The organism is Streptomyces sp. NPDC002032, assembly GCF_042890765.1.
Classification (GTDB): domain Bacteria; phylum Actinomycetota; class Actinomycetes; order Streptomycetales; family Streptomycetaceae; genus Streptomyces.
Window position 1 is genome coordinate 1 of the sequence record NZ_JBIASM010000004.1, and the last position, 452978, is coordinate 452978.

A 452978-nucleotide genomic window follows, 5' to 3' on the forward strand; every position below is an offset into this window, starting at 1 on the left:
GGGGGGGCGGCCCCGGCGGCGGGGGGCGGGGCGCGGGGGTGGGGGGGGCGCGGGCCGGGGGGGGGGGGGCCGGGGGGGGGGGGGGGGCCCCGGCCCCCCCCCCCCCGCCCCCGCGCCGCCCCCGCGCCCCCACGCCCGCCCACCCCCACGCCCTCTCGACCTCGTCCGCGCGCCGCCCGGGCCGCGCGGGCCCGCTGGTTCACGGGGAGCGGCGCAGTTCCACGAACGCGCGGCCGGTGGTGGTCCACTGCCGGCTCCGGGTCCAGCCCGTCGCCGCGGCGTGCGCGGTCAGGGCGCGGACGCCGGTACGGGCCCAGGTGAAGGGGGTGCCCACGGCGCCGCGGCCGTCGGCGACCCGGACCTCGCAGTGCTCGTCCACGTCGACGTCCTCGCACTCCACGATCAGCGTCCCCGTGGCGGCGAGCACCTCGGCCATCCGGGCGAGCAGGGCCGCCGGATCGCCGCCGATGCCGATGTTCCCGTCGATCAGCAGGGCCGTCTCCCAACGGCCCTCGCCCGGAAGGGGGTCGAAGACCGACCGGTGCAGGGCGCTGCCGCCCGCGCGGGCCGTACGGGCCACCGCCTCCGGGCTCACGTCGATGCCCAGCGCCCGGTGGCCCCGGGCGGCCAGGGCCGCCACCAGCCGCCCGGGGCCGCAGCCGATGTCGAGGACGGCGCCCCGGCAGCGCGCCAGCACCGTCCGGTCGGCGCGGTCGGGGGCCTCGCACCACCGCTCCACGTCGAGCGGGAGCAGCCAGCCGTCGCCGCGGCGCAGGAACAGCGGGCCCCGACCGTTGCGCAGGGCCAGGGCGTACGGGTCGGCCGTCCAGGCCGGCGCGGCGGTCACCGTGCCGCCCGGGGCGCCGTCGCGGACAGGGCCGCCAGCCGGGCCGCGAACGCCCCCGAGGGGGCTTCGGCCGCCACCGCGCGGGCGTCCTCGGCGGTGTCCACGTCGCGCAGCAGCGGCAGCCGGCCGGTGCGCAGTCCGGCCGCCCGCAGCCGCTCGTACTGCACGGCGCCCGTGGTGGGGAGCGACATGGGCACCCCGCGCAGCAGCGCGGGGTCCGGCCGCCGCAGGCCCAGCGCCCAGAAGCCCCCGTCCAGGGCGGGCCCGAACCAGGCGTCGTACGCGTCCCAGTCGACGGTCAGCAGGGCCGGCGTGACCTGGGGGGTGTCCATGCCGATCAGCAGCGCGGGCCCCGAGCAGGCGCCGAACGCCGCCGCGAGGCGCTCGTCCAGGGCTCCGGCCACCTGCGGGAGCACCTCGAAGCCGGGCGGCAGCCAGGGCCCGGGCCGTCCGTCGAGTACGAGGACCCGCCGGCCGGCGGGGGCCGCGGCGACGGCGGCCAGGGAGTCGGCCAGCGCGGCCTCCGCCAGGGCGGCCGCCTCGTGCGGGGTGAACGCCGGGCTGAGCCGGGTCTTGACCCGCCCCGGGAGGGGTTCCTTCGCGATCACCAGCAGGGTCGTCCCCGTCATCGGGCACCCCCGGTGGTGGCTGCGCGGTCGCCGGCGCCGGGACCGGCCGGCCCGGCGGATCCCGGGGGCCCGGCCGGGCCGGGGGGCTCGGCGAGCACCCGGCTCATGTCGCGCACGGCCTGCCAGGTGCCCCGCCAGGTGCCGGTCACCTTCGACTTGCCGGTGCGTGGCAGGTACGGCACGTCCACCTCGCGCACCCGCCAGCCCGCGTCGGCGGCGCGCACCACCATCTGCAACGGGTAGCCGGAGCGCCGGTCGGTCAGCTCCAGCCCCAGCAGGTCGGTGCGGCGGGCGGCGCGCAGCGGGCCGAGGTCGCGCAGCCGCAGGCCGGTGCGGCGCCGCAGCAGCCGGGCCAGCACCAGGTTGCCCACCCGGGCGTGCAGGGGCCAGCCGCGCAGGCCGCGCGGCCGGCGCCGGCCGAGGACCAGAGCGGCCTCGCCGGCGGCCACGGCCGCCACGAAGGGGACCAGCAGCCCCGGGTCCAGGGAGGCGTCGCAGTCGCAGAAGCAGACGACCTCCGCCTCGGCGGCGAGCAGCCCGGCGTGGCAGGCGGCGCCGAACCCGCGCCGGGACTCGGTCACCACGGTGGCGCCGAGGGCCCGGGCGATCTCCGCCGAGCCGTCGGTGGACCCGTTGTCCACGACCACGGCCCGCCAGCCGGCCGGGATGCGGGCGAGCACCCAGGGCAGCGCCCCGGCCTCGTTCAGACAGGGGAGGACGACATCAACACTCACGGTCACGGTCACGGGATCACCGTAGGAATCCCGGGGCCCGAACGGGGTCCCACACTCCTTACGAAACGCGGACGTCACCCCCGGTGGCCCGGGGGAGGGGTCCGGTCGCGACGGGCGGATGGGACGCTGGACGGTATGAACAGCATGGAAGCGCCGCCCGCGAGGGTGCTCGTCGTCGATGACGACCCCACCGTCTCGGAGGTCGTCGCGGGCTACCTGCGGCGCGCCGGGTTCGCCGTCGAGGAGGCGGGCGACGGGCCCGCCGCCCTCGACGCGGCCGCCCGGGTCCGCCCGGACCTGGTGGTCCTGGACCTGATGCTGCCGGGGATCGACGGGCTGGAGGTCTGCCGGCGGCTGCGCGCGGCCGGACCCGTACCGGTGATCATGCTGACCGCGCGCGGGGACGAGGACGACCGGATCACGGGCCTGGAGGTCGGTGCCGACGACTACGTCACCAAGCCGTTCAGCCCGCGCGAGCTGGTCCTGCGGGTCACCTCCGTGCTGCGGCGCAGCCGCGCGGCGGGCGGCGCGGGCGGCCCCGGAGGCCCGGGCGCCCCGGTGTCCGGGCTGCTGACCGGCGGCGGGCTCTCGCTCGATCCCGCCACACACCGGGCCACCCGCAACGGCGGGGAACTCGCGCTGACCCTGCGCGAATTCGACCTGCTGGCGCACTTCCTGCGGCATCCGGGCCGGGCCCACGGGCGGGAGGAGCTGATGCGGGAGGTGTGGGGCTGGGACTTCGGGGACCTGTCGACGGTGACGGTGCACGTACGGAGGCTGCGCGCCAAGATCGAGGAGGATCCGGGCCGGCCGCTGCTGATCCGGACCGTCTGGGGCGTCGGCTACCGCTTCGAGCCCGCCGGGGAGGTGGCGGCGTGAAGGACGTCCTGCTCATCGCGCTGTTCGCGCTCGGCGGCGCCGCGTGTGCCGGGGTGCTGGGGGCGGGCGTGCTGCGGCTCGTGCGGCGCCGGTCGGTGGCGGTGTCCCTGACGGTGATCGCCGGGGTCACCGTCACGGCCATGCTGGCCGGGACCCTGGCCGTGGCCCAGGCGATGTTCCTGTCCCCGCACGACCTGGGGGTCGTCACCCTCGTGGCGGCGATGGCGGCGGTGGTCTCGCTGGCCACCGCGCTGCTGCTGGGCCGCTGGGTGGTCGCCCGGAGTCGGGAACTGTCCCTGGCCGCTCGGGACTTCGGCGACGGTGGCAGGTTCGCCGCGCCGCCGGGGCAGACCACCGCCGAGCTGGACGCGCTGAGCCGGGAACTGGCCGCGACCAGCGACCGGCTCGCCGCCTCACGGGAGCGGGAACGCGCGCTGGAGGCCTCGCGGCGGGAGCTGGTCGCCTGGATCTCGCACGATCTGCGGACGCCGCTGGCCGGGCTGCGGGCGATGTCGGAGGCGCTGGAGGACGGCATGGCCGCCGATCCGGCCCGCTACCACCGGCAGATCCGTACCGAGGTGGAGCGGCTCAACACGATGGTCGGGGACCTCTTCGAACTGTCGCGGATCCATGCGGGGGCGCTGGCGCTGAGCCCGAGCCGGATGTCCCTGTACGACCTCGTCGCGGAGGCGCTGTCCGGGGTGGACCCGCTGGCGCGGGAGCACGGGGTGCGGCTGGTGGGGGAGGCGGTGGAGCGGGTACCGGTGGAGGTCGACGCCAAGGAGATGACCCGGGTCCTGGCGAACCTGCTGGTCAACGCGATCCGGCATACGCCGGCCGACGGGACGGTGGCCATCGCGGCCGACACCGGGGCCCGGGACGGGGTGGTGGTCCTGTCGGTGACGGACGGCTGCGGGGGCATCCCGGCGGAGGACCTGCCGAGGGTGTTCGACACCGGCTGGCGGGGGGCGGCGGCGCGGACGCCGGTGCCCCCGGCGGGCGCGGGGGCCCCGGCCGGGGCCGGGGCGGGGCTCGGGCTGGCGATCGTACGGGGCATCGTGGAGGCCCACGCCGGCCGGACCGCCGTCCACAACGTCCCGGGCGGCTGCCGCTTCGAGGTCACGCTGCCCCTGCCCTGGGCGGGCGCGGCCGTCGGGTGAGCCGGAGACGGGGCGGGGGGCGAACCCCCGGCCCCGTCACCGCCCCCGCCTCAGACCGCGGCGGCCGCCGAAGGGCGCTGGGGGGCGGTGGCCAGTTCCGCCATGCCGGCGGCGAAGGAGGTGCGGGGGCGCCAGCCCAGATCGGCGCGCAGGCGCCCGGAGTCGGCCGTGATGTGGCGGACGTCGCCCAGCCGGTACTCGCCGGTGACCACCGGGGCGGGACCGCCGTGGGCGGCGGCGAGCGCCCCTGCCATCTCGCCGATCGTGCGGGGCTCCCCGCTGCCCGTGTTGTACGGGGTGCAGCCGCCCGGCGCGAGACGGGTGAGGGCCTCCAGCGCGGTCACGTTGGCCTCCGCGACGTCCCGGACGTGGACGAAGTCCCGTCGCTGCGCGCCGTCCTCGAAGACCCGCGGGGCCTCGCCCCGGGCCAGCGCGGAGCGGAAGAAGGAGGCCACCCCCGCGTACGGGGTGTCGCGGGGCATCCCCGGGCCGTACACGTTGTGGTAGCGCAGCGACACCGCCCGGCCGTCCACGCTCCGGGCCCACGCGGCCGCCAGGTGCTCCTGGGCCAGCTTCGTGGTGGCGTACACGTTGCGGGGGTCGGCCGGGGCGTCCTCGCCGACCAGCCCGGGGGTGAGCTCCGCCCCGCAGTCGGGGCACAGCGGCTCGAAGCGGCCCGCCTCCAGATCGGCCCGGCGGCGCGGCCCGGGCCGGACGGTCCCGTGGCGCGGGCAGGCGTAGCGGCCCTCCCCGTAGACCACCATGGAGCCGGCCAGGACGAGCCGGTGCACGCCCGCCCGCGCCATCTCCGCGAGCAGGACCGCCGTGCCGAGGTCGTTGACGCCCACGTACTGCGGGGCGTCGGCGAAGTCCTTGCCGAGGCCGACCATCGCCGCCTGGTGGCAGACGGCGTCCACCCCGCGCAGGGCGGCCCGCACCGCCTCCGGATCCCGTACGTCCCCTTCCAGGAAGCCCGTGTCCGGCAGCGGTGGCGGGACCGCGTGGGCGGCGGGGAGCAGGGCGTCCAGCACCACGGGGTCGTGGCCGTGCCGGCGCAGTGCGGTGACGATGTGGGAGCCGATGAAACCGGCTCCTCCGGTGACGAGTACGCGCATACCGGGGACGCTACGGAGCCGTGGGGCCGGACGGGGGCCGCCACGCCCTTCCGTAAGACTTCTGTCATCCGCCAAGTCCCCTGGGCGGGAGGTGGCTTGAAGGGGCCGTAGGGAGGGCATAAGTCCGGCCCGGCCCCTTCCCGTGGAGGGGCCGCAGGTTCCGTCCTCAGGGGGGCTCGTGAACTACTACACCGACGTCATCAAGCGGTACGCGGACTTCGACGGCCGCGCCCGTCGCCAGGAGTACTGGATGTTCCTCCTCTGGAACATCCCGATCGTCATCGTCCTCACGGTGATCGACTTCATGCTCGGCAGCTACCCGGTCCTCACCTGGATCTACACCCTCGCCGTCTTCCTGCCGTCCCTGGGCGTCTCCGTGCGCCGCCTGCACGACACCGGAAAGTCCGGCTGGTGGTACCTCGTGAGCCTCATCCCGTTCGTCGGATGGATCTGGATGCTGGTCCTGATGGCGACCGAGGGCCACCCGGGCGCCAACGCGTACGGGACCAACCCCAAGGAGCTGCGGGCCTGAGCCAGGCCCTTCGGGCGCCGCCCCCGCCGTCCTCGGCGGGGGCGGCGCCTTTCGCGTGCCCGGGGTGACGCGCGTCTCGTCCGGGTTGCGGCAGGGGGCTGTCCAGACCGGCCCGATCACGAGATATCTTGATGTCGAGCAATGTTGCAGACGAGAGACGCAGACTGTGGAGCGGAGCATCCGGTGACTGACTCGACCATCATCTACACGCACACTGACGAGGCCCCGGCCCTCGCGACGTATTCCTTCCTGCCTGTGATCCAGGCGTACGCGTCGACGGCCGGTGTGAATGTCGAGACCCGTGACATCTCCCTGGCCGGTCGGATCATCGCCAGCTTCCCCGAGCACCTCGAGGAGAGCCAGCGGATCGCCGACGCCCTCGCCGAGCTCGGCGAGCTGGCGAAGACGCCCGAAGCGAACATCATCAAGCTGCCCAACATCTCGGCCTCGATCCCGCAGCTGAAGGCCGCGGTCGCCGAGCTCCAGAGCCAGGGCTACGCCCTTCCGGACTACCCGGACGACCCGAAGACCGACGAGGAGCGCGAGATCCGCGCCCGCTACGACAAGGTCAAGGGCAGCGCCGTCAACCCGGTCCTGCGCGAGGGCAACTCCGACCGCCGCGCCCCCGCGTCGGTCAAGAACTACGCCAAGGCCCACCCCCACCGCATGGGCGCCTGGACCCCCGAGTCGAAGACGAACGTCGCCACCATGGGCGCCGACGACTTCCGCTCCACCGAGAAGTCCGCCGTGATGGCCGAGGACGGCACGCTCCGCATCGAGCACGTCGCCGCCGACGGCACCACCACGGTCCTGCGCGAGTCCGTACCGGTGCTCGCCGGTGAGGTCGTGGACGCGTCCGTCCTGCACGTCGACGCCCTGCGCACCTTCCTGAACGACCAGATCGAGCGGGCCAAGGCCGAGGACGTCCTGTTCTCCGTGCACCTCAAGGCCACCATGATGAAGGTCTCCGACCCGATCATCTTCGGCCACGTGGTCCGCGCCTTCCTGCCGAAGACCTTCGCGCGCTACGGCGAGACCCTCGCCGCCGCCGGCCTGTCCCCGAACGACGGCCTCGGCACCATCCTGAACGGCCTGGGCGCCCTGCCCGACGGCGACGCCATCAAGGCGTCCGTCGACGCCGAGATCGCCGAGGGCCCGGCCCTCGCCATGGTCGACTCCGACAAGGGCATCACCAACCTGCACGTGCCGTCCGACGTCATCGTCGACGCCTCGATGCCGGCCATGATCCGCACCTCCGGCCACATGTGGGGCCCGGACGGCAAGGAGGCCGACACCCTGGCCGTCCTCCCGGACAGCAGCTACGCGGGCGTCTACCAGGCCGTCCTCGACGACTGCCGCGCGCACGGCGCCTTCGACCCGGCCACCATGGGCTCGGTGCCCAACGTCGGCCTCATGGCCCAGAAGGCCGAGGAGTACGGCTCCCACGACAAGACCTTCGAGATCGCCGCCGCGGGCACCGTCCGCGTCGTCGACGCCGCGGGCAACACGGTCCTGGAGCAGGAGGTTGCCGCCGGCGACATCTTCCGCGCCTGCCAGACCAAGGACGCGCCGATCCAGGACTGGGTCAAGCTCGCCGTCACCCGCGCCCGCGCCACCGGCGTCCCGGCCGTCTTCTGGCTGGACGAGAGCCGCGCCCACGACGCGCAGCTGATCGCCAAGGTCAAGACGTACCTGGCCGACCACGACACCGACGGCCTCACCATCGAGATCCTGTCCCCGGTCAAGGCCACCGCGTACTCCCTGGAGCGCATCCGCCGCGGCGAGGACACCATCTCGGTGACCGGCAACGTGCTGCGCGACTACCTGACCGACCTCTTCCCCATCCTGGAGCTGGGCACCAGCGCCAAGATGCTGTCGGTCGTCCCGCTGATGAACGGCGGCGGCCTCTTCGAGACCGGCGCCGGCGGCTCCGCCCCCAAGCACGTCCAGCAGCTGGTCAAGGAGAACTACCTGCGCTGGGACTCCCTCGGTGAGTTCCTCGCGCTGGCCGTCTCCTTCGAGCACCTCGCGACCACCACCGGCAACGCCCGCGCCCAGGTGCTGGCCGACACCCTGGACCGCGCGACCGGCACCTTCCTCAACGAGGACAAGTCGCCGAGCCGCAAGCTGGGCGGCATCGACAACCGCGGCAGCCACTTCTACCTCGCCCTCTACTGGGCGCAGGAGCTGTCCCGCCAGACCGCCGACCCGAAGCTGGCCGCGGCGTTCGACCCGCTCGCCAAGACCCTGGCGGAGTCCGAGGGGACCATCGTCGGCGAGCTCATCGCCGTCCAGGGCTCCCCGGCCGACATCGGCGGCTACTTCCAGCCCGACCCGGCCAAGGCGGCCGCGGTCATGCGTCCCTCCGCGACGCTGAACAAGGCGCTCGCGCTGCTCGGCTGACGCCCACGGCACCAGCTGTTCCGCCCCGGCCGGCCCCGTGCCCGGCCGGGGCGGACCCGTATCCGGGCCGCGTCACACCGGCCGGGGCCCGGCGGCCACCCGGAAGCCGATGTGGCCCGCCGAGCTGTCCGGGGTGTTGCGGGTGCGGGCGGCGACCCGGTAGCGGTTGCAGTACGAGTCGTGGCACATGTGGGAGCCGCCGCGCATCGTCCGCTCCGGGCCGCCCGGCACGAACCGGTCGGCGCTCCACTCCCACACGTTGCCGACCGCCTGGTACAGCCCGTACCCGTTGGGCCGGAAGGACGCGGCGGGCGCGGTGCCCGCGTACCCGTCCGCCCGGGTGTTGCGGTCGGGGAAGTCCCCGTTCCAGATGTTGCACATGTACCGGCCGTCCGGGCGCAGTTCGTCGCCCCACGGGTAGCGCCGCCGCTCCAGCCCGCCGCGGGCCGCGTACTCCCACTCGGCTTCCGTGGGGAGCCGGGTGCCGGACCAGGCGCAGTAGGCCTGCGCGTCGTTCCAGGACACGTGCACCACGGGATGGTCCTGCCGGGCGGCGCAGGAGGAGCCGGGCCCCTCGGGGCGGCGCCAGTCCGCGCCGGCCACGGCCCGCCACCAGGGCGTGCCGGCCACCGCCGGGGACACGGCGGCGACCGCGGGCGCGAGGAATCCGGCGAAGACGAAGCTGAAGCCGAAGGACTCCGCCTCCGTGACGTGGCCCGTGGCCTTCACGAAGGAGGCGAAGCGGGCGTTGGTGACGGTGGTCGGGGCGATGCGGAACGCCCCGACCACCGCCTCCCGGACGGGACCCTCCCCGTCCGCCGGGAACCCGTCCGGGTCTTCGGACCCCATCAGGAACCGGCCGCCCGGGAGGTCCAGCAGGTCCCGGACGGCCCGCCGCACCGCCGGGTCCGTCGCCCGCGCGGGCGGGGGCTCGGCGGGTGGCGCCGTCCGCGGGGCGGGTTCGCGGACGGGCGCGCAGCAGGACTTCGGTGCCATGGATCTCTCCCGGAGGGGCCGGTGGGGGGATCAGCCGGTGCGGTCGGCGGCCAGCCGGGCGGCCAGCTCCGGTATGCCGAGGGCCCGTTCCCGGGCCGGTGTGGCCTCGTGGAGCAGGTTCTTCAGCTGGTACGGGTCCGCGACCAGGTCGTAGTACTCGCGGAAGGAGACCTGCCCGGTGCCCGAGACCGCGCCCGTCGCGTCCGTGTGCAGGTCGTAGTACTCGGTGTACTGCTTCTCCCTGGTGACGTACGAGGCCCAGGTCCTGGGTCCGGCGCCCCCGGCGCCCTGCTTCCACCACTGGACCAGCAGGTGGTCCCGGTCGGCGGCGCCGAGCAGCGAGTGCCCGTCCTGCCCGGCGGGCTGCGGGACTCCGGCGGCCTCCAGGATCGTCGGCGCGATGTCGATGTTGGCGACGATCCGGTGGTCGGTGGTCCCCGAGGCGAGTCCGCGGGCGGGCCAGGAGAGGTAGAACGGCACTTCGTGGGCGGGGGAGTAGGGCACCGACTTCTTCAGCCAGCCGTGGTCGGCCCAGGTGTAGCCGTTGTCGCCGGTGAAGATGACCAGGGTGTTATCCAGCTGGCCCAGCGCCACCAGCTTCTCGCGGATGGCCTGCACGGCGTCGTCGACCGACAGCAGGCTGCGCAGCTGGCGGGTGCGCACCTCGCGGGCGTCGTCGAGGGTGGCGGTGGCGTCCTGGATGAAGGGCGGCTTGTCGGAGCGGTCGGTCTCCGGCACGGAGGGGCGGCCGTCCCACGCGGGGACGGGCGTGCCGGCGTACTTGGGCGCCGGGACGTTCGGCGCGTGGGAGGCGTACGGGGTGACGTACGCGAACCACGGGCGGCTGTCGGTGGCGGCCGCGTCGAGGAAGGCGAGGGTCTTGTTCCGGACGATGTTGGTGGTGTAGCCGTCGATCCGCTGGACGGTGCCGTTCACGTTCCAGCGCGCGTCGTTGTAGCCGGGCTGGAGCAGCGCCCACTCCTCGAAGTGCGGCGGATTGTCCTCCAGTGTCCAGGAGTTGAGGTACTTCCCGAAGAGGCCGGTGCGGTAGCCGGCGTCCTTGAGGTGACGCTGGACGGTGGTGGACTGGTCGAGGCTGCGGGAGGCGGCGTTGTTGCGGACTCCGTGGTGGTGCGCGTGGCGGCCGGAGAACACGGAGGAGCGCGAGGGCGCGCACAGCGGGGTCGCGGAGTGCCCGTGGGTGAAGGTGACGCCCTGGCCGCCGAGCCAGTCGACGGTCTTCGGGATGGCCCAGTCGGTGTGCTTGGGCTGGTCGTCGGTGACGATCAGCAGGATGTTGGGGCGGGCTCCGGCGGGGACGGCGCCCGGCGTACCGGCCGCCCGGGCGAGGCCGGGGGCGGCGGCCGAGGCGGCCACGGCCGCGGCGCCGGCGAGGAAGCCGCGGCGGGCCACCGGGGCGGTGCGGGAGGTGCTGTCGTGCTGGCTCACGAAGGGGTCTCCTGTACGCGCGGGGGAAGGTGACGTACGTACCGGGGCCCGCGGCCGGAACGCACGGACCGCCGGAACCCGCAGGTCAGACCCTAGGATGAGGCGCTTGCCCACTCAATGACCCGCGTATGGCAGTCGTGTGGCGGCCCCGTGAAGCGAACTCCCGCCGTTGGTCGGGTCGTTCACGGGGCCCGGCGCCGTCAGAGCTGGTGCACCCGGCCCTGGCCCACCCCCAGCGGATGGCGGCCGGAGGCCAGGATGCGCACCCCGGGCGCCCGGCCGAGCAGGGTGCGCAGCCAGGAGACCGCTCCGGCGCTCAGCCGGTCGCTGTCGTCGAGCACCAGCAGCATGTCCCGCTCGGCGAGCCACGAGGCGGCGTCCGCGCTGCCGCGGGGCACGAAGGGCCTGCCGGGTACGCGGCCCAGCGCGGCCACCAGTTCCCCCACGCTGCCGTCCCGGGCCACGGGGACCACCACCGTCCCGTCGCAGAAGTTGGACGAGAGCCGGTGCGCGATGTCGCGGACGAGCAGGCTCCGCGGTTCGCGGAGACGGCCCGTGACGGTGAGCACCCGCCCCCGGCGCACGGCGGTGAGCAGCATCGACAGTTCGGCGGACGTGGTCGTCAGCGTGCCCGGCGCGCCGGGCGGCCGGAAATCCCCCATCATCACGATGCCCCCCATTGCATGCGTGACCGAGCGCGGCAGGAGGGTTCTTTCGCGCCGCGTGTCGACGATTATGCGCCAATTCCAGGGCATCGCCAGCGGAATGTCACACTCCGTCCGGGCGGTTCGTCCGGGTGATCCCGCGGGGAAACGGCCCGGCCCGGGCGGGCCGTGGCGTCAGGGCTCCCCGCGGGTGATCAGTGCGTACAGGGCCAGCAGGTCGGCGGCCCCCGCCGGATCGGGAACGGCCGAGGCCAGATGCTCCAGCGCCGGGTCGTACCGGGCGGAGCCCCCGCGCGCCGGGCGGCCGCCGCCGGCGGGCGGCACCGCCACGAGCGGCCGGGGCCGTGGGCGGGCCGGGGCCCCGCCGGGGGGCGTGCCCGCGCCACCGGGCCGGGGCGGCCCGGCCGCGCCGCCGGCGGCCGGCGTGGCGGCCGCTGTGGCGACGGCCCGGCCGAAGGCGCTCAGCGCGGCCGTGATCCGGGGCGGCGCACCGCCGTGGACGCCGCCCAGGGCGCAGGCGGCGGCGAACAACGCCCCGCGCCCCGCGGCTTCGTCGCCGGCCTCGGACCGCTCGACGAGGCAGTCGCACAGCACGCCCACCGCCGCGGAGCGGCCCGCGACGAGGCGGATCGCGAGCGCGGCCAGCGCCTCGCCCGCGCGCCCGGCCGCGAGCGGGGCCGAGGGCCGCGCCGAAGGGTCCAGGCCGGCGGTGTCCTCGTACAACAGCCCCATGACGTACACGAGTTCGATGGAAGCGGCGGCGGTGAGGGCGTCCTCCTCAAGGCCCCCCACGGCCCGCGCGGCCGCCAGCACCAGCGCGGGACCCACCGACCGCCCGGGCCGGGCGCGGCCGAGGAGCTCCGCGCAGAAGGCCCCGGTCGCCTCGGGCAGGGTGCGTACGGCGGCCCGCAGCAAGGGGTCCACGGCCGCTCGGGCCCGGTCGGGCAGGGGCGGTTCACCGGCTTCCTGCTGGTCCGTCGGGTACGGGTCCACGGGCCCGCACCACCTCCTCTCCACGCGTCTTCTCCTCCTCCTCGGCCGGTGGTGCGCGGGCGCCGTACCGGAGCGGTCCGCCACAACGGTTCCGCTCCTTCGCGATCTCGTGCGCTCCCGTACGCCAGGGACGGGTGGTGCGGCCCTGTGGCACGGTGTGCACAGCTTCCAGTGAGGCGCAGGGCGGCCGCATCCGGTACGTCCGTCCCTACCCCACCCTGTTGAATGTCCGGCCGTGTTGAAGCGATGGACACGTGTACGACCCGGCGACCTGGGCGGTTGTGATGACCGAGCGTGAACCCAACGGACGACTGCGCACCCTCCTCACCGATGCCCGCTGGAGCGGGCAGGACTTCGCCCGGGCCGTGAACGGCGTCGCGGCCGAGACCGGCCTCACCCTCTGCTACGACCGCACCTCCGTCTCCCACTGGCTGTCCGGCACCCGGCCGCCGGCCCACGTCGTCGCCCTCGCCGCCGAGGCGCTCACCCGGCGGACCGGCCGCCGGATCAGCCCGGCCGACACCGGGCTCGCCCGTCCCGCGGCGGCCCGGGCGCGGACCCGGCCGGGCGGCGGACCCGGCGGTGCCCCCCACGGCCCCGGCGCGCCGCTCCCCCCGGCGGACGGTACGCCCCCGGCGGCGGGCCGCGCGGCCCCGCTCACGGTGGGGCCGTTCGACGGGCTCCCGGTCTACTCCGCCACCTGGCGGCCCCACGAGGAGCCGGCGGCCGCGCCTTGGGCCCCGGCCCCGGAGGACCCGTCCGGGACCCGGCTCGGGCACCGCCACGTCGAGGCCGCCGAGGCCCTGCTGCCCGTCTTCCGCAAGGCCGACATGATGTGCGGCAGCGGCCAGGTCCGCCCCGCCCTGACCGCCTACCTCACCACCACCATCGCCCCCTGGCTGCGCGCCGAAGCGCCGCCCGCCGTCCGCCACCGGCTGCTGGGCGCCGCCGCGCGCCTCGCCCACACCGCCGGGTTCCTGTGCTTCGACGGCAACGAGCAGGGCCTCGCCCAGGCGTACTACCGGGCGGCGCTCCGCCTCGGCCGGGAAGCGGGGGACCCGGGCTGCTACGCCCCGGTGCTCCGGGCGATGAGCGTCCAGGCCCACCACCTCGGACACCGCGCGCAGGCCTGGGAACTGGCCCGGGCGGCGGCCCGCGAGCTGCCCCGACTGCCGCCCGGCCAGGCCGCGTTCGTCACCGGCCAGCTGGCGGTCGCGGAGGCGGCCCGCGGCGACCGGCGCGCCGCCCTGACACACCTCGCGGGCGCCGAGAGGCTGTTGGGCCGCTCGCTGGACCGCTCGCTGGACCGCTCGCTGGACCGCTCGCTGGACCGCTCGGCGGGCCGGGGCGCGCCCATCGGGGAGTACCACCGGGCCGCCTTCCACCACCAGCAGTCCGAGGCCCTGGCCGCGCTGGGCGACGTCCCGGGCGCCGAGTCCGCGCTGCTGGCCTCCCTGCGGCACCGCCCGGCCACCGAACACCGGGCCCGGGCCGTCACCACCGCCCGGCTGGCCGAACTCCAGCTGGACCGGGGCCACCTGGAGCGGGCCTGCGCCACCTGGCACGAGCTCCTCGACCTGGCGGCCCCGCTGGAGTCGGCGCGGGTCGACGACGCCCTGCGACGGCTGCGCGGCCGGCTGCGCCCCCTGCGCGCCCACCGCACGGCCCGCGCCCGCCTGGTCCGCGCGGCCGGCCCGGCCCCCTGAGGAAGGGTTCCGTCGGCCGGGGGCCGCGCGGGGCGCCCCTCACCGCCGCCGCGCGGCCGCCCACTCCTGGTGCGCGCTGTGGACGCGGTGCCACAGCGCGGCCCGCGCGGGGGCGTCGACATCGGTCAGGTCCAGCCGGAACACCCCGGTCAGGACCTCGTACCAGTCGTCGGCCGAATCGATGGTCCGCTCGTCCGTGCCCCCGGCGCCGGTCCGGCGCAGTACGCACCCGCGCAGTACGTCCACGCCCTTGGCGTCGCGGAGCTGGGCGGTGAGCACCCGGACGAAGCCGGACTCGGGTGAGGTGGAGAGCCGTTCGTGCTCCGCGGCGAAGGAGGACAGCTCCACGGGGTCCGGGGCGAAGTCCATCGCCGTGAACGAGCCGCGGGCGTCATGGGTGAACCGCCAGCCCCCGGGCACCGCCGCCGACGGGGCCAGCGCGTAGGTGAACGGCCCCTGCGTGTACGTGCCTTCGCGCAGCGGCAGCGGCTCGTGCAGCGCGTCGCCGAGCCCGGTGTCCACCAGCCACCGCCCGCCGTCGAGCGACACGGTGAGCGCGAGGTGGTCGCCGCTCGCGCCCGCCGGGTCGCGCGGGGTGGCCTGCACCCCGGCCGGGTGCAGGGTGACGTCGTAGCCGAGGGCCGTCAGCAGCGCGCCGAAGGCCCCGTTGAGGTGGAAGCAGTAGCCGCCGCGCCCGCGCACGATCCGGGCCGCGGACTCCGCGGCCCCGATGCCCGTCGGCCGCCCCAGGTGGATGTCGAGGTTCTCATAGGCGACCCGCTCCACCTGCGCCCGGTGCAGGGCCCGCAGCGCCCCGGCGGTCGGGGCGGGCGGCCGGTCCATCCCCAGCACGGCCAGGTATCCGTCGACGTCGATCATGCTTCCCCCACCCTCCGGACGGATGATCAGCATAGTCACGCGGCGGCGCGCACGGCCGGGCCCGTCCGGCCGCCCCGCCCCGCGGTCGGCGTAGGCCCGGTGGTCCCGCTGACGTACGTGCCGGGGCCCGGCTCCCGGGAACGGTTGTCCGTACGGCGGTCATCCGCTCTACTGCTGTGCAGCCCCCGCGCCGGGGCACAGGCGCGGGAGGGGCTGGGAGATGACAGCGGACGGGCGGACGGACCGGAGTGCGGGCGGCAGGGCCGGCAGGGCCGGAAGGGCCGGCAGGGCCGGAAGAGGCACCGGCCGTGCGGGCCCCCGGTCCCACCGCCGGCGTTCCCGGTTACGGGGACGCCGCCCCCTGCTCGCCTTCCTGCTGGCCGCCTTCCTCCTCGTCGGCGTCTGCGTCGGCGCCGGGATCGCCTGGCAGCCCTTCCGGGCCGCCGCCGGACAGGACGGCGCCGCGCCGGGCGCCGGCGTCCCGCGGCCCACGGCCCCACCCGCCCCGCCCGCTTCCGCCGACCCCACCGGAGCCACCGGCAGCCCCGGCCCCGGCACTTCCGCCCCCACGGCCCCCGCCCCGGCCCCGGCCCGCGGCACCGCCGGCGCCCGCCCCGCCGGAGCCCTGCCCTTCGACCTGCCGGAGCCGGCCGCGCTGCGCTCCGCCGCCGCGGGCGGCAAGCTCGTGTTCGCCCACTACTTCACCCCGTACCCGCTCTCCCTCGACAACGCGAGCGCCGACGCCGACTACTACACCCGCAACTACCTCGACCCCGCGGGCGAGAACGGCAAGCACGAGCGCTACGGCGGCCTGCTGCGCGACCGCCCGCTGCCCGTCCCGCCGAAGGGCGGCGACTGGGAGTACGCCAACCTCCAGCAGGAGGTGCGCACCGCCCGCGACGCGGGCCTCGACGGTTTCACCCTCGACCTGCTCTCCCTCACCGGCAAGAACCGCGAGCGCGCCGACCTCCTGATGAAGGCGGCCCACGCCGTCGACCCGGCCTTCCGGATCATGCTGATGCCGGACATGACCTCCCTGCGGACCGAGGACCCCGCCGTCCTCGCCGACGCCCTCGCCGCCCTCGCGCAGGCCCCCGCCGCACACCGGCTCGGCGACGGCCGCCTCGTCGTCTCCCCGTTCAAGGCGGAGGAGAAGGATCCCGCCTGGTGGAGCCGGGTGCTGGACACCCTGCGCGGCCGGTACGGCGTCCGCACCGCGTTCGTACCGCTCTTCCTCGATTTCGACGCCCACAACACGGCCTTCGCGCCCATCAGTTACGGCTTCTCCGAGTGGGGCAGCCGCAGTTACGTGGGCCAGGAGGGCGCCACGGCGGCGGTGGAGCGCAGCCACGGCCTGGGCAAGATCTGGATGCAGCCGGTGTCCGTCCAGGACGCCCGGCCGAACCAGGGGGTCTACGACGAGGCGGGCAACACCGCCACCCTGCGCGCGACCTGGACCCGCGCCATCGACGACGGGGCCGACTGGGTCCAGCTGACCACCTGGAACGACTACTCGGAGGGCAGCCAGTTCGCGCCGTCCCAGCACAACGGCTACGCCTACCTGGACCTGAGCTCGTACTACCTGACCCGCTTCAAGACCGGCCGGTGGCCGCCGATCGTCCGCGACACCCTGTACCTCACCTCGCGCACCCAGTACGCGGCCGCCGACCCGACCGGCAGCCAGTCGCTGCTGATGTCCCCGCGCAAGGGCGGCGCCGCACCCCGGGACACGGTGGAGGTGCTCAGCTTCCTGACGGAGCCCGCGAGCGTACGCACCTCCGTCGGGCCCGTCGAGGGCGGCCACGAGGCGCCGGCCGGGGTGCACGCCCGGCTGCTGCCGCTAGAACCGGGCACGAGCTCGGCGCAGGTGGTCCGCGACGGGACGGCCGGGGCCGGCGTGGAACTGCCCTACCGGGTCGACCCCGCGGTACGGGTGCAGGACCTCCAGTACTACGCGGCGAGCAGCGGCCGCGGGGCCTGACCCCGCGACGATTCGGCAGTCGACCCCCGCGAGCCGGGGCCTGCCCCCGCAGCCCGGGGCCCGGCCCCCGCGAGGCCCCGCCACCCCGGGCCGGTCCCCGGCCGCCCCGCCTGCGGGCGCGGGGCCGGGAGGTAGGCCACTCTGACGGAATCGGCCCTGTCGGGGCGGGGCGGCGGGGCCGCATGCTCCGGGGGACACCGCCCACGGGCCCCCGAGGAGCCGGGCCCCGCGCCCCGCGTCCCGCCGACGGGGCCCCCGTACCGCACCCGGAGGTATCCGTGCCCGACCCGTCCGTCCCGCCCGCCCCGTCCGCCTTCCCCGGCGGCCCCGGCCTCTTCCGGCTGGACCCCGGCGTCGCCCACCTCAACCACGGCTCCTACGGCGCCGTCCCCCTGCCCGTGCAGGAGGCCCAGGAGGTGCTGCGCGCCGAGGCCCACGCCGACCCGGACGCCTTCTTCAACGCCGTGCCCGAACGGGTCGCGGCGGCCCGCGCCCGGATCGCCGCCCGCCTCGGCGCCGACCCCGACGGCCTCGCCTTCATCGCCAACGCCACCGAGGGCGCCAACCTCGCCCTCGACGCGGCCGGACTCGCCCCGGGCGACGAGATCCTGGTCACCGACCACGGCTACGGCACGGTCATCGCGGCCGCCGCCCGCCGGGCTCCCGTCACCACCGTCGCCCTCGACCCGTACCTGCCCGACGAACACGCCGTGCGCGAGAGGGTGCTGGCCGCGCTCACCCCCCGCACGAAGGTGGCCGTCCTCGACCACGTCAGCTCGCCCACCGCCCGCCTGATCGCCGGCCCCGGCCTGCTCGCCGAACTCTCCGCGCGCGGGATCACCACCGTCGTCGACGGGGCCCACACGCCCGGCATGCTGGCCGAGCCGATCGCCGCCGGCGCCGACTTCTGGTTCGGGAACCTGCACAAGTGGGGGTACGCCCCCTCCGGCACCGCCCTGCTCGCCGTGGCCCCCGCGCACCGCTCCCGGGTCCGCTCCCTGTCGCCGTCCTGGCAGGACGAGGAGGGTTTCCCGCGCTCCGTCGAATACCGGGCCACCGCCGACTACACCGGCTGGCTGGCCGCCCCCGAGGGCCTCGACCTCATCGAACGGCTCGGAGCGGCGGACATCCGGGCCCACAACAGCGCCCTCGTCGCCTACGGAGCCGCCCTGCTCGCCCGGATCCCCGGGATCACCCCGCTCCCGTACACCCCGGGCATCGCGATGCGGTCCCTGCTGCTGCCGCCCGGCACCGCCGAAACCCAGGACGAGGCGCGGGCCCTGCGCGAGGGCCTCGCCGCCAAGACCCGGATCCGGGTGCTGATCTGGCCCCGGCCGGGCGGCGGCGGCATCCGCGTCTGCGGGCAGCTCTACAACCGCGCCGAGGAGTACGAGCGCCTCGCCGAGGTGCTGCCCGGCTTCCTCAGGGGCGCCTGAGCAGGTACGTGTCCATGATCCAGCCCTTGCGGGCCCGGGCCTCGGTGCGCAGCTCCTCGATCCGCCCGGCCACCTCCGCCAGCTTGCCCGAGACCAGGATCTCGTCCGGCGTGCCGACGTAGGCGCCCCAGTAGATGTGGAGGTCCTGGTCGAGGTGGGCCGTGAACGCGTGCCGCGCGTCCAGCATCACCACGACGTCGTCCACGTCCTGCGGCCAGCCCTCCGCGAGCCGCCGGCCCGTGGTGATCTGCACCGGGCGTCCGACCCGGTTCAGGTTGGTGCGGTGCCGCGCGAGCAGCGCCGAGACGCTGCTGATGCCGGGCACCACCTCGTGCTCGAACTTCACCCGGCCGCGCTCGCGCACCTCGTCGAGGATCGCGAGGGTGGAGTCGTAGAGGGAGGGGTCGCCCCACACCAGGAAGGCCCCGGTCTCGCCCTCCGCGAGGTCCTCGGCGATGAACCGCTCGAAGATCCCGGCCCGTGCGCTGCGCCAGCCGTCCACCGTCGGGGTGTAGTCGTCCGGGGTCCGGTCGCGGTCCGGGTCCCGGCCCTCCACCAGCCGGTGGCCCGTACGGGCGTGCTCCGCGAGCATCGCCCGGCGCAGCCCCGTCAGGTCCGACTTCTCCTCCCCCTTCTCCAGGATGAGGAACGCGTCCGCCGAGCCGATCGCGCGGACCGCCTGAAGGGTCAGGTGGTCCGGGTCGCCCGCGCCTATGCCGATCACTGAGAACTTCTTCACCCGGCTATTCTGCCCGTCATGCGTGCCGCCCTGTTCGTCACCTGCGTCAACGACGCGCTGTACCCGCGCACGGGCACCGCCGTCGTGCGCCTGCTGGAGCGCCTGGGCGTTGAGGTGGACTTCCCGGCCGCCCAGAGCTGCTGCGGACAGCCCCAGTACAACACCGGCTACCGGCGCGAGGCCGAACCGCTGCTGCGCCGTACCGCCGAGGCCTTCGCGGGCCACGCGTACGTGGTCACCCCCTCCGGCTCCTGCGCCGCGATGATCCGCGAGCAGTACCCGCGCATCGGCCGGAAGGCGGCCGAGGAGGGGCGCGGCGGCGCGCTCGCGGAACTTGCGGACGACCTCGTACCGCGGGTGTACGAGCTCACCGAGTTCCTGGTGGACGTGCTCGGCGTGAGCGACGTCGGCGCCTACTTCCCGCACACCGTCACCTACCACCCCTCCTGCCACGGCCTGCGCTCGCTCGGGCTCGGCGAGCGCCCGCGCCGGCTGCTGGCCGCCGTGAAGGGCCTGGAACTGATCGAGCTGCCCGGCGCGCAGGAGTGCTGCGGCTTCGGCGGCACCTTCGCCCTCAAGAACCCGGACGTGTCCGCCGCCATGGGCGCCGACAAGATCCGCAACGCCCGCTCCACCGGTGCGGAGGTGCTGTGCGGAGCCGACAACTCCTGCCTCGCCCACCTCGAAGGCACCCTGCGCCGCACCGGAAGCGCGCCGCGCGTCCTGCACCTGGCCGAGATCCTGGCCGCGACCGAGGCGGAGGCTCCACGATGACCGGCACGTACCTCGGCATGCCGGCCTTCCCCCCGGGCCCCGCGGATCCCCCGGGCCCCGGCGCCGCCCGCGCCCCGGGAGCCCCCGACGCCTCCGCCTTCCCTCCTTTCCCGGCCGCGGCCCGCGAGGCCGTCCAGAACCAGGTGCTCCGCGCCAACCTGCGCCACGCCACCCACACCATCCGCGACAAACGCGCCCGCGCCGTCGCCGAACTGGAGGACTGGGACCGGCTGCGCGCCGCGGGCAAGGCGGTCAAGGACCACACCCTGCGCCACCTCGACCGCTACCTCGTGCAGTTGGAGGCCGCCGTCACCGCGGCGGGCGGCACCGTGCACTGGGCGGCCGACGCCGAGGAGGCCAACCGCGTCGTCACGGAGCTGGTCCTCGCGACCGGCGAACGGGAGGTCGTCAAGGTCAAGTCCATGGCCACCCAGGAGATCGGCCTCAACGAGGCCCTGGAGGCGGCCGGGATCGCCGCCTACGAGACCGACCTCGCCGAACTGATCGTCCAGCTCGGCCACGACCGCCCCTCGCACCTCCTCGTCCCCGCCATCCACCGCAACCGCGGCGAGATCCGGGACCTCTTCCGCGCCGAGATGGCCGCCTGGGGCCGGCCGGCCCCGGCCGGCCTCGGCGACGACCCGCGCGAACTCGCCGAGGCCGCCCGCCTGCACCTGCGCGAGAAGTTCCTGCGCGCCAAGGTCGCCGTCTCCGGCGCCAACTTCATGGTCGCCGAAACCGGCACGATGGTCGTCCTGGAGTCCGAGGGCAACGGCCGGATGTGCCTGACCCTCCCCGACACCCTGATCTCGGTCGTCGGCATCGAGAAGGTGGTGCCGACCTTCCGGGACCTGGAGATCTTCCTCCAGACCCTGCCACGCTCCTCCACCGCCGAGCGGATGAACCCGTACACGAGCATGTGGACCGGCCCCGCCGACAGCGACGGACCCACCGCATTCCACCTCGTCCTCCTCGACAACGGCCGCACCGACACCCTCGCCGACGAGACCGGCCGCCAGGCCCTGCGCTGCATCCGCTGCTCCGCCTGCCTCAACGTCTGCCCCGTCTACGAACGCGCCGGCGGGCACGCCTACGGCTCCGTCTACCCCGGCCCCATCGGAGCCGTCCTCAGCCCCCAACTGCGCGGCACCGCGAGCCCGATCGACGCCTCCCTGCCCTACGCCTCCACCCTCTGCGGGGCCTGCTACGAGGTCTGCCCGGTCGCCATCGACATCCCCGAGATCCTCGTCCACCTGCGCGAACGGGTGGTCCAGGGCGGCCCCGTGACCCGCGAGGGCGTCCGCGTCCGCATCCGGCCCGCGCACGGCCAAACCGCCGAACGCGCCGCGATGCGCGCCGCCCGGCTCCTCCTCGACCACCCCGGCGCCCTGCGCGCGGGGGAGCGGCTCCTCTCCCGCGCCCGTCGGCTGCGCCCGCGCCGGCTCCCGGGGCCGGGCCGCGCCTGGACCGACACCCGGGCCCTGCCCGAGATCCCGGCGGAGTCCTTCCGCGACTGGTGGGCACGGGAAAGGCAGACCCGGCGGTGAGCGACAGGGACCGCATCCTGGCCCGTATCCGCCGGGCCGTGCCCGCCCCCGGCCCCGGCGGCCCCGGCGATTCCGGGGAGGCCGTGCCCCGCGACTACCTCCGCGTCCACGGGTCCCGCACCCCCGCCGAACGCGTCGACCTGCTCGCCGCGCACCTCACCGCGTACCGGGCGACCGTCCACCGCGCCGACGAGGACGGCCTCCCGGAGCTGCTCGCCCGGCTGCTGTCCCGGCACGCGACCGTCCTCGTACCGCCCGCCCTGCCCCCGCACTGGCTCGCCGCGGCCGACCCGACCCGGATCCACGACCGGGCCGCGTCCACCCCGGCCGAACTGGACCGCGTCGGCGCGGTGGTCACCGGCTGCGCCCTGGCCATCGCCGAGACCGGCACGATCGTCCTGGACGGCGGCCCCGACCAGGGGCGCCGGCGCATCACCCTGATCCCGGACCACCACGTCTGCGTGGTCCGCGCCCCCGGGCAGGTCGTGGACTCCGTCCCGCAGGCCCTGGAACGCCTTGACCCGACCCGCCCGCTGACCTGGATCTCCGGCCCCTCCGCCACCAGCGACATCGAGCTCGACCGGGTCGAAGGCGTCCACGGCCCCCGCACCCTGGACGTCGTCCTCCTCGGCGCACAATAGGGCCCATGCCCTCCCACATCGCCCTCACCGCCCTCGTGGTCCACGACTACGACGAGGCCATCGACTTCTACACCCGCGCCCTCGGCTTCGAGCTCGCCGAGGACACCGCCCGCCCCGACGGCTCCCGTTGGGTCGTGGTGCGCCCGCCGGGTGCCCGGGAAACCGCCCTGCTGCTGGCCCGCGCCAAGGACGACGCCCAGCGCGCCCGGGTCGGCGACCAGACCGGCGGCCGCGTCGGCTTCTTCCTCTACACCGCCGACTTCGCCGCCGACCACGCCCGGATGACCGCCGAGGGCGTCCGCTTCCTGGAGGAGCCCCGGCACGAGGCGTACGGCTCCGTCGCCGTCTTCGAGGACCTCTACGGAAACCGCTGGGACCTGCTCCAGCCGGCCTGAGCCCCCCGGTACGGGGCACCCGGGACCGCGCCCGGCCGCCGGTCAGCCGGTCAGCCGGTTCCGGGCCCGCCCGGGCCGCCCGCGCCCGCCGGGCCGGTGAGCCGGGGCGCCTCGGCCCCCGCGTCGACACGGGCCCCGGCCTCCACCCGCCGGGCCAGATCCCCGGCCCAGCCGACCAGCCCCGCCAGGTCCATCCCGTACGCCTCCCCGCACCCGGCCAGGGCCTGCGCCCCGCGCCGCAGCAGCCGGGCCCCGCCCACCGCGTTCCCCCGCGCGGCGTGCGTCAGCCCCACCGCCAGCTGCGCCAGCCCCCGCCACAGCGCCTCGTCGGCCCGGGACCCCGACTTCCAGGCGTCCTCGAACACCTCGTGCGCGTGGAAGGGCATCCCGGCGTCCAGCAGCCGCTGCGCCTCCGCCACCGTGCCGGCCGGCGTCCGCACCACCCCCTCGGGCTGCCGCTCCACGCCCTCGGCCCCGTACGGCAGCGGCCGCCCCAGCCCGTCCCGGGGCCGCGCGCTGCGCGCCCGCCCCTCACCATCGCGATCCCGTCCGTTCACCCGCCCATCCTCGCGCCCCGCGATCACCCGTGCACGCGCACCCCCCGGCGTGCGGTAATGTTCTGCATGTGCCCGCCGCGAGGGGGAAAACCCCAGGTGGACGGCACAACGGGACGTGGCGCAGCTTGGTAGCGCACTTGACTGGGGGTCAAGGGGTCGCAGGTTCAAATCCTGTCGTCCCGACTCGAAAGAGTCGTGTTTGAAGGGTCGTTTCAGAGAAATCTGGAACGGCCCTTCACGCGTTTGCGGGGCCGCCGCGCAGGGCGGCGGCGCCCGCGCATGGTTCGGCCGCGGCCGGGCAGGCGTACGAGCAGTGGGACGGAAGGGTGGTGCCGGATGGTGCCGGGACAGGGCGACGACGAGCGGTTCACGGTCGCCGCGCGTGCGGTGGACGGAGTGACGGTCCTTTCGCTCGCCGGTGAGCTGGACCACGACACGGCCGGGCCGTTGCGCGAGGCCCTGGACGCCACGGTCGAGCAGGGCGGGCGGATGGTGGTGGACATGGCGGGGCTGGCGTTCTGCGATTCCACCGGGCTGAACACGCTGCTGCACGGCCGGATCTCCGTACAGGAGGCCGGCGGCCGGCTGGAGCTGGCGGGGCTGAGCGGGCCGGTCGCGCGGATGTTCCGGATCACCGGGGCCGACGGGGTCTTCCCCGTCTACCCGGACGTCGACCAGGCCTTGCGGTCGGGCCATCGGTAGCGAGAGGGGTCGAGGGGACATGGAGCTGCGCGGGCCGGCGGACCGGAACTGGCTGCTGGTCCTGGACGGGCTCCCCGACCCCGTGTCCCGGAGCAGAGAGTTCACCCGCCGGGCGCTGACCGCCTGGAAGTGGCTGCCGGGCGAAGGCGATTCCGTCCGGGAGGCCGCCGAAGACGTGCTGCTGCTGGTGTCGGAGGTGGTGGCCAACGCCTGCCTGCACGGCGGCGGTCCCGGCGCGCTGGTCCTGGACCGTACCGAGGAGCGCCTGCGCATCGAGGTGACGGACCTCAACCCGGCGCCGCCGAAGCCGCGCGATCCCGCCGTGCGGCCCGACCCGGCCCGGCCGGGCGGGCACGGGCTGCTGATCGTGGAGCGGCTCGCCCGGGCCTGGGGCTCCCGGCCCGGGGCGGCGGGCAAGTGCGTCTGGCTGGAAGTCCCCTGGCCGTAGGCCGATCCCGGACCGGTCCCGGTCCGGTCCGTCCGGGCTCAGACCAGGGCGTCCAGGGTGGCGATGACCTCGTCGGTGGAGCTGACCCGGCCCAGGCGCGGGAAGATCTTGCCGAAGCTGTGGGCGTGCGCGTCGGCGTCCAGGTCGGTGGTGGCGTCCTCGACGAACACCAGCTTGTAGCTGTGCTCCCAGGCGGTGCGGGCGGTGGACTCGACGCCGATGCTGGTCGAGATGCCGGCCAGCACGATGCGGTGGACGCCGCGCCTGCGCAGCTGGAGGTCGAGCTCGGTACCGGTGAACGCGCCCCAGTGCCGCTTGGTGACCCGTACGTCGCCCAGCGCGGCGAGCTCGGCCGGGAACTCGGAGAACGCGGCGGGCGGGGCGGAGGCCGGCCCGGGGCTGTCCACGTCGGTCGTCGGCAGGTCGCCGCCGTCGGGCGACCAGGCCACCCTGACCAGGACCACGGGCAGGTGGCGGGCGCGGAAGGCTTCGGCGAGCGCGATGCCGTGCTTGAGGATCTCGGCGCCGGGCCGGTCGGTCGGCAGGGCCAGGATGCCCTGCTGGAGGTCGATCAGCACCAGTGCGGTGCCGGAGTCCAGGGTCAGGGTGCCATCGGAGGCGGGGGAGACGGTCATGCGGGCTCCTCGGGTGGGGTGTGTGGGGCCGGTCAGTCTTCGGCGAGGCGGCGCAGCAGCGGGACGGCCTCGGCCAGCAGCCGTCGCTCTCCGGGGGTCAGGCGCTCGGCCATCAGCTCGGCGAGCCGCCCGTGCCCGGCCTCGCGGCGCTCGCGCACGAGGGCGCGGCCCCGGTCGGTGAGGGAGACGAGCAGCCGCCGCCCGTCGGTGGGGTGCGGGGTGCGGGTGACGTACCCGTCGGCGCGCAGGGAGTTCACGGTGGCGATCAGCGACTGCGGGCGGATCTTCTCGGCGCGGGCCAGGTCGGCGGAGGTGGCCTCGCCGAGCCGGTCGAGCCGCTTGAGGACGGACATCTGGGAGAGGCTGATGCCGCCGCCCGTGGCCGCCCGCATCTGCCGCACCAGCATGCCGAGGGCCAGTTGCAGCTCCTCGGCGGTGTCACGGGGTGCCGGTCCGGGTTCCGTGGTCATGGGAACGACCGTAAGGAACGACAGGCAAACTTGCAAGATGGGCTGATGATTTCCGACGCCGCCACGGCGCGGGCGGACCGCTCGCCGTGGCCCGTGGCCCGTGGCCCGTGGGGCGGGAGTGGCGGGGGAAGCTTGGCATTCCACCCCGGACGGAGGAACGGCAGAAGAACGTTCGGTGTTCACTGGACCGACGGAGGCCACCGAACGGGGATCACCGCGGACACGAGCTTCCGGATTCCGATACATTGCCGCGTGATGCAGGAGAACCGCCAGGCCCATACCGGCCACCCCCCGGTCTGCCGCGCCCGCCGCGCACCGACCGGCATCAACCGCCCCGACCCGGACACCGGGACCGGCGCCCACCGCCACGACGACCACCGGATCGCCTACGTGGCCTCCGGGGTCCTCTCCCTCACCACCGCCTCCGGCACCTGGGTGGCGCCCCCGGCCGGGGCGCTGTGGGTCCCGGCCGGGATCGCGCACGAGCTCCGCGCGTACGGACGCGCCGACCTGCACGGTGCCGGGCTGCCGGCCCGGCACGACCCGCTGGGCCTGGACGTCCCCGCCGTGATCGCCGTCGGTCCGCTGCTGCGCGAGCTGATCCTGGCGTACGCCCGGGAGGACGCGGACCCCGGCCCGGTGCGGCGCCGGATGCTGGGCGTCCTCCTCGACCAACTGCGGGTTTCCCCGCTCCGGCCGCTGCACCTGCCCGCCCCCGCGGACCCCCGCCTGGCGGCGGTCTGCGCCCTGCTGTACGCCGACCCGGCGGACCAGCGCGGGCTGGCCGCCCTCGCGGCGGACGCCGGAGCGGGGGCGGGGGAGCGGACGCTGAGCCGGCTGTTCCGTACCGAGCTGGGGATGACCTTCCCGCAGTGGCGCACCCGGCTGCGGCTGCACCGGGCGCTGCGGCTGCTGGCCGCCGGCACCCCCGTGACGGCCGTCGCGCACCGCTGCGGCTGGTCCTCGGCGAGCGCCTTCATCGACGTCTTCCGCCGCGCCTTCGGGCATACGCCGGGCACGCACCCCTCCTGAGGCGCCGCCGTGAACCGGCCAAGAACCGGCGGTGCGCCGTCCGGTCCGGACCGGACCGTCCCGCTCCGTACGCAAGATCATCGGAATCAGTTGAAATGATCTTCATGGGGCTTCCGGCGCGACATACTGGGCGGTGTGAAGACCGAATCCGAGACCGTTCTGATCGAGACCGAGGGCCGCTCAGGGGTGATCACCCTGAACCGCCCCGAGGCCCTCAACGCCCTCACGCACCCCATGGTGGTGAGAATCGCGGAGGCGCTGACGGCGTGGGAGGACGACCCCGCGATCGACCACGTCCTCCTGCGCGGCGCCGGGGAGCGGGGGCTGTGCGCGGGCGGTGACATCCGGGCCATCCACGCCGACGCGAAGGCCGGGACCACCGCCTCGCTCGGCTTCTGGCGCGACGAGTACCGGCTCAACGCCCGCATCGCCCGCTATCCGAAGCCCTACGTGGCCCTCATGGACGGGATCGTGATGGGCGGCGGCGTCGGCGTCTCGGCGCACGGCAGCGTCCGCATCGTCACCGAGCGCGCCCGCGTCGCCATGCCCGAGACCGGCATCGGTTTCGTCCCCGATGTCGGCGGGACCTACCTGCTGTCCCGGGCCCCCGGCGAACTCGGCACGCACCTCGCCCTGACCGGCGCGGCCGTCGGCGCCGCCGACGCCCTGATGTGCGGGCTCGCCGACCACTACGTGCCCTCCGACTTCCTGGACGAGCTGACCCGGGACCTCGCGGAGGGCCAGGACGGCGCCTCCGCCGACAAGGTCGTGGCCCGCTACGCGATTCCCGTGGGGCCGGAGGGCCCCCTCGCCGCCGAACGGGAGTGGATCGACCGCTGCTACGCCGCCGACACCGTCGAGGAGATCCACTCCCGGCTGCTCGGCAGCGGCCTCCCGGCGGCCCGCGAGGCCTCCCGGACCCTGCACGCCAAGTCCCCCACCGCGCTCAAGGTGACCCTGGCCGCGCTGCGCCGTGCCCGTGCGGCGGATTCGCTGGAACGGGTGCTGGAGCAGGAGTACCGGGTCTCCGCCGCGGCGCTGTCCATGCCCGACCTGGTGGAGGGCATCCGGGCTCAGGTGATCGACAAGGACCGGTGTCCGCGCTGGTCCCCGGCCGCGCTGGTGCAGGTGCGGGCGGCGGCGGTGGAGCGGTTCTTCGCGCCGCTCGGCGAAGGCCGCGAGCTGACGTTCCCCGCGGGCTGACCATCCCGCGGGCTGATCATCCCGCGGGCTGACGCGAGGCGTGCCGCCCGGGCGCCGCCGCCGGGGCGGCGTCAGGCCCGGACGATCCGGGTGGCCAGGCCGTCGAGGACCCGCTGGAGTCCGTAGTCGAAGTTCTCCTCGCGCCTGCGCGCCGGGTCGCGGTCGTGCACGGAGGCGGCGTGGTCCTTCGTCAGCGGGTGCCCGTCGAGCGCCGTGCCGGGATCGGGCAGCAGCGACCGGAGCCACTCGCTCTCGCTCATCCCGCTGCGGGCCAGCAGGGAGAGGTAGGAGGCCTCGCTGGTCGTGGCGCCGATGACGTACGAGATGACGGCCTTCATCGCGAGGTCGGCCTCGCCGGGCGGGAAGCCCGCCGTCTGCGCCAGCCCCAGCATCCGCTCCGACATCCGCATCAGGTTCGGGCCGAGGTGGGCCAGCCCCACCTGGCCGAGGACCGAAGCCACCCACGGGTGGCGCAGGACCATGTCCCGCAGGCTGTGCCCGCTGTGGGAGAGCGAGGCGCGCCAGCCGTCGGGGCCGCCCGCCTCGGGGAGTTCGAGCTCGCCGTAGACCTCGTCCACGACCAGCTCGATCAGTTCGTCCTTGTTGGCCACGTGCCGGTAGAGCGAGGTGGCGGCGGTACCCATCTGCGTGCCGAGCTTGCGCATGCTGAGCGCCTCGATGCCCTCGGCGTCGAGCAGCCGGACCGCCGCCGCGACGATCTGCTCGCGGCTGAGCGCGGGCTGTTCCTTCTGGCGGCGCGGCCGGGTCCAGACGGAGGGGACGGGGGCGGGGGCGGGGGCCTGCTCTGGAGAGGACATGCCTCCACCCTAGCCTCTTGCGGACACTGTACGCAGCATGCGTACGGTGGAAACCGGCAGCCGCTACGAGGGGTTCGCGGGCGGGGAGACCTCGATGCTGAGCCAGCTCAGCGCATCGGGGTACATCCCGGCCCAGGTCTGGAAGTTGTGCCCGCCCGCCGGCTGCACCAGCGTCTTCACCCGCACCCCGGTACCCCGCGCGGCCGCCTCGAAGGCGGTCAGCTGCCCGGGCGGGCTCTCCTTGTCCTGGGCGGAGGTGGCCAGGAACAGCCCGACGTCCGCCCCCTTCGCCCGCCGGACCAGCCACATCGGGCTGTTGCGCTCGCGCAGCCCCGCATCGGGCAGCACCGCCGGGTCCCCGGTGAGCGGATCCGGGTCCAGGGCCGCGCCCGCCCGGAACACCTTCGGATACTGCAACGGCAGCTTCGCCGCGCAGTAGGCGCCGGTCGAGATCCCCATCAGCCCCCACCCCTTCGGCTCGGGCAGCGTACGGAAGTTCTTGGCGACCAGATCGGGCACGTCCCGCGCCAGCCAGGTGGCGACCTTGCGCTGCGGGGTGTCGCTGCAGTCGGTGTTCACCCCGCCCGGATAGATCTCCGGCATCACGAGGATGAAGGGGTGGGCCGTACCGAAGCGCACCTGCCGCTCCAGCGCGCCGGGCATGGACCCCAGGTCCAGCCAGGAGCGCGGGGTGCCCGGGTAGCCGTGCAGCAGCATCAGCACCGGGAAGCGGGTCCGGGCCGCGCCCGGGTCGTCGTAGCCCGGGGGGGTCCACACGATCACCTGTCCCGCGAGCTTCGAGTGGCTGCCCCGGAAGTAGGTGGCGAGGGTGCCGTCGCTGCCCTGGGTGAAGCGGGCCCGGCCGACCGGCGCACCCGTCATCGCGGAGGCGTTCTCACCGGTCCCGCGCCCGAGCAGGTCGTCCCAGGAGGCGTAGAGCCCGTAACTGCCGTTGATCCAGGTGGCCACCACGCAGATCGCCGTCAGCTGGCACAGGCCGATCATCAGCACCCGGACCGCCCACCGCACCGCGCCGGGCCCGGGGATCCGGTTCCACAGCAGCAGCGCGAGGAGCATGGCGAGCGCGGTGACGGCGACGAGGGTGACGAGGAACGAGGTGCTGGTCAGCTCCACGGCGTCGGCTCCTGAGGTGCGGGAGGGCGGTACGGGGGCGTGCTGCCGCCGCCCTGACGGGCCCTCAATGTACGGCGCGACCGGCCCCGGGACGGCGGGACGCCACGTGGCGCCGGGAGCGGTCCCGGGCCGGTCCCCGTGCGGGAGACGTGCCCAGGCGGGGGCCACCGCACCGACGGCTCGTCCGCCCGCCGCCCCGGCACTCACCCGTCCGGGTGAGGGGCGGGCCGGCGGCGGGCGGGCCGGCGGCGGGTGCGTGGCATCGGTGCGGTGTCACGGGGCGCGGACGTCCACGGTGACGGAGTGCAGGCCGGTCGCCCCGTCGGGGACGGTGCCCGTGCGCCTCTCCGGCTGGACCTGCCCGGCGCCGTCCGTGGCGCGGACCTCCAGGGTGTGCGGGCCGGGCCGCGCGTCCCAGGGCCACACCCACTGCCGCCAGGTGTCGACCCCGTCGGCGGCGGCGAGCGAAGCCTCCCGCCACGGCCCGCCGTCGGCCCGCACCTCGACCCGGGAGATCCCCCGGTGCTGGGCCCACGCCACCCCCGCCACCGCGACCCGGCCCGCCGCCGGGCGGGAGGAGGCGCGCGGGGTGTCGATCCGCGACTGCGTCTTGACGGTGGCCCGCGCGGCCCACGACCGCCGCACCCAGTACGCGTCGTAGTCCGCGAAGGTGGTCAGCCGCAGCTCGCGCAGCCACTTGCAGGCGGACACGTACCCGTACAGGCCCGGTACGACCATCCGGACGGGGAAGCCGTGCGCGAAGGGCAGCGGCGCGCCGTTCATGCCGACGGCCAGCAGCGCCTCCCGGCCGTCCATGACGGTCTCGACCGGGGTGCCGATCGTCATCCCGTCCACCGAACGGGCCACCAGCTGGTCGGCCGGGCCGCCCTGCGACGGCGGCCGCACCCCCGCCTCGCGCAGCAGATCGGCCAGGCGCACGCCGAGCCAGCGGGCGTTGCCCGTGTACGGGCCGCCGACCTCGTTCGAGACGCAGGTGAGGGTGACGTCGTGCTCGACCATGGGCCGGGCCAGGAGGTCCCGCAGGTTCAGGGTCAGGGGCCGGGAGACCCCTTCGCCGTGCAGGGTCAGCTCCCAGGTCCCGGCATCCACGCGCGGGACCACCAGCGCGGTGTCCACGCGGTAGAAGTCCCGGGCGGGCGTGAGGAACGGGGACAGGCCCGGGAGCCGCAGGTCCGCCCCGGCGGGCACGGGCCGGGCGGGGACGGCCGGAGCGGGCAGCGCGAGGCCGGCCCGGGAGGCCGTCGCCCGGGCCGACCCGTGGGCGCCGAGGCGGCGGCCGGCCAGCGCGGCCAGCGCCGAGCCCGCGACGGTGGCCGCCACCAGCCGCCCGAAGCCGCGCCGGTCCATGGGCCAGGTACCGCCGGAGCGCCCCGGCCGGCGCAGGGCCGAGACCAGGAGGTACAGGGTGGTGGCCGCGACGGCCCCGCCGGCCAGCGAGGGCAGGGCGTCCTTCCAGGAGGCCTCCGGGCGGCCGAGGGCGGCCACCGCCCCGACGACGCCCACCGCCCCGGCGAGCGCCGCTCCGGCGCCCGGCCGGCGTACGGCCAGGAGGCCCGTCCCGGCAGCCAGCAGGGCCAGGACGAGGGTGATGCCGAGGGTCAGGGCCAGTTTGTCGGAGGTGCCGAAGGTGCGGATCGCCCACTCCTTGACCGCGACCGGCGTACGGTCGACCACCGCCGCGCCGATCGCGGTGAGCGGGGCCGCCTCGGGCCGGACGGCCACCGCCGCGAGCTCCGCCGCCGCCAGCCCGGCGAACGCCGCCACCAGCCCGCTGAGCGCGCCCGCGGCCCGACGGCCCCCGCTCCGCGCGCGCTGAGTGCTGTCCGCCGGGACCATCGCCGTCACCTCCGCCCGCGTGCACGCGCCCTCGCTTCCGCCCGCCGCGGCCGCGCGCCGGGTGCGGGAATCCCGCTCCCGCTTCCACGGTGACACCGATGCGGGCGCCCGCGCCCCCCGGGACTACCGGCCCTGCGCGGCGGGCAGGGCCAGCAGCAGGAGGGGGGCCGTCGTGGGGGCGGGGGAGCCGCCCTCCGGTTCCAGGGTGACGCCGATGCCGGTGGCCCCGCGCAGGGAGCCCGACAGGAGCGCCGGGGCGTCCGGGCCGGCCGGGTCCAGCAGGCCCGCCGGACGCATGCCGCCGGGGGCGGCGAACCACAGCTGGTACACCCGCCCGGCCGGGGGCGCCGCCATCCCGGCGGGCACGAACACCGCCCGGTCCCGCTCCCGGGAGGCCACCACCGTGCCCGTGCCGCCGCCCGCGATCCGGCCGGAGGCCAGCCGGGCGTCGGGGGCCGACAGCACCCCGGTCAGCGCGGCGGCGCGGGCCTCCGCGGCGCGCGCCTCCTGCCGGGCGGTGTCCGCGCGCTGGTACTGCCAGGCCGCCACCCCGCCGAGGCCGGCCGCCACCGCGACGCAGGCCGCCAGCGCCCACCGCGCCCACGCCCACCGAGGCCGGGGCCCCGCGGGCCGGGCCGTCGGCGCCCGGTGCCGCGCCGCACCCGGTTCCGCCGGTGCGGGGAGCTCCCGGATCCGCCGCAGCACCGCCTCGCGCAGCGCGGGCGGCGGGGCGCTCGCCACGGCCGAGCCCAGCAGGGCCGCCGTCGCCGCGAGTTCGCGCACCTCCCGGGCACAGTCCGGGCAGGTCTCCAGATGGGCCTCGAAGGCGGCGCGCTCCGGCCCGGACAGCGCGTCCAGTACGTACGCCCCCGTCGCCTCGTGCATGTTCTCCGTGCTCATCCGCCCCTCACCCCGAGACAGTCGCGCAGCCGCAGGAGCCCGTCCCGCAGACGAGTCTTCACGGTACCCAGCGGCACCGCCAGCTCCTCGGACACCTCGCGCTGGGTCCGCCCCCGGTAGTAGGCCAGGATCAGCGACTGGCGCTGGCGGGGGGTGAGCGCCTCCAGGCAGCGCCGCACCCGCGTCCGCTCCTCGTGCTCCAGCGCCGCCTCCGTCACCTCGTCGAACTCCGGTACCGCCGCCTCCAGCCGGGCCGCGCGCCGTTCCCGGTCGGTGGCGGCCTGCGCGGAGCGCACCCGGTCGACCGCCCTGCGGTGGGCCATCGTGAGCACCCAGGTCCGGACGCTGCCCCGGTCGGCGCGGTAGCGCCCGGCGGTGCGCCACACCTCGACGAACACCTCCTGGGTCACCTCCTCCGCCTGGGCCCCGTCGCGCAGAACCGCGCGGGCCACGCCCAGCACGGCCGGGGCCACCGCCTCGTACACGGCGACGAAGCCGGCCTCGTCGCCCCCGGCGGCCCGGCCGAGGGCGTCGGCCAGCGATTCCCCGGCCCCGGGCGGTGCTCCGGTCCGTGCCCCGGCCCCCGCGCCGGTCCGTGCCCGCGTGACGTCGTCCACACAGCGATCTTCCGTGATCGGCCCGGTTCCCGCCGCGTCCGGGCCCTCCACCGGTGGTCCGGAGCCGGCGCCCCGGCGGACGGGACCCTGGCGGGGGCGGCCCGCGCGGTGGTCAGGCATGCGGCCGGCCGGCCCGCTCCGCCGCCCGGCGGGCCATCGCCTCCAGGCACTCCCCGGCGTCCGCCCCGGCCCGCCGTACGGCCAGCTCCCCGCGTTTGCGCAGCTCCACGACCCCGTCGGTGAGCCGCTCCGGCCGGTCCGGCGCGGCCGGGGACGACCGGGCGCCGGACGGGCCGCCCGCCCCGCTCACCAGCGAGCTCAGCAGCTCCAGGGCGGACGGTTCCGTGGTGGCCCCCGTCGGCGCCGTCGTCGGGGCCGGTGCCTCGCGCGGGGCGGCGGCCGGGGGCCGCTCCCGGTCGGTCTCGGACATCTCGGTGCACTCCTGTCGGCCGCTGGCCCGGGGGCGTCGCAAGGGGCGGCCGCCGCACCGCCGCGGCGGCCGCCCCCGGGCACGTCCGGGCCAGTCAACCCAGAGCCCGCGCCGGGAGGGAGCCCCCGGATCGAATCTCCTCCGTCCGGGTAGGGTGCCTCACCCGCACGGGTGAAGGCTGCGGCGTGCCGCGTGCGCGTCGGGGTCCGGTGTGGTAGGCGCGGTGGGTCAGTCCGTGGCCGCCGCCGGCGCCAGGGCGGCGGCCACCGCGGCCGCCCTGGCGTAGGGATCGCCGCTCGGCGTGGCCGGCGGGCGGCTGGTGCCCCGCGCCCACCGCTCCTCGTACGCGTGCCAGTCGATCTCCCGGGGTGCGGCCCGCCGCGCCAGCGCCTCCTGCAGGCCGTCGAAGTAGAGCTCCCACCGCTTGGCGTAGAACTCCGAGACCAGGCCGCTCCATTCGCGGTTCGCGTAGTCGTGCAGGAAGCCGCCCTCGCTGGTGCTGCGGCGCCCCCACACGCTGAGGATCGAGCGCGCGTCGTACGCGTAGCGGTCCTGTTCCGCCGGGGTCGTGCCCCAGGAGCGGGCCGCGGCCAGCCAGCGGCCGAACAGGAAGTTCGGGTCGGTGCCGGTGAGCGCGTCCAACTGCCTTTCCCCTTCGGCCCACTGTCCGGTCAGCTCGCGCAGCCGAGCCGCGTCCTTCGCCTCGTACGCGGCCTTGATCTGCGGCAGCAGCTCCCGCGAGTGGTTGGCGAGGGCCTGCCGGGCGGTGTCGACCAGGTCGAACCGGTAGGCGCTGGAGGAGCGCAGTCCCGGTGCCACTCGCAGCAGGTGGTCCAGGGCCCGGCGCACCGAACCGGCCTGGTAGCGCATGGACTTGGGGCTCCAGTACGCGGCCCCGGCCGCGGTCAGCGAGGGCCGGGCGGTGAACAGGCTGTCCTGGGATTCCGACCACAGCCCGGAGGAGGTGCTGTACGGGCCCTTGCGCAGCTCCTCCCAGGCCGCGGCGGCCTCCGGGTCGGGCCGTCCGTAGCGGCGGGCGGCGAAGGCGGCGAACCAGGCCCGCTGGTCGACCGGCGCCGGCTCCCAGGCGAGGTCGGTGAACAGGTCGAAGGCCGCCGGGTTGGTCCCCGTCGCCTCCGGCAGGTAGGCCGTACCGGCCAGCGCGCTCTTGTCCTTGGCGCGCCAGGAGGCGAAGCGGTCCAGCCACACCGAGGTGTTGGCGCCGATCGTGGTGTGCCCGCCGAAGTTGTAGATGGTGCCCATGGCGTACGGGGCCCCGCCCCAACGGGCTTCCCGGTCGAGCCGGTTGTACCGGTCGGAGAGCCCGTCCAGGATCAGCAGCTTCGAGGTGTCCACGCCGGCGAGCAGCTCCGGCGTCGGGTCGTCCTGCCAGCCCAGTACCGCCCACAGCGCCCCCGGATGCGCGGTGTGCAGGGCGCCCTGGATGGCCCGCGCGGCGCCCTTCACATCGACGCTGCCGGTCTGCCCGCCCTCGTGCAGCGGGCTCATCCGGTACATCGCGCTGTCCCCGAACACCGCCCGCTGCTCGGCGTAGTACGCCGCCGCGAGCCGTCCGAACACCGGCGAGGCCGGATCCAGCCAGTCGGGCCGGTCGAAGCCGGCCCAGTCGCCCTGGGGCACGGTGGTGGCGCCCGGGTTGCGGGCGGCGAACCCCGGCGGCACCGTGCCGAAGTAGCCGGGCAGCACCGGGGTCATGCCGAGCCCGCGCAGCTGAGCGGCGATGCGGCCGCCCAGGGCGGCGCGCTCGCGCACCAGGCGTTCGGTGACCGGGCCGCCGAAGCCGCTCAGGTTCTGCAGCAGCCACCAGCTCTGGTGCGCGGGGCCGGGGATCCACTCCCGCAGCTCGGCGGCCGAATAGCCGAACCCCTGGAGCGCCTTGTAGTACGGGTACTCGGCGCCGACCTGCACGAAGACCTCGTTGACCCCGTGCAGGGCGAGCAGGTCGATCTGCCGCTGGTGGTCCTCGAAGGAGCGGTACGGGCCCGCGTACCCGTCGTCGGTGTCGTTGAGGGCGTACCGGTGCGGGACGAGCGCGCTGCGGGTGACCGGCCGGGGCACGGCGGGCAGGGTCGCCGGAAGCATCCCCAGGCTGTCGCCCGGCCAGCCGATGTCGACCCCGGCGACGTGCTGGAGGTACCAGCCGACACCGGTGAGCAGGGTCGCGCCGGTGGAGCCGCGCACGGTGACCGCGCCCGCCGTCCCGGAGACGGTGAAGGTGTCCGCCCCGGCCGCCGGGTCGGGGACGAGGGTGAACTGCGCGGCGTGCCGAGGCAGGAGCCGTTGCAGGGCGGCCCGCGCGGGAGCGGCGTCGAAGGTCCGGGGCCCGGGCACGACGGGGCGGGCCGGGCCGGTGAGGGGCGCGGCGGCGTGGACCGTGCCGGGGACGGCCGTGGCGGGGTGGACCGTGCCGGGGACGGCCGTGGCGGCCGCCGTCGTGCCCGGCGCCGCGGCCGTGCCCGTCAGGGTCAGGAGTACGGCGGCCAGCGCGGGCAGCGCGGGCCGTACCCCGCGGCGGCCGCGGGGCGGGGGAATCGTCGTCATCAGCGCTCCGTCAGACCGGAAGGGACCAGACCTGGTCGGCCTGGTGGTCACCGCAGGGGGCGAGCCGCAGCCGCTCGGCGGGGGTGTCGGGGGTCGCGGGCGCGGCCGGGGCCGTCAGGCACCGCGCGCTCGTCTCCTCGACCAGCGCCCCGTCGCGGCGGTGGTGCCAGCTCTGCCCGGCCTGGCGGCCGGGCGCGCAGTCGGTCAGGGCCACCGACCCGTCGGGGCCGGCCGTGAGGCACTCCCCGGCCAGCCGCAGCCGTCCGCCGCCGCCCAGGGTCCAGCGCTGGTCGGCGCCGGCCGTGCACCCCGCGAGGACGACCGCTCCGACGCCGGTGGTGTTGGCCCCGTCCGCGCACCGGGCGCCGAGTCCGTTGATCTGCCCGGTCGGTACCGCCTCGGCGCAGCCGTGCGGGGTGAGCCGCCAGACCGCCGTGTCGTGCGCGGCGAGCCGTCCGGTCAGCGCGTCGGAGACCCGCGTGGTGGTCCCGGTCCACAGGTCCTCGGCCTCCGCCGTGCAGGCGCGCAGCCCGATGTCGGCCAGCGGCACCGAGACGTCGCGGGCGCTGCCCGAGCGGTTGAGGACCGCGACCGCGCGGTCGCCGTTCGCCAGCGGCCGGGCCAGCACCTCGAAGGTGGCGTTGGAGGAGACGACCGCGCCCTGCCGGCCCGCCGGATCCTGGTCGAGGGCGATCAGGCGCGTGTTGCCGAGGGCCGCGAGGCCGCCCGGGCTCAGCTCCGAGACCTGCGAGGACAGGATGAAGGGGGCCGCCATCATGGCCCACAGTCCGACCTGGCTGCGGCTCTCCGCCTCGGTGAGCCCCGGGGCGCCCGCGATCAGGAAGTCGGGGTCGTTCCAGCTGCCGGGGCCCGCGTACCGGCCGAGCCAGCGGTTGTACCCGTAGTTGCCGAGGACCGAGCTCCACCGTGAGGTGTCGGGGGCGGCCGCCTTGAAGACCTTGATGTCGCGCCCCTCGCGCCACAGTTGACCGGTCTCGCCGACCCAGTCGAGGACCTTGTGCCAGTCGGCGCCGCCCCACTCGCCCTGCTGGAAGTAGGCGGGCGCGGAGGCGGAGAGCACCATGGGGCGCCCGCTGTCGCGCAGCGCCCGGGCGACGGAGTTGTAGGCGTCCCGGTAGGCCTCCTCCTTGGTCTTCCCCGGAGGAATCCACAGGTTGCAGCCGTCCATCTTCACGTAGTCCACCTCCCAGGACGCGAACTGCCGTGCGTCGCGGGCGTAGTGGTCCGCGCCGCCGCCCTCGGGGGCGCCGCTGCCGGGGTAGCGCTCGCAGGTGAGGGAGCCGGCGTCCTCGTAGATGCCGAACTTCAGCCCCCTGGCGTGGAGGTACGCGCCGAGCCAGGCCATCCCGTGCGGGAACTTCTGCGTGTCGACGACCAGGGCGCCCCCGGCGTCGCGCTCCTTGCGCATCCAGCAGTCGTCGACCGTCACCGTGTCGTAGCCCTTGGCCGCGAGGCCCGTGGAGACGAGCGCGTCCGCGTTGGCGACCACGGTGGCCTCGTCGATGTCGCACATGTAGTGCGCCCAGTTGTTCCAGCCCATGGGCGGCGTGAGGGCGAGCGGGGTGTCCCAGGTGGCCCTCGGCTCGGCCGTCGCCGGAGCGGACGGGAGCGCGAGGGCGAGCAGGGCGGCCGCGGTCAGGCAGGGGAGCGACGCACGCAGGCGAGGCGGCACGGGTTCTCCTTGACGTGGTGGCGTACCGGCGGGAGGCAGGGGGGCTTTCGTGCGCTCAGTGCAGCGGTGCGACTACCCGCTGTCAACACAAGTCAACGGTTATGGATCAATGACCAGCAATATGGGTGTAGTCGGGAACCGGCACCCCCGTCGATACGGCGTATGTGTCAGTGGCTGATACGCTGTATCTCATGCCGAGGACATCTGCCGCCCTGGACCGTGCCACCCCGGAGACCATCGCCGTCTGTGCCCTGCGGATCCTCGACGAGGAAGGCCCCGGGGCGCTCAGCTTCCGCGCCCTCGCCGACCGCCTCGGCGTCTCCCACGCCACCGTCCAGCGGCGCTGCGCCGACCTCGCCGGACTGCTCGACCTGTGCACCGAGCACCTCGCCGCCCGGCTCCCCGACATCCCCGCCGGCACCGACTGGGCCGAGGCCACCGAGCAGCGGTTCGGCGCGCTCTACCGGCTGCTCACCGCCCACCCCGGACTGCTCGTGCTGCGCGGCGGCCGCCCCTGGCTCGGCCGCCAACTGCTGGCCCGCCTCGTCGAACCCGCCCTCGCCGACAGCGTCGCCGCCGGGATGAGCCCCGCCGAGGCGATGACCGTCTACCGCCGGATGTACCTGCTCACCCTGGGCAGCGCGGCGTTCGTCGACCACCGGGACCCGGACGCCGCCACCGCCGCCTCCCGCGCCGCCCTCGCCGCCCTGGACCCGGCCGAGTTCCCCGTGCTCACCGGCGGGCTGGCCGACGTACTGCCCCCGCTCACCGACCACGAGGTGTACTACGGCGCCCTGCGCCAGCTCATCGAAGCGGCCCGGCCCGCCGCGGCCCGGCCCGCCCGCTGAGCCCCACCGTCCGTCCCAGCCCCACCGTCCGTCCCCGACCCACCGCCCTGAAAGGCAGCCCGTCCATGGAACAGCAGCTCGACCACGCCGCCGTCCGCGCCGCCGCCCGCCGGATAGCCGGGACGGTCCGCCCCGCCGCCGTCGTGCCCGCCGCCGAAGGCGTCTGGTACGCCCTGGAGTACCTCCAGCACACCGGCTCCTTCAAGGCCCGCGGCGCGCACAACTTCCTCGCCGCCCACCGTGAGGCCGGCTCGCTCCCCGCCGCCGGAGTCACCATCGCCTCGGGCGGCAACGCCGGTCTCGCCTGCGCCTGGGCGGCCCGCGCGCACGGCGTGCCCGCCACCGTGTTCCTGCCCGTGGGCGCGCCCCGCGTCAAGGTCGACCGGCTGCGCGGCTATGGGGCCGACGTACGCCTCGTGGGCGACCGGTACGCCGAAGCGCAGACCGCCTGCCGGGAGTTCGCGGCCGCGAGCGGGGCCCTGGGCAGCCACGCCTACGACCATCCGCTCGTCGCCGCGGGCGCCGGCACCCTCCTGGAGGAGATCCGCTCCGCCCTGCCCGGCCTGGACACCGTCGTCGTCGCGGTCGGCGGCGGGGGCCTGTTCGCGGGCGTCGCCACTGCCGCGCGGGAATACGGCGTGCGGGTGGTCGCGGCCGAGCCGGAACACTGCCGCGCCCTGAACGCCGCCCTGGAGGCGGGCCGCCCGGTCGACGTCCCCGTGGACTCCGTGGCCGCCGACTCCCTCGGCGCCAGCCGGGTCTCCGCCGACGCCCTCGCCGCCGCCCGGGCCGGGAACGCCACCTCCGTCCTCGTCCCCGACACGGCGATCACCGCCGCCCGCCGGGCCCTGTGGGAGGAGCACCGCATCGTCGTCGAGAACGGGGCCGCCACCGCCCTCGCCGCCCTGCGCACCGCGCCGGAGCCCCTCGGCGAGCGGGTCGCGGTCGTCCTCTGCGGAGCCAACACCGACCCGGCCGGCCTCTGATCAGTACGGGAGCCCGATCCCATCGGCACTAGCTGTGAGGGGCGTCCCGCCCGTCGCGGACGACGACCACCGTGCTCGCGGCGTACTGGACGACCTGCTGGCTCACCGAGCCCAGCAGCGCCCCCTTGATCCCGCCGTGGCCCCGGGTGCCGACCACCGTCAGTTCCGCCTCGCGGGAGGCCTCCACCAGCACCTGGGCCGGGGCCCCCTGTTCGACCCGGCGGAAGACCGGCACCCCGGGGGAGGTGCCGACCGCCTCGGCGACGGTGTCCGCCAGGCGCTGGCGCGCGCCCTCCTCGGCGGAGGTCAGTGCCGCCTGCTCCACGATGCCCACCGCGAAGGGATTGGTGTTCCACTGCCAGCTCATGACGGCGTGTACCCGGCTCCCGGTGACCTTGGCCTGGCCGACGGCCCAGCGCAGGGCTTCCTTCGAATGGTGAGAACCGTCCACTCCGACGACGATCAGGGGCTCGACGGTCTCACTCACGGCGGGTACCTCTCGGTCGTCCGGATCGTCCTGCTTTCCTCCCTGTATACACGCAGGACGGGGTTCGGCCCCGAACGACGATCGTCGCGGCGGCCGAAGACTTTGGGGGACAGCCCGCCCGCCCCGTCCCCTGCGAAGGTCGCAGGGTCAGCACGGAACGCGACGGCACGGAGGAAACGGGCGATGGCTCAGCGCAAGGGATGTCTGATCGGCTGCGGAGTCGCGCTGGTGGTGGGGATCGGGATCGTCGTGGCCCTCGTTTTCGGGGTCTCCAAGGTGCGCGACATCGCCGACAAGACCCTGGTGGACCCGAAGGTGTACGCGCAGGTCGCCGTCGGCGATCCGGAGTCCGAGGTCCGGGCGAAGCTCCCCTCGGGCGAGACCTTCGTCAAGGACGCCCTCAAGGAAGGCGGTCCGGCCGAGCCCGCGGGCAGCACGTGTGCCTGGTACGTGTCGAGCGCGAGCAGCGGCGACGACGTGCTCCGCTTCTGCTTCAAGGACGGCAAGCTCGCGGACAAGGCCCGGTACGCCATGAAGTAGGCCCCGTACCGCCGGGCCCTCGCCCGCCTCCCGGACGGCGGATCCGGGTTTCGGGGGCCCGGGATAAAGCGCATTAGTCGTATCCGCGCATGTCCTTCACCGACCGGCGATAAGAAGTCAAAGCCTGACCTCCCATCGCCTTCGCCGGCAAAGCGCCATCGCTTCCCGGGAGGGTCAACTAAAGCGCATCAGTCCAGGTGGACGGGGCCGGCCAGGAGCGGCCTCGCGCCGGGTCCGGACCGTCGTCCCGCTCCGCGGCCATCTCCCGTCGGCCAGCGGGAATCCGGCCCCGTTGACGGGCCCGGGATGTGCGGACAGCGTGGTGCGGAGCGTTCCGGCAAAGGGGCCGGAACTCTCCCGGAGGCGGCGACGATGACCCGTTCACAGCTGACCCGTACGGCCTTCGCCACCGCCGTGGCGGGCTCCCTGCTGGCGCTCGGCGCCTGCGGCATGAACGGGGACGCGGGGGGCGTGCGGCAGGCGGAGAAGACCGGCGAGGTGGCCGGGCGGATCACCTTCCGCACGCTCCAGCTGAAGCCCGTGTACACCGCGTACGTCCAGGGCGTCATCGACTCCTTCGAGAAGAAGTACCCGGACGCGAAGGTGAAGTGGGAGGACGTCCCCGGCGACGGCTACAACGAGAAGCTCGTCGCCGACGCCCAGGCCGGAGCCCTGCCCGATGTGATCAACCTGTCCACCGACTCCTTCCAGCTGCTCGGCGACCGCGGCATGCTCGCGGACGTCGCCGCCCTCGACGGAGCCGTCGCCGAGGACTACGTACCGGGCGCCTGGGAGCAGTTCAGACTGGCCGGCAAGGGCCGGGGGGTGTACGCCTACCCCTGGTACGTGACCCCCGAGGTCCTCACCTTCAACGAGGAGCTCTTCCGCGAGGCGGGCCTCGACCCCGAGCAACCGCCCACGACCGTCGAGCAGTTCTTCGACAGCGCCGAGCGGATCGCCGCCCGCTCCGGCGGCCGGTACGCCGCCTTCATGGCCGACCCCAAGGGCAGGCTGCCCGGGGACTGGCAGAAGATGGGCGTCCCGGTCCTGAACGCGGGCCGCGACCGCTTCACCTTCGACACCGACAAGGCCGTCGCCTGGGCCGAACGGATGAAGGACCTCTACGCCAAGGGCGCCATGCCCAAGGAGTCCCTCCTGAAGGCCGACGACATCAACCAGCTGTACGGCGCCGGGAAGCTGGTCTTCGGGCCCGGCTCCCCGGGCTTCGTCAAGGACATCAAGCTGAACGCCCCGCAGGTCTACGGGCACACCCGCGTGGCCGGCGCCGTGACCGGCAGCCTCGGCCACATCGGCATCTACGCCCAGTCCCTCGGCATCAGGAAGGACACCCGGCACCTCGACGCCGCGACCGAGTTCGCCAAATGGGTCACCAACGGCCCCAATCAAGTGGAGTTCGCCAAGAAGGCCACCATCTACCCCTCCAACGCCCGGGGCCTGGCCGACCCTTACTTCTCCGACCGGGGCGACGGCAAGGACGCCGAGACGCTCGCCCGCGCGATCGGCGCCCGCCAGCTGACGACCGCGGGCCTGGACGCCAACACGCCCGTCGAATGGACCACCCAGGTCGGCGACGCGGTGGTCCGCGAGATGCAGAAGGCCATCACCGGAGAACAGGACGCCCGTACGGCGGTGCGCAAGGCCCAGGAGGAAGCCAACGCGCTGCTCGCGGCGGCGGTACGCAAGTGACCGCGACCGTCGCCCGGGACGCTCCGCCCGCCGGGCGCGGGAGGCCGCGCGCGGTGCGCCGGGCCGCCCGGGCCGGCCCCGGCGGCCCGGCGCACCGCAGGTGGTGGGTCCCCTACCTCTTCCTCGCGCCCGGCCTGCTGATGGTGGCGCTCTTCAGCCTCTGGCCGTTCGTCAACACGGTGATCCTCTCCTTCACGGACTCCCAGATCCTGCGCGGCGGCTCCTTCGTCGGCCTCGACAACTACACCCGCGCCCTCGCCGACCCCGACTTCTGGGTGGCCACCGGCAACAGCGTGCTCTACCTCGTCGTGGTCGTGCCCTGCCTGGTCCTCCTGCCGCTGGCCCTCGCGGTCCTCGTCCGCCGCGAGGTTCCCGGCATCGGCTTCTTCCGCTCCGCCTTCTACACTCCGGTGATCGCCTCGGCGGTGGTCGTCGGCCTCATCTGGCAGTGGGTGCTGCGCAGCGACGGCCTGGTCAACACCGTCTTCCAGCGGATCGGGGTGGTCTCCGGGCCGGTCCCGTTCCTCACCGACAGCACGATGCTGCTGGTCTCCGCCATGATCGTGACCGTGTGGAAGGGCCTCGGCTACTACATGGTGTTCTACCTGGCCGCCCTCGGGAACGTCCCCGCCTCCCTCCACGAGGCGGCCTCCCTCGACGGAGCCGGCCCCCTGCGCCGTTTCTTCAGCATCACCGTCCCCCAGGTCAAACCGATGATGCTGCTGGTCGGCACGCTCTCCGCCATCTCCGCGCTGCGCGTCTTCACCGAGATCTACATCCTCGGCGGCGAGAGCGGCGGCCCCGGCGGCGGCTCGCGCACCCTGCCCTTCCTGATCCGGCAGGTCGGCCTCGGCTTCTCCGGCGAGACCGGCTACGCCTCGGCCCTCTCCATCCTGCTGTTCCTCCTGACGCTGGGCTTCAGCCTGCTCGGCCGCAGGCTGTCGAAGGGGGACGAGGAGTGAGCGCGGACGCCGCCGGGGAGGCCCGCAGGCGCCGGGTGCTCGGCCTCGCCGCCCGGTACGCCACGCTGCTGCTGATGCTCGCGGTGATGCTCGGGCCGATCGTCTGGCAGTTCCTCACCTCGATCCGGGGCCGCACCGAGAACGTCTACGACGGGGTGCTGCCCTCGCGGCCCACCCTCGACAACTACGTCCGCGTCGCCGAGTCCTTCCCGCTGCTCGCGTACGTGGGGAACACCCTCACGGTGGCCGTCCTCGCGATCGTCTCGAACCTGCTCTTCGCCGCGATGGGCGGTTACGCCCTGTCCCGGGCCTCCTGGAAGGGCCGCAGGGCGGTCTTCACCGTGCTGGTGGCCACCCTGATGTTCCCCTTCGAGTCCGTGATGATCTCGATGTTCCTCACGGTCCGCGAGATGGGCCTGGTCGACACGCTGATCGGGGTCTGGCTGCCCGGCGCGGTGTCCGTCCTGAACATCATGATCATGCGGGCGTCCTTCCTGGCCGTTCCGCAGGAGATCGAGGAGGCCGCGGTCCTGGACGGGGCGAACGAGTGGACGCGCTTCACCCGGGTCTTCCTCCCGGCCGCCAGGGGCGCCCTCGCCGTGGTCTGCATCACCAGTTTCATGGGCGCCTGGGACGACTTCCTGTGGCCCCTGCTGGTGCTGACCGACAGCGAGCACTACACCCTCCAGCTCGGCCTGAAGACCCTGGCCGGTGCGACGACCACCAGCGACCAGCGGATCATCGCCGCCGGCGCCATGGCCGCGCTGATCCCGATGATGCTCCTGTTCTTCGCCCTCCAGCGCTTCTTCTTCAAGGGCGTGGGCGAGGGGGCCGTCAAGACCTGAGCCGCCACGCGGGGCCGCCCGCCCGCCGGCTCCCGTCCGCCCCCGCGCCCGCCGTCCGGACCGCCCGCCGTCCGGACCGCCCGCCGTCCGGACCGCCCGCCGCCACCCCTTCCGATCCGCCGTCCCCAGGAGCCGCCGCCGTGCACGACGACCGCAGCATCACCGAACAGCGCCTGCGCCGCGTCCTCGAAGAGCGCGTCAAGCCCGCCGTCCACACCCACCCGGTCCCGCTCACCGTCGAGCGCTGGGAGGCCCCGGCCGAGCCCGTCCCGGTCGCCGAGGCGTTGACCGCCGCCTACACCCCCTGTACGCCCGGCGAGGCCTGGGGCCCGGCCTGGGGCACCACCTGGTTCAAGGTCACCGGCGCCGTACCCGCCGACTGGGCGGGCCGTACCGTCGAGGCCGTGCTCGACCTCGGCTTCGACCGGATGATGCCCGGCTTCCAGTGCGAGGGCCTGGTCCACCGCCCCGACGGCAGCGAGGTCAAGGGGCTCAACCCGTACAACGACTGGGTCCGGGTGGCCGACCGGGCGGCGGGCGGCGAGCCGGTCGAGTGGTACGTGGAGGCCGCCTCCAACCCGGTCCTGGTCCAGCACGCGCCCACCTCCGAGGGCGACCGGCTCACCAGCTCGGACCAGCCCCTCTACCGGCTCGGCCGGATGGCCCTCACCGTCTTCGAGACCGAGGCCTGGGAACTCGTACAGGACCTCGAAGTCCTCCACGAGCTGATGACGCAGCTCGACGGATCCGACGCCCGCCGCTACGAGATCCTGCGCGCCGTCGACGCCGCCCTGGACGAGGTCGACCTCGCCGACGTCCCCGGGACGGCCGCCGCCGCCCGCGCCCGCCTCACCGCCGTGCTCGCCGCCCCCGCCCGTGCCTCCGCGCACCGGATCAGCGCCGTCGGCCACGCCCACATCGACTCCGCCTGGCTGTGGCCGCTGCGCGAGACGGTGCGCAAGGTGTCCCGGACCGCGTCCAACGTGCTCGCCCTCATGGACGAACACCCCGAGTTCGTCTTCGCCATGTCGCAGGCCCAGCAGCTCGACTGGATCAAGACCCACCGGCCCGCCCTGTTCGAGCGGGTCAAGAAGAAGGTCGCCGACGGCCAGTTCGTGCCCGTCGGCGGGATGTGGGTGGAGTCCGACACCAACATGGTCGGCGGCGAGGCGATGGCCCGTCAGTTCCTCTACGGCAAGAAGTTCTTCCTCGACGAGTTCGGCATCGAGACGCGCAACGTGTGGCTGCCCGACTCCTTCGGCTACACCGCGGCCCTGCCGCAGATCGTCAAGCTCTCCGGCTCCCGCTGGTTCCTCACCCAGAAGATCTCCTGGTCCCAGGTCAACGCCTTCCCCCACCACACCTTCTGGTGGGAGGGCATCGACGGCTCCCGCGTCTTCACCCACTTCCCGCCCGTCGACACCTACAACGGCGACCTCGGCGGCGCCCAGCTCGCCCACGCCGCCCGCAACTACCGCGAGAAGGGCCGCGGTACGCGCTCCCTGGCGCCCTTCGGCTGGGGCGACGGGGGCGGCGGCCCCACCCGCGAACACCTGGCCCGGGCCCGGCGCCAGCGCGACCTCGACGGCTCCCCGCGCGTGGAGGTGGAGCGCCCCGACGCCTTCTTCGAGAAGGCCCGCGCCGAGTACGAGGACGCGCCCGTCTGGGCCGGCGAGCTGTACCTGGAGCTGCACCGCGGCACCTACACCTCCCAGGCCAAGACCAAGCAGGGCAACCGGCACAGCGAATCCCTGCTGCGCGAGGCCGAGTTGTGGGCGGCCACCGCCGCCGTCCGCGTCCCCGGCTTCGCGTACCCGTACGCGGACCTGGAGCGCCTCTGGAAGACCGTCCTGCTCCACCAGTTCCATGACATCCTGCCCGGCTCCTCCATCGCCTGGGTGCACCGCGAGGCGCGCGAGACGTACGCCCGGGTACGGGAGGAACTGCGCGCCGTCACCCTCGCCGCGCAGACCGCGCTCGCCGGACGGGGCGAGGAGGAGCTGGTCTTCAACTGCGCCCCGCACACCCGGCGCGGGATCCCGGCCGGGGGCGCGGACCGGCCGCACGGCTCCGGACAGCCGGTCACCGTCGAGGAACGGCACGGCGGCGGCCACGTCCTGGCCAACGGCCGGCTGCTCCTGGAGATCGACGGCCGCGGCCTGCTCGTCTCCGCCTACGACCTGGAGCAGGGCCGGGAGGCCCTCGCCCCGGGAGCCGCCGCCAACCTCCTCCAGATCCACCCCGACTTCCCCAACATGTGGGACGCCTGGGACATCGACTCCTTCTACCGCAACAAGGTCACCGACCTGGTGGAGCTCGACGCGCTGGAGGTCACCGAGCAGGGCCCCGAGGCCGTGACCGTCACGGCGACCCGCTCCTTCGGCGCCTCCACGGTGACCCAGTCCCTCACCCTGCGCACCGGCGCCAAGACCGTCGACATCGTCACGGACGTGGACTGGCAGGAGACGGAGAAGTTCCTCAAGGCCGCCTTCCCCCTGGATGTGAAGGCCGAACGGACCGCCTCGGAAACCCAGTTCGGGCACGTGTACCGGGCCACTCACACCAACACCTCCTGGGAGGCGGCCAAGTTCGAGATCTGCGCCCACCGCTGGATCCACGCGGAGGAGCCCGGCTGGGGCGTGGCCCTGCTCAACGAGTCCACGTACGGGCACGACGTCACCCGCGACGTCCGCCCCGACGGCGGCCAGACCACCACGGTCCGCCTCTCCCTGCTGCGCGCCCCGCGCTACCCGGATCCGCAGACCGACCAGGGCCGCCACACCCTGCGCTTCGCCCTCGCCCCGGGCGCCACCCTCGGGGACGCGGTCCGCGAGGGCCACGCCCTGAACCTCCCGGAGCGCGTCGTCACGGGCGCGGGCCCGGTCGCCCCGCTGGTGGCGGTGGACGAGGACGCGGTCGTCGTCGAGGCGGTCAAGCTCGCCGAGGACCGCAGCGGTGACGTGGTGGTCCGCCTCTACGAGTCCCGGGGCGGCCGCGCCACCGCCACCCTCACCCCGGGCTTCCCCGTCGCCGCGGCGGTGGAGAGCGACCTCCTGGAGCGCCCCCTGGACGGCTCCGCGGTGGGCCCCGTCACCCGCGCGGGCAAGATCGCCTTGACCCTGCGCCCCTTCCAGATCCTCACCGTCCGCCTGCACCGCCGCTGAGGGGCGGGCTGCCCCCAGCCCGGTTCGGCGGGGCGTGAACTGCGCCACACGGCCCGCCCGCGGGGGCGGGCCGTCGCCTTGATTCCGGGCGGGCCGGGCCGGGGGCAGGTTATGCACCTAGTTGCAAAACCCCCGGAGTCTCGCTAGAACGGGTCCATCACCCCGTGCGAGGAGGCACCCCAGATGAACCCGCAGAGCTCCGCGAGCCAGAGCCGGTACCCGCACCTGCTGAGCCCCCTGGACCTCGGGTTCACCACCCTGCCGAACCGCGTGATCATGGGCTCGATGCACACCGGCCTCGAAGAGCACGAGGGCGGCTTCGAGCGCCTCGCCGCCTTCTACGCCGAGCGCGCCCGCGGCGGCGCCGGGCTGATCGTCACCGGTGGCATCGCCCCCAACGACGCAGGCCGCCCCTTCGAGGGGGGCTCGCGGCTCACCACCGAGGACGAGGCCGCCGAGCACCGGGTGATCACCGAGGCGGTGCACGCCGAGGGCGGGAAGATCGCGATGCAGATCCTCCACTTCGGCCGGTACGCCTACCACAAGGACCTGGTCGCCCCCAGCCCCCTCCAGGCCCCCATCAGCCCCTTCGTCCCCAACGACCTCACCGACATCGAGGTCGAGCGGACCATCGAGGACTTCGTCCGCGCCGCCCGCCTCGCGAAGCTGGCCGGCTACGACGGCGTCGAGATCATGGGCTCCGAGGGCTACCTGGTCAACGAGTTCATCGCCGCCGCCACCAACCGGCGCACCGACCGCTGGGGCGGCGCCTACGAGAACCGGGTGCGCTTCCCGCTGGAGATCGTCCGCCGCACCCGCGCGGCCGTCGGCCCCGACTTCATCCTGATCTACCGGCTCTCCATGCTGGACCTGATCCCCGGCGGCTCCACCCTCGACGAGGTCGTCCACCTCGCCAAGGAGGTCGAGGCGGCCGGCGCCACCATCATCAACACCGGCATCGGCTGGCACGAGGCCCGCATCCCCACCATCGCGACCTCCGTCCCGCGCGGTGCCTACACCTGGGTCACCAAGCGCCTGATGGGCGCGGTGAGCGTGCCCCTCGTCACCAGCAACCGCATCAACACCCCCGAGATCGCCGAGGAACTGCTCGCCGACGGCCGCGCCGACCTGGTCTCGCTGGCCCGCCCCTTCCTCGCCGACGCCGACTTCGTCGCCAAGGCCGCGGCCGGCCGCTCCGAGACCATCAACACCTGCATCGGCTGCAACCAGGCCTGCCTCGACCACACCTTCAGCGGCAAGATCACCAGCTGCCTGGTCAACCCGCGCGCCTGCCACGAGACCGAGCTCGTCCTGTCCCCGACGCGGACGAAGAAGAGCGTCGCCGTCGTCGGCGCCGGACCCGCCGGACTCGCCTGCGCCGTGTCCGCCGCCGGCCGCGGCCACGCCGTCACCCTCTTCGAGGCCTCCGGCCACATCGGCGGCCAGCTCGACGTCGCCCGGCGCATCCCGGGCAAGGAGGAGTTCGAGGAGACCATCCGCTACTTCGGCAGCCAGCTGACCGCGAGCGGAGTCGAGGTCCGCCTCAACACCCGCGCCGACGTCGAGGCCCTGGCCGGCTTCGACGAGGTCGTCGTCGCCACCGGCGTCACCCCGCGCACCCCCGCCATCGAGGGCGTGGAGCGGGAGAACGTCGTCAGCTACCTCGACGTGCTGCGCGACGGCGCCCCCGTCGGCGAGCGCGTCGCCGTCGTCGGCGCCGGCGGCATCGGCTTCGACGTCGCCGAGTTCCTCACCGACAGCGGCGAGGGCGCCTCCCAGGACCCCGAGGTCTACTTCCGCCACTGGGGCGTCGACACCGCCTACACCGGCCCCGGCGGCCTCACCGCCCCCGAGCGGCCCGCGCCCCCGCGCCGGGTGCACCTGCTCCAGCGCAAGACCACCAAGGTGGGCGCCGGTCTGGGCACCACCACCGGCTGGATCCACCGTGCGGAGCTCAAGCACCGCGGGGTCGTCTCCGTCGCCGGGGCGACGTACGAGCGGATCGACGACGAGGGCCTGCACATCACCGTCGACGGCGAGCCGCACCTCGTCCCCGCCGACACCGTCGTCCTGTGCACCGGGCAGGAACCGCGCCGCGACCTGTACGAGGCGCTGCGCGCCGCCGGGGTCGGGGCGCACCTGATCGGCGGCGCCGACGTGGCCGCCGAACTCGACGCCAAGCGGGCCATCCGCCAGGGCACGGAGCTGGCCGCGCGCCTCTGAGGCCCTTGCGCAAAAAGGGAGTTGTGGCGGCCCGGGCCGGACCGCCACAATCTCCGGGTGACGCTGACCCCGGCTGACGCCCACAAGATCCTGCACGACAACTTCGCCCCCTGGGTGCTCGCCCTCGGCCTCACCGTCGAGGAGACCGGCGAGCGGCACGCCGTCCTGCGGCTGCCCTGGTCCGACGCCCTCGCCCGGGACGGCGGCGGCCTGAGCGGCCAGGCCCTGATGGCCGCCGCCGACACCGCCACCGTCATCGCCATCAGCGCGGCGCGCGGTGCGTACGGCCCGATGACCACCGTCCAGCAGTCCACGAGCTTCCAGCGGCCCGTCAGCGGCGCCGACGTGCTGGTCGACGTACGCATCACCAAGCTCGGCAAGCGGATGGCCTTCGCCGACATCACCCTGACCCCGGAGGGCGGCCACGAGCCGGCCGCCAAGGCCTCCACGGTCTACGCCCTGCTCGGGTGAGCACGAGCGGCGCCCCGCCACATCCGCAGCCGGAGCCGGAGCCGGAGCCGGAGCCGGAGCCGGAGCCGGAGCTGGAGCTGGAACCGGAGCCGGCACCGCTCGGCCGGAACAGGGACTTCACCGTCTTCTGGCTCGGCCAGGCGCTCTCCGTGACCGGCGGATCCATCTCGCTGCTCGCCCTGCCGCTGATGGTCTACGACGCCACCGGCGACGTCGGCCGGCTCGGGCTGCTCACCGCCGTCAGCGGAGCCACCGGGATCGTGACGAGCACCTTCGCCGGGTCCGTCGTCGACCGGACCGACCGGCGGCGGCTGATGATCGGGTGCGACCTGCTGCGCGCCGTACTGCTGTGCGCGCTGCCCCTGCTCTGGCTGGCCGGCCCGCGGATCTGGCTGCTGTACGCGCTGGCCGTCCCGGTGGCCGCCCTGAAGGCCCTGTTCGACGTGGCGTACGTGACCGCCGTGCCCGGACTGGTCCCGCCCCGGGACCTGACCGCCGCCAACGGGCGGCTGATGAGCACCTTCGCCCTCGGGACCCTGCTCGGGCCGGTGGCCGCCGGGCTGATCACCACCGGCGCGGACGCCGGCTGGGCCCTCGCCGTGGACGGGGCCACCTTCGCGGTGTCGGCGCTGAGCCTGCGCTGGGTGCGCTTCGGCCGCCACGGGGAGGGACGGGCCGCCGCGGCGGCGCGCGGCGGCTTCCGGGAGATGTTCCTGACCGGCTTCCGCTTCCTGTGGGCCCAGCCCGTGCTGCGGTCCCTGACCGTCCTGCTCACCCTGCTGACCTTCATCACCGTGGGCGCCACCGACCTGCTGATCTACCGGGTCCAGGAGGACCTCGGCCGGTCCGCCGCCACCCTCGGCTACGTGATCGCCGTGAGCGGGCTCGGCGCGGGGGCCGCCGCCTTCGCGGCCGGGCCGCTGCGCCGCGCCCTCGGATTCGGGACCTGCTGGCTGGGCTCCACCGCGCTGATCGGGCTCGGGGTGGCGGTGACCGGGGTGAGCCGGAGCCTGCCGGTGGTCGCACTGGCGGCGGCGGTGTTCATGTTCGGACTCACCCTGGGCGGCGTCTGCTCCATGACCCTGCGCCAGGAGATCACCCCCGGGCCGCTGCTGGGCCGGGTCACCTCCGCCTTCTGGACGGTGCACAACGCCTCCGGGCCGGCGGGGGCGGTGGTGCTGACGGTGCTGGCCGCCCGGCACGGGGTCCCGGCGGTGAGCCTGGGCGCGGGCGCGGCCTGCCTGCTGATCCTCGCGGCCGGGCTGCTGACCCCGCTGCGCGGGAGCCGCCCCGGCACGGCTCCCGGGCCCACGGCGCCGCGGAGCCCGGCGCGCGCCCGGGACGCGGGTCTGGGATCGTGAGTCCCCAGGGCCCGCAGGGGCCGCACGCGGACGCCGTACGCGGACCGACCCCACGCACGCGGACGCCGTACGCGCACGACTCACGCCCGGAGGTGCGCCGATGGCCGGACAGTTCGAGGCGACCGTGGAGGTCGACCGGCCCGTCGAGGAGGTGTTCGCCTACCTCGCCGACGGCCGCAACGACCCCGACTTCAGCCCCCGCGTGCAGCGGATCACCAAGACCCCGGACGGCCCCACGGCGCTCGGGACCGTCTTCCGCAGCACGGTGAAGGACGCCGGGATGAAGACCGGCCGGGAGTTCCGCATCACCGGCTTCGAACCGCCGGGGCTGATCCGCTGGAGCGAGCAGAGCCGCAACCTGGTGACGGCCGAGGGCGGCTACGACCTGGAGCCGCTGCCCGGCGGCCGTACCCGGGTGCGCATCTTCAACACCCTCGAAGGGCACGGCCTCGGCAAGCTCCTGGCCGGCTTCGCGCTGGGCGCGGCCCGCAAGGACGCCCCCGCCTTCGGACGCCGCATCAAGGCGGCGGCGGAGGCGTCCCTGCCGCGCTGACCACCGCCGCCGGGGACGCGCCCCGGCGGCCCGGGTCAGAAGCGCTGCGGCGCCACCGGGAACGGCAACGGGCGCTGCGGGCCAGTACCGCGCCGGGCGGCGCCCGGCTCGGTCCGGCAGGTCACGTCCGCGGCGGGCAGCCGGCCCGAGGCCAGGTACGCGTTGACCGGGGCGTTGGCGCAGGACCCCGGATCGGCCAGGTACACGCCGTGGCCCTCGCCGCCGAGCGCCAGCACCATCCGGGAGCCCTTCAGCGCGCGGTGCAGCCCCTGCCCGCTGACCAGCGGGGTCTGCGAGTCCCACTCGTTCTGCACGGTCAGCACGTCCGCACGGGTCTTCATCGGCGTCGCCGCCTCCAGCGGCCGCTGCCAGAAGGCGCACGGCTTGATGGTGGAGGCCATGTCCCCGTAGAGCGGGTACCGCCGCTTGTCCTGCGCGGCGTCGCGCCGGTAGCGCTCGGGATCGCGCGGCCAGGCATCGGTGTCCCCGCACACGACGGACCAGAAGACGGCGACACCGGTGTCCGGCCCGGGCTCCGGCCGCAGGGTCTTCAGCAGCTCGCCCGCCGACGGCCCGGCCGGCAGCGGCTTCCCCTCGGCCGCCGCCTTGAGCGCGCTGACGAGCGGGGCCGCCCTCGCCGGGTAGAAGAACAACCCCCGGGCGGCGCGGATGTCGTCACCGCTCAGCTTCTGGCCGTCGAGCACGATCGGATCGCGGTCCGCCCGCGCCACCAGGTCCCAGAAGGTCCGGGACACCGCCTGCGGGGTGGTCCCGAGGTGGAACTCGCCGTCCCGCGGCGCCGTCCACCGCGTCCAGCGCGCGAACGCGGGCTCGGCCTCGGTCGCCCACACCTGGAGCATGCCGCGCCAGGCGCGCTGCGGGTCGACCCCGCTGTCGAGGACGAAGCGGTCGGTGCGCCGCGGGAACATCTGCGTGTACACCGCGCCGAGGTAGGTCCCGTACGAATAGCCCAGGTAGGAGACCTTCCGCTCGCCCAGGGCCGCGCGGATCGCGTCCATGTCGCGGGCGGTGTTGCGGGTGGTGACGTACGGGAGGACGTCGCCCGCCTTCTCACGGCACTTGTCGGCGACCGTGCGCGCCCAGGCCACGTCGGCGGCGTAGGTCTCGGGCCGGTAGGCGCGGTCGAAGTTCTGCTCGGACTCGGTGAGACCGCAGGTGATCGCATTGCTCCGGCCGACCCCGCGCGGGTCGAAGCCGATCAGGTCGTACCGGTCCCTGACCTCCTGCGGCATGGACGTGTCGGCCATCAGCGGCAGATCGAGGCCCGAGCCGCCGGGACCGCCCGGGTTCATCAGCAGCACCCCGTGCCGGCGGGCGGGGTCGCGGCTCTTGATCCGGGATATCGCGAGGTCGATCCTGCGCCCCTCGGGCCGCCGGTAGTCGAGCGGCACCTTGATGGTCGCGCACTCGTACGAGGCCGGCTGCTCGGCGTCGCACCGCTGCCAGGAGGGCTTCTGGGGCTGGTAGTCGGCCACCGGAGCGGGGGCGGGGTCGGCGGCCGCCTGCGTCGCGGACAGCAGCGGGAGGGCGGTGGCGAGGAGGCCGGCGGCGGCGAGGAGGGACGCGACGCGGGGTGCGCGCGGAGTCGGGGGAGTCGGCGGCGTCGGCGGGTTCATGCGCACGAAGGGCCGTTCCTTTCGGAGAGGAGGGGCGGTCCCTGCTCACCCTGGAGGACGCGGTCGCCCGGCGAATCATCCCGAAGGGCGGCTCTCGTGCTCGCGTATGCACCTCACGAACGAGTGCAATTCCGGACAACTGGCCGACGCGCCATGGAACTTGCTCCGGTCAGTGTGCAGGCTCGTGCCCGTCCATCGGCCCCATCGGCCCCATCGGCCCCATCGGCCCCATCGACGGCATGGACGGCATGGACGGCATGGATGGCATCGGGCCCGTCGAGGGGGAGTGGTCCGCGTGGCCCGCGTGGTCGGTGCCGGTCTCCACCGTTCCGCCGAGGCGTTCGTGCAGGGCGGCGAGGGCGTCCGCCGACGGGCCGGTGACCACCCAGCGGTCCCCGACCAGGTAGACGCCGCCGTACGACCGGGTCTCGTCCAGCCAGGAGCGCAGGCCCTGCTGCGCGGCGAAGGTGGTCAGCCGGTAGGCGCCCTGCGGGGTCTCGCACGCGCCCTGGCGCAGCTCGTCCGCCTCCACGCTCACTTCGGCGGTGCATCCCAGGGCGCCGGCGATCTGCTCGACGGTCGTGCCGGGCGCGGCCGGGGCGGCGGCGGCCGCCGGGGCGTGCCGGGCCTGCGTGCTCCCGGCGCACCCGCCGCACAGCAGTGACCCGCACATCACGGCGACGGCCACGAGGAGACGGCCCGTCGGACGGTCGGTGGACGGCATGGCACGACCTCGCTGACTGATCGGGGGAAAGGGGCCGTGGTGCCCGGCGGGGAGGGGGGCCGGGCACCACGGGATCGGGGGTGGGGGTGTGTGAGGGGGGAGGGGTTATCCGGTGGCCTTCGCCTTCTTTCCCTTGTCGGTCACGGCGAACCAGAGGCCCTGTTTGCCCTGTCCGTTGATATCGCCGGGCTCCTTGTCGCCGGTGAATGTGTAGACCGGCCAGCAGTCGATCGTCAATTGTTCCGAACCGTCCGGACGCTTTACCGATCCGACCAGTGCGGCGGCAATTCCGGACACCTTCGCCTTGTCCACCGGAGAGGCCGGCTTCCAGGTGTCGAGGCAGGCGTCGAGGCAGCCGAATTTCATCGGCCAGGCGCTGTCCTTGTCGAAGCGGTAGAGCGTGCGGCCCTGTGAATCGGCGAGGATCGCGCCGAGCTGCGCGTTCTGCCGGGCCGACAGCGACGCCTGCTGTTCCGCCTGCTGTTCCTGCCCGGCCGGCTTCTCGGGGGCCGCGCCCGCCCCCTTCGACGCGGCGGCCGGTTTCCCGTCCGCCCCCACCGCGTGCCAGGTTCCGCCGACGCCCTCGCCGAGGGTGTCGCCCGCCTTGGCGTCCTTGGCGTAGCGGTACACGGGCCAGCCGCCCACCGTCAGCTGCATGGTGCCGTCGGCCCGCATGACCGAGCTGAGCATCCCGGCGTCGATGCCCGCACCGGCCGTGGCGCCGCCGGCCGCGACGGCCGGCCAGACCGTGGCGCAGTCCGCCTCGCAGTTGGACTTGGGCGGCTTGGCGGTGTCCTTGTCGAACCGGTAGAGCGTGAAGCCCTCGCCGTCCGTGACCGCCGAGCCCAGGTCCGGGACCGCCCGCACCTTCAGCTCCCCGGCCGGCCCGCTCTTGGCGGCCGCCCCGGCCCCGCCGGCCGGTGCGGCCCCGCCGGCCGGCGCGGCCCCGGTATCGCCGCCGTACCCCGGGAGCGCACCGGACCCGTACCCGTCGAGCTGCTTGCTGTCACTCACCGGCTGTACGGAATTCCCCTTGGCGGCGGGCTTGTCCGAGATTCCGCAGCCGGCCGTCAGCAGCAGTACCGCGACCGCCGAACCGGCGATTACCTCACGGTGCATTCTCTTCACGGTCTCTCCTTCAGCTTCGGTCCCGCGTTCTCATTGCCTGAGTAATTGATACGGGGCCCGCAGTCCCCCCGGTGAATATCCCCGGGAATTTGTCAGATCGCGCCAAGAATGAACTCGGGGGCGGCCGGCGGCCGTGCGCGGCTCATTCCTGGATCCGCAGTGCCAGCGCCGGACAGCGCCGGACGGCGCGCAGCGCCTTGGGCCGCAGCCGCCCCGGGACCGGCATGGACGCCTGGGCCGGGTAGCCGTCCGCGTCGAGCCGTACGACGTCCGGGAGGATGTCCACGCACAGCCCGTGCCCCTTGCACAGCGTCCAGTCCACGACCAGCCGTTCGGGACTCTCGTCCCGGGGCAGGGGAAGCGCCCCCAGCACCCGGCGCCCGCAGCCGCTGCCCAGCGCGTGGTCGTGGAACTCGTCGGGGAAGGCGGTGAGCGCCGAGGCCACGAAGGCCGAGGTGCCGTCGGGATGGCTGCACGCCCCTCGGCGCAGCACCCCCCGCATGCGCGCCTCCACGGCGTCGAGGGCGGCCCGGCCCCCGCCCCCCACGGCCTCCTCCAGTACGTCGGCCAGTGCGGGCAGCCCCCGTACGCACGGCCCGCACTGGCCCGCGGACTCCTTCGCCATCCAGCGCGTCACCCGGGCCACCTCGCCCGCCGGGCAGGTGTCCTCGGGCAGCGGCAGCACCGCCCCCGCGCCCAGTACCGCGCCGAAGGAGGCGAGGGACTGCCGGGAGACCTCGGCGCCGAGCGCGGACCCGGGGTCGAGCCAGCGCCCGTGGTATCCCCCGACGAGCACGCCCTGGCCGGGGCGGGTGCCGCACAGCTCCAGGACGTACGCCAGCGAGGTCCCGGTCGGGACCTCCACGACGGTGGAGCCGGCCACGGTCAGCAGGACGGTGCCCGGCTCGGCGGGCAGGCCGACCGACCGGTATCCGGCGGCGCCGAGCCGGGCGGCGACGCCGAACTGCGCGTAGGTCTCGGTGTTCGACAGCAGGGTGGGCATCCCGCCCAGACCGCGCTCGCTGGTGCGCACGCGCTGCCCCGAGGGCAGGGTGGGCCCGCCGTTGAGGCCGTTGATCATCGAGGTGCCCTCCCCGGTGACGAACCGCTCGGGCAGCAGCGCCACCCGTACCTGGCGGCCGCCCGGACCGCGTTCGGCGACGGCGTCGCGGACCGAACGCTCCACGTCGGGCCGGGTGACGGCGACCACCACGTCCTCGGCGCCGACCGCGGCGGCGGCCAGCAGGGCCCCGTCGAGCACCAAGTGCGGGGCGTGCAGCAGCAGCGCCTTGTCCTTGAGGCAACTGGGCTCCCCCTCACTGCCGTTGACAACGACGGCGGTCGACCCGTCGCGTCCGCGCGCAGACTGGTTGACCGCCCGCAGCTTTCTGGCGAAGGGGAAGCCGGCGCCGCCGCGGCCGCGCAGGTCGATGTCGGCCGCGAGGTCGACGAGTTCGTCCGGGCGGTAGCGGGGGAGCGGGCCGTGGGCGGCGAGATGGGCCTCGCGGTCCAGCCGCGGGGCCCGGTCGAGCCCGGTCAGCAGCCGGGGAGCGCCCACGCAGCCGAGGCCGGGCCGGGTCGGTTCGTTCACAGCAGCCCCTCCCGACCGGGCGCGTACGCGGCGGCGTACGGCGGCTGTTCGGGCGGCGGCGGTACGTCGGCCCGGGCGGCGGCCGGGACGGGAACCCCTGCGGGGCCCCCCTCGCGGCGGGGGCGCAGCCGCCCGAGGGGCACGTCCCGTATGACGTACGGGCGGGTGCGCGCGCCCCGTGCCGCCGTCGCCGCCTGCGGGGCGGTCAGGGGGGAGGCGGCCTCGCGCCGCCGGGCCCGTACGCGCAGCGCGAGAACGGCGATGACGCCGGCCACCCCGAGCACGTAGGCCGCGGTCACCCAGGCGTCGGCGGGACGGCCCGCCTTGAGCCCGTGCACCAGCGAGGCGCCCCATGCCGGGTAGGCGCCCACGTGCAGGGCCCGCCACCAACGGGAGCGGCTCTTGGTGGCGAACACACTACGCAGGGCGCCGGAGACGGCGACGGTCACGAAGAGATATCCGGCCAGGGTGCCGAGGCCGATGACCACGGGCCGGTCCGCGTCCGTGAAGGGCAGCACCGCGGCGGACGCCCCGGTGTGACCCTCGGCGACCTTGATCCAGATGTGCAGGGCGAGGAAGCCGAGCCCCGCCACGGCCAGACCGCGGTGCACGCCCTGGGCCAGCAGCCGGTGCCCCGATCCGAGGAGCACCCGGTCGGTGGCCACCAGTCCCCACAGGACGGTGGAGGTGAGCGAGACGAGGGAGAGCACGCCCGAACCGAAGTCGAGGAAGTCCCACACGTGCGACAGGGCGCCCGTGCGGGCCGTCACGACGAGGAAGACGAGCGCGGCCAGCGCGCCGCTCACCGCGACGCCGGGGCGCACCCGTCCGGCGACGGGCAGCAGCGGCGGCCGCCGGACGGCCCGGCGTCCCGCGGCCGGGGCCGCGGCCGCGTGACGGCTCCGGCGTCGGGCTCTGTGGGAGCGGGGCATGTGAGGCTGGGGCAGGGGCATCCAGTTCTCCTGTGCGCCTGGGCTCCGAGCACTCCACCTGGCGCTCGGCGCCCGGGAGTTGTGGTCGGTGGTGGCCGGCAGCGCTGTGGAATTCCCACGTCGGCCGAAGGGCTCGGGGGCCGGAGTGCAGCAGCATCGTGGAGCTACGCAGCATCTCCACAGGATTTATCGAAACGTGATAATTTCTCGCACCCCGTCGCCGGTGCGTCGAACAAGCCCGGAAGATTCCCCTCCAGTGGAGGTTGTGACAGGCCAACGCGCCTTCAGCCGCCTACGCGTCCCCGACGGCAAAATCAAGGCAAACCTACGGGACCGAACGTGGCCGGAACCCTCCAGGAGGGCGTATGGAGGCTGCAACTGTCGTGACGGACAAGGTTGTTGGTGAGGCAGACGACCCTGACGGGTCTGTCGCACCTCCACCGGACAGGCCTCACCCCCGCAAGAACGAGGAAACGATGTGCGAACTTCTGAACCGCATCTGGTCCCGCCCCCGGGGCGAGTGGACCCGTGTCCTGCGCCGGGAACTACCCGCGCTGGCCGGGGAGATAGTGGAGGAGCTTCTGCATGGAATTCCCGGACTTTCCGCGCTGGTCGACGACAACGATGCCATTGATGACGAACTTCTCCGGCAAAGGGTGGAATATGCCCTTCTCGTCGCACTCGGCTATCGCGAGGAGGCCGAACCGGACGCGCTGCTCGGCGCAGGCGTGCCGCACGAGGCCGAGGAGCGGCACGACGGGACGGCGGACGCCGTCCACGGCGGCGCCCGGCCCGAGGGCGGCCGCGAGCCCGGCCCGACCGAGGTGCGGGCCCACGGCCACGGCAGCGGCGGCCACGGCGGAAGCGGCACCCCGCAGACCGGACCCGACGGCAGCGCCGCCCCGCAGACCGGTACCGGTGACGGCGCCGCCCCGCAGACCGGGCCCGGCACCCGCGGCGGCGTCCCCCTCCAGGGCGGCGTCCCCACCCAGCGAGGCGTCCCCGCCCAGCGCGGCGTCCCCACCCACGACAGCGGTCACCCCCGCGACAGCGGGCACCCCCACGGCGCGGGCCACCCCCACAACGCCGGCCACCCCCACGGGGACGGTTCCGCCGGTGTGCGGCCGGAGCCCACGGCCCCGCAGGACCGGGCCCGCCAGGAGCTCTTCAAGGCCCTCACCGACGACCGCGACACCTCCCACAGCTCCCTCACGGAACTCGCCGAAGCCGCCGGCTGGCCCCTCCCCGAAGCCGTACGGGCCATCGCGCCGGCCACGCCCGGCGAAACCCTGCAACTGGCGACCGTCCTCGACGAAGCCCTCCCCGGGATGTTCGCGGGGCGGCCGTGCCTGCTGCTCCCCGTCGCCGACCCCGACGCCCGGGCGGCCCTCGAACTCCCCCTGCGCGGCCGCTCCGCCGCCGTCGGCCACGCCGTCCCCCTCCGCGACACCGCGTCCTCGCTCCGCTGGGCCCTGCGCCTGCTCACCCTGACCCCCCACCGCGCCGGCCCGGACGCCCGCCCCGTCTTCGTCGACGACCACCTCTCCACGCTGCTGCTCCTCCAGGACGAGCCGCTGGCCCACGCGTTGGCCGCCCGCTGGCTGCGCCCCCTCGCCGACCTGACCCCACGTCAGAGCGAACGGCTGGAAGTCACCCTGCTCGCCTGGCTGGAGGGCGGCGGAGCCCCCGAGGCGGCCAAGGCGCTGAGCGTGCACCCGCAGACCGTGCGCTACCGCATGCGGCAGCTGGAGAAGCTCTTCGGACCCGGTCTGCGCGATCCGCGGACCCGCTTCGAACTGGAGATGGCCCTGCGCAGCCGCCGCCTGATGGCCCACGTACGCCGTCAGCACTCCCGGGCCGGCCGCCGGACCGGACGCGTCGTCACCGCCGACTTCACCCCCCTGGTCGTCGGACGGATGGCCCGCGTCAACGGCCTGTGACCCTTACGCGACGCGCCCGCCCGGCCTCCCCCACGACGGGGAGGCCGGGCGGGCGCCGTCCGCGCGGCCGGGCCAAACGGGGCCGGGCCGGCGCGGCCTACGCCGGCAGCGGCGCCGGGGCCGCGCGCATCGTCGCGTTGAGGTCGAGCAGCTCCGCGTACGCCCCGGCACACGTCCCGCAGCCGGCGAGGTGCCGGACCAGCCCGCGCGGACGCCGCGTGGCGCCGCGCCGTACCGCCGGGCCCAGCATGCCCCCGTAGTGCCCGCACCGGCCGGTCGCCGCCGCGGCCAGATGGGCGCCGAGGTAGGCCTCGCGCAGCCCCTCCCGGGCCCGGAAGGCCAGCGAGGTCACCGCACTCGGTGTGATGCCGAGCAGCGCGGCGATCCGGCGCGGGGACTGCTCCTCCACGACCGTGTGCCACAGGACCGCCTGCCAGCGCGCGGGCAGCGCGCGGAAGGAACGCGCCACCAGCCGCCGGTCCTCGTCCGCCAGCACCTGGCGCTGCGGATCGCCGCCGACGGGCGCCCGCTGGGGCCAGGAGTCGAAGTCGGCCGTCGGCAGGGTGCGGGCGTCGCCCTCGCTCCACTGGATCGCCGTGTGCCGGACCACGGCCAGCAGGTACGGGCGCCAGGGGCCGTGGGGTCCGGTGCCCGAGCGGACGGCCTGGAAGGTGCGTACGAAGGCCTCCGAGACGAGGTCCTCCGCGTCCTGCGGGCTGCGGCAGCAGGTGCGCGCGTACGCGAGGGCCGCGCGTCGGTGGCGGCGGTACAGGAGCTCGCACACCGCTGCCGCCCCGTCGCCCGGAGCGCCGGCGCCATCCCTCAGCAGCAGGGTGAGCCGGCCGTCGGAGGGCGGCTCGTCCGGGCGGACCGGACCGTCCGTGGTGTCACGAGAGCCGGACATGGCACTCCTCGTCCTCGTCGCTCCGCCGCCCGGCCGGGTGGGGGCGGCGAACGGCGCCGGCCCGGGGAGGCCCCCGGGCCGGTGTCCGTTCCCGGGGGATCAGCGGCAGACGCGCCCGCCGTTGATGCAGCCCACCGCCTTGGCCATCAGCCCGTTCGACATGACGTTGATGAAGTCCCCGTGGTCGGTCACCGGCTTGTGCAGCTGCTCGGGGAAACTGTCCACGGCGAAGCGGGCGCCCGGGGCGACCCCGTACACGATCCGCTGCACCAGCTGCGGGATGGCGGTGAAGCCCTTCGGGCAGCGGCCGTTCTTGTCCTGGAAGGCCACGTGCGTACGGTGGTTGGCGCTGTCGGTGTTGCGGCCGTCCCAGCAGCTCTGGAAGGAGAAGGTGCGCACCACGTCGCTGCCCTTGGGGCAGACCGGGTACTTGTCCTTGAGCTGGCGGTCCTCGAAACCGGTGCAGCTCCAGGAGGCGTTGGCGTTGGCGGTGCCGTTGGTGAAGGCCTTGGCGTCACCGGTGATGATCCGCAGGAAGCGCGGCATCTCCCGCACCTTGCCGACCGGGCTGCCCTTGAAGTCGATGGTGACCTGCTTGGGCCGCAGGATCGTGCCCACGTTCGCGTCCTGCCCGCCCCCCGGGGCCTGCGCGTCCTTCTCGGCCTTCCCGTCGCGCAGTCGCAGCACCGGCCAGTAGTAGGTGGACTGGTCGCCGTTGCCGCAGGTGGTGCCGGAGGCGGCGAGGCTGTTGTTGGAGGAGAAGGCGTCGGTCGACGCGTTGCCCACGTAGTCGTGCATGTGGTGGGCACCGTTGGAGACGCCCGGCGCGACGATGACGTTGTCGGGGTTGAAGTGGCCGTTCTCGTTGCGGCCGCACTGCGAGGAGAACGAGCCCGTGGAGGCGCCGCGCCCGGCGGCGGGGGCCTTCACGTTCGGCCGTACCTTGTCGATCGAGACGAAGTCGCTCTGCGCCGGGCCCCGCTTCTGGCCGATGCTGCGGGCCGCGTTCGGATCCCCGGCGGGGGCGTCGGCCGCCGCCGCGTCGGCCGCCGGGTCGGTCTGCGGGTCGGCCTCGGCGGGCGCCTCCTTCATGGAGCACCCGCTCAGCGCGTCCAGCCCCACCGGACGTCCGGCGGAGCGGCCGATCGCGTCCGACACCCGGTTGATGGTCGCGGAACGCTGGTCCCGGAGCCGGCCCAGGAGCGCGTCCTTCGGCACCTCCTGCTTGCGCACCTGCCCCGCGGCGAGCTGCCGGTAGGCATCGGCCACCTGGACGTCCAACTGCGCGAGGTTCTTGTCCACCTCGCCCCGGGCCTGGTCGGGAACGTCCTTGAGCTCGTCGCCCACGTCGGGACAGTCGATGGTGGCGGTCGCCTCGCCGATGCGGCCCGCGTCCTGCCCGGCGTTCGCGTTGCCGGCGATGACGGCGACCCCGCCGCCGCCCAGCACCAGCGCGGACACCGCCGCCAGCAGTTTCAACCGGGGTCGCCTGTGGCCCTTTTGACTCATGCGATCACTTCACTTCGTCGATCGGACGGGGGAGGGGGGCGAAGCCCCCTGGTGGACCGGGGAGGAGGGGGAGGAGGGGGAAGAAGGGGCCGGGCTCACCTCGAGCGAATCGAAGTCGACCAGCCCGCTCTCCTCCAGGACCGAGATGTGGTCCAGGACGGTGGTGTTGGCGGAGGTGGCCAGGGCCCGCACCATCGAGTTCCGGGTCTGCGCCCGCACCTGCGCCACGAGCTGGAACACCTTGCCGTGCGCCCGGCGCAGCAGCTGGACGAACAGCCGCTCGTACTCGGTGCCCTGGGCGGCCGCCATCTGGTCGAGCCAGCCCTGCTGCTGGGCGCTGGGACGGTCCGGCAGGTCGACGCCGAGGGCCTGCCCGACCTGGATCACCTGACGGTCCAGATCGGTGTGGCCCATCACGAGGTGCTCCCCGGCGGTGCGCACGGAGGGCCGCGTCCCGCGCTGCTGTGCCTGCCGTCCGGCGGGCAGCTCCCAGAGTCCGGCGAGCCGCACCTTGCGGACGAAGTCCCGGTCGGTGGGGGTCAGCGGCCCGAACGCGGTGCTCATGATCCCGCCGCCGTCGTCCTCGACCCCCGCGGGCAGGGCCGTCGAGCCCGTCGAGCCCGTCGTGGCGGCCGAGGCCCGGTCGCCGTACTTGGACACGGGGATCAGCAGCGCGATCAGCGTGACGGCCAGGGCGCCGATGACCAGACCGCTTCCGATCGTGTATTTCGTCGCCACCGACAGGCCGTTGACGGATCGCCGCCGGAATGACAGCACAGTGCCTCCTCGCTCCGTGGTCCGACAGGAGACACGGGGCCGGATCGGCCGCCGCCCGCATGTTCCGCACGGTGCGCACCCGCTCTCCTGGGGTGCCACGGGACGCTAGTGCCCTCCGTGGTGCCGCCGAGCAAGGACCATCACCATCGGATAAACATCCGGGCAACCCCCCGAAACCCTGCTACCGTGCCCCGTCCGCACGCCCAACACCGCGCTGCGGTACAGGAGTTGAGGGAGGGTACTGACACCCGCACCGGACGACACTCCCCAGCGCTGCGCCGGCGAAGCGGCAGGAGGCCGTAGCGTCGGGCTCCGACCTGGCCGGCAGCCGCATTTCCGAGGAGTCCGTCCGTGCAGCAGTCACGTTCCGAGGGCCGTAGCCGGGAGCAGTGGCTCTCCGGGCGCCGTCGGTCTGCGGTGAGCGGTCTCATCGCTCTGGGCACGGCCGTGCTCCTCCTCGGTCTCGACCGCAGCTGGGCGCGGCTGTCGGTGGCGGACGTAGGCGTGCTCATGCTGCTCGCCTATCTCCTCCCCTATCTGCTGATCACGGTGATCGCCTTCTCGACCGCCTCTCCCGAGCGCGTGCGCACCTGGGCGGCCCGGGAGACGCGGGGCACCACGCTCCAGCGCTATGTGTTCGGGACGGCCCCCGGACCAGGGGTTTCCCTCTTCATCGCGGCCGCGGCGCTCGTGGTGTCGGTGGTATGGCGCCCCGGGCACATCGGATCCTCCTTCGAACCGGTCGCTCGGGCGGCGGTGGCACTCACGCTGGTCGCCGTCGCCTGGATCTGTGTGGCCGTGTCCTTCGCGGTCACCTTCCAGGCCGACAATCTCGTGGAGGGTGAACGGGCGCTGGAGGTCCCCGGCGAGGAGTCCCCGATCTGGAGCGACTACGTCTACTTCGCCTTTTCGGTCATGACGACGTTCGGCACGACCGACATCAACGTGATGTCCCGGGAGATGCGCCGGACGGTGACGGTCAACGCGTGCATCGCCTTCGTCTTCAACACCGTCACGGTGGCCAGCCTCGTCTCCGCTCTGGACGGCCTCTGACGAGGACCGTGGGGGCGGCGTCGCCTGACGTGTGCTCCGGCACGGGCCTTCGGCTACGCCGTACGGCAGGTGAGGATCTCCACGGTCACTGCCTCTCCCGTGTTCGTCAACGTCACCTCGCGCTTGCCGGTGACGGGCAAGAGGTGCGTGAGGAGGCTCGCGCTGGCGATGAGGAGGGAGTCGCTGACCGTGATCGTCTTGCCGGTCATCAGCTCCGCTTCCACCTGCGCCGGCTTACCCGTGGCAGTGCTCGTCACCTTCATGGCGAGCAGCACCATGGTGCCCGCGGGCAGGGGCACCTTCTCCGTGTCCCTGTCCTCGCCGGTGGTATCGCCGGCTTTCGCAAGCGAGACGGAGCTCAGGGTGTACGACTTCGGGTCAAGGCTGAGGCTCAACGGCAGTGAGGGCCCGCCCGCCACCTTGACCGCCGCGGTTACCGATACCTGCACCATCACGACCTCCTCCGGGCTTGTACCCGGGCCGACCATGCCAACCGGCTGTCAACGCGGTGTCACGCCGCCGTCACCGCTGCGGCGGTGACTCGTGCGTGATGGTGCGGTGACGTGGCTCGGACAGCATCGGCGGTCCGTGGCGTCCGTCGTCGAAGGGCCAAACAGCCATGCCGGTGCAAGTCAGCCACCCTGGCGTCTACATTCACGAAGTTGCGGGCGGCAGCCGCGCGATCGTCGGTGTTGCCACCGCCATCACCGCGTTCGTGGGGCGGGCGCTGCGCGGTCCGCTCGACGAGCCGGTGACGATCTCCTCGTTCGGTGAGTTCGAGAGGATCTTCGGAGGGCTGTGGCGGCTCAGCGGACTCGGCTACGCGGTGCGCGACTATTTCCTCAACGGCGGTGGAACCGCTCTGGTGGTGCGCGTCGACGTCAATGCCAAGTGGGCGGAGATCAACGACCGCGGTCTGAGCCTCCTTGCATCCAGCCCCGGCGCCTGGGGCAACAAGCTCCATGTGGAGGTGACGCACCCGCCCGTGGAGGAGGCCCGGCAGGTTGCCGAGGCGCAGGGGGAGGGCGTCACCTCCGATGCGCTGTTCCACCTCGTCGTCACCGATACGGCCACCAAGTTCAGGGAAGAGGTCCTCAACGTGACCGCGTCCGGGGGGCCGCGGCAGATGAGCCTCGTACTGCGCTCCTCCCAACTGATCCGCGACGGCGAGCGGCTGCCGACCCTGGTCCGGCCGCCCGAAGGGGCGTACGAATTCGGTGACTCCGCCGGAGGCGCCGACGGTGATCCGGTGACCCCCGCCCGCTACACCGATGGCGGCACCGAGGGAAAGAAGGGTCTCTACGCCCTGGAGAAGGCGGATCTCTTCACCCTGCTGTGCCTCCCGCCCTCGGCTCCCGGCGGCTCCACGGACCCGGACCTCTGGGGAGCGGCACTGAGCTACTGCGACTTCAAGCGCGCGTTCCTGATCATGGATCCCCCACCCGCCCTCGAAACGGCGGAGCAGGTGCTCAGCTGGCTGGACGGTCTCGCCCTCAAAGGCCCGTCCGCCCGCAATGGCGCCCTGTACTTCCCCCGGATCCACCGCCCCGACCCGCTTCGCGGCGGTGTCGTCGACGAGTTCGTACCCTGCGGCGCCGTGGCGGGGGTGATGGCCCGTACCGACGTGTCGCGAGGGGTCTGGAAGGCGCCGGCCGGAATCGACGCCGGGATCGCCGGTGTGAGCGGTCTCGCGGTGACCCTCACCGACACCGAGCAGGACAAGCTCAATCCCAAGGGGGTCAACTGTCTGCGTACCTTCCGGGACGTCGGCTCCGTGGTCTGGGGCTCCCGGACCCTGCGCGGTGCCGACGTGTTCGCGGACGAGTACAAGTACGTGCCCGTGCGCCGGCTCGCCCTGTTCCTGGAGGAGAGTCTGTTCCGCGGGTCCCAATGGGTGGTCTTCGAGCCCAACGACGAGCCGCTGTGGGGACAGATCCGCACCTCCCTCGGCGCTTTCATGCAAGATCTGTTCCGCCAGGGTGCCTTCCAGGGCGCGAGCCCGCGCGACGCCTATTTCGTGAAGTGCGACGCCGAGACGAACACGCAGTACGACATGGATCGCGGCGTCGTGAACATCCACGTCGGCTTCGCCCCCCTGAAACCGGCGGAGTTCGTCGTGATCGACATCCAGCAGAAGACCGCCGGCTCGTCGGCCTGAGCCAGGACGCGGCAGGAGGGACGGAATGACCGAAATCACCGTCAGTGCGACCCGCTTCGACCCGTACAAGAACTTCAAGTTCCGGCTGAAGTGGGACGGGCGGTACGTCGCCGGAATCAGCAAGGTCAGCGCGCTCAAGCGCACCACCGAGGTGGTGACCCATCGGCACGGCGGGGACCCGAGCAGCAGTCGGAAGTCGCCCGGACGCTCGGAGTACGAGGCGGTCACGCTGGAGCGGGGCGTCACCCACGACCGGGACTTCGAGGCGTGGGCGAACAAGGTGTGGAACTTCGGCACGATCCTGGGCGCCGAGACGTCCCTCAGGGACTTCCGCAAGGACGTGATCCTGGAGCTCTACAACGAGGCGGGGCAGCTGGCGATCGCCTACAAGATCTTCCGGTGCTGGGTCTCGGAGTTCCAGGCGCTGCCCGAACTCGACGCCAACGCCAACGCGGTCGCCATCCAGACCCTCAAGCTTGAGAACGAGGGTTGGGAACGCGACGTGTCGGTCCCCGTACCCGCCGAGCCGTCGTTCACGTCGTGACGGGCCTTGCGAGTCTGAGCCACCCCGCAGGGCTCCTGGCAGCCTGGGAACAGGCCGCTCTGGCCCCGGCGGCGGCCCGCGGCGCGGTCCTCGTCCGCCACGGCGGCCTCGCCGAGGACATGGAATCCGCCCTCGGCCTCCCGGTCGGTCAGATCGGGGTGTTGGCCGGACAGCTGTACGCGGAGGAGTTCGGAGACGCGCTGGAGGCGCTCGTGCCGTGTGCGGGATGCGGCGAGGTACTGGATGTGAACCTTCCGCTCGCCGCGCTGCGGGCCGTGTCCGCCAGGCCGGAGAGCCGGGTGCCGACACCCGACGGCGTCGAGCTGACGGTACGGCCGCTCACCACGCGGGACCTGCTCGTGGCCGGTCGGGCGGCCGACCCCGCCGCAGTGCTCCTGTCGCGGTGCGTCTTCGACCCCACGGGCGCGCCCGTCGACCCGGCAGATCTGACGCCCGACGTGGTCGCGCGCGTCGACGCCGCCGCCGAACGGCTCGCCGGCGCGGCCGCCGCCGTCGTGCGGACGGAATGCCCCGACTGCGGTGCCGAAGCCCTGGTGCCCGTGGACATGGGAGCACTCCTGTGGCAGAGGGTGGCGAGCGCCGCCGCGGCCCTCATCGCGGAAGTGGCGACCCTGGCCTCGGCGTTCGGCTGGCGGGAGGCCGACGTGCTGGAGCTGTCGCCGGTCCGGCGCGGGATGTACCTCCGGCTCGCGGGTGGGGGCGCCGCGTGACGGGCTTCTTCGCGCGCATGGGGCAGCGCGCCCTGGGTGTCGAGGGAGCGATGCGCCTGCGACTGCCGGAACGGTACGAGGGCGGCCACACCGAGCCGGTGGTGAGGCTGAGGGCCGAGCCGGCGTGGGCTCCCGAGCGCACGCCCGGGGCAGTGCCCGCACCGGGGCCGGCCATGCCGGCGCCCACCCCGGTTCGACGGGCCGAGCGGACACCACGGGTGCGCACCACCGACCTGGAGCCCGGTCCGCTCGCGGGGCACCTCGGGCCCCGAAAGGAATCGGCGCCGGTCGTGAGGGCGGAGAACACGCCGGCGATCGTGCCTGCGCGAGTGCCGGACGGAGCGGAGCACGTGGTGGACTCCCTCGGTCCCGGCCCTGCGGAGGCCACCCCACAGCCGGCGCGTTCCCGAGTTCCCGCCGAGCCCGTACCGGTGCCGCCCGAACAACGCGAACGACCGGGGATCCTGCCCGTGCCCGCCCCCACCTGGCCCGAAGCCACCCGCTCGCAGCCATCGGCCCCGACCGCGCCCCTGGACCTCGCGGTCCTGCTGCGTGAGCACGTGCTGCCCGCACTGGTCGGGCACGGTGCCGTGGAGGCCGGCGAGGTTCCCGTCATCGCCGAACCTTCGTCGTCCGACGGGGCACGACGTCCGGTGAGCGCCCCGGCTCCGGGCACGGCGGTCGTACGGCCGGGGCGGATGAGCGTCCGGCAGCCGGATCAAGGGGTGGCCGCCGAGGTCTGGGGGCCGGGACGCGGCGGCCCCGCTCCCGTCAACGTCCACATCGACCAGGTCACCGTCACCCGGGCTGCGCCCGCCGCATCTCCCGCCCCGCCGCCACAGCCGGCCCCGCACCGCCCCCGGCCGGGCTCTGACCACTCCGCCTACCTCGCCCGCCGCAAGGAACGCCGTTGAGCAACTCGCTGGCACTCGCGGCCGTCACCACGACCATCCGCTACGTACTGCAACGCGCACTGGACCAGGCGCCCTTCGCGCCCGACGGCGGGTGCACAGTGACGACCAGGCACCCGTCGAAGCTGGTCGGCACGCACCACGCCGCCGAGCGCGGCATCAACGTCTACTGCTTCCAAGTCACCCCCAACGCCGCGCGGAACGCGGCCGCCCTTCCGTCCATGCGCTCCGACGGTTCGCTGATCGGCCGCCCCGCCACCTCGCTGGATCTGCACTACCTGATCAGTGGGTACGGCGACGACCAGGCGCTGGAGCCGCAACGGCTGCTCGGGGTGGCGGTGGGGGCGCTCACCGCCACCGCCATCATTCCGCGCGAGCTGGTCCGCGCTGCCCTGGACGACAGCCCCCACGGCGGGCCCGCGCCCCTGGAGAAATCCGACCTCGACCAAGCCGTCGAGCTGGTGAAACTGTCTGCGACCACGCTCTCGCTGGAGCAGTTCTCGCAGCTCTGGGGGCTGTTCAGCACGCCGTATCTGCTGTCGGTCACCTATCTGGCAACCGTCGCGGAGATCACCTGCGACCTGTCGCCGCACACGGCCCTGCCCGTGTTGAAACGGGAGGTGAGCGTACGGCCCACCGGCGCGCCACGGCTGGATTCGGTGGCCGTCGACGAAGGCGGGGCTGCCGTCAACGGGGCCGTACTGGTGCTGCGCGGCAGCCGGCTGCTGGGGCCCGGGACGCGGATCGCGATCGGACCGGCCCAACTGGACCCGGCTGCCGGCGCCTCCCCTGACGAGGTGCGGACCACGCTGACCGCCGACGTTCCGGCCGGGGTGCACACCGTGCAGGTGACGCACCACCGCGCTGCGGGATCCGGCGCAGTCCCGCAGACCTCCGTACGGGCCGCGTCGAACGCCGTTCCGATCGTCGTGCGGCCCACGGTCACGGCGGCGCTGACCGGGAGGCACATCGTGCTCACGGTCGACCCGCCGCTGCGAAAGGGCCAGCGGGTGACCGTGCTGATGTCCCGGCGCTCCGGCGGCGGCCCGGACACGCCCTCGGACCTGACGTTCGAGATGCCGCCGGTGCAACAGGACGCGACGATGACGCAGGAGCTGTCCGCCACGGAGGTCAAGGAGGGTACGTGGCTGGTACGGGTGCGCGTGGACGGGGCGGACAGTCTGCCCGAGCTCGTCGGCGAGACGTTCGGGGAACCGCTGCTCGCCGTCCCGGCGCCGCCGCCATGACGGCCCTGGGGCAGTGGGAGCAGGCGAACCGGGCAGCGCTGGTGGCCGAACTCGGTGTGATCCGGGCGCGGCTGAGGGGCGAGGACACCGTCGAGGCCGAGGCGGCCGAAGCCGAGGCCCGGCAGCAGGTGGCGGGGTCGACACTGCTGGACGACGTGGCCCACGGATTCGGCCTCACCGCGTTCGAACGTGCGGTGCTGCTCTTGGCAGCCGGTCCCGAGTTGGTCGCCGCCACGGCGCAGGACATCGCCTCCGCCGGCGGAGACCCACGGCCGACGTTCGGACTGGCCATGTCACGGCTTCCCGATCCGCACTGGAGCGCCCTGACACCCGTCGGACCGCTCCGGCGCTGGGGTCTGATCCGGCTGGCGGACGCCTCGTCCCCGACGCGAAGCCCCTTGCTGGTGCCCGAACGGCTGCTGCACCATCTGGTCGGCGCCGGGCACCTGGACACCGAGCTGTCGGCGGTGTGCCGCCGGGTGACCGCCCCCTACGAACTGACCGACGCCCTGCGGAGCGCGGCGGAGGGCACCGCTCGGGCCTGGGCGGAGGGCCGGCTGGTTCTGCTGAGCGGGCCCCAGCGGGCCAATCTCACGGCGGTGGCGGCGGTGGCGGCCGAGGCTGCGGGAGGTCAGCGGCTGCATGTGGTTTCCGCCGGGGACGTGCCCCGGCGCGCCGAGGAGCGGGCGCGCTTCCTGCGGCTGATGGAGCGGGAGTCGGTACTCGCCGGTTGCGCCTGGGCCATCGATCTCGCGGACACGGAGGGCGAGGAAGCCGGAGCACTGGCGCGCGCACTCCCGGAACTGGACGTACCGGCGGCGGTGTTCGTCGGCGACGCGGTGCCTGCGTCGGTGTCGGTACATGCCGTACGGATCGCCGTGCCGCGAATCGGCGTACCGGAACGTGTGGCGGCCTTGGTGCAGGCGCTGGGCCGGCACTGCGAGCCGGAGGTCATGCCCCCGCCCGAGGAGACGGCGGCCGCAGCGGGCGTCTTCGATCTGTCCGTTCCGGACATGGAGACGGCGGCCGAGGACGTGGCTCATGGGCAGGACCTGTGGACGGCGTGCCGACTGCGGGCCCGGGCCGGCTTCTCAGGCGGCGCACAGGTCGTCGAACCGCGCGCGGACTGGTCCCATCTGGTGCTGCCCGATGTCCAGCTGGAGCAACTGCGGGCACTGGTGGGTGCGGTGCGCCATCGCGGTCGGGTACTGGAGGACTGGGGATTCGCCGCAGCGACGACACGCGGGCTCGGTACGACGGCGCTGTTCGCCGGGCCCAGCGGTACGGGAAAGACCCTTGCCGCGGAGGTGGTCGCGAAGGAGCTGGGCCTGGATCTGGTGGTGGTCGACCTGTCGCAGGTGGTCAGCAAGTACATCGGCGAGACCGAGAAGAACCTCGCGCGGATCTTCGAGGCGGCCGAGGACAGCGCGGCGGTGCTGCTCTTCGACGAGGCGGACGCGCTGTTCGGAAAGCGGACGGAGGTGCGCGACAGCCACGACCGCTACGCGAACCTGGAGGTCGGCTACCTGTTGCAGCGTATGGAGTCGTTCCGGGGCTTGGCCGTGCTGACCACGAACGACAAGGGTGCGCTGGACCAGGCCTTCCTGCGGCGCCTGCGGGTCGTGGTCACATTTCCCTACCCGGACTCGGCGGCCCGCGAGGCGCTGTGGTCCCGTGCATTCCCGGCGGACACCCCGACGAACGGCCTGGACCCGCGTCGCCTGGCGATGGTGGACCTACCGGGAGGCGCGATCGCGGCGGCGGCCCTGACGGCGGCGTACCTCGGCGCAGCACGGGGCGAGGTGTCGGAGGCGGACGTGGCGGCGGCGACGCGCTGGGAACTGGCCAAGAGCGGACGGACGATGGCGGGCCGCTGACACCTGCCCGGTCAAGGGGCCGCACAGGTGTCAGGTCAAGGTCGGGAGGGGGGCGAGCTTGCGCGCGGCGAGGAACTCGTTGATGTCCTGGAGCTGCCGTGCGGCCGCTTTTCTGATCTGCTCCTTGGCCGGCAGCGCCGCCTTGCTCTTCCGCAGGGGTCCGCAGTTCTTGTAGTCGACCGACACCGCATCGATCGTGCGACGTACGGCGCCCTCCGCCAGCATCCTGAACGCCCGCCGCGTGTTGTCCGAAGCGTTGCCGCGACCGGGCAGAGCGCCGGTCTCGGCGCGGGACGCGAACTTCCTCAGGAGAGTCTGGTCCCCTCCCAGACCGACTGCCCTGTCCGTCTCGGCCCTCACCGTCTTATCGCGGTTCGTCTTGTCGTTCGCGGCCTTCTTGTAGATCAGGATGGTGTGCATGGAGGCGTATTCCTGCTTCGTCACCCACTTCTCCTTGCGCTCCTCCTCGGTGGAGTAGTGGGACGCGATCAAGGAGTCCACGTAGCTGCGCGGGATGACGTGTTCGGATTCGAGTTCCCAGAGCTCGGCATATGCGGGATTTCCGGACCGGGGACGGAACCGCTGCGGCTGCTCGCGGTGCGGCGCCACGGCTCCCAGGTTGGGAGGATCTCCCAACTCCCCGAGCAGCAGGCCGGGAGGATTGCGGATGACGCGGATCATCTCCCGGATGATCTGACGCCGTTCCCTCCCCGTCGCCTTGTCCGGCAGCGCGACGTACTGGGCGTCGAGCGCACGCAGCTGGTCGATCGTGCTGACCGGCTCTTCATGGGCGGAGGCGACCATGAGGCGGCCCTGGGCATCGGTGTGGATCTCGTGGCTCTCTCCGGCGAGATCGAACTGCTCGCGGATCCCTCCTCCCGGCGTCTGTCCGGCGGCCACCGGGGCCGTCGGTTCGGCGGCGCCGAGGGCGTTGAGGACCGGCGCTCCCATCCGCATCGCCTGGGCGAAGAGCCAGTCCACCGCCTGGTCGATGAGCCGGCGGACCTGGCGGATGATGCCCACGATCGCTTCCGGCACATTGCCGATTCCCACCTGGCTCGCCAGGAAGCCGATGGCGATCGGCACCGCGTTCGCGAGACCCTGCTCGATCATCGCCGCGCCGGGCTCGATGCGGCCCGCCGCCACCTCCGCGAACGTGGTCACGTACTGGTCGACGATCTCCAGGATGTCCCGTAGGTACTCGATCGCCGACTGCACCGCGCGGAAGAACGCGATGAAGCTGTTCACCACGGCCATCACACCGGTCGGGTCCAGCATCGACAGCACCTTGGTGATGACCCCTTCGATGATCTGCGTGGTGATCCAGTCCCGCGCCATGCCGAGCAGCGTGTCCCACAGATTGCTCAACTGACCCGCCAGGACGTCGGCGATCGCCGGCGCACCGCGTGCCTGGACGTCCGCGATGAACGACCACGCGCCCGTCAGGGCGTTCACCGAGGTGCGGAGCGCCGCCGCCCGCTCGGGTCCGAGGTGCTGTCCGAGTTTCTCCCAGAGCGTTTCCACGCCCACGCCGAGTACCTCGAAGACCAGTCCCAGGACCGATGTGAGAGTGATCTCGCTGGGGATGGTGATGCCGATCTGGCCGAGACCCCGGAAGAGCCACTTCACGAGACCTTGGACGAGGTAGGTTCCGATGTGGTCGAAGAAGCCCATGAAGCCCGTCTTGAGCGCCTCCAACATGCGCAGCAGGAAAGCGACCGGGTCGCGTTTGATGTCCTCGATCGCGCGCTGCACATTGGCGAGGATGCGGGCCAGGAGATCGGTCGGGAAGTTCATCAGTTTCAGGACCAGACCGACGACGACCTCGATCACGGCGCCGACGAACTCGATGATCCGGCCCAGCGGTTCACCGAACTCGGCGGTGACCTTGACGAACGCGCCGATCGGATCCAGCAGGTCCTGAAGCTGGAGGGTGTCCCACACGCCCCGGAACGTCGACGTGATCAGCTCGGTGGAGATGCCGAGGCGGTCCATCTCGCTTTCGATGCGCGCCGCGGCCTCCTCGATCACCCCCGACGAGGCGAGCTGCTCGTACGTGGCCTCACCGTCGGGCAGGAGGGTGATGAAGCCCTTGATGAGGTTCTGGGCGTTGCGTTCGACGACCTCGCCGGTGAAGGGGTTCCTTCCGAGGATCACCGTCAGAAGATGGAAGCCGGGAATCCTGTGGGCGTACTGCGACAACCAGCCGAGCAGCGCGTCCTTGACGAGGGAGAGCACCTTGCCGATGACGGTGCCGGCGAACTGTCCGATCTGGTCCGCCAGTGAGAAGGCGCGGTCCGCCAGTGCCTTCATGTTGGTCAGCAGGTCGGGGAGGTTCTGCGGCTGGATCGCCGCCCACGCGTCGCGGAACAGCGCCCGCAATGTGCTCAGGATTCCGGTGAAAGCGGCGGCCTGTTCGTCCAGCCAGTCCGCGGTCTTCTGCAGCGTGCCGCGTTCCTTCATCTGGGTGAGTGCGGACTCCTTGCCGATCAGCCGGAGGAAGTCCTCAAGGATTTCGACGGTCGACGCCTCGACCGGCCGGTCACGCAGCGGGTCGTAGTGCAGGACCTTCTTGGCGAGTTCCCACACGGGCTTGAACCGGGGCGTCTCCAGGAGCGGTTCGACGAGGGCGGCGGCCGCGGCGCGGATCACCTCCATGACGCGGGCGGCCACCGCGCCGACGAAGGCGCGGATGTCGGTGAGGACCGCGTCGACGTGCTTGCGTACGACGGCCAGTGCCCCTTCCACGCCCTCCACGAGGTGGATCTCCGCCCACGCCTCGGTGAGTTCGCGGGAGAGGCGGGCGGCGGTGAGGTTGTGCTGGGAGAGACCCTCGGTCAGCAGGGCGAAGACCTCCGCGAAGATCCCGGCGGCCTTGATCACCTCACCCGCGACCGGCCCCAAGGGCCCAAAGGAGAGAAGCTGGGCCACGAGTTGGGTGCGGTCGATCATGACGGGTGTGTCGGTGAGGAGGTCCCTGCCGGTGATCAGCGTGAGGGTGGTGTATCCCGGCAGTGCGCGGACCGGCGTCGCCAGCGAGCCGAGGAAGGAGGGGAGGGGGACGCCGACGTCGGCCGTCTGCCGCATGACCGTGGCGCGGGCGACGGAGGAGGCGTTCTGCTGGGCCACGTGGGTGGCCTCATGGGCCATCAACTGGACGTCGTCGGGGGATTCGCCCCCGCCGAGGACGATCTCCGAACCGGTGGTGAAGGCTCGGGCCCCGAGCGCGGCCGCGGCGGCGGCGGCGCGGGGGCCGGTGTGGATGCGTACGGCACCCAGGTCGACGCCGACGTGCGGTTCGATGCGGGCGCGCAGGGCGGGGGAGAGAGGGCTGCCCGGACCGTAGGCGCCGTGCTCGACGACCTTCCGCAGTCCGACGGGGACGGTAGCGGTGCCCGAGCCGGTGGGTGCGGCGGCGGGTTTGCGCAGTACTCCGGCGGGCCCGGGCGGGCCGACCGGCTGCCGGACCGGGCCACCCCCCGCTACGCGCGCCGCGACGGCGTCGGCCTGGCGTTCACAGGGGTCGCCGGGGGTGCTCAGGCTCAGCTTGGTCTGCACCACGGTCCGGGTGTGGACGGGGAGGAGGGCGACGTCGTGCGTACCGCGTGCGCCGGTGACGGACCGGTCGGCTGTCTTGGGCGCCGCCCCCGGTCCGTCGACCGTGTGCTCGCCCCTTCGGTCCGCCCGCGAGCGGGTGCTGGTGGCCACTGCCTCAGGCTTCTTTCTGCCACAGCCAGAACCACTGCTCATAGCGGCCACCGGTGACGGCGTCATCGGTGAGGGGTGCGCCTCCAGTGGCCCGGCTGAACTCGGTGCGGTGCCAGAAATCGATCGGACGGTCCTCCGCGACGAGTGCGTCGGCATGCCCGTTCAGGTGCTGCCTGGGCTCGCTCTCGGAGACGATGGCCCAGCCGTCGATCTGGAAGCGGCCCGATACCTCGCGCCCGAGTGACTTCACGTAGTCGGGGATGGTGCTTGCGAGCCAGTTCGCGGTTCTGTCGAGCGGCTTCCAAGTGATCGATCGGCTGGTGGCGTCCAATTCGGCTTCGAGCGTCAGCGGGACCGACCCCACGACGCCTTCGCGGCCCTCGTACGGAATGTCCAGGATGACTCGCACGGTCGGCTTCTGCCGAGTCGGCGGAAATTCACCCAGTGCCGATTTGTCCCGCACGCTGTCGGTGTTGATGTCCTTGTCCAGCTCGACGGTGATACCGCTCGAAAGTTCCTGCACGCTGATCCGGTGATCGTTCGGGAACGGCTGGCCGGCACAGCTGACCTTCGTGATGTGAATCCCGTCGGTCTGTGCGGGGGAGCGGCCGGCTTGCGCGGAGACGATGACCGGCGCCCGGTTCGCGTCCCCCTCCTGGTGAAGGGTCAGCGTGTCCGCCTCCGAGGCGGTGAGGTTCGGCTGCCACCAGAACGCGGCCGAGCCGTCCGGTTCCGTCAATGCCCTGGCCTTGCGCGAGGCGCCCGTCAGGGCGCCCGGGCGAGCGCCGCCGGGCGGGGCCGCCTTGACCAAGGCTCCTGGAGCGGCTTCGGCGTTCACCTTCGCACCCTTGACCGGGCCGCAGGTGGAATCCACGATGACCCTGACCAGTTGGGGGAGAATGCCGTCCTGGGCCGGCTGCTGGCCGTCGCCGCCGAGGAGGCGCAGCTCGCGGGCCTGGACGATGCCTTCCAGGGCCTTCTGTACATTCGTGGGCTCGTCGAAGGCCGCACACCCCTGCGGCGGGATCCACGCCACGTCCTGCGCCAAGCTGAGCCTGCCGGTCACGACGACCTTGACGTCGATGGCCGCGCCGCCGCCGTCCAGCCGCTGGACCTCCAGCGTCTGCGTCTGCGCGCCTGTCGGGTCGAGCGTCCACCACACCTTGGCCACGCCGGCCTCGTCCGTGAACGTGGAGCCGTCGGAAGCGATCGGGGACGCCCCGGACTGCGTCCGTACGGTTCCCCCCTCCGGGGTGAAGCGGACCCGCGCGCCCGGCACCGGTACGTTGCCGTTGCGCACCACCACCCGGATCGCGCCCGGCAGCTCAGTGCCCGGCATGGACTCCTGGCCGTCGCCGCCGATCAGGTCGATGGTCGTGAGCTGGGTCAGGGACGGCGCGACGAGCCGGCAGTCGGACTCCAGTGTCCATGTGCCGACGCCGCCTGCCGTCACGCGTTTCAGGATGGCGAGCGGGGCGACGTGCCGTGTCGGACCGTACGGCTTCAGGTGGGCCGCGGAGTTTGACTCCTCGGGCCATTCCAGCGAGCCGCTCGCGGCGGTGAGACCGTAGGCCAGCCGTGCGCTGCGGGCCGGGATCAGCCAGTAGTCACCCGTCCTCAGGTTCGCCTTGTCCTTGAACTCGACGCGGATTCCGTCTTCGAGGGGGATTTTCGCGGTCGTGATCGCTACCGGCTCGCTCTCCCATCGGCGGACGATCGGTGCCGTCCCCAGCGGGTCCAACGTCTTCACTCCCGACGTGGCACCGCCCAGCCAGACCACCGGCAGTCGCAGACCGTCCGGGTTCACCACCTTCGCCAGGTACCCGGGGTCCCCGGCCAGCTGGCGCGTGGTGCTGGTGACCTCCACGACGTCGTCGTGGCCGATGGACAGGTCCTCGTCGCGCCCCACCCGGTCCACCGTCAGCACGGCATGCACCCCGGCGGGGAGATTGGCGGTCTCGACCCCCCGGAGGGAGGCGGTCACGCTGCCGTTCTCCCGTGACCAGAGGAAGTTTTCACCCGTCTCGTGGATCTGCACCCGGTAGAGCTGGTTCTCGAGCCGCGTGTAACTGCCGGCCGTGGTGATGTCACAGGGGTTCCCCGTGGGCCCCGGGTCCGTGAGGGAGGCGGCCATGGTGCCCCGGACGAGGTCCAGCCAGCCCGGCTCGTGCAGGTTCGGGCATGTCGTGCCCTCCTTGATCTCCCGGTACTTGACCTGCCAGGCCGTTCGGGTCCGCGTGCTGGTGTCCGGGCCGCCGAGGGCCGATTCGCGAAGTCCCGCCACCTCGTCCACCGTCACGTGATGAGGGTGCGCGTCGAGGTAGAAGGCCCACCTTCCGTCCGTGGCCGGCTCCGGGAGTCCATCCTCCTTGACCCCTTCGGCCGTCACGACGGCCGCCAGATCCGGCTGGTCGCCGAGCGGAATGTACGCGGGCTCCCTCAGGGTCTCCACCAGAACGCCGTCGACGTACATGCGTCCGCAGGTGATGCGCAGGTCCTTCCACGGTTTGCCGTTCGGGTCGGTCCCCGTCTCGTCCGTGATCCGGAAGGAGTCCTTTTCCGCCAGCGGTACTCCCGACGGGCCGAAGGTGTCGAAGGCCCGCGTCTCGTCGTGATGGGCCGTGATCTCCGTCTGTTCGTTCCAGTCGGCGTCGAGCAGTACCCGCCCCTGCTGGAGCAGCACGGAGCGGTAACGCGCCGTCTTGTCGAAGGTCCACCGGCTGAAGTCGCCCTGCATTTTCAGCTCCCACACGTACCGAACTCGATTTGGACAGGCAGGTAGGGCGCGAGCGCCCTGGCCGCGGCGGCGATCCGCAGCGGCCGTCTGAGGTGATGGTGAACGCCCATCTCCGCACCGTTCTCCCCACCGGTACGGATGCCCTCCGGACAGTCACGGGCCAACGCCAAGTACACCGGCGATCCCGGGTCGACCGAGGAATACACCGGCCCGGGTGCCTCTCCGTGCGCCTCCACGGGTACGCACCGGTAGCGCCGGGGCGTGCGCGACGCCGGACCGGTGTAGCTGTAGCGAAGGCAGCCCGTCTGCCGGTGCTCGACGGTCACCGTGCCGTCGAAGACGCAGCTGCTGCCGTCCAGGGAGCGGACCGTCACGTCGCCCCGGACCGTGCTTCCTTCGAAGGAGGCGTGCGCGGCGGCACCGGTCACCTCCCCGTCGATCGAGCTGTCACTGACGCACAGCGTCGGCACCAGGGCGTTCAGGTCGATCGTCGGCCCGTCGGCCGGGTCGCCGCCGGTCAGTACGCTGCGTATCACCCTGATCTGCAGCTCGCCGTTGTCGTTCGCGCCCTTCTGCTCGACACGGAGCCGGCCTGCCACCGTGCACTGACTGATCGTGAGGCAGGCCAGCGCGCCGGGGGCCACGACGAGATCGCCCTCGATCGCCAGCCCGTCGAGTACCACCGAGGAACCCGTTCCTCCCCCCAGGGTCAGTCCGCCGAGCAGATGGGGGCGCACGCCCTCGGGCACGTAAGCAAGGGGAACCAGGGCTGCCGCGTCCTCGGCGGGCGGGAGTCCCTGCGGTCGAACGGCGGCCACCAGTACCAGGCGGGTGCGGTCCGGGATCGTGACGCTCGGCGCGGTCTCGGGGTAGGTCGCGCTGTCGGCCACTGACACGACGTACGCGGCCCCGTCCCGGTGCGCGGCGTCGAGCTTCCCGAGTGCGGTCCGCGCTTTCGTCAGCCCCTTCTGAACCGTCGACACCTCGTCGTTGGCGTTCGTTGCCGCAGCTCGTACCGCGACGTGTCCCACGATCCGTTCGGCGTCGTCGCCGACGGGCCGACAGCGGCTCGTCGCGAGCGCCACTTCATGCATCTCGCTCCGGTCATGCGATCCGGCCCCGACGTCGGCGAGAGCGCCGTACGCGTACCTGACGAAGACCTCGGTGTCGTGCAACGCGCAGTTGCGGTAGCAGGTGAGCGTGCCGTGGACCGGATCGACCACCGCCTGGAACTCCACCGCCGGATCAGGGTCCAGGCCTTCCAGACCCCGGACGCGGATCGCCCCGGGGCGCAGATCGCGCCCTGTGGACCCGAGGCGGATGCCGAGAGGCAGCGACGCGGGTTCCGCGTTCGCTTCGCGGGCGGCCTTCAGCAGCGCGAGCAGCCGCCTCGGGCGCAGTGGCACGGGGAGATCGGCCTCTCCCGCGAGACGGGGGGTACCTTCCGTCCGCTCTTCGTCCGAGGACGGCGCGAGCAGAGGTGCCTCACGCCCCAGGGGGTCGAAGGTGTACGTGCCGGCCCCCGGTGTACCGCGCCGCGCCTGCGACCAGCCGTCGTCCGTGCCCGTGGGCGAACGCGTGGCGTCCGGATCGCCCGGGGCGCCGATCTCGTGGACCTTCAGGGGGTGGAGGAAGACACCCACGGCCGGGATGCCGTAGCGCCCGCGTCCTGAGCCGATGCGCCGGACCTCCGCGAGGTGTGCCAGCGGGTCGAGCCCGGGCGTCAGGGAGCGCGCGCCCGCGAGGTCGAGTCCGCAGCGTTCGGTGCGCGAGGCGTCCCGGACCGATGCCGTGGCGGGACGATCGGTACGTGTGTGATTGACGTGGGTGGCGGTCACGAGCAGCCGGTAGAACTCCACGGCTCGGGCGGGCCATCCGGTGACGTCCCGGGCCACCTGCTCCAGGACGCCCACGGTTCCCTTGCGTCTGCGGTACGCCACGGTGTTGGCCACCAGGGCGCGCGGTCCCGCATCCCGCCCCAGGTCCGTGGGCAGGTCGTCGAGCCCGACGAGATCGGCGAGGTACGGCACCACCCAATCGGCGCAGGTCTCCACGAACCAGGCGTCGTAGAGGTCTTCGAGATCCGTCTCCAGCAGGGACAGCTCGCCGGAGACGGCGCCGAGCAGCGCGTCGAGGAGTCCGCCGCTCTCGGCGTCGCGGGCGAGCATGTGGACCGGCAGGCGGTCTCGGAGGTGGTTGAGCGCCTCCGTCCGTGAGGAGGGTGCGAAGCGGCTCATGGCATGTCTCCGATCCTGATCCCGCCCGTGGCTACCGCCAGGAGCTGGGCGGGCAGCGTGGTCGACCCCGTCGGATCCCAGCGGGCGGGCTCGGCCCTCAGGACGGTGGCCGTGGCCGTGCCCGTGCTCGGGGAGGTACCGGTGAGCCGCCGCAGCCGCGGCATGGTGCACGCCAGGACTCCGGGCGTCCGGCGGACGGTCACGAGAGTCCCCGCGGCGGTGACGGCCTCGGTGAACCCCCGGGCGGTGGGCCCGTACGCCGCCTCCAGCGCCGAGCGCACCGACTCCTCGACGAACGCGCGCACGTAGGCCGGGTCGTGCCGCAGGTCCACGTCGAGACCGAACAGCAGGACCTCGCCGGCGACCACCTGCAGTCGGGTGCCGGGATCACGGGCCCCCTCCAGGGTGGTCCGCAGATCCGTGAGCAGTCCGGTGGACGGGACGCCGCCCTGCGGACCGAGGACGCTGACCACGACAGCGGTGGAGGTGCCGTCCCAGACTCCGTCGGCGCGAGCCTTGCCGACTCCGGCGAATCCGGCGGCGAGGTCCTCGTGGTCGGCGACCGACACGGCCCGGTCGAGCGTACGGATGCGCTGCGGGGCGTTCCGGCGGGCGTCGGCCGGGCTTTCCGGGGGCGCCCAGTCGCGGGCGGGGGCGGGGTTCGCCACGGACCGGATGCCCAGAGGGCGTCGGGTGAGCAGGCTGAGCTGTCCCGCGGCCGCGGCGCCTTCGGCGCCGATGCCGACGCGGTAGACGGCGGTGATGTTCTCCACGCCTGTCGACGGGCGGGCGCCGTGCGTCCCGTCGCCGAGCACCAGCCGCGCTCCGCCGCCTTCCTCGGTGCGCAGGGTGTGGACACGGTCCGTCGCGGCCATGGTGTTGAGCGAGAGGGTCTGCGGCCAGACGATGCCGTCGACGCGCAGTTCCAGGGCGGCGCGCGCACCGTCGGCGTTCGTCGTGCGTACGTACGTGAGGGGGGCCAGACGGAGCCGGAAGCGGGGGAAGGGCATCCGGCCGTCGCCGCTGCCGAGAACCTCGGTAACGGTCTCGCCGTGTGTGGCCGTGACCACGTTGGCCAGCACGCGCAGGGAACGGGGATCGAATTCCGCCGGCAGCTCGTGGTCCAGCTTCACGACCATCGTGGCTTCCACATCGGGCGGGGTGTTCTTCCGCTCGCAGGAGACGACCACCGCCCGCTCGGACAGCGGTGGGGGCTCCGGTGCCGCGGTGGCGGCCGGCCCGGAGGGCGACTGACCGTCCGGATGCCCGGTGATGAGCACGGTCCTTCCGGCCGGGAGCAGAGGATCGGTCAGCATCAGCTCCAGGGTGTCGCCGGTGACCTTTTCGGCCCGCGGGGCGGTCCGGGCGGGTAGCGGACGGGACGCACAGTGCACGAGAGCGGTGCGGCGATCGAACCGGTCCAGGTTCTCTCCCGTGTCGAGCAGGGCGCGCGTGAGGCGCCCGCTCATCGCGTAGCGTCCGCCGCCGCCGGACTGCACACCCTCGACCCGGTACAGCTCGCGGAAGGCGTTCTGCTCCAGGACGAGCCAGGACGCGTCGGCCACGTTGTCGAGGCCGCCCGCCGTGAGGCGGGCATGGTCCCCGTCCAGTTCGATCACCGGGGTCGGGGTCGGGGTCGGGGTCGTGGAGCCGGTGGGCCGGCGGGCCGGGCTGGAGGGATCGGAGCCGGGAGCGAGGACTCCGAAATCGGCCCACCGGGCCTGCGAGGCACCGCAGCCCTCCAGTCCGGGCGGAGCCGGCTTCCCCTCGGGAGGGCACATGAGACTGGGCTCGGGGGCGTTCCATCCGAAGAGGTTGGCCCGCTCGTCGAAGGTGAAGACCTCGACCTCGTGTTCCGCCAGGGGAGTCTTGGGCTTGCCCCCCTCTCCGAGCCCGGGACGCACCCGCAGCCTCGTCCATCCCGTGCGTCCGTCCGCGCCCTCGGTCACCGATTCGACGACGCGGAAGTCCCATCGTTCGTCTCCCGGCTCGTCGAGCCGTTCGCGTCCCACGACGAGCACGCCGTCACCCCGCCGCACCCCCGTCACGACCGCCTTGACCCAGATCTCGGTGGTACCCCAGTGCAGTTTCTGAGGCACGGACGGGGTGAGGGGGATGGCGTTCCAGCAGGCGCGGGCCCTCAGTTCCTCCGATGTCTCGAAGGTCTGTGGCAGCTGCCCGGCGGCAGGCACCGTCTGCACGGGAAGGCCTGCCGGGACGTCCGCGACACCGGGAGCGCCCGGTGTGTCCTCGACGGTGAAGGCCAGGTCGACCGTGGCCGCTACGCCGGGCCGCAGCTCATGGCCGAGCGTACGGGCCAGCTCCCGTACGGAACCCAGCTCGGTGGCGGTCCTCAGGAACCCCTCGTTGGCGATCCGCTCGGTGTAGAAGGAGACCACGTCGGCGACGTACGCCCAGGAGTCCAGCAGCGCGACCGCCGCCTCGTCGTCGCCTTCGCAGCGAGGCGGGGCGGGAGTCTTCCCCGAGGGGCCGTCGCCGGCGGCGAGAGCGGCCCGCATCCGGCTCAGCGAGTCGGGGTGCGGCGCGACCCGCCATTCGAGGGCGGGACGACGGGGCAGGTTGTGGACGCGCGGCGCGGCCGTTTCCAGGGGATCGCAGGCACACGCGTCATGGCATCCGCACGCATACGTCATCGTTCTCCTCGCACCCGGCAGACCAGCCGCCCGTTCTCCGGGTTGCTGGGATCGCTGTCCGCGCGGAGCACCTCACGGGCGGCGGCGTCGATACGGCCGCGCCGCGCCTCGCCGAGGGACGGAGCGCCCAGGCGTCGGAACCGCAGTCCGTCCACCGGGCCGTCGTCGCCCGCATCCACCCAGGCGACGCCCGGTACCGCCATGGCGGTCGCGACGACATCGGACAGGAACAGCGGCGTCCCGAAGGTGAAGTTGTCGGGATGGAAGAATCCGCGGCTACCGTCGGGCAGCCTCCCGGCCGAGAACACGCGGAGGAGGCCGGCCACGACGTCGGCGCGCCGGTGACCGGGCAGCGTACAGACGTCGAGAACGATCTCCAGCGGTACGTAGACCGGCCGCGCCACCTCCACGTCGACCCCGGCCATGCGGTGGGTTTCCAGCAGGGCCGTCACCTCCTCGGGCACCGAGGGGTCGTCCGCCCGTGCAGCCAGCGGGTCGGCGGCCACTTCCTGGGCATACCAGGATCCGGTCCAGCGCCGCCGGGCCACGGCCCGCTGAACTCCGGGATGCCGCATGGCCACGTCGGCGTAGTCGGACGAGGTGACCGCCCGCAGCTGGGAGCGGAAGGCGTACGGGGCGAGCTCGCGCACCTCGTCAAGGGTTTCGGGGTCGGCGCCGCCGGCCGCCGCGAGGGGATTGGTCACCTCACTGATGTCAGCGGGGAGCCGGGCGGCGGCGGGGTCGGGAAGCAGCCGCACCAGGGTGTCCGGGCCGACGTTGCCCACCGAGCCGCTTCCGACCCGGTATGTGGCGCGGAGCGTGCTGCCGGGCGCCGGGCGGCGGCTCGACGTACCGTCACCGAAGCGGAGCCGCGCGGTGCCGTCGTCCTCGGACTCGACGGCGAACGTGGCGGCGAGACGGTCCCCCGACAGAAGATCAGCCTCCGGCCGCCACACCCGCAGGCCGTCGTGGACCTCGATCCGGGCCCGGGACCGATGGGGGTCCGGCCGCAGCGCCGCGCTTGCGCTGCGCGGCATTGCCGGGGCGGGCTCGGCCCAGGCGAGGCCGGTGTGGGGCACCCGGGGGCGGCCGCGAGAGCCGGGGACGAAGTCGCCCAACGACTGTCCGACGAGCGTGCCGCCGTGGTCGGCGAGGATCACGTTGGCGCGGGCCTCGGCGACGATCACCGGCAGTCCACTGGTTTCGCGCGCCCCCGCGGTGACCGGCAGCGGCACCCTCAGGGCGTCCTCGGCAGCCCAGTGGATCTCCAGCACCGTCGTGCCCGGGTACAGCGGGTCCTCGTGCGGCACCGGCTCCCGATCCAGCAGGACGACCTGCCGGCGGGCGGGGTTCGCCGCGAGGCCGCTGCCCTTCGGACCGAGGACCAGCGCGTCTCCCGCGTGCAGTCCCGGAGAGGCGGACGGCCCGTGGGAGAGGAAGGCCGAGGTGGACCCGGCGGGCAGGCAGTACCGTGCGTCGCCCCAGGAATGGAGGTCGATCCGGTTCCTTTCCCGTGTGATCACCTTCGGCGCGCAGGTCTCGAAGACGAGGGCGCCGTTCTCCAGCGCCTCGGCCACGGACCCCGGTTCGCGGCCCTCGCCGCGGGTCTCGGTGACGGCTGTGCCCGCCGGCACAGGACATGTCCGAGCGGCCGTGAACGCCAGCCACGCGCGGGCGCTGACGCCCTCCCGCATCCTGTAGTCCAGGAGGCGGGCGTGGCGGCGCACCGAGGTGCGCCGGCGTGCCGTCCCCAGATAGGCCTCGGCTGCGACGCCGTCCTGCCAGGCGGCGAGGCGGTCCCCCAGGGCGGCGAACAGTTCGACCAGGGTGACGACCGGGTCGGCCGGACTGCGGTCGGTCCAACCGGGTACGAGCGCGCCGAGCCGGTCGAGCAGCCGGGTCCGCAGGGCGTCGTAGTCGCGTGCGAGGTAGTCGAGGACCGGAGACGGTGAGAGGACGGGCGGGCACTCGGTGGTGGTGGCACAGTCCAGCTCGGACGGGCAGTCCACGGTGAAGGAGAACGGCGCGCGGGACAGGGGCTCGTCGAAGCCGGGCGGCACGCCCCGCCCGCTGTCGGCGGTCAGGGCCAGTACGTAGGTGGACCAGTCTCCTGGTGAGGAAGTACGCACGACCAGGGTCCGGTCCGCGCTGCCGCCGGCCATGGCCTTCATCACGAGCAACCGGTCCTCGGCGAGGACACCGGGGGGCAGCGGGCCGCTGCCCGCGACGGCAGTCGCGAGGTACGCCCAGTCGACGCGCACCGGGTTGATCCGCGGATCGGTCCGGACCCCGCCCAGGACGCGGACGTTCGCGGCGCGGAGCCCGTTGGCGCCGGGGGCGTGCAACAGGCGCACGAGCAGGGTCCGCCGCCGTTCCGCAGTGGCTACGTATCCAGGTGTGCCCGGAGCGTTGGCCAGCACTTCGACGGAGTCGATGCCGTTCGCAGCCTTGGCCCGGCTCTTGACGAGGGCGCGGCGGGTGTCCCGGTCCACGCCCGTGACGAGTGCCTCCGCGGGGTGGGGCGTTCCGGTCTGGTCCGCGGGGCTCACGGCACGCCTCCTGGAGTGCCGCTCACCGTGACGGCTCGGGCCGGTCCGGCGACGGCGCCGGCCCGCAGCGGCGCGTAGACGACGGTCACATGGAGCGTGGCCTCCTCGGCCTCCACGCGGACGTCCTCGACCCTGAGGAGATCGCCCAGCCACTGCTGGAGGCAGCCGTGGACGAGGGACCGGGTGGCACCCGCGAGTTCGTCGCCGGCCGGCGCGAAGACGAGGGCATTGACCCCGCTGCCGAAGTCCGGCCGGTTGATCCGCTCGCCCGGCCTGGTGAACAGGACCGCCTCCACGAGCCCGCGCAGGTAATCCTCCTCGCCGGAACGCAGCAGGCGCCCGCGCCGGTCCAGGCGAAGGGGGAAGCCCAGGTGCGCCGGGCCGGCCAGGGTCATGTGAGCCTCACCCTCGGCTGCGCGGCGACCACGGTGAGCGGTACACCGGTCGGCACGCAGGTGGCGAGACCGCCTTGGAGCACCAGTGGCTGGCCCATCGAGGTCACCCGCACGCTGCCCGCCGTCCATGCCGCTGTGACGCACGGCCCGCCGGAGACGGGCGGGAAGGGGCAGCCGACGACCGTCCAGGGGCCGGTCACGGTGACCGCCGCCGCGCCGGAGAGGCGCACGCGGGGGCTGGGCACCATCGACTGTGCCTGTCCGCCGTGCGCGCACAGTACCGTCGCGCCCTGTTGCACCGCGGGGCCGGGCATCACACGACCTCCAGTGCGCCGTTGTTGACCGATACCGAGAGCGGGGTCAGCTTCACGACCGACGTGCCGATGGACAGCTCGATGCCCTGTGCCGTGCAGGCGATCTTCATCGGGACGGTGGACACGGGCGGGCCGACTTCGACGGTCAGGCCACCGACCCCCGGCAGATCGCTCAACGTGATCGAGACGGCGTCCGTCTTCCACACCTTGACCTGGGGAAGACCCGGCAGCGGAGCCTTCTCCAGCAGACCCCAGGTCGCCCCGGCGAGGATCGGGAACTGAGCGTTGCCCTGCTCGAATTCCACCCACACCGAAGCGCCCACAGGGGGCACGGCGAAGAAGCCCACACCGGGACCGGCGTAGGGCACGCACGCCTCCGCCCAGCCCAGCTTGCCGTCGCCGAGGACTGCCGGTACCGACACCTGGACCCGTCCGCGTGCCTGGCAGTCCACGTTGTTGACGACCTTGCCCCGGTACTTGCCGTAGAAGCGCGGAATCTCCTCCATCAGAGCGCCCCGCCCACCGGCAGCACCGGCGTCAGTGCGCCGTGGCCCTCCCGGGCCAGGGTGAAGGAGGCCTGGTAACTGCCCGGCCCCAGCTCGTGTCTGACCTCGCGTACGTACCAGAGCCCGTCGTGCGACCAGCCGGCGCCGCGCAGCCCCACCAGCGCGCGCGGGCGCAACACCCCGCCGTAGCGCACGCCGTCCAGCCGTCCCTCGGCGACCACCGCGTCGAGCGAACGGTCGACCTGCGCGCGGGCTTCGGAGTACGCGGCGATGGTGCTGCTGGTGGCCCCGCGCAGCCGACGGGTGCGGGTCTGCCCGAAGTTGGCCGCTGCGAACGGGACGGCGGACAGCGGCGGACGGACCCCCGCCGGCACCACCACCGGTACGGCCAAGCCGGTCTGCCGGTCCATCACCACTCCCTCGATCGCCACCGGGCCCAGTGCCTCGGTGCGGAAGCTGATCTCGCTCACGTTGGTCTGCGGCCCGAGATCCACCGAGAGCGCGGGCTGCGGCGGACCGGTGCGTACGGCCGGCCCCCAGTAGAAGCCGCTGGTCCCGGGGACCGGTCCGGGCATCGCGTAGGCGACATGACCGTGGTCGCGAGCGAGCGCCACCAGGTGCGCCAGGTCGGTGCCGTGCTGGGTGGGCACCCGGTCGATCGGCAGCGGCGGATCGACGACCGGCGACGGCACGGCCCTGGGCACAATGCCCCGGGCGCCGTACGGGGCGAGGATGCGCAACACCTGGGCGTACGCGTCCATCGCGGGGTGCTCGACATCGCGCTCCTCCCGGTCCAGGAGGTACGAGACGTCCTCACCGGTCACGGCCAGGGTCGCCGCCCCCGTGGCGTTCCCCGGCACCAGCCGCACTTCGGTCACGATCCCGTCCGAGAGCACGAAGGGGACGGTGCCCAGGAGGACGACGACCACCACGCGCGAGAAGGGGGCCAGTGGGGGCCCCGTCAGCCCGGGTACGTCGAACGCACCCGTGGTCGAGGACCTTCCCCCGTCGAAGGTGAGGGTGAAGACCGACCGCTCCTCGTCGTTCTCGGTCACCTCGACCGAACGCAGCCGGGCTGTCAGCGGTCCGGGCAGCGGGACGGGCAGGGTCGGTCCGGCGAGTACGGTCAGCCGCAGACCGAGTGGGGACAACGGTTCACACCCCCGGGATCGGGATGAAGAGCAGGGTGCCTTCGGCCTCGGGGGCGACCAGCGCGTCCGGGTCGAGGGCTCCATTGGCGTCGGCGATGAGCCAGAAGGCGGTGGGGTCCCCCAGGTGGCGTGCCGCGACCAGGTCCAGCCGGTCGCCCCGGGCGACAGGATGCAGCGCCAGCACCGTCAGTCTCCTTGGGTCCGGCAGGGGCCGGCGGCGCAGATAGCGCACCTCGCGGGTGCCGCCGGCGCCGTCGGCGACCGCGGTGGTGGCGATGTCCGCTCCGGCGTAGCGGCTCAGCCCCGACATCTCAGGCTCCGAACGTCGTCGTCAGCGCGGAGACGGCGCCACTGCCCACCGCCGTCGAGGCCATGGTCTCCTTGAGGACCTGGTGGACGAGGAACAGCGCATACCCGGGATCGGTGATCGGAAGGTCGTCGTACGAGAGCACCTGGGCGGTGACCTCGACCGCGGCTCGGGTCGGGTTGAGCGCCGTGTCGAAGGCCTGCTCGGTGATGGACAGGCTCTCCAACCGGATGGGTACCACCCGCGCCGGTCCCCAGACCAGCAGCGTCAACGGTCCCTCGGGCGGCAGGACACCGATCGTCCCGGCCTGCAACAGCAGGGAGTTGGCGATCACCAGGGCGCTGCTCGGATACAGCAGCATTTCGAGCGCCGCGAGCTGCCCCGCGATTCCGGTGGCGGCGGCGAGCGGGTTACCGGTCTCCAACTGGTCGGAGGCGTCCACTTCGACCGTCATCGTGATCGACTCGACGGGAGCTCCCCAGCTCCGATGCGCGTCCTCCGGGGGGACCTGTGACTTTTCCGGTGCCGCGCGTGGGCGCAGGGACCGCGTCATGGAGTCGGGGTTGTACTGGAAGATCACGATGCGTGCGCGCGGGTCTGCGCGCGTCACGGCCACGATGGCGCCGCGCAACGTCCGCGGACTACCCGGAAAGGTCCCCATGGCCCGATCGTCCGCGGCACGCGTCACGGCGGTGTCACCCGCCCATCACCGAGGTCCCGGCCGTCACCCCGGCCACCACGCGTTTCACCCGCCCGAACAGGGTGTCACCGTCGTATATCGCCGCGGACCTCGGCATCTTCGACCCGAGCGGACGGGACGACCGGTACGCGGCGGCGGCCGCGGACCCTGGCGGGAGGAACAGGATGACGGGTGCGCGAGGAGAGGCCGAAGCCCTGAGGTGGGTGAACGCCGGCAAGGGCGCCGCCCGGGTACGGCGCCCCAGAGGCCCGGTCCAGCGCCCGGTCGGCATCACGCTGTCGGGCGGCTTCCGGCTCCTGCTCGACGGCCAGGAGATCGAACTGCCCGGTGGCGCACAGCGCCTGGTGGCCCTGCTCGCCCTGCGCGGCCGGACGGGTCGCAGTTCCCTCGCGGGGACGCTCTGGCCGGAGACCGACGAGAATCGGGCGCTGGCCCGCCTGCGTACGGCCATGTGGCGAGTCAACCTGGCCGTCCCGAGTCTCATGACGGGCGTCGGGGGCTGTATCGACCTCAGCGCGCACGTCGAGGTGGACGTCCGTGAGCAGATCGATTGTGCGATGAAGGTCCTGCACGGCACGGGCGTCGTCATGGGCTCATGGGCGACGTACGTGCCGGCGGGGGACCTTCTGCCGGACTGGGAGGACGAGTGGCTCATCGACGACCGTGAGCGGTTGCGGCAGTTGCGGCTGCACGTCCTGGAGGACATCGCCGTACAGCTCTGCGAACAGGGCCGTTTCGGGCTTGCGATCGACACCGCACTGACCGTGTTGCGCGCCGACGATCTGCGCGAGAGTGCTCACCGCACGCTGCTACGAGTTCACCTGGCCGAGGGAAACCTCTCCGAGGCGCGGCGGGCGTACCGGGTGTGCGTGGAGCTCTTCGAGCGTGAACTCGGCGTCCGTCCCACGTCGGCGACGAGCGACCTCCTGATGACCGCTCGTGAGGTATCGCCGGGTTCGATGGCTCAGAGACCTTGCAGAAGCTGACTGAACATGCAAATCGTTGTACGTTCCGGGCACCGCCCTTGACCTGCGATACGCGGGCAGCGAGATGAGGGTGTAAATGCCCGGCGGCGGATCGGCGGGCGCGGCGGCCACGGTCCGGGCATGGGCACCACCCGTGGACAGTGCGCCCAGGACCAGGGCGGCGACGACGCCGGGACACAGGTAGCGCACGGGCTTCTCCATGGGGGAGACAACGGAAACCATCAACACGGGGTGCGCGCACTCAAGCAGGTCGTGATCACGGCGTTTTGGTCGTAGCTCGGGCCGAACACCGCGCCGAAGCGGGTGGCCACGTCCTACGGGCATGTGATCCACGCCGTTGGCAGCAGTGGTTGGATGCCCGGACCGGCGCCACCCAGTTGAGAAGCCCACTGCGCTGGGCCCGGTTTCGGCGACAGGGGCGGCCTCGCCGGCGACTGACATGGGCGATGGTGTGGCGGGACGGGACGGGACGGGACGGGACGGGACGGGGCGGGACGGGGCGGCGTGCGCGGCCGGTGCGGTCGGGACGACCCTCCGCACAGGAGCACGCCGGGGCCTGCCAGGGCCGCCAGGCGGCGGCGTGATCGAGGCGGTTTTCGTATTCCGCGCGTTGGGTGACGAGCTCGGCGATGCGCCCGCCGGCCCGCGAGGCGAGGCGCTGTCCGGTGATGCGCGCGGTCAGCAGGAGGTGCCCGCACAACTCCTCGTATGTCCCATCGGGGCTGGCTGTCCGGTGTGGGCCAATGCCCCATCTCGTCCAAGTTGCCGCATTCATAGGTGGGATCCCCGCGTGCGTGACGCGGGGTGACTGCCATTTGTATGTTGAAAGGTGCACTAAACGGTTAGGGTGAACCGGCTATCGCATGCCCATGTAGCCGTGTGGTTATGGCCAACTCGCCGCTTAACCGATTTCGTTCAAATGGTTGTGCTGACTCCAGCGCTTCCCTAGCCTGATGTTCAGCCGCAGCGCGGGCCGTTATCCGCGCTCCGCCCGCTTGCGGATGCCCACCGCCACCCGCGGGACACTCGCGTCACTTCCCCACACCTGGTCAACCCTCGCTCCGACCCGGTGCCGCCGCCACCCCACCCATCCCCGTCGCACCGCGGTCCTCCCACCCTCCGGGCACCGGTGCGCCCCCCACTCCGCCTGGAGCACGCCAATGAATCGCAGGTTCACCGCAGTCGCCGTCGGCCTCGCCACCGTGGCCGGTTCCGTCCTCATGGCCGCCCCGTCCGGCCAGGCCGCTGAAGCGACGACCGGCTTCCACGTCAGCAACGGTCGGTTGCAGGACGCCAACAATCAGGACGTCGTGCTGCGTGGCATCAACCACGCGCACACCTGGTACCCGAACCGAACCGCCACTGCCCTGCATGACATCAAGGCCACCGGCGCCAACTCGGTGCGTGTGGTGCTGGCCACGGGGGACCAGTGGACCAGGACCACCGCCACCGAAGTCGCCGGCATCATCTCCCAATGCAAGGCCAACCGGCTGGTCTGCGTCCTCGAGGCGCACGACACCACCGGCTACGGCGAGCAGAGCGCCGCGGTGTCGCTCTCCCGGGCCGTCGACTACTGGATCGGCATCAAGGACGCGCTCCAGAGCCAGGAGAAGTACGCCATCCTCAACATCGGCAACGAACCGTACGGCAACAGCGGCTACAGTGCCTGGACCGCCGACACGAAGGCGGCGATCCAGCGGCTGCGGACGGCCGGCTTCACGCATACCCTGATGGTCGACGCCCCCAACTGGGGCCAGGACTGGTCATTCACCATGCGCGACAACGCCGCAGGGGTCTTCGCCGCTGACCCGCAGCGCAACACCGTCTTCTCCATCCACATGTACGGGGTCTTCGACACCGCCCCCGAGATCGACGATTACCTGGGCCGCTTCGTGAACGCCAAGCTCCCGATCCTCGTCGGTGAGTTCGGTGACAACCACTCCGACGGCAACCCGGACGAGGCCGCCATCATGGCCACCACGCAGCGGCTCGGCCTGGGCTACCTCGGGTGGTCCTGGAGCGGCAACGGCAGTGGCGTGGAGTACCTGGACATCGCCACCGGATTCGATGCCACCCAGCTCAGCGCCTGGGGCCGACGGCTGATCGACGGCGCCGACGGCATCCGCTCGACCTCCCGCGAGGTGAGCGTCTACGGCGGGACCGGTGGCGGGGACACCCGAGCCCCGTCCGCGCCCGGCGCGCCCGCCGCGAGCGCGGTGACCGCCAGCGGGGCCCGGCTGTCCTGGTCCGCCTCGACCGACGACGTAGGCGTCACCGCCTACGACGTGGTCCGGGTTGGCGCCGCCGGTGAGACCCCGGTGACCACGGTCGGCGCCACCGGCGCCGACCTCACCGGACTCGCAGCCGAGACCCGTTACGACTTCGCGGTCTACGCCCGCGACGCGGCCGGCAACCGCTCGGCCCGGTCGGCCGTTGTCACCGTCACCACCGGCCGGGGCGGCACCACCCCGACGGGCTCCTGTGCGGTCACCTACCGGATCTCTGACTGGGGGTCGAGCTTCAACGGTGACGTGACCATCAAGAACACCGGCACCACCCCCGTCAACGGCTGGCAACTCGCCTTCACCTTCCCCGCCAACCAGCACGTCACCCAGATGTGGAACGCCAACCCCACCCAGAACGGCAAGCAGGTCACCGCCACCAACCCCGCCACCTACAACACCACCATCGACCCCGGTGCCACCGTCAACTTCGGCTTCAGCGCCACCTCCACCCCCGGCACCAACACCGCACCCGCCACCTTCACCCTCAACGGCGCAATGTGTGCCACTAGGTGATACACAGCCAGCCCCAAGCTCCGGCCATCCCGAACAGGGGTGGCCGGAGCCGCAGCCCGTCGTGCTCCAGGTCCCCAGGTCGCACCTGCACGCGGGCCGCGGGCCCCGACGGGGCTGGGTGGCCCTCAGGTAAGCGGGATCGGCGCCGGCCGGAGGAAGGTTGCCGTCCGAGCCTGGCCCGTGCTCACGCCCGGCCAGGCCGGAGACGCGCCAGCCTTCGCGCATGTGGTGTCCCGGATCCGGGTTCCGCGATCGGTCGGCATACCCGGCGCACGGCCGGTGACTCGTCCTGGCGAACCCGGTGTATTCGCCCCGCGCGATGCGCGCTGGTCCGCGGAATCGTGGAATCAGGACGGTGATTTCTCAACGGGCTGATCGGATCGGCAACCGCGCAAGGCTCGGGCTGCTTGATCCGAAAGTGACGGCCTGGCCGTCTACGCCCTGTCCGCAGGGGCTTCGCAGGCGCTTCGGAGAGGTCGCGGTAGACGGGGTCGGTGGTGGTCAGGGACGAAGCGTGGAGCGTAAGAAAGGGGCGGTCACGCTGGTTCCACGCAGAACAGGGCGGCGCGGACGGAGTCTGCCGTGGTGTCGTCGGCGCCGGTGACCCGAATCCGGGCCTGCTCACCGGCGAGCAGGGTCAGCAGGCCCTGGTCGGCGACTGCGTCGGGCGCCAGCCGGTCCGCCTGCAGCAGCAGGTCGCGGACGAGAGTGCGAGCGGTGATCACGACGTCGACTCCCTGCCCGCCTCCGGCCACCGCCTCCACGCTCACGCCGAACTCGGGCCGCACGTAGTCGAACTCCTTGTCGGGCACCGGGAAGTGGATCGCGCGCAGGCCATCGGCATCAGCGGCCAGGAACTCCTTGGCCGAGCCGGCCACCGGCGCGAGGGCATGCGGAACGGGAAGCCGGAATACCGACCGGGCCTCGACGGTCACCGGCATCTCGGTCGTGGAAGTGCTCGTGCCGTCGGCAGCCACCCTGCGCAGGGTGAGCACGGTCCGCCAGGGCTGAGCGGCCTGATTGACCAGGGCGACGGTGGGGGTGGCGCCGTTGGCGCCGGGCTGAAGGGTGAGCAGCCGGTCGGCGTAGAGGCGGCGCAGCTCGTAGTAGAGGGGCTTGAGGCGGCCGTCGCCGTCGATGGCGGCCCAGGAGGAGACCGGCCAGCAGTCGTTGAGCTGCCAGACCACGGTGCCGGCGCAGCGCGGCCAGTGGGAGCGCCAGTGCTCGATTCCGGCGGCGACGGCCCGGGCCTGGACGAGCTGGGTGAGGTAGTGCCAGCGGTCGAAGTCCTCGGGAAGGGAGAAGTGCCGTCCGACGCCGCGGTCGAGCTTGCCGTTGCCATCCTCGGCCTTCTGGTGGTGCAGCATGCCCGGCGAGTCCGGGGCGAATCGCTCACCGGGCAGGGCGCGCAGCAACGTGGCGTGGGCAGGCGGCGCCTGCCAGCCGAACTCGGCGACGAACCGGGGCACGTTCGCTCGGTATTCGGCGTAGTCCTGGCGGTTCCACACCTCCCAGGAGTGGTGGGTGCCGTGGTCGGGGTCGTTTGGGTGGTGGTCCCAGGAGCCGGACCACGGGCTGCCCGCGGAGTAGGGGCGGGTGGGGTCGAGCTCGCCGACGATGCGGGGCAGTAGGCCGAGGTAGTAGCCCTCGCCCCAGGAGTCGCCCGCGAGTTCGGGCTCCCAGTTCCAGTCGCGGAAGCCCCACAGGTTCTCGTTGTTGCCGTTCCACAGGACCAGGCTGGGGTGCGGCATCAGGCGCACGACGTTCTCGCGGGCCTCGGCCTCGATCTCACCACGCAGCGGCTGCTCCTCGGGGTAGGCGGCGCAGGCGAACAGGAAGTCCTGCCAGACCAGCAGGCCGAGGTCGTCGCAGACGTCGTAGAACGCCTCGTCCTCGTAGATGCCCCCGCCCCAGATCCGGATCAGGTCGATGTGGGCGGCGGCGGCGAGTTCGAGGCGGCTGCGGTAGCGCTCGGGAGTGACCCGGGAGACCAGAGTGTCGTCCGGGATCCAGTTGACGCCCCGGACGAAGAGGCGTTCGCCGTTGACGACCAGGGTGAAGCCGGTGCCGTGCTCGTCGGCGGAGCGGTCGAGCTCGACGGTGCGGAAGCCGATCCGCCGGTGCCAGCTGTCGAGCGGGCCGTTCTGGTCGGCAAGGCTGACGTCGAGGTCGTACCGGGGCTGCTCGCCGTAGCCGCGCGGCCACCAGAGAGCCGGGTCCGCCACCTCGACGGTCAGTACGACGCTGTCCCCGTCGACGGCGGCGACGGCCTCGATGCCGGCCACGCCGGCGCGGACGGTGAGCGTGCGGCCGGTGCCGGTGGCGGTGCGCTGGATGGTCAGGCGGAGCTCGACTCGGCCGGTGCCGTCCTGGACGGTGACCAGCGGGCGTACCTCGGCGAGGCGGGCGGTGGACCAGTGCTCCAGCCTGACGGGGCGCCAGATGCCGGCGGTGGGCAGGGTCGGGCCCCAGTCCCAGCCGAAGCTGCTGGCCATCTTGCGGATGTACTGGAACGGCTCGGGATAGACGTTGGGGCGCTCGCCGACCAGGGCGCGGACCTCGGCTGCCTCCCGGTACGAGCTGGTGAAGTGGACATCCAGCTCGCCGGAGCGTCCGGTGACGTCGAAGCGGTAGCTGCGGTGCATGTTGCGGGTGCGGCCCAGCTCGCCGCCGTCCACGCTGATCCGGGCGGCGGTGTCCAGCCCGTCGAAGACCAGGTCGGTGCGTTCGTGGGCGCTGCGCGCGGTGAGATCCGTGCGGTAGGTCCAGTCACGGTGGCCGACCCACGCGACGTCGTGCTCGTTGGTCCCGAGGTGGGGGTCGGGGATCAGGCCGGCGCTCAGCAGATCGGCGTGGACACAGCCGGGAACCCGGGCGGGCAGCAATTGCCCCTCATTGAGCAGGAACCAACCCTGGTCGAGCTGGGTGACGTCCTTCATGGTGCGGCTCCATTCGCTGCGCTGGGTTGGTCCTGGGGCGGGCGGGAGCAACCGTAGCCCGGCCGTGCGCATCTGTCCATAAACCGGTTACGTAAAGCTATTCGCCTGATTCTTGGGGTGCGAAAGTCCGTCGAAATAGTGTTAATTGGCTAGGTGTCCCTGGGGTTTCGAGCGATCTGGAGGTGTGCGCACAGGCTCAAAGCTTTACCGGTTCGGTTGATTGGTGCATAGTTCCGGTCAGAAGACGCGTTAGCTTCGGGCGCTCTACGCCCGGCCTTGGCGCGCGGGGGCCGGTAATGCCCTGAAACCGCGCGGACCGGGAGCCTGAACGACCCAGTTCGAGCCCCGCGGCAGGAGAGGTCAGCCTGTCGGGGATGGCCTCGGGAGGTCTGCGGCTTCGCGGGTGGCGGCCCAGGTGGCGAGCAGACGCAGGCCCTGGTCGCTGGGGCTGCCGGGTTCGGCGGCGTAGACGGTGAGGGTGAGGCCGGGGGCGGCGGCCATCTCCATGCCTTCGTAGGCGAGCGTGAGGCCTCCGACCGCCGGGTGGTGGAAACGCTTGGTGCCGGCGCCGTGGTGGCGGACGTCGTGGGCGCCCCACCGCGAGCGGAAGACGTCGCTGCGGGTGCAAAGTTCGCCGACGAGGTCGTGGAGGTCCTTGTCGTGGGGGGCGCGGCCGGCCTCGGTGCGCAGGATCGCGACGGTGATGTCGGCGGCTTGGTCCCAGTCCGGGAAGAAGGGGTATGGCCGAGATGCGGGTCAAAGGGGCAATGAGTTGATCTTGAAGCCGGGTGGGAGTCGGGACGGCCATGGCCGTCCCCCTTTTGGAGATCGGCAACATCGGGGTGACGTGACATTGGCGTGGGGTGCGCGAGGTCATCCAGCGGTGTGCGCGATGAGGCCGTCTGCCGTGGGCGAACTGGGTGCGCGGGCTCGGGGTGGGCGCTGGCGCACGGCGTGCGAGACTCGAACGGCCCGGCCGGTCCCTCGTTCGAAGCCGATGCCGGCCGGGCACTTCTCGTTCCGGCCTCAAGCCCGAGACGAACTGGAAGCCCACCCTCAGAAGGGGACTGGAGTCCTCCGCGGCGGGCCTGCCCGCGCCCCTCGCCCGCAGCGCGGGCGAGGGCGTCCTGAAGTGATCCACCACCCCGGTGCCCGGGCGGGCGCGCCCGCCCGGGCACCGGGGTGAGTTCCTTCTCCCGTCGGTCTACGGGGTCCAGTCGCCCAGGTAGTCCGAGACCTCCTGGGACGCGGCCTGGGAGTCGGTCAGATGGGGCCGGTCGGTGCTCTTCGGGCCGGCGCCCGGACCGGTGTTCATGTACTCGGCGAAGCGGTCGTCCTTCCAGGAGAACCCGCCCATGTCGGACCAGGGCGTGCTCTTGATCGCGGCACTGAGGGTGGAGTTGCGGACGGTGACCTGGGAGTCGACCGTCTTGTCACCACCGGGATGCCAGTTCCGGCCGAGCTGGAAGGAGGACGCGGCCACATCGCCGTTGACCGTGGAGCGGTTGATGAGGATACCCTTGCGCCCCGCCGGAGTGCTCGGGGCTGCGATGTAACCGGCCGACGTACCGTTCCAGCGCTTCTTGAGGGTGATGACCGACTGGTCGATCACCGCGGTGGCACGGCCGAAGATGAAGTCGACGTTGCCGACGACGTAGGAGTTGGTGACGTAGACGCGGCCGGGCTTGTCCGACGCCGCGGTTTCCATCTCCAGGGTGTCCTGGTCGCCGGTGACGATGACCCCGTCCAGCACGATCTTGTCCGCGGCCGTGAGCAGGGCGACCGCCTGGTGGCCCTCCAGGGACTGGTTCGCGGCCTCGTTGAAGTCGTTGGAGACGCTGAGGTTACGCAGCTGGGAGTCGTCCGACCGGACGGCGACCGTGGCGCTACCCGATGTGCCGTACGTGCCCGAACCGTCCGGCTTGCGCGTGCCGGCCGCGTTGCCGTACACGATCACCGTGTCCTTGCGGCTCGCGCCCGAGCCCTGGATGGTGACGTGCGGCTTGTTCGCCGGAACGTTCACCAGTTCGCGGTACGTGCCCGGCTTGACCGAGATGACCACGCGGGAGGGATTGCCGACGGGTACGGCGTCCACCGCGGCCTGGACCGTCTTGTACGTGCCGGATCCGTCCTTGGCCACGGTCAGGGTGGTCGCGGCCGCAGCGGAGGGGGTCGTCGCCGCCCTGCCGATGGCAGGGCGGGGGCCGGCGCCGGACTTCACCTTCGAGGGGACATCGGCGGCCGCGTCGAGGGTGTAGCGGTAGTAGGTCGTGGGGTCGAAGGCCGTGCCACCGCTCTCGTTGCGGCCGGTGGTGTCCACGAAGACATTGCCGCGCTGCACGAGAGCGGCCGTGCCGTCCTTGATGACCGGGTTGTTCATCCCCTCGAAGTAGCTGTTCTCCAGCACCATCTTCGTCCCACCACGCGCGTAGTTGCCATAGGAGGAGGTGATGGACGAGTCCGGGTCGTCCTGCAGGAAGTTGTTGTAGAGATGCGCGTGCGCCACGTTGTCCGTCGACGGGTTGCGCTGCTCGGTCTCGTGGAACCAGTTGTGGTGGATCGTGATGTCGGCGGTGACGTGGTCGGTCCAGCCGATGCCGAAGGCCTTGTTGTCGTTCTTCAGCTGGTTCCAGGACACCGTCACGTATGTGGTGTCCTTGCGGCTGTCGATCAGTCCGTCGGCCATGTTCCGCAGGTTGTTGTGGTCGATCCACACGTGGTGGGCGCCGTCCATCTGGATGGCGTCCCAGTCGTGGTCCTTGTCGTTCCAGGTACCGGCGTAGGAATCACGGATCGTCAGGTTCCTGATGATCACATTGTGGACGCCCTGGCCGAGGAAGAACCCTCCGCCGACGATATGTCCCGAGGTGCCTGCGCCGACGATGGTCTTGTCCGAGGCGACCCTGATCTCCTTGCCCTTGGGGTTCATGGTGATCGTGCCCGCCACGACGATGACGTACGGCTGCGGAGCGGTCGCGTACTTCTCCAGGTCGGCCAGGGTCTTCACGGTGACGATCGCGCCGTCCCGGCCGCCGTAGGTGCCGTTCTGTCCCAGCGCGTTGACCGAGGCGAAGCCGTCCGCGACCTCACGGGCCCACGCCGTGTCCGCGGTGGCGGCCGCGGCCTTCGGCCGGGCGCCCTCGCCGAACACTCCGAAGGCTCCGCCGTACGACAGGCCCAATGCGGCGGCCGTGGCCAACGGGATGCCGATAGTCAGGCCGAGCCTGCGCCTGCGATGCCGTGCCTTGGGCTGCGTGGTTCTCATCGTTCACTGTCCTTGGGAGGATGGTTGTGGGGCGTACACCTGTCAGTTGCCACCGCGGGCGGAATGGTTGCCGCGATTCCGGGGCACGACGCCCGTTCCGCCCGTTCGGTGCCCGCACCGAAAGGCCGCTCCACGTTCCGGGTCCGCCGCTGGGCGGTCCCGTACTTTCCTTCCGATTCGCTGCCCTTGCAGGGAGCCATGCCTGGCGGGCCTCTTCGCAGCCCGCCCCTGACCGCCCCGTGGACCCTGTGCCCCACGACCACGACCCGGACAAGGCCAGGAGTGGCTGGAGGACTGGCCGGACATCACTCGCCGGTCTCGTGTTGGTGACCACCCGCACCCCGTGGGCCGGAGGCCGGCCCACCGTCGGTGAGGCCGACTGGGGCCTGTACGTTCCCGTGCACCACAACCCGGCGACCGGGATGGTCCTGGCGGAGGCCCGGGTGAGCATCCCGCGCCGCCGGTAGCCGGCCTTTGGGTATTCGTTGGGACACCCGGTCCGTATGGCACTTCTGACCTGCGGTGACGGGCCGCGGGTCCCGGTCGGGACCGCTGTTGCACCACAGTGTTGCAGCCCGTGTTGGACCGCCGCCCGGCGCGCGGTGACCCGGTGACGGTGGCGGACGCGCTTTTCAGCTCAGGCGGTCATGCCTCTTCCGTGCGTGGGGAAGATCTTGCGCCCCCTGGTCGCCACGGATGGGGAAAGGTTGCCGCGTTCTTCGTCGTCGTCAGTCGTCGTGCCGGGCGAAGTTGCCCGAGACGGCGAGCTGTTCGCTCCGCGTCCGGGCGGTGGCCGCGTAGCGGTCGTCCCGGGCGTCCCGGCCGCCGCTGGCGTGGTTGTACTGCCCGGCAAACACCCACTGGCCGGCCGGGACCGTACGACCCGGCTTGAGCACCCAGGTGTGGACGAGGTAACCAGCCTTCTCGGCGATCGTCAGCGTGAAGTCGGCCTCGGGCAGCGACCGCCACGCACCGGTGGAGGTCACCCCGCCGGTCTGAGCGATCCGCAACTCCACGGTCAGCGTGGTCAGTTCCGCGCGCGTCTTGAGGGTGACGTTGCTCTGTGCCCAGAAGTCGTTGCTGTGCGGGTCCACAGAGCCGTCCGACCACAGCGGCCCGTCCTGCTCACCGGCGGTGGGAACGCCGGCATCGGGCGTACGCGGCGGGGAGACGCTCGGCTCGCGGCGCTCGCGGGAGGCGCTCGGTGTCGGGTCCGCGGGCGTCGGATCCACGGGCGTCGGGTCCCCCGGTGAGGGAGCCCGGCGCGTCGCCTCCGTCGACGGAGCGGACGTGGAGGTGGGGGCGGGCATCGGCGGGACCGCGACCGTCTGCTGCGGAGGCTTGTCGTTCACCAGGGAGGCCACGCCGTAGCCGCCTGCGGCGAGGATCCCCGCGACGGCCGCGGTGACGCCCACCGGGCGCAACCAGCCGAACCGTGGGGGGCGGGCCGCACGCAAGCGGGGCAGGTCCTCCTGCGCCATGCCGCGTTCGAGCCGTGCCAGGATCCGCGCGCGGTCGGGCCGGTGCACCCCGGCCGCCTCGCGCAGTCGGGCGCGCAGCTCGTCGTCCACGTCCCCCCGCATCGTCATCGGTCCCTTCCTCCGGCCGTCCCGGTACGCGCCATCGCCGTGTGCACTTTACGCGGAGCGTCCTGCGCGCCGAGCAGCCGCTGCAGCTCGGCCATCCCCTTCGAGGTCTGGCTCTTCACCGTACCGACCGACACGCCCAGGGCCAGCGCGGTGTCCTTCTCGGACAGGTCGAACGCATGGCGCAGCACGACACACGCCCGCTTCCGGAACGGCAGCCTGCGCAGCGCCACTCGCACGTCGACCACCCCGGCCACGTCCGGATTCTCTGCCTTCTCCTCCCGCCGCGCCCAGAACAGCGCGACACGCCGCCGTTCGCGCACCGCGCTGCGTATCCGCGTCCGGGCCAGATTGGCGACCACGCCACGCGCGTATGCCACCGGCCGCCCGCTCGCCCGCACCCGGTCCCAGCGGTGCCACAACGCGAGCAGCGCATCCGCGGCCAGGTCGTCGGCGGCATCCGCCTCGCCGGTCAACAGGTGCGCGAGCCGGGCCAATTCGGCGTGGTGCCGCTCGAAGAAGGCATGGAACTCCACGGAGGCGGCGTCATCGACAATTGTGGCCACGGGCGATGTCTCCTCGCAGCGACCTCGGGGCCCCGGAACCGGGCGCCTGTCATGTGTGCGACATAGGAATGTCCGGACAAGATCCGCAAGAGTAGCAGTGAGTAAGCGCTTGCTCTGCCACGTCTGCTACCCGGCGGCACTCCCGGTCTCGGTCGGCGGGCAGAGGTCCCAGCACGGGCGCACAGGGGGCGCCCGCAGCCGTCAAGACGATCGGCTGAATCGATGCGGCGACCGGACCGGGACCGTGGAGGGCGTCCGGGACGCGCAGACAAAGCCAGAGATAGCCACTTGCGCCAGCTCACCTCACCCGCCTATGTGGGGCTCGGGCCGGCGGGATGTGCACTCGTGACCTCTTGGTCCCGACTGAGGTTTCGGTTGCGGACCTGACCTGACCTGAGCTGACCTTGCCTGCATGGTTCAAACCGGCTTCCCGCACGCGGCAACCTTTCAGGGGTCGGCGGCCACTAACAGGGCGCAACCCCGTTAACCCCGTTCCCCTCGTAAGGAAGCCCCGTGGCTGCTCGCTCCCACCGCCGGTCCCTCCGATCCCGTCATGGCGCCGTCCTCTGCGCGGCCGTCGTGGCCGCATGCGTCGGCTCTGGTGCTGTCGTGATGAACGCAAACGCCGGCACCGCCGACCTGTACCACCAGACGCTCACCGCGAAGGAGGGCTGGGCGTCCTCCGGTACGGGGACCACCGGTGGCACGAAGGCCGACTCCGCCCACACCTTCACCGTCTCCACCCGCGCGCAGCTCGTGAAGGCGCTGGGCTCGGTCTCCGACACCACACCCCGCCTCATCAAGATCAACGGCGTGATCGACGCCAACACCGATGACAGCGGAAGGAGGTTGACCTGCGCCGACTACGCCCTCGGTACCGGCTACTCACTGTCGTCCTACCTCAAGGCCTACGACCCGGCCACCTACGGCCGCTCCAAGCTGCCCTCCGGCACCCAGGAGACGGCACGCGCCGCCGCCCAAGCCAAGCAGGGCAAGAACATGGTTTTCAAGGCCCCCGCCAACACGACAATTGTGGGCGTCCCCGGCACGAACGCGGGCCTCACCGGGGCCATGCTCCAGATTCAGAACGTCGACAACGTCATCGTCCGCAACCTGACCTTCGCCGCCACTGAGGACTGCTTCCCGCAATGGGACCCGACCGACGGCGACGACGGCAACTGGAACTCCAACTACGACTCGGTGTCCCTGCGCGGCGCAACCCACGTGTGGGCGGACCACAACACGTTCACCGACGCGCCGCACTTCGACAGCACCAACCCGAAGCACTTCGGCCGCGAGTACCAGATCCACGACGGCGCCCTCGACATCACCAAGGGATCCGACTTGGTGACCGTCTCGCGCAACCAGTTCACCAACCACGACAAGACGATGCTGATCGGCAGCAGCGACACCGACAGCGTCGGCAAGCTGCGCGTCTCCATCCATCACAATGTGTGGAAGGGCATCATGCAGCGCGCGCCGCTGGCCCGCATCGGCCAGATCCACATCTACAACAACTACTACGACGTCACACCCCTCAACGGGTACACGCCGCAGTACAGCATCAACTCCCGCGCCAAGGCTCAGATCGTCGCGGAGAACAACTACTGGAAGCTGCCGTCCGGCGCGAAGGCAGCCAAGCTCCTCAGCGGTGATGGCACCGGCTCGGTCAAGGGCTCCGGCAACCTCGTCAACGGCACGGTGACCGACCTCGTCGCCGCCTACAACGCCGCCTCGTCCAAGGACTTGAAGACCACGGTCAACTGGACACCGACCCTCACGACGGGCCTGGAGCCCTCGGCGATCAACCTTCCCACGTCGCTGGCGACGATGACGGGGGCGGGCGTGCTCAAGTAGCGCCCGAGACACGCGAGGGCCGGGAGACGGCACCCCCGGCCCTCGCGTACCGCGCCGCGCGGTCCGCCGCCACGGACGGTGAGGCCGTTCACCTCGGTGCGGATCTTCGAGGCCATCTTGTCGAAGGTGGAGAACCCGGGCAGTTCCAGCCCGGCCTCCACCGGCCTCGGGGATCAATCGAACCGTGGTTGGCGGTGAGATTGATCTTGGAGCCCGGGGAGGCTCCTGTGCGGTCCGTCTTCAAGAAACCATCGTTTATTGAAGACCGCCGGGCGAGTCGCCGGAACGGCCCCCAGGGCCTTCAACAACCCCTTCAAAAACCCGGGCCGTTCAACACACCTCCGTCCACCGTTTTCTGCCAGGATTCCGGGCGTGAGTACCCCACTTGATGACGCCCAGTTCGAACTCCTGGTCGCCGAGCCCGCCCACCGCACCGAGATCCGCATCGGATACGCGCGGGTGTCCACCGGCGGACAGGAGCTCGACCGTTAGCTCGACGCCCTCAACGCGGTCGGCTGCCGCCGGATCTTCGCCGACAAGAAGTCGGGGAAGAACGACCTGCGGCCCGAGCTGAAGGCGTGCCACGCCTTCCTCGCCCCGGGCGACACCCTGGTGGTCCCCGCCCTCGACCGCTACGGCCGCTCCCTCCAGGACCTGAGCGCCATGGTCGGCGAACTGCGCAAGCGCGAGATCGGCTTCACCTCGCTGCACGAGCGGCTCGACACCACCACCCCCGGCGGCCGACTGGTGTTCCACGTCTTCGCCGCCCTGGCGGAGTTCATCCGCGAGCTGATCGTCTCCGGCACCCGGGGGGGGCCTGGCCGCCGCCCGAGCCCGCGGCAAGGTCGGCGGCCGGCCCACCGTCGTCAACCCCGACATCATCCGGGCGGCCCGCGACATGCTCCCCAACCCCGAGCACTCGATCACCTCGATCGCCAAGCTTCTCGGGGTCAGCCCCGGCACCCTCTACAACCACATCCCCGACCTCCAGGAACCGCGCACCGGCCGCGTCCCCGCCCAGCTCGACAGCGGCACCCGGTGACCCCGGGCCCGGCCGAGGACCGCCCGACCGCTCTGTGGGATCTGCCGTAGCGCCCGGGGGTGGCGGCCCGCGAAGATGCCCGCCATGACCATGGACAACGACCTCGCTCCCACCCGCTCGACGCACCCGATGCCCCTGGTGTTCGCCGCCGGGGCGGCCATCGGGGTGCTCGGCGGGATGATCGGGCTGGGCGGCGCGGAGTTCCGCCTGCCGCTGCTGATCGGCGTGTTCGGGTTCGCCGCACTGTCGGCTCTCAACGCGGTCCGCCCCGGCACCATCGCCACCCCCATGGTCGACGCCCTGGTCGAAGGCGGGGAACTCGACCGCGCCCGGGCAGAAGCCGGCCAGGCCATCAACCGGCTTGGTACCGCCGACGAGATCGCCCAGGCCGTCCTGTGGCTGTGCAGCCCGGGCTCCAGCTACGTCACCGGCATCGCCCTGCCCGTCGACGGCGGCTACATTGCCCACTGACCCTCCCCACCAGAACCCTAGGAAAGGCCCGCCCTCATGGAATTCGTCCGGCCGCAGCCCACCGGCAAGGCGCCCGTGGACTGGTTGACGGCGGCGGGTGGTGGGACGTGCCCCGGCGGCCCGGGCGCGCTGGAGGGCGCGGACCCGGTCGTCGTCCTACGGTGAGCCGATCCAGGCATTAACCGGTTAGTTCGCGTGTACGGTGTGGGTGGTGCTTCTTCCGTTGCCATAGGGGGTTGACCGGTCGCTGTCATGAGTGTGAGGTACGAGGCTGCGGCGGCCGGGCCCGTAGTAGCTTGGGACCGGAACATGTGCCTCATCGATGCAGAAGGGTCCTCGTGGATCAGGTGTCCCAGCAGAAGAATCCTGCCGCGCGGCGGCCCACGATCGCCGATATCGCCAAGATCGTCGGCGTATCCAAGGTCTCGGTGTCCAACGCGCTGAACGGCCAGCCGGGTGTCTCGGAGGCGACTCGGGCCCGGATCGCGGCCGTGGCCGAGGAGATCGGTTTCGTGCGCAACAGTGCCGCGCGGGCGCTGAGCGGCGCGAAGTCCTCCGCAGTGGGACTGGCGCTCGCGCGGCCGGCCCGGATGCTGGGCACCGAGCCGTTCTTCATGGAGCTCATCGGCGGGATCGAGAGCGTCCTGTCCGACGCGTCCTACTCGCTGGCGCTCCAGGTCGTCTCCGACCACGAACGCGGTCTGGAGGCGTACCGGCGCTGGTGGGGCGAAGGCCAGATCGACGGTGCGGTCCTGGTCGACCTTCGAGAGGACGACGCGCGAGTGCCGCCGTTGGAGGAGATGGGCCTGCCGACGGTGGTGATCGGTCACCCCTCGGGATCGGGCTCTCTGACGCCGGTGTGGTCCGACGACGCGGCCGCGATCCGCGAGACGCTGGAGTACCTCGCGGCGCTCGGTCACCGCAAGGTGGGCCGGGTCGCCGGACTCGCCGGCCTGGTCCACACCTCGCTGCGCGACCGGGCGTTCATCGCCGTGGGCGGCGAGCTCGGCCTGGAGGCCATGCCTGTCGTCCACACCGACTACACCGGCGTGGAGGGCGCTCGGGCGACCCGGCGGCTGCTGCTTTCCCCCAGCCGGCCGACCGCGATCCTCTACGACAACGACATGACGGCGGTCGCCGGGCTGTCGGTCGCGCAGGAGATGGGTCTCGAGGTGCCGAGGGACCTGTCGATCGTCGCCTGGGACGACTCGCCGCTGGTCCAGGTCGTGCGGCCGCCGCTCACCGCGCTCACCCGGGACATCCATGCCTACGGTGCGAACGCAGCCCGGACGTTGCTGTCGCTGATCTCGGGTCAGAAGACCGACGGATACGAGGACTTGGCACCACAGCTGACTCCGCGCGGCAGCACTGGCGCTCCGCCCGCCTGAGGGCCCCCGCCGCTTCCCCGCATACGGTTCACGGACGGCGCGGCAACGGCCCGGTGGTGCCGCGCGGGATCAGCACGGAGGTGCCGGAGGTGCGGGATTCGGCCCGTCCGGTGTCCAGGAGCCGCAGCAGGCAGCGGGCGACCTGGGACCCGAACGCGAAGGGGTCGTGGCTGAGGGCAGACAAGGCGGGTCTGGTGATCTGGCACAGGTCGGAGTCGTCCCAGGCGACGAGTGACACGTCCTCGGGCACGCGCAGGCCCAGCTCGGCGGTGACCGCCAGACCTGCCACCGCCATGATGTCGTTGTCATAGACGATCGCCGTGGGCCGGTCCGCGCCGGCGAGCAGCGTCCGCGTGACTCTGGCGCCCTGATGGGCCGACAGGTCCGTGTGCACGGACCGGTGGTCGTCGAGGGAGAGCTCGGCGGCGGTGTCCTGGAACGCCTTCGAGCGCACCAAGGCGCTGCCGAGGCCGACAGGGCCCGTGACGTGGGCGAGCCTGCGGTGGCCCAGGACGGCGAGGTAGCGCATCGCCTCGGAGATCGCCGCCGCGTCGTCGCTCCACACCGCCGGGAAGGGTCCGCTGTGGTCGGGGTGGGCGACGGCGACCACAGGGATCCCCAGATGCTGCATCGGCTGGATCCGGGGGTCGTCGGCGGCCACGCCGGTCAGGACCGCTCCGTTGACCTGGCCGGACTGCCACCACTTCCGGTACAGGGCGATCTCCGCCTCCCGGCTGGTGGTGAGGTGCAGCAGTAGGGAGCAGGGCCGCTCGGACAGGACGCTCTCGATGCCGCCGATGAGGGCCATGTGGAGGGCGTCCAGCCCCCCGGCCCCCGCTTCGCGGCTGATCGCCATGCCGATGGTGTGCACCTGGGGGCCGCGGCCCAGCGAGCGGGCCGCGAGATTGGGGGACCAGCCCAGGTCGCGGGCGGCCTCGGTGATGCGGCGGCGGGTCGCCTCGGAGACACCAGGCCGGCCGTTGAGGGCGAGCGAGACGGCCCCCGCGGACACTCCGGCGCGGGCAGCGACGTCCCGGATCGTCACCCGGTGCTGCATGCTGATTCCCCTTCGGCACGTTGATGGGACCGCAGCGCGTGTCCGCGCGCCGCGGTCCCATCCTGTCAGGTCACACCGCTGAGGAGCCCGCCTGCCTGCCCGGCGCCGGCCCGCGGCGGGACCTCGGCGGATCCCCTGACCCTCAGGCGGGTGCACATCTCGATGCGCCGCGCCGGGGTGCTGTCACCGCGCAAGCGGTCGAGCAGAAGGCCAGCGGCCGTCAGAGGGCCGGTACCAGGGCGGCCCAGGCTTCCGCGAGGACGTGGTGCCCCAGCGGTGTGGGATGTACGCCGTCGGCCGCGATCAGCTCGGGGCGGCCCGCGGCGCGGGCGGCCTGGTTGAGCAGGCCGTCGGCTGCCAGCAGGAGCGCGTCGAACTCGGCCGCCAGGCGGCGCACCGCGTGGATGCGGGCGTCGAGGTCGGGGCGCCACAGCCACTGCTCGGTGGTGACGGGGACGAGGAAGGGTTCGATCAGGACGAGCTGGGAGCCACACCTTCGGCGCAGGCGGGTCAGCAGGTGGCGATAGGTGCCCTCCCAGGCGTCCACGGGGGAGGGCAGGGCGCTGTCCTGGAGGCGCCAGGTGTCGTTCACGCCGATCAGGACGGAAAGCAGGCCGGGGTGGTGGGCGAGGGTGTCCTGCTCCCAGCGGTCCGCGAGATCGATGAGGCGGTCGCCGGAGACGCCGCGGTTGAGGATGGTGAGCGCGGGGTTGGCGGCGCGCATCCGGTCGGCTACCAGCGCGGCGTAGCCGTGGCCCAGGCCGGCGATCAGGGCCCGGTCGCGGCCGGCGTCGGTGATGCTGTCGCCTTGGAAGAGCAGAACCGGGCGGGCCGGGCGTGCGGCGGTCATGGTCTGGGGTCCTTTGGTGACCGGCCGCGCCGGCCGGGTGGACGGCACGGCGGGGCCTGCGTTGAAGACCGGCGGGGCGGTCAGTCGACGGCGGTCATGGCCTTGGCGTGGGCGCTGATCAGCTGCGCGGCGGCGTGTGCGGGGTCAGCCGGTTGCTGCGGCAGCGCGGTTCGTCGGCGAGTGCGATGGCCGACCTCCGTGAGGCGGGCGCACAGCGCCTGGTGGGTGGGAGTGGCGCGGTCAGCGGGACCCGGTCAGCGGGACCCGGACGCGGTGGAGTTGTGCGGTGCCGGCTACCTCGGCGGGCGCGCCCGCGGCCGGGAGGAAGGCCTCTCCCCCCGGCCCAGAGTCAGGAGTCCACCCGCCTGGTGGAGCACGACGCTTCCCTCGGTGCAGAGCAGGATCTGCGGGCCGTCGTCGTCGAGGGTGACCGGCTTCGCGACGTCGAGCCGCGAGAGTGCGAACTCGGCGGCGGGCGCCCGGTAGTGCCTCTCGATTCCGTCACTCGCGGTGGCGGGGACGAGGGTGGGCGGGGCGGGGCGGAAGTCGACGACGGCTGCGAGGGCGTCCACGTCGACGTGCTTGGGCGTCAGGCCGCAGCGCAGGACGTTGTCGGAGTTGGCCATGACCTCCACGCCGGTGCCGCGCAGGTAGGCGTGCGGGACGCGGGCGTCGAGGTACAGGGCCTCGCCCGGCTCCAGCCGGACGTGGTTGAGCAGCAGCGCGGCGACGATTCCCGGGTCCGCCGGGTAGTCCCGGGCGGCGGCCGCGTACGCGGCGTAGGTCCGGGTGTGCGGCCCCGGTGTGCGGGCCCGGGTGTGCGGCCCCGGTGTGCGGGCGGCACGCTCCAGCGCGGGAGCCAGGGCGAGGGCGGCCGCAGTTCCGCGCTGCCGGTCTGGGCCCAGTGCCTCGGTGAGTACGGTGCGCAGCGCGGTCTGGGAGCCGGCCGTGCGCAGGATGCGGATCCAGTGGCCGAGTTCTGGAAGGCGCAGAGCTGCCAGGAGGTCTGCGCTGGCGGCGGGTTCCCGGAATCCGCACAGCGCGTCGAACTCGTCCAGGGCGCGGAGCAGTTCTGGTTTGTGGTGTGGGTCCTTGTAGATGCGGTGCGGCGCCTCGATGGGGATTCCCGCCGTCTCTTCGGCGGCGAATCCGGCCTGGGCCTGGGCGGTGGTGGGATGGACCTGAACGGAGAGGGCGTGTTCCGGCGGCGAGGATCTTGAGCAGGAACGGCAGCCGTGCTCCGAAGCCCGTGGTGACGCGCTCGCCGACTTCGCGGGCCGGGTCGCGGGCGATGATGTCGTCGAGGGGTTCGGGTCCGTTGCCCCGGTCCGTTCGGGACGGGGCGGCCGGGTGGGCGCCCATCCATAGTTCCGCCTCGGGCAGACCGTCGGGGGCGCGGTCGGTCAGCTGGGCGATGGCGGTGCGCGATCCCCACGCGTAGCGGCGGATCTGGTTGGTCAGCAGACCGGCGGTGGGCTGGGGCTGGCTCATGGCAGGGCTCCGGATCGGGAGGGGCCGGGCGGGGACGCGCAGGCGTTCGGGGACCGGCCCGCTCCCGTGGCTCCTCACCCTCAGGAGGAGTCGGGAGCGGGCCGGGGTCTCAGGCCGGGTCAGGACGCGGCGGCGGGGGCTGTGCTGCCGCGTGGTACCAGAACCGGGGTCGCGGCGGGCCCGGAGGAGACCGGGCGGCGGCCGACCAGGTCGAACAGGCTCTGGGCGACCTGGGCGCCGAACCCGTGGACGTCATGGCTCATCGCGGACAGGGTGGGGTGGGTGAGGCGGCACAGCTGTGAGTCGTCCCAGGCGATCAGACTCAGGTCCCGGGGGACCTGCAGGCCGAGCTCTGCGGCGACGGCGAGGCTGGCGACGGCCATGATGTCGTTGTCGTAGATGATCGCCGTGGGCCGCTGGTCACCGGAGGTGAGCAACATGCGGGTGGCGCGGGCGCCGGCCTGGCCGGAGTAGTCCGTGGGGAGGATGCGCGGCTCCTCCAGCCCGAGCTCGGCGGTGATCCGCCGCAGGGCGCGCGAGCGGATGATGGTGTGGCCCAGTGAGGGGTCGCCTCCGACGCGGGCGATCCGGCGGTGGCCGAGGAGCGCGAGGTAGCGGACGGCTTCCTCGATCGCGGCGCCGTCGTCCGTCCATACCGCGGTGGCGTCCGGGCCGGCGAGTCCGGAGTGTCCGGCGGCGACGACGGGCATGCCGAGCCGGGCGAGTGCGGGGACCCGGGGGTCGGCCTCGACCAGGTCGACCAGGATGGAGCCGCTGACCTGGCGGGTCTTCCACCACTGCTGGTGGACGGCGATCTCTTGCGCCTGGTCGCGAACCAGGCGCAGCAGCAGGGTCGCCGCCTCTTGCTCCAGGACGCTCTCGATGCCGGAGATGAACTCCATGAAAAAGGGCTCCAGTCCGAGCTGGCGGGCGGGGCGGGCGATGACCAGGCCGACGGTGTCGGCCTGCCCTGCCCGCCCGCCGAGGCTCCGGGCGGCCTTGCTGGGGATCCAGCCGAGGTCGGCGGCGGCGACGCGGATCCGCTCCCTCGTGGTGGCGGAGAGGCCGGGCCGGTCGTTCAGGGCCAGGGACACCGCCCCGGTGGACACCCCCGCCCGGGCGGCGACGTCCCGGATGGTGACGCGCGCGGTCATCGCTTCTCCTTCCGCCGGCCGGTGCGCGGTGCCACAGCCAAGGTGCGGCGTCGACCGCAGGCTCGGGTCACTTCGTGGAACCGGCTGCGAAGCCGCTGTAGATGAACCGCTGGAGGGCGAGGAAGACGACGAGGGTGGGCAGGATGACGAGGACGGTGCCGGCCGAGATGGTCTCCCAGTGCGCGCCGAAGGGGCCCTTGAACCGGAAGAGGGAAGTGGAGATGGTCCCGAGATCGGAGGCCGGCATGTAGAGGAAGGGTATGTAGAAGTCGTTGTAGACGGTGATGCCCTTGACGATGACCACCGTGGCGATCGCGGGCTTCAGCATCGGCAGGATGATCCGCCGGTAGATGGTGAAGGAGTTCGCGCCGTCCAGGCGGGCCGCCTCGTCCAGGGAGACCGGGATGGAGCGGATGAACTGCAGAAAGACGTAGATCGAGACGATGTCGGTGCCGAGGTACAGCAGGATCGGCGCCCAGCGGGTGTTGAACGCACCGAGGTCGTTGACGATCTGGAAGGTCGCGACCTGGGTGGTGACTCCGGGGACCAGGGTGGCGACCAGGAACAGTCCCACGACCAGCTTCTTCATCCGGAACTCGAACCGGTCGATGGCGTAGGCGGTCATCGAGCCGATCAGGACGGTCCCGGCGGTGGAGACCACCAGGATGATCGTGGTGTTGACGAAGGCCTGCAGCATGTTGCCCTGCCGGAAGGCGTCGACGTAGTTGTCGAAGTTGAACCAGTTCTCGGGCAGCGTCAGCGGACCCGTGCTGCCGACCTCCTGACTGGCCTTCAGCGACGTGAACAGGATCACCACGAGCGGAATGACGACGACCGCGGCGGCAAGGACGAGCGAGAGGTACTTGCCCACGCCCGTGAGGGCCGCGCGGGGCCGGGGGGAGCGGCTGTGCGGGGTGGTGGCGGCAGCGTTGGCGGTCACGACAGTTCAACCCTCTCCTCCGGTACGAACCGGCGCTGGATCCAGGTCACGATCAGGATCAAGATCAGGAGAACGATGGCGGACGCGGACGCCAGGCCGACCTTGTCGAACTTGAACGCGAGCTTGATGGTCTGGATGACGAACGTCTCGCTGCCGTTGGCACCGCCCGTCATGATGTACGGGATCTCGAAGACCGCCAGCGATCCGGAGATCCCCAAGATCACGCTGAGGCTGATGATGGGCTTGATGCCGGGCGCGATGATGTGGCGGAACTGCTGCCAGCTGTTGGCGCCGTCCAGCGCCGCGGCCTCGTACAGGTGCGGCGGGATGGACTGGATCGCTCCCAGGAACAGCACCATGTTCAGGCCCGTGTAACGCCAGACCGACACTCCCGCCAGGGCCTTGTTCACCAGGTCGGGGTCGCCCAGCCACAGGTGCTCACCGTGTGCGCCGAGCAGTCGCAGGACCGAGTCGAGGGTGCCGCCGGGCTGGAAGAAGTACAGGAACACGAAACCGATCGCAACGCCGTTGATCAGGTACGGGAAGAACAGGATGCCCTTGAAGAAGTTCCGGAAGCGGGTGTTGAAGCTCAGCACTGTGGCGAAGAACAGGGCGGCCGCGATCTGCACGAAGGAGGCGAGCAGATAGACGCCGCTGACGAGGAACACCTTGAACAGCTCCGGCCGGGTGAACAGGCCGGTGTAGTTCTCGGTCCCGACGTTCTCACTCGTGGGACTGATGCCGTCCCAGTCGGTGAAGCTGTAACCGGCCATCTCCGCGATCGGCAAGTAGGTGAAGGCCGCCAGCAGCGCCAGCGGCGCCAGCAGGTAGAGCCAGGGCGTGAACCACCAGTACCTGCGGGTGCCCCGTCGCCGTGACCTTCGGCCCGGAGCGTGCGGGGGCGGTGCGGCCGGACCGCGCGCGGGGAGCGGTCCCGGTCCTCTGTCCTTCTGCAGTGCAGTCATCTTCGTTCCTTCGTCGTGCAGGACACTCCGGGAAGCGGCGCGGCCGGATGGCCGGGGCGGCCGGTCGTTTGCCGGCCACGCCGCTCGTTCGGAGGTGTCAGCCTGCGACCGTCTTCAGCGACTCGGCCCACTTCTTGTTCAGCTCCGCGAAGTAGCTGTTCTGGTCACCACGAGCCGCGCCGCGGGCGATGTCGACCAGCTTCTGGCGGTAGTCGGGAGTGTCGAGGCCGATCTCCGCACCCTTGTCGATCTTGCTGACGGCGGCGGACTTCTCCTGAGCCTGCGGGATCACCTTCACGCCCTTCTCCTCGAAGGGCTTGAGAGTGGCCGGCAGCGGCGTGCCCTTGACCGAGGAGATGGCCTCCTCCGCCTGGGAGCTCCCCGACTTGGTGATGAACCAGTCGATCCAGGCCCGCGACGCCTCTTTGTTCTTGGAGTGCGTGTTGACGGCGTACTTGTAGTCCGGCTGCACGATGGTGCAGAGCTTCCCGTCGGCGGACGCCTGTGAGAACGGCATGTAGCCGATGTCGTCCGGGTTCTGCCCAGCGGCCTTGGCGGCGGCCCGCACCTGCGGGATCGCCCACGAGCCGAGCGCCATCGCACCGACCTTGCCCGACCCGAGCAGGGTCTTGGAGTTCTCCCAGTTCGTCGTCGTCGGGTCGGCCTCGCTGAGCTTCTCGTGCACGGTGCTGTAGAGCAGGCCGTCGATCGCGTTCAGGTCCTTGCCGGGCCCCCAGGGATCGGGGGTGGTGGCCAGCGAATCCTTGGTCTTGACATCGCAGCTGGGTACGCCGATGGAGTCGGTCCACTGCCGCAGCGGCCAGCCGTCGTGATAGTTCGTGTAGTACGGGGTCGCTTGTGTTTTGGCCTTGATGGCCTTCAGGCCGTCGATGAACTCCTGCTGCGTCCTGGGCCACTCTGTGATGCCGGCCTGCTTCCAGACCGCCTTGTTGTAGACCAGGCCGGTCGCGACGCCGACGTTGGCCAGGCCGTAGACCTTGCCGCCCACGTTCGCGTAGTCGGTCCAGTCGAAGGTTTTCGACAGCTCGGAGGCCTCGCCCAACGAGGAGAAGAACGTGGGGTACTGACTGACCGACAGGCTGTTGGGGATCAGCAGGACGTCACCGTAGTTCTCGGTGTTCATCCGGATCTTGACTTCGCCCTCGTAGTCGGTGATCCCCTCGAACTTCACCTTGACGTGCGGGTAGACCTTGGCGAACTCGTCGGCGTACTTCTTCAGCGTCCCGTCCGTGATCTGGTCGGTCCGGTTGGTCAGCACCGTGATGTCACCGGCCACCTTCGCCGGGTCAGCGGCCGCGCTCGCAGCGGAGGACGAGTTTCCACCGCCGTTGCTGCTACAGGCAGTGAGCACAATCATGGTTGCGGCCGCCACGGCCATCCATCCTCTGCGCATCTTCGCTCATCCTTCGCGCTGGTCGTCTTGTGGGATCGGCAAGTGACGCCCGGGGTGCTCGAACAGCTTCCGGGGCTGTTGGACGTTTAACGTAGATGTCACATCAGACCGTGTCCATAGATCGGTCAACATTGATATCCAGGCCATTTGTTGGCAGTACCTCGTGGATTTACTAAATCTTTACCTAACTAAATGACGATCCAGTCTCGTTTTCCGATCGCGATCGAGGTCGACTCGACAACGTTGTCTAATCTCGTGAGAGCCATCAGACCGTCCGGCCGCGCCATCACCACACCGTCATGCCGCAGCCCCGCTACCCCTGCGGAGACATCACAGTGAGTGACATAGATGTCGTCATCGAAGCCCGGCGCACCCCCGGGCCGCTTCTGGGTGCTCTCGACATCGGCGGCACGAAGATCGCCGGCGGCGTTGTGGACCCGCAGGGCAACCTCCTGTACCAGGTCCAGTGGCCCACTCCCGCCCGCGGCAGCAGTCTCGAGATGCTGGAGGCGGTGTACCGAGTGATCGATCTGCTGGCGCAGCATCCGCTGTGGCCCTCCGTACGCGCTGTCGGTATCGGGAGCGCCGGACCGGTCAACACCGAGGGCGGCACCGTCAGTCCGGTGAACATCCCGTCCTGGCGCGGTTTCCCGCTCCGAACCGAGGTTGCGGCTCATTCTGCGGTCAGGGACCTGCCTGTCGTCCTCGGCGGGGACGCCGTGGCGATGACCGCCGCCGAGCACTGGCGCGGCGCCGCGCGCCCCTACCGCAATGCCCTCTGTCTGGTCGTCTCCACCGGCGTCGGCGCGGGCCTGGTCATCGACGGCCGCCTGCACACCGGCCCCTCCGGCAACGCCGGACACCTCGGCCACATGAGCATCGACTTCGCGGGCCGGCCCTGCCCCTGCGGTTCACGCGGCTGCCTGGAGGGCCTGGCCAGCGGCACCGCCATCGCCCGCACCGCCGCCGAGGCCGGCTGGCAGCCGACCGGCGGCGACGCCTCCGCAACCGGTGTGGCGGCCGCGGCGCTGGCAGGTGACCCTGTTGCCTTGTACGCCTTCGACCGCGCAGCGCAGGCTCTCGCGGCGGGCATTGCCGCCACCGCCGCTCTCGTGGAAATCGAGGCCGCCGTGATCGGCGGCGGTGTCGCCCGGTCAGGCGAGATCCTCTTCGCCCCCCTCCGGCAGCATCTCGCGTCCTACGCCACCCTGCCGTTCACGACCGGCACCGTTCTTGTCCCGGCACAGCTCGGCACTGATGCCGGCCTCGTCGGGGCAGCCGCTCTCGCCCGGCACGCACTCAGCTCCTCAGCCCGCCTCCTCGGCACCTGATGACAGCCCCGCCCCACAGATCTCGGAGCTCGTCGGCATGGCCGACGGAGGGGGGCTCCGACATGTACGGGGGAAGAAGGAGGCGCTGGCCGCCCTGACCCGCGCGAGCACGGACCTGGCCGCCGCTGACCCCGGCATCGAGGAACCCGACCGGGTGGCGTTCTTCGCGGAGGCGTCCCTGTCGCACGAGATGGCCTGCACCCTGCGAGACCTGGGCGACCTCAAGGGCGCCGAAGCCGCCTTCCGGCGCAGCGTCCGCACCCGAGCGCTCCCGTACGCACGCACCCACGCAGTGACCCTGGGATACCTCGGAGACGTCCAGGTCCGCCAAGGCCACCTCGACGACGCGTGCCAGACGTGGACCCGGGCCTTGGACGCCATGGCCGGCATCCGCTCCGGCCGGGCACGCGACACCGTCGTCCAGATGCGACGGTCCCTTTCCCCGGTCAAGGCCGCGGCGGCCATATGGCCGCAGCCCTCGACCAGCGGGCCCGCGAGCTCCTCGCCCACGTAGTCCGACCCGGCCACGCCGCCAGCAAGCCGCCGGAGCCAGCCTCCGGCCGGACCGATCAGGGGAACATCGTGTCCGAGCAGACCTTCACCTGCACGCCCGTCGCCACGGTTGTCGGCGGCCACACCACGCCCCTGGATGACTACCAGGGAGGCGCCCAGGCCATCATCCGCCTGAACGCCGACTTCCCCGAAGAAGTCCTCCAGGGAATCGAAGAGTTCTCGCACCTGGTGCTTACATGGCCCTTCACCCTGGCGTCCCCCACCGATGTGGAGCTCCACGCCCGCAGCCCCCGGGGGAACCCCCGTTGGCCTGCCACGGGTACGTTCGTCCACCGTAACCACCGCAGGCCGGCACGACTGGCCACGTCCTTCCCCCGCCTGCTTCGCGTGAACGGACTGGACCTGCACGTCACCGATCTCGATGCCGTCGACGGCACCCCCGTGTTCGATCTTGCCCCTTACTTCCCGCAGATGGGCCCCCGCGGCACGGTCGCCGTCCCCGCCTGGCCCGGCGAGATGATCACCGACTACTGGGCCGACCACACCGACCGTCCCGTCCGAGTTGGAAGGCCTGCGGATTCGTGAGCGAGGTCTGCTGATCATGAGCACTGTCAGAGGCCTCCGAGCGCACGGTCCAGTTCACCGGAAGGCTCCTCCACTCGGTGGCGGCCTTAAACGACTGGGTGTTGGGTCTGGCAGCGGTGGAGCTAGTGCCGCGTTCGTCATCGACTCGGCGGGCGTGCTGCGGCTCGCCCCGCGCCGGAGCGAGCACGTGGTGTGCGCTGGCGGCGGTCCCGTTCTCGGTGCCGGAGAGATGAGCTTCCGCGAGGAGTCCGGGCAGTGGGTGGTCGGCGAGGTGAGTAACCAGTCGACCGGATACTGCCCTGACATCAGCTCGTGGCCGGCCGTCGCGAAGGCTCTGGACGCAGCCGGGATCGAGCAGCCTTCCGGCTTCATTTACGAGGTGATGTTCCGGCGCTGTCCCGCCTGTAGCCAGCTGAACATTGTTCGGGAGGAGGACTTCGTCTGCGTCTTCTGTGACGAGGACCTGCCGAGGGAATGGAACGTGGACTGGGCTGGGCGTTAGCGGACCGGGGGCTTGTCGGGTTTGTCGGTGGGGTTCTTGGGCCGCTTGTTCGGGCGGTAGCTGGGACCGTTCATGATGACCTGGTGAATGGTGTTGATCAGCCGGTCCAGCAGCGACTCGGCGACGACCGGGTCCGGGAAGAGGGGATACCAGTCGCTGGGTGCCCGGTTGCTGGTGATGATCAGGGATCGGCTCTGCCGTTCGCTGGCCAGTTCATAGAGGTCATCGGCCTGGGACGCGGCGAGCTGGCGCATGGCGAAGTCATCGAGGATGAGCACGTCGGGCCGTTCCAGTTCACGGATCCGCCGTGGTGCTCCGAGGAGGCGTCGGCCAGGGGTCGGTGTTGGGTGCCGGCGTGTGGTCGCCATCGGTCTCTGAGGGTGGCTCCAGTCACAGTGGTGGTGCTCCTGGGCGACGCGCGAGGGTCGTTGCGTAGGCTGGCGACGTCTTCGTGGTGGGGAGAGGGTGAGGATGCCCAAGCCCCTCCGAAGTTGGCTGATGGTGTGTCAATAAAGTCAGCAAGTGGTCAGCATCAGTCCTCAAAAACCTGGTGAAACCTGACTGGACCCGCGACTGGTTGTAGGGTAGGAAAACCGCACTTGACCTGCATAGACGCAGGCAGGGAGCCTAGATCCAGGAGTACCTCGATGCTGCGCACCATGTTCAAGTCCAAGATCCACCGGGCCACCGTCACGCAGGCCGACCTGCACTACGTCGGGTCCGTGACCATCGATGCCGATCTGCTCGATGCGGCCGATCTGTTGCCCGGGGAGCTCGTCCACATCGTGGACATCACCAACGGCGCGCGGCTGGAGACCTACGTCATCGAAGGCGAGCGGGGTTCCGGGGTGATCGGGATCAACGGGGCCGCCGCGCACCTCGTGCATCCCGGGGACCTGGTCATCCTGATCAGCTACGCGCAGATCGACGACGCCGAGGCGCGGGGGTTCGCGCCGCGTGTCGTCCATGTCGACGCGGACAATAGGATCATCGAGCTGGGGTCGGATCCGTCCGCTCCGGTGCCGGGCACGGACCAGGAGCGCAGCCCCCACGCGGTGGCTGTCTGAGGGGAGTCGCAGACATGGCGGTCGAACTGCGGGACGAACGCGGGGCCGGGCGGCTGCTGGCCGTCGAAGACGGCGCGGTGGTCGGGTACATCGCCTACTTCGTCCTCGCCGCCGAGCCCCACGCGCTGGTCGCCGTGCACACGGTGGTCGAGCCGGGGCACGAGGGCCGGGGCATCGCGGGGGAGCTGGTGAAGGCCTTCTACGGGATCGCCGCGTCCGAGGGCGTTCCGGTCGTGCCGCTCTGCCCCTACGCGGCGAGCTGGGCCGCCAAGCACCCCGACCAGGCGCCCAGCGCCCCGGACGAGGTGGTCGAGGCCGCCAAGGCGCAGCTGGCGGGTGACTCGGACCTGTGGTGACGGGGGCGGCGGACCTGACGCTGCTCCACACCTCCCCGGTGCACGTCCCGGTCTTCGACGCGCTGCGCGACCGGGACCACCCCGGCGCCGTCCTGCGGCACGTGGTGGTCCCGGAGCTGCTGGAGCGGGCCCGCGAGCGGGGCCCGGAGTCGGTGGCCCCGGACCTGCGCGGGCTGCTCGGGGAAGCGGGCGGGCCGGTGCTGGTCACCTGCTCGACGCTCGGGGCGGTCGCGGAGGCCCTCGCGCCCGCCGTCGGCGCCCCCGTGCTCCGGGTGGACCGGCCGATGGCCGCCGAGGCCGTCCGTACCGGGCCGCGGATCGCCGTGCTGGCCACCGTCGCCTCGACGGCCGGGCCGACGGCGGAGCTGCTGGCCGAGGAAGCCGCCGGCCGGGAGGTGTCCGTCGCCGTGCACCTCGTGGACGGTGCCTGGGAGCTCTTCGAGGCCGGTGACACCGACGGCTACCTCGCGGCCGTGGCCGGGGCGGCGGACGCCGTCGCCGGTGCGGACGTCATCGTCCTGGCCCAGGCCTCCATGGCCGGGGCCGCCGGGCTCGTCCGCACCCCCGTGCCCGTCCTCTCCAGCCCCCGCCCGGGCCTGGCCGCCGCCCTGCGGCTCGGGGAGTGGCCCGCAGGCTGAAAACAATTGTCCGGATCAGATGCCTCCGGCTAGGGTCTCGATGATCATCAGCGAGACCCGGGGAGGGTCATGAACGTGAAGAAGACCAGGCCGGGGGGCCGGACGGGAACGGTCCACAGGGGCGCGCTCCCGTTCGCGCTGGCCACGGGAATGGCAGCCACCGGGCTCGTCGTCCTCGCGCCGACGGCCACCGCCGCCGTACCCCCCGCCCCCGCCGCCGCGACCACGACGGCCGCCGCGTCCGCCGCGTCCGTCACGGGCTGGACCCGGGTGGCCAAGAAGCACCCGGACACCACGTACTGGAAGTCCGCCGACGCCCTGCGCGCCGGCAACGAGGGCGGCCGCGAGGGACTTTCCCGCTCCTTCCTCCAGATCGACACGGCCGCCCTCAAGGGCGCCCAGGTCACCGGGGCCACCCTGCGCCTGCGCGGCACCGCTTCGGCCACCTGCACGGCCAAGCCCGTGGAGCTGTGGAGCACCGGGGCCGTCACCGCCGGGACGAGCTGGCGCGTGCAGCCCGCCAAGGGGGCCAGGCTCGCCACGGTCACCGCGTCCCGGGGCGCCGGCCCCGGCTGCCCCGCCGGGGAGCTGGCCTTCGACGTCACCGCGCTCCTCAAGGACGCGGCCGCCGCCGGGCGCACCGCCGTCACCGTCGGCCTCTACGCCGCCGACGAGAACGACACCTCGGCCTGGAAGCGCTTCGACCCCAAGAGCGTCGCCCTCCAGACCGCCGTCACCGCCGCGCCCACGGTCTCCGCGCTCGCCACCGCCCCGGCGACCCCGTGCACCGGCGGGCTCATCGGCAACACGCAGATCAGCCTGTCCGCGACCGTCGACGGCCCGGACCCGGGCGGCCTCTCGGCCGAGTTCCAGGTGTTCGCGGCCGGTTCGGCCACGCCGCTGCGGTCCATGACGGTCCCCGCGGCCAAGGGCCGTCCGGCCACCTGGCCCGTCGCGGACGCCGACCTGCCGAGCGGTGCCTACACCTGGCACGCGCGCGCCACGGACGCCGCCGGGCAGACCTCCGCCTGGTCGCCGGCCTGCGCCTTCTCGGTGGACCGTACGCGTCCCGCCGCGCCCCCGGTGATCAGCTCGCCCGAGTTCCCGGACGGCGCCCAGGGGCAGCCCGCCCACACCGGCGCGGCGCGCACCCCCGGCACCTTCACCTTCGCCACCGGCGGGGTCGAGGACCTCGCGGAGATCGTCTACTGGTCGGACTCCGACGCGGTCCGCCGTACGGTGGCGCCCGGCGGCAGCGCGACCATCACCCCGCTCGGCACCGGCCCGCAGCGCGTGTACGCGTACGGCGTGGACAAGGCGGGCAACCGCTCGGACACGGCGGAGTACCTCTTCTACGCGGTCCGCGCCACGCACCCCGACGTGGCCGGCGACCTCAACGGTGACGGGCACCGCGACCTGTGGACCCTCGCCGCCGACGGCCGCCTCCAGTTCCGCGCGGGCAAGGGCGACGGCGCCTTCGCCGCGCCCGTCGACGCGGGAGTGACCCTGAACCCCGCCGCGCAGATCGTCGCGGGCGGGGACTGGGGCCAGGACGGCTACAACGACCTCGTGGTGCTGGAGCCCGGCCCGGCCGGGGCCCGGCAGCTGTGGGTCTACCCGAACACCGGTCTCGGGGCGGTCGCGCCCGCCGACCGCATGGAGGTGTCGGCGTTCGACTCCGCCGACGACCACTGGGCCGGTGCGCAGCAGCTCGTCTCCGCCGGGGACGTGGACGGCGACGGCCTGGCCGACCTGCTGGTCCGCGAGGGCGGGCGGCTGTGGACGTACCGCGCCGCCCCGATGGGCTACCTGGACGCGCCCGTGTCCGTCGGCGGCGCCGGCTGGGACGCGTACACCGTCGTCAGCCCGGGCGACACCGACGGCGACGGCGCCGGCGACCTGTGGCTGCGCGAGGACGCCACCGGCGACCTCCTGACCGTCGCCGGTGCCAAGGGCGCCGACGGCAGGCAGGACGTCACGGCCTGGGGCTCCGCCGCGAAGGTCAGGGCCGGTTCCGGCTTCGGCCGCGCCGTCCACCCCGTCCTCGGCTCCGCCGGCGATGTGACCGGCGACGGCTTCGCGGACCTCTGGGCCACCGGCCCCGACGGCACTGCGGTGCTGTTCCGCGGCACCGCCACCGGCGTCGACCCCACCCCGGTGCCCCTGGGCTGACCTGCCCGTGAGCCCGGCGTGCCCCCGGTGGACGAACCCCGCCGGGGGCACCGCCGTGTCCGGGGGCGTACGGGAGCGGATCGGGGGAAGGTGGGACCCATGGTGCGAAACGTAGAGCAGACGCAGCCCCCGGTGCCCGGGCCGGATCCGGTTCCCCCGTCCCCCGTGCCGACGCCCCCGGCTCCGCCCGTCCCGGGCCCCGGGCCCGTGCCGCACCCGGTGCCGCCGGTGCCCGCGCCGGTCCCCGAGCCCGACCCGGTGCCCCCGCCGCCCGGGCCCGCGCCGATCCCGCAGCCGGGCCCGCTGAGCTGAGCCCGTAGCCTCGTAACCCCGTAGCCCCGTACGCCCGCCCGCGCGAACCCCGATCCTCCGTTCGGCGGCCCCAACTCCGGTCTGACTCCGGCTGGTTGTGGCTCTTGTCAGGGGCGGAGGGTGACGTTAGGTTGTGCGGTTCCTGATGTCATCAAGGGGGCTCCCATGGGCGTACGGGGCCGGCACCGCCGGTATCAGCCGAGCAGCATCAACCGGGCCTCGCTCGCCGTCACCGCGGGTGGTGCCGGGATCGCGCTCCCGCTCATCGGCGCCGGAGCGGCGCACGCCGCCTCCGTGGACACCTGGAACAAGGTCGCCGAGTGCGAGGCGACCGGCAACTGGAAGATCAACACCGGCAACGGCTACTTCGGCGGGCTGCAGTTCAGCCAGAGCACCTGGCGGGACTTCGGCGGCACCGCCTTCGCCGCGCGCGCTGACCTGGCGACCAAGGACCAGCAGATCGCGGTCGCGGAGAAGGTCCTCAAGGGGCAGGGCCCGCAGGCGTGGCCCGTCTGCGGCCCGCAGTCCGGACTCAGCCGCAGCGGACCGGCGCCCGCCACCGGGACGGGCACCGCCCCGAAGCCGAAGGCCGCCGCCAAGGTGCCCGGGCAGCAGGCGCCCATGGACCGGCTCCAGGCGACCAAGGCCACGACCGGCGCACCCGGCAAGGCCGCCGGGTCCGCCGCGTCCGCCACACCGGTGGTCACGCCCACCCCGACCGGCACCTCGGTCCTGCCGAACCCGTACGTGGTCGCCTCCGGGGACTCGCTCTCGACGATCGCCGCCGAGCAGCACGTCGAGGGCGGCTGGCAGGCGCTCTACGAGACCAACCGCGGCACCGTCGGCGGCAACCCCGACATGATCTTCCCGGGGCAGCGGCTCACCCTCCGCGTCACCACCGCCCCCGTGGCACCGCCCGCGCAGAACCCGGACAAGCCGCCGCGCACCGCCGAACCGGTCAAGCCCGTGGAACCCGCGGGGAAGACCGGCCAGGCCCCCCAACCGGCCGAGAAGCCGGCCGAGAAGCCGGCCGAGAAGCCGGCCGAGAAGGCCAAGCCCGCCGAGCAGTCCAAGCCCGCCTCAGCGGAGCAGAAGCCGGCGTCGGGAGGCTTCACCGCCCCCGTCGACGCCTCCCTCGGCACCGCCTACCACGTCGCGGGGTCGTCCTGGTCGAGCGGCTACCACACGGGCGTCGACTTCCCGGTGGCGACCGGCACCACCATCAAGGCCGTCGGCCCCGGCACGGTCGAGTCGGCCGGCTGGGCCGGTGCCTACGGGTACCAGGTCGTCATCCGGCACGCCGACGGACGGTACTCGCAGTACGCCCACCTCTCGGCGCTCGGCGTCAAGGCCGGACAGCAGGTCTCCGGAGGCCAGCGGATCGGCCGCTCCGGCTCGACCGGCAACACCACCGGACCGCACCTGCACTTCGAGATGCGGACCGCGCCCGGCTACGGCTCCGACATCGACCCGCTCAAGTACCTCCGGGGCAAGGGCGTCAGCATCTGACCCCCGCACGTGCGGCGGCACGGCCGTGAGCAGCACCAGGCCGGCCGCCGCCAGCACGGCGCTCGCCGCCGCGGCCACCGCGCCCGGGGTCCCGTACAGGAAGCCCTCGTCGAACAAGGAGATTCCCACCGCCGCCGCCACCGCCGGGTTGACCACGGTCACCGTGGCCAGCGGCGCGGTCATCCCCGCGCCGCGGTAGGCGGCCTGCGACAGCAGGAGCCCGCCGGCCGCCAGGACGGCGATCGCCGCCAGGTCCGGCCACAGGCCGACGAGGCCGCCCGCCTCGAAGCTCTCGGCCACCGACTTGGTGAACACGGAGGCCATCCCGAAGGCCGTCCCGGCCGCCGTCGCCAGCAGCACGCTGCGCAGCACCGGCCGACGCGCCCGCCGGGACGCCAGGAACAGCACCGCGGCCCCGCCCGCCGTCACCGCCAGCAGCAGGCTCCGCTCGGCGCCGGCCAGGGCCTCCCGGCCCGCGCCCTCCCCGCCGGTCAGCGCGAGCAGCCCGGCCAGGCCCACGGTGGCCAGCACGGCCCCGCGCCAGGCCGCGGCACCCGCCCGGCGCCCGACGAGCACGGCCGCCATCGGCAGGGCGAAGACGATGGTCAGCGCCCCGAGCGGCTGGACCAGGCTCAGCGGCCCGTAGGCGAGCGCGACCACGTGCAGCAGTGCCCCGAGGCCGTTGAGGGCGACGGCCACCCACCAGCCGGTCCGGCGCAGCGGCGCGTACGAGCCGTCGGGGGAGCTCGCCGCGACGTACTCCTGGACGATCGCACCGCCCGCGTACGCGACGGCGGACACCAGGCAGAGGACGACCGAGAGGGCCAGGGTGCTCATGAAATCCACCATGCCCCAGTCGGGCCCGCACTTCATCCGTCCTGAGTCTTCTTGATCGACAGTCGAGTCATCCTCCCGGCATACACCAGGAGGAGTACGCACCTCCCGCGATGCGCGGCGCCCCTGCGGCGATGGCCGTGTCGCGGAGCGTACGGAGCGTTACGGAACACTCCACAAAGTGACGGCCGGTTCGCGGTGGGTGAGGCGCCCGGCAACGGGTTTGGTTCCGGGCGTGTCGGCTCCGTACAGTAGCGGTTTTGGGGAGTTCCGCAGCAGGCGGACGCGGACGAGCGAACAGGGAACGGCAGCGGCCATGACGGTGACCGAAGACAACCACGCCTACGGGCCGGGCATCGACCCCGAGCGGCTGGCCCTCTGTCTCAGCGTGCTCGACGAGCTCGACAAGATCGACGTCGACCACCCCGACGCCATCGCCGTCCGCCGCGCCACCGCCGGCCTCTACCGCACGGTCAAGCAGCGCCGCCGCCAGGAGCGCCGCGCCGCCAAGACCGCCAACGACAAGGCCGTCACCGAGGCGACCGCGACCGGCTCCGCCGAGCGCATCGACGACGAGACCCAGGGCAACGCGCTCAGCAGCGCCGTCAAGGGCCCGATCGCCGGAATACTCCAGCGGCCGCGCTCCTGCTACATCTGCAAGACCCGTTACGTCGAGGTCGACGCGTTCTACCACCAGCTCTGCCAGGAGTGCGCCTCCTTCAACCGGGCCCGCCGCGAGGCCCGCACCGACCTGACCGGCCGCCGTGCCCTGCTCACCGGCGGCCGCGCCAAGATCGGCATGTACATCGCGCTGCGGCTGCTGCGCGACGGCGCGCACACCACGATCACCACGCGGTTCCCCAACGACGCGATCCGCCGCTTCAAGGCGATGCCGGACAGCTCCGAGTGGCTGCACCGGCTGAAGATCGTCGGCATCGACCTGCGCGACCCGGCCCAGGTCGTCGCGCTCGCCGACTCGGTGGCCGCGGAGGGCCCGCTCGACATCCTGATCAACAACGCGGCCCAGACCGTACGCCGCTCCCCGGGCGCCTACAGCGAGCTCGTCGCCGCCGAGAGCGCCCCGCTCCCGGCGGGCGAGCTGCCCTCCGCCGAGGTCATCGGCACCTTCGGCAGCGGCACCGTCGACCGGGTCGCCGCGCTGCCCAGCGGCCACGGCGAGAAGCTCAGCGCCCAGGACGTCACCGATCTCGCGCTGCTGTCCGGCTCCGCCACCCCGGCCCGGATCGCGGCCGGCACCGCCATCGACGCCGGCGGCCTGGTCCCGGACCTGCACGACACCAACAGCTGGATCCAGACGGTGTCCGAAGTGGATCCGATCGAGCTGCTCGAAGTGCAGCTGTGCAACTCCACCGCGCCGTTCATCCTGATCAGCAGGCTCCGCCCGGCCATGGCCGCGGCCGAGGCCGGCCGCCGCTACGTGGTGAACGTCTCCGCCATGGAGGGCGTCTTCAGCCGCGGCTACAAGGGGGCGGGCCACCCGCACACCAACATGGCCAAGGCCGCGCTCAACATGCTGACCCGCACCAGCGCCCAGGAGATGTTCCAGAAGGACCAGATCCTGATGACCGCCGTCGACACCGGCTGGATCACCGACGAGCGTCCGCACCCCGACAAGATGCGCCTCGCCGAGGAGGGCTTCCACGCCCCCCTCGACCTGGTGGACGGCGCGGCCCGCGTCTACGACCCGATCGTCCGGGGCGAAGCGGGCGAGGACCTCTTCGGCGTCTTCCTGAAGGACTACGCCCCCGCCAACTGGTAGACCGGCGCGGCGGAACGCGGACGAGGAGGGGGCGGACGGCGCGAGCCGTCCGCCCCCTCACCCGTTCGGGCGTATTGCGCCTCAGAGTTGATAGGCCCCCGCGGCGACGAGTTCCAGCACCGGGCGCCAGTCCTCCACCACCCCCGCGTCCAGCCCCGCCGCCCGGCCCGCCCGGGCGGCCTGCCGCAGGGCCTCCGCGTCCGGATCCACCTCCGGGTCAGCCTCCGGATCCACGCCCCGGACCTGCGGTCGCAGCAGCCGGGCGACCCGGTCGCCGAGCAGCGGGCGGACCGCCTCCGCCGTGCGTCCGGCCGGGTCGGCGGGCGCCCCGCAGCCCTCCTGCGAGGCCTCCCCGGAGCTCCGCGGGACCAGCAACCGCCCCGGGCCGTGGAGCAGTCCGGCCACCTGGAGCTCCTTGTCGAACGGATGCGAACGGCGCAGCAGCGCCGCAGTCTGTAGTCCGAGGTCGCGGGAAGCCGCGTCCGAGGCCTCGCGACCGGCGTGCAGAAGGTCCATCAGCTCGTCGACACTGCCGAACGCGGGTACCCCAGTCCTGGCCACCGCGACTCCCTCCGTCGTCCCCGCTCACGCACCAATGCCGTCGAGCAGACCAGCACCGGTGGACACACCGGGGGGCGACTTACTGAACTCGGGGAGAAAACAAGCGGTCCAGCGCGAATTTTACCGTTCCATCGAGCGGGCCCCCGCTCATATGTGTAACCTGAACGGCAAGGAGCCCCACCCGGGCCCCGCTCCACCATGGCGCCACCGCGTCCGGAAGACCTTCATTTCCCCTATCCGGCATGCGGAAGAGCCCGCCGGGTTACGCGACACAAGGGAGTGCGCGGTGACTGAGATGACCAAGACAGACCCGACCATGGAGCGCACGGGTTGGAGGGCGAGCACGCGGTCCGACGAACTCGGAAGTCTCGAGGTCTGGGCACGCTCCGCCCCCATCCGGCTGGCCGGCTACGAGGACGACCTGGCGGAGCCCCACATCCTGCCCGGCATCGACTAGGCCGGCGGCACGGCGCGCCCCCGCAACCCCCAGGGTGGCGGGGGCGCGCCGCGCCCGGACCCGCGCCGCGGCGCCGCCCGCGGCACCGGCCGTGCGGTCGGCGCCGCCCGCGCCGCCGGGTTCCCGTCCCGCCTACGCCCTGAGCGTCATCGCTGTCGGCGATCACCTCTTCCCCGGCCCGCCCCGCCCCGGCAGTGTCGATCCCATGACCACGAGACTGCTGATGCTGGGTGGGACCGAATTCGTCGGACGGGCGATCACCGAAGACGCCCTTGACCGGGGCTGGGAGGTGACCGTCTTCCACCGCGGCCACCACGCGCCCCCGCCGGGCACGACCGCCCTCCACGGGGACCGCACCGTCCCGGGCGGGCTCGACGCCCTCGCCACGGGGGAGTGGGACCTGGTCGTGGACACCTGGGGTGGCGCCCCCACCGCCGTACGGGACAGCGCCCGCCTGCTGGCCGGCCGGGCCGGCGGGTACGCGTACGTCTCCACCCGGTCGGTGTACGTCTACCCCGCCCCGGCAGGCCTCACCGAGGACGGCCCGGTCGTGGAGGGTTCGCCCGACGCCGGCTCGACCGCCTACGCCGAGGACAAGCGCGGCGGCGAACTCGCCGCACAGGCCGCCTTCGGGGACCGCGCCCTGCTGGCGCGCGCCGGGCTGATCCTGGGCCCGTACGAGAACGTCGGCCGGCTGCCCTGGTGGCTGAACCGGATCGCCCGCGGCGGCCCGTTCGTCGCCCCCGGCCGCCCCGGCCTGCCGCTCCAGTACATCGACGTGCGCGACCTCGCCCACTGGCTCCTGGACGCGGCGGCGGCCGGACTGGGCGGCGCCTACGACGTGGTCTCGCCGACCGGTCACACCACCATGGGCGGTCTCCTCGACGCCTGCACCGCCGCCACCGGCTCCGACGCCGAGCCGCAGTGGAGGGGGGACGCGGTGATCGAGGAGGCGGGGGTCCAGCCCTGGACCGAACTGCCGATCTGGCTCCCGGAGGGCGAACTCGCCGACCACATGTTCGGCGGGGACGTCTCCAAGGCCCTGGCGGCGGGCCTGCGCTGCCGCCCCGTCGAGGAGACCGTCGCCGACACCTGGAGCTGGCTCACCTCCCTCGGCGGGGTCGCCCCGCAGCGGCCCGACCGTCCCGGCAAGGGCATATCGGCCGAGCAGGAGGCCCTGCTACTCGGCCTCTGAAGTATGTGTTGTCGGGTGGCCCGCCCCCGGCCCGGCTCCCAGCCGGGTCGGCGGCAGGTACTCGCGCACCAGGGTGCGGTGCCACCAGGCGCCCGTCGCGCGCAGCTCGCGCCGGGTGGTGAAGCGGTACCGGTACAGCCGGGCCCGTACGAAGAGCGGCGGCGCGTCCGGGAAGGGGTTGTGGCGGAGCAGCCGGAGCGTGTCCCGGTCGCCCGCCAGCAGCCGCTCCACGAACGGCCCGAACCAGTCCCGGGCGTAGGCGGGGGAGAGGGCCGCGAACCACATCAGCCAGTCGAGGCGCAGGTGGTACGGGGCGAACTGGCGCGGCATCCGACGGGGGTCACCCGGTTTGCCCCGGAACCCGTACTCCCGCCACGCGCCGTCCTCGCGGGGGACCCGGTCGGCCGTCCCCTCGACGACCACCTCGTCGCGGACCCGGCCGACCGTGCCGAACGCCCCGTAGGTGTTGACCAGGTGGAGCGGGTCGAAGGAGCGGTTCATCACCTGGCGCGGCGAGATCATGTTGCTCACCGGGTGCCGGCTCAGCACCAGCACCAGCGCCGTCACCGCGCACACCAGCACCACGAACCACAGCGGCGCCGCGCGCGAGGCGGCGGCGGGCGGCGCCCCCGCGAGGCCGGTGAAGTCGACGGCCGACAGCGCGAGCGTGATCGTCAGCCAGTTCAGCCAGGCGAAGTTCCCCGACAGCACCAGCCACAGCTGGGTGGCCACGATCAGCCCCGCGGCGTACGAGGCCACCGGCTGCGGAGTGAAGAGCAGGACCGGCACGACGAGTTGGGTCACGTGGTTCGCCGCGCACTCCACCCGGTGCACGGGCCGCGGCAGATGGTGGAAGAACCAGCTCAGCGGTCCCGGCATCGGCTGCGTCTCGTGGTGGTGGTAGAGGCAGGTGAGCTTGCGCCAGCAGGCGTCGCCCCGCAGTTTGATCAGCCCGGCGCCGAACTCCACCCGGAACAGCAGCCAGCGCAGCAGCCACAGCACCAGCACCGGCGGCCCGGTCCGGGCGTTGCCGAGGAAGACGGCCAGGAAGCCGGTCTCCAGGAGCAGGGACTCCCAGCCGAAGGAGTACCAGGTCTGCCCCACGTTCACGATCGACAGGTAGAGCAGCCACAGCACCGCCCACATCCCCATGGCGGCGCCCAGCGGCACCAGGTCCCCCGCGCCCGCCGCCAGCGCCGCCGCGAGGGCCGCCCCGGCCCAGGCGCAGCCGGCGAAGAGGCGGTCGCCGTAGCGCAGTTGGAACAGGCTCGGAGCCTGGCGGAAGGGCACGTACCGTACGTACCGGGGGACGGGCAGCATGCCGTGCGCCCCGATCAGCGCCCGGAACTGCAGGGCCGCTGCGGCGAACGCGCAGACGTAGACGCCCGCCAGGGCCCGCTGGAAGACCAGCCGGCCGAGCCAGTAACCGGGCGCCGTGAACCAGTCCATCCCCTCCAGTATCAGGCGCGGGCGGCCAGCGCGCGCACGTGACGGCCGAGGTGGCGCGCGTAGGCGTGCTGGAGCACGGGCAGGACCGGGCCCGCGAGGTGCGTGTACCAGCGGTCCGGGCGGCTGAAGGCCGTCACCGTGAACCAGACCGCGCCGTCGTCGTCGATCTCCACGACGAAGGACTCCTCGCCACAGGCGGGGTGCCCGGACCTGGTCCCGTAGGCGAAACCCGTGCGGGCGGGTTCGTACGCGGTCCAGATCACCTCGCAGGGGGCGGTGATCCGCAGCGGCCCGACGCCCATCCCCACCTCCACCCGCAGGCCGGGCCGGACGGCCGCCGCCTGGTCGGCGCCGGTGCGCACCCGCATGCCCGAGGTGCGGTGGGCGAGGAAGGTGGTGACCGCGGCCCCGGCGGCGTCGAAGGCGGGGCGGCCGTCGCCGATCCGGGTGCGGTGGCGCAGGTGGTGGTATCCGGCGGGCAGCGGCCGGCCGTCCGTCGCGCCCCGGTCGGGGTAGTTGAGGGCCTCCCGGCCGGCGCTGATCAGGCGGGTCATGGGTGTTCTCCGTTCGTGGGAGTCGTGGGAGTCGTGGCAGTCCGGTGGGTCGTGGGACTCGTGCGGCTCTTCACGTGCGTGGCGTGCGTGGCGTGCGTGGTGTGCGTGGCGTTCGGTCGTGCCGGTCGGGGAGCGGTCACGGCGCGGCGGGCGCCAAGGGCGACAAGGGAGCCAAGGGCGCCACCGGAGCCGGGGGCCCCGAGGGCGCGGCGGTCAGCCTGCGCCACGCCAGGAGCGAGCACAGCGCGAAGCCGAGCGCGTTGCCCAGGCCGTGCGTGGCCGCCATCCAGGTCAGCGTGGGGTGGACGATCCCGGTGGCCTCACCGGCCGCCCACCACAGGGCGAGCAGCATCGTGGCCACCAGCACCGCGGCCGAGACGGCCAGCAGCGCCCGGGTGGTCCGGTCGCGCGCGGCGGGCCGCACCTCGCGCCAGGTCGTCAGCGCCACCGCCCACATCCCCGCGGTCAGCACCACCGCGCCCAGCAGCTCGGCCCAGTCGTCGACGAAGTAGCCGAGCAGCACGAGCAGGGTCCCCGCCGGGACGCTGTACGCGGCCCAGCGCGCCCCGCGCCGCCCGGGCGCCGTCCGGCACACCAGTCCGGCGACCAGGGCGGCCGTGAACCCGGCGAAGTGGAAGTGCGGGACGGTCAGCGCCAGGACGTCCAGGTCGAAGCCGAACAGCCGGTACCCGGCGCGCTCGGCGACCAGGGCGGTCGCGGCGACCGAGGGCGAGACGAGCGCCGTCAGTACGGCCGTCTCGGCGGGGGCGCACGCACCGGGCCCGGCGTTCCGGAGGCGGCCGAGCCGAGTCGCGGCGGCCCCCGCCAGGGCCAGCGCGGCGGCGGCGTACAGGGCGGCGAGCGCGGTGGCGGCGGGTCCGCGCGGGAGCCACGTGCACAGGACGCCGGGCAGCGCGGCCAGGGGCCAGAGCCGGGCCGCGCGGCGCAGGCCACCGGGGTCGATCAGGCGCAGGCCCAGGGGGACCGCGCAGCACATCCCGAGGGCGACGACCAGGTTCACGAGCACCGTCACGGCACACTCCTTTGAACGTGTTCAATTCGTAGTTGTGACCCTACGCCGCTTGTTGAACATGTTCAATCCATCGCGGGGGTTCGCGGCGGGCCCGGCGCTCCGGTTGCGGCGCCCCGGGAGATGCGGCAGACAGGAGAACGACAAACCGGGGCGAAAAGGGAGAGCAGCGTGAACGACGTGAATGACGTGCCCGCACCGACACCCCGTCAGGCGCCGCGCCGTCACGTACCGGCCTGCGCGGCCCTTTTGGCGGTCGTCGGCCTCCTCGCCGCCGGCTGCTCGGCCGCGGAGCCCGAACAGACCAAGGGAGCCGCCGCCGGGACGCAGGAGCTCGCCCTCCAGCCCGTCGGCGCCCCCGGCCCCGATCCCTTCACCCCTTCGTCCGCCACCGCCGAGTCGGCGCCCGTCCAGCCCCCGCTGCCCAACGCGAGCGGCCGCGGGATCCGTACGGTGGGCGCCGCCACCCCCGGCCTGTACGGCGGGACCAACCGGCTCGGCAGCTGTGACGTCGAACGCCAGGTCACCCTCCTCACGGCCGATGACGGCAAGTCACGTGCCTTCGCCGAGGCCGCCGGAGTCGCCCAGGAGAAGATCCCGGAGTTCCTGCGCGGGCTCACCCCGGTGGTCCTGCGCGCCGACACCAGGATCACCAACCACGGTTTCCTCGACGGCCGGGCCTCCGGCTACCAGTCGGTCCTCCAGGCCGGGACCGCCGTCCTCGTCGACGACCACGGCATGCCCCGGGTCCGGTGCGCCTGCGGCAACCCGCTGGCCGCGCCGCTCGGCGCGAAGGGGAACCCGGTGCTCAAGGGCGACCAGTGGAACGGCTACCAGCCCAACCAGGTCATCGTCATCGAGCCGACCGTCCAGGCGATCAACCGGCTGGTCATCGTGAACGTCGCCGACAACACCTGGATCGAGCGCAAGACCGGCGACGACGGGGCCCAGGACCGGGTCCCCGCCGTGCTGCCCCCCTACGACCCCGCCGCCGGGATCCCCGACGGTCCCGCCACCCCGCCCGACCCGTCCGACCCCTGCGCGGGCCCGGACGCCAACAGCCTGGCCCGGACCACGCCGCCGAAGGAGCCGGCCGCGCCCCCCTCGGCGCCCCCGCCCGGCTCGCCGTCCGGGCCGCCGCCCTCCGGCGCCGCCTCCGATGCCCCCGCCCCACCGGCGGCCGGACCCCCCGGCGTACCGGCGGGCCCGCAGGCCGGCCCGGCGGAGGACCAGGCGCCCCCGCTCGACGCCCGGGGCGTGCCGCTGGACGAGCTGGCTCCGCCCCTCGGCCTGCCGGCCGGACCGCTCGGCGAGCAGGCGCCCCCGCTCGACGCGCGCGGTGTGCCGCTGGACGAGCTGGCTCCGCCCCTTGCTCCGCAGGCCGGCCCGGCGGAGGAGCAGGCGCCCCCGCTCGACGCCCGGGGCGTGCCGCTGGACGAGCAGGCGCCGCCCCTCGCCCCGCCGTCCGGATCCGGCGCACCCGGGGCCCCCGGCCCGTCGGCCACCCCGTGCGCCCCCCGTACGGGTACGGGTACGGGCGGCGACGCCTCGCCGAACACCCCCGCCACCCCCCGGCAGCCGCCCTCCGCCAACCCCGCCAACCCCTCCGACCCGTCCGGCGGAGCGCTCCCGCCGGACCAGCCGCAGGTGGCCCCGGGCGACCCGGAGCTGCCGCGCACCCCGGACGGGCGCACGTACGACCCCTTCGCCTCACCGGACCAGCAGCCGCCCGCCGACCAGCCGCCGGCCGACCGCCCGCCCGCCGACCAGCCGCCCGCCGACCGGCCCTCGGCCGCCGTGGCGCCCTTCGCGGAGAGCGTCTGAGCTGGGGGGCGCCCGACCGGGCCCTGTGTCATGGTGGACCGGTGCCGAGCACCGCATCTCCGCCGGAGGACTGGCCCGCACACCCGGACCGGTCGCTCTCACTGAACCGGATGGGCAGTTTCGACTGGGACCTGGTCACCGGGCTCATGCACATGGACGCGGCCGCGCTCGACGTCTTCGACACCACCGCCGACGCCTACGACGGGCGGCCCGAGTCGCTGGGCCCCCGCGTCCCCCCGGCCGAGGCGACCCGGCTGGACGCCCTGGTCTCCAGCGCCCTCAAGAGCGGAGCCGAGAGCTACGGCGCCTACTTCCGCATCCGCTGCCGCGACGGCCGGCTGCGCTGGACCCACACCCAGGGCCGGGTCATGCGCGGCCGGGACGGACGCCCGCACCGGATCATCGGCATCGTCCGCGACGCGACCGAGGAGCTCAGCCACTCGGCCGAGCGCCTCGGCCTCGACGACGAGCGGCGCCGTCAGACCTCCGTGGTCGAGAGCACCACCGCCGCCCTGGCGCACGCCCGCACCGTCAAGGACGTCATCGACGCCCTCGGTGACGCCAACGGCCTGGAACGGCTCGGCTCGATGGGCATGGTCATGGGGCTCGTCGAGGCCGGCCGGATCCACCTGGTGGCCGAAGGGCCGGAGGGCAGCTTCGTCCCCGGCACCCGCTACACCCGCATCGACGAGCAGTACCCGATGAGCGAGGTCGTGCGCACGCTCCAGCCCCGCTTCCTCGACTCGGCCGAGGAGTTCGCCACGGACTATCCCGGCCTCTGGGCGAAGATCTCCTCCATGCGGATCTCGGCCGCCGCGTACCTGCCGCTGATCGCCCAGGCCCGGCCCATCGGTGCGATCGGCCTCCTCTACCAGGACAAGGACGGCTTCACCCAGGACGAGCGGAACCTGCTCATCGCCCTCGGCAGCAGCATCGCGCAGAGCCTCCAGCGGGCGATGCTGCTCGAACAGGAGCACGACCTCGCGGAGGGCCTCCAGCAGGCGATGCTGCCCCGCCGCATCCCGGCCGTCGCCGGAGCGGACATCGCCGTCCGCTACCGGTCCGCCCGGATGGGCCAGGACATCGGCGGGGACTGGTACGACGTCATCCCCCTGCCCGGCGGCCGCGTCGGAGCCGTCATCGGCGACGTCCAGGGACACGACACGCACGCGGCGGCCGTCATGGGCCAGCTGCGCATCGTGCTGCGCGCCTACGCGGCCGAGGGCCACGCGCCCGCCACGGTGATGGCCCGGGCCTCCGTCTTCCTGCACGAACTGGACACCGACCGCTTCGCCACCTGCACCTACGTGGAGGCGGACCTCTCCACCGGGGTCCTCCAGATCGTCCGCGCCGGCCACCTCGACCCGCTGCTGCGGACCCGGGACGGGGACTGCCGGCGGCTGCCGGTGGAGGGCGGCATGCCGCTGGGGCTGTCCGCCGAGTTCGGGCGCCTGGAGTACCCGGTGACCACGGTGGAACTCGACCCGGGGGAAACGCTCCTGCTGTGTACGGACGGACTGGTCGAGCAACCCGGAGCGGACCTGGACGACGGCATCCGCTTCCTCGCCGACGTGGTCCGCAGCGGCTCCTCCGACCTCCAGCGGCTCGCCGACCGCCTGTGCGAGGTCGTCGACGACCGGGGCGACGACGACATGGCCCTGCTCCTGCTGCGCCGCCGCGACGAGGAAGCCCCGCAGGCCGGCGGCCGCTTCCAGCAGCACGTGGCGCCCGGGGACCCCGAAGCGCTGGTCGCCGCCCGGCACATGATCGGCGCGGCCGTGCGGGCCTGGGGCGCGCGGGGCCGGGCCGACGAGATCGAGCTGGTCGCCGACGAGCTGATCGTGAACGCCCTGATGCACACCGACGGCCCGGCGATCGTGACCCTGCGCGTGCTGGCCGGCCCGGAGCGTCGGCTCCGGGTCGAGGTGGAGGACCGCTCCAGCGCCCTGCCGCGCCGCCGGGAGGCCGGGGACGCGGGGGTGTCGGGGCGCGGTCTGCTGCTGGTAGACCGGCTGGCGGACTGCTGGGGAGTGGAGCCGCGGGGCAGCGGCAAGTGCGTGTGGTGCGAGTTCGTGATGGGCTGAGCCCTTCCCGCGCCGCCGGGTCGCGCTCCGGGGCGGGCCACGGCAGGCTGGGAGGATGCCCGAGCTGCCGGAGGTCGAGGCCCTGAGGGAGTTCCTCGACGAGCACCTCGCCGGGCGGGTGGTCGAACGCGTCCTGCCGCTCGCCGTCAGCGTGCTCAAGACGTACGACCCGCCGCTCACCGCCCTCGAAGGGCAGCGGGCCGGTCCCGTCGCCCGGTACGGCAAGTTCCTGGCCCTCGGCATCGGCGACCTCCATCTCGTCACCCACCTGGCCCGGGCCGGCTGGCTGCGCTGGCAGGAGTCCCTGCCCGCCTCGCCGCCCCGGCCGGGCAAGGGGCCGCTCGCGCTGCGCCTCGTACTGGAGGGCGGCGGCGGCTTCGACCTGACCGAGGCCGGCACCCAAAAGCGCCTCGCCGTCCACGTGGTCCGCGACCCCCTGGAGGTCCCCGGCATCGCCCGGCTGGGTCCCGATCCGCTGGCCGAGGGCTTCGACCGGGCGGCCTTCGCCGCGCTGCTGGCGGGCGAACGCCGGCAGATCAAGGGCGTCCTGCGCGACCAGAGCGTGATCGCGGGCATCGGCAACGCCTACAGCGACGAGATCCTGCACGCGGCCCGGGTTTCCCCCTTCAAACTGGCCTCCTCCTTCGACGAGGAGCAGGTCACCCACCTCTACGAGGCGGTCGGGGACACCCTGCGCGCGGCCGTCGAGCGGGCCCACGGGCTGGCCGCCGGACAGCTCAAGGCCGAGAAGAAGAGCGGGCTGCGGGTGCACAGCCGGGCGGGGGAGCCGTGCCCGGTGTGCGGGGACACCGTCCGGTCGGTGTCCTTCGCCGACTCCTCGCTCCAGTACTGCCCCACCTGCCAGACCGGGGGCAAGCCGCTCGCGGACCGCAGGCTCTCCCGTCTCCTCAAATAGCCCCGCCCGGGCAGCCGTCCCCGGCGCAGCCGTCCCCGAAGGGCCTCCCTCGGGCACCCCTCCTCAAGCGCCCCGGCGCCGCATAGAATCCGGCAGCATGTCGCAGGACCAGCAGCGTCCGCAGCCCCGGCGGGAGGTCGTCACGGGAGTGCCCCGGGGCACCCGTCGCCGGCCGCCCGCGCACACCCCGGCCCGCTGGGAGATCTCCGAGCAGACCACCCTGGGGGCCACCTACGTACGGGCCCTGATGCGCGGCCAGCTCCGGGCCGCCCTGGCCGTTCTGGCTCTCCTCGCCCTGCTGCTCGGGCTGCTGCCGCTGGCCTTCCTGCTGCCCCGGACGCTCGCCGGCCCGGTGGTCTGGGCCGCCCTCGGGCTGGTGGCGTACCCGGTGATGTGGCTGATCGCCCGCTGGTACGTGGGCCGCTGCGAGCGCAACGAGGCCGACTTCACGGGCCTGGTGACCGACCCGGCCGAGCCCCCGTACCCGGGCTGAGCGCGGCCCGGCCTCAGAACAGGTGCATCGCCAGGTGGCCCAGGGGGAGGCCGAGTTGCCAGGCCGGGGTCCAGACGCGGGCGTTCTCGTCCAGGCCCGCCGCGTCGTCGGCGTGGCCGTGGCGGCCGGGGTCGAGGTTGGTGGCGAACAGCTCCGTGCCGTCCAGCCAGCGCCAGGCCGCCCGGGCCAGCTCCAGGTCCGGGTCCTCGGCGCCGCCGCGTTCGCGGGCCTCCTCGCCCAGGTCGAGGAACCGGGTGTCGACCCAGTCCCGCCACGGGTGGCCGTACGCCGTCAGGGAGAGCCACTCCTCCAGCTGCGAGACCACCCGGATCCCGGAGAGCTCACCGGCCGCGTCCGAGAGGTAGATCGTCAGCGCGAGCGTGTCCCGCCCGGCCCGGAACTCCAGCGTGCTCACCGGGATCAGCCGTCCCGTGCGCAGCAGCTCGTCCGCGATGTACTCCGCGTAGAGCCATGCCATGGGCACGGCCAGTCCGCCGTCACTGGTGCCGTTCATACCCTCGGGCTGCACCGTTCCACCTTCTCCCGCGCGTCGAGCGTCCCGCCGTCGTCCCCGAGCCTTCACCGGCCGACTCGTGGAACGGAGGATGTTTACTCAACTTGAACGGACCGGTGCCGATATCGATGCGGTCCGTGTCCGGTTCCTGCGCACGGCGGGCGTTCCTTGAGTGTTTCTCCACCGGGGCCTGAGCGTGCGAGGGGGCCGCGGCCCCGCTCTCAGGCGCCGAGTCCGTACCCGTGGAGGCCTTTGCGCAGGGCGCGCAGGGCGTAGTACGTCCGGGATTTGACCGTTCCAGCCGGAATGCCGAGCTCCGCCGCCGCTTCGGCCACCGAGCGGTCCCGGAAGTAGACCTGCATCAGCACCTCCCGGTGCTCCGGGCCCAGGCTGCCCACCGCCCGCCGGACGTCGATGGCGGTGACCGAGCCCGCCACCGCGTCCTCGGGCGCCGGCGCCTGTTCCAGGCCGTCGGGGTCGACCTCCTGGGGCCGGGACAGCCGGGCGCGGCGGGCGTCGATCGCGAGCCGGCGCGCGACGGTGAACAGCCAGGGCCGCATCGACTCGTGCCCGGTGTCGAGCACCTCCGGGTGCTGCCAGACCCGTACGAGGGTCTCCTGGACGAGGTCCTCGGCGCGCTGGGCGTCCCCTGCCGTGAGTCCGAGCAGAAAACCGAACAGGGCCCGTCCGTGTTCGCGCTGGAGCGCGGCGAGCGCCTCTGGCTGCGTGCGCGGGAGCGTGGGGGTGAGCGGCACGGTGGCTCCTTCCGGTGCGCGGGGTTCCACCCACCCTCACCTGCGCGGAGCCGCCCGGGAACCGTCGGGCGGCGCTGTTGCGCCCAAGCACCCGGGTCGTCCGGTGGGCGGCCGTGGCGGGCGACGAACGGTCGAACGGCACGGTGAACGGACGTACGCCGTCAGGGTGGGGCCCGGCCGGCGGGCGGCCCCGGTCCTTGACTTGCGATGCCTTCTCTTGTGGATTTCGGATGGTCCGACAGTCCTACGAATGAAGGCTGGACAGATGACCAAGCGCACCCGGCGGGCCCTCGCGCTCCTGTCCGCCCTCCTCCTGTCCCCGGCGGCCGCCGCCTGCTCCTCCGCCCCCCGGGAAGCCGCCCCCGCCCACCTCGGCTCCGCCGGGGCCCCCGCCGGCACCGCCGGCCCCAACGGCGGCGCCACGCCCGTCGCGGCCCGTGGCTTCACCCTGGTCGCGAGCGGCGACGTGCTCCCGCACACCTCGATCATCAAACGCGCCGCGGCCGACGCGGACGGCGACGGGTACGACTTCCGGCCCATGTTCTCCGCCGTCAAACCCCTGGTCTCGGCGGCCGACCTCGCCCTGTGCCACATGGAGACGATCTACGGCGAGGACGGCGGACCGTTCAGCGGTTACCCCGCCTTCGTCTCCCCGCCCTCGGTGGCCGACGCGCTCAAGGACGCCGGCTACGACGGCTGCTCCACGGCCTCCAACCACACCCTGGACGACGGGAGCGAGGGCCTCGCGCGCACCCTGGACCGCTTCGACAAGGTCGGCCTCGGCCACGCCGGATCCGCCCGCACCGCGGCGGAGGCCGCCCGGACCACCCTCTACACGGCGGGTACCGCGAAGGTCGCGCACCTCGCGTACACCTACGACACCAACGGCTACCCCATGCCCGACGGACAGCCGTGGGCGGTCAACCTGATGCGCCAGGACCGGATCGTCGCCGACGCGCGGGCCGCCCGCAAGGCCGGCGCGGACGTCGTACTGGTCAGCCTGCACTGGGGCACCGAGTGGCAGACCGAACCGGACGAGACCCAGCTCTCGCTCGGCAAGGCGCTGACCGCCTCGCAGACCGGCGGCCGGCCGGACGTGGACATGATCCTGGGAACGCACGCCCACATCCCGCAGGCCTACGAGAAGGTCAACGGGACCTGGATCGTCTACGGGATGGGCGACCAGGTCGCCGGTGAGATGTTCAACTACTCCGGCGCCCGTGACATGCGCGGCAACTACGGCTCCATCGGCCGCTTCACCTTCGCCCCGCCCGCCGCCCCCGGGCAGCGCTGGCAGGTGACGAAGGCGGAGTTCGTCCCCCAGATGATGGACCTGTCCACGGGCCGGATCGTCAACCTCCCGGCCGCCCTCGCCAAGGACCCGGACCACGACGCCTACGAGACCGCGCAGGAGGCCGTCTCGGAGGCGGTCCTCAGCCGCGGCGCGGCCAAGGACGGGCTCCGGGCCGCGCGCTGAGCGGTGGCCCCCGCCGGGGAAGGCACCGCTACGGGACGACGGTGACCGGCCACCGGCCCGCCTTGACCAGGCGCACCGCCACCGAGCCGACGATGCGGTGGCCCGCCTGTTCCGAGGCACCGACCACCACCGCGTCCGCCTTCAGCTCCTCCGCCGCCGCCACGAGCCCCGCGTACGGGTCCCCGCGGAAGGTGTGGAACTGCCAGCGCACCTCGAAGATGCCCCGCAGGCGCTCCGCGGAGGCGCGGATCTCCGCCACGATCCCCTCCGCGATCTCCCCGGTGGTGTCCGCGACCGGCACCCCCAGGGAGGCCCCGGCCGGCATCACCGGCTGGACGTAGACCAGCGCCAGCAACGCGTTCTGCCGGCGGGCCAGCCCCGCCGCGTAGGCGGCGGCCCGCAGGGAGGAATCGGATCCGTCGACTCCGGCGAGGATCACCTTCGGGCCGTCGGTACCGCGCTCGAAACCCGCGTTCACATGCTCTGTCACCCTCCCGAGATTAGGCGCTTCGCCGCGCGGACCCGCGCGGGCCTCCCTACAGTGCCAAGCATGAGTGCCACGCTGGAGGAGACCCGGGGGACCCGCAACCGCTTCCTGAACCGGGTCCCGGACGCCTTCGGAGCGTTCTTCGGATCGCTCGGCCTGCTGTGCGCGCTGCTTTCGCTCTCCCCGACGCTGCGCGGGCTGCTGCGGCCCGTGGTGGACTTCCTCGACGACTTCGTGGTGCCGGTCAGCGCGAACCTCGCGTACGCCGTCTTCCTCTTCCTCCTCGCGGCCGCGCTCGGCATGCGCAAGAAGATCGCCTGGTGGATCGTCGTCACCTATCTGGCCCTGCTCGTCCTCGTCGACGTGCTGATCATCGCGGACGGGGACCTCTGGGTCGGCGGCACCTCCATGGCCATCGCCGTGGTGGCCTTCGCCCTCCTGATCGCCGCCCGCCGCGAGTTCTACGCCGCTTCCCGCCCCGGAGCCGTCTGGCGGGCGATGCTCGTGCTCGGCCTCGGCCTGCTCGTCGCCGTCCTCCTCGGCTGGGGCCTGGTCGCCCTCTTCCCCGGCACCCTGCCCAAGGGGCAGTGGCTGGACTGGGCCGCCAAACAGGTCTTCGGCGGGCTCTTCTCCGCCCGCCAGTTCGACGGCCGCCCGCCCCGCCCGGTCTACTTCGTCCTCGGCCTCCTCGGCGCCCTCGCCCTGCTGAACGCCGCCTCCACCCTCTTCCGCTCGCAGCGGCTCACCGCCGCCCTGCACGGGGACGAGGAGCCCCGCATCCGGGCCCTGCTCCGCGCCTACGGCCGGGCCGACTCCCTCGGCTACTTCGCCACCCGGCGCGACAAGGCCGTCGTCTTCGCCCCGAACGGCAAGGCCGCCGTCACCTACCGCGTCGAGGCCGGCGTCTGCCTCGCCAGCGGCGACCCCGTCGGCGACCCCGCCGCCTGGACCCCCGCCGTCGACGCCTGGCTGGGCGTGGCCCGGCGCTACGGCTGGCAGCCCGCCGTGATGGGCGCCTCCGAGGACGGGGCGACCGCGTACGCCCGCTCCGGGCTCAGCGCCCTCCAGCTCGGCGACGAGGCCATCCTGCACGTCGCCCACTTCGACCTCGACGGCCGCGACATGCGCGTCACCCGCCAGGCCGTCAACCGGGTCCGGCGCACCGGTGCCACCACCCTGATCCGCCGCCACTCCGCCCTCTCCGAGGACGAGATGCAGATCATCGTGGACCGGGCCGACAAGTGGCGCGACACCGAGACCGAACGCGGCTTCTCCATGGCCCTCGACCGGCTCGGCGACGCCGCGGACGGGGACTGCCTGCTCGTCGAGGCCTACGACGCCGCGGGCGAACTGATCGCCCTGCTCTCCTTCGTCCCCTGGGGCAAGGACGGCATCTCCCTGGACCTGATGCGCCGCGACCGCGCCGCCCCCAACGGGGTCATGGAGTTCATGGTCGCCGAGCTCTGCGCCGCCGCCCCGGGCCTCGGCGTACGCCGGATCTCGCTCAACTTCGCCGTGTTCCGCTCCGCCTTCGAGGAGGGCGGCCGGATCGGCGCCGGCCCCGTCCTGAAGATGTGGCGCAAGCTGCTGCTGTTTTTCTCCCGCTGGTGGCAGCTGGAGGCCCTGTACCGCTCCAACGTGAAGTACGGGCCCGAGTGGTACCCCCGGTTCCTGTGCTACCAGGACGCCGGCTCGCTCGCCCGCGTCAGCCTCGCCTCCGGCATCGCCGAGGGCTTCGTCTCCGTACCGAGCCTGCGCACCCTCTGGGGCAACGGCCACCCCAAGGGCCTCACCGCCCCCGCCAACACCGCCGGGCTGCCCTCCATCGACTCCCTGGGCCTGGACCTCGTCGGGGAGGACGGAACACGGGCGCAGCAGGAACGGCTGCCCGACCAGGTACGCGTCCGCCACGCCAAACTGGAGCGCATCCGCGCCTCGGGAACCGACCCCTACCCGGTCGGGATCCGCCGGCGCACCCACACCGTCGCCCAGCTGAAGGCCGCCCACCCCGGCTACCCGCCCGGCACCCGTACCGGCGAAGAGGTCACCCTCGCCGGACGCGTGATGGTCGTGCGCGACCTCGGCGGCGTCGTCTTCGCCGTGCTGCGCGACTGGACCGGCGACACCCAGCTGATGTTCACCCGTGACGAGAGCGGCTCCCCGGCCCTGGACTCCTTCACCTCCCAAGTCGACTTCGGGGACCACGTCGTGGCGAGCGGGGAGGTCGGATCCAGCCGCCGCGGCGAACTGTCGGTGGTCGTCGGTTCCTGGCAGCTCACCGGCAAGTGCCTGCGCCCCCTGCCCGACAAGCGCAAGGGCCTGGCCGACCCGGAGGCCAGGGTCCGGCGGCGCTACCTCGACCTCGTCGCCAGCCCCGAGGCGCGCGACGTCGTGCGCGCCCGCTCCAGCGCGGTGCAGGCGCTGCGCCAGGGCCTCCTCGACCGCGGCTACCTGGAGGTCGAGACCCCGATGCTCCAGCAGATCCACGGCGGAGCCAACGCCCGTCCCTTCCGCACCCACATCAACGCCTACGACCTCGACCTCTACCTGCGCATCGCCCCCGAGCTGTACCTCAAGCGGCTCTGCGTCGGCGGCATGGAGAAGGTCTTCGAGATGGGCCGCACCTTCCGCAACGAGGGCGTCTCCTACAAGCACAACCCCGAGTTCACGATGCTGGAGGCCTACCAGGCCTACGCCGACTACGACGTCATGCTCGACCTGACGCGCGAGCTCATCCAGGGCGCCGCCACCGCCGCCTTCGGCTCCCCGGTCGCGCACAAGGCGGGCCCCGACGGGGCGCTCGTCGTCCACGACATCTCCGGCGTCTGGCCCGTCAAGACGATGTACGGGGCGATCAGCGAGGCCCTCGGCGAGGAGGTCGACGCCGACACGCGGGAGCCGGTCCTGCGCAGGCTCTGCGACGCCGCCGGCGTCCCGCACCGGCCGGAGGACACCCGGGGGGACGTCGTCCTGGAGATGTACGAGCGGCTGGTGGAGGAGCGCACGAAACTCCCCACCTTCTACAAGGACTTCCCCACCGAGGTCTCCCCGCTCACCCGCCAGCACCGCAAGGACCCGCGGCTGGCCGAACGCTGGGACCTGGTGGCCTTCGGCACCGAACTGGGCACCGCGTACTCGGAGCTGACCGACCCCGTGGAACAGCGGCGGCGGCTCACCGCTCAGTCGCTGCTGGCGGCGGGCGGCGACCCGGAGGCGATGGAACTCGACAACGACTTCCTCGACGCCCTGGAGTACGCGATGCCGCCCACCGGCGGCCTGGGCATCGGAGTGGACCGGCTCGTCATGTTCCTCACCGGACTGACCATCCGCGAGACCCTGCCGTTCCCCCTGGTGCGCCGGGGCTGACCGGAGCCGGGGCTGGTCCGAGCGGGTGAGGGGGACCGGGCGCGTCCGTGCCCCTCGACAACTTCGGCGATGTCGTTGATACGTAGTAATAATGAAAAATGACGAGCCGACAGTAGGGCGACGCGTGCTCCTGCGTACCGCCGTCTTCCTCGGAATCGCCGCCGCCTCCGGCATGCTCACCGGAGGCGAGGCCGACACCCCGGCCCCCGCGAGGGCGGGGGGATCCGCCGGCCCCGGCGCTCCCGCCCCGGCCGCGGGCCCCGGATCCGCCATCGCCGCCGGACCGCCCGGACTCAACGCCGCGGCCCTGCCCGAGAAGTCCTACCGGCTGCGGCCCATGACCGCCGAGTCCCCCGCCCGGCCGCCCGCCGCGAAGCCCGCCGTCCGTACCCGGCCCATCCTGGAACTGCCCGCCGAGGCGCGCACCGGCCGGGCGATGGTGCTCACCTTCGACGACGGCCCGGACCCCCGCTACACACCCGCGATCCTGGACACCCTCGCCCGCCACGGGGTCCGCGCGATGTTCTTCGTGTGCGGGGAGATGGCCACCGACAACCGCGACCTGCTGCGCCGGATGGTCTCCGAGGGACACGTCATCGGCAACCACACCTGGACCCACCCGCTGATCCCCTCGCTGGGCCGCGGCGCCCTCGAATCGGAGATCGGGCGCACGAGCGACGTCGTCCAGCAGACCGTGGGGGAGGCCCCCGTATGGTTCCGGGCACCCTACGGGGCCTGGAACCGGGCCGCCTTCGAGATCGGCGCCGACCTCGGCATGGAGCCGATGGCCTGGACCGTCGACACCCTCGACTGGAAGGAACCCGGCACCGGCGCCATCGTCTCCCGGGCCCTGGACGGAGCCGCTCCCGGGGCGATCGTGCTGAACCACGACGCCGGCGGCAACCGGTCGCAGAGCGTCCAGGCGGTCGCGACGTACCTGCCCGAGCTGCTGGCGCGCGGCTACCGGATGACACTGCCCACGCTGCCGCCCCGCTGAGCACGGCGGGGCGGCGACGGGGCGGCGACGGGGGACGGGGACGGGGCCCGCCGGGGAATCGATTCCTCAGCGGGCCTCCACCATGCGGGCGAACACGACCACGTTCCCGTCGTAGCCCTTGGCCTTCGAGTAGCCGCCGCCACAGGTGATCACCCGCAGCTCCGGGTGCCCGGTGTCCCCGTACACCCTGGCTCCGGGGAAGGCGTCCTTCGCGAACACCTCGACGCCGTACACCTCGAAGACCGCGGTGCGGCCGTCGTAGCGCTCCACCTCGATGCGGTTCCCCGGCTTGACCGAGCCCAGCCCGTAGAAGACGGCCGGGCCCTGCGCGTTGTCCACGTGGCCCACGATCACCGCCGAACCCTGCTGGCCCGGCGAGATGCCGTTGAGGTACCAGCCGGCGAGATTGCGGTCCTGCGGCGGCGGGGCGTCGATCCAGCCCTGCGCGTCCAGCCCGACCGTCATCACCGGCGCGTCCACATTGATCGCCGGGATCCGGACGCGCTGCACCGACGAGTGCTCCAGCACCTCCATGTCCCGCGGCGGCGTGGGCGGGTGCGCCGGCAGCTGGTCGGCGCGCACGGCGACCGCCGCCGCTGCCGTCGGCTGCGGCGGTCCGTCCTCGACGTTCGCCCCGTTGCGCATCATGGCGAGGCCGCTGAGCATGACCAACGCGAGTGCGCCCCAGGGGGAGCGCCTCCTCTTGGGCAGCTCGCCGTCGTCCTCGAGCATGGCTCTCCCTTCCCGACGCGGGGGTCCCGACCCGCGTTCCAGTCCCTCCCCGGTACGCCCTTCTTCCCGCACGCTAAGGCCGCATCGGCGAGACGGCGATCGGGGAGGGGCGAACGGGTGGTGCGTCCGGAAGGGGTGCGCCCATCCAGGTAATCGTCACATAAATGCCTGACGGGTCGTGACCTGCGGATCCGTCAGATGAACACACCGCGCGTCGGCGTGTCGCTCAACCGGGCGGCCCAAAGACGGAAATGCGCTGGTTGCGGAGCGGCCGGAGGGTTCGTGATGGGACGCGTTCTCGTCGATCTGCCCGGGCCACCGCTCCGGGGCGCTTCCCGCTGGAGGTTCCACCATGCGTGTTTTCCGCGCTCTCACCGTGACCGCGGCCGCCTGCGCCGCGATCGGGCTCAGTGCCACGTTCGCCGCCGCGAACCCCCCGTCCGGCGGCGGGAACGGGCCCAGCAACGTCACGGTCAACCCGTACTCCGTGCACCAGGGCGCCTCGATGCAGGTCAGTGCGGCCGGCTGCGGCCACGGCGGCATCGTCTGGTCGCACGGCAACTTTCCGCAGACCAACCTGTCGGCCGGCTCCATCGGCTTCGCGACCGTCCGGATCTTCAACCACGCCTCGCCGGGCCACCACACCCTGTCCGTCAAGTGCCACGACAACAGCCTGGTCGCCACCCACCGCTTCACGATCCTGGCGGGCAACGGCGCACAGGGCGGCATCGGCGGCTCCTTCGGCCCGTCCGCCACCGAGACGGCCATCGGCGCGAGCCTCGTCGGCGTCGCGGCGCTGGGTGCGGGCGCGCACGTGATCCGGCGCCGCCGTCCGGCCGGCTCGCGGGTCTGACGGCCCTGGCCGCCACGACGCCGTCCTGCGGGCCGGCCCGCCGCCGCTCCCCCCGGGTCCCGCCCAGGACCCGGGGCGACCGGCGGCTGCCGGGCTGTGCGGACGGGGGCGCGGCCGGGCGGGGGCCGGTGCCGGTCGGGGCCGCGGCCGGCCGGGGGTCAGTGCCGGCGGGCCGCGCGGCGCCGGCGCAGGACGTACGCCGCGGCGCCCGATGCCGCGAGGAACAGCGCCGCTCCCGCGCCGAGTTCGACGGGGTCACGGCCGGCCACGCTGCCGCCGAGTCCGCCCCGCACACCGAGCGAGGCCGCCGGGGTGCTCGCGCGGCGCGCCGTGCCGGTCGTGCCGGTCGCCGTGCCGGTCGTCGCGGTGCGGCCGGGTGAGGGGCGTACGGGCGCGGGCGGGACGCGGGTGGCGGCGGGGGCCGTGCTCGCGGGGGTACGGGGGCCGGAGGTGGAGCTCGTGGTGGGCTTCGAGGCGCTGCCGCCGGCGATGGTGAGGTCGGTGGAGCCGGTCTCCCCGTTGCAGGTGAAGGAGACGGAGTACTGGGCTCCGCGACGGGAGTCCCGGTCCACCGTGACCCGTGCGGTCTGTCCGCGCGCGATGCTCACGGTGTCGAAGACCCCGGAGGACGCGGTGGCGTACGCGGCGGCGCAGCCGGTGACGGAGAGCACCGCCTGACCGCCGGGCGCGACCGTCGAGGGGGTGATGGCGAAGCCGAAGGAGGTCACGGGCGCCGCCTCGGCCGCGAGGGCGGCGGGCGCGCCGGAGAGTCCGAGCGCGACTGCGGCGCAGGAGGCGCCGGCGCTCAGCAGGGCTGTGGCGGAGCTGCGTATCGCACCCATGGTCGGTTCTCCGGATCCCCGAGGAGCAGTCGCGCAGCGTTTCCGCACGTGAGGGGTCGTGCACCTCGATGTGCGCCACGCTAGGCGCGGGGCCGGTGACCCGCGATCAGGAACGGGCGAATGGGGCACGCCGGTAGGCCGAACCGGGGACGGACGGCCCGCCCCCGGTTTGCCGGGAACTTCCGCTCCTCGGTCAGTCCTCCAGTCCCAGGTGCGGGAACTGGGCGAAGAAGGGCTCGGCGGTGGCCGCGATGCCCCGGCCGAAGGGGGCGTCGAAGTCCCAGATGAGGAACAGCAGGAAGGCGATCAGCGCGCTGAACAGGCCGGCCAGCAGCAGCTCCCGGAACGAGCGGCGGATCTGCAGGGTGAAGATCAGCCCGACCGTCACCAGCGCCCCGGCGATCAGCCCGAACCACACCACCCCGGGCATCGTGGCCCCGGCGCTCTGGCCGCGGGCGTTGCGGGCGTCGTCCACGGCTGCGACCTGGTCCACCAGCGGCTGGTACGCCTGCCCCTCGTGGTCGGTCCGCGGCTCGTAGTCGGTCACGTCGCGGCGGATCCGCTCCAGCAGCTGCGCGCTGTGGTCGTTGAGGTTGCCGCTGTCGGCCATCTCCTGCCATTCCGTGCCGACCACGTACGTCACGTACGCGTCGACGTCGGCGCGGATGCGCCCCCGCACCTCGGGCGGGTAGACCTGGGAGCGGACGCTGATCTCGTGCAAGGCCTGGGACTCCTGGCGCACGTACTCCTGGGCGGCCCCGCGGCCTTCCCAGACGCCGGCGATCGCCAGGCCCAGCACGATCGCGTAGATCACCCCGATCATCATCGTCATGTACTCGATGACGTCCGGGGTTTCGTTCGGATCGTCGTCCTCGCCGATCCGGCGTTGATTGAAGAACACGATGGCGAGGACCACGGCACAGGCGGCGGCCATCGCGAGGGACAGGACGAGCCATTCCGACAAGATGACTCCCAATCGGTGAATCGGCGGACCGCGCGGGCACGGGGGCCGGGCGGGGTCCGGAGGGGAAGGCCTAGCGCGGGCGCAGCGCGACGATCGCGAGCACGGCGGGGGCCGCGGTCATGAGGGTGAAGGTGACCGGCGAGATGTGGTGCTCGGCCGGCTTGCGGACGGTGGAGTGGTAGGCGGGGCGCGCCACGTGCTTCTTCGGGGCGGGCGGGGGCGTCGCCGAGGGGGTGGGAGCCGGCGGCGGGGCGGGCTGCGGAGCGGGTGGCGACGGGGGCTCGGGCACCCGGGGCGGCGGGGGAGGCGCGGGGGCCGGCGGGGGTGGCTGGGGCGGAGCCGGCTCGGGCCGGGGCGGTGGTGGCGGCTTGGGCTTCGGGGTGGGCGTCGGAGTCGGCTTCGGGGTGGGCGTGGGCGGGGTCGGCTTCGGCGGGGTCGGTGTGGGCGTGGGCGTCGGCGTCGGGGTGGGCTCGGGTGGGCAGGGCGGGGGAGGCGGGGGCGGACAGGGGTGGCCGCCGTGCCCTCCGTCGTGGCCGTGGCCGTGCCCGTCCGAGCCGCCGTGGCCATGGCCGCCGTCGTGGCCGCCGTTGTGGTCGTCGTCATGGCCGCCGCCGTGATGTCCGCCACCCCGGCCGGTTCCGCCCGCACCGCCGCCGACGGCCGCGAACGCCGTCGGGGCGCCGCCGCCGTCCGCGGCGTCGATCGTCACGTAGGCGCGGCTATCGGCCACGGCGGGCGTGGCCGACAGCGCCGCCCACAGCAGGACCGGGACCGCCAGCAGGCGCCGGGAGCAGGGTCTGTTCACCCGGGGATCATGGGGGCACGCGCGCCCGCGCGCGGGGCCCGCAGAGCCACTTCGCCTGAACGGGCGTAGTTCGGACCGTAGAGGTTTGAGCCAGCTTCGGGACGTGTGCGACCGTCGGCCGTTCCATTCTCAAAAGGTATTTGTCGGTTTCTTCACCGAGCCTGTCCGGACCTGTACGGGCCTTTGGTGTGTGACCAAGAACGGACCGCCAATTTCCGCTTTTACTCGCTCCGTTGGGCAATGATCAGTACATTCGGCTCGGACAGGAGTCCGACGCACGTCCCACCCCCCGGACGGACCGGCACGACTACGGCTTGGAGACCCCGATGGAACGCCCCGCCTGGGCCCCGCCAGGCATCGACATATCGGTGCCGAGCGTGTCCCGCATCTACGATTACTACCTGGGCGGCTCCCACAATTTCGAGGTCGACCGCGAGGCGGCCCGCCGGGCCATGGAATTCATGCCGGGGCTCCCCAAGGTCATGCAGGCCAACCGGGCATTCATGCGTCGCGCCGTCCGCCACGCCGTGGCCGAGGGCATCACGCAGTTCCTCGACATCGGCTCCGGCATCCCCACCTTCGGCAACGTCCACGAGGTGGCCCACGCCGCGAGCCCCGAGGCCCGCGTCGTCTACGTCGACCACGACCCGGTGGCCGTGGCCCACAGCAAGGCGGTCCTCGCCGGCGACGACCGCACCGGCGTGGTCGCCGCCGACCTGCGCAAGCCCCAGGACATCCTCGCCGACCCCGAGACCGCCCGGCTGCTGGACCTGGAGCGGCCCGTCGCCCTGCTGCTGATCGCCGTACTGCACTTCCTGGAGGACGCGGACGAGCCGTACGCCGCCGTGGCGCAGCTGCGCGACGCGCTGGCCCCGGGCAGCATGCTGATCCTCACCCACGCCTCCTACGAGGGCATCCCGCTCAGCGCGGAGGTCACGGACGGGATGGTCGGCGTCTACCGGGACATCCGCAATCCCCTGGTCATGCGCAGCCACGACCGGATCAGCGGCTTCTTCGACGGCTTCGGGCTGCTGGAGCCGGGCCTGGTCTCGATGCCGGACTGGCGGCCGGACCACACCGGGCCCCTCGCGGAGGGCGAGCAGCCGGAAGACCCGTACGCCTTCTCGGGCTACGGCGGCGTGGGACGCAAGCCGTGAGACTGCCCGCCCCGACCCCGCCGTCCGCCAGCCCCAGCCCGGCCCGCGCGGCGGACCCGGGAGGCGCGCTGCCCCCGCACGCCGTGCCCGGCCCGCATGACCCGCCGCCCGGATCCGGCCCGGCCGCCGCGGCCGGACCCGCCCCTGCCGCCAAGCCCGCCCCTGCCGCCAAGGCCGCCCCCGCGGCCAGGGCCGTCCCGCAGGGGCTGTCCGCCCGGCCCGCCCCGCCTGCCGCGCCCGCCCCGCCCGCCGCTACCGGGCCGCGGGCGTCGCGGCTCCGGCCCCGGGTGTCGCCCGCCCCGCCCGCAGCGACGGAGCCGCCCGCCTCGCCCGGCCCGCACCAGGGCCGGGCGCCGCTGCGCGAGCTGCGGAGCGGTCTGGAGGACCGGATCGCGCGCTTCGCGACCATCTGGGGGCGGGCGATCTTTCCCGTCACCGCCACCTCCCTGACCCGCCCGGAGTTCGAACAGCACCTCGTCCCCCTCACCCGGACCCTGACCGAGGCCCTGCATGCCCGGCCCTTCGACGCCGGGGTCGCCCAGCGGGTCGGCGCCGAGCTCGTCGCCGTGCACTGCACCGACCCCGAGGCCCTGGCCGGCACCCTCGGGGTGGTCGAGTCGTACCTGGTGCTCTACTGCGGCCCCGACGGAGCCGGCACCGAGGGCACCGAGGAGTACCGCTCCCGCTGCGCCCGGCTCCAGCACGGGATCGCGGCCGGGTTCGCCCGCGCCCTGCGCGAGCGGACCCTGAAGGAGCAGGAGGCGATCGCCCGCTCGGCCCTGACGGCCCGCATCGACGCCCAGCAGGCCCTGCACGCCAGTGAGGAACGCTTCCGGGCGGTCTTCGAGGGCGCCGCCGTCGGGATCGGCATCGCCGATCTCCAGGGCAACGTGCTGGAGGTCAACGACGCCCTCCTCAAGATGTTCGGAGGTCTGGAGGGGCACGTCCGGGGCCGCAACGTCAGCGAGTGGGGCCACCCCGACGACACCCCGCACGTCTGGCGGATGTACGGGGAGCTGGTGCGCGGGGAACGCGAGCACTACCGCGTCGAGAAGCCCTACTACCGGCACGACGGCACCGTCCTGTGGACCAACCTGACGGTCTCCCTGCTGCGCGACGCCGACGGCGTGCCGCAGTATCAGCTCGCGCTGATGGAGGACACCACCGAACGCCGGCTGCTCAACCTGCGCCTGCGCTACGAGGCCACCCACGACGCGCTGACCGGCCTGCCCAACCGGACGCTGTTCTTCGAGCGGCTGGAGAAGGCCCTGGCCGGGTCCGCAGCCACCCGCTTCGGCCTGTGCTACCTGGACCTCGACGGGTTCAAGGCGGTCAACGACAGCCTCGGCCACTCGGCGGGGGACCGGCTGCTGGTCGAGGTGGCCGACCGCCTCCAGAGCTGCGCGACCGGACCGGGCGAGGTGGTCGCCCGCCTGGGCGGTGACGAGTTCGTCGCCCTGACCACCGGCCCCGCCGCCGACAGCGAGGAGAAGGTGACGGACCTGGCGGTCCGCATCCTGTCCGCCCTGTCCACTCCCATCCGGCTGGAGGGGCGGGAGCTGACGGTCCGCGGCAGCATCGGCATCGTCGAGGGCCGGGCGGGCGAGCGCACCCCGGCGGAGGTGCTGCGCAGCGCCGACATCACCATGTACCGGGCCAAGGCGGCCGGCGGCAACCGCTTCGAGTTCGCCGACGAGGAGGCCGACGCCCGCGCCATCACCCGGCACGGGCTGACCAACGCCCTGCCGGCGGCGCTGGAACGCGGTGAGTTCTTCATCGAGTACCAGCCGCTGGTGCACATGCACGACGGCAGCGTGCACGGCGCGGAGGCACTGGTCCGCTGGTCGCACCCGCAGTACGGGGTGCTCGGCCCGGACCGCTTCATCCCGCTCGCGGAGCGGACCGGACTGATCGTGCCGCTGGGCCGCTGGGTCCTGGAGGAGTCCGTCCGCCAGGCCCGCACCTGGCAGCGCGAGCACGGCGGTTCGGCGCTGCGCGTCAACGTCAACCTCTCGCCGACGCAGCTCCACCACCCGGGGCTGGTGGCCGACACCGTACGGGTCCTGGAGAGCTCGGGCCTGGCCCCGGGCGCCCTGTGCCTGGAGGTCACCGAGTCGGCGCTGATAGGAGCCGACGACGAAGTCCTGGAACCGCTGCGCCGGCTGGCCGCCCTCGGTGTCGACATCGCCCTGGACGACTTCGGCACCGGCTACTCGAACCTGGCCAACCTGCGCCGCCTCCCCGTGAGCGTGCTCAAGCTGGACCGCTCCTTCACCCAGGGGATGCAGCAGCAGCCGGCCAACCCCGTCGACGTCAAGATCGTGGAAGGCATCGTCGCCCTGGCCCACAGTCTCGAACTCGCGGTGACGGTCGAGGGAGTGGAGACCGGCGTCCAGGCGGCCCAGCTCCGCGCCCTGGGCTGTGACACCGCCCAGGGCTGGTACTACGCCCGCCCGGGCGCCCCGGACCGCATCCACACGCTCTCCCTCTCGGACGCCGTCACCACCCCCTGACCCGGGCCCCGCCCGCCCCATCCCGCCCCGCCGCCACCCGGCGGGGCGGGATGGGGCGGGGCGGGGGCGGGCGGGGCCTGCCCGGCGGCCCCGGGCGGCTCCGGGGTCAGTCCAGCCCGGCTTCGGTCCCCCGGCCGGGCTCCCGGACGGCGGCCAGTACGCGGTGGTGCCGGGCCGTGGTGTCGGCCAGGAGCTCCGCCGCCGCCGACAGCCGCGCGGCCTCGTAGGCGTCGAGTGCTTCCTGCGCGCCCGGCCCCGACGGGGCGGTCGCGAGGGCCCGCCCGAGGGCCACGGCGTCCTGGATGCCGGTGTTCATCCCCAGCCCCCCGGCTATCGGGTGGACATGGGCCGCGTCCCCGGCGAGGAACACCCGGCCCGCGCGCATCCGGGCGGCCATCCGGACGTTGACCCGCCAGTCCGCTGTCCAGGTGGCCTCCACCAGCCGTATCCCGGCCATCCGGGCGTGCCGGTCGAAGAGCCGCTGGAAGCCCTCCAGCGTCGGCGGCAGGGGCCGTCCGTGCTCGTCGGGCTCCGGCGAGGCCTGGAGCTGGAAGGAGTCCGTCCCGGGCATCGGACAGAGCATCAGGCCGCCGCCGTCCGAGCTGAACCACTGGTGCCAGTACGCCCGGCTCAGGGCCGGGGCCCGCACATCGCCGAGCACCATCGTCGGCACGTCCTCGGTGTACCCGTCGAAGGGGATTCCGAGCAGCTCCCGGGTCGTGCTGTGGCCGCCGTCGCACCCGGCGAGATAGTCCGCCCGGGCCGAGCGGCCATCGGACAGCCTCGCGGTCACCCCGCTCGGGTCCTGGGTGATCCCGACGACCCGGGCCCCGTACTCGACGCGCACGCCGAGGCCGGCGAGGCGGTCCCGCAGCACCTCTTCGACCCGCCACTGGCCGATGAGGAGCCCGTCACCGCTCGGCGTGTCCCCGATGTGGGCACCGTCGAAGTACTTGCGCAGCACCAGGCCCCGCGTGCCGAGGGCGGAGAGCTGCTCGGCGACGCCGAGGCGGCCGAGGGCCTCCAGGCCGTCCGGGGTCAGGCCCTTGCCGCGGGATTCGCGGTGCGGGCCCGGCCGCTTGTCCAGGACGCGGACGGCCAGGCCCCTGAGGGCGAGGTCACAGGCCAGGGTCAGCCCGGTGGGGCCGGAGCCCGCGATCAGTACGGCTGTCATCGGAGGTCCTCTCGTCGTCGATGACTCAAGGAAAGCGCCTCACGGAGGAAAAAGCAACCGAGTCATGAAATTAACTCGGTAATGATCCTGTGCTACGCTGCGAAGCATGGACAAGACGACCGGTCTGCGCGAGAGCAAGAAGCTGCGCACGCGCCGCCTGCTGGCGGCGACGGCGCTCGAACTGTTTCTGGAGAGGGGCTTCGATGCCGTGTCGGTGGCCGATGTGGCCGCGGCGGCCGAGGTCTCCAAACCCACCCTGTTCCGGTACTTCCCGAGCAAGGAGGACCTGCTGCTGGACCGGTTCGCCGACCACCAGGACGAGGCGGCGCGCATCGTGCGCGACCGGGAGCCCGGCCGGACGCCTCTGCGGGCGGTGCGCGAACACTTCGTGGCGGCCCTCGCCGAGCGCGACCCCATCACCGGGCTCTGCGACCATCCCGACGTGCTCGCCTTCCAGCGGCTGCTGTACTCCACGCCCAGTCTGGAGTCCCGCATGGCGCACTACACCGCGCGCGAGGTCGAACTGCTCGCAGCCGTCCTGGAGGCGGAGTCGGTCGCCCCGCTCACCGCCCGTCTCGCCTCGCTGAGCCTGGTGACCGTCCGTCAGGAACTGGGCCGCGAGAACTGGCGGCGGATCTCCGCCGGACAGAGCGCCGACGAGGCCTACCCCACCGCCCTCACCGACGCCGACGCCGCCTTCGCCCTCCTGGCGGACGGCCTGGACAGCGCGCTGCCACCCCGCTCCCAGCCGGCGGCGGCCACCGGTCCGCACTCCGGCCCCGACCAGCCCTTCTCCAGCCGTGGTGTTGGATGGGAAGGTCCCGCCCCGGCGGGAGCACAGAGCGGCAGACGAGAGGACCAGCCTTGAAAGTACTGATCGCGGGCGGCGCCGGCTTCATCGGCAGCACCGTCGCTTCGGCGTGCGCCGACAGCGGCATCACCCCCGTCATCCTCGACAACCTCGCCACCGGCCGGCGGGAGTTCACCGAAGGACGGATCTTCTACGAGGGTGACATCTGCGACGGCGCCCTGCTCGACCGGATCTTCGCCGAGCACCCCGACATCCGGACGGCCATCGACTGCGCCGCCCTCATCGTCGTCCCCGACTCCGTCGCGAACCCCCTGGCCTACTACCGCGAGAACGTCTCCAAGGGCATCCAGTTCCTGGAGCACCTCGTCCGAAGCGGCTGCCGCAACCTGCTCTTCAGCAGCTCGGCCTCCATCTACCAGGCCGACCCCGAAGACTTCTCCGTGGACGAGGACTCCCCGGTCGAGACCCTCAGCCCGTACGCCCGCACCAAGGCGCTCTTCGAGACGATCCTGCGCGACGTCGCCGCCTCCGGCGCCCTGGAGGTCGTCTCCCTGCGCTACTTCAACCCCATCGGCGCCGATCCCGCACTGCGCAGCGGACTCCAGATCAGAACCCCCACCCACGCCCTGGGCAAGATGATCGACGTCCATCACGCCCGGGAGCCGTTCTCCCTCACCGGCACCGACTACCCCACGCGCGACGGCTCGGGGATCCGCGACTACGTCCACGTCTGGGACCTGGCCACCGCCCACGTCCGGGCCATCGAGCGGTTCGAGGCCATCACGCGCGAGGAGCCCTACCGGGTCGTCAACCTCGGCACCGGCCGGGGCACCACCGTCCGCGAACTCCTCGCCGCGTTCGAGTCGGTCACCGGGGTGCCGCTCCCCGTCGTCGAGACCGTCCGCCGGCCCGGGGACTCCGCCGGCGCCTACGCCCGCGCCGACCTCGCCGGCGAACTCCTCGGCTGGAAGGCCGAGTACTCGCTGGAGGACGGTATCCGCGATTCGCTGCGCTGGTACGCCCGGCGCGACGAGGTGATCGGCGCCGACGGCTGAGCCCCCGGTCCCGGTCCCGGTCCCGCGGGGCGCCGGATGCGGTGCGGTCAGCCGACGAGCATCCGCTTGAGCTCGCGGGCCGCGCGGGGCGGCGCCACGTCGGTGCGGTGCGCCAGGGCGATCGTGCGGCGCAGCGGGGAGCCCGCGAGGCGGGTGGCGCGCAGGCCCGGATCGGCGTGGTCGACGACCATGGCCGGGACCACCGCGATGCCCAGCCCCGCCCGCACGAAGCCCAGTACCGCGTCCATCTCGCCGCCCTCCACCGTGAACACCGGCTCGAAGCCCGCCGCCCGGCAGGCCGTCACGGTGAGGTCCCGCAGGTCGTAGCCGTGCCGGAACATCACCATGGGCTCGTCGCGCAGATCCGCGATGGCCGGCTCCCGGCCCCCCGCCGGCGCCGGGAGCGCGGCCGACGAGACCACGACCAGTTCCTCCGTCAGCAGCTCCACCGTCGTCAGGGCGGGCGCCGAGGGCGGCAGCGGCAAGGCGATCAGCGCCAGGTCCAGGGCCCCGCGCGCGAGTTCCCGTACCAGGTCGAGCGAACCGCTCTCCTCGATCAGCAGCTCGATCCCCGGGTGCGCCGTGTGGAAGGCCTTCAGGACCGCGGGCAGCAGGCCGGTGCACACGCTCGGTGTCGCGCCCAGCCGCACCCGCCCCCGCCGCAGCTGCGCCAGCTCCTGGACCTCCAGCCGCGCCGTGTCCGCGTCGGCCAGGATCCGGCGGGCCAGCGGGAGCAGCGCCTCGCCCGCGTCGGTGAGCGTGATGTTCCCCCGGACGCGGCTGAACAGCTCGGCCCCCAGCTCCCGCTCCAGGGCCTTGATCTGCTGCGACAGCGAGGGCTGCGCCACGTGCTCGCGCTCGGCGGCGCGGGTGAAGTGCCGGGTCTCGGCGACGGCCACGAAATAGACGAGCTGCTGGAACTGCATGCCCCCAGACTAGGCCCTCGATAGGTAGTGCCTATCGCGATCAGCTCTTCCATGTCTTGGACCTTTCGGGACTTTGGTCCTTACGGTCAGGGCATGGCTCTGGCAACCCGGACGGATCGACGGCCGTCCACCTCGCGCACCGTGTGGGACTCCACCGTCGGCAAGAAGTCGGTGATGGCCGTCTCCGGCCTGATCATGCTCGGCTACCTCGTCGTGCACATGCTCGGCAACCTCAAGATCTTCTTCGGTCCCGAGGAGTTCAACGGCTACGCCCACTGGCTGCGCACCCTCGGTTCCCCCTTCCTGCACCACGAGTGGGCCCTGTGGATCGTCCGCGTCGTCCTGGTCGCCGCCGTCGTCGGCCACGCGGTGTGCGCCTACCAGCTCAGCCGCCGCGACATCAAGGCGCGCCCGGTGAAGTACGTCCACAAGCGCCGCCGCGCGAGCTACGCCACCCGCACCATGCGCTGGGGCGGGATCATCCTCGCCCTCTTCATCGTCTGGCACCTCCTCGACCTGACCACCCTCACCGTCAACGAGCGCGCCTGGGCCGGGCACCCGTACGAGAACGTCCTGGCCACCTTCTCCACCTGGTACGGGAACACGGTCTACATCGTGGCGATGGCCGCCCTCGGCCTGCACGTCCGCCACGGCTTCTGGAGCGCCGCCCAGACCCTCGGCGCGGGCCGCGCCCGGCGCGAGCGGACGCTGAAGTTCCTGGCCAACGCCCTGGCCCTCGTCCTCTTCGCGGGCTTCGTGTCCGTCCCCGTCGCCGTCATGACCGGAGTGGTGAACTGACCATGACCGAGTACGCCCACTACACCACCGGCGACCCGATCGCCGACACCAAGGCCCCCGGCGGCCCGATCGCCGAGCGCTGGGACCGCCGCCGCTTCGAGGCCAAGCTGGTCAACCCCGCCAACCGCCGCAAGCACCGCATCATCGTCGTCGGGACCGGCCTGGCGGGCGGCGCGGCCGGGGCCACCCTCGCCGAGCAGGGTTACCACGTCGTCCAGTTCTGCTTCTCCGACTCCCCGCGCCGCGCGCACTCCATCGCGGCGCAGGGCGGCATCAACGCCGCGAAGAACTACCGCAACGACGGGGACTCCGTCCACCGCCTCTTCTACGACACCGTCAAGGGCGGCGACTTCCGCGCCCGCGAGTCCAACGTCCACCGGCTCGCCCAGATCTCCGTCGAGATCATCGACCAGTGCGTCGCCCAGGGCGTCCCCTTCGCCCGCGAGTACGGCGGCCTCCTCGACACCCGCTCCTTCGGCGGCGTCCAGGTCTCCCGCACCTTCTACGCCCGCGGCCAGACCGGCCAGCAGCTGCTGCTCGGCGCCTACCAGGCGCTGTCCCGGCAGATCGCCGCCGGCAACGTCGAGATGCACGCCCGCACCGAGATGCTCGACCTGATCACGGTCGACGGCGTGGCCCGTGGCATCGTCGCCCGGGATCTGGTCACCGGCGAGATCGCCACCCACTACGCCGACGCCGTCGTCCTGGCCAGCGGTGGCTACGGAAACGTCTTCTACCTCTCCACCAACGCCATGAACTCCAACGCGACCGCCATCTGGCGGGCGCACCGGCGCGGCGCCCACTTCGCCAACCCCTGTTTCACCCAGATCCACCCCACCTGCATCCCGCGCACCGGCGACCACCAGTCCAAGCTCACCCTGATGAGCGAGTCGCTGCGCAACGACGGCCGCATCTGGGTCCCCAAGGCCCAGGGCGACACCCGTCCCGCCGCCGAGATCCCGGAAGCGGAGCGCGACTACTACCTGGAGCGGATCTACCCCTCCTTCGGCAACCTCGTCCCGCGCGACATCGCCTCCCGCGCCGCGAAGAACGTCTGCGACGAGGGCCGCGGAGTGGGCCCCGGCGGCCAGGGCGTCTACCTCGACTTCGCCGACGCCATCCGCCGCATGGGCCGGGAAAAGGTCGCCGAGAAGTACGGCAACCTCTTCGAGATGTACGAGCGGATCACCGCGGAGAACCCGTACGAGGTCCCCATGCGGATCTACCCGGCCGTGCACTACACGATGGGCGGCCTGTGGGTCGACTACGACCTCCAGACCACCGTCCCCGGCCTGTTCGCGATCGGCGAGGCCAACTTCTCCGACCACGGGGCCAACCGCCTCGGCGCCTCCGCGCTCATGCAGGGCCTCGGCGACGGCTACTTCGTGCTCCCCTCCACCATCAACGACTACCTGGCCCGCCACCCGCACCACGAGCAGGTCGACGACAGCCACCCCGAGGCCGCGGCCGCCGTCCGCGAGACCCGCGACTGCCTCGCCAAGCTGCTCGCCGTCGACGGGGACCGCACCCCCGACTCCTTCCACCGCGAGATCGGTGAACTCATGTGGGAGTACTGCGGGATGGCCCGCACCGAAGAGGGCCTGCGCAAGGCCCTCGCCCGCATCCCCGAGATCCGCGAGGAGTTCTGGCGGCGGATCAAGGTCCCCGGCCGCGGCGAGGAGTTCAACCAGTCGCTGGAGAAGGCCAACCGCATCGTCGACTACCTCGAACTCGCCGAGCTGATGTGCCTCGACGCCCTCCACCGCGCCGAGTCCTGCGGCGGCCACTTCCGCGAGGAGTCCCAGACCCCGGACGGCGAAGCGGCCCGCCGCGACGAGGAGTTCGGCTACGCGGCCGCCTGGGAGTACCGCGGCACCGGAGCCGCACCCGTCCTGCACAAGGAAGACCTCGTCTTCGAGTACGTCCACCCCACCCAGCGGAGCTACGCATGAAGCTCACCCTGCGCGTCTGGCGCCAGCGCAACCCCGACGCCCCCGGCGCCATGGCCTCCTACGAGGTCGACGGCATCTCGAAGGACATGTCCTTCCTGGAGATGCTCGACACCCTCAACGAGGACCTCATCCTGCGCGGCGAGGACCCGGTCGCCTTCGACCACGACTGCCGCGAGGGCATCTGCGGCGCGTGCAGCCTCGTCATCAACGGCGACGCCCACGGCCCCGAGCGCACCACCACCTGCCAGCTCCACATGCGCTCCTTCGCCGACGGCGACACCATCGACGTCGAACCGTGGCGGGCCTCGGCCTTCCCCGTGGTCAAGGACCTCGTCGTGGACCGCAGCGCCTTCGACCGGATCATCCAGGCCGGCGGCTACATCACCGCCCCGACCGGATCCGCGCCCGAGGCCCACGCCACCGCCGTCCCCAAGCCCGACGCCGACTTCGCCTTCGAGCACGCCGAGTGCATCGGCTGCGGCGCCTGCGTGGCGGCCTGCCCCAACGGCTCCGCGATGCTGTTCACCTCCGCCAAGGTCAACCACCTGGGCGTGCTCCCGCAGGGTTCGCCCGAGCGCGAGACGCGGGTGCTGGACATGGTGTCCCGGATGGACGACGAGGGCTTCGGCGGCTGCACGCTGACCGGCGAGTGCGCGACGGCCTGCCCCAAGGGCATCCCGCTGCCGTCGATCGCCGCGATGAACAAGGAGTGGCTGCGGGCGGTCCGCAAGAGCTGACCCGCCCGCTCCTGCCCCCTGGCCCTTCCCCGCCCGCCCCCCGCCCGCCCGCCGTGGCGTCGGCCGATCGGCCGATCCGATCGGCCGACCGGGCGCTCGTCCGGGCCGTACGCCGCGCCGCGCCCCGGCCGGGTGCGGCCCGTGCGGTTCAGTGGGCCCATGCCACAAGCCCACGCCGGGTCCGGACCGCGCCGACGCAGCGTGCTGGCCGCCGCCCTCGTACCCCTGGCGGCGGCCGGGTGCACCGCCGGGCAGGCCCCCCGCAGCCCGGCGCCCGGGCCGCAGCCGGCCGCGAAGGACGCCCTCGTCATGGTGATCCGGCACGCCGAGAAGCCGTACGCGGGGGACACCGCCGAGGACGAGGACGGCGTCCCGCACCCCGGCTCCCTCGCCGGCCGGGGCGTCCGCCGCGCCGAGGAACTGCACCGGCTGTTCGCCCCCGCCGAGCACGCCCGGCTGCCCCGTCCCGCCGTGCTCTTCGCGACCGGCGGACCGGCGGGCGCCCCCGCCCGCTGCAAGCAGACCCTGGAGCCGATGGCCACCGCCCTGCGGATGCCCGTACGCGGTGAATTCGCCCTCGGCGGCGAGGCGGAGCTGGCGCGCGCCATCCTGGAAGGCCGGATGCCCGTCCTCGTCTGCTGGGAGCACACCGGCGTCCCCCGGCTGCTGCACGCCCTCGGCGCGGACCGGATCCTCGGCCTGCCCGCCGCCTGGCCCGACCGCTACGACCTCGTCTGGACCTTCACCCGTACCCAGGGCCAATGGTCCTTCCGCGAACTCGGGCAGCACCTCCTGCCCGGCGACGCCTGAACCGTCTCTTTCGGATCTTGCCGGGGCCCGCGCTGCCCGGCACCGCACCTCGCCGCGTTGTCGGGGCACCCGTGTACTGGACGTACCCGGGTGCCTCTCCGCCTTGCGACGCACGGCACCGGACAACGCGGGCAGGGGCGACAAGATCCGAAGGAGACGTCCGAGGGCCGGGGGTTAGCCCCACCGGGGCCCGGGCGGTAGCGGGATCGTCCGCCCCCGCCGTCTGGGGAATCGTTGGGCCCACCACCCACCGGTGGCCGTCCCGATGATCCCCGCGAGGAGTTGGCCCGTGCGCGAGCAGTCATGGCAGAGGTTCCGATCTTCCGGACGACGGCGTACGGGGCCGCGCCGCCGCCCCGCGCGGGCCGCGGCCGCGGTGGCCGTGGGCGCCGTCGTGCTGGGTGTCCTGGCACCGCCCGTCGCGTACGCCGCCGGGCCCGGGGCCGCCGCGAACGCCCGGCCGGACGCCGTCCAGCGGGGGCTCAACGACCTCGTACGCTCCGACGGCCAGCCCGGCGCGCTGGCGGCCGTCGCGGACGGCAAGGGGCGCACCCGCAGCTACACCGCGGGGACCGGCGACGTCACCACCGGCTCGAAGGTGCCGGCCGACGGCCAGGTGCGGATGGGCAGCAACACCAAGACGTTCACCGCGGTGGTCGTCCTCCAGCTCGTCGGGGAAGGGAAGATCGGCCTCGACGCCAAGGTCGACACCTACCTGCCGGACCTGGTCCGCGGCAAGGGCATCGACGGGCGGGACATCACCGTCCGCGAGCTGCTCCAGCACACCAGCGGACTTCCCGAGTACGAGGACCTCGTCGAAGAGGACATCCTGGGCGGCCGCTACCTCGACCCCCGCGACCTCCTCGACCGGGCGCTGCGGCGCGAGGCCGCCTTCGCCCCCGGGACGGACTGGGCGTACAGCAGCACGAACTACGTGGTGGCCGGCCTGATCGTCCAGAAGGTCACCGGGCGGCCCCTGGCCGAGGAGATCGACCGGCGCGTCATCAAGCCCGCCGGGCTGCGCCACACCTACTTCCCCGCCCCCGGCGAGCGGACCATCCGCGAACCCCATCCGCACGGCTACCGGCGCGAGGCCCCGGGCGGGCCGCTGCGCGACGTCACGGAGATCGACCCCTCCGCGGCCTGGGCGGCCGGCCAGATGATCTCCACCAACGCCGACCTCAACCGGTTCTTCACCGCGGTCCTGGACGGCAGCCTCCTGAGGGAGCCCCAGCTCACCCAGATGCGCACCACCGTCCCCATCGGCAAGACCGGCGCCGGCTACGGACTGGGGATCATGAGCAGGCCCCTGTCGTGCGGCGGCGTCTACTGGGGCCACGGCGGCGACATCGCCGGGTTCGAGACCCGCGGCGGGGTCACCGAGGCGGGCCACCGCGCCGTCAGCATCACCGTGACCAGCGTCCCGCCCGACGGGCCGCCCACGAAGCACCTGGAGGCCCTCGTGGACACCGCCCTCTGCGGCTGAGCGGGACGAGGGACGCCCACGTCACACGGGCCGTGGGCGAAACCGGTTTCCTCTCATGATCATCGGGCCCAGAATGAGCCCCATGACGACGACACGTGTGATCACACAGCAGGCCCTCGGCGGCCCCGGCGTACTGGAACTCGCCGAGGTACCGCTCCCCGCACCCGGCCCCGGTGAGGTCCTGGTCCGGGTGCGGGCCACCGGAATGAACCCCGCGGACTGGAAGGTCCGCATCGGCAAGGTGGACTTCTTCGGGCCGCCGCCGTTCGTACTGGGCCACGAGTTCAGCGGCACGGTCGAGGCCGTCGGCGACGGCGCGACCCGCTTCGAGCCGGGCGAGGAGGTCTACGGCTGGACCGTCCCGCCGCACGGCAGCCACGCCGACCACGTGGTGGTGGCCGAGGACCGCATCGCGCCCAAGCCGCGCACCCTGGACCACGTGGGGGCCGCGGCCCTGCCGATCTCGGGCTTCACCGCCTACCAGGCCCTGGTCACGATCTCCGACGTGCAGCCCGGTCAGCGGGTGCTGATCCACGGCGCCGCCGGCGGAGTCGGTCACCTCGCCGTCCAGATCGCCAAGGCCCGGGGCGCGTACGTGATCGGCACCGCCCGCGCCGCGAAGCACGACTACCTCCGCGGACTCGGCGCGGACGAGCTGATCGACTACACGGTGCGGGACTTCTCGGAGCTGCGCGGCATCGACATGGTGCTGGACACCATCAGCAACGACTACGGCCCGCGTTCCCTGCCCACCCTCGAACCGGGCGGCATCCTGGTCGACGTCGTCGGAGTCGGTGTGGACCGCACCGAGGTGACCGCTCGGGCGGCCGAACTCGGCGTCCGGTTCGTGGAGTTCTACCTGGAACCCACTCCCGCCGTGCTGACCGCCTTCGCCGAGCTCGTCGACACCCACGGGGTGCGCCCCACGATCTCCGAAACCCTCCCGCTCACCGAGGCCGCCAAGGCCCACGAGCTCAGCGAAACCGGCCGGGTCCAGGGCAAGATCGTCCTCGTGCCCTGACCTGCCGGACACCCCCTAACCGCCCAGCGCCCGGGCCAGGTACGGGGCCGTGCGCGAGCCGGCGGAGGCGGCGACCTCGGAGGGCGGGCCGCAGGCCGTGACGCGGCCGCCCTCCGTACCGCCGCCCGGGCCCATGTCGATGACCCAGTCCGCGCCGGCCACCACCTCCATGTCGTGCTCCACGACCACCACCGAGTGCCCCGCGTCCACCAGCCCGTGCAACTGCGCCAGCAGCACCCGTACATCGGCCGGGTGCAGACCCGTCGTCGGCTCGTCCAGCAGGTACAGGGTGTGGTCCCGGCGCAGCCGTTGCAGTTCGGTGGCCAGCTTGATGCGCTGCGCCTCGCCGCCCGAGAGCTCCGTCGCGGGCTGCCCCAGCCGCAGGTACCCCAGGCCGATGTCCGCCAGCGCCCGCAGGCTGCGTTCCGCCGCCGGGACCCCGGAGAAGAACTCCGCGGCCGCCTCCACCGTCAGGCCGAGCACCTGCGCGATGTCCAGTCCGCGGTAACGGACCTCCAGCGTCCCGGGGTTGTACCGGGCGCCCCCGCACGCGGGGCACGGCGCGTACGTACTGGGCAGGAAGAGCAGCTCGACCGAGACGAAGCCCTCGCCCTGGCAGGTCTCGCAGCGGCCGCCGGGCACGTTGAAGGAGAACCGGCCCGCCTTCCAGCCGCGCGCCTTCGACTCCGGCAGCGCGGTGAACAGCTTGCGCACGACGTCGAACAGCCCCGTGTACGTCGCCAGGTTGGAGCGCGGCGTGCGCCCGATCGGCTTCTGGTCCACCTCCACCAGCCGCCGCACCGGGAAGTCCGGCTCCGCCAGCCGCCCGCCGACCTCCCGGGCCAGCACCTCGCCGACCAGCGTGGACTTCCCCGAACCCGACACCCCGGTCACCGCCGTGAACACCCCGAGCGGGAACCGCGCCGTGACGCCGCGCAGGTTGTGCCGGTCCACGCCCGAGAGCAGCACCGATCCGGTGGCCGTCCGGAGCGGCCGCGTACCCCCCGCCCGGGGCTCCGCGAACAGGTGGCGGCCCGTCGCCGACTCCGCCACGGCCGCCAGCCCGCGCGGCGGCCCGCTGTAGAGCACCAGACCGCCGTGTTCCCCGGCCAGTGGGCCGACGTCGACCAGCCAGTCCGCGTGCCGCACCACGGCCAGGTCGTGCTCCACCACGAACACGGTGTTCCCGGCCGCCTTCAGCCGGTCCAGTACGCCGAGCAGCGCCTCGGTGTCGGCCGGGTGCAGCCCCGCCGACGGCTCGTCCAGCACGTACACCACCCCGAACAGCCCCGACCGCAGCTGCGTGGCCAGCCGCAGCCGCTGGAGCTCGCCCGCCGAGAGCGTCGGGGCGGTCCGGTCCAGGCTCAGATAGCCGAGCCCGAGCTCCACCACCGGCCCGATGCGCGAGCGCAGGTCCTCGGCGAGCACCCGGCCGGCCTCGCTCCCGTGCGGGGCCCGTTCGAGTACGTCGTCCAGCTCGGTCAGCGCCACCCCCGCGAGCTCGGCGATGGTGCGGCCCGCGAAGGTCACGGCGAGGGCCTCCGGGCGCAGCCTGCGGCCCCCGCACACCGGGCACGGCGCATCGGTGAGGAACTTCTCGGCACGCGCCCGCAGGGTGGCGCTCTTGGTGTCCGAGAAGGTCCGCATGACATAGCGGTGCGCGCTCATGTAGGTGCCCTGGTAAGGGCGTTGGATCCGGTCGGCGTCGCGCACCGGGTGCACGGTGACCACCGGCTGCTCCTCGGTGAACAGGATCCACTCGCGCTCCGCCGCCGGCAGCTCCCGCCAGGGCCGGTCCACGTCGTGCCCGAGGGCCTCCAGGACGTCCCGCAGGTTCTTGCCCTGCCAGGCCCCCGGCCAGGCGGCGACGGCTCCCTGACGGATCGACAGCGAGGGGTTGGGGACCAGCAGTTCCTCGCTGGTGCGGTGGACGCGGCCGAGGCCGTGGCAGGAGGGGCAGGCCCCGGCGGCGGTGTTGGGGGAGAAGGCGTCCGAGTCCAGGCGGGGCGCGCCCGGGGGATAGGTGCCGGCCCGGGAGTACAGCATCCGCAGGGAGTTGGAGAGCAGGGTAACCGTGCCCACGGAGGAGCGCGAGCCGGGGGAGGAGCGGCGCTGCTCCAGGGAGACGGCGGGCGGCAGCCCGGTCACCGAGTCCACTTTCGGGGCGCCGATCTGGTGGATGAGCCGCCGGGCGTAGGGGGCGACCGACTCGAAGTAGCGCCGCTGGGCCTCCGCGTAGAGGGTGCCGAAGGCCAGGGAGCTCTTACCGGATCCGGAGACCCCGGTGAAGACGGTCAGGGTGTCGCGCGGGATGTCCACGTCCACCCCGCGCAGATTGTGCTCCCGGGCACCCCGCACCCGTACGTGGGAGTCGACGGCATCGCGTCCCGGGACGGGGAGGAGGGCGGGACCGGGGGCGGGCTCATCGGCGGAGGGGCGCATTCGCCCCAGTTTAGGACCCTACGAGAGTCCGGCGATCCGGGCCAGCCCGGCGAAGCTCTCCAGCAGGGCCGTGCGGTCGTAGGTGGAGGTGGTGACGAGCAGCTCGTCCGCGCCGGTGGTCCGCGCGATCCGCCCGAGCTCCGCCGCGACCTGCTCGGGGGTGCCGGCGACGTGCCCGGTCAGGCCGTCCTCGTAGAGCTCCCGCTCCTTCGGCGTCATCGCCAGCGCCTCGATCTCCTCGGCCGGGCGCAGCGGCGGGAAGCTGCCCCGGGTGCGCGAGTGGGCCAGGGCCCAGGCCTCCGGGACCAGGATCCGCCGGGCGGCCTCCTCGGTGGCGGCGACCGCCACGGTCCCGGAGAGCACGACGTGGGGCTCCGCGCCCCAGGGGGAGGGCCGGAACTCCTCGCGGTAGCGGCCGATGACCTCCGCCATCCGGGTGCGCGCCCGCAGATCGCCCACCACCACCGGCAGGCCGGCGCGGGCCGCGATCCCGGCCCCCTCGCCGGTGGCCAGGACGAACGGCGGGATCCGCAGGCCCTCCGCCGGGCGGGCGTGCACCTCGGGGTGGGCCCGCTGGGTGCCGTCGAGCCAGCCCAGCAGCTCGGCGAGCTGCTCCTCGAAGCGGTCGGCGTCGGCGGTGTCCCGGCCCAGGGCCCGGCGGATGCCGCCGGTGAAGCCGACCGACCGGCCGAGGCCCATGTCGATCCGGCCGGGGAACAGCGCCTCCAGGACCCCGAACTGCTCCGCCACCACCAGCGGCTGGTGGTTGGGCAGCATCACCCCGCCGGTGCCGACGCGGATCCGCCGGGTGGCCCCGGCCACGGCCGCGGCCAGGACGGTCGGTGCGGAGCCGGCGACGCCGGGCACGCTGTGGTGCTCCGACACCCAGAAGCGGTGGTAGCCGAGTTCCTCGGCGGCCCGGGCCAGCTCCACCGTGTCGCGCAGTGCCTGCGGGGCCGGGTGGCCCTCGCGGGTGCGGGACCGGTCGAGGATCGAGATCTTCTGCATCACACTGCTGTCAACGCGCACGGGGGCTGGTGATTCCCGCCGGCGGCCGTGTCTGGCCGGGTGTCGCGGGCAGCGCCTACGCTGCCGTCATGACCGAGAGCGCACCCCGCCGACCCCTGGCCGTCTTCGACATCGACAACACGCTCGCCGACACCACCCACCGGCAGCGCTTCCTGGAGGTCCGGCCCCGGGACTGGGAGGGCTTCTTCGGTGCGGCCCCGGCCGATCCGCCGCTGGCCCGCGGCGTCGCGCTGGCGGTGGAGAGCGCGGCCGACTGCGAGGTCGTGTACCTGACCGGCCGACCGGAGCGCTGCCGGGCGGACACCACCGACTGGCTGGCCCGGCACGGTCTGCCCGAGGGGCGGGTGTGGATGCGCGGGAACCAGGACCGGCGGCCGGCCCGGCTGACCAAGCTCGACGTGCTGGGGCGCATCGCCCGCGGCCGGGAGGTGCGGATGCTCGTCGACGACGACGCGCTCGTCTGCCAGGACGCCCGCGCCGCAGGCTTCCGCGTGGTCCTCGCGGACTGGGCGGCCGAGGCGCCGGAGCTCAAGTCCGCGCAGGAGGGCGAAGGCCGCACCTGAGGAGCGCACCCGGGGCGGGGTCGCCGGGGGCGTACCCGGCGCCCGTCCCGGACCGTGCTGCGGCGTGTCCTCCCTGGCCGTCCGGCGTCGTCCCGGCCGTACGGCGCGCCGTACCGGGCGGACGGCGCGGCGCCCCAGGGACGTACGGATTCGACTGGGGAGCGGGTGCCGCCGCTCAGTCCTCGCCGTCGAGGCGGAAGCCCACCTTCAGGCCCACCTGGTAGTGCGCGACCTCGCCGTTCTCGATGTGCCCGCGCACCTGGGTGACCTCGAACCAGTCGAGCGCGCGGAGGGTCTGCCCCGCGCGGGCGATCCCGTTCCTGATGGCCTGATCGATGCCGTCGGGAGAGGTGCCGACGATCTCGGTCACCCGGTAGGTGTGGTTGGACATGGGGGTCTCCCGCCAGTCGTCGCTGTTGCCTTGTTCCACGGTGCCCCAGTAAGGCCGGGTCCGCGAACTTTGTGTGAACAGTCCCGGGAGAAAGGGGGTTGACCCACTCATTGGTCTATGCCAATTTCAAGCCATCTGAGATCCATCCCCAGAAGGTGACCCTCGTGAAGATGCGCTTCCTCGCCGTGTGCACGGCCCTCGCGGCGGCCGCCGCCCTCACCGCTTGTGGCAGCCAGTCGGCCGGATCCGGCGGGGGCACCGAGAAGGTGACTCTCTGGCTGATGAAGGGCAGCGCCTCCGACGACTTCACGGCGAAGTTCACCGCCGACTTCGAGAAGCAGCACCCCGGCATCGACCTGGACGTGCGGATCCAGGAGTGGAAGGGGATCGGCGACAAGGTCAACGCCGTCCTGTCCGGCAAGGCCAAGGAGGGCGCCGACGTCATCGAGGTCGGCAACACCCAGGTCGCCCAGTACGTCGAGACCGGCGGCCTCTCCGAGCTCACCCTCGAAGGACTGCGCGAATGGGGCAGCAAGGACTGGCTGCGCGGGCTCTCCGAGCCGGGCAGCGTCAACGGGGCCCAGTACGGCGTCCCGTGGTACGCCGCCAACCGGGTGGTCATCTACAACAAGGAGCTCTTCGCGGGCGCCGGGATCAAGACGCCGCCCAAGACCCGCCAGGAGTGGATCGCCGACACCCAGAAGCTCGACAAGGGGGAGCAGCAGGGCATCTACCTGCCCGGCCAGAACTGGTACGTCCTCGCCGGGTTCGTCTGGGACGAGGGCGGCGAGCTGGCCGTCGAGACGGGCGGCCAGTGGGTCGGCGCGCTCGACGACGAGAAGTCCCTGGCCGGCATGGACTTCTACAAGCAGCTCCAGGCACTCGGCGACGGCCCCAAGGGCGCCGACGAGGAGACGCCCCCGCAGTCGGAGGTCTTCGCCCGCGGCCAGGTCGCCCAGATCATCGCCCCGCCCGGCCAGGCCGCGCAGATCGAGGCGGCCAACCCCGCGCTCAAGGGCAAGCTCGGCTTCTTCCCCATCCCCGGCAAGACCGCCGAGAAGGCCGGGGCCGTCTTCACCGGCGGCTCCGACCTGATCATCCCGGAGAAGTCGAAGCAGCGCGCCCACGCCGTCGACCTGATCACCGCCCTGGTCAGCGAGAAGTGGCAGACGGAGCTCGCCCGCACCATGAGCTACGTCCCCAACAAGACCACCCTCGCCCATGTGGTCGACGGCAACGACGGCGCCGCCGCCATGGCGCCCGGCGCCGCCCAGGGCCGGGCCACCCCGAAGTCCGCGCGCTGGGCCGAGGTCGAGGCCAAGAACCCGATCAAGCCCTACATGACGGCGGTCCTGAACGGGCAGGACGCCAGGCAGGCCGCGAAGACGGCCTCGGACACGGTGAGCAAGGTGCTCAGCTCCGACCGCTGAGCACCCCGTCCGCCGAGTTCAGCGTCCGCACATCCAGGGGCCGCTGAGCGGTCATGTCGAATCCAGCCGGTCACGGAAGAAGTAAAGGAGCCGGGCCCGCCCACCTGCGGCCCGGCCCACGTGCCCGGATCAGGAGCAGCCATGACCATCGCACCCCTGTCCCCGTCCCCCCTCGCACCCCCCGCCCCGGCCGCCCCCGTGGCCCCGGCTGTCCCCTCGGCCCCGGCCACCCCCTACGCCCCCCGGTACGCCGTCCGCCTCGCCCGTGACGAGGACGAGGTGCGGGCCGCCCAGCGCCTGCGCCACCAGGTCTTCGCCGGCGAACTCGGCGCCCGCCTCGACGGCCCCGAGCCTGGCCTGGACACCGACTCCTTCGACGCCTACTGCGACCACCTCCTCGTCCTCGAAGAGGAGACCGGGCAGGTCGTCGGCACCTACCGGCTGCTGCCCCCCGAGCGCGCCGCCGTCGCCGGGCGCCTCTACTCCGAGGGCGAGTTCGACCTGTCCGCCCTCGACCCGATCCGCCCGGACCTGGTCGAGGTCGGCCGCTCGTGCGTGCACCCCGACCACCGCAACGGCGCCGTCATCGCCCTGATCTGGGCCGGGCTCGCCCGCTACATGGAGCGCTCCGGCCACAACTGGCTCGCCGGATGCTGCTCGGTCCCCCTGGCCGACGGCGGGGTGCTGGCCGCCGCCACCCGGGAGACCGTCCTGGCCCGCAACCTCGCCCCGCAGGAGTACCGCGTCACCCCGCACCTCCCGTGGAGCCCCGAGGGCATCACCGTCCCCGGACGCATGGAGCTGCCGCCCCTGCTGCGCGGGTACCTGCGCCTGGGCGCCTGGGTCTGCGGGGAGCCCGCCCTCGACGCCGGGTTCGGCTGCGCCGACCTGTACGTGCTGCTCTCCCTGCGCCGGACCAACCCCCGCTACCTGAACCACTTCCTCTCGCTCGCCCCGGGCGCATGAGCGTCTGGCTGCCCACGGCGCCCTGCACCCCGCAGCAGTGCGCCGCCCACCCCGGGCGGACCGCGGGCGTCCCGCGCGCGGTGCTCCGGCTCGCCACCGCCCTCGCCCTGTTCCTGCTCGCCGTCCCGGCCGCCGCACCGGTCCGGCTGCTCCCGGCGGGCCCCCGCCGCGCCCTGGTCAGGGCCTGGTCGGCGGCGCTGCTGCGGGCGCTCGGGATACGGATCACCGTGCACGGGGCCCCCGGCGGCGACGGGGGCCGCCTGATCGTCGCCAACCACATCTCGTGGCTGGACATCCCCCTCGTCACCGCCGTGCTGCCCTGCCGGATGCTGGCCAAGAGCGAGATCGGCGCCTGGCCGGTGCTCGGCCGGCTCGCCGCCCGCGCCGGCACCCTGTTCATCGAACGCGACCGGATCCGGGCCCTGCCCGACACCGTCGCCACCATCACCCGGGCGCTGCTGGCCGGGGACCGGGTCACCGTCTTCCCCGAGGGCTCCACCTGGTGCGGGCGGGCCCAGGGGCCCTTCCGGCGGGCCGCCTTCCAGTCGGCGCTGGACGCACGGGTCCCCGTACAGCCGGTGCGGCTGCGCTACCGGCTGGCGGACGGGGAGGCCGCCGGGGCGCCCGCCTTCGTCGGGGACGATCCGCTGACCGCCTCCCTGTGGCGGATCGCCCGGGCCCGCGGGGTGCACGCCGAGGTGTGGCTGCTGCCCCGGATCCCGCCGGGCCGTCACCCGGACCGGCGGGACCTCGCTGAGGCGGCCCGGCGGGCCGTCCTCGGCGGGGAACGCGAAGGGCGCGACCGGCACCCGCTGGCGGGCGTCCCCGCCCAGCCGCGTCCCTCAGCGCTGGTGCGTCAGCCGGTGCGTCAGCCGGTCACGGGGCCCGTCACGCCGTCGGCCACCGACAGGGACACTGCGAAACGCTGCGCCGCGTCCGTCCACCAGTGGGACAACTCCAGCCCGGCCCCGGCCAGTTCCCTGCGGACTCCCTCCTGACGGAACTTCGCCGAGACCTCCGTCAGGATCTCCTCGTCCTCCTCGAACGGCACGGCGAGGTCCAGCGCCCTGACCTTCACCGTCACCGCCCGCCGGGCCCGCAGCCGCATCTCGATCCACTCGTGCTCCCGGTTCCACACCGCCACGTGCGTGAAGTCGGCGGTGTGGAAGTCCGCCCCCAGCTCCCGGTCGATCACCGCGAGCACGTTCTTGTTGAACTCCGCCGTCACCCCCCGGGCGTCGTCGTACGCCGCCACCAGCACGGCCTCCTCCTTGACCAGGTCCGTGCCCATCAGCAGGGCGTCCCCCGGCGAGAGCATGGCCCGTACGGACGCCAGGAACACGGCCCGCTCGGGCGGCAGCAGGTTGCCGATCGTGCCGCCCAGGAACACCACCAGCCGCGGACCCGCCGACTCCGGCAGCCGCAGCGGCTTCGTGAAGTCGGCCAGCAGGGCGTGCACCCGCAGGCCCGGGTGCTCGGCCAGCAGGGATTCGGCCGCACCGGTCAGCGCGCTCTCGCTCACGTCCACCGGTACGTACGTCTCCAGCGCGGGCAGCGCCTCGATCAGGTGCCGGGTCTTCTCCGAGGAGCCGGAACCCAGTTCCACCAGCGTGCGCGCCCCGGTCACCGCCGCGATCTCCTGGGCGCGTTCCAGCAGGATCTCCCGCTCGGCGCGCGTCGGATAGTACTCGGGCAACCGCGTGATCTCCTCGAAGAGTTCACTCCCCCGGGCGTCGTAGAACCACTTCGGCGGAAGCTCCTTCGGGGAGCGGGTCAGCCCGCTCAGCACGTCGGTGCGCAACGCCGCCTCGGCGGCGTGCTCGTCGAGGGTCCGGGTCAACTGGAAGTCGTTCACGGAGTGGTCTCCTTGAGCGGGGTCAGGGCGACCCGGGCGGGGGTGGCCGTCAGCAGGGTCCGGTCGGGCACTTCGCACCAGCGCGGATCGTCGTCGTACGGCTCCGACGCCACCACCACCCGCCGGGCGGCCGGGTCGGCGAGGTACCACAGGGAATCCCCCCAGGCGGTCGCGGCGATGGACGTGCCGTCGGTCAGGAGCAGGTTCAGCCGGGATCCGGGAGCGGCGCCGGCCAGTTCGCGCACCGGTTCCGCCAGGGCCGTGCCCAGGTCGTCGCCCTGCCGCAGGCGGTGCAGCACCAGCGCCCACACGAACGCCGAATCGGTGCGCGCGGCCAGCTGGAGCAGCTCCTGCGGCGGCAGAACGGCGGCGGCCTCCGCCATCGCGTCCGGCCAGTCCCGCAGGCTCCCGTTGTGGCTGAACAGCCAGGGCCCCGAGGCGAAGGGCGCCGCGGCCGCCTCCCCGTCCGACCCGGCGAAGGTGGCGTCGCGCACGGCGGCCAGGAAGGCCCCGCTGCGCACCACGCGGGCGAGGTCGGCGAAGCCCGGATCCCCCCAGAGCGGCCGGTCGCGCCGGTAGCGCGCCGGGACCGGATCGCCCTCGGCGTACCAGCCGACGCCGAAGCCGTCCGCGTTGACGGTGCCGTGCCGCTGCCGGCGCGGCGCCCAGGACTGCCGCACCAGGGCGTGCTCGGGCTCGCTGAGCAGCCGCCCCAGCGGTATCGGCGGTCCCACGTAGGCGAGGTGACGGCACATCAGACGTCCCTCGCGGTACGGAAGCCGGAGAAGATCTGCCGCCGCACGGGCAGGTCCCAGTTGCGGAAGGTGCCCCGGCAGGCGACCTGGTCCACGGCGAAGGAGCCGCCGCGCAGAACCTTGTGCTCCGGCCCGAAGAACACCTCCGAGTACTCGCGGTACGGGAAGGCGCGGAAGCCCGGGTACGGCAGGAAGTCCGAGGACGTCCACTCCCACACGTCGCCGATCAGCTGGCGCACCCCGAGCGGGGAGGCACCGGCCGGGTACCCGCCCGCGGGGGCGGGGCGCAGGTGGCGCTGGCCCAGGTTGGCGTGGGCGGGAGTGGGGTCGGCGTCGCCCCAGGGGTAGCGGCGGGAGCGGCCGGAGGCCGGGTCGTGGCGGGCGGCCTTCTCCCACTCCGCCTCGCTGGGCAGGCGCCGGCCCGCCCAGCGGGCGTACGCGTCCGCCTCGTACCAGCTGACGTGGAGCACCGGCTCGTCGGCGGGCACCGGCTCGGTCACCCCGAAGCGGCGGCGCAGCCACTGCCCGCCCTCGGAGTGCCAGAACAGCGGGGCGCCGATGTCGTGGGCGCGGATCTGCTCCCAGCCCTCGGCGGCCCACCAGCGGCGCTCGCGGTAGCCGCCGTCGGCCATGAATGCCTGGAACGCGGCGTTGGTCACCGGCGCCGTGTCGATCCAGAAGGCCGGGACCTCCCGTACGTGCGCGGGCCGCTCGTTGTCCAGCGACCAGGGCTCGGCGGAGGTGCCCATGGTGAACGGCCCGCCCGGCACCAGGACCTCGGGCGCCTCCGGGGGCGGCCCCTGCGGCGGGCCGGGGTCGGGCGCGGTCAGTACCGGACCTCCGGCGCGCAGCTGATGGGTGATCAGCATCGTTTCGTCGTGCTGCTGTTCGTGCTGGGCGATCATGCCGAAGACGTAGCCCCCGTCGAGCAGGGACGTGCCCTCCAGCGGGGTGCGCTCCAGCAGGTCGAAGACGCGTCCGCGGACCTCGGCCGCGTAGCCGCGGGCCTCAGCGGGTCCCAGCAGGGGCAGTTTCGGGCGCTCCGCACGCGGATGCTCGAAGGCGTCGTACAGCGGGTCGATCTCGGGACGCATGGACGCGCGGCCGGCGACGTTGCGCAGCAGCCAGAGCTCTTCCATGTTGCCGATGTGCGCCAGGTCCCAGACCAGCGGCGACATCAGCGGGGAGTGCTGCGCGGTCAGGTCCCGGTCGTCCACGGCGTCGGTCAGCGCGGCCGTGCGGGCGCGGGCCGCGGTCAGGGCGGCGACGGCACGCTCGCGCAGCCGTTCGGTGCCGGTCTCGGGATGGGTCTCGGGGTGGGTCTCGGTGGTCACGGGCGCTGTCCCTTCCCGGCGGGGTGCAGGAGTGCTTCGAGTTCCCCGGCGTCATCGGCCGGGCAGCGGCCGCGCCGCACGTAGCGATCGGCGAATGCCTCCACGGCCTCCTGTACGCGCCTGCTCGCGCCGAGCCGGGGCAGGGCCTCGCCCGCCGCCCGGAAACAGGCGGTGGCGGCCGTACGCAGCTCCGGATCGGCCAGTCCGGCCCGGGCGGCCGTGTGCCACAGGGCGTTGCGCGGGGCGCGCGCGGACCCGTAGCCGTCCGTCAGGGCCTTCACCGAGCGGTAGGCGGTCTCGGCGGCCTCGGGGTCGTCGAAGAGCGCGTGCGTGACGGCCGTCGGGACCAGCCAGCCGTCCTCGCCGGGCTGCGCGTCGATCATCCGCAGCTCCAGGTGGCCGCGCGGCCGGACCGGCGGGAAGAGGGTGGTCAGGTGGTAGTCCAGGTCCTCGGCGGTGGGCGGGCGCAGGCCGTGGCGGGCACCGCCGGTGCGCACCCAGTCGCGGAAGGTCAGCCCGCGCGGCACCGCCCAGGGCCCGTCCGCGGAATCCCGTACGCACATCACCTCGGTGTCCAGCGCGTGCCGGGTCCAGGCCGCGCGCGGTTCGCCGTCCAGCGGCGGGGCGAGGGAGCGGCGCGTGTCGATGTCGTTCCAGATGCCCTGCCGCGCACACCGCCAGCCCCGGTACGGGCCCTCGTGCGCGGGGGAGTTGGCGAAGGCGGCCACCAGGACCGCGCCCAGCAGGTGCGCCAGCCGCCAGCGCCGCCCGTAGCCGAGCGGGCCGGGCTCCTCCTGGCCGGCGTCCACGCAGACCTGCACGGAGGCGGAGGAGCACATCATGGCGCGTCCGGCGGGCCCGGTGCGGTCGAAGTACGTCTCCATGGCGTCGTAGCGGGGGCTGGCGAGCAGCCGGCGCAGCGGCCGGCGCGGATCCCGGCCGAGGCCGCGCAGGACGAGCCCGTGCTCGCCCAGTGCGGCGCGGACCGCGTCCAGGTCGGCCTGGAGGCCGTCCACGCAGTCCGTGAGGGAGCCGGCCGGGGCGGAGCTGAGCTCCAGCTGGCCGCCCGGTTCCACGGTGAGGCAGGAGCGCAGGGACAGCGCCCGGGCCGCCTCGTGGCCCGCGGCCAGCCGCTCGGGCGCGAGCGGCAGCCAGGGCCGCTCCGCGTCGAGCACGAGCCATTCCAGCTCCGCGCCGAGGAGCCGGGGCGGGCCGGTCTTGAAACAGATGCCGTGGACCAGGTCCTCGGCGCCCGCCTCGGTGAGGGCCTCGTGGGCCCGGTCGCGTGCGGGTGGAGCGGGTACGTCCTCGGTCATGACCGGAACCTCGTCTCCTGTCGTCGGCCGTGATGTCACCCGTGCCTACCCGTGCCCGGAGCACAAATGCCTTTGCCGCCGAGGCTGCTCGCACCCGAGGATGGCGCGGTGAGCAGCAGATTGCGTGAGATCGCGCGGGAGAACGCGGTGATCCTGGCGGCCGGCGGGTACCGGACGCGGACGGGGCGGCGGATCTCCCTCGCCGCCGACCTGGCGGAAGCCAAGGCCGGAACCAGAATATATGGGCCGAACCGGGTCATTCCAGACGGAGAGGCCGTCGGTGGGACCCACCGCACGGCGTTCCAGGTCACGGGGAGAGCAGTACGGTCGCCGCGCGTCGCCTCGCGGCGCGGGGCCCGGTCGCCGTCCTGAACTACGCCTCGGCCCGCAATCCCGGGGGCGGGTACGTGCGCGGGGCCAAGGCCCAGGAGGAGGCGCTGTGCCGCGCCTCGGCGCTCTACGAGACCCTCCTGGAGGCCCCGGAGTACTACGAGACCCACCGCGCGGGGAAGAGCACCTTCTACACCGACCGGGTGATTCACTCACCCGGGGTGCCGGTCTTCCGCGACGACCGGGGCGACCTGATGGAGACCCCGTTCCGGGCCGGCTTCCTCACCTCCCCGGCCCCGAACGCGGGCACGATCCGCCGCCAGGAACCCGAGCGGGCCCACGAGATCCCCGCCGCGCTGGCCCGGCGTGCCGAACGGGTCCTGGAGGTCGCCGCCCTGCACGGCTACGGGCGGCTCGTCCTGGGGGCGTGGGGGTGCGGGGTCTTCCGCAACGACCCGGCGCAGGTGGCGGAGGCCTTCCGCGCCCTGCTGACCGGCCGCTTCGCGGGCACCTTCGAGGAGGTCGCGTTCGGCATCCTGGACCGCGCCCCCGCACCCCGCGAGGCCTTCGAACGGGCCTTCCCGGCCTGAGGGAGCGGCCGCCGGGCTACTGCCAGCCGTAGCGCTCGCGCAGCCGGTCCGTCACCAGGCGGAACCGTACGGGATCCAGCGCACAGGCCTCGCGGCGCATGCCCGACTCGTGGACGCGCAGCACCCGGTCCAGATCCACCCAGGACTCCCGCCCGGCGCCGTCCCACGGCCCGGAGCCGATCGGCACCCACTCCCGTTCGGCGTCGTGCCGCTTGCTGGAGAGCTGCACGGCGAGCAGGGTCCGCCCGCCCGCCTCCCGCGCCACGACGAGCACCGGCCGGTCCTTGCCGCGCCCGTCGTTCTCCTCGAAGGGAACCCAGGTCCACACGATCTCCCCGGGATCGGGATCCCCGTCCGGATCCGGCGCGTACTCGGTGCGCACGGGCCCGATGGCGCGCGGATCGGCCTCGGTGGTGGCGGTGAGCCCGTCGCGCCCCGGTTGCTCGGCGTAACCACTGCTGTGATGCGAAAGTGCCGTCATCGCCCGGAGATTACCGGCTTTCCGCCCTCGACAACACACCCCCCGGGGTCACGCTCCGCATCCGCCGCCGAAGACTCCGCGCGCACCGGAGGGCGGGAGCCCCGCCGCCCAGATCCAACCGCGCGGGCTCACCTGAGACTGCGGTGTGCATTCGCCCGGCAGGGTTCGGCGCGGCCGGCCCCGGCTCGGTGGAAGACGCCGTACTCCTCGCACTCGCGGGCCGATGGCGGTGCGGCCTCCGTTGTAGAGGTGGAGGGTGCCGTCGTTGCGGGTGACGGAACGTTCGAGCGGATGCTTCGAGACGCGCAGGGGAACGCCGACGCGGCGGGGCGGGACGGCTGGTCGTGGGGGTGGGAGGGGGTGGGGGCTGGCATGATCGGGGGGTGGAATTGGGGGGATTTATGCGTGGGGCTGCGGTGGTTTGGGGAGCGCGGGGGAGGGTGGCGCGGGGGGTTACCGATGGGCTTGAGCCCCGGACGTGGATCCTTGCCGTCACGGTGCTGACCGGGTGGCACGCCGCCGGAGTGGCGGGGGTCGGGTGGGGGGCGTTCGCGGCGTTCTTCTGCGGGGTCGTTCCGATGCTGTGGATCCGGTGGGGGCAGCGGCGCGGGTACTGGGGTGACCGGCACGTCCGGCGCCGCGAGGACCGGCTGATCGTGCTGCCCGGCGTGATCGTCTCCGTCGTCGTGTGCCTCGGCGGCCTCGCGCTGCTGGGCGGGCCCCGCGAGGTGACGGCGCTCGTCGTGGCGATGCTCGCGACGGTCGTGGCGATCCTGGCGGTCACCACCCGGTGGAAGATCAGCGTGCACACGGCGGTCGCCGGCGGGGCCGTCGCCGTCCTGGCCCTCGCCTACGGGCCCCGGCCGCTGGCCGCGTACGTCCTGGTCGCCCTCGTCGGCTGGTCCCGGGTCCGGCTGCGGGACCACACCACCGCCCAGGCGGTCGCCGGCGCGGGCCTGGGCGCGGCGGTCGCGGGGGCGGTCTTCGGCGCCCTGCGCTGAGGCTTAACGCCGTCCGATCGCTTCCTTAAACGGAACCTAAGGTTCGCCGGGGCGGGCCGGGAACGGACGAATGTCCGATTCGGTGCGGCTAGCGTGCTGCCGCACCCCAACTCCCCGGTAGAACAGCAGAGGCAGGCACGCCATGGGCAGCACAGTCGGTCACCGCCGCAGGACCAGCGGCAGGACGAAGGTCACGGGAGCGATCGTGGCGGCGGCGGTGATCGGGGGCGCCGCCTTCGCGTTCACCGGGACCGCCCAGGCGACCTCGGTCGGCGCCGTCTACACCACCTCCAGCTCCTGGAGCGGCGGTTACACGGGCCAGTACGTCGTCACCAACAACACCGCCGAAGCGCAGACCGACTGGACCCTCCGGTTCGACCTGCCCGCCGGTACGAAGATCGACTCCCTGTGGAACGGGACCCACACCGTCGACGGGCAGCACGTCACCGTCCGGCCCGCGAGCTGGAACCGCACGCTGGCGCCCGGCGCCTCCGTCACCGTCGGGTTCGTCGCGAGCGGTGCGAGCGGCACGGGCGCACCCGGTGGTCCCACCGGGTGCCTGATAGACGGCGTCAAGTGCTCCGTGGACCAGGGCGCGACCCCGGCCCCCAGCGGACGGCCGACCGACGCCCCGAGCCCCGCTCCCTCGGGGACCCCGACCGCGAGCGCGTCCCCCGCCCCGACGGCCACCGCCACCGCCACCGCCACGGCCCCCGCGCCCGCCCCGGGCGCCGGCGCGCGGTTCGCCCCGTACGTCGACACCTCGCTCTACCCCGCCTACGACCTCCTCGACACCGCCACCCGCACCGGCGTGAAGGAGTTCCACCTCGCCTTCGTCACCTCGGGCGGCGGCTGCTCCCCGCTGTGGGGCGGCGTCACCGACCTGGCGAGCGACAAGGTGGCCGCGCAGATCGGCGCACTGCGCGCCAAGGGCGGCGACGTCCGCGTTTCGTTCGGCGGGGCCTCCGGCCGCGAGCTGGCCCTGAACTGCGCGAGCGCCGACGACCTCGCGGCGGCGTACGGGAAGGTCATCGACCAGTACCGGCTCACCAAGGTCGACTTCGACATCGAGGGCGCCGCGCTGCCGGACACCGCCGCCAACACCCGTCGCGCGCAGGCCGTGGCCCGGCTGCAGAAGTCCCACCCCGGCCTGGACGTCGCGTTCACCCTGCCGGTGATGCCCGAAGGGCTGACCCAGCCGGGCGTGGCCCTGCTGGCCGACGCCCGCAAGAACGGCGTACGGATCGACGCGGTCAACATCATGGCGATGGACTACGGCCCCGCGTACGCCGGGAACATGGGGGAGTACGCCGTGCAGGCGGCGACCGCGACCCAGGCGCAGATCAAGGGGGTGCTCGGACTCTCCGACCAGGCCGCCTGGAAGGCCGTCGCCGTGACCCCGATGATCGGAGTCAACGACGTCTCGACGGAGGTCTTCACGGTCGCCGACGCCACCCGGCTGGTGGAGTTCGCCGCGGCCAAGGGGATCGGCCGGCTGGCCATGTGGTCCGGGGCCCGCGACAAGCAGTGCGCCGCCGGAGCCCTCGACCACGCCGACCCCACGTGCAGTTCCGTCCTCCAGCAGCCGCTGGCCTTCACGAAGGCCTTCAGCGCCCTGCGTTAGAGGACCGCAGGACGGCCAGGACCTGCCCCGTGATGCCGGCCTCGTTGCGGTCGAATTCGGTCCCCGTGAGCAATGCGGGGTCGGCCGGCAGACCGGTCAGCACCGGGGTGTGCAGGTGGCCGCCCGGCAGGTCCGGACGCAGTTCCAGGCGCAGGCGGTTGGAGCGGTAGGCGACCTCGTTGGAAAGGTAGCCGCCGCCCCCGCCCGCCACGGCGCGCGAGCCCGGGGTCGGACCGTCCTCGCGGTCGACCGGGCCCGTCCCGCCGGCCGGGATCTCGCTGACGGCGGTGTTCAGGCGTACGGGGTAGGGCGCCTGGACGGCGGTCATGGCGTCGGTCGGCAGGCTGGTCCGCAGGAACTCCGCGCCCGGGCCCATCCCCGGCGCCGTGACGGGGTGGTCGTACGTGCCGCCCGAGAGGGCGTTCGCGTTGTCCGGGTACGGGTCCGCCGAGCGCGCCCGGCCCGCCCAGGCCTCCAGGGTGAACAGTCCGGGGTAGCCCTGGCTGATGCTGGTGATCATGTCGGCGGAGCGGGGGCCAACCGCCAGCCGGGGGCCGTAGGCGCGCTCGACGATCCCGGCGTCGAAGTCGGCGTAGCGGACGGGCAGGACGACCGCCCGGAACTCGGCGACCGTTCCGTCGGCGAGGGTCGTGCGACGGCCGTTGAGCTGGAGGGCGGCCGAGCCCGACGGGTTGGCCCGGCGCAGTTCGGCGTCCAGTCCGAAGGGGTCGAAGCCGCTGACGAAGATCCGCCGAACGCCCGGGGCGGCGCGGAACTCGTTGGCGGTCAGGCCGCGCGAGGCGTCCTCGAACCGGGACGTCAGGGCCGCCCGGTCGACGGGGAACGCCGGCTGCCAGCCGGCGAGCCGGACCGTCATCGCCAGCCGGGCCCAGTACAGCGGCCGGTCGTCACCGGAGGCCAGGTCCCCGCCGGGGCGCCGGCCCTGAGCCCGGTCCACGGCGGCCTGCCAGAGCGCCTCGCCCCACGCGTCGAGGAGCCGCTCCGCCCCGGCGGCATCGCGCACGGTGCACAGGGCGGCCGGGAAGCGGCGTACGAAGCCGTCGAGTCCGGCCCGTTCGGGGAACGCCGCGGTACGGGGATCCGCGAGGCGGCGCTGTTCCGGATCCGGCGCGGGTACGGGGTCCACGGCGACGGCGCCCCGGCAGCCGGGTCCGGCGTCCTCCGCGTGGGCGGCGGCGGGCGGGAGGACGGCGGTGACGCCGAGGAGGGCGGCGGTGAGGGCCACGCGGCGTAAGAAGGTGCCGCGTGTGAACGTGGCGCGCTTGAACGCGCGGCGGGCGAGCGGCCCGCGCCTGAACGTGCGTTGGGCCAGCGTGTCGCGCAAGGGCCTGTCCCTGAGAAGTGTCATGCGATGTGACATTACATAGAGCGAGGCCCACCCCGGAGGGGCAGATCCGGCCGTCCGCGCCGACGGCCTCGTCCGCCGGCGTCCTCGCCCCCCCGGGGTCCTAGTCCGCCGCTCCCGGCGGCCAGTGCTCCGCCCAGCCCTCGGCCGCCTCCAGCTGCGCCGCCAGGGCCAGCAGCCTCGGCTCGGCGTTCTCCGGACCCAGCAACTGCGCCCCCAGCGGCAGCCCGTCGGGGGTGAACCCCGCCGGGACGCCCACGCCCGGCCAGCCCAGCACGTTCCACGTCCAGGCGTACGGGCACGCCGCGATCATCGCCCGGTCCGTGGCCAGCGCCCCCAGCCCCGCCAGGGCGCCGATGCGCAGCGGCGGGGTCGCCGTCGTCGGGGTGAGCACCACGTCGAAGCGGCCGAACAGCTCCCCGACCCGGCGACGCAGCAGCCCCTCGGCCCGCCGCGAGAGCCGCAGCGCCGCCCCGCCCAGCAGACGCCCCGTACGGGCCGCCCCGTGCGTCCGGGGATCCAGCAGAGCCGGGTCCGGGACCCGGGACGCCAGCTCGCGCACCCCGGCCGTCGCGCGCGGTACGAAGAGCGGCCCGATCGGGCCGTAGCGCGGGTCTTCGGGGACCACCTCGTGCCCCAGCGACTCCAGCCGCCCGGCCAGCCGCTCCACCGCCGCCCTCACCACCGGGTCCGGGGGCGTGGCGGAGGCGGTGAAGGCCCTGCCGAAGGACAGCGCGATCCGCAGCCGGCCCGGCGGGCGGGCGGCCGCCGCGACGGCGGAGACGGGGGCCGGGCGGTACCGGTCGCCCGGGGCCGGACCGCTCACCGCGTCCAGGAGCAGCGCGGCGTCCGCCACCGTACGGGCCAGCACGCCGTTGACCGTGAGCCCGTGGAAGGCCTCCGGCTCCGGCCACGTCGAGATGCGCCCGCGCTGCGGTTTCACCCCCACCAGGTGGGTCCAGGCGGCGGGGATCCGTACCGAGCCCGCCCCGTCGGAGCCGAGGGCCGCCGGGACCAGCCCGGCCGCCACGGCGGCGGCCGAGCCGCCGGAGGAACCGCCGGGCGTGTGGGCCGGGTTCCAGGGATTGCGGGTCGCTCCGAAGGCGGGCCCCTCCGTGAAGGGCCACTGACCCAGCTCGGGGGTGTGGGTCTTGCCGACGATCACCGCCCCGGCCGCGCGCAGCCGGCGTACCGCCTCGCTGTCGGCCCGCTTCGGCGGGAAGTCCCCGGCGCAGCCGAAGGCCGTGGGCTCCCCGGCCACGTCCATGTCGTCCTTGACGGCCACCGGTACGCCCAGCAGCGGCAGCCGTTCGCCGCGCGCCAGCCGCCCGTCGGCCGCGTCCGCCTCGGCCAGGGCCGCTTCGGCGCGGACGATCCGGAAGGCGTTGAGGGAGCTCCGGGTGGCGTCGATGCGGGCGAGCGAACGCTCCGTCAACTGCCGCGCCGTCACGCTGCCTTCGGACAGCGCGGCCGCCATCTCCCGCAAGCCGGAGGGGCCCTGTGGGCCGGAGCGGGGCCGGACCCCCGGCGCCTCCGTGGAACCGTACGCACGCGATGAGCCCGCCATCGGACTTCCCCCCTACCGATCGGTAAGTACCGACGGTAGGGCGGGAGTCGGTGATGCGGAAGGGCCCAGGGACCCCGGCCGCGGGGTGCTAGATCCAGCCCTCCAGCGAGGCCATGAACCCGTCGAAGTCGTCCCGGTGGATCGTGTGCCCCGCGCCCGGCACCGAGCGGACCTCGAACCCGCGCTCCCGGAGCACCCCCGCGCGCTCGGGGGAGATCAGGAAACTCGGATCGGCCAGCTGGACGAGCGAGGGGACCACCGGCGCGGCCGGCATCAGGTCCCGGCCGGCCAGCGGAGCCAGGCTCAGCGCGGTGGCCTCGTCCCACAGGGCCAGAGTCAGCTCCTCCACCTCCACGTCCGCCGCCTCCCAGCGCGGGTTCATCGCCCGGATCCGCTCCCGGCCGGCGGTCTTGAAGGCGGCGAACAGCTCCGGGCCGAAGCCGGTTTCGGGGGAGGCGAGGTGCCAGGCCGGGTCGGAGTAGACCGCCCGCGCCGGTTTCAGCCGGTCCACGGCCAGGGACAGGGTCAGCCCGCCCAGGGAGTGGCCGATGGCCAGCTCGGCGCCCGCGGGCAGGCTCTCCACGACGTCGTCCGCGAAGAGTTCGGGGCGGTACGCGCCGCGCCCGCTCGCACCATGGCCGCGCAGGTCGACGGCGATCACCCGGTAACCGAGCCCGGCGAGGGCGGGACCGACCCGGCGCCAGGTGCGGTGGTCGGCCATCATGCCGTGGATGAGCAGGGCGATGCGGTCGCCCGCGCCCCAGGTCTGCGTGTGCAACTGCACGGTGGAGCCTTTCCGGAAGAAGGGTATGAAGCGTACGAAGGACACGAAGGGCACGAAGGGAACGAAGGAACAGGGGGGAGGGAGGAAGGGGAGCCGGGCCCTCAGCGGACCCCGCGGATCGGGCGGACGGCCAGCGCGCCCGCCACGGCCAGCACGGCGGCGATGACGAACAGCGCGGTGTACCCGCCGCTCACCGAGACGACGAGCGAGGCGATGAAGGGCGCGACGATCTGGGGTCCGGCGTTCGCGATGTTGAGCACGCCCATGTCCCGGGCCGCGTCCTCGGCCTTGGGGAGCACCATCGTCACCAGCGCGGTGTCCACCGCCATGTAGGACCCGAAGGCGAGCCCGTTGACCACGGAGAAGGCCAGCATCGCCGCCCAGCTCGCCGACACGGCCGGGATCGCGAGCGCGACCGCCGACAGCAGGGCCGAGGCGCCGACGAACAGCTTGCGGCGCTCGAACCGGTCGGACAGGTAGCCGCCCACGACGGTGGAGACCACCATCGCCACACTGGTCAGCGGCATCAGCAGGGCCACCGCCGACTCCGGCTCCATCCCGTCCGGCAGCACCGTGTGGTCCTGGAGGATGTAGAGCTGGTAGCCGCTCACCGCGAAGTAGCCGAGGACGAGCAGCGCCCGCCCGATGAACGCCCAGCGGAAGTCGTGGTCCCGCAGGGCGCCGGTGAAGGCCGCCAGCTGGGCCCGTACGGGCAGGGGCGCGCGGGGCGGCAGTCGCCGCTCCCGGGCGCACGTGGTGAACAGCACCGCACCGGCCGCCACCAGCGCGCCGAAGACGAGGTAGCCGGTGCGGTAGTCGTCCGAGAAGGCGGCGCCCACGAGCGCGCCGACGGCGGATCCGACGGGCAGTCCGAGGCCGACGGCGGCCGAGGCCCTGCCCCGGGCGGTCATCGGTACGCGGTCGGGGACGACGGAGGTGAGGGCGGCCTGGTAGACGTTCATCACGGCCTGGCCGAGGCACCAGGCGAGCGTGATGAGCAGGATGGTGTCGGCGAGTCCGAGCAGGAACATCGCGGGTACCGCCGCGAGGCCGCCGCCGAGGATCCACGGGTTGCGCCGGCCGCTGCGGTCGGACAGCGCGCCGGCGGCCGGGTTGAAGACGGTCGCGAAGATCGCCGAGACCCCCGCGATCAGGCCGAAGTTGGCGACCTTGTGCGCCGGATCGGCGTCCTCGACCTGGAGCGCGAGCAGGACGCCGGCGACTCCGATGTACAGCGCGTACATCGCGGAATTGCCGACGAGCAGCAGGGGCAGCAGTCCGCGCGTGGGGGCCGGCGCGACCGGGGCGTCGGAGGTGGCGGCGGCGGTGCCGGTGCCGGGGGTGGAAGGGGCCACGGTGCCCTCCTGGGCAGCGAGTGCGAGCGGGTGAGGGGGTGCGCGCCACCCCGTCGCGACGGCGGGGGTGCGACGGAGCGCGGCGGGGCGCGGCGGGGCGCGGCGGGGCGGCGGCACCCCGTGCGCAGGGGAAGGTGACGCCGCGGTGACCGCGGCATTGACGGTGCTTACACGTGTCAATGAATCGTGTAAGCACTGTGTAGCACCCGTTTCCGGCCATCCGCCAGACCCCGGCACGGACCGGTCTGGAAAGATGCGACGGCAATGTCTGAGTCAACGAACCCGCCGACCAGCGCCGACGTCGCCCGCCTGGCGGGCGTATCGCGCGCGACGGTCTCGTACGTGCTGAACAACGCCGAAGCCGTACGTATCAGCGAGCCCACGCGCCGCAAGGTCCACCAGGCCGCCGAGGAGCTGGGCTACGTCCCGCACGCGGCCGCCCGCAGCCTGCGCGCCGGGCACACCCGGATCGTCCTGCTGCCCACCTCGCCCGTGCCGGCGGGCCCGCTCTACAGCGCCTTCCTCAACGAACTGCAGTGGGCCCTGCGCCGCCTCGACTACACGGTGGTGCAGTACGGCAGCCTCGGCCTCAGCGGCGACCAGGCCGCGCGGGCCTGGGCCGAGCTGCGTCCGGTGGCGGTGATCTCTCTGGGGGAGATCGCCCTGTCCGCGCACAACGTCGCCACCCTCAAGCGGGCCGGTGCCCGCGCGGTGATCACCCTGGGCCCCGTCGCCGTGCCGGGGGCGCACGCCCTCGTGATGGACCAGGCGGAGGTCGGGGCGCGGGCCGCCGCCCACCTCGTCGAACGGGGCCGGCGCCGGATCGGCGTGATCGTCCCGGAGGAGGACGGCCTGGAGCTGTTCTCCGCGCCCCGCCTGGCCGGGGCCGAGGCCGTGGAGGGCGCGCGGATCCAGCCGCTGGCGATGGCCTACACGGAGGAGTCCGCGGCCGCGCTGGCGGCCCGGTGGCGCACGCTGGAGCTGGACGGGGTGTTCGCGTACAACGACGAGTACGCGATGCTGCTGATGCGCGCCCTCCAGGACGAGGGCCTGCGGATCCCCGAGGACGTGGCCGTGGTCGGCGCCGACGACCTGCTCCTCGGACGGCTGCTGCGGCCCCGGCTGAGCACGGTCCAGATCGAACTGCCCTCGGGCGACCATCTGGCCTCGCTCGTGGACCGGGCGGTGCGCGAGCCGTCGGAGATCACGCGCCGGCACGACCTGATGGCGGCGGTGGCGCTCCGCCGCGAAACCACCTGACGGGACGGCCGCGGTCCGCCCCGCCCGCCACGGCGGGCCGTTGACAGGCGGCGACGCGGCGGCGGAGACTGCGGGCGCGCCCCACCGGGCGCACCCCGGCGGCCCGCCCCCGGTGTCCGCACCACGTACCCGGCCACCACGGCGGGCCACCACCGCGGGCCACCACCGCGGGCCACCACCGCAGCCGCGACACCGGCTGCGGCACCGGCCGTCCCACCGGCACCGGCCGCGCCTCCACCCGTACGGATCCGCCCAGGAGAGACCCCATGAGCATCCGCACCGTCCGCGACGTGTACGTCGTCGACGCCGTCCGCACCCCCATCGGCAAGTTCGGCGGGGCCTACGCCGGGGTCCGGCCGGACGACCTGGCCGCCCACGTGGTGCGCGCCCTGGTGGACCGTACGCCCGACCTCGACCCGGCCCGCATCGACGACGTCGTCTTCGGAGACGCCAACGGCGCCGGCGAGGACAACCGCGACGTGGCGCGCATGGCGGTGCTGCTGGCCGGGCTGCCGGTGACGGTGCCCGGCGTGACCGTCAACCGGCTGTGCGGCTCGGGGCTCGAAGCCGTGGTGCAGGCGGCCCGCGCCATCGCCCTGGGCGACGCCTCCGTCGCCATCGCGGGCGGCGTCGAGTCGATGACCCGCGCCCCCTGGGTGGTGCAGAAGCCCGAACGGGCCTTCCCCGCCGGGCACCAGCAGATGTGGTCGACCACCCTCGGCTGGCGGATGACCAACCCCCGGATGCCCGCCGAGTGGACCGGCTCCCTCGGCGAGGGCGCCGAGCTGATCGCCGAGAAGCACGGCATCACCCGTGAGGCGCAGGACCTGTTCGCGCTGGAGAGCCACCGCAAGGCCGCCGAGGCGTGGGCCGCCGGACGGTACGACGGTGAGGTCGTGGCGTACCCCGGTACGGACCTCGTACGCGACGAGTCCATCCGCGAGGGCTCCACCCCCGAGTCCCTGGCCCGCCTCAAGCCCGCCTTCCGCAGGGACGGTTCGGGCACGGTCACCGCCGGGAACTCCTCTCCCCTCAACGACGGCGCCGCGGCCCTGCTGCTCACCGACGAGGCGGGGCTGGCCGGCACCGGCCGGGAGCCGCTGGCCCGGATCGGTGTCTGCGCCGTCACCGGCATCGAACCCCAGCTGTTCGGCCTCGGCCCGGTCGACGCCGTCGCGCGGGCGCTGTCCCGGGCCGGACGCCGCCTGCCCGACCTCTCCGTCATGGAGCTCAACGAGGCTTTCGCCGCCCAGGCGTTGGGCTGCCTCGAAGCCTGGCCCGAGCTGGACCCGGCCGTCGTCAACCCGCGCGGCGGGGCCCTCGCCATCGGCCACCCGCTCGGGGCCTCGGGTGCCCGGCTCGCGGGCTCGGTCGCCCACCAGCTGGCGGCGGCCGGCTCGGGCACCGGCATGGCGGCGCTGTGCATCGGCGTCGGGCAGGGCATCGCGCTGGTCCTGGAGCGCTGAGCCGCGCCGCCGTGGGCCTGCCCGCCGCCCCGGGGCGGCGGGCAGGTCCCCCCGGGGCGGGCAGGCCCACGGCGGGCGCCGGTCCGGCCGCCCGGGGCCCTCACCCCGGCGTCGATCGTTTCCAGTCACCGGATCGCGTCAACTGCCCAATAACTGAACAGAAGTGGTGCCCCCGGTCTGGCACGATGGCGCGTGCTGCCGCCCCCCGCCCCGCCCACCCCTTCCGGAGGCCCCGCGTCATGCCGCTGCTCGATCCCACACTCTGGCAGGACGGACCCACCCTCACCGGCGGTACGGCCCCGGTCCTCGAACCCGCGACCGGCCGTACCCTCGCCACCCTCGACCTGGCCGCGCCCGCCGACGTGGCCGAGGCCGCCGTACGGGCCCGGGCCGCGCAGCGCGACTGGGCGCGGGCCGGACACCTGGAGCGGGCGGCCGTGCTGCGCCGTGCCGGGGACCTGTTCGCCGCGCACGCCGGTGAACTGCGGGACTGGCTGGTCCGGGAGTCGGGCTCGATACCCGGAAAGGCGGACTTCGAGCTGCACGTCGCCGCCCAGGAGTGCTACGAGGCCGCCGCGCTGGCCTCCCGTCCGGCCGGGCAGGTGCTGCCCAGCGAGGCGCCCCGGCTCTCCTTCACCCGGCGCGTCCCGGCGGGGGTGGTCGGGGTGATCGCCCCCTTCAACGCCCCGCTCATCCTCTCGATCCGCTCCGTCGCGCCCGCGCTCGCCCTCGGCAACGCCGTCCTGCTGAAGCCGGACCGCCGCACGGCGGTCTGCGGGGGCCTCGCCCTGGCCGCCGTGTTCGCGGCCGCCGGACTGCCCGCGGGGCTGCTGCACGTGCTGCCCGGCGGGGCCGCCACCGGCGCCGCGGTGGTGGCCGACCCGCGCGTGCGCGTGGTCTCCTTCACCGGATCCACCGCCGCGGGCCGTACGGTCGCCGAGCTGGCGGGCCGTCACCTCACGCGTGCGCACCTGGAGTTGGGCGGCAACTCGGCGCTCGTCGTGCTCGCCGACGCGGACGTCGAGGCCGCCGTCGCCCAGGCCTCCTGGGGTTCCTTCTTCCACCAGGGCCAGATCTGCATGACCGCAGGACGCCACCTCGTGCACGCCTCCCTCTACGACGAGTACGTCGAGCGCCTCGCCGCCCGCGCCGAGGCGCTGACCGTCGGGGACCCGTACCGCGAGCGCGTGCACCTCGGCCCGCTGCTCGACCGGACCCAGCTGGAGCGGGTCCACGGCCTGGTCGAGGCCAGCCTCGAACAGGGCGCCAAGCTCCTCGCGGGCGGCACCCACCGGGACCTCTTCTACCGTCCGACCGTGCTCGCGGGCGTCGCCGACGACACCCCCGCCTACTGCGAGGAGGTCTTCGGTCCGGTGGCACCCGTACGGTCCTTCGCGACGGAGGACGAGGCGGTCGAGCTGGCCTCCGCCGGCCCCTACGGGCTCTCCCTGGGCATCGTCACCGGCGACGCGGCGCACGGCCTGGAGCTGGCCGAACGCATCCCGACCGGCATCGCCCACATCAACGACCAGACCGTGAACGACGAGGCGGTGGCCCCCTTCGGCGGGGTCGGCGCCTCCGGTACGGGCGCCCGCTTCGGCGGCGAGGCCAACCTCGACGCCTTCACCGAGCTGCGCTGGACCACGGCCCGCACCACGGCGCCCGCCCACCCGTTCTAGGGGCGCGGCCCCCTCCCGGGGAAACCGGCCGGGAGGGGACGGGCGGAATGCCACGGACCGGTCGATCGTTCACGAGGAACACGCAGCAATCAGGAGGTCTGGACACCGTGGCCACAGTGGAGCTCACCAAAGAGAATTTCGACCGGACGGTCAGCGAGAACCCCTTCATGCTGATCGACTTCTGGGCGGGTTGGTGCCGCCCCTGCCTCCAGTTCGCCCCGGTCTACGAGAAGGCCGCCGAGGCCAACCCGGACCTGGTCTTCGCCAAGGTGGACACCGAGGCCCAGCAGGAGCTGGCCGCGGCCTTCAGCATCACCTCGATCCCGACCCTGATGATCGTCCGGGACCAGGTGGCGGTCTTCGCCCAGGCCGGAGCCCTGCCGGAGGCGGCGCTGACCGACCTGATCGGGCAGGCCCGGGCGCTGGACATGGACGAGGTCCGCGCGAAGATCGCGGCCGAGGCGGCGCAGTCCGAGCCGCCGGCCTCCCCGCCGTCCTCGCCGTCCACCCCGTCCGCGCCGGAAGAGGGCCCGGGGACGTCCGGCACGCCGGAAGCCTGAGATTGCGGGACACCGCGCCCGGCCTGTGACACTGGACCGCATGACCGAAGCGGTGGAGTACGACGTCGTGGTGCTCGGCGGGGGACCGGCGGGCGAGAACATCGCCGACCGGACCCGCGCCGCCGGGCTCCGTACGGCGGTGGTGGAGAGCGAGCTCGTCGGCGGGGAGTGCTCGTACTGGGCCTGCATCCCCAGCAAGGCGCTGCTGCGCCCGGCGCTGGCCCGCTCGGAGGCGCGCCGGGTGCCGGGGCTGGCGGGCGCCGTTCAGGGCCCGCTCGACGCGGAGGCGGTGTTCGCGCACCGGGACGAGTGGACGGGGCACTGGAAGGACGACGGCCAGATCGGCTGGCTCGACTCCATCGGCGCCCATGTCTACCGGGGCCACGGGCGCCTCTACGGGATCCGCAAGGTCGCCGTGACCAGCCCCGAGGGGGAGCACCACGTCCTCTCCGCCCGGCACGCCGTGGTCGTCGCGACCGGCACGCGCGCGGTGGTCCCCGACCTGCCCGGGATCGCCGGAGCCCGGCCGTGGACCAGCCGCGAGGCCACCTCCGCGAGCCGGGTGCCGGAACGGCTGCTGATCGTGGGCGGCTCGGTGGTGGCCGCCGAGATGGCCACCGCCTGGCAGGCCCTCGGCAGCAGCGTGACCGTCCTCGTACGGGGTTCCCGGCTGCTGCCGCGGATGGAGCCCTTCGCGGGCGAGCTGGTCGCCGAGGCGCTGACCGCGGCCGGGGCCGTGGTGCGCACCGGTGTGGCGGTGGAGGCGGTCGTACGGGACGGCTCGACCGGCCCGGTGGCCGTGGTGCTGGAGGGCGGCGAGACCCTGGAGGGCGACGAGCTGCTGATGGCGACCGGCCGGGCGCCGCGCACGGACGACATCGGCCTCGACACCGTGGGACTCACCCCCGGCGACTGGATCGGCGTCGACGACGGCTGCCGGGTTCCCGGCCACGACTGGCTGTACGCGGTCGGGGACGTCAACCACCGCGCGCTCCTGACCCACCAGGGCAAGTACCAGGCCCGGATCGCGGGCGCCGCCATCGCCGCCCGTGCGGCCGGCACCGAGCCGGACACCGGCCGCTGGGGCGCGCACGCGGCCACCGCCGACACCGAGGCGCTGCCCCAGGCGGTGTTCACCGATCCGGAGGCCGCCGCCGTCGGCCTCACCCTGGACGAGGCCGAACGGGCCGGGCACCGGGTGCGCGCCGTCGACTACGACCTCGGCAAGGTCTCCGGCGCCGGGCTGTACGCCGAGGGGTACCGGGGGCGGGCCAGGATGGTCGTCGACCTCGACCGGGAGGTGATCCTGGGCGCCACCTTCGTGGGTCCGGGCGCCGCCGAGCTGGTGCACGCGGCGACCGTCGCGGTCGTGGGGGAGGTGCCGATCGCGCGGCTGTGGCACGCGGTTCCGGCGTTCCCCACGGTCAGCGAGGTATGGCTGAGGTTGCTGGAGACCTACCGGGGTTGAGGGGCGCGGCGGGCTCCGGGGGGCCGCCGGCGCCCGGCGGGCACCCTGTTGAATGGGTGGCCCGCCCGCGCCGATGGGACGTGACGCACCGTCACCGTCCGTCGGCGCGGGCCGCATCCGAGCGAAGGAGCCCTTGTCCGTGATCGTGATCGCGCAGCTCAGCGACGTCCACCTCGACGGCGGACACCGCGCCGCGGAACGCACCCGCGCCGTGGTGGAGTACCTGGACGGCCTCCCGTACGACCTCGACGCGGTGCTCGTCAGCGGGGACATAGCCGACCGGGGGACCGCGGCCGAGTACGAGGAGGCGCGCAAGGCGCTCACCACCCGGCATCCGGTGGTCATCTGCCCCGGCAACCACGACGAGCGCGGCGCGTTCCGCCGGGTGCTGCTGGGCGAGACGGAGCCCTCGGCGGAGCCCGTCGACCAGGTGCTGCGCGGGGAGGGCTTCGTCCTGGCGGTGTGCGACTCCTCCATACCAGGCGAACACCACGGGTACCTGGCGGACTCCACCCTCGCCTGGCTCGACGGCATCCTCTCCGGGACCCCGCACGAGGTCCCGGTGCTGGTGGCCTTCCACCATCCTCCGGTGGAGCTGCACACCCCGTACGTCGACGAGATCAGGCAGTTCGGTCAGGAGCGGCTCGCCGCTCTCGCGGACCGCCACCCCCACCTGCTGGCGTTCCTGTGCGGGCACGCCCACACGGCGGCCGTGACCACCTTCGCGGGCCGTCCGCTGCTGGTGGCGCCCGGCGTGGTCTCCAGCATCCGGCTCCCCTGGGAGACGCAGACGGACCCCGGGCACCACCTCCACCTCGACGAGCCGCCCGCCGTCGCCTTCCATGTGATCGGCGACGACGGACGGCTCACCACGCACTACAGGGTGGTCGTGGCCCGGCGGTAGCTGCTGCCGTCCCGGGTCCGGGTGAGCAGGCCCGAGGTGATCAGATAGCGGCGGAGCGCGGAGCAGTCCTCGTGCACGGTGAGCAAGGCCTCGTTGACCTCGGGCTCGGTGTAGGCGCGGTCCGGCGCGAAGAGCGACTCGGCGAGGTGGGCGAGGAGTTGCTCGCGCCGCGCGCTCTTGCGCGGGATCGCGAGCAGCCGGCCGCCGGAGAAGAGGTCCTGGACGTGTGACATGCCGTCGAGCTTCGCCCGCCCGCGCGGCGCCCGGCAACGCATTTTCCGCCCGGGCGCGCGCCCGCGCCCCACCGCCCCGGGAGGTCCGGGCCGGTGGGGCGCGGGTGCCGTTGCCGTGGCCGGGGTCAGGGGGCGACGGTGATCTGCTGGGCCGCGTCGGTGGTGTCGGACACCTTGTACACGGCGTTGAAGGTGGAGGAGGTCGCGCTCGTGGGGCAGCCGAAGCCACCGGTGACCGTGACCGGGACCGAGGCGTTGGTGAAGGTCAGGCTCGACGGCGCGCCGTTGGCCCAGGTGCCGCCGACCGCCGCGGGGCCGCTCGGCGCCGCGGTGACCGTGCAGGTGGCGAGGCCGGTGGTGTGCACGACGAGGCCGCCGGTCGGCACCGTCATGGTGGCGGTGATCGGCGAGCCGTTCTGCATCGACACGGCCCAGGCGCCGCTGGTGGTCACGGTCGGGGTGACTCCCGGCATGCTCGACGTACAAGAGCTGTACGTCGGCGGCGAGATGGGCGAGGAGACGGGCCCGGCCGCGTTGTGGTTGCCGGGGGCGGCCGGCACCGTGCCGGTGGAGACGGAGACCGTGCAGGTCACCGTGACCGAACCGGCCTTGAGGGTGGCCTTCCCGCTGAGGGTGGCCTTGAAGGCGTGTCCGGCCGGTGTGACGGTCGTCGACCCGGCCAGCGGTAACGGTGCGGCGGTGGCGGAGGCCGAGGCCACCGTCAGGGCGGCCGCGGCCGCCATCCCGAGCGCGAGAGCGGTACGCGTACGGCTCATGGCTGTGCTCCTTGGGGATCGTGGTGCGGGGTGGGGGCGGTGATGTCCTCTGTGCTGTCCTCTGTGCTGTCGTGCGTGCTGTCCTGTGTGCTGTCCTGTGTGCCGTTCTCCTCGGGGCCGCTCTCCGGGGTCTTCCCGGAGCGGCGCCGGCGCCGGGGCGGACCGGGCTGCCAGGCGAACATGAGTCCGCCGCCGAGGATGCCGAGCAGGGTGCCGATCAGGAACCCGCCGAGGTTCGAGAGGACCAGCGAGGCGGTGGCGATCAGCGTGGTGAGGACCCCGGCGAGGGAGCGCTGCCGGGGGGAGAACCAGGCGGTGAGACCGAGGACGATCATGATGATCCCCATCAGGACCGACGGGATGCCCGCCACCCCCTGCTGGAGCATGATCTTCAGCGGTGCGAGCGGCAGTACGCAGATCCAGGCCCCGGCCAGGACCGCGAAGAGCCCGCCCCAGAAGGGCCGGGCGCGCCGCCACCGCCGCCAGCGGCTCAGAAGCATTCCTTCTTGCCCTTGCTGATGTTCATGTTCAGCCCGGAGAGCTTGAAGGTGCCGGCGTTGGTCGCCCATGCCGTCTGCTGGAGCTTGGTGATGTTGACCGTGTCCGCCTGCTGGGCGAAGAGGTCCTGCATGCCCACGGCCTCGGCCGGCCCCTTGTCGAGGGTGGAGGCGTCGCGGCCGATCTCGATGTTGGTGAAGACCGCGTCACCGCCGAGCTGGGTCGCGTCCACGAAGAGGTTGCTGGCCTCGACGGGGTCCTTGTCGCCCGCCGTCAGGTTGAGCGAGATGTCCCCGATGACGGGGAGGGTCGTGACCACCGACTGGCAGAGGCTGTGCAGCTTGGCCTCCTTGATGGCCGTGACCGCCACCGGTATGAGCTGGTCGCGGGCGTTGACGTCGACGCTGCCGTACTGGGCGAAGCCCTCGCCCTCCAGGCTCTTCGCCGACACCTTGAACTGCTGTCCCGACACCGCGAAGGAGGCGGCGAGCGCGCCCTGTGCGAGGGCGATTCCGAGCCCCGCGGTCACCGCCACCGCGGGCACCGTCAGCAGGGCGAACCGGCGCCAGCGGACCCGGCCCTCGTCTCTGCCGGCGGCGTCCGCGGGAGCGCCTTCCCCGCCGGGCGGTTCGGATAAGTTCGGTGAATCCGCCATGAGATCGTCCCTTATCTCGGCTGTGCACCTTTGTTACCGACGAGTTGAATGTAAGAGTGCCAATGGTGGTTGGCAAGGTTGCGCGACCGCACCCTTTCGGCCGACTCCTACTGCTCCGTACGCAGCAGTTCGGCGACCTCCGCCTCCACCCGCCGGGCCATCGCCCGCGCGAACTCGGCGGCCACGACCTCGCCGGCCACCGGGCGCAGTGCCGTCACCGCCTCCCGGACGTGATCCAGCTGCGTGGCCGAAAGTGGCTCAAGCCCCCCGGGGCCGATCACGTGCCGCCGGAACAGCGCGACGAACCGGTCCGCGAGCGCGGCCGCCTGCACCTGGAGGAAGTCGCCCGCGTCCAGGATCTCCGCCAGCGGCACCCCCTGCCGCACCAGCGCCACCGTGGCCTCCAGCAGCCGCCGGCTCGGATACGTGACCACGTCCCCGTCCACGTGTACGTATCCCAGCTCGACCGCCCGCCGGGTGTCCTCGGCCGAAGCCGCCGGGCCGAACAGCTCGCGCAGCTCGGCCCGGGTCATCGAGACCGGCTCCTCCTGGACCCAGTCCCGGGTCATCTCCCGCTCCAGGCCCAGCAGCTGGGACAGACCGCCGCCCTGCTCCCAGGCCGCCAGCAGCTCCGCGATGCCGTTGACCGTGTAGCCCCGGCCCAGCAGGTCGCTGATCAGCCGCAGCCGGGTCAGGTGGTCGTCGGAGTACCAGGCGATCCGCCCCTCGCGCCGCGGCGGGGGGAGCAGGCCGCGCTCCTGGTAGTAGCGCAGGTTGCGCACCCTGACGCCCGCCGCCTCGGCCACGTCCTCACGGCGGTAGCGCCGCCCGCCGCTCGCGCGGTCCTTCTGTGCCCCGGTGCTCACGCGGCCGAGTGTAGGACGTACTGGCTGGTCACATGGGTCAGACGGACCGCTCCCGGGCCTCGCGCTTGACCGCCCGCAGGACCACGAACTTCGGCTCGCTCGCGACGACTTCGCTGTTGCCGAAGAGCCGCCGCAGATGCGTGTGGTACCCCATGTGCCGGTTGGCCACCACCCACAGCTCCCCGCCCGTGCGCAGCACCTTGCGGGACTGCGCGAACATGCGCAGCGCCGTCGCGTCGGTGGTCGCCTGGTGGGAGTGGAACGGCGGGTTGTTCAGCACCAGGTCCACCGAACCCGGCTCCAGCATCGCCACGCCGTCACCGACGTGGAACTCCGCCGTCCGCCGGCCCGGGCGGACATTGGCCTCGTAGGTGGCCCGCGCCGAGGCGACCGCCTGGTACGACTCGTCGGTGAAGACGACCGCCGCGTCCGGGTCGGCGACCGCGACCGCCGCACCCACGATGCCGTTGCCGCAGCCCAGGTCCACGACCCGGGCGCCGTCGGTGTTGGTCGGGATGTTCTGGAGGAAGAAGCGGGTGCCGACGTCCAGGCGGTCCGCGCAGAAGATCCCCGCGTGGTTGACCACGGTCAGTCCGGCGCCCGAGCCGCCGTCCTCGTCCACCGTGTACGTGACCGGCCACGGCCCGGCGCTCTCCGGACGGGCGGCGCCCGGATTCCCCGGGGTGCAGAAGATCAGCCGGGCCTTCTTCTCGGCCAGGGACGTCTTCGTCGGCCCCAGGATCTTCTCGAAGAGGCGCAGGGTCGAGGTGTGGATCTCCTTGACCATGCCGGTGCCCACGACCACCGTGTCCGCGTGCACGTGCGGGGCCAGCCGGTACAGCTGGTCCTCCAGCAGCGCCAGGCTCTTCGGCACCCGGACCAGCAGCACGTCGATCCGCGCGGGCGGCGCGTCCTGCGTGGTCAGCAGGGTCACCGTGGACTTCGAGGTGCCGATGCCGGCCCGGTCCAGGTTCGCCTCGGTGGCGGCGCGGGTCAGCGAGGAATCGGTGATCTGCGTGGGGTGGTGGGCGGCCAGGGCCGTCGTCAGCGCCCCCCAGCGGTCGCCGATCACGGTGATCTGCCCGGCGCCGGCGAGGTCCACCGGGCCGCGCTCGCCGGTACCGGCGTCGAGATGACGCAGCAGGTACTCGTCGGCGGCGTCCCAGGCGCGGAGCCGGTCGCGCGGGTCGATGGGGTAACGGGTGAGTTCGTAGGAGCCGAAAGGCGTGGTCAGGCGATTCATATGGAACCCAGGCTAGCCGAGGCGGCCCCCCGGCCCCGCACACGCGGGGCCGGACCGTCCCCTACTGCGGGAACTCGCCCGCCATGGCGGCCGCCATCCGCAGGTGCGGGCGGGCCTCCTCGGCCCGGCCGCGCCGCTCCAGGGTGCGCCCGAGCATGAGCCGCGCGTAGTCCTCCACCGGCCACCGCTCCAGGATGGCGCGCAGCTCGTGCTCGGCGCGGGAGAGCTGGGCGGAGTGGTAGTAGGCGCGGGCCAGCAGCAGCCGGGGCGCGAGCTGCTCGGGGGCCTCCCCGGCCACCGTGACCAGGACGCGGGCGGCCTTCGCGTACTCCTTGGCCTCGAAGAAGAGCTGCCCGCGCGCCCAGCGCTCCGCGGTGGTCCCGTGCTCGTAGTAACCGTCCTGGCGCGCGTCCATGGCCGCCCTTCCGCTCGGTGCCGTCTTCGTCGGTGGCTGCAACACCGGACCGCCCCCGCACATTCCGGACGCGCTCCCCGACCGGAATGGGAGCGTCCGGGCCCGGTCGCACTAAGTTGTGCGGTATGAGCAATCTCGATCGCCAGCCCGCGCTCGCCACGTGCGGCGGCCGCGGTTTCGTCGTCGCCGAACCGGTGCGCGAGCTCCTCAGCCCGCGCACCGTCAAGCTGGGGGAGTCCACCGAGGTCCGCCGGCTGCTGCCCAACCTGGGCCGGCGCATGGTGGGGGCCTGGTGCTTCGTCGACCACTACGGCCCCGACGACATCGCGGACGAGCCCGGCATGCAGGTCGCCCCGCACCCGCACTCCGGCCTCCAGACGGTCAGCTGGCTGCACGAGGGCGAGGTGCTGCACCGCGACAGCGTCGGCAGCCTCGCCACGATCCGCCCGCGCGAGCTGGGCCTGATGACCTCCGGCCGGGGCATCAGCCACTCCGAGGAGAGCCCGCGCCCCCACGCCCGCCTCCTGCACGGCGCCCAGCTCTGGGTGGCCCTGCCCGACGCGCACCGCGACGTGGCCCCGCACTTCCAGCACCACGCGGAACTCCCGCAGGTCACGGCCCCCGGCCTGACGGCCACCGTCATCCTGGGCACCCTGGACACGGCCACCTCGCCCGGGACGGCGTACACCCCCATCGTCGGCGCCGACCTCACGCTGGCGGCCGGCACCGAAACCCGCCTCCCGCTGAACCCGGACTTCGAGTACGCGGTCCTGTCGATGTCGGGCGAAGCCCGCGTGGACGACGTCCCGGTCCTCCCGGGCTCGATGCTCTACCTCGGCTGCGGCCGCACCGAACTCCCCTTGCACGCACTGTCGGACGCGGGCCTGATGCTGCTGGGGGGCGAACCGTTCGAGGAGGAGATCGTGATGTTCTGGAACTGGATCGGCCGGTCACACGATGACATCGCGCAGGCCCGCGAGGACTGGATGGAAGGCACCCGCTACGGCGAAGTGAAGGGCTACGACGGCCCTCCGATCCCCGCTCCGGCTCTCCCGCCGGGGCCCCTGAAAGCGCGCGGACGGGTGCGTTGACCTGCGCTTTTATGTAGTAGGTCGACCAGCCGGCATCGGCCGACGAGAGGCCGCATCCCGTGCGAAGATCGTTCCGGCGGGGGAAGTGACGGGGGCTCCGGAAGGCCCTCTCCGGGCCTTCGACGTTTCCCAGGTATGACCAGCTGGGGTCAGCTTTGCCAGGACCAATGCTGACCCAATGCTGACTTTGGTGACAGTTCGTCAGGTCCGCTGGTGTCCCGCCACGAGGCTCTCGGTGGCGTTCGAAGCGCGACGCTGCTCGGTGCAACGTGTTGTACCGAGCAGCGGGACTGGCGGGCGCTGGGCTCAGGCCGCGTCGCTCGCTACGGGCGGCCGCCTCCGCGAGCCGAACGTCGAGTCGAAGGTGCGACAGCGTGTCGTGGGCACGAGCAGATACGGGGCCCCTGAACCTGCGACCGAGTGGGGGCCGGTCTGTCCCGCCGTGAGGGCGTCGTACGGGGTGAGGACGTCGAGGCTGTCGAACACGTAGTAGAGGGACAGCACGGTCCACGCGACGAGCTGGAGGTGTGCGCGGACCGCGGCGCTTTCGATGGCGTGGCGGTGCGTCGCCTGACTGGTCATGCTGCTCTTGCAGTCGATCATTGCGACGTGGCCCTCCTTGGCGGCAAGGAGGTCGGGAGTCCAGCGGAGGGAGCTGTCGGTCGTTCGGAGTGCGGCTTGAACAGGGTGGGTGAGGACTCCCTGCCCCCACGGGTTGACCGCCCATCCGCGCGCGGTCAGTTCCTCGGCGATGCGCTGCTCGTGGGCGTCCCCCACGGCCTTCCTCTGCTGAAAGCTCGGCATGACGTGAAGTGTTGCGCAGCCCGCTCCGACCCAAACGAGCGGCGGATGCAGACCGGCCAGGCGGAACCACGCAGAACCTGTCTCACTGCGTCCAGCTGTGTCCGCCTGAGTCCAGCTGTGTCTCACTGTGTTCGGACAACAATGGCCGGAAGTCATCCACACCTGGCCCTACTTCGCTCCGCGGTGTCGTTGGCGACTGACAGGGGGCCCGGAGCCCCGGTGCTGGTCACAGGTTGACCGTCCGAGGCCTTCGGGGAGCTGTTCCGTTCCCCGAAGACTGGACGGTGGTTGCGGTCAGCTGAGGCGGAGGCGGCGCAGCGCCATGACGGTGCCGTCGGGGTGGAGGGAGACGGGGCCTCGCCACTTGGCATCCCAGGGGTCGGCGTCCCAGGAGTCGCGGAGGACGTGTGCCTCGTGGCGGTAGTGCTCGACCCTGCCGTCGCGGAGGTGGCCGAAGAGGTTCTCTGCGAGGCCGGAGAAGGCTTCGACACGGATGCCGTTGAGGCGGAAGACGTGGTCGGTGCCCACGAACTTCTTGCCGTGGATGGTGTGGGTGACGTCCTGGACGATGCCGGTGCCGGCGTGGGTGAAGGTCTCGAAGTGGCCCTTGCCCTGGCGCTTGGTGAGGTACTGGGCTGTGGGTTCGCCGCCTCCGGTGAAGGCCATCAAGCCGGCGGCGTCGGCTTGGGCGAGCACCCGGCCGAACCAGCCGCACTCCTCGGGGCGCACGTGGTAGCCGACCGGCGGCTCCTCGTTCGGACCGGTCGGCGCGTCGATGCCGGGGGCGATGCTCCGGTCCTCGACCGGTGGGTCGAGGTGCAGAGCCTTCGCATCGTGCAGGGTTCCGTCGCCCGGGGCGTGGAGCAGGTAGAGCGTGATGCTCTCGCTCTTCTTGGGGAGCGTGGTGCCGAACACGAAGGCCGGCGTCTCGTTGTACGGGCCGATGTGGATGCCCTCCACGTCGGCGGAGGCGGTAGCGAGCTGCTTGTGCGCCTGGGTGGCATGGCCGTGGGTGCCCTTGCACGTGACCGGGATGACCCGGGACGGCTCACCCGGCTGCCACACCTCCAGGAAGAAGGCCGGCCGGCGCGGGGCGCTGCTGCGCCCGGCCTCCTTGCCCGTCAGCGTCCAGCCGGCACGCATGGCTATCTCGGCGTCGATGACCGAGACCGAGTGGTCCGGGTACTGCGCCGCGAGTACGCGTCGGGCGAGTGCCAGCGCGAAGCCGATGCCGAGCTCGCCAGACTGGGTGGCGGCGTAGTGGCGCCTGGGGTTGCGGCCCTCTGTGGACAGCGCCATGTAGCGGCCGTCGTTGCCGGTGAGGGCCTGGCAGTACTTCAGGCTGGCCCAGTGCTCGGCGAGCCCTCGCCCCGCGCCTTGGCGGGCGAGGACGTTGGCCCGGCCGAGGGAGTGCAGGACGTCCCAGGGGGTGAGCTGGAGCGATATGCCGAGTGGCTTGATGGGTAGGGGCCGGAGTTCTGGTTTGCGGCGGAGAGGAGCCTGGCCCTTCTCCCGCTTGGCCTTGTCGTCCGCGGTCGCAGCTTTCGCCACGCTGCCCGCGAGTTCCGCTGTCGAGTGAACGGCCACGTTCCACGGCTGCGCGAGATCCCTCAGCACGTCTGCTTGCTTCAAGCTGCTTTCCCCCTACGTTCGTACGGGTGATACAGGCCAACGTCGCAAGCTACGTGGGGGAGTAGGGGCGCATGAAGGGCGTAAGCGCGCACATCACCGACGTGGGCCCCCACCGTTGGGTGGGGGCCGACCAGTCAGGCGTTGACCTGCGCCATGTCGACGTTGGCTCTGTTGTCGCTCAGGCCGGCGAGGTAGCGCTCGGCATCGAGGGCCGCGGCGCAGCCGGAGCCGGCTGCGGCCACGAGGACGTCCAAGCCGCCGTTGGATACCTTGCTGGTGGTAGACACCGGGCCGCAGCGATCGAGCTATGGCTGACGGGCGCCCTTACTGACAGGCGTAGCCGTGTCCAGACTGCTGATGGGAGACGGGGAGGTGCTGGGTGGCAGTACGCAAAAGGCGCCGATCGGCATCACAGAAGCGCCGGGAGACCCGGCTCAAGGCGGGCGCGTGGGGTGGCGTCGTCGTCCTGGCGTTGCTCCTTACCTTCTGGTCGGTGATCTGGCCTTACCTGGTGGGAGTGTTGCTCCTCGCGGTTGTTGGCGGCAGCACGTGGTGGCTGTGGAAGACGGACCGTCTCATCAGGAGTAGCGACCAGCGGTGGCGTCACGACGAAGCGGTAAGCGTCGGCCACCGAACGCTTGCCGAGGTGGACGTGATGGACGGCACGCAGTTCGAGGACTTTGTGGCCGACCTCTGCAGGCGGGACGGATGTGCGGATGTCCGCCGCGTCGGCCGCACGGGCGACGATGGAGCCGACGTGCGCGGCCGGCTGCCCGACGGTCGGACGATGGTGATCCAGTGCAAGCGGTACAACCCGAAGCGGAAGATCTCAAGCGGAGAGGTCCGCGACCTCCTCGGGTCGCAGGTCCACTTCAAGGCCGACGTCGCCCTCTTCGTCACCAACACGTACTTCAGCGGGCCCGCCGAACGCTGTGCCGTGCAGAACGGAGTCCTAGCCGTCCACCGTGATCACCTGGGTCTGTGGAACAACGGAGCGGCGCTCCCGTCGCTCACAGCGGTGAACGGAGCCGGCCAGGGCGACCGCCGACACCGCGCCCTGCGCAAGAACACGTACGAGTAGTGCCGCTCGCGTCGCTTACAGGCCTGGGCCTGGCTCGGCCCGGTTTCACCGGGTCGGGCCAGGCCGCGTAGGAGGTGGTGCGGGCGGTGGTTCAGCCGCCTGTGCTGAACTCAGTTCCGTCCCAGAGCTGTCGTTCCTTGGAGCGGGGGTCGTTGTCGATGGTGCTGGTGGCGGTGTTGTCCTTGGCGAAGGTCATGACCGGGCGGACGGAGTCGTAGGCGGGCCAGTCGGCCAGCTCGCCGGTGCGTGCGAACTCGATCCAGCGGGCGTGGATCTTCTGTGCGAGTGCGGCGGGGGGCTTGGAGCCGAGGAGCTGGTCGGCCCCGGGGGCGGCGAGGGTGTCCCAGACGAACGGGAGGTCGACGATGTGGCCGGCGCCGATCGGGAGGGTGGAGCCGATTGCGGCCGGTGTGCGCCAGCCGAGTTCGTAGACGTAGGTCGGGGTGGGGGCGTCCTGCCGGTTGTCGGCGACGCGGTAGCTGGGGATGCGGAAGAGCCGGTCGGTCATCACGGCCGCGAACACCTCGGCCGCCGCCGAGCGTGTGTAGGGCGACCCTACCCGCCGATCGCCACCGCGCCCGCCGCAACGTTCTTGAGGACGTCGAGTCCGGGAAGGCCACCCTCGCGGGGCGTGACGCCAGGGTCGTACGCGAGGAACTGGACCTTCTCAACGAACTTCATGGGGAACTCCAGTTCGAAAATGGGCATGGGGAGGCCCGAGAGTGCGATGGGGGAGAGGGGGCGAGAGATCGGTCAGACGACGCGACGGGCTGCGAGCACGTCCGGCTTCCACTCCGCGAGGGTCGAGATCTTGACCACGTCACCGGTCCGGGGCGCGTGCAGAATCAGCCCCGAGCCGATGAACATCCCGACGTGTTCGGGCACGGCGGCCGTGCCGCGCGTGAACAGCAGATCGCCGGGTTGAAGGGTGTCGACGCTCACCGCGCGGCCTTCGTTGACCTGCGTGTACGTGGTCCGCGTCAGCGAGACCCCGCCGGCCTTGAAGGACATCTGCATCAGCGAGGAGCAGTCACACCGACCCATCGGGTCCGGGCCCCGCGGCTCGGTGCAGGCGCCGCCCCACTGGTACGGGGTACCGAGCTGTCCCAGACCCCAGCGAATAGCCGTCTGCACGGCCTTCGGGGCATCCGCCGGAATCTGGTACCCGTCCGGGAGCGAGCCGGGCGGAATCGGCCCGAAGGCCGTACCGTCGGCGCACCTACCGCCAAGGGCTGTCGGGGCTGGAGTGGCGCCCGCAGGGCTGGTGTCGACACGGCCTTGGGGAAGGACGGTGCTGATGGCCTTCTGCAGGGCTGTCGCCAACGGTTCCCACTTCGCGTACGCGTCGGGGAAACCGCTCGCCTGTACTGCCTGAGCAGCCTGGGTGACGGTCATCGACTCCCACCCCGACACCTCGAGCAGTCCCTCGTAGAACTTCGTCGAGGCGTACACGGGATCGCGCACCTGCTCCGGCGTCCCCCAGCCCTGCGATGGGCGCTGCTGGAACAGCCCCAGAGAGTCCCTGTCCCCGTAGTCGAGGTTCCGGAGCCCTGACTCCTGCAGGGCGGTGGCCAGCGCGACGATCTGCCCGCGAACGGGCACCTTCATCGCCACGCCGGTCGCCTGGATCGCCTTGGCGTTCGGGATCTGCTCCTTGGGGTCGTCCAGGCCCGGCACGGACACTGAGCTGCTGCTGCCCTTGAGCACCGACTCCACCTGCCCGGCCACCGCGGCTGTATCGACACCCTGCTGGTCACCGCACGCAGCCTGTGCGTTCGAGGAGCCGATCAGAGCAACAGTGAGCGGCGCGATCAGGATCAATGGAGCGACCGCCACCGCGCCGGCTATCGCGGCAACCTTGATCATGGGTGACCGCCGGATGCTTGCTGACGCCGGAGCCTGGGCCGGGGAGTTGGATGTGCCCGGGCAAGCCGCATTCGCAGCTCCTTACTCGTAGACAGGGCAGCACCGGAGTTCTTGTCGAAGGCCACCGGTGCCGCACTGGTCGTGAATGCCCGGCCTCAGCGGGCCAAGAGGCAGTGATGACGCAGGGGAGCGGCTAACTCGCATCCACGTCGCTGGTGTTGACGCGCGGCAGCCAGCCGCGCTCGTAATCTCATTCGGCACACGAGAGGTACGTCCTTCCGAATCTCCAGCAGCTCCACGGCTTGAACTCGGCCAGACTGTAGAGACGGAATCCGGCCGCACCAAGCAGGCTGGGAATACGTGAAGGTCCGCCTTAGAAGGGAGTGCGGGCTCATTCGGCACGGCTGGGGAAGTCGGTTAACCTCCACCGCACCAAACCCACGAGAGCGCCGCCTGAGGCTCTACGGAGGGGCAATCCCCGGTGCGTACTCCCGGATTCCAAAACAGATCTGGGATCGCGACCGACCGCAAGACGAATGAAAGGCCGCGCCTGTGTCGTACACGCTGCACCGAGGAGATGCGCTCACCGTCCTCAAATCCCTGCCGGACGCAAGCGTGGACGCAGTGATCACCGATCCGCCCTACAACTCTGGCGGCCGCACCAGCTCGGATCGAACCGGGCGGACTGCCCGCGCGAAGTACACCAGCGGCGACGCCAAGCACGACCTGCAGAACTTCCCCGGTGAGAACCGCGACCAGCGCTCGTACCGCGCCTGGCTGACCGACCTGCTCACCGAGTCGTACCGGGCCTCCCGCGAACACGCGGTGGCGATGGTCTTCACCGACTGGAGGCAGGAACCGACCACCACCGATGCCCTCCAGATGGCCGGCTGGACCTGGTCCGGCACCATCCCCTGGATCAAGCCGGCCTCCCGGCCCCGCAAGGGCGGTCCGAAGCAGGACTCGGAGTTCATCGTCTGGGGCGTCAAGGGAAGCCTCGACAACACCCGCGATCTCTACCTGCCCGGCCACTACATCGCGTCCCAGCCCCGCAAGGACCGTGTACACATCACTCAGAAGCCGGTCGAGGTCATGCAGCAGCTCGTCCAGGTCTGCCCACCGGGAGGCACCGTCCTCGACCCCTTCACCGGCTCAGGCTCCACTGGCGTTGCCGCGTTGAAGGAAGGCCGCCACTTCATCGGCGTCGAGCTCTCCGACCACTACGCCGGCCTCGCCGAACAGCGCCTCCGTACGGCCCTCGACCAAGAGGCCTTCGAGCTGGCAGGGCCGGAGCTCTGAGATGACAGGCTCGGGCTGAACATGCAGAGACAGGCTGACTGACGAAGGGCGGTCGCCGTACCGGAACCCCGGATACGGCGACCGCCCTTCTTGCATCGAGCCCTCACCCGGCCGCGACGCTCCGCTGTATGAGAGCGCCCGCTCGTTCCAGGTCATCCCGGGATCTGATCCGCACCTCGATCCCACCCCGGAGCCCCAGGCAGCCCACTCCGCTTACGTCCCGAGTGAACCCGCCCTCCAACTCGATCTCGTCCGGTGCCACACGCAGGTTGACCACGAGCGCTCGATTTCTGGGCTGCACCCGGACGGTCGCCACGCTCTTGATCCGGCGGTACGAGAAGTAGTGGAGCTGCGCTTCCCTCCGTACGTCGCCATGGGCGAGCAGCACGGCGTCCAGGTCTGCGAACAGGGACTTCAGCCCTGACGGAGACTCGGCCAGAAACTGCTCCACCGACTTCACGGTCGTACGTACGCCGTTCGAGGCGGAGGCGGCGAAAGAAGGCCGCCGCTGGGCAAGGGCTGCTGTCCCGGCTACGGAGGCGACCAGCCGGAGAGTCAGTACGTCCTCGAATGCGCGGTAGGCGACGAGATCGATCCGTCGGCCGATGACCTCCAGCGCGACGGCGCTGTGAGGCGTGAAGTGCCCTGCGATGCAGACGACCCGGGGGTTGCTCCAGTCGACTGCCCCGGCGGCCTCGTAGCCGAGCCGGTCTGCGACGAGGCGCTCGAACTCGTGGTGGTTGTCCTCCAGCCACGCCAGGTACGACAGGGCCTGCGGGAGCAGCTCCTTGTCCCGGGTCCGCTTGTACTCGATGATCACGGGCGTCCCGTTCTCGTCCAGGCCAAGGGAGTCGATGCGGCCTCGGTGACGGCCGGTGGGGTACTCGCTGGCCAGGAACCGGATTCCCAGCATCGCCTCCATGTTGGCTTCGATCAGAGTCTGCAGCTGCCTTTCCAGGGCAACGGCCGACCCCTGTATCTCAGTAGCCGTCCCGTCGTGAACACGAAAGGCTCTCAGATCACTCACCGGCATGCCCCTGTTCTCCTGATTCAGATCCAGGGAACCGAGAATCACCCGGCAGCCACAGTTATTCCCAAAACTCGCCTGCAACCTGCGGAAGTCGCGAGGCAGCCGGATCATAGCGCCGAGTCACGGCAGGGCCAAGCCTGTTCCGTCGTGAGAGTCATGGAGCAAGACCAGTGCCGGGATGGATTCGCCTTCCGGTTGCCAAGCTCCAGGGGAGTTCCGATGGTGCCGCAGTTCATGGATGTGAGAGAGACCGCTCAGTACCTGAACATGTCGGTGCAGTGGGTGTATAGGGAAGCACCTCGGGCGGGGCTCGCCGTCTACCGGTTCGGTGCCGGTCGGAACGCCAAGATTCAGTTCAAGGTGTCCGAGGTCCTTGCCTGGGTCAAACAGCAAAAGGTGGACGTGGCATAGAGGGGACAGTGAGCCCTTTCCAACCTCACGCGGAGGCGTGTTGAAGGATGAGGACGGCTTGGCCGATCGCGGTGATGCGGTTGGTGCTGCAACGGAGCTTTCGTAGGAGGCGCCAGCCCTTCAGGGTGGCCATGGCCTGCTCGCCGAGGCAGCGGATCTTGGCGTGTGTGCTGTTGTGCCGGCGCTGCCAACGGCCTCTTGCAGGACAGCCGTAGACGGTGGTTGATCGGTGTCGTAGCCGTCAGCGTTGCCGTCAAAGACACCAGGAGCGGGAAGCCGGAGACGGCCGCACAGATCGAGCCGACCAACCCTGCGCCGGCCACGCTTGCCAGGTCCGCCTGAACAAGCCGCGCAAGCCAAGCACCCCGCGACCAGTGCCGCAGGGCTGTTCTATGTGCAGACGGTCGAGTCCCGTGCCCGCCGAACCAACTCCGCGCTCACTGCTCAGGCAGTAGCCCACTCCTCTATGACCGATGCGGTTTCCTCGATACAGCTGTCAACGGCCTCGACGAACGATGCAGCGTCGTGCGACGGAAAATAGATCGGCACGAGTCCAAAGAGTGGCTGAGTTGCATCCACCCTCGCCAGGTCGACGCGAGAGTCTAGGTTGTAGTGCATCAGGGTGTTGCGGAACGGCTTTGCTGAGCGATCCATAATCAGGCTTGCCGACCACGTGCCCGTGATCTTCTCGATAAGCCTCGTGGATTGCGTGGTGAGGTCACCGGGGTGTTCGTCATGAAGCATCTGCAAGCTGCCAAGAACCTGGTACAGGGTCAGAAAGCGCATCTTGAATACGGTGTACTCGACCTCATTCGCATCTGAGCCCATCCCGACCATCGAGTCGACGAAATTCATCAAACCCCGGAACACCATCAGTAGCCGGTTGATGTCTGGCGTACCCTTGCCATTAAATACCTGACCGTAGTACTTAGTCGATCGAACGTCGTTGTCCCGCTGATCAAAGCGCATCGGATCGAGATGGCTCACAAAAGTCTTCGCGCCTGAATCGGTCCTCGCGCCCAGCCCGCGGAAGTAACGGCCGTACTCTTCGTAGACGGATTGCAGATTCGGACCCGACCCCTTCTCCAGTAGTGCGACAGGATCAAATCCCAGATGGAACGTGGCGGCATGCGTTGTCGAGACAATCCTTCCGTCGTAGCTATAGAGACCCAAGTCTGTCTCTAGAAAGCGGGCGGCCTTAAGCCACGTGTTGTTCAGGAACCTATCCGCGTGTGCAGGCGAGATCTCGTCACGGAAGTACGCAAGCTGCCCTTCAACGCCGCGCCGGTTGTCCTCGAAAAGCTTCAAACTGTGGCGTGAACGCGCCACGATTGCTTCGGCGTCAGCCGACAACAAGGCGGGCAATGCGGGATCAATGCGCTTGAGCTTTCTATACGACTCATGTACAAACAGTGACAGGTACGGCGCAAAGCAGAACATGATGGTACCGCTGTGTCCGGAGGCTCTCGATGCACCCAAATCGCGACTGAACCGGCCGACATATGCAGCATCACTTCTTATGCCGAGCGCCACCACATCATCTTGAACTGGCATTATTCCCTCTTCTTTCGATCATCGTTCCGTGCGTAGTTTTCGGAAGCCTTGATCAGAAAGTTGAGCTGCTCGACTACCTTGTCGATGTTGGCCATCGTCTAGTCCCCTTGTCTGCGCTATGCCGAGTACTTCAGCATGAAGTCCCGCACGCCATCAATGAACATACGTACCTGGTGTTCGTCGTAGCTTTGGTAGTTACCGTGAGCCGCCTTGTTGCGCAGGTCCATCCAGGCCGTAATCTGCTTTTGCCGTAGTCTGTCATAGGCGTCAGCCTTCTTCAGGTCGGCGTTCATGACGTCGGCCTTCTTCGGTGCACCGCTGGCCAGTTCGGTGTCTACGCCATATTTAACACAGAGTGTTCGCACATGAACTTCCAATGACGTACCTGTGATGACAGCTGCGGCGTCCTTGTACCCCGATTGCAACAACGTCTCTGCCATATCCAGGTAATCGCTATGGGTGTCGGCGTGCACCATCTCAACAACTGTCTCCACCCATCCGGATGCCAGATCGTGATGGAGGCCAAGAGCAATGCTAAAGACCTCGCGAATCTTCAGCGAGGTTCGCTTTTGTTCCCGATAGACATCTAGCTGCCTTACGTAGCTACTACCAGGAGGTGCCAAGCGATCGATAGCGGCTTCGAGACGGCTCACAAGGAGCTTGGCTCGATCAGAGGCCAGTACTCCTTCGGTACGGGTGCTGATCATTTCTCGGTACTCAGCAATCAGCTCATCAAGCTGAGCCATCATCCTCGCTAATTCCATCAACTCGCAGCCTCCGTGTGGTAGTTGATCATCGAAGAACGGATCAGGATATGACCCGGCAGCGCCCTCGCGCCAGTGGATTGCCGAGGTCCACCGAACCGGCGCGGCCTGCTAGGCCGTGTATCGAAAGTGGATCTTGGGCAGTGAGTCTTTCCAACCTGACGGGTGGTTGGGCTGGCAGCCCCGGCGGCGGGCATGAAGAAAGCTCCTGGTAGACGGGTTCACGACCAAGATCACCAGTCCGCCAGGAGCTTTTGCGTGCTTGTCTACCCGTCCGGCATCGATCTGTCCAGCCGCACTCTGCGGCATCTTTCCGGTCTTCTCGCAGGTCACCGTCGTCGGATCGGTTCGCGCTGGCGTCGCCTGACCTGCGGTCGGCAGGCCCTGCTCGTCCTGGCCCACCTACGCTGCGGCGACACCGACGCCGGCCTTGCCGCGGGCTTCCGCATCGGGATCGCCACGGCCTACCGCTACATACGCGAGGCCGTCGACCTACTGGCCGCCCTCGCGCCCACGCTGCAACAGGCCATGACGACCGTCCGGAAGAAGGCGTACGTGATCCGCGACGGCACCGTGCTACCCATCGACCGTATCGCCGCCGACCAGCCGTACTACTCCGGGAAGAAGAAGCGCCACGAGATGAACGTGCAAGTCCTCGCCGATCCCGCCGGGCGCCTGATCTGGGCCTCGGACGCACTGCCGCGAGCCACACACGACCTGACCGCGGCCCGGAACCACGGCATACCCGCCGCCCTCGCCGCAGACGACATCAAGTGCTGGGCCGACAAGGCGTACCAGGGCGCCGGCCCTGCGATCCGTGTCCCGATCCGTGGCAAGCACCTCCGCGGCGGGCGCCGACACCACAACCGCGATCACGCCAAGATTCGCAGCCACGGCGAACGCGCCATGGCCATACTCAAGTCCTGGCGGCTCCTGCGGAAGCTCCGCTGCAGCACCACCCGGATCGCAGCCGCCGTCCGTGCCGTCGTCGCCCTCGAACTCGCCACCTGATCAAGATGGAAAAGGCTCAGTGCTGGATTGAGCAGCCGCGCCCGGACTCCGCCGAGCTACATGATGTGCTCGTGGAGGGACTGCCTCCAGGCATCGGCCGCATCGGCGAGCCATACGGCATATCCGGCTCCTACGTGACCGGCTGGCTCCACTGGGCTGACTGCGCCCACCCCGTACAGCTCGCCGCCGACCTCGCCCCCGACCGACGAGCCGAAGCCGTCATCAGCCTCTCCCATCGCGCGAAGGAGAAGTATCGGATCGTGCGCGCCGCAGTGCCGCTGAGCTCCAGGGCTTTGCCCTCCTCATGGTCGCAGCCCTGGCCGCGCTCTGGGGAGACCGAACGTCGACCTCCCCGGCGCCTCGCCGGCCGCGGGGCGGCCGGCTCACCCGAAGAAGAGCTGCTCGTGTTCCGGCAGATCAAGGACCACGACCTCCTTACACTTCACGTCTGCCAGCAGCTTGGCTTCGGCCTTGTTCCGGACGAACACCGTAAGCTGGCCGACCCCGTTCGACGGCACGAGCACGCCAGGGCATGGTCGGGCCACCCCGTACACGTACCCGTCCACCCTGACTAGGGGAGCGCCGTGGCCATAGCGGAGATCCGTGTAGAGCTCATCTGGGATCCGTAGCTGCACCTTGTGCGCCTGGCGGGCCCAGGCAGCGACCGCCTCGAATAACTCCCGCACCTGAGCGCCGGAGAGCAACGACCACCACGCCCTGCTGGCCTCCTCCGCGCGCAAGACGCGCTCCGCTTCCTCGGCTTCCTCGCGCAGCCGCCGCTCCTCTGCCTCAGCCAGCTCCCGGTTTCGCCGAGCCACCTGCTCCGCCCGTTCTTCCAGCCACCGGGCGTGCCGTGCATCCGCCAACTCCCGCGCCTTGCGGTTAGTCTCCTCCAGCTTCTCCAGGCGACGCGCCTCCTCCCGTGCGGCTTCCTCCAAGCGGACCTGCTCGGCTTCCGCTTCCGCCGCCAGCCGCGCCTCTTCCGCGACCCGCTTCCTCTCCTCCTGGCGCTGGCGCATCACGTCGTGCTCGGCCTGTAAGCGGGCCGACTTTGCCGACGTCCACCACATCCCACGTCGCAGCACCCACAGCCGCCCACCCACCCGCCGCTTCACCCGGTGATACCGGCGCAGACTTACCACCGGCTCGACCTGACCCTCCAGAGCCCACCGAACGAATACCGGCAGCGGCGTCGTCCGCACACCCCACGCACCGAAACTCCAGTCGAACGCGGCGACACCATCATCCACTGTCCACGCCCCGCCAGCCTCCGGAGGCTGGGCCCGCACTGCGGGCACCTCGTCGATCCACTTTGGGGACTTCTCGTGCGGCGACACCCAGCACACTCGGATCCCCGCCTCCGAGTACCGGTCTGTGCGCGCCTGGATGTCAGGAACGGTGATCGGCGACAACTGCGCCTCCCACGCCATCCGCTGGCCGCCGTCCGGGGAGGTGGCCATCACGTCGGCCCGCCAGGACTTGTCCGGCGCGCTCACTTCCAGCTCGGCGTGCCAGCCCGCATCGCGGATCGACCCGAGCAGCACCAGCTTCGTCATGTGATGCTCGAAGCTCTCGTTCTCCAGTGGGCAGTCGTCTGGCCGCTTCCCGTGATGCGCGAAGAACCGGGTCCCGCCCCGCAGCACCGCACTCATCGCGCCCTCACAGTCCGGACAGGACAGTGGTGCTCGGGGCCGTACCCGGTGGACGTCCTCCCAGACGATCCCGCACCCCAGATCCGGCAGCCCCGCATACAGCCGCCCCAAGACGGCATGCACAGCCGTGTACGGCACGAGCCCCTCCCCTCCCGCACAAACAGACCACCCAGGCATAGCAGCCCCCTCCGACAACGGCCTCGCCCAGACCGTGCTGATCTCGCCCGACAGGGCGCCAGCCGCCTGGGCCGAGCGGGAGTAGGCAGGGAACTCGACAAGTCCTACGACAGCAGGTCGGAGGCGAAGTCAAGGCTGGCCAGCCCGCCATCGAGCAGCGGGCCGGATAGGCCGCAGCACGGAGCAGGGCCCGGCACCACCCCACTCCTTCGGGAGGCGCCACACGGCAGGTCAGTCGGGCCCGCGCCTCCACCGATCCTCGTGAGTTGCTCCGCAGGGCAGCGGGCGGGCGGTGCCACTGCATCGAGCGGCTGCGTCCTGGTAGGAACGGTGGGATGCTGCAGCGCTGCGCCAAAGCTGACACGGCACAGAGGCAAGGGGTGGCGCCGTGGGACGGCCGAGTTGTGCGGAGGGCGGGGTAGTCGGCCGTCTGGATGGCATGATCTGGATGAACGAGAGTGACCCCGAAAAGGGGCGGCGGGGTGGGGAGTGTGCGTGGACAGGGCTGAGGCCGCCCAGGCTGGGGGAGGCGCTCGCGTTGGCATGGTGCCGTACGAGGCGAGGGGGCAGCGCAAGGACTACGCCTGCGCGACGACGCTGCCCTTCCATTCCCACGAGGAGGGCATGGCCGACGTCTTCTACGCGACTCATAAGGCGACTGGCACGCCCGTTGTCCTCAAGCAGCTGCACGGCAAGTACCCACCCGAGCGCAAGACGGCTCGGATGGCGCGCGAGATCATGGTCGGCCGTTTCCTCAGTGGTCACCCGAATTCGATGCCGGTCTGGGACGCCGGGGCGGACAACAGATGGTTCGTTATGCCGGTTGCGCAGGCGATCGCCACCGAATGCCCCGACGAACTCAAAGACCCGGCCACTCTGCGGGATCTGGTGGAGAGCTTGTGCTCCGTCCTGTCCGCCGCCCACGACGCGCACAAAGAGAATGCAGCACACGGGTGGGTTCACCGGGACGTCAAACCGTCCAACGTGCTCCGGCTCGATGGGCGATGGGTGCTGGCCGACTGGGGCATCGCACGTCGCCCCGCCGGTCAGACCACCTCGTCACGTACCCGCGTGGGGGCGAGCATGGGCTCTGAGGGCTTCGCCGCTCCCGAGCTGAGTAGTGACGCTCATAGCGCGGGGCCGTCCGCTGACATTTACAGCCTGGGGCAGCTGATCGGCTGGGCGGTCACCGGCAGGACCCCGCAGCAGAACATTCCCCTGATTCCGGACTCCGGCCCGTGGCGCGCGGTTGTTCGGGCGGCGACGCTCGCGGACACCGGGCGGCGGCTGGCGACGGTACGGGGATTTCTCGAACTGGTCGCCCGGGAGATCGACCCACCCTCGGTGCCACCCGTGGTCCAGGGCGAGACACTCCGAGACTCCCTGGATGCTGGAGCACCAAATGCGCCAGAGGAATTGGTGGCTCTGGCCGCCGCTCACCTTGACGACGTCGCCCTGTACTGCGACGTGCTCCTCAAAATCGACCCGGAGCTGCTCGTGCGGGGGCTCATGGCAGACCCCCCGCGAGCACTGGAGATCGTCCGGGCGATGCCCGACCTCCTGGGCGCACACCGGCCAACGGAGCGCGGCGAAGTAGACGCCGTCATCCTGTGGCTGTTCACCATCGCACGCCACGCTGCCGACGCCGGCCAACTGCACCTGCTGGAGGAAAGCTGCAACGGTGCGTTCGCCTGGGACGCCCTCTGGGACCAATGGGCCCCTCAGGACAAGATCAGGCCCTGGCTGCGCACCCTGACAGGCGACGCCGCTGGATCGGTCGCGGGAGCGCTGCGCGACCACCCCGACTGCGCACTTCACTTTTCCTCCCTGGCTAAGGAACCCCGCGTCGACCACCGGATCCGCCTTGCTGTTTCTGCCACGGCAGATCAGATGGAACGAGGCATCGCCGCCACAACCACCCCCTCGTCCAGGGAGGCTGAAGACAGTCAGCCGCCGGAGGGTCGCACATCAGCGCCTGACGGGGCCGATGCGGGAACGGCGGGCGTACTGCTGAAGCTCCTGCCGCCTGGCGGCGACTGGTACAAGGTGCTCCGTAAGGCCGAGACGATGTTCCGCGTTCCCTTGTCCGTCAGCCACCCGGTGTGCGATGCGCTGGAGGCGTTGGAGGATGACCCGGTCGGCTACGCCGACCCGGCTCTGCAGTCCGCGTACGACGAGCTACTAGGCGGGTTGCAGACCCTTTGTTGGGAGCTGAACGGCATGACGGACATATCCGATGGAGGGCCCCAAGCGCTGGAGATCTCACACCCTGGTACGGAAGACGAACGCAATGAGCTGAACAGGCGAGCGTGCGCCGCCCGTGACCAATTCCTGCCCGCCTATAAGACCATGGTCAATCTCTTGAACGCCCGGGGCCTGGTTGCCCGCACTGGAATGATAGTGCCCGTAGAAGTCACGCCGACGGTGAGGTTTGTACGTGCCGTGGAGAACTGACGACGCAGACCAAGGCGATATGGAAGGGAACATGTGAGTCCTATTTCCAGCCTAATAGGACATGTGCGATGGCGACCTGGACACGTACGCGGCAGACCGCGCCTGCGATGTGGACTCCATCGATGTCGATTGTGGACGTTCGCGATATTCCCCGGTTCGAAGTTCACGATCTTCCCCAGGGGGATACCGGAGGCGGCTCCGTCGTCATCAGGTTTGTGTCGGAGTGGCGGCACATTCCGATGGAGGCCCGTCGAACGGTTGTGCTCTAGGCCGGGAGGGCCGTCGAGCGCGAGTACAGGTCGTCGCGGAGAGACGGCCTAGTTGGCAGGTTGGCATTACATGGGGCCCGTCCGGACGGCCGCGAGTGCGCACGACACAGCCGTCGCGTACGTGTGACCGCCTCTGCTCGGCTACATCGCCCAGAACTACACCGCACTGCGCCACGGCAGCCGGTTTTGTGTCCTTTCCCGTTCCGGACTGCCTGCGGCACGATGACGCCCATGGAATCCCACGTCATACGAGGCACAAAGACTCCGTATTCCAACCGGATCTTCGACTCCAAGACCGAAGCGCGGTGGGCGGTGTTCTTCGATGTCCTCGGAGTCAGCTGGAAACCGCAACCTAGAGTCCAGCTGAAGGACTGCAAGGGAGGCTTGGCACCAAACGGACAGCGCAGCGTCTTCGTGGCAGACAGCTACCGCCCTGATTTCTACCTGCCCGACCTCGGCACATGGGTGGAAGTCAAGGCCACTGATGCCCAGCTGTTCGAAAGGAACGATGACCACCACCGGCGAAGCTACCCGTACCGTACGGCTTGGGATACGGGCAAGCCCATGCTGCTCCTCGGGGACATGATGTCCCCCTCCATGAGAGTGCCGGATCCTGGAACCGACTGGATGTGGATGGAGATCAGTCCACACCGCTGGACGGCCAAGGGCGGGATCGGGCCGGTGGAGCCGTTTACGTGGTGCCCGGAGCGGGAGAAGGAGAACGGCGTTCAGGCCCGCCGCGTCACCTTCCACCGTTACCCGGTCGACGGGCAGCTGACCGGGCACTATGCGCCGGCGATCTCGTCCGCCTGGACGGAGTGGATCACTCAGGATGTCGACAGCGACAACGCCCCGGTGATCAACGCCTACAGGATCGCGCTTGACTCATTCCAGGGCTCGCTTGACGCCGCTCCGGGGGTGAAGCCCGGCCGGTGCCAGGCATAGAGGAGCCACGGGCCAGGTCCGGTGCCGGAGCGACTCTGCCTTCGGCAGCCGCAAGGCCCAGGGCCGGGACCAGCGGCTCCGCCTTAAACGAGGCGGTGGAACACCTGCTCCTCAAGTGCCTGCAGCGCTTGTGAAGCGGAGGGAAGTCTTGCGCGGCCCCAGCCCGTCTCGGGCCAGCTGTGCTCCAGGTGCCAGTCATCTGCTTCCGCGCGCTGGATCTCGGCAACGAACGCGACCTCGCGGCCATAGAACACGGATCCCATCACGACTCTGCGAGCGCCGTCGGGGTATTTGATGGAGAACGTCAGGGCGCCATCGGGTTCGAAGCCGTGGTCCGAGCTGGGTGGCCATCCGTACGTTCCAAGCCAGCGCGGATGGCCTCCGTCCTGACGGCCGTGCTCTTGATGCTCGAAGGCATGGTCGAAGTGGCGGCCGATCCTGTGCATAGTCCGCCGCATGATGCGGCGGACTGCCTCCTCGTCGCGGACATGGTCGTCCTGCGGTCCCCAGCCGGTGCGAAACCCGATGTTCCTGACCACGGGCCGCTTGGTGGAGTCGAGCCACAGTCGCAGCTCTTCCTCCAGGGCATCGATCCTCAGACGCTCGTAGGGGTCGTTTCGTGTGGCGGCTTCGAGTACATGTTCCAAGGCCTCCAGGGCGCCGTGATCTCCCGTCCAGCCCTTGTTGAGGTCATAGTCCATGGCCCCGGCTCGGAAGGTCCCCGGTAGGGGCAGCTCCCCGAGAGGGTGGATGAACGCCGAGAGGGTCTGCGCCAGGGAGTAGACGTCGGCCATACTGCCCGTCTCTCGGCTGGTCTTGCTGCGCATCTCGGGGGCCATGAACCATAGAGGCCCTAACCTCTCGCCCTCGACGGTTACGCTCGTTTTGCCGAAGTAGGCGATGCCAAAGTCCGCGAGCACGGGCCGGCCGTCATGCCAGAAGAGGTTGTCGGGCTTAATGTCCCGGTGGTAGAAGTCCCTCCCGGCGAGCTCGCCCAGGGTCTGTGCCAGCGCATGGATGTAGCCGACGATCTCCTGCAGCGTGGTCGCCTCGACGAAGCCCGAGTGCAGCAGGCGGGCCTGCGGCATCACGTACCAGGCAGGTTCGTGTCCGGCGTCGATGTCGAGTACCGGAAGGACTCCGGCGATCCCTTCGTTCGTGAGCCTGCGCATCATGATGGCTTCGTCGTGGAAGCGCGCGCCGCGGGGTTTGTCGGGTGCTGTCGACCGGTGCTTTAGGACTGCTTCTTCGCCGGTCGCTGGCCGCTTGACGCGCCGGACGAAATGCTTACGTGGGTTCTTGATCAAGGGGCCGAGGTCGACCCAACCTGGAACGCCATCAGCGTAGTTGCCTTTTGCCACCGGCTCAGCCTACGGATCTGCCGGGAGACGCGCTCGTGATATTCGTCGATCGTCGACACCGTTCCAGGAAGCAGACGAAGGGCTCCGGTGCTGTACGGCGAGCAGGGCAGCAGTTGGAGAAACGTGCCCTCGGGACGGCGGGAGGCTCGGGACGGCGGGAGGCTCGGGAGAGTACGACCAGGACCAGGACGCCACTGCCAGTCCTACGCGGCCGCCGCCGATCTCGGCGCAGGCCCTCAAGTGACGGCGGGATGCGGGCGGCGACCTCTGGCGGTCGGCTGCCGCCCTGGCCGGCATCTTCATCTGGTCAGCGAGATGATCCGCAGGAATCGGCATAGGGCACGCGCGGGTGCAGGAGCAGCGCGCGCGAAGTAGAAGTCAACCCGCCCATGCAACTGATCTTTATCGGGGCCACGCGGCCCACTTATCTGCTGGCTTTCGCGATCCTGCGGCAACATGCAGTGCTCTGTATCGATGCTCTCGCCGGCCAAGAGCGGTCTATGCGGGACGTGGCAGCCACGCAGTGACTACTCAGAGCGCCTCCCTTGAGATGGGCGGTACGTGTCCTGCGGCACAGCGAGGGGGCAGGGCAACTGGCTTCGGCCTTCCCGAATCCATCAAACGGGCGCACGTCGGTCGCTACGATCTTCAGGCGGCACGACGAGGCAGGCGGAGGCGGGATGCTATGAGCGGCAAGTCTGATCCTTTCGAGGCGTCTGCGGCGGCGCTCGGCTACCTGTACCAGTTGCGCATGGCTCTACTGGTGTGTGTGGAGCACCTGCAGACAGGGTTCGACTGGACGGTGGCCATCGAGGCCGGAGACGACATCGAGACCGTGCGCGATGCCTCCACAGACTGGTGGCAGCTCAAGCACCGTGCCCCTGGCACGCGGATGACGGATGCCAGTAGCGACTTGTGGAAGACGTTGCGGATTTGGGCCACGGCGGTTTCTGACCACCAGATCGATCTGGATCGGACGAACCTTTTCCTGCTGACAACAGGGCTTGCACCTGAGGGAACTGTAGGGGCCTACCTGGTGCCCAGCCGGCCAGGTGGGCCACGGGATGAAGCAAAGGCGCTGAAGCTGCTGACTGCAGCCCGCGCCAAGTCTTCCGCTAAGAGCCCGGCGGCCAAGGCTAACTTTGCGGCTTGGGACGCTCTTGACTCGGATCAGAGGTTGAACCTGCTCAAACGCATCCAGGTCCTCGATGAAGCCGACAACATCATGAAGGCTGGTGAGCAGCTGCACGGCCGGGCCGCCCTGGCTGTCGGCCATGCTCATGCACAAGCCTTCCTACAGCGGATCGAGGGCTGGTTCTTCCAGCGCTGTATCACTCACCTGGCGGGCACGGGCCCAGGCCCTGTCACCGGGGTCGAGTTTGATGACGTATTTGATCAGCGACGTAACCAGTTCCGGCCCGACAACCTCCCCATCGATGCCGACGTCGTCGAACTCGCCGGCGAGGTGACCGAGCACACTGAGAAGACTTTCGTGCGCCAGCTGACGCTCGCCGGTATCGGCAACCGGCGCATTCGGATGGCGGTCAGGGACTACGTCCGGGCATATGAACAGCGGTCTCGTTGGTCCAACGAGAACCTTCTCAGGCCCGGTGAACTAGGCACTTACGAGCGACGCCTGGTCGAAGAGTGGGAGAGGCGCTTCAACGTCATGGTCGACGACCTCGGCGAAGACGGGGCTGAAACGGAGATGCGCGCACAGGCGAAGAAGATCTATGCCTGGGTCGAGCAGGACGCCCGGACTAAAATCAGGGAGGGCTGCGACGAGGCGTTCGTGACGACGGGCTCGTATCAAATGCTGGCCGACGAACAACGCGTCGGCTGGCACCCTGACTTTGAGGCCCGGCTGCTGGCCCTTCTGGAGCCCGCGGTGAGCCGATGACCAACGCGGTCGAACTCAGTCGGGAGGAGCGAGCCCTCTTCAACCCGGCCTTCATGGCTCTTATCAGCTGTCGCGCCGTACAGGGACACCAGCGCGATGCGGGACCTTGCCCGCTGCCCATTGCGATCACCGCCGCGGTGATGGCTCTTCAGCCGGCGATCCGGTCAATGCTGCCAGGATCGATCAAGGCGAGCCTGCCCAAGTGGGCTGAGGACAACCAAACCGTCCGAGTGCTCATGGCAGCAAACGCACCAGGTCTTGCCGGCATGGTTCGGCGCGGCATCCTCCTCGCCTTGCAGACCGATTTGCTCAGCCTCGATGAGGGGACACGCTTGACGATGCGCCATCGCGCCATACCGGCAACGATTACCGGCACGTCAGATAGCTACGTCGCTATCCAGAAGTCGGCATACATGCTAGGCCGCTGGCTGCCCACTGGCGGAAGCACCGCCACGACCTTGACCCTGCTCGGAGTGCGCCCGTGACTTACCAGATCAAATCGCTGGCCCTGTACGGGCACCGTCCCGAGCAGATGCGAGTCCTGGCACTCAACCCGGGTCGGCTCAACATCATCACCGGTGACTCCCGCACAGGTAAGACCTCGATCTGGACCATCACCGACTACTGCATGGGGAGCAGCGACTACCCCGTTCGTGCTGGCAAGGTCCGCGACTACACCAGCATCTTCGCTCTGCAGCTGGTGCGTGGTGACCAGCAGCTGTTCATCGCTCGTCCTGCTCCCGAGAGCAGCACCAGTCCTGCTCCCCGGCTCTGCCTACAATTCCAGAGTGCGAGCGCGCCCCCTCTGCCTCGAGACGACATTGCTTTTACCTTCCCGCTGGATGCCGCTCGCCGCCTACTCAGTGAGTTCTGCGGCATCGACCGGACTGTCCGAATCCCCGCAGCACGCGGCACGACGATGTCGCCGTCTATTCGTCACGCTCTCTTTTTCTGTCTCCAGGCGCAGAATGAAATCGCCAACCCTGACCATCTCTTCCACTCCCAGGGGCATGAGTGGCGGCCACAGGCCATCCGAGACACGCTGCCCTATTTCCTCGGCGCAGTTGATCCCGAACAGGCTGTACGTCACGCGCGCCTCAAGCAGCTGCGCACAGAACTGAAAAGTGTCGAGCGACAGATCACGCAGGGGGCCCAGGCTGCCCCCGCGCCCGGGCAGGCCCGCGCTCTCATAGCTGAGGCGGAGGGCGCAGGCCTCCTGCCTGAAGCGGCTCATGAGACCGTCAATGTCGACGAGGCCCTGAGCGTTCTCGCCTCCGTTCTCACCCACGCCCCCGGCGAGCTTGAGTACCCCGACTCCACCGACCACGGTGCCCTGCTGGACCGCGAACGTCAGGATTTGCGCGCTCGCCATCAGCAGATCAGGGCTCGAATCACTGAGCTGCGCCAAACCCTGGCCGAAGAGAGCAACTATCTCGTCCAGGCCAGGGACCAGCGAGAACGGCTCGCCTCGTTGGGGCTTCTACGGACCGAAGTCGATGGCGGCGGCCAGCACTGTCCTGTATGCGACAGCGTGGTCTCTCCAGCGCAGCAGACCGTCCAGGCGATTCGTGAGGACCTGCAGCGCCTAGACTCCGACGTCGCCTTCGTCAGCGACGATGGGCCTCTAATCCAAGGCATGATCGCCGTTGAAGAGGAGCGACTTCAGCAACTGCGTACCGAAGTGGTCCGGAACCGTGAGCAGCGCCAAGCGCTCGACGCCGGCGTACGAGACGCAGCTCGCTACCGCAGCCAGGCCCTACGCGCGGCTTCCGTCCAAGGCCGGATCAGTCTTTTCCTCGAGAATGCAGCCCGCGCCGAGCACGCGCCGCCCGTTGCCGACACTCGTGAGGAGCTGAACCGCGAAATCGCAGACCTTGAGGAGGTGCTTGGCTCAGATACGCAAGCTGACCGGCTTGCCAGCTGTCTCTCCTTGATCAACCAGAAGATTGCAGCAAAGGCTCGCACGCTGGGCCTGGAACACTCCGAACACCCCGTACGGCTGGACCTCCGCCGACTCAGCATCGTCGCCGACACTCCACGAGGGCCGGTGCCACTGAGTGACATGGGCAGCGGCGAGAACTGGCTGGGCTACCACATTGCGGCTCTGCTGAGCTTGCACGAGTGGTTTGCTGAACAGGGACGTCCCCTGCCACGGATCCTGGTCCTAGACCAGCCCTCCCAGGTGTACTTTCCCTCCGACTACGACGGGCCACAAGTGGACCTTGTGGGCGAAGATCGAACTTCCCTTCTGCGGGTCTACCAAGCCATCAACGACACCGTGAACCTCCTAGGGGCAGACTTCCAGGTGATCGTCATGGAGCACGCGGATCTGGAGGACGATGTCTTCCGCACTGCGGTGGTGGAACGCTGGCGTGGTGGGCGCGATGCTCTCATCCCGCCAGCCTGGATCGACCAAACCGAGTGAGTCTTGACCCATTGATGTCTGCCCGGAGCGGAATGGCCGAGCGCTGCGGGCGAACGCCTTGGGTTCGTCTGCCTGCCTCAGGGGGAGCCCGGTACATCCCGTAGGCGCGGAAAGCCCCCATCCTGTAAGCGTGTTCAGGCGGCCAGGCCCACATCGAGGATCTTGGCCGCCTTGCCGATGGAGCCGGGCATGAGGTGGCGGTAGATCTTGAAGGTGATGTCGAGGCTCTTGTGGCCCATCCACTCGGCGACGTCCGTGATGGGTATGCCGTTGGTGAGGCAGTTCGAGGCGAAGAAGTGGCGGAGGCTGTAGATCACCATGCCGTCGGGGACGTCGACTTCGCCGGCGCGCTTGATGCGCTGCCACTGGTTCTGGAGGTAGTAGGCCAGGAACGGCCTCGTGGGGTCCATGGGGTGGCGGAGGAGGTAGCCGTCGACTGTGCCGTGTTTGTCGGCGTACCACTCGATGGTTTCGCGGATGCGGGCTGGGAGGGGGACGTCGCGGTAGTCGGTGGGCTTGCGGTGCTTGAGGCGGCCGTACGTCTTGGTGGTCTGGTTGACCTGTTCGGTGATGCGGTAGACGTCGCTCGCGACGAGGTTGTTGAGGTTGACGGCGAAGGCCTCGCCGTTGCGCATGCCGCAGCCGCTCATGAGGTCGGCGATGAGTAGGAACCGGTCGTCGCCGGCGGTGCGTATGTCGCGGAGCTGGGCGGGGGAGGGGATGACCGCGCGTTCCGGGTCGTACTGCGGGGGCTTGACGCCCAGGACGGGGTTTTCGGTGTAGATGCCGAGGTGGTAGGCGTCGAGGAGGACCGACTTGACCTTGTCGAAGGCGTTGGACTGGGTGGCGAGGCCAGCGCCGTTGCGCTCCATGGTGCGGATGAAGCCGTCGACGACCTTGTGGTCGAAGGTGCTCATCCGGCGACTGCCGAGGGTGGGGAGGATGTGGTGCTCGAGCAGGGACTCCAGGGTGCGGAGCGAGGACTCGGCGAGGTCGCGCTGGCCCGCCTTCCACTCCGCGGTGTACTCGCGGAACTGCATCGCGCCGTACTTCTGGATGCGCTCGGCCTTGCTCTGGCTCCGGGGAGCTGCCTTCTTCTCCTGGTAGACCGTCGTGAGGCGGTCGATGGCCTTCTCCTGGGTGGAGAAGCCGGCCTCCTCCGTCTGCTTCCCGGCCGCACTGCGGTAGCGGATCTTGTACTCGTGAGGACACTTCGACCAGCGGGACGGGGCGTGCTCGCAGTCCTTGTAGAAGGTGCCCATGCCGTGGGCGAGTGACTTGGTTGCCATGTGGTGCGGGACTCCTCGGGCGCCAATGCTGACTTTTTGCTGACGCCGGAGGGTCCATCACGTTCCTGACCTGCACGAAGACGGATATCGCGTGTTACGTTCTGGAACTGGATCGGACGGTCACACGATGACATCGCGCAGGCCCGCGAAGACTGGATGAGCGGCACCCGCTTCGGCGAGGTCAAGGGCTACGACGGCCCTCCGATTCCGGCCCCAGAGCTTCCCCCAACCCACCTGAAGGCACGAGGAAGGGTGCGTTGACCTGCTGGTTTGTGCGCGCGAGGGCTGGGTGTGGTAATCGCGCCCGGCCCTCCGGTTTTGGTTTCGCAGGGGAGGCTGTCGAATGCGGGGCGAGAGCCTTCGGAGCCGACGGTCGAGTCTCATGTGTCGCAGGCTGTAACCAGGTTTGGTCGGACGAATGCTGACCTTTTGAAGACATTGCTCGGCCGGTCCTCTTCGCCGGGCGGAGCAGGAAACGTCGTGTGAGAGCGGGAAGCCTACGGCTCCGATGTGACGGGGCGTTCCAGTGGAGTGCCCTCTTTGAGGAATCGGGTGACCGCGTCCATGCGGTCGGAGAATCCGACTGGTGTGTAGTCCGCCAAGAGGTCGAGGTGATCGGCTGGCCAGGCTTGGGGGTTGCCCTTCAGCAGCACGAGGCGCTGGTCGAAGGCGTAGTCCGCGCGCTCGATGCGCTGCACGAGCGACAGAGCATGGTCCAGGCCCTGCCCAGAGCCGCCGACGGCCTGCACCAGGACTGTTCGCTTGGGCAGGTTGATGCGCGCGGTGGGGCGTACCTTGGCGCCGCGGGGGAGCTCCACGGTGGGGCGCCGGTCGTAGGCGATGCGGGGCATCGTCGAGGTAAGCGTAGAGCTGACGCACGAGCTTGCTGTCCCGGTCACGGGCTGCGAGCCATCGCAGCCCGTCGGTGGTCAGCATCGCACTACTGATGTCCGATACGAGCGTCGCCGCCTGTTGCAGGGGCCGGCGGCCAACGATTCGTGCGTCCACTTCGCTGAGGCGGAATGCGCTGAGTGTCTCGGTCCAGGCGGTCGCTGCTCGGGTTGGGCCCCGGACGTCGACTCCGGCATCGGCCAAGCGAGAAACCATGGTGCCGCCTCGCTGGCCAAGGCGTCGTCTCCGGACACTCGGAGAAGGACGGTCAGGCCGTCTCCGTCAGCGAAGTACGAGCGTCCTGTGAGTGCGACGGATCCCGGGCGGCCTGCCGGTGCGATGTGCCAGCAGCGCAAGTCCTCGGTGAGGCGAAGGTCATGGGTATTCCTCGAATCCCTCTAGCGTCGGGGCCGGTATCGGCGGCGTGGGCGGAACCCTAACGTAGCCTGCGGAGATGTCCAGCGACGCACACCAACTTGGCCAAGCACCGCATGCCAGCCCTCGCCGCCACGCGTGTCGGGGCCGTCTACTCCGACACCCCGGACCGAGGCGTCGAAGTGGCGATTGCGCCGGATCCGGGTGCTGGCCGCAGCATCGCATTGACACAGGGCAGCGTCCTGGCCACCGTTCCTCGGGGAGAGCGGATCTTCCTGAACGTGTTCCCCACGGTTGCGCTGTAGCGCCCGCACACTGATGCCTGGATCGTTGCCGCAGCTGAGCTGGGAGCTCTGGAGAAGTGGGTACGCACCGTAGCCATTCCGACCCTGGTCACAGGGGCGGCTGATGTGTCGAACTTGCCTCCACAGCTGGACATCACCACTGGCCACAACGACGCCCGCCAGGCCCTGCTCGCGCGGGAAGCATCCCAGCAGCCGACCGTGCGACCGCCAGAATCAGCGCTGCTGCCGCTACCGGACAGCCCGGGGCGCGGTGTCCTCCACGCCTGGATCGCTTCCTTGGACGATGCCCAAGTACTTGAGCGCATGCACCGTCTCGCTGCCGGTCAACTGGTTGCCCTTGTCGGGATCCTGGCTGAGGCCCACCAGTTTGCGGTGGCCCAAGGCTCGTGTGAGTGAAGCACTGTTTTCAGTGCAGGGGAGTTGTCTCCCCGCCCTTCCCGTGAAACCCTTTCAGTGTTTGCAGCAAGTTCTTAACGTCACGGCACGGCTTCCATCCCGCCCGGTTCGAGTCGCTCCACGGTCGGGTTCCTCCCCTGAAGAGAAGGAAGAGTCCACGTCGTTCTTGCGCAAGACCAAGCAGCGCCTGGCAGCGGTGGGCGTCTTCGGCGCCCTGGCCGCATCGACGGGCGTCGTGGCGACCGCCACCCCGGCCGCCGCGTTCGCCGGCGTCTTCATCTACGCCAACCCCAACTACTCCATCCCGGTCTACCCCAGCGGTGCTCCCGTGCAGGTCGCCGAGCTCACGGGGTCGGGGAAGGACTCCACCTCCTCCATCGGCAACAGCACGAACCTCTCCATGTGCTTCTACGAGCACAAGAACTACGGCGGTCTCGAGTTCAGGATCGGCCCCGGCGAGTGGTGGGCCACGATCCCCTCCTGGATCGACAACAAGATCTCGTCCTACCGCCCCTGCTGACCGAGGGCCTTGAAGAGCGGGCGGGATGCTGGTCGGCTGCGGTGCAGAAGCGCCTCCACGCGTGCTCAGCGACCCAGCGCTTTGAACGGCTTTGCGCGGTGAGCCGATCGGGTGAACCAGGAACTACGCGCCTGCGGCAGCCCCGCCCGTACGACTCCCCACGGCGAGACTAGGGCCCGACGACGCAGCGGGGGATCGGGACTCTCGCTGCCGTCGGCCTGACCGACCAGCGGATCGCCGAGAACGGCCTCCACCCACCTCTACCTCTACCAGCTCCTCCCGAAAGTCGGAGTGAGCTCCCGCGTCGGACTGAGCGACGCGCTGATGCGCCCGGAGCAGCAGTAGCGCCCCGGTCGTCCGGGGCCCGGAACCACGTCAGATGACGGAAGCGGCGAGATCGGCCGCATTCGGATTTTCGCCGCACGGCCCGAGCGGACTGGGCCCGCAGAGAACTGGAGGAAAGATGACCGACGCCGCAGGCCGCGGGAATGTCGTGCTCGTCCACGGAGGGTTCGTGGACGGCTCCGGCTGGCAGGGCGTGTACGACGCCCTGACGGCCGACGGGTACGCCGTGTCCGTCGTGCAGAACCCCACGCTCTCCCTCGAAGGCGACGTGGCCGCCACCCAGCAGGTGATCGACCGTCTTCCGGGACCGGTGACCCTGGTCGGCCACTCCTACGGCGGCGTCGTGATCACCGAGGCCGGCAACCACCCGAAGGTGAACGCGCTCGTCTACATCGCCGCCTTCGCCCCCGACAAGGGCGAGTCGGTGAACACCTTGATCGCAGACCCGCCCCCCGGGGCTCCGGTCCCGCCCATCCTGCCGCCCGATCAGGGCTTCCTCTTCCTGGACCGCGAGAAGTTCGCCGGTTCCTTCGCCGCCGACCTGCCCGACGCCCAGGCCGCGTTCATGGCCGACTCGCAGGTTCCCTGGGGCGTCGACGCCCTCGGCGGCACCGTCTCCCAGCCCGCCTGGCGCACCAAGCGTTCCTGGTACCTGATCGCCACCGACGACCGGATGATCCCACCCCCGGCCCAGCACGCGATGTCCGAGCGTATTGGTGCGCAGACCGTCGAGGTGGCCGCCAGTCACTCGGTATACGTCTCACAGCCCGACGCCGTTGCCGACCTGATCCGGCAGGCAGCCCGCAGCTGACCCCGACGCCAGCCGGCCCAGCCTGCTGACGATCTCCGCACGGCGTGCCTGGGACCATTGCGGCATTGCGCCGGTCCCACGCACGGCTTTGCCGGTTCGGTCTTTTTCGGGCGGTGCCGAACCATGCGTGGCGGATCTGTCAGGACGTGCTCTGGTGAGGAATACGGACCTGTTCGGCGATCCAGGATTCCGCGAACCTCGTCCAGGTGGCGGTGTCCCCAGCGCCCTGGGCAAGACCGAGACTGTGCGGACCGTGGGCGAAGACGTGCACCGTGTGCGGTACCTCGTGGGCGGCCAGTGCCGAGGCCAGCCGGTAGGTGTGCTCCGGCGCGACGTAGATGTCCTCGGCGGTGTGCCAGAGGAAGAAGGGTGGAGAGGCCGGGGTCACCAGCGCGTCGAGGGTCGTCTGGCGGCGCAGGTGCGGTGAGGCGTCCTCCCCGAGCAGGATCAACCGTGCGGGTCGGTAGGTCTCGGTCTCCATCGATGTGATCGCGTAGCCGAGGACGGCGAACTGGACGGACTCGCGTGGGTCGTCGCCGGGTGCGAGTGCGGCCAGCCCCGCGAGATGCCCGCCGGCCGAGAAGCCGACCACGCCTATGCGCTCCGCCCCCTCTTCGCGCCTGCGGCGGATCTCGGCCCGCAGGGCCAGGAGGGGTTCGGGATGCCGTGCGTGGAGCGGGTAGCGGAAGACGCTTGCCGACAGGCCCAATGCGGAGAGCCACGCAACTATCGGCTCCGCCTCATGTGGGGCGTGCGAGGCATAGCCTCCGCCCGGCAGGACGATCAGATGTGTCTTCGCGGGGTGCACGTGGCTGCTCCTAGAACCAGGCGCCCACGGCGGCGGCGACGGGGTCGGCGCCCGGCTCGCCCAGGGCGTAGAGGGTCTTCGCGCCGACCCACAGGAGTGTCCTGCCGTAGGGGAGGTCGGGGTGGCGGTCGACCATCGTGTGGAAGAACTCGGTCGCGGAGGAGCACTCCTTCAGCGCTGCTTCGGCGTCGTCGAGGTACCGGCGGGTCTCGGCGATGACGCGGGTGGCGTCGTCGTCGAGGTCCTTGTTCTTGTGGCCGGCGACGATGTGCCGGGGCGCGAGAGCCTCCACGGTGCTGATGGCGCCCCGCCAGGCGTCCAGGCCGCCTCCGGCGGACTCACCGATGTACATGTGGGCGCCGTTGTAGAGCGCGTCGCCGGCGACCACGAGGCCGAGGTCGGGGACGTGCAGGACGCTGGTCTGCTCGGTGTCGGTGTGGCCGACCTCGACGAGGTGCAGTTCGTGCCCTTCGAGCGTGAGGGTGTTGTGGGGGACCGTGACGGCGGTGACCGGGGCGTCGGGGATCTGCCCCGGCCAGAGCTTGTCCCAGGCGAAGGGCCGGGCTTCCACGTTGCCGTGCATGACGGCGATGGTTCCGGCGGTGGCCACGACGGGCGCCTCGAACCGCTTGGCGAACTCGTTGTCGCCGAACCAGTGATCGCCGTGGCCGTGGGTGGCGACGATGGCGATGATGTTCTTCCCGCCGGCAGCCACCCATGCGGCGACCTCCTCGATCTGGTCCGCGGTGAACGGCGGGTCGACGAGCACGGCGTCCCGCTCGCCGTGGACGAGCGTGGTCGAGATCGGCTGGAAAGTGCGGCCTTCACCGTTGGGCAGGGGTTCGGCGACGCTGATGGGGAGCGGGTCGGAGACGTGCACGGTGTAGCCGAGAGATTGCGTGGCCATGGGGGCCGCCCTTCTGACGGATGGACGGTGCGGTTCGGGTGGAGGGGCTGTCGTCGTCGACGTAGACGGTCCGGAGGCTGTCGAGCGTGGCGAGATGGCTCGGCTCGCCGAGTCGGCTACTGCGGAGCGGTGAGGAACGCTTCGATGTCGGCGGCGAACTCGGCGTGGTGCTGGAACAGGAACCCGTGGGCCGAGTCGGGGTAGATCTTGAGCCGTGCCTGCGGGATGAGACCGGCGAGCAGGTGGGAGTAGCGCGGGAGGATCATGGGGTCGTTGTCGCCGTTGGCGACGAACACCGGTGCATGGATCGCGGTCACCCGCTCCAGGAGCGAGAGGTTGGGGATGCCCCAGGCGCAGATCGCGTCGTACTGCGCCTGGCGCGTCTGCCACGTCGTCGGCGCGTCCAGCTCGGCGCGGGTGAACATCCGTCCCATGGCCTTCTCGCCTGCCGACCGGCTCTCCGGCGATCGGGTGTAGAAGACGTCCAGAACCGATGAGGGGCCGATCTCCGGCGCGCCCACCGCGTCGATGACCCATTGCGCCCACCCGTGCATACCGGGTGCACCCTGCGGTGCCGACGAGGCGAGCACAGTGCGCCGTACGAGCGCAGGCCGGATCAGGGCGATCTCCTGGGCGACGAAGGAGCCCAGGGAGAAGCCGAGCAAGTCGACGTGGGGCAGGTTCAGCGCGTCGGTGAAGGCGATGGCGTCCAGCGCCATCTGAGCGATGGTGCCGGGTGTCCTGCCGGTGGTCCGGCCGACGCCCGTGTTGTCGAAGGCGATGACGCGCCGGCTCTGGGCCAGGGTGTCGACCAGGGCGGGATCCCAGTTGTCGAGATTGCCCCGGAAGTGCATGAGCAGGACGAGCGGCACACCGCCCTCGCCGACCTCGCGGAACGCGTACTCGATGCCGTTGGCGGCAGACACCGTCGTGATCGGCGCCTGCGCGTAGGAGCGTTTCATCGGAGCCTCCCGTCAGGCCTGCACTGCAGGCGTCGCGGTCGACGCTCGGACGGGCGTGGACCGGCAGCGGGCCACTGACCTCAGGAAGGTATAGCGATCGCCTTACCTCATGTCGACGCTACGCCTAGCTCTTCTACACGCGCGGAATCCATGCCACGGGCGTGGCGGCGCTGATCGAGGCCGCCCACGTCTCGCCCCGCACGTTCTACGTGCACTTCCTGACCAAGAACGCGCTGGTGGAGGAGTACCTCCGCCGGTTCGATTCGCAGACGCCGATCGCCGCTGAAGCAGAGCTGGACCGCGACGACCTGCCCCCGGCCCAGCGACTGTTGGCGATCTTCGCGCCCGTTGTAGGCGACCCGCCGGCGCTCTTCCGTGGGTGCCCCTTCCACAATGCCGTCATCGAGAGCGCCGGACAACTTGCCGCGGTCACCCACCTCGCGGAGCGGCACAAGCAGGCATTCCGTGATCGCCTCGTGGCCACCGCGGCGGAAGCCGGAGCGGCCGACCCGGAGGGCCTCGGCAGGCAACTGGCCGTGATCTTCGAAGGAGCCAATGCTCTGGCAGCCTCGTGCAACGACGCGCAGGTGTTCACGGATGCCCGGCGGGCCGCCAAGACGCTGCTGGACGTTGCCTTGGGTGCTGCGCCCGGAGGGTGACCGCAGCGTGCGCCTCGGCCGTCGGTCACGGATCCGGGCCGTGCGCGATCTCGGGCCGTTCGTCCTGCGGACGCTGGACCAGGAGGCAGGAGCGGGACATGCCGCGTGCTCGCAGCGGTTCCCGGCTGCGTTCCGCCTACGACGGCTGACGGGTCTCGGTGACGATCGTGTAGAGCTCGATGATGACGCCGTGCCTGGCTCGGGCGATGTCCATGCCGCTGACCATCGGTGGCTGACCGCCGGGCGGGCCGTACTGGAAACCGAGGTGGCCGATGTCGTCGAGGGCCGACGCGGGGCCTGCGGGTCGGAAGACCCAGTCCGGGTTCTCGGCCAGAAACTCTGTCGCGCGGCGTACGAAGTCCGTACGCCCATGGTTGATGCGGTCCGGTTCGTGCCACACCACGTCTTCGGCGTAGTTCTCGGCGATGACTGCGGCCCGGCGGTCCGGGTCGGGCTCGTTGAACACCTCGAGCAGGTTGACTCGCATCAGATCGGCGGGGGATCTGGGCATGGTGTCTCCGTCCGTGTGGGCTGGTCGGTCGCTGGGGTGGAGGCCCATCGGCCGACGCGGCCGAGTGGGTCAGGTCGCCGTGACCGGGGCTGTGCGTAGCGGGGCGAGGGCCGTGGTCCAGGCGATGACCTGGTCGAGCATGGTGTCCAGAGCGTGGAGGCTGTGGTCGCCGGGCTTGAAGACGCTGAAGTTCTCGAACTCGGTGATGAGGGAGAGCGTGACCTGCTGGCGTACGTCGGCCATCTGGAGTTCGGCGGCGACCAGGCGCAGGTGCTCGGCGGACCGTACACCGCCCGCAGCGCCGTAGGAGACCAGGCCGAGGGCCTTGTTGTTCCACTCGGCGTACAGGTAGTCGAGGGCGTTCTTCAGTACGCCGGGGATGCCGTGGTTGTACTCGGGGGTGACGATGACGAATCCGTCGTACACGGCGATCGTGTCGGCCCAGCGGCGGGTGTGGTCGTTCTGGTACTGGCCGAGGGACGGCGGCATCGGCTCGTCGAGGTGGGGAAGGGGGTGGTCGCGAAGGTCGAGCAGCTCGAAGCCGGCGTCGGTCCGGCGCGAGGCGTGGTCGAGAACCCAGCGGGCCACCTGGTCTCCGACGCGGTGGGGTCGGGTGCTGCCAAGGATGATGCCGATGGTGGGCATGGTTGGCCTGCCTCTTCGTGGTGCCTGGCGTCTGCGGGCCAAGCCCTGCCCGGAAGGTGCGTGATCGGGCGGGCGCGCTGCCCAGCAGCACGTTGTGGGGTCATAGGGAGGGGATTCGAGTCACCTTGGCGCGGCGGCCGACGCCGTGACGGCTGAGGCGAAGTCGGGCTGCACGCCGAGCTGGGCGAGCATGACGCTGAGGCCGACGTAGCAGTTGAACTCCTTGATCCTGCCGTTCTCGACGTACCAGAAGTCGGCGGTGGGTATGTCGAGCGTGGCGCCGGTCGGCGGGATGGTGCCGGCGGGTGTCTCGAAGGGCCCGGTGAAGGTGCCCCGGATCGACAGCTCGACGGCGACGACGTCGCCCATGACGTGGAATCGGTGCAGTTCGCGGTGGATGTCGGGGGCGAGCGCGCCCATGAAGGCGACCGGGTCGCCGAGGTGCTCACCGCGGTAGGTCTCGCCGGCGACGACGTTGTTGAAGACGCCGTCCTCGGCGAACAGGTCCATGAAGCCCTGCACGTCCAGGACGCGGCCCTCAGCGGCTCGGTAGGCCGCCCGGACCACTGTCTCCGCGTCGGTGCTCATGATGCCTCCCGTGGGGAGAGAATCCATTCAAACCCTTGATTGAAATTGTGGGCCGTATGCGGCCGGACTGTCAAGCAAGTGATTGAATTCATCCCGGCGCGGGCCGCAACGGCCCATTCGCCCAGGTCAGGCGCCTACTGGGCTCCCTGAAAGGCCCCGGCCACCACCGGGATCAGCATCGCCTCCACCCGCTCGGCGGGCTCGGCGGCCAACTCGGCCCCGATGGGTGCCAGTGCGAGCCAGTTCAGCATCCCGGCCGCACAGCGGACACGGAAGTCGAGCTCCTGCTCGCTGGTCTCGGGGAGGTTCGCCGCCAGGACGCGCACCGCCTTCCGCCGGGCCTGCTCGAACTTCCCGGCCAGCCTCTCCCACCCCTGGGGCGGATCGATGCCCACCCGCGCCACGGTCCGTATCACGGCCAGATCCCGTCCCCCGGCCGCCATTGCGCTCATCATCGGCCGCGCGAACGCCCCGGCCAGCTCACTCAGTGACCCGCTCCCCGCCAGAGTGTCGAGCTCCCGGATCTGCGCGTCCAGGTATCGCTCCAGCGCGTGCTCGATCGCCACGTCACACAACGCCTTCAGCGAGCCGAAGTGGTAACTCACCGCAGCGACGTTGGCTCCCGCGTTCTGGGTGATCTCGCGAAGGGTCACCCCTTCCTGTCCCCGCTGTGCCAGCAGCTCAAGGGCAGCCGCCAGCAGATCGTCCCGGGTTCGCTGACCGGCCTCGCGGCGAAGGTCCGTCTTCTCTGGCCTCACGATAGAACTCAAGCGACTGATTGACTTCAATGTCAAGCATTCACCTGACCGGACTTCCGGCTCTCGACGTCTTCGAGGAGACGCTCGCTTACGCCAACCCCTCAACGTCTACCGTGCGCGGTGCTGACGCAGCATCACCGCCGGGGCGGCGGTGCCCGAAGAAGGGGGCGTCCACCACGTGGGCCCAGCCGCCGTCCGGCTGGCGTCGGAGGATCTCCGTGGTGGTGGAGACGACAGGCTCAGAGCCGACGCCGGTGAGGGTGGCGGTGTTCGACACCAGGGCGATGTCGTCCACCTGCCGGATGTCGCGCAGTTCGAGCTCAAGACGGGCGCCCGTGTCGATCAGCTCTTGCAGGCCCTTCCGGATGGGCGCGGTGCCTACCAGATGGGTTCCGGGGGTGGGGGCGAAGTGGGCGTTCGGCTCGTACAGAGACAGCATGCCCTCGATGTCACCCGCCTCCAGGTACTTCATGAACATGGCCCCCACCTGCTCGGGCGTCTCGGCGCGGCGCCGGGCCGAGACGCCGACGGGCTTGTCGCCCCAGCCGGCCGCAGCGAGCAGTTCGTACCAGTCGGGGAAGGCGCCAAAGGGCAGATGGTGTCGGAGCAGGCTGCCCGGGAACGACAGTGGGGACGCCTTGTGGGGCTTGGCCAGGGCCTGGACGACGATCGCGTCGCTGAGCGCGTAGCCCAGGTCCATACGGGGGAGCAGGGCGTGCACCTCGTCGGCGAGGCCCGGCGGCAGGTCCTCACGCCGGACTCCGAGGATGTCGGTGCCGATGCCGGCCTGCGCCAGCGCCACCACTGTGCCCTTACGCGCGGCGATACCCTCCGAGGTGTGCAGGGCGATGGCGTCCCAGGCGATGGCGATGCGCCGTTCCTCGACGCCGTGTTCGCGGAGGAAGGCCGCTGCGGTGTCGGCGCCGTCCACTTCGAAACGCTGGTCGCCGTTGCCCTCCTCGCTCACCCCGATGTCGTGCAGGACGCAGCTGAGGAACAGCAGCTCGTCGTCGTAGTCGGTACTGGCGTGCAAGCCCTGGTTCTGGGCGTGGGCTCGGGCGAAGACGTAGCTGCGCACGCTGTGATGGAGGACGAAGTCAGGCGTGGCCCCGGCCGCGTACGCGTAGGCGTCCCGGGCGACGCCCGTATCGGGGAGGCGGAGCTGCTCGAAGACGGGCAGGGGTGCGTCAGCGGACATGGTGTGCTCCTTCGTTCGGACCGCGCGACTGAAGCGGAGGACGTGCTTTGTCCGTCATGAGGCGAACGTAGGTGTGATCCGGGCGAAGGAAGCAGTGGCATGCATGCCATCCAGCGATAGAATCGTGCCACCAGCGTCGCCGTCGCCGTCGCCGTCGGTGTGGGAGGTGGGAATGTCAGGCGGAAAGCACCAGGTGGTCGTGGTGGCTCTCGAGAACGTCCTCGCACTCGACATCGGGATCCCCGTGCAGGTCTTCGGGAGCTGGCCGGACGGGCCCTACACACTGACCGTGTGTGCGGAACGCCCCGGGCTCGTCGCGATGCACGGAGGCGGCCCCGTGTTGTCGGTCGCCGAGGGCTTGGACGCCCTGGCCACCGCGGACACCGTGATAGTCCCGGGGTACTTGGAACCCGACGCACCATCGGTTGCGGTGAGCGCAGCCCTCGCGGAGGCGGCAGCTCGGGGCAGCCGCATGGTGTCCATCTGCTCGGGTGCGTTCGCCCTCGCCGCCGCGGGCCTGCTCGACGGCCGACGGGCCACCACGCACTGGCAGTACGCAGGAGCACTGGCGAAGCAGTACCCACGGGTGACGGTGCAGCCGGAGGCTCTGTACATCGACGAAGGCCAGGTGCTGACCTCCGGCGGCGTCACCGCCGGCCTCGACCTGTGCCTGCACCTCGTCCGCCGCGATCACGGCAACCGACTGGCGAACCAGCGAGCACGTCTGCTGGTCGCCGCGCCCCACCGCACGGGCGGTCAGGCCCAGTTCATGGACCTGCCGGTGCCCTCCGATCCGGATGACAGACCGGCGCCGGTGTACGAGTGGGCCCTGCGCAACCTGCACCAGCCGCTCACCGTCGACCAGTTGGCGCGCCAGGCCGGGATGTCCCGCCGCACGCTCATCCGCCGCTTCCATGCCGACACCGGTCGCCCGCCCATGCGTTGGCTGCTCGACGCAAGGCTCGGCCTCGGACGGGAACTCCTGGAAACGAGCGACCTGACCGTGGAGGCCGTCGCGCGACGCTGCGGCCTGGGCACGCCGGCCAACTTCCGGACCCTGTTCAAAGCCCACGTCGGAGTACCGCCCCGCGTGTACCGCGAGACGTTCAACCCGGCTCCGCCGGGAGAGGCGTGATGCCGGCCGAGCGGGGGTCCGGAACGATCGGCGCTCATTCTCATCGAGCGCCCCGGGGAGCCGGTCTTCGACTTCCCGCACTTGCCGCTGCATGTCCTGGAGGGCGCTTACACCCAGGCAGTTGCGACGAGTTGCGACGAGTTGCGCCGGCGCGGATCGCCAGGCGCGAGCCGGCGCTCGGAAGAGGAATGAGAGGCGCCCATTCGTTGTTGCACAGATCGTCTGTACGGCATGCGATCCATGACGAGCACGCCAGGCCATGGGCCGCCAAGATCGCCGCGTTCGACGGGTGCGTCATCATGACACCCGAGTACAGCACCCGGACCTCGAACGAGGAGTTCGACATGAGCGAAGCACTCGACCGGAACGCAAAAGTCATCGCGGAGTTCAGAGATAACGAGGGCCGGGTCGGCGGGGTCTTCGAGGGCGCCCCGCTGGTCCTCGTCCATCACCGCGGCCGCAAGAGCGGGCAGGAGCACGTCAGCCCGATGATGTACCTCCCGCACGACACCGAGCCGGACACCGTCTATGTCTTCGCGTCCAAGGGCGGAGCACCCACCGACCCGGACTGGTACCGCAACCTGACCGCCGCCGGTGAGGGCACCATCGAACGCGGTACCGCGACGTACCAGGTGACCGTCCGCGAACTGACCGGCGCCGAACGCGACCGCATCTACGCCGAGCAGGCACGGCGTTACCCCGGCTTCGCCGAGTACGAACGCAAGACCGCCGGAATCCGCACCATTCCCGTACTCGAACTCCGGCCGGTGTAGTCCGCACCCCTTTCGGCTTCAGCGAGTCGAACGAGCGGGATGGAGAGAGATCATGCCCAAGGCGGTCAGGTACGACGAGTTCGGCGGGATCGACGTGCTGCGGGTCGACGAGGTGGAACGCCCGGAGCCCGGGGACGGACAGGTCCTCGTACGGGTGAAGGCGGCCGGCATCAACATCAGTGAGGCGGTCATCCGCACCGGGGCGCTCGCGGACCTGTTCCCGTCGACGTTCCCGTCCGGACAGGGCAGCGACCTCGCAGGAGTCATCGAGGAGGTCGGCGCCGGGGTTGCCGGATTCTCGCCCGGTGACGAGGTGATCGGATTCAACGAGAAGCGGGCCTCCCAGGCCGAGCTGGCCTTGGTCGAGGCCGGTGACCTCACGCGCAAGCCGGAGCAGGTCTCATGGGAGGTGGCCGGCAGCCTGTACGTCATCGGCGTCACCGCATGGGGGGCGGTCCAGTCCGTTCAGCCGAAGGAGGGCGAGACCGTCGTCATCTCCGGAGCCGCCGGGGGAGTCGGCTCGCTCGCCGTCCAGCTCGCGCGCCGTACCGGGGCCACGGTCATCGGCCTGGCGAGCGAGAGCAACCACGAGTGGCTCAAGAGCCACGACGTGACCCCGATCGCGTACGGCGAGGGCGTCGCGGACCGCGTCAGGGCCTCCGCGCCCAGCGGCGTGGACGCCTTCATTGACACCTTCGGCGACGGGTACGTCGAGCTGGCCCTCGCCCTCGGCGTCGCGACCGACCGGATCGACACCATCGCGGACTTCGCGGCCGCCGAGAAGCACGGGGTGAAGACGGACGGCGGGCTCGCGGCCGGCCCCGGAGCCAAGGTCCTCACCGAACTTGCCGGCCTGATCGCAGCCGGACACCTGGAGGTGCCGGTCGCGCACGTCTACCCCCTGGCGCAAGTGCGCGAGGCCTACACCGAGCTGGAGCGTCGCCACACCCACGGCAAGATCGTCCTCAGGCCCTAGCGACCATACGGCGGGCGGGGCGGCCGCGCAGCCCCGGTTGTCACCGGGGCCACGCGGGTGGAGGCAGTTCGGGCCGCCCTCCACGTCACTGGCGATGCCCTCCCGACTGGTCAGGGCAGCCATCCCGCCGTCACCGTAGCCGTGCGCGGATGGGCGTCGGGGCGAAGTCTCCGTACGAGTGATGGAGCTCGAAAGGCTGACCTGCTCTGGGAGGCTGCTCCGCGGACGCCAGAGGCTCGGTGCGGCAGGCTCATCGCAGGCATGTGATGGATATTTTCGGCCATCAGGGGCATTTGGCGGTTCCAGCGACATGAGGGACAGTCCCGTCATGGATCTTCTGCCTCCGCAGCCGCCACGCCCGCCCGGCTGGGGCGATCCGATCGCCATGGTGCTGGCGATCGCCAGGAGACCGTCACGGCGCAGGGCGCCCTCGATGGCATGCAGGACGTCCTCGGGCAGGGCGCCACGGTGGTAGGCGACGCCGTGCCGGGTGCAGCGCACCAGCGGGTGCTCCGCGCTGAGGGTGTCGGCGACATAGTCGGTCAGGGCCATGGCCTCGGGTCGGCGATCCCGCCCGGAAGGCGAGTCCGGGCAGTCCACGCCCTGCGGCGCCGGCGAAGCGCCGCGTTCCCACCTCGCCGGTGGTCAGCCGGGCGATGGTTGAGGAGGCGGTCGGCCGGACGGCGTCTCGACCGGTACGGTGGCGAGCACCGGCGAGGCATGCGTCGCCGTCGGCAGCCGCTCCGCCAGCTCGGCCTGCTCCGCCATCAGGTTCGGGTACATGAGGCCGTGCATTCGGCGCGGGCCTCGCGAGGTGTCGGTGAATTAGACCTCCCGCTCGGGGCGCTGCGGGTCGAGCCACGAGGCGATGTCGCCCTTGTTGCCGACGGCCGCGGATAGCAGCACCAGCCGGACGTCGCTGCGGGCCTGCAGCAGCGCGAGCAGGCTCTCCAGTACGAAGCCGCGCCTGCCCTGGCCCAGGTGGTGGGCCTCGTCGACGACGACTAGCCCGACGTCGGCCAGCGCCTCGCCGGGGTTGTTGCGGATCATGTGCATGAGCCGCTCGGGGGTGACGATCTCCACGTCCGCACCGTCCGACTCGGCTGACGAGGCCTGGCCCGCATCTTGCCCGGATCGTGGTCGTGGGGGAGCCCAGGCCCCGACCTGGGGCCCGACGCCCTCGCGTTGGGGCTCCAGCGCCCGCTGGCGGACACGTCACCGACCAGGTCGTAGACCCGGGCGGCGCGGCCCACATCGGCCGAGGCGCTGATCGCGGTTCTTGGAAACGTTCGGTGCTTGGCCGCGGCATCGCTACGCCTCCAAGGGTGTGGCCGGCCGCGTCGCGTAACGGTGGCGCATGGCGTCGCTGGCTGCGGGGCCTGCGGTGAAGACGTAGGTGTCGCTGTCGTCGAGCCGGCGGCCGGTCTTGGCGTCGACGACGACGGGCTCGACTTCCTCGCCGCTGTGCGCGTTGACGAGGATCATGCTGCGTTCGGCCGGTGTGAGGCGGGAGTTTCCCCACGCGGCCAGGGCGACGATCACCGGTCGCAGGGAGTGTCCGAGTTCGGTGAGGACGTACTCGTGGCGCACCGGGTTGGTCTGGTAGGGCCGGCGCTCCAGTAGTCCGTCCGCGACGAGGGTTTTAAGCCGGGTGGTGAGCATGCTGGAGGAGATGCCCAGGCTCTCCTGGAACTGGTCGAAGCGGGTGTAGCCGTCGAAGGCGTCGTGGAGGATCAGCAGCGTCCACCACTCGCCGACGTGTTCCACCGTCGTGGACAGCGGGCATTCCCGGTCCTCCAGCCTGATCCGGCTTGCCAAGGCGACCATCCCCTCAGTTACTGCTAAAGTCGAAGTTAGTGGCTTCCATTTTAGCAGTAACAAGGGATGGGGCGCCCTCTGCGCCCCGCACCCGGGAACGGAGCACAGCGTGACCGCATCCATCAGCGAATCTCTCGAAGGCCGGCGCGCTCTGGTCACCGGAGGCACCAAGGGCACTGGAGCCGCCATTGCCCGGCGTCTCGCCCGGGCCGGCGCGACCGTACTGGTCACCGCCCGCAGCCGCCCCGACGGCGTGGAGGAGAAGACGTTCATCACCGCCGACCTGTCCACCGCCCAGGGCGCCGCAGACGTAGCCGCCGAGGTGGGGGCCCGCGTGGGAGGCGTCGACATCCTGGTCAACACCCTCGGCGGGTCCGAAGCACCGGCCGGCGGGTTCGCGGCGCTCGGAGAGGACGACTGGGCGAGGGAGCTGAACACGAACCTGCTGGCCGCCGTTCGTCTGGACCGCGCGCTCCTGCCGCACATGATCGCCACGGGCAAGGGCGCAGTCGTGCACGTCACCTCGATCCAGCGCCGCATGCCGCTGTGGAACGGAACTCTGGCCTACGCCGCAGCCAAGGCCGCCCTGACCACCTACAGCAAGGGCCTGTCGAACGAGGTCGCCCCGCACGGCGTCCGCGTCAACACCGTCTCGCCCGGCTTCGTGCAGACCTCCGCCGCCGACAACCTCATCGCCCGGATCGCACAGGAGGCAGACATCACCCAGGAAGCCGCGCTGGGCCGGCTCATGGACTCCCTGGGCGGCATCCCTCTCGGCCGCCCCAACCGGCCCGAGGAGGTCGCCGAACTCGTCGCCTTCCTCGTCTCCGACCGCGCCTCGGCCATCGTCGGCGCCGAACACGTCATCGACGGCGGCACCACCCCCACCGTCTGAACCCGCCACCACACCGAGGAACGTCATGCACGACAACCAGCCCCGAACCATCACCCCGGACACCCTGCCCGAGGTGATCACCCGCTACCTCACAGCGCACCGCGCCCACGACACCGCAACCGCAATCGCGGCGTTCACCCGCGAAGCCACGGTGATCGACGACGGCAACACCTACGAGGGCACCAAGGCGATCGAGGGGTGGCTCGGCCGATCCGCCACCGAATTCACCTACACCATCCACCTCGCGAACGCTCAGCAGACCGACGCGACCCACTACACCGCCACCCACCACCTCGAAGGCAACTTCCCCGGCGGCACCATCGATCTGCGCTACCAGTTCGCACTCCGTGGCAACCTCATCGAACGCCTTGTCATCGAGCCCTGAGTCCGCTCACCTGTTGCCGCCTGCGCGACAAGCCCCGCTCACCCTGGGGCGCCCCTCCCAGCCGTGCCCAGTATCCGACCGCCGGGCAGCCCGCGGTGCTGTTCGCCGGACTGGACGTAGCCGTAGACCTCATGACTGGTCTGGAGCCCGTTCACGACGGGCGGTTCGCTCGTGGAGGTCAGCCGCGTCGGGATACTCGATCGTCGCCTCGGTGTCCGACGTGATCTCGGCGAGCTCCCGGGCAGACGGTCTCACTTGGCTCCGACATCGAAGTCATCAACGTCGACAGGCTCCCGCTCCACTTCGACGCCGAGCTGCCGCGTGTGCCCGGGGCCCGTGACAGCCCGGCTCGAGTGGCACTGGCGTCGGGCCAAAACACCCCGGTCAGTCTGGAAGGCTTGGCCCGGCGCAAAACCTGTGCCGGAACGCGCACCACCTCCGTCGACCGGGAGAGAAGCATGACCATCAAGGACATCGGGCCCGAACCTCAGAGTTTCGACCTCGAGCAGGCGACGCTGGAGAACACCAACTACCGCTCGGTCGCCTGGTCCGGGAAGTACCTCCAGCTGACCCTCATGTCGATCCCGGTGGGCGAGGACATCGGCCTGGAGGCGCACCCGGAGACCGACCAGTTCCTCCGGCTCGACGCGGGTCGCGGCCGCGTTCAGATGGGCAGCACGAAGGACCGCCTCGACTTCGATCAGGAGGTCGAGGACGGCTGGGCGGTCTTCGTACCCGCCGGCACGTGGCACAACGTCACCAACACCGGGGACGAGCCCATCCAGCTCTACGCCGTCTACGCCCCGGTCCACCACGCCCCGGGCAAGATCCACGCGACCTTCGCCGACGCGGAAAGCGATGAAGAGTCGGGCAACGACGAACCCCCGACCTGGTCGGTCCAGCCCACCCACCACCCCGCGGACAAGCACGCCTGACCACCAGTGGGGACCCAGGAGAACAGACGAGCACCAGGTCGCTGACCTGGGCTCCGCTATGGACCGGATGGCGTCGCCACCTTCGGGCCGTATCCGCCCCGCACGACCACGTCCACCCGCTGCACCCCGTGCTCCGACCGGGCGGACCCAGTCCGGTCCCGGTCAGGGACCGGCCGGGCCGGTTCCCGCGAGCACCTCGGGGCGCAGCAGGGAGGCGAGCCGCTCGGCCGGCAGCAGACCCCGTTCCAGGACCAGCTCGGCCACACCCCGGCCGGTGGCCAGGGCCTCCTTGGCGATGTCGGTGGCGGCGGTGTATCCGATGTGCGGGTTCAGGGCGGTCACCAGGCCGATGGAGTTCTCGACGGTGGCTCGCAGCATCTCGGTGTTGGCGGTGATGCCGCTCACGCAGCGTTCCGCGAGGGTGAGGCAGGCCGCGCGCAGGTGGGTGACGGACTTGGACAGCGAGTGCAGGATGACCGGCTCGAAGGCGTTGAGCTGTAGCTGTCCGGCTTCGGCGGCCATGGTGATGGTGATGTCGTTGCCGATGACCTCGAAGGCGACCTGGTTGACGACCTCGGGGATCACCGGGTTGACCTTTCCCGGCATGATGCTGGAACCGGCCTGGACCGGGGGCAGGTTGATCTCGCCGAGTCCGGCGCGGGGCCCGGAGGACAGCAGGCGCAGGTCGTTGCAGGTTTTGGACAGCTTGACGGCGACGCGCTTGAGGACGCCGGACATCTGGACGAAGGCGCCGCAGTCCTGGGTGGCTTCGACCAGGTCGGGAGCGGTGACCAGGGGCAGGCCGGTGATGCCGGCGAGGTGGCGGCGGGCAGCCTCGGCGTATCCGGCCGGGGCGTTGAGACCGGTACCGATGGCGGTGGCGCCGAGGTTGATCTCGTGGATGAGTCCGAGGGCCTCCGCGAGCCGGCTGCGGTCCTCGTCCAGCATGACGGCGAAGGCGGAGAACTCCTGCCCGAGCGTCATCGGCACGGCGTCCTGGAGCTGGGTGCGGCCCATCTTCAGGACATCGTGGAACTCGGCGGCCTTGCGGGCGAAGGCGTTCTGCAGGACGGCCATGGCGTCGAGGAGACCGCGCACCGCGAAGACGGTCGCGATCCGCACGGCGGTCGGGTAGACGTCGTTGGTGGACTGGCCGAGGTTGACGTCCTCGTTGGGGTGCAGGTGTCCGTACTCCCCCCTGGAGTGGCCCAGCAGCTCCAGCGCGCGGTTGGCGATGACCTCGTTGGCGTTCATGTTGGTCGAGGTGCCGGCGCCGCCCTGGATCACGTCGACGACGAACTGGTCGTGGAGCTCGCCGCCGCGGATCTCCTGGCAGGCGGCGACGATGACGGCCGCCTTCGTGGGCTCCAGCAGGCCGAGTTCCCCGTTGGCGAGGGCCGCGGCCTCTTTGACGGCGGCGAGGGCATCGATCAGGTGCGGGTAGGTGGAGATGGGCGTGCCGGTGATGGGGAAGTTCTCGGTGGCGCGCAGGGTGTGGACGCCCCAGTAGGCGTCGGCGGGGACGTCGCGGTCTCCGAGCAGGTCGTGTTCGGTGCGGCTGGAGGCGGTCAAGGCGGTCAAGGCGGTCACGGGTGTACGGATCCTCTTCCTGAGGTGAGCGGATCAAAGGTGGGGAGAGGGGCAGGCGGGTGTCAGGCGGTTGCGGTGACGGGGGCGCCGGGCGGGTTCAGGGCCGCTACCGGCCGGATGCCGCCGACGGTCCGGCCGCCACCGGTGACGGGCTCGCCCGTGAACCCGGCGAGCAGCCGGGGCTCGACTCCCGCACGTGCGAGGGCGGCGGCCGTCACTGCCGTACGCGCGCGGTCGGCCCCGTCGGCGACCTTCACGGCGACGGCCCGGCCGTCGGGCAGCGCGGCCACCTGGACGCCCTCGAAGCCGTCCTTGGCCAGCAGCCCGGGCACCGCGCGCATCAGCGCGGCGGTGTCCCGCCCGGTACCGGAGGCCATCCCCGGGTGGAGGCGCAGGGCGTTGGCCACGCGGTGCTCGGCGGTGTCCGGGGCGGCGGTGGCGATGCGGGCGGCGGCGCGGGCCAGGCCGTGCAGGGACACCGCGAACAGCGGGGATCCGCAGCCGTCAACGGTGACGTTCGCGATGTGCTGGCCGGTGAGCTCCTCGACGACCTCGGCGATCGCCCTCTGGAGCGGGTGGTTCGCGTCGAGGTAGCTCTCCAGGGGCCACCCGGACAGCTTGCACAAGTACAGCATCGCCGCGTGCTTGCCGGAACAGTTCTGGGCGAGCCGGGACGGCCCGCGGCCTTCGCGCAGCCAGGCGTCGCGGACGGCCGGGCCGTAGGGCAGGTCGGGGACGTTGCGCAGGTCGGCCTCGGTGAGGCCGGCCAGATCCAGGACCAGCCGAACGCCCGAGAGGTGGTGCTGCTCGCCGGAGTGACTGCCCATCGCGAGGGCGAGCAGGGCTCCGTCGAGCGGCAGGCCGGCCCGCACCATGGCGACGGCCTGGACCGGCTTGAGTGCCGAGCGCGGATAGCAGGCGGCCTCGATGTCTCCGATGCTGGTCCGGACCTCGCCCTCGCCGCCGAGGACGGCGACGGAACCGTAGTGGACCCCCTCGATCATGCCGCCCCGCATGACGTGGGCGACGGGGGCGTGCCGGGGCTCGCGGATCGCGGGCGCGTCCGCGGGGAAACTGCTGCGCATCACTGCCTCGTTCTGTGGTGGGTCGCTGCTGACCGGGGGTGGCGACCGGCACCCCCGGGCGCAGGCGGACGGGCGGGCGTCCGGCTCAGCCGTCGCTCCGGGCGGCGACGCGCGCCACGCGGCCGCGGACCGCGTACCAGCCGGCGACCAGCGCCGCGGCGATCAGCGGTACGCACAGCACGGTGGTGCGCCCGGCGCCTCCATCGGCGTACATGAGGACCAGGACGGAGGCGAGGAAGGCCAGCGTCACGACTTCGGTCCAGGGGGAGCCGGGCAGGCGGTAGGACGGGCGGGTGAGTTCGCCGTCGCGGGTCTTCCGCCAGAAGAGGAGGTGGCAGACCATGATCATGCCCCAGGTGGCGAGGATGCCGATCGCGGCGAGGTTGAGGACGATCTCGAACGCGTCGGCGGGGACCACGAAGTTGAGCCCGACGCCCAGGACGCACATGCCGCTGGTGAGGAGGATGCCGCCGTAGGGGACCTGGGTGCGGCTGAGCCGTGCGGTGAACTGCGGGGCGGAGCCGTTGACGGCCATCGAGCGCAGGATGCGTCCGGTGGAGTAGAGGCCGGAGTTGAGCGAGGACATGGCCGCGGTGAGCACGACCAGGTTCATCACGTCGGCGGCCGCCGGGACGCCGATGTGGGAGAGCACGGTCACGAACGGGCTCTGGCCCGCGCTGTAGCTGCTCCAGGGCATCAGCATCGACAGCAGGACGACCGAGCCGACGTAGAAGAGGCCCACGCGCCACATGATCGAGTTGATCGCCTTGGGCATGATCTCCTCGGGCTTCTCGGTCTCGCCGGCCGTGACGCCGACCAGTTCGACGGAGGCGTAGGCGAAGACGACGCCCTGGATGATCAGCAGCATGGGGAGCAGGCCGTTGGGGAAGATCCCGCCGTTGCCGGTGATCAGGGCGGGGCCGGGGACGGCGCCGTCGACGGGGTGCCGGGTCGCCAGGAGGAAGATCGCGATCCCCATGAAGACGACCAGGGCGCCGACCTTGACGATGGCGAACCAGAACTCCAGTTCGCCGAAGATCCGCACCGAGATGAGGTTCACGGTGAGGACCACGGCCAGGGCTATGAGGGCGATCACCCACTGGGGGACGTCGGAGAACAGGTGCCAGTAGTGGGTGTACGTGGCGACGGCGGTGATGTCGGCGATGCCGGTGGTCGCCCAGTTGAGGAAGTACATCCAGCCCGCGGTGTACGCGCCCTTCTCCCCCATGAACTCACGGGCGTAGGAGACGAAGGCGCCGGAGGACGGCCGGTACAGGACCAGCTCGCCGAGCGCGCGTACGACGAGGAACGCGAAGATCCCGCAGACGGCGTAGGCGATGAACAGGGAGGGCCCGGCATCGGCGAGGCGTCCGCCCGCGCCGAGGAAGAGCCCGGTACCGATCGCGCCGCCGATGGCGATCATGTTGACGTGGCGGGGCTTCAAGGACTTGCTGTAGCCGGTGTCACCGGCGTCGACGTGACGGGTCGTGGGGCGCTTCTCGTCTTTGAGGAACTGCTCGCTCACGCCTCGGGTCTGCCTTCCGTAGGGGCGGTGGTGCGCTGGGAGCGCACGATGTCGGTGAGGGTCGTCTCGACCCGTCGCAGGTGGTGGGACATGGCCTCCACCGCGTCGTGCTCGCTGCCGTCGACCAGCGCCTCAACGATGGCCCGGTGCTCGCAGTTGGACTGCTCGCGCCGGCCGCCCAGTTCGTTGAGGAAGGTCGACTGACGCGCCAGTGCGTCGCGGATCTCCTCGATGACGCGGCGGAAGACGGGGTTGCGGGAGGCCTCGGCCACGGCCAGGTGGAACACGGTGTCCATCGCCACCCACGCGGTGGTGTCGGTCTCCTGCTCCATCCGGTCCAGCAGATGGCCCAGGTGGTCCAGGTCCTCGGGGGTGCGGCGCAGCGCCGCGTACCCGGCGACCGGGATCTCGACGTGCCGGCGCACTTCCAGCAGGTCGCTGGCGGCGTAGTCGCCGAAGGTGGGCTCATCGACCGTGTTCGCCAGGACGAACGTGCCCTTGCCGCTCTTGGACACGGTCAACCCCAGGGCCTGCAGGGCCCGGAGGGCCTCCCGCAGTACGGGTCGGCTGACCTCCAGGGTGCGGCACAACTCGGCTTCCGAGGGGAGCTTGTCGCCCACGGCGTACTCACCGCGCTCGATGGCGCTGCGCAGGTGGCCGAAGACCGCTTCCATGGCACTGACGCGCCGCGGAAGGGGGCCACCTGTCTGGCTGTCTGACAGGTTCACGCTGTGATCCTGGGGGGTCCGCCCCGGGGTGTCAAGGCACCTGTGCCGGGAAAGTCCGGCCCGGCGCGTTTCGCACCGTGCGCGTGTTCCGTCCGGCCGTCCGGGCGGGACCGGTGCCCCCGGCGGAGCCCGCGGCAGCCACCAGGGCCCGTACGACCGGCGCGTCGACACCCATCTCCGGGTGCCACTGGACGCCCACGGCGAAGCGGTACCGGGTGCTCTCGATCGCCTCGACGGTGCCGTCCGCCGCACGGGCGGCGACGATCAACCCCGCGCCGAGGAGGTCCACCGCCTGATGATGGTGCGTGGCGACCTGGTGCGTCCCCGGCAGCAGGGCGCCGATCCGTGTCCCGGGCACCGTGGTCACGGCGTGGGCGCAGAAGTGGCCCCGATAGGGGTTGTGGCCGTCGTGGCCCACCCGGTCGGGCAGGTGCTGGATCAGGGTGCCGCCCTCGTGTACGTTCATCAGCTGCATCCCCCGGCACACCCCGAGCACGGGTATGTCGCGGGCGAGGCAGGCGGCCAGCACGGCCCGCTCCCATGCGTCGCGCTCGCGCACCGGCGGCCCGGTACGCGGATGGGGCACGGCTCCGTACAGGGCGGGATCCAGATCCTCGCCTCCCGCCAGGAGGATCGCGTCCAGACGCTCGACCACGTCGGCCGCGGCCTCCGGTGCGTCCGGTGGCAGCAGTACGGCGCGGCCGCCGACCGCCCGGACGCAGTCCGCGTAGGCCGCGGGCAGCACTGCGGCAGGCAGGTCCCACTCACCCCACTGCGCGTGGGCGAGGTAGGTGGTGAGTCCGATGAGCGGTGGCTGGGGCATACCACTTCCTTTCGGGGCATGAGGGGTGGCCGTCGACAGCCGCGGCCGAACCGCCCGCAGCCGCCACGGCAGGCGGCGGCGGGTGGCGAGGTGGTACCGGCGGAGGCCACCGTGAGGGCCGGGGAGGGGTGTTCGCGGTCCAGGAGCGCAGGCTTGCGTTTTCTTGCCGCGAGCAAGAATCCTGCTGGCGTTCATCTCCAATCACAAGAAAACACATCTTCGCGACAGATAAGTGAGCCTTAACTCCGTGCACGGACTCGACCCCCGCCTGCTCGCCACCCTCGAAGCCGTCGTGCGGCACGGCTCCTTCAGCGCCGCCGCACGCGAACTCGGCTACAGCGCGCCCGCCGTCTCCCAGCAGATCGCCGAACTCGAACGCCGCGCCGGCCTCAGGGTGCTGGAGCGGCGACCCGTTCGCGTCACACCGGCCGGCGAAGTCCTCCTCGGCGCGGAGCAGGGCGTCCGCAGCACGCTGGCGGCGGCGTCGGTCGAACTCGGCGCCATGCGCGCCGGGACGGCCGGACGGATCCGGCTCGGCGCCTTCGCCTCGGCCGCCACCGGCATCGTTCCGCAGGCGCTGGCCCGACTCCACGCGGCCTACCCCCACGTGCAGGTCAGCCTCAGCCAGCTGGAGCCCGAAGCCGGCTACAACCGGCTCAAGCGGGGAGACATGGACCTGGCGCTCAGCTACGACTACGACTTCATCCCCGTCCCGCCGCCGCGGATGCTGCGCCGGACGCTGGTCGCACGGGATCCGGTGGTGGCCGTCGTCCCGGCGCGCCACCGCCTGGCCGACCGGGAGGTCATCGACCTGGCCAGCCTCGCCTCCGAGACGTGGATCGCCGCTCCGGAGGCCGCACTGCGCCTGGAACTGCTCTCGCAGATGGCCAACACGCCCGGCTTCCAGGCCCGTCTGCAATACGAGGGGGACGACTTCAACACCGTGCTGGGGTTCGTGGCCGCGGGCCTGTGCGTGGCCGTCATGCCGCGACTCGCCCTGCCCCGCACGCACACCCAGGTGGTGGCACGCCCCTTGGCCGAGCCGCAGCTGACGCGCTTCATCTACGCCGTCCGCATCGACACCCGGCACGCCCCGCGCGTCGTCCTGGACCTGGAGGAGATGCTCGCCGCCCAAGCGCTGGCCGCTCTCTCGTAAGGCGCACGACGTCCCGGGGTCGCGCGGGTGAACGGATCGTGGGGGAACGTGAAAAGCGGCCAACTTGACGGCCGTCGCACGCGCGTAGACCTCACCGGCACGCCGTACTTCCCACCGTGTCCGACTATCGGATACGGTGGCTGAAAGTTAAACTATTGTGTGACGGGCGCACTACGTTTGCCGCGGTTGACGTTCCACCGAGAGGAAACCCCTCATGACCGCAGCCGACAGCGTGCCGGGAACGGCGCACGTCCTCACCGGCTACCGCCCCGAGGACGGCTTCATGGCCGCAGAGCTGGACCCGCCCCCGGCCGAGTACGTATGGCACGACGAGAACGCCGAGCAGCAGGACCAGCGTTACGGCCCGGGAGTCGGCTACCAACAGTGGCTGGCGGTGGACGCTCGCGACGGCGCCGTCTGGTTCGGCGACACCGACTGGCGGGCCCCGCAGGAGTCCCCTGGCAGCCGGCTCCCCGGCATCCCCCGCAGGGCACTCGGCGACGGGAACGTCCCCGACCCCGGCATCGTGGTGCAGTTGCTCGGCCACCTGAGCCACGACGAACAACGCGGCTGTACATGGCGCTTCTTCGACGCCGAGGAGCTGCACGCGCTCGCGGTGGGCGTCCTGCCCGCCGTGCAGCGGCTCGTGGACTCGATCCACCGGATCGGGCCCGACGGCGAGCTCGAGTGGTCGGCCGAGGCGGCCACCGCATGGGACGACATCGAACAGGCCGCGACGCCCGCCTTCGACCCCTCCGGGGAACTCCACTGGCCCAGACCGCGTACCACACCGGTCCCCGCCTGGCGCGTCGAGGTCGGCGCCTTCCTGGCCGCCAACCCCGGCCTGTGCGACCCCTCCTGGGACCTGGCCACGGACGCGGAACTCGACACCTACGCCGACTACAGCCCCCAGAACGGCTACGGCGGCGTACCGGGCCGGATCTGCCGCGACACCGACCGGCAGATAGAGGACGGCTTCACCTTCTACGGCCACCGCGCCGCCCTGTACACCTACCGGGCACGGGCCTGCGGCGACCGTACTCCGACAGACGCCCGCGTCTGGCTGGAGACGACGGGGGCCGGGCGGGATACCTGGGAGGCGGCCAAGCCCCTCGGAGCCACCCTCGCCGACGTCCCCGACTGCGTGCTGGTGTCCCTGGCCGAGACGTTTCAGAACGCCGCGCACGAACACGGGCTGGCCCTGACGGGCTTGACCGTCCATCTCCGGCAGCTGCGCGGCGCGGAACGCTCCGCCGTTGACCGGCAACTTGTCCACGAGGGCGAGGAAGTCGAACGCCTCGAAATCATGCTCAAGGACTTTCGAGCCGCACGTAACCGCACCGTGACGCGGATCCTGGCCTGGTCCGACGGACGCGGGGACGCGGAGATCGCCCGCCTGGCCTCCATACCCGATGCATACGTCAGTGACTGGAGGGCCCGCCTCACCGACGAACGGACCACCATGACCCCCGGACCGTGAAGCACGCCACTGCCAGAGCGTCAGGCTCCGGCCTTGCGCTTGTTGTAGAGGTCGAAGCCGACGGCCGCCAGTGATCGCCTTCGACCTTCCCGGAGTGAGCACCGAGGCGATCGACGTCGACGTCGAGCGGAACATGCTGACGGTGAAGGCCGGGCGAGCGCGAGACGGGTCCTAGCCTTCATCAGCCCGCCCGCCTCCCACCACGTCCTCATTCGCGAGCACGTACGACGGCTTCCGCAGCCGCCCTCGTGACCTGTCATGGAGCCACCACCCGGACCGTACGGTCCTGCCACTGATTGCGTCCGACTGTTCCCTTCCCGGCATACGTCGGCGTGTTGGGTGCAGACGCGATCCGAGGCGCGGCCGTTGGTACATTTGGCCGATCATGATGCAGGTGGGAGTTCTCGGGCCGCTCGATGTCCGGGTCGGCGGGCGGCCGGTGACGGTCGGGCGCCGACATGCGCGGACCGTCCTGGGTATCCTCCTTTCGGCCCGGGGTCGAAACGTCCCGGTCGACCGGCTCGTCGACGTGCTCTGGACGCAGCGGACGCCTGCCAAGCCCACCACCTCTCTGCACTCCTACGTCTCCAACCTTCGCGGCATCCTGGAGCCGGACCGGCCCGCCCGTACCCCGTCCCGGATCCTTGTCAGCAGTCCGGAGGGGTACGCGCTGCGGCTTGACGACGACGCCGTGGACGCGTGGCGCTTCGAATCGGCGGTGCGCCGCGCCAGGGCGGTGTCCTGCGCCGAGGCCGGTCCGTTGTTGGACGAGGCGCTCGGTCTGTGGCGGGGAGACGCCTACGGGGAGTGGGGGCCCGGCTCGTGGGCGGACGGGGAGATCGCGAGGCTCGACGAACTGCTGCTCATGGCACATGAGCTGGCGATGGCGAGCAGCCTCGGGGTGGGTCGCCCGCACGAGGTGGTGCCGACCGCGGAGGCACACGTACGCCGTCATCCGCTTCGCGAGGAGGGATGGCGGCTGCTGGCTCTGAGTCTGTGGGCGACCGGGCGTCAGGGCGACGCGCTCGCGGCGCTGCGGCGCGCGGCCGCCGTGTGCGCCGAGGAACTCGGGCTGGACCTGGGAGCCCGGCTGGTCGAGTTGGAGAGGGCGATCCTCCGCAGCGACCTGGATGTCCTGTCGGCCGCGGTTCCGGCCCCGGCCACCCCGAGCACGTCCATCGCGGTGGTCGAACGGCCATCCCCGGCAGCCGTGCCCGTAGTTGGGGTGACCGGTGCGCCAGGCGTACCCGCCGCTGTCGGCAGCGGAGCGGCGCCCGCTTCGCCCGCGCCCTTCGTCGGGCGGCACCGCGAACTGGAGGTGCTGGAACAGGCAGCCGGGGCGGGCCTTGGGGGCGGAGCGGTCGCGCTGGTCGCGGGCGAAGGCGGTGCGGGGAAGACCGCCCTCCTGGCCCGTTTCGCCGATTCACTGCGGGCGCGGGGCTGGACGGTGGTGGCGGGCCGGTGTCCGGACGACGCGGGCGTCCCGGCGGCGTGGGCCTGGACGGAGGCACTGGGTGAACTGGCGCGCCTCCTCCCGCCGGAGCACGTGGGGCCGTTGTCCAGGCTGATCGACCCTCTGGGCGCCACGGTCCCGCCGCACGGCGACGCTACGGCCGGCCGGTTCCGGCTGCACACCGCGTTCGCCCGATGGCTGGCTTCGGCAGCGGCGCGCTGCCCGCTCGCCGTGATCATCGACGATGTCCACGAGGCCGACGCGGCGCAGGGTCCCACCGTGGGGGTACGGACCGATGCGACCGCGTGCCGGTCCCCGTCGCACAGCACATGAGCCGTCCGGCTCTCCGGTGTGGGGATACCGGGGCCGGACGGCTCGCGTGTTTCGGTCGGTCGCCTCGACGTCAGGTCACCGCGGAGGTCGGGATCTCCGGCGATACCGGCGGGCCGTCCCCCGCTATGGGGAGGGTGAGGACCATGGTGAGGCCGCCGCCGGGCGTGTCCTCGGCTGCGAGCGTGCCGCCGATGGCCTCGGTGAAGCCGCGGGCGACCGCGAGCCCGAGGCCCACTCCCGCTCCGCGCGGGGCGTCCCCGTGACGCTGGAAGGGCTCGAAGATCCTTTCCTTGGCCTCGTCGGGGACTCCCGGTCCGCGGTCGACGACGCGCACCTCGACGCGGCTGGCCAGGGCGCTGGCGGAGACGTTGACGGGCTGGCCGGCGGGGCTGTACTTGACGGCGTTCTCGACGATGTTGGCGACGGCCCGCTCCAGCAGACCGCGGTCGACGGCGACCATCGGCAGGGTCTCGGGGATGTCGAGCTCGACGCTGTCCTCCGGTACGCCGCCCAGGGCCATGGGGACGACCTCGTCGAGGTCGGTCTCGCGGATCAGCGGGACCACGGTGCCGGTGTTGAGGCGGGACATGTCGAGGAGGTTCCCGATCAGGGCCGCGAGACGGTCGGCGCCGTCCTCGATCCCTTCGAGGAGTTCGGCCTGGTCCTCCTCGGACCATTCGACGTCGGCGGAGCGCAGGGAGCTGACGGAGGCCTTGATGCCGGCGAGCGGGGTGCGCAGGTCGTGGCTGACGGCGGCGAGGAGGGCGGTGCGGATGCGGTTGGCCTCGGCGAGTTCGCGGGACTTCTCGGCCTCGTCGACGAGGCGCTGGCGGTCGAGTACGACGGCCGCCTGCGCGGCGAAGGCGCCGAGGACGCGGCGGTTCTCGGCGGGCAGGACCCGGCCGGTCAGGGCGAGGGCCATGGTGTCGCCGATGGGCAGGTCGACGTCCGCGTCCTCGGGCCGGCTGACGGGGCTGGTGCCGACGGATGCCGCCGTGGTCCAGGGGTCGACCTCGCTGGTGCGTTCCAGGAGGACGACCGACTGCATGGCGAAGGTCTCGCGGAGCCGTTCGAGGAGGGCGCCGAGGGAGTCCTCGCCGCGCAGCACGCTGCCCGCGAGGAAGGAGAGGATCTCGGATTCGGCGCGCAGGCGGGCGGCCTGGTGGGTGCGCCGGGCGGCCAGGTCCACCACGGAGGCCACGGACACCGCCACGCCGACGAAGATGGCGATGGCGACGATGTTCTTCGGATCCGAGATCGTGAACTCGTGCAGCGGCGGGGTGAAGTAGTAGTTCAGGAGCAGGGACCCGAACGCCGCCGAGGCGAGCGCGGGGAGCAGGCCGCCGAGCAGGGCCGCCGCCACCGTGAAGGTGAGGAAGAGCAGCATGTCGTTCGCGAGCCCGAGCTCGGGGACCAGCTGGTTCAGTAGAACGGTGAGCAGCACGGGGCCGACGATGCCGGTCAGCCAGCCCCAGATGATGCGGGAGCGGCCGAGGCGTGCGCCGCGGGCGACGGGCAGGCCGCGGCCCTTGGCGGCCTCGTCGTGGGTGACGATGTGGACGTCGAGGTCCGGGCCGGATTCGCGGGCGACGGTGGCGCTGACCCCGGGGCTGAAGACGTACTGCCAGGAGCGGCGGCGGCTCACCCCGAGCACGATCTGCGTGGCGTTGACCCCTCGGGCGAACTCCAGCAGAGCGTCGGAGACGTCGTCGCCTATGACGTGGTGGAAGGTGCCGCCGAGATCCTCGACCAGGGTGCGCTGGACGGCCAGTTCCTTGGGCGAGGCGGAGGTGAGCCCGTCGCTCGCGGCGACGTAGACGGCGAGGACCTCGCCGCCGGCGCCCTTCTCGGCGAGGCGCGCGGCACGGCGGATGAGCGTACGGCCCTCGGGGCCGCCGGTCAGGCCCACGACGATCCGCTCGCGCGCCTGCCAGGTCGAGCGGATGTTGTGCTCGCCCCGGTACTCCTGGAGGTACTCGTCGACCCGGTCGGCCACCCACAGCAGCGCCAGCTCGCGCAGGGCGGTCAGATTGCCGGGGCGGAAGTAGTTCGAGAGGGCGGCGTCGACCTTGTCGGGCTTGTAGACGTTGCCGTGGGCCATACGGCGCCGCAGTGCCTGCGGGGACATGTCGACCAGCTCGATCTGGTCCGCCCGTCGGGCCATCTCGTCGGGAACGGTCTCGCGCTGGCGCACCCCGGTGATCGTCTCGACCACGTCACCCAGCGACTCCAGGTGCTGGATGTTCACCGTCGAGACGACATCGATGCCCGCCTGGAGCAGCTCCTCGACGTCCTGCCAGCGCTTGGCGTTGCGCGAGCCGGGCACGTTGGTGTGCGCGAGCTCGTCCACCAGCGCGACGGCGGGCCGCCGCGCGAGGATCGCGTCCACGTCCATCTCGGTGAAGGTGGAACCGCGGTACTCCAGCTCACGCCGCTCGACGAGTTCGAGACCGTGCAGCATCACCTCGGTCCGCGGACGGTTGTGGTGCTCGACGAAGCCGACGACGCAGTCGGTGCCCCGCTCGACCCGACGGTGTGCCTCGGAGAGCATCGCGTACGTCTTGCCGACGCCCGGTGCCGCGCCGAGGTAGATGCGGAGCTTGCCGCGTCCCATGTTCAGACTCTTCTTCTCTGTCGACGATCAGGCGGGTGATCAGGGTTCGAAGCGGTAACCCATGCCCGGTTCGGTGATCAGGTAGCGGGGGTGAGAGGGGTCCGCTTCCAGTTTGCGACGTAGCTGGGCCATGTATACGCGCAGGTAGTTGGTGTTCTCCCCGTACGTCGGACCCCAGACCTCCAGCAGCAGCCGAGCCTGTGTGATCAGCCGGCCCGGGTGGGTGATGAGGATTTCCAGCAGGTGCCACTCCGTCGGGGTCAGGCGTACGGTGCGCTCTCCCCGCCGTACCTTCCGTGCGACGAGGTCGACGGTGAACTCCTCGGTGGTGACGACTGCGGCCTCGTCGGGCCGGGATGCCGCCGGGCCCTCGTGCCTTCGAGCGGCTGCCCGCAGGCGGGCCAGGAGCTCGTCCATGCTGAACGGCTTCGTCACGTAGTCGTCCGCGCCGGCGTCCAGGGCCCGGATCTTCTCCTCCGAGGTGTGCCGGGCGGAGAGGACCAGGATGGGCACGCGGCTCCAGCCACGGACGTTCTTGATCACGTCGACGCCGTCCATGTCGGGCAGCCCGAGGTCCAGCACTATGACGTCCGGCTTGCGTGCGGCCGCGAGCCGCAGGGCCGAGCCGCCGTCGACGGCCTCCTCGACCTCGAACTTGCGCGCTTGAAGGTTGATCTTCAGCGCGCGGACGAGGTGGGGATCGTCCTCCACCACCAGCACCCGGGTCATCGGTGTGCAGCCTTTCCTTCGTCATGGGCACGGTGAGGAGCCGGCGGGGCGCTCGGGCACCCTCCCGGCGAGGGCTGGGGGAGTCCCGCGCCCCGCCGGCTCCCGGTCCGTGCGAGGGGGAAGATCAGCTCTCGGTCAGTGCCTTGAGGGCGGTGTTGAGCTCGAGGACGTTGACGCGGGGCTCGCCCATGAAGCCGAGGGTCCGGCCGGTGGTGTGGTCGGCGACGAGCTTCTCGACCTGCTTCACGTCGAGCTTGTTCTGCTCGGCGACCCGGTGGACCTGGAGCTTGGCGTACTCGGGAGAGACGTTCGGGTCCAGGCCCGAGCCGGAGGAGGTGACGGCGTCGGCCGGCACGTCCTCGGGCTTGACCTTGTAGGCGGCGGTGGAGTTGTCCGCGATGACCGCCTCCTTGGCAGCGACGACCTGCGCGCAGAGGGTGCCTTCCTCGGCGTCCTTGACGCACTTGCCGTTCACGGCCCCGTTGTCCGCGGAGCGGTTGGTGGCGCCGGAGAGGATCAGCGAGTACTGGGTGTTGACCGAGTTGCTGCCGAGGCCGTTGGAGGGGCGGGGCTGGAACCACTTGAGGTCCGGCTTCGCCGCCTCCTCGGCGTCGTTCGGGTCCTTCTTGGGCAGGTCGTACCTCTGTCCGATGAGGGAGGAGCCCACGACGTTGCCGCTCCCGTCCTTGATCTCGGAGCCGTTGGCCTTGTCGTTGAACAGGGCCTGGGCGATGCCGGTGACGGCGAGCGGGTAGACGACCCCGCAGATCACGGTCAGGACGAGCAGGGCGCGCAGGCCGGCTCCGATCAGGCGCGCGGTGTTGCCTACAGAGTTGTTCATGTCGTCTCAGCCGATTCCGGGGATGAGGGTGATGAGCAGGTCGATGATCTTGATGCCGATGAACGGGGCGATCAGGCCGCCGAGTCCGTAGATCCCGATGTTGCGGCGGAGCATCTTGTCCGCGCTGGTCGGCTTGTACCGCACGCCCTTGAGGGCGAGCGGGACGAGGGCGATGATGATCAGCGCGTTGAAGATGACGGCGGAGAGGATCGCCGACTCGGGGGAGTGCAGGCCCATGATGTTGAGCTTGTCGAGGCCCGGGTAGACCACGGCGAACATGGCCGGGATGATCGCGAAGTACTTCGCGACGTCGTTGGCGATGGAGAAGGTGGTCAGGGCGCCACGCGTGATCAGCAGCTGTTTGCCGATCTCGACGATCTCGATGAGCTTGGTGGGGTTGGAGTCCAGGTCCACCATGTTCCCGGCCTCCTTGGCGGCCGAGGTGCCCGTGTTCATCGCGACGCCGACGTCCGCCTGGGCGAGCGCAGGGGCGTCGTTGGTGCCGTCACCGGTCATCGCGACGAGCTTGCCGCCGGCCTGCTCCCGCTTGATGAGGGCCATCTTGTCCTCGGGGGTGGCCTCGGCGAGGAAGTCGTCGACACCCGCCTCCTCGGCGATGGCCTTCGCGGTCAGCGGGTTGTCGCCCGTGATCATGACCGTCTTGATGCCCATGCGGCGCAGCTCGTCGAACCGCTCGCGCATGCCCTCCTTGACGACGTCCTTGAGGTGGATGACGCCCAGGACGCGGGCGCCCTTGTCATCCTTGACGGCGACCAGGAGCGGAGTACCGCCCGCTTCCGAGATCTTGTTGGCCAGGAGGTCGGCGTCGCCGGCGACCTCGCCACCCTGCTCCTCGACCCAGGTGATGACCGAACCGGCCGCGCCCTTGCGGGTCTGCATGCCGTCCACGTCCACACCCGACATACGGGTCTGGGCGGTGAAGGCGATCCACTCGGCGTGCGAGAGCTCGCCCTGGTGGCGCTCACGGAGCCCGTACTTCTCCTTTGCCAGGACGATGATGGAACGGCCCTCGGGGGTCTCGTCGGCCAGCGAGGACAGCTGGGCGGCGTCGGCCAGCTCGGCCTCGGTGGTGCCCTTCACGGGGACGAACTCCGAAGCCTGGCGGTTACCCAGGGTGATGGTGCCGGTCTTGTCGAGCAGCAGCGTCGACACGTCACCGGCGGCCTCGACGGCGCGCCCGGACATGGCCAGCACGTTGCGCTGGACCAGGCGGTCCATGCCCGCGATGCCGATGGCGGACAGCAGCGCGCCGATGGTGGTCGGGATCAGGCAGACCAGCAGGGCCGTGAGCACGATCATCGACTGCTCGGCGCCCGCGTAGATCGCGAACGGCTGGAGCGTGACGACCGCGAGCAGGAAGACGATGGTGAGGGACGCGAGGAGGATGTTCAGCGCGATCTCGTTCGGCGTCTTCTGCCGGGCCGCGCCCTCGACCAGGGCGATCATGCGGTCGATGAAGGTCTCGCCGGGCTTGGTCGTGATCTTGACGACGATCCGGTCCGACAGGACCTTCGTACCGCCGGTCACCGCGCTGCGGTCCCCGCCGGACTCCCGGATCACCGGAGCGGACTCGCCCGTGATCGCGGACTCGTCGACGGAGGCGACGCCCTCGACGACGTCGCCGTCGCCGGGGATGATGTCGCCGGCCTCGCAGACCACCAGGTCGCCGATCCTCAGATCGGTGCCCGGGACTTGCTCCTCACCGAGGCCGTCCGTGGTGAGGCGGCGGGCGACGGAGTCGGTCTTGGCCTTGCGCAGGGTGTCCGCCTGGGCCTTGCCGCGGCCCTCGGCGACGGCCTCGGCGAGGTTGGCGAAGATCGTGGTCAGCCACAGCCAGGCGGTGATCGCCCAGCCGAACCAGTCCGTCGGGTCCTTGACGGCCAGCACGGTCGTCACGACCGAGCCGATGAGGACCACGAACATGACCGGAGACTTGATCATGACGCGCGGGTCGAGCTTCCTCACCGCGTCCGGGAAGGACTTCAGCAGCTGCTTGGGGTCGAACAGGCCCCCGCCGACACGGCCGGCAGGCGGCTTGTGGCCCGTGGGCACGTCCTCGTGCGGGGCACGGGTCGGTGTGGCGGTGCTCATGATGCGAGCCCTTCGGCGAGCGGTCCCAGCGCGAGGGCGGGGAAGTAGGTGAGTCCGGTGACGATGAGGATCGTGCCGACGAGCAGGCCGGTGTAGAGCGGCTTGTCGGTACGGAGCGTGCCCGCCGTCTCGGGGACGGGCTTCTGCTCGGCGAGCGAGCCGGCCAGCGCGAGGACGAACACCATCGGCAGGAAGCGGCCCAGCAGCATCGCGATGCCGATGGTGCTGTTGAACCACTGCGTGTCGGCGTTCAGGCCCGCGAAGGCGGAGCCGTTGTTGTTGGCACCCGAGGTGTAGGCGTACAGGATTTCGGAGAACCCGTGCGCGCCCGAGTTCAGCATCGAGTGGGGCGGGGTCGCCAGCGCCATGGCCGCGGCGGTGAAGCACAGCACCAGGGCGGGGGTGATGAGGATGTAGCAGGCGGCGAGCTTGATCTCGCGGGTGCCGATCTTCTTGCCCAGGTACTCGGGCGTACGGCCGACCATCAGGCCGGCGATGAACACCGCGATGATCGCCATGACCAGCATGCCGTAGAGGCCGGAGCCGACGCCGCCGGGCGCGATCTCGCCGAGCTGCATGCCCAGCAGCTGGATGCCGCCGCCCAGGCCGGTGTAGGAGGAGTGGAAGGAGTTGACCGCACCCGTGGAGGTGAGCGTGGTGGCGACCGAGAAGATCGCGGAGCCCGCGATGCCGAAGCGGGTCTCCTTGCCCTCCATCGCGCCGCCCGTCACGTCGAAGGCCGGGCCGTGGTGGGCGAACTCGGTCCACATCATCAGCGCGGTGAAGCCGATCCAGATGGTGGCCATCGTCGCGAGGATCGCGTAACCCTGGCGCAGGCTACCGACCATGCGGCCGAACGTGCGTGTCAGCGCGAAGGGGATGACCAGGATCAGGAAGATCTCGAAGAGGTTGGAGAACGGGTTGGGGTTCTCGAAGGGGTGGGCGGAGTTGGCGTTGAAGTAGCCGCCGCCGTTGGTGCCCAGCTCCTTGATGACCTCCTGCGAGGCGACCGCTCCGCCGTTCCACTGCTGGGTGCCGCCCATGAACTGGCCGACCTCGTGGATGCCGGTGAAGTTCTGGATGGCGCCGCAGACGACCAGAACGATCGCGCCGATCACGGCGATCGGGAGGAGGATCCGGACGGTGCCGCGGACCAGGTCGGCCCAGAAGTTGCCCAGCTCGCCGGTACGGGAGCGGGCGAAGCCCCGTACGAGGGCGACGGCGACGGCCATGCCGACCGCGGCGGAGACGAAGTTCTGCACCGCGAGGCCGCCGGTCTGTACGACGTGGCCCATGGCCTGCTCGCCCGCGTACGACTGCCAGTTCGTGTTGGCCACGAAGGAGGCGGCGGTGTTGAAGGCCTGGTCGGGGTCGATCGCGGAGAAGCCGAGCGAGCCGGGCAGGACGCCCTGGGCCCGCTGCAGGCCGTAGAGGAACAGGACGCTCACCGCGGAGAAGGCGAGGACGCCGCGCAGGTAGGCGGGCCAGCGCATCTCGGCGGACGGGTTGGCGCCGATCGCCTTGTAGATCCACTTCTCCGGCTTGTAGTGCTTCTCGGAGGAGTAGACGCGGGCCATGTAGTCGCCCAGGGGGCGGTAGGCCAGCGCGAGCGCGGCGATCAGTGCGAGGAGCTGGAGCACACCAGCGAGAACGGGACTCATCGGTGGCTAGAACCTCTCCGGCTTGACGAGGGCGAGGACGAGGTAGCCCAGCAGGGCGACGGCCACGACGAGGCCGACGATGTTCTCGGCGTTCACAGCTTGGTCACCCCCTTGGCGATGAGAGCCACCAGCGCGAACACCGCGACCGTGGTGACGACGAAGGCCAGATCGGCCATCGCGAGCTCCTGAGTGAAGTGGGAAGTAATGAATCGGCCAGATGGCCGATGACGAGACAACCGTGTCTTCATCCCGGCGTTAAGACGCCTTGACGGTGTCCATACGGGCGCGGGGGAACTCTTAACGACCCCCTGACGGAAAGGGACGGAAAAGGCCGGGTCAGCCCAGGTGGGCCAGGCCGGCGCAGCCACACGCCGCCGTCGTGCTCCGGGCGCGGCAGGCCCTCCTCGGCATCAAGAGCGCGTGAGGACTGGCGTGGCGGCCGTATGGACAACGTCAAGGACCCTGGCGATCCGGCCGTGGAGTTCCGAGGCTGTCCTCACTTTGTCCAACGGAGGAACAGCGAGAGATGTCGACAGACATGGCAAAGACGGGCACCGCAGGGCAGGCTCCGGGCACGGAGGAACCTCCTGACACCGGTGTCCCCGCGCCGGCGGCAGAGGACCGGCACCGGCTGACCGCCCTCCAGGGGCTGGCCGCGCTGTCCCTGGACGCGATGGCGTCCGTGGCGTACGGGCCGGAGTCGATCGTGCTCGTCCTGGCCGCGGCCGGTGCTCACGGAATGGGTTTCACCCTCCCCGTCACCCTGGCGATCGCCGCGCTCCTGGCGGTGCTGGTGGCCTCGTACCGGCAGGTCATCGCGGCGTTCCCGGATGGCGGCGGCTCCTACGCCGTTGCCAAACGCCACCTGGGCCGGCGTACGAGCCTGGTCGCGGCGGCCTCGCTGATCCTGGACTACGTGCTGAACGTGGCCGTCTCCGTCACGGCCGGCGTGGCCGCCCTGACCTCGGCGTTCCCCGGGCTGTACGGGGAGCGCGTGTGGATCTGCCTGGGCATCCTCGTCCTGGTCACCGCCGTGAACCTGCGCGGCGTCGTGGAATCCGCGAAGGCGTTCCTCGTCCCCACCGCCGTCTTCGTCGGGTCGATCCTCGCGATGGTCGTCGTCGGGCTCTTGCGTGACGCTCCCGTCAGCACCGCGTCCACCGCCGGGCACGCCTCCGCGCTCGGCGAGGGCGTGACCGCCGTGGGGGCGCTCCTGCTGCTGAAGGCCTTCGCCGCCGGCTGCTCGGCGCTGACCGGAGTCGAGGCCGTCGCCAATGCCGTCCCCTCCTTCCGGGCCCCGGCCGCCCGCCGCGCCCAGCGCACCGAAGTGGCGCTCGGCGCGCTCCTGGGCGTGATGCTCATCGGCCTGTCGATCCTCATCGGCCGCTTCCACCTCCAGCCCGTCGAAGGCGTGACCGTCCTCGCCCAGCTCGCGGACGCCTCCTTCGGCCACAACACCGCCTTCTACATGCTCCAGTTCGCGACCATGGTGCTGCTGGCCCTCGCCGCGAACACCTCCTTCGGAGGGCTGCCCGTGCTGATGAGCCTGCTCGCCCGCGACAACCAGCTGCCCCACGTCTTCGCCCTCAAGGCCGACCGTCAGGTCCACCGCCACGGCGTGGTCTGGCTGGCCGTCGTCTCCACCCTCCTGCTCGTCTTCTCCGGCGGCGACACCAACACCCTCGTACCGCTCTTCGCCATCGGCGTCTTCATCGGCTTCACCATCTGCCAGGTCGGCATGGTCCGGCACTGGTACGGGGAGCGCCCGCGCGGCTGGCGGGCGAAGGCGGCGCTGAACGGCTTCGGCGCGCTGCTGACCGGTGTCTCGGCGGTCGTCGTCACCGCCACCAAGTTCACCGAGGGGGCGTGGCTGATCGTCGTGGCGCTGCCGTTGCTCGTCCTCGGCTTCGAGAAGGTCCACCGCGCGTACACCGAGATCGGCGAACGCCTGGAGCTCGGCCGGATCCCGCGGGCCCCGCAGCGCTCCCGCTCCGTGGTCGTCGTCCCCGTCTCCGGTCTGTCCCGCCTGACCAGCCAGGCCCTCACCGCGGCCCGCTCGCTCGGGGACGAAGTCCTCGCCGTGACCGTCACCCACCCCGCCTCCGAAGACCGTCAGGTGGCCGAAGCCCTACGGCGGGACTGGGAGTTGTGGAAGCCCGGTGTCGAACTGGTCGAGCTCTCCTCCGAGACCCGCTCGCTCGGCCGCCCGCTGTCGGCGTACGTGCGGAAGCTGACGCAGGCCCACCCCGACTCCCAGGTGACCGTGCTCATCCCGGAGACCGAACCCGCCCACCTGTGGCAGCGGGTGCTCCAGAACCAGCGCGGCTCCGTCGTCGCCCACGCGGTACGCCGCGACACCGACGCGGTGATCTGCCGGCTGCGCTTCCGGATCACGGCCGACGCACCCTGAGGGGTGTTGACGCACCTCTGACGGCGACTTGACGGCCGAGGGGTCCATGGAGCCGGTGCCCGGCGGCGGCCTACCCGGGACCTGAGTTCCTCGACATCATGGGCCTGAGCAGCCCGACCTCCGCCATCACCTCGGCGATCATCTTCCACGCGCTGATCATCGTCGCCCTGATCCCGCTCGCCCCGCGCGGCGTCCGCTACAAGCCGGCCTCCGCGCACGAGCTGCCGCGCCGCAATCTCGGCATATACGGCCTCGGTGGCCTGATCCTGCTCTTCGTCGGCATCAAATTCATCGACCTGCTGGTGTCCACCCTCCCCGGCCTCGGCTGACATCAGCCTTCGCTACGCCACCGGTGGCACTGTCTGCGTTAAGGACGCGTCAGGATTTGTTCCCTCGCGTGCACGAGTGATCAGTCTGCGTACGCTTGCTCAGCCGTCGATGCCGATGGCTGATTCTTTTCCGTACGACAGGAGCCCCCCACGATGGCCACCCCTGCCCGCACCTCACGCCTGCGCGCGTGGATGCTGGAAGGCCTGACCGCCGATACGAGTTCGCCCGCAGCCAAGGAGGCGGCGGCCCAGCCGCACGGCCGGCCGTGGTGGCGGGTCATGTGCCTGACCGGTCTGGACTACTTCTCGACCCTCGGCTACCAGCCCGGCATCGCGTTCCTCGCGGCCGGTCTGCTGTCCCCGCTGGCGACCATCGTGCTCGTGCTGCTCACCCTCTTCGGCGCACTGCCCGTCTACCGGCGCGTGGCCGAGGAGAGCCCGCACGGCGAGGGCTCCATCGCCATGCTGGAGAAGCTGCTGTCGTTCTGGAAGGGGAAGCTGTTCGTCCTGACCCTGCTCGGGTTCGCGGCGACCGACTTCCTCATCACCATCACCCTCTCGGCCGCCGACGCGACCGCGCACATGGTGGAGAACCCGCACCTCACCAGCACCCTGCACGGCCACGAAGTGCCGATCACCCTGATCCTGATCGCGCTGCTCGGCGGCGTCTTCCTCAAGGGCTTCAGCGAGGCCATCGGCGTGGCCGTGGTCCTGGTGGCCACCTACCTCGGCCTCAACGTGGTCGTCGTGGCGGTCGGGCTGTGGAACGTGTTCAGCGAGCCGCAGGTCATCACCGACTGGACGACCGCGCTGACCGCCGAGCACGGCAACGTCTTCATGATGATCGCCATCGCCCTCGTCGTATTCCCCAAGCTCGCTCTGGGCCTGTCCGGCTTCGAGACCGGTGTGGCAGTCATGCCCCACGTCCAGGGCGACCCCACGGACACCGAGGAGAAGCCCGCCGGCCGGATCCGCGGCGCGAAGAAGCTGCTGACCACGGCAGCCGTGATCATGAGCATCTTCCTGATCTGCTCCAGCCTGATCACCACCCTGCTCATCCCGGCCGCCCAGTTCGAGCCCGGAGGGGAGGCCAACGGACGCGCCCTCGCGTACCTGGCCCACGAGTACCTGGGCTCCGCGTTCGGCACCGTCTACGACGGCTCGACGATCCTGATCCTGTGGTTCGCCGGCGCCTCCGCGATGGCCGGCCTGCTCAACCTGATGCCGCGCTACCTGCCCCGCTACGGCATGGCCCCGCACTGGGCCCGCGCCCTGCGCCCGATGGTCGTCGTGTTCACCCTCGTCGCGTTCCTCGTGACCTGGATCTTCAACGCCGACGTGGACGCGCAGGGCGGCGCGTACGCCACCGGTGTCCTCGTCCTGATCACCTCGGCGGCCGTGGCCGTGACCATCGCGGCCCGGCGGGCAGGGGAGCGCGGCTGGACCATCGGCTTCGGGATCATCTCCGCCGTCTTCATCTACACCACGGCCGTCAACGTCGTGGAGCGCCCGGACGGCGTGAAGATCGGTGCCTGCTTCATCGGCGGCATCATGGCGCTCTCGCTCCTCTCGCGCCTGGCCCGCGTCTTCGAGCTGCGCGTCACGGACATCGAGTTCGACGACATGGCGGAGCGGTTCATCCGCGACACCGCCAACCGGACGATCCGGTTCATCGCCAACGAGCCCGACAGCCGGGACCCCGAGGAGTACCGGCAGAAGAAGGCGCAGATCCGCGCGGACAACGACATCCCGTCCGAGGACGACGTCATGTTCGTCGAGGTCACCGTCCTGGACGCGTCCGAGTTCGAGTCCGGCATGAGGGTGCGCGGCGAGGTGCTGCACGACCGCTACCGCGTCCTGACCCTGGAGAGCTCCAGCATCCCCAACGCGCTCGCCGCCCTGCTGCTCCACGTCCGCGACGAGACCGGCCAGCGGCCCCACATCTACTTCGAGTGGACCGAGGGCAGCCCGATGGCCAACTTCCTGCGGTTCTTCCTCTTCGGCCAAGGTGAGGTCGCCCCGGTCACCCGCGAGGTCATCCGCGAAGCAGAACCGGACCGCTCCCGTCGCCCCCACGTCCACGCCGGCTGACCCCTCCGCACCAAGGCGCCGACAGGAAATCCCGCCGGACCCTCGCCATGGCGACGTTCCAGCGGGATTCCCGGTGCCGTGACCACTCGCTCGCGCGCCGACCGCGGGTCCGCAGGACGGCACTCGCCCTCCGGGCGGCCTTGAGCTCGTCTACCGGCCTGGGCCCAGCGCTCTGCCGCGGGCCCCGCCGGATCGACGAGGTGGCCCTACCCGCCGATGTCCCGGCTGCGGAAGTCGTCGAGGGTCTCGCGCCGGACCAGTACCCGTGCCGAGCCCTCATGGACCGCGACGACCGCCGGCCGGCCCACGAGGTTGTAGCCGGAGGCCATGGACAGCTGGTAGGCGCCGGCCACCGGTACGGCGAGCAGGTCTCCGGGGCGGATGCCGGCCGGCAGTTCCACATCGGCTGCGAGGACGTCGCCGGCCTCGCAGTGCCGGCCGACCACCGTGGCCGTACAGCGGCCGGACGTCGACGCGCGGCCGACCAGGCGGGGCGCGTAGCGCACCCCGTACAGGGCGGGACGCGGGTTGTCGCTCATTCCTCCGTCGACGGCGACGAAGACCTTGTCGACGGTGTGCTTGACGGAGAGCACCCGGTACAGGGCGACTCCGGCCGGCCCCACGACGGCCCGCCCGGGTTCGACTGCGAGACGGGGTACGGTCAGCCCGGCGGCCGCACAGCCTTCGACGAGCTCGGCCCGCATCCTGCGTGCGAGTGCCGTGAGATCGAGGGCGGGTTCGCCGGGACGGTAGGCGATGCCGTGGCCACCGCCCATGTCCAGCTCGGGCAAGGAGACCCCGTGGGCGTCACGGACACGGGCCATCAGGCCGACCATGCGGCGCAGGGCGACCAGATAGGGCTTCACGTCGGTGATCTGGGAGCCGATGTGGCAGTGCAGTCCGGTGAGTTCGAGCTGCGGCTGACCGAGTACCCGGGTGATGGCGTGCTGTGCGCCCCCGTCGGTGAGGGAGAGGCCGAACTTCTGGTCGTCGGTACCGGTACGGATCTTGTCGTGACCGCCGGCCGAGACCCCCGGCACCACCCGCACCATGACCTTCTGGCGCCCGTCGGCTCCGACGGCGGCTGCGATCCGGGCTATCTCCGACGGGCTGTCGATGACGATCCGCCCCACGCCGAGGCGCAGCGCGGCTTCCAGGTCACGGGGCGACTTGGCGTTGCCGTGCAGCACGATGCGCTCGGGAGGGAATCCGGCCGTGACGGCGAGTTCCAGCTCGCCGGCGGAACATACGTCAAGGCCCAGCCCCTCTTCCCGCACCCAGCGGACCATGGCGCGGGACAGGAACGCCTTGGCGGCGTAGAGGACGTCGGCTTCGGGGAACGCGTCCCGATAGGTCCGGCAGCGCTCGCGGACCTCGCCCTCGTCCAGGACGTAGGCCGGAGTGTCGAACCGGTCGGCGATCTCCGCCAGCGGTACTCCGCCGACGGCCAGCCCACCGTGCGCGAGCCGAGTCGTGGAGACAGGCCAGATCGACAGATCATCCGCACGGGTCCGTACCTCGGACGGAGCGGCCGTCGCCACGGTGTGGTCCCCCATCAGGCGATCCGGGCCGCGGTCAGGGATGTCCGGGGCAGCGGCGCCGCGGCCGCAGGCACCGTGGCGACCGCCGGAGCGGTGAACGTCGGGTCCACGGTCAGCAGAGATACGCCGAGGGGCTCGGCCATCGAGCGAAGCGCGGACCCGGAGAGCCGGATCCACGGCTGCTCGGCGCCGAGTGCGGCGGCCAGACGGTCCGGGCTGGTGAATCCGACGCTGGTGCGCGCTCCCAGCGGGGTGCGGAACAGGCGCACCACGACCTCGACTCCCCCCGGCCGGACCGGCACGTACAGGGGCCGGGCGGGGGTCCGTTCTTCAGGCTCGGGATCGTCGTCGTACTGGAACAAACACATGGGGCCCTCCCTGAGGAACCACGAGTCGACGGGTACGCCCGGGTGCGGGGAGGCAGTCCGGGGCGTGACACCGAAGTTATCCCCGCGTCCCCGTGCCTACGGCAGCCCCGTAACGAGACCCTGACGGAGGCGGGCCAAGTCCTGACGGTTCACTGACGCGGGAGCGGGACGGCATCGGAAACCGACCGGCCGGTGGCTCGCGGAGTCACACCACCCGGTCCATGCCGGTCACCCGGTCCCCGGCCCCCGGTCAGAGGAAACGCCAGAGGTGGTCGGAGGTGGCGTTGTCGTCCCCCAGGACGACCTGGGCTCCCTGGGAGGTGGAGGCCCCGGAGATGCCGAGGACGCCGCCGCCGACCGCGGACTGGATGCGGAAGGTGTCGCCGCCGGCGTGCCGCAGGCGCCACCGCTGGTCCTCGGCCCCGTTGTCGCTCCACTGGACGGCCCGGGAGCCGTTGGCCGTGCCGCCGTTCTCCACGGCGAGGACCTTGCCGCTGTGGGAGTTCCTGAGCCGCAGGTAGCCCTCGGAAGCCACCACCGCGCTCCACAGGTGGTCGGCCGTGCCGTTGTCGCCCCACTGGACCACCTGGGCGCCGTCGGCGGTCGACATCGCGGTCACGCCCAGCAGCAGTCCGCTGCCGACGTTCTGGATGCGCCGGGTGCCGGCCGGGACGAACCACCACCGGCTGGTCGCCGAGCCGGTGTCCGGGGCCTGGACGGCGAAGGCGCCCCGGGTGGTGGAGGCACCGGCGATGCCGAGCAGCTTGCCGCTGTTGGCGTTCCGCAGGCCGTGTGAGCCGTCGGCCGTCTCGACGACCGTCCACCGGTGGTCGGCGGTGCCGCTGTCCGCCCACTGGAGCACGGAGGCGTCGTCGGCGGTGGACATGTTCCGCACGCCCAGCACCTTGCCGCTGTTGACGTTGCGCAGCCGCAGCGCGGCGCCGTCGGTCACCAGCTCCCAGTCGTGGTCGGCGGTGCCGCTGTCGCTCCACTGGAGGGCGAGCCCGCCGTCCGCGGTGGACATGTCCTGGACGCCGAGCACGAGCCCGCTGCCGGCGTTCAGCAGACGGAATCCGCCGCTGCTCCTGCTGGTGTCCCAGTAGACGGAGTAGTTGAAGCCCTGCGCGTCGTGGAACGGTCCGAGGTTGACGGTCGAACCGTTGGCGGTCGCGGTGAAGGCCAGGCCCGTGCTGCCGGTGCGGGTCACCGACGCCGGATCGAGGACCGGGAGCGCGGACAGGGTGGTGCTGCCGTGGTTGCCGCACAGGACGACCGGGCCGTAGGTGACGGCGGTGACGTCCGGGTTGTCGGGGGCGGCCCGGAGCACGACCCGCATCGGGAGCTTGACGGTCACCGTGTCGCCGGGGGCCCAGGCGCGGGTGAGGTTGGCGTAACTGCCGGGCGTGGCGGGAATGTTCTGCACCGTGCCGTTGACGCTCACGGTGGCGCCGGACGTCCAGGCCGGGATGCGCACGCGCATCGACCAGGTGTCGCCGGAGCCCCCGGTGACCTTGAGCGTGGTGGTGTCCTCGGCGGGGTACGAGGTGGTCTGGGTGACCGTCAGGCCGCGCTCGGCCCAGGTGAGCACGGTGGGGACGAACAGGTTCACGAACAGGGTGGTGCCGTCGCGGAAGTAGACGGAGTCCGCGAGCTTGGTGTTGGACTCCAGACCGGTGCCCTGGCAGCACCAGAAGGAGTCGTAGTCGGTGCTCCAGGTGCCGCCGCCCCATGCCGGGCCGACGCCCCGGCGGCCGCCGGCCTTCAACGGGGTGAAGTAGGTGATGTGCCCGTGGGGGTCGGCCGGGTTCTGCGCACCGACCACGTGGTTGAGCAGGGCGCGCTCGTAGAAGTCGAAGTACCCGGCCTGGTCCGGGGCCAACTGCCATAGCTCACGGGTGAGTTTGAGCATGTTGTACGAGTTGCACAGCTCGCAGTTGTCGTTGGTCAGCTGGGAGGCGATCGCATCGGGCGCGCGGAAGTGCTCGGCCTGGCTGTTCCCGCCGATGGCGTAGCTGTGCCGGCCGGTGCAGAACGTCCAGGCCTGGGCGGCGATGTCGTGGTAGCGCGCCGTACCGGTGGCCCGGTACTCACGGACGGCTCCGATCCATTTGGGCACCTGGGTGTTGGCGTGCAGGCCGTTCAGCCGGTCCTGGCCGGCGGCCAGCGGGTCGAACGCGGCGGCGTGGTCGAAGCGCTGGGCGACGGTGAGCCAGCGCTGGTCCCCGGTCCGCAGGTGCAGCTCGGCCAGGACGTCGTTCATGCCGCCGAACTCGGTGCCCAGGAGCGCCTGCACCTGGCTCTGGGTGAGCCTGCCGGTGCGCTGGTCGACCCAGCCGGCCATGGCCAGCAGGACGTCCCGGGCCTGGGTGCTGCCCAGCAGGCGCCACACGTCGAGCAGGCCGGCCATGGTCTTGTGGACGCAGTAGTAGGGGACGTTGCCGTTCTTGAGGGTGCCGCCCTCGAGCAGGGCGAAGTCGTTCTCCGGGAAGCCCGAGAGGTAGCCGGGGGAGAACCCGGCGGGGGTGTTGTTGGCCTGGCACTTGGCCAGCTCGGCCACCATCTGGGTGGCCTTGTCGCGGCAGGTGGTGTCACCCGTCCCGGCGTAGGCCTGGGCCCACGCGCTGAGGAAGTGCCCCTGCACGTGGGTGCGGAACGGGAACGAGGGGGCGTCCCAACCTCCTGTCGCGGTCGTGGCCTTGGTGGAGAGCCGGTGGTTCGCGCGGAAGTTGTACAGCAGGCGGTCGACATCGACGAAGCGCAGGTACGCCAGGGTGCGGTCCTGGTTGTCGCGCAGCCGGCCGGCGGTGAGCCGGACCTGGCTGAGCTCGAACGGCTGCACCGGGGAGCCGGCGGCTTCGGCGGCTTCGGCGGCCGCCTGGGCGAGGCCGAGGCCGATGGTCGGCGCGAGGGCCAGTACGCCGGTCGCCTTGAGCAGGCTGCGGCGGTTCGGGGGAGGGAACGACATCGGGGGATCTGGCCCTTCCGGGTGGGAGGAGACCGGCGCCGATCTGTTAGCGCTAACAAGGGTGTTTGGGATAGGGCGGCCGGCAGGAGGGTGGGGCGGGGTGGAGGTGGCGCCAAGGAGGCGCTGGGCGCGGACGGCGCGAGGTCCCGCCTTTCGGCGGTGTCACGTTTATAGTCCCGGCCGCCGGATCCCGTCCAGGGTTACGACAGGGCGGCGTTGTCGCCCGCGTCGAACGTCGTGACGCCCAGCCGGAGCCGGTCGAGGGTGTTGGCGCGATCCGGACGACCGAGTGACGACTCATCGCCAGCCAGATTGTGAGCGCTAACGGCCCGCGTCCGTACCGGCGAACGCCCTGGAGGCAGTACACGAGCACAGCCCCACCCCCCTCGCGCGAGGTCCGCGTCCCTCGACGCCGGCAGCTTCACCGTCTACACCGCCGGCCTGGCGCCGCAAGGAGGTATCGAGGCCCCGTTCCTCGCCCGGGCCTCCGGCATCCGGTATCTGTGGGGCGACGCCAACGCGCTGTTCTACGCCCGGCAGGCCGGTGACCTCTCCACCGGCACCTGGACCGCCACCGACCGGCGCGTCCACACCCAGCCGCTGAACTCCAAGCACGCCACCATCCGGCAGATCCCCCAGGCGGTGTACAACACCTGGTGGCCACGTGGGGCAAGCCCGCCTGGAACCGGCTGAAGTCCTACGGCCTCCCTGGCAGCTACGGGCGGCACGCCGACTCCATCGGTCGTATCGACCCGTACCCGTTCGACCCGTACACCGGCTCGGAGTGGAAGCTGGTGCCGGGGCCGGCCGACTCCTCGGGCGTCTCCTTCCAGTCCGTCAGCGCCCCGACCCGCTACCTGCGGCACTCCTCCTACCAGCTCCGACCGGACGTCGACGACGGCACCACGCGGTTCGCCCAGGACGCCACCTTCCGCAGGACCGCCGGGCTCGCCGACTCGTCGTGGTCGTCGACTCGTCGTGGTCGTCGTTCCGCTCGCACACCCCCCGGACCGCCACATCCGGCATCGCGACCACGTGCTGCGCATCGCGTCGAATTTCCGGCCTCACCGCCCTGGCGGGCGGCGCCCCCGCCATTCTTCGTCGGTGTGGCGGTGGAAACAGAGAATGTTTGCGTTAACAACATGTTGCGCGATCTGTTGACGGCGCCTCGGCTCCTGGTCATAGTGGGGGCCGTTGCAGTGCTCTGAGGTGCAGGCTCGATCGGCATGACCAGCCCCTCCTTCTTGGCAAGATTGTTAGCGCTAACAATCCTGCGCTGTCGAAGACCGCTGAAGCCGCACCGGCCTCAGACGCCGGTCGACCCGCGCCGTCCGCACGGCCGGACCGTGGGGTTCGCCCGGCGCCCACCTCACACCCCCACCCTGTGAAGGAGCTCTCCATGCTCAAACCACCGTGGGCCCGCGGCGTCAGGCGCGCTCTGCTGGCGGTCGGTACCACCGCCGCGCTCGCCGTAGGCGCGCTCACCGCCTCGGCCACCACCTCGCAGGCCGCCACCCAGGGGCCGTGCGACATCTACGCGGCAGGCAGCACCCCCTGCGTCGCCGCGCACAGTACGACCCGCGCCCTGTACGGGGCGTACAACGGCCCGCTCTACCAGATCAAGCGCGCCTCCGACAGAACCACCCTCAACGTCGGCGTACTCGGCGCCGGCGGATACGCCAACGCCCAGGCCCAGGAATCCTTCTGCGCCAATACCAGCTGCGTCATCACCGTCATCTACGACCAGTCCGGCAAGGGCAACAACCTCAACCAGGCGCCAAGGGGCCACTTTCCCGGACCGGCCGAAGGCGGGGCCGACAACCCGGCCAACGCCTTCGAGGCGCCGGTCACGGTCGGCGGCCACAAGGCTTACGGCGTCTACGTGGCCCCCGGGACCGGCTACCGGAACAACAACACCAACGGCATCGCCACGGGTGACCAGCCCGAGGGCATGTACGCGATCTTCGACGGCACGCACTTCAACGGCGGCTGCTGCTTCGACTACGGCAACGCCGAGACGACCGGAAATGACGACGGCAACGGCACCATGGAGGCCCTCTACTTCGGCAACAGCAAGGGCTGGGGCTGGGGCAGCGGCAACGGCCCCTGGGTCATGGCCGACCTGGAGAACGGCCTGTTCTCCGGGGTCAACCGCGGGTTCAACGCGGGCGACCCCAGCGTCGGCAACCGGTTCCTGACCGCCATGCTCAAGGGCGGCCCGAACCAGTGGGCCATCCGCGGGGGAGACGCCCGGGCGGGCGGCCTGTCCACCTATTACAGCGGCGCACGCCCCAACGCCTCCGGCTACAACCCGATGAAGAAGCAGGGCGCGATCATCCTCGGCATCGGCGGCGACAACAGCAACGCCAGCGCCGGCACCTTCTACGAAGGCGTCATGACCTCCGCTTACCCCTCGGACGCCACCGAGAACGCCGTACAGGCCAACATCACCGCCGCCGGCTACAACAGCGGCTCGACCAGCACCGGCACCCTGACCCCCGGCTCCCGAATCTCCCTGCAAGCCACCACCTCGCCCTGCTGCACCTCGCACTTCCTGCGCCACGACAGCGCCGACACCAAGGCCGTCGTCTCCAGCACCAATTCCGCCAGCTCCGCCGCCGACAAGGCCGACGCCACCTGGATCGTCCGCGCCGGCCTGGCCAACACCTCCTGCGTGTCCTTCGAGTCCGCCAACAAGCCCGGCCAGTTCCTGCGCCACTTCAACTACCAGCTCTACCTGGACACCGACACCGGCGGCAGCGCGTTCGCGGCGGACGCCACCTTCTGCCCCACGTCGGGCAACAGCGGGACAGGCACATCCTTCACATCCGCCAACTTCCCGACGAAGTACCTCCGCCATTACAACTACACCGCCTACATAGCGGGGAACGGTGGCGCCAACACCTGGGACAACGCCACCAGTTGGGCTGCCGACACCAGCTGGCTGGTCGCCCAGCCCTGGAGCTGACCAACCGGGGCACCACCCCCGTACCAGCCCGCCACCACCACCGACTCGCCGGTGGCGGCGGGCCGGTACGGCCATCGGCTCGGTCCCCGTACCGCGCACGGAAACCGGGTCGCGCTGCTTCCCCCGCCACCCGAACGCCTCCCTCCGGCCCGTTGGCACCTACGGAACGTCAGGAGATCCCCATGTCCGCGCTTCGCGCCCGGCTGCCGGTGCTGTTGCTCGCCGTCTGCCTCCTCTTCACGGGCCAAGCCCTGACCACACCCCACCCGGCGGCTGCCGCCGTCGATCCCGGTGGTCGACGAACGCCACGGTGAACGGCGTCTTCAAGTACCGCGTTTACGCCGCCCGCACCACGGACTTCCGTACCATCACCACCCCGCAGCTCTGGATCGACCCGCCCGGCACCAGGCCGGTCGTCGACACCCAGATGACGGAGGTGCCCGCCGGTGCCGGCGAGTACCGCTACCTACGGGTCTCCGGCGACGGCCAGAACACGGTCGAGGGCGGCAACTCGATCCTGGGGGCGTGGACCCAGCTCGGCAGCCTCTCCAGCATCGGCCTCACCGGGAACGTGGTCGAAGGCCCGGTGTGGATGAAGTTCCGGGACCGCAACGAGTGGGCCCTGTACATCGACTACAACAACCCGCAAGGCGTACGCGAATACAGGCCGATCCTGACGGCCAACCCGTTCGACGTCAGCGCCTACCGGCTTCAGGCGTCCACCGGTTATGACATGGGCGGCACCCCGAAGCGCCACGGCGCCATCGCAACCCTGACGGCGACTGAGGAGAGCCGGGTGCTCGCCCGCTGGCCCAGCAGCCCGCCGCAGCGGCTCCAGTCGTACAACTTCCCCGACCGCTACATCCGGCACTACGCCTACGAGCTGAAGCTCGACCCGATCACCCCCACCACCCGCGGTGACGCCACCTTCCGCGTGACCAGCTGACCCGACCAGGCGACGGGTACGGCGACCTGCCCATGACGCTCCAGGCCCGTGAGCGGGCGGCGGTCCCGCGCCGTCCGCGCACGGGCCGGCGAAGCGGCACGGCCTCATCGTGCCGGGGTGAAGCCGCCCCAGACCGAGAGGGTGCCGCGGGGACCGCCGGCGTCGGCGCGGTAGGCGTCGTGCTCGACCTCGCGCGGGCCGGCGGCGTGGTTGTACTGGCCGGCGAAGACGTGCTGTCCGGCCGGTACCGTGCGGCCCGGCTTGAGGATCCAGCGGTAGACCACTGCCCCGCCCTCGTTCTGCACGGTGACGGTGAAATCCTCGGCGGGCAGCGTCCGCCAGCTGCCGGTGCTCCGCACCGCGCCGGTCTGCGTGATGCGCAGCTCCACGGTGAGTGCGGTCAACGGTTGGGCGGTCTTCAGGGTGACGCCGCTCTGCGCCCAGAAGCTGTTGCCGTTCGTGTCCAAGGAGCCGGCCGACGACAGAGGCCCGTCCTGGAGGTGTGCGGTGCCCGGCCGGGCCGAGCCCGCGGCGCCCGACGCCGAAGGGCCGGGGCCCGGCGGGGACGAACGGTCCGGCGTGGCCGGGCGGCCGGTCGCGGGCGCCGACGGCGTCGGTGGGGTCGGCCGGGGAGTCCCGGACGGCGCGGGCGGCGCGGCGGGGGTCGCCGAAACATCCGGCCGGGCCGGCGGCGACTGGACGATGGCGGCGACGGCGAAGCCGCCGACCGCCAGAGTGCCGGCCGCGGCCAGGGACGCGAGCGCGATCCTGGGCCAGGGCCTCGCGCCCGAAGACTCGCGGTGGCGGACGGGGGCACCGGACATGCCGCGTTCCACGCGTGCCAGGATCCGGGCACGGTCGGGCTGGTGGGCCTCGGCGGCCGCGCGCAGCCGCCCGGCGAGTTCCTCGTTCAACGGCTCCTCCTCCCCGCCAACAGTTCTCCGGCTGCTCCTGTGCTGCCCAGCATCCGTTCCAGCTCGGCCATCCCCTTCGAGGTCTGGCTCTTCACCGTACCGACCGATATTCCGAGTGCCAGAGCGGTGTCCTTCTCCGACAGGTCGAAGGCATGCCGCAGGACCACGCACGACCGCTTCCGGAACGGCAACCGGGCGAGAGCCGTCCGTACGTCCACCACGTCGGCCACGTCCGGACCGTGCGTCGGTTCCGCGGCGCGGGACCAGAACAGGGCGATCCGGCGGCGCTCGCGCACCGTGCTGCGGATCCGCGACCGTGCCAGGTTGGCGACCACGCCACGGGCGTAGGCGAGCGGGTGCTCGGCCCGGCGCAGCCGGTCCCAGCGCTGCCACAGCGCGATCAGGGCGTCCGCGGCTAGATCGTCTGCGCCGTCCGCCTCACCCGTCAGGAGACGGGCGAACCGGGCGAGTTCGGCGTAGTGGCGTTCGAAGAACTCGTGGAACTCCGCGGACGCGTCATCGAGGACCATGTCCGGTGATCGTCCCCTCCGCAAAATGTGTGCGCTAACATCCGGGCGGCAGCGTACCAGTGCCCGGTTGGCCGGGGCGCGCCGGTGCGGCGCGCCCGGCTCCGCCATCCCGCCGCGGTGAGGTTTCAGTGCGCGGCGAACTGGACTCCGGTCGGTTGTGCGACGTTCGGCAGCAGCGCGGTCCCGTCGACCGTCAACTGCTCTCCGTAGATGTCGGTGATCCTTATCGTGCCGCCGCAGCCCTCGCCGTCGGCGGCGAGGAAGTAGTTGTAGTCGGTACGGGGCAGCTTCCGCCAGCCCTGGCTGGTGCGTACCTCCAGCCAGGCGACCGGATTCCGGTGGTCGATCACCTGGATGCCGCACCAGTAGGCGCTGGACCCGGTCTTGTACCGCAGGGAGAGGGTGTCGGACGTGCCGGGGCTCACCAGGCTCCACGTGATCGGGAGGCGGCCGACCTTGAGCTCGGCCAGTTTCGCGAAGGCCTGTTCGCTGAGGTCCAGTTGTCCGGGCGCGCAGGGCAGCGGGCATTCGTTGGTGATCCGGACCGTGATCGAGGCGCCGTTCGCGGCGCGGACGCGCACGTACGCGCCGCAGGCCCTGGACGACTCGTAGTCGGTGGTGTTCATCGCCGCGATCATGAGGTCGTCGCTCGGGCCGAACAGGCAGGCGCCGTTGCCGTCGCCGGCGGCGTAGGCGGTGGCGACGCCCTTGTAGGTGGTGTCCGGCCGGATGCGTCCTGCCGACGGTGCCGGGGTGGACGCCGCCGGTGGGGTCTTCTGCGCCGCGGCCGGGGGCGCCGCCGCGGTGGTTGCCGCGGCGGTCGCGCTCGGGGTCACCGCGGTGGGCGATCCGGCCGGCGGGGGTGCTGGGCTCGTCGGGGCCGGGGAGGCGGCTCCCGTTTGGGTGGCGGCGGGGGCGGCCACGTCGGCCCCGGCCCCGGCCGCGGCGCCGGCCTTGGCGCCGGCCTTGGGGGCGGCGCCGGGGCCGGGGAGCAAGGACGTCATCAGGCAGATGAGGACGCCCGCGGCGGTCAGTATCACCGCCGTTCCGAGCATCAGCCTGTGTCTGTGCCTGCGCTGCCGCGCGGCCTGCCGTGCAGTCTGCATGTCCGTCCGTTCGAAGATCCGAGTCGAGGTGCACTGCCTGGTCGCCGCAGGACGCGAAAAGGTTGCCGCCGGTGGGAAGCAGGCCCGCGGCGGGTCCTTCGGGGTGTCCGGGCTTCCGGGCGGCGGTGTCCCGCATCGGTCTGCCCGTTCGACGACGACTGCCCCGGCTGTCCCATGGGCCGGGCCACCGGCATGCCCGGCGCCGCACGGGGATTCCTCCGGGTCCGGCGTACGCCGTGGCCCGCGAACGTCAGGATCGGAGCCGGACCTGTGTCACGCCACCGGCTAGGGCCGCAGTGTCAGCACGCCCGGCCGGTACGGCAGGAGGCCGTAGTCCCCGCCGTCGCTGCCGGGGTCGCGCCCCTGGTAGAGGAACTGCAGATGGCAAGGGTCAATGGTCTTGGTCTGATCGGGGTTGGTGCGAACCAGATCGCCGTGGCTGATGTCCCTGGTCCAGGTCGCGCCGCTGTTGGCCTTGCCGGCGAAGGGGCTGGTCACGGTGTCGGCCTGCGCCTGCGGTGTCCAGGTGCCGTCGAGGCCGGTGGCCGTGAACGAGCGGAAGTAGCGACCGTACCCGGTGTAGTTCTGGGCCTCGACGATCATGAGGTACCGGTTCTGGCCCTGGACCTTGTAGACCTCCGGCGCCTCGAACAGGTTGAGCGACGAGTCGCTCATGATCTTCGTGGCCGACGAACCGAAGCTGCCCGGGAAGTTGCCGATGGGCATGCTGGACCGGTAGATGTCGCCCTCGTCGTTGGCGAAGAACATGTACATGTTCGTGTCGTCGCCGATGAGGGTCACGTCGAGGGGGCCTCCCTTCGGGAGGGTGCCCGTGAACAGCTCCTGCTGCTCGGACCAGCCGTTGGGGTTGGTGGGGTCGCTTGAGGTGCGGTAGGAGAAGTTGTGCGGCCAGCCCCCGTTGTAAGCGAGTACCCAGAGGTTCTTCGGGGCGAAGTGGAACAGCGTCGGCGCGAAGCCGTCGAAGGGGATCGTGTTCTGAGTGGCGGTGGCCATGTCGGACCAGTCGGTGAAGGGGCTGAAGCTCGTCAGTCCCCAGCGCCCGTCGTTGCCGGCGAGTGTGTTGTGCGTCGTGGCATAGACGATGTGCTTGCCGTTGTGGACGACGCTGGTGAAGTCCTTGAGCGAGGCCCACCCCGCCTTCGGCTGGGCCAGCGGGCCCGTCGAGGTCCAGCGGTACGTCGACGGCAGTGCGCAGGTGCCGCTGCCCGTGTCGGCTACGGGGACGAGCTGCCACTGCTGGTTGCCGCCGCCCCAGTCGGCGTACTGGACGATCTTGCCGCCGTCGGCGGTGGCAGCGCCCTGGACCTCCAGCGCCTTGTCGCTGTGGCGGTTCAGGAGCCGGACGTAGCCGTCGGGGGAGTCGGCCAGGCGGAACTGCTGGTTGGCCGCGTTGAGGTCGCTCCACTGGACGATGTCGGTGCCGTCGGCCGAGGACCAGCCGTGGTCGTCCAGGACCTTGCCGGAGTTGCGGTTCTGCACCCGGTAGTAGCCGCTGCCGGAGTCCAGGAAGCGCCACTGCTGTGCTTCGTTGCCGGAGCGGCTCCACTGGACGACGGGCGAACCGTCGGCGGTGGCGAAGTTGTAGTCGTCCAGCGCTTTGCCGCTGTTGCGGTTCACCAGCACGTACCACTTGCCGGTGTCGACCGGGGCCGCCGAGGCCGCCTGCGGGTTCACCATCGTCAGCACGCCGGCCACGAAGACCATCGACAGCAGAGCGGCCACCCGCGGCCGCCATCCTCGTCGTGTTGAGGTTCGTGGCGCTGTACCGAGAGCGTTCATATGCACCCTCCTGGGGGCGACTTGGGCAGGGTCGGTTCTTGTCGGTGCGTGCGGGTCGGGCACGGCAGGTCCGAGGGGGCGGCAGGACCTGGCCCCGGCGGGAGCAGGGGACCGGGTCTCCGCAAATTGTTAGCGCTAACAACTTGAACGTTGAACACCCGGCGTGTTGCAGGGAGAGAACCATGGGGCGCGACGGGCCGTCAAGTACCATGCCGCGACACGTCCGTCGGCCGCTACCGGAGACGGGCCGGTGATCAGTGACTGGTCGATGCCCATGGGAAGGACGCGCCTTCTTCGGCCGGACGGAGCAGGTGCCCTGGCAGGAGGTGGACGGCCGGATCGCGGCCGAAATGCTGACCCCGTACCCGCCCGGCATTCCGGCGGTCCTGCCCGGCGAGCGCCTCACAGCGGACGTTCTGCGTTAGCTGCGGACCGGGGTGGAGGCCGGGATGGTCGTGCCGGACGCGGTCGACGCCGAGGTCATGAGCGTCCGCGTGCTCTGCGAAGAGTGACCGCGGACGCCCTTCGTGCCGGTCACGGGGTGCCGGAGCGCAGGAGCCGCAGGACGGCGCGTTCGACGTGGCCATGGGTTGCCGGTTCACCGAAGGTGCCGTTCTCGCCCAGCTCGCCCAGGGCGGCGGCGATGGTCTCGCCTTCCTCGTAGCGCTCGATGACGCGGGGGTGAATGTAGGAGGCCCTGCACACGGCGGGGGTGTTCCCCAGGTATGCGCTGACCTCGCGCACGGCGCGCGCCACCACCTTGCCGCGGCGGGCACGGGACGCGCCGGTGGTGCTCTCGGACACGGCCAGGGCGACCGCTGCCAGCACGGTGGCGTACCAGGTCCTGAAGTCCTTGGCCGTCACGTCCCGGCCCGACCGGTCCCGCAGGTAGGAGTTGACGTCATCGGCGTGGACCTCGTGCCATTTTCCGTTTTCCCAGTAGGCGAAGAGCCTCTCTCCGTCCTCCCTGCGCCGCAGCAGCGCCCGGATCACCGCGTGGGCCTGCTCGTCGACGAGCGAGCGCTCGACCTCCTTGCCGGACTTGGCGGGGAAACGCAGCCGGATTTCGCCACTGCGGCAGGTGGCGTGTTCCCGCAGCAGGGTGGTGAGCCCGAAGCTCCCGTTGTCGCGGGCGTAGCGCTCACCGCCGACGCGGAGGAAGCCGAGGTCGAGGAGACGGGTCAGGCAGGCCAGGACGCGGAGGCGGGTCAGCCCGCGCCCGGCGAGATCCCGGGCCACGTGTTCTCGCAGCCGGGGCAGCGAGCGGGCGACGCGCTGGACGTGCTCGTGCTTGGCGGCGTCCTGCTGCTCGCGGAAGTACGGGTGGTAGAGGTACTGGCGCCGTCCGGCGGCGTCCGTCCCCACCGCCTGGATGTGACCGTTCGGCCACGGACAGACCCAGACGTCCCGCCAGGCCGGGGGTATCACCAGGGCGCGCACCCGTTCGCGGTCTGCTGCCGACAGGGCGTGACCGTCGGTGTCCAGGTAGCGGAACCCGCGTCCGTGGCCCACGCGGCGCCATCCCGGTGCACGGGGGTCACTCGTCCGCAGCCGCGCGGCCACGGTCAGTCCGTGCCGGGGTGTGCCTGCGTGCGCGGCGTCCACAGGAGCTGTTTGCCGCAGTCACAGGCGTAGATGCCGTTGCCCGGTACGCTTTCGCCTAATTTCCACGCATCTATCTGTTTCATGCCCGGCGTCTACCCCCCTCGCGTCGGCGCACGCCGAGCCCGTGGTGGTGCGATCGTGCTCCTGCCGGGCTGCGCGATGTCAGAGGCGTTTGGCGCTGCGCAGGGTGGCCGCGTAGTAGCCGTTGCCGTCGAGGCGGGAGGCGCCGCCCTTGTCGCCGATGGTGGGGCCGTTGGCCTCTTCGCGGCTCGAAATGAAGATCTTGTGGCCTTCGGTGTCGCTGCCGAGGAACATGCCGGTGTGGTCGAGGCGATCGGCCGTGCGCGCGTCGAGTTTGAAGAAGACCAGGTCGCCGGGCTGGAGCACATCGATCGAGGCCGGCCGGTCCTTCGCGGCCACACCCTTGAGCGGGAGGATGTCCACTCCCGTCTTCGAGCGGGCCATGCCGTTGGCGGTACGGGGCAGTCCCGAACCGCCGGCGTCGGTCGCCGTCAGAGGGAAACGGCTGCGGTAGCCGAAGACGGTGCGGATGAAGCCGGAGCAGTCGATGGCACGGTACTTGGGCTTCTCGGGCTGCTCGGTGGTGCCGTCCCGGAAGGTGTAGGGGATGCCCAGGTAGTCGTAGAAGTCCGACTGCTCCAGGCGCAGGTCGTTGCCCACGGAGCCCTTCGGGTTGATCGGCCCGAAGGCCGCGTCGCCCGCGTACGGGACGCCGGCGGCGTCCTTCTTCACCGGTGCCTTGTCGCCGTACTGGAAGGCGATCGCGAAGAGGTCGTCCTCCTCGCTGCCGGCGTACTTCTTGAACCAGTCCTGGAACCACTGTTCGCGCTCCGCACCCGCCCGCCAGGGCTCCGGCAGGAGGCGTACCCACGTGTCGGTGACGATCCGGGTCTGCGTGGTGGCCGGCTCGGTGAAGGTGCGCTGCTTGCCCGTGAGCGTCGCGGTACGGGCTCCGTCCGTGAACGTACCGAGGACCGCGCCGTTCGCGCCGCGCAGCACCGAACGCTGCGGGTTCTGCAGGCGCTCCCACTTCTGGCTGCCGTCCTGGCCGCCCTTGGCCCCGCCCCGGGCCGCCTGGTCCGTCACGGCCACCGCGACGGGTGCCTTGTCCTCCTCCTCCTTGCGCAGCGCGTAGGTGCAGTACGAGCTGGCGGCCAGCAGGCTCGCCACCAGGGCGGCGTGCAGGAGGGGGCGGCCGCGGCGGGTGGGTGTGACGGTCATCGTGGCTCCGGGCGGGGCAGTGGGCGTGGGCGGTCGGATGCGGTGGATCTCAGGAGTGCGGCAGGAAGCCGAGCAGGATGCCCGATGTCAGAACGACGTACGTCATGAGGGTCGCGGAGCCGGTGGCGAGGAGGGTGGCGCCCTTGGGCTGGCGCACCAGCTGGTAGGCGATCAGCCCGGGCACGATGAAGCCGAGGGTCTGGTTGGCGTAGAGGAGGGGGAACTCCATCTGCAGCACGATGACGACCGTCGCCTGGAGGAGCACGCCGATGAGGACCACGGCGGCGAACAGGCGCTTGCCGTAGAGGATGACGAACTTCTGGGTGACGAGCGTGAGCGCGTAGGTCAGCGTGGTGATGCCGAGGACGAGGGCCGCTCGCTGGAGGTCCTCGATGAGGGTGAGGGCGAGCCATCCCGGGGTGATCATGCCGCCGGGGGAGAGGTTCGTGGTCAGGTAGCACAAAAGGGAGAACAGCAGGCCCAGTGCGATGCCGATCGCGGCTATCTCGGGAGTGAGGACTGCGGGGATCAACGGGGCTCTCCTGGGTAGTGCTGCTGCGGGTCGTACGGCGCGGGGTCATACGGCTGTGGGTGGGGCGCGAGCGGGTCGTCCGCCTGCGGGTGGGCCGGCCAGGACGGTCCGTCCTGCGCGTACGGCGCTCCGTATCCGTACGGGGCCGCCGGGTGCCGCGGCTGGTCGGGGTGGGCCTGCGGGTACGCGGGGTTCGGGTGCTGCGCCTGGTTCCCGTACGGCTGCTGGTTCCCGTACGGGTCCTGGTTGCCGTACGGCTGCTGGGTTCCGTACGGCTGCTGGTTCACGTACTGCCGCGGCACGCTCGGCTGCGCGTACCGCGCCTCCTGCACGGGGGTGAGGTCCGTGTACGGATCGAGGTGCGGTACGTACTGCGGCGCGGCGGGGGTGGGCGCCGGCCCCGCGGACTCCGGCTCGGGGTCGTCCTCGAAGCCGGGGAGCTCGGCGAGGTGTTCCAGGAGGACCTCGCCCTGGCCGTGGATGTTGCCGATGGCCACCAGCGAGGAGCTCTCGCCGAGGTGGCCGAGCAGCTCGTGCATGAACTCCTCGCCGTCGCGCTGGTCTCCGCCGAGGTCGACGGCGCGCGAGCGCCACTCGGAGGGAATCGCGTCGATGGCGCTCTTGGCGGGGTGCCCGATCACGAACACCTTGTCCGGCTTCAGATCGGGCACGATCTGCCCCATCTGGCCGTTGCGTTCGACCCGGTCCGGGCGGCAGTTGATCACCACGTTCAGCGGGCGGTCGACGGCGCCGAGGTCGAGGAGCTGGTTGATGTTCATCAGCGTGGACTCGGGGTCGTTGGCGGCGAAGACGTTGGCGAAGCGCAGCCGCTTGCCGCCCGGTGCGAGGTACCGCTCGACGGACAGCACGCCCGGGTCCGGCGGGGCGTCGTACATCCCCTGGAGCGCGGTCTCCCGGTCGACGCCGAGCAGTTCGGCGACGGTGAGCGCGATGGCCACGTTCTCCTTGAAGGTGAACCAGCTGAACCCGCGGAGTTCCTCGTCGCTGACCGTGTCCGGGTCGGCGTAGACGAGCTTGCAGTTGCGCGCGTCCGCCTCCTGCTGGAGGACGTGGAAGCGTTCCTTCTCCGCGGTGACGCAGATCCCGCCGTGCGGCATGGACCGGGACAGGGAGCGCCCGATGTCGTCGAGCGTCGGGCCCATCTCGGCGACGTGGTCCTCGCGGACGTTGCACAGCACGCCGATGGTGGACTGGATCAGCTTGGACTGGTTGATCTCCTGGAGGGCCGGCATGACCGCCATGCACTCCATGACCAGCGCGTCCGGCTGGTAGGCGGCGGCGCGCCGGACGATGCCGATCTGTTCCACGACGTTGGCGATGCCGAACTTGCGGTAGACGGGCTCCTCGGTGGCGTCCGGGTGGATGAAGCGGGCCGCGGTGCCGGTCGTCTTGGCGACCGTGCGCAGCCCGCCGCCCCGCAGGGCGCCCGCGCAGAGCCGGGTGATGGAACTCTTGCCGCGGATCCCGTTGACGAGGACCCGGTGCGGGATCCGGTCGAGGTTGGCGAAGTGCCGGCGCTGCTCGATGATGCCGGCGGCCAGCATGACCAGGCAGCAGAAGAGCAGCACGCAGTAGAGGAAGAGCACGGTGGATCAGTTCCTTCCGGCCGGGGCCGTACGGCCGGGGTCGCGGCCCGGTCCGGCGCCGGCGTCCCGCTTGCGCTGCTCCTGGAGCTGCTGGCGGATGGTTTCGAGGCTGCGGGTGACGGCGCCGACCTCGTCGTGGTGGGTCGGGTAGAGGACGGTGCGGCGGTCGCCGTCCGCGACGGCCTCGGCGCGGTCGGCGAGCGTGCGCAGCGGCCGCACCACGACGATGTGCAGCCATCCCAGGCAGGCCACCGCGCCGGTGAGTCCGAGGAGGCCGGCCAGCACGGTGCGGTTCTGCGCGGTGTACGCGGCGATCTCCAGGCCCTTGGCGGGCTGGAGGCTGACGACCGTCCACCCCAGGGGCTGGGCGACCCCGCCCCCGGTCATGGGAGCGGCGGCGGCGATGAAGGTCCCGCCGTGGCGCAGGACGTTGCTGCGCGGGCCGGGGCCCTTGCCGGACTTCTGGTTGGCGCTCTTGACCAGGGCTTCGAGGTCATCGTTGGCCAGCTCCGTGAAGGCGCGGTAGCCGTTGCTGGAGCCGACGACGCGGTGCTTGGCGTCGACGACGCGGACTTCTCCCATGCCGGGGCGCTTGAGCAGGGCGTTGATGAAGTCGATGCGCAGCTCGCCGACCACGACCGCGCCGCCGAGGGCAGACGCCTCGGCGTACTCGGTGATCAGCGGCTCGTTGCCGATGTCGGTCACGGTCACGGAAGGTGTCGATGCCGTCTTGGCGCCGCTGTGGTGGGGCTTGCCGCCGGCCCGGGCGAGGACGGTGCCGTCCGCCTTCAGCACGTACAGGGACTCGTACCGGCCGTGCTCGCTGCGCGTGCGCTCCAGTACGGCCGTCAGCTCGGCGGGGGTCGCCTTGGCGGTGAGGACGGAGGCGACGGAGGTGAGGTCGGCGTGCCCTTCGTTCAGGGCCCGGCGCACCCGGTCGGCGAGGGTGTCGGTGCGCTCCCGCTGATCGTCGACGACCGTCTGGGGGACCTTGACGGAGGCGCCCGCGCGGTTCAGGGTCAGCAGCAGCGGCGCGGACCACACCACCAGCAGGGCCGCGCACGCCGCGACCAGGGCCCGCGTACCGATCCGGCCGCGCCGGCCGGGACGGGGGCCGTCGGCCGGCGGGCCGGGCTCGCCGAGCAACTGCTGCCGCAGCCGGTCCAGGGCGGCGCCGATCCGGGCGGCCTCGCCGTACTTGGGCAGGGTGACCGGGCGGCTGAGGTCGCCCCGGCCGATCCGGCGGCTCTCCAGGAACAGCTGGAGCAGCGGACGCTGCACGGTGACGACGAGCAGGGCCACGGCGAGGGCGCCGAGGGCCAGCAGCGCGCCGGCCGCGGCGATCCAGAAGAAGGAGTCCCCCACGGCGGAGCGCTGCTCGGCGGCGCTGACGAAGGTGACGACGGTCAGCCCGAGGGCGGACGCGTCCGTGGCGACCCCGGGCGTCGGACCGGAGAGCTTCGCGTAGCCGGCCACCGCGCGACGGCCGCTCGCGGAGTCTCCGAGCAGGCTGCCGCTCACCCCGGGGAAGCCGCCGGAACCGGGCTCCTTCGACTGGAGCGGGTGCCGCTTCGCCTTCTCGGCGGTGGTCGCGGCGAACGCGGCGAGCTGCTTCTGCTCCCGTTCCCCGCTGCCGACCCCGCTGCTTCCCAGTACGTGGCCCGAGACGTCGAGGACGGCGATGGCCCGGTCCTTGCCCAGGCTGACCCCGGGCACCTTCAGGCTGCTGGAGGCGACGAGGAGCTGCTGCGGCCGGCCCGGCCAGGACAGCAGGCCGAGGGTGAGGAGGCGGACCTCGCCGGTCTCCAGCCGCACCATGCGGGGGGCGAGGCCGTCCGGGCCGTTCAGGGTGCTCAGGTCGAGGGCCGTCAGCGGGAGGTTCTCCCCGCGCTGGGCTTCGAGCCGCCCCGACTTGATCTCGAGTACGGCCGTGCCGCGCCACTTCTGGTAGACGTTGCCGAGCTTGTCGAGCACCGCGTCCGGCGAAAGGGGTTCGCCGGCCCCGACCAGGGAGGCGGTCCTGCCGATGTCGGTGATGCTCTCGTCGAGGGAGGCGCGCAGGGCGATGGCGCCGTCCTCGGCGAAGTACTTCTGGGAGGTGAGGACGGCGGGCGCCACGGCGCCCTTGTCGATGTGCCCGAGCTGGAACGCGGTGAGGCCGGCCAGGGTCAGCAGCAACACCGAGAGGGCTGCGATGGGCGGACGTATGCCTCCCAACAGGGACATGTCCGCCCTGCGGCGGGTCCGGCGCCGCCGCCTCGATCGCGACGTAGCCAACACGGGCTCCTTTTTCGTTCTGTCCTGGAGCCGGTGCGGCACGAGGGTCATGGCAGGTCGTCGGGCGGCAGAGGGGGTGGTGGAGGTGGCTTCCGGGCCGACGCGCAGTCAAATTGAGCCACTCAGCTATTTTTATATGCCTATGAACGTTCCATGGACCAACCGGATAACAATTGCACTACTGTGCGCGTTTACCGGCCTGATTGGCGTAGGTTTGGTGCTTTTTGTGAAGCTGTCGGCGCCGCCTCCCAGGGCGGCCACCGGTCAGTCGGCCAGGCCCGCGCCCGCGGCCACCCGGTCCGCGGACAACGACCTGGAGCACCGGATCAGCCGCTTCACCGAGGCCTTCGGCGAGAGCGGCGGCTATCGCCTGCCCACGAGCGCCGAACGGCAGACGCTCACCAGGGGAGTCGCCCTCCTCCTGGACGGAGACCAGGACGGGGCGAGGGTCCAGCTGGCCGCCGTCGGCTACACCCTCGCTACCGTGACGGACTCCGTCAGCGGGCGCCGGTACGCGGAGGTCGCCGACGGAATCAGCGAGTCGGGCCCCGGCAACCGGGGCTGGGGCCGGGTCTACGTGGACCTCGATCACCCCCCGCGCTGGTCGGTGCAGGTCCCCCACCCCATCGCCGACGCCCACACCGAGGTCTTGGGCGCCCGGGTCCTGCGCGGCGCCCCGGGCGGCGTGCTGGTGCTCGCCGGAGCCCACCGCACCGCGGGCAAGGACGGAGCGGCCGATATGGCGCACCGTACGGATTCGGTCTTCCATGGCGTGATCAGCGAACTGATGCGGCGTCATATGCCGGGGATCCAGCTGCACGGGTTCGCCAACGAGTCGTTCCCCGGCCACGACGCGGTGGTGTCCACCGGAGTCGGCGGCCAGGCCACGGCGGACGCCAGGCAACTGACCGCGGCCCTGCGGGGTGATGGCTTGAATGTGTGCACGGCATATTCCGAGAAGTGCAAGCTCTCGGGGACCGAGAACGAACAGGGGCAGGTGGCGGCGGGCGACGGCATCCGGTTCCTGCACCTGGAGCTGAACCGGGCGGTCCGGGGCGACGACGCGCGCCTCGACAGCACCGCGGCCTCGATCACCACGCTGACCCGCGGCTGGTCCACCCTCTGACGGCGGGTGCGCGTCACCCCGGACCGGCTTCGAGCCGGTACCCGAAGCCGCGCAGCGTGGAGATGCCGGGCGGGTCCGTCGGCGGTACGGCCCGCGCCGCGCTCTGGGCGAGACGCCGGCGGAGCGAGGCCAGGGTGACGTCCAGGGTCTTGGTGGGGCCGAACCAGTTCTCGTCCCACACCTGGGCCATGAGGTCCTCGCGGGACACGGCGGTTCCGGCGTGCCTGGCCAGCACGGCGAGCAGGTCGAACTCCTTGGGGCGCAGGGGGACTTCCACACCTCCCAGGAGGCAGGTCCGGGCGCGCGTGTCCACGACGAGGGGCCCGACGCGGCAGGCCGCCTCCTGGTCGTCGTGCCCGGGGGGCAGACGGCGTAGGTGGGCGCGGAGCCGGGCCAGGAGCACGGACAGGGCGAAGGGCTTGACGAGGTAGTCGTCGGCGCCCGCGTCGAGCCCGGCGATGATGTCGATCTCTTCGGTGCGGGCGGTCAGGATGACGAGCAGCGAGTCGGGATGGCGGTTGCGGAGCTCCCGGGCGATGTCGATCCCGTCGGCGTCCGGCAGTCCGAGGTCGAGCAGGATGATGTCCGGGGGCGCCGCACGGGCGGCTTCGAGCCCCCCGTTTCCGGTGCGGCACCAGGTGGTGGCGTACCCGTGTGCCCGCAGTCCGGTGTCGAGGTGACGCCCGATGGTGTCGTCGTCCTCGATGATCAGGAGGGCGGGGGAGTGGTCGCGGCCGTGGGGGGCGGGCATGGTCAGCAGCGTAGGCCTGCGCGTCACAGTTCGCGCAGTTCCTCGACGGGTGGGCGGGCGGAGCGTCGGGCAGCGTTCAGGGCGGCCGCGGTGAGGGCCGCGACGGTGGCCACGGCGGTGACGGCCAGGTAGCCCCAGGGAACGGCCGCGCCGGCCGGCGGCGGGTCGAAGACGCCGGTGAGCACCTTGACGAGCATCTGGGACAGGGCCCAGCCGATGACGGCGCCGCCCGCGAACGCCGCCGTGGTCAGGGCGGCCGCCTCGGAGAGGACCAGACCGCGCAGCTGGCGACGCGTGGCGCCGAGGACGGTGGTGATCGCGAAGGTGCGCCGGCGTTCGGCCAGCCCCAGGGCCAGCACGATCCCGCCGGACGCCGCGGCCAGGAGCACGGCGAAGCCCAGTTCGATCCGGGTGAGGCCGCCCAGGTCCACGGCGGTGAGGCTGGAGCCGACGGTGGAGCGCGCCTGGGTGATGTCGGTGACCGTGGCGGAGGGGCCCAGCCGGTGGCGCAGGGCTTCGGCGACGCCGTGCTGGTGCGTGCCGCCGGTGTCCACGAGGAACGCGCCGACGGCGTCACTGCCCGTCGCGCGGGCCACGTACTCCGCGTTCGCGACCAGGAAGCTGTCCTTGGGCGCCGTGGGGAACTCCTTGACGACGCCCGCGTAGTGGAAGGGCACGGAGCGCAGAGCCTGGGTACCGCTGTCCCGGAGCCGCAGGTTGATCGTGTCCCCGGGGACGAGGCGGAAGTCCTTGACGGTTTCCTCGCTGACCAGCAGGGCGTCGGGACGCGCGGCGAGGCTGTGCAGCAGGGCGCGGGCGGTACCGCCCGCGAAGTAGGCGTCCTGGAGTGAAGTGGCGCTCGCGATCGTGGCGGGCCGGACGCCGTACAGGTCCTGGAGGTCCGCCCCGACGTACGCGAAGCGGTGCAGGAGGGGTTCGACGTGCCGGACGCCCGCCACCCGCAGAGTGGAGGCCGCGCCGGGTCCGGTGCGCGTACCGGGAGGCTGGGTGACGGTGACGTCGGCGCCGTTGGTCAGGCGGGCGTCGACCTCCGCTTGCTGCCGGTAGGTGGCGTTGAACACGGACGTGGAGACGGCGAAGGCCAGCGCGAGGCCCAGGAGGACGGCCGCGTGGGCCAGAGGCCGGCGCCTGCGGGACATGCTCGCCGCCGTGGTGGAGGCGAGCGTGCCGGTCAGGGGCCGCGCGAGGCGGGCGAGGGCCGGCCGGCCGTGGGCGAGGGCGAGGTAGGTCAGGCGCCACCACAGCAGGGCGCCGCCGAGCCAGAGCAGGGCGGGCCCGAGGAAGGCCCAGTAGGACACGGAGATGCTCGGCACTCCCTCGGGGGCCAGCACGAGGGCGTACTGGTTGGCCCCGGCCGCCTTGAACACCAGCAGACAGAGGGCGAGGAGCACGAAGTCCAGGCCGTAGCGCATCCAGCGGGGGGAGCGGTCGCGCCGTACCTCACGCCGGGCCTGGGCGACCGTGCTGGAGCGCAGGTCGCGCAGAGCGGGCAGCAGGATGGCCGCCCCGGCCACGGCGACGCCCAGGAGGAGGGAGACGGAGGACCAGAGCAGGGCGGAGGCGGCGCCCACCCCGAAGGAGGCGGTGCCGAAGGCGGCCAGGCCGGTGAGTGCGGCGATCCCGATGCCCAGCAGACCTCCGGTGATGCCGACCACGGCCGCCTCCGCCGCGGCCAGGGCGGCCACGTGGCGCGGCGACAGTCCGCGGGTGCGCAGCAGCGCCTGTTCCTGGCGCCTGCGGTCCGCCCCCGCCCCCGCCACCGCGGCGGTCAGCAGGGCGGCGAGCACCGAGCCGGGAACTCCCAGGAACAGGAAGAGGATCTGGGCGTAGAGGGCGTCCTGGCGGGCGGCGTCGAGTGTGGCGCCCAGGTTGTCCCCGATGACGGCGCCGCCCGACGTACGGGCCTCCAGGTTGCGGGCGGCGGCGGTGACGGCCGTGTAGGCGGCGGCGGGATCCGCCGGCAGGGGCGCGTCGCGGGTGATGTGGATCTGCGTGGTGACGGCGGCCGGGTCCGTGGCGGCCAGCGGTGCGGTCAGCCGGGTGAAAAGGTCCTGCGGGACGATGACGACGTTGTCGGGCGGGGCGGAGGGCTGGGACTGCGGCGGGGCGCCGACCTTCTGGAACAGGGAGTCGGCCTGAGGCAGGTCCACGATTCCCGCCACGCTCAGGGAGGCCGGCGCGGTGCCGGGCAGCCGGACGGTGACGGTGTCTCCGGGCGCCGCGTGCAAGTTGGCGGCGGTCTGCTGGGCGAGGAGCACCCCGGTGCCGCTCCCGGCGAGCAGCCGCACGACGCCGGGGAAGGTGCGGCCGTATCCCTCGGGAAGTCCGAGGACGACGCCCGGTCCGGTGTCCTGGGTGCTGCCCGCAGCCGTGGTCCGCAGCCCGGTGCTGTGCACCATGCCGACCGTTTCAGCGGCACGGACCCCCGGGTCCGCCCGGACGGCCGCGACGACGGCGCCCGCGTCGGCGCCGGGCTGGATCTCGGCCTGCCAGTCGACGGCGACCGAGCGCACGGCGCGGGCCGTCATCGTGGATTTCGAGGCGGTCAGGAAGGAACCCAGGGCGGCGACGAGTGCGACCGCGAGGGCGATGCCCGCGGCCGCGGCGGCGAGGCGCCCCGTCCGGTGGCGCAGGAGTCCCCGGACCCAGCGGCCGATCACGGCCCGGCTCCCTGGGGAGTGGCCGGGGCGGAGGCCGGGAAGGTGTCGGGGCCGGCCCGCAGACGGCCGTCGTCCATGGACCACTGCCGGCTCAGGCGCCGGGCGACGCGGAGATCGTGCGTGGTGACGACCAGCCCGGCACCGAGGGTGTCGGCGGTGGCCAGGAGCACGTCGATGACGTGCCGTCCCGTGACCCGGTCGAGCTGTCCCGTCGGCTCGTCCGCGAGGATCAGCCGCGGGGCCGCCGCCAGTACCCGCGCGACGGCGACCCGCTGCGCCTGGCCACCGGAGAGTTCCTCGGGGAGCTTGTCCGCCAGGTGGGCGGCGGCCACGAGGGCCAGGCAGTCCAGGGCGCGGCGCCGGGCGGGCGGCTCCGGCCGCCCGGAGAGGACGAGGGGCAGGGCGGTGTTCTCCACGACGTCGAGGGCGGGGATCAGGCTCGGGCCCTGGAAGACCACTCCTACGGTCTCCGGCCCGGGCTTCCCGGTCAGGCCCGGCCAGGTGACCCGGCCGCTGGTCGGCTCTTCGAGAGCGGCCATCAGGTGGAGCAGGGTGGACTTGCCCGATCCGGACGGCCCGGTGATCGCGATGCGGTCTCCCGCACGGATCTCGCAGGAGGCGCCGTGGACCGCGACGACAGCGGTGGCTCCGGCGCCGTAGGTGCGGGCCGCCGACTCGCAGCGGACGAGGACGGCGGCGGTGTTCACGGCCGGATCCTTCCGTCGCGCAGGGCGATGGTCCGGTCGGCGATCCTGACCGCCCGTCGGCTGTGGGTGACGAGGAGGACCCCGGCCCCGCGCTGCGCCCGGTCCTGGAGCAGGTCGAGGATCCGTTGTTCGGTGGGGCCGTCGAGTTCGCCGGTGGGCTCATCGGCGAGCAGCACGTCGGGTTCGTTGGCCAGGGCGACGGCCAGACCCGCGCGGGCCCGCTCTCCTCCGGCGAGCTCGTGGGGCAGTGCCCGTCGGCGGGCGCCCAAGCCCACCTGGTCGAGGAGTTCGCCGATGCCGGACCGGCGTGACGGGGTGCGGGTGGCACGGGCCGCCGAGCGGGCCAGAAGGATGTTGCCGCCCAGGTCCAGGTGCGGCAGGAGGTTCCCGGACTGGAGCAGTACGCCGATGCGCCGGGCGCGCACCCGGGCCCGCTCGCCTTCCGAGAGGTGGCTGACCCGTTCGCCGCCCACGTACACGTAGCCGCCGTCGGGCTCGTCCAGCCCGGCCAGGCAGGCCAGCAGGGTGGACTTGCCGGATCCGGACGGTCCGATGACGGCGAGGGTCTCTCCGCGCCGCAAGCTCAGACTGACCCCCCTCAGCGCGAGGGTCTCTTCCGCGCCCGACCGGTAGAAGCGGTACAGGTCGCGGGCGGTGAGCACCTCCTCCGTCGTACTGCCGGCCTGGCTCATCACTGCCACCTCAACGAGTCCGTGACGGTGCGCCAGGGGTCGACGTTGTCGGCTCCGGCCGGTCCCGAAAGGGTGAGGTCGGTTTCGTGTCCGGCGTGGAAGAACGCGTACCTCTCGAAAGCGTCCCGTACCGCCTTGCCGGTCACCGGGTCCGCGGGGCCGTTGCCCTGGTAGGTGAAGAGGACTGCCTGCCCGGCCGGCCGGGTGACCGTGGTGGTCTTGCCCGCGGTGAAGCCGGGGACCTGTCCGCGCAGGGCCGGCACGACGGTCGCGTTCACGCTCTGCGCGGTGGGGGGCGATGCCGCCGCGGCGGTGTGGAGCGCGATCCGGTTCAGCTTGTCGGTGAAGGTGACGTCCCCGTTGGCGGCGTCCGTACGGGACCATCCTTCGGGCACCTTCAGGGTGAAGGAGCCCGGGGCGGACCGGTAGGTGACGTAGGCCTGGTTGTCGGGGATGTCGCCGGCGGGGTTGGACTCCGCGGGGGCCGGCGCGGTGGAGGTGACGGCGGCTCGGGGAGCGGGCGGGTGGGAGGAGCCGGAGCCGCATCCGGCCAGTGCGGACACGGCCACGGTCAGCGCGATCACGGGCAGGGGAACGGCGTAGGTGAGTCGCATGGTCCTCGTGCTCCTTCGCAGGAGGCGGACTGCTCTGGCTACGACGCTAGGCCCACGAGGGTTAGCGCGCGCACGGCGCAGGGTGAGAGGACGGCAAAACCCGCCCGTGCCGGAAGCGGCCGGCAGCGGGACGGGCGCCTTCATGATGGGCGCTATGAGAGCACGCGTGGTCCGCGTGGCCCTGGTGGCCGCGACCGTCGCCCTGGTCCTGCTTGCCGTTCCGCTGGCGGTGGCCGTCCGCTACGCGTTCTTCGCCGACGAAGGCGGGGAGCTGGAACGGGACGCCATGGCCGCCGTCGTCCGGGTGGGGCCCGACTTCACCGCGGGGGACCCGGTGGAACTGCGCGCCGTCCGGCCGGACGAAGGGCTCGCCCTCTACGACGCCGCGGGCAGGCTTCGCTCGGGGTCGGGGCCGGCCCGTGGCGGAGCCGCCGTCACCCGCGCACTGGCCGGAGGCGTGGCGCGGAGCCGGTCCGGTGGGGAACTGGTCGTCGCGGTACCCGTCTCCAGCGGCGAGCGGGTCATCGGGGCGATCCGGGCTTCGACCGGTGCCGGCACGGTGTGGACGAGGGTCCTGTGGGGCTGGGCCGTCCTGCTGGGCCTTTGCCTGGTGGCGCTCGGCGCGGCGGTCGGCGTCGCCCGCAGACAGGCGTCCGTCCTCGCCGCCCCCCTGGAGGCTCTGGCCGGTACCTCGCTCGCCGTCGCCGGCGGAGACCTGACGGCGCGGGCGGAGCAGAGCACGATCGCGGAGATCGACGAAGTGGCGCGCGCTCACAACACGATGGTCGACCGCCTCGCGCAGCTCCTCGAACACGAACGGCATTTCACCGCCAACGCCTCCCATCAGCTGCGTACCTCCCTGGCCGGGTTGCAGCTCGGTCTGGAAGCGGCCCTGGACGATCCGGACGCGGACCAGCGGGCCGCTCTCGCCGAAGCCGCGGAACGGTCCCGGCACCTGGACCACACCATCGAAGAGGTTCTGAGACTCGCCAGGTCGGGCGCCGGCATGCTTGCGTCCGGCCAGGAGCAGCCGGCCGGGGACGTGCTGGCGGCCGCCGATCGCCGCTGGCACGGCGCGTTCGCCGAAGACGGCCGCCGTCTGACCACGATCTGGGAACCTCAGGCGGGCCGCCTGCCGGTGCCGGGCCGTACGGTCGAGCAGATCGCCGACATCCTCCTGGACAACGCCCAGCGGCACGGCCGGGGGACCGTCACCGTGACCCTGCGGGACCTGGGTACGGCGTTCGCTCTGGACGTCGCCGACGAGGGATCCGCCGGACTGGACCCCCGGGTCATCTTCGAGCGGGGCATCGGCGAGGGCTCGGGCATCGGCCTGGCGCTGGCACGACAGCTCGCCGACGCGGCCGGAGGCCGCCTCTCGCTCGCCTCCACCGCTCCGACCCGCTTCACGCTGCTGCTGCCCCTGCACGCAGACGGGTGACCCGGTTCGCGAGGAGCTTCTGCAGCACACCGAACACGAGTACGGGCAGCAGGATCTGCGGCCGGTCCGGCATCGCGACGCCGATCAGCACGGCGCCGGCGCTGCTGTTGCTCATGCCGCACGCCAGCGTGAGGGACCGGCCGGCGCCCGTTTCCAGCCGGAGGGCACGTGCACACCAGCTCCCGCCCCCGAAGGACAGGGCGCAGACGGACGCCGCCGTCACCGCCGCCGCGAGCAGGAGCAGCGGCCTGGGGCGGATGAGGAACGCTCCCAGCGCGCCGCTGGCGTTGACGTACGTGAGCAGCAGCGCGGCGAGTACGGCCGAGGGCGCGGTGAGCCGGAGGACGGCGTGCTCGGCGCGGACGGACAGGAGGCGTCGGACGCCCATGCCGAGAGCGCACGGGACGACGATCGCGGTGAGCGCGAAACCGCCGCCCGCTTCCGCCGCGGCAGCGGTCACGGGATGCGCGTAGGCGCTGGTCAGCAGCGGTGCCAGGGTCGTGATCGTGAGCGGCACGGTGAAGGGACTGACCAGGGCGGAAGCCAGGACCAGACCGAGCATGGCCGGTTCGTCGCCACGGCCCGCCGTCGTCCAGACCGTTGCGCCGGCCGCCACCGGCATGGCGAGCGTCAGCATCATCGCGGCGACCATGCCGCTGCCGCCGTCCGCGTCCGCCGAACACCGCAGGGCCACGGCGAGGAGCGGGATGATCAGCAGGGGCGCGGCCAGATGGAGGGCCAGTCCGGCCACGATGACGCCGGGCCTGCGCAGCATCCGGACGATCGCCTGCGGGCTGCTGCGCAGGCCCGCCGCGAACAGCACGGCGAAGAGGAGGACTTGGGTGCCGCCGGCCTTGAGGTGCACCGCCTCACCCAGGACGAGCTGGTGCTCGTGGCGCACCCATGAGCCGGGGGCGGGCAGGGCCGCGGCCGCGGCGTAGGCCGCGCACGAGGCCCAGCCGAGCCGTCCGCGTAAGAACCCGAAGGCTCGGAAAGGGTGGTGCCGGGGTGGGGGAGCCTTCTGCATGGCGGCGAGCGTAGGTCCGGCCCCGCCGCGCGCGGGGGAGGGCGGCCGCCGTCGGGCGACGCGCTCAGGACGTGTTCAGGTTGCGATGAGCCGGGTGCGGAACGTGGTGCCGTCCGCGGTGTCGTGGACGGTGATCGTGCCGCCGTGGAGTGCCGCGATGTCCCGGGCGATGGACAGGCCGAGACCGGTGCCGCCGTAGTCGCGGCTGCGGGCGTCGTCGAGGCGGGTGAACCGTTCGAAGATCTTCTCCCGGTCGGCGGCGGCGATCGGGGCACCGTCGTTCGCCACGTCCAGGACGGCGTCGCCGGTCACCGGGTCGGCCGTCAGCCGCACGGTGACGCGGTGGCGGGCGTGGCGCTGGGCGTTGTCCAGGAGGTTGGTCAGCAGGCGGCCCAGCCACAGCGCGTTGCCGGAGACGATGACGTGGCCGGACGTGTGGAGGGCGGCCGTCCGGGGGTCCGTCGAGCGTGCTGCCACGGTGGTTCGGACGAGTTCGGCGAGGTCGACGGGTGCGCCGGGACGGCTCTGCCCGGTCGCATCGAGGCGGGCGAGGAGGAGCAGGTCGGCGGAGAGCGCCTGGAGGCGTTCGGTGTCCTGGAGGGCGCCTTCCACCAGGGTGTCGCGCACCTTCGGATCCGGGTGGGTGTGGGCGACCTCCAGCTGCGTCCGCAGGACCGCGAGAGGGCTGCGCAGTTCGTGAGAGGCATCGGCGATGAACCGGCGCTGGCGGATCCCCGCGGCTTCCAGCCGTTCCAGCATGGCGTTCATGGTCTGGGCGAGATGGGCGATCTCGTCGTCGCTGCGCGGGGCCGGGACCCGGCGGTCCAAGTCGCGGTCGCTGATCGCGGCGACCTCGGCCCGGATGGCCTCGACCGGCCGCAGCGCCCTGCCGGTCGTACGCCAGGCAAGGACCCCGACGGTGAGGAGCATCAGGGTGCTCAGGGCGGCGAGGGCCGCCGTGGTGATGTCCTCGGCCGTGTCGGCCGTGCGCAGCGAGGCGCCGACGTGGACGGTCACCGGTCCGGTGGGCGTGGCGGTGGCGACGGTGGTGACGCGCTGCTCGTGCTTCTCGCCGAGGGCGTCGAGGTTGTAGGTCCGGTGGCCCTCGTGGGTGCCCGTGGGGGCGAGGGCGGGGCGGCCGGTGAGGTTCTGGCTCTGCGCGATCACCATTCCCCGGGCGTCGACGACCTGGATGAAGTCGGTTCCGGGGCCGAGCGGCAGCTGAGGGGTGAGGCGACCGGCGGCGGCGAGGCGGGAGACGGCCTCGGTCTCCTCGCGCGCCCCCGTTTCCACGGTCTGCTCCAGATTGACGCGCAACAGCGTCTGGACGACGGCCGACGCGGCGAGCATGACGACGGCGACGCTCACACACGCGGCGAGGGTGGTACGCGTACGGACCGAGCGCGGCGCCAGCCGTCGGATCGGTGCGGCCGCCTCGGGACGACCCGTCAGAAGGCCGGGGAGGGCGGCGGCCAGGCGGCGCGCGGCGCGGACGACGCCGGGGCGCCCCGGCAGGGGCGGGGCCGGTCGCGGCTCAGCCACCGTCGGCCGCCAGCCGGTATCCGGCGCCGCGCACGGTCTGCACCGCCGCCCGCCCGAAGGGGGCGTCGATCTTGCGCCGCAGGGCGCTCACGTGAACCTCGACGGTGTTCGGGTCGCCGTCCGTGTTGCTGTCCCAGACCTCGTCCAGGATCTCGCGCTTGGAGACGGCCTCGCCGGCTCGCCGGGCGAGGTGGTCCAGGACGGCGAACTCGCGTGGGGTGAGCGGGACGGGCACGCCGCCGCGGGTGCAGGTGCGGGCGGCGGAGTCGATGACCAGATCGCCGAGCACGGTGCGCTGCGGGGCCCGGCTGCCGATCCGCCGGGCCAGCGCCCGCAGGCGGGCGAGGAGCACCACGAAGGAGAAGGGCTTGGAGAGGTAGTCGTCCGCGCCGGTGTCCAGCGCCTCGGCCTCGTCCCACTCGCCGTCCTTGGCGGTGAGCATGAGGATGCCGACGTTGCTGCCGCAGGCCCGCAGACGTGAGCACACACGGTAGCCGTTCAGGCCGGGCAGCATGATGTCGAGCACCACCACGTCGTAGGCGCTGTCCGTGGCCTTGGCGAACCCGGACAAGCCGTCGTGGGCGACGTCCACGCTGAAGCCCTCGGCGGTCAGTCCGTGCCGGAGCGCCAGGGCCAGCCGGCGCTCATCCTCCACCACCAGTACACGCATGCCCCCAGAGTGGCACGCTGCCGGCGGGCGGAGCTGAAGGGGTCTTCAGGTCTTCAGCATCCCTTCAGGGTCTCCGGATCATGCTGTGCCCCGAAGTCCGGGCGCAGGGCCCCGGACCTTGAACGAGGCAGGGGTGGTCACAGTGAGTGAATCCGTGGGTGGGTCCGTGGGTGCCGACGAGCCGCAGCAGCAGACGGGCGAGGGCGGCGCCGGCACGACGGCGGAGAAGCCGGCCGGCGGGCGCCGGCCCCGTGGCCGCAGAGCGCGCTGGGCCGTGGCAGGTGCGGCTGCCGTGGTGGTGATCGGCGGCGGCGCGGCCGCGGCGGCCCTCCACCACCACGAGGAAGAGGGGCGCGGCGAGCACGAGGTGGCGGCAGCCGGGGACCACGAGCGCGGCGACGAGTCGCAGGAGAACTCCGACGGCCGCGAAGGCCGCGACGGCCGCCACGGACACGACGGCAAGCACCAGGACGGGGCGCGCGGCCCGCGCGCCGGTGGCTTCCGCGATCCCTCGGCCGGCGGCGCCCCGGCCCCGCTGCCCTCGCTCTCGGCGGCGGACGCCATGACCAAGGCCACCGCGGCGGTGGGCGACGGCAAGGTCGAGTCGCTGGCACCGGTCACCGAGCAGGGCGGCGGCCGCGCTTGGCGGATCGTCGTCGTCGGACCCGACGGAGTGCGGCACGCGGTGTCCGTCGACGGCACCAGCGGCACGTTGACCGGCAACACCGTCCTGGGCGGCTGAACCGGACCGACCGAGCGACCGGGCAACCGGCCGAGCGGCGGGGCCGGCCCCGGCCGCGCCGCGCAGAAAGGAGTGCCGCCGTCTTGGGCGCCACGACAACCCCCCGGGCGCACCACCGCGCCCAGGCCCAGGCCGTTCGCTCCGCGGCGAGCAAGGTCCCCGAGGTGACCGCGGTGTTCTGGATCGTCAAGATCCTCACCACCGGCATGGGCGAGACCACCTCCGACTACCTCGCCCGGACCCTCGGGCCCGTCCCCGCGGTCGGCTCGGCCGGTCTGCTGCTGGCCGCCGCCCTGGTCGCGCAGGCCCGCGCCCGCCGCTACGTCCCGGCCGTGTACTGGTCCGCCGTGGTCATGGTCAGCGTCTTCGGGACCATGGCCGCCGACGTGGCGCACGTGGCCCTCGGCGTGCCCTACGCCATGTCCGCGGTGGCGTTCGCCCTGGCCCTGGCCCTGGTCTTCACCATCTGGCGGTGGACCGAGGGCACCCTCGCGGTGGAGACCGTGGCCGGTGGGCGCCGCGAGGCCTTCTACTGGACCGTGGTCATGGCCACCTTCGCCCTCGGCACCGCCGTCGGCGATCTGACCGCGGCGACCCTGGGCTGGGGATACCTGCCCTCCGGGCTGCTGTTCGCCGCCCTGATCGCCCTGCCGGCGCTCGCCCACCGGCTGTTCGCCCTCCCGCCCGTGCTCGGCTTCTGGTGGGCGTACGTGCTCACCCGGCCCCTCGGCGCCTCGTTCGCGGACTGGGCCGGCGTGGGCGCCGAGCGCGGCGGCATCGGGCTGGGCACCGGGCCGGTCAGCCTGGTCCTCGCCGTGATCATCGTCGCCGTGGTCCTGTGGCTGAGCGCCGCCGACCGCCGCGCGGCACGAGCACGGGCACTGCCCTGACGCCCGGCCCCTGTCGCCGTACCGGGATGCCCGCACCACCGAGTGCGGGCGCCCGGGTACGGCGACAGGGGCCTCGCGGCCGTCGGGTCCGGTGAGACGGTCAGGATGCGTTCAGGTTCCGGATGCCACAGTCGGGCCGCATGACCTACGAAACGTCTGAGAGTCCCACGGCTCCCGGGGCAGCCGCCCGTCCTGGAGACCAGCCGCGAGCCGGCGAGAGCGTCCGGACGCCTGCGCGGCAGATGCTGAACAAGGTTCCCGAGGTCACGATCTGGTTCTGGGTCATCAAGATCCTGTGCACCACGGTCGGCGAGAGCTTCGCCGACTGGATCAACATGAACCTCGGTCTCGGCCTGGTCAGCACCGCTTTGATCTTCACCGGCGCGCTGGCAGCGGTCCTCGCCTGGCAGCTCAGCGCCGATCGCTACATCCCGTTCGTGTACTGGCTCACCGTCGTGGTGGTCAGTGTGACCGGCACCCTCTACACCGACATCCTCACCGACAGCCAGGGCGTGCCCCTCGCCCTGAGCAGCGGCGTGTTCGCCGGCGTGCTCGCCGTGGTCTTCGGCATCTGGTACGCGAGGGAGCGGACCCTGTCGGTCCACAGCATCACCACCCGGCCCCGCGAGCTCTTCTACTGGCTGGCGGTCCTGGTCACTTTCGCGCTCGGCACGGCGACGGGAGACTGGACCCTGGAGCTGACCGGGTGGACCGCGGGCGTCTCGGTGCTCCTGCCGCTCGGACTCATCGTCGCGATCATCGTGGGCCGGCGCCTGGGCGCCAACGCCGTGCTCTCCTTCTGGCTGGCCTACATCCTCACCCGCCCGCTCGGTGCCAACCTCGGCGACTGGTTCGGATCGCCCAGCGCCGACGGCGGCCTGGGCCTCGGCACCGCTGTGACGAGCGTGATCTTCCTTACCGCCATCCTGGCCACGGTCGTGTACCTCACGCGCAGCCGGAGCGATGTCATCGAGGTGCAGGAGGCGACCGGCACCCCGCGCGCGGCGAGCCCGGCACGTGAGCGGGGCATGCTCGCGTACTACGCCGTCGTGGCGGTCGCGGCCGCGGCGCTCCTCGTCTGGGCGAACCACCAGCCACACGCCGCCGCCGGCGCGGAAGAGGAGTCGCCCGCGCCGGTGAGCGGCCAGATCGCCCCGCAGGAGGCGACGTCGCCGTTCCCGCCGGCCGAGATCGCGAAGTTCCGCACCATCACGGGTGACACCCTGGCGAAGGTCAACGCGGGTGATCAGCGTGCCGCGACCAGCCGGGTCACCGACCTGGAGACCGCGTGGGACGACGACCAGTCCACCCTTGAGCCCAAGAGCGAGAAGGCCTGGAACTTCCTCGACGGCGAGATCGACCACGTGCTCAAGGCCGTGCGCGCCCCGCACCCCGACAAGGCCGCCGAGGTCGACGCGCTCACCACGCTCCTCACCTCGCTCGGCTGAAACCTCGTTCGGCTGAACACCGACGTACGCCTGATCGCCCCGGCGCATCCCCCCGCGCCGGGGCTCCCTGCCGTTCCGGGCGCGTGAGCTGGGCGTTTACCGTCGTCTCACCGTGAACGGGCCGGGCGCTAACCCGCCACTGCCTAGCGTCGGAGGAGACCTGTCGTTCTGCTCGTCTCCGGAAAGGCGCCATGATCATGCGACGTACGACCATTCCGGCCCACGCGCCCGCCGCTGCGGGCCGAGCCGCCTCTCCCACCGGCACCGACGCAGTGATCGGGGCCGCCGGCCGGCCCGGCCGGCCGGGACGTCGAGGGGCCCTGCCGTGACCACCGCCGACACCCTGCTCCTGCGCTGCCAGGACGCCGCCCGCGTCCCCGGCCCCGGGCCGACGGCCGTGGCCGCCGTCAACAGTGCGACCTGCGAGGTCCACGCGGGCGACCGGATCGCCATCACGGGCCCTTCGGGCTCCGGGAAGTCCACCCTGCTGCATCTCATGGCGGACATCCTGCAACCCACGGCCGGAGAGATCAGCTGGCCGGGGCTGCCCCGGGTACCGGCACGCGGGCAGGTCGGAGTCGTCCTCCCGGGCCACGCCCTGGTGCCGGCGCTGAGCGTGGCGGAGAACGCCGCGCTGCCCCTCGTACTGGCCGGCGTTCCCAGGGAACGGGCGCACCTGAGGGCCCTGCACTGCCTGGCCGTGGTGGCGGCCGCCGAACTCGCCCACAAGATGCCGGCCGAACTCTCCGGCGGCCAGGCCAAGCACGTGGCCATCGCCCGCACGCTGGCCACCTCGCCGCGCCTGATCCTGGCGGACGATCCGACCTGCGACCTGGACCGCGCCACCGGCCGAGAGGTGATCGACGTCCTCTTCGCGGCCGCGGACGAAGCGGGCGCCGCCCTCGTCGTCGCCACCCGGGACCCGGCCGTCGCCGACCGGCTCCGCAAGCGGTGGGCGATGCACGAAGGACGCCTGCACCTGCGGCCCCGTCCGCCGGCCCCGGCCAAGGCGGCGCCGCGGACCCCCGCGCTCAGCCTGCCCGAAGCGGACGGCGAGAGTAAGGCCCAGTACATCGTGCGGAAGCTGCCGGAGGTCACCCTCGCCTTCTGGATCATGAAGATAGCCGCCACCACGCTCGGCGAGACCGCCGGGGACCTGTTCGCGCAGACCCTGCGCCTGGGCTACTTCCTCACCACGATCGTCCTGTTCCTCATGTTCGTGGTGACCCTGGTGGTGCAACTGCGCGCGAAGCGCTACAACCCGTTCTTCTACTGGCCCGTCATCGTGTCCACCAGCATGGTCGGCACCACCGTGTCGGACTTCATGAACCGCGACGCCAGCTCCAAGTACCTGGCCAAGGGCATGACCACGCTGGGCTGGGGCCCACAGGGCCTGGGCCTCGGCTATCCGGCCGGTGCGGCCATCCTCATCTCGCTGCTCATCGCGATCTTCGTCGCCTGGAAGTTCACCGGCCAGACCTTCGTCATCCGGGACATCGTGACCTTCCGAGGCGAGGCGCTGTTCTGGTCGGCGATCCTCGTCTCGAACACACTCGGCACCTCGATGGGGGACTTCCTCTCCGACAGCTCCGGACTCGGATACGCGGGCAGCGCCCTGCTCATCACGGGCGTCCTCCTCGTCCTCGTCATCCTCATCCGCGTGCCCTTCGTCCCCAACGTCGTCCTCTTCTGGATCGCCTTCGTCCTCACCCGGCCTCTGGGGGCCACCGCGGGCGACTTCCTCACCAAGCCCACCGCCAAGGGAGGCCTCGACCTGGGCACCGCCGGCTCCTCGGCGGTACTGCTGGCGATCCTCTTCGCCTTCATGGCCTACGGCCACTTCCGGGACAGGGCGCGCGGCGCGGAACGGGAGCGCATCGCCGCGGCGCGAAGCTGAACGCCCCTTCAGGTCTTCAGCGGCCCTTCAGCAGGGTTTCGCCATGCTCGCCGTCACGGCCCCAGGCCGGCCGGCCACGGGATCCCGGGGCCCGGCCCGGCAACGTCACGAAGAGGAGAACCCCGTGCCCCAGCTCGGCAGGCCGACGGACCGGCGCGCGGCGAAGCCCGGGCTCGTACGTCAACGCTCCAGGACCGACCCGCTGCGGGTCGTCATCGTCTCCGCCTCGGTCGGCGCCGGACACGACGGTGCCGCCGCCGAGCTCTCCCGCCGCCTCACGGCCGACGGGCACACGGTGGACCGGTGGGACCTGCTCGACTTGCTTCCGGCACGGGCCGGAAGGGCCGCCAGCGGCCTCTACCACCGTCTGCTGGAGCATGCCCCGTGGGCCTACCAGCGGATCTACACCGGCACGGAGCACGCCGGGGGAGCCGGCCCCGCCGCTCGGGCCCTGCTGCGTACGGCGCAGGACCGGGTGCTGCGAGCCCTGCCGGCCGACACCGGAGCCGTCGTCTCCACGTACCCGGGGGCCAGCCAGGTGCTCGGCGGCCTGCGGCTGGCGGGCAGACTCACGGTCCCGGCCGTGACCTACCTGACGGACTTCTCCGTCCACCCGCTCTGGGTGGCACGCGGTATCGACCTGCACCTGGCCGTGCACGAGGTGCCGGCCGCGCAGGCGCGTGCCCTCGGTGCGGCCGAGGTCCAGGTGTGCGGACCCGTCACCGATCCGCGGTTCCGTCCGCCGCGCGCCGGCGAACGGGCAGCCGCGCGCGAGCGGTTCGGTCTGTCGCCGGATCTTCGGTACGCGCTGCTGGTAGCGGGTTCCTGGGGTGTGGGGCCGGTGCGCCGGGTCGCCGCCGAGATCCGTGCCTGCGGTGTCGCGGTCCCGGTCGTCGTGTGCGGCCACAACCAGGTCCTGGCACGGCAGCTCACCGCCGACGGCATCGAGCACGTGCACGGCTGGACGGACGACATGCCGCAGCTGATGTGGGCCTGCGACGTGATGGTGCAGAACGCCGGGGGGCTGACCTCGCTGGAGGCGTGCGCGAGCGGCCTCCCCGTGGTGAGCTACCGCTGCATACCCGGCCACGGCGCGGCCAACGCCGCGGCCTTGGACGAGGCCGGGGTCGCGCCCTGGATCCGGGACAGCGCCGGTTTGCCCTCCGCGCTCGACGATCTGATGGACGGTACGGCAGGACGCGGGCACAGGGCCTCGGGCCTCTCGCTGTTCCCGGCCGACCCCGCGCTCGGACCGGCCGCGGCGATCGCCCGCGCCCGCCGCGCCGCCGGCCATCCGGCCGTGTCGGCCCTGAGCCCGGAACGAGGAGCCCCGGGCCGGCCGGGCGCACCCGGCCGCCGTCCCGCCGTCCGCCTCGCCGCGACGTTCGCCGCCGCCACCGCCGTCTGGGCCGGGGCGGTCGGCACCGCCGTCGCCACCGGCCAAGACGCTCCCGTACTCCTGCGGGCCCTGGAGCACCGCATCGACCCGGACGCTCCGGAGTCCGCCCACCCGGCCCTCGTTCCGGCAGCGGAGGACTTCCGGTGACCGGCCTCCGGCTGACCCGGAGCGCCGCGCTCGCCGTCCTTCCCGCTCTGGCGCTGTGCCAGGCCGCTCCGGCCGTTTCCACCATCGGCCCCCTGCGCAACCGCACCATGCCCCGGCTGGCCGGCCGCGGCCGCGCCGACCACGTCGCCCTGACGTTCGACGACGGGCCCGATCCCGTCTCCACCCCGTACTTCCTGCGGCTGCTGGCGGCACGGGAGGTGACGGCGACCTTCTTCCTGCTCGGCCCGGCGGCACTGCGCGTTCCGGGGCTGGTCCGCGAGATGGCGGCGGCCGGACACGAGATCGCCGTACACGGCTGGCTGCACCGTCCGCTCGTGCTGCGCGGCCCCCGCGCCACCCACGACGACCTCGCCCGGGCCCGTGACAGCGTCGCCGCGATCACCGGTGGACCGCCTCGGCTGTTCCGCCCGCCGTACGGGGTGATGACCACCGCCGCGCACATGGCGGCCCGCCGGCTGGGCCTCACACCGGTGCTGTGGACCTGCTGGGGCGAGGACTGGCGGGCCCGCGCCACTCCGCTGAGCGTCTACCGCACCGTCACCAGCGATCTGGAGGGCGGCGGAACCATCCTGCTGCACGATTCCGACTGCACCTCCTCACCCGGTTCCTGGCGCAACACCCTCGGCGCGCTGCCGCGGATACTCGACGCGTGCGAGCGGCGCGAGCTGTCCGTCGGGCCCCTGCGGGAGCACGGCTGAACGGCTCGGCATCCCGTGGGAACCGTCCGCGGCCCTCTACCGAGGTGCGGGCTGCGCAGTTGTGGGCGCCGCCGTGGCCGGCCGCCCGGGGCGCTCCGGGAGGAGGAAGAGGAGCATGACCGGCGCGACGTAGAGCGCCCACACGGCGGTCTGCAGCACGGTGGGGTCGGGCTGGAAGTTGAAGACGCCCTTCAGGAGGGTGCCGTACCAGGAGTCCGGCGGGATGGTGGCGGAGATGTCGAAGGCGAGGCTGTGGAGGCCCGGCAGCAGGTCGGCCTCCTGGAGGTCGTGAATGCCGTACGCCAGGACTCCGGCGGCGACGACGACGAGCATGGCGCCCGTCCAGCGGAAGAACTTGGCCAGGTTGATCTTCAGCGCGCCCTTGTAGAAGAGCCAGCCCAGGAGGACGGAGGTCGCCAGCCCCAGGAGGGCGCCGACGAGCGGGCGGACGCCGTCGCCGGTGGCCTGGACGGCGGTCCAGATGAACAGGGAGGTCTCCAGCCCCTCGCGGCCGACGGCGAAGAAGGAGGTGACGACGAGGGCTCCGGTGCCGATGGCGAGGGCGGCGTCCAGCTTGTCCTGGAGCTCGCTCCTGAGGTGGCGGGCGGTGCGCCGCATCCAGAACACCATCCAGGTGACCAGGGCGACCGAGAGGACGGACAGACCGCCTCCGAGGGCTTCCTTGGCCTGGAAGGTCAGGGTCGAGGAGCCGAACTGCAGGAGGGCCCCGAAGGCGAGGGAAAGCCCGACGGCGATCGCCACGCCGGCCCAGACGGGCCGCAGGCGGTGCTGGTTGCCGGTCTTGACGAGGTAGGCGACCAGGATGCAGACGACGAGGCTCGCCTCGAGTCCCTCGCGCAGTCCGATGAGGTAGTTCCCGAACACGTCGGTTGCCTTTCTGGGTGACGGGACCCGCTGGTGGCCCCGGGGGTGTCGTCCGGAGGGGATCCGGCCGGGCCGCGTACGGGCCCTCGCCGGCCTCCCGGCCGGCCGTCATCCGTTCCGCGCCCGGGTCCGGTCCCTCAACAGCCTTGACGGTGCGGCCGGCTCACTTCGTCACGGCGGCGGCGAGCTTGGACAGGGGCTCGGCAAGCGCGTTCACGCCGTCCGACAGCTCCTTGCGCTCCGGCGCGCCGACCTTGTCGTAGAAGGTGAAGTCGTAGCCGTTCTTGTCGGTGCGGTACTTGTCCAGCAGGGTGTTCAGGGCGGCGAACTGCTTGTCCAGTTCGGTGGCCAGCCGGGGGTCGTTCTTCGCCGCGACCGGCTTGAGCAGGTCGAAGGACTGCTGAGCGCCCTCCACGTTGCCCTTGAAGTCGACGAGGTCGGTGTGCGAGTAGCGCTCCTCCTCACCCGTCACCTTGTTCCTCGACACCTCGTCCAGGAGCTCCTTGGCGCCGTTCGCCATCGAGGTGGGGGTGATCTCGGCCGTGCCGACCCGCTTCACCCAGTCCGCGAGGTCCTTGTCGAGCAGGTCCGCGAGTTCCTTCTCACGGTCGCCGATCCTGCCGTCCTGGAAGAGGGCCTTCTCCAGGCGGTGCCAGCCGGTCCAGTCCTTGGCCGGGTCCTGGCCGGCCTCCAGGCCGTCTTCGCGGACGTCGACCTTGGGGTCGACGTCGCCGAAGGACTCGGCGACCGGCTCGGTGCGCTCCCACCCGATGCGGGAGGTGGCGTACGCCTTCTTCGCGGCCTCCACGTCGCCGGCCCGGACCGCGTCGGTGAACGCCTTGGCCTTGGGCAGGGTCTCGTCGGCCTGGGTCTGCGCGTACTGGCGGAACGCCGCGACGGCACCGTCCAGTTCGGGCGACCGCTTGGCCGTGCCGGCGCCGGTGACCGTGACCTTCTGGCGGATGCCGTCGCCCTTCATGCCGGGCTTGCAGGCGACCTCGTAGACACCGGCCTTGATCTCGGCGGTGATCGAGGTCTTGGTGCCCGGCCCGATGTTCTCGCGCTCGGCGGCGATCCGGTCGTCGGGGTAGAGGACGTAGACCTCGGTCACCTTGCTGCCGCGGTTCTCCACGTCCAGCTTCAGGTGCCCGGCGGGAAAGTCCTTCTTCGAGACCTCGCAGGCGTCGTCCTTCGCGATCACCTGGACCGCTCCGTCCGCGGCCGTGGAGTCGCTCTTCTGCGTGCACCCCGCCAGCGATGCGACGACGGCTATCGCGCTGCCGATGCCGATGAGCACATGGCGGGAACTGGCAGACATGGACGCCTCGATTCACATGGGGGCCGAAACGGCACGGACCTCGTCACGAGCCGTCGCGGAGTCTACATAAATGTAGTCACTCAGGAAAGGCTGCCCTAACCGAAGGTGGCGGGTGGCGGGTGGCGGCTCAGTCGGGAAGGTGTTCGCCCTGCGCCAGTTCCACTCCGCGGTGCAGCCAGAGCGCCCCGCCGAGGGAGGACGCGCCCGCAGCCGTACACAGCAGGGCCATGGCCAGCAGGGCGGGGACGACGCGCCGCACCGGGGCTTCGGCGAGAAGTGCCTTGACCCGCGCGGGCACCGGGCCGGTGGTGCCCCGTGCCGCGGCGGTGGGCACCTGCAAGCCGCTGCGGCGGGATGCCGAGGCGAGCGCTGCCCGCCCGATGGCCCGGGCGGCCGTCCGCCGGTCCCCGCAGGCGCGGGCGGCGGCTTCGTCCGCCGTGCGCTCGGCGGCGAAGGAGACGACGGGAACGACGCCGGCCAGGGCCGGATGGCACCATCCGGCGAGCTGCGCGGCGGACAGGAACAGGTGGTGGCGGCCGGCCAGGTGGGCGCGCTCGTGTCCGAGCAGTGCTTCCCGCTCACCCGGGTCCAGGGCCCGGAGCATGCCTGCGGTCACCACGATCCGGCCTGATCGGCGCATCCAGCCCGGCAGCGCGAAGGCATCGGCCCGCTCGTCGTCGAGTACGCACAGACCCCCGGCCTCGGGCATCCCGGCCACGAGCTCCCGGGCCGCGCGAAGCCGCGCCAGCTCCGCCCTGGCACCTCGGGTCCCGGCGGTCGCGCTCACGGCGAGTGCCCCGCCCGCCAGCATCGAGACGCAGGACACGAGCACTGACGGACCCGCCTGGACGGGCTGAAGCAGATGCGCGAAGGCGGCGACGGCCGGCAGGCGGAGGGCCAGGGGAAGCAGCAGGGTGCCCAGACAGGCGACGACCCCGAGCGCCAAGGTGGCCGTGCCGAGGGTGACCGCCCACAGGGCGATCTCCGGTCGCACCCTCTCGGCGGTGCGCCGTGCGAGGGCCGGCAGGATCCAGGGCAGGAGCAAGGGGGCCACCAGGAGCGTGATCATGGTCGATCCTCTCGCAGAAGGCGGCGCAGTTCGGCCTCGTCGAGGGGATCGAGACCTTCGATGAACCGTGCCAGCACCATGCTCCGGTCGCTGCCTCCGGCGAGTTCGCGGTGCATACGACGGGCGGCGAGGCCGTGCGTGTCCTGCACGGCGAAGTAGACGAAGCCGCGGCCACCGGGTCGACGGCCTACCAGCCCCTTGTCGCACAGCCGCCCCAGGAGCGTCGCCACCGTGGTGCGCGCCAGGTCCTGCGGGATCGCCGCTCTCACCTGCGCGGCGGACTGCGCCGTGCCGGCCGCCCACAGTGCGGCGAGCACGCTGGACTCCAGTTCGCCGGCGGGCCGGCGCTCGCCTTCGTCTGACATGGGTCTCCTTCGAGCTTGACCTTGCGCTTGACCTTGAGCGTGACCGGTGCGAGCCCGGCGTTGACGCGGTCCGACTGCCGTGTCGCGGACGGAGTGGCGGCCGGTCACGCGCCGGGCAGGGTGACCACGAAGCGGGCGCCCTCCCGGTGTGACGCGTCGTGCTGGACGTCGCCGTCGGCGGAGCGGGCCAGGCGCCGCGCCAGCGACAGTCCCAGGCCCGCCCCCGGGTGCCCGTCCCCGGCATCGGCGCGCCGCCCGGGGTGGAACAGCTCGGGGGCGAACGAGTCGGGAACGCCCGGTCCGTCGTCGGTCACCTCGATGCGGACGCCCGCGCCATCGGAACGCGCCGCGACGGTGACACGGGAGTGCGCGTAGCGCAGGGCGTTGTCCACCAGCGGGCTGACCGCTCGTTCCACGATCGCCGCCGGCGCCGCGGCCACAGGGCGTCCCGTCGGTGGTGCGAGCCGGAGGTCCACCGCCGGCGGCCGGGTACTGCGACCGGCCAGGCGGACCAGGACGGCCTGAACGTCGGCCGGGCCGCGGTGGGTCGAGGCCGCGCCCTGGGCTTCGTCCAGGAGGGTGTCGCAGATGGTGCGCATGGACGCCGCCGCATCCTCGATCACCGTGAGGGAGCTCCGCGTCTCCTCCGGGGAACGGGGCCGGGTGCGCCACCAGTCGAGTTCGGCCACGACGCGGGCCAGCGGATTGCGCAGTTCGTGGGACAGCTCCCGGGTCAGCTGCTGTTCGTGGCGCAGTCCGGCCCGGATCTTGTCGAGGAGGACGTCCAGGGACGTTGCCAGTGCGGCGAGTTCGGCGGGACGCCCGCTGGTTCCGAAGCGGTCCTCGCCGCCCTGTGCGCTCCACGCGGCGGCCTGCTCGGTCATGCCCTGTACGGGGCGCAGGGCGCGGCGTACCGCGAGGCGGGTCAGGGCGTAGGTCAGGAGGAGCATGGCCGCGCCCAGGGCCAGGGTGGCGTGCAGGACGGTGTCCGCCGATGTCCGGTAGGGGACGAGGCTGACGGCGGCGACCACCGTCGCGGGGGCGTTTCCGGTGACGGGCAGGGCGCACAGCCGCACGGGATTGCGGTCGACGACGGTGGCGCAGTGCGGCCGTCGGCCGACGGCGAGGGCGTCGGCGGCCCGGGCCACGGGTCCGTCGCCGGCCGCGGCGGGCGGGGCCTCCAGCCGCTCCGTGCCCGCGTAGATCCACACGTCGGAGTCCAGCGCGTCGTCGTTGGGGACTTCCACGACGCGGGCCTTTGGGCCGTTGGTGTCCACGGTCGAGGCGACCGCGGCGGCCCGGGTGCGCAGGTGGTCGTCCGCCCGCTGGTCCAGCTGGTGGCGGACGATGCCGTTGAAGGCGGCGATGAGGACGGCCATCAGCAGGGCCGCGATGGAAACGGCGATCAGCGAGAGCCGGCTGCGCAGGGTCAGCGGACGGCGCCGGGCGGGGGTGTGTGCCGTCATGAGAAGCGGTGTCCGATTCCGCGGCTGGTGGCGATCGTCCGCTCGCTGCCCGCGGTGCGCAGTTTGCGGCGCAGGCGGCTCAGGTACTGGTCGAGGGTGTTCTCGCTGACCTGCGCTCCCTCGGGCCAGCCCGCCCGCAGGAGTTCGCGGCGGGAGAGGAGGGCGCCGCCCGCGGCGAGGAGTGCGGCGAGCAGCCGGAACTCGGTCGGGGTGAGGTCGACGGGGCTGCCGGCGGCGGTGCAGGTGAACCGTGCCGGGTCCAGGACGACGTCGCCCGCCGCCGTCGCGGGGGGCGGGCCGGCCCTCTTGAGGGCGGCTCGGAGTCTGGCCGCGAGCTCGACGAGGTGGAAGGGCTTGGCCAGGTAGTCGTCCCCGCCGGCGGAGAAGCCGGAGAGGCGGTCGGTGAGGTGGTGGTGTGCGGTCAGGAAGATCACCGGTGCGGTGAAGCCCGAGGCGCGCAGGGCCTGGCAGACGTCTCTGCCGTCGGCGTCGGGCAGTCCGACGTCCAGCACGACCGCGTCGAAGCGGTCACGGGCCAGCCGCATCGCGGTCGCGCCGTCGGGCGCGGGCACCGGGTCGAAGCCCTCTTCGCGCAACCCCCTCACGATCACGTTCCGCAGGGGGTGGTCGTCCTCGACCACGAGAACGCGCCGGTCCATCTCACGCCTCCTTGCGGACCCCGGCGGCCGGGCCCCCGGAGGCGAGGGGGCGCCTCACGGGGTGGTCAGCAGCGGGCGCAGGGGGCCCCGGCCGAGCCGGTCGGCCAGCGCGCTCTGCCGCCGCCGGACGACCCGGCCGCAGACGAAGGCCACCAGGGCGCCGACGGCGAGTCCCGCGAGGACGTCGTGAGGGTAGTGCACGCCGACCCACACCCGGGAGGCGGCCATCAGCACGGCCGCCACCACGGCGACGGCGCCCAGGCGACGGGAGACGTACAGCAGCGCGACCGCGGCCGCGCCGGCGATGGCGGCGTGGTTGCTGGGGAAGGACCAGTCGCCGGGGGCGGGGCAGGCTTCCAGCACGGCCACGTGCAGGCTCTGGCAGGGCCGGTCCTCGCGGAAGACGAGCTTGAGCAGGAGATCGACGCCGAACCCCGCGAGTGTGATCAGCGGGACCGCGAGAGCGGTGACGGCCGAGGCGGACCCGGTGCGCCGGGCTCCCCACCACGCCGCGGCCATCAGCACGGCGAACAGGGCCAGGCCGTAGAGGGACCAGGCGGCGATGGCGTCGTTGAGCCAGCCCGGCGTCCGGTGCGCGGCGTCGATGACGTCGACGTACGCGTTGCCGTCGACGCCGGAACCGTTGTTGCCGGGGGTCACTGCGCAGTTCCGTTCTGGTGCTTGCCGCCCCGTCGGGAGCGGAGGATTTCGATCGCCACGGGCAGCAGGGAGATCGCCACGATCAGGCCCACGATCGGCAGGAGGTACGTGTCGACGCTGGGGATCGAGGAGCCGAGGGCGTAACCGGCCAGGACCAGACCCACCGTCCACAGGAGGCCGCCCGCGACCTGCCAGAGCGTGAACACGCGGGCCGGGATGTTCAGCACCCCGGCGAGGGGGTTGAGGACCGTACGCACCACCGGCACGAACCGGGCCAGCACGATCGCCTTGGCGTGTCCGTACTTCTCCAGCAGTTCCTCGGCCCGTGCGGCGCCCTCATGGAGCTTCTTGGAGCGGCTGCGGGCCAGGAGGGCGGGTCCGGCCCGGCGGCCGATGAGGTAGCCGCACTGTGCGCCGGCCAGCGCACCGGCCACGGAGGCGGCCAGCACCGCCGGCAGGGACAGGTTCGCGCTCTTGTCAGCCGTTCCCGCGCACAGCAGGCCTGCGGTGAACAGGAGCGAGTCGCCGGGCAGGAAGAATCCGACCAGCAGGCCGGTCTCGGCGAACATCACCACCGCGATGCCGATCACGCCGAACGTGGCGAGGAGTGAATGGGCATCGAGGACATTCACCGCGAGCGCGGCGGTAGCAGGCATGGCCATGAAGCAGGTCGGCCTCTCTGACTGGTACGGACACGGGGACAGCCCGACGGAGCCCCGCCGACTACAGAAAAGTAGACGGTCTACTGAACTGTAGACGATGGAATGTGTGGAGACGATCAGGTCCGGGCTGGTGGGCCCCCCGGAAGCCGGCGCCCGGGATCACTTCGGCAGCGGACGGCGGCGCGTTGCCAGGGTGTGACGCGTCCTGGCTGGCCCCGTACGGCCCGCGCAGACTCGGCCGTGCGGAGTCGTCCGCATCGAACGAGGAGCGGGACAGGTATGAGGAACGAAGCCAAGGTCGTGGCCGTCACCGGCGCCAGCAGCGGGATCGGGGAGGAGACGGCCCGGCGGCTCGCCGCCGACGGCCACCGGCTGTTGCTGGGCGCGCGGCGCACCGAGCGGCTCGACGCGCTCACCCGGGAGATCGGCGCGGCGGGCGGTACCGCGGCCTTCCGGCGGCTGGACGTCACCGACGCCGCCGATGTGCGGGACTTCGTGGCCGCCGCCCGGGAGCGGTACGGCCGGGTGGACGTGATGGTCAACAACGCCGGGGTGATGCCGCTCTCGCCGCTGGACGCCCTGAGGGTCGACGAGTGGGACCGGATGATCGACGTGAACGTGCGGGGCGTGCTGCACGGGATCGCCGCCGCGCTTCCCGTGATGCGCGCGCAGGGCGCCGGGCACTTCGTGAACGTCGCCTCCGTCGGCGCGTACGAGGTGTCGCCCACCGCGGCCGTCTACTGCGCCACCAAGTTCGCCGTCCGCGCCATCTCCGAGGGGCTGCGCCAGGAGTCGGACGGCTCCGTCCGGGTCACCCTGGTCTCCCCGGGCGTAACCGAGTCCGAACTGGCCGAAGGGATCTCCGATCCCGCCGCGCGGGAGGCCATGAAGGCCTACCGCGCGGTGGCGCTGCCGGCCTCCGCCATCGCCGGGGCCATCGCGTACGCCGTCGCCCAGCCGTCCGGGGTCGACGTCAACGAGATCGTCGTCCGTCCCGCCGCGAGTGCGCGGTGAGCGCGCGGACGGCCGGGCCCGGCGTCGTCCGCAGTTCCCGTTCCGCGACCACCCGGAACGGGTTCGGCGGGCGGCCGGTGAGGCGCTCGACGGTGTCGGTGGTGCGGTCCTCGGCCCCCTCGGCGATGGCGCGGTCCATGGCGGCCAGCAGGGCGGCGAACTCCGCCGGGATCACCGCGGCCAGCCGCTCGCGCAGCTCCTCGCAGGTCAGCCGGTGGTGGACGACGGGGCGCCCGGTGACGTGGGCGACGACGGCGGCGACCTCGTCGTGGCCGAGCGCCTCCGGCCCGGTCAGGACCAGGTCGTCGCCGGGCGCCCGGTCGTCCGTCAGGGCGCGTACGGCGACGGCCGCGATGTCGTCGGCGTCGACGAAGCCCACCCGGCCGGAGCCGGCCGCCGTCCGGATGACCCCTTCCGTGCGGATGCTGTCGGCGTGGGCGTGCGTACCGGTGAAGTTCTGCATGAACCAGGAGGGCCGCAGGACCGCCCACTCGTCGAACAGGCCGGGCAGCGCCCCGTGCACCGCGCCCGCGGCCGGGCCGCCCTCGGGGATGGCCGAGGAGCTGAGCAGCACGGCGCGGCGGACACCGCCGGCGCGGGCCTGCCGGAGGAAGGGCAGCATGACGGCGGCCGGGTCCGGGTCGCCGATCGGCGGGACGAGGTAGACGCGGTCGGCTCCGTCGAGCGCGCCGGTGAAGGTGGTGGGGTCGTACCAGTCGAAGCGGACCGGCCGCGCGCCCGCGAGCGGGGTGGCCCGGCGGCTCGCGGCCCTGACGCGGTGGCCCGCGGCGATCAGCCGCGCGGCGGTCCGGCTGCCGGTGGTGCCGGTGGCGCCGATGACCAGGGTGGCCGCGGTGGTGGGGGTCATCGGGCGCGGCTCCCCGCGAAGTCCGCCCCGGCCGCCTGGACGGCGAGGGGGTTCCAGTAGTCGCGGTAGGAGGTGAAGCGCCCGTCCCGGACGGTCACCACGGCGATGTAGGTCATGTCGAAGGGGCTGTCCGTCGCGACCAGCCGGCCCACGCCGCGCATCTCGACCACGATGGTCCCGGGGTCGGTGCTCTCGTGGATCCGTACGTCGGGGAAGTCGTGCAGGTCGATGTGGTCGGGGTAGTCCCGCATGTAGGCGGCGACGGCCGCCCGGCCGTCCAGGCGTGCGGGCCGGCCCGGGGGAGCGAAGGGGAACTCCATGACGCCGTCGTCGGCCCACAGGCCGACCCAGCCGGGAACGTCCTTGGCCAGGAGCAGCCGCAGGCCGTGGCGGAACACCTGCGCGGCCGGGCCGGCGGGCGTGGGGGAAGGGGCGGGGGCAGGGGGGATCGAGGGCATGGGGAACTCCGTCCCGTAGGATACGGACCGGTGGTCCGCTTCTTCCGTGTGGACGATACGGACCGCCGGTCCGCATCGCAACCGGAGGTTCCCCGATGACCGAACGCAGCCCGCGCAAGGACGCGGCCCGCAACCGGGCCGCCGTCTTCGCCGCCGCCGACGACCTCTTCGCCCACTGCCGCAGCCCCGAGGACGTGACGATGGCCGACATCGCGGCGGCGGCCGGCGTCGGCAAGGGGACGCTCTTCCGGGCGTTCGGGGACCGCACCGCACTGATCGGCGCCCTGTACGCGGCGCGGCTCGAACCGCTGGCGAACGCCGTCGAGGACGGTGCGCCGCCGCTGGGGCCCGGTACCCCGCCGCTGCTGCGCGTGCCCGCCCTGCTGGACGCCGTCCTGTGCTTCAAGCTGGACAACCGCCACCTCGCCCTGGCCCTGGAGGGGACCGGCGCGGACAGTCCTTACCGGACCGCGCACTACGAGCGGTGGCACACCCTGTTCCGGGACCTGCTGGAAGAGGTCCCCGGCGCGGCGGACGCCGGCTTCACCGCCCACGCCCTGCTCGCCGCCACCCGGGCCGACCTCGTCGCCCACCTGGCGGGCGACAAGGGCGTGCCCCGCGAGGAACTACGCGCGCAGCTGGCGGAGTTCACCGCCGGGGTCCTCGACGCCCGGACCCGTACCCCCGCCCCTGCCCGTACCCGTACCGACCGCGGAGCGGGCGGCGAACGCTGACGCCGGCGGCGCCTCGGCGGCCGCGACCGTGTCCGGCACGGCGGCCCACAGGCGGTCCTGCTCGAAGGTCCGGAGCAGGTCCGCCGCGACGCTCACCGCGATCGTGGCGGGCTCCTTGCCGGTGATCCCGGTCATGCCGATCGGGGTCTTGATCCGGTCGATGGCGGCGGCGTCGTGCCCGCCCTCGGCGGCCAGGCGCTGCCGGAACCGCGCCCACTTCGCGGACGATCCGATCAGCCCGATCGAGCCGAGACCGGGCGTGCGCAGGGCGGCGTCGCACAGCGCGGCGTCCTCGGCGTGATCGTGGGTCATGATCAGGACGTGGGTGCCGGGCGGCAGTTCCGCGAGCACCTCCTCCGGGAGCAGCGGGGTGTGGTGCGTGTGGATCTGCGCCACCGAGTCCGCGAGCACCCCGAGCCGCTCGCCGGTGAGCATGTCGGGGCGGGTGTCGATCAGATGCAGGTCGAGATGGTGGCGGGCCAGGATGCGGGCCAGCTCCAGTCCGACGTGCCCGACGCCGAAGACCGCCACCGCCTCGACCACCGGCAGCGGTTCGAGCAGTACGGTGACGGCTCCGCCGCAGCACTGCACGCCGTGCGGGCCGGTGACCTTGTCGTTGAGGGCGAACTCCATCATCTCCGGCTCCGGATCGGCCGTGCCGTTCAGCTCGCGCGCCCGGTCGATGGCGACGGCCTCGATGTTGCCGCCGCCGATCGACCCCCAGGTGTCGCTCCGGCCCACGACGAGCTTGGCTCCGGCCCGCCGGGGCGCGTGGCCGCGCACGGACGCGACGGTCACGAGCACGCCGGGTTCCCGGCGCGCCCGCAACCGCGCGACCGCGGCCACCCAGCTCATGTCAGGCATGACTCAAAGCGCTCGCGTCGGCCGGGACGGCACTGCCGCCGGACGGGTGGACGCCCTCCCGCGCGCCGCCGCCGCGGGCCGACTCGATCGCCCAGTACACCGCCTCGGGCGTCGCGGGCGAGGCGAGTTCCACGCTGGCCCCGGCGGGCCCGAACGCGGCGGCCGCCTGCCGCAGTGCCTCCCGTACCGAGAAGGCCAGCATCAGCGGGGGCTCGCCCACCGCCTTGGAGCCGTAGACCGCGCCCTCCTCGGTGGCGTTCTCCAGCAGCCTGACGTTGAACTCCTCGGGCATCTCCGAGAAGCTCGGCAGCTTGTACGTGCTCGCCGCCTGGGTCAGCAGCCGGCCGCGGCCGGGTCCCTCGCCCGCGTCCCACCGCAGGTCCTCCAGCGTCAGCCAGCCCGCGCCCTGCACGAAACCGCCCTCGACCTGACCGATGTCGATCAGCGGGGAGAGGCTGTCGCCGACGTCGTGCACGATGTCCACCCGCCGGATCCGGTACGCGCCGGTGAAGCCGTCCACCTCCACCTCGGCCGCGGCGGCCCCGTACGAGAAGTACTTGAACGGGGAGCCCTGGAAGGCGTTCGCGTCCCAGTGCAGGCCCTCGGTCCGGTAGAAACCCGCCGCCGACAGCTGGACCCGCTGGAAGTACGCGGTGCGCACCAGGTCGTCCCAGGGCAGTTCCCGGTCGCTGCCGAGGACGCGCGCCACGCCCTCGACGATGCGCACGTCCGAGGCGTTCGCGCCGAGCTGGGTGCCGGCCACGCGCAGCAGCCGCTCGCGGATCTGCTCGCAGGCGTTCTTGACCGCCGCGCCGTTGAGGTCCGCCCCGGCGCTGGCCGCGGTGGCCGAGGTGTTGGGCACCTTGTCCGTGCGCGTCGGGGCCAGCCGCACCTTGTGCAGCCCGATGCCCAGCGTGGTCGCCGCCACCTGGAGCATCTTCGTGTGCAGCCCCTGCCCCATCTCGGTGCCGCCGTGGTTGATCAGGACCGAGCCGTCCTTGTAGACCAGCACCAGCGCGCCGGCCTGGTTGAAGGCGGTGAGGTTGAAGGAGATGCCGAACTTGATCCCGGTGAGCGCCAGTCCCCGCTTGGTGTGCGGGTGCGCGGCGTTGAAGGCCTCGATCCCGCGCCGGCGCTCGGCGATGGCGGCGTCCTCCTGGACCTGCCGCCAGACGACCGAGATGCGCTCGGCGTGCGGGACCGGCTGCCCGTACGGCGTCGACTGGCCCTGCCGGTAGAAGTTGCGCTCGCGCAGTTCCATCGGGTCCAGGCCCAGCAGCGGCGCGCACCGGCCCATGATGTCCTCGATCACGAGCATGCCCTGCGGTCCGCCGAAGCCGCGGAAGGCGGTGTTGGAGACCTTGTGGGTCTGGGCGATGCGGCCGGCGATACGGGCGTTGGGGATCCAGTACGTGTTGTCGATGTGGCACAGGGCGCGGGCCACCACGGGCTCGGACAGGTCCAGGCTCCAGCCGCCGTCGGCGGTCAAGGTGGCGTCCAGGGCCTGGATGCGGCCCTCGGCGTCGAAGCCGATCTTCCACGCGGCGTGGAACCCGTGGCGCTTGCCGGACATGGTCAGGTCCTGGGTCCGGTTGAGCCGTACCCGGACCGGACGGCCCGTCAGCCTGGCGCCGAGCGCGGCGATGGCCGCGAAGCCGTGCGGCTGCATCTCCTTGCCGCCGAAGCCGCCGCCCATCCGCAGGCACTGCACGGTCACCTCGTGGCTGTGCAGGCCGAGGACGTGCGCGACGATCTCCTGGGTCTCCGAGGGGTGTTGGGTGCTGCTCTGGACGAACATCTGCCCGTTCTCGTCCACGTGGGCCAGCGCCGCGTGCGTTTCCAAGTAGAAGTGTTCCTGGTCGGAGAACTGGAACTCGCCGCTGAACACGTGGGCGGAGTCCGCGAACCCGGCGTCGACGTCACCGGTCAGCATCAGGGGGCGGGCGCCGTGGAAGCTCCCGGCCGCCATCGCTTCCCGCAGCGTGATCAGCGAGGGCTGCTCGTCGAGTTCCACCTCGACGGCCGCGGCGCCGAGCCGGGCCGCCTCCAGGGTCTCGCCGAGCACCCAGGCGACCGCGTGGCCGTGGAACATGACCGTGTCGGGGAACAGCGGCTCGTCGTGCTTCATCCCGGCGTCGTTGACACCGGGCACGTCGGCGCCGGTCAGGACGCGGACCACACCCGGCACCGCGAGCGCGGGCGCGGTGCGCAGCGCCGTGATCGTGCCGTGGGCCTTCATGACCTGGACCGGGTAGGCGTGCAGGACGTCCCTGGTGCGGTGGATCAGGTCGTCGGTGTAGAGCGCGGCGCCGGTGACGTGCAGGGCGGCGCTCTCGTGCGGCATCGACCGGCCGACGACGGGCTTCTCGGGACGTTCGGACAGATGACTCATGACGACACCGCCTCGGTGGTTCGCGCGTACAGCTTGAGCAGGCTCTGGCCGAGCATCGCGGAGCGGTAGCCGGCGCTGGCGCGGTGATCGTCCATCGGGGTGCCCTCGGACCGCAGCACCCGGGCCGCGGCCTCGACGGTCCCCGCCGTCCACGGCCGGCCCTCCAGGGCCGCCTCGGTGGCGAGGGCCCGGATCGGGGTGGCGGCCACGCCGCCCAGACCGATGCGCGCCTTGCGCACGATCCCGTCCTCGATGTCGAGCGCGAAGGCGACCGCGACGCTGGAGATGTCGTCGAAGCGCCGTTTGGCGATCTTGTGGAAGGCCGTGACCGGTGCGAGCGGCAGCGGCACGCGCACCGCGCGGATCAGCTCGCCGGGGCGGCGCACGCTCTGCCGGTAGCCGGTGAAGTAGCCGGACAGCGGGACCTCGCGCTCACCGTCGGCGCCGGCCAGGACGACCGAGGCCTCCAGCGCGAGCAGCACCGGCGGGCTGTCACCGATGGGGGAGCCGGTGCCCAGGTTCCCGCCGAGGGTCGCACTGTTGCGGATGAGCCGGGACGCGAACTGCGGGAACAGCTCGGCCAGCAGCGGGACACGGCCGTCGAGGCGGCGTTCGATCTCCGTGAGCGTCTGGGCCGCCCCGATCTCGATGTGGTCGGACGCCACGCGCAGTTCCCGCAGTTCGGGAAGACGGTCGACGGCCACCACGCAACCGGCCCGGCGGGAGCGGATGTTGACCTCCACGCCCCAGTCGGTGCTGCCCGCGACGACCACCGCGTCGGGCCGTTCGCGCAGCAGCCGCAGCGCATCGGCCAGGCCGGCCGGCCGCAGGAAGGTGGCGTCGTCCACGGCGTACGCGGTGACGGCCGGTGCGGGCGGGGACTGCTCGCGGCGCCGCGCCAGGGGGTCGTCCTCGGCGGGACTGCCGACGGCGAACGCGGCGTCGCGGATGGGGCGGTAGCCGGTGCAGCGGCACAGGTTCCCGCTCAGCGCGTGCAGGTCGAACCCGTTCGGACCGTGCTCGGCGTCGGCGCCGGGGCCGCTGTCGGACTCGGTGTCGGTCCCGGCGCCCGCGGCGGGGTGCGCGCAGCGGTCGGGCCGGTAGTACTCGGAGGCCATGCTGCAGACGAACCCCGGTGTGCAGTAACCGCATTGGGAGCCGCCGCGCACGGCCATCTCCTCCTGTACGGGGTGCAGGGCGGGCGGCGTACCGGGTTCGCCGACGGTGGCGAGGCCCTCGGAGGTGATGACCTCCTGGCCGTCGAGCGCCGCGACCGGGACCAGACAGGCGTTGACGGCCACCCAGTCGGTGGGCTTGTTCACCCCGGGCCGGGCCACCAGCACCGAGCAGGCTCCGCATTCACCCTCGGCGCAGCCCTCCTTGGTGCCGGTGAGGCCGCGCTCGCGCAGGAAGTCCAGTACGGAGGTGTGCGGTGGGGCCGGTGAGATCGGAGTTTCTTTCCCGTTGACCGTGATCCGCGCCGCTACCATGGCAGGCCCTCGTTCCGGCGCGTGGTCGATCTGACAGTCGTAGTCGCCATCTCAGGTCTTTCTCTTTCAGTGGCGCGGCGCGATGACGCGCGGCGCAGCACAGCGGCACACGGAAACGTGCCGTGAACGGTGACGAAGAGGGGGGAAGGTACCGGGGCCGCGAGCGGGCACGCCGGGAAAAGGGGGCTGCTCAGCAGCCGTGTGCGACACGACCGGGAGCCCAGGCGATCTGGTGCGCGGAGCGAAGTATTTCGGAGATGGTCGACATCCGGCTTCGCCCCCCTTCCAGTTGCTCCCGAGTCGGTCCGGTCGAAACTACGTTGCCGCGGGTTCACCGGTCAAGCGTTCGTCGGTCGATTCCACGAAGGCGGCCCGCGCTTCGGGGGTTCCTCTCGTACGCGCATCCATGCGCGCATCCGGCGGATGGCACCACGAGGACCGCCGGGGCGGGATGCAGGGGATTCAACGGTGATCGGCGGGGTACGGGACGGGCCTGATCGTTTCGCTGGTCGCTGGAGAAAGGCTCCCACCCATGCTGATGGCGCACCCGGCCGTGCTCCCCGGTCTCGTCGACCGCTACTGGGCGCTGTCCGTACTCGATGCCGCGGACGAGGGCTCGCCCGTGCGCCAGGAGATCGAGGCCGTGGAACGGGCCCTGTGCGTGGCCACCGGCACGACGGACGTGCACGCCGCCCTGATCGCCGCCCGCCACCAGCTGCCGGGGTCGGGCGCCCTCGACGATTCCGTCCTCGCCCCCGGCTGAGGGGAATCCGTCCGCCCGGCCGCAGGGGTGATCATGGAGTCGCCGGGTAGCCGCCTTCCGTGATCACCCTGGGAGTGGAAGAAGAGTATCTGCTGGTCGACCCGGTCTCGGGCCTGCCGCTGCCGCTCGTGGAGGACGTACGGCGCACGGCCGGTCTCGGGCCCCTGGCCGGGCAGGACGAGGTCCAGGACGAGCTGCTCCAGGCGCAGATCGAGGTGGCCACCCCGGTGTGCTGGACGCTCGACGAGGTCGGCGGCCATCTCCTCCGGCTGCGCCACGCCCTGGCCTCGGCGGCCGAGGCCAACGGCTGCCGCATCGCGGCGACCGGTGCCGCGCCCCTGCGCGGCGCCGTGCCCGTCCCGGTCACCCGTACGCCCCGGTACCTGCGGATGGAGGGCGCGGCCCGGCAGCTGGTCGACGAGCAGCTGATCTGCGGGATGCACGTGCACGTGGGCGTCCCCGACGCGGAGACGGGCGTGGCGGTGCTGAACCGGATGCGGCCGTGGCTGCCTGCGCTGCTGGCCATGTCCGTGAACTCGCCCCTCTGGGACGGCCGCGACACCGGCTTCGCGAGCTGGCGCACCATCGTCTTCGGACGGTGGCCCGTCAGCGGGCCGCCGCCCCACTTCGACGGCCCCGCCGACTACGAACGCCGGCTGACAGCGCTGGTGGACTCCGGAGTCATCGGCGACCGCGCCCAGGTGTACTGGCAGGCCAGGCTGTCCGACCGCTACCCGACGGTCGAGCTCCGCTGCCTGGACGTACAGCTGCGGGCCGAGGACGCCGTGATGCTCGCCGGTGTCGTCCGCGCGCTCGTCGCCACGGCGATCGCCGAGGAGAAGGCGGGCCTGCCCCCCGTCCCGCCGGCCGCGTCCGAGTCGGCGCAGGCGGGGAACTGGCACGCGGCCCGGTACGGTCTCGACTCCGCCCTGCTCGATCCGCAGGGCCGGGCCCGCGGCGGTGGCGACGTCCTGAACTCGTTGCTCGGCCACCTCACGCCCGTGCTGGAGGAGGCCGGCGACCTCCGCCAGGTGGAAGCCCTGGTGCACCGGCTGCGACGGGAGGGAACCCCCGCCGACCGGCAGCGCCGCGCCCTGGCGGACGGCGGGCTGCCGGCGCTGCTCGGCCTGGTCACCGGCGCGGCCGATGCGCAGGGTTGAGCGGGCCGGGCGCGGGCAGCCGCAGGCGGTGACCACGAAACCCGGGCCGCCGCTCACCCCCGACGGGCACCACGTCGTCATCGGCGGCCGCCGCTGGCGCGCCACGGACCCGGCCGTCCCGGCCGATGCCGGGGCCCGGCTGCGCGTCCACCTGATGGCGGCCCGGCGGGCGGTCGGCGCCGCCCGCCGGGCCGACGACCCGCAGGCCGAGCGCGCGGCCCGGGACCGGGTGCAGACGGCCAAGGTGGCGCTGGGGGAGCGCGGCGTCCCGTGGTGGGAACAGAGCGCGGCGGAGCGCCGCACCCGCTGGCAGCAAGGCCTGGCCGCCCTGGACGCGTAAAGGCGGGGGCGGTCGGGGGCGGGGTCGGTTGATGTGGCGTGGGGCGGGCAGGCGCCCCGCATGTCGACCGCCCGGTGGCCCGGCCCGCGTAGTGCGGGCCGGTCGGGCGTAGGAGTGAAAGAGCATGAGGTACCTGGCAGAGCCCTCCCCGACTCCTCGGACGGTGACGACCGGGCCCGGGCGGCGACGCCCCCGCCCGGGCGCCGCACGACCCCGGGCAGGTGCGCCGTGTGCGGCCTGAGCGGGGAGGTGCGGTGGGACGGGCGGCGCCCCGACCTGGCCGCAGTCGAACGCATGACCGACGCGATGGAGCCGCGGGGGCCCGACGGCAGGGGCGCGTGGTCCCAGGGAGCCGTGGCCCTCGGCCACCGCCGCCTGAAGGTCATCGACCTCTCCGAGCGCGGCGCCCAGCCCATGACCGATGCCCGGCTGGGCCTCACGGCCGTCTTCAACGGCTGCGTCTACAACCACCGTGAGCTGCGCGCCCGCCTGGAGGGGTACGGGCACCAGTTCTTCTCCGACTCCGACACCGAGGTCGTCGTCAAGGCGTACGGCCAGTGGGGCCCGGACTGCGTCGAGTTCCTGACCGGCATGTTCGCCTTCGCGGTGGTCGAGCACCACACGGGCCGCGTCGTCCTGGTGCGCGACCGGCTGGGCATCAAACCCCTCTACGTCACCCAGGACGAGGACCGGCTCCGGTTCGCCTCCACCCTGCCCGCCCTGCTGGCGGGCGGCGGGGTCGACACCTCCCTCGACCCGGTGGCGCTGCACCAGTACCTGAGCTGGCACGGCACGGTCCCCGCGCCCCGCACCGTGCTGAACGGCGTGCGCAAGGTACCGCCCGCCACCGTACGCGTCGTCGAACAGGACGGCACCCAGCACGACCACCGCTACTGGCAGCCCGCCTACACCCGCCACTCCGCCCTCGGCGAGGACCCGGAGCTGTGGCGGGAGGCGGTGCACGACGCCGTGCGCACCGCGGTACGGCGGCGCACCGTCGCGGACGTGCCCGTGGGCGTCCTGCTGTCGGGCGGGCTGGACTCCAGCCTGATCGTGGCCCTGCTCGCCGAGGAGGGGCGGGAGGACCTCGCGACCTTCGCCATGGGCTTCGAGGCGGAGAACGGCGAGGCGGGCGACGAGTTCCACTACTCCGACCTGGTCGCACGCCGGTACGGGACCGACCACCACCAGTTCCTGATCCCCTCCGACCGGCTGCCCGCCGCGCTGGAGGACGCGATCGGCGCCATGAGCGAGCCGATGGTCAGCCACGACGCCGTGGCCTTCCACATGCTGGCGGAGCAGGTCGCCAAGGAGGTCAAGGTGGTGCTGTGCGGCCAGGGCGCGGACGAGGTGTTCGCGGGCTACCACTGGTACCCGCCGATCGCCGCCGCCGACCGCCCCGACGCGGCCGCCGCCTACGCGGACGCCTACTTCGACCGGACGCACCACGAGCTCACCGCGCTCCTGCACCCGGACCTCGCCCCCGCCCACGACGCCTCGACGGAGTTCGTGCGCGCCCACATGGCCGCGCCGGGAGCGCAGACGGCCCTCGACGCCGCCCTGCGCATGGACGTCCACGCCCTCATGCCGGACGACCCGGTCAAGCGCGTCGACAACATGACGATGGCCTGGGGCCTGGAGGCCCGGGTGCCGTTCCTGGACCACGAACTCGTCGAGCTCGCGGCCGCCTGCCCCCCGGAGCTCAAGCTCGCGCAGGGCGGCAAGGCCGTGCTCAAGGACGTCGGCCGGACGGTCCTTCCCAGGGAGATCGTCGACCGTCCGAAGGGCTACTTCCCGGTGCCGGCGGTCCGGCACATGGCGGCGCCCGTACTGGCCCGCGTACGGGAGGCGCTGACCGCCCCGGAAGCCCGCCGTCGCGCCACCTTCGACCCCGGCCGGGTGGCGGAGCTGCTCTCGGCGCCCGACCGGCACCGGACGAAACGCGGGGCCAATGCCCTGTGGCAGGTGGCGACCCTGGAAATCTGGCTCCAGGCCCACGGCATCGGCTGAGCCCCCGACGACCCGTACCCCCACCCGGAACCGACGGCCCCGGAAAGGCGCCCATGTCCCCGGAACGCACGCGGCCGGCCCCCGGACCGGTCCGGCTGGCCGACCACGGCGGCGGCGATCCGCCGACCCTCCTCACCGTCCACGGATGCTGGTACCCCTCCGCCGATCCCACGGGCGAGCACGTGGCCTTCATCTGCGACCGCGCCGGGGTCCCGCAGCTCTGGAGCGGGCCCGCCCGGGGCGCGGGGGCCCACGCCCTCGACGGGGGCCCGGATCCGGTCACCGAGGTCGCCTGGTCGCCCGACGGGCGCTGGATCGCCTACACCACCGCGCCGGGGGGCGGTGAGCACACCCGGGTCCTGGCCGTGCGCCCGGACGGCACCGGACGCCAGGTCCTCGCCGGGGCGGAACCGGGCAGCTCGGCCCATCTGGGGTGCTGGACCCGGGACGGCGCCGCCCTCGCCGTCACCGTCGCCCAGCCCCCCGCCGGCGGGGCCGGGCACGGCGGCCCCGGGCACCTGCCGGCCGACACGGGCGCACCGCCGGGGGAGCGGGGGACGGCCCCCGGAGCCGCCCCGCCCGGCCGCGACGGGCCCGCGACCCTGCTCGGCGCCCCCGGCCCGCCACCCGCGCCCGAGCAGGAGCCCGGACCCAGCCCGGACGGCGACGCCGCCGGTGGCGCGCTGACCGCCTACCTGGTCGACCCGGACGGGACGCACGCACCCGTCCTGCTCTTCTCCGAGGCCGGAGCCGCCTCCCTGCGGGTGTGCGACGTCACCGCCGAGGGCCGCCTCGCGCTCCTGCGCCGCGGCCCGCGCGGCCACCGCGAGGCCCTCGTCCTCGACATCGCGTCCGGCCGCACCGCCTTCGCGCTGCACGTCGCCGACGGGGACCCCTGGATCGGCCGGTTCTCCGCCGACGCGCGCACGCTCTGGCTGCGCAGCGACGCGGAGCGCGAGTTCGCGGCCCTCCTGCGGGTCCGGCTCGACGCGGACGGGACGGGCCGGGAGCTGTCCGTCGCCGCCGGACGCGAGGACTCGGGCCTCGACCTGCTGAGCGTCCCCGCCCACGGGCGATGGGCCTTCCTCGCCTGGAACGAGCAGGGCACGACCCGGCTGGAGCGCACGGGCCTGCCGGCCGCCGCCGGGGAGGAGGCCGGACCGCGCCACCGCCCCGACCTGCCCCACGAGGTGGTGACCCGCATCGCCCCGCTGGAGCAGGGCGGACTGTTCGCCGCCCTGTCGGGATCGCGGCGCCGGCCCGGCATCTGGGAGCTGGACCGGGGCCTCGTCCCGGCCCGCGCCCCCTGGTCGGCCCGCGACGCCGACGCCGTCCCGCCCGGGCGGCCCCCCGTACGGCCGGTGCCCCTGCGCTGCCGGGCCCGCGACGGGCTGGTGCTCGGCGGCTGGTACTACCGGGCACCCGGGCACGGTCCCGGCCGTCCGGCCCCCTGCGTGATCCACCTGCACGGCGGCCCCGAGGAACAGGAGCGGCCGGTGTTCGACCCGCTCTACCACGAGCTGCTGGGCCGGGGCCTGGACGTGTTCGCCCCCGACGTCCGCGGCTCGTCCGGCTGGGGACGCTCCTTCGTGGACGCCGACCTCGGCGCGGGCCGCTTCGCCGCCATCGACGACGTGGCCGACTGCGCCGCGCACGTCGTGGAACTCGGCTACGCGGACCCGCTGCGCCTGGGCGTGATGGGCCGCTCCTACGGCGGCTACCTCACCATGGCCTCCCTGGTGTGGCACCCGCACCTCTTCCGCGCCGGAGTCGCCGTCTGCGGGATGTCGGACCTCGGCACGTTCTTCGCGGGGACGGAGCCGTGGATCGCGCGGTCAGCGGCCGCCAAGTACGGCCATCCCGAACACGACCGGGACCTGCTCCGCGCGCTGTCCCCGATGAGCCGCGTCGAGCGGCTGCGGGCGCCCGTCCTGGCCGTCCACGGCGAACACGACACCAACGTGCCGCCCACGGAGTCGGAGCAGTTCGTCCGCGCGGCGCGCGAGCGGGGGGTGCCGGCGCGGCAGCTGACGCTGCGCGACGAGGGGCACGAGTTCCTGCGGGCGGACAACCGCAGGCTCTACCGGCGCACGGCCGCGGACTGGCTGGAGGGCCACCTCGGCCCGGGCCCGGCCGCCTGACCGCCGGGCCGGCGGCCGGGCGGGACCTTCGCCGCGCCGGGCGGCGCCCGATCTGGGAACGTGTACGGCACGGGGAGGTCCGCCCCCGCCCTCAGCGTGCGGGAGCCCGCGTGCGGGAAGCACGGGAAGCCCGCCCGAGGGAAACTGGAAGCGGAGGCGAGCTTCGCATGACCGAGAGCGCGAGTCCCTACCTGGCGCCGGCGCGCGTCACCGTCCTGGGCGTGCAGCACGGCGACCAGCCGTTCCGGATCGTGGAGATCGACGGCGAGTTCGTCGGCACCGCCCGGTCCATGACGGACGTGCTGCTGATCGCGACCGCCGCCGGGATCACCGTGCACGACCTGGACGACCCGGACGAGGTCCACTGGGTCGGCGGCGGGAAGTTCCACTGGCGGCCCAGCGGAGGCCCCTCCCCGTCGGCCTGAACGGCCGGCACGGGAGGACCCCGGGCGCACCGTCCGAGAGTCCGAGAGGGCCGGCCGCCCGTCCGGCCGGGTGGACGCCGTGGCGGCTACGTGTCGAGCAGGGCGGTGCGCAGGCCGGTGAGGACGCGCGTCAGCATGCGGGAGACCTGCATCTGGCTGACCCCGAGCGCGGCGCCGATCTCCGACTGGGACATCTCCCGGCCGAACCGGAGGTGGAGGAGCTCCCGGTCCCGTGCGCAGAGCCGCGCCAGCAGCGGGCCGAGGGCGTGGAGGTTCTCGAACAGCTCGATGGCCCGGGGGGTGTCCTCCGCGACGGGCTGCCGCTGGAGGGCGCGGGCGGGGCCGTGCTCCTCGGCGGCCGGGGCCGGCGGGTCCAGGCTCTCCGTCGCGTAGCCGTTGGCCGCGACGAGCCCCTCGACGACCTCCTCCTCGTCCAGGCCCAGCCGGTCGGCGAGCTCCCTGACGGTGGGCGCGCGCCCCCGTGCGGCGGTGATGGCGTCGCGGGCCTTCGCGAGTTCGACGCGCAGTTCCTGGAGCCGGCGCGGGACGCGCACCGCCCAGGTGGTGTCCCGGAAGTGCCGCTTGATCTCCCCGGTGATGTAGGGGAGGGCCAGGGAGGAGAACTCGACGCCGCGGTCGGGTTCGAAGCGGTCGATCGCCTTGATGAGGCCGATGGTTCCCGCCTGGACCACGTCCTCCATCTCCGTGCCCGCCCCCGCCGGGCTCCCGGCCCGGCCGCGGAAGGCGCGGGCGGCGAAGTGCACCAGGGTCGTGTTCATCTCGATGAGCGTGTTGCGGACGTACTGGTGCTCGGGCGTCCCCTCGGGGAGGACCGCCAGCCGGGCGAAGAAGACCCGGGAGAGTTCCTTCGCGTCGTGCGCCGGGAGCCGGCCGGGCCGGCGCACCACGGGCAGCCCGGGATCCCCGTCCGGAAGGGCGCGCGGGGCCGCCGTCCCCGGCGGCGCGTTCCGGATGGCGGAGCCGGTGGTGGCGTCGGCCGCTGCGGAGCGAACGGGCACGGCGATTCCCTTCTGTGGTCTGCACGGGCTGGAACCCTGTTCCTGCCCGCCCCCCGGAGCCCGGCCCCGGGCCGTCCGCCCCCTCCCCGGGGGACCTACGACCCGGACGGGCCCCGAGAACGGCCCCCGGAGGCCGCCGGAAGGGTCACTGGCCGGTGGGCGGCTTGCCCTCGGCCGCCGAGACCTCGACGAACTCGACCTGGCCCTTCCCGCTGAGGCGCAGGATCGGGACGGCCTTGTTGCGCGGGTTCCCGTTGTTCTGGAACGAGATGAAACCGCTCGCCCCGGCCACCTGCTGGGTGCCGTCCATCTGGTGGAACATCCGGGCCACCGCGTCGCCGACGACCTGCCCCTGCCAGCGGGCGGCCATCTGGATGCCGTGGGCCGCGGCCAGGACCGCGTCGTGGCCCATCAGGGCCCCGCCGTCCTCGCGGGGATCGTGCGGGAACCACTGGTCCAGCAGTCCGCCCGGCTGGAAGTTCTTCGCCGACGGCACGGACACCGCCTGCGGCGCCGTGCGGTACATGTCGGGGTGGGCCAGGCCGGTGTAGAGCACCTCGATGCCCGTCTCGGCGGCGTGGGCGAGCTGCTCGGGGGTCAGGTTGGTGGTGTCGTCCCCGGTGAACACGGTGAACTGCTGGTCGGTGCAACTGCGGTTGGAGAGCGCGTCGAGGAAGTGGGTGAGGTGCTGGCCGCGGCCCGCGAAGTAGACGAGCTGGGGATGCTGCTGGCACAACTGCCCGGGCATGTAGCGCAGTTCGTTCTGCCATGCGCTGCTGACGGAGGAGTCGTAGGTCATGCGCTCGGCGACGAGCCGGTGCTTGTCACCGTCCTGGAACGCCTTGGTGAAGGCGGTGCCCAGGGTGGCGGCGTAGAGGTCCCCCTGGGCCACGTCCTGGATGACGACCGCGGTGGAGATGCCGCGCCGTTTGAGGTAGGCCGCGCCCGCGTAGGCCTCGTCCTCGTTCGTCGGCGCGATCCGCACGAAGGTGCCGATGCCCTGGATGTCGGTGGCGGTCACGGTGGCGCCGACCATGGCGATTCCCTGGTCGGACAGGCGCCTTATGGCCGCGAGGTTCTCCTCGTTGCTGGGGCCGAGACCGGCCACCGCGACGAGCCGGTCCGGGGCGCCCTTGCGGGCGATCAGCTCGTCGGCGGTGTGCTTCCACTGCGTGGACCTGCTGCCCGGGTTCGCGATCAGCAGCCGGATCTTGGGCGTGGCGGCCAGGTCGCCCCGGTTGTGCCGGTACTGGGCGAGGTAGGCCCCCTGGAGTTCGTGCCGGACGCCCTCGGCGGAGTTGCTGTCGTCGGAGGTTCCGGTGAAGGAGGTGAAGTAGGCGACGCTGACGTACGGTTCCTTGTCCGCTTCGGCGAGGACCCGGCGGTTCTCCTCCTCGATCTTGCGGGTGACGGCGTCCAGGTGCGGTGCGAAGACGTAGGCGCCGTCGGTCACGCCCACGCACTCGTTGCCCGGGCCCATCTCGACGACCCCGTCGGCACATCTGGCGTTGCGGTCCTGAAGCCAGCCGACACCGAACCAGAGCGCGGCGGCCAGGACGACGGCGGCCGCGGTGGCGAGGGCGACGCGGCGCACGACGTGCAGCGGCCATTCGAGTCTCGGCACGGGTTCAGCCCTCCCAGCCGGCGGTCTGGGGATCGCGCCAGCGGCGGTAGCGCTCCGCCTCGTTGAACAGGGCCACGATGTCGTTCCTCCGCAGTTGGGACAGCTGGGTGTAGCCGTCGGCGATGATGTCGCCCAGACGCATGGCGGGATCGGCGAGCGGATCGCTCCACACCCACCGGGTGGTCACCAGCGTGTGGATCACGGACTCGGTGTCCCGCACGCCCCCGGGCCGGCGCGGCACGAGCCCGCCGAGGAGCTCCAGCGGCCCGCGGTCGGCCGGGAGCCGGTTCGGAGCGGCGGTGATCGCGTCGAACTCGGAGATCCACTGCGCCGCCGGTACGGCGGTGAAGCGCCGCGCCAGGTGGGCGGTGACCTCCTCGGTCCGCCCGCGGGCGAGCTGGTGGTACATCTCCACCGTCGGCTTGCCCTCGGTGCGGTAGTACTCCGCGAGGAGTTCGTGCACGGCGTCCCACCCCTCCGGGCGCGCGGCCAGCCGCCACAGGAGCAGCCGGCGCAGCCACGGATGGAGTACGGGCACCATGGCGACCGGCCCCGTCAGCAGCCAGCGCGAGCGGATCTCGCCGAACAGGGAGTCGTCCGGGCTGAGCAGGCGGGTGGCGACGGAGAAGTCCCGGGTGGCGGCGCATTCGGTGAGGACGGCGCGCTGGGCCCCGTCGAAGTCGCGCAGGAGGTGGCCGAGGGCCGTGTCGGCGAGGCTGGCGGACTCCTCCCCGGCGCGCAGCGGCCGGTCGGGCAGGGTGCGCAGCCAGCGGTCCTGCTGGGGGCCGGAGTCCGGGGGCGGCCCGGCCTGGCGCAGTACGTCGAGCACCTGGTGCACGGCGCGCGGCAGTCCGCCGGTGAGCCGGTGCACGAAGGGGGTGAGCCGGGTCAGCGGGGCCAGGTCGCTGTTGCCGCCGAGCTGGAGCTCTATCCGGATCCGCACCTCGTCCAGGTTGAGGTCGCGCAGCCGCAACGGGTACCACCAGGTGTCCTCGCTGTCCCGGGTCGGCCGGTGGGCGTCCCAGTCGGCCAGCGAGGCCCGGTCGGGGCCGCGCAACTGCCAGGGCCAGGAGTCCCCGGTGGCCGGGCCCCAGCGGGGCAGCCAGCGGTTGGAGCTGGCGACGACGGTCAGCGGGTCGCCGGTGCGCCCGGCCACGACCGTCTCGTCGTGCCGGGAGCGCAGCAGCAGGTCGAGGAAGCGGCGCCCGTACTCGGTGTGGGAGTTGTCGAGGAGCAGCAGGTAGGAGCGGGGCATGAAGTTGCGGGCGGTGTTGCGTCTGAGGTCCTCCAGGAAGGCCGAGAACAGGACCAGGTCGAGCCGCTCCTGCTGGTTCTCGTCACCCTCGTGGCGCCAGAGGTTGAGCTCCACCAGGGCTTCCCAGGGGTCCGCGCTGCGGGTCATGGGATGGCGCCCGTACCAGTGCGCCCCGGCGGTCAGCCGGTTGCCCAGCTTGCCGCCGAACAGGCCGGGCACGGTGCGGCGGCCGCGCCGCAGGGCGTCCTGGAACAGGGCGAGCGCGGCGGTCGAGGCACCTTCGGGCATGCCGACCGCGCCCATGCCCACTTCGAAGAAGGCGGCCAGGTAGTCCCCGTGCCGGGCCTCGTTCTCCTCCTGGAAGCGGTCGAGCTGGCGCTGCACCGCCCGCCGGCCCTCGGCGAGGCTGCGCATGCGCAGTTCCTGGTCGGAGGCGAGCAGGCCGAGGCTGAGCAGCGGGAAGTGGGAGCGCCCGTAGCGGGGCAGCCGGCGTTCGAGCTGGCGGGCCAGGAGACCGAGCGCGTAGCGCGGCAGCAGGGACTGGGCCCCGCCGAAGTTGACGAAGGCGAAGGGGTAGTCGGGCCCGAAGTGCTCCATGAGCGCGCTGTGGGCCTCGCTGGCCCCGCTGCCGGCGGGGCCCAGGAGCATGGTCAGGGGCCGTTCGGCCGCCGGATCCTCCTTCAGGCACGTGTCGACCAGCGACAGGATGCCGCTGCGGCCGCGCAGGCCCATGCCCGTTCCCGGCTCCCTCACGTGTGATCCCCCCCAGGACGACGTATCCGAGGAGTAGAGACTGCCACTCGCGGCCGGAGTCAGACAGGGGTTTGCCCACCTTGGTCGCCTGTGCGAGGCGATCGTCCGCTCCGGGCCGCGCACGCCGTTCCCGTACGGGAGCACCCGCCGGGCCGGACCACCGGGGCGCGGGGCCGGTCAGTAGACGTCGCGGACGTAGCGCTTGTCGGCCGCCAGCCGGCGCACGTACGAGGCGGCCGCTTCCCCGGTCATGGCGCCGTGCGCGGCGACGATCTCGTGCAGCGCCCGGTCCACGTCCTTCGCCATGCGCCCGGCGTCGCCGCAGACGTAGAGGTGGGCGCCGTCCTGGAGCCACCGCCACAGGCGCGGACCGTGCTCGCGCATCCGGTCCTGGACGTACACCTTGTTGCGCTGGTCGCGCGAGAAGGCGACGTCGAGGCGGTCCAGGTGGCCGGAGGCCAGGAAGGCCTCCAGGTCCTCGCGGTAGTAGAAGTCGGTGGCGGCGCGCTGCTCCCCGAAGAACAGCCAGTTGGCCCCGGTGTGCCCCCTGGCCCGCCGGTCCTCCAGGAACCCGATGAACGGCGCGACACCGGTACCCGGGCCGATCATGATCGCCGGGGTGGCGGAGGCCGCGGGCGGCCGGAAGTGCGGCGAGCGCCGGACGAACACCTGGACGGGGCCGTCGTCGGCGCAGTCCGCCAGGTAGGTGGAGCAGACGCCCTTGCGGTCCCGGCCCAGGCCGTTGGTGTAGCGGACGACGGACACGGTCAGGCGGACCTCGCCGGGGTGGGCGAGGGGGCTGGAGGAGATGGAGTACAGGCGGGGCTGGAGCCGCTTGAGGACGGTGGCCCACTCGGCGGCGGCGGCCCGGACGGGGAGGGCGCCGATGACGTCGGCGGCCTGCCGCCCCCAGCTCCACTTGGCCAGCTCGCCCTTGTTGTCGGGGCGCAGCAGCCGCTGGAGGCCGCGGTCGCCGGTACGGGCGACGACGAACTTGAGGAGGTCCGGGGTGATGCGGGCCAGGTCGAAGCGGGTCCGCAGGGCCTCGCCGAGGGCGATGTCGCCGACGTCGGGGAGGACGAGCCGCTCGTCGGGGTCGAGGCCGGTGAGGGCGAGCCATTCCGCCACGAGCTCCGAGCCGTTGGCCGGCCACACGCCGAGGGCGTCTCCGGCCTCGTACGCGAGCTCGCCGCCGCGGGTGTCGAAGGCGAACCGGCGTACCTCCTTCTGCGATCCGGGCAGGCTGAGCAGCCGGTTCCCGACGAGCAGGGTCGCGAACGGCGCGTCCTTGGAGGAGCCGGCGGGGGGAGCGGCGGGGGCGGGGGCGGCCACGGGAGCCGGTGCGGGAGCCTGCCCGGGAGCCGGTTCGGCGAGGGCGGCGGCGACCCGGTCGAGCCACCGCGCGGCGGCCTCGTGGTAGTCGGGCTCGCAGTCGGTACGCGGGTACAGGCGGGTGGCGCCGAGTTCCGCGAGGCGTTCGTCCAGGCGGCGCCCGTGCCCGCAGAAGTCCTCGTAGGCGGAGTCGCCGAAGGCCAGCACGGAGTAGCGCAGTCCGTCCAGCCGGGCGGCGTCGGGGGCGCTGAGGCCCTGCCAGAAGCCGGCGCCGTTGTCGGGGCTGTCGCCGTCGCCGAACGTACTGGTGACGATCAGCAGGTCGGTGCCGGCGGTGAGCCGTGCGGGGGTGGTGGCGGCCATGGCGAGCAGGGCCGGGGTGCGGCCGGCCTCGGTGAGGCGGGCGGCCGCGGCGGCGGCGAACTCCTCCGCGGTGCCGGTCTGCGAGGCCCACAGCACGATCAGCTGCCGGGCGGGCGCGGCGGGTCCGGCGGGCGCGGCCGGCGCGGTACGGGAGAACATGCCGGCCAGCACACCGTCCACCCACTGCGCCGTCGCGGGGGCGAAGGGCGCGTCGGCGGGGAGTACGGGAACGCCGCCCGGGGGTGCCTGCGCGAGGCCGGACAGGTACCCGGACAGGTAGCGGCGCTCCGGCTCCGTCAGCGTCGGCGCCGTGAGGTCCGGCAGTCCGAAGAGACCGGCGAGGGCGGAGACGGCCACGGCCGCCCCGCCGCCCTGCCCGGCGGTCGCGGCCGGGGCCGGGACCGTGGCAGCGGAGGCGGGGGCGGGGGCGGGCACCGGAACGGCCTCCTTGACCACGCGCAGCGCCACGGCGCACGCCTTGAACCCGGGCTGGAACGAGAGCGGGTCGACGGCGTCGTGGGTGACGGCGTTGATGCTGAGGTACTCCCCGAACAGGTCGTTCCAGTGGAACGGCGCGAAGCAGTTCCCGGGGCGCACCCGGTCGGTGACGACGGCGGGCAGGACGGCGCGCCCGCGCCGGGAGGCAACCTCGACGGGGTCCCCGTCCCGGGCGCCCATGGCCGCGGCGTCGTCCGGATGGAGCTCGACGAACGGCCCCGGGTCCAGCTTCGTCAGTCTGGGCACCTTGCCGGTCTTGGTGAGGGTGTGCCACTGGTGCTGGAGGCGTCCGGTGTTCAGGACGAACGGGTAGTCGTCGTCGGGGAGTTCGGCGGCGGGCAGGTGCGGGCGGGCGAAGAAGCGGGCGCGGCCGGAGGGGGTGGGGAACGCCAGCCGGGGCCGGGTGCCGTCCGCCCGCTCCAGCAGGGTCTGGCTGACGCCGTCGTTGAGGTAGCGGATCGGATTGCGGTCCCCGGCCCCGGCCCCGGCTTCGCCGCATGGGCCAGAGCTCGCGCCCGCACCCGCGCCCGCGCCTTCCCCGGCGTCGCAGGTCCGGCCCCGGGCCGGGGCCGGCCACTGCACCGGGGTCTCGCGCAGCCGCTCGTAGGTGATGCCCCGCAGGTCCCAGCCGGTCTGCGGGTTCCACGCCCGCTTGAGCTCCTCGAAGACCTCCTCGGAGCTCTCGTAGGCGAAGGCGTCCGCGAAGCCCATCGCCCCGGCGACGCGGGCGATGAGCTGCCAGTCGGGCAGCGCCTGGCCGGGCGGATCGACGACGCCCCGTACCAGGGTCAAGTTCCGCTCGGAGTTGATCATGATGCCGTCCGACTCCGCCCACAGCGTGGCCGGGAGCACCACATCGGCGTAGGCGTTCGTCTCCGTCTCGGCGAACACGTCCTGGGTGATGACCAGTTCGGCCGCCTCCAGGCCCGCGATGACGGTCTTGCGGTTGGCGACGGAGGCGACCGGGTTGGTGCAGATGATCCAGCAGGCCTTGATGTCCCCGGCGGCCATCGCCTCGAACATCTCCACCGTCCCGCGCCCCGCCCCGGCGCGCAGGCTGCCCGCCTCGATGCCCCACAGCTCCTCGACGAACGCGCGCTCCTCCTCGACGAGGACCGAGCGCTGCCCGGGCAGTCCCGGGCCCATGTAGCCCATCTCGCGCCCGCCCATCGCGTTGGGCTGGCCGGTCAGGGAGAACGGGCCGGAGCCGGGACGGCAGATCGCTCCCGTGGCCAGGTGCAGGTTGACCAGGGCGTTGGTGTTCCAGGTGCCGTGGGTCGACTGGTTGAGCCCCATGGTCCAGCAGCTCGTCCACTCGCCCGCCTCGCCGATCCACCGGGCGGCCTGCCGGATGTCCGCCTCCGGGACGCCGGTGACCTCGGCCACCCTCGCCGGCGGGTAGTCCGCGAGGAAGGCGGGCATCTCCTCCCAGCCCTCGGTGAACTCGGCGACGAACGCCCCGTCGGTGTGCCCGTTCTCCACCAGGAGGTGCAGCAGGCCGTTCAGCAGCGCGAGGTCCGTGCCCGGCTCGATCTGGAGGAACAGGTCGGCCTTCTCGGCGGTCGCCGTGCGCCGCGGATCGACGACGACGAGCTTCGCCCCGGCGGACTTGACCCGGTCCATCATCCGCAGGAACAGGATCGGATGGCAGTCGGCCATGTTCGCGCCGATCACGAGGAAGGCGTCGGCCCGGTCGAAGTCCTGGTAGGAACCGGGAGGCCCGTCCGCGCCCAGCGAGAGCTTGTAGCCGGAGCCCGCGCCGGCCATGCACAGGCGGGAGTTGGACTCGATCCGGCAGGTGCGGACGAAGCCCTTGGCGAGCTTGTTCGCCAGGTACTGCGCCTCCAGGGACATCTGTCCGGAGACGTAGAAGGCGAGGGCGTCGGGGCCGTGCTCGTCCAGGACCGCGCGCAGCCGCCCGGCGACGGCCTCGATCGCCGCGTCCACGTCCGCCTCGGCCGGCTCGCCGCCGCGCTCGGCGCGGATCAGGGCGGTGGTGGCGCGCCCGGGAGCGGCCATCATGTCCACGCTCGTGGACCCCTTGGTGCAGAGCCGCCCGGCGTTCGCCGGATGCCGCTTGTCGCCGGAGACCCGGACGGCGGTCCTGCGGCCGGTGGCGGCGTCCCGGCCGATGTCGAGCACGATGCCGCAGCCGACGCCGCAGTACGAGCAGACCGTACGCACGCTCTCCGCATCCGGCGTCGTCACCGAGACTCCCTCCCCGGGCCACAGGCTTCGCCCCGCGCGGTCCGGGCGGGCCGCGGCGGGAGTGGGGAGCGCCCCACGACCGAGACCGTAGGAAGCCCGCGTTACCGAGCCGTCACGCCCCACGGACACCCCGTGTAAACCGCACCGCACACCGGGCGCATTCCGGCTGTGAGTGCCGGGGCCGGGCGGGGAGCGCGCGGCACCGCCCGTCAGTCCGTGGCCCAGCAGCGGGCGGGATCGAACCACCCCCGGTCCGGGTACCAGGCGAGGGCGCGGTCGGCCGGATCGGTCCCGATGAGCCAGAGGTGGGTGAACTCCGCCGGCAGGCGGGGGGCCCGCCGGGGGAGGGCGCCGTCGGCGCTGAGCGCCCGGTGGACCGCCCACGGCGTGGTCACGGTCACGCCGATGACCGCGTGGCTCTCGTCCCCGCCCGCCGCCCTGAGCTTCTCGCGGTTGCCCCGCATGTGCCCGCTGTCCGCGTTGACCTCGCCGTCGACCCACGCGTGGAAGGCCTCCGGGTCGTCCAGCGCCCGGCCCCCCACGCCCCACGGGACGAACCTGACGCTCCCCCCGCCGCCCTCCCGGACGGGGCGGGAGGCCAGGCCGCGGATGCCCAGCCGGCCGGCCCGCCCGGCCAGGGGGCCGGGATGCACCGCCAGGTTGTCGGGCCGGGGCACGAACTCGTAGAACTGTCCGGCGGCCTCGAACTCCGCCAGCAGTGCGGGGACCCACACGTGGTGGCCACGGCCGTCCCTGTCCTTGAACCGGAAGTTCCGGTCGACCCGGACGGTCCACTCCCGTCCCAGTCCGGGGGCGGACAGCACCGGCTCCTGACCGAGGGTGGCCGCCACGGCGGCGTGCCGGCCGTCCAAGGCCCTCCACACCTCGGCGAAGCCGACGCGCCCGTCGGCGTACCCGAGGGAGATGTCCGGCATCCGGTCCCTGCTCCCGTCGTCCTGGAGGCGGACGCACGCACCGGTGGACCGCGCCAGCACGCGCGCCGCCTGCTGCTCGAAGTCGGGCGAGAGGGGGTCGCCGGATTCCCTGCGGCGCTGCCCGTCCGTGCGCAGGTCGATCGGGTACCCGGGCCGCCAGAGCTCGTCCATGGCCCCATTGTTCCCCTTGTTCCCGTGTCCCGGGCCCAAGTGCCGTGCCGGGTCTCCGCGTTGATCACGCTCGGTAGCATGGAGGGGAGAAGGTCACTGACGCGGGACGAGGGCTCGGGGTACTCGGGTGAGCATGAGGAACGGACCGGGCCCCGGCGTGCCCCGGGTCCTGCGGACGATCAACGACCGGGCGGCCCTGGAGGTCCTGCTGGAGCGGGGTCCGCTCTCCCGGGCGCAGATCGGCCGGCTGACCGGCGTGTCCAAGCCGACGGCCTCGCTCATGCTGTCCCGCCTGGAGGCCGACGGCCTCGTGGTGGCCGCGGGCACCACCGCCGGACACCCGGGCCCGGCCGGCGTGCTGTACTCCGTCAACCCGGCGGCGGCACACGTCGCGGGGCTCGACGTGACGCCCGGTCTGATCCGGGCCGCGGTGGCGGACCTCACCGGGCGCACGACCGGCACCTACGTCCTGACGGAGCCGGAGCTGTACGGCGACGAGAGCGACCAGGTCGCCGCGGCCGTCGAGGGGGCCGCGCGCGCGGCCGGCCTCGTCCCGGAGGCCCTCCACCGGGTCGTCATCGGCGCCCCGCTGGCCTTCGACCCCAGGGAGGGCCGGCTCCGCTACCCCAGCCACCTGCGGGGCTGGCGCTCCCCGGACCTGCTGGGGCGGCTGGCGGCCCGGCTGCCGATGGCCGTCGCCTGCGAGAACGACGTCAACCTCGTGGCCATCGCCGAGCGGCGGCTCGGAGCGGCCCGCGGGTACGAGGACTTCTTCCTGCTGTGGAACGAGGAGGGCATCGGGGCCGCCCTGATGTTCGGCGGACGCCTTCACCGGGGGCGGACCGGCGGCTCGGGGGAGGTCGGCCTCATGCCCGTGCCCGGCACACCGCTGGTGCGCGATCCCGAGGCGGCGCAGACCGGCGGGTACCAGGACCTGGCCGGCTTCCAGGCCGTGCCGGCGATCGCCCGCCGGCTGGGCATCGTTGAGGCGGGGGAGGTGCCCGGACCGGATCCGGAGCTCGCGGCGGCCCTCGCCCTCCTGCGACGCGCCGCGCAGCACACCGACGGCCCCTATCGCAGGCTGCTGGAGCTGTTCGCGACCGGCGTGGCCACCGGCCTGGCCGCGGTCGCCGCCGTCCTCGACCCCGAGATCGTGGTCCTGGCGGGCGGCGTCTTCACCGCGGGCGGCGAGCCGCTGCGCCGCCTGGTCGAGGCCGAACTGTCCGAGCTCTCCGCCTGCCGGCCCCCGCTGGTGCTCGGCGAGGTCCACGAACAGCCGGTCCTGCGCGGGGCCCTGGAAAGTGCCCTGGCCACGACCCGCGACGAGGTCTTCGACACCTCCCGCCAGGCATAGGACTCCCGGACGGCCGTCGGAGGGCCACCGGGCGGCGGACCGGGCCGCGGCGGCCCGGTCAGGGGACGAGGACGACCTTGCCGGCGACCGTGCCCGACTCGGCCAGCCGCATCGCCTCGGCGGCCCGCGCCAGCGGGATCTCGGCCGCGACCCTGGCATGGATCTCGCCGCGCTGGAGGGCGGTGAACACCGAGGTGAGGTCGGCGCGCAGGCGGGCCCGGAAGCGGTCCCGGGCGTAGGCGCGCCCCGCCCAGACGTTGAAGAAGTACGCGCTCCGCCCGTTGGGCAGCGCGTTCCACAGCCACACCCGGCCCAGGAGCCGCAGCACCGGCCACGTGCCCGAGCCCTCGTCGTCGCGGGTGGCGGCGCTGCCGTACGAGACGAGGGTGCCGCCGGGGGCCAGCAGCCGCCAGGAGCCGACGATGCCCTCCCCGCCGACGTGGTCGAAGACGGCGTGGACGCCGCCGGGCGCGATCTCCCGTACCCGGGCGGCCACGTCACCGTCGCGGTAGTCGACCGGGCTCACCCCCAGGGCGCGCAGCGCGTCGTGGTGGCGGGGGGAGGAGGTGCCGATGACGCGGGCCCCGGCGGCGAGCGCCAGCTGGACCAGGATGGAGCCGACCCCGCCGTTGGCGCCGTGGACCAGGACGGTCTGCCCGGCGCGCACCCGGGCCTTGCGGTGGAGCATCTGCCAGGCGGTGATCCCGTTGACGACCGCCGTCTCCGCGGCCACCGCGCCCACGCCGTCGGGGACCTCCACGACATCGGCGGCGTCGAGGAGGACGTGGCTCGCCCAGCCCCCGGTCTTGGTCATGGCCGCCACCCGCCGTCCGAGCAGACCGGGGCGGACGCCCTCGCCGGTGTCCCGCACGGTGCCGACCAGGTCGTAGCCGGGGACGAAGGGGAACGCCGGCTGGTCGTAGTACCGGCCGCGCCGCATCTGCTGCTCGGCGAAGGACACCCCCGTGGCCTCCATCTCGACCACGACCTGACCGGCGGCCGCCACCGGCACCGGCCCGCGGTGGAGCTCCAGGCCCTCCGGCTCGACCTTGCCGGGCAGAACGATCTCGACGCGCTCGACGGTGTCCATCAGGACCTCCATGGGTTTCTGGCTCTCGTGTTTGTTAGAAGGTATAACCAGCATGGGCGGCGGTGGTGTCCGTGTCAAGGGGGTGAGGTGTTCTTAGTGAGTGCCTTTGCCGTTGGTGATAGCCTCTCACCATGCCTATGACGGACAGTACGACGACCCCCCGCGAGCGGTACCGGCAGCAGGTGCGCGCGGAGGTCAAGGAGAAGGCCTGGCAGCAGATCGCCGGATCCGGCGCGTCCGCCCTCTCGCTCAACGCGATCGCCAAGCAGATGGGCCTGAGCGGGCCGGCCCTCTACCGCTACTTCGCCAACCGGGACGAGCTGATCACCGAGCTCATCCGGGACGCCTACCGCAGCCTCGCGGACGCCTTCGCCGGCGTCGAGGACGCGGGCCCCGGCCCCGCGCGGCTCCTCGGCCTGGCGCGGGTGCTGCGCGACTGGGCCCTGGCGGACCCGCACCGCTACTTCCTCGTCTACGGCACCCCGGTGCCCGGCTACGAGGCTCCGGGGGACACCACCGCGATCACCTCGGAGATGATGTCCACCCTGCTCGACGCCTGCACCGCCGCCACGGCCGCCGCGTCCGGCGTGCCCGCAGCGCCCGGTGAGCACGCGGTGGCGTTCGAGGCCCACCTGGCGGGCCACCGCGACTGGGCGGCCGGCCACCCGGACGCCTCCCCGGAGGCGCTCCATCTGGCCCTCTCCTTCTGGACCCGGCTGCACGGCGCGCTCTCCCTGGAGCTGGCGGGCCACTTCACCGGCATGGGCCTGGACCCCGCCCTCCTCTACGCGGCCGAGGTGGCCTCCCTGACCGGCGGGTGAGGTGAGCGGCCGGTGCGAGCCGGGGCGCCGGTCCCCGAGGTTTCCGGCGTGCCCGGCCGGGCACGCGCCAGGCGAACGGGAAACGGATGACCGGGAAGGAAAGGGACACGCCATGGACGACCAAGGCGGCGCGGGCGGCGTACCCCTGCACGGCTACGAACACGGCCACGGACACGGCGGCCAACCCGGCCGCGAACAGGGCCGTCGCCGGGACGACGAAGAGACGCGGCGCCGGGAGCGCCGCGCGCGGGCCGGGGACAAGGCCGGACCCGAGGGCGCGGACCGCGAGGCGGGAGTGGCGGGAGACCGGGGGACGACCCGGGCCGCCGACACCGATGAGGCGAGCCGCCTCGACCGCCCGGCGACACCGGACGTTCCGGGCGCCCCGCCGGCCCGCTGGAAGGGCCCGCACGACTGACGGAGGGTCCGTCACGATGCCGTCCGCCCCGCGGCGGCCGGCCGTGCCATGCCCCGGCCGGCGGATCCTCAGTCGCCCTCGTGGAGCGCGAGCAGGTCCCGGGCCCGGCGTTCCATCAGGACCGGCAGATAGGTGCGCACCCGGGCGTACTTGAGCTCCTCGTACGCGGTCAGCGTCGCCTGCCGGACCAGCACCTCGTCGAGGGCGGGGTGGGCCCGCATCAGCCGGTCCGTCACATGGTGGACGATGGGAGGGACTTGCGGCTCCGCCGTCATGCACCACACCCTTCGCCACGGTGGGCCGCCCATCGTATCCCGCGCTCCGCAACCCCCTCGACACCCACGCGTCGCCTCGCGGTCAAGTCGCCCGAAGATGGCCGATTCGCCGTGATCCGGTCGCATCGGACCCCCATTTCGCCCGATAGGGGAATGCGGATCCCCCGCACTCAGGCATCGGAATCGGTTTCCGGAGTTCAAACCCCCGGTTGTCGTCGCGTCCGCAATGGCTTGATGTCTGCGGCGCGCGGGAATCGCCAATCGACCACGCTGATAGAGTTTTCTTCCGTTCGCCGGTATCGGCGGGGCCGGTGGCCGGCGGGGGTTCAGCGAGAGTGGTGAGGCATGCGTCCGAACAGCTCCGTGCTGCTCCGCAGAGCTTCGCGTCCCGCGTGCCGGTGAACGCTCCGACGGATTCCCGTCTTCTGGCGTCACCAGCGCGTCTTACCACGTCAGAGGCTTGCTTCCGCTGACGTTCCACCCTGCTCCCGTCTCCCCGAACTCGCTCGACGGAGGTGCCGTTGTCCGTGTCGAAAAGCTCCTCTCGTTCCATGCTCTCCCGTGGCCTCAGTATTCTGCGATGTTTCCGTCCGGGAGAACAGGAGCTTCAGCTGTCCGAATTGGCGCGCCGGGCGGACATGCCCAAAGCAACAGCCCACCGCATCGTCGTGGAACTCGTGAAAGAAGGCATGCTGGAACGCGGCGAGAACGGTCTGCGGCTCGGCGTCGCCCTTTTCGTTCTCGGTACGAGGGTGCCGCGCCAGCTCGAACTGCGCGATCTGGCCCTGCCCTACGCGGAACAGCTGCGCCACCTCACCCGGGGGAGCGCGTTCGTCTTCATCACCGACGCGGGCGGCTCCGAGGCCGCCCTGGTGGACGCGGTGCGCCGCGGGCACGGCGGGGGAGACGCGCACGGCGCCGAGGACGAGGTGCGGGCCTCCGCCCTCGCCGCGACCCGGCTCTTCCACGCCTACGGCGCGCGGGCGGCCCTCCCGCCGGCCCGGCGCGAGCCCGTACCCGCCGAGGACCCGGCCCGGGTGCAGGCGCAGGGGTTCGTCGTCGTCCGCAGCAGGACCGGTGCCGTGAGCATCGCCGCCCCGGTGCTGAACGCGTCGAGCACGGCCGTGGGGGCGCTGGCCGTCGCGGGCCCCGACGGCCGCGTCCAGCCGGTCAAGGCCGCCTGGTACCTCCAGGCGGCGTGCGCCGCCGTCTCCCGCTCCCTGCGGCGGACCCCGGAGCTCGCGGGCTGCCACCTCAGGCCCGCCGTGCCGTGAACAGGGTGGGCAGCAGACGGCCCGCCAGGTATTCGTCGCGGGCCGTCGTGAGGGTGCTCCGGATCAGCTCCGCCGAGGCGTCGCCGTAGATCCCGGCGACACTGCCCCGGAAGATCCGGAGCACCTTCAGCCGCTCGGCGAGCAGCGCGGCGGCCCACTCGGTCAGACCGCGCCGCCGCACACCGGTGAAGCCCGCCCGTGCCAGCTGGTCCAGGCGCTCGCGGACCGGCGTGGTGAAGAAGACGTCGGGCGGGTGAACCGCGCGGAACGGCGCCGAGGGGCCCTCCGCGCCGGGCGTCAGGCTCACCTCCTCCGTCAGGACGAACAGCCCGCCCGGCCGCAGCAGCCGCGCGGCCTCCCGGACCACCGCCGCCGGATCGGGGAAGTGCGGCATCGACCCCGTCACCACCACCAGGTCCAGCGACGCGTCGCGCAGCGGGACGGCGGTGGCGGACGCGCAGATCTCCGCCACGGCGGTACGCCCCTGCGCCCGGCTGATGCGCCGGCTCACCGCGCAGTGCTCGGCGACGAGGTCGATCCCGTACGCGCCCCGGACGCCGATCCCGCGCGCGGCCAGCCGGTCGACCGTGTACCGCAGCGCGCCGCCGAAGCCGCTGCCCAGCTCGCACAGCACGAGCGGACCTCCGCGGACGGCGCCCGGCGCGGCAGCGCCTCCGGCGACGCGGCCGCCGGGACCCCCGGCGACGCCCCAGGCGACCGCCTCGGCGACCGCGTCGGCGACGAGATCACAGCCGTGCGGCCCGAAGTGGCCCATCTGGTCGAGGCCGAGCAGCCCCTCGGGGCCCTCCCCGCCGGTGAACGCCACGATGGAGCGCTCGGTGCGCTCCCAGTCGTGCAGCGCGGGGAACAGCTCGCGGTGGTAGCGGTACTGGCGGCCGCGTTGGCCGGAGGGGCCGTGCGGCGCCGGGCTCACCACGGCCTCGGCCCCGGACGCTGGTCGGTGTGCGGCACGTCGATGCTCCTCGGTGGATGCGGCGGGGACCGGGCGGCGGCCCGGGAGCCCGCTCAGGACACGGCGGGGGCTGCGGTCGCGGTCCGGAACTCCTCGGGCACCGCCGCGCAGGCCCCGTCCAGGACGGCCAGCGCCTCCTCGGCCTCCTCGTCGGTGGCGACCAGCGGCGGCAGCAGCCGCAGCACCTCCGGCCGCCCCAGACAGGGGGAGACCACCAGGCCGCGCCGCCCCAGCTCCAGCAGTACGTCACCCGCCGCGGCCGCGCCGGAGAACTCCACCCCCCACATCAGCCCCCGGCCGCGCACCCCGCAGATCAGCCCGCGGTGGCGCCGGGCCAGCCGGTCCAGCCCCGAGCCGAGCAGCGCGGCCAGCCGCTCGCCCCGCGCGGCCAGCTCCTCCACCGCCACGAGGGCGGCCACCCCCGCGGCGGCCCCCAGCGGGTGCCCGGAGAAGGTCGTCGTGTGCACGAACGGGTCGGCGGTGAGCGGCGCGTACAGCTCCTCCGTGGCCAGGACGGCCGACAGCGGCTGCACGCCCCCGCCGAGCGCCTTGCCGAGCAGCACCGCGTCGGGCCGCAGTCCGGCGTCCGTACTGACCAGCCGGGGCCCGCAGCGCCGCAGGCCCGTCTGGATCTCGTCGGCGATCAGGAAGGCGCCGTGTTCGCGCGCGGCCCGCGCCAGCGCCCGCAGGAACGCGGGCTCCAACGGCCGTACGCCGCCCTCGCCCTGGACGGGTTCGACGATGACGGCGGCCACCTCCTCGCCCGCGAACGCGGCGGGGACCGCCGCGACGTCCGGTGCCAGGTGGTCCACGCCGCCCAGCAGCGGGCCGAGCGAAGCCCGGTAGCGCGAGCTCCAGGTCGCCGCCAGGGCGCCGAGGGACTTGCCGTGGTAGCCGCCCTCCACCGCCAGCACCCGGGTGCGGCCGGTCGCGAGGCGGGCCAGCTTCAGCGCCGCCTCGACGGCGTCGCAGCCGTTCAGCCCCAGCCACACCCTGGTCAGCCGTTCCGGGTCCGCGTAGGCCGCCAGGGCCTCGCCGAGCGCGGCGGTCGTCCCGTTGCCCAGGACGCGGGTGGACACCGGCAGCGCGTCCAGCTGGCGGCGGACCGCGGCCACGACGCCGGGGTGGCGCTGCCCGAGCAGGGTCACGGCGTAGCTGCCGAAGTCGAGGGCGGTGCGGCCGTCGGAGAGCCGCACCCGGGCGCCCTCGCCGGTCATCTCGATGGCGCCGGAACCGTTCATGCCGTAGACGAGGGCCAGTGGGGGAGAGAAGCGTCTGCGCAGCGCGTCGAGGGTGTCCCGGGCCGGGTCCTGCCGGGTGGTCGCGCTCATCGGGACCGTCCTCTCCACGTCCGCCGCTCGGCGACAAGGGGGCACCACCGTTCGGTCAACGGTTGTACCGGGCCGCGCGCTCCGGGGAGAAGCCGTGTTCCGGCTGGCGGAACGTCCGTTGATCCGCGGCGGCGCTCCTTGGGAGGCTCTGTCCGGGCGGAGCACGGGTCCGATCCCGCCGCGCCGTCGCCGACCCCTTCCGGAGGTGCACCGACCGCCATGGAGACCACGTCAGCCAGTACCGCCGCCAGCAGCGCCGCGTTTCCCGGGACCGTCGTCCTGGAGCAGCGCCTGGACGCCTTCCTGAAACAGCGAGGACTCCACCGGGACGCGGTGCGCAAGGAGGCGGACCAGGGCGTGGGCCGGCCGGTGCTCGCCGTCGCCTCCGGTTCCGTGCTCGCCGGATTCGGCAACCACCGCAGCGACCTCGACCTGATGGTGCTCGTGGAGAACGACCGGCTCACCCGCTTCCCCATCCAGTCGCACGAGCACGGCACCCTGATCGACGTCAACATTCGCCGGGCCGCCTCCGTACGCGAGACCACGGCCGCCCTGACGGCCGAACCCTGGCCGCGCTTCGCCACCGTCACCGAGGACGCCTGGAACCACCGCCGCCGGGCCCTGAACACCGCGAACCGGCTCGCCCTGGGCCTGCCCCTGCTGGCCTCGCCCCCCTGGGACGCCTGGCACGCCGGCCTGCGCCGCCCCTGGCACGCCGAGGCGGTCACCCAGTGGTGGACGGTGGAGGCGCACCGGCTCGCCCAGGCGGCGCGCTGGCTGCTCGACGCCCGGCCCATGGCAGCGGCCGTCCGCGCCCGCGAGGCCGTCGTCGCCGCGCTCAACGCCCGGGCCGCCGCGGCCGGGGAGTCGTACTTCACGGCGAAATGGGTGGGGGAGAAGCTCAAGGTCCTGGGCGACGCCGAGGGCCTGGCCGTGCTCCACGAGGCGCTCCGCGCCCCGCTCGTCCCCCGCGAACAGGTGCCGCGCCGGCTCGCCGACGTGGAGCGGCTGGCCGGGGACCCCGCCGGTCTGCACGCGGTGCTGCGCTGGTCCACCGGGGTGGGCACCACCGTGCTGGAGGACCGTACGGTCGTGGACCGCTGGCAGCTGCGGGCCGTTGAGAGCGCTCGCAGGGACCTGCCGCCCGGGGACTCCGACACCGTCGTCTGGTCCGGTCCGCTCGGCGCGCCGCCCCCGGCCGACCTCCTGCCCCTGTTCGTCCACGACATGGTGTGGCTCGGCGTGGCGCACCCCGACCCGGAGGCGGCCGCATGACGCATCCCGTCCCGCACCCGGCCGACGGCACGGCCCCCGCCGCCGGGGTGACGACCGCCGCACCCCCGGCCGACCTGCGGCGCCTCCTCGCCTTCCGTGCCCACGGGGCGGCCCGGCTGCTCCTCGGCTGCCGGGCCCGGCTGGAGGACATCGAGGGGGCGGTCGCCGCGGACCAGCCCGAGGTCGCCGTGCTCATGGCCTACGACCTGGTGCAGTTCTCCCTGTCCGTACGGGGCCTGCGCACCGAGGGCGAACTGAGCTACGGGCGCGACGAGGCGGCCTTCGACCCCTTCGCCGGCGTCCCCGCCGCAGAAGTCGAGGCCGCCCTGCTGCTCGCCGCGGAGGGCGCCGGGGCCACCGGGGCGCGCGGGGAGGACTGGCTGGAGCGGCTGCGCGCCCACCTGCGGGAGACCGAGCAACTCCTCGGCTACGGCGAACCGCTGCCGGACGTCCGCTCCGCGAGCGGCCTGATGAAGGGCTTCAAGCTGGCCCGCACCTGGCAGCCGCACCTGGAGCGGGTGGGCCTGCCCGGCCTGCTGCCGAGCGCCTGGACGCGCCGTGCCGACTGACCGGGACGGGCGGGCCGGCGGCTCCGCCCCGGCGCTGCGGCTGCGCGCCGTCACCAAGCGGTACGGCGCCGCCACGGCCCTCGACGGCGTCGCGTTCGACATCGCCGAGGGCGAGATCACCGGACTGCTCGGCCACAACGGGGCCGGGAAGACGACCCTGATGTCCCTGGTCGCCGGGCTCCTGCGGCCCGACGGGGGCGCCATCGAGGTCCTCGGCGTCCCGCTGGAGCGCGACCCGCGCCGGGCCCGGCGCCTGCTCGGCCTGGCCCCCCAGGAACTGGGCGTCTACCCGCCGCTGACCGTCCGGCAGAACCTCCGGTTCTTCGCCGAACTGGCCGGGCTGCGCGGCACCGCCCTGCGCCGGCGCACCGAGGAGGTCGCCGAACCGCTGGGTCTGACCGGCCTGCTGGAGCGCCGCGTGGCCCACCTGTCCGGAGGGGAGCAGCGCCGCGTGCACACCGCGATGGCCCTGCTGCACCGGCCGCGGCTGCTCCTGCTGGACGAACCCACCGCGGGCGTGGACGTGGAGACCCGGGCCCGGCTCATCGACTTCGTCCGGCAACTGGCCGCCGAGGGGACGGCCGTCTGCTACTCCACGCACTACCTCGCCGAGGTCGAGGCCCTCGACGCGAGCGTGGCCGTACTGGACCACGGGCGGCTGCTCGCCCGGGGCACCCTCGCGGAACTCGTCGACCGGCACGGGGAGAGCGCCGTGGAGCTGACCTTCGGCGACGGGCCGCCGCCCGGGCCGCTGCACTGGCCCACGACCTGGGAGGCCGGGGTGCTGCGCGTCCACGTGGAGCAGCCGCACCTGGCCGTCCCCGAGGTGCTCGCGGCCCTGGGCGCGGCCGTGTCCGGCCTGGTCAACCTGCGGGTGGTGCGGCCCGGGCTGGAGAGCGCCTTCCTGCGCCTGACCGGCCGGCCGGCCGCGGACGCGCCGGGCTCCGACGCGGCGGCCCCGGACGGGCCGGCCCCGGACGGGCCGGCCCCCGACGGGCCGGAGCACGGCGCGCCGGATCACGGGGGGCCGGACCGGGATGCCGCGGAGGCCGGGTCCGGGCCCGGCCGCGTCGGCGCGACGACGGCGCCGCGGGGGGGCCGCGATGGGTGACGGGGCGGTCGGCCGGATCGCCGCCCTGGCCCGCCACGACGCCCGGCTGCTGGCGCGCGACCCCGCCCCGCTGATCGTGCGTACCGTCATGCCGCTGCTCCTGATGGGCTTCATGCAGCCGCTCTTCCGGGCGGCGCTGCGGGCCGGAGACCTCCCGGACGCGACCGGCGCCGAACAGGCGGTGCCCGGGATGGCGGTCATGTTCCTGTTCTTCCTGGTCACCGTCGTCGGGTTCGGGATGTTCCGGGAGCACGGCTGGCACACCTGGGACCGGCTCCGGGCCGGCCCGGCGCGGCCGTTCGAGCTCGTGGCGGGACGGATCGTGGTGCCGCTGGCCGTCGCCCTCGTCCAGCTGGCCGTGGTCTTCGCGGCGGGCGGGCTGCTGTTCGGGCTGCGGGTGCGCGGCTCGTACCTCGGGCTGCTCGTCGTGGGCGCGCCCCTCGCGCTGTGCGTGGTCATGGTGGGCATGGCGCTGGTCGCACTGTGCCGGACCATCTCGCAGCTGTCCGTCTTCGCCAACCTCGTCGCGCTGGTCCTGGCCGGGCTGGGCGGGGCCCTGACCCCGCTGTCCGCCCTTCCCGGCTGGGCGCGTCCGCTCGCTCCCGGGGTGCCCAGCTACTGGGCGATGCGCGGATTCACCACCGTCATCGTCGACGGCGGCGGCGCGGGCGCCGTGCTCCTGCCCGCCGCCGTGCTGTGCGCCTTCGCGGCCGGTCTGACCGTCGTGACCCTGGTGTTCTTCCGCAGCAACCACCGCAAGGTGTCGTGGTCCTGACCGGACCGGACCGGACCGGTCCGGACCTGGCCGCCGCAGAACCGCCGTACCGCAGAACCGCCGTACCGCAGAGAGGAGAACCGTGCCGGCCGTCGTCGTCTTCGACTGCTTCGACACCCTCGTCACCTCCCGCCGTCCCTTCCCGGGCCCCGAGGAGATCACCGCCCGGCTGGCCGAGGCGCTGACCCTGGACGAACGCTCCGCGGCCGGGGTCGTCCGGACCGTGCTCGGCGCCGTCTTGGCGGCGATGGAGGACCCGGGCGCCCTCCAGCCCCCCACCCTCGCCCTGCTGGACGCGGCCCTGCGCGACCGGGACGCCCCGCGGGGCCCGGCCGAGCTGGAGCGGGCGCTGTGGCACGCCCTCGGCGCCGTGGACGAGGACCGGTACGCGCTCTGCGAGCCGGTGGCGGAGGCCATGGGCCGGATCGCCGCGGCCGGGCACACCGTACGGCTGCTCTCCAACTGCTTCCTGCCGGGCCCCCTGATGCGCCGGCTCCTGGAGCGTCTGAAGGTGCCCGAGGTGTGGGACCGGGCCCTGTTCACGGCCGACGGCGGCCCGAAGAAACCCGACGCCCGGGCCTTCGGCCTGATCGCCGAAGGAGCCTTCGAGCGCCGGGTGATGGTCGGCGACAGCCCGCAGACCGACCTCGAACCGGCCGCCGCGCTCGGCTGGGACACCGTACGGGTCGATCCCGAGCGGCCCCAACTGTCAGCCCTCGCACCACTGTTCAGCCCGTGAGGGGCGCGCCGACGCGGCCGGGCCGGTCCGGCCGGGGCATCCGATCCGGTGTTCCGCACAGAGGAACGCACGCCGCATTCCACCGACCGGTCTGCCTACAGTTGTCCAGGGCCGTCCGACAGGTGATCGATCATACTGATCACCCCGGTTCCTCCCGCTCTCCCCGCGTTGCCTCCCCGTCCCCCCCACCGCCGCCGTGCGTGCGTAAGGAGCCGCTCCGTGCAGTCATCCCTGCCGACCTGCCGGGTACCGGCGCACGTCGAGGATCCCGCGCGGGACCGGAAGGCGGACGCGTGAGCCCGGCCGACGGCCCCGGGCCGGCCGGGGACGCCGGGGAGGGGCCCGCGCACCGGGCCCTGCTGGACGCCGGGTGGGGCACGGCGTGGCGGCCCGCGCCCGCCCGCCCGGGAGCCACCGGCGCCGACCGCATACGCGACCTCGCCGCGAGTGGATACGCGGCGCTGCCCGTCCCGGCCGAGTTCGGCGGTGGGGGCGCGAGCCTCGTGGAAGTCGCCGCCGCCCAGCGGGCGTTGGGCGCGGCCGATCCCTCGGCCGCGGTGGCCCTGAACATGCACGCCTTCACGGTGGGGCTCATGGCCGACTACTGGCGCCGGCACCGGGACACGAGCTGGATGCTGCTGGAGGGGATCGCCCGGTCCGGCGCGCTCGTCGCCTCGGCGTTCGCCGAACCGGGCGGCAGCCCCAACTTCATGAGCAGTCGCTCGGAGGCCGTCCCGCACGGCAAGGGCTACCGCGTCTCGGGCGTGAAGTACCCCTGCTCGCTCGCCACGACGGCCACCCTGGTGTGCCTGACGGCCCGCGTCACCGGAACCGACGAGATCATCCTCGCCCTGTGCCCCCGCTCCTCCCCGGGCCTGACGGCCGAGGGGGAGTGGCCCTCGCTCGGGATGACGCAGTCCGACACCGCCCGGCTGGTCCTGCGCGACGTCGAACTCGATGACCGGCTCGTCTTCCACCGGGGCCCCGCCGACGTCATCGACGAGAACGTGATCTCCGGCATGGTCTGGTTCGCGGTCCTGCTGACCGCCACCTACCACGGGGTCCTCAGCGGGCTGCTGGACGCCGCCTACGAAGGGGTCCTGCGCTCCCGTGCCTTCGGGGCCCGCACGGCCCTGCTCGGCCGCGCCACCCGCGAACTGCTGCTGCTCGGCGGCGCCTGCCGCCAGCTCGGCACGGACTTCGAGACGGGCGCGATCGGCGGCCGGGCGGCGCTCGCCGCGGCGGTGGGACTGCGCGCCTCCCTCAGCGACACCCGCGACCGGATGCTCTCGGCCGTCACCCCGGTCATCGGCAGCCGCCTCTACGGACGCGACCAGCCCGCCGCCGCACTCCTCGTCGACTCCCTCGCCGTGCACCACCATCCGCCGTCCCTGCTGACCTGCGACGAGGCCGTCGGCGCCTACGGCACGGGCCGGGAGATGAGCTTCGACCCGGCCGGCTGAGCGCCCGCCGAGCAGCCCGCGCGCCGGCCGAGCGGCCCGCGCAGCCCGAGCAGTGCCCCCTCCCGCCCCGCCCAAGGAGACACAGCCATGCCGCACGTCGAAGTGAACCTGCCGATCGAAGCGCCCGCGGCCGCCGCCTGGCGGGCCGTCATCCGGCTGGAGGACTACGCCGGATTCATGGAGAACGTCGAATCGGTGACCGTGCTCGGACAGAGCGGGGACGGCACCCGCACCAGCGCCTGGTCGGTCCTGCTCAAGGGATCCGTCCTGGAATGGGTGGAGGAGGACGAACTCGACGAGGAGCAGCGGGTCATGTCGTTCCACCAGGTCTCCGGCGACCTGGACGAGTTCACCGGTTTCTGGCGCGTGGAGGACGCCGGGGACGGCACCTCGGTCGTCACCTTCTCCGTCGACTTCGAGATCGGCATACCCCTGCTCGCCGACATGCTCAACCCCGTCGCCACCAAGGCGCTCCGGGAGAACTCCGAGCACATGCTCCGCGCCATCGAGCGCCGGATCACGGTCTCGTGACACCGCCCGCGCGCATCCTGGTCACCGGCGCCACCGGCGCCGTGGGCAGCGCCGTCGTCCGTGCCCTGGACGCGGCGGGCCACGAGACGCACGGCGTGAGCCGCCGAGGCGGCGCCGGACCGCGCCAGCACGCCTGGAGCATCGGCCGGCAGGACCCGCCCGCCACCCTGCGCGGCCCCTGGCACGCCGTGGTGCACTGTGCGGGGGACACCCGCTGGAGCCTCCCCGCCCCCCGGGCCGAAGCGGCCAACGTCGGCCCCCTCAGGGCCCTGCTGGCGGCCACCGGCCCCACCACCCACTTCGTCCACCTGTCGTCCTCGTACGCCACGGGCCTGCGCGGCGACACCGTCTCCGAAGCGCCCGAGGACTACCGCAACTCCTACGAATGGTCCAAGGCCGCGGCCGAACGCCTGGTGCACGCCCTGCGCGACAGCGCCGACATCGTCCGCTTCCCCATCGTGATGGGCGCCCGCGCCGACGGCTTCCTGGACCGCTACAGCGGCTTCTTCTGGCTGCCGTCCTCGATGTGCAGCGGCGCCGTGCCCGCCCTGGTCGCCGAGGAGAAGGGGGTGATGGACATGGTCAGCACCGACGACGTCGCCGCACACGTCGTACGCCTCCTCGCGGACGGGCCGCCGGCCGGCCGCCGGCTCACCGTCCTGGGGCGCGGCGACCGGGCGCAGCGCGTCGACGAGACCTTCGACACCGTCCGCGACGCCCTCAACTCCTGGCGCGCCGAACACGGCGTGCCCGCCCTGGAGCCGCTCCCGTACGTGGCGCCCGAGCAGTGGAACCGCTTCTACCGGCCGTTCGCCGAGGAGCACCTGGACCGCGGCCAGCTGACCCGGATCACCGCCCTGCGCGCCTACCAGGACTACCTCTCCGTCACCGAACCCTTCGAGGTCACCGACCGGGTCCCGGACACGGCGCTGCTCCTGCACCGTTCGATCCGGCGCTGGGCCGAGACCCACGAGGCCTCGGCCCGCCGCGTCCCCCGCCCCTGGGGCACCTGAGGCGGCCCGCGCACCGCGCGAGCCGTACCGCACCACCCGCAGCACCCGTACCACCCGCACCGCCCGTACGTCCTGCCCCGCCCGGGGGGACACCGGCACGCGTACGCCGGGCCGCCGAGTCGGAGTTGGCAGTCGCAGAGGAAGGAACCCCCTGTCCATGGAACCGATCCGTGTCGCGCTCGCCGGCGCCGGGAACTGCGCTTGGAGCTTCAGCCAGTTCACGGCCCTGGCCCAGGCGAACCCCGAGGCCCGGCTGCCCGGCCTCATGTCCCACACGGTGGGCGGCTACCGGCTGGCCGACGTCACCATCGTCGCCGCCTTCGACGTGGACGCGGCGAAGGTGGGGCTCCCGCTGGCCGAGGCGTTCACCGCCCCCGCCATCTCCGCGACCGCGTTCACCGCCCTGGGCGCCGACCGGGACGCCCCGGTCCTCCCGGCGCCCGTCCTCGACGGGCTGGAAGGACCGCTCGGCGCCGTCGTCCGGCTCGCCGACGCCGCCCGCGACGCCACCCCGGAGCACGTGGCCAAGGCCCTCGTCGAGCACGACGTCGACGTCCTGGTCATCGCGCTGCCCACCGGCTCCTCCCGCGCCATCCGGATGTTCGCCCACGCCGCCCTCGCGGCCGGGGTGGCCGTCGTCAACTGCACCCCCGAGGAGCTCGCCCGGGACGGCGAACTGCGCCGCCGGTTCGCCGACGCGGGCGTCGTCCTCCTCGGCGACGACCTGCGCAGCCACTTCGGCGCCACCACCCTGCACACCGCGCTCATCGAACTGCTCCTGAGCCGGGGGGTGGTGCTCGGCGACACCTACCAGCTCAACGTCGGCGGCAACACCGACTTCCTGAACCTGGCCGACGCCCGCCGCTCGGCCGGCAAGTTCGCCTCCAAGGCCAACGCCCTGCGCGCCGCCGGAATGACGGACGTCGAGGGCGTCGCCGGACCCACCGGGCACATCGGCCACCTCGCCGACACCAAGGTGTGCTTCGCCAGCATCAAGGCCACCTCCGTCCTCGGCTCCGGGATCGAGATCGACCTGAAGCTCACCGTGGAGGACAGCCCCAACGCCGCCGGCGTGATCGCCAATGCGGTCCGCGTCGGCAAGACCGCCGCCGACCGGGGACTGAGCGGCGTACTGGATGACGTCACCGCCCTCCTCTTCAAGAGCCCGCCGCACGGCCTTCCCGAAACCGAGGCCAGGGCCGCCTTCCTCGGCTTCGCCTCCTGACCCCCCGCCGCCCCCCAGCAGAAGGACGGTCCATGCTGTCGATCCAACGCGATGCCCTGTCGGTCGAAGACCTCCCGTACGAACTCGTCGAACGCAAGGGCGTGGGACACCCCGACACCATGTGCGACGCCATCGCGGAGCGCATGTCCCGCTACTACTCCCTGCACTGCCTCAAGGAGTTCGGGGCGATAGCCCACCACTGGTTCGACAAGGTGACCCTGTACGGCGGCGGGGCCGACATCGACTACGGGCGGGGCGAACTCACCTCCCCCTACCGGGTCAGGTACTTCGGCAAGGCGGCCTTCCGGGTCGGCTCCGCCGAGATCCCCGTCCCGGAGCTGATGTTCCGCGCCGCCGCCGACGTACTCGCCGAGGTGACCACCGGCTTCGACCCCGACCGCCACCTGGTCGTCGAATCCGGGGTGGTCGACCACCGGGGCTCGGGCCGCGGAGCCTCCCGCTACCAGCCCGCCACCACCGCCGACCTGGTCCCGCTGCGCGCCCCCGGGCTGGTCTCCAACGACACCAACCTGCTGCACGGATACGCCCCGCTGTCCCGGCTCGAAAACGCCGTACTGGGACTGGAACGCCTGGTCAACGGAGCCGCGTTCAAGGAACGGCACCCCGACAGCGGCTGGGACGTCAAGGTGTTCGGCAGCCGCCGCGGCGAGGCGTTCAGCCTCGTCGTCAACATGCCCTTCCTGGCGGCCCACATCACCTCCATGGACCACTACCTCGCCCGCAAGGCCGTCATCCAGGCGGAGTTGGAGGCGGCCGTCGGCCGGCTCGGCATCGGGGACTTCCGGATGCTGATGAACGCCACCGACCGCAACGGGCGCCCCTACCTGACGGCCCTGGGCTCCGTCGCCGACACCGGCGACGTCGGTGTCGTGGGCCGGGGCAACCGGGTCAACGGGCTCATCACGCCCATGCGTCCCATGAGCATCGAGGCGCCGGCGGGCAAGAACCCGCTCGACCACACCGGCAAGATCTACAACGTGCTCGCCGCCCGGCTCGCCCGGCAGGTGCACGAGGAGTTCGGCGGCCCCGCGCAGGTCCACGTCTTCACCTCGAAGGAGGCCCCGCTGGAATACCCCGACGAGGTCGTCGTGACCAGCCCGCGCGCCGAGGAGGAAGCCCTCGCCGCGCTGGTGGAGAAGGCCGTGGCGGGCACCGGGGACCTGACCGCCGAATTCGTCGAGACGGGCATCACCCTGTGGTGACCGACACCGCCGCACGGGCCCTCGTGGCCGCCGCCCACGCCACCGGGCGGCGCCAGGACACCGGAGCGGCGCCCGGTTCCGTACCCGACGGCGGCAGCCACTTCACCGTCCTCGTCAAGCCCGAGGTGCTCACCCCCGAGGCCACGGCCGAAGCCCTCGCGCAGACCCTGCGGGTGCTCGGCGCGGACGGGGTCCGCGTCCTGCGCTGCGTCCTGACCCCGGCCGCGGACTTCGCCGTACGGGGCCACCTGCACCTGCACTACCCCCGGCTCCACCGGGTCGCCGCCGACGGGCCCCCCGCCCTGACCTCGGGCGCCCGGCGGGAACTGGCCGCGCTCACGGCGGCCTGCGGGGCCGAGGAGGCGCTCGGCGCCCTGGACGCCATGAGCCGGGACCCGGAGCTGACCCCCCTGGCCCTGGAGGAACGCTGCCGCAAGGCGGGCATCCACAAGCTCGGTTCCGGCTCGTACGCCTCGGTGACCGAGCTGCACGGGCGTACCGTCGCCGTGCTGAACGGCTTCCTGCCCGCCCTGGCCGGCGGCTACGCCGACCCCGGGGCCCTGGTCGCCCTGCTCGAATGCCACAGCGTCCGGGAGATCGCCGACCTGCGCGAGCACCTCCTGGGCGCCCTCGACCCGGCCGCCGCGGACCCCGCCTCCCTGCGCGGGGCCCTCGCCGACCGCATCGCCCGACAGCACGGCATCCCCCTCTCCGAGGGCCGCAACGGGGTCCACCTGTCCGCCGGCCACCTGGAGGGCATGTTCCAGGCCTGGCGCCACTTCGCCGCCCCCGACGGCCTCGGCATCGACAGCACCCCCCTCGGCCGGGCCCTGGCCGGCGCCGGGGTCCCCCTCGCGGCCGTGCGGCACCTGGCCACCGACCCGGACCTCGCCGGGGACCGCGGCGGGACGCTGGCCCCGCACGGAGCCACCGAGGGCCTGCGCCGCGACGAGGTCCTCGACCGGGTCCGGCAGTGGGCCGACACCCTCGCGGAGACGGGAGAACGGCCGTGAGCGGATCCGTACGCGGACTCACCGGACGTACCGCCCTGGTCACCGGCGGCGCCCAGGGCATCGGCGCGGCGGTCACCGAACGGCTGTGCGCCGAGGGCTGCCGCGTCGTGGTGTACGACAAGAGCGAGGGCCACGGCCGCGACGCCGCCGAGGCCTGGCGCAAACAGGGCCACGAGGTGCACCTGGCCGTCGGCGACGTCAGCGACCCGGTGGCCGTCCGGCAGGCCTTCGCCGGGCTTCCCGAGGGCTGGCCCCCGGCGACGCTCCTGGTGAACCTCGCCGCGGGCTTCGTCTTCAAGGGGCTGGAGGCGACGCCGGAGGAGTGGCACGCCGCCCTCGACCCCACCATCGTCGGACTCTCCCTGGTCACACGGGAGTTCGTCGACGCACTGCCCGAGCCCGGGGCCGACGCCGACGCCGGCCCCGGCCCCGGCCCTGCCATCGTGAACATGGCGTCGATCTCGGCGCACATCGCGCAGAGCGGCTACCTCACCTACAACACCGGCAAGGCGGCCGTCCTCGGGTTCACCCGCTGCGCCGCCCAGGACCTCGCCCCGCGCGGGATCCGGGTCAACTCGGTCAGTCCGGGGACGGTGTGGAACGCCAACAACGAGCGGTACCACCGCGAGGCCCTCGGCCTCGACCGGCCGGCGGCCGAGGCCGCCCCCGAACACGGCGGGAAGTTCCTGCTGCGGCGCTTCGCCGATCCGGCGGAGGTCGCGGCACCCATCGTGTTCCTGCTCTCCGCGGAGGCGAGCTTCATCACGGGCACCGACCTCGCGGTCGACGGCGGATATCTGGCGGTGTGACACGGTGATCGATCTCCATACCCAGCACGACCGGTGCGGCCACGCCACCGGATCCCTGCGGGACTACGTCCTGGCGGCCATCGACCGGGGCGTCCACGTCCTGGGCCTGTCCGACCACGCCCCCATGTTCGCCTCCGAGGAGGACCAGGCGCTGCCCCGGGTGGCCATGCCCAAATCGGAGTTCCCCGCCTACCTCGCCGAAGCCCTGGCCCTCAAGGCGGAGTTCGAGGGCCGCATCGAGATCCTCGTCTCCGCCGAGGCCGACTACCTCCCCGGCGCGACGGAACCGTACCGACGGGCGCTGAGCGGCCTGCCGCTGGACTACGTCATCGGCTCGGTCCACATGTTCGAGGGCCGGGACATCTTCGACACCACGCGCTGGGAGAGCGTCGCGGAGGGCGAACTGCCGCTGGTCAAGGCCCGGTTCTTCCGCGAGGTGGCCGCTTCGGCACGGTCCGGGATCTTCCATGTCATGGGGCACGTGGACGCCCTCAAGGGCAACCACCCCGTCCTGGGCGCCGTACCCGCGCCCGCCGCCACCGACGAGATGCTGCGCGCGATCCGGGACTGCGGGGTCGTGATGGAACTCAACACCTCCGGCGGCACCAAGAAGTGCGGCGGCTGGTACCCCGAGCCCGAAGTGCTGGAACGTGCCCACCACTTCGGCGTGCCGATCACCTTCGGCTCCGACGCGCACGTCCCCGAACGCGTCGCCGACCAGTACGAGGAGGCCGTCGAAGTGCTGCGCGGCATCGGCTTCCGCACCTGGACGGTGTTCCGCCGGGGGATCCCGCGCACCCTGCCCCTGGCCTGACCGCGCCCGCCCCCGCGCCCGCCCCCTGCCCCCGCCCCTGACCGACCGCTTTCTGGAGCCCGTATGCAGACCGCCGAACTCGCCGCCCACGACCCCGCCGCCGCGACCACCCGCTTCCTGCGGGTCCGCGGCCAGCCCCTGAAGATCGTCACCGATTCGCCCGGCGCCGACGGCCTGGTCTCGGAGACCTTCTCCCCCCAGGGCATGCTGGGCGTCGTCGACTCCCCCCACGAACCCGCCCCGGACCTCACCATCGTCGACCTCGCGCGCGACCCCGCCGACATCGACGCCCTGTTGCGCGAGAGCGCCTCGGCCGCCGTCCGGGGCGAGTACGAACTCACCCGCGGCTACCGGCTGCCCCGGTACACCACCGGCACCCACACCGTCTTCACCCTGCGCGACGTGAACTCCGACGAGACGGCGGCGCTCGTCCGCACCGAGGGCCGCGTCACGATCGTGCGGCCCCGCTCGAACCTGGGCGACCGGTGGCTCACCCGGATCATCCGCGACGTCGCCACCCGCATCGCCAAGGCCGAGGGCTCCCTCGTCCTGCACTCCTCGGCGTTCGTCCACGAAGGCGGCGCCTACCTGGTCGTCGGCGACTCGGGAGCGGGCAAGTCCACGACCGCCGTCGCGCTCGCCCGCCTGCTGCCCTCGGCCGGCTGGATGGGCAACGACCGCATGCACCTGGACCGGCGCCAGGACGCCTACCACGTGACGGCCTGCCCGCTGCCGCTCGCCATCAACAAGGGTTCCCTCGACGTCATGGGCGTCACCGGCTTCGAGGACTGGTCCGTACGGGCCGGGTTCCCGGCGCCGGACTCGGACTGGGACCGCTTCCAGGGCGAGGAGAAGCTGAAGCTGAGCTCCCGGGAGGTGCACCGCCACCTCGGCGTCGACGTCGTGCCCGCGGCGCCGCTCGCCGGGGTCGTCCTGCCGCGCGTCGACCTCTCGGCGGGCTACTCCCTCGAACCCGCCGGCGCCCGCCACGCGGCCGAGGTGATCGGACGCAACTGCTTCTCCCTCGACGACAACCTCTACGGCGAGGACTGGCTGGAGGTACCCGTCCGGCGGCCCGGCCCGCCCCCGTCGCTGGAGGCCTTCCTGGAACACCTCGCGAAGCTGCCCGTGCTGCGCTGCACCCTGGGCGGGGCGGCCGACGTGGCGCGGCTGGCGGACGGGTTCAGGGCCGCCACCCGGGCGTGACGCCGCTCAGCGCGGGCGGCGGGGAGGGTCTGGCCGGCGGGGAGGGCCGGGGCGGCGGCCGGCCGGGAGGTCCGCCGCCACCCGCTCCACCCGTTCCAGATTGCCGGGGAAGCGGGCCCAGAACCGCGCCACCCAGTCGAGGTACCACGGCACGAGGTCCGCGCCGCGTTCGCCCAGCAGCCGCAGGTGCCCCTCGCGCGGGAGGAACCACAGGGCCCCCAGCCGGGCCAGGTCCGCCGCGTCGGCGCACGGCAGGCCCGGGCCCGCGCGCAGGTGCTCCAGGAAGGCCCGGACGGCGGCCGGATCCAGCACGAAGTCGCCCCGGCCGGCGCGGCAGGTGAGCCACAGGGCCTTGGCGGCGTCGGCCGGCCGGCGGGAGAAACTCGTCTCGTCCCAGTCGATGACGGTCAGCGGGCCCCCGGCGCCGGCCCCGCGGATCAGGTTGCGGCCGTGCAGATCGCCGTGGTGGACCACCACCGCGTCCCTACGGGTCAACCGGGCAGCCCCGTCCGCCAGTTCGCCCAGCCGGTCCTGCGCCGCCCGGGCCAGGGGGGTCCACCGTCCGGTCAGGAAGGGGGCGGCGAGGGCCCGTTCCCGCTCCCCGTCGGCCAGCCACGCCGACGCGTAGTCCCCTACGGTCTCCTCCGCGACGGCGAGCCCGTCCGCGCGCCCCGCCAGGTCGGTGAGGACACCGGCCAGCGCGGCGGCGTGCTCCCGCGCGTCCTCGGAGGCCGCCCCGGGCACGAACGGCCGGACCACCACCAGCCGGGGGCGCCCGCCCGGGTGCAGCCCGAGGTCCAGGACCGGCGGGTACCAGGCGCACCCGCGCAGCGCCGCGTCCACGGCCGCGACGCGGCGCAGCACCGCCGCGCGGGAGCGTTCCGGGCAGTGCACCTTCACCGACAGCTCCCGGCCCCCGTCGGTGAGCCGGTACGAGGCGTTGACGCCCCGCCCCTCCAGGGCTTCGGCGCGCCCGGCCGCGATGAGCCGCATCACCCGCGCGACGCCGGGACCGGCCGGCGCCGCGTCGGACCCCCGGCCGCCGCCGCCCGGCGCGCTCACGCCGCGCCGCCGTCCCCGTTCCCGGTCCTGTCCCCTTTGCTTCCCCCGTGCCCGTGCCCGTGCCCGTGCCCGTGCCCGTCCCCGCCCCGGCCCGGGCCGCCGTCCGGGCCCGTCCCGGCCTCGAACCACGCGTCGACCGCCGCCGCCATCCGGGACACCGGCTCGGAGCTGTCCAGCCGCAGGACCGGGCACGGCCGCTCGGCCAGCCAGCGGTCGTCCACGTCCCGGCTCCGGCTGGTGACCGTGCTCTCGTCCCAGCCCCGCGCCCAGTCCAGGAAGTCCCGGTGCGCGCTCTCCAGCCGGCCGCCGCGCGCGATCGTGTCCCCGTACCGGACCACCTCGCGGCGCATCAGCCGGTCCATGCGGCGGTCCCCTTCCAGGGACAGGTACACGACCGCGTCGACGCGCGCGATGACCCCGTCGCCCCAGCCCCGCAGCGAGCCCGAGAGGACCCACGCGTCACGCGGCACGAACAGCGCCTCCATCAGCGCCAGCCGCTCCTCGACGGGGCGCTTGTGGGTGTAGGGCGGGGAGGTCGGCAGCCACAGGTAGTCGTCGACGTCCGCGTGCGGGACGGCCCAGCGGGAGGCCAGCGAGCGGCCCAGGGTGGTGGTTCCCGTGCCGCTCGGCCCGGTGACCAGCAGGCGGCGCCGGCGCATGTACGGTCTCCCCTCGTCGTGCCCCGGCACGTCTGGACGCGCCGGGCGCTGCGCCCCGCCGCCGACCCGGCCGGAGGGGCCCGTCCGCTTCCGATCCTAGGCTCCGGCGGCCGTCCGCCGCGGCGGACGGCCGGATTCCGATGGCAGACAGATCCCGTCGGCGCGATTACTGTCGCCCGCATGCCGACCGCACTCGTGACCGGTGTCTCCCGCGGCCTGGGCGTGCACCTGTGCCGCGCGCTCAAGGCCTCCGGGTACCGCGTGCTGGGCGTGGGCCTGTCGGCGGCCGCCGGGCACGACGCCCTCGACGACTACCGGCCGGTGGACCTGCGCGAGCCGGTCCCGCGGGACCTGTTCGCCGCCGAGGACGTGGACGTGCTCGTCAACAACGCCGGCGTGTACCTCGACGACCCCCGCCGGGGCTACGGGGACCTCTTCGCGCTCTCCCACGAAGACCTGCGGGACACCTTCGAGGTCAACCTCTTCGGCGCGGCCCGCCTGGTCCTGCGGTACGCGCCGCTCATGCGGGCGCGGGGCGCGGGGCGGATCGTCTGCGTGTCCTCCGGCATGGGCCGGCTCCAGGACGCCGACGGGGCCTCCTTCGCCTACCGCTCCTCGAAGCTGGCGGCCAACTCCCTGGTCCTCGCCGTGGCCCGGCACTTCGCGGCGGCCCCGGGGGACCTGTCGGCGTTCTCGTACTGTCCCGGCTGGATCCGTACGGGCATGGGCACGCCGTCCGCCCCGCACGAGCCCGCCCCGGCCGCCGCCGACCTGGTCAAGCTGCTCGGCGCGCCCGCCGGGGAATCCAACGGCCGTTTCTTCCGGGGGCTGCGGGAACTGGGCTGGGACACCCGCGGCCCCTGGGTCGGGGACGGGCCCGCGCCGCCGGAGGCGCCCTTGTCACGGGCCGACCCGCCGACCTAGGCTCGCGGCGGACATATCGCCTGGCCGAACCGGACGGTACCGGGGGGAACCACCCCGGCGCGGTTCGCCGCCACCACGCCGCCCGTTCGAGCGCGGACCCAGACCCCGGGGTGATGCACCGAGATGACCGCTCCCGCCGCCACGCACCATTACGTCGTCCGTTCCCCTTTCGCCCGCACCGGCCTCACCTGCCCGCCCTCCGTCGCCGAGCACATCGACCGCCTCGCCGCCCCCTACCTGACCCTTGTACCCGGCCCCCGGGAGCCCGGCGTCTGGCGGACCATCGCGGACGCGGCGCCCCCGGGGGACGCCGTACCGGAATCGGTCGCCGCCCAGGGCGAGACCGCCGTCGACTACGCCGTCGACCATCCGCGCAAGGAGCTGTACCACCTCGCCCCCCGGGGCGAATCGTGGGTCACCCAGTCGCTGCTGCGCGCCACGCGCGCGATCCACCGCAGCGAGGCGAGCCGCCAGGGCGTCCTGTTCCTGCACGCCGGCCTGGTCCAACTTGGCGGCCTGGGCGTCGCCGTGGTCGGCGGGAGCCGGGCCGGGAAGACCTCGTTCGTGATGGCCGCCGTCCTCGGCGGCGGGGGCGTCATGGTCTGCAACGACGACGTGAGTCTGACCGCCGGCCGGGACGGCACGGTCACCGGCGCGGGCTGGCCCCGCTCCGTCTCCGTCCGCCTCGACACCCTCGACCTGCTGTTCGGCGCACAGCGCGCCCGGGCCGTGCGGGCCTCGCTCACCCACCCCGCCAACGAAACCCTGCTCAGCCTGCGCGATGCGGGCATCGAACAGCACGGGACCGCGCTGATCTACCCCTGGGAGTACGCGGACCTGCTGGGCACCGCGATCGGCCGCTCGGCCCGCGTCGACGCGATCGTCCACCTCAGCCTGGCCGACGACCCGTCGGAGGCCGACCTCGCCCCCGTGGAGGCCGGCGAACGGGGCGCGCTGCTCGACCGGCACGTCCTCGGGCTGCCCAACAAGCACCTCAACATCTTCGGCCACGAGCCCGACCCCGAACGGCTGCACCGCACCCGGCGCGCCCTGACCGCCCTGCCGACCTTCCGCTTCCGCTACGAGTTCCGGGACGTCCGCCGCCAGGTCGACCGGCTCGCCCGCCACCTCCACGACCGGATCCCGGCGCCGTGACCCCGCGCGGGCGCCCGCCGCGGAGGCCGGCCGCTCAGAGCCCGAGCCGTACGGGCCGCCCCGGAACGCCGCCCCGGACCAGGGCCGTCAGCGGGGCCCCGAGGCCGCGCGGCGAGAAGAGATCGGGCCCGCGGTACTCCACGACCTCCCGCAGCGGCCACCAGCGCATCCCGTGGATGTTCTCGGCGGCGAGGGCCGCCTCGTCCAGCCGCCCGCGCGGGGTGAACGGCCCGGTGCGGACCAGGAAGTAGTCGTTGACGACCCCGTCGTACCCGCGGCTGATGCCGGGGTCGAGGATCTCCTGGTGCCACACGTGCGGCGGGTCGCCGGTGACGGCCAGGCCCACCTCCTCCTCCAACTCCCGCCGCAGGGCGCCCAGGAGGGTCTCGCCCCGCTCCACGCCGCCCCCGGGGGCGGCCCACACCACGATCGTCCCGGACGGGTCCGGGAGCACGAAACGGCAGAGCAGCACGCGGTCGGCCCCGTCCAGGACGAGCGCGCGCACCGAGCGCCGGAGGTTCACCTCGGTCATCGGACCACGGTACCCGCGCCCCGGCCCGCACGAGCGGACGCCGTGGACGCCGTGGATGCCGATACAGGGGGCATATCCGGACAGTGAACGGGCGCGGAACGGCCGGAATCGCGGCCTTGATCCCCGGACGCCCGTTCTCCTACGTTGAGTTGCGCCGAGCCGGGCCCGCGCCGACCGCCCCGCCCGGGCCCCGCCCCGCCCCGCCCACGACACGTGGGCCCACCCACCGAGAGGAACCCGTGGTCCTGCCTTCCTTCCGTACGCACATCTCCGCCGTCCACGGCATGGACGACTTCGACGAGGCCGAGGTGCTGGAGAAGATCCACCTCGCCGACGCGGACGTCCTGATGCTGTCGGGCTCGCTCGTCGACGGCTCGGGCACCCCGTCGTCGGACTTCGACTTCTCCGTCATCGCCCCCGCGCAGGACGAGCGGTTCCACCGGGACACCTTTCCGCGCGACCAGCACATGCGGTACTACACCAGCGGCGACCGGGTGAGGGCGAGCTTCGACTACCTCCCGCACAGCCTCCTCGGCGTCGACGTCGAGTACTGGACCGCGCCCGAGATCACCGCGATGCTCGCCGCGCACAGCCGCCTCTACGCCCACCTGTGCGGCCGCGCCCGCAAGTCCTCCGCCTTCGCCGCCTCCGCCGTGGACTTCCGGCTGCTGTCCCGCCTGACGTACGGCGTCCCGCTGACCAACCCCGCCGCGTACGAGGAGATCACCGCCGGCCTGCGCCCGGGCGAGGTCTGCTACACCGCCTTCCGCACCGCCGTGGGCAGCTACCCCGACTTCCGCGACCTGGCCGGCATGTGGGCCCAGGGCGACCACGCGTGCGCCCTCACCGCCGCCCGCAAACTCGGCGCCGACACCTTCCGGGGGCTCACGCACGTTTACGGGAACACCAACCGCAACCCCAAGTACCTGCCGAGGTTCCTCTCCCGCCTCCCCGGACCGCTCACCGCGCTCGCCGACCGCTACCGCCGGCTGAGCACCCTGGGACCGGCCACGCCCGACGCCGTCGCCGCCACCGTCCTGGAATGGCTCGACCTCATCGACCTCGCCTTCGCCGAGATCCGCCGGGCCCGCGACGGCGCCGAGGCCTTCGTGGGGCGCGAGGAGTTCCTCGGCCTGCTCGGCGGCGAGCTCCACCGGACGATGCACTGGAACGCGGAGATCTCCAACGAGTACGCCTTCCGCGCCCGCGAGGCCTCCGACGACGTACCTCCGCTGCGCGAGCTGCTCGCCGCCCTGGAGAAGCGGGACGAAGCCGCGCACGGACTCCCGCTGCGCCAGTGGGCCGCCGCCCGCACGGCGCCCGCCGGCGAGAACAACCAGTCCCGCTGAGGAGCCCCACATGTGCCGCATCTACGGCTACTTCGGGTTCGACCTCGACGCGGACGCCCTCGACGCCGCCCGGGACGCCCAGCTCCCGGGCGGCCCCGACCAGCAGCGCCACGCCCGGGGCGAGCGCTGGGGCCTCGGCTGCAACCGCCTCTCCATCCAGGACCCGGGCCACGGCCGCCAGCCGTTCGCCAACGCCGACGCCACCGTCCACGCCGTCTTCAACGGGGAGATCTACAACTTCCGTGCCATCAGGGAGGAACTCGCCCGGCACGGCGTCCACGTCGAGGGGGACAGCGACGGCTCCGTCCTCGTCCCCTACTACGAACTCCACGGCGACGGCTTCGTGGACCGCCTCGAGGGCATGTACGCCATCGCCCTGGTCGACCGGCGCACCGGGCCGCCCCGCCTCAAGCTCTGGTGCGACCCGCTCGCCGTCAAGAGCCTCTACTACGCCGCCACCGACCGCGGCATCGCCTTCTCCTCGGAACTCTCCGGGCTCGCCCCGCTGCTGCGCCGCCCCGTGACCGTCGACGCGCTCGCCGTCGACCACTACATGAACTGGCAGTGCCTGCCCGACGGTTCCTCCTGGTACGCCGGGGTGTCCTCGCTGCGCCCCGGCGAACGGCTGGTCCACGACGGCCGCGCCGTCGAGCGCCGACTGCCCGGCGACCCGGAGCCGGGGCCCGGGGCGCCGGGGGAGGCGGACGCGGAGTTCGGCCCCGACCGGCTGGGCGCCCTGCTGGCCGACGAGGTCGCCCGGATGACCCTCCAGGACGCCCCCGTCGCCGTACAGGTCTCGGGCGGCCTCGACTCCGCCGTCCTCGCCACCCTCCTCGGCCGGCTGCGCCCCGACGTCACCGGCTTCCACGTCACCCACGAGGGACGCCACGACTCCGACGAGGAGCACTACGCCCGCCGCGCCGCCGCCCACGCCGGCATCCCGCTCGACGTCGTCGAGATCCGGGAGGCCGAACTCCCCGCCCTGATACCCGAGATGGTGCGCGCACTCGGCGCGCCCAACGCCACCCCGCACGCCCTCAGCGCATACGTCCTGTTCCGGCGGATCGCCGGCCGGGGCCTGCGCGTCTGCTTCACCGGCGACGGCGCCGACGAACAGTTCGGCGGCTACCGCCGCTACAGCACCGCCCTCGCCGCCACCGACACCGCCTGGCGGCCGCGCTACCTCGACCGCCTCTCGCTGGTCCCCGAAGCCGAGTACCGGGGCCTGTACACCCACGAGTACCGGGCCCTGCTCGACGAGCGGGGCAGCAGCCGGCAGCGGTCCCTGGAACTGCTGGAGCGGCCCGCCCCCTCACGGCTGGAACAGATCCTCGCCTTCGACCGGCTGCACAAACTGCCCGGCCTCAATCTGCGCAAACTCGACCACCTCGCCATGGCGCACGCCGTCGAGGGCCGCGTCCCCTACTGCCAGCCCGCCGTCACCCGCTTCGCGCGGCGCACCCGCGACGCCTGGAAGGTCGACGGCCCGCACCGCAAGCGGATCCTGTGGGACGCCGGAGCTCCGCTGGTCCCCGAGGCCGTCCGCACCCGGCAGAAGCAGCCGTTCACCTTCCCCGTACGCGCCTTCATGGCCCCCGGCACCGCACTGTGGGACTTCGCCGCCGCCACCCTGGCCCGCCCCCGCCTGTGCGCCGCCGGTTTCCTGGACGCCGCGGCCGTACGCACCGTCCTCACCGAACATGGGCGCGGCCGCGACCACGCCCGCCTGCTGTGGGGTCTGATGGTCCTGGAACTCTCCCTCCCCTAACCGTCCCACCGGAAAGGCGTCCCCCGTGCGCACCCTCCACGTCGTCACCCACCCGGAAGCCACCCACCACGTCGAAGGGCTGGTCGGGGGGTGGCACGACTCCGACCTCACCCCCACGGGCCTGCGCGAGGCCGCCGCCATCGCCCGGGCGCTGCGCGCCGCCGTCCCCGAGGGGGCCGAGGTGGAGCTGATCTCCTCGGACCTGCTGCGGACCCGGCGCACCGCCGAGGAGGTGGGCGCCCTGTTCGACGTGAAGCCCGTCCTGGACGAGCGGCTGCGCGAGAAGTCCTACGGCGAGGCCGAGGGCAGGCGGCAGGCCTGGCTCGACGAGCGGTTCCTGCCGCCGCCCGCCGTCGGCGACCGGATGGAGCACCGGGAGGGGATCGCGGGAGCCGAGACCAAGGCGGCCTTCGCCCGCCGGGTCTACGCGGTCATGGACGAGCTCCTGGACCACCCCCGCGAACACCAGATCGTGGTGACCCACGGCTACGCGCTGACCTTCGTCGTGGCCGCCTGGATCGGCATGCCCGCCGAGTCCCTGGGCTACGTCAACTTCCGTGCGCCGTCGGGCAGCATCACCACGCTGCGCGAGGACGACTTCTTCCACAACCGCCAGGTCGTCCGCCTCGGCGACACCAGCCACCTCGACGGCCCCGTCTGACGCCGGGCCGGCCGGCTCCGTAAGACTTCCGTCATCGCGGCGTGCCTGGTCGCGGGGGTGCAGGCCCCGTTGAATGGCGGGGAAGACGGAACCACGAGCGAGGGCGGCCGGCAGTGAGCACGAAGAAGCGGGGCAAGGGGCCGGTCGTGGCGGGGGCGGCCGTCGCGGCGACGGCGGTGCTGGGCGCCGGCCTGTACTGGTTCCAGCCGTGGAGGCTGTGGGAGGACGACACCGTCCGCGAGGCCCCGCCGGCCGTCGCGGCCTCCCCGGCCACCCCGACGGGCCGGCCGGCCGCGGCCGCCGGGCCCCGTACCGTCGCCGAGGGCGCGCTGATCAGCCACGAGCACGCCACGAGGGGGACGGCCAAGGTCATCCGGCTCCCCGACGGCAGCCACACCCTGCGCCTGGAGGGCCTGGACACCAGCAGCGGCCCGGACCTGCGGGTCTGGATCACGGACGCGCCGGTGAAGGAGGGGGTGGCGGGCTGGCGCGTCTTCGACGACGGCAAGCACCTGAGCCTCGGCAAGCTCAAGGGGAACAAGGGCGACCAGAACTACGCCCTGCCGGCGGGAGTGAACCCCGCCGAGTACAGCAGCGTCACGATCTGGTGCGACCGCTTCGACGTCTCCTTCGGCGCGGCGCCCCTGACCGCCGTGTGACCACGGCGGTCAGGGGGCGTCACGGTCAGACGAGGTCGAACCGGTCCAGGTTCATGACCTTGTCCCACGCGGCGACGAAGTCCTTGACGAACTTCGCCTTCGCGTCGTCGGACGCGTAGACCTCGGCGAGCGCGCGCAGCTCGGAGTTCGAGCCGAAGACGAGGTCGGCGCGGGTGCCGGTCCACTTGACCTCGCCGGTGGCGGCGTCGCGGCCCTCGAAGGTGTTCTGGTCCCCGGAGGCCGCCGACCAGGTGGTGCCCAGGTCGAGCAGGTTGACGAAGAAGTCGTTCGTCAGGGTCCCGGGCGCCGTGGTCAGGACGCCGTGCCGCGACTGCTGGTGGTTCGCGCCCAGCACGCGCAGGCCGCCGACGAGGACCGTCAGCTCGGGCGCGCTCAGGTTCAGCAGGTTGGCCCGGTCGATGAGCAGGTACTCGGCGGGCAGGCGGTTGCCCTTGCCGAGGTAGTTGCGGAAGCCGTCGGCGACGGGCTCCAGCGCCGCGAAGGACTCCACGTCGGTCTGCTCCTGCGTGGCGTCCACCCGGCCCGGGGTGAACGGGACCGTGACGGGGGAGCCGGCGTCCCTGGCGGCCTGCTCCACGGCGGCGGCGCCGGCCAGCACGATCAGGTCGGCGAGCGAGATCCGCTTCTGGCCGCTCTGGGCGGAGTTGAAGGACTCCTGGATGCCGCCCAGGGTCCGCAGCACCTGCGCCAGCTGGTCGGGCTCGTTGACCTCCCAGCCGCTCTGCGGCTGCAGGCGCACGCGCGCGCCGTTGGCGCCGCCGCGCTTGTCGCTGCCGCGGAAGGAGGACGCGGAGGCCCAGGCGGCGGAGACCAGCTGGGACACCGTCAGGTCGGAGGCGAGCACCTGCTCCTTGAGGGCGGCGACGTCGGCGTCGTCGACGAGCTCGTGCGTCAGCTCCGGCAGCGGGTCCTGCCACAGCAGCGTCTCGGCGGGCACCTCGGGGCCGAGGTAGCGCACGACCGGGCCCATGTCGCGGTGGGTCAGCTTGAACCAGGCGCGCGCGAAGGCGTCGGCGAAGTCCGCCGGGTTCTTGTGGAAGCGCCGCGAGATCTGCTCGTACGCCGGGTCGAAGCGGAGCGAGAGGTCCGTCGTCAGCATGGTCGGGGCGTGCTTCTTCGCCGGGTCGTGGGCGTCGGGCACGGTGCCGGTCCCGGCGCCGTCCTTCGGCCGCCACTGGTTGGCGCCGGCCGGGCTCTGGAAGAGCTCCCACTCGTAGCCGAAGAGGATGTCGAAGAAGCTGTTGTCCCAGGTGATCGGGGTGTTCGTCCAGATCCCCTCCAGACCACTGGTGATCGCGTCCGCGCCCTTGCCGGTGCCGAAGGAGTTCTTCCAGCCCAGGCCCTGCTGCTCGATCGAGGCGGCCTCGGGGTCGTCGCCGACGCTCTCCGCGGGGCCCGCGCCGTGGGTCTTGCCGAAGGTGTGGCCGCCCGCGATCAGGGCGACGGTCTCCTCGTCGTTCATCGCCATGCGGCGGAAGGTCTCACGGATGTCGCGGGCCGCGGCGATCGGGTCCGGGTTGCCGTTGGGGCCTTCCGGGTTGACGTAGATGAGGCCCATCTGGACCGCGCCGAGCGGGTTCTCCAGCTCGCGGTCGCCGCTGTAGCGCTCGTCGTCGAGCCAGGTGGTCTCGGGACCCCAGTAGACGTCCTCGTCGGGCTCCCACACGTCGGCGCGGCCGCCGGCGAAGCCGAAGGTCTCGAAGCCCATCTGCTCCAGGGCGACGTTGCCGGTGAGGATCATCAGGTCGGCCCAGGAAAGGCTCTGGCCGTACTTCTTCTTGACGGGCCACAGCAGGCGGCGGGCCTTGTCCAGGTTGCCGTTGTCCGGCCAGCTGTTGAGGGGGGCGAAGCGCTGCTGGCCGGCGCCCGCGCCGCCGCGGCCGTCGCTGATGCGGTAGGTGCCGGCGCTGTGCCACGCCATGCGGATCATGAAGGGGCCGTAGTGGCCGAAGTCGGCGGGCCACCAGTCCTGCGAGGTCGTCAGCACCTCGGCGATGTCCCGCTTCACGGCGGGCAGGTCGAGGCTCCGGAAGGCCTCCGCGTAGTCGAACTCCTCGCCGAGCGGGTTGGCCACGGCGGGGTTCTTCGCGAGGATCTTCAGGTTCAGCCGCTCGGGCCACCACTGACGGTTGCCACCGCCCTGGGTCGGATGCGGGGCGCGCTCGTGCGCGACCGGGCAGCCGCCCCCACCCTCCGATTTGGCGTCTACGACGATTGCATCATGGTTCTCAGACATGGGAATCCTTCCGGACCTGGTGGATCACACAACGCTCAGGAACTGCGTGCGGGTGTCAAAAATGAGGGGTCGGGCAGCGGGGCTCCCGAGCGGCGGCGGTCCGTCTCGACTCCGTCTCCCGCCGCTCTGGAGGCTTCCTGTCTCTTGGCTATCCAGCAAACCGATCCTACGATGGACAGAATCCAAGTCAAGATGGAGACCAAGTTCCTGTCCCCTCGGATTCTGGACGCGGGCCGGTAAGCTCCGTGCATCCCGCCGAACTGAATGGGTGAGCCGACATGAGTGACCTGCTGGAGCGACTGCGAGGACGCGGCTGGCGCATGACGTCCCAGCGGCGCGTCGTCGCCGAGGTCCTCGACGGCGACCACGTCCACCTCACGGCGGACGAGGTCCACGCCAGGGCGGTGGAACGGCTGCCCGAGATCTCCCGGGCCACCGTCTACAACGCCCTCGGCGAACTGGTTTCCCTGGGCGAGGTCGTGGAGGTCTCCACCGACGGCCGCGCCAAGCGCTACGACCCCAACGCGCACCATCCGCACGAGCACCTGGTCTGCTCCGGCTGCGGCCTCATCCGCGACGTCCACATGACGGGCGATCCGCTGGCCCACCTCCCCGCGGACGAACGCTTCGGCTTCACCGTATCCGGGGCGCAGGTCACCTACCGCGGACTCTGCCCGGCCTGCGCCGGATCCTGAGCGGCCCTCCAGCGCCGCGCGAGGCCCGGGCCCGCCCCGGCCGCCGGCCCCACCGGGGCCTACCCGATCTCCACCACCCGTGCCCAGGCGGGCGGTGCGTCCGGCACGTAGTCGGGATCGTCCTCCCGGTACGCGGGCGCCCGGGGGAACAGCCCCACCACCGTCCGACACGCGGGCCGCGTCGCGGGCCACGGCGTCTGCCCGTCCGTTAGCACCACGATCACGTCCGGCCGGGCCCCCGTGCGCAGCGCCCGCGCGAAACCCTCGCGCAGGTCCGTACCCCCGCCACCGAGCAGGGGAATCCCCTCGGCGGCGCACAGCGGGTGCGCCACCCGGGCCGCCGCGTCGCACGACACCACCGAGACCAGGTCCCGGCGGCCGCCCACGGCGCGCGAGATCGCGGCGACCTCCAGCAGGGCGCTGCCCAGTTCGGTGTCGCTCACCGACGCGGAGGTGTCGATGACCACGCACACCCGGGGCGGCCTGCGCCGCAGGCTGGGGAGGACGGCGCCGGGCACCCCCGCCGAACGCCGCGACGGGCGGCCGTAGCTGTAGTCCTCGCCCGCACCGGACCCGGAGGCCGCCGACCGGACCGCGGCTCCCAGCAACGCCCGCCAGGGCTGCGGCGGATGGAACGCCTCGCGCGCCCACCGCCGCCACGCCTTGGGGGCGCTGCCGGGGCGGCCGGTGATGCCCTCGGCCACCCGGAAACGGACCGCGTCCCGCTGTTGCTCCGTGAGTCCGTCCGCGCCGTCCGGCCCCAGGTCCCATTCCCGCTCCAGCCCGTCGGCGCCGCTGCCGCAGTCCAGCCAGCCCAGGTGCGAGGTGGCCGCTCTCAGCGTGAAGCGGGGCAGGTAGTCCTCCATCAGCTCGCCGGACGGCAGCCCCAGATCGCCGGGTAGGAGGGCCCCCTCGGGCCGGGCCAGACCGTCGCCGAAGGCGTCGTCGTTGATCTCGAAGTCCGCGGCGATGTTCATCCGCAGCCGGTCCCCGGCAGAGGTCAGCCCCTGTTCCCGCGCCAGCCGGTCACCGCGCCCGTGGTGGTCGCGCAGCAGGTGCGACACCTCGTGGACCCACACCCCGGCCAGCTCCTCCACCGGCGTGCGGTCCACGAAGCCGGGCGAGACGTAGCAGCGCCAGTACCGGTCGACGGCCATCGTGGGCACCCGCCCCGACGCGACGGCGTGCAGCGCGAACAGGGCCGTGGCCAGGTACGGCCGGGCCCGGGCCGCGTGCAGCCGGGCGGCGAACAGTTTGCCGGTGTCCAGCACCCCGGCGGCGGCCCCGCTCATACGGAAGCCCCCGCGCCGGCCCGCTCCGCGACCCGGGCCGCCGCCCGGTCGGCGCGCCGCGACACGGTCACCGCTCCCGCCAGCCGCTCGATCGCCTCCGGCACGTCCCAGTCCTCCCGGCGCAGCGAGGCCAAGGTGGTGGCGGGGACCACCACCAGGTCCGGGGCGCCCGTCTCCAGGGCCCGGACCAGCAGCGCCCACGCCGCGTCCCAGCGGGACTTCTCGGGGCGGGCCCGTACCGCGGCCACGACCCCGTCCAGCACCGCCTGGCGCAGGTCACCCCGCTGCGGCAGTTCGCCCCCGGCCGGATCCGCCAGCAGCGTCTCGGGGTCCGGCAGGTCCATCCGGTCCAGCCAGGCCAGCAGTTCGAGCCCCGGACCGTCCCCGACCGTGCCCCGCACCAGCAGGGAGAGCACCTCCCGCGAAGAGCCGGCGGCGGTCGCGAAGGCGGTGAGGCACAGGGCCATGTCCCAGCTCCGCGGCGACGGCCAGGGACCGCCCCGGCGGGTCTCGCCGCTGGGCAGCAGATGGACGAGCTTGGGCCGGGCGCCGAGCAGCCCGCACACCGCGCGCCGCCCGAAGGCGACGGCCTCCGGCAGCCGTCCGGGGTCCAGCTCGGGGAGCGTGGCGCGGGGCCAGGTCCCGCCGAGGCCGCGTACGACGACCTCGTGGTCGTGCGTCCACTGGAGGTGGACGAACCGGTTGGCCAGGGGCGGGCTCAGCTCCCAGCCGTCGGCCGCCGAGGAGCGGGGGTTGGCGGCGGCCACGATCCGCACGCCGGGCGGCAGTTGCAGCGAGCCGATCCGCCGCTCCAGGACCAGCCGGAGCAGGGCGGCCTGCACGGCGGGCGGAGCCGTGGACAGTTCGTCCAGGAACAGCAGCCCCCGGCCCGCCCGCACCAGGCGCACGGCCCAGTCCGGCGGAGCCATCGGCACGCCCTGCTCGGCGGGATCGTCCCCGATGACGGGCAGCCCGGAGAAGTCCGACGGCTCGTGGACACTGGCGATGACCGTGGTCAGGGGAAGGTCCAGGGCGGTCGCGAGCTGGGTCAGGGCCGCGGTCTTCCCGATCCCCGGCTCGCCCCACAGCAGGACGGGCAGGTCGGCGGCCACGGCCAGGGTCAGGGCTTCCAGCTGTACGTCGGGACGCGGTTCGGTGGCGCTCTCGCGCAGCAGGGCGAGCAGGTCCGCGGCGACGTCGAGCCGGGAGACCGGGGCGGAAGCGGGGGCGGCCACGGGCGAAGAGGACATGGGCGAAGAGGACATGGGTGATCACCTTGGAGTTCGAAGGGGCGCCGGCCGCCGAAGGATGCGGAAGGCGCGGGGAAGGCCGGGCGGAGGGGCAGGGCGGACGGAAACCCGGCAGGTCAGCGGGGGGTCGCGGCCCGCTCGGAACGGGGCCGCCGGACGCGCGCGGGCACCGGCCCGAGCCGACGGCCCGGCCCGCGTCCGATCAGCCCCGCCCGGAACATCCCGTACACGACGCGGCGTTGCGCGGCCGCCGCCAGCTCGTCGCGCAGGGCGCCCTCGCGGAGCACCGCACCGGGCCCGAGGAGGCGCTCGACGACGGCCAGCGCACCGGCGGTGTCCCCGTGGACGAGGCGTTCGCGGACCCCGGAGAGGCAGTCGGGACGCCGGTGCGCCTCGTCGACGGCCCGCAGGCAGGGCAGGGGAGGGCCGCCCAGCGCGACGAGGAGTTCCTCGCGCCGGAGTTCGGCCGGGTCGTGGTCCAGCGGGGCCAGTACCCCGTCCACCAGGCCGATCCGGTGCACGGCCCCCCGGCACTCCACGAGCCGTGGGCCGCCCGGCGGGTCCGGGGGCCGGGCCGGCGCCGCGGCCGGATGGTCCGGAGCCAGGGCGCGGGCCACCAGCGGGTGCAGCCGGCCGGCCCCGATCAGGCCCGCGCGCAGCAGTTCGAGGTCGGGCGGTATCCGGGTCGCCGCGTCGGGCAGCACGGGCAGGGCCGCCGTGTCCCCGTCCGCCGCGGCGACGGCGATCCGCGGTACGCGCCCGGGCCCGTCGGGGGCCACCTCCAGGACCAGCCGTTGCCGGTTCCCGTACCGCACGGCGACCCGGCCCGCGGGCCGCCCCGCGTCGGCGCGGAGCAGGACCGCCGCCTCCGCCGCCCAGCGGTCCACGGCCCAGCCGCCCCCGGGCGGCCCGGCCCCCGCCGGGAGGGCGGCCACGAGGGCGCGGGCGCCGTCGCGGGGCGGCCCGTCGGCCCCGGAGCGGTAGCGCAGCTCGCCGCTGCGGCGGGCGTCCCACAGGTGGCGGTGCAGGTCGAAGCGGTAGCGCCGGTCCGGACGGGGGTGCGGGTGGCGGAGGTCGCCGGGCCCGGGGCGGGAACGGTCCCACAGCGCGAGCTCGAAGCGCTGCCCGGAGTCCGCCCACGCCGGCGGGGTCCGGACCACGAGGTGGACCGGGCCCGAGCCGTCGTACCCGGCGCCCTCGTACCGGGCCAGGGCGAGGGTCAGCCCCGGCCGCAGCAGCCCGTCGGGGGCCACCCTCGGCAGGTGCCAGCGCAGCAGGTCGGGCGCCAGGTGACGCAGGTCGGAGCGGACCCGCGAGGCGAGTTCGCGGCCGTGGATGCGCGCCACAGCGCGCAGGTCGAAGCCGACGTCGACACCGGAGGCGGCGCAGGCCGCCGACCAGTCCCCGGCACGACGGCGGGCGGTGGCGGTCTCGATCATGGACGGCGGCACGGCGAACTCGCGCACGCGCAGCCAGCGGGAAAGGCGGGAATCGCCGTTCGCGGGGTGAGGGAGCATCAGCGCTCACCTTGCGCGGACGGGACCCCCGATCTGTGAATGCGGTGAGTGGTCATCGCGGTGAGCGTAACGGCGGGGGCGCCGCTCCCGCCAGGGATTAACCGGCACCCCGGGCGGGCACGGCCCCGGGCGGGGCGGAGCACGGGTCCGGCACGGCACGGCACGGCCCGCGGCGGGGCCCGGCACGGGTCCGATGCCGGCCAATCCGGCCAACCCCGGCCGGCCCCGGACGCCGGCCCGCCGGCCGCCTCCCGGCCCCCGCGCCGGCCCCGCCGCGACCTGCCCCGACCGCCCCCGGCGGCCGAACGGAAGGCGCCGGCCCCGGCGTCCGCGGTGGCGTGGCAGGCCGGCGAGGGCTACGGAAACAGCCAAAGCGCCACCGGGAACCCCCGTACGGCCTGTGTACCCTTCGCCGCGTGACGAGCTGTCACACCGGACGGGAACGGGGCGAGGAGGGGGACGTGAGCGGGGTAGTGATCCACCTGCCGCCGGGGAGCGGCGACGCGGTGACCCTGCGGCTCGGGCCGGGGGAAGTGGCGCGCTTCGGGCGGGGCTCGGAGACGACGCCGGTCGAACTCCGCCTCGTCGACGCGGCGATCTCCCGGCTGGCGGGGGAGATCAGGGTGACCGACGACCACTGGCAGCTCAGCAACCACAGCGCGACCCAGACCTACCTGGTGGAGAACCCGGAGGGCGCCGGCGAGTACCTGAGGGTGCCGCCGAGACGGGCCGGGGCGCCCATCCCCTTCGAGTTCTCCCGCGTCGTGCTGCCCACCCGCGGCGAGACCACCGTCTCCTTCCAGGTGTTCGCGCCCGACCACGTCTATCTGGACCCGGAGGGCGCCGGCGGCCCCTGGGGGAGCCGCACCCTGACCGCGTACTCCCTCGACGAGACCGCCATCTACTTCCTGGTGCTGGTCGCGCTCTGCGAACCGCGGCTGCGCGACGAGTCGCCCGTCGCCGTGCCGACCACCCCCGAGATCGTCAAACGGCTCGGCGCGGTCCCCGGCTGCGCCCAGCTGACGGCCCGCGCGGTCAGCTCGCACATCGACTACCTCGCCGACGAGAAGATGCGGATCAGCGTCCCCGCCGACACCGGAACCGGCCGCGGCTCCCGGCGCAACGGCAAGCGCGAGGCGCTCGTCGGACTGTCGCTGCGCTTCGGACTCGTACGCGAGGAGCACCTCGCGCTGCTGCCGCCCCGGGCCCGAGGAGCAGAGGGTGCAGCGCCCGGCCGACGCCTCGGGAAGTGATCGCCTCGCCGGCCTCCCGCCGGGCCATCGCGTCGGCCGCTGGGAGGTCACCGGACCGATCGGGGCCGGCGGCTGGGGAACCGTCCACGCGGCCCGCCCCGCCGACGGGGACGCGGGGGCGGGGCCCGGGCCCCGCGACGTCGCGCTCAAACTGCTGCCCACCGGCGGACTCGGCCCGCTCCAGGCCCGCCGGGTGGCGGAGTCCGCCCGGCGCGAGGTCGAACTCGGGCGCCGGGCGCCGCACTCCAGACTGATCCGCCTGCTGGACTCCTTCGTCCTCAGCGAACCCGGCCACCCCCACCTCGACGGCGCGATCGTGCTGGTCATGGAACGGGCCGCGCACAGCCTGCGCGACCTGCTCGGCACCGCCCTCCCCGAAGCCGAGGGCGCCCGGCTGATCAGGGAGATCTGCGAGGGCCTGGCCCACCTGCACCGCAGCGGCTGGGTGCACGGGGACCTCAAACCGGACAACGTCCTGATCATGGCGGACGGTTCGGTCCGGCTCGCCGACTTCGGGCTGGCCACCGAACTGACCGGCACCCACGGCACCCACGGGTACGCGCCCCCGATGGGCACCCCGGACTACCTCCCGCCCGAGCGCTGGCGGGCCCCGCTCGGCGAGCTCGGCGTGCAGGTCCGGCCCAGCGCCGACGTCTGGGCGCTCGGCGTCCTGGTCCACGAGGTGTTCGCGGGCGGCGCCGCGCCCTTCCCGGGCGCCACCCCCGTCTCGCGCGGAGCCGCCGTCCAGGAGTACGCCGACGGCCGCGCCCCGCTGCGCATGGACCACGCCGTCCCGCCGTTCTGGCGGGAGCTGGCCGCCGACTGCCTGGCCCCGACCCACGCCGCGCGCGCCCCGCACACCGCCGAGAGCCTGCTCGCGCGCATCGCCGCCCGGCCGGACCCGGCGGCCGGGGAGGGGGCGGCCCCGGTGGCCCGGCCGCCGGCCCGGCCGGCGCCGCGGCCACCGGCGCCCCGGCGCCGCAAGGCCCGCGCCGCCCTCGCGGCGGCCGCCGCGTGCGGGGCGGCGGCGGGCCTGTGGTCGTACGCCGGCCCGGGCGGGGCCGCAGGCGGGGAGTCCGGCACGGGCGCCCAAGCCCCGGGCCGGATCAGGGTGTTCAACGCCGAGAAGAGCTGCCGAGAGCCCGGCGCCCGGGAGCCGCAGTGCAGCCTCGGCCTGGCGGTCGACCCCCTCAAGGCCTACGCCCCCGACAACGTCATCCCCACCCGGGTCTGGCACGGAGAGGTCCTCGCCGTCGACTGCCTGCTCCCCCGGGGGATGCCCATCGTCGACGAGTCGGACGCCGTCTCGCTGGAGTGGTACCGCGTCCGGCTGCCCGAGGGCTCCGACCGCGCCACGGCCTGGCTGCCGGCCGTCCGTACGAAGGACCGCCCGGCCGTACCCGAGTGCCCGCGCCCCACCGCCACCGCCACCGCCACCGGAGGCTGACGGGCCGACGGCCGCGCGGGCCGGGCCGCCCGGCGGGTCCCCCGAGTGTGGCCGGCGGCGCCCGGCGCCGTCACTCCGGAGCGTTCCGGATGCCCGCGCCCCGTACGCCGCCGCTAGCTTGCGGTCTGCCCGTCCTCCCCCACGGAAGGAAGAGACCCCAGCAGATGCGTACCCCGCGAACGACCGTGCCCGGCAGGGCCCTTGCCCTCGCCTCCCTCGCCTCCCTCACCCTGCTGGCGGCGGGCGCCCCCGCCGCCACGGCGGCCCCGGCCGACGCCGTCCAGAGCTTCCGCAACCAGGCGACCGACCACTGCATGGACGACACCTCCAACGGCTTCCGCACCTGGAGCTGCAACGGCAGCAAGCCGCAGCAGTGGAACGTGCACGTCTGGGGCGACGGGACCCGCCAGCTGCGCAACGTCAACACGGGCCGCTGCGTCGAGGACACCGACAACGGCTTCCGCACCGTCGGGACCTGCAACTCCAACCCCGAGCAGAGCTGGTGGGTGAAGGTCTGGGGCGACGGCAGCGTCCGCCTCCAGAACCAGGCCACCGGACGCTGCATCGACGACAGCTCCCTGGGCTTGCGGACCTGGGCGTGCAACGACACCCCGTACCAGAGCTGGTTCTGACACCCCCCACGCGGATCCCGCAGATCAGTCACGAAGGAGCAGACAGGTGCGTGGCGCAGCCGCAACACCCGCACGACGCGCGAGACGAAGCGCCGGACGACGGATCGCCGTGGTCCTCACCCTGGCCGCCGTATCCGCCCTGGCCGGGCCGGCCTGGGCCCAGCCCGCTCCGGTCATACCGGGCCCGCTCGGGCATCCCGCGACGGCCGAGATGTTCTGCGCGATACCCGCCGAGCGGGACATCGCCGTCACCCGCAAGGTGTACGAGGTCGGCCAGCGGCGGGGGGTGTCCGAGAAGGTGATGCTCGCCGGCTTCGAGACCGGCTGGGTCGAGTCCCGCATGAACAACCTGAACTGCGGTGACCGCGACTCGCTGGGCGTCTTCCAGCAGCGCCCCTCGCAGGGCTGGGGATCGCCCGAACAGATCATGGACGTCGACTACGCGGCGAACAAGTTCTTCGAGGTGGCCCAGCAGATGGAGCCCGGCAGGGAGGGCGGCAGTGCCGGCCAGCTCGCGCAGGCCGTCCAGCGCTCCGCCTATCCGGAGCGCTATGACCAGGCGGAGGGCCTCGCCCGGCAGATGCGCGACGAGGCCTTCTGGCCCTACGGCTCGATCGGCGCCAAGTACGGCGCCCTGGGCGGCCCCGACGGCCCCCTGGGCCCGCCGGTCCGCGCCGAGGAGGACGCCCTGCTCGGCGGGCGGTTCCAGGCGTTCCGCAACGGGATCGTGATCTGGCATCCGGATGCGGCGTTCGCGGTGTACGGGGACATCCTGGCGCGGTTCTGGGCGACGGACGCGGAGCGGCGCTGGGGGTTCCCGACGATGGACGAGGCGGAGGCGGGTCAGTCGCCGGGCGGGAGCCGGGGCCGGTTCCAGCTCTTCGAGCGGGGCCTGTTCCTGTGGTCGCAGCAGACGGGCGCGCACGTGGTGCACGGGGCGATCCAGGACGCGTTCCGTGCCAACGGCAATGAGCGCGCGCTCGGTTATCCGGTGACGGACGAGACGGACGAGGGCGCCGACGGCAAGGTCCAGAAGTTCCAGAACGCGCGGATCCACTGGAACCCGTCCAGGGGCACCTGGATCACCACCGACTGACCGGGAGACAGCCATGAGAGCGCCGAACCTCCAGCGCGTGACCGGGGCGATGGCACTGGCCCTGGCCGCCCTGGCGATGTCCTTCTCCGCGCCGCAGGCGGCGGTCGCGGCCGTGCCGGGCGGATCCGGCGCGGCCACCGGATCCGGCGCGGCCACCGCGGCCACCGCGGCCACCGCGGCCACCGCGGCCCGCGCGGCCGGCCGGCCCATCGGCCGGGGCGAGGTGATGGACCGGGCCTGGTCGTGGATCGCGGAGCAGGTGCCGTACAGCCAGAGCGGCTGCCACGAGAACCGGTTCGGCTGCTACCGGCCGGACTGCTCGGGGTACGTCTCGATGGCCTGGAACCTCGACTCGTCCCTGACCACCTGGACCCTGTGGAACGTCACCTCCGACATTCCCGCCGCCGAACTCCAGCCCGGTGACGCGCTGTTGCGCGATTCGGGCGGCACTGACCACGTCGCGCTCTTCGTCCGCTGGGCCGATGAGGCCCACACCCGGCCGGTGGTGCGCGAGACGTACGACTTCGGACACGTCCCCGAGGAACGGGTCTGGAACGACGGCCTGCGGGGGTTCACCCCCCGCCGCTACGACCAGCTGGACGACCTGATGCCCTACGGCTCGATCGGCGCGAAGTACGACGCCCTCGGCGGCGCCGGCGGCCCCCTCGGCCCGCCCGCGTCCGGTGAACGCGATTCGATGATGGGCGGGCGGTTCCAGGCGTTCCGCAACGGGATCGTGATCTGGCATCCGGATGCGGCGTTCGCGGTGTACGGGGACATCCTGGCGCGGTTCTGGGCGACGGACGCGGAGCGGCGCTGGGGGTTCCCGACGATGGACGAGGCGGAGGCGGGTCAGTCGCCGGGCGGGAGCCGGGGCCGGTTCCAGCTCTTCGAGCGGGGCCTGTTCCTGTGGTCGCAGCAGACGGGCGCGCACGTGGTGCACGGGGCGATCCAGGACGCGTTCCGCGCCAACGGCAATGAGCGCGCGCTCGGTTACCCGGTCACGGACGAGACGGACGAGGGCGCCGACGGCAAGGCCCAGAAGTTCCAGAACGCGACGATCCACTGGAACCCGTCCAGGGGCACGTGGATCACCACCAACTGATGGAGGAATTCGTGAGCGAGCACCACCCCACCCGCAGGAGCGTCCTGAGGTCAGCCGGCGGGCTCTCCGCCGCCCTGGCCCTCGGCGCGGGCGGAGTCCTCGCCTCCGCCGCGTCCGCCGCCGCGGTCGGCGACGCCGCCGGGCTGCACATCGTCGACCGCGGCGAGGGCGACCCCCGCATGTGGTACTACCGCTTCGCCACCAACGAGATCGGCTGGCAGCCCGCCGTCAACGTCCTGCTGCCCGACGACTACCACTACAGCGGCCGCACCTACCCCGTCCTCTACCTCCTGCACGGCGGGCTCCAGGACTTCATCACCTTCGACGTCGCCGGCGTCCGCGCCTGGACCGCGGGCAAGCCGATCATCGTGGTGATGCCCGACGGCGGACAGGCGGGCTGGTACTCCAACCCCGTCAGCAGCAACGTCGGCCCGCGCAACTGGGAGAGCTTCCACATCAACCAGCTGATCCCCTGGGTGGACGCGAACTTCCGCACCTTCGCCGAGTACGACGGCCGCGCCGTCTCCGGATTCTCGATGGGCGGCTTCGGCGCGCTGAAGTACGCGGCCAAGTACTGGGGCCACTTCGCCTCCGTCAGCTCCCACTCCGGCCCGGCCAGCGTGCGCCGCGACTTCGGCGCGGTGGTCCACTGGGCCAACCTCTCCGCCGGGGTCAAGGACCTGGCGGGCGGCACGATCTACGGGGCGCCCTGGGACGAGGCCCGGGTCACCGCGGACAACCCGGTCGAGCGGCTCGAAAGCTACCGCAACAAGCGGATCTTCCTGGTCGCGGGCACCAGCCCCGACCGCACCAACCCCTTCGACACCTTCAACGAGAACCAAGTGCTCGCCGGGCAGCGGGAGTTCCGCAGCCTCCTCGACCGCGCGGGGATCCCGCACGAGTCGTACGAGGAGCCCGGGGGGCACGCCATCCGCGACTACATGTTCATCCGCGACATCGACGGCATCATCGGCCGCCTCCGCCGGGCCTGACCCCCGGCCGAGTCCCTTGCGGAGCCCCGCCCGCCCACCGGCGGGCGGGGCTCCGGCGCCGCGGCCGGCCGGTCGGGCGGTCGGCCGGTCAGCCGGTCAGGGCCCCCGCCCGGGGTGCGGGCCGGGCGGGCGGGGCGAGGCGGCCCGTGCGGTGGAGTCCGTACAGCGCGGCCGAGCAGCCGAGGCCGAGGGTGAGGAGCGCCAGCCAGGGGAGCGCGGACATCCCGGCCGACCGGGCCGCGTCCAGCGCCGCCCCGGTCAGCAGGTTGCCGAGCGCGATGCCCACCCCGCACACCGTGTTGTAGAGCCCGTAGTGGGTGGCGACGAGCCGGTCCCCGCACAGCCGGACGATGGTGTCCATCTCGAAGGGGTACGCGACCATCGTCCCCACCGCCAGCAGCAGCGCGGCCAGGGCCGGGGGCCCGACGGCCAGCAGCCGCGCGGCGGGCCCCGAGTCCGCCGCGGGCAGCGCGGTGGCGGCCAGCAGCGGCACGAACGCCACCCCCATGGCCAGCAGCCCCCAGGCCAGCGCCCGGCCCGGCTCCATCCGCGCCTTGCACCAGGCGGTGACCCGCGTCTGGAACAGGATCGTGCTCAGCCCCGAGACGGCGAAGAGCACCGCCACCGAGGCCGTGCCGAAGGTGCCCTCTCCGCCGAGCCGCCGGACCTCCAGCGGCAGCGCCAGGTAGACCTGGAAGGTCAGCACGTACGAGCCGATCATGGCCAGCGAGAACAGCAGGAACGGCCGGTTGGCCAGGATCCGGCGCCACTGCGCGAACACGCCCTCGCGCGGGCCCGCCTGGGCCTCCCCGGTGTCGTTGCCCCGCCGGGCGGGCAGGACGCGGACCTGCACGATGCTCAGGACGGCGAAGGTCCCCGCCGCGACCAGGCAGGTGACCCGGAAGTCCACCCCCGTCAGCACCATCCCCACCAGCGGCCCCAGCAGGATGCCCGCCTGGTAGAAGACGTTGAACAGGGCGAACGCCTCCACGCGGCGCTCACCCGCGTCGGCCGCCAGGTACGCCCGGGTGGCCGGGTTGAACAGGGCACCGGCCAGACCCGTCGCGGCGGACGCGGCCAGCAGCGCGGGCACCGAGTCGACCAGCCCCAGCGTCGCGAACCCGGCGACGCGCAGCACCAGCCCGGCGATGATCATCGGCTTGTAGCCGAGCCGGTCGGCGAGCGTGCCGCCGATCAGGAACATGCCCTGCTGGCTGAAGTTGCGCACCCCGAGGATCAGCCCGACGGTCCACCCGGCCAGGCCCAGCGGCCCGGCCAGGTGCGAGGCCAGGTAGGGCATGAGCATGTAGAAGCCGAGATTGATGGTGAACTGGTTCACCATCAGCAGCTGGACGCTGCGCTCGTACGTACGGACCTGCGCGATCGTGCCCCTCATCGGCCCTGCCCCCGCGCCCCGTGCGCGGCCAGCGGATCCACCACGGCCGCGCACCGCGTCCAGCGGGTGACCTCCCGCTCGTCCAGCCGGCCGATCTCGTCCGGTTCGTCGGCGGGCGGGGCGTCCAGCAGGCCGTGCGCGGCGCAGTAGTCGTCGTCGTACACGGTGCCGAGGTAGCGCTGCGGCCCGTCCGGGAACACCGCCGCGATGCGGGTGTCGGCGGGCAGCGTACGGGCCAGCCAGCCGGCCACCAGCGCGACCGCGCCCACGCTCCAGCCGCCGGCGGCGTAGTGCGAGGCCGCCAGTTGCCGGCAGGCCCACACGGACTCGCCCGGCGCGACCCAGTGCACCTCCGAGAACTGCTCGTACGCGACGTTGCGCGGGTAGATGCTGGAGCCGAGGCCGCGCATCAGCCGGGTCCGGGCGGGCTGCCCGAAGATGGTGGAGCCCACGGTGTCGACCCCCACCAGCTTCAGGCCGGGGCAGAGTTGCCGCAGGACGCGCGAGATGCCCGCCGAGTGCCCGCCGGTGCCGACGCTGCACACCAGGACGTCGATGTGACCCAGCTCGTTGGCCAGTTCGAGGGCCAGCGGGGTGTACGCGGTGGTGTTGTCGGGGTTGTTGTACTGGTCCGGGCACCACGAGCCGGGATGGCGCCCCATCAGCTCGGTGACGCGGTCCCGGCGGGCCTGCTGCCAGCCGCCGGTGGGGTGGGGTTCGGTGACGAGGTCGACCCGGGCCCCGTACGCCGTCAGCAGCCGGGTCATCGACGGCTCCAGCCCGGGGTCGGTGACGAGGGTGACGGGGTGCCCGTAGACCATGCCGGCCAAGGCCAGTCCGAGCCCGAGGGTGCCGCTGGTCGACTCGATGATCCGGCCCCCCGGCCGCAGGTCCCCCCGGGCCCGCGCGCGTTCGACCATGTGCAGGCCCGGACGGTCCTTGATGCCGCCCGGGTTGAAGCCCTCCAGCTTCGCCCAGAACCCGCGCCCCGCCGGGGCGAGGGGCTGCGACACGCGCAGGAGGGGAGTGTTGCCGACCAGCCCGGACAGGGTGGTGCGGGAGGAGTGGGTCACGTCGGTGGCGGGAGGATGCATCGTTCCGCTCTCGTTCGGTGGTGCGTCGGGTGGTCGATCGTGCGGATGCCGGGCCCGGGCGGGAGGGGGGTCCGTCCGGTGGGCGTGCGTCAGCCGTTGCGAAGGGAACTACGGGAGCCGACTAGAGCCGCCGTGGACGCGCACTGGTCGGAGCGGGGCGCCCGGAACGGCCCGGTGGGACCCTTTTGCCGCCCCCGCGACGGCGCCGGTACGCGCCGTTGCGCCCCGTATGACCCGTGGGCGCCGGGCGCCCCAAGGCCCGCGGGGCCCCGAGGGCCGGGTCCGGGCGGCGGCGCGGTCGGAGCCCCGCCCCGCACCCGGATGCGGCGGCCCTTCAGGCACCGTCGGCCGGGACTGCGGCGCGGCTCCAGCGCCCCACGACCCGGACCCGACGCCTCCGTGCCGCCCCCGCCGGGCCGGCGGACGTACGGGAGGGAGGGAGGGGAGGGGAGGGGAGGGGAGGGAGGGGAGGGAGGGGAGGGTCCGGGAGGGCCGGCCTAGATCCGCAGGACCGCCACGGCCGCCGGGCGGCCCGGAGCCGAGCGGGACGCGCCGGGCCGGTCGGGCCCGGACGGCCCGCCGTCCCCCTCGGCGGCGCACCGGGTGACGGATCCGGACGGCGGGGCGGGCGGGGCGTCCACGACGGAGCCCTGACGGGGCGGCACGGGCGCGCACTCGTCCGCCGGTCCGCCGGCGCCGGGGCCGCTCACGGAGGCGGCCGCCGGGAGGGAGACCACCACGGCCGCCGGTACGGGCGCGGGCGGCGCGGCGGCGCCCGTCGCGTGGGCGCCGTGCGTACAGATCAGGCCCAGGAGCAGCAGGGCCAGCCCGAGCAGCTCCAGCAGACCCGCCGCGAGACGGGCCGGCGGCGGCGGATGCTGCGCGCGGGCGGTGAGCACGCGCCGATGGTAGCCCCCCGGGAAGCGCGTGACGGGCCGTCGGCCGGGTGAAGCGTGGCGGGCGGAGCAGCCGTGACGCCCGTACGGCGGATCTGTGCCCCGGCGCCGGGGCGGCGGCGCCGCCGGTGGATACCCATACGGGGACCATCGTCCGCCCGTCCGCCCAGCCTCCCCGGGAGACCCTCCATGACCTGTAGCAACCGTCGCGACCTCGCCCTGCTGGCCCTCCGTACCGGAACGGGTGCGGTGCTCATCGCCCACGGGGCGCAGAAGCTGTTCGGCTGGTTCGGCGGCGCGGGGCTGGCCGGAACGGCGGCCGCGATGGAACACATGGGGTTCACGCCCGGCCGGGAGAGCGCGATCGCCGCGGGTCTGGGCGAGGCGGGCGGCGGGGCGCTGCTCGTGCTGGGCCTGGCCACCCCGGCGGCGGGCGCCGCTGCGGCCGGGGCGATGGCGGGAGCGGTGGCCGTGCACGCCCCGGCCGGGTTCTTCGCCCAGAGCGGCGGCTTCGAGTACCCGGCCTTCCTCGGGTTCACCGCGGCGGCCGTCGGTCTCGCGGGGGCGGGCCGGTACTCCGTCGACCACGCCACCGGCCATGTCTTCGACCGGCCGTGGATGGTGGCGCTGGCCTTCGCGGGCAGCGCCGCGGCCGCCGCCGCGGTCGTCACCAAGCGGGCCCGCGCGCAGGCGCGGCGGGAGGAAGCGCAGGAGGAGTGAGCGCGTCCGCCCGGCCCGCGCCCCCGCGCGCCCCCGCGCGCCTCCCCGCGCCCCTGCCCCCCGGGCCGTGGGCGGAGGGGCGGGCGGGTCATTCCGTCAGTTCGCGGGCGTCCAGCGGGACGTGCCACGCGCCCCGCCGTCGTACGGCCTCCAGCGTGGCCTGGAGCGGGCTCGGCGGGACGGTCAGCACGGGGCAGGGCGCGTGCGCCAGGCAGTACCGGGCCACCGAGGGCCGCAGCGCGCCCAGCAGTCCGCCGCGGGAGCCCGCGCCGACCACGAGCAGGTCGTCGCCGTCCCGGGCGGCGTCGACCAGCACGGCCCCGGGCGTACCCCGGACCGCCTGACCGGCGAGGACGACCCCCGGGCCGGCCGCCCCGAAGGCCCGGTCCAGGGCCTGCCGCAGCCGTTCGACCGCCGCCGCCCGGCAGACGGGGTACAGGACGTCGGCGCAGGCCGTACGGGAGCCCGGGCCGCCGCCCGGCGCCTGCCAGGCCAGCACCGCCCACAGCTCCGCCCGCCGCGCGCGGGCCTCGGCCGCCGCCCGGTGCAGGGCCGTCAGGCTCCCCGTACTCCCGCTCACGCCCACCACCACGCGTCGTCGCACCGCCGGCCCTCCCCATCGATCCGCGCCGTCTCCCGTCGTACGGCCGCCGTCCTCCATTCAACGGCGGCCGCGGCGGGCCGTCCGTCAGAGATCCGTAGGAACCCGGCGCCCGGCCGTCAAGGTCCCGTCAGGGGCCCGGGCGGCCGGACGCTACGACCACAGCGGGAAGCGGTCCCAGCCGTCGCCGGCCCGCTCGTGGCGCAGACGGATGTGGACGCGGCTCTCGGCGGCCTGCCAGAACTCGACGGCGTCCGGGGCGAGGGTGTGGAGCGTCCACGCCGGGTCGACGGGCGAGGCCCGCGCCTTCGCCAGGTCCCGGTCGCGCTCGGCGGCCTCCGTCAGGTACCGGCTCTGACGGGCCGGCAGGGACTCGGCCCGGGCCGTCACGGAGCGCCCCGGGAAGTCGGCGGCGCCGTCCTCGGCCGATCCCGGGGTCACCCGCCCGCGGATGCGCACCTGGCGCCCGTGCTCGGCCCAGCAGAAGGTGAGCGCGGCCCTCGGGTGGCGGGCGAGCTGCCCGCCCTTGGGGCTCAAGGCGTGGCAGGCGGCTGCCGGCCGGCGCCGGATCGAAGCGCGGCAGCGGCCCGGCGAACACCTCCAGCCCGCGCAGCCACCGACGAGTGCCGTCCACGTGCCTCGCGCCCGCTGTCATCCCCAGCTCCTGCGGACCCCGACCGACCGAGCCGCATCCTTGAAGGCGGTTCCGTACCTCACCTCGCACATGCTTGTCCGAATGGCCGAGAAGCTCGCAGACGAGGACCGGGAGGATGTGTGCCGGACCGCCCCGCCGGTGCCCGCCGCCCGTCAGCCAGCGGCGGCGGCGCGCGCGGGCGCGACGGGCAGCCGTACCACCAGCCGCGCCCCGCGCGGGGAGTCCTCGGCCGTCAGGGTGCCGCCGTGGTGCGCGGTCAGGTCGCGGGCGATGGCCAGCCCCAGCCCGGCGCCGCCGTGGTCGCGGCTGCGGGCGTCGTCGAGGCGGGCGAAGCGCTCGAACACCCGCTCCCGGTCCGCCGGGGCGATGCCGGGGCCGTCGTCGCGGACCTCCAGGACGGCCGTCCGCGCGTCCGGTCCGCCCGTGACGCCCAAGGTCACCTCCACCTGCCCGTCGGCGAACCGCTGCGCGTTGTCGAGGAGGTTGGTGACCACCCGGGTCAGCCACAGTCCACTGCCCTCCACCGCCACCCCCGCCGCCAGGGAGCTCCGTACGGGGACCCGGTCGCCCAGGCGCGCGGCCACGGCGTCGCCCACCACCTCCCCCAGGTCCAGCCGGACCGCCGCCACCGGCTGAGCGGCGTCGATGCGGGCCAGCAGCAGCAGGTCGGAGGCGAGCTGCTGGAGCCGTTCGACGTCCTCCAGCGCCCCGCCGATCAGCTCCGGCCACAGCTGCGGGTCCCGGACCGCCAGGGCCACCTCCAGCTGGGTGCGCAGCACCGTGATCGGGCTGCGCAGCTCGTGCGAGGCGTCGGCGATGAACCGGCGCTGACGGATCCCGGAGGATTCCAGCCGGTCCAGGGTGGTGTTCACCGTCTCGGCCAGCCGGGCCACCTCGTCGCGGGTCGGCGGCACCGGCACCCGGCGGTGCAGGCCGCGGTCGGAGATCGCGGCGACCTCCGCCCGGATCGCCTCGACGGGCCGCAGGGCGCGCCCGGTCACCCGCCAGGTGACCAGGCCGACGGTGGCCAGGAGCAGCGGCCCGCCGGCCACGAGGGCGGCCGTGGTGGTGTCGTCGGCGGCGTCCACGTCGCGCAGCGAGGTCCCCACGAAGACGGAGACCAGCCCCTGCGGGGTCTGGGTCGTCACCTCCACCACCCGCTGGCGGTGCTCGCCGCCGACCGGGCGGATCCGCCAGGTGTGGAAGGAGGTGCCGGGGCGCAGCGGCGCGGCGGGTGCCAGCGCGGGCAGGCCCGCCAGGTTCGGGGTGGCCCGCAGCACCCGGCCGCGGGCGTTCACCACCTGGACGAAGTCCGCCCCCCGGGTGGCCGGCCGCATCAGGTCGAGGTCCCCGGCCGCCGCCAGCCGGGCCACCGTCTGCGCCTGCTGGGCGGCGTCCCGTTCGGCGTTGCGCAGCAGGTTCCCCTCCAGCAGCGCGAGCAGGGCGAAGGAGGCCACGGCCAGCGCCGCAGCCACCACGAGGACGGCGGCCGCGGTGGCCCGGGCCCGGACGGTGGTGGGCCACCACCGCCGCAGCGGCAGCCGCGCGGGTGGTCGCGGCGCGCGGGCGCGCACGGCCCGCAGGGCGCGCCGGAGCCGGGGCACGGGCTCAGCCACCGTCGGCCGCCAGCCGGTAGCCCGCGCCGCGCACCGTCTCCAGCGCGGCCCGGCCGAACGGCGCGTCGATTTTCCGGCGCACCGCGCTGACGTGCACCTCGACGACGTTCGGATCGCCGTCGAAGGCGCTGTCCCACACCTGCTCCAGGATCTCCCGCTTGGGCACCACCTCGCCCGGCCGCCGGGCGAGGTACTCCAGCACCGCGAACTCCCGGGCGGTCAGCCGGATCTCGGTGCCGGCCCGGGAGCAGAGGTGGCGCGCCGGGTCCAGGGTCAGGTCGCCGAAGGTCATGGACCGCGGTTCGCGGCGGCCCGTACGGCGGCCCAGGGCGCGCAGCCGGGCGACGAGGACGAGGTAGGAGAAGGGCTTGGAGAGGAAGTCGTCGGCGCCGGTGTCCAGGGCCTCCGCTTCGTCGTACTCGCCGTCCTTGGCGGTGAGCATGAGGATCCCGGCCTCGTTGCCGGCCGCGCGCAGCCGGGAGCAGACCCGGTAGCCGTTCAGCCCGGGCAGCATGATGTCGAGGACGACGAGGTCGTAGTCGTGCTCGGAGGCCAGCCACAGCCCCTGGAGGCCGTCGTGGGCCACGTCCACGGTGAACCCCTCGGACTGGAGCCCCCGCTGCAGGGCCAGGGCCAGCCGCCGTTCGTCCTCCACCACCAGTACGCGCATGGGGACCAGGGTCTCAGGCGCGGCCGGCGGCCGGCTGAAGAGGTCTTCAGGCGGCTTCAGGTGGGCTTCAGCAAGCGCTCGGCATGCTCGGGGGCGAGCCGGGTGCGGTGCCCGGCTGCCTCTGAGGAGTTCCCGTATGTCTGAGTCCTTCCCGCAGTCCGACCCGTCCCAGCGGCCCGAGGGCGGTGCCGGCGGGCGCAAGCGCCTGGGCCGGGTGCTTCCCCGAGGCCGGGGCGCCCGCTGGGCAGCCGCGGGCGTGGCGGCCGCGGTGATCGTCGGGGGCGGGGCGGCGGCCGTCGCCGTGGCCGAGCACCACGAGGGACACGGCCGCAAGGAGGCCCGCGCCGCCGGACCCGGGGCGCCCGGGCACGAGCGCGCCGGCCACCGGGGCGCGGGGGAGCGCAAGGCGCCGGGGCCGGCCGGCCCCGAGGTCCGCGACGGCGCCGGCGCGCTCGGCGGCGCCCGCAAGAAGGCAGCGGCGCCCGCGCCGCTGCCCTCGCTCGCCATCGGCCAGGCCGCGGAGAAGGCGGCGGGCGCGGTGCCGGGCGGCAAGGTCGAGTCCCTGCGCGCGGTGGCCCAGGAGGGCGGCGGCGGCGCGTGGCGCGCGGTGGTCCTCGGTCAGGACGGCGTCCGCCACGCGGTCATCGTCTCCGGCGCGGACGGCACGATCACCGGCAACACCCCCCTGAACACCCCCCGAGTGCGCTAACCGCTGCCCCACCCGCCTCACCTGGCTCTCAGGCCCCGCTGCCCCCGGCCCGCGCGGCGCGCGTTCCCGGCCTGCCCGTCCCGGCCCGGGCGGGCAGAATGAAGGGAACGTGCTCCGCCTCCGGCGCGGACACAGGGCAGAGGAGGCCGCCGGTGCTGCCGTCGGATCAGCCGGAGGAGGCGCGGGCTCGCGGTCCGATCCGGTCCGAGCCCGGCTCCCTGCTGGAACACGTGGCCGTGGCCGTCTTCGGCATCGACGAGGAGGGCCTGGTCCGCTACTGGGGCCCGGGCGCACAGGACCTCTTCGGCCACGCGGCGCCGGACGTCCTCTCCCGCCCCGCGGCCCGCCTCTTCCCCGCCGGCCCGGGCCCCGCCGGCCCCGCCGCCGCCCCGGGCCCCGCCGAGCGGCTGGCCGAGCGGGCCCGGACGCTCGGGTACTGGCGGGTGCGGCTGCCGGTCCTGCACCGGGACGGGAGCGTCTTCGACTGCGGGTTCCGCGTCTTCCCGGTGACCGGCCCCACCGGCGGGTCCGTCGTCATGGGCCTGGTCAGCAAGGGCGAGGAGCTCGACCGGGTCAAGACGAACCTCGCCTTCCTCGACGCCCTCTTCGAGACCTGCCCCATCGGCCTCGTCATGCTCGACGAGGACCTGCGCTACGTGCACCTCAACCAGGTGCTGGCCGACATGGACGGCATGTCCGTCCGGGACCACCTCGGCCGCAGCGCCACCGAGGTCATGATCACCTCCGACGGCGGCGAGTTCGAGGGCATGCTCCGCGCCGTCGCCGACGAGGGCACCCCCCTGGTCGGCGCCCTGGTCGGCCTGCGCACCCCGGGCCGCCCGGACCGGGACCAGGTGCGCTCCGTGAGCTTCTTCCCCCTCACCCGCGCCGTCGGCACCGACCCCGGCGTGGGCGGACTGCTGGTGGACGTCACCGACCGCGAGCGGGCCCTCCTGGAGGCGACGGCCGCCCGCCAGCGCCTCGACCTGCTCGACCGGGCCGCCGCCCGCATCGGCACCACCCTCGACGTGGACACCACCGCCCGGGAACTGGTGGCCGTCGCCGTGCCGGAGTTCGGCGACGCCTCCGTCGTGGAGCTGGTGGAGTGGCTGGACCCCGACCGCCCCTTCGACCCGCGCCTGCCCCTCTTCACCCGCCGGATCGCCGCCACGACCACGCTCCCGCCGCCCGCCGACGAGCTCGTCGGCGGGCTCGACCGGGTCGAGTACCCGCCGGGCTCCAGCATCCACCACGTCCTCAGCACGGGCCGGCCGCTCTGCGTCCTCGTCGACGAGGACTTCACCAGCCGCACCGTCGTCCACCGCGAGCGCGCCCGGCTGCTCCTCCACAGCGGCCTGGCCGCCATCGTCCTCGCCCCGCTCGTGGCCCGCGGCACCGTCCAGGGCATCGCCATGTTCGGCCGGTCGTCCGCCCGCCCCGCCTTCACCGAACAGGACCTCAGCCTGGCCGGCGAACTCGCCTCCCGCGCCGCCCTCTGCCTGGACAACGCGCGCCTCTACAGCCGGGTCCAGGACATCGCCCTCACCCTCCAGCGCGCCCTGCTGCCCAACGCCCTCGCGGTCAGCCCCCACCTCACCGTCGCCCACCGCTACCTCCCCGGCAGCCGGGCCAGCGAGGTCGGCGGCGACTGGTACGACGTCATCAACCTGCCCGGCGACCGGGTCGCCCTCGTCGTCGGCGACGTCATGGGCCACGGCGTGCCGGCCGCCGCCTCGATGGGGCGGCTGCGCATCACGGCCAAGGCCCTGGCCCGGCACGGCCCGGAACCGGAGGACCTGCTCGCCGAACTCGACCTCTGCGCCCGTGAGTCCGGCATCGAGCTGGCCACCTGCCTCTACGTGGTCCACGACCCGCACACCGGCTGCGCCCGGATCGCCGGGGCCGGCCACCCCCCGCTGCTGGTGCGCCATCCGGACGGCACCGTCGAAACCGTCGGCGACGGCCTCGGCGTCCCGCTCGGGGTCGGCGGCATCCCCTTCCGCTCGATCAGCACCCACCTGCCCGAGGGCGCCGTCCTGGCCCTCTACACCGACGGGCTGATCGAGGCGCGCGGCCACGACATCGACACCGGACTGACCGCCCTGCGCACCGAGCTGGGCCGCGCCGAGGGCTCGTTGGAAGAGATGGCGGACCACGTCCTGAGGGCCCTGCTGCCCGATGCCCCGACCGACGACACCGTCCTGGTCCTCGCCCGGATCCACGCCGCGACCCCGCCCGGCCCGGCCTGAGGCCGGGGAGACCCGCTCCGCCGGCCGGGCCGGGCGGGGGACGGCTACGGCGAGGTGCGCCGGGACCGGGGCGCCGGGGGTGCAGGCTCGGCGGACGTTCCCGTGCGGCCTGGTGGAGGCAGATCGTGCCCGGTGTGCGCTCAGGCGGCCGCGTGTTCCTCGTCGCGGCGCTGGCCGGCTCGCTGGCCGGGCTGGTCGGCGGCGGCTTCCGCTGGTGCCTGCGGCAGGCCGACAGGCTGCGCGGGGAGGTCCTGGAGGCCGCCGCCGGTCTGGGGCCGGCGGGCTGGATGGTGCCGGTCGCCCTCACCGCGCTGGGGGCGGCCCTGGCGTGCGCGATCGCCCGGTCGGTCCCGCACGCGGCGGGCAGCGGCATCCCGCACGTGGAGGCCGTGTGGCGGCAGGAGTCCGAGGCACACCCGCTCCTGCTGCTGCCGGCGAAGTTCTTCGGCGGCCTGGTCGCGATCGGCTCGGGCCTGGTCCTGGGGCGCGAGGGCCCCCTCGTCCACATGGGCGCGGCGATCGGCTCCCTGGCCGGCCGCCGCGCCCGGCTCGGTGCCGAGGACGCCCGTCTGCTGTACGCCGCGCTCGGCGGGGCGGGGCTCGCGGCGGCGTTCGCCGCTCCGCTGGGCGGGCTGCTGTTCGTCTGCGAGGAGGTGACCCGCACGATCAGGCCCCGGCTGGTGCTGCTGACCCTCGTCGCCGCGGTCACCGCCGTGGTCTGCTCGCGGCTCGTCGTGGGCGGCGGCCCCGTGTTCCCGGTACCGGACCTCGCCGTCCCGCCCCTGTGGATGCTGCCGGTGTTCCTGCTGTTCGGCGTGACGGCGGGGGCGCTGGGCGCCGCCTACAGCGCCCTGGTCGTCGGCACGCTGAACGCGTGCGACCGGCTGACCCGGGTGCCGCTCATCGCCCGGGCCGCCGCCATCGGGGCCGTGGTCGGCGCCCTGATGGCTGCCGATCCGCTGCTTGCGGGCGGCGGCGACCCGCTGAGCGAGCGGCTGCTGGCGGGCGGCGGCATGACGGCGGGGGCGCTGGTGGTGTACCTCGCCGTCCGGTTCGTGGCGGGCCCCCTCAGCTACGCGGCCGCGACGCCGGGCGGGCTGTTCGCCCCGCTGCTGGCCCTGGGAGCCCTGTGGGGAGCGCTCGCCCAGGCGCTGGCCTCCCCGTTCCTGCCGGCCGGCACCGGGGGCCCGGTCCCGTTCGCGGTGGTGGGCATGGCGGCCCTGTTCACCGGGGTGGTACGGGCGCCGCTGACGGGCGTCGTCCTGGTGGTGGAGATGACGGACGCCGCGGTGCTCGTGCTCCCGCTGCTGATCGCCTGTTTCGCCGCGCACGTGACGGCGGCCCGGTGCGAGAGCGAGCCCCTCTACGACAGCCTGCGGCGCCGGATGCTGCAACGCCCTTGACAGTGACCGGCGTTGCGGCGCCCGCTGCCACCGGGCCGGGCCGGGCCGGGCCGGGCCGGGCCGGCGATGCGGGGCGCCCGGGCTCCGGCGGGGCGGCGGTCTACGCCGGGTCCGGGCCCCGGTCCGGGTCGAGCAGGCGGGCCGCCATCGCGCGCATCTCGACCTTGCGGATCTTCCCGGTGACGGTCATCGGGAACTCCTCCACGACGTGGACGTAGCGGGGGATCTTGAAGTGGGCGAGCCGTCCCGCGCAGTACGCCCGGACGGACTCCGCGGTCAGCGGCTCGGCCCCCTCGCGCATCCGCACCCACGCCATCAGCTCCTCCCCGTACTTGACGTCGGGCACGCCGATGGCCTGGACGTCCAGCACGTCGGGGTGGGCGTGGAGGAACTCCTCGATCTCGCGCGGGTAGAGGTTCTCGCCGCCCCGGATCACCATGTCCTTGATCCGGCCGGTGATGCTCAGGTACCCCTCCCCGTCCATGACGGCCAGGTCGCCGGTGTGCATCCAGCCCTCCGGGTCGATGGCCTCGGCGGTCTTCTCGGGCTCGCCCCAGTAGCCGAGCATGACCGAGTAGCCCCGGGTGCACAGCTCGCCCGGGGTGCCGCGCGGGACGGTCCGGCCGGTGCGCGGGTCGGCCACCTTGACCTCCAGGTGCGGGCCGACCCGCCCCACCGTGGAGACCCGGCGCTCGACCGGATCGTCGGCGCGGGTCTGCGTGGACACCGGGGAGGTCTCCGTCATGCCGTAGCAGATGGAGACCCCGGCCATCCCCATCCGCTCGATGACCTGGGTCATGACCTCCACCGGGCAGGGCGAGCCCGCCATGATCCCGGTGCGCAGGCTCGACAGGTCGTACCCGTCGAACCCCGGCGCGGCCAGCTCGGCGATGAACATCGTCGGCACCCCGTACAGGGAGGTGCAGGCCTCCGCCTCCACCGCCGCCAGCGTCGCCACCGGGTCGAAGGCGGGTGCGGGGATCACCATCGCCGCCCCGTGGCTGGTGCAGGCGAGGTTGCCCATCACCATCCCGAAGCAGTGGTAGAACGGCACCGGGATGCACACCCGGTCCCGTTCGTCGTAGCCGCACAGCTCGCCCACGAAGAAGCCGTTGTTGAGGATGTTGTGGTGCGAGAGCGTGGCCCCCTTGGGGAAGCCCGTGGTGCCCGAGGTGTACTGGATGTTGATCGGGTCGTCCGGATCCAGCGCCGCCCCCGCCCGCTCCAGCGGCCCCGGGCCGGCGGCCCGGCCGCGCTCCAGCAGCGAGGTCCACTCCGGGCCCTCGAACAGGACCGTGAACTCCAGTCCCGGACAGCGCGGCCGGACCTCCTCGATCATCTCCGCGTACGCGGACGTCCTGAAGCGCTCCGCCGCGAACAGCAGCCGGATGCCGGACTGCCCGAGGACGTACTCCAGCTCGTGGGAGCGGTACGCCGGGTTGACGGTGACCAGGATCGCCCCGATCTTCGCCGTGGCGTACTGCACGAGCGTCCACTCGGCGCGGTTGGGCGCCCAGATCCCCACCCGGTCACCCTTGACGATCCCGAGGTCCAGCAGCCCGAGCGCGAGGGAGTCCACCTCGGCGCCCAGCTCCGCGTACGTCCACCGGCGCCCGGCGGCCACGTCCACGAGGGCGTCCCGGCCGGGGAACCTCCGTACGGTCCGGTCGAGGTTCTCCCCGATGGTCTCGCGCAGCAACGCGACCCCGGAACTTCCGGACGCACGACTCGGAGCTTCGGACACACGTACCTCCCGCACTCGGCGCGCCGGGGACGTCCCCCGCGCGCGGACCATGATCCCTCCCGGGGGCCCGCCGGACCAGGGGGCGGACGCAGGTTCCGCCGACGGGCGGGCCCGGGCGTCTTAATCGAGCAGGTGTTCGGGTGCGGGGTTAGGCTGGAGCCATGCACGCACTCCAGGCCTCCCTGTTCGACCAGACCGACGAGATCCGGCTCGGTTCGCTCGCGCCGGTACATCGGACCCCGCTCGGAGCCGGAGCCTGGGTGGACCACCTCCCCGGATGGCTCGCCGGGGCCGACGCCCTCTTCGAACGGCTCGCCGCCGACGTGCCCTGGCGCGCCGAACGCCGGCAGATGTACGACCGCCAGGTGGAAGTGCCCCGGCTGCTGGCCGCCTACCGGGAGGGCGACCCGCTGCCCCACCCCGTCCTCACCGAGGCCCGCGAGGCCCTCGGCCGCCACTACGCCGCCGAACTCGGCGAACCCTTCGCCACCGCCGGCCTGTGCCTCTACCGCGACGGCCGCGACAGCGTCGCCTGGCACGGCGACCGCACCGGCCGCTCCGCCACCGAGGACACCATGGTCGCCATCCTCTCCGTCGGCGACCCCCGCGACCTCGTCCTGCGGCCCCGCGACGGCGGCCCCACCCTGCTCCGGCTGCCGCTCGGCCACGGCGACCTCATCGTGATGGGCGGCTCCTGCCAGCGCACCATGGAGCACGCCGTCCCCAAGTCCGCCCGGGCCGTCGGACCCCGCATCAGCGTCCAGTTCCGCACCCGCGGCGTGATGTGAGCGGCCGTGCGCAGCCGGACGGCACCCCGCTGCTGGGCCGGAGTCGGGCCCGCCGCCGGTGGTGCGGTCATGGCCGCCGGGATCCTCTCCGTGGGCCTCGGGCTGACCCGCCACCCCGTCCCGGCGGCGGCCGCGCTGGCGGTGGCGGGAGCCCTGTGGCTGCTGCTCGGCGCCGGCTTCGTCCTCCGGCTCGTCGGCGACCGGGGCCGCTTCCGCGCCGAGGCCGACACCCCGGCCGCCCTCACCGCGGTCGCCGCCACCACCGTGCTCGGCGCCCGCCTGTGCCAGCTGGGCCGGACCGGCGCGGCCACCGCCCTGCTCGTCCTCGCCGCGCTGCTCTGGCCCGGCCTGCTCTGCTCCGTCGTCCTGCACTGGCGCCGCCGCATGCCCGGCGCCGCCTTCCTCGTCTGCGTCGCCACCCAGGGCCTCGCCGTGCTGGCCTGCGCCCTCGCCACCGCCCACGGCCTGGACGGGCTCGCCCACGCCGCCCTCGCCTGCTTCTGCCTCGGGGCGGCGCTCTACCTCCTGGCCCTGCGCCACTTCGACTTCCGCGAGGTCCTGCGGGGAGCCGACGACCACTGGGTGGCGGGCGGCGCCCTGTCCATCACCGCCCTGGCCGGCGCCGGACTCACCGGATCCGCCGTCTGGACCGGCCCCGCCCACACGGCGCTGCGCACCGCCACCCTCGCGGCCCTGACGGCCTCCCTGCTCTGGTACGCCGTCCTGCTCGCCGCCGAGGTGCGCAGTCCCCGTACGCGCTACGACGTCCGCCGCTGGTCCACCGTCTTCCCGCTCGGCATGACCGCCACCGCCTGCCTCTCCGCCGCCACCCCGACCGGGGTGCCGTGGCTGTGGCCGCTGGGCGAGGTCCTGCTGTGGATCGCGGTGGCCGCCTGGCTGCTCACCCTCGCGGCCTGGCTCGTGTCCCGCCGCCCGGCCCGCCCCGCCCACCCGGCCGCGCGCCCGCGGACGCCGCGCTGACCCTCCGGCTGGCGGCGGCCCGCGCGGCTCAGTAGGGTCCCGCCATGGCCTACACGTTCCAGGTGACCATCGACTCCGCCACGCCCCACGCCCTCGCCGACTGGTGGGCCGAAGCCCTCGGATGGGAAGTGGAGCCCAGCGACGAACAGTTCATCCGCGGCATGGTCGAGGCCGGACACGCCACGGAGGAGGACACCACCACCCACCGCGGCACCCTGGTCTGGAAGGCCGGGGCCGGCATCCGCCACCCCGAGGGCCTGGAGCGCGCGCCCCGGGTGCTCTTCCAGTACGTACCGGAGCCCAAGACCGCCAAGAACCGGGTCCATCTGGACGTCCGCACGGGCGAGGAAGACCCCCACGAGGCCGTCGAGCGCCTCCTCGCCAAGGGCGCCACCCGCCTCCACGAGGCCGCCCAGGGCCCGTTCCGCTGGACCACCCTCGCCGACCCCGAGGGCAACGAACTCTGCGTGTCCCACTGACGGGCCTTGGGCCGCGCCCGTGCACGCCCCCGCTCCGGCGCGACCGGCATGACCGTGACCAGTCGTAATTGATTACCGCCACCCCCTCCCACCGGCGAGAATGAGCCATCTCGAACCGGGAGGAACCCCATGAGCCAGGCCCACCTGACTCTGCACGACCTGATGCCCGCGCAGGAACTCGCGGCGGCCATCGACGCCGGGCACGTGACCCGCAAGACGCACCCCGACCTGCCGCTGTCCCTCTACACGTACACGCGCACCGCGCAGTACGAGCAGGTGTGGAACGCCGTCACCACGCGCTGCCGGGGACTCGTCGCCGACGACGCCACCGGCGCGGTCGTCGCCCTGCCCCTGCCGAAGTTCTTCAACGTCGGCGAGCACGAGGCGGGCCGGCCCTACGCCCCCGCCCTGCCCGACGAACCGTTCGAGGTGTACGACAAGGTCGACGGCAGCCTCGGCGTGGTCTTCCACTACGCGGGCCACTGGCGGGCCGCCTCCAAGGGCTCCTTCACCAGCGCCCAGGCCACCTGGGCCCAGCGCCGCCTCGACGCCCGGGACACCGGGGCCCTGGTGCCCGGCGTGACCTACCTCGCCGAGATCCTCTACCCGCAGAACCGGATCGTCGTCGACTACGGCGACCGCCGCGACCTCGTCCTGCTCGCGGCCTTCGGCCCGGACGGCGCCGAGGTGCCCCTCGCCGAGGCCGCCGGACACTGGCGGGGCATCGGCTCGGTCGTCACCGTGTGGCCCGCCATGCCGCTCGCCGAACTCCTCGCGCTCACCGAGTCCAACACCCTGCCCGGCGGGGACCGCGCGACCGGAACCGACGCGGAGGGCTTCGTCCTGCGCTTCGCCTCCGGCGTGCGCGCCAAGGCCAAGCTGGCCGAGTACGTACGCCTGCACCGGGTGCTCACCCGTGTCACCGAGCGCGACATCTGGCGCGTCCACGGCATCCAGCGCTTCGCCGGGCTGCCCGCCAAGCAGCTCGCCCAGGGCCTCAACTGCACGGCCTCGGACATCGAGGCCGGTGGCGGCAAGCCGCTCGACGCGCTGCTCCAGCAGGTCCCGGACGAGTTCGACGCCTGGGTCCGGTCGGTCATCGCCGGCCTGGAGGCCGCGGCCGGCCGCCGCGAACGCGCCGTCGACGAGGCCTACGCCGCGCTGGCCCACCTGGCCGGCGACCGCGGCGCCTTCGCCCGCGCCGTACGCGGCGTCCCCGACGCCGGGCTGCGCCCGGCCCTGTTCCAGCGGCTCGACGGCCGCCCGACCGAGCTCGCCTCCTGGCGGGCCGTGCGGCCCGAGACCTCGGACCCGTACACCACCGACGAGGAGAGCTGACCCGTGTCCGAAGAGCCGGTACCCGTACCCGTACCCGTGCGCCCCGTGGTGCACGTCATGACCGGGCTGCCCGCCTCGGGGAAGACCACCGCCGCGCGGGCCCTGCAGGCCGGAGCCGGGGGGCGGCTGCGCCGCGTCAACCTGGACGACCTGCGGGCCATGCTCGACCTGCCCGATCCCGAGCGCGGCCGCTCGTACAAGCACGAGCAGACCGTGCTCGCCGTACAGGACGCGGCGGTCCGCGCGGCGGTCGAGGACGGTTTCGACGTGGTCGTCGACAACACGCACCTGACGCCCCACATCCCCAAGCGGCTCAAAGCGGCGGTCGGCGGGCTCGCGACCTTCGTCGTGCACGACTTCACCGGCGTCCCGCTGGAGGAGTGCCTGGCCCGGGACGCCGCCCGGGAGCGGCCGGTCGGCGAGGAGATCATCCGGATACTCGCCGACAAGCACCAGCGCTCCCGCAAGGGAGGCTGGCGGCTCACCGCCGAGTGGCTGAACGACCAGCCGCCCGTCGCACCGTACGTGCCCGACCCGGCCCTGCCCACCGCGGTGATGTGCGACATCGACGGCACGCTCGCGCTGACCGGCGACCGCCACGTCTACGACTTCACGCGGTGCGGCCTCGACCTGCTCAACGAGCCGGTGCGGTACGCGCTGGACGCGTTCAAGCGGGCCGACGGCGACACCGTCGTGCTGCTCTCGGGGCGCAGCGAGGACCACCGGGCGGAGACGGAGGCCTGGCTGGCGCGGCACGAAGTGCCCTACGACGAGCTGTGGATGCGTGCGTCCGGGGACCAGCGCCGCGACGACGTGGTCAAGGCCGAACTGTTCGACGCGCACGTCCGTCACCGCTACGCGGTCCGGGTCTCGCTCGACGACCGGGACCGGGTCGTGGCGGTCTGGCGCCGGATGGGCCTGCCCACCTGGCAGGTCAACTACGGGGACTTCTGACCGTGACGGCGCTCCTGCTGATCGTGGACGCGGCCAACGTCGTCGGCTCCGTGCCGGACGGCTGGTGGCGGGACCGGCGCGCGGCCGCCGAGCGGCTGCGCGACCGGCTCGCGCTGCGCGACGCGGGGGAGGAGATCGTCCTCGTGGTCGAGGGCGCCGCCCGGGACGTCCCGTCCGTGCCCGGCGTACGGGTGGACGGGGCGCCCGGCAGCGGCGACGACCGGATCGTGGAACTGGTCGCGGCCCGCGCGGCCGGCCGGGCCTGCGTGGTGGTCACGGCCGACCGGGAACTGCGGGCGCGGGTTCGGGCGTACGGCGCCGAGTGCGCGGGGCCCCGTAGCGTACGCCCGGCGCACTGACCGGGAAGGTCAGAGACGGCACCACTGCACGGGCGTGAGGTTGTCGACGTAACGGGCCGAGACCCAGGCCTCCTTCTCGTAGCGGCGGTCCTTGCGGGAGTCGTCGCCGCGGTTGTCGTCCCGGCCGTTGTCGTCCCGGCCGTTGTCCTCGCGCCCGTTGTCGTCCCGGCCGTTGTCGTCGCGGCCGTTGTCCTGACGGCCGTCGTCGATGCCGTCCCCGCCGTCGATGGGCTCGCGGCCGTCCTCGCGGTCCAGCAGGAACCAGATGTCGTTGCCGGCGACCCGCTCGCCGCGCTCCTTGCACACGAGGGCCAGCTTCTCGTGCGGGTACACCTTGCCGATGGCCCGCGCCCGCGTGCTCGGGTAGCTGCGCACCGTGAGCGGTCCGCGGGAGACGACCTTGCCGGTCGTGTACCGCTGGGGGTAGACGCTGGGCCCGTCGTGCATCGGACCCTGGTCCGCGGCGGCCGCCCCGGCACCGGACAGGCCGAGCAGCAGACTGCCGGCGGCGAGGGCGAGGATGGTCCTGGGGGGCTTCATCATGAGCCGGCTCCTCTGAGAAGACGTCCGCCCGGCCGTGGCACACGGACCGGGGCGGCAGCCTGGCGGCTGCCACGGACGACTATGGCGACGACGCGCCGCGGCCCCCCGGCGGCGCACCGCCCGATAGCCCGATATGCCCAATCCGCGCCCCCCGGCGCGTCCTGTGCCGCGGGCGGTGACGGGCGGGGCCACAGTGGGGCGCATGGGTATCGAAGACTACGGCGGCGGCCCCGGCGCCCAGCAGACCGGTGTGCTGGTCGTCACGACCAACGACGTCCCGGGATACCGGGTGGAGCAGGTCATCGGAGAGGTGTTCGGGCTGACCGTGCGCTCCCGGCACCTCGGCAGCCAGATCGGCGCCGGACTGAAGTCCATGATCGGCGGCGAACTGAAGGGCCTCACCAAGACCCTCGTGCAGACCCGCAACCAGGCCATGGAGCGGCTCATCGAGCAGGCCAAGGCGCGCGGTGCGAACGCGGTGCTGATGATGCGCTTCGATGTGACCGACGCCGCCGACGTCGGGACCGAGGTGTGCGCCTACGGCACGGCCGTGGTGCTGGTGCCCGCCCCGGCCTGATCGCGTAAGTCCAGGACGGGGCGAGGCTTTGTCCATGGGCCTGGCGCCGTGGGGTCCGCAAGCTGACTGGTCAGTGAGCGGACCGCACGGCTCCGAGTCGTGCGGTCTTCCGAGCGCGTACAAGGAAGCGCCGATTCCCGGAGGCCCGATGCGCACCCCCCTCTGGCCGGCCGCAGCCGCGGCCGCCGCTCTCCTGGCCACCCTCGTCCTGCCGGGCCCGGTGTCCGCGGCCCCGGCCGCGGCACAGCCGGCCGCGCCGGCCCCCGCGCCGGCCGCCGCCCCCGTGACGATCACCTCGCCCGAGCTGTCCGTCGGCGTCGACGGCTCCTTCCCCCGCGTCATCGGCTACACCCGGCGCGCCACCGGCGACGTCCTGGGCGGCAACGAGGATCCGCTGAGCACCGTCCTCGTCAACGGGACCTCCTACACCCCCGCCGTGACCTCCACCCCCTCCGCCTCCGCCGTGGACTACGTGATGTCCTTCGGCGGAGTGAGCATCAGGTCCCGCCTGTCGGTGACCGGTTCGGTCGTCGAGTTCAAGGTCACCGCGATCGAGGACACCCCCGCCCTGCGCGTCCACAGCTTCGCGATCCCCGACCACACCCTCGTCAGCGTCCGCAGCGACCAGCCCGGCGCCGCGCTGTCCACGGCCCGCATGTTCACCGCCACCACCGGCACCGGGGACACCTTCACACCGGTCACGGCCAGCACACCCGTGGACCCCGCCGCCACCACCGTCATGTACGGACTGGTCAACACCGGCCGGCTGGCCGCCGCCATCGACTCGAACTCCCTCTACGACGCCCCCTCCGGCGGCACGGCCCGCGAGAACGGCCGGATCAGCAAGCGCGTCACCGACCGGGGCGGGCAGCGCCGCGCCGGACTGTGGAGCGGCGACTGGCTCTACCGGGCCCGGGGCGCCGCCGACACCGACACCGAGCCCCTCCCGTACGTCCGCGTGGCGATCACCGCCGACCGCAACGCGGACTCCGTCGTCGACTGGCAGGACGCCGCCGTCGCCTACCGCGACATCTGGACCCCGCCCACCGGCTGGCAGGACACCGCGGACCGGGTCGTGCAGCGGATCCCCTTCAACTTCGCCTCCCAGGCCACCCACCCCTTCGCCCGGACCCTGGACGAGACCAAGCGGGTCAGCCTCGCCACCGACGGCCTGGGCCAGTTCGTCCTGCTGAAGGGGTACGCCTCCGAGGGCCACGACTCCGCGCACATGGACTACAAGAACATCGGCGCGAAGCTGGGCGGCGCCGACGCCCTGAACGCCCTCACCACCGCCGGCCACGCCTACCACGCCGACTTCGGCGTCCACATCAACGCCACCGAGGAGTACCCGGTCTCGGCCACCTTCGACCCCGCCCACCAGAGCGGCGGCCCGGGCTGGGACTGGCTGGACCAGTCGTACTACGTCGACACGCGCAAGGACGGCCAGTCCGGGGACCGTCTGCGGCGCCTGCGCGACCTCAAGGCGGCCGCCCCGGGCCTGGACTTCCTCTACGTCGACGTCTGGTACGGCGACGGCTACGTCTCCCGCGCGCTCCAGCGCGAGATCTCCGGACTCGGCTTCCAGCTCGCCACGGAGTTTCCCAACACCCTCACCGAACAGTCCCTCTGGCACCACTGGGCCGCCGATGTCGACTACGGCGGCAGCGACCTCAAGGGCATCAACTCCACCATCGCCCGCTTCATCGCCAACCACACCAAGGACGACTGGATCGCCCGCGACCCGCTCCTGGGCGGCGCCGAACTCACCGCCTACGAGGGCTGGCAGGGCAAGAAGGACTACCCCGCCTTCCTGAACACCACCTTCGGCGTCAACCTGCCGACCAAGTACCTCCAGCGGTCCCCGGTCGTGAAGTGGAGCCCCGGCGCCGTCACCCTCGCCGACGGCACCACCGTCACCACCGCCGGCGGCACTCGGAAGATCACCACCGGCGGCCGCACCGTCCTCGACGGCTCCGCCTACCTCCTGCCGCGCGACGGCAAGCTCTACCACTGGAACGCCGCCGGGGGCACCACCAGCTGGACCCTCCCGCCCGGCTGGAGCGCCCCCAGGCTGTACCGGCTCACCGACACCGGCCGCGTGCCCGTCGGCGACCTCCCCGTGGCCCCCGGCGGCAAGGTCACCCTGACCGCCGCCGCCCGTACCGCGTACGTGGTCACCGACGGCGCCGCGCCCGCCCAGCCCGACCCGCACTGGGGCGAGGGCACCCCCGTCAAGGACCCCTCCTTCACCGCGGGCGACCTCGCCGCCTGGAACCCGACCGGCAGCGGCGCCGCCGTCGTCCGCAACGCCCAGGGCCAGAGCGAGCTGACCTTCGGCCCGCAGACCGCGGCCGCCGTCTCCCAGCGGCTGACCGGCCTCGCCCCCGGCACCCACTCCGCCTCCGTCTGGGTCTCCACCCCCGCCGGACGCGCCACCACCCTCACCGTCACCCCGGACGGCGGCGCCCCCGCCTCCGTGTACGCGGACTCCTCGCCGCTCACCGACAACCTGGGCGGCAGCGAGAAGAACGGCACCACGATGCAGCGCATGAAGGTGCTCTTCGACGTCCCCGCGGGCCGCTCCACCGCCACCCTTGAGCTGTCGGCCGCCGCCGGACCGGGCACCGCCGTCCTGGACGACGTCCGCGTCGTGCCCGGCGCCCGCACCCCGCTCGGCGGGCACACCTACGCCGAGGACTTCGAGAACGTCGACGCGGGCTGGGGCCCCTTCGTCTTCGGCGGCGCCGGCGGCCCGGCCACCGATCCCCGCACGCACCTCGCGCAGCGCAACGCGCCGTACACCCAGGCCGGATGGAACGGGAAGCTCGTCGACGACGTGATCGGCGGACAGAACTCCCTCAAGTCCCACGAGGAACGCCCCGGCCTCGTCTACCGCACACTGCCCCAGACCCTGCGGTTCACCCCCGGACACGCCTACCGGGTGGGCTTGCGCTACGAGAACGGCTTCGCCGGGGACTACCGGTTCGTCACCGGCTCCGGTACCGCCGAGAGCGCCACCGCGCTGGACCGGGCCCGTACCCCCACCGCCTTCACCCAGACCTTCACCGCCGGTGCGGACGCCTGGATCGGCGTACGCAAGACCACCGCCGAGGACTCCCACGACGAGGCCGACCTCATCCTCGACGACCTCACCGTCGACGACCTCGGACCCGCGGGCGGCGGCGGTGAAGCCACCGTCCCGCAGGACCGGATGAGGGTCACCGCCGTCGACAGCCAGGAGAGCGCCGGGGAGGACGGCAGCGCCGCGAACGTCCTCGACGGGAACGCCGCCACCATCTGGCACACCCAGTGGTACGCCGCCACCGCCCCGATGCCCCACGAGATCACCCTCGACCTCGGCGCCACCTACGACGTCTCCGCCCTGCACTGCCTGCCCCGCCAGACGCAGAGCAACGGACGCATCGCCGACTACCAGGTGTTCACCTCCACCGACGGCGTCACCTGGGGCGCCCCGGCCGCCACCGGCACCTTCGCGGACACCACCGCGCGCCAGGACGCCGCCTTCACCCCCCGGCCCGCCCGCTACGTCCGGCTCCGGGCCACCCGGGAGGTGAACGGCAACCCCTGGACCTCCCTGGCCGAACTCACCATCGGCCACCGCCCTCCCCAGTAGCGTGGTCCTCCCACGAGTACGAGTGAGGGGGCCGGGCACACCATGGACCGACGCGAGTCAGCGGCAGAGGTGTTCGACGCGCTGGGGGAGCGCTACGAGGAACTGTTCGGGGAGGTGCCCGCGCAGGTCGAGGCCCTCGACTGGCTCGCGGAACGGCTGGCCCCCGGGGCCCGCGTCCTCGACGTCGGCAGCGGCACCGGCCGCCCCACCGCCGAGCGGCTCGTCCGGGCCGGCTGCGCGGTGACCGGCATCGACGTCTCCGCCGCCATGGTCGAGACGGCCCGCGCCCGGGTTCCCGGAGCCCGCTTCGAACAGGCCGACGTCCGCACGTACGCGCCGCCCGCCCCCGGCGCGTACGACGCCGTCTGCTCCTTCTTCCCGCTGCTCGTCATGGACCAGCCGGAGATCGCCGCGGCCCTGGAGCGGATGGCCTCCTGGGTCGCCCCGGGCGGCTACCTCGTCCTGGCCACCGTGCCCGGCGACATCCGGGGCCTCGACATCGAGTGGATGGGCCATCCCGTCACCGTCAGCAGCCTCTCCACCGAGGAGCACCTGCGCCGCCTGACCGCCCAGGGCCTGGAGGTCCTGCACCACCACACCGCGCCCTTCCGGCCCGCCGACCCCCTCGCCCCGCCCGAGGAACACCTCTTCTGCTACGCCCGGCGGCCCGCCCGGGCCGTCACCGCACCGGCCCCCGCGCCGACTGCTGGGCCCGGAACCGGACCGGAGGCATTCCGACCCGGCGGCTGAACAGCCGGCTGAAGTACGCCGCGTCCTCGTAGCCGACCCGCCGGGCCACCCCGGCCACCGGCAGGTCGGTACGGGCCAGCAGCTCCTTCGCCCGGCTCAGCCGGATCCCGAGGAGGTACTCCTTGACCCCCTCGCCGGTGCTGCGCCGCACCGCCCCGCGCAGCTCCGCCAGCCCCATGCCGAGACGCGCCGCGTGCTCGGCGACCGGGATCGGCAGCAGCGCGTCCCGCGTCAGGGCGTCCATCACGGCCTCCCCGCGCGGGGACACCCCGGCGCCCGCGTAGCGCAGGGCCACCAGCAGGGCGTGCACGGCCGCCGCGGCCTCCACCTCCAGCAGCGGCCCACCGCGCCGGGCGGAGCGCAGGATCCCGTCGACCACGAGCTGCACCCCGGCTGTCCCGCTCAGCGGCACCAGCGGCCGGTCCGGCGTGACGTACCCCAGGCCGGTGTACGCCTCCACGGCCGGTCCGGCGAAGTCCACGAAGCACTCGTCCCAGCCGCCGCCCGCCGGGTCGGGGCCGTAGTGGTGCTCCACCCCCGGCACCAGCCACAGCAGGGCGGGCGCCGTCACCGGCTGCGGCGGCCGCCCGCCGTGGGCGAACCAGCCCCGGCCCCGGGTCACCACCACGGCCACGTGGTGGTCCAGCACCCGCGGTCCGACCACCGGCAGGGGCCCCTGCTGCACGCCCACCCCGAGGCAGACCAGGCCGAGACGGCGGTGCTGGGCGGTGGGGGAGAAGTACCGCATCCAACTGCTGTACGGGGGCGTCGGCATCTGCGGATTGTGATCCACACCGCGGTGCCCCCTCAAGGGGCGGGCCGGCCGGCCCCGGCCCGGACGGCCGCGGTCAGCCCCGCGGGGCCGGGCCGTCACCGCCGCGCAGGCCGAGCGCCAGGCCCGCCAGCACCACCGCCAGCCCCGCCCACACCGCCGGCCCGGGCAGGCCCCCGCCGGCGCACGCCCCGGCCCCCGCAGCCGCGAGCGGCGCGACCCCCGTCAGCAGTCCCGCCCGGCCGGAGCCCACGGCGGCCACCGTCCGGTACCAGAGCAGGAACGCCACGGCCGTCACCAGCACCGCCAGGTACCCGGCCGCCGCCCACTGCCCCGCCGTCAGCGTCCCGAGGGCGTCCCGGGGTTCCGTCCCCAGCGACAGCCCCGCCAGCATCACCGCCCCCAGCCACACCGCGTGCACCGACACCCCCCACGCGCCGTGCCGCCCCAGCACCGGCACCGCGAGCAGCGTGAACCCCGCCTCGCAGGCCAGTGCCAGCGCCGCCCAGCCCACCCCGGCGGCATCGGTGCGCCCGCTTCCCTCCACCAGCACGGCCCCCGCCACCACCAGCGGCGCCGCCAGCAGGATCCGCCGGCTGGGCCGGCGCCCCTCCAGGAGCGGCCCGACCACCCCCAGCAGGACCGGTACGCAGGCCACGGCGACGGCGATCACCGCCGGCTCGGCGTGCGCGACGCCCCGTACGACGGCCACGTTGAACACCACCAGCCCGCTCGCGGCGATCCCCGCCAGCCACAGCCACTCCCGGCCCCGCGGCCGCACCAGTGCCACCCCGGCGGCCCGGGCGAGCAGGACGAGGAGCAGGGCGGCGGCCGCGTACCGGACCGCCTGCGCCGCGAACAGGGGGGCGTCGACCAGCGACCGGGACACGGTCACGCTGCTGCCGACCAGCGCCATCCCGACGACGCCCGGGGCCAGCTCCCGCAGGGCGCCGGACGCCGGGACGGGAAGCGGGGCGGCGGGGGAGGGGGTGGCGGGCGAAGCGGGGGGCGAGGTGGTGGACGAGGTGCCGTGCGGGGTGCTGTGCCGAGTGTTCATGCGGACCAGCCTGGGGCCACAATGGTCCGGTGAGCAGGTCCAAAGAAGGCGCATCCCAGGGGTCCACAACCGGCTCCGACTTCCTCCAGCTCGACATCGGCCAGGCCCCGCCCGGCGGCCGCACCGAATGGCTCGCCGAGCGGCTGCGCGCCGCCATCGCCGACGGCACCCTGCCGGTCGGCAGCCGGCTGCCCGCCGGCCGGGCCCTCGCCGCCGAACTCCGCGTCTCCCGCGGCCTGGTGACCGAGGCCTACCAGCGCCTCGCCGAAAGCGGCCAGGTCGCCGGCCGCGGCCGGGGCGGCACCGTGGTCGTCGCGGCCCCGCCCGGGGGCACGGCCCCGGCCCCCGCCCCGCCTCCGCCGCCCGCCGTCTCACGGGGCGGGCCCGTGGACGCCCTGCGCGCCGTGCCCTGCCGGATCGACCTCTCGCCCGGCGTCCCGGACCTCGCCGCCTTCCCGCGCACCGCCTGGCTCCAGGCCGAACGCCGGGTGCTGTCCTCCCTGAGCCCCGCCGACTTCGGCTACGGGGACCCCCAGGGCGCGCCCGCCCTGCGCGCGGCCGTCGCCGGGTGGCTGGCCCGCAACCGGGGGATCCGCGCGGACCCCGCGGAGGTGATCGTGGTCGCCGGGGTCGCACAGGCCCTCTGGCTGCTCGCCGGGGTACTGCCCGGGCAGGGCGTGCGCCGGGTGGCGGTGGAGGACCCCGGCTCGCTCGGCGCCCGCCGGCAGCTGGAATCCGCCGGGCTGGACACCGTACCCGTACCCGTGGACGGGGCCGGGCTGGACGTGCGCGCGCTGCGGGCGAGCGGGGCGCGGGCCGCGCTGCTGACCCCGGCGCACCAGTTCCCCGCCGGGGTCGTCCTCGACGGGGAACGACGCCGGGACCTGCTGGACTGGGCCGCCGCCGGGGGACTGGTCATCGAGGACGACTACGACGCCGAGCACCGCTACGACCGGGCCCCCGTCCCCGCCCTGCGGGCCCTGCTCCCGGAGGGCGTCTGCTACGCCGGGAGCGTGTCCAAACTGCTCGCGCCCGCCCTGCGGCTGGGCTGGCTGCTGGTTCCGCCGCGGCTGCGCGAGGAGGTGGCCGCCGCCAAACGCAACGCCGACCTCGGCAACCCGGTGCTGGCCCAGCTCGTGCTCGCCCGGCTGATGGAATCGGGCGAACTCGAACGCCACCTGCGGTTCGTGCGCCGCCGCCACCGGCGCCGCCGGGACGCCATGCTGCGCGCCGTCGCCGACCGGCTGCCCGGAGCCCGCGTGCACGGCGCGGCGGCGGGCCTTCACCTGATGGTCACCTTCGACGGAGCCCCCTTCGAGGACACCGACCTCGCCGGAGCCGCCCTGGGCCTCGGGGTGAAGACCCACCCCCTGTCCTGGCACCGCGTGCGCCCCGGCCCGCCCGGCCTGGTCCTCGGGTACGCGGCCGGCCCGGCCGGCGAGATCGAGGAGGGTGTGGCCCTGCTGGGGCGGGCGTTGCGCGAACTGGCCTGACGTCCGGGCCCGGTGCGCGGGGGCGGGGCTGCGACCGGCGGAAAAAACTTCGGAACCGGCGGCAACCGATCGCGGACTCGCACGTCGTGGAGGGGTGAAGGGCGAAGTTCCCGCCCTCGACCCGACCGTGGAGAACATCCGTGAAGAACCTGAAGCGCGTTCCCCTGTCCGCCCGCCGGGCCGCCGTCGTCGCGGCCGCCGGGGCGGTCGTCGCCCTCGGCGGCCCGGCCTTCGCCGCACAGGGGGCTTCCGGCGCGTCCGCTCCCGCCGCGAGCGCGTCGCCCACCCCGTCCGCCGCCACGCCCTCCGCCGCCCCCAGCGCGGTCCCGACCCACCCCGGCGGCAAGCCGTCCCCGTCCGTCTCCACCGCCCCCGGCGGCGCCCCGACCGCGGCGCCGAGCCGCCCCGCCGGCAGCGAGGCCCCCTCCGCGGCGCCGAGCCGTCCCGCCGGCAGCCCGGTCCCGTCCCCGGCCACCGGCACCGGGGAGCCCTCCGCCGCACCCGGCGGATCCGAGCTCGCGCATACTGGCTCCTCCGCGACCACCGTCGCACTCGCCGCCGGAGCCGCAGGGCTCGTCGCCGTCGGGGCCGGAGCCCTGTACACCGTGCGGCGGCGCACCAGCAGCTGAGGACCCCGTGCTCGACCTCGCACCACCCATCAGCCCCCTCACGCCCGGGTTCGCCCGGGCGTGGCGGGGCTTGTGGCGGTGGACGGCCCGCCGCGAGCGGTCCGCGCCGCCGAAGCCGGCCGGCCACGGCGCCGCCCCGTACACGCCCCGCTACGACTACACCTACGGCCACGGCCGCCCGGCCGGGGCGGACGGCGTCCCGGACGCGCCCCCGCGGCCGCCGACCGTCAGTGAGCTCTACCACGCCCACCGCCTCCGGATGGTCCGGCTGGCGGTGCTCCTCGTCGACGACCAGGCCACCGCCGAGGACGTCGTACAGGACGCCTTCACCGCCCTGTACCGACGCTACGGAGAGGAGATCGCGGAAGTGGACAACGCCCTGGGCTACCTGCGCACGGCGGTCGTGAACACCTCGCGCTCCGTGCTGCGCCGCAGGCGCACCGCGCGGGCCTGGGTCCCGCCGGTGACGGCCGACGTCCCCTCCGCCGAGGCCTCCGTCGTCCTGGGCGAGGCGCAGCGCGAGGTGCTGGCCGCGCTCCGCGGGCTGACCCCGCGCCGTCGCCAGGTGCTGGTGCTGCGCTACTGGGCGGACCTCAGCGAGGCGGAGATAGCCGAGACCCTCGGCATCAGCCGGGGATCGGTGAAGTCGAACGCGAGCCGTGCCCTGGACGCGCTCGAACGGATTCTGGAGGGACGGGTATGACCGGAGAGCGCCCCGTGGAGCAGTTGCTCCGCCAGGCCCTGACGGCCCGGGCGCAGGAGGTCACCGTGGTGACGCTGCGCCCCGCCGAGCCGCCGGGCCCGCACCTGCGCCGCCGCTGGCACAGGCGCTCGACGTGGACCGTGGCGGGCCTGGGCGGGCTGGCCGCGGCCGCCCTCGCCGGGTACCTCGTGCTCGGCGGTCCGGGCGCGGCGCCGCCGCGCCCGGTGCCGCCCGCGGCCCCGCCCGAGCTCACCTCGCCCACCCCGTCGGCCGTCCCCTCGACGGCGCCGTCGACGAGCCCGTTCCCCTCGGTGTCCCCGAGCCCGTCGGCTCCGTCGTCCCGCGCCCCGTCGGCGGTCCCGACGCCGTCGGCGACCCCGTCGGCGACCCCGTCGGCGGGCCGGGCCCGTACGTCCCCGCCGCCGCCCGGGGGCTCCGCCGCGCCGTCGCAGCCGCCGTCCACGTCCCGGCCCTCGCGGCCCGCGTCCCCGGCCGGAGCCTGACCCCGGGGGTCGGGCCGGGAGCGCGCCGAGGAAGTCCGAGAGCAGGCGTCACAGCACCTCCGGCCGCTCCAGATGCAGGTCGTGCCCCGCGCCGGGAACGCTCGAAGCCACCGTGCCCGGCCGCTGCCGGAGCATCCGCTCGGCGTTCGCCGGCGCCGTGGCCGCGCCGGTCGACGGCGGCGACGCGGTGGCGAAGGCTCAAGTGCCGGGCCACCGGGTCCCATTCGCCCGCGTGCCCCGCCAGGCCGTGCAGCAGGACGACGGGCGGCCCCGATCCGCCCCGGTCACGGAAGGAGCGCCGTACGCCGTCGCGCACCGCCGTGTGTTCAGACCATGCCCTGTGGCGCCCTTTCGGGATCGGCGGGCCCGGCCCGGGGCCGTCCCCTCCGGGCCGTGGCGGACGGGCCCGTGGGGGAGGGGGTCTAGCGGGCGGCGAGCCGCTCCATCAGGGCGACGCTGCGCGCCAGTACGTCGCGCTCCTCGTCCGTGAGCTCCCGCTCGATGGCCTGGGCGAGCCAGCCCGCCCTGCGCCCCCGTTCGGCTTCGAGGGCGGCCCGTCCCTCGGGGGAGAGGTCCACCAGGGACTTGCGGCCGTCCGTGGGATGGGCGCGGCGGACGATGAGCCCCTGCTCCATGAGCAGCCCGACCGAGCGGGCCATGGACTGCGGCCGTACGCGCTGGTCCGCCGCGAGATCGCTGGTGGTCATGGCGCCGTTGCGGTCGAGGGTGCCGAGCACGGCGGCCTGGCCGAGCGGGATCCGGTCCTCGTGCTTCACGCGGCGCGTGAGCTTGCCCATCGCGGTACGCAGTTCGGCGGCGACGGCGGCGGGCTCCGGGGTGGTCATAGGGCACTTTAACCGGTGCTCACCAGCGAGGACGGGCAGCCCACCTATACAGCAGAACTGTTCAGCGCAACTGCACAGCATTGCTGTAAAGTCGGCGCTGTCGCGGCAGGCGCCAGCGTTGTCGCAGCAAGGCCGCGGCGAGCGTCGACGCGAAGGAACTCGCATGTTTTCCGCAGCAGTTGCACCCACCGTCATCCGGTCCGTCACCGCCCGCAGGGTCCTCGACAGCCGGGGCAACCCCACCGTCGAGGCCGACGTCCGCCTCGCCGACGGATCCCTCGGCCGCGCCGCCGTCCCCTCCGGCGCCTCCACCGGCGCGCGGGAAGCCGTGGAACTGCGCGACGGGGACCCGGCGCGCTGGCACGGCAAGGGCGTCGACCGCGCGGTCGCCCACGTCAACGGGGACATCGCCGCGGCGGTCGTCGGGCGCGACGCCGGCGACCAGGCGGGACTGGACGCCGCGCTCGTCGACCTCGACGGCACGCCCGACAAGTCCCGGCTCGGCGCCAACGCGCTCCTCGGCGTCTCCCTCGCCGCCGCCAAGGCCGCCGCGGCCGCCCACCGCCTGCCGCTCTACCGCTACCTCGGCGGCGCCGACGCCCGCCTCCTCCCGCTGCCGATGATGAACATCGTCAACGGCGGCGCCCACGCCGACAACCCGCTGGACTTCCAGGAGTTCATGATCGCGCCGATCGGCGCGGAGACCTTCGCGGAAGCCGTCCGCATGGGCTCCGAGGTCTTCCACACGCTCCGCCGCGACCTGCTCGCCGCCGGGCACGCCACGGGCGTCGGCGACGAGGGCGGCTTCGCGCCCGCGCTGCGCACCGCCGAGGAGGCGCTCGACTTCGTGGTGCGGGCCGTCGAGCGCACCGGCTACCGGCCCGGCACGGACATCGGCCTGGTCATGGACCCGGCCTCGTCGGAGTTCTTCCGGGACGGCGCGTACGTGTACACGGGCGAGGGCGTGCGCCGCACGCCCTCCGAACACGCCGACTACCTGGCCAAGCTGATCGACGCGTACCCCATCGTCTCCATCGAGGACCCGATGGCCGAGGACGACCTGGACGGCTGGCGGGAGCTGACCGCCCGCGTCGGCGACCGCTGCCAGCTCACCGGCGACGACGTCTTCTGCACCAACGAGGGCCTGCTGCGCGAGGGCATCCGCACCGGCGTCGGCAATTCGGTGCTGGTCAAGGTCAACCAGATCGGCACCCTGACCGAGGCCCTCGCCACGGTCGCCACCGCGCACCGCGCGGGCTGGACCGTCGTCATGTCGCACCGCTCCGGCGAGACGGAGGACACCACCATCGCGGACCTGGCGGTGGCGACGGGCTGCGGCCAGATCAAGACCGGCTCGCTCTCCCGTTCCGACCGCACGGCGAAGTACAACCAGCTCATCCGGATCGAAGAGGAACTGGGCGCCTCGGCCCGCTACGCGGGCGGAGCGGTCCTGGACCGTTCCTGAACCACCCGGGCGCGCCGCCCCGGGGCGCGCCCGCCTGTTTCGACGGCCGGTCTGTTCGACGGCCGCTCTGTCGGCCAGGTGTGCTACGGCCGGCGGGTGTTCTCCACCGCCGCGACCAAGGGGGCCAGTTCCGGGTTGCGGGCGGCTTCGGTGAGGGCCTCGCGCAGGGCGGTGTCGTTCGTGGGGCGGGCTTCGGACAGGAGGTCCAGGCCCGCCCCGCTCACGTCGGTGTAGATGCCCCGGCGGTCGGTGTCGCAGATGTAGCGGTTCAGCAGCCCCCGGTCCTCCAGCCTGCTGACCAGCCGGGTCGTCGCGCTCTGGCTGAGCACGACCGACTCCGCGACCTGGTTCATCCGCAGATGGCCGCCCGGGCCGGCGTGCTGCCGGCTGAGCACGTCCAGCAGCGAGTACTCGCGCACGCTCAGCCCGTGCCCCGCCTGGAGCGCCCGTTCGATGTGCGCCTCGATCCGGCCGTGCAGGAGGGAGAGGGCGCACCAGCCCTGGGCGAGGCCCGTCAGTGCGCTGTCGGTGGCCGTCATGGGCTCCTCCGTCGTGTCCGGCCGGCCGGCCCCGGCCCTCCGGAGGCCGGTCCCGCCGCGCGTGCGTACCGCCAGGATAGGCCACTCCCCGCAATAGCCCGCGCTTGCAAATATCCCGCGTCTGCAATTAATGTGGACGCAGGCAAACAGCGACCGCAAAATCTTGTGGCCCCCTGCCCCTCCGCACCGCACACCCCCCGCACCCCCTGAAGGGCACCTCCCTCATGCCTCTCGCGCTCCTCGCCCTCGCCATCGGGGCCTTCGGGATCGGCACCACCGAGTTCGTGATCATGGGCCTGCTCCCCGAGGTCGCCGCCGGCTACGGCGTCTCCATCCCGACCGCCGGCTTCCTGGTCACCGGCTACGCCCTCGGCGTGGTCCTCGGCGCCCCGCTGATGACCGTCCTCGGCACCCGCGTCCCCCGCAAGCGCATGCTGATGCTGCTCATGGGCCTCTTCGTCATCGGCAACGTGCTCTCCGCGCTCGCCCCCGCCTTCGGCGTGATGCTCGCCGGCCGCGTGGTCGCCTCCCTGGCCCACGGCGCCTTCTTCGGCATCGGCGCGGTCGTCGCCGCCGAACTCGTCGCCCCGGACAAGAAGGCGGGCGCGATCGCCATGATGTTCACCGGCCTCACCGTCGCCAACGTCATCGGCGTCCCGCTCGGCACCCTCGTCGGGCAGACCCTCGGCTGGCGCGTGACCTTCCTGATCGTCGCCGCCCTCGGCATCGTCGGCCTGCTCGGGATCGCCCGGCTCGTCCCCGACCTCCCGCGCCCCGAAGGCGTACGGATCCGCCACGAGATCGCCGCGTTCCGCAACGTCCAGGTGCTGCTCGCGATGGGGATGACCGTCCTCGGCTTCGGCGGGGTCTTTGCCGCCATCACCTACATCACCCCGATGATGACCAACGTCGCCGGTTTCGCCGACACCTCCGTGACCTGGCTGCTCGTCCTCCTCGGCCTCGGCATGGTCGCGGGCAACCTCGTCGGGGGCCGGTTCGCCGACCGGGCGCTGATGCCGATGCTGTACACGACCCTGGGCGCGCTGGCTGTCGTACTGGCCCTGTTCACCCTCACCGCCCACAGCGGGGCCGGCGCCGCCGTCACCCTCTTCCTCATCGGCGCCCTCGGCTTCGCGACCGTGCCCCCGCTGCAGAAGCGGGTCCTCGACCAGGCCGCCGGCGCCCCCACCCTGGCCTCCGCCGTCAACATCGGCGCCTTCAACCTCGGCAACGCCCTCGCCGCCTGGCTCGGCGGTCTCGTGATCGCCGCCGGGCTCGGCTGGACCGCCCCGAACTGGGTCGGGGCCGCCCTGGCCGCCTCCGCCCTCGTCCTCGCCCTCGTCTCCGGAGCCCTGGAGCGCCGTACGGGACGCCGCGCGGCCGACAGCCGGGTCGTCGCCGCCGGCGCCCCCGCCCCCGTCGCCCCCGTCTCCGCCCACCACTGACGCGCACCCCCCCCACACACACGCACGCCCACCGCACACAGGAGCACCGCATGTCCAGCACCACCCCCGCCGCCCGCGCCACCGTCGCCCCGCTGACCACCCGGGACGCCGAACTGCTCGTCGCCACGGCCACGGCCGCCGCCGAAGCCGCCGGGGTCACCGTCAGCGTCAGCGTCCTCGACGCGGGCGGCCACCCGCTGGCCTTCCGCCGCGACGACCGGGCCGTCCTGATCTCCGGCGAGACCAGCACCCGCAAGGCCTTCACCGCCCTCCAGCTGAACGCCCCCACGGCCGACCTCGTCGACGCCGTCCAGCCGGGCGGCCCCTTCCACACCCTGCCCACCGCCCTCGACCGGCCGCTCCTCTTCATCGCGGGCGGGCTCCCCGTCCACCGCGACGGCCGCCTCGTCGGAGCCATCGGCGTCGGCGGCGGTGCCCCCGAGCAGGACCACCGCTTCGCCGCCGCCGCGCGCGACGCCCTGGCCGCCTGACCAGGCCCGCCCCGCCCCCCCCGGTAGCGCCGCCGTGTCCCCCGTGCCAGGTTGGTACGGGGGACACGGCGGCGAACACGGGTGCACCATGCGGCAACGGACGAGCAGAATCCGGCGGGGCCGGGCCCTGGCGAGCGCGGCGGCCGCCGCGCTGGTCTCCCTCGCCGTACCCGCCTGCTCCGCCGGAGCCGAATCCTCCCGGGCCGCCACGGACACCGCCCGCGCCACGGGCGACGCCCCCGCCCCCGTCACACCGCCGGGCCCCACCCCCGCCGCGTCCCCGTCGACCCCGGCGTCCGCGTACCCGCTGTCCACCGCCCCGAGCACCGTCCCCGCCGTACGCGCACACCGGGCCGCCCGGGGCCCCGGCTGGAAGCCGGCCCCCGCCGCCCGCGTCGTCGTGGCCCCCGCCGACAGCGCGGCCCTGTCCGACGAGGCGAAACTGCTCGCCGGGGAACTGAAACTCGGCTACGCCGAAGCGGCGGAGCCCGGGCCCGGCGACGTCCAGCTCGCCCTCGGCGCAAAGGGCTCCGGTCCGCCCGAGTCGTACACGCTCACCGTGCGGGACGGCCGCGTCCGCATCGCCGGCCCCGACGAGGCGGGCGTCTTCTACGGCACCCGCACCCTCAAGCAGGAGATACGCGGGGCCGGTTCGGCCCCCGAGGGCACGGTCGAGGACGCCCCGGCCAAACCGCAGCGCGGACTCAACCTCGACATCGCGCGCAAGAACTTCACCCCCGCCTGGATAGAGGACCGGCTGCGCGAGATGGCCGACCTCAAGCTCAACCAGCTCGGCCTGCACTTCTCCGACGACCAGGCCTTCCGGATCCAGTCCGACAGCCACCCCGAGATCGTCTCCACCCCGCACCTCACCAAGGCCCAGGTGCGCGGGATCACCGCCCTCGCCGCCCGCCTGCACATCACCGTCGTCCCCGAGATCGACTCGCCCGGCCACCTCGGCGCGGTCCTGCGGGCCCACCCCGGCCTCCAGCTGCGCGACGCACAGGGCCGGGCCGTCAAGGGCGCGGTCGACATAGCGAACCCGGCGTCCGCCCGGCTCGTGGACGAACTGCTGCGCGAGTACCTGCCGTTGTTCCCCGCCGGGGCCTGGCACCTGGGCGCCGACGAGTACCAGGCGCTCGTCGTCCGCGACCCGCAGGCCTCCTTCCCGAAGCTCGCGGCCGCCGCCCGCGCCCGCTACGGGCCCACCGCCCGCGTACAGGACCTGGCGACGGGCTGGCTGGGCGACCGGGCCGCCGTGGTCCGTCCGTCGGGCAAGGCCCTCAAGGCGTGGAACGACGGCTTCTTCAAGGGCGGGATCGCCACCGCCGCCCCCGACATCCAGGCCGAGTACTGGACCGGCAAGGAGATCGGGGCCCGGCCGCCGCTGGAGTACCTGAGCGCGGGCCGCAAGGTCGTCAACCTCAACGACGAGTACCTGTACTACGTGCTCGGCCAGCCCAACCAGTTCACGTACCCCACCGGGCGGCGGATCTACGAGGAGTGGACCCCGCGCGTGCTGCGCGGCACCGCCGCCGTCCCGGCCGGGTACGACGCGCAGATCCTCGGCGCCCGGCTCGCCGTCTGGTGCGACCTGGCCGGGGCGCAGACCCAGGACCAGGTGGCGGCCGGCATCCGGCTGCCGTTGGCGGCCCTCTCCCAGAAGGTCTGGGACGCCCGCGCACCGCAGGCCCCCTGGACCGCTTTCAAGGCCCTCGCCGACCGCCTCGGCTGACCGGACGTCCGCGATCCGCAACAACGCGATCCCGGACCGGTGACGAACGTCTTCGCGCCATCGCCCTGGCCGGATCCCGCGCGCTACGGTCACGCCACGTGATGCGGGACCCAGCAGAGGGAGACGACCATGAGCGCGGTACGAAGCCGGAGACGGGCCCGTGGACAGGTGGCGCTGGCCGCCCTCGGTGTGTGCGCGGTGCTGGGCCTCACGGCCTGTCAGGGCGGTGACGACGCCGCGGGCGCGCCGGGCGGCGGTGCGGGCTCGGTCTCCACACCGGCGACGGCCCCCACACCCGTCCCGGTCCCGACGGGCGCCACGGCCGCGCCCTCGGCCACGTCCACCAAGCCCCCCGGGAAGCCGGCCACCAAGCCCGGGGCCACCGCCTCCCCGGCGAAGAAGCCCGGCCCCACCGCCACCGCGGCCTGCGACCACACGATGCCGATCGCGCCCGACCTGATCGCCCTGTACCGCTACACGCCCGAGGGCGGGGACCACAACCTCATCGTCAAGCACGGCAACTGGAAGTGCGCGGGCCCGGACGGCGGGGGCGCCCCCTTCGCGCCGGTGGGCACCGAGACCTTCATCCCGATCGCGGAGACCGCCAAGATCACCGCGACCGCGCCGATCGTCTCGGGTTCGGCGAGCAAGCCGGTGACCCTCCACGAACTCATCGCGTGGGTGACCGCGCACCCCGACTCGGGCCTGCCCTTCCGCTACCACCTGGGCGCGGGCGGCTTCATCGACACGCTCGACGAGGTCTACGTCCCCTGACGCCAGGCCGCCCCGTCGCCCGGCCGCCCGGTCTCAGGTCCGCGGGACCCGCTCGCGCAGCTGCCAGCGCCGCCGGGCCCACTCGGCGGCCGGCGGCAGGGCCGCGAACACGGTGAGGATCCAGGCCGCGGCGAAGCCCCAGATCAGGGGCTGCGCCACGGTCACCGACGCCGCGATGAGCAGGACCACCGTCAGGGCGCCGAGCGCACAGGCCGCCAGGGTGCGGTGGCGGCGGTGCGCGGACCGCAGGATCCGGTCCAGGGACCGGTCGCTCCTGAGGTCGGCCTCGATCGCGGAGAGGGCGCGCTGCTCGCGATCGGACAGTCCGGCTCCGTCCATGACGTCGCACCTCCGTCAGCCGCCACCGCCCGGCGCGGACCGCAGCCTCTGGCCTGCGCATACCCGCCCCGGCGCGGGCCAACCCCGCCGGGGCCATCGGCTACCAGATGGAGTTGACCCACTCGGGGTGGTCGATGAAGGGGTTGCGGTTGTGCTGGTAGGTGTCGTAGATGACCTGGTTGCGGCGCTGCTCGAAGGCGTCCGGCGGGTCCTGGAGGTTCCACTGCTTCAGGACGCTCAGGCGGCCGATCGCCGGGGCGCTGCCGTTGTTGACCTTGTCGTTCGGCTCCAGGTCGGCGAAGCCGTCCCCGCCGTCGTAGCGGACCGCCATGTAGAGCAGCATCCGGGCGACGTCGCCCTTGACCGCGTCGCGGGGCTCGAAGGAGTCGGCGTCCGTACGGCTGCCGGGGGCCTCGGCGACGGGGCTGCCGCCCATGTCGAAGTCCTTGTTGCCGCGCGTGCTGTTGACGGTGACGTCCTCGGGCCGCAGGTGGTGCAGGTCGGTGCCGGGACCGGTGGCGGTGCCGAAGTCGCCGTGGCTCTTGGCCCAGACGTGCTCGCGGTTCCAGTCGTTGGCCCCGCCGCCGTTGGTGCTCTTGGACTGGGAGCGGCCGGAGTAGACGAGGATCACGTTGTTGGGGTTCGCCGGGTCCTGGTCGGTGACCTTCAGGGCGTTCCACACACCGTCGTAGGTGACCTTGGACTGGGTCTTGATGATGTCGTGCAGGGCGGACTTGAGCGCGGCGCCGGTCTTGCCCTCGGCGGGCGCGTAGTAGTCGGCCACGCTCACGGACGGGGCGGCCGTGGGGGCGGCCGCCGTCCGGTCCTGGCCGGCGGAGGCCGTGGCGGGTATCAGGAACAGGGCGGCGGCCGCGAGGGCGCCGGCCCAGGGTGCCGTACGGGAGATTCTCATGACGTGGGGGTGCCTCTCCACACGCACCGTCCCCACCAGGGGAATTGGCGGGGTGTCAGGTGGCAGAGCGAGAGTCACATTGTCATGTGCCCTACAGGTGAAGGCTATGTGTCGGGAGTGGGCAACCTTGGTGTTTGCGGCCGTCGGCGCAGGGGCACGGTAGCGGTCGGCGCCGGCCGGGCCGGCGCCGAACGGAACGGCCCCGACGGGAGCAGCCCATGGCAGTGAAGATCCTCATCGTGACCGGCGACGCGGCGGAGTCGCTGGAGGTCATCTACCCCTACCAGCGCCTGCGCGAGGAGGGGTACGAGATCCACGTCGCGGCCCCCTCGCGCAAGAAGCTGCGGTTCGTCGTGCACGACTTCGAGGAGGGCTTCGACACCTACACGGAGAAGCCCGGCTACACCTGGCCGGCCGACCTCGCCTTCGCCGAGGTGGTCACCGAGGAGTACGCGGCCGTGGTCGTCCCGGGCGGGCGCGCACCGGAGTACCTGCGCAACGACCCCGAGGTGCGGCGGATCCTGGCCGCCTTCGCCGGGGCCGACAAGCCGATCGCGCAGATCTGCCACGGGCCGCTCATCACCGCCGCGAGCGGGGCCCTGGGGGGACGCCGGGTCACGGCCTACCCCGCGCTGGAGCCGGACATGAAGGCGGCGGGGGCCGAGTTCGAGGACGCGGAGGCGGTGGTCGACGGGACCCTGGTCTCGGCCCGGGCCTGGCCCGACCACTCCGCCTGGATGCGGGAGTTCCTGACGGTGCTGCGGGCCAAGGCCCCGCTGGCGTAGACCCGGCCGGCGCCGGGCCGAAGCCGGCCGCGGCCCGGCCCGTGCCCGTTCGGCGGCTCAGCCCGCGCCGAGCGGTCCGGCGGCGCGGGCCGAGCCGTCCGGCGGCCGGCCCGCGCCGGGCGGCGGTGTCAGCCCGTGGTGACCGTGGGGGCCGGCTCGTACTTGTAGTTGGCCGGGCCGAAGTTCTTCTTCACGGCCGCCTCCCAGGAGCCGTCCGCGACCATCTTCGCCAGCGCCGTGTTGATCTTGCGCTGGAGCTCGCTGTCGCCCTTCTTGACGCCGATGCCGTAGTTCTCGTTGCTCAGCCGCAGCCCGACCAGCTTGAACTTGCCCTCGTTGCCCTTACGGGCCGCGTACCCGGCCAGGATCGAGTTGTCGGTGGTCATGGCGTCGACCAGACCGTCCTGGAGGGCGACCAGGCATTCCGAGTAGCCGCCGAGCTCCAGCACGCTCGCCTTGGGGGCGAGGTTGTTCTTGACGTTCTCGGCGGAGGTGGAGCCGGTCACCGAGCACAGCTTCTTGGTGTTGAGGTCCTCGGCCTTGGTGATGGACCCGTCGTCGGCGCGGACCAGGAGGTCCTGGTGGGCGACGAAGTACGGACCGGCGAAGTCGACCTTCTCCCGGCGCTTGTCGTTGATCGAGTAGCTCGCGGCGACGAACTGGACCTCGTTGTACTGGAGCAGCAGCTCGCGGTCGGAGCTGTACACCTGCTTGAACTCGATCTCGTTCGGCTTGTAGCCGAGGTCCTTCGCGATGTACGTGGCCACGTCGACGTCGAAACCGGTGAAGGTGCCATCGGGCTCGCGCATGCCGATGCCCGGCTGGTCGAACTTGATGCCGACGGACAGGGGCTCCTTCGGCTGGTCACCGCCACAGCCGGAGGCGGTGGCGGCGAGCGCGATCACTGCGGCGACCGCACCGGCCTTGGGAACCTTCATGCTGCACTCTTTCCTCGGGAACGCGTGACCACGGGTGGTGATGCGCGGGTTCGGGGCACGCGCGACCGCTGGGTGGTGTGGCACGTGTATGAGGAAGCTAAGAAGCGGACGGGCACAGCGTCACTACATCTGAGTAAAACTTGAGGATAACGATCCGGTTCGACCGGAAGATCTCCGCCGTGACCGGGCGGCGCCCGCACGTGCTCCCGGCCGTATGGCCGGGAACGTACGGTCCCCCGCCCCGTGATCACCGGCGCGTGACAGCATGGCAGGGCACCACCGGCCAAAGCGGCCAAGCGGAGGGGGAGTTCGGTGAGCGCACTACGCAAGAGCCTGGCCAAGGTGGAGGTCGCCCTGCGCTGGGATCCCAGCCCGGCCGGCACCCCCGCCAACGACCTGGACATCGTCGCGGCGGTGTACGCCGCCGCGGACCCGTACGGGGAGCCCGTCTACCTCGTGCACTTCGGCAGCCGCGCCCCCGACGGCACCATCACCCTCGCCCGGGACAGCCGCACCGGCCAGGGATTCGGCTTCGACGAGGTGATGACGCTCGAACTGGACCGGCTGGCGCCCGAGCTCGGCCGGGTGGTGGTCGGCGTGGTGATCCAGGAGGCCGGCGCGGCCGCCGGGGCGGCCCGCAAGACCTTCGCCGATGTCGCCGGTACCGGGCTGCGGATCCGCGAGGGCTACACCGACCTCGCCACGGGTGATTTCACGGAGGTGGCGGGGGCCACCTCCGCCACGGTCGCGCGGTTCACCCGCGACGAGGAGGGCGGCTGGGCGCTCGACGCCCGGCTGCTCGGGTTCGACGCGGACCCGCAGAAGTACGTCCGGATCATGGGCGCCGCGCGCGGCTGAGCCCGCGCCGCCCGGGGGCCCGGGCCGGTCCCGCGCCGCCGGGGGCCGGAGCCCGGGCCCGGAAAACCGTGCGGACGGGGTGGGGGCCACTCTGCTCGGGAGTGGCCCCCACCCCGTCCGGGTGGCGCGCTGCCGCCGTCCCCACGAGGCAGCGCGAAGCGGGTCACCGTCCGGTCATCGTGGACGGCGGCCCACCGGTATGAAGGGCATCAGGGGGTGATGCCGAGTGCGGGCAGCAGGGCGACGTCGACGAACCTGACCAGGTAGTCGGCGTCCGCGTACCGCCCCTCCAGGACCGGCCGGATCCGCAGGACGCCCATCAGCTGCGCCGGCAGGAACTCCACGGCCGGATGGTCCGCGGTGATCTCGCCCCGCGCCACCGCCCGGGCCACGATCGCGTCGAAGGCCGTCAGCTCGGGCTCCACCAGCGCCTCGCGCAGTGCGCCCTGGAGCTCCTCGTCGCTGAGCACGGCGTGCCCGAGCGCCTGGGTGAGCCGGGTGTCGCGGCCCGAGGTGCAGGCCGCGATCCGGGCGGCCTCGCGCAGGTCGCCCACCAGGGTCCCGGTGTCGACGTCGGCCAGCGAACGGTCGCTGCGGCTCGCGCGCAGGGCGGCCGCCACCAGCTGGGGCTTGGTCTTCCACTGCCGGTAGAGCGTGGACTTGCCGCAGCTGGCGCGGGCGGCGACGCCCTCCATGGTGAGGGCCTCGTACCCGTGCTCGCGCAACTGCTCCAGGACGGCGTCGTAGAACTCCTGCTCACGCTCCGGCGTGATCTTGGAGCGGCGCGCGGTGACCTGCGGCGTCGACGTCATGAAGAGCGGCTCTCCTCGCGGTTTCCTGGGCGGCTGCGGCCGGTGCGTCCGGCGCATGCCGCGTCTCCGAGTGTACGGCTACGACAGCGTATCGGTACACCCGCGTATCGATACGGGAATGTATCGATACACTGGCGTGTCGATAGGAAGCGGATCCCTGACCGACGGCACGCCAGCCGGGGACCCGCGACCACACCCGAAAGAAGTGAGACCGGGGGATGACCTCCCACACCACTCCCGACCGGCCGCGCGCCGCATCGTCGGACGCGCGCCGTCGGTTCATACGCGAGCTGCTGCTCGTCGCGGGCCTGTTCGCCGTCTACAAGGCGGGCCGGACGCTCTCGACCGGCCGCACCGACGAGGCCTTCCGCAACGCCGGCCGCGTATGGAACGCCGAGCGCGCCCTGCACCTGCCCGGCGAGGGCGCGGTCCAGCGGCTGCTGCTCCACTCGGACGCCGTCGTCCACACCGCCAACACGTACTACGCGGCCGTGCACTTCCCGGCGACCGCGCTGTTCCTGATCTGGCTCTACCTGCGCCGCCCGCGGCACTACCTGTGGACCCGCCGGGTGCTCGCCGTCCTGACCGGCGCCGCCCTCGCCCTGCACCTCTCGTTCCCGCTCGCGCCCCCGCGGATGCTGGACACCGCGCACCTGGTGGACACCGGGCAGGTCTACGGGCCCACCGTCTACCGGGCCGCCCCCGCCGCCGACACCATGGCCAACCAGTTCGCCGCGATGCCCTCGCTGCACTTCGGCTGGGCGCTGATGCTGGCGCTCGGCATGATCGCCGCGACCCGCTCGCGGTGGCGCGTCCTGTGGCTGCTGCACCCGCTGATCACCCTGCTGGTGGTCGTCGGCACCGCCAACCACTACTGGCTCGACGCGATCGTGGCCACCCTGCTGCTGGGCGCCGCACTGCTCGTCATCCCGCGCCCGCGCACCGCCGCGGCGCCCGCCGTGACACCCGCGACGCCTACCGTGACACCCGGGCCGGCTGTCCGGCCCGCGGTGCCCGCCGCCGCCCCGGTTCCGGTCGCCGCCGCCCCGGCCTCGGCTCCCGGACAGCCCGGCCGTGGTCCGGTCGCCGCGGGCAGCCCGAGACCCGGGCCGGCTCCCGGTGGCGGAGCCGCTCCGCGTCCCGCCGTACCCGCCGCCGTGTCCGCGGGGGCCGGACGGTGAACGCCACCGCCCTCGCCGTGGCGCTCTGCCTCGCCTCCGCCGTGACCTACGCGGCCGCCGCCGTGGCCCAGGAGCGGCTCGCCCGCCGGGCCGTCGCCCGCACCGCCGCGGCCCTGCTCGGCAACGGCGCCTGGTGGTGGTCGGCCGGACTGAACGCGGCCGCCGCACTGCTGCACGCCGCCGCCCTGCGCTACGGCCCCCTCACGCTGGTCCAGCCACTCGGCGCGCTGACCCTGGTGGCGGCCGTCCCGCTCGGGGCGCGCGGCGCCGGGCGGCGGGTCGCCGCCACCGAGTGGCGGGGCACGCTGGCCACCGTCGCCGGACTCGGACTGCTGCTGCTCCCCGCCTCCGGCCCGGCCCCCGACGACACCCTCACCCTCGCCGAGGCCCTCTCGGTGTCCGGCGCCACCGCCGCCGTGATCGTCCTGCTCACCGCCCGCAAGGACCCCCGCTCGGGCCTGCGCCACGCCACCGCCTCCGGCCTCGCCTCCGCGGCCGCCTCCGCCCTGACGCAGACCGTCGCGGTGGCGGGCGGCCGGGGCGGCGCCCTGCTCAGCGCCCGGGTCGTCACGGTGGCCCTGCTCGTGGTGGTGTTCGCGGTCGGCGGGATGCTCCTTTCGCAGCGCGCCTACCGGGGCGGACTCGGCGCCCCCCTCGCCGTGGTGAACCTGGCCAACCCGCTCGCCGCGGCGGCCATCGGCATGGTCCTGCTCGGCGAACGCCTCCAGGGGGGCGCGTTCGGCGTCCTCCTCGCCGCCGCCGGAGCCCTCGCCGCGACGCGCGGGGTCCTGCTGCTCACCCGTACCGCCCCCACCGTGCAGGGAACGGACGCGAGGCCCCTGCCGTCCGGTCACGTCCCCGCCTGACCGGGCGGGGCGGCGCGGGGGCCGCGGCCTGGGATCCGCCGCCCCCGCCCCAGCGGAGAACCGATTCCCCGTCCGGCGCGTCCTCCCAGGTGAGAGACGTACCCAACGAGCGGAGCGAACGACCATGGGCATCATCGGCTGGATCATCCTCGGTCTGCTGGCCGGCGGCATCGCCAAGGTCCTGCTGCCCGGCCGGGACCCCGGCGGCCTCATCGGCACCACCCTCATCGGCGTCGCGGGCGCCTTCATCGGCGGCTGGCTCTCCGCCAAGTTCCTGGACCGCCCCATCCAGACCCAGTTCTTCGACCTCGCCACCTGGGGCTCCGCCATCGCCGGCTCCCTCGTGCTGCTCATCGGCTACCGCCTCCTCTTCGGCAATTCCCGCGACTGAGCCCCGGCGGCCCTGCCTATGCTGGGCGCGCACGGCGCGACGTACGAGCTGCGAGGAGCCCGGACCCCATGAGCGTCACCCCCGTCCCCACCGCCGACCTCTACGACGAACACGGCGAGAGCCTCGGCATCTGCTCCACCGCGTTCCGCGTGATCGGCGGCCGACGGCTCTTCGCCGGACCCGTGCGCACCCTGCGCTGCCACGAGGACAACGCCCTGCTGCGCGAGCTGGTGCACACCCCGGGCGGGGGAGCCGTCCTCGTAGTCGACGGCGCCGGCTCGCTGCGCACCGCCCTGGTCGGCGACCTCCTCGCCGGGGCCGCGGCGCGATCCGGCTGGGCCGGGCTGATCATCAACGGTGCCGTCCGCGACAGCGTCGCCCTCGGCGCGCTCGACCTCGGCGTCCTGGCGCTGGGCACCTGCCCCCGCAAGAGCGGCAAGACCGGTGCCGGGACCGTCGACGGGCCCGTCACCCTCGGCGGCGTCACCTTCCGCCCGGGCGACACCGTCCACGCCGACGACGACGGCGTCGTCGTGCTCCCCGCCTCGCCCTGAGACCGGCCCCGGCCCGCCCGGCACCGTACGTTTTCCGCCACCCCCGGGCCACGGGGCCTGGCGGCGGCGGTCCGCGACCGGTTTCACTGCGGGCCCATGAGACGACACAGGATCATGGGCCTGCTCGGCGCGCTCACCCTCGCCGCCGGGGCCCTGGCCGGACCCGCCGCCGCGGCGGCCCCGGCCCCCCGGACGGTCCCGGCCGGGCCCACCCCGCCCGCCGAGTTCGGCACCGACTGGCACGACCCGCTCACCGCCGCCCCGCCCCCGCGCCGGCCCCCGACCCGCTCCTGCGAGGTCACCCTCGCCGAAGCCCGCTTCCGGGACTTCACCCCCTACCGGGGCAGCTACGCCCCGCCCACCGCCTGCGGCCGCTCCTCCTGGGCCAAGGTCGTGCTGCGCCTCGACGGCACGGTCAAGGGCCGTCAGTACGACCGCCTCGGCAACCTCACCCTCGGCGGCGTCGAGATCCTGCGCACCTCCACCCCCGAACCCTCGCCCGACGGCATCGCCTGGTCCGTGGAGAAGGACGTCACCTCCTACCGCGACACCCTCAGCCGCCCCCAGCCCGTCGAGATGCTGATCGGCAACGTCGTCGACGACACCTACACCGGCGTCATCGACGTCAAGGTCACCCTCACCTTCTACGCCGCCGACGGCCGCAACCCGGCCCCCGACACCCCCGACCTGGTCCTCCCGGTCCCCGCCCCCGGCGCGGGAGGGGCCGCCGTCACCACCCCGCGCAACACCGAGCGGCTCCTCGCCGAGGTGTACGCCACCGGCTCCGGCGGCGGCTGCGAGGAGTACTGGTACCTCACCGTCCCCGACGCCGCCCCCTACTCCTGCAAGGCCGCCGACGGCCCCCACCGCGAGGTCCGGATATCGGTCGACGGTCAGCTCGCGGGCCTCGCCGCGCCCTTCCCCACCGTCTGGACCGGCGGCTGGTCCAACCCCTTCCTCTGGTACGTCGTCCCCGGCCCCCGCGCCTTCGACGTCCAGCCGGTCCGCTACGACCTCACCCCCTACGCCGCCCTCCTCAACGACGGCCGCCCGCACCGCGTCGAGGTCTCCGTCGCCGGCGTGCCCGCCGGACAGAGCGGCTGGAGCACCCCCGCCAACCTGCTGCTCTGGCAGGACCACGGCCGCCCGGTCGTCACCGGCGCCCTGACCCGGCACGAGGAGACGGCCCCGTCGGGCGCCGCGCACTGGACCCCCGCCCCCGCCCCCGGCGGCGAACACCGCCTGGACGCCGACGGCGCCCACCGCCTCACCGTCGCCGGACACCTCGACACCTCGCACGGCCGCGTCACCACCACCGTCACCCGGGACGTCCGCGCCACCTCCGTCCACCGCTGGACCGAGGGCGAGGACCGCGACGCCCTCACCGCCACGTGGACCGACGAGGAGAGCGTCACCCGCGGGCCCGCCACCACCCGCACGCACCGCACGTACACCATGGACGGCGCCACCACCCTCGGCGCCGGGGACCGGCTGCGCACCGTCCTGTCCCTCGGCGACCGGTCCGACACCGTCACCCTGCGCGGCGGCCGCGAGACCGGACGCACCCGGCTCGACGACGGCTACACCGGGGACGCCTCGTACACGGCGAACGTCCCGCGCGAGCAGCGGCACGCGGTCGCCACCACCACCGCCCACTACCGCCTGTACGGGACCGAAGCGGGCAACGGCTGTTACGACCGTACGGTGACCACCGAGCAGGGCACCCTGACGGTGGACCGCCGCCGCTGCTGACGCGGGCGGCCCCTACGATGACGGGCCATGGACACGAGTGAGGCCGGCGGACGGCTGGTGGACGGCCGCTTCCAACTGATCGGCCCCCTGGGCGCCGGAGGCATGGGAACGGTGTGGCGCGCCCGCGACATAGCCCTGCACCGCGAGGTCGCCCTCAAGGAGGTGCGCCCGCCGGACCCGGCCACCGCCGCCGCGCAGCCCGGCCTCGCCGGGCAACTGCGCGAGCGGGCCGTGCGCGAGGCCCGCGCGCTCGCCCGTCTCGCCCACCCCAACGTGGTGACGATCCACCACATCGTGGAGCCCGCTCCGGGGACCGGGGGGCACCCGTGGATCGTGATGGAGCTCGTCAAGGGCGGCTCCCTGCACGACCGCCTCGCCGACGGGCCGATGCCGGTCGGCGAGGTGCTGCGGCTCGGGCTCGACGTGTTGTCCGCGCTGCGGGCCGCCCACGCCGAAGGCGTGCTGCACCGGGACGTGAAACCGGCCAACGTGCTGCTGCGGCCCGGCGGCAGCGCCGTCCTGACCGACTTCGGCATCGCCGCCCTGCACGGCTCGACCGCCCTCACCTCCACCGGGGTGCTGATCGGCTCGCCCGAGTACATCGCGCCCGAGCGGGTGCGCGGGGAGGAGGGGCTGGCCGCCTCCGACCTGTGGTCCCTCGGGATGCTGCTGTACGTCGCCGCCGAGGGGACGCACCCGCTGCGCCGGGCGAGCAGCCTGGCCACGGTGGTCGCCGTCCTGGACGAGCCGATCCCGGCGCCGGTACGGTCCGGCCCGCTGGGCCCCGTACTGGAACGGCTGCTGGTCCGCGATCCGGCGGCGCGGCCCGACGGGGAGCTGCTCGAAGCACTGCTCCGCTCCGCGAGCGCCGCTCTCGCGGGAACCCCGGCCGCACCGCCTGCCCCGGCCGCACCGGCAGCCCCCTCCGCCCCGGTGGCCGCCGTTGCGCCCCCGTCCGGCCAGTACGGGCCGGCCGCGCCGTACGCGCCCCACGCCCCCGGGCCCGCCCCCGCCGCGACCCGCGCCCTGGCTCCCGGGAGCGGGCGGCGCCGTCCGCCGCGCGCCCTGGCCGCCGTACTGCTCGCGGCCGTTCTGGCCGGCGGGGTCTACGGCCTCGTGCGGTGGTACCCCGACGGCGGCGCCACCACCGGCGCCAAGCCCGGCGGCGGCGCCACCGGCCCCGCCGCCTCCGCCCCGGCGGCGACCCCGTCCGGTTCCGCCCCCGGCGCCCCGCCGCTGGGCCCCCGTACCAGCTCCGCCGCGAGCCCGGCCTCCGTACCGAAGGGGAGCCTGCTCACCCCCGACCGCGTCCGCACCGCCCTCGCGGCCCTCAAGGCGCGGACGGGCACCACCACCTTCGGGAAGATGACCGTCTACGACGAGTACGTCATCGCCGCCGTCCCCACCGCCCCCGGCGCCGAGACCCTGGACTACTGGGAGTACCGCGCCGGCGCCGTCCGCCGCTCCGGCCCCGCCGGCACCGTCAAGGACGGCGACCCGGTGATCGACATGGCCGCCGTCGACTGGGACGCGCTGCCCGCCCTGCTCGAACGCTCCGCGCGCGACCTCTCCGTGGCGAAGCCTTCCTCGCGCTACGTCATCGTCGATCCCTGGATGATGGACCACGTCCCCTGTATGCGGGCCTACCTCAGCGACGAGTACGGGCGCGGCGGTTACGTCCTCGCCGGGACCGACGGCCAGGTCAAGAAGGTCGTCTCCGGCTGACATCGTGACCCCGTACGCACGCGCGCGTACGGCTGCCCGCGTACGGCTCGCCCGCGTACGTTCCGACCCGCTTCCGAGGAGCACGGCCACCATGCCCAGCTGGCGCACCACCCTCACCCGGGCGGGGATCACCGCCCCCCGCCTGCGGGAGGACTACACGCACGCCGCCCGCCGGGTCCTGCGCCGCGAACCCGCCCCCTACCTGACCCTGCGCCTGCTCGCCGATCCGGCCCTGGTGCCCTGGCTGACGGCCGGTCTCGCCTTCATGAACCGGGTCGACGACGTCGCCGAGGGCGGACCCCCGGCCGGGCGGGCCGCCGCGACCGCCGCGCTGGCGGCCCGCACCGCGGCCGCCCTGGAGTCGGGGGACGACCCGGACCCCCTGCTGCGCGCCTACGGCCACGCCGTACGCACCCGGGAACTGCCCGCGCACTGGGTCACCCGGTTCCTGGACGGCGCGGCCACCGCCGAGGCGGGCTTCGACGGCTTCGCCGACGAGGAGGACTTCCAGGCCTACCTCGACGCCTACGCCTGGCCCGGGGTCCTGGTCTTCGCCGGCCTCCGCTACCAGGGCGGACCGGACCCCGAACAGGCCGCCGGCTGGCGCCGGTTCGTGGACGCCGCCCAGCGCGTCGACTTCCTCGCCGACCTCCACGGAGACCTCGCCGAAGGCCGTCTGTGCATTCCGCGCGCCCGCCTCGCCGAGCACGACGTGACCCGCGACGACCTGGAACGGGCCCGGGACACCCCCGGCGTCCGGGCCCTCCTCGCCGCCGAGTGCCGGCGGGCGCGCACCGCCCTGGCCGCCGCCGACGACGTCCCGGACCTGGCCGGTCCGGGCCTGCGGCCGGTGATCGGCGCCATGACGGAGCTGATGGCCCACCAGCTGACCGCCGTGGAACGGGCGGGCTGCGCCGTGCTGCGCCGCGACACCGGATACGGCCTCGCCGCGCCCCTGCGCACCCTGCTGCGCGCCCGGACCCGCGGCCCGGCTCCGACGGGCCCGTGACATTCGTACTCCCGCGTTTCGTACAACCGGATCTGCCGCCCGGGCCGCCCGGCTTCCTACCGTGGGAGGCATGAAACGCGAGCGGCGGAAAACGGACCGCGACATGGACACCGACACCGACACCGACACCGGTGGCGGCACGGGCACTGGCGGCGGGGCGGCGTGCGGGGCGGCGGGGCGGCCGGACGGCGACGGCGAGGACCCCGGCCACCTGCCCGGCACGATGCTCCCGCGCAACGCCCTGACCCTGCTGCCCTGGCTGCTGCTGGGCATGGGAGCCGTCTCCAACATCGTCCAGGGCAAGACCCCCAACCCCTGGGTCGGCGCCGTGGGCCTGCTCGTCTTCAACTCCCTCTACGTCACGCTGGTGTTCCGGGCCTTCCACCAGCGGGCGCGGGAGGCCCCCGTCACCCGGTGGTGCCTGCTCGCGCTGGGCCTGGTCACCTGCGCCCTGGCCCTGGCCTACGGCGGCACCTGGCTGCTGTTCTTCCCGCTGCTGGGACTGGCCACCGGCGCGGTCCTCCGGGGCCGCCGGCTCGGCCAGGTGATGATCCTGGTGACCACCGTGGCCGGGGTCATCGCGGGCCGGCAGGTGGGGCTGAGCGCCATCGGCATCGCCTACGGGACCTTCCTGTCCGGCATGGTCACCGCCGCCCTGCTGGCCCTGTCCGGGACGGTCAAGGAGCTCCGGGACACCCGCCAGGAGCTGGCCCGGGCGGCCGTGGACGAGGAGCGGCTGCGTTTCTCCCGGGACCTGCACGACCTGCTCGGCCACACCCTGTCGGTGATCGTCGTGAAGTCGGAGGCGGCCCGCCGGATCGCCCCCCGCGACATGGACGCGGCCCTGGAACAGGTCCGCGACATCGAGTCGGTGGGGCGCCAGGCCCTCACCGAGATCCGGGAGGCCGTCACCGGTTACCGCGACGCGAGCCTGGAGGCCGAGCTGGACCGGGCCCGCAGCGCGCTGACCGCCGCCGGCATCGAGCCCTTCGTCCGCCGGTCGGGGCCCCCGCTGCCCGCGCAGACGGCGGCCCTGCTGGGCTGGGTGGTCCGCGAGGCCGCGACCAATGTCATCCGGCACAGCGGCGCGGCCGGCTGCGAGATCGAGCTGTCCGCCGTCGGCGGACGGGCCCGGCTGGTGATCACGGACGACGGGCACGGCGTAGGCTCGGCTCCGCCGGGCAGCGGGCTCACCGGGCTCGGCGAACGGCTCGCCGCGGCGGGCGGCACCCTGCGGAGCGGACCGGCCCCGGGCGGCGGCTTCCGGGTCACCGCCGAACTGCCGGTGGAAGCGTGGGGCCACGAGGACGGGGAGAACCGATGATCAGGGTCCTGCTGGCCGAGGACCAGGGCATGATGCGCGGCGCGCTCGCCCTGCTCCTCGGACTGGAAGAGGACATCGAGGTCGTGGCACAGGTCGCGGCCGGGGACGAGGTCGTGCCCGCCGCGCTCGAAGCCCGGCCCGACGTGGCCCTCCTCGACATCGAACTCCCGGGCCGCAGCGGCCTCGACGCCGCAGCCGACCTGCGTGCGCGGCTGCCCGCCTGCCGGGTGCTGATCCTGACCACCTTCGGCAGGCCCGGGTACCTGCGCCGGGCGATGGAGGCCGGGGCGGCCGGGTTCCTGGTGAAGGACGGCCCGGTGGAGGAACTGGCCGCGGCCGTACGGCGGGTGCTGGCCGGGGAGACCGTGATCGACCCGGCCCTGGCGGCGGCCGCCCTCGGCGCCGGCCCGAACCCGCTGACCCCGCGCGAGACCGACGTCCTCAACGCGGCCGCCGACGGGGCCACCGTCGCCGACATCGCGGCCCGGGTGCACCTGTCGGAGTCGACCGTGCGCAACTACCTCTCCGCGGCCATCGGCAAGACCGGTACCCGCAACCGCATGGAGGCCGTCCGCGCGGCCCGTCGCCAGGGCTGGCTCTGAGCGACGGGTGTGCCGGGTGAGGACGGGTGTGCCGGTCAGTACGCGCCGTTGACGTTGTCGATGGAGCCGTAGCGCGCGGCGGCGTAGTTGCAGGCCGCGGTGATGTTGGCGACCGGGTCGTAGGAGTCCATCGGCGTACCCGGCACGTGGTAGGCGCGGAAGGTGGGGTCGATGACCTGGAGGAGGCCCTTCGAGGGGATTCCGGCCGCCGCGTTGGAGTCCCAGTTGTTGATGGCGAGCGGGTTTCCGGAGGACTCGCGCATCACGTTGCGGTGAATTCCGTTGTAACTGCCGGGAATTCCGTGCCGGGCCATGATGTCGAGCGACTGGCGTATCCAGCCGTCGAGGTCGTTCCCGTACGAGGTCACCGAGGCGGGTGCGGCCGTGGCCGTCGTGGCCCTGGCGGCGGCGGCCTTGGCCGCGGCGCCGAGGCTCAGTCGCAGGCCCGGGCGGATCACCGACGGATCGGCCCCGATAGCGGTGCGGTTGGCGGCGTAGAGGGCCTGCCAGCCGCCGCTCACGGAATGCTCGGCCGCGATCTTCGAAAGGGTGTCGCCGCCGATCACGGCATACGTGGCCGGCGCCCCGGCGGCCTTTTCGGCGGCGGGCAGCAGGGTCGGCTGCGCGGCGGTCCGCGCCACGGTGCCCGGGGCGGCGGCGGCCACGGCCGGCTGGGCGACGGCCGCACCGGCCGTGGTCGCGCTGATCAGCGGAAGGGCGAGGGCCGCCCCGCCGGTGCCGACGACGGCCAGGCGGCGGGCGAGGGGGTGCTGCTTCGGCCGGCGGTGCTTACCCTTTGCGGACATGGCGCATTTCCTCACGTGGGGGTACGGGAGAGCCTCGGCGGGGGCCGGATTCGGCACGCGGCCGCCGGGAATGAGGGTGACCGTAGGCGAATGCGCGGGGCCGGAACAAGACGGGAATTCCGAGGGGAGATCGACTTCCCTGCGGCGGCCCGGTCGATGACCTTGAATGGCTCCACCGAAAAGCGCCGATTCCCTTTCCGGGAAAAGGGAATCGGCGCGCGGAGGAAATTGATGTTGACCGGACGGGCGTGACTCACATCACGGTTTGAAGCCGTGTTCGGGGGTCTCGTGCAATACGGTCAAATAGCCTTCGGATACTCCTGATTCGGGCTACCGGCGCGTTGGTGCCGAATCGCCCATCCCGCACCCTTTCGGGCGTTCGGTGGGGTCAGATTCCGGCCAACTCCTTGAGGGTGGCCGCCACCGCCTCCGGTGAGGCCGGCAGCAGGGGGAGGCGTACGTCCGGGGTCGGGATCCGGCCCTGGGCGTGCAGCACCGCCTTGACCACCGTCGGATTGGGCTCCGCGAAGGCGGCCGCCGAGACGCGGGCCAGCGCGTGCCCCAGCGTCCGGGCGCGCGCGGCGTCGCCGGCCCGCCAGGCCGCCGCGAGCTCCACGAACCGCTCCGTCGCCAGGTGCGCGGAGGCCAGGACCGCGCCCGTCGCGCCGAGCGCGAACAGCGGCGACACGTACGCGTCGTCCCCGGCCAGCACGGCGAACCCGGCCGGGAGATCGCCCAGCAGCGCCACCGTGTCCTGGTCGATGGCGCCCGCCGCGTACTTCACCCCCACCACCCCCGCCAACGACCCGACCGCCCGCAGCGCCGCCGCGTCCAGCGGCTGCCCCGTGCGGTACGGGACGTGGTAGACGACCAGCGGTACGGGGCTCACCCCGGCCAGCCGTGCGAAGTGGGCCAGCACCCCGGCCGCCGAGGGCCGGACGAACGGGGGCACCGTCACCAGCGCCGCACCCACCCCCGGCCACCGCGCGAGCCGGGCCAGCGAGGCCTCGGCGGCCCGTGTCCCGCTCGCCCCGGCCCCCACCGTGAGCAGGGCGCCCCGCTCCCCGCTGACCCGCGCGCAGACCTCGGTGACCAGATCGCGCTCCGCCTCGTCCAGGGCGGCCGTCTCGGCGGTCGTGCCGAGGGCCACGATCCCGGCCGCGCCCGCGTCGAGCACCTCGTGCGCGAGGGCCTCCAGGGCGTCGGCGGCGATGTTCCCGGCCCGGTCGAAGGGGGTGACGAGCGGGACGTGGATCCCGTCGAGCGCGCCGGGTCCGGCTGCCGTCGCGTCCGGGGGCGTCCCCCGCGTGTTCGTCGAGTCCGTCGTGGTCGTGGCCGTCGTGGTCGTGGGCGTCGTCATCGTCGTGGTCGTGTTGTCCGTGTCCCGTCGCATGGGACGAGCCTCACCCACGCCGAGCGTCGATTCCAGTTCGCTTTCCTTACCCGAACCGTAAGCTGAGCCGATGCTCGACGTACGCCGCCTGCGGCTCCTGCGCGAACTCGCCCGCCGCGGCACCATCGCCGCCGTGGCCGAGGCCCTGGCCTTCAGCCCCTCGGCCGTGTCCCAGCAGCTGACCGTGCTGGAACGGGAGGCCGGTCTGCCGCTGCTGGAGCGGACCGGGCGGCGGGTCCGGCTCACCCCGGCAGCCCAGAACCTCGTCCGGCACGCCGACGCCGTACTGGAGCGGCTGGAGCGGGCCGACGCCGACCTCGCCGAGGCCCGCGGCGGCCTGGCCGGGGCCCTGCGGATCGGGTCCTTCCCCACGGCCACCCGGGCCATCGTCCCGGCGGCCCTGGTGGGGCTGGCCCGGCGCCACCCGGGGCTGGAGCCGATGATCAGCGAGACCGACCCGGCGGCGGTCGCGCACGCGCTGCGGGCCGGCGACCTGGACGTGGCGCTGGTGCACGAGTACGACTTCGTACCCGCCCCGCCGGAGCCGGGACTGACCACGCGGCCGCTGTACGGGGAGGCGATGTACCTGGCGGCCCCGGCGCCCGCCCCGGCGCACCCCGGCGGCGCGCACCCCGGTGGGCAGCCCGCCGGGGAGCCCGGCCAGGACGCTGCCCTGGCGGCCCACCGGGACGCGCCCTGGATCACCGCCACCCCCGGCACGCTCTGCCACGCCATGACCGTACGGGCCTGCCTGGCCGCCGGGTTCACCCCCCGGGTCCGCCACCAGGTCGACGAGTTCGCCACCGTCCTCGCGCTGGTCGCCGCCGGCCAGGGGGTGGCCGTCGTCCCGCAGCTCGGCGTGGGCGCCCCGGCGGGGCCGGACGTCGTCCTCACGCGGCTGCGCATGGAGCGCCGCACGAAGATCGCCTTCCGCAGCGGCGCCGGGGCACACCCCGCCGTGGCCGCCTTCACCGCCGCGCTGCGGGCCGCCGTACCGCCGGATCTGGCCGCTCCGCGCGCGGAAGCGTGACACGGCTCCCGCGCCGGTCGGCGCCCGTGTACGTTCGATGATCCAGACCGATCCGAACGGACAGAACGGGGTACGACGTGACGCATCGCGTACGAGGGGTCATCGCGCGGAGCAAGGGCGCACCGGTGGAGACGACCACGATCCTCGTGCCCGACCCGGGGCCCGGCGAAGCCCTGGTCAAGATCCAGGCCTGCGGGGTCTGTCACACCGACCTGCACTACCGCGAGGGCGGCATCAACGACGAGTTCCCCTTCCTCCTCGGCCACGAGGCGGCCGGGATCGTCGAGTCCGTCGGCCCCGACGTGACCTCCGTCGCCCCCGGGGACTTCGTGGTCCTCAACTGGCGTGCGGTGTGCGGCACCTGCCGGGCCTGCAAGCGGGGCCGGCCCTGGTACTGCTTCAACACGCACAACGCGACCCAGTCCATGACCCTGGAGGACGGCACCCCGCTCTCCCCGGCGCTCGGCATCGGGGCCTTCGCGGAGAAGACGCTGGTGGCCGCCGGGCAGTGCACCAAGGTGGACCCGGCCGCCTCCCCGGCCGCCGCCGGACTCCTCGGCTGCGGGGTCATGGCCGGCCTCGGCGCCGCGATCAACACCGGCAACGTCGGTCGCGGGGACTCGGTGGCGGTCATCGGCTGCGGGGGAGTGGGCAACGCGGCGGTCGCCGGGGCGCGGCTCGCGGGCGCCTCGAAGATCATCGCGGTGGACCTGGACGACCGGAAGCTGGAGTGGGCGCGCGGTCTCGGCGCCACCCACACCGTCAACGGGCGCACCGAGGACGTGGTCAAGGCCGTCCAGGAGCTGACCGGCGGCAACGGCGCGGACGTCGTCATCGAGGCCGTCGGCCGCCCCGAGACGTACCGGCAGGCCTTCTACGCCCGCGACCTGGCGGGCACGGTGGTGCTGGTCGGCGTACCGACGCCGGAGATGAAGCTCGAACTCCCGCTGCTGGACGTCTTCGGCCGGGGCGGCGCGCTGAAGTCCTCCTGGTACGGGGACTGCCTGCCCGAGCGGGACTTCCCGCTGCTGATCGACCTGTACCTCCAGGGCCGCCTCGACCTCGACGCCTTCGTCTCGGAGACCATTCCGCTCGACGGGGTCGAGGAGGCCTTCGCCCGCATGGAACGCGGTGAGGTGCTCCGCTCGGTGGTCCAGTTCTGACCCCACCGGGCCCCCGGCGGCGACCGGCCCGCGGCGGGATCCGCCGGCCGGTCGCCGCCTTCGGCGTGCGCCGGCGTGCGGACGGGCCCCGGGCGGCCGCCCGGCGGCGCCGCCGCCACCGCTGACGGCCCGTTGGCTAGGGTGCGGCCTATGACCGAACGAGCCGATCAACAGCCGCCCTTGCAGCCCATGCCCACCGACTGGAAGCGCGCCCTCGCGGTGGTGGCCCACCCCGACGACCTGGAATACGGCTGCGCCGCCGCCATCGCCGACTGGACGGACGGCGGCCGCGAGGTCGTCTACGTCCTGGCCACCCGCGGCGAGGCGGGCATCGACACCCTCGCCCCGGCCGAGTGCGCCCCGGTGCGCGAGGCCGAGCAGCGCGCGAGCGCGGCGGTCGTCGGGGTGTCCACGGTGGAGTTCCTCGACCACCGCGACGGGGTCATCGAGTACGGCCTCGGCCTGCGCCGGGACATCGCGGCGGCCATCCGGCGGCACCGTCCCGAGCTGGTCATCACCCTGAACCACCGCGAGACCTGGGGCGGCCCCGGCGGTGGGGGCTACTGGAACACCCCCGACCACCAGGCCGTCGGCCGCGCCACCCTGGACGCCGCCGGGGACGCGGGCAACCGCTGGATCTTCCCCGAGCTGATCTCCGAGCGGGGGCTGGAGCCCTGGGACGGCGTGCGCTGGGTCGCGGTGGCCGGCACCGCCACCCCCACCCACGCGGCCGACGCGCGCCCGGGCCTGGAGCGCTCCGTCAGGTCCCTGATGGAGCACAAGGCGTACATCGAGGTGCTGACCGACCAGGACCCCGAGGAGTACGTACGGACCTTCCTGACCGGAAACGCCGAACGGGTCGCGGACCGCTTCGAGGGCCGCCCGGCGGTGGCGTTCGAGGTCTTCCCCCGCTGACCCGCGCCCCCGTAACCTGACGTTCCATCAGATGAGTTCGGGGGTGCGGCACAAGGTGATCGACACCGTCTCCACGGAGATCGGCGAGGGCGAGGAGCGGGTCCGGCTGGAGGTCGCGGACGGCATCGCGCTCCTCACCCTCTGCCGGCCGGACCGGCTCAACGCCTGGAGCTGGGAATCCACCCGCCAGCTGGGCCTGCTGGCCGACCGGATCCGCTTCGACCCGGCGGTGCGCGCGGTGCTGCTGCGCGCGGAGGGCCGGGCCTTCTGCGCGGGCATCGACGTCACCGCGCCCGGCGGCGCCATCACCGGCGACTCGCCCGCCGAGCGGACCCGGAACTACTACGAGGGCATCCGCTGGGTCCACGAGCGCTTCGCCGTCCTCGCCCGCCTCCCGCAGCCGGTCGTCGCCGCCGTCCGGGGCTACTGCCTCGGCTTCGGCTTCGAGCTCGCCCTCATGGCCGACGTCCGGGTCGCCGCCGAGGACGCCGTCTTCGCCCTCCCCGAGGCCGGGCTCGGCGTCGCGGTGGACGCCGGGGGCGACCTGCGCGTCGCCCGGGAGGCGGGCGCGGGCTGGGCCAAGTACATGGCCCTCACCGGCCGCCGGATCGACGCCGCGACGGCCGAACGCCGGGGCCTGGTCCAGCTGGTGGTCCCGCCGGAGGAGCTGGAGGAGACCGCCCGGGCCCTGACGGCGGAGATCGCGGCCAACGCCCCGCTCGCGGTCCAGGGCATCAAGCGCGGTATCGACGCGTACGCCGACGCCGCCCTGCCGGCCGCCCTGGACCGGGTCGCCATGACCGCGGCCCTCACCCTCACCTCCGAGGACTCCCGGGAGGGCTACGCCGCCCGGGCCGCCCGGCGCCCCCCGCGCTTCAGGGGAGCCTGAGGCCCCCCGCGTTTCAGGGGAGCCTGAGCACCGGCCGGCCGGAGAAGCCGACCCGTACGGGGCCCCGTCGGGCCGTTCACGGGCTGAAGGGGCCCCGTCCCAGCTGGTCGCGGACCGGGACCACCGCGGGCTGGACCAGCGACCGCCGCTGCCAGTTGGCGCCGTCCACGACCAGCGTGTGGCCGGTGACGAAGCGCGCGTAGGGCGAGGCCAGGAAGGTGGCGGCCCAGCCCAGTTCGCGGGGGGCGCCCACGCGCAGCGCGGGCTGCCGGGCGTCCTTGGGTCCGGGCGCGGAGCGTTCCAGGCCGCCGCGGATGTCCGCCGTCATGTCCTCGTGCGGGACCAGCCCGGGGACGAGGCCGTTGATCTGGATGCCGTACGGACCCCACTCGACGGCGAGGGTCTCCACCAGGTTCTTCACCCCGGCCTTCGCGGCGGCGCTGTGGGCGAACCCCGGGCCGCCGGTCCAGGCGTAGGAGGCGCCGACGTTGACGATGGAGCCGGGGGTGCCCGCCGCGAGGTGGCGGCGGGCGAACTCCCGCGTCATGAACCAGGTTCCGGTCAGGGTGGTGTCCACCACCGCCCGCCAGGCGTTGGGGGAGAGGTCCTCCGCCGGGCAGGGGAAGTTCGCGGCCGCGTTGTTGACCAGGACGTCCGGCGCCGCGAGCGCCGCCTCGGCGGCGTCGAAGACCTCCGCGACCCGCTCGGGGTCCCTGATGTCGCAGACGGCGGCCGCCACCCGGCCCGCGCCGGGCACGGCCTCCAGTTCCCGGCAGGCGGCCGCCAGTTGCTCCGCGCGGCGGCCCGCGATCACCACACCGGCGCCGAGCCGGGCGAACTCGGCGGCGATGGCCTTGCCCAGCCCGGTGCCGCCGCCGGTCACGAGGACCACCTGGCCCGCGTACGTACCGGGGGGCAGGGCGGCGGCGCCGAGCGGCGGGGGCGCGGGCAGGCCGCGCGGGGCGTGGGTGCGGGCGTTGTCCGTCATGGGGCATCGATAGCGCGCGGGCGCTCAGATCACCATGCCCGTGACGGGACGGCCCCGCGGCGGACGCCCTACGACTGCGACAGGTACGCCTGCTGGGCGGCGCAGGTCCAGATCACCGGCTTCAGCTTGCCGTTGGCGTTGACGGCGGCCCCGCCGACCCGGCCGTCGTCGGATACCGCCGTCGCGGTGCTGGCCTTGTCCGCGGCGAGGCGCGGCAGGGCGAGCACCGGGCCCGTGCCCTTCCAGAGCTGGGCCTGGTCGGCCCGGGTCGGCTCGTCCGGGTGGAACTTGGCGGTGCCGACGCTGATGTTCGTGGTGGGGCTGATCGCCTCGAAGGTGCCGTACGGGAACGGCGCCGGCGTGCCGGGGGAGGTGCCGGGCGCGGTGTAGGGCGCCGTCCAGGTCCACGGCTTGTACGCGTACCCCGGCCCGTACCAGTCGTAGCCGACGACGCGGCCGCTCTCGTCGATGTCCTGGACCCGGCTCTCCTGGTAGATCCCGCCGCCGCTGGGGGCGAGGGACTTCGCCGGGCCGCCGTCGGCCGGCCAGACCACCGGGATGCTCTCCCACAGCTGCTGGTCGTGGTCGGAGTCGTAGTAGTTCACCTTGGCGGTGCCGGCGATGTCGCCCTTGTTGTTGATGCCCGTCACCAGGTCCACGAAGGAGTGCGGCGGGGCGTCGGCCGGCGGGGCCAGCTCGCGCACCTTCTGGCCGTCCTTCCAGACCAGGCCCACGCCCGCCCGGTTGCGCGAGACCACGTACCCGGCGTCGTTGACGTCGGCCTCGCCGTACAGCTCGTCGCCCCCCGGCAGCGGGGTGACCGCCGCGGCGCCCGCCCGGTAGGTGAACAGGTAGCCGCCGCCGCCGGTGGTGAAGGCGCGGCCGACCATCAGAGCGTCCTTGTTGACGGCGAGCACCTCGCCACTGGCGGCGGGGGCGGTCAGCGGCACCTTGTGGACGGTGGTGCCGGTCCAGTACACGGGCAGGCCGCCGGAGACGCCGACGGACAGGTTGCCCTTCCCGAGGCCGATGACGCCGTCGGCCTGGGGGCCGCCCGGGTTGTAGACGCTCGACCCGATGGCGCCCAGGACCTGGAGCCTGGGCGTGCAGGCGGCGGCGGACGGAGCGGCGGCGGACGGAGCGGCCGAGGCCGGGCCGGCCGCGGTGACGACCCCGGCGAGGACGACCGCGGCGGCGGCCGCCGAGGCGGCCCTTCCGCTGAGGCTGAGCGTGCCGTTCATGGTGGTTTCCCCCTGTGTGGTGCGGTGCGTCATGCTGCGTGTGGTGGTGGCGCGACCGCGCGCCCGGAGCGGCGTGCACTCCGGGCGCGCCTGATCCCCGATCGCGTCATATGCCGTAGGAAACCGGCATGTTGATGCTATATCCAGCGAACCGCATTCACCTGGCGTTCGTCCGCCCGATTTCCGGAGGCGGCCGTCCCGCATCCCCCGTGGCACCTGACGGGGGCAATGGCCGGGGCGAGGGTTCCCATGACGTCAAGCGACCGCTTAGTATGCCGCCGAGCGTGGTTCCTCGACGGCGGCTGGAGGCCCCGGATGCAGGCATGGCGAGTACACACGACCGGTGAGCCCCGCGAGGCCATGCGCCTCGAACAGGTACCCGAGCCGGTGCCCGGCGAGGGCGAGGTGAGGCTCCGGGTGCTCGCGGCGAACGTCAACTTCCCCGACGCGCTCCTCGTCCGCGGCCAGTACCAGATCCGGCCGCCGCTGCCCTTCACCCCCGGCGTCGAGATCTGCGGCGAGACCGAGGACGGCCGCCGGGTCATCGCCAACCCCAGCCTGCCGCACGGCGGGTTCGCCGAGTACGTCACCGCGCCCGCCCGCGCCCTGCTGCCCGCTCCGGACGCCCTCGACGACGCCCAGGCCGCCGCGCTGCACATCGGCTACCAGACCGGCTGGTTCGGCCTGCACCGCCGGGCCCGGCTGCGCGCCGGTGAGACCCTGCTCGTCCACGCCGCGGCGGGCGGCGTCGGCAGCGCCGCCGTCCAGCTCGGCAAGGCCGCCGGAGCCACCGTCATCGGGGTCGTCGGCGGCAAGGCCAAGGTGCGCGTCGCCGAGGAACTGGGCTGCGACCTCGTCGTGGACCGAACGGCCGAGGACATCGTCGCCCGCGTCAAGGAGTTCACCGGTGGACGGGGCGCCGACGTGGTCTACGACCCGGTCGGCGGGGACGCCTACACCGCCTCCGCCAAGTGCGTGGCCTTCGAGGGCCGGATCGTGGTCGTCGGCTTCGCCGGCGGCACCATCCCCGCCCCCGCCCTCAACCACGCCCTGGTGAAGAACTACGCCATCCTCGGCCTGCACTGGGGCCTGTACGCCGCCAAGGACCCCGCCGCGATCCTCGCCTGCCATACCGAACTCACCCGCCTCGCCACCGAAGGCCTCATCACCCCCCTGGTCAGCGAACGGGTCCCGCTCGCCGGGGCCGCCGACGCCGTCCAGCGCCTCGCCGACGGAGCCACCACCGGCCGGCTGGTCGTCGTACCCTCCCTGTCCGACGCACCCGCCCCGGACGGAGCCGCCCGATGACGGCCACCGCCGAAGACCTCGCCGCCCGCGTCCGGGACCTGCTCGCCGCCCACCCGCCCGCCACCACCCCCCGCGCCGACTTCCTGCGCGCCCGCTTCGACGCCGGACTCGCCTGGGTCCACTACCCCGAGGGCCTCGGCGGCCTCGGCGCGCCCCGCTCCCTCCAAGTCGCCGTGGACACCGCCCTGGAGGCCGCCGGCGCCCCGGACAACGACCCGCGCCGCATCGGCATCGGCCTCGGCATGGCGGCGCCCACGATCCTCGCGTACGGCACCGACGAGCAGAAGCGGCGCTTCCTGCGCCCCCTGTGGGTGGGGGAGGAGGTCTGGTGCCAGCTCTTCAGCGAACCCGGCGCCGGCTCCGACCTCGCCGCGCTCGCCACCCGCGCCGTCCTCGACGAGGCCGCCGGCGAATGGGTCGTCGACGGACAGAAGGTGTGGACCTCCAGCGCCCACACCGCCCGCTGGGGCATCCTCATCGCCCGTACCGACCCCGCCCTGCCCAAGCACCAGGGCATCACCTACTTCCTGTGCGACATGCACGCCCCCGGCGTCGAGGTCCGCCCCCTGCGCCAGATCACCGGCGAGGCCGAGTTCAACGAGGTCTTCCTCACCGGCGTCCGGATCCCCGACGCCCACCGCCTGGGAGCCGTCGGCCAGGGCTGGGCCGTCGCCCGCACCACCCTGATGAACGAACGCGTCTCCATCGGCGGCATGCGCGTCCCCCGCGAGGGCGGCATGATCGCCCCCGTCGCCGCGGCCTGGCGCGAGCGGCCCGCACTGCGCACCCACGCCCTGCACCAGCGGCTGCTCGGCCTCTGGGTCGAGGCCGAGGTCGCCCGGCTCACCGCGGAGCGGCTGCGCCAGCAGCTCGTCGCCGGCCAGCCGGGACCCGAGGGCAGCGGCATGAAGCTCACCTTCGCCCGCCTCAACCAGGAGATCAGCGGACTTGAGGTGGAACTCCTCGGCGAGGAGGGCCTCCTGTACGAGGACTGGACCATGCGCCGCCCCGAGACCGTCGACTTCACCGGACGCGACGCCGGATACCGCTACCTGCGCGCCAAGGGCAACAGCATCGAGGGCGGCACCAGCGAGATCCTCCTCAACATCGTCGCCGAACGCGTCCTCGGCCTGCCCGCCGAGCCGCGCGACGACAAGGACATCGCCTGGAAGGACCTCGCCCGATGACCGGCACGCGCGCCCCCCTCGACCTGCTCTACTCCCAGACCGAGGAGGAACTCCGCTCCGCCGTACGGTCCCTGCTCACCGACCGCTGCGCCCCCGAGCGGGTCCTCGCCCTCGCGGAGACCGGCCGGCCCCACGACCCGGACCTGTGGCGCACCCTCTCCGCCGGGATCGGCGCCGCGGGCCTGCTCGTCCCCGAGAAGCTCGGCGGTGCGGGCGCGAGCCACCGCGAGGCCGCCGTGGTGCTGGAGGAGCTCGGCCGGGCCGTCGCCCCCGTCCCGTACCTGACCAGTTCCGTCCTCGCCACGGAGATCCTGCTCGGCTGCGACACCGCCGAGGCCGCCGGGCTGCTGCGGGAACTCGCCGCCGGGCGGAGCGTCTGCGTCCCCGCCCTGCCGCTCACCCAGGCCCCCGGGGCGCCGCTGCCGAAGGCGCCGCACGACAGCGGCGGCGGCGCCCTGACCGGCGCCGTCACCTCCGTGGCCGACGCGGTGGCCGCCGACTTCCTGCTGGTGCTGGCCGACACCGGACTGCACGCCGTGCCCGCGGCCGAGGTCACCCTCACCGGAGCCGTGCCGCTCGACCTCACCCGCCCGCTCGCCACCGTCACCCTCGACGGGGCACCCGCCGCCCGCCTCGCGGACCCCACGACCGCGCGGGCGGCCGTCGCCGGAGCGCTGCTGTCCGGCGCCGGACTGCTGGCCTCGGAACAGCTCGGGATCGCCGAGTGGTGCCTCACCACGACCGTCGCGCACGTCCGCGACCGCCACCAGTTCAACCGGCCCGTCGGCTCCTTCCAGGCCCTCAAGCACCGCCTCGCCCAGCTCTGGCTCGACGTGGCCTCCGCCCGGGCGGCGGCCCGGGCCGCCGCCGACGCCCTCGCCACGGCCTCCCCCGACGCCCCGCTCACGGTCGCGGTCGCCCAGGCCCACTGCTCCGGGGTCGCGGTCCGCGCCGCCGAGGAGTGCGTCCAGCTGCACGGCGGCATCGGCATGACCTGGGAACACCCCGCCCACCTCTACCTCAAGCGGGCCAAGGCCGACTCCCTCGCCCTGGGCACCGCCGGCCACCACCGCGGCCTGGTGGCGGACTTCGCGGAACTCCCCGCCCCGGCGGCATAGGCGCGCGCCCGGCCCCGGCCGGGTCCCGCCCCGCCCCGGCCGTCCGGCCGAGGCGGGGACGGCCGGACGGCCGATGTCCGGGGGCGGCGGCGTGCGGCAGCCTGGGCGACCTCATCCTCGGCCGGCACCCCCTCTACTGGACGCACGAATGGACGCTGCTCGTCCTCATCGTCTCCGCCGCCGCCGCCACCATGCTGTACCTGCGCCGCCGCCGGCTCCCGCACCGCACCCTGATGGTGGTGGACGCCGTCGGCCTCGCCGTGGTCACCGTCATCGGCGCCCGGGCCGCGATCGACGCCCAGGTCACCCCCGCCGCCGTCCTCGTCCTCGCGGTGCTGACCGGAGTCACCGGCGAGGTGGTCCGGGACGTGCTGTGCGGGGAGTTCCCGCCCCTGCTGCTGCGCGAGGAGGTCTACGCGACCGCCGCCCTGGCCGGCGCGGCCGCCTACCTCGCCCTGCACTCGGCCGGAGTCCCGGACCCCGTCACCGCCGCCGTCTCCGCAGGGCTGGTCTTCGTACTCCGGCTGGCCGCGATCTTCGGGAACCTGCACCTGCCCCGCCTCCGGCGCGCGCCCGGCCGGGCCGGGGCCGGTGTTCCATCCCGGTCCGGTGCTCCGGCCGCGAGACCGGCGGCCGAAGCCGGGGCGCCGCGGCAGGTGACCTCGTCCGCCACCCCGCGTTAGTCCCCGTAACGCGCACCGCCGAGCGAGGGAGACCGTATGACCGCAGCAGCCGCCGCCGCACCACTCACCCGCCGCACGCTCCTGCGCACGGCCTTCACCGCGGCCGTCTGCGGCGCCACCGCCGCGGTCCTGGCCCCGGTGCTCAGGGCCCGCCGCCCCCGCCAGACCCTCACCCCGGCGCCGCTCACCGAGGAGACGTACCGCGGCCGGCACATCAGCGTCGACCTGGCCTCGGCGGCCGTGCGCATCGACGGCCGGCCGCTGCACGTCATGCGCCGGGCGGACGGCAGCTACCTCAGCGGGATCAACCACTTCCAGTCCTACGCGACCCCGCTGGAGCTGGCCCGCGCCGCCGTCGACGAACTCGGCACCACCGCGCTGGCCACCGGCGCCCCGCACCACGGCTGACGGACGTCTCGGGAGGAGCCCGCCGTGTACACCCGGCAGAACCAGAAGGACCTGACCAGCGCCCAGAAGAAGCGGTTCACGGCCGCCGTGCTGGAGCTCAAGCGCAACGGCACGTACGACGCCTTCGTGCGCACCCACGAGAAGTACTTCGTGCCCGACCGGGACCGGAAACTGCGCGTCGGGCACATGTCGCCGTCGTTCTTCCCCTGGCACCGGCGCTACCTGCTGGAGTTCGAGAAGGAGCTCCGCGCCGTCGACTCCGGGGTGAGCATCCCCTACTGGGACTGGACCACCGACAGCAGCCCCGTCTCCTCCCTCTGGGCCGACGACTTCCTCGGCGGCACCGGCCGCGAGGGCGACCGCCAGGTGATGACGGGGCCGTTCGCCTACGCGCGGGGCAACTGGACCGTCACCGTCGGGGTTTCCGAGGCACGCTTCCTCACCCGCAACCTCGGCCGTCCGGGGAACCCGATCGCCCTGCCCACCCCCGCGGAACTCCAGTGGGCGATCGACGACCCCGTCTACGACAGCGCGCCCTGGGACTCCACCTCCGCCGAGGGCGGCTTCCGCAACAAGCTGGAGGGCTGGGCGGCGCCCAAGAGCGAGCGCTGGCGCAACCACAACAAGGTCCACCAGTGGGTCGGCGGCCACATGACCGGCGGTACGGCCCCCAACGACCCGGCCTTCTGGCTCCACCACGCCTTCGTGGACCTGATCTGGGACCGCTGGCAGCAGCGCCACCCCGACTCCGGCTATCTGCCGGCCGCCCCCCTGGCGCCGGGCGACCTCCAGCGCGGCCGGGTGATCGCCCGGGACGAGCCGATGCCCCCGTGGAACGTCTCCCCCCGCGAGATGTCCGACCACCGGGGCCTCTACCGCTACGAGTGACCGGGGCACGCGGAAGGGCCCCCGCCGGATGGCGGGGGCCCCTCTCGGTCGTCAGCCGGCTGATCAGCCGCCGTAGCCCTCGGTGTGGTGGTCGCCGCCACCCGACGCGTTCACGCAGGTGTTGCCGAAGGCGGGGTTCAGCAGGCCGACCACGTTGACGGTGTTGCCGCAGACGTTGACCGGGATGTGGACCGGAACCTGGAGGAGGTTGCCCGACAGGACACCGGGGGAACCGACCGCCGCACCTTCCGCTCCGGCATCGGCAGCCGCCAGACCCGCACCGGCGGCCAGGGCGCTACCGGCAGCAGCGGTGATGACGAACGCCTTCGCGATACGCGACATCAAGATCTCCTCGTGAGATGTGGGGCGCCACAGAATCTGTGGCATTTGACATGGCATACAACGCGGGCAGGGGCCGAGTGGTCACGGCCCGTGCACCCAACCGGTCACCCGAAAGGCGGCGGGTCACCCGAACGCGGCCGACGCGAAGTACGGACGCACCTGGGTGACCGTGCCGGCCGGCAGCACCGCCACCACGGTCCCGGCGCAGTGCGGATCGCGGTAGAGGGTCGCGGTGCCGCGCGTGCGGTTGGTGGCCGCCCGCCCTCCGCCGCCCTCCGCCGGGACGCAGCCCTTCGGGGAGGACAGGCCGTGGACCTGGTCGTCCTGGCCCACGTACTGGAATTCCGGGCCGGCGGCCGGGGCCGCCGCCACCGACGCGCCGGCCGCGGCCAGCAGCAGGACGGACAGGAGGCGTGGGGCGCGGGGAATCGCAAGGGCTCGCATGGCCGGTCCAACCCGCCCCGCCCCGCGGTGGGTCACGCCTTGTCACCCCCGGCACGCCTGTGCGAATGTGCCCGGAAGGCAGGAGACGCGCGAGGAGAGCACGGATGAGCGCAGCGGACGCCGGGCGACCCCGGGCCGGAACCCGGCACGGCACCGTGGAGGGCCGCTGGGGGGCCGGCGGCACCGCCGTCTTCCGGGGCGTCTCCTACGCCGCTCCCCCCGTCGGCGCCCTGGCCTTCGCGGCTCCTGCGCCTCCGGCCGCCTGGGACGGCGTACGCGACGCGGGCGCGTTCGGGCCCACGGCCCCCAAGGTGCCCTACCCCGAGCCCTTCGCCGCCCTGCTGCCCGATCCGGAGATCCCCGGCGAGGACTGCCTCACCGTCAACGTGTGGACCCCCGACCCGTCGCGCGGGGCCCGGCTGCCGGTGATGGTGTGGCTGCACGGCGGCGCCCACACCCGCGGCTCCTCCGCCGTTCCCGTCTACGACGGCTCCGCCTTCGCCCGCGACGGGGTCGTGCTCGTCTCGGTCAACTTCCGGCTCGGCGTCCTCGGCTACGGCCTCTTCCCCGACGCCCCCGCCAACCGTGGCCTGCTCGACCAGATCGCCGCCCTGGAATGGGTCCGGGACAACATCGAGGCGTTCGGCGGCGACCCCGCCCGCGTCACCGTCTTCGGCGAGTCCGCCGGAGCCATCAGCACCGGCGCCCTGCTCGCCGCCCCCCGCGCGGCGGGCCTCTTCGCCCGGGCCGTCCTCCAGAGCGGCGCCCCCGAGGCGCTGCCCCGCGAGAAGGTCCGGGCCATGGTCCGCCGGATGGCCTCGCTGCTCAAGGTCCCCGCCACCGCCGCCGCCTTCCGGGCGGCCGGGCTGCCCGCGCTGCTCGCCGCGCAGGAGGCCGTGCTGCGCCGTTCCTCCCCGGTGCTCGGGGGTCCCGCCTTCGGGCTGGTCACCGACCCCGCCACGCTCCCCGGCGACCCGCTGGCGGCGGCGGCCGCCTCGGACCTGCCGCTGCTGCTGGGCTGGACCGCCCAGGAGCACCGGCTCTGGCTCGCGCCGACCGGAGCCTCGCGGCTGCTGGACCGGCTGGGCCCGCTCGCCGTGACGCTGGGCCGGCTCCGCAGCGGCAAGGACCGTGCCGCCGTACGGGCGCTGCGCGCCACCGTGCCCGCGGCCGGACCGGCCGACCTCGCCGGAGCGCTGCTCACCGACCGGCTGCTGCGCGATCCGCTGCGCCGGCTCGCCGGACCCGGGCGGCCGGGCCCGAGCCACCTGTACGAGTTCGCCTGGCCCAGCGGCGTACCGGGCCTCGGTGCCTGCCACGCCCTGGAACTGGGCTTCGTCTTCGACACGCTCGGCGCGGCGGAGTCCGCCTGGCTGGCCGGGCCGGACGCACCGCAGGCGCTGGCCGACGAGATGCACGCGGCCTGGGTGGGGTTCGCCGTGTCGGGGGACCCCGGCTGGGAGCCCTGGAACGGCAGCGGCCCGCCGAAGGTGTTCGGCGGGCCGGAGCCGGAAGCGGTGCGGGGCGTGGCACCCGACGGCGGAGCCGTGTTCACCCCGTAGGGGCGGGGGCCGGGGTCCCGGGAGCGGTACGGACTACTCCACGGGGCCTTCCATGACCTTGCTGATGAACTCCATCGGTCCCAGGCCCATGTTCGGCACGTACGTCTTGGCGTTGTGCTGGCCGCCCGGGATCACCCTGAGGCTGGTGTGGATGGGGCCCTTGGTATAGGTGGCGACGAATTTCTGCACGTCCGGCAGGGTCTTCTTGTTGCTCTCGTTGTCGCCGACCTGGAAGGCGAGGTAGACGTCGGGACCCTTCTTGTCGATGAGCTGCTTGGCGAGCAGCTCGGGGTTGTTCTCGGCCTTCTCCTTCTCGTGGCCCGTCCACAGCGGGGAGTCGGGCACGATGTCCGGGCCGGAGCAGATCGCGGCCTTGAACTTCTCCGGGTACTTGAGCACGGCCTTGAGGCTGGAGAAGCCGCCGGTGGAGGAGCCCATGAAGGCCCAGCCGTCACGCGACTTGATGGTGCGGAAGTTCTCCCGCATCAGGTCCGGGACGTCGTCGGTCAGCCAGGTGCCCATCTTGGGCTGGCCCGGGATGTCGGAACCGTCCCAGTAGATGGCCTTGGGCTCGTCCGGCTGCGGGTTGAGCACCGGCATCGCCAGGATGAAGGGCTTGCCCTTCCCCTCGGAGTACCACTGGCTGATGCTGGACTGGAGCTTGAGGTCGGTACCCATCCAGTAGTTGATCGGGTAGCCGGCGCCGCCGGGCAGGGCGATCATGACCGGGAAGCCGCTCTTGGCGTACTTCGGGTCGTTGTACTCCTTGGGCGCCCAGACCCAGACCTTGCCCGTGAAGCCCGACTTCTTGCCGGTGATGGTGGCGACGCCGATCTGCGTGCCGTCGCTCAGCGTCGAGGCGTTCTTGAACTCGGTCTTCGGGCCGGTGGGCATGGACATCTTCGAGTTCGGGGCCGGCTTGGCCGCCGGCCCGCCCTTGTCGCCGCCCGGGGTGTCGCCGAAGGAGACGGCCTTGCCCTTGTCGGTGAAGGGAGGTATTTCGAAGTAGCTCATCGCGCCCGCGGCGATGCCCGCGAGGGCCAGGACCGAGACGCCCGCGATGATCCACCGCTTGGCCTTGGACTTGCGGCGCGGCGGCTCTTCCCCGTGTCCGTAGGGAGGCCCGGAGCCGTCGTACGGGGGCGGCGGCTGCTGCTGGTGGCGCGGCTGCTCGTACGGCTGCTGGTAGTCCGGGCGCTCGTAGTCGGGCTGGCGCCGGGTGGGCGAATCGAAGGCCCCCGGCTGCCCGTACTGGTCCTGCCCGTACTGGTCCTGCCCGTACGGGGACTGGCCGTACGGGGACTGGCCCTGCGGCGGGCGGCCCTGCTGGGGCCCGCCCTGCTGCGGCTGCCCGTACCCGGGACGGCCGTACGGCGGCTGGCCCTGCGGCGGCCCTTGCGGGGGACGGCCCTGGGGCGAGTACTGCGGCTGACCCTGCTGTCGGCCCTGCTGCTGACCGTTCGGGGGTTGCTGCGGGTACTGCCCTTCCGGCCGGTACGGCGGCTGGTACTGCCCGTCGGGTTCGTACGACATGTGAGCTGGCTCTCCGGCTGTTGCTGCCCCGTCGGGGGGTGGACTGCTTCCGTTCGAATGATGAACGATAGTGCGTCCGGGTTCCGTATTTTTCCGACTCTTGGCTTTTCTTGGGCCATGGCATTGCCCATCCCCTGAACGGCCGGCGGAGTTCCCGTGTTGTTAGCCGACTGTCCCTGGCCCATGCACATGCCCCTGGGTATGGTGCGTCCGCGCCGCCACCCCCAGAGTTCCCCCATGCCCGGAGGTATGTCCTGTGTTTGGCATGACCACTTCATGGTCCCGTCGTAAGACCGCCCTGGCCACCGCCTTCGCCGCCACCGCCACCGCGACCGCCGCCTGGGCGGGCCTCGGCGCCGCCCAGCCCGCGCACGCGGCGACCCTGCCCGCGCCCGACCACGTCGTGGTCGTGGTCTTCGAGAACCACGCCTACAACCAGGTCATCGGCAGCTCCAGCGCCCCCTACATCAACTCCCTCAAGACCGGTGGGGCCAGCCTCTCCAACTCCTACGGCATCACCCACCCCAGCCAGCCCAACTACCTCCAGCTCTTCTCGGGCTCCAACCAGGGGGTCACCGGAGACAGCTGCTACACCCCCGGCTTCAGCTCCGCACCGAACCTGGCCTCCGAGCTGATAGCCGCCGGCAAGACCTGGGGCAGCTACAACGAGACCCTCCCCAGCCAGGGCTCCACCACCTGCTCCAGCGGCGACTACGCCCGCAAGCACAACCCCTGGTTCGCCTTCTCCAACGTGCCCACCAGCACCGCCAAGACGATGACGCAGTTCCCGACGGACTACACCACCCTGCCCAAGGTGTCCTTCGTCGTCCCGAACCTCTGCAGCGACATGCACGACTGCTCGGTCGGCACCGGCGACACCTGGCTCAAGAACAACCTCAAGGCCTACGCGGACTGGGCCAAGACCCACAACAGCCTGCTCGTCGTCACCTTCGACGAGGACAACCGGCTCGCCGGGAACAAGATCCCGACCGTCCTCTACGGGCAGCCCGTGACCCCGGGCTCCACGTCGGGCACCACCTACAACCACTACGACGTACTGCGGACGCTGGAGGACCTGGCCGGGCTCACCACCCACGCCGGCAACGCCGCCACCGCCACGGACATCACGGGGATCTGGGCTTCCTGACCATGTACGTCGCGGACAGTCGCGGTACCCCCGCGCCCGCCGTGGCCCCCGAGACACCGGCCGTCGCCCCGGGCACCCGCCCGGGGCGGCGCGCCGCCCTCGCCCCCACGGTCCTCGCCCTCGGCACGGTCAGCCTGATCACCGACGTCTCCTCCGAGATGGTCACCGCCGTGCTCCCGCTCTACCTCGTCGCCGGACTCGGCCTCTCCCCGCTCGGCTTCGGCCTGCTCGACGGCCTCTACAACGGGGTCAGCGCCCTGGTCCGGCTCACCGGAGGCCACCTCGGCGACCGCTTCGGCCGCCACAAGGCCCTCGCCGGCCTCGGCTACGGGCTCTCCGCCGCGTGCAAGCCGCTCCTGCTGCTCGCGCACACCCTGCCCGCCATCGGCGCCGTCCTCGCCCTCGACCGCACCGGCAAGGGCCTGCGCACCGCCCCGCGCGACGCGCTGATCTCGCTCGCCGCCGCCCCCGCGGAACGCGGCCGGGCCTTCGGCGTGCACCGGGCCATGGACACCGCCGGCGCGCTGATCGGGCCGATCCTGGCCTTCCTCATCCTGCGCGGAGCAGCCGACGGCTACGACGCCGTCTTCACCGTCAGCGCCTGCGTCGCCGCGCTCGGCGTACTCGTGCTGGTCCTCTTCGTACCCGGCCGCCGCGCCGTGCCCGCCCCCGCCGCCGGACCCGTCTCCCTGCGGGCCTCCCTCGGCCTGCTGCGCCGCCGCGACCTGCGCCGGATCAGCCTCGGCGCGCTGCTCCTCGGCCTGTGCACCGTCAGCGACGCCTTCGTCTTCCTGCTGCTCCAGCGGGCCACCGCAATCGCCGACCGCTGGTTCGCCCTGCTCCCGCTGGGCACCGCCGCCGCCTTCTTCCTGCTGGCGCTGCCCCTGGGCCGGCTCGCCGACCGGATCGGCCGCCGCCGTGTCTTCCTCGGCGGACACCTGGCGCTGCTCCTCGTCTACGGACTCCTCCTGGCGGGCGGCACGCACCCCGCCCTGCCCTACGCGGTGCTCCTGCTGCACGGCGGCTTCTACGCAGCCACCGACGGCGTACTCATGGCCGAAGCCGCCGGGGCCGTCCCCGAGGAACACCGGGGCGGCGGCCTCGCCCTCGTCCAGACCGGCCAGGCGCTCGCCCGGTTCGCGGCCTCCCTCGGCTTCGGCGCCGCCTGGACGGTGTGGGGCGCCCGCCCCGCCCTCGCCGTGGCCGCCGTCCTGCTCGCCGTGGCCGTCGCCTGCGTCGTCCGGCTCCGGCCCGACGAAGCCTGATCCCCGCCGCTCCCCGAAAGGCCCCCATGTCCACGACCCCCACGACGCCGCCCGCCTCACCCCCCGCGCCGACGCCGCCCGCGCCGCCGTCCGGGGAGCCGCCGTCCGCGATGAGCGCGGGGCGGCGGATCCTGATCCTGGTCACGGCCGTCGTCCTGCTCACCGTCGTCGGGGTCTTCGCCTTCGCCCGGGCCTCCTCGCGGGCCGAGGAGAAGAACCAGCCCCGCGCCGGCGGTCCGGCCGTCGCGCACGGCGCGGTCACCCTGGCCCCCGCCGGCGGGGGCCGGCGCATCGTCTTCCGCAACATGGTCTGGGGCCCGTTCCGCGACGAGCTCGCCACCGTCCCGGCGGACGCGCCCGAGGGGCCCCGTACCGCCTCCGGAGTGAAGTGCCTGCGCTTCCACTCCGCCGGCGGCACCGGGATCTGCCTCCGGTCGGAGCAGGGCGCGGTGCAGGAGAGCTACCGGGCCGTCGTCCTCGACGCCCAGCTCAAGGAGACCGCCAGCCGCCCCCTGGCCGGCATTCCCACCCGGGCCCGCGTCTCGCCCGGCGGCCACCTCGTCGCCTGGACGGTCTTCGTCGGCGGGGACTCGTACGCCGGGACGAACTTCTCCACCCGCACCTCGCTCCTCGACCTGCGCACCGGCAGGTACGACGCCTCGCTGGAGGACTTCACGATCCGCAAGGACGGCGCGGTGTACCGCAACACCGACGTGAACTTCTGGGGGGTCACCTTCGCCGCCGACGAGCGGACCTTCTACGCGACGCTCGCGACCGGCGGCAGCACCTACCTGGTCCGCGGCGACCTCGCCGCCCGCACGGTGACCACCCTGCGCGAGAACCTGGAATGCCCCTCGCTGTCCCCGGACGGGACCCGCCTGGTGTTCAAGAAGCGGGTGCCCGGGCTGCCGGCCGAGGCGCCGTGGCGGCTCTACGTCCTCGACCTGGCCACGATGGCGGAGACCCCGCTCGCCGAGGAGCGCAGCGTGGACGACCAGGTGGTGTGGACCGACGACCGGACGGTCGTCTACTCCCTGCCCGGCGACTTCGGCGCCGATCTGTACTCCCTGCCCGCCGACGGCGGCGGGCACCCGGTCCGGCTGATGGCCTCGGCCCTCGCCCCGGCCTTCCTCGGCTGAGCGCCGGGGAGGCCGGGGGAGGGCCGGGTGCGGCCGGGTGCGGCCAGGGCGGCGGTAGCGGGCGGGAGGCCCGCAGGACCGTTACGCCGGGATCAGCGTCTTGCGGCGGCGCTTGCGGGGCTGGGCCCCCGAGAGCCGCATTTCGATCACGGAGCGCACGCCGGGCCACTCCTCGTCGAGCACCGAGTAGAAGGCCGTACTGCGCACCGCGCCGTCCAGCCCCCGCGAATGCGCCCGGCGCACCCCTTCACAGGTGAAGCCGAGGCGTTCCATCGCCGCCCGCGAGCGCCCGTTGCGGGCGTCCGCGCGCAGCGAGATGCGGCGCACGCCCCAGGTCTCGAAGGCGTGGCGGAGCATGAGCAGCTTGGCCTCGGTGTTGATCCCGGTGCCCTGGGCGCCCGGCGACAGCCAGGTGTTCCCGATCTCGGCGGCATCGGGGACCGCGGTCGCCGGATCGCCGAAGGGGACCCCGGGGACCGCCGGCCAGACCAGCGGACCCTGCCAATAGTCGAGTTCCAGGAACCGGGTCGAACCGACGACCTGCCCGTCAGTGGCTCTGACCACGGCGAACGCGAGCGATCGACCTGCTGCCTGTTCGGAAAGGGCGCGGTCGATGTACTCGTGGGACGCCTGCAACCCGTGCGGCACGGGAGTGAAGGCGTAAGTCGTACGATCCTCGGCCCCGGCCTTGGCCAGGGCCTCGGTGTGGTGGGGGGCGAGGGGCTCGAGCCGCACGGAGCGGCCGGCGAGGAGTACGGGTACGGGCACGGAGCCTTCGGTCCTTCTGGGCGGTGGGGTGGTTGCACAGTCTGCGCTCCTGACGTCACCCCCCGCGCAAAACGCGGGTGAAAGGCAACGGGCTGTCAGGTGAACGCGAGTGGCTCAATGTAGCCCCTTGCAGTCCTCTCATGAACCCCCAATTTGGCAATGGCGCGGCATCGTTTTCCGATGACTTGGGTCCCCGCCACGCAGCGCCCGTAATCCTGACCCACGGACATCCGTTCAACCGTGCGAAGTGGTCCCGCCAGACGGCTGCCCTGGCTTGCGCGGGCCCTCGGCTCACCCCTCCTGACCTGCGAGGATACGGAGGGGCCCCGGCCCCGGCGGAGAGGACCCCGCGCGCGGACTCCGCCGGCGACCCGGCCGCCCCGCCGGCCGGGCCGGGCACCGGACGGGCGGTCGTCGGCGGAGTGCTCTCGGGCGGGCGGATCGCGCTCGGGGTCAGGTTGCGCCACCCGGGTCTGCTACGGGCGCCCCCGCCCGGCGAGACCTCCCCGGCGCCGGGGATCCGGAGGGCGGGCGGTTCCGCGGGCAGCCGGGCCGGCGGCACCGGGGAATGGCCCACCTGACACATCCCCGATTGGACCGCCCGGCCGGGCCGCCCGGCTGATCCAATGGGGCGGTGACGATACGGTTCCTGCCCGCGCCCGGCGCGCCGCGCCGCCTGGCCGCCGCCCAGTTGGCCAACTCCGTCGGCGACGGCGCCTACTACGTGTGCTCCGCCCTCTACTTCACCGGCGTCGTCGGTCTCTCGCCCGCCCGGATCGGCCTCGGCCTGACCCTCGCCTGGGCCGTCGGCTCGGTCGCCGGGGTCCCGCTGGGGGCCCTGGCCGACCGGCGGGGGCCGCGCGGCACCTCCGTGCTGCTGGCACTGGCCACCGCCGGATCGGTGGCCTCGTTCCTGTTCGTGCGGTCCTTCGGGGCGTTCCTGTGCGCCGTGGTGCTCTACGCCGTCTCCCAGTGCGGGCTCGCGGCCGCCCGGCAGGCCCTGCTGGCGGGCCTCGTCCCCCCGGCGGAGCGGACCGGTCTGCTCGCCCACCTCCAGTCCACGCTCAACGCCGGACTGGCGCTCGGCGCGGCCCTGGGGGGCCTGGCCCTCGGGGCCGGCACCGAGACGGCCTACCTCGTCGTCTTCGCCCTGGACGCGGCCGGCTTCCTGGTCTGCGCGGCCCTGCTGCTGGGCCTGCCCGCGGTGGCCCCCGTCCAGGGCCGGACGGCGGGGGAGCCCCGGCTGGCGGTGCTGCGCGACCGGCCGTACGCGCTGGTGACCCTGCTGAACGCGGTCCTGCTGCTGCGGATGCCGCTGCTGAGCCTGGCGATCCCGCTGTGGATCGTGGAGCGCACCGAGGCCCCGGGCTGGCTGGTGTCGGCGCTCTTCGTGCTCAACACCCTCGCCGTCATGCTGTTCCAGGTGCAGACGGCCCGCCGGGTGAGCGACCTCGACAGCGCCGGGCGGGCGCTGCGGACCTCCGGGCTGCTGATGGCCCTGTCCTGCGCCGTCTTCGCCGCCGCCGCGCTGCCGACGGCGGGGTGGGCGGCGGCGGCCCTGCTCGTGGCGGGCGCGGTGCTCCAGGCCGACGCCGAGATGCGGCAGTCGGCCGGGTCCTGGCAGATCGGCTTCTCGCTGGCCCCGGCCGAGCGGATGGGCCAGTACCAGGGCTTCTTCGGCACCGGGGTGCCCGTGGCCCGCACCCTGGGGCCGATGCTGCTGACCGCGCTGCTCCTGCTGTGGGGGATCCCCGGCTGGCTGCTGCTCGGCGCCGTGCTGCTGGCCGCCTCGTACGCGATGGGCCCGGCGGCCCGCCGGGCGAGCGGTGCCCGCGGCCCGGCCACGGGTCTGGCCGCCGACGGGGCGCGCGCGTAGGGGCCGGAAACCGGGTCTTTCGCCGCCCGCCCGGTGCCCAATGGCGGCCCGGGCGCGGCGGCCGTCCGTGTCAGCCTGTCTGGAGGGTGGTGCGCAGCCGGTAGCGGTCCCCGCTGTACTCCACCGTCGACAGCAGCAGGGGCCGCTGGTCGCGCGTGTACACGGTCTGGTCGAGGACGAGTACGGGCGCGCCCGGGGCGATCCCGAGGTGCCCGGCCAGGGCCTCGTCGGCGGTCCGCGCCTCGATGGTGGCCTCGGCGCGCTCCGGGGACACGCCCCGGCGGCGCAGCTCGTCGAAGAGGGAGGCCTCGCGGAAGTCGCTGCCGCCGAGGCCGGGCGCGCGTTCCGCGACGAGCAGGGTGCGGTCCAGGGCGATCCGTACGTCGTTGAGGAGCCGTACGCGCTCCAGCCGCATCAGCGGGGTCCCGGCCGGAACCCCGAGGCGCTCCGCGTCGTCGAGGGTGGCGGCCACGGTGTCGTGCCGCAGCACCAGCGAGCCGGGCCGCATGTGCTTGCGGCGGGCGGTGGCGGTGAAGGACTCCAGGTCCTCGGGCCAGTCCCGGGCGGGCGCGGGGGCCGTGGGCGCGGAGACGAACCAGCCCCGGCCGTGCGAGGAGGTGACCAGCCCCTGGTCCACGAGGTGTGCGAGCGCCCGGCGCAGGGTGACGCGGGAGACGTCGAGCCGCGTGCACAGCTCGCGCTCGGGCGGCAGCTTGCTGCCCTCGGACAGGCCCCGCCGGGCGATCTCCTCGCGGATCCGGTCGGCGGCGCGCACCCAGAGCGGGTCGGCGCCGCCGTCCTGGGAGGCCGGGGGCGCGGCGGCGGGGGAGGTGTCGGTCATGACCGGAACCATACCACTTGCTACCAGTTAGTCCGGGACCGAGGGCCCGAGGCCAGGGGACCTTGGATGTTCTTTGGCCCGCGCAGGCAAGACCACAGCAGACCACTATTGACCAGTAGAAAACCACTCAGTACGTTCGAGGCGTCCCACCCCCTCGACGAGGAGCACGCGATGAGTACGGCCACCGCACCGGCCGCCGGCAAGAAGCCGGCCCGGATCATGCCGGTCATGCAGCGCATCGGCCGGAGCCTGATGCTGCCCGTGGCCACCCTGCCCGCAGCGGCGCTGCTGACCCGGCTCGGCGGAGCCGACCTGCTCGGCCGGGAGAACTTCCCGCTGCTGGTCCGCAAGCTCGCCATCGTCCTCGCGGCCGCCGGTGACACCGTCTTCACCCATCTGCCGCTGCTCTTCGCCGTGGGCGTGGCCATCGGCTTCGCCAAGAAGGCCGACGGGTCCACGGCCCTGGCCGCCGTGGTCGGCTACCTGGTCTTCAAGGCGGTCCTCGCGAGCCCCGCCTTCCCCAAGGGCGCGGACGGCGAGCCGCTGGACGCCAAGGTGCTCGGCGGCATCGTGATGGGCCTGATCGCCGCCCTCCTCTACCAGCGCTTCAGCCGCACCAAGCTGCCCGACTGGCTCGGCTTCTTCGGCGGCCGCCGGCTCGTCCCCATCCTGAGCGCCTTCGCCGGCGTCGCCACCGGAGTGGTATTCGGAGTGGTCTGGCCGACCGTCGGGAACTGGTTCTTCCACTTCGGCGAGTGGCTGGTGGGCACCGGCGCCTGGGGCGCGGGCGTCTTCGGCCTCGTCGTCCGGGCCCTCATCCCGATCGGGATGCACCACTTCTTCTCGTTCTTCCCCTGGTTCGAGGCGGGCACCTTCGTGGATCCGGCCACCGGCGCCGAGGTGCACGGCGACATCCACCGCTTCCTCGCCGGCGACCCCGCCGCGGGCCAGTTCATGACCGGCGGCTTCCCGATCTACATGTTCGCGCTCCCGGCCGCCGCCATGGCCATCGCGCACACCGCCCGCCCCGAGAACCGCGCCATGGTCAAGGGCATGATGATCTCCGTCGCGCTGACCGCCTTCGTCACCGGTGTCACCGAGCCCATCGAATTCGCGTTCATGTTCGTCGCGCCCGTCCTCTACGCCATCCACGCCGTCCTGTTCGGTGTCTCCATGGCCCTGTGCTACGCCCTCGGCATCCGCGACGGCTTCGGTTTCTCCTCCGGCGCCATCGACTACGTCGTCAACTTCGGCATCGCCACCAAGCCGCTGCTGCTCATCCCCATCGGCCTGGCCTTCGCCGCCCTCTACTACGTGATCTTCCGCTTCGCCATCGTCAGGTTCGACCTCCCCACCCCGGGACGCGAACGCGATCCGGACGCCGAGGCCGCCAAGCCCGCAGAGGGCGCAGAGGGCCCCGAGCCCGCGGAGGCCGCCGGGACCCGGACCGGGACACCCGGCACCGAAGCCCCCGGGTCCCCGCCCGCCCCGGCCGACGCCACCGTCTAGGCCCGCCGCACCGCCGCCGCCCCCGCGTCCCGCCTTCCCCCCCACCGCCAGGAGCCACCCCCATGTCCGCGTCCCGCATCACCTTCCTCCAGGGCCAGGCCGCCCAGGGCGCCGCCCTCGCCCGGATCGCCGACCGCGTCCGCACCCAGCTCGCCTCCCCGGACCTGGCCGCGCTGCGCACCGCCCGGCGCCCCCTGTTCACCGGCATCGGAGCCTCGTACGCCGCCCTCGCGGTCCCCGTCCAGCAGCTGCGCGAGGCCGGGGTCGTCACCCAGCGCGTCCTGTCCAGCGAGATCGAGACCGGCACCGCGGGCTTCGACACCGACTGCCTGATCGCCGTCTCCCAGGGCGGCCGCAGCTCCGAGACCCTCGCCGCCTTCCACCGCGCCGCCCCCGGCGTCACCCGGGCCGCGCTGCTCAACGTCGTACCGTCCCCGCTCGGCGACCTCGCCGACCTCACCGTGGACCTCGGCAACGAACCCGACTCCTACGCCTCCACCATCGGCTATACCGGCACCCTCGTGGCCCTCGACCTGATCGCGGGAGCCCTGGCCGGCCGGGAGGGCGACCCCTGGGACTCCATCGCCGAGCAGACCACCGCGGTCCACCGGCAGGCCACCGAGGTGGTGGCCGGGCTGCGCGGGCGCGCAGCGCGCTGCATCGCCTCCGACGGGGTGGCCGCGGGCGCCTCCCGGGCCTCCGCCGAGGAGGGCGCGCTGCTGCTGCGCGAGGTGGTGCGGATGACCGCCGCCCACTCCGCCACCCGCAACTACCTGCACGGCGAGATGGAATCGGCGGGCAACACCCTGCACCTCGTCTACGGGGACGGCCGCGAGATCGAACTGGCCCGCTCGCTCGCCGGGGCCGGCCACCTCACGCTGCTGATCACCACCGCCGACGTGGACGTCGCCGAGA

The 452978-nt window shown here is 73.0% G+C and carries 399 protein-coding genes, 1 tRNA gene and 15 pseudogenes (1 of these 415 running past the window's edge); 214 read left to right on the top strand and 201 right to left on the bottom strand.

Translation table 11 applies throughout. The annotated features are described in order from the left end of the window. Nucleotides 1–199: 199 nt before the first annotated feature. The 3 genes from ACFYYT_RS11625 to ACFYYT_RS11635 are packed head-to-tail and all read right to left on the bottom strand — an operon-like array spanning nt 200 to nt 2222. Complete coding sequence (locus ACFYYT_RS11625; RefSeq protein ID WP_351830701.1) at nt 200–847, bottom strand: methyltransferase domain-containing protein; 648 nt, start codon at nt 845–847, stop codon at nt 200–202. Continuing rightward, on the bottom strand, nt 844–1476 hold the full coding sequence (locus ACFYYT_RS11630) for a DUF2064 domain-containing protein (protein ID WP_351830704.1): 633 nt from the start codon (nt 1474–1476) through the stop codon (nt 844–846). Before ACFYYT_RS11630 ends, ACFYYT_RS11625 begins: the two co-directional genes overlap by 4 nt. After that, nucleotides 1473–2222 (bottom strand): glycosyltransferase, encoded by a 750-nt coding sequence (locus ACFYYT_RS11635; protein WP_351830707.1) that lies wholly within the window; start codon nt 2220–2222, stop codon nt 1473–1475. The genes ACFYYT_RS11630 and ACFYYT_RS11635 overlap by 4 nt, the downstream gene beginning before the upstream one ends. A gap of 132 nt (nt 2223–2354) precedes the next feature. On the opposite strand from ACFYYT_RS11635, the gene ACFYYT_RS11640 reads away from it, so the two are divergent. Beyond that, nucleotides 2355–3089, top strand: a complete 735-nt coding sequence (locus tag ACFYYT_RS11640; RefSeq protein WP_388607921.1) for a response regulator transcription factor — start codon at nt 2355–2357, stop codon at nt 3087–3089. Beyond that, nucleotides 3086–4249, top strand: a complete 1164-nt coding sequence (locus tag ACFYYT_RS11645; protein WP_351830713.1) for a HAMP domain-containing sensor histidine kinase — start codon at nt 3086–3088, stop codon at nt 4247–4249. The genes ACFYYT_RS11640 and ACFYYT_RS11645 overlap by 4 nt, the downstream gene beginning before the upstream one ends. A gap of 50 nt (nt 4250–4299) precedes the next feature. On the opposite strand, the gene ACFYYT_RS11650 is transcribed toward ACFYYT_RS11645, so the two are convergent. Continuing rightward, on the bottom strand, nt 4300–5364 hold the full coding sequence (locus tag ACFYYT_RS11650) for an NAD-dependent epimerase/dehydratase family protein (protein WP_351830716.1): 1065 nt from the start codon (nt 5362–5364) through the stop codon (nt 4300–4302). Between the two features lie 178 nt (nt 5365–5542). On the opposite strand from ACFYYT_RS11650, the gene ACFYYT_RS11655 reads away from it, so the two are divergent. Continuing rightward, nucleotides 5543–5896, top strand: a complete 354-nt coding sequence (locus tag ACFYYT_RS11655; RefSeq protein ID WP_351830718.1) for a DUF805 domain-containing protein — start codon at nt 5543–5545, stop codon at nt 5894–5896. 183 nt (nt 5897–6079) lie between these two features. Then, nucleotides 6080–8299 (top strand): NADP-dependent isocitrate dehydrogenase, encoded by a 2220-nt coding sequence (locus tag ACFYYT_RS11660; RefSeq protein ID WP_351830721.1) that lies wholly within the window; start codon nt 6080–6082, stop codon nt 8297–8299. Between the two features lie 72 nt (nt 8300–8371). Here ACFYYT_RS11660 and ACFYYT_RS11665 read toward each other — a convergent pair whose 3' ends face one another. The 4 genes from ACFYYT_RS11665 to ACFYYT_RS11680 all read right to left on the bottom strand — a co-directional run bounded on the left by ACFYYT_RS11665 (nt 8372) and on the right by ACFYYT_RS11680 (nt 12402). After that, nucleotides 8372–9295 (bottom strand): formylglycine-generating enzyme family protein, encoded by a 924-nt coding sequence (locus tag ACFYYT_RS11665; protein WP_351830724.1) that lies wholly within the window; start codon nt 9293–9295, stop codon nt 8372–8374. Nucleotides 9296–9325: 30 nt separating this feature from the next. Next, the gene (locus ACFYYT_RS11670) at nt 9326–10744 is read right to left on the bottom strand and encodes a sulfatase (protein WP_351830726.1); all 1419 of its coding nucleotides are present in this window, start codon (nt 10742–10744) and stop codon (nt 9326–9328) included. 200 nt (nt 10745–10944) lie between these two features. Continuing rightward, on the bottom strand, nt 10945–11412 hold the full coding sequence (locus ACFYYT_RS11675; protein ID WP_351830729.1) for a hypothetical protein: 468 nt from the start codon (nt 11410–11412) through the stop codon (nt 10945–10947). Between the two features lie 171 nt (nt 11413–11583). Continuing rightward, nucleotides 11584–12402, bottom strand: a complete 819-nt coding sequence (locus ACFYYT_RS11680; protein WP_388607619.1) for a hypothetical protein — start codon at nt 12400–12402, stop codon at nt 11584–11586. A 284-nt stretch (nt 12403–12686) separates the two neighbouring features. On the opposite strand from ACFYYT_RS11680, the gene ACFYYT_RS11685 reads away from it, so the two are divergent. Beyond that, a complete protein-coding gene (locus ACFYYT_RS11685; RefSeq protein WP_351826529.1) occupies nt 12687–14108 on the top strand; it encodes a hypothetical protein in 1422 nt (473 codons plus the stop codon). 39 nt (nt 14109–14147) lie between these two features. On the opposite strand, the gene ACFYYT_RS11690 is transcribed toward ACFYYT_RS11685, so the two are convergent. Next, nucleotides 14148–14987, bottom strand: coding sequence for an arylamine N-acetyltransferase (locus tag ACFYYT_RS11690; RefSeq protein ID WP_351826528.1), 840 nt, complete (start codon nt 14985–14987; stop codon nt 14148–14150). 220 nt (nt 14988–15207) lie between these two features. Between ACFYYT_RS11690 and ACFYYT_RS11695 the strand changes: the two genes are divergently transcribed. Together ACFYYT_RS11695 and ACFYYT_RS11700 are read left to right on the top strand one after the other, a co-directional pair. Beyond that, a complete protein-coding gene (locus ACFYYT_RS11695; RefSeq protein WP_351826527.1) occupies nt 15208–16968 on the top strand; it encodes an endo-1,3-alpha-glucanase family glycosylhydrolase in 1761 nt (586 codons plus the stop codon). A 278-nt stretch (nt 16969–17246) separates the two neighbouring features. Further along, nucleotides 17247–18404 carry an aminotransferase class V-fold PLP-dependent enzyme gene (locus tag ACFYYT_RS11700; protein WP_351826526.1) on the top strand — a complete coding sequence of 386 codons (1158 nt, stop codon included), beginning with the start codon at nt 17247–17249 and terminating at the stop codon, nt 18402–18404. Here the strand turns inward: ACFYYT_RS11700 and cobF are convergent. Beyond that, nucleotides 18391–19143, bottom strand: coding sequence for a precorrin-6A synthase (deacetylating) (gene cobF, locus ACFYYT_RS11705; RefSeq protein ID WP_351826525.1), 753 nt, complete (start codon nt 19141–19143; stop codon nt 18391–18393). The two genes, ACFYYT_RS11700 and cobF, sit on opposite strands and share 14 nt — an antisense overlap. A gap of 18 nt (nt 19144–19161) precedes the next feature. Here cobF and ACFYYT_RS11710 point away from each other — a divergent pair, with 18 nt between their 5' ends. The 4 genes from ACFYYT_RS11710 to ACFYYT_RS11725 are packed head-to-tail and all read left to right on the top strand — an operon-like array spanning nt 19162 to nt 22500. Then, entirely contained in the window at nt 19162–19917 is a 756-nt protein-coding gene (locus ACFYYT_RS11710; protein ID WP_351826524.1) for a (Fe-S)-binding protein, read from the top strand. Then, a complete protein-coding gene (locus tag ACFYYT_RS11715) occupies nt 19914–21464 on the top strand; it encodes a lactate utilization protein B (RefSeq protein WP_351826523.1) in 1551 nt (516 codons plus the stop codon). The genes ACFYYT_RS11710 and ACFYYT_RS11715 overlap by 4 nt, the downstream gene beginning before the upstream one ends. After that, nucleotides 21461–22105: an LUD domain-containing protein gene (locus ACFYYT_RS11720; protein ID WP_351826522.1), complete on the top strand. Its 645-nt coding sequence runs from the start codon at nt 21461–21463 to the stop codon at nt 22103–22105. Before ACFYYT_RS11715 ends, ACFYYT_RS11720 begins: the two co-directional genes overlap by 4 nt. Nucleotides 22106–22110: 5 nt before the next feature. Beyond that, nucleotides 22111–22500, top strand: coding sequence for a VOC family protein (locus tag ACFYYT_RS11725; protein ID WP_351826521.1), 390 nt, complete (start codon nt 22111–22113; stop codon nt 22498–22500). A gap of 50 nt (nt 22501–22550) precedes the next feature. Here ACFYYT_RS11725 and ACFYYT_RS11730 read toward each other — a convergent pair whose 3' ends face one another. Next, nucleotides 22551–23057 carry a DUF309 domain-containing protein gene (locus tag ACFYYT_RS11730; protein ID WP_351826520.1) on the bottom strand — a complete coding sequence of 169 codons (507 nt, stop codon included), beginning with the start codon at nt 23055–23057 and terminating at the stop codon, nt 22551–22553. 109 nt (nt 23058–23166) lie between these two features. On the opposite strand from ACFYYT_RS11730, the gene ACFYYT_RS11735 reads away from it, so the two are divergent. The 3 genes from ACFYYT_RS11735 to ACFYYT_RS11745 all read left to right on the top strand — a co-directional run bounded on the left by ACFYYT_RS11735 (nt 23167) and on the right by ACFYYT_RS11745 (nt 24207). Continuing rightward, nucleotides 23167–23240: transfer RNA gene (locus tag ACFYYT_RS11735), tRNA-Pro, on the top strand. A 153-nt stretch (nt 23241–23393) separates the two neighbouring features. Next, nucleotides 23394–23759, top strand: a complete 366-nt coding sequence (locus ACFYYT_RS11740; protein ID WP_351826519.1) for an STAS domain-containing protein — start codon at nt 23394–23396, stop codon at nt 23757–23759. A 19-nt stretch (nt 23760–23778) separates the two neighbouring features. Continuing rightward, the gene (locus tag ACFYYT_RS11745; protein WP_351826518.1) at nt 23779–24207 is read left to right on the top strand and encodes an ATP-binding protein; all 429 of its coding nucleotides are present in this window, start codon (nt 23779–23781) and stop codon (nt 24205–24207) included. 38 nt (nt 24208–24245) lie between these two features. On the opposite strand, the gene ACFYYT_RS11750 is transcribed toward ACFYYT_RS11745, so the two are convergent. Both ACFYYT_RS11750 and ACFYYT_RS11755 read right to left on the bottom strand, forming a co-directional pair. Continuing rightward, nucleotides 24246–24842 (bottom strand): hydrolase, encoded by a 597-nt coding sequence (locus ACFYYT_RS11750; RefSeq protein WP_351826517.1) that lies wholly within the window; start codon nt 24840–24842, stop codon nt 24246–24248. A 32-nt stretch (nt 24843–24874) separates the two neighbouring features. Continuing rightward, a complete protein-coding gene (locus tag ACFYYT_RS11755; protein ID WP_351826516.1) occupies nt 24875–25312 on the bottom strand; it encodes a MarR family transcriptional regulator in 438 nt (145 codons plus the stop codon). Nucleotides 25313–25567: 255 nt separating this feature from the next. On the opposite strand from ACFYYT_RS11755, the gene ACFYYT_RS11760 reads away from it, so the two are divergent. Next, nucleotides 25568–26344 carry a helix-turn-helix domain-containing protein gene (locus ACFYYT_RS11760; RefSeq protein WP_351826515.1) on the top strand — a complete coding sequence of 259 codons (777 nt, stop codon included), beginning with the start codon at nt 25568–25570 and terminating at the stop codon, nt 26342–26344. 135 nt (nt 26345–26479) lie between these two features. Beyond that, nucleotides 26480–27547 (top strand): enoyl-CoA hydratase/isomerase family protein, encoded by a 1068-nt coding sequence (locus ACFYYT_RS11765; RefSeq protein WP_351826514.1) that lies wholly within the window; start codon nt 26480–26482, stop codon nt 27545–27547. Nucleotides 27548–27618: 71 nt separating this feature from the next. Here the strand turns inward: ACFYYT_RS11765 and ACFYYT_RS11770 are convergent, their stop codons facing one another. The 8 genes from ACFYYT_RS11770 to ACFYYT_RS11805 all read right to left on the bottom strand — a co-directional run bounded on the left by ACFYYT_RS11770 (nt 27619) and on the right by ACFYYT_RS11805 (nt 37558). Continuing rightward, nucleotides 27619–28365, bottom strand: coding sequence for a TetR/AcrR family transcriptional regulator (locus ACFYYT_RS11770; RefSeq protein WP_351826513.1), 747 nt, complete (start codon nt 28363–28365; stop codon nt 27619–27621). A 63-nt stretch (nt 28366–28428) separates the two neighbouring features. Then, on the bottom strand, nt 28429–29499 hold the full coding sequence (locus ACFYYT_RS11775) for an alpha/beta hydrolase-fold protein (protein ID WP_351826512.1): 1071 nt from the start codon (nt 29497–29499) through the stop codon (nt 28429–28431). A gap of 273 nt (nt 29500–29772) precedes the next feature. Then, entirely contained in the window at nt 29773–31356 is a 1584-nt protein-coding gene (locus ACFYYT_RS11780; RefSeq protein ID WP_351826511.1) for a molybdopterin-dependent oxidoreductase, read from the bottom strand. Nucleotides 31357–31479: 123 nt separating this feature from the next. Next, nucleotides 31480–32256, bottom strand: a complete 777-nt coding sequence (locus tag ACFYYT_RS11785; RefSeq protein ID WP_351826510.1) for an anti-sigma factor — start codon at nt 32254–32256, stop codon at nt 31480–31482. Further along, nucleotides 32253–32873 (bottom strand): ECF RNA polymerase sigma factor SigK, encoded by a 621-nt coding sequence (gene sigK, locus ACFYYT_RS11790; RefSeq protein ID WP_388607633.1) that lies wholly within the window; start codon nt 32871–32873, stop codon nt 32253–32255. Before sigK ends, ACFYYT_RS11785 begins: the two co-directional genes overlap by 4 nt. A gap of 112 nt (nt 32874–32985) precedes the next feature. After that, on the bottom strand, nt 32986–33303 hold the full coding sequence (locus tag ACFYYT_RS11795; protein WP_351826509.1) for a hypothetical protein: 318 nt from the start codon (nt 33301–33303) through the stop codon (nt 32986–32988). A 228-nt stretch (nt 33304–33531) separates the two neighbouring features. Continuing rightward, nucleotides 33532–35865 carry an alpha-N-acetylglucosaminidase gene (locus tag ACFYYT_RS11800; protein ID WP_351826508.1) on the bottom strand — a complete coding sequence of 778 codons (2334 nt, stop codon included), beginning with the start codon at nt 35863–35865 and terminating at the stop codon, nt 33532–33534. A 10-nt stretch (nt 35866–35875) separates the two neighbouring features. After that, on the bottom strand, nt 35876–37558 hold the full coding sequence (locus ACFYYT_RS11805; protein WP_351826507.1) for a ricin-type beta-trefoil lectin domain protein: 1683 nt from the start codon (nt 37556–37558) through the stop codon (nt 35876–35878). A 191-nt stretch (nt 37559–37749) separates the two neighbouring features. Here ACFYYT_RS11805 and ACFYYT_RS11810 point away from each other — a divergent pair, with 191 nt between their 5' ends. Both ACFYYT_RS11810 and ACFYYT_RS11815 read left to right on the top strand, forming a co-directional pair. Beyond that, nucleotides 37750–38406 carry a winged helix-turn-helix domain-containing protein gene (locus ACFYYT_RS11810; protein WP_351826506.1) on the top strand — a complete coding sequence of 219 codons (657 nt, stop codon included), beginning with the start codon at nt 37750–37752 and terminating at the stop codon, nt 38404–38406. A 65-nt stretch (nt 38407–38471) separates the two neighbouring features. Then, nucleotides 38472–39392 (top strand): serine/threonine dehydratase, encoded by a 921-nt coding sequence (locus tag ACFYYT_RS11815; protein ID WP_351826505.1) that lies wholly within the window; start codon nt 38472–38474, stop codon nt 39390–39392. Between the two features lie 28 nt (nt 39393–39420). Here ACFYYT_RS11815 and ACFYYT_RS11820 read toward each other — a convergent pair whose 3' ends face one another. Then, nucleotides 39421–39879, bottom strand: coding sequence for a universal stress protein (locus ACFYYT_RS11820; protein ID WP_351826504.1), 459 nt, complete (start codon nt 39877–39879; stop codon nt 39421–39423). A 183-nt stretch (nt 39880–40062) separates the two neighbouring features. On the opposite strand from ACFYYT_RS11820, the gene ACFYYT_RS11825 reads away from it, so the two are divergent. The 9 genes from ACFYYT_RS11825 (at nt 40063) to ACFYYT_RS11865 (ending at nt 51705) form a co-directional block, all read left to right on the top strand. Beyond that, nucleotides 40063–40419, top strand: coding sequence for a hypothetical protein (locus ACFYYT_RS11825; RefSeq protein ID WP_351826503.1), 357 nt, complete (start codon nt 40063–40065; stop codon nt 40417–40419). Nucleotides 40420–40791: 372 nt separating this feature from the next. Further along, complete coding sequence (locus ACFYYT_RS11830) at nt 40792–42126, top strand: sugar ABC transporter substrate-binding protein (protein WP_351826502.1); 1335 nt, start codon at nt 40792–40794, stop codon at nt 42124–42126. Further along, nucleotides 42123–43088: a carbohydrate ABC transporter permease gene (locus tag ACFYYT_RS11835; RefSeq protein WP_388607639.1), complete on the top strand. Its 966-nt coding sequence runs from the start codon at nt 42123–42125 to the stop codon at nt 43086–43088. Before ACFYYT_RS11830 ends, ACFYYT_RS11835 begins: the two co-directional genes overlap by 4 nt. Continuing rightward, nucleotides 43085–43933 carry a carbohydrate ABC transporter permease gene (locus tag ACFYYT_RS11840; protein ID WP_351826501.1) on the top strand — a complete coding sequence of 283 codons (849 nt, stop codon included), beginning with the start codon at nt 43085–43087 and terminating at the stop codon, nt 43931–43933. The genes ACFYYT_RS11835 and ACFYYT_RS11840 overlap by 4 nt, the downstream gene beginning before the upstream one ends. A 140-nt stretch (nt 43934–44073) precedes the next feature. Continuing rightward, nucleotides 44074–47097, top strand: coding sequence for a glycoside hydrolase family 38 C-terminal domain-containing protein (locus ACFYYT_RS11845; RefSeq protein WP_351826500.1), 3024 nt, complete (start codon nt 44074–44076; stop codon nt 47095–47097). Between the two features lie 183 nt (nt 47098–47280). Continuing rightward, nucleotides 47281–49320 (top strand): NADPH-dependent 2,4-dienoyl-CoA reductase, encoded by a 2040-nt coding sequence (locus ACFYYT_RS11850; RefSeq protein ID WP_351826499.1) that lies wholly within the window; start codon nt 47281–47283, stop codon nt 49318–49320. 57 nt (nt 49321–49377) lie between these two features. Further along, nucleotides 49378–49791 (top strand): PaaI family thioesterase, encoded by a 414-nt coding sequence (locus tag ACFYYT_RS11855; RefSeq protein ID WP_351826498.1) that lies wholly within the window; start codon nt 49378–49380, stop codon nt 49789–49791. Further along, complete coding sequence (locus tag ACFYYT_RS11860; protein WP_351826497.1) at nt 49788–51152, top strand: MFS transporter; 1365 nt, start codon at nt 49788–49790, stop codon at nt 51150–51152. Before ACFYYT_RS11855 ends, ACFYYT_RS11860 begins: the two co-directional genes overlap by 4 nt. 100 nt (nt 51153–51252) lie before the next feature. Next, nucleotides 51253–51705 carry an SRPBCC family protein gene (locus ACFYYT_RS11865; RefSeq protein WP_351826496.1) on the top strand — a complete coding sequence of 151 codons (453 nt, stop codon included), beginning with the start codon at nt 51253–51255 and terminating at the stop codon, nt 51703–51705. Nucleotides 51706–51740: 35 nt separating this feature from the next. Here the strand turns inward: ACFYYT_RS11865 and ACFYYT_RS11870 are convergent, their stop codons facing one another. The 5 genes from ACFYYT_RS11870 to ACFYYT_RS11890 form a co-directional block, all read right to left on the bottom strand. Further along, nucleotides 51741–53342 (bottom strand): alpha/beta hydrolase, encoded by a 1602-nt coding sequence (locus ACFYYT_RS11870; protein ID WP_351826530.1) that lies wholly within the window; start codon nt 53340–53342, stop codon nt 51741–51743. Between the two features lie 169 nt (nt 53343–53511). Continuing rightward, the gene (locus ACFYYT_RS11875) at nt 53512–54066 is read right to left on the bottom strand and encodes a hypothetical protein (protein WP_351826495.1); all 555 of its coding nucleotides are present in this window, start codon (nt 54064–54066) and stop codon (nt 53512–53514) included. A 105-nt stretch (nt 54067–54171) separates the two neighbouring features. Then, complete coding sequence (locus ACFYYT_RS11880; protein ID WP_351826492.1) at nt 54172–55185, bottom strand: SCO0930 family lipoprotein; 1014 nt, start codon at nt 55183–55185, stop codon at nt 54172–54174. A gap of 151 nt (nt 55186–55336) precedes the next feature. Further along, entirely contained in the window at nt 55337–56785 is a 1449-nt protein-coding gene (locus ACFYYT_RS11885; RefSeq protein ID WP_351826491.1) for an NADH-ubiquinone oxidoreductase-F iron-sulfur binding region domain-containing protein, read from the bottom strand. Beyond that, nucleotides 56782–57738 (bottom strand): hypothetical protein, encoded by a 957-nt coding sequence (locus ACFYYT_RS11890; protein ID WP_351826490.1) that lies wholly within the window; start codon nt 57736–57738, stop codon nt 56782–56784. The genes ACFYYT_RS11885 and ACFYYT_RS11890 overlap by 4 nt, the downstream gene beginning before the upstream one ends. A gap of 455 nt (nt 57739–58193) precedes the next feature. Between ACFYYT_RS11890 and ACFYYT_RS11895 the strand changes: the two genes are divergently transcribed. Further along, nucleotides 58194–59657: a helix-turn-helix domain-containing protein gene (locus ACFYYT_RS11895; RefSeq protein ID WP_351826489.1), complete on the top strand. Its 1464-nt coding sequence runs from the start codon at nt 58194–58196 to the stop codon at nt 59655–59657. Nucleotides 59658–59754: 97 nt separating this feature from the next. On the opposite strand, the gene ACFYYT_RS11900 is transcribed toward ACFYYT_RS11895, so the two are convergent. From ACFYYT_RS11900 to ACFYYT_RS11910, 3 genes are all read right to left on the bottom strand, one after another. Next, nucleotides 59755–60561, bottom strand: a complete 807-nt coding sequence (locus tag ACFYYT_RS11900) for a sigma-70 family RNA polymerase sigma factor (RefSeq protein WP_351826488.1) — start codon at nt 60559–60561, stop codon at nt 59755–59757. 99 nt (nt 60562–60660) lie between these two features. Continuing rightward, the gene (locus ACFYYT_RS11905) at nt 60661–62070 is read right to left on the bottom strand and encodes a DUF1996 domain-containing protein (RefSeq protein ID WP_351826487.1); all 1410 of its coding nucleotides are present in this window, start codon (nt 62068–62070) and stop codon (nt 60661–60663) included. Nucleotides 62071–62079: 9 nt separating this feature from the next. Next, the gene (locus ACFYYT_RS11910) at nt 62080–62847 is read right to left on the bottom strand and encodes a DUF4142 domain-containing protein (RefSeq protein WP_351826486.1); all 768 of its coding nucleotides are present in this window, start codon (nt 62845–62847) and stop codon (nt 62080–62082) included. Between the two features lie 351 nt (nt 62848–63198). Here ACFYYT_RS11910 and ACFYYT_RS11915 point away from each other — a divergent pair, with 351 nt between their 5' ends. After that, nucleotides 63199–63900, top strand: a complete 702-nt coding sequence (locus tag ACFYYT_RS11915; protein WP_385317438.1) for a DUF1345 domain-containing protein — start codon at nt 63199–63201, stop codon at nt 63898–63900. 53 nt (nt 63901–63953) lie between these two features. On the opposite strand, the gene ACFYYT_RS11920 is transcribed toward ACFYYT_RS11915, so the two are convergent. Beyond that, nucleotides 63954–64352 (bottom strand): hypothetical protein, encoded by a 399-nt coding sequence (locus ACFYYT_RS11920; RefSeq protein ID WP_351826485.1) that lies wholly within the window; start codon nt 64350–64352, stop codon nt 63954–63956. A gap of 167 nt (nt 64353–64519) precedes the next feature. On the opposite strand from ACFYYT_RS11920, the gene ACFYYT_RS11925 reads away from it, so the two are divergent. The 6 genes from ACFYYT_RS11925 (at nt 64520) to ACFYYT_RS11950 (ending at nt 71368) form a co-directional block, all read left to right on the top strand. After that, nucleotides 64520–66058 carry a phage tail sheath subtilisin-like domain-containing protein gene (locus tag ACFYYT_RS11925; protein WP_351826484.1) on the top strand — a complete coding sequence of 513 codons (1539 nt, stop codon included), beginning with the start codon at nt 64520–64522 and terminating at the stop codon, nt 66056–66058. Between the two features lie 25 nt (nt 66059–66083). After that, entirely contained in the window at nt 66084–66602 is a 519-nt protein-coding gene (locus ACFYYT_RS11930; RefSeq protein ID WP_351826483.1) for a phage tail protein, read from the top strand. Next, nucleotides 66599–67333, top strand: coding sequence for a hypothetical protein (locus ACFYYT_RS11935; protein WP_351826482.1), 735 nt, complete (start codon nt 66599–66601; stop codon nt 67331–67333). The genes ACFYYT_RS11930 and ACFYYT_RS11935 overlap by 4 nt, the downstream gene beginning before the upstream one ends. A gap of 470 nt (nt 67334–67803) precedes the next feature. After that, complete coding sequence (locus tag ACFYYT_RS11940) at nt 67804–68247, top strand: hypothetical protein (protein WP_351826481.1); 444 nt, start codon at nt 67804–67806, stop codon at nt 68245–68247. After that, the gene (locus ACFYYT_RS11945) at nt 68244–69491 is read left to right on the top strand and encodes a DUF4255 domain-containing protein (protein ID WP_351826480.1); all 1248 of its coding nucleotides are present in this window, start codon (nt 68244–68246) and stop codon (nt 69489–69491) included. The genes ACFYYT_RS11940 and ACFYYT_RS11945 overlap by 4 nt, the downstream gene beginning before the upstream one ends. After that, nucleotides 69488–71368 carry an ATP-binding protein gene (locus ACFYYT_RS11950; RefSeq protein ID WP_351826479.1) on the top strand — a complete coding sequence of 627 codons (1881 nt, stop codon included), beginning with the start codon at nt 69488–69490 and terminating at the stop codon, nt 71366–71368. The genes ACFYYT_RS11945 and ACFYYT_RS11950 overlap by 4 nt, the downstream gene beginning before the upstream one ends. 30 nt (nt 71369–71398) lie before the next feature. On the opposite strand, the gene ACFYYT_RS11955 is transcribed toward ACFYYT_RS11950, so the two are convergent. Genes ACFYYT_RS11955 through ACFYYT_RS12005 form a run of 11 tightly spaced genes read right to left on the bottom strand, consistent with a single transcriptional unit; the run spans nt 71399 to nt 88380 of the window. Beyond that, nucleotides 71399–75076: a DUF4157 domain-containing protein gene (locus tag ACFYYT_RS11955; RefSeq protein ID WP_351826478.1), complete on the bottom strand. Its 3678-nt coding sequence runs from the start codon at nt 75074–75076 to the stop codon at nt 71399–71401. A gap of 4 nt (nt 75077–75080) precedes the next feature. Then, the gene (locus ACFYYT_RS11960) at nt 75081–77813 is read right to left on the bottom strand and encodes a DUF6519 domain-containing protein (protein ID WP_351826493.1); all 2733 of its coding nucleotides are present in this window, start codon (nt 77811–77813) and stop codon (nt 75081–75083) included. A 2-nt stretch (nt 77814–77815) separates the two neighbouring features. Then, nucleotides 77816–80050 (bottom strand): phage tail protein, encoded by a 2235-nt coding sequence (locus tag ACFYYT_RS11965; RefSeq protein WP_351826477.1) that lies wholly within the window; start codon nt 80048–80050, stop codon nt 77816–77818. After that, nucleotides 80047–82704 carry a baseplate J/gp47 family protein gene (locus ACFYYT_RS11970; protein ID WP_351826476.1) on the bottom strand — a complete coding sequence of 886 codons (2658 nt, stop codon included), beginning with the start codon at nt 82702–82704 and terminating at the stop codon, nt 80047–80049. Before ACFYYT_RS11970 ends, ACFYYT_RS11965 begins: the two co-directional genes overlap by 4 nt. Then, nucleotides 82701–85253 carry a putative baseplate assembly protein gene (locus tag ACFYYT_RS11975; RefSeq protein ID WP_351826475.1) on the bottom strand — a complete coding sequence of 851 codons (2553 nt, stop codon included), beginning with the start codon at nt 85251–85253 and terminating at the stop codon, nt 82701–82703. Before ACFYYT_RS11975 ends, ACFYYT_RS11970 begins: the two co-directional genes overlap by 4 nt. Continuing rightward, nucleotides 85250–85648: a GPW/gp25 family protein gene (locus tag ACFYYT_RS11980; RefSeq protein WP_351826474.1), complete on the bottom strand. Its 399-nt coding sequence runs from the start codon at nt 85646–85648 to the stop codon at nt 85250–85252. The genes ACFYYT_RS11975 and ACFYYT_RS11980 overlap by 4 nt, the downstream gene beginning before the upstream one ends. Continuing rightward, nucleotides 85645–85962, bottom strand: a complete 318-nt coding sequence (locus ACFYYT_RS11985) for a hypothetical protein (protein ID WP_351826473.1) — start codon at nt 85960–85962, stop codon at nt 85645–85647. Before ACFYYT_RS11985 ends, ACFYYT_RS11980 begins: the two co-directional genes overlap by 4 nt. Continuing rightward, nucleotides 85962–86468 carry a phage baseplate assembly protein V gene (locus tag ACFYYT_RS11990; protein WP_351826472.1) on the bottom strand — a complete coding sequence of 169 codons (507 nt, stop codon included), beginning with the start codon at nt 86466–86468 and terminating at the stop codon, nt 85962–85964. The genes ACFYYT_RS11985 and ACFYYT_RS11990 overlap by 1 nt, the downstream gene beginning before the upstream one ends. Continuing rightward, nucleotides 86468–87619: a hypothetical protein gene (locus tag ACFYYT_RS11995; protein WP_351826471.1), complete on the bottom strand. Its 1152-nt coding sequence runs from the start codon at nt 87617–87619 to the stop codon at nt 86468–86470. The genes ACFYYT_RS11990 and ACFYYT_RS11995 overlap by 1 nt, the downstream gene beginning before the upstream one ends. A 4-nt stretch (nt 87620–87623) precedes the next feature. Continuing rightward, entirely contained in the window at nt 87624–87929 is a 306-nt protein-coding gene (locus ACFYYT_RS12000; RefSeq protein WP_351826470.1) for a LysM domain-containing protein, read from the bottom strand. Between the two features lies 1 nt (nt 87930). Further along, nucleotides 87931–88380, bottom strand: a complete 450-nt coding sequence (locus tag ACFYYT_RS12005; RefSeq protein WP_351826469.1) for a hypothetical protein — start codon at nt 88378–88380, stop codon at nt 87931–87933. Nucleotides 88381–88790: 410 nt separating this feature from the next. Between ACFYYT_RS12005 and ACFYYT_RS12010 the strand changes: the two genes are divergently transcribed. Together ACFYYT_RS12010 and ACFYYT_RS12015 are read left to right on the top strand one after the other, a co-directional pair. After that, nucleotides 88791–89612 (top strand): BTAD domain-containing putative transcriptional regulator, encoded by an 822-nt coding sequence (locus ACFYYT_RS12010; protein ID WP_351826468.1) that lies wholly within the window; start codon nt 88791–88793, stop codon nt 89610–89612. 1160 nt (nt 89613–90772) lie between these two features. Continuing rightward, a complete protein-coding gene (locus ACFYYT_RS12015) occupies nt 90773–92410 on the top strand; it encodes a cellulase family glycosylhydrolase (protein WP_351826467.1) in 1638 nt (545 codons plus the stop codon). 536 nt (nt 92411–92946) lie between these two features. Here ACFYYT_RS12015 and ACFYYT_RS12020 read toward each other — a convergent pair. From ACFYYT_RS12020 to ACFYYT_RS12030, 3 genes and pseudogenes are all read right to left on the bottom strand, one after another. Beyond that, nucleotides 92947–95349 (bottom strand): glycoside hydrolase family 2 protein, encoded by a 2403-nt coding sequence (locus tag ACFYYT_RS12020; RefSeq protein WP_351826466.1) that lies wholly within the window; start codon nt 95347–95349, stop codon nt 92947–92949. A gap of 360 nt (nt 95350–95709) precedes the next feature. Then, nucleotides 95710–96105: pseudogene (locus tag ACFYYT_RS12025) on the bottom strand (transcriptional regulator); the annotation flags it as partial. A 448-nt stretch (nt 96106–96553) separates the two neighbouring features. After that, nucleotides 96554–98614 carry a pectinesterase family protein gene (locus ACFYYT_RS12030; protein ID WP_351828148.1) on the bottom strand — a complete coding sequence of 687 codons (2061 nt, stop codon included), beginning with the start codon at nt 98612–98614 and terminating at the stop codon, nt 96554–96556. A 326-nt stretch (nt 98615–98940) separates the two neighbouring features. Between ACFYYT_RS12030 and ACFYYT_RS12035 the strand changes: the two genes are divergently transcribed. Further along, nucleotides 98941–99081, top strand: coding sequence for a hypothetical protein (locus ACFYYT_RS12035; RefSeq protein WP_351828145.1), 141 nt, complete (start codon nt 98941–98943; stop codon nt 99079–99081). 261 nt (nt 99082–99342) lie between these two features. Here the strand turns inward: ACFYYT_RS12035 and ACFYYT_RS12040 are convergent, their stop codons facing one another. Further along, a complete protein-coding gene (locus ACFYYT_RS12040) occupies nt 99343–100203 on the bottom strand; it encodes a hypothetical protein (RefSeq protein WP_351828142.1) in 861 nt (286 codons plus the stop codon). Beyond that, nucleotides 100200–100766 carry a SigE family RNA polymerase sigma factor gene (locus ACFYYT_RS12045; RefSeq protein ID WP_351828139.1) on the bottom strand — a complete coding sequence of 189 codons (567 nt, stop codon included), beginning with the start codon at nt 100764–100766 and terminating at the stop codon, nt 100200–100202. Before ACFYYT_RS12045 ends, ACFYYT_RS12040 begins: the two co-directional genes overlap by 4 nt. A 513-nt stretch (nt 100767–101279) precedes the next feature. On the opposite strand from ACFYYT_RS12045, the gene ACFYYT_RS12050 reads away from it, so the two are divergent. The 5 genes and pseudogenes from ACFYYT_RS12050 (at nt 101280) to ACFYYT_RS12070 (ending at nt 105524) form a co-directional block, all read left to right on the top strand. Continuing rightward, nucleotides 101280–102623, top strand: a complete 1344-nt coding sequence (locus ACFYYT_RS12050) for a polysaccharide lyase family 1 protein (RefSeq protein ID WP_351828137.1) — start codon at nt 101280–101282, stop codon at nt 102621–102623. Nucleotides 102624–103148: 525 nt separating this feature from the next. Further along, nucleotides 103149–103665: pseudogene (locus ACFYYT_RS12055) on the top strand (recombinase family protein). An 84-nt stretch (nt 103666–103749) separates the two neighbouring features. Next, nucleotides 103750–104136, top strand: coding sequence for an SDR family oxidoreductase (locus ACFYYT_RS12060; RefSeq protein ID WP_388607661.1), 387 nt, complete (start codon nt 103750–103752; stop codon nt 104134–104136). Nucleotides 104137–104172: 36 nt separating this feature from the next. Beyond that, nucleotides 104173–104301: a hypothetical protein gene (locus ACFYYT_RS12065; RefSeq protein WP_351828134.1), complete on the top strand. Its 129-nt coding sequence runs from the start codon at nt 104173–104175 to the stop codon at nt 104299–104301. Between the two features lie 182 nt (nt 104302–104483). Beyond that, entirely contained in the window at nt 104484–105524 is a 1041-nt protein-coding gene (locus tag ACFYYT_RS12070) for a LacI family DNA-binding transcriptional regulator (protein WP_388607924.1), read from the top strand. A gap of 28 nt (nt 105525–105552) precedes the next feature. On the opposite strand, the gene ACFYYT_RS12075 is transcribed toward ACFYYT_RS12070, so the two are convergent. The 7 genes and pseudogenes from ACFYYT_RS12075 to ACFYYT_RS12105 form a co-directional block, all read right to left on the bottom strand. Further along, the gene (locus ACFYYT_RS12075) at nt 105553–106581 is read right to left on the bottom strand and encodes a LacI family DNA-binding transcriptional regulator (RefSeq protein ID WP_351828129.1); all 1029 of its coding nucleotides are present in this window, start codon (nt 106579–106581) and stop codon (nt 105553–105555) included. Between the two features lie 220 nt (nt 106582–106801). Continuing rightward, entirely contained in the window at nt 106802–107431 is a 630-nt protein-coding gene (locus ACFYYT_RS12080; RefSeq protein ID WP_351828126.1) for a GDSL-type esterase/lipase family protein, read from the bottom strand. A 240-nt stretch (nt 107432–107671) separates the two neighbouring features. Continuing rightward, nucleotides 107672–108922, bottom strand: a pseudogene (manA, locus tag ACFYYT_RS12085) (mannose-6-phosphate isomerase, class I). 119 nt (nt 108923–109041) lie between these two features. Continuing rightward, nucleotides 109042–110076 carry a LacI family DNA-binding transcriptional regulator gene (locus tag ACFYYT_RS12090; protein ID WP_351828123.1) on the bottom strand — a complete coding sequence of 345 codons (1035 nt, stop codon included), beginning with the start codon at nt 110074–110076 and terminating at the stop codon, nt 109042–109044. A 67-nt stretch (nt 110077–110143) separates the two neighbouring features. After that, nucleotides 110144–111016 carry a carbohydrate ABC transporter permease gene (locus ACFYYT_RS12095; protein WP_388607666.1) on the bottom strand — a complete coding sequence of 291 codons (873 nt, stop codon included), beginning with the start codon at nt 111014–111016 and terminating at the stop codon, nt 110144–110146. Further along, nucleotides 111013–111981 carry a sugar ABC transporter permease gene (locus tag ACFYYT_RS12100; RefSeq protein WP_351828120.1) on the bottom strand — a complete coding sequence of 323 codons (969 nt, stop codon included), beginning with the start codon at nt 111979–111981 and terminating at the stop codon, nt 111013–111015. The genes ACFYYT_RS12095 and ACFYYT_RS12100 overlap by 4 nt, the downstream gene beginning before the upstream one ends. Before the next feature lie 97 nt (nt 111982–112078). Continuing rightward, nucleotides 112079–113395, bottom strand: a complete 1317-nt coding sequence (locus ACFYYT_RS12105) for an extracellular solute-binding protein (protein WP_351828117.1) — start codon at nt 113393–113395, stop codon at nt 112079–112081. Between the two features lie 335 nt (nt 113396–113730). Here ACFYYT_RS12105 and ACFYYT_RS12110 point away from each other — a divergent pair, with 335 nt between their 5' ends. The 4 genes from ACFYYT_RS12110 to ACFYYT_RS12125 all read left to right on the top strand — a co-directional run bounded on the left by ACFYYT_RS12110 (nt 113731) and on the right by ACFYYT_RS12125 (nt 116326). Next, nucleotides 113731–114726 (top strand): ROK family protein, encoded by a 996-nt coding sequence (locus ACFYYT_RS12110; RefSeq protein ID WP_351828114.1) that lies wholly within the window; start codon nt 113731–113733, stop codon nt 114724–114726. 37 nt (nt 114727–114763) lie between these two features. After that, the gene (locus ACFYYT_RS12115; protein WP_388607671.1) at nt 114764–115240 is read left to right on the top strand and encodes a hypothetical protein; all 477 of its coding nucleotides are present in this window, start codon (nt 114764–114766) and stop codon (nt 115238–115240) included. Between the two features lie 68 nt (nt 115241–115308). Then, complete coding sequence (locus ACFYYT_RS12120; protein WP_351828154.1) at nt 115309–115824, top strand: TrmO family methyltransferase; 516 nt, start codon at nt 115309–115311, stop codon at nt 115822–115824. A gap of 154 nt (nt 115825–115978) precedes the next feature. Further along, on the top strand, nt 115979–116326 hold the full coding sequence (locus tag ACFYYT_RS12125) for a hypothetical protein (RefSeq protein WP_388607674.1): 348 nt from the start codon (nt 115979–115981) through the stop codon (nt 116324–116326). Here the strand turns inward: ACFYYT_RS12125 and ACFYYT_RS12130 are convergent. Continuing rightward, nucleotides 116323–116694, bottom strand: coding sequence for an ATP-binding protein (locus ACFYYT_RS12130; protein ID WP_351828111.1), 372 nt, complete (start codon nt 116692–116694; stop codon nt 116323–116325). The genes ACFYYT_RS12125 and ACFYYT_RS12130 overlap by 4 nt on opposite strands. A gap of 279 nt (nt 116695–116973) precedes the next feature. On the opposite strand from ACFYYT_RS12130, the gene panD reads away from it, so the two are divergent. From panD to ACFYYT_RS12155, 5 genes are all read left to right on the top strand, one after another. Continuing rightward, nucleotides 116974–117393: an aspartate 1-decarboxylase gene (gene panD / locus ACFYYT_RS12135; RefSeq protein ID WP_351828108.1), complete on the top strand. Its 420-nt coding sequence runs from the start codon at nt 116974–116976 to the stop codon at nt 117391–117393. Nucleotides 117394–117407: 14 nt separating this feature from the next. Further along, nucleotides 117408–117749 carry a GNAT family N-acetyltransferase gene (locus ACFYYT_RS12140; protein ID WP_351828106.1) on the top strand — a complete coding sequence of 114 codons (342 nt, stop codon included), beginning with the start codon at nt 117408–117410 and terminating at the stop codon, nt 117747–117749. Further along, nucleotides 117746–118387 (top strand): aspartate/glutamate racemase family protein, encoded by a 642-nt coding sequence (locus ACFYYT_RS12145; protein ID WP_388607678.1) that lies wholly within the window; start codon nt 117746–117748, stop codon nt 118385–118387. The genes ACFYYT_RS12140 and ACFYYT_RS12145 overlap by 4 nt, the downstream gene beginning before the upstream one ends. Nucleotides 118388–118456: 69 nt before the next feature. Next, complete coding sequence (locus ACFYYT_RS12150; protein WP_351828100.1) at nt 118457–120559, top strand: FG-GAP-like repeat-containing protein; 2103 nt, start codon at nt 118457–118459, stop codon at nt 120557–120559. Nucleotides 120560–121036: 477 nt separating this feature from the next. Next, entirely contained in the window at nt 121037–122380 is a 1344-nt protein-coding gene (locus ACFYYT_RS12155; RefSeq protein ID WP_351828098.1) for a transglycosylase family protein, read from the top strand. 24 nt (nt 122381–122404) lie between these two features. Here ACFYYT_RS12155 and ACFYYT_RS12160 read toward each other — a convergent pair. Continuing rightward, a pseudogene (locus ACFYYT_RS12160) lies at nt 122405–123217 on the bottom strand (DMT family transporter); the annotation flags it as partial. Nucleotides 123218–123530: 313 nt separating this feature from the next. Between ACFYYT_RS12160 and ACFYYT_RS12165 the strand changes: the two are divergent. Beyond that, entirely contained in the window at nt 123531–124994 is a 1464-nt protein-coding gene (locus ACFYYT_RS12165) for an SDR family NAD(P)-dependent oxidoreductase (protein ID WP_351828095.1), read from the top strand. Nucleotides 124995–125075: 81 nt separating this feature from the next. Here the strand turns inward: ACFYYT_RS12165 and ACFYYT_RS12170 are convergent, their stop codons facing one another. Continuing rightward, complete coding sequence (locus ACFYYT_RS12170) at nt 125076–125555, bottom strand: hypothetical protein (RefSeq protein WP_388607682.1); 480 nt, start codon at nt 125553–125555, stop codon at nt 125076–125078. Between the two features lie 286 nt (nt 125556–125841). Here ACFYYT_RS12170 and ACFYYT_RS12175 point away from each other — a divergent pair, with 286 nt between their 5' ends. After that, complete coding sequence (locus tag ACFYYT_RS12175) at nt 125842–126012, top strand: hypothetical protein (RefSeq protein WP_167456775.1); 171 nt, start codon at nt 125842–125844, stop codon at nt 126010–126012. 205 nt (nt 126013–126217) lie between these two features. Then, the gene (locus ACFYYT_RS12180; RefSeq protein WP_351829855.1) at nt 126218–127207 is read left to right on the top strand and encodes an NAD-dependent epimerase/dehydratase family protein; all 990 of its coding nucleotides are present in this window, start codon (nt 126218–126220) and stop codon (nt 127205–127207) included. Here ACFYYT_RS12180 and ACFYYT_RS12185 read toward each other — a convergent pair. The 3 genes from ACFYYT_RS12185 to ACFYYT_RS12195 form a co-directional block, all read right to left on the bottom strand. After that, nucleotides 127193–128656, bottom strand: a complete 1464-nt coding sequence (locus ACFYYT_RS12185) for a lipase maturation factor family protein (protein WP_351829853.1) — start codon at nt 128654–128656, stop codon at nt 127193–127195. The genes ACFYYT_RS12180 and ACFYYT_RS12185 overlap by 15 nt on opposite strands. An 11-nt stretch (nt 128657–128667) precedes the next feature. After that, nucleotides 128668–129210, bottom strand: a complete 543-nt coding sequence (locus ACFYYT_RS12190) for a DUF1990 domain-containing protein (protein ID WP_351829850.1) — start codon at nt 129208–129210, stop codon at nt 128668–128670. 136 nt (nt 129211–129346) lie between these two features. Further along, nucleotides 129347–130243 carry a YndJ family protein gene (locus ACFYYT_RS12195; protein ID WP_351829847.1) on the bottom strand — a complete coding sequence of 299 codons (897 nt, stop codon included), beginning with the start codon at nt 130241–130243 and terminating at the stop codon, nt 129347–129349. A gap of 168 nt (nt 130244–130411) precedes the next feature. On the opposite strand from ACFYYT_RS12195, the gene ACFYYT_RS12200 reads away from it, so the two are divergent. From ACFYYT_RS12200 to ACFYYT_RS12215, 4 genes are all read left to right on the top strand, one after another. After that, entirely contained in the window at nt 130412–132064 is a 1653-nt protein-coding gene (locus tag ACFYYT_RS12200; RefSeq protein WP_351829844.1) for a DUF6777 domain-containing protein, read from the top strand. A 23-nt stretch (nt 132065–132087) separates the two neighbouring features. Next, nucleotides 132088–134148, top strand: coding sequence for a SpoIIE family protein phosphatase (locus ACFYYT_RS12205; protein ID WP_385318676.1), 2061 nt, complete (start codon nt 132088–132090; stop codon nt 134146–134148). 55 nt (nt 134149–134203) lie between these two features. Next, a complete protein-coding gene (locus ACFYYT_RS12210; protein WP_351829839.1) occupies nt 134204–135064 on the top strand; it encodes a DNA-formamidopyrimidine glycosylase family protein in 861 nt (286 codons plus the stop codon). 97 nt (nt 135065–135161) lie between these two features. Continuing rightward, nucleotides 135162–135557, top strand: coding sequence for a hypothetical protein (locus tag ACFYYT_RS12215; protein ID WP_351829837.1), 396 nt, complete (start codon nt 135162–135164; stop codon nt 135555–135557). 13 nt (nt 135558–135570) lie between these two features. Here the strand turns inward: ACFYYT_RS12215 and ACFYYT_RS12220 are convergent, their stop codons facing one another. After that, nucleotides 135571–136071, bottom strand: a complete 501-nt coding sequence (locus ACFYYT_RS12220) for a hypothetical protein (protein ID WP_351829835.1) — start codon at nt 136069–136071, stop codon at nt 135571–135573. A 221-nt stretch (nt 136072–136292) separates the two neighbouring features. Next, entirely contained in the window at nt 136293–136826 is a 534-nt protein-coding gene (locus ACFYYT_RS12225; protein WP_351829833.1) for a sigma-70 family RNA polymerase sigma factor, read from the bottom strand. Between the two features lie 265 nt (nt 136827–137091). Between ACFYYT_RS12225 and ACFYYT_RS12230 the strand changes: the two genes are divergently transcribed. Then, nucleotides 137092–138303 (top strand): CapA family protein, encoded by a 1212-nt coding sequence (locus ACFYYT_RS12230; protein WP_351829831.1) that lies wholly within the window; start codon nt 137092–137094, stop codon nt 138301–138303. A gap of 28 nt (nt 138304–138331) precedes the next feature. Here ACFYYT_RS12230 and ACFYYT_RS12235 read toward each other — a convergent pair whose 3' ends face one another. After that, complete coding sequence (locus ACFYYT_RS12235) at nt 138332–138793, bottom strand: universal stress protein (protein WP_351829829.1); 462 nt, start codon at nt 138791–138793, stop codon at nt 138332–138334. Between the two features lie 60 nt (nt 138794–138853). Between ACFYYT_RS12235 and lysX the strand changes: the two genes are divergently transcribed. Together lysX and ACFYYT_RS12245 are read left to right on the top strand one after the other, a co-directional pair. Next, a complete protein-coding gene (lysX, locus tag ACFYYT_RS12240) occupies nt 138854–142156 on the top strand; it encodes a bifunctional lysylphosphatidylglycerol synthetase/lysine--tRNA ligase LysX (RefSeq protein WP_351829826.1) in 3303 nt (1100 codons plus the stop codon). Between the two features lie 91 nt (nt 142157–142247). Continuing rightward, a complete protein-coding gene (locus ACFYYT_RS12245; protein ID WP_351829824.1) occupies nt 142248–143153 on the top strand; it encodes a polysaccharide deacetylase family protein in 906 nt (301 codons plus the stop codon). A gap of 66 nt (nt 143154–143219) precedes the next feature. On the opposite strand, the gene ACFYYT_RS12250 is transcribed toward ACFYYT_RS12245, so the two are convergent. Then, on the bottom strand, nt 143220–143885 hold the full coding sequence (locus ACFYYT_RS12250; RefSeq protein WP_351829821.1) for a class F sortase: 666 nt from the start codon (nt 143883–143885) through the stop codon (nt 143220–143222). 352 nt (nt 143886–144237) lie between these two features. Here ACFYYT_RS12250 and ACFYYT_RS12255 point away from each other — a divergent pair, with 352 nt between their 5' ends. Further along, a complete protein-coding gene (locus tag ACFYYT_RS12255) occupies nt 144238–144738 on the top strand; it encodes a hypothetical protein (protein WP_351829818.1) in 501 nt (166 codons plus the stop codon). Between the two features lie 158 nt (nt 144739–144896). Here ACFYYT_RS12255 and ACFYYT_RS12260 read toward each other — a convergent pair whose 3' ends face one another. From ACFYYT_RS12260 to ACFYYT_RS12270, 3 genes are all read right to left on the bottom strand, one after another. Continuing rightward, the gene (locus tag ACFYYT_RS12260; protein WP_351831733.1) at nt 144897–145580 is read right to left on the bottom strand and encodes a hypothetical protein; all 684 of its coding nucleotides are present in this window, start codon (nt 145578–145580) and stop codon (nt 144897–144899) included. Nucleotides 145581–145773: 193 nt separating this feature from the next. Beyond that, entirely contained in the window at nt 145774–146544 is a 771-nt protein-coding gene (locus tag ACFYYT_RS12265) for a hypothetical protein (protein ID WP_351831730.1), read from the bottom strand. A gap of 70 nt (nt 146545–146614) precedes the next feature. Next, the gene (locus ACFYYT_RS12270; protein ID WP_351831728.1) at nt 146615–147349 is read right to left on the bottom strand and encodes a hypothetical protein; all 735 of its coding nucleotides are present in this window, start codon (nt 147347–147349) and stop codon (nt 146615–146617) included. Between the two features lie 326 nt (nt 147350–147675). On the opposite strand from ACFYYT_RS12270, the gene ACFYYT_RS12275 reads away from it, so the two are divergent. Further along, complete coding sequence (locus ACFYYT_RS12275; protein WP_351831726.1) at nt 147676–148506, top strand: SAM-dependent methyltransferase; 831 nt, start codon at nt 147676–147678, stop codon at nt 148504–148506. Between the two features lie 356 nt (nt 148507–148862). Continuing rightward, nucleotides 148863–151019 (top strand): EAL domain-containing protein, encoded by a 2157-nt coding sequence (locus ACFYYT_RS12280; RefSeq protein ID WP_351817589.1) that lies wholly within the window; start codon nt 148863–148865, stop codon nt 151017–151019. Nucleotides 151020–151125: 106 nt separating this feature from the next. Here the strand turns inward: ACFYYT_RS12280 and ACFYYT_RS12285 are convergent, their stop codons facing one another. Further along, the gene (locus ACFYYT_RS12285) at nt 151126–152193 is read right to left on the bottom strand and encodes an FAD-dependent monooxygenase (RefSeq protein WP_351817307.1); all 1068 of its coding nucleotides are present in this window, start codon (nt 152191–152193) and stop codon (nt 151126–151128) included. Between the two features lie 106 nt (nt 152194–152299). Here ACFYYT_RS12285 and ACFYYT_RS12290 point away from each other — a divergent pair, with 106 nt between their 5' ends. Both ACFYYT_RS12290 and galE read left to right on the top strand, forming a co-directional pair. Next, a complete protein-coding gene (locus ACFYYT_RS12290) occupies nt 152300–153061 on the top strand; it encodes a TetR/AcrR family transcriptional regulator (protein ID WP_351817310.1) in 762 nt (253 codons plus the stop codon). Beyond that, nucleotides 153058–154059, top strand: a complete 1002-nt coding sequence (galE, locus tag ACFYYT_RS12295) for a UDP-glucose 4-epimerase GalE (RefSeq protein ID WP_351817313.1) — start codon at nt 153058–153060, stop codon at nt 154057–154059. Before ACFYYT_RS12290 ends, galE begins: the two co-directional genes overlap by 4 nt. A 47-nt stretch (nt 154060–154106) precedes the next feature. Here galE and ACFYYT_RS12300 read toward each other — a convergent pair whose 3' ends face one another. Continuing rightward, nucleotides 154107–154985 carry a LysR family transcriptional regulator gene (locus tag ACFYYT_RS12300; protein ID WP_351817315.1) on the bottom strand — a complete coding sequence of 293 codons (879 nt, stop codon included), beginning with the start codon at nt 154983–154985 and terminating at the stop codon, nt 154107–154109. Between the two features lie 93 nt (nt 154986–155078). Here ACFYYT_RS12300 and ACFYYT_RS12305 point away from each other — a divergent pair, with 93 nt between their 5' ends. From ACFYYT_RS12305 to ACFYYT_RS12330, 6 genes are all read left to right on the top strand, one after another. Beyond that, nucleotides 155079–155783 carry a succinate dehydrogenase gene (locus tag ACFYYT_RS12305; RefSeq protein ID WP_351817318.1) on the top strand — a complete coding sequence of 235 codons (705 nt, stop codon included), beginning with the start codon at nt 155079–155081 and terminating at the stop codon, nt 155781–155783. A 2-nt stretch (nt 155784–155785) separates the two neighbouring features. Then, nucleotides 155786–157735, top strand: a complete 1950-nt coding sequence (locus tag ACFYYT_RS12310) for a fumarate reductase/succinate dehydrogenase flavoprotein subunit (protein ID WP_351817320.1) — start codon at nt 155786–155788, stop codon at nt 157733–157735. Beyond that, nucleotides 157732–158472 carry a succinate dehydrogenase/fumarate reductase iron-sulfur subunit gene (locus ACFYYT_RS12315; RefSeq protein WP_351817323.1) on the top strand — a complete coding sequence of 247 codons (741 nt, stop codon included), beginning with the start codon at nt 157732–157734 and terminating at the stop codon, nt 158470–158472. The genes ACFYYT_RS12310 and ACFYYT_RS12315 overlap by 4 nt, the downstream gene beginning before the upstream one ends. 159 nt (nt 158473–158631) lie before the next feature. Further along, the gene (locus ACFYYT_RS12320) at nt 158632–159282 is read left to right on the top strand and encodes a hypothetical protein (RefSeq protein ID WP_351817325.1); all 651 of its coding nucleotides are present in this window, start codon (nt 158632–158634) and stop codon (nt 159280–159282) included. Nucleotides 159283–159571: 289 nt separating this feature from the next. After that, complete coding sequence (locus ACFYYT_RS12325; protein ID WP_351817328.1) at nt 159572–160768, top strand: serine hydrolase domain-containing protein; 1197 nt, start codon at nt 159572–159574, stop codon at nt 160766–160768. A 73-nt stretch (nt 160769–160841) separates the two neighbouring features. Further along, the gene (locus ACFYYT_RS12330) at nt 160842–161789 is read left to right on the top strand and encodes an NADP-dependent oxidoreductase (protein WP_385319327.1); all 948 of its coding nucleotides are present in this window, start codon (nt 160842–160844) and stop codon (nt 161787–161789) included. A 15-nt stretch (nt 161790–161804) separates the two neighbouring features. On the opposite strand, the gene ACFYYT_RS12335 is transcribed toward ACFYYT_RS12330, so the two are convergent. Beyond that, complete coding sequence (locus ACFYYT_RS12335; RefSeq protein ID WP_351817334.1) at nt 161805–164231, bottom strand: excinuclease ABC subunit UvrA; 2427 nt, start codon at nt 164229–164231, stop codon at nt 161805–161807. Nucleotides 164232–164249: 18 nt separating this feature from the next. Further along, on the bottom strand, nt 164250–165239 hold the full coding sequence (locus ACFYYT_RS12340) for an LLM class flavin-dependent oxidoreductase (protein ID WP_351817337.1): 990 nt from the start codon (nt 165237–165239) through the stop codon (nt 164250–164252). An 89-nt stretch (nt 165240–165328) separates the two neighbouring features. Here ACFYYT_RS12340 and ACFYYT_RS12345 point away from each other — a divergent pair, with 89 nt between their 5' ends. Beyond that, on the top strand, nt 165329–165823 hold the full coding sequence (locus ACFYYT_RS12345; protein WP_351817340.1) for a hypothetical protein: 495 nt from the start codon (nt 165329–165331) through the stop codon (nt 165821–165823). Nucleotides 165824–165998: 175 nt separating this feature from the next. Here the strand turns inward: ACFYYT_RS12345 and ACFYYT_RS12350 are convergent, their stop codons facing one another. Continuing rightward, complete coding sequence (locus ACFYYT_RS12350; protein ID WP_351817592.1) at nt 165999–166214, bottom strand: dodecin; 216 nt, start codon at nt 166212–166214, stop codon at nt 165999–166001. A gap of 164 nt (nt 166215–166378) precedes the next feature. Here ACFYYT_RS12350 and ACFYYT_RS12355 point away from each other — a divergent pair, with 164 nt between their 5' ends. From ACFYYT_RS12355 to ACFYYT_RS12365, 3 genes and pseudogenes are all read left to right on the top strand, one after another. After that, nucleotides 166379–167644, top strand: coding sequence for an extracellular solute-binding protein (locus ACFYYT_RS12355; protein ID WP_388607700.1), 1266 nt, complete (start codon nt 166379–166381; stop codon nt 167642–167644). A gap of 141 nt (nt 167645–167785) precedes the next feature. Next, entirely contained in the window at nt 167786–168610 is an 825-nt protein-coding gene (locus tag ACFYYT_RS12360; RefSeq protein ID WP_351817343.1) for a GNAT family N-acyltransferase, read from the top strand. Then, nucleotides 168607–169137: pseudogene (locus ACFYYT_RS12365) on the top strand (lysophospholipid acyltransferase family protein); the annotation flags it as partial. The gene ACFYYT_RS12360 and the pseudogene ACFYYT_RS12365, both read left to right, overlap by 4 nt. 341 nt (nt 169138–169478) lie before the next feature. Here the strand turns inward: ACFYYT_RS12365 and egtD are convergent. Genes egtD through egtA form a run of 4 tightly spaced genes read right to left on the bottom strand, consistent with a single transcriptional unit; the run spans nt 169479 to nt 173870 of the window. Beyond that, nucleotides 169479–170465, bottom strand: coding sequence for an L-histidine N(alpha)-methyltransferase (egtD, locus tag ACFYYT_RS12370; RefSeq protein WP_351817346.1), 987 nt, complete (start codon nt 170463–170465; stop codon nt 169479–169481). Then, nucleotides 170462–171220 carry an ergothioneine biosynthesis protein EgtC gene (egtC, locus tag ACFYYT_RS12375; protein ID WP_351817349.1) on the bottom strand — a complete coding sequence of 253 codons (759 nt, stop codon included), beginning with the start codon at nt 171218–171220 and terminating at the stop codon, nt 170462–170464. Before egtC ends, egtD begins: the two co-directional genes overlap by 4 nt. Then, a complete protein-coding gene (gene egtB / locus ACFYYT_RS12380) occupies nt 171220–172554 on the bottom strand; it encodes an ergothioneine biosynthesis protein EgtB (RefSeq protein ID WP_351817352.1) in 1335 nt (444 codons plus the stop codon). The genes egtC and egtB overlap by 1 nt, the downstream gene beginning before the upstream one ends. Next, nucleotides 172551–173870 carry an ergothioneine biosynthesis glutamate--cysteine ligase EgtA gene (gene egtA, locus ACFYYT_RS12385; RefSeq protein ID WP_351817355.1) on the bottom strand — a complete coding sequence of 440 codons (1320 nt, stop codon included), beginning with the start codon at nt 173868–173870 and terminating at the stop codon, nt 172551–172553. Before egtA ends, egtB begins: the two co-directional genes overlap by 4 nt. Nucleotides 173871–173978: 108 nt before the next feature. Between egtA and ACFYYT_RS12390 the strand changes: the two are divergent. Beyond that, nucleotides 173979–174790: pseudogene (locus ACFYYT_RS12390) on the top strand (TIGR02452 family protein). A gap of 16 nt (nt 174791–174806) precedes the next feature. Here ACFYYT_RS12390 and ACFYYT_RS12395 read toward each other — a convergent pair. Continuing rightward, complete coding sequence (locus ACFYYT_RS12395; RefSeq protein WP_351817358.1) at nt 174807–175271, bottom strand: type II toxin-antitoxin system PemK/MazF family toxin; 465 nt, start codon at nt 175269–175271, stop codon at nt 174807–174809. A gap of 497 nt (nt 175272–175768) precedes the next feature. On the opposite strand from ACFYYT_RS12395, the gene ACFYYT_RS12400 reads away from it, so the two are divergent. Both ACFYYT_RS12400 and ACFYYT_RS12405 read left to right on the top strand, forming a co-directional pair. After that, complete coding sequence (locus ACFYYT_RS12400) at nt 175769–176272, top strand: phosphatase PAP2 family protein (protein WP_351817361.1); 504 nt, start codon at nt 175769–175771, stop codon at nt 176270–176272. Between the two features lie 142 nt (nt 176273–176414). Then, on the top strand, nt 176415–177896 hold the full coding sequence (locus ACFYYT_RS12405; protein WP_351817364.1) for a cellulose binding domain-containing protein: 1482 nt from the start codon (nt 176415–176417) through the stop codon (nt 177894–177896). On the opposite strand, the gene ACFYYT_RS12410 is transcribed toward ACFYYT_RS12405, so the two are convergent. The 4 genes from ACFYYT_RS12410 to ACFYYT_RS12425 form a co-directional block, all read right to left on the bottom strand. Further along, nucleotides 177880–179142 carry a pyroglutamyl peptidase gene (locus ACFYYT_RS12410; protein WP_351817367.1) on the bottom strand — a complete coding sequence of 421 codons (1263 nt, stop codon included), beginning with the start codon at nt 179140–179142 and terminating at the stop codon, nt 177880–177882. The genes ACFYYT_RS12405 and ACFYYT_RS12410 overlap by 17 nt on opposite strands. 223 nt (nt 179143–179365) lie before the next feature. Further along, nucleotides 179366–180829 carry an amidase gene (locus ACFYYT_RS12415; protein WP_351817370.1) on the bottom strand — a complete coding sequence of 488 codons (1464 nt, stop codon included), beginning with the start codon at nt 180827–180829 and terminating at the stop codon, nt 179366–179368. A gap of 88 nt (nt 180830–180917) precedes the next feature. Beyond that, nucleotides 180918–181613, bottom strand: a complete 696-nt coding sequence (locus ACFYYT_RS12420; RefSeq protein ID WP_351817373.1) for an alpha/beta hydrolase — start codon at nt 181611–181613, stop codon at nt 180918–180920. Between the two features lie 101 nt (nt 181614–181714). Then, the gene (locus ACFYYT_RS12425) at nt 181715–182968 is read right to left on the bottom strand and encodes an MFS transporter (RefSeq protein WP_351817376.1); all 1254 of its coding nucleotides are present in this window, start codon (nt 182966–182968) and stop codon (nt 181715–181717) included. Between the two features lie 264 nt (nt 182969–183232). Here ACFYYT_RS12425 and ACFYYT_RS12430 point away from each other — a divergent pair, with 264 nt between their 5' ends. From ACFYYT_RS12430 to ACFYYT_RS12455, 6 genes are all read left to right on the top strand, one after another. Then, nucleotides 183233–184228: a LacI family DNA-binding transcriptional regulator gene (locus tag ACFYYT_RS12430; protein ID WP_351817379.1), complete on the top strand. Its 996-nt coding sequence runs from the start codon at nt 183233–183235 to the stop codon at nt 184226–184228. 266 nt (nt 184229–184494) lie between these two features. Continuing rightward, nucleotides 184495–185694 carry a thiolase family protein gene (locus ACFYYT_RS12435; RefSeq protein ID WP_351817382.1) on the top strand — a complete coding sequence of 400 codons (1200 nt, stop codon included), beginning with the start codon at nt 184495–184497 and terminating at the stop codon, nt 185692–185694. A gap of 239 nt (nt 185695–185933) precedes the next feature. Continuing rightward, nucleotides 185934–187373 carry an aldehyde dehydrogenase family protein gene (locus tag ACFYYT_RS12440; protein WP_351817385.1) on the top strand — a complete coding sequence of 480 codons (1440 nt, stop codon included), beginning with the start codon at nt 185934–185936 and terminating at the stop codon, nt 187371–187373. Nucleotides 187374–187540: 167 nt separating this feature from the next. Further along, entirely contained in the window at nt 187541–187933 is a 393-nt protein-coding gene (locus tag ACFYYT_RS12445; protein WP_388607928.1) for a thioredoxin family protein, read from the top strand. A gap of 40 nt (nt 187934–187973) precedes the next feature. Then, nucleotides 187974–189401 carry an NAD(P)/FAD-dependent oxidoreductase gene (locus ACFYYT_RS12450; protein ID WP_351817390.1) on the top strand — a complete coding sequence of 476 codons (1428 nt, stop codon included), beginning with the start codon at nt 187974–187976 and terminating at the stop codon, nt 189399–189401. A gap of 139 nt (nt 189402–189540) precedes the next feature. Beyond that, on the top strand, nt 189541–190305 hold the full coding sequence (locus ACFYYT_RS12455) for a metallophosphoesterase (protein WP_351817392.1): 765 nt from the start codon (nt 189541–189543) through the stop codon (nt 190303–190305). On the opposite strand, the gene ACFYYT_RS12460 is transcribed toward ACFYYT_RS12455, so the two are convergent. The 7 genes from ACFYYT_RS12460 to ACFYYT_RS12490 all read right to left on the bottom strand — a co-directional run bounded on the left by ACFYYT_RS12460 (nt 190278) and on the right by ACFYYT_RS12490 (nt 194991). Then, entirely contained in the window at nt 190278–190538 is a 261-nt protein-coding gene (locus ACFYYT_RS12460) for a DUF2087 domain-containing protein (RefSeq protein ID WP_351817395.1), read from the bottom strand. The genes ACFYYT_RS12455 and ACFYYT_RS12460 overlap by 28 nt on opposite strands. A gap of 125 nt (nt 190539–190663) precedes the next feature. Next, nucleotides 190664–191314, bottom strand: a complete 651-nt coding sequence (locus ACFYYT_RS12465) for a hypothetical protein (protein ID WP_351817398.1) — start codon at nt 191312–191314, stop codon at nt 190664–190666. Beyond that, nucleotides 191311–191814: a DUF6114 domain-containing protein gene (locus ACFYYT_RS12470; protein ID WP_351817401.1), complete on the bottom strand. Its 504-nt coding sequence runs from the start codon at nt 191812–191814 to the stop codon at nt 191311–191313. The genes ACFYYT_RS12465 and ACFYYT_RS12470 overlap by 4 nt, the downstream gene beginning before the upstream one ends. Then, nucleotides 191805–192467: a DUF6230 family protein gene (locus ACFYYT_RS12475; RefSeq protein ID WP_351817404.1), complete on the bottom strand. Its 663-nt coding sequence runs from the start codon at nt 192465–192467 to the stop codon at nt 191805–191807. The genes ACFYYT_RS12470 and ACFYYT_RS12475 overlap by 10 nt, the downstream gene beginning before the upstream one ends. 107 nt (nt 192468–192574) lie before the next feature. After that, the gene (locus ACFYYT_RS12480) at nt 192575–193333 is read right to left on the bottom strand and encodes a MerR family transcriptional regulator (protein ID WP_351817407.1); all 759 of its coding nucleotides are present in this window, start codon (nt 193331–193333) and stop codon (nt 192575–192577) included. A gap of 37 nt (nt 193334–193370) precedes the next feature. After that, nucleotides 193371–194567 carry a methyltransferase gene (locus ACFYYT_RS12485; protein ID WP_351817598.1) on the bottom strand — a complete coding sequence of 399 codons (1197 nt, stop codon included), beginning with the start codon at nt 194565–194567 and terminating at the stop codon, nt 193371–193373. A 70-nt stretch (nt 194568–194637) separates the two neighbouring features. Further along, on the bottom strand, nt 194638–194991 hold the full coding sequence (locus ACFYYT_RS12490; protein WP_351817410.1) for a tetratricopeptide repeat protein: 354 nt from the start codon (nt 194989–194991) through the stop codon (nt 194638–194640). A gap of 125 nt (nt 194992–195116) precedes the next feature. On the opposite strand from ACFYYT_RS12490, the gene ACFYYT_RS12495 reads away from it, so the two are divergent. After that, entirely contained in the window at nt 195117–196082 is a 966-nt protein-coding gene (locus ACFYYT_RS12495; RefSeq protein ID WP_351817412.1) for a pirin family protein, read from the top strand. Between the two features lie 306 nt (nt 196083–196388). Here the strand turns inward: ACFYYT_RS12495 and ACFYYT_RS12500 are convergent, their stop codons facing one another. From ACFYYT_RS12500 to ACFYYT_RS12510, 3 genes are all read right to left on the bottom strand, one after another. Further along, complete coding sequence (locus ACFYYT_RS12500; protein ID WP_351817415.1) at nt 196389–196886, bottom strand: hypothetical protein; 498 nt, start codon at nt 196884–196886, stop codon at nt 196389–196391. 294 nt (nt 196887–197180) lie between these two features. Beyond that, nucleotides 197181–198518: a hypothetical protein gene (locus ACFYYT_RS12505; RefSeq protein WP_351817418.1), complete on the bottom strand. Its 1338-nt coding sequence runs from the start codon at nt 198516–198518 to the stop codon at nt 197181–197183. Between the two features lie 134 nt (nt 198519–198652). Continuing rightward, nucleotides 198653–198805, bottom strand: coding sequence for a hypothetical protein (locus tag ACFYYT_RS12510; RefSeq protein ID WP_351817421.1), 153 nt, complete (start codon nt 198803–198805; stop codon nt 198653–198655). Between the two features lie 92 nt (nt 198806–198897). Between ACFYYT_RS12510 and ACFYYT_RS12515 the strand changes: the two genes are divergently transcribed. After that, nucleotides 198898–199599 (top strand): restriction endonuclease, encoded by a 702-nt coding sequence (locus tag ACFYYT_RS12515; RefSeq protein WP_351817424.1) that lies wholly within the window; start codon nt 198898–198900, stop codon nt 199597–199599. A 91-nt stretch (nt 199600–199690) separates the two neighbouring features. Here ACFYYT_RS12515 and ACFYYT_RS12520 read toward each other — a convergent pair whose 3' ends face one another. From ACFYYT_RS12520 to ACFYYT_RS12530, 3 genes are all read right to left on the bottom strand, one after another. Next, nucleotides 199691–200122 carry a carboxylesterase family protein gene (locus ACFYYT_RS12520; protein WP_351817427.1) on the bottom strand — a complete coding sequence of 144 codons (432 nt, stop codon included), beginning with the start codon at nt 200120–200122 and terminating at the stop codon, nt 199691–199693. 32 nt (nt 200123–200154) lie between these two features. Continuing rightward, the gene (locus ACFYYT_RS12525; protein WP_351817430.1) at nt 200155–200280 is read right to left on the bottom strand and encodes a hypothetical protein; all 126 of its coding nucleotides are present in this window, start codon (nt 200278–200280) and stop codon (nt 200155–200157) included. A gap of 72 nt (nt 200281–200352) precedes the next feature. Continuing rightward, entirely contained in the window at nt 200353–201465 is a 1113-nt protein-coding gene (locus ACFYYT_RS12530) for a C40 family peptidase (protein ID WP_351817433.1), read from the bottom strand. A 552-nt stretch (nt 201466–202017) separates the two neighbouring features. On the opposite strand from ACFYYT_RS12530, the gene ACFYYT_RS12535 reads away from it, so the two are divergent. Next, nucleotides 202018–202764: a site-specific DNA-methyltransferase gene (locus ACFYYT_RS12535; RefSeq protein WP_351817436.1), complete on the top strand. Its 747-nt coding sequence runs from the start codon at nt 202018–202020 to the stop codon at nt 202762–202764. A 103-nt stretch (nt 202765–202867) separates the two neighbouring features. Here ACFYYT_RS12535 and ACFYYT_RS12540 read toward each other — a convergent pair whose 3' ends face one another. Beyond that, nucleotides 202868–203839: a transporter gene (locus ACFYYT_RS12540; protein ID WP_351817439.1), complete on the bottom strand. Its 972-nt coding sequence runs from the start codon at nt 203837–203839 to the stop codon at nt 202868–202870. A gap of 174 nt (nt 203840–204013) precedes the next feature. On the opposite strand from ACFYYT_RS12540, the gene ACFYYT_RS12545 reads away from it, so the two are divergent. Beyond that, nucleotides 204014–204205: a helix-turn-helix domain-containing protein gene (locus ACFYYT_RS12545; protein WP_351817442.1), complete on the top strand. Its 192-nt coding sequence runs from the start codon at nt 204014–204016 to the stop codon at nt 204203–204205. A 25-nt stretch (nt 204206–204230) separates the two neighbouring features. Here ACFYYT_RS12545 and ACFYYT_RS12550 read toward each other — a convergent pair. The 3 genes and pseudogenes from ACFYYT_RS12550 to ACFYYT_RS12560 form a co-directional block, all read right to left on the bottom strand. Continuing rightward, a pseudogene (locus tag ACFYYT_RS12550) lies at nt 204231–204410 on the bottom strand (IS5/IS1182 family transposase); the annotation flags it as partial. 239 nt (nt 204411–204649) lie between these two features. Then, nucleotides 204650–205759, bottom strand: coding sequence for a hypothetical protein (locus ACFYYT_RS12555; protein ID WP_351817445.1), 1110 nt, complete (start codon nt 205757–205759; stop codon nt 204650–204652). Nucleotides 205760–205875: 116 nt separating this feature from the next. Next, the gene (locus ACFYYT_RS12560) at nt 205876–206505 is read right to left on the bottom strand and encodes a hypothetical protein (RefSeq protein WP_388607722.1); all 630 of its coding nucleotides are present in this window, start codon (nt 206503–206505) and stop codon (nt 205876–205878) included. Nucleotides 206506–206781: 276 nt separating this feature from the next. Between ACFYYT_RS12560 and ACFYYT_RS12565 the strand changes: the two genes are divergently transcribed. Continuing rightward, nucleotides 206782–207534, top strand: a complete 753-nt coding sequence (locus ACFYYT_RS12565; protein ID WP_351817451.1) for a transposase family protein — start codon at nt 206782–206784, stop codon at nt 207532–207534. 383 nt (nt 207535–207917) lie between these two features. On the opposite strand, the gene ACFYYT_RS12570 is transcribed toward ACFYYT_RS12565, so the two are convergent. After that, complete coding sequence (locus ACFYYT_RS12570) at nt 207918–209363, bottom strand: competence protein CoiA family protein (protein ID WP_351817454.1); 1446 nt, start codon at nt 209361–209363, stop codon at nt 207918–207920. A 543-nt stretch (nt 209364–209906) separates the two neighbouring features. Between ACFYYT_RS12570 and ACFYYT_RS12575 the strand changes: the two genes are divergently transcribed. Beyond that, the gene (locus ACFYYT_RS12575) at nt 209907–211817 is read left to right on the top strand and encodes a hypothetical protein (protein WP_351817457.1); all 1911 of its coding nucleotides are present in this window, start codon (nt 209907–209909) and stop codon (nt 211815–211817) included. A gap of 500 nt (nt 211818–212317) precedes the next feature. Continuing rightward, complete coding sequence (locus ACFYYT_RS12580) at nt 212318–213031, top strand: hypothetical protein (RefSeq protein WP_351817460.1); 714 nt, start codon at nt 212318–212320, stop codon at nt 213029–213031. Nucleotides 213032–213114: 83 nt separating this feature from the next. On the opposite strand, the gene ACFYYT_RS12585 is transcribed toward ACFYYT_RS12580, so the two are convergent. Continuing rightward, entirely contained in the window at nt 213115–214392 is a 1278-nt protein-coding gene (locus tag ACFYYT_RS12585; protein WP_351817463.1) for a protein kinase, read from the bottom strand. A 685-nt stretch (nt 214393–215077) separates the two neighbouring features. On the opposite strand from ACFYYT_RS12585, the gene ACFYYT_RS12590 reads away from it, so the two are divergent. Genes ACFYYT_RS12590 through ACFYYT_RS12600 form a run of 3 tightly spaced genes read left to right on the top strand, consistent with a single transcriptional unit; the run spans nt 215078 to nt 218717 of the window. Continuing rightward, on the top strand, nt 215078–216292 hold the full coding sequence (locus ACFYYT_RS12590) for an ABC-three component system protein (protein ID WP_351817466.1): 1215 nt from the start codon (nt 215078–215080) through the stop codon (nt 216290–216292). Continuing rightward, on the top strand, nt 216289–216777 hold the full coding sequence (locus ACFYYT_RS12595; RefSeq protein ID WP_351817469.1) for a three component ABC system middle component: 489 nt from the start codon (nt 216289–216291) through the stop codon (nt 216775–216777). Before ACFYYT_RS12590 ends, ACFYYT_RS12595 begins: the two co-directional genes overlap by 4 nt. Further along, on the top strand, nt 216774–218717 hold the full coding sequence (locus ACFYYT_RS12600) for a DUF3732 domain-containing protein (RefSeq protein WP_351817472.1): 1944 nt from the start codon (nt 216774–216776) through the stop codon (nt 218715–218717). The genes ACFYYT_RS12595 and ACFYYT_RS12600 overlap by 4 nt, the downstream gene beginning before the upstream one ends. Before the next feature lie 134 nt (nt 218718–218851). On the opposite strand, the gene ACFYYT_RS12605 is transcribed toward ACFYYT_RS12600, so the two are convergent. Continuing rightward, nucleotides 218852–220006, bottom strand: a complete 1155-nt coding sequence (locus tag ACFYYT_RS12605; protein ID WP_351817475.1) for a tyrosine-type recombinase/integrase — start codon at nt 220004–220006, stop codon at nt 218852–218854. A gap of 93 nt (nt 220007–220099) precedes the next feature. Here ACFYYT_RS12605 and ACFYYT_RS12610 point away from each other — a divergent pair. After that, nucleotides 220100–220267: pseudogene (locus ACFYYT_RS12610) on the top strand (pirin family protein); the annotation flags it as partial. 236 nt (nt 220268–220503) lie between these two features. Here ACFYYT_RS12610 and ACFYYT_RS12615 read toward each other — a convergent pair. Beyond that, complete coding sequence (locus ACFYYT_RS12615) at nt 220504–220857, bottom strand: hypothetical protein (RefSeq protein WP_351817478.1); 354 nt, start codon at nt 220855–220857, stop codon at nt 220504–220506. 1282 nt (nt 220858–222139) lie between these two features. On the opposite strand from ACFYYT_RS12615, the gene ACFYYT_RS12620 reads away from it, so the two are divergent. Further along, nucleotides 222140–222493, top strand: a complete 354-nt coding sequence (locus ACFYYT_RS12620) for a hypothetical protein (RefSeq protein ID WP_351817481.1) — start codon at nt 222140–222142, stop codon at nt 222491–222493. 463 nt (nt 222494–222956) lie between these two features. After that, entirely contained in the window at nt 222957–223649 is a 693-nt protein-coding gene (locus ACFYYT_RS12625) for an alpha/beta hydrolase (RefSeq protein WP_351817483.1), read from the top strand. A 139-nt stretch (nt 223650–223788) separates the two neighbouring features. Here the strand turns inward: ACFYYT_RS12625 and ACFYYT_RS12630 are convergent, their stop codons facing one another. The 3 genes from ACFYYT_RS12630 to ACFYYT_RS12640 form a co-directional block, all read right to left on the bottom strand. Next, nucleotides 223789–224457: an alpha/beta hydrolase gene (locus ACFYYT_RS12630; protein WP_388607731.1), complete on the bottom strand. Its 669-nt coding sequence runs from the start codon at nt 224455–224457 to the stop codon at nt 223789–223791. Nucleotides 224458–224467: 10 nt separating this feature from the next. Continuing rightward, nucleotides 224468–225364 carry an MBL fold metallo-hydrolase gene (locus ACFYYT_RS12635; RefSeq protein ID WP_351817489.1) on the bottom strand — a complete coding sequence of 299 codons (897 nt, stop codon included), beginning with the start codon at nt 225362–225364 and terminating at the stop codon, nt 224468–224470. A gap of 116 nt (nt 225365–225480) precedes the next feature. Beyond that, on the bottom strand, nt 225481–226326 hold the full coding sequence (locus ACFYYT_RS12640; RefSeq protein ID WP_351817492.1) for an alpha/beta hydrolase: 846 nt from the start codon (nt 226324–226326) through the stop codon (nt 225481–225483). Between the two features lie 140 nt (nt 226327–226466). On the opposite strand from ACFYYT_RS12640, the pseudogene ACFYYT_RS12645 reads away from it, so the two are divergent. Next, a pseudogene (locus ACFYYT_RS12645) lies at nt 226467–226985 on the top strand (TetR/AcrR family transcriptional regulator); the annotation flags it as partial. Nucleotides 226986–227121: 136 nt separating this feature from the next. Here ACFYYT_RS12645 and ACFYYT_RS12650 read toward each other — a convergent pair. From ACFYYT_RS12650 to ACFYYT_RS12670, 5 genes are all read right to left on the bottom strand, one after another. Further along, complete coding sequence (locus ACFYYT_RS12650; RefSeq protein ID WP_351817495.1) at nt 227122–227496, bottom strand: nuclear transport factor 2 family protein; 375 nt, start codon at nt 227494–227496, stop codon at nt 227122–227124. Nucleotides 227497–227565: 69 nt separating this feature from the next. Further along, entirely contained in the window at nt 227566–228141 is a 576-nt protein-coding gene (locus ACFYYT_RS12655) for an NAD(P)H-dependent oxidoreductase (protein ID WP_351817498.1), read from the bottom strand. Between the two features lie 120 nt (nt 228142–228261). After that, nucleotides 228262–228729 (bottom strand): nuclear transport factor 2 family protein, encoded by a 468-nt coding sequence (locus ACFYYT_RS12660; protein ID WP_351817501.1) that lies wholly within the window; start codon nt 228727–228729, stop codon nt 228262–228264. A 134-nt stretch (nt 228730–228863) separates the two neighbouring features. Beyond that, nucleotides 228864–229487 (bottom strand): TetR family transcriptional regulator, encoded by a 624-nt coding sequence (locus ACFYYT_RS12665; RefSeq protein WP_351817504.1) that lies wholly within the window; start codon nt 229485–229487, stop codon nt 228864–228866. Between the two features lie 88 nt (nt 229488–229575). Continuing rightward, nucleotides 229576–230685 carry a nuclear transport factor 2 family protein gene (locus ACFYYT_RS12670; RefSeq protein WP_351817507.1) on the bottom strand — a complete coding sequence of 370 codons (1110 nt, stop codon included), beginning with the start codon at nt 230683–230685 and terminating at the stop codon, nt 229576–229578. A gap of 172 nt (nt 230686–230857) precedes the next feature. Here ACFYYT_RS12670 and ACFYYT_RS12675 point away from each other — a divergent pair, with 172 nt between their 5' ends. The 3 genes from ACFYYT_RS12675 (at nt 230858) to ACFYYT_RS12685 (ending at nt 233569) form a co-directional block, all read left to right on the top strand. Continuing rightward, nucleotides 230858–231820, top strand: a complete 963-nt coding sequence (locus ACFYYT_RS12675; RefSeq protein ID WP_351817510.1) for a helix-turn-helix domain-containing protein — start codon at nt 230858–230860, stop codon at nt 231818–231820. Between the two features lie 344 nt (nt 231821–232164). Next, complete coding sequence (locus ACFYYT_RS12680; RefSeq protein WP_351817513.1) at nt 232165–232593, top strand: nitroreductase family deazaflavin-dependent oxidoreductase; 429 nt, start codon at nt 232165–232167, stop codon at nt 232591–232593. A gap of 52 nt (nt 232594–232645) precedes the next feature. Beyond that, entirely contained in the window at nt 232646–233569 is a 924-nt protein-coding gene (locus ACFYYT_RS12685) for an NADP-dependent oxidoreductase (protein WP_351817516.1), read from the top strand. A 645-nt stretch (nt 233570–234214) separates the two neighbouring features. Here the strand turns inward: ACFYYT_RS12685 and ACFYYT_RS12690 are convergent. The 3 genes from ACFYYT_RS12690 to ACFYYT_RS12700 all read right to left on the bottom strand — a co-directional run bounded on the left by ACFYYT_RS12690 (nt 234215) and on the right by ACFYYT_RS12700 (nt 235396). Then, the gene (locus tag ACFYYT_RS12690) at nt 234215–234352 is read right to left on the bottom strand and encodes a hypothetical protein (RefSeq protein WP_388607736.1); all 138 of its coding nucleotides are present in this window, start codon (nt 234350–234352) and stop codon (nt 234215–234217) included. A 42-nt stretch (nt 234353–234394) separates the two neighbouring features. After that, nucleotides 234395–234766 carry a DEAD/DEAH box helicase gene (locus ACFYYT_RS12695; protein WP_388607931.1) on the bottom strand — a complete coding sequence of 124 codons (372 nt, stop codon included), beginning with the start codon at nt 234764–234766 and terminating at the stop codon, nt 234395–234397. Between the two features lie 114 nt (nt 234767–234880). After that, on the bottom strand, nt 234881–235396 hold the full coding sequence (locus ACFYYT_RS12700; RefSeq protein ID WP_351817521.1) for a helix-turn-helix domain-containing protein: 516 nt from the start codon (nt 235394–235396) through the stop codon (nt 234881–234883). A 100-nt stretch (nt 235397–235496) separates the two neighbouring features. On the opposite strand from ACFYYT_RS12700, the gene ACFYYT_RS12705 reads away from it, so the two are divergent. The 3 genes from ACFYYT_RS12705 to ACFYYT_RS12715 all read left to right on the top strand — a co-directional run bounded on the left by ACFYYT_RS12705 (nt 235497) and on the right by ACFYYT_RS12715 (nt 237602). Continuing rightward, a complete protein-coding gene (locus ACFYYT_RS12705; RefSeq protein ID WP_351817524.1) occupies nt 235497–236282 on the top strand; it encodes an SDR family oxidoreductase in 786 nt (261 codons plus the stop codon). Nucleotides 236283–236307: 25 nt separating this feature from the next. Then, entirely contained in the window at nt 236308–236667 is a 360-nt protein-coding gene (locus ACFYYT_RS12710) for a nuclear transport factor 2 family protein (protein WP_351817527.1), read from the top strand. Nucleotides 236668–237125: 458 nt separating this feature from the next. Further along, on the top strand, nt 237126–237602 hold the full coding sequence (locus ACFYYT_RS12715) for a cupin domain-containing protein (protein WP_073796633.1): 477 nt from the start codon (nt 237126–237128) through the stop codon (nt 237600–237602). A gap of 162 nt (nt 237603–237764) precedes the next feature. On the opposite strand, the gene aspA is transcribed toward ACFYYT_RS12715, so the two are convergent. The 5 genes from aspA to ACFYYT_RS12740 form a co-directional block, all read right to left on the bottom strand. Then, entirely contained in the window at nt 237765–239174 is a 1410-nt protein-coding gene (gene aspA / locus ACFYYT_RS12720; protein WP_351817601.1) for an aspartate ammonia-lyase, read from the bottom strand. An 80-nt stretch (nt 239175–239254) separates the two neighbouring features. Next, entirely contained in the window at nt 239255–240277 is a 1023-nt protein-coding gene (locus ACFYYT_RS12725; RefSeq protein WP_351817531.1) for an asparaginase, read from the bottom strand. Between the two features lie 85 nt (nt 240278–240362). Continuing rightward, on the bottom strand, nt 240363–241802 hold the full coding sequence (locus ACFYYT_RS12730) for an amino acid permease (RefSeq protein WP_351817534.1): 1440 nt from the start codon (nt 241800–241802) through the stop codon (nt 240363–240365). After that, nucleotides 241799–242530: a FadR/GntR family transcriptional regulator gene (locus ACFYYT_RS12735; RefSeq protein ID WP_351817537.1), complete on the bottom strand. Its 732-nt coding sequence runs from the start codon at nt 242528–242530 to the stop codon at nt 241799–241801. The genes ACFYYT_RS12730 and ACFYYT_RS12735 overlap by 4 nt, the downstream gene beginning before the upstream one ends. Before the next feature lie 31 nt (nt 242531–242561). Further along, a complete protein-coding gene (locus ACFYYT_RS12740) occupies nt 242562–243353 on the bottom strand; it encodes a gamma-glutamyl-gamma-aminobutyrate hydrolase family protein (protein ID WP_351817539.1) in 792 nt (263 codons plus the stop codon). A gap of 247 nt (nt 243354–243600) precedes the next feature. Between ACFYYT_RS12740 and ACFYYT_RS12745 the strand changes: the two genes are divergently transcribed. The 4 genes and pseudogenes from ACFYYT_RS12745 to ACFYYT_RS12760 all read left to right on the top strand — a co-directional run bounded on the left by ACFYYT_RS12745 (nt 243601) and on the right by ACFYYT_RS12760 (nt 247775). Next, nucleotides 243601–244509 (top strand): LysR family transcriptional regulator, encoded by a 909-nt coding sequence (locus ACFYYT_RS12745; RefSeq protein WP_351817541.1) that lies wholly within the window; start codon nt 243601–243603, stop codon nt 244507–244509. 214 nt (nt 244510–244723) lie between these two features. Further along, on the top strand, nt 244724–245989 hold the full coding sequence (locus tag ACFYYT_RS12750) for a hypothetical protein (protein WP_351817543.1): 1266 nt from the start codon (nt 244724–244726) through the stop codon (nt 245987–245989). Nucleotides 245990–246059: 70 nt separating this feature from the next. Continuing rightward, nucleotides 246060–246146 (top strand): annotated as a pseudogene (locus tag ACFYYT_RS12755) (Hsp20 family protein); the annotation flags it as partial. A 372-nt stretch (nt 246147–246518) separates the two neighbouring features. Further along, nucleotides 246519–247775: a BTAD domain-containing putative transcriptional regulator gene (locus tag ACFYYT_RS12760; RefSeq protein WP_388607741.1), complete on the top strand. Its 1257-nt coding sequence runs from the start codon at nt 246519–246521 to the stop codon at nt 247773–247775. A 70-nt stretch (nt 247776–247845) separates the two neighbouring features. On the opposite strand, the gene ACFYYT_RS12765 is transcribed toward ACFYYT_RS12760, so the two are convergent. The 7 genes from ACFYYT_RS12765 to ACFYYT_RS12795 form a co-directional block, all read right to left on the bottom strand. After that, nucleotides 247846–250389: a sensor histidine kinase KdpD gene (locus ACFYYT_RS12765; protein ID WP_351817546.1), complete on the bottom strand. Its 2544-nt coding sequence runs from the start codon at nt 250387–250389 to the stop codon at nt 247846–247848. A gap of 39 nt (nt 250390–250428) precedes the next feature. Continuing rightward, complete coding sequence (locus ACFYYT_RS12770) at nt 250429–251118, bottom strand: response regulator (protein ID WP_351817549.1); 690 nt, start codon at nt 251116–251118, stop codon at nt 250429–250431. A gap of 124 nt (nt 251119–251242) precedes the next feature. Next, entirely contained in the window at nt 251243–251959 is a 717-nt protein-coding gene (locus ACFYYT_RS12775) for a potassium-transporting ATPase subunit C (protein ID WP_351817552.1), read from the bottom strand. A 6-nt stretch (nt 251960–251965) separates the two neighbouring features. Beyond that, nucleotides 251966–254071, bottom strand: coding sequence for a potassium-transporting ATPase subunit KdpB (gene kdpB / locus ACFYYT_RS12780; RefSeq protein WP_351817555.1), 2106 nt, complete (start codon nt 254069–254071; stop codon nt 251966–251968). Further along, the gene (kdpA, locus tag ACFYYT_RS12785; RefSeq protein WP_351817558.1) at nt 254068–255732 is read right to left on the bottom strand and encodes a potassium-transporting ATPase subunit KdpA; all 1665 of its coding nucleotides are present in this window, start codon (nt 255730–255732) and stop codon (nt 254068–254070) included. The genes kdpB and kdpA overlap by 4 nt, the downstream gene beginning before the upstream one ends. Before the next feature lie 6 nt (nt 255733–255738). Beyond that, nucleotides 255739–255828 (bottom strand): K(+)-transporting ATPase subunit F, encoded by a 90-nt coding sequence (kdpF, locus tag ACFYYT_RS12790; protein WP_037884112.1) that lies wholly within the window; start codon nt 255826–255828, stop codon nt 255739–255741. Then, nucleotides 255825–255980 carry a hypothetical protein gene (locus tag ACFYYT_RS12795; protein WP_164721007.1) on the bottom strand — a complete coding sequence of 52 codons (156 nt, stop codon included), beginning with the start codon at nt 255978–255980 and terminating at the stop codon, nt 255825–255827. The genes kdpF and ACFYYT_RS12795 overlap by 4 nt, the downstream gene beginning before the upstream one ends. Before the next feature lie 278 nt (nt 255981–256258). Between ACFYYT_RS12795 and ACFYYT_RS12800 the strand changes: the two genes are divergently transcribed. The 3 genes and pseudogenes from ACFYYT_RS12800 (at nt 256259) to ACFYYT_RS12810 (ending at nt 260562) form a co-directional block, all read left to right on the top strand. Further along, the gene (locus tag ACFYYT_RS12800) at nt 256259–258142 is read left to right on the top strand and encodes an APC family permease (protein ID WP_351817562.1); all 1884 of its coding nucleotides are present in this window, start codon (nt 256259–256261) and stop codon (nt 258140–258142) included. A gap of 62 nt (nt 258143–258204) precedes the next feature. Continuing rightward, nucleotides 258205–258471: pseudogene (locus ACFYYT_RS12805) on the top strand (potassium-transporting ATPase subunit B); the annotation flags it as partial. A gap of 153 nt (nt 258472–258624) precedes the next feature. Next, nucleotides 258625–260562 (top strand): amino acid transporter, encoded by a 1938-nt coding sequence (locus tag ACFYYT_RS12810; protein ID WP_351817565.1) that lies wholly within the window; start codon nt 258625–258627, stop codon nt 260560–260562. Nucleotides 260563–260768: 206 nt separating this feature from the next. Here ACFYYT_RS12810 and lysA read toward each other — a convergent pair whose 3' ends face one another. The 3 genes from lysA to ACFYYT_RS12825 all read right to left on the bottom strand — a co-directional run bounded on the left by lysA (nt 260769) and on the right by ACFYYT_RS12825 (nt 265436). Continuing rightward, nucleotides 260769–262118, bottom strand: coding sequence for a diaminopimelate decarboxylase (lysA, locus tag ACFYYT_RS12815; RefSeq protein WP_351817568.1), 1350 nt, complete (start codon nt 262116–262118; stop codon nt 260769–260771). Next, nucleotides 262118–262471: an SAV_915 family protein gene (locus ACFYYT_RS12820; RefSeq protein ID WP_351817571.1), complete on the bottom strand. Its 354-nt coding sequence runs from the start codon at nt 262469–262471 to the stop codon at nt 262118–262120. Before ACFYYT_RS12820 ends, lysA begins: the two co-directional genes overlap by 1 nt. 250 nt (nt 262472–262721) lie before the next feature. Then, nucleotides 262722–265436 (bottom strand): beta-L-arabinofuranosidase domain-containing protein, encoded by a 2715-nt coding sequence (locus tag ACFYYT_RS12825; RefSeq protein WP_351817574.1) that lies wholly within the window; start codon nt 265434–265436, stop codon nt 262722–262724. 390 nt (nt 265437–265826) lie between these two features. Between ACFYYT_RS12825 and ACFYYT_RS12830 the strand changes: the two are divergent. The 3 genes and pseudogenes from ACFYYT_RS12830 to ACFYYT_RS12840 all read left to right on the top strand — a co-directional run. Then, nucleotides 265827–266483, top strand: a pseudogene (locus tag ACFYYT_RS12830) (AbfB domain-containing protein); the annotation flags it as partial. Between the two features lie 352 nt (nt 266484–266835). Next, nucleotides 266836–268404 carry an alpha-L-arabinofuranosidase B gene (locus ACFYYT_RS12835; RefSeq protein ID WP_351817577.1) on the top strand — a complete coding sequence of 523 codons (1569 nt, stop codon included), beginning with the start codon at nt 266836–266838 and terminating at the stop codon, nt 268402–268404. A 292-nt stretch (nt 268405–268696) separates the two neighbouring features. Beyond that, nucleotides 268697–269341: pseudogene (locus tag ACFYYT_RS12840) on the top strand (AbfB domain-containing protein); the annotation flags it as partial. A 113-nt stretch (nt 269342–269454) separates the two neighbouring features. Here ACFYYT_RS12840 and ACFYYT_RS12845 read toward each other — a convergent pair. The 4 genes from ACFYYT_RS12845 to ACFYYT_RS12860 form a co-directional block, all read right to left on the bottom strand. Next, nucleotides 269455–270264: a hypothetical protein gene (locus ACFYYT_RS12845; RefSeq protein WP_351817580.1), complete on the bottom strand. Its 810-nt coding sequence runs from the start codon at nt 270262–270264 to the stop codon at nt 269455–269457. Then, the gene (locus ACFYYT_RS12850; protein ID WP_351817583.1) at nt 270261–270794 is read right to left on the bottom strand and encodes a SigE family RNA polymerase sigma factor; all 534 of its coding nucleotides are present in this window, start codon (nt 270792–270794) and stop codon (nt 270261–270263) included. The genes ACFYYT_RS12845 and ACFYYT_RS12850 overlap by 4 nt, the downstream gene beginning before the upstream one ends. 125 nt (nt 270795–270919) lie before the next feature. Then, nucleotides 270920–271900 (bottom strand): expansin EXLX1 family cellulose-binding protein, encoded by a 981-nt coding sequence (locus tag ACFYYT_RS12855; protein WP_388607752.1) that lies wholly within the window; start codon nt 271898–271900, stop codon nt 270920–270922. A gap of 285 nt (nt 271901–272185) precedes the next feature. Beyond that, nucleotides 272186–273700, bottom strand: coding sequence for a non-reducing end alpha-L-arabinofuranosidase family hydrolase (locus tag ACFYYT_RS12860; RefSeq protein ID WP_388607755.1), 1515 nt, complete (start codon nt 273698–273700; stop codon nt 272186–272188). Nucleotides 273701–273987: 287 nt separating this feature from the next. Here ACFYYT_RS12860 and ACFYYT_RS12865 point away from each other — a divergent pair. Further along, nucleotides 273988–274212: pseudogene (locus ACFYYT_RS12865) on the top strand (ornithine decarboxylase); the annotation flags it as partial. Nucleotides 274213–274234: 22 nt separating this feature from the next. Here the strand turns inward: ACFYYT_RS12865 and ACFYYT_RS12870 are convergent. From ACFYYT_RS12870 to ACFYYT_RS12890, 5 genes are all read right to left on the bottom strand, one after another. Next, the gene (locus ACFYYT_RS12870; protein ID WP_351826195.1) at nt 274235–275212 is read right to left on the bottom strand and encodes a DNA topoisomerase IB; all 978 of its coding nucleotides are present in this window, start codon (nt 275210–275212) and stop codon (nt 274235–274237) included. A 255-nt stretch (nt 275213–275467) separates the two neighbouring features. Continuing rightward, the gene (locus tag ACFYYT_RS12875; RefSeq protein WP_351826196.1) at nt 275468–276547 is read right to left on the bottom strand and encodes an NlpC/P60 family protein; all 1080 of its coding nucleotides are present in this window, start codon (nt 276545–276547) and stop codon (nt 275468–275470) included. 49 nt (nt 276548–276596) lie between these two features. Next, on the bottom strand, nt 276597–277079 hold the full coding sequence (locus tag ACFYYT_RS12880; protein WP_351826197.1) for a poly-gamma-glutamate biosynthesis protein PgsC/CapC: 483 nt from the start codon (nt 277077–277079) through the stop codon (nt 276597–276599). Next, entirely contained in the window at nt 277076–278686 is a 1611-nt protein-coding gene (gene pgsB / locus ACFYYT_RS12885; protein ID WP_351826198.1) for a poly-gamma-glutamate synthase PgsB, read from the bottom strand. Before pgsB ends, ACFYYT_RS12880 begins: the two co-directional genes overlap by 4 nt. 6 nt (nt 278687–278692) lie before the next feature. Beyond that, nucleotides 278693–280912: a cache and HAMP domain-containing protein gene (locus tag ACFYYT_RS12890; RefSeq protein WP_351826199.1), complete on the bottom strand. Its 2220-nt coding sequence runs from the start codon at nt 280910–280912 to the stop codon at nt 278693–278695. Between the two features lie 268 nt (nt 280913–281180). Here ACFYYT_RS12890 and ACFYYT_RS12895 point away from each other — a divergent pair, with 268 nt between their 5' ends. Continuing rightward, nucleotides 281181–282089, top strand: coding sequence for a hypothetical protein (locus ACFYYT_RS12895; RefSeq protein WP_351826200.1), 909 nt, complete (start codon nt 281181–281183; stop codon nt 282087–282089). Between the two features lie 13 nt (nt 282090–282102). Here ACFYYT_RS12895 and ACFYYT_RS12900 read toward each other — a convergent pair whose 3' ends face one another. From ACFYYT_RS12900 to ACFYYT_RS12920, 5 genes are read right to left on the bottom strand one after another with little or no spacing between them, the layout of a single operon-like run. Continuing rightward, a complete protein-coding gene (locus ACFYYT_RS12900) occupies nt 282103–282840 on the bottom strand; it encodes a response regulator transcription factor (protein ID WP_351826201.1) in 738 nt (245 codons plus the stop codon). 23 nt (nt 282841–282863) lie between these two features. Then, the gene (locus ACFYYT_RS12905) at nt 282864–285521 is read right to left on the bottom strand and encodes an FtsX-like permease family protein (protein ID WP_351826202.1); all 2658 of its coding nucleotides are present in this window, start codon (nt 285519–285521) and stop codon (nt 282864–282866) included. After that, nucleotides 285518–286228, bottom strand: a complete 711-nt coding sequence (locus tag ACFYYT_RS12910) for an ATP-binding cassette domain-containing protein (protein WP_351826203.1) — start codon at nt 286226–286228, stop codon at nt 285518–285520. Before ACFYYT_RS12910 ends, ACFYYT_RS12905 begins: the two co-directional genes overlap by 4 nt. Beyond that, a complete protein-coding gene (locus tag ACFYYT_RS12915; protein ID WP_351826204.1) occupies nt 286225–286920 on the bottom strand; it encodes an ABC transporter ATP-binding protein in 696 nt (231 codons plus the stop codon). The genes ACFYYT_RS12910 and ACFYYT_RS12915 overlap by 4 nt, the downstream gene beginning before the upstream one ends. Then, complete coding sequence (locus ACFYYT_RS12920; protein WP_351826205.1) at nt 286920–287534, bottom strand: hypothetical protein; 615 nt, start codon at nt 287532–287534, stop codon at nt 286920–286922. The genes ACFYYT_RS12915 and ACFYYT_RS12920 overlap by 1 nt, the downstream gene beginning before the upstream one ends. 154 nt (nt 287535–287688) lie before the next feature. On the opposite strand from ACFYYT_RS12920, the gene ACFYYT_RS12925 reads away from it, so the two are divergent. Further along, a complete protein-coding gene (locus tag ACFYYT_RS12925; protein WP_351826206.1) occupies nt 287689–288975 on the top strand; it encodes a HAMP domain-containing sensor histidine kinase in 1287 nt (428 codons plus the stop codon). Here ACFYYT_RS12925 and ACFYYT_RS12930 read toward each other — a convergent pair. From ACFYYT_RS12930 to ACFYYT_RS12940, 3 genes are all read right to left on the bottom strand, one after another. Then, nucleotides 288941–290002, bottom strand: a complete 1062-nt coding sequence (locus ACFYYT_RS12930) for a sodium-dependent transporter (RefSeq protein ID WP_351826207.1) — start codon at nt 290000–290002, stop codon at nt 288941–288943. The two genes, ACFYYT_RS12925 and ACFYYT_RS12930, sit on opposite strands and share 35 nt — an antisense overlap. Before the next feature lie 75 nt (nt 290003–290077). After that, nucleotides 290078–291544 (bottom strand): ATP-binding protein, encoded by a 1467-nt coding sequence (locus ACFYYT_RS12935; RefSeq protein WP_351826208.1) that lies wholly within the window; start codon nt 291542–291544, stop codon nt 290078–290080. Next, nucleotides 291537–292214, bottom strand: a complete 678-nt coding sequence (locus ACFYYT_RS12940) for a response regulator transcription factor (RefSeq protein WP_351826209.1) — start codon at nt 292212–292214, stop codon at nt 291537–291539. The genes ACFYYT_RS12935 and ACFYYT_RS12940 overlap by 8 nt, the downstream gene beginning before the upstream one ends. A 166-nt stretch (nt 292215–292380) precedes the next feature. Here ACFYYT_RS12940 and ACFYYT_RS12945 point away from each other — a divergent pair, with 166 nt between their 5' ends. The 6 genes from ACFYYT_RS12945 to ACFYYT_RS12970 all read left to right on the top strand — a co-directional run bounded on the left by ACFYYT_RS12945 (nt 292381) and on the right by ACFYYT_RS12970 (nt 299456). Next, complete coding sequence (locus tag ACFYYT_RS12945; protein WP_351826210.1) at nt 292381–292956, top strand: hypothetical protein; 576 nt, start codon at nt 292381–292383, stop codon at nt 292954–292956. A gap of 83 nt (nt 292957–293039) precedes the next feature. Then, a complete protein-coding gene (locus ACFYYT_RS12950) occupies nt 293040–293846 on the top strand; it encodes a hypothetical protein (protein WP_351826211.1) in 807 nt (268 codons plus the stop codon). Between the two features lie 242 nt (nt 293847–294088). Further along, nucleotides 294089–295294: a hypothetical protein gene (locus ACFYYT_RS12955; RefSeq protein ID WP_351826212.1), complete on the top strand. Its 1206-nt coding sequence runs from the start codon at nt 294089–294091 to the stop codon at nt 295292–295294. A gap of 325 nt (nt 295295–295619) precedes the next feature. After that, complete coding sequence (locus ACFYYT_RS12960) at nt 295620–297191, top strand: ATP-binding cassette domain-containing protein (protein WP_351826213.1); 1572 nt, start codon at nt 295620–295622, stop codon at nt 297189–297191. A gap of 124 nt (nt 297192–297315) precedes the next feature. Further along, nucleotides 297316–298737 (top strand): glycosyltransferase, encoded by a 1422-nt coding sequence (locus ACFYYT_RS12965; protein WP_351826214.1) that lies wholly within the window; start codon nt 297316–297318, stop codon nt 298735–298737. Next, a complete protein-coding gene (locus tag ACFYYT_RS12970) occupies nt 298734–299456 on the top strand; it encodes a polysaccharide deacetylase family protein (protein WP_351826215.1) in 723 nt (240 codons plus the stop codon). Before ACFYYT_RS12965 ends, ACFYYT_RS12970 begins: the two co-directional genes overlap by 4 nt. A 36-nt stretch (nt 299457–299492) precedes the next feature. Here ACFYYT_RS12970 and efeU read toward each other — a convergent pair whose 3' ends face one another. The 8 genes from efeU to ACFYYT_RS13010 form a co-directional block, all read right to left on the bottom strand. Then, on the bottom strand, nt 299493–300341 hold the full coding sequence (gene efeU, locus ACFYYT_RS12975; protein ID WP_351826216.1) for an iron uptake transporter permease EfeU: 849 nt from the start codon (nt 300339–300341) through the stop codon (nt 299493–299495). Nucleotides 300342–300504: 163 nt separating this feature from the next. Then, the gene (gene efeO, locus ACFYYT_RS12980) at nt 300505–301659 is read right to left on the bottom strand and encodes an iron uptake system protein EfeO (RefSeq protein ID WP_351826217.1); all 1155 of its coding nucleotides are present in this window, start codon (nt 301657–301659) and stop codon (nt 300505–300507) included. A 127-nt stretch (nt 301660–301786) separates the two neighbouring features. Further along, nucleotides 301787–302728 (bottom strand): M56 family metallopeptidase, encoded by a 942-nt coding sequence (locus ACFYYT_RS12985; protein WP_351826218.1) that lies wholly within the window; start codon nt 302726–302728, stop codon nt 301787–301789. After that, the gene (locus ACFYYT_RS12990; RefSeq protein WP_351826219.1) at nt 302725–303093 is read right to left on the bottom strand and encodes a BlaI/MecI/CopY family transcriptional regulator; all 369 of its coding nucleotides are present in this window, start codon (nt 303091–303093) and stop codon (nt 302725–302727) included. The genes ACFYYT_RS12985 and ACFYYT_RS12990 overlap by 4 nt, the downstream gene beginning before the upstream one ends. Nucleotides 303094–303197: 104 nt before the next feature. Then, on the bottom strand, nt 303198–304559 hold the full coding sequence (locus ACFYYT_RS12995; protein WP_351826220.1) for a HAMP domain-containing sensor histidine kinase: 1362 nt from the start codon (nt 304557–304559) through the stop codon (nt 303198–303200). Continuing rightward, nucleotides 304556–305218 (bottom strand): response regulator transcription factor, encoded by a 663-nt coding sequence (locus tag ACFYYT_RS13000; RefSeq protein ID WP_351826221.1) that lies wholly within the window; start codon nt 305216–305218, stop codon nt 304556–304558. The genes ACFYYT_RS12995 and ACFYYT_RS13000 overlap by 4 nt, the downstream gene beginning before the upstream one ends. Before the next feature lie 54 nt (nt 305219–305272). Further along, nucleotides 305273–305878 (bottom strand): phosphatase PAP2 family protein, encoded by a 606-nt coding sequence (locus tag ACFYYT_RS13005; protein WP_351826222.1) that lies wholly within the window; start codon nt 305876–305878, stop codon nt 305273–305275. After that, nucleotides 305875–306534 (bottom strand): DedA family protein, encoded by a 660-nt coding sequence (locus ACFYYT_RS13010; RefSeq protein WP_351826232.1) that lies wholly within the window; start codon nt 306532–306534, stop codon nt 305875–305877. Before ACFYYT_RS13010 ends, ACFYYT_RS13005 begins: the two co-directional genes overlap by 4 nt. 285 nt (nt 306535–306819) lie before the next feature. On the opposite strand from ACFYYT_RS13010, the gene ACFYYT_RS13015 reads away from it, so the two are divergent. Beyond that, nucleotides 306820–307554 carry an SDR family oxidoreductase gene (locus ACFYYT_RS13015; RefSeq protein WP_351826223.1) on the top strand — a complete coding sequence of 245 codons (735 nt, stop codon included), beginning with the start codon at nt 306820–306822 and terminating at the stop codon, nt 307552–307554. Here the strand turns inward: ACFYYT_RS13015 and ACFYYT_RS13020 are convergent. Both ACFYYT_RS13020 and ACFYYT_RS13025 read right to left on the bottom strand, forming a co-directional pair. Beyond that, nucleotides 307514–308422 (bottom strand): NAD(P)H-binding protein, encoded by a 909-nt coding sequence (locus ACFYYT_RS13020; RefSeq protein WP_351826224.1) that lies wholly within the window; start codon nt 308420–308422, stop codon nt 307514–307516. The genes ACFYYT_RS13015 and ACFYYT_RS13020 overlap by 41 nt on opposite strands. After that, nucleotides 308419–308880 (bottom strand): nuclear transport factor 2 family protein, encoded by a 462-nt coding sequence (locus ACFYYT_RS13025; protein WP_351826225.1) that lies wholly within the window; start codon nt 308878–308880, stop codon nt 308419–308421. The genes ACFYYT_RS13020 and ACFYYT_RS13025 overlap by 4 nt, the downstream gene beginning before the upstream one ends. Nucleotides 308881–308975: 95 nt before the next feature. On the opposite strand from ACFYYT_RS13025, the gene ACFYYT_RS13030 reads away from it, so the two are divergent. After that, the gene (locus tag ACFYYT_RS13030) at nt 308976–309614 is read left to right on the top strand and encodes a helix-turn-helix domain-containing protein (RefSeq protein WP_351826226.1); all 639 of its coding nucleotides are present in this window, start codon (nt 308976–308978) and stop codon (nt 309612–309614) included. On the opposite strand, the gene xdhC is transcribed toward ACFYYT_RS13030, so the two are convergent. Genes xdhC through ACFYYT_RS13045 form a run of 3 tightly spaced genes read right to left on the bottom strand, consistent with a single transcriptional unit; the run spans nt 309507 to nt 314360 of the window. Beyond that, on the bottom strand, nt 309507–310469 hold the full coding sequence (gene xdhC, locus ACFYYT_RS13035) for a xanthine dehydrogenase accessory protein XdhC (RefSeq protein WP_351826233.1): 963 nt from the start codon (nt 310467–310469) through the stop codon (nt 309507–309509). The two genes, ACFYYT_RS13030 and xdhC, sit on opposite strands and share 108 nt — an antisense overlap. A gap of 1 nt (nt 310470) precedes the next feature. After that, complete coding sequence (gene xdhB / locus ACFYYT_RS13040; RefSeq protein ID WP_351826227.1) at nt 310471–312870, bottom strand: xanthine dehydrogenase molybdopterin binding subunit; 2400 nt, start codon at nt 312868–312870, stop codon at nt 310471–310473. Then, entirely contained in the window at nt 312867–314360 is a 1494-nt protein-coding gene (locus tag ACFYYT_RS13045) for an FAD binding domain-containing protein (RefSeq protein ID WP_351826228.1), read from the bottom strand. The genes xdhB and ACFYYT_RS13045 overlap by 4 nt, the downstream gene beginning before the upstream one ends. A 532-nt stretch (nt 314361–314892) precedes the next feature. Between ACFYYT_RS13045 and ACFYYT_RS13050 the strand changes: the two genes are divergently transcribed. The 6 genes from ACFYYT_RS13050 to ACFYYT_RS13075 all read left to right on the top strand — a co-directional run bounded on the left by ACFYYT_RS13050 (nt 314893) and on the right by ACFYYT_RS13075 (nt 321199). Then, complete coding sequence (locus ACFYYT_RS13050) at nt 314893–315123, top strand: DUF5133 domain-containing protein (RefSeq protein ID WP_351826229.1); 231 nt, start codon at nt 314893–314895, stop codon at nt 315121–315123. A 59-nt stretch (nt 315124–315182) separates the two neighbouring features. After that, nucleotides 315183–316283 (top strand): glutamate--cysteine ligase, encoded by a 1101-nt coding sequence (locus ACFYYT_RS13055; protein ID WP_351826230.1) that lies wholly within the window; start codon nt 315183–315185, stop codon nt 316281–316283. A 28-nt stretch (nt 316284–316311) separates the two neighbouring features. After that, nucleotides 316312–316623 carry a hypothetical protein gene (locus ACFYYT_RS13060; protein WP_362125233.1) on the top strand — a complete coding sequence of 104 codons (312 nt, stop codon included), beginning with the start codon at nt 316312–316314 and terminating at the stop codon, nt 316621–316623. A gap of 228 nt (nt 316624–316851) precedes the next feature. Then, nucleotides 316852–318633, top strand: coding sequence for an N-acetylglutaminylglutamine amidotransferase (locus ACFYYT_RS13065; protein ID WP_351828761.1), 1782 nt, complete (start codon nt 316852–316854; stop codon nt 318631–318633). 53 nt (nt 318634–318686) lie between these two features. After that, entirely contained in the window at nt 318687–320774 is a 2088-nt protein-coding gene (locus tag ACFYYT_RS13070) for a prolyl oligopeptidase family serine peptidase (protein ID WP_351828758.1), read from the top strand. Between the two features lie 167 nt (nt 320775–320941). After that, entirely contained in the window at nt 320942–321199 is a 258-nt protein-coding gene (locus tag ACFYYT_RS13075) for a hypothetical protein (RefSeq protein WP_351828755.1), read from the top strand. A gap of 86 nt (nt 321200–321285) precedes the next feature. Here ACFYYT_RS13075 and ACFYYT_RS13080 read toward each other — a convergent pair whose 3' ends face one another. The 5 genes from ACFYYT_RS13080 to ACFYYT_RS13100 form a co-directional block, all read right to left on the bottom strand. After that, a complete protein-coding gene (locus ACFYYT_RS13080) occupies nt 321286–322218 on the bottom strand; it encodes a SigB/SigF/SigG family RNA polymerase sigma factor (protein ID WP_388607780.1) in 933 nt (310 codons plus the stop codon). A gap of 145 nt (nt 322219–322363) precedes the next feature. Continuing rightward, nucleotides 322364–323842, bottom strand: coding sequence for a branched-chain amino acid ABC transporter substrate-binding protein (locus tag ACFYYT_RS13085; protein ID WP_351828752.1), 1479 nt, complete (start codon nt 323840–323842; stop codon nt 322364–322366). A 4-nt stretch (nt 323843–323846) separates the two neighbouring features. Further along, on the bottom strand, nt 323847–325850 hold the full coding sequence (locus ACFYYT_RS13090) for a hypothetical protein (protein ID WP_351828750.1): 2004 nt from the start codon (nt 325848–325850) through the stop codon (nt 323847–323849). Nucleotides 325851–326027: 177 nt separating this feature from the next. Beyond that, on the bottom strand, nt 326028–330251 hold the full coding sequence (locus ACFYYT_RS13095; protein ID WP_351828747.1) for a bifunctional nitrate reductase/sulfite reductase flavoprotein subunit alpha: 4224 nt from the start codon (nt 330249–330251) through the stop codon (nt 326028–326030). 209 nt (nt 330252–330460) lie between these two features. Continuing rightward, nucleotides 330461–331357, bottom strand: a complete 897-nt coding sequence (locus ACFYYT_RS13100) for a hypothetical protein (protein ID WP_351828745.1) — start codon at nt 331355–331357, stop codon at nt 330461–330463. Between the two features lie 133 nt (nt 331358–331490). On the opposite strand from ACFYYT_RS13100, the gene ACFYYT_RS13105 reads away from it, so the two are divergent. Further along, on the top strand, nt 331491–332711 hold the full coding sequence (locus ACFYYT_RS13105; protein WP_351828743.1) for an ROK family transcriptional regulator: 1221 nt from the start codon (nt 331491–331493) through the stop codon (nt 332709–332711). Between the two features lie 58 nt (nt 332712–332769). On the opposite strand, the gene ACFYYT_RS13110 is transcribed toward ACFYYT_RS13105, so the two are convergent. Then, the gene (locus ACFYYT_RS13110; RefSeq protein ID WP_385319730.1) at nt 332770–333801 is read right to left on the bottom strand and encodes a medium chain dehydrogenase/reductase family protein; all 1032 of its coding nucleotides are present in this window, start codon (nt 333799–333801) and stop codon (nt 332770–332772) included. A gap of 131 nt (nt 333802–333932) precedes the next feature. Between ACFYYT_RS13110 and ACFYYT_RS13115 the strand changes: the two genes are divergently transcribed. Continuing rightward, nucleotides 333933–334622 (top strand): TetR/AcrR family transcriptional regulator, encoded by a 690-nt coding sequence (locus ACFYYT_RS13115; protein ID WP_351828739.1) that lies wholly within the window; start codon nt 333933–333935, stop codon nt 334620–334622. A gap of 112 nt (nt 334623–334734) precedes the next feature. Then, nucleotides 334735–335040 carry a hypothetical protein gene (locus ACFYYT_RS13120; protein WP_351828737.1) on the top strand — a complete coding sequence of 102 codons (306 nt, stop codon included), beginning with the start codon at nt 334735–334737 and terminating at the stop codon, nt 335038–335040. Between the two features lie 68 nt (nt 335041–335108). Here ACFYYT_RS13120 and ACFYYT_RS13125 read toward each other — a convergent pair whose 3' ends face one another. Next, complete coding sequence (locus tag ACFYYT_RS13125; protein WP_351828735.1) at nt 335109–335315, bottom strand: three-helix bundle dimerization domain-containing protein; 207 nt, start codon at nt 335313–335315, stop codon at nt 335109–335111. A 551-nt stretch (nt 335316–335866) separates the two neighbouring features. Between ACFYYT_RS13125 and ACFYYT_RS13130 the strand changes: the two genes are divergently transcribed. Beyond that, nucleotides 335867–336589 (top strand): helix-turn-helix domain-containing protein, encoded by a 723-nt coding sequence (locus ACFYYT_RS13130; protein WP_351828733.1) that lies wholly within the window; start codon nt 335867–335869, stop codon nt 336587–336589. Here the strand turns inward: ACFYYT_RS13130 and ACFYYT_RS13135 are convergent. Both ACFYYT_RS13135 and ACFYYT_RS13140 read right to left on the bottom strand, forming a co-directional pair. Then, a complete protein-coding gene (locus ACFYYT_RS13135) occupies nt 336570–337523 on the bottom strand; it encodes a methyltransferase domain-containing protein (protein ID WP_388607789.1) in 954 nt (317 codons plus the stop codon). The two genes, ACFYYT_RS13130 and ACFYYT_RS13135, sit on opposite strands and share 20 nt — an antisense overlap. Nucleotides 337524–337615: 92 nt before the next feature. Next, the gene (locus tag ACFYYT_RS13140) at nt 337616–338893 is read right to left on the bottom strand and encodes an aminotransferase class III-fold pyridoxal phosphate-dependent enzyme (protein WP_351828729.1); all 1278 of its coding nucleotides are present in this window, start codon (nt 338891–338893) and stop codon (nt 337616–337618) included. Nucleotides 338894–339112: 219 nt separating this feature from the next. Between ACFYYT_RS13140 and ACFYYT_RS13145 the strand changes: the two genes are divergently transcribed. From ACFYYT_RS13145 to ACFYYT_RS13210, 14 genes are all read left to right on the top strand, one after another. Then, nucleotides 339113–340168, top strand: coding sequence for a hypothetical protein (locus ACFYYT_RS13145; RefSeq protein WP_351828726.1), 1056 nt, complete (start codon nt 339113–339115; stop codon nt 340166–340168). Continuing rightward, nucleotides 340165–340737, top strand: a complete 573-nt coding sequence (locus ACFYYT_RS13150) for a hypothetical protein (RefSeq protein WP_351828724.1) — start codon at nt 340165–340167, stop codon at nt 340735–340737. Before ACFYYT_RS13145 ends, ACFYYT_RS13150 begins: the two co-directional genes overlap by 4 nt. Then, nucleotides 340727–341848 carry an ABC transporter ATP-binding protein gene (locus ACFYYT_RS13155; protein WP_388607793.1) on the top strand — a complete coding sequence of 374 codons (1122 nt, stop codon included), beginning with the start codon at nt 340727–340729 and terminating at the stop codon, nt 341846–341848. The genes ACFYYT_RS13150 and ACFYYT_RS13155 overlap by 11 nt, the downstream gene beginning before the upstream one ends. Beyond that, nucleotides 341841–342623 carry an ABC transporter permease gene (locus ACFYYT_RS13160; RefSeq protein WP_362862661.1) on the top strand — a complete coding sequence of 261 codons (783 nt, stop codon included), beginning with the start codon at nt 341841–341843 and terminating at the stop codon, nt 342621–342623. Before ACFYYT_RS13155 ends, ACFYYT_RS13160 begins: the two co-directional genes overlap by 8 nt. 82 nt (nt 342624–342705) lie before the next feature. After that, nucleotides 342706–343362, top strand: a complete 657-nt coding sequence (locus tag ACFYYT_RS13165) for an HAD family hydrolase (protein WP_351828306.1) — start codon at nt 342706–342708, stop codon at nt 343360–343362. Nucleotides 343363–343655: 293 nt separating this feature from the next. Beyond that, nucleotides 343656–344825, top strand: coding sequence for an acyl-CoA dehydrogenase family protein (locus ACFYYT_RS13170; protein ID WP_351828309.1), 1170 nt, complete (start codon nt 343656–343658; stop codon nt 344823–344825). 87 nt (nt 344826–344912) lie between these two features. After that, nucleotides 344913–345356 carry an SRPBCC family protein gene (locus ACFYYT_RS13175; protein ID WP_351828312.1) on the top strand — a complete coding sequence of 148 codons (444 nt, stop codon included), beginning with the start codon at nt 344913–344915 and terminating at the stop codon, nt 345354–345356. Then, nucleotides 345353–346369, top strand: a complete 1017-nt coding sequence (locus ACFYYT_RS13180; protein WP_351828315.1) for an NAD-dependent epimerase/dehydratase family protein — start codon at nt 345353–345355, stop codon at nt 346367–346369. The genes ACFYYT_RS13175 and ACFYYT_RS13180 overlap by 4 nt, the downstream gene beginning before the upstream one ends. Before the next feature lie 157 nt (nt 346370–346526). Beyond that, nucleotides 346527–347594, top strand: a complete 1068-nt coding sequence (locus tag ACFYYT_RS13185; RefSeq protein ID WP_351828318.1) for a hypothetical protein — start codon at nt 346527–346529, stop codon at nt 347592–347594. A gap of 32 nt (nt 347595–347626) precedes the next feature. Beyond that, nucleotides 347627–348817, top strand: coding sequence for a methionine adenosyltransferase (locus tag ACFYYT_RS13190; RefSeq protein ID WP_351828321.1), 1191 nt, complete (start codon nt 347627–347629; stop codon nt 348815–348817). Beyond that, entirely contained in the window at nt 348814–349830 is a 1017-nt protein-coding gene (locus ACFYYT_RS13195) for a hypothetical protein (RefSeq protein WP_351828324.1), read from the top strand. Before ACFYYT_RS13190 ends, ACFYYT_RS13195 begins: the two co-directional genes overlap by 4 nt. After that, complete coding sequence (locus tag ACFYYT_RS13200; protein ID WP_351828327.1) at nt 349827–350639, top strand: SDR family oxidoreductase; 813 nt, start codon at nt 349827–349829, stop codon at nt 350637–350639. The genes ACFYYT_RS13195 and ACFYYT_RS13200 overlap by 4 nt, the downstream gene beginning before the upstream one ends. A gap of 4 nt (nt 350640–350643) precedes the next feature. Continuing rightward, complete coding sequence (locus ACFYYT_RS13205) at nt 350644–351453, top strand: histidinol-phosphatase (RefSeq protein ID WP_351828329.1); 810 nt, start codon at nt 350644–350646, stop codon at nt 351451–351453. Between the two features lie 63 nt (nt 351454–351516). Beyond that, on the top strand, nt 351517–352659 hold the full coding sequence (locus tag ACFYYT_RS13210; protein ID WP_351828332.1) for a hypothetical protein: 1143 nt from the start codon (nt 351517–351519) through the stop codon (nt 352657–352659). Nucleotides 352660–352665: 6 nt separating this feature from the next. Here ACFYYT_RS13210 and ACFYYT_RS13215 read toward each other — a convergent pair whose 3' ends face one another. Then, the gene (locus ACFYYT_RS13215) at nt 352666–353721 is read right to left on the bottom strand and encodes a hypothetical protein (protein WP_351828334.1); all 1056 of its coding nucleotides are present in this window, start codon (nt 353719–353721) and stop codon (nt 352666–352668) included. After that, complete coding sequence (locus tag ACFYYT_RS13220; protein WP_351828337.1) at nt 353718–354380, bottom strand: hypothetical protein; 663 nt, start codon at nt 354378–354380, stop codon at nt 353718–353720. The genes ACFYYT_RS13215 and ACFYYT_RS13220 overlap by 4 nt, the downstream gene beginning before the upstream one ends. Nucleotides 354381–354560: 180 nt before the next feature. On the opposite strand from ACFYYT_RS13220, the gene ACFYYT_RS13225 reads away from it, so the two are divergent. Next, nucleotides 354561–355304: an SDR family NAD(P)-dependent oxidoreductase gene (locus ACFYYT_RS13225; protein ID WP_351828340.1), complete on the top strand. Its 744-nt coding sequence runs from the start codon at nt 354561–354563 to the stop codon at nt 355302–355304. A gap of 123 nt (nt 355305–355427) precedes the next feature. Then, nucleotides 355428–356459, top strand: coding sequence for a hypothetical protein (locus ACFYYT_RS13230; protein WP_351828343.1), 1032 nt, complete (start codon nt 355428–355430; stop codon nt 356457–356459). A 34-nt stretch (nt 356460–356493) separates the two neighbouring features. On the opposite strand, the gene ACFYYT_RS13235 is transcribed toward ACFYYT_RS13230, so the two are convergent. After that, on the bottom strand, nt 356494–356991 hold the full coding sequence (locus ACFYYT_RS13235; RefSeq protein WP_351828346.1) for an NUDIX domain-containing protein: 498 nt from the start codon (nt 356989–356991) through the stop codon (nt 356494–356496). Between the two features lie 239 nt (nt 356992–357230). Between ACFYYT_RS13235 and ACFYYT_RS13240 the strand changes: the two genes are divergently transcribed. The 4 genes from ACFYYT_RS13240 to ACFYYT_RS13255 all read left to right on the top strand — a co-directional run bounded on the left by ACFYYT_RS13240 (nt 357231) and on the right by ACFYYT_RS13255 (nt 361428). Next, entirely contained in the window at nt 357231–358340 is a 1110-nt protein-coding gene (locus ACFYYT_RS13240) for a hypothetical protein (protein ID WP_351828349.1), read from the top strand. A gap of 10 nt (nt 358341–358350) precedes the next feature. Next, nucleotides 358351–360108, top strand: a complete 1758-nt coding sequence (gene asnB, locus ACFYYT_RS13245) for an asparagine synthase (glutamine-hydrolyzing) (protein ID WP_351828352.1) — start codon at nt 358351–358353, stop codon at nt 360106–360108. 25 nt (nt 360109–360133) lie between these two features. Further along, nucleotides 360134–360769 carry a histidine phosphatase family protein gene (locus ACFYYT_RS13250; protein WP_351828355.1) on the top strand — a complete coding sequence of 212 codons (636 nt, stop codon included), beginning with the start codon at nt 360134–360136 and terminating at the stop codon, nt 360767–360769. Nucleotides 360770–360882: 113 nt separating this feature from the next. After that, a complete protein-coding gene (locus ACFYYT_RS13255; protein ID WP_351828358.1) occupies nt 360883–361428 on the top strand; it encodes a DM13 domain-containing protein in 546 nt (181 codons plus the stop codon). 25 nt (nt 361429–361453) lie between these two features. Here ACFYYT_RS13255 and katG read toward each other — a convergent pair whose 3' ends face one another. Continuing rightward, nucleotides 361454–363685 (bottom strand): catalase/peroxidase HPI, encoded by a 2232-nt coding sequence (gene katG, locus ACFYYT_RS13260; RefSeq protein ID WP_351828361.1) that lies wholly within the window; start codon nt 363683–363685, stop codon nt 361454–361456. Between the two features lie 278 nt (nt 363686–363963). Between katG and ACFYYT_RS13265 the strand changes: the two genes are divergently transcribed. After that, nucleotides 363964–364380 carry a Fur family transcriptional regulator gene (locus ACFYYT_RS13265; RefSeq protein WP_351828364.1) on the top strand — a complete coding sequence of 139 codons (417 nt, stop codon included), beginning with the start codon at nt 363964–363966 and terminating at the stop codon, nt 364378–364380. Nucleotides 364381–364439: 59 nt separating this feature from the next. Here the strand turns inward: ACFYYT_RS13265 and ACFYYT_RS13270 are convergent, their stop codons facing one another. From ACFYYT_RS13270 to ACFYYT_RS13280, 3 genes are all read right to left on the bottom strand, one after another. Beyond that, entirely contained in the window at nt 364440–365672 is a 1233-nt protein-coding gene (locus ACFYYT_RS13270; RefSeq protein ID WP_351828367.1) for a VWA-like domain-containing protein, read from the bottom strand. Further along, nucleotides 365669–366937, bottom strand: a complete 1269-nt coding sequence (locus ACFYYT_RS13275; protein ID WP_351828370.1) for a MoxR family ATPase — start codon at nt 366935–366937, stop codon at nt 365669–365671. Before ACFYYT_RS13275 ends, ACFYYT_RS13270 begins: the two co-directional genes overlap by 4 nt. Before the next feature lie 101 nt (nt 366938–367038). Continuing rightward, the gene (locus tag ACFYYT_RS13280; RefSeq protein ID WP_351828373.1) at nt 367039–368439 is read right to left on the bottom strand and encodes a hypothetical protein; all 1401 of its coding nucleotides are present in this window, start codon (nt 368437–368439) and stop codon (nt 367039–367041) included. A 461-nt stretch (nt 368440–368900) separates the two neighbouring features. On the opposite strand from ACFYYT_RS13280, the gene ACFYYT_RS13285 reads away from it, so the two are divergent. The 6 genes from ACFYYT_RS13285 (at nt 368901) to ACFYYT_RS13310 (ending at nt 374964) form a co-directional block, all read left to right on the top strand. Further along, nucleotides 368901–369692 (top strand): serine/threonine protein kinase, encoded by a 792-nt coding sequence (locus ACFYYT_RS13285; protein WP_351828375.1) that lies wholly within the window; start codon nt 368901–368903, stop codon nt 369690–369692. Further along, nucleotides 369661–371139: a serine/threonine-protein kinase gene (locus tag ACFYYT_RS13290; RefSeq protein WP_388607808.1), complete on the top strand. Its 1479-nt coding sequence runs from the start codon at nt 369661–369663 to the stop codon at nt 371137–371139. The genes ACFYYT_RS13285 and ACFYYT_RS13290 overlap by 32 nt, the downstream gene beginning before the upstream one ends. Nucleotides 371140–371303: 164 nt before the next feature. Continuing rightward, nucleotides 371304–371771: an RICIN domain-containing protein gene (locus tag ACFYYT_RS13295; protein WP_351831666.1), complete on the top strand. Its 468-nt coding sequence runs from the start codon at nt 371304–371306 to the stop codon at nt 371769–371771. A 109-nt stretch (nt 371772–371880) separates the two neighbouring features. Continuing rightward, nucleotides 371881–372867, top strand: a complete 987-nt coding sequence (locus ACFYYT_RS13300) for an LGFP repeat-containing protein (RefSeq protein WP_388607811.1) — start codon at nt 371881–371883, stop codon at nt 372865–372867. A 13-nt stretch (nt 372868–372880) separates the two neighbouring features. Beyond that, nucleotides 372881–373972: a hypothetical protein gene (locus ACFYYT_RS13305; protein WP_351831669.1), complete on the top strand. Its 1092-nt coding sequence runs from the start codon at nt 372881–372883 to the stop codon at nt 373970–373972. An 11-nt stretch (nt 373973–373983) separates the two neighbouring features. Next, nucleotides 373984–374964, top strand: a complete 981-nt coding sequence (locus ACFYYT_RS13310; RefSeq protein ID WP_351831671.1) for an alpha/beta hydrolase family protein — start codon at nt 373984–373986, stop codon at nt 374962–374964. A gap of 88 nt (nt 374965–375052) precedes the next feature. Here the strand turns inward: ACFYYT_RS13310 and ACFYYT_RS13315 are convergent, their stop codons facing one another. The 3 genes from ACFYYT_RS13315 to ACFYYT_RS13325 all read right to left on the bottom strand — a co-directional run bounded on the left by ACFYYT_RS13315 (nt 375053) and on the right by ACFYYT_RS13325 (nt 378353). Further along, nucleotides 375053–376360 carry an MFS transporter gene (locus ACFYYT_RS13315; protein WP_351819870.1) on the bottom strand — a complete coding sequence of 436 codons (1308 nt, stop codon included), beginning with the start codon at nt 376358–376360 and terminating at the stop codon, nt 375053–375055. Beyond that, entirely contained in the window at nt 376357–377454 is a 1098-nt protein-coding gene (locus tag ACFYYT_RS13320) for a PLP-dependent cysteine synthase family protein (RefSeq protein ID WP_351819873.1), read from the bottom strand. Before ACFYYT_RS13320 ends, ACFYYT_RS13315 begins: the two co-directional genes overlap by 4 nt. A gap of 497 nt (nt 377455–377951) precedes the next feature. Beyond that, a complete protein-coding gene (locus ACFYYT_RS13325; protein WP_351819876.1) occupies nt 377952–378353 on the bottom strand; it encodes a hypothetical protein in 402 nt (133 codons plus the stop codon). A gap of 186 nt (nt 378354–378539) precedes the next feature. Between ACFYYT_RS13325 and ACFYYT_RS13330 the strand changes: the two genes are divergently transcribed. After that, on the top strand, nt 378540–379070 hold the full coding sequence (locus tag ACFYYT_RS13330; RefSeq protein ID WP_351819879.1) for a DoxX family membrane protein: 531 nt from the start codon (nt 378540–378542) through the stop codon (nt 379068–379070). An 88-nt stretch (nt 379071–379158) separates the two neighbouring features. Here ACFYYT_RS13330 and ACFYYT_RS13335 read toward each other — a convergent pair whose 3' ends face one another. From ACFYYT_RS13335 to ACFYYT_RS13350, 4 genes are all read right to left on the bottom strand, one after another. Next, nucleotides 379159–379674: a universal stress protein gene (locus ACFYYT_RS13335; RefSeq protein WP_351819882.1), complete on the bottom strand. Its 516-nt coding sequence runs from the start codon at nt 379672–379674 to the stop codon at nt 379159–379161. Between the two features lie 150 nt (nt 379675–379824). Next, nucleotides 379825–380208 (bottom strand): pyridoxine 5'-phosphate oxidase C-terminal domain-containing protein, encoded by a 384-nt coding sequence (locus ACFYYT_RS13340; protein WP_351819885.1) that lies wholly within the window; start codon nt 380206–380208, stop codon nt 379825–379827. A 270-nt stretch (nt 380209–380478) separates the two neighbouring features. Continuing rightward, complete coding sequence (locus ACFYYT_RS13345; protein WP_351820078.1) at nt 380479–381861, bottom strand: HAMP domain-containing sensor histidine kinase; 1383 nt, start codon at nt 381859–381861, stop codon at nt 380479–380481. A 73-nt stretch (nt 381862–381934) separates the two neighbouring features. Continuing rightward, nucleotides 381935–382612: a response regulator transcription factor gene (locus ACFYYT_RS13350; protein WP_351819888.1), complete on the bottom strand. Its 678-nt coding sequence runs from the start codon at nt 382610–382612 to the stop codon at nt 381935–381937. Nucleotides 382613–382748: 136 nt separating this feature from the next. On the opposite strand from ACFYYT_RS13350, the gene ACFYYT_RS13355 reads away from it, so the two are divergent. The 3 genes from ACFYYT_RS13355 to ACFYYT_RS13365 all read left to right on the top strand — a co-directional run bounded on the left by ACFYYT_RS13355 (nt 382749) and on the right by ACFYYT_RS13365 (nt 386973). Next, nucleotides 382749–383321: a hypothetical protein gene (locus tag ACFYYT_RS13355; protein ID WP_388607819.1), complete on the top strand. Its 573-nt coding sequence runs from the start codon at nt 382749–382751 to the stop codon at nt 383319–383321. Between the two features lie 152 nt (nt 383322–383473). Then, a complete protein-coding gene (locus tag ACFYYT_RS13360; RefSeq protein ID WP_351819894.1) occupies nt 383474–385570 on the top strand; it encodes a SpoIIE family protein phosphatase in 2097 nt (698 codons plus the stop codon). A gap of 125 nt (nt 385571–385695) precedes the next feature. After that, nucleotides 385696–386973 carry a ClC family H(+)/Cl(-) exchange transporter gene (locus ACFYYT_RS13365; RefSeq protein WP_351819897.1) on the top strand — a complete coding sequence of 426 codons (1278 nt, stop codon included), beginning with the start codon at nt 385696–385698 and terminating at the stop codon, nt 386971–386973. Nucleotides 386974–387073: 100 nt separating this feature from the next. On the opposite strand, the gene ACFYYT_RS13370 is transcribed toward ACFYYT_RS13365, so the two are convergent. Next, the gene (locus ACFYYT_RS13370; protein WP_351819900.1) at nt 387074–388768 is read right to left on the bottom strand and encodes an AMP-binding protein; all 1695 of its coding nucleotides are present in this window, start codon (nt 388766–388768) and stop codon (nt 387074–387076) included. 110 nt (nt 388769–388878) lie between these two features. Between ACFYYT_RS13370 and ACFYYT_RS13375 the strand changes: the two genes are divergently transcribed. From ACFYYT_RS13375 to ACFYYT_RS13400, 6 genes are all read left to right on the top strand, one after another. Beyond that, nucleotides 388879–389505 carry an alpha-ketoglutarate-dependent dioxygenase AlkB gene (locus ACFYYT_RS13375; protein ID WP_351819903.1) on the top strand — a complete coding sequence of 209 codons (627 nt, stop codon included), beginning with the start codon at nt 388879–388881 and terminating at the stop codon, nt 389503–389505. A 6-nt stretch (nt 389506–389511) separates the two neighbouring features. Then, complete coding sequence (locus tag ACFYYT_RS13380; RefSeq protein WP_351819906.1) at nt 389512–390486, top strand: hypothetical protein; 975 nt, start codon at nt 389512–389514, stop codon at nt 390484–390486. Between the two features lie 44 nt (nt 390487–390530). Further along, complete coding sequence (locus tag ACFYYT_RS13385) at nt 390531–390965, top strand: VOC family protein (RefSeq protein WP_351819909.1); 435 nt, start codon at nt 390531–390533, stop codon at nt 390963–390965. Nucleotides 390966–391094: 129 nt separating this feature from the next. Then, nucleotides 391095–392303, top strand: coding sequence for an RNA ligase (locus ACFYYT_RS13390; protein WP_351819912.1), 1209 nt, complete (start codon nt 391095–391097; stop codon nt 392301–392303). 3 nt (nt 392304–392306) lie between these two features. After that, nucleotides 392307–393257 (top strand): AAA family ATPase, encoded by a 951-nt coding sequence (locus ACFYYT_RS13395; protein ID WP_351819915.1) that lies wholly within the window; start codon nt 392307–392309, stop codon nt 393255–393257. 2 nt (nt 393258–393259) lie between these two features. Next, entirely contained in the window at nt 393260–393616 is a 357-nt protein-coding gene (locus tag ACFYYT_RS13400; protein WP_385319926.1) for an NTP pyrophosphohydrolase, read from the top strand. A 9-nt stretch (nt 393617–393625) separates the two neighbouring features. On the opposite strand, the gene ACFYYT_RS13405 is transcribed toward ACFYYT_RS13400, so the two are convergent. Further along, nucleotides 393626–394159, bottom strand: a complete 534-nt coding sequence (locus ACFYYT_RS13405) for a hypothetical protein (protein WP_351819918.1) — start codon at nt 394157–394159, stop codon at nt 393626–393628. 202 nt (nt 394160–394361) lie between these two features. On the opposite strand from ACFYYT_RS13405, the gene ACFYYT_RS13410 reads away from it, so the two are divergent. The 3 genes from ACFYYT_RS13410 (at nt 394362) to ACFYYT_RS13420 (ending at nt 399120) form a co-directional block, all read left to right on the top strand. Then, nucleotides 394362–394736, top strand: a complete 375-nt coding sequence (locus ACFYYT_RS13410) for a YbjQ family protein (RefSeq protein ID WP_351819920.1) — start codon at nt 394362–394364, stop codon at nt 394734–394736. Nucleotides 394737–394884: 148 nt separating this feature from the next. Continuing rightward, entirely contained in the window at nt 394885–398370 is a 3486-nt protein-coding gene (locus ACFYYT_RS13415; RefSeq protein WP_351819923.1) for an endo-alpha-N-acetylgalactosaminidase family protein, read from the top strand. A 42-nt stretch (nt 398371–398412) separates the two neighbouring features. After that, entirely contained in the window at nt 398413–399120 is a 708-nt protein-coding gene (locus ACFYYT_RS13420; protein WP_351819925.1) for a class I SAM-dependent methyltransferase, read from the top strand. Here the strand turns inward: ACFYYT_RS13420 and ACFYYT_RS13425 are convergent. After that, complete coding sequence (locus tag ACFYYT_RS13425) at nt 399050–399895, bottom strand: AraC family transcriptional regulator (protein ID WP_351819928.1); 846 nt, start codon at nt 399893–399895, stop codon at nt 399050–399052. The genes ACFYYT_RS13420 and ACFYYT_RS13425 overlap by 71 nt on opposite strands. A gap of 73 nt (nt 399896–399968) precedes the next feature. Further along, nucleotides 399969–400949, bottom strand: a complete 981-nt coding sequence (locus tag ACFYYT_RS13430) for a DMT family transporter (RefSeq protein ID WP_351819931.1) — start codon at nt 400947–400949, stop codon at nt 399969–399971. Nucleotides 400950–400978: 29 nt separating this feature from the next. On the opposite strand from ACFYYT_RS13430, the gene ACFYYT_RS13435 reads away from it, so the two are divergent. The 4 genes from ACFYYT_RS13435 (at nt 400979) to ACFYYT_RS13450 (ending at nt 404277) form a co-directional block, all read left to right on the top strand. Continuing rightward, nucleotides 400979–402442, top strand: a complete 1464-nt coding sequence (locus ACFYYT_RS13435) for a PLP-dependent aminotransferase family protein (RefSeq protein ID WP_351819934.1) — start codon at nt 400979–400981, stop codon at nt 402440–402442. A 140-nt stretch (nt 402443–402582) separates the two neighbouring features. Continuing rightward, entirely contained in the window at nt 402583–403071 is a 489-nt protein-coding gene (locus tag ACFYYT_RS13440) for an LAETG motif-containing sortase-dependent surface protein (RefSeq protein WP_351819937.1), read from the top strand. Nucleotides 403072–403078: 7 nt separating this feature from the next. Further along, a complete protein-coding gene (locus ACFYYT_RS13445) occupies nt 403079–403774 on the top strand; it encodes a SigE family RNA polymerase sigma factor (RefSeq protein ID WP_351819940.1) in 696 nt (231 codons plus the stop codon). Beyond that, entirely contained in the window at nt 403771–404277 is a 507-nt protein-coding gene (locus ACFYYT_RS13450) for a hypothetical protein (protein WP_351820093.1), read from the top strand. The genes ACFYYT_RS13445 and ACFYYT_RS13450 overlap by 4 nt, the downstream gene beginning before the upstream one ends. A gap of 193 nt (nt 404278–404470) precedes the next feature. On the opposite strand, the pseudogene ACFYYT_RS13455 reads toward ACFYYT_RS13450, so the two are convergent. Next, nucleotides 404471–404593: pseudogene (locus ACFYYT_RS13455) on the bottom strand (alpha/beta fold hydrolase); the annotation flags it as partial. 106 nt (nt 404594–404699) lie between these two features. Further along, nucleotides 404700–405122: a MarR family transcriptional regulator gene (locus ACFYYT_RS13460; protein ID WP_351819943.1), complete on the bottom strand. Its 423-nt coding sequence runs from the start codon at nt 405120–405122 to the stop codon at nt 404700–404702. A gap of 163 nt (nt 405123–405285) precedes the next feature. On the opposite strand from ACFYYT_RS13460, the gene eno reads away from it, so the two are divergent. Beyond that, nucleotides 405286–406587 (top strand): phosphopyruvate hydratase, encoded by a 1302-nt coding sequence (eno, locus tag ACFYYT_RS13465; protein ID WP_351819946.1) that lies wholly within the window; start codon nt 405286–405288, stop codon nt 406585–406587. 83 nt (nt 406588–406670) lie between these two features. On the opposite strand, the gene ACFYYT_RS13470 is transcribed toward eno, so the two are convergent. Next, the gene (locus tag ACFYYT_RS13470; RefSeq protein ID WP_351819949.1) at nt 406671–407126 is read right to left on the bottom strand and encodes a MarR family transcriptional regulator; all 456 of its coding nucleotides are present in this window, start codon (nt 407124–407126) and stop codon (nt 406671–406673) included. Between the two features lie 224 nt (nt 407127–407350). Between ACFYYT_RS13470 and ACFYYT_RS13475 the strand changes: the two genes are divergently transcribed. From ACFYYT_RS13475 to ACFYYT_RS13490, 4 genes are all read left to right on the top strand, one after another. Continuing rightward, nucleotides 407351–408571 (top strand): MFS transporter, encoded by a 1221-nt coding sequence (locus tag ACFYYT_RS13475; protein ID WP_351819952.1) that lies wholly within the window; start codon nt 407351–407353, stop codon nt 408569–408571. Between the two features lie 50 nt (nt 408572–408621). After that, complete coding sequence (locus ACFYYT_RS13480) at nt 408622–409062, top strand: heme-binding protein (protein WP_351819954.1); 441 nt, start codon at nt 408622–408624, stop codon at nt 409060–409062. An 88-nt stretch (nt 409063–409150) separates the two neighbouring features. Next, nucleotides 409151–410797 (top strand): family 20 glycosylhydrolase, encoded by a 1647-nt coding sequence (locus tag ACFYYT_RS13485; protein ID WP_351819957.1) that lies wholly within the window; start codon nt 409151–409153, stop codon nt 410795–410797. Between the two features lie 129 nt (nt 410798–410926). Further along, on the top strand, nt 410927–411571 hold the full coding sequence (locus ACFYYT_RS13490; RefSeq protein WP_351819960.1) for a hypothetical protein: 645 nt from the start codon (nt 410927–410929) through the stop codon (nt 411569–411571). A gap of 33 nt (nt 411572–411604) precedes the next feature. Here the strand turns inward: ACFYYT_RS13490 and ACFYYT_RS13495 are convergent, their stop codons facing one another. Together ACFYYT_RS13495 and ACFYYT_RS13500 are read right to left on the bottom strand one after the other, a co-directional pair. Then, the gene (locus tag ACFYYT_RS13495) at nt 411605–411910 is read right to left on the bottom strand and encodes a DUF3040 domain-containing protein (RefSeq protein ID WP_351819962.1); all 306 of its coding nucleotides are present in this window, start codon (nt 411908–411910) and stop codon (nt 411605–411607) included. A 100-nt stretch (nt 411911–412010) separates the two neighbouring features. Beyond that, nucleotides 412011–412823 carry an endonuclease gene (locus ACFYYT_RS13500; protein ID WP_351819965.1) on the bottom strand — a complete coding sequence of 271 codons (813 nt, stop codon included), beginning with the start codon at nt 412821–412823 and terminating at the stop codon, nt 412011–412013. Nucleotides 412824–413041: 218 nt separating this feature from the next. Here ACFYYT_RS13500 and ACFYYT_RS13505 point away from each other — a divergent pair, with 218 nt between their 5' ends. Further along, nucleotides 413042–413608: a DJ-1/PfpI family protein gene (locus tag ACFYYT_RS13505; RefSeq protein ID WP_351819968.1), complete on the top strand. Its 567-nt coding sequence runs from the start codon at nt 413042–413044 to the stop codon at nt 413606–413608. 128 nt (nt 413609–413736) lie between these two features. On the opposite strand, the gene ACFYYT_RS13510 is transcribed toward ACFYYT_RS13505, so the two are convergent. Continuing rightward, nucleotides 413737–414546: a glutamate ABC transporter substrate-binding protein gene (locus tag ACFYYT_RS13510; protein ID WP_351819971.1), complete on the bottom strand. Its 810-nt coding sequence runs from the start codon at nt 414544–414546 to the stop codon at nt 413737–413739. A 312-nt stretch (nt 414547–414858) separates the two neighbouring features. Here ACFYYT_RS13510 and ACFYYT_RS13515 point away from each other — a divergent pair, with 312 nt between their 5' ends. Beyond that, nucleotides 414859–415404 (top strand): TerD family protein, encoded by a 546-nt coding sequence (locus ACFYYT_RS13515; RefSeq protein WP_351819974.1) that lies wholly within the window; start codon nt 414859–414861, stop codon nt 415402–415404. A 209-nt stretch (nt 415405–415613) separates the two neighbouring features. On the opposite strand, the gene ACFYYT_RS13520 is transcribed toward ACFYYT_RS13515, so the two are convergent. Further along, entirely contained in the window at nt 415614–416216 is a 603-nt protein-coding gene (locus tag ACFYYT_RS13520; RefSeq protein ID WP_351819977.1) for a TetR/AcrR family transcriptional regulator, read from the bottom strand. Nucleotides 416217–416434: 218 nt separating this feature from the next. Between ACFYYT_RS13520 and ACFYYT_RS13525 the strand changes: the two genes are divergently transcribed. The 9 genes from ACFYYT_RS13525 (at nt 416435) to ACFYYT_RS13565 (ending at nt 425620) form a co-directional block, all read left to right on the top strand. After that, complete coding sequence (locus ACFYYT_RS13525; RefSeq protein WP_351819980.1) at nt 416435–417397, top strand: phosphatase PAP2 family protein; 963 nt, start codon at nt 416435–416437, stop codon at nt 417395–417397. After that, nucleotides 417394–418263, top strand: a complete 870-nt coding sequence (locus ACFYYT_RS13530; protein WP_351819983.1) for a hypothetical protein — start codon at nt 417394–417396, stop codon at nt 418261–418263. Before ACFYYT_RS13525 ends, ACFYYT_RS13530 begins: the two co-directional genes overlap by 4 nt. A gap of 124 nt (nt 418264–418387) precedes the next feature. Further along, the gene (locus ACFYYT_RS13535) at nt 418388–418654 is read left to right on the top strand and encodes a GlsB/YeaQ/YmgE family stress response membrane protein (protein ID WP_351819986.1); all 267 of its coding nucleotides are present in this window, start codon (nt 418388–418390) and stop codon (nt 418652–418654) included. Nucleotides 418655–418722: 68 nt separating this feature from the next. Next, entirely contained in the window at nt 418723–419208 is a 486-nt protein-coding gene (rraA, locus tag ACFYYT_RS13540; protein ID WP_351819988.1) for a ribonuclease E activity regulator RraA, read from the top strand. Nucleotides 419209–419304: 96 nt separating this feature from the next. Further along, a complete protein-coding gene (locus tag ACFYYT_RS13545) occupies nt 419305–420960 on the top strand; it encodes a peptide-N4-asparagine amidase (protein WP_351819991.1) in 1656 nt (551 codons plus the stop codon). Nucleotides 420961–420987: 27 nt separating this feature from the next. Then, the gene (locus tag ACFYYT_RS13550; protein ID WP_351819994.1) at nt 420988–422685 is read left to right on the top strand and encodes a serine/threonine-protein kinase; all 1698 of its coding nucleotides are present in this window, start codon (nt 420988–420990) and stop codon (nt 422683–422685) included. 91 nt (nt 422686–422776) lie between these two features. Further along, the gene (locus ACFYYT_RS13555) at nt 422777–423694 is read left to right on the top strand and encodes a squalene/phytoene synthase family protein (protein ID WP_351819996.1); all 918 of its coding nucleotides are present in this window, start codon (nt 422777–422779) and stop codon (nt 423692–423694) included. A gap of 70 nt (nt 423695–423764) precedes the next feature. Then, the gene (locus ACFYYT_RS13560; RefSeq protein WP_388607843.1) at nt 423765–425018 is read left to right on the top strand and encodes a sensor histidine kinase; all 1254 of its coding nucleotides are present in this window, start codon (nt 423765–423767) and stop codon (nt 425016–425018) included. Beyond that, entirely contained in the window at nt 425015–425620 is a 606-nt protein-coding gene (locus ACFYYT_RS13565) for a response regulator transcription factor (RefSeq protein WP_351819998.1), read from the top strand. The genes ACFYYT_RS13560 and ACFYYT_RS13565 overlap by 4 nt, the downstream gene beginning before the upstream one ends. A gap of 35 nt (nt 425621–425655) precedes the next feature. Here the strand turns inward: ACFYYT_RS13565 and ACFYYT_RS13570 are convergent, their stop codons facing one another. Continuing rightward, on the bottom strand, nt 425656–426426 hold the full coding sequence (locus tag ACFYYT_RS13570) for a LysM peptidoglycan-binding domain-containing protein (RefSeq protein WP_351820001.1): 771 nt from the start codon (nt 426424–426426) through the stop codon (nt 425656–425658). Between the two features lie 388 nt (nt 426427–426814). Then, complete coding sequence (locus tag ACFYYT_RS13575; protein WP_351820004.1) at nt 426815–427819, bottom strand: dihydrodipicolinate synthase family protein; 1005 nt, start codon at nt 427817–427819, stop codon at nt 426815–426817. A gap of 70 nt (nt 427820–427889) precedes the next feature. Here ACFYYT_RS13575 and ACFYYT_RS13580 point away from each other — a divergent pair, with 70 nt between their 5' ends. The 4 genes from ACFYYT_RS13580 to ACFYYT_RS13595 all read left to right on the top strand — a co-directional run bounded on the left by ACFYYT_RS13580 (nt 427890) and on the right by ACFYYT_RS13595 (nt 431816). Continuing rightward, nucleotides 427890–428849: a LysR substrate-binding domain-containing protein gene (locus tag ACFYYT_RS13580; RefSeq protein WP_351820007.1), complete on the top strand. Its 960-nt coding sequence runs from the start codon at nt 427890–427892 to the stop codon at nt 428847–428849. Nucleotides 428850–428926: 77 nt separating this feature from the next. Next, complete coding sequence (locus ACFYYT_RS13585) at nt 428927–430012, top strand: S-(hydroxymethyl)mycothiol dehydrogenase (RefSeq protein WP_351820010.1); 1086 nt, start codon at nt 428927–428929, stop codon at nt 430010–430012. A gap of 150 nt (nt 430013–430162) precedes the next feature. Then, nucleotides 430163–430927: a PIG-L deacetylase family protein gene (locus ACFYYT_RS13590; protein ID WP_351820013.1), complete on the top strand. Its 765-nt coding sequence runs from the start codon at nt 430163–430165 to the stop codon at nt 430925–430927. A 31-nt stretch (nt 430928–430958) separates the two neighbouring features. Continuing rightward, on the top strand, nt 430959–431816 hold the full coding sequence (locus ACFYYT_RS13595; RefSeq protein ID WP_351820016.1) for an enoyl-CoA hydratase/isomerase family protein: 858 nt from the start codon (nt 430959–430961) through the stop codon (nt 431814–431816). Nucleotides 431817–431892: 76 nt separating this feature from the next. Here ACFYYT_RS13595 and ACFYYT_RS13600 read toward each other — a convergent pair whose 3' ends face one another. Then, the gene (locus ACFYYT_RS13600) at nt 431893–432804 is read right to left on the bottom strand and encodes an SDR family oxidoreductase (protein WP_351820019.1); all 912 of its coding nucleotides are present in this window, start codon (nt 432802–432804) and stop codon (nt 431893–431895) included. Nucleotides 432805–432872: 68 nt separating this feature from the next. Further along, on the bottom strand, nt 432873–434045 hold the full coding sequence (locus tag ACFYYT_RS13605) for a hypothetical protein (protein ID WP_351820022.1): 1173 nt from the start codon (nt 434043–434045) through the stop codon (nt 432873–432875). Nucleotides 434046–434360: 315 nt separating this feature from the next. On the opposite strand from ACFYYT_RS13605, the gene ACFYYT_RS13610 reads away from it, so the two are divergent. From ACFYYT_RS13610 to ACFYYT_RS13635, 6 genes are all read left to right on the top strand, one after another. Next, nucleotides 434361–435353 carry an NADPH:quinone oxidoreductase family protein gene (locus ACFYYT_RS13610; RefSeq protein WP_351820025.1) on the top strand — a complete coding sequence of 331 codons (993 nt, stop codon included), beginning with the start codon at nt 434361–434363 and terminating at the stop codon, nt 435351–435353. Beyond that, nucleotides 435350–436540 (top strand): acyl-CoA dehydrogenase family protein, encoded by a 1191-nt coding sequence (locus ACFYYT_RS13615; RefSeq protein WP_351820028.1) that lies wholly within the window; start codon nt 435350–435352, stop codon nt 436538–436540. Before ACFYYT_RS13610 ends, ACFYYT_RS13615 begins: the two co-directional genes overlap by 4 nt. Next, nucleotides 436537–437658 (top strand): acyl-CoA dehydrogenase family protein, encoded by a 1122-nt coding sequence (locus ACFYYT_RS13620; RefSeq protein ID WP_351820031.1) that lies wholly within the window; start codon nt 436537–436539, stop codon nt 437656–437658. Before ACFYYT_RS13615 ends, ACFYYT_RS13620 begins: the two co-directional genes overlap by 4 nt. 191 nt (nt 437659–437849) lie before the next feature. After that, complete coding sequence (locus ACFYYT_RS13625) at nt 437850–438341, top strand: TRIC cation channel family protein (protein ID WP_351820034.1); 492 nt, start codon at nt 437850–437852, stop codon at nt 438339–438341. 36 nt (nt 438342–438377) lie between these two features. Then, nucleotides 438378–438749, top strand: coding sequence for a tyrosinase family oxidase copper chaperone (locus ACFYYT_RS13630; protein ID WP_351820037.1), 372 nt, complete (start codon nt 438378–438380; stop codon nt 438747–438749). A gap of 24 nt (nt 438750–438773) precedes the next feature. Then, the gene (locus ACFYYT_RS13635; RefSeq protein WP_351820040.1) at nt 438774–439637 is read left to right on the top strand and encodes a tyrosinase family protein; all 864 of its coding nucleotides are present in this window, start codon (nt 438774–438776) and stop codon (nt 439635–439637) included. 63 nt (nt 439638–439700) lie between these two features. On the opposite strand, the gene ACFYYT_RS13640 is transcribed toward ACFYYT_RS13635, so the two are convergent. Next, on the bottom strand, nt 439701–439979 hold the full coding sequence (locus tag ACFYYT_RS13640) for a chaplin (protein ID WP_351820043.1): 279 nt from the start codon (nt 439977–439979) through the stop codon (nt 439701–439703). Nucleotides 439980–440102: 123 nt separating this feature from the next. Then, nucleotides 440103–440423, bottom strand: a complete 321-nt coding sequence (locus ACFYYT_RS13645) for a hypothetical protein (protein ID WP_351820046.1) — start codon at nt 440421–440423, stop codon at nt 440103–440105. A gap of 104 nt (nt 440424–440527) precedes the next feature. Here ACFYYT_RS13645 and ACFYYT_RS13650 point away from each other — a divergent pair, with 104 nt between their 5' ends. Further along, the gene (locus tag ACFYYT_RS13650; protein WP_351820049.1) at nt 440528–441985 is read left to right on the top strand and encodes a carboxylesterase family protein; all 1458 of its coding nucleotides are present in this window, start codon (nt 440528–440530) and stop codon (nt 441983–441985) included. A 33-nt stretch (nt 441986–442018) separates the two neighbouring features. On the opposite strand, the gene ACFYYT_RS13655 is transcribed toward ACFYYT_RS13650, so the two are convergent. Further along, nucleotides 442019–443518: an alpha/beta hydrolase gene (locus ACFYYT_RS13655; RefSeq protein ID WP_388607855.1), complete on the bottom strand. Its 1500-nt coding sequence runs from the start codon at nt 443516–443518 to the stop codon at nt 442019–442021. Between the two features lie 265 nt (nt 443519–443783). Here ACFYYT_RS13655 and ACFYYT_RS13660 point away from each other — a divergent pair, with 265 nt between their 5' ends. From ACFYYT_RS13660 to ACFYYT_RS13670, 3 genes are all read left to right on the top strand, one after another. After that, complete coding sequence (locus tag ACFYYT_RS13660) at nt 443784–444665, top strand: alkaline phosphatase family protein (protein ID WP_351820052.1); 882 nt, start codon at nt 443784–443786, stop codon at nt 444663–444665. Between the two features lie 2 nt (nt 444666–444667). Further along, complete coding sequence (locus ACFYYT_RS13665) at nt 444668–445930, top strand: MFS transporter (RefSeq protein ID WP_351820055.1); 1263 nt, start codon at nt 444668–444670, stop codon at nt 445928–445930. A gap of 110 nt (nt 445931–446040) precedes the next feature. Beyond that, nucleotides 446041–447069: a hypothetical protein gene (locus ACFYYT_RS13670; RefSeq protein ID WP_351820090.1), complete on the top strand. Its 1029-nt coding sequence runs from the start codon at nt 446041–446043 to the stop codon at nt 447067–447069. Nucleotides 447070–447150: 81 nt separating this feature from the next. Here the strand turns inward: ACFYYT_RS13670 and ACFYYT_RS13675 are convergent, their stop codons facing one another. Next, nucleotides 447151–447837, bottom strand: a complete 687-nt coding sequence (locus tag ACFYYT_RS13675) for a GNAT family protein (RefSeq protein ID WP_351820058.1) — start codon at nt 447835–447837, stop codon at nt 447151–447153. 634 nt (nt 447838–448471) lie between these two features. Here ACFYYT_RS13675 and ACFYYT_RS13680 point away from each other — a divergent pair. Next, a complete protein-coding gene (locus ACFYYT_RS13680) occupies nt 448472–449713 on the top strand; it encodes an MFS transporter (RefSeq protein ID WP_351820061.1) in 1242 nt (413 codons plus the stop codon). A 70-nt stretch (nt 449714–449783) separates the two neighbouring features. Here ACFYYT_RS13680 and ACFYYT_RS13685 read toward each other — a convergent pair whose 3' ends face one another. Then, nucleotides 449784–450554 carry a GntR family transcriptional regulator gene (locus ACFYYT_RS13685; protein WP_351820064.1) on the bottom strand — a complete coding sequence of 257 codons (771 nt, stop codon included), beginning with the start codon at nt 450552–450554 and terminating at the stop codon, nt 449784–449786. A gap of 171 nt (nt 450555–450725) precedes the next feature. Between ACFYYT_RS13685 and ACFYYT_RS13690 the strand changes: the two genes are divergently transcribed. Together ACFYYT_RS13690 and ACFYYT_RS13695 are read left to right on the top strand one after the other, a co-directional pair. Continuing rightward, the gene (locus ACFYYT_RS13690; RefSeq protein ID WP_351820066.1) at nt 450726–452063 is read left to right on the top strand and encodes a PTS transporter subunit EIIC; all 1338 of its coding nucleotides are present in this window, start codon (nt 450726–450728) and stop codon (nt 452061–452063) included. 62 nt (nt 452064–452125) lie between these two features. Further along, a protein-coding gene (locus ACFYYT_RS13695) for an SIS domain-containing protein (RefSeq protein WP_351820069.1) crosses the window boundary here: on the top strand, nt 452126–452978 show its 5' portion. 203 nt of this gene lie beyond the right edge of the window; only the first 853 of its 1056 coding nucleotides appear in the window; its start codon is at nt 452126–452128; the stop codon falls past the right edge of the window.

What these genes read in the sequence shown, in the direction of transcription:
- ACFYYT_RS11630 (WP_351830704.1), bottom strand. Translation starts at nt 1,476, where the DNA reads ATGACGGGGACGACCCTGCTGGTGATCGCGAAGGAACCCCTCCCGGGG.
- ACFYYT_RS11640 (WP_388607921.1), top strand. Translation starts at nt 2,355, where the DNA reads ATGGAAGCGCCGCCCGCGAGGGTGCTCGTCGTCGATGACGACCCCACC.
- ACFYYT_RS11650 (WP_351830716.1), bottom strand. Translation starts at nt 5,364, where the DNA reads ATGCGCGTACTCGTCACCGGAGGAGCCGGTTTCATCGGCTCCCACATC.
- ACFYYT_RS11665 (WP_351830724.1), bottom strand. Translation starts at nt 9,295, where the DNA reads ATGGCACCGAAGTCCTGCTGCGCGCCCGTCCGCGAACCCGCCCCGCGG.
- ACFYYT_RS11685 (WP_351826529.1), top strand. Translation starts at nt 12,687, where the DNA reads ATGACCGAGCGTGAACCCAACGGACGACTGCGCACCCTCCTCACCGAT.
- ACFYYT_RS11690 (WP_351826528.1), bottom strand. Translation starts at nt 14,987, where the DNA reads ATGATCGACGTCGACGGATACCTGGCCGTGCTGGGGATGGACCGGCCG.
- ACFYYT_RS11695 (WP_351826527.1), top strand. Translation starts at nt 15,208, where the DNA reads ATGACAGCGGACGGGCGGACGGACCGGAGTGCGGGCGGCAGGGCCGGC.
- ACFYYT_RS11710 (WP_351826524.1), top strand. Translation starts at nt 19,162, where the DNA reads ATGCGTGCCGCCCTGTTCGTCACCTGCGTCAACGACGCGCTGTACCCG.
- ACFYYT_RS11715 (WP_351826523.1), top strand. Translation starts at nt 19,914, where the DNA reads ATGACCGGCACGTACCTCGGCATGCCGGCCTTCCCCCCGGGCCCCGCG.
- ACFYYT_RS11725 (WP_351826521.1), top strand. Translation starts at nt 22,111, where the DNA reads ATGCCCTCCCACATCGCCCTCACCGCCCTCGTGGTCCACGACTACGAC.
- ACFYYT_RS11740 (WP_351826519.1), top strand. Translation starts at nt 23,394, where the DNA reads ATGGTGCCGGGACAGGGCGACGACGAGCGGTTCACGGTCGCCGCGCGT.
- ACFYYT_RS11745 (WP_351826518.1), top strand. Translation starts at nt 23,779, where the DNA reads ATGGAGCTGCGCGGGCCGGCGGACCGGAACTGGCTGCTGGTCCTGGAC.
- ACFYYT_RS11750 (WP_351826517.1), bottom strand. Translation starts at nt 24,842, where the DNA reads ATGACCGTCTCCCCCGCCTCCGATGGCACCCTGACCCTGGACTCCGGC.
- ACFYYT_RS11755 (WP_351826516.1), bottom strand. Translation starts at nt 25,312, where the DNA reads ATGACCACGGAACCCGGACCGGCACCCCGTGACACCGCCGAGGAGCTG.
- ACFYYT_RS11760 (WP_351826515.1), top strand. Translation starts at nt 25,568, where the DNA reads ATGCAGGAGAACCGCCAGGCCCATACCGGCCACCCCCCGGTCTGCCGC.
- ACFYYT_RS11770 (WP_351826513.1), bottom strand. Translation starts at nt 28,365, where the DNA reads ATGTCCTCTCCAGAGCAGGCCCCCGCCCCCGCCCCCGTCCCCTCCGTC.
- ACFYYT_RS11780 (WP_351826511.1), bottom strand. Translation starts at nt 31,356, where the DNA reads ATGGTCCCGGCGGACAGCACTCAGCGCGCGCGGAGCGGGGGCCGTCGG.
- ACFYYT_RS11785 (WP_351826510.1), bottom strand. Translation starts at nt 32,256, where the DNA reads ATGAGCACGGAGAACATGCACGAGGCGACGGGGGCGTACGTACTGGAC.
- ACFYYT_RS11795 (WP_351826509.1), bottom strand. Translation starts at nt 33,303, where the DNA reads ATGTCCGAGACCGACCGGGAGCGGCCCCCGGCCGCCGCCCCGCGCGAG.
- ACFYYT_RS11800 (WP_351826508.1), bottom strand. Translation starts at nt 35,865, where the DNA reads ATGACGACGATTCCCCCGCCCCGCGGCCGCCGCGGGGTACGGCCCGCG.
- ACFYYT_RS11810 (WP_351826506.1), top strand. Translation starts at nt 37,750, where the DNA reads ATGCCGAGGACATCTGCCGCCCTGGACCGTGCCACCCCGGAGACCATC.
- ACFYYT_RS11815 (WP_351826505.1), top strand. Translation starts at nt 38,472, where the DNA reads ATGGAACAGCAGCTCGACCACGCCGCCGTCCGCGCCGCCGCCCGCCGG.
- ACFYYT_RS11825 (WP_351826503.1), top strand. Translation starts at nt 40,063, where the DNA reads ATGGCTCAGCGCAAGGGATGTCTGATCGGCTGCGGAGTCGCGCTGGTG.
- ACFYYT_RS11830 (WP_351826502.1), top strand. Translation starts at nt 40,792, where the DNA reads ATGACCCGTTCACAGCTGACCCGTACGGCCTTCGCCACCGCCGTGGCG.
- ACFYYT_RS11850 (WP_351826499.1), top strand. Translation starts at nt 47,281, where the DNA reads ATGAACCCGCAGAGCTCCGCGAGCCAGAGCCGGTACCCGCACCTGCTG.
- ACFYYT_RS11865 (WP_351826496.1), top strand. Translation starts at nt 51,253, where the DNA reads ATGGCCGGACAGTTCGAGGCGACCGTGGAGGTCGACCGGCCCGTCGAG.
- ACFYYT_RS11870 (WP_351826530.1), bottom strand. Translation starts at nt 53,342, where the DNA reads ATGAACCCGCCGACGCCGCCGACTCCCCCGACTCCGCGCGCACCCCGC.
- ACFYYT_RS11875 (WP_351826495.1), bottom strand. Translation starts at nt 54,066, where the DNA reads ATGCCGTCCACCGACCGTCCGACGGGCCGTCTCCTCGTGGCCGTCGCC.
- ACFYYT_RS11880 (WP_351826492.1), bottom strand. Translation starts at nt 55,185, where the DNA reads ATGCACCGTGAGGTAATCGCCGGTTCGGCGGTCGCGGTACTGCTGCTG.
- ACFYYT_RS11890 (WP_351826490.1), bottom strand. Translation starts at nt 57,738, where the DNA reads ATGCCCCTGCCCCAGCCTCACATGCCCCGCTCCCACAGAGCCCGACGC.
- ACFYYT_RS11895 (WP_351826489.1), top strand. Translation starts at nt 58,194, where the DNA reads ATGTGCGAACTTCTGAACCGCATCTGGTCCCGCCCCCGGGGCGAGTGG.
- ACFYYT_RS11900 (WP_351826488.1), bottom strand. Translation starts at nt 60,561, where the DNA reads ATGTCCGGCTCTCGTGACACCACGGACGGTCCGGTCCGCCCGGACGAG.
- ACFYYT_RS11905 (WP_351826487.1), bottom strand. Translation starts at nt 62,070, where the DNA reads ATGAGTCAAAAGGGCCACAGGCGACCCCGGTTGAAACTGCTGGCGGCG.
- ACFYYT_RS11920 (WP_351826485.1), bottom strand. Translation starts at nt 64,352, where the DNA reads ATGGTGCAGGTATCGGTAACCGCGGCGGTCAAGGTGGCGGGCGGGCCC.
- ACFYYT_RS11925 (WP_351826484.1), top strand. Translation starts at nt 64,520, where the DNA reads ATGCCGGTGCAAGTCAGCCACCCTGGCGTCTACATTCACGAAGTTGCG.
- ACFYYT_RS11930 (WP_351826483.1), top strand. Translation starts at nt 66,084, where the DNA reads ATGACCGAAATCACCGTCAGTGCGACCCGCTTCGACCCGTACAAGAAC.
- ACFYYT_RS11950 (WP_351826479.1), top strand. Translation starts at nt 69,488, where the DNA reads ATGACGGCCCTGGGGCAGTGGGAGCAGGCGAACCGGGCAGCGCTGGTG.
- ACFYYT_RS11960 (WP_351826493.1), bottom strand. Translation starts at nt 77,813, where the DNA reads ATGCAGGGCGACTTCAGCCGGTGGACCTTCGACAAGACGGCGCGTTAC.
- ACFYYT_RS11965 (WP_351826477.1), bottom strand. Translation starts at nt 80,050, where the DNA reads ATGAGCCGCTTCGCACCCTCCTCACGGACGGAGGCGCTCAACCACCTC.
- ACFYYT_RS11970 (WP_351826476.1), bottom strand. Translation starts at nt 82,704, where the DNA reads ATGACGTATGCGTGCGGATGCCATGACGCGTGTGCCTGCGATCCCCTG.
- ACFYYT_RS11980 (WP_351826474.1), bottom strand. Translation starts at nt 85,648, where the DNA reads ATGACCCTGGCCGGCCCGGCGCACCTGGGCTTCCCCCTTCGCCTGGAC.
- ACFYYT_RS11985 (WP_351826473.1), bottom strand. Translation starts at nt 85,962, where the DNA reads ATGCCCGGCCCCGCGGTGCAACAGGGCGCGACGGTACTGTGCGCGCAC.
- ACFYYT_RS11990 (WP_351826472.1), bottom strand. Translation starts at nt 86,468, where the DNA reads ATGGAGGAGATTCCGCGCTTCTACGGCAAGTACCGGGGCAAGGTCGTC.
- ACFYYT_RS12000 (WP_351826470.1), bottom strand. Translation starts at nt 87,929, where the DNA reads ATGTCGGGGCTGAGCCGCTACGCCGGAGCGGACATCGCCACCACCGCG.
- ACFYYT_RS12005 (WP_351826469.1), bottom strand. Translation starts at nt 88,380, where the DNA reads ATGACGGTCGAAGTGGACGCCTCCGACCAGTTGGAGACCGGTAACCCG.
- ACFYYT_RS12010 (WP_351826468.1), top strand. Translation starts at nt 88,791, where the DNA reads ATGACGGGTGCGCGAGGAGAGGCCGAAGCCCTGAGGTGGGTGAACGCC.
- ACFYYT_RS12015 (WP_351826467.1), top strand. Translation starts at nt 90,773, where the DNA reads ATGAATCGCAGGTTCACCGCAGTCGCCGTCGGCCTCGCCACCGTGGCC.
- ACFYYT_RS12020 (WP_351826466.1), bottom strand. Translation starts at nt 95,349, where the DNA reads ATGAAGGACGTCACCCAGCTCGACCAGGGTTGGTTCCTGCTCAATGAG.
- ACFYYT_RS12030 (WP_351828148.1), bottom strand. Translation starts at nt 98,614, where the DNA reads ATGAGAACCACGCAGCCCAAGGCACGGCATCGCAGGCGCAGGCTCGGC.
- ACFYYT_RS12040 (WP_351828142.1), bottom strand. Translation starts at nt 100,203, where the DNA reads ATGACGATGCGGGGGGACGTGGACGACGAGCTGCGCGCCCGACTGCGC.
- ACFYYT_RS12060 (WP_388607661.1), top strand. Translation starts at nt 103,750, where the DNA reads ATGACCATGGACAACGACCTCGCTCCCACCCGCTCGACGCACCCGATG.
- ACFYYT_RS12065 (WP_351828134.1), top strand. Translation starts at nt 104,173, where the DNA reads ATGGAATTCGTCCGGCCGCAGCCCACCGGCAAGGCGCCCGTGGACTGG.
- ACFYYT_RS12075 (WP_351828129.1), bottom strand. Translation starts at nt 106,581, where the DNA reads ATGCAGCACCGGGTGACGATCCGGGACGTCGCTGCCCGCGCCGGAGTG.
- ACFYYT_RS12080 (WP_351828126.1), bottom strand. Translation starts at nt 107,431, where the DNA reads ATGACCGCCGCACGCCCGGCCCGCCCGGTTCTGCTCTTCCAAGGCGAC.
- ACFYYT_RS12090 (WP_351828123.1), bottom strand. Translation starts at nt 110,076, where the DNA reads ATGACCGCGCGCGTCACCATCCGGGACGTCGCCGCCCGGGCGGGGGTG.
- ACFYYT_RS12100 (WP_351828120.1), bottom strand. Translation starts at nt 111,981, where the DNA reads ATGACTGCACTGCAGAAGGACAGAGGACCGGGACCGCTCCCCGCGCGC.
- ACFYYT_RS12105 (WP_351828117.1), bottom strand. Translation starts at nt 113,395, where the DNA reads ATGCGCAGAGGATGGATGGCCGTGGCGGCCGCAACCATGATTGTGCTC.
- ACFYYT_RS12115 (WP_388607671.1), top strand. Translation starts at nt 114,764, where the DNA reads ATGGCCGACGGAGGGGGGCTCCGACATGTACGGGGGAAGAAGGAGGCG.
- ACFYYT_RS12130 (WP_351828111.1), bottom strand. Translation starts at nt 116,694, where the DNA reads ATGGCGACCACACGCCGGCACCCAACACCGACCCCTGGCCGACGCCTC.
- panD (WP_351828108.1), top strand. Translation starts at nt 116,974, where the DNA reads ATGCTGCGCACCATGTTCAAGTCCAAGATCCACCGGGCCACCGTCACG.
- ACFYYT_RS12140 (WP_351828106.1), top strand. Translation starts at nt 117,408, where the DNA reads ATGGCGGTCGAACTGCGGGACGAACGCGGGGCCGGGCGGCTGCTGGCC.
- ACFYYT_RS12150 (WP_351828100.1), top strand. Translation starts at nt 118,457, where the DNA reads ATGAACGTGAAGAAGACCAGGCCGGGGGGCCGGACGGGAACGGTCCAC.
- ACFYYT_RS12155 (WP_351828098.1), top strand. Translation starts at nt 121,037, where the DNA reads ATGGGCGTACGGGGCCGGCACCGCCGGTATCAGCCGAGCAGCATCAAC.
- ACFYYT_RS12165 (WP_351828095.1), top strand. Translation starts at nt 123,531, where the DNA reads ATGACGGTGACCGAAGACAACCACGCCTACGGGCCGGGCATCGACCCC.
- ACFYYT_RS12180 (WP_351829855.1), top strand. Translation starts at nt 126,218, where the DNA reads ATGACCACGAGACTGCTGATGCTGGGTGGGACCGAATTCGTCGGACGG.
- ACFYYT_RS12185 (WP_351829853.1), bottom strand. Translation starts at nt 128,656, where the DNA reads ATGGACTGGTTCACGGCGCCCGGTTACTGGCTCGGCCGGCTGGTCTTC.
- ACFYYT_RS12190 (WP_351829850.1), bottom strand. Translation starts at nt 129,210, where the DNA reads ATGACCCGCCTGATCAGCGCCGGCCGGGAGGCCCTCAACTACCCCGAC.
- ACFYYT_RS12210 (WP_351829839.1), top strand. Translation starts at nt 134,204, where the DNA reads ATGCCCGAGCTGCCGGAGGTCGAGGCCCTGAGGGAGTTCCTCGACGAG.
- ACFYYT_RS12215 (WP_351829837.1), top strand. Translation starts at nt 135,162, where the DNA reads ATGTCGCAGGACCAGCAGCGTCCGCAGCCCCGGCGGGAGGTCGTCACG.
- ACFYYT_RS12220 (WP_351829835.1), bottom strand. Translation starts at nt 136,071, where the DNA reads ATGAACGGCACCAGTGACGGCGGACTGGCCGTGCCCATGGCATGGCTC.
- ACFYYT_RS12230 (WP_351829831.1), top strand. Translation starts at nt 137,092, where the DNA reads ATGACCAAGCGCACCCGGCGGGCCCTCGCGCTCCTGTCCGCCCTCCTC.
- lysX (WP_351829826.1), top strand. Translation starts at nt 138,854, where the DNA reads ATGAGTGCCACGCTGGAGGAGACCCGGGGGACCCGCAACCGCTTCCTG.
- ACFYYT_RS12245 (WP_351829824.1), top strand. Translation starts at nt 142,248, where the DNA reads ATGAAAAATGACGAGCCGACAGTAGGGCGACGCGTGCTCCTGCGTACC.
- ACFYYT_RS12250 (WP_351829821.1), bottom strand. Translation starts at nt 143,885, where the DNA reads ATGCTCGAGGACGACGGCGAGCTGCCCAAGAGGAGGCGCTCCCCCTGG.
- ACFYYT_RS12255 (WP_351829818.1), top strand. Translation starts at nt 144,238, where the DNA reads ATGCGTGTTTTCCGCGCTCTCACCGTGACCGCGGCCGCCTGCGCCGCG.
- ACFYYT_RS12260 (WP_351831733.1), bottom strand. Translation starts at nt 145,580, where the DNA reads ATGGGTGCGATACGCAGCTCCGCCACAGCCCTGCTGAGCGCCGGCGCC.
- ACFYYT_RS12275 (WP_351831726.1), top strand. Translation starts at nt 147,676, where the DNA reads ATGGAACGCCCCGCCTGGGCCCCGCCAGGCATCGACATATCGGTGCCG.
- ACFYYT_RS12285 (WP_351817307.1), bottom strand. Translation starts at nt 152,193, where the DNA reads ATGACAGCCGTACTGATCGCGGGCTCCGGCCCCACCGGGCTGACCCTG.
- ACFYYT_RS12290 (WP_351817310.1), top strand. Translation starts at nt 152,300, where the DNA reads ATGGACAAGACGACCGGTCTGCGCGAGAGCAAGAAGCTGCGCACGCGC.
- ACFYYT_RS12300 (WP_351817315.1), bottom strand. Translation starts at nt 154,985, where the DNA reads ATGCAGTTCCAGCAGCTCGTCTATTTCGTGGCCGTCGCCGAGACCCGG.
- ACFYYT_RS12305 (WP_351817318.1), top strand. Translation starts at nt 155,079, where the DNA reads ATGGCTCTGGCAACCCGGACGGATCGACGGCCGTCCACCTCGCGCACC.
- ACFYYT_RS12310 (WP_351817320.1), top strand. Translation starts at nt 155,786, where the DNA reads ATGACCGAGTACGCCCACTACACCACCGGCGACCCGATCGCCGACACC.
- ACFYYT_RS12315 (WP_351817323.1), top strand. Translation starts at nt 157,732, where the DNA reads ATGAAGCTCACCCTGCGCGTCTGGCGCCAGCGCAACCCCGACGCCCCC.
- ACFYYT_RS12320 (WP_351817325.1), top strand. Translation starts at nt 158,632, where the DNA reads ATGCCACAAGCCCACGCCGGGTCCGGACCGCGCCGACGCAGCGTGCTG.
- ACFYYT_RS12330 (WP_385319327.1), top strand. Translation starts at nt 160,842, where the DNA reads ATGAGCCCCATGACGACGACACGTGTGATCACACAGCAGGCCCTCGGC.
- ACFYYT_RS12335 (WP_351817334.1), bottom strand. Translation starts at nt 164,231, where the DNA reads ATGCGCCCCTCCGCCGATGAGCCCGCCCCCGGTCCCGCCCTCCTCCCC.
- ACFYYT_RS12340 (WP_351817337.1), bottom strand. Translation starts at nt 165,239, where the DNA reads ATGCAGAAGATCTCGATCCTCGACCGGTCCCGCACCCGCGAGGGCCAC.
- ACFYYT_RS12345 (WP_351817340.1), top strand. Translation starts at nt 165,329, where the DNA reads ATGACCGAGAGCGCACCCCGCCGACCCCTGGCCGTCTTCGACATCGAC.
- ACFYYT_RS12350 (WP_351817592.1), bottom strand. Translation starts at nt 166,214, where the DNA reads ATGTCCAACCACACCTACCGGGTGACCGAGATCGTCGGCACCTCTCCC.
- ACFYYT_RS12360 (WP_351817343.1), top strand. Translation starts at nt 167,786, where the DNA reads ATGACCATCGCACCCCTGTCCCCGTCCCCCCTCGCACCCCCCGCCCCG.
- egtC (WP_351817349.1), bottom strand. Translation starts at nt 171,220, where the DNA reads ATGTGCCGTCACCTCGCCTACGTGGGACCGCCGATACCGCTGGGGCGG.
- egtA (WP_351817355.1), bottom strand. Translation starts at nt 173,870, where the DNA reads ATGACCGAGGACGTACCCGCTCCACCCGCACGCGACCGGGCCCACGAG.
- ACFYYT_RS12395 (WP_351817358.1), bottom strand. Translation starts at nt 175,271, where the DNA reads ATGACGGCACTTTCGCATCACAGCAGTGGTTACGCCGAGCAACCGGGG.
- ACFYYT_RS12405 (WP_351817364.1), top strand. Translation starts at nt 176,415, where the DNA reads ATGGGCAGCACAGTCGGTCACCGCCGCAGGACCAGCGGCAGGACGAAG.
- ACFYYT_RS12415 (WP_351817370.1), bottom strand. Translation starts at nt 180,829, where the DNA reads ATGGCGGGCTCATCGCGTGCGTACGGTTCCACGGAGGCGCCGGGGGTC.
- ACFYYT_RS12430 (WP_351817379.1), top strand. Translation starts at nt 183,233, where the DNA reads ATGTCTGAGTCAACGAACCCGCCGACCAGCGCCGACGTCGCCCGCCTG.
- ACFYYT_RS12435 (WP_351817382.1), top strand. Translation starts at nt 184,495, where the DNA reads ATGAGCATCCGCACCGTCCGCGACGTGTACGTCGTCGACGCCGTCCGC.
- ACFYYT_RS12440 (WP_351817385.1), top strand. Translation starts at nt 185,934, where the DNA reads ATGCCGCTGCTCGATCCCACACTCTGGCAGGACGGACCCACCCTCACC.
- ACFYYT_RS12445 (WP_388607928.1), top strand. Translation starts at nt 187,541, where the DNA reads ATGCTGATCGACTTCTGGGCGGGTTGGTGCCGCCCCTGCCTCCAGTTC.
- ACFYYT_RS12450 (WP_351817390.1), top strand. Translation starts at nt 187,974, where the DNA reads ATGACCGAAGCGGTGGAGTACGACGTCGTGGTGCTCGGCGGGGGACCG.
- ACFYYT_RS12460 (WP_351817395.1), bottom strand. Translation starts at nt 190,538, where the DNA reads ATGTCACACGTCCAGGACCTCTTCTCCGGCGGCCGGCTGCTCGCGATC.
- ACFYYT_RS12465 (WP_351817398.1), bottom strand. Translation starts at nt 191,314, where the DNA reads ATGAGCCGTACGCGTACCGCTCTCGCGCTCGGGATGGCGGCCGCGGCC.
- ACFYYT_RS12470 (WP_351817401.1), bottom strand. Translation starts at nt 191,814, where the DNA reads ATGCTTCTGAGCCGCTGGCGGCGGTGGCGGCGCGCCCGGCCCTTCTGG.
- ACFYYT_RS12475 (WP_351817404.1), bottom strand. Translation starts at nt 192,467, where the DNA reads ATGGCGGATTCACCGAACTTATCCGAACCGCCCGGCGGGGAAGGCGCT.
- ACFYYT_RS12490 (WP_351817410.1), bottom strand. Translation starts at nt 194,991, where the DNA reads ATGGACGCGCGCCAGGACGGTTACTACGAGCACGGGACCACCGCGGAG.
- ACFYYT_RS12495 (WP_351817412.1), top strand. Translation starts at nt 195,117, where the DNA reads ATGAGCAATCTCGATCGCCAGCCCGCGCTCGCCACGTGCGGCGGCCGC.
- ACFYYT_RS12500 (WP_351817415.1), bottom strand. Translation starts at nt 196,886, where the DNA reads ATGCCGAGCTTTCAGCAGAGGAAGGCCGTGGGGGACGCCCACGAGCAG.
- ACFYYT_RS12525 (WP_351817430.1), bottom strand. Translation starts at nt 200,280, where the DNA reads ATGAAGTTCGTTGAGAAGGTCCAGTTCCTCGCGTACGACCCTGGCGTC.
- ACFYYT_RS12530 (WP_351817433.1), bottom strand. Translation starts at nt 201,465, where the DNA reads ATGATCAAGGTTGCCGCGATAGCCGGCGCGGTGGCGGTCGCTCCATTG.
- ACFYYT_RS12545 (WP_351817442.1), top strand. Translation starts at nt 204,014, where the DNA reads ATGGTGCCGCAGTTCATGGATGTGAGAGAGACCGCTCAGTACCTGAAC.
- ACFYYT_RS12555 (WP_351817445.1), bottom strand. Translation starts at nt 205,759, where the DNA reads ATGCCAGTTCAAGATGATGTGGTGGCGCTCGGCATAAGAAGTGATGCT.
- ACFYYT_RS12560 (WP_388607722.1), bottom strand. Translation starts at nt 206,505, where the DNA reads ATGGCTCAGCTTGATGAGCTGATTGCTGAGTACCGAGAAATGATCAGC.
- ACFYYT_RS12570 (WP_351817454.1), bottom strand. Translation starts at nt 209,363, where the DNA reads ATGCCTGGGTGGTCTGTTTGTGCGGGAGGGGAGGGGCTCGTGCCGTAC.
- ACFYYT_RS12575 (WP_351817457.1), top strand. Translation starts at nt 209,907, where the DNA reads ATGGTGCCGTACGAGGCGAGGGGGCAGCGCAAGGACTACGCCTGCGCG.
- ACFYYT_RS12580 (WP_351817460.1), top strand. Translation starts at nt 212,318, where the DNA reads ATGGAATCCCACGTCATACGAGGCACAAAGACTCCGTATTCCAACCGG.
- ACFYYT_RS12590 (WP_351817466.1), top strand. Translation starts at nt 215,078, where the DNA reads ATGAGCGGCAAGTCTGATCCTTTCGAGGCGTCTGCGGCGGCGCTCGGC.
- ACFYYT_RS12595 (WP_351817469.1), top strand. Translation starts at nt 216,289, where the DNA reads ATGACCAACGCGGTCGAACTCAGTCGGGAGGAGCGAGCCCTCTTCAAC.
- ACFYYT_RS12605 (WP_351817475.1), bottom strand. Translation starts at nt 220,006, where the DNA reads ATGGCAACCAAGTCACTCGCCCACGGCATGGGCACCTTCTACAAGGAC.
- ACFYYT_RS12615 (WP_351817478.1), bottom strand. Translation starts at nt 220,857, where the DNA reads ATGCCCCGCATCGCCTACGACCGGCGCCCCACCGTGGAGCTCCCCCGC.
- ACFYYT_RS12625 (WP_351817483.1), top strand. Translation starts at nt 222,957, where the DNA reads ATGACCGACGCCGCAGGCCGCGGGAATGTCGTGCTCGTCCACGGAGGG.
- ACFYYT_RS12635 (WP_351817489.1), bottom strand. Translation starts at nt 225,364, where the DNA reads ATGGCCACGCAATCTCTCGGCTACACCGTGCACGTCTCCGACCCGCTC.
- ACFYYT_RS12640 (WP_351817492.1), bottom strand. Translation starts at nt 226,326, where the DNA reads ATGAAACGCTCCTACGCGCAGGCGCCGATCACGACGGTGTCTGCCGCC.
- ACFYYT_RS12650 (WP_351817495.1), bottom strand. Translation starts at nt 227,496, where the DNA reads ATGCCCAGATCCCCCGCCGATCTGATGCGAGTCAACCTGCTCGAGGTG.
- ACFYYT_RS12655 (WP_351817498.1), bottom strand. Translation starts at nt 228,141, where the DNA reads ATGCCCACCATCGGCATCATCCTTGGCAGCACCCGACCCCACCGCGTC.
- ACFYYT_RS12660 (WP_351817501.1), bottom strand. Translation starts at nt 228,729, where the DNA reads ATGAGCACCGACGCGGAGACAGTGGTCCGGGCGGCCTACCGAGCCGCT.
- ACFYYT_RS12670 (WP_351817507.1), bottom strand. Translation starts at nt 230,685, where the DNA reads ATGTCCGCTGACGCACCCCTGCCCGTCTTCGAGCAGCTCCGCCTCCCC.
- ACFYYT_RS12675 (WP_351817510.1), top strand. Translation starts at nt 230,858, where the DNA reads ATGTCAGGCGGAAAGCACCAGGTGGTCGTGGTGGCTCTCGAGAACGTC.
- ACFYYT_RS12680 (WP_351817513.1), top strand. Translation starts at nt 232,165, where the DNA reads ATGAGCGAAGCACTCGACCGGAACGCAAAAGTCATCGCGGAGTTCAGA.
- ACFYYT_RS12685 (WP_351817516.1), top strand. Translation starts at nt 232,646, where the DNA reads ATGCCCAAGGCGGTCAGGTACGACGAGTTCGGCGGGATCGACGTGCTG.
- ACFYYT_RS12690 (WP_388607736.1), bottom strand. Translation starts at nt 234,352, where the DNA reads ATGTACCCGAACCTGATGGCGGAGCAGGCCGAGCTGGCGGAGCGGCTG.
- ACFYYT_RS12700 (WP_351817521.1), bottom strand. Translation starts at nt 235,396, where the DNA reads ATGGTCGCCTTGGCAAGCCGGATCAGGCTGGAGGACCGGGAATGCCCG.
- ACFYYT_RS12710 (WP_351817527.1), top strand. Translation starts at nt 236,308, where the DNA reads ATGCACGACAACCAGCCCCGAACCATCACCCCGGACACCCTGCCCGAG.
- ACFYYT_RS12715 (WP_073796633.1), top strand. Translation starts at nt 237,126, where the DNA reads ATGACCATCAAGGACATCGGGCCCGAACCTCAGAGTTTCGACCTCGAG.
- ACFYYT_RS12725 (WP_351817531.1), bottom strand. Translation starts at nt 240,277, where the DNA reads ATGCGCAGCAGTTTCCCCGCGGACGCGCCCGCGATCCGCGAGCCCCGG.
- ACFYYT_RS12740 (WP_351817539.1), bottom strand. Translation starts at nt 243,353, where the DNA reads ATGCCCCAGCCACCGCTCATCGGACTCACCACCTACCTCGCCCACGCG.
- ACFYYT_RS12750 (WP_351817543.1), top strand. Translation starts at nt 244,724, where the DNA reads ATGACCGCAGCCGACAGCGTGCCGGGAACGGCGCACGTCCTCACCGGC.
- ACFYYT_RS12765 (WP_351817546.1), bottom strand. Translation starts at nt 250,389, where the DNA reads ATGGGACGCGGCAAGCTCCGCATCTACCTCGGCGCGGCACCGGGCGTC.
- ACFYYT_RS12770 (WP_351817549.1), bottom strand. Translation starts at nt 251,118, where the DNA reads ATGACCCGGGTGCTGGTGGTGGAGGACGATCCCCACCTCGTCCGCGCG.
- ACFYYT_RS12775 (WP_351817552.1), bottom strand. Translation starts at nt 251,959, where the DNA reads ATGAACAACTCTGTAGGCAACACCGCGCGCCTGATCGGAGCCGGCCTG.
- kdpB (WP_351817555.1), bottom strand. Translation starts at nt 254,071, where the DNA reads ATGAGCACCGCCACACCGACCCGTGCCCCGCACGAGGACGTGCCCACG.
- kdpA (WP_351817558.1), bottom strand. Translation starts at nt 255,732, where the DNA reads ATGAGTCCCGTTCTCGCTGGTGTGCTCCAGCTCCTCGCACTGATCGCC.
- ACFYYT_RS12795 (WP_164721007.1), bottom strand. Translation starts at nt 255,980, where the DNA reads ATGAAGACACGGTTGTCTCGTCATCGGCCATCTGGCCGATTCATTACT.
- ACFYYT_RS12800 (WP_351817562.1), top strand. Translation starts at nt 256,259, where the DNA reads ATGTCGACAGACATGGCAAAGACGGGCACCGCAGGGCAGGCTCCGGGC.
- ACFYYT_RS12810 (WP_351817565.1), top strand. Translation starts at nt 258,625, where the DNA reads ATGGCCACCCCTGCCCGCACCTCACGCCTGCGCGCGTGGATGCTGGAA.
- lysA (WP_351817568.1), bottom strand. Translation starts at nt 262,118, where the DNA reads ATGGGGGACCACACCGTGGCGACGGCCGCTCCGTCCGAGGTACGGACC.
- ACFYYT_RS12820 (WP_351817571.1), bottom strand. Translation starts at nt 262,471, where the DNA reads ATGTGTTTGTTCCAGTACGACGACGATCCCGAGCCTGAAGAACGGACC.
- ACFYYT_RS12825 (WP_351817574.1), bottom strand. Translation starts at nt 265,436, where the DNA reads ATGTCGTTCCCTCCCCCGAACCGCCGCAGCCTGCTCAAGGCGACCGGC.
- ACFYYT_RS12835 (WP_351817577.1), top strand. Translation starts at nt 266,836, where the DNA reads ATGCTCAAACCACCGTGGGCCCGCGGCGTCAGGCGCGCTCTGCTGGCG.
- ACFYYT_RS12850 (WP_351817583.1), bottom strand. Translation starts at nt 270,794, where the DNA reads ATGGTCCTCGATGACGCGTCCGCGGAGTTCCACGAGTTCTTCGAACGC.
- ACFYYT_RS12855 (WP_388607752.1), bottom strand. Translation starts at nt 271,900, where the DNA reads ATGCAGACTGCACGGCAGGCCGCGCGGCAGCGCAGGCACAGACACAGG.
- ACFYYT_RS12860 (WP_388607755.1), bottom strand. Translation starts at nt 273,700, where the DNA reads ATGAACGCTCTCGGTACAGCGCCACGAACCTCAACACGACGAGGATGG.
- ACFYYT_RS12875 (WP_351826196.1), bottom strand. Translation starts at nt 276,547, where the DNA reads ATGACCGTCACACCCACCCGCCGCGGCCGCCCCCTCCTGCACGCCGCC.
- ACFYYT_RS12890 (WP_351826199.1), bottom strand. Translation starts at nt 280,912, where the DNA reads ATGTCCCTGTTGGGAGGCATACGTCCGCCCATCGCAGCCCTCTCGGTG.
- ACFYYT_RS12900 (WP_351826201.1), bottom strand. Translation starts at nt 282,840, where the DNA reads ATGCCCGCCCCCCACGGCCGCGACCACTCCCCCGCCCTCCTGATCATC.
- ACFYYT_RS12915 (WP_351826204.1), bottom strand. Translation starts at nt 286,920, where the DNA reads ATGAGCCAGGCCGGCAGTACGACGGAGGAGGTGCTCACCGCCCGCGAC.
- ACFYYT_RS12920 (WP_351826205.1), bottom strand. Translation starts at nt 287,534, where the DNA reads ATGCGACTCACCTACGCCGTTCCCCTGCCCGTGATCGCGCTGACCGTG.
- ACFYYT_RS12925 (WP_351826206.1), top strand. Translation starts at nt 287,689, where the DNA reads ATGAGAGCACGCGTGGTCCGCGTGGCCCTGGTGGCCGCGACCGTCGCC.
- ACFYYT_RS12930 (WP_351826207.1), bottom strand. Translation starts at nt 290,002, where the DNA reads ATGCAGAAGGCTCCCCCACCCCGGCACCACCCTTTCCGAGCCTTCGGG.
- ACFYYT_RS12940 (WP_351826209.1), bottom strand. Translation starts at nt 292,214, where the DNA reads ATGCGTGTACTGGTGGTGGAGGATGAGCGCCGGCTGGCCCTGGCGCTC.
- ACFYYT_RS12955 (WP_351826212.1), top strand. Translation starts at nt 294,089, where the DNA reads ATGCTGAACAAGGTTCCCGAGGTCACGATCTGGTTCTGGGTCATCAAG.
- efeO (WP_351826217.1), bottom strand. Translation starts at nt 301,659, where the DNA reads ATGTCTGCCAGTTCCCGCCATGTGCTCATCGGCATCGGCAGCGCGATA.
- ACFYYT_RS12985 (WP_351826218.1), bottom strand. Translation starts at nt 302,728, where the DNA reads ATGATCACGCTCCTGGTGGCCCCCTTGCTCCTGCCCTGGATCCTGCCG.
- ACFYYT_RS12990 (WP_351826219.1), bottom strand. Translation starts at nt 303,093, where the DNA reads ATGTCAGACGAAGGCGAGCGCCGGCCCGCCGGCGAACTGGAGTCCAGC.
- ACFYYT_RS12995 (WP_351826220.1), bottom strand. Translation starts at nt 304,559, where the DNA reads ATGACGGCACACACCCCCGCCCGGCGCCGTCCGCTGACCCTGCGCAGC.
- ACFYYT_RS13000 (WP_351826221.1), bottom strand. Translation starts at nt 305,218, where the DNA reads ATGGACCGGCGCGTTCTCGTGGTCGAGGACGACCACCCCCTGCGGAAC.
- ACFYYT_RS13010 (WP_351826232.1), bottom strand. Translation starts at nt 306,534, where the DNA reads ATGCCTGCTACCGCCGCGCTCGCGGTGAATGTCCTCGATGCCCATTCA.
- ACFYYT_RS13015 (WP_351826223.1), top strand. Translation starts at nt 306,820, where the DNA reads ATGAGGAACGAAGCCAAGGTCGTGGCCGTCACCGGCGCCAGCAGCGGG.
- ACFYYT_RS13020 (WP_351826224.1), bottom strand. Translation starts at nt 308,422, where the DNA reads ATGACCCCCACCACCGCGGCCACCCTGGTCATCGGCGCCACCGGCACC.
- ACFYYT_RS13025 (WP_351826225.1), bottom strand. Translation starts at nt 308,880, where the DNA reads ATGCCCTCGATCCCCCCTGCCCCCGCCCCTTCCCCCACGCCCGCCGGC.
- ACFYYT_RS13030 (WP_351826226.1), top strand. Translation starts at nt 308,976, where the DNA reads ATGACCGAACGCAGCCCGCGCAAGGACGCGGCCCGCAACCGGGCCGCC.
- xdhC (WP_351826233.1), bottom strand. Translation starts at nt 310,469, where the DNA reads ATGAGCTGGGTGGCCGCGGTCGCGCGGTTGCGGGCGCGCCGGGAACCC.
- xdhB (WP_351826227.1), bottom strand. Translation starts at nt 312,870, where the DNA reads ATGAGTCATCTGTCCGAACGTCCCGAGAAGCCCGTCGTCGGCCGGTCG.
- ACFYYT_RS13045 (WP_351826228.1), bottom strand. Translation starts at nt 314,360, where the DNA reads ATGGTAGCGGCGCGGATCACGGTCAACGGGAAAGAAACTCCGATCTCA.
- ACFYYT_RS13050 (WP_351826229.1), top strand. Translation starts at nt 314,893, where the DNA reads ATGCTGATGGCGCACCCGGCCGTGCTCCCCGGTCTCGTCGACCGCTAC.
- ACFYYT_RS13070 (WP_351828758.1), top strand. Translation starts at nt 318,687, where the DNA reads ATGTCCCCGGAACGCACGCGGCCGGCCCCCGGACCGGTCCGGCTGGCC.
- ACFYYT_RS13075 (WP_351828755.1), top strand. Translation starts at nt 320,942, where the DNA reads ATGACCGAGAGCGCGAGTCCCTACCTGGCGCCGGCGCGCGTCACCGTC.
- ACFYYT_RS13100 (WP_351828745.1), bottom strand. Translation starts at nt 331,357, where the DNA reads ATGGACGAGCTCTGGCGGCCCGGGTACCCGATCGACCTGCGCACGGAC.
- ACFYYT_RS13105 (WP_351828743.1), top strand. Translation starts at nt 331,491, where the DNA reads ATGAGGAACGGACCGGGCCCCGGCGTGCCCCGGGTCCTGCGGACGATC.
- ACFYYT_RS13110 (WP_385319730.1), bottom strand. Translation starts at nt 333,801, where the DNA reads ATGGACACCGTCGAGCGCGTCGAGATCGTTCTGCCCGGCAAGGTCGAG.
- ACFYYT_RS13115 (WP_351828739.1), top strand. Translation starts at nt 333,933, where the DNA reads ATGCCTATGACGGACAGTACGACGACCCCCCGCGAGCGGTACCGGCAG.
- ACFYYT_RS13120 (WP_351828737.1), top strand. Translation starts at nt 334,735, where the DNA reads ATGGACGACCAAGGCGGCGCGGGCGGCGTACCCCTGCACGGCTACGAA.
- ACFYYT_RS13125 (WP_351828735.1), bottom strand. Translation starts at nt 335,315, where the DNA reads ATGACGGCGGAGCCGCAAGTCCCTCCCATCGTCCACCATGTGACGGAC.
- ACFYYT_RS13130 (WP_351828733.1), top strand. Translation starts at nt 335,867, where the DNA reads ATGCTCTCCCGTGGCCTCAGTATTCTGCGATGTTTCCGTCCGGGAGAA.
- ACFYYT_RS13140 (WP_351828729.1), bottom strand. Translation starts at nt 338,893, where the DNA reads ATGAGCGCGACCACCCGGCAGGACCCGGCCCGGGACACCCTCGACGCG.
- ACFYYT_RS13145 (WP_351828726.1), top strand. Translation starts at nt 339,113, where the DNA reads ATGGAGACCACGTCAGCCAGTACCGCCGCCAGCAGCGCCGCGTTTCCC.
- ACFYYT_RS13150 (WP_351828724.1), top strand. Translation starts at nt 340,165, where the DNA reads ATGACGCATCCCGTCCCGCACCCGGCCGACGGCACGGCCCCCGCCGCC.
- ACFYYT_RS13160 (WP_362862661.1), top strand. Translation starts at nt 341,841, where the DNA reads ATGGGTGACGGGGCGGTCGGCCGGATCGCCGCCCTGGCCCGCCACGAC.
- ACFYYT_RS13175 (WP_351828312.1), top strand. Translation starts at nt 344,913, where the DNA reads ATGCCGCACGTCGAAGTGAACCTGCCGATCGAAGCGCCCGCGGCCGCC.
- ACFYYT_RS13185 (WP_351828318.1), top strand. Translation starts at nt 346,527, where the DNA reads ATGGAACCGATCCGTGTCGCGCTCGCCGGCGCCGGGAACTGCGCTTGG.
- ACFYYT_RS13190 (WP_351828321.1), top strand. Translation starts at nt 347,627, where the DNA reads ATGCTGTCGATCCAACGCGATGCCCTGTCGGTCGAAGACCTCCCGTAC.
- ACFYYT_RS13210 (WP_351828332.1), top strand. Translation starts at nt 351,517, where the DNA reads ATGCAGACCGCCGAACTCGCCGCCCACGACCCCGCCGCCGCGACCACC.
- ACFYYT_RS13220 (WP_351828337.1), bottom strand. Translation starts at nt 354,380, where the DNA reads ATGCGCCGGCGCCGCCTGCTGGTCACCGGGCCGAGCGGCACGGGAACC.
- ACFYYT_RS13225 (WP_351828340.1), top strand. Translation starts at nt 354,561, where the DNA reads ATGCCGACCGCACTCGTGACCGGTGTCTCCCGCGGCCTGGGCGTGCAC.
- ACFYYT_RS13230 (WP_351828343.1), top strand. Translation starts at nt 355,428, where the DNA reads ATGACCGCTCCCGCCGCCACGCACCATTACGTCGTCCGTTCCCCTTTC.
- ACFYYT_RS13235 (WP_351828346.1), bottom strand. Translation starts at nt 356,991, where the DNA reads ATGACCGAGGTGAACCTCCGGCGCTCGGTGCGCGCGCTCGTCCTGGAC.
- asnB (WP_351828352.1), top strand. Translation starts at nt 358,351, where the DNA reads ATGTGCCGCATCTACGGCTACTTCGGGTTCGACCTCGACGCGGACGCC.
- katG (WP_351828361.1), bottom strand. Translation starts at nt 363,685, where the DNA reads ATGTCTGAGAACCATGATGCAATCGTCGTAGACGCCAAATCGGAGGGT.
- ACFYYT_RS13265 (WP_351828364.1), top strand. Translation starts at nt 363,964, where the DNA reads ATGAGTGACCTGCTGGAGCGACTGCGAGGACGCGGCTGGCGCATGACG.
- ACFYYT_RS13270 (WP_351828367.1), bottom strand. Translation starts at nt 365,672, where the DNA reads ATGAGCGGGGCCGCCGCCGGGGTGCTGGACACCGGCAAACTGTTCGCC.
- ACFYYT_RS13275 (WP_351828370.1), bottom strand. Translation starts at nt 366,937, where the DNA reads ATGTCCTCTTCGCCCATGTCCTCTTCGCCCGTGGCCGCCCCCGCTTCC.
- ACFYYT_RS13280 (WP_351828373.1), bottom strand. Translation starts at nt 368,439, where the DNA reads ATGCTCCCTCACCCCGCGAACGGCGATTCCCGCCTTTCCCGCTGGCTG.
- ACFYYT_RS13295 (WP_351831666.1), top strand. Translation starts at nt 371,304, where the DNA reads ATGCGTACCCCGCGAACGACCGTGCCCGGCAGGGCCCTTGCCCTCGCC.
- ACFYYT_RS13305 (WP_351831669.1), top strand. Translation starts at nt 372,881, where the DNA reads ATGAGAGCGCCGAACCTCCAGCGCGTGACCGGGGCGATGGCACTGGCC.
- ACFYYT_RS13315 (WP_351819870.1), bottom strand. Translation starts at nt 376,360, where the DNA reads ATGAGGGGCACGATCGCGCAGGTCCGTACGTACGAGCGCAGCGTCCAG.
- ACFYYT_RS13320 (WP_351819873.1), bottom strand. Translation starts at nt 377,454, where the DNA reads ATGCATCCTCCCGCCACCGACGTGACCCACTCCTCCCGCACCACCCTG.
- ACFYYT_RS13330 (WP_351819879.1), top strand. Translation starts at nt 378,540, where the DNA reads ATGACCTGTAGCAACCGTCGCGACCTCGCCCTGCTGGCCCTCCGTACC.
- ACFYYT_RS13350 (WP_351819888.1), bottom strand. Translation starts at nt 382,612, where the DNA reads ATGCGCGTACTGGTGGTGGAGGACGAACGGCGGCTGGCCCTGGCCCTG.
- ACFYYT_RS13355 (WP_388607819.1), top strand. Translation starts at nt 382,749, where the DNA reads ATGTCTGAGTCCTTCCCGCAGTCCGACCCGTCCCAGCGGCCCGAGGGC.
- ACFYYT_RS13370 (WP_351819900.1), bottom strand. Translation starts at nt 388,768, where the DNA reads ATGGTCCGCGCGCGGGGGACGTCCCCGGCGCGCCGAGTGCGGGAGGTA.
- ACFYYT_RS13375 (WP_351819903.1), top strand. Translation starts at nt 388,879, where the DNA reads ATGCACGCACTCCAGGCCTCCCTGTTCGACCAGACCGACGAGATCCGG.
- ACFYYT_RS13385 (WP_351819909.1), top strand. Translation starts at nt 390,531, where the DNA reads ATGGCCTACACGTTCCAGGTGACCATCGACTCCGCCACGCCCCACGCC.
- ACFYYT_RS13390 (WP_351819912.1), top strand. Translation starts at nt 391,095, where the DNA reads ATGAGCCAGGCCCACCTGACTCTGCACGACCTGATGCCCGCGCAGGAA.
- ACFYYT_RS13405 (WP_351819918.1), bottom strand. Translation starts at nt 394,159, where the DNA reads ATGATGAAGCCCCCCAGGACCATCCTCGCCCTCGCCGCCGGCAGTCTG.
- ACFYYT_RS13410 (WP_351819920.1), top strand. Translation starts at nt 394,362, where the DNA reads ATGGGTATCGAAGACTACGGCGGCGGCCCCGGCGCCCAGCAGACCGGT.
- ACFYYT_RS13415 (WP_351819923.1), top strand. Translation starts at nt 394,885, where the DNA reads ATGCGCACCCCCCTCTGGCCGGCCGCAGCCGCGGCCGCCGCTCTCCTG.
- ACFYYT_RS13420 (WP_351819925.1), top strand. Translation starts at nt 398,413, where the DNA reads ATGGACCGACGCGAGTCAGCGGCAGAGGTGTTCGACGCGCTGGGGGAG.
- ACFYYT_RS13425 (WP_351819928.1), bottom strand. Translation starts at nt 399,895, where the DNA reads ATGCCGACGCCCCCGTACAGCAGTTGGATGCGGTACTTCTCCCCCACC.
- ACFYYT_RS13430 (WP_351819931.1), bottom strand. Translation starts at nt 400,949, where the DNA reads ATGAACACTCGGCACAGCACCCCGCACGGCACCTCGTCCACCACCTCG.
- ACFYYT_RS13450 (WP_351820093.1), top strand. Translation starts at nt 403,771, where the DNA reads ATGACCGGAGAGCGCCCCGTGGAGCAGTTGCTCCGCCAGGCCCTGACG.
- ACFYYT_RS13460 (WP_351819943.1), bottom strand. Translation starts at nt 405,122, where the DNA reads ATGACCACCCCGGAGCCCGCCGCCGTCGCCGCCGAACTGCGTACCGCG.
- eno (WP_351819946.1), top strand. Translation starts at nt 405,286, where the DNA reads ATGTTTTCCGCAGCAGTTGCACCCACCGTCATCCGGTCCGTCACCGCC.
- ACFYYT_RS13470 (WP_351819949.1), bottom strand. Translation starts at nt 407,126, where the DNA reads ATGACGGCCACCGACAGCGCACTGACGGGCCTCGCCCAGGGCTGGTGC.
- ACFYYT_RS13475 (WP_351819952.1), top strand. Translation starts at nt 407,351, where the DNA reads ATGCCTCTCGCGCTCCTCGCCCTCGCCATCGGGGCCTTCGGGATCGGC.
- ACFYYT_RS13480 (WP_351819954.1), top strand. Translation starts at nt 408,622, where the DNA reads ATGTCCAGCACCACCCCCGCCGCCCGCGCCACCGTCGCCCCGCTGACC.
- ACFYYT_RS13485 (WP_351819957.1), top strand. Translation starts at nt 409,151, where the DNA reads ATGCGGCAACGGACGAGCAGAATCCGGCGGGGCCGGGCCCTGGCGAGC.
- ACFYYT_RS13490 (WP_351819960.1), top strand. Translation starts at nt 410,927, where the DNA reads ATGAGCGCGGTACGAAGCCGGAGACGGGCCCGTGGACAGGTGGCGCTG.
- ACFYYT_RS13495 (WP_351819962.1), bottom strand. Translation starts at nt 411,910, where the DNA reads ATGGACGGAGCCGGACTGTCCGATCGCGAGCAGCGCGCCCTCTCCGCG.
- ACFYYT_RS13500 (WP_351819965.1), bottom strand. Translation starts at nt 412,823, where the DNA reads ATGAGAATCTCCCGTACGGCACCCTGGGCCGGCGCCCTCGCGGCCGCC.
- ACFYYT_RS13505 (WP_351819968.1), top strand. Translation starts at nt 413,042, where the DNA reads ATGGCAGTGAAGATCCTCATCGTGACCGGCGACGCGGCGGAGTCGCTG.
- ACFYYT_RS13510 (WP_351819971.1), bottom strand. Translation starts at nt 414,546, where the DNA reads ATGAAGGTTCCCAAGGCCGGTGCGGTCGCCGCAGTGATCGCGCTCGCC.
- ACFYYT_RS13520 (WP_351819977.1), bottom strand. Translation starts at nt 416,216, where the DNA reads ATGACGTCGACGCCGCAGGTCACCGCGCGCCGCTCCAAGATCACGCCG.
- ACFYYT_RS13525 (WP_351819980.1), top strand. Translation starts at nt 416,435, where the DNA reads ATGACCTCCCACACCACTCCCGACCGGCCGCGCGCCGCATCGTCGGAC.
- ACFYYT_RS13535 (WP_351819986.1), top strand. Translation starts at nt 418,388, where the DNA reads ATGGGCATCATCGGCTGGATCATCCTCGGTCTGCTGGCCGGCGGCATC.
- rraA (WP_351819988.1), top strand. Translation starts at nt 418,723, where the DNA reads ATGAGCGTCACCCCCGTCCCCACCGCCGACCTCTACGACGAACACGGC.
- ACFYYT_RS13545 (WP_351819991.1), top strand. Translation starts at nt 419,305, where the DNA reads ATGAGACGACACAGGATCATGGGCCTGCTCGGCGCGCTCACCCTCGCC.
- ACFYYT_RS13550 (WP_351819994.1), top strand. Translation starts at nt 420,988, where the DNA reads ATGGACACGAGTGAGGCCGGCGGACGGCTGGTGGACGGCCGCTTCCAA.
- ACFYYT_RS13555 (WP_351819996.1), top strand. Translation starts at nt 422,777, where the DNA reads ATGCCCAGCTGGCGCACCACCCTCACCCGGGCGGGGATCACCGCCCCC.
- ACFYYT_RS13560 (WP_388607843.1), top strand. Translation starts at nt 423,765, where the DNA reads ATGAAACGCGAGCGGCGGAAAACGGACCGCGACATGGACACCGACACC.
- ACFYYT_RS13565 (WP_351819998.1), top strand. Translation starts at nt 425,015, where the DNA reads ATGATCAGGGTCCTGCTGGCCGAGGACCAGGGCATGATGCGCGGCGCG.
- ACFYYT_RS13570 (WP_351820001.1), bottom strand. Translation starts at nt 426,426, where the DNA reads ATGTCCGCAAAGGGTAAGCACCGCCGGCCGAAGCAGCACCCCCTCGCC.
- ACFYYT_RS13575 (WP_351820004.1), bottom strand. Translation starts at nt 427,819, where the DNA reads ATGCGACGGGACACGGACAACACGACCACGACGATGACGACGCCCACG.
- ACFYYT_RS13580 (WP_351820007.1), top strand. Translation starts at nt 427,890, where the DNA reads ATGCTCGACGTACGCCGCCTGCGGCTCCTGCGCGAACTCGCCCGCCGC.
- ACFYYT_RS13590 (WP_351820013.1), top strand. Translation starts at nt 430,163, where the DNA reads ATGACCGAACGAGCCGATCAACAGCCGCCCTTGCAGCCCATGCCCACC.
- ACFYYT_RS13595 (WP_351820016.1), top strand. Translation starts at nt 430,959, where the DNA reads ATGAGTTCGGGGGTGCGGCACAAGGTGATCGACACCGTCTCCACGGAG.
- ACFYYT_RS13600 (WP_351820019.1), bottom strand. Translation starts at nt 432,804, where the DNA reads ATGACGGACAACGCCCGCACCCACGCCCCGCGCGGCCTGCCCGCGCCC.
- ACFYYT_RS13605 (WP_351820022.1), bottom strand. Translation starts at nt 434,045, where the DNA reads ATGAACGGCACGCTCAGCCTCAGCGGAAGGGCCGCCTCGGCGGCCGCC.
- ACFYYT_RS13610 (WP_351820025.1), top strand. Translation starts at nt 434,361, where the DNA reads ATGCAGGCATGGCGAGTACACACGACCGGTGAGCCCCGCGAGGCCATG.
- ACFYYT_RS13615 (WP_351820028.1), top strand. Translation starts at nt 435,350, where the DNA reads ATGACGGCCACCGCCGAAGACCTCGCCGCCCGCGTCCGGGACCTGCTC.
- ACFYYT_RS13620 (WP_351820031.1), top strand. Translation starts at nt 436,537, where the DNA reads ATGACCGGCACGCGCGCCCCCCTCGACCTGCTCTACTCCCAGACCGAG.
- ACFYYT_RS13625 (WP_351820034.1), top strand. Translation starts at nt 437,850, where the DNA reads ATGCTGTACCTGCGCCGCCGCCGGCTCCCGCACCGCACCCTGATGGTG.
- ACFYYT_RS13630 (WP_351820037.1), top strand. Translation starts at nt 438,378, where the DNA reads ATGACCGCAGCAGCCGCCGCCGCACCACTCACCCGCCGCACGCTCCTG.
- ACFYYT_RS13640 (WP_351820043.1), bottom strand. Translation starts at nt 439,979, where the DNA reads ATGTCGCGTATCGCGAAGGCGTTCGTCATCACCGCTGCTGCCGGTAGC.
- ACFYYT_RS13645 (WP_351820046.1), bottom strand. Translation starts at nt 440,423, where the DNA reads ATGCGAGCCCTTGCGATTCCCCGCGCCCCACGCCTCCTGTCCGTCCTG.
- ACFYYT_RS13650 (WP_351820049.1), top strand. Translation starts at nt 440,528, where the DNA reads ATGAGCGCAGCGGACGCCGGGCGACCCCGGGCCGGAACCCGGCACGGC.
- ACFYYT_RS13655 (WP_388607855.1), bottom strand. Translation starts at nt 443,518, where the DNA reads ATGTCGTACGAACCCGACGGGCAGTACCAGCCGCCGTACCGGCCGGAA.
- ACFYYT_RS13660 (WP_351820052.1), top strand. Translation starts at nt 443,784, where the DNA reads ATGACCACTTCATGGTCCCGTCGTAAGACCGCCCTGGCCACCGCCTTC.
- ACFYYT_RS13665 (WP_351820055.1), top strand. Translation starts at nt 444,668, where the DNA reads ATGTACGTCGCGGACAGTCGCGGTACCCCCGCGCCCGCCGTGGCCCCC.
- ACFYYT_RS13670 (WP_351820090.1), top strand. Translation starts at nt 446,041, where the DNA reads ATGAGCGCGGGGCGGCGGATCCTGATCCTGGTCACGGCCGTCGTCCTG.
- ACFYYT_RS13685 (WP_351820064.1), bottom strand. Translation starts at nt 450,554, where the DNA reads ATGACCGACACCTCCCCCGCCGCCGCGCCCCCGGCCTCCCAGGACGGC.
- ACFYYT_RS13690 (WP_351820066.1), top strand. Translation starts at nt 450,726, where the DNA reads ATGAGTACGGCCACCGCACCGGCCGCCGGCAAGAAGCCGGCCCGGATC.